Annotated in this window: 337 protein-coding genes and 6 pseudogenes (1 of these 343 only partly in view); 133 read left to right on the top strand and 210 right to left on the bottom strand. The window is 58.0% G+C overall.

Annotated elements, in window-relative coordinates:
- From QCD60_RS13230 to QCD60_RS13220, 3 genes are all read left to right on the top strand, one after another.
- On the top strand, positions 1–440 hold the end of the coding sequence (locus tag QCD60_RS13230) for a Re/Si-specific NAD(P)(+) transhydrogenase subunit alpha (RefSeq protein WP_279786036.1). The gene continues 1,114 nt to the left of window position 1, outside the view; only the last 440 of its 1,554 coding nucleotides appear in the window; its start codon lies beyond the left edge, outside the window; the stop codon is at positions 438–440.
- Positions 441–451: 11 nt separating this feature from the next.
- Entirely contained in the window at positions 452–1,855 is a 1,404-nt protein-coding gene (gene pntB / locus QCD60_RS13225; protein ID WP_279786034.1) for a Re/Si-specific NAD(P)(+) transhydrogenase subunit beta, read from the top strand.
- Between the two features lie 79 nt (positions 1,856–1,934).
- A complete protein-coding gene (locus QCD60_RS13220; RefSeq protein ID WP_279786032.1) occupies positions 1,935–2,327 on the top strand; it encodes a hypothetical protein in 393 nt (130 codons plus the stop codon).
- Here QCD60_RS13220 and tatC read toward each other — a convergent pair.
- The 10 genes from tatC to QCD60_RS13170 form a co-directional block, all read right to left on the bottom strand.
- Positions 2,314–3,111: a twin-arginine translocase subunit TatC gene (gene tatC / locus QCD60_RS13215; RefSeq protein ID WP_279786030.1), complete on the bottom strand. Its 798-nt coding sequence runs from the start codon at positions 3,109–3,111 to the stop codon at positions 2,314–2,316. The two genes, QCD60_RS13220 and tatC, sit on opposite strands and share 14 nt — an antisense overlap.
- Complete coding sequence (gene tatB, locus QCD60_RS13210; protein ID WP_279786028.1) at positions 3,104–3,475, bottom strand: Sec-independent protein translocase protein TatB; 372 nt, start codon at positions 3,473–3,475, stop codon at positions 3,104–3,106. Before tatB ends, tatC begins: the two co-directional genes overlap by 8 nt.
- Before the next feature lie 8 nt (positions 3,476–3,483).
- Entirely contained in the window at positions 3,484–3,726 is a 243-nt protein-coding gene (gene tatA, locus QCD60_RS13205; protein WP_104152642.1) for a Sec-independent protein translocase subunit TatA, read from the bottom strand.
- 22 nt (positions 3,727–3,748) lie between these two features.
- Positions 3,749–4,105: a histidine triad nucleotide-binding protein gene (locus tag QCD60_RS13200; protein WP_279786025.1), complete on the bottom strand. Its 357-nt coding sequence runs from the start codon at positions 4,103–4,105 to the stop codon at positions 3,749–3,751.
- A 1-nt stretch (position 4,106) separates the two neighbouring features.
- Complete coding sequence (locus QCD60_RS13195; protein WP_279786023.1) at positions 4,107–4,442, bottom strand: phosphoribosyl-ATP diphosphatase; 336 nt, start codon at positions 4,440–4,442, stop codon at positions 4,107–4,109.
- A 48-nt stretch (positions 4,443–4,490) separates the two neighbouring features.
- The gene (hisI, locus tag QCD60_RS13190; RefSeq protein ID WP_279786021.1) at positions 4,491–4,889 is read right to left on the bottom strand and encodes a phosphoribosyl-AMP cyclohydrolase; all 399 of its coding nucleotides are present in this window, start codon (positions 4,887–4,889) and stop codon (positions 4,491–4,493) included.
- Between the two features lie 80 nt (positions 4,890–4,969).
- Positions 4,970–6,586, bottom strand: a complete 1,617-nt coding sequence (gene ubiB, locus QCD60_RS13185; protein ID WP_279786019.1) for a ubiquinone biosynthesis regulatory protein kinase UbiB — start codon at positions 6,584–6,586, stop codon at positions 4,970–4,972.
- Between the two features lie 133 nt (positions 6,587–6,719).
- A complete protein-coding gene (locus QCD60_RS13180) occupies positions 6,720–8,099 on the bottom strand; it encodes a diguanylate cyclase (RefSeq protein ID WP_279786017.1) in 1,380 nt (459 codons plus the stop codon).
- A gap of 150 nt (positions 8,100–8,249) precedes the next feature.
- Entirely contained in the window at positions 8,250–8,882 is a 633-nt protein-coding gene (locus QCD60_RS13175; protein ID WP_104152648.1) for a thiol:disulfide interchange protein DsbA/DsbL, read from the bottom strand.
- 189 nt (positions 8,883–9,071) lie between these two features.
- The gene (locus tag QCD60_RS13170; RefSeq protein ID WP_279786013.1) at positions 9,072–9,683 is read right to left on the bottom strand and encodes a cytochrome c4; all 612 of its coding nucleotides are present in this window, start codon (positions 9,681–9,683) and stop codon (positions 9,072–9,074) included.
- Between the two features lie 256 nt (positions 9,684–9,939).
- Here QCD60_RS13170 and yihA point away from each other — a divergent pair, with 256 nt between their 5' ends.
- The gene (gene yihA / locus QCD60_RS13165; RefSeq protein ID WP_104152650.1) at positions 9,940–10,611 is read left to right on the top strand and encodes a ribosome biogenesis GTP-binding protein YihA/YsxC; all 672 of its coding nucleotides are present in this window, start codon (positions 9,940–9,942) and stop codon (positions 10,609–10,611) included.
- A 104-nt stretch (positions 10,612–10,715) separates the two neighbouring features.
- On the opposite strand, the gene polA is transcribed toward yihA, so the two are convergent.
- Positions 10,716–13,454, bottom strand: a complete 2,739-nt coding sequence (gene polA, locus QCD60_RS13160) for a DNA polymerase I (RefSeq protein WP_279786010.1) — start codon at positions 13,452–13,454, stop codon at positions 10,716–10,718.
- A gap of 281 nt (positions 13,455–13,735) precedes the next feature.
- Between polA and QCD60_RS13155 the strand changes: the two genes are divergently transcribed.
- From QCD60_RS13155 to QCD60_RS13145, 3 genes are all read left to right on the top strand, one after another.
- Positions 13,736–14,008: a DUF2782 domain-containing protein gene (locus QCD60_RS13155; RefSeq protein WP_279786008.1), complete on the top strand. Its 273-nt coding sequence runs from the start codon at positions 13,736–13,738 to the stop codon at positions 14,006–14,008.
- Between the two features lie 12 nt (positions 14,009–14,020).
- A complete protein-coding gene (locus tag QCD60_RS13150; protein WP_279786006.1) occupies positions 14,021–14,989 on the top strand; it encodes a homoserine kinase in 969 nt (322 codons plus the stop codon).
- 466 nt (positions 14,990–15,455) lie between these two features.
- Positions 15,456–16,796, top strand: a complete 1,341-nt coding sequence (locus tag QCD60_RS13145) for an MFS transporter (RefSeq protein WP_104152654.1) — start codon at positions 15,456–15,458, stop codon at positions 16,794–16,796.
- 84 nt (positions 16,797–16,880) lie between these two features.
- Here the strand turns inward: QCD60_RS13145 and QCD60_RS13140 are convergent, their stop codons facing one another.
- Complete coding sequence (locus tag QCD60_RS13140) at positions 16,881–17,375, bottom strand: Lrp/AsnC family transcriptional regulator (RefSeq protein ID WP_279786003.1); 495 nt, start codon at positions 17,373–17,375, stop codon at positions 16,881–16,883.
- A 176-nt stretch (positions 17,376–17,551) separates the two neighbouring features.
- On the opposite strand from QCD60_RS13140, the gene QCD60_RS13135 reads away from it, so the two are divergent.
- From QCD60_RS13135 to QCD60_RS13125, 3 genes are all read left to right on the top strand, one after another.
- Entirely contained in the window at positions 17,552–18,781 is a 1,230-nt protein-coding gene (locus tag QCD60_RS13135) for an aminotransferase class I/II-fold pyridoxal phosphate-dependent enzyme (RefSeq protein ID WP_279786001.1), read from the top strand.
- Between the two features lie 555 nt (positions 18,782–19,336).
- The gene (gene glnK, locus QCD60_RS13130) at positions 19,337–19,675 is read left to right on the top strand and encodes a P-II family nitrogen regulator (RefSeq protein ID WP_279785999.1); all 339 of its coding nucleotides are present in this window, start codon (positions 19,337–19,339) and stop codon (positions 19,673–19,675) included.
- Positions 19,676–19,717: 42 nt separating this feature from the next.
- Positions 19,718–21,037 (top strand): ammonium transporter, encoded by a 1,320-nt coding sequence (locus QCD60_RS13125; protein ID WP_279785997.1) that lies wholly within the window; start codon positions 19,718–19,720, stop codon positions 21,035–21,037.
- Positions 21,038–21,135: 98 nt separating this feature from the next.
- Here QCD60_RS13125 and QCD60_RS13120 read toward each other — a convergent pair whose 3' ends face one another.
- Genes QCD60_RS13120 through QCD60_RS13110 form a run of 3 tightly spaced genes read right to left on the bottom strand, consistent with a single transcriptional unit; the run spans position 21,136 to position 23,112 of the window.
- On the bottom strand, positions 21,136–21,747 hold the full coding sequence (locus QCD60_RS13120; RefSeq protein ID WP_279785995.1) for a LysE family translocator: 612 nt from the start codon (positions 21,745–21,747) through the stop codon (positions 21,136–21,138).
- Positions 21,744–22,454, bottom strand: coding sequence for an amino acid racemase (locus QCD60_RS13115; protein ID WP_279785993.1), 711 nt, complete (start codon positions 22,452–22,454; stop codon positions 21,744–21,746). Before QCD60_RS13115 ends, QCD60_RS13120 begins: the two co-directional genes overlap by 4 nt.
- Before the next feature lie 28 nt (positions 22,455–22,482).
- Positions 22,483–23,112, bottom strand: coding sequence for a LysE family translocator (locus tag QCD60_RS13110; RefSeq protein WP_104152662.1), 630 nt, complete (start codon positions 23,110–23,112; stop codon positions 22,483–22,485).
- 161 nt (positions 23,113–23,273) lie between these two features.
- On the opposite strand from QCD60_RS13110, the gene QCD60_RS13105 reads away from it, so the two are divergent.
- Positions 23,274–24,662: a PLP-dependent aminotransferase family protein gene (locus QCD60_RS13105; protein WP_279785990.1), complete on the top strand. Its 1,389-nt coding sequence runs from the start codon at positions 23,274–23,276 to the stop codon at positions 24,660–24,662.
- An 85-nt stretch (positions 24,663–24,747) separates the two neighbouring features.
- On the opposite strand, the gene QCD60_RS13100 is transcribed toward QCD60_RS13105, so the two are convergent.
- On the bottom strand, positions 24,748–26,307 hold the full coding sequence (locus tag QCD60_RS13100; RefSeq protein WP_279785988.1) for a diguanylate cyclase: 1,560 nt from the start codon (positions 26,305–26,307) through the stop codon (positions 24,748–24,750).
- Positions 26,308–26,528: 221 nt separating this feature from the next.
- On the opposite strand from QCD60_RS13100, the gene QCD60_RS13095 reads away from it, so the two are divergent.
- Positions 26,529–27,476, top strand: coding sequence for an AEC family transporter (locus QCD60_RS13095; RefSeq protein WP_279785986.1), 948 nt, complete (start codon positions 26,529–26,531; stop codon positions 27,474–27,476).
- 224 nt (positions 27,477–27,700) lie between these two features.
- Here the strand turns inward: QCD60_RS13095 and znuA are convergent, their stop codons facing one another.
- Positions 27,701–28,693, bottom strand: a complete 993-nt coding sequence (gene znuA, locus QCD60_RS13090) for a zinc ABC transporter substrate-binding protein ZnuA (protein WP_279785984.1) — start codon at positions 28,691–28,693, stop codon at positions 27,701–27,703.
- Between the two features lie 153 nt (positions 28,694–28,846).
- On the opposite strand from znuA, the gene QCD60_RS13085 reads away from it, so the two are divergent.
- From QCD60_RS13085 to QCD60_RS13030, 13 genes and pseudogenes are all read left to right on the top strand, one after another.
- Positions 28,847–29,320, top strand: coding sequence for a Fur family transcriptional regulator (locus QCD60_RS13085; protein ID WP_104152666.1), 474 nt, complete (start codon positions 28,847–28,849; stop codon positions 29,318–29,320).
- Positions 29,321–29,365: 45 nt separating this feature from the next.
- On the top strand, positions 29,366–30,223 hold the full coding sequence (gene znuC / locus QCD60_RS13080; RefSeq protein ID WP_279785981.1) for a zinc ABC transporter ATP-binding protein ZnuC: 858 nt from the start codon (positions 29,366–29,368) through the stop codon (positions 30,221–30,223).
- Between the two features lie 49 nt (positions 30,224–30,272).
- A complete protein-coding gene (znuB, locus tag QCD60_RS13075; RefSeq protein WP_279785979.1) occupies positions 30,273–31,070 on the top strand; it encodes a zinc ABC transporter permease subunit ZnuB in 798 nt (265 codons plus the stop codon).
- The gene (locus QCD60_RS13070) at positions 31,067–32,392 is read left to right on the top strand and encodes an MATE family efflux transporter (RefSeq protein ID WP_279785978.1); all 1,326 of its coding nucleotides are present in this window, start codon (positions 31,067–31,069) and stop codon (positions 32,390–32,392) included. The genes znuB and QCD60_RS13070 overlap by 4 nt, the downstream gene beginning before the upstream one ends.
- Before the next feature lie 173 nt (positions 32,393–32,565).
- Positions 32,566–37,611, top strand: a complete 5,046-nt coding sequence (locus QCD60_RS13065) for an RHS repeat-associated core domain-containing protein (protein WP_279785977.1) — start codon at positions 32,566–32,568, stop codon at positions 37,609–37,611.
- Positions 37,577–37,939 carry a DUF3630 family protein gene (locus QCD60_RS13060; protein WP_279785976.1) on the top strand — a complete coding sequence of 121 codons (363 nt, stop codon included), beginning with the start codon at positions 37,577–37,579 and terminating at the stop codon, positions 37,937–37,939. The genes QCD60_RS13065 and QCD60_RS13060 overlap by 35 nt, the downstream gene beginning before the upstream one ends.
- 93 nt (positions 37,940–38,032) lie before the next feature.
- A pseudogene (locus QCD60_RS30640) lies at positions 38,033–38,218 on the top strand (RHS domain-containing protein); the annotation flags it as partial.
- 66 nt (positions 38,219–38,284) lie between these two features.
- Complete coding sequence (locus QCD60_RS13055) at positions 38,285–39,394, top strand: RHS repeat-associated core domain-containing protein (protein WP_279785975.1); 1,110 nt, start codon at positions 38,285–38,287, stop codon at positions 39,392–39,394.
- Positions 39,394–39,729, top strand: a complete 336-nt coding sequence (locus tag QCD60_RS13050; protein WP_279785974.1) for a hypothetical protein — start codon at positions 39,394–39,396, stop codon at positions 39,727–39,729. The genes QCD60_RS13055 and QCD60_RS13050 overlap by 1 nt, the downstream gene beginning before the upstream one ends.
- Before the next feature lie 43 nt (positions 39,730–39,772).
- Positions 39,773–40,153, top strand: a pseudogene (locus tag QCD60_RS30635) (RHS repeat-associated core domain-containing protein); the annotation flags it as partial.
- 57 nt (positions 40,154–40,210) lie between these two features.
- Positions 40,211–40,705: a hypothetical protein gene (locus tag QCD60_RS13040; protein ID WP_279785972.1), complete on the top strand. Its 495-nt coding sequence runs from the start codon at positions 40,211–40,213 to the stop codon at positions 40,703–40,705.
- Between the two features lie 582 nt (positions 40,706–41,287).
- Positions 41,288–42,142: an S-type pyocin domain-containing protein gene (locus QCD60_RS13035; RefSeq protein ID WP_279785970.1), complete on the top strand. Its 855-nt coding sequence runs from the start codon at positions 41,288–41,290 to the stop codon at positions 42,140–42,142.
- Between the two features lies 1 nt (position 42,143).
- Complete coding sequence (locus tag QCD60_RS13030; protein WP_279785968.1) at positions 42,144–42,599, top strand: hypothetical protein; 456 nt, start codon at positions 42,144–42,146, stop codon at positions 42,597–42,599.
- A 547-nt stretch (positions 42,600–43,146) separates the two neighbouring features.
- Here the strand turns inward: QCD60_RS13030 and QCD60_RS13025 are convergent.
- Positions 43,147–43,842: a GntR family transcriptional regulator gene (locus tag QCD60_RS13025; RefSeq protein ID WP_279785966.1), complete on the bottom strand. Its 696-nt coding sequence runs from the start codon at positions 43,840–43,842 to the stop codon at positions 43,147–43,149.
- 361 nt (positions 43,843–44,203) lie between these two features.
- Between QCD60_RS13025 and QCD60_RS13020 the strand changes: the two genes are divergently transcribed.
- From QCD60_RS13020 to QCD60_RS12985, 8 genes are all read left to right on the top strand, one after another.
- Positions 44,204–45,346, top strand: a complete 1,143-nt coding sequence (locus QCD60_RS13020) for an ABC transporter ATP-binding protein (protein WP_279785964.1) — start codon at positions 44,204–44,206, stop codon at positions 45,344–45,346.
- A 24-nt stretch (positions 45,347–45,370) separates the two neighbouring features.
- Entirely contained in the window at positions 45,371–46,711 is a 1,341-nt protein-coding gene (locus tag QCD60_RS13015; RefSeq protein ID WP_279785963.1) for a PotD/PotF family extracellular solute-binding protein, read from the top strand.
- A 101-nt stretch (positions 46,712–46,812) separates the two neighbouring features.
- Positions 46,813–47,667 (top strand): ABC transporter permease, encoded by an 855-nt coding sequence (locus tag QCD60_RS13010; RefSeq protein ID WP_104152676.1) that lies wholly within the window; start codon positions 46,813–46,815, stop codon positions 47,665–47,667.
- 2 nt (positions 47,668–47,669) lie between these two features.
- On the top strand, positions 47,670–48,497 hold the full coding sequence (locus QCD60_RS13005; protein ID WP_279785960.1) for an ABC transporter permease: 828 nt from the start codon (positions 47,670–47,672) through the stop codon (positions 48,495–48,497).
- A 54-nt stretch (positions 48,498–48,551) separates the two neighbouring features.
- Positions 48,552–49,307 (top strand): aspartate/glutamate racemase family protein, encoded by a 756-nt coding sequence (locus QCD60_RS13000; protein WP_279785958.1) that lies wholly within the window; start codon positions 48,552–48,554, stop codon positions 49,305–49,307.
- 184 nt (positions 49,308–49,491) lie between these two features.
- Positions 49,492–51,651: a catalase/peroxidase HPI gene (gene katG / locus QCD60_RS12995; RefSeq protein ID WP_279785956.1), complete on the top strand. Its 2,160-nt coding sequence runs from the start codon at positions 49,492–49,494 to the stop codon at positions 51,649–51,651.
- A gap of 213 nt (positions 51,652–51,864) precedes the next feature.
- The gene (locus tag QCD60_RS12990; RefSeq protein WP_279785954.1) at positions 51,865–52,257 is read left to right on the top strand and encodes a BPSL0067 family protein; all 393 of its coding nucleotides are present in this window, start codon (positions 51,865–51,867) and stop codon (positions 52,255–52,257) included.
- 4 nt (positions 52,258–52,261) lie between these two features.
- Positions 52,262–52,753: an STY0301 family protein gene (locus tag QCD60_RS12985; RefSeq protein ID WP_279785952.1), complete on the top strand. Its 492-nt coding sequence runs from the start codon at positions 52,262–52,264 to the stop codon at positions 52,751–52,753.
- Positions 52,754–52,830: 77 nt separating this feature from the next.
- Here the strand turns inward: QCD60_RS12985 and QCD60_RS12980 are convergent, their stop codons facing one another.
- Positions 52,831–54,447: a methyl-accepting chemotaxis protein gene (locus QCD60_RS12980; RefSeq protein ID WP_279785950.1), complete on the bottom strand. Its 1,617-nt coding sequence runs from the start codon at positions 54,445–54,447 to the stop codon at positions 52,831–52,833.
- Between the two features lie 235 nt (positions 54,448–54,682).
- On the opposite strand from QCD60_RS12980, the gene QCD60_RS12975 reads away from it, so the two are divergent.
- A complete protein-coding gene (locus tag QCD60_RS12975) occupies positions 54,683–56,014 on the top strand; it encodes an IS4 family transposase (protein WP_279782914.1) in 1,332 nt (443 codons plus the stop codon).
- 39 nt (positions 56,015–56,053) lie between these two features.
- Here QCD60_RS12975 and QCD60_RS12970 read toward each other — a convergent pair whose 3' ends face one another.
- The 6 genes from QCD60_RS12970 to QCD60_RS12945 form a co-directional block, all read right to left on the bottom strand.
- Complete coding sequence (locus QCD60_RS12970) at positions 56,054–56,875, bottom strand: HDOD domain-containing protein (protein WP_279785948.1); 822 nt, start codon at positions 56,873–56,875, stop codon at positions 56,054–56,056.
- Between the two features lie 113 nt (positions 56,876–56,988).
- Complete coding sequence (locus QCD60_RS12965; protein WP_279785946.1) at positions 56,989–58,167, bottom strand: osmoprotectant NAGGN system M42 family peptidase; 1,179 nt, start codon at positions 58,165–58,167, stop codon at positions 56,989–56,991.
- 135 nt (positions 58,168–58,302) lie between these two features.
- On the bottom strand, positions 58,303–60,174 hold the full coding sequence (ngg, locus tag QCD60_RS12960; RefSeq protein ID WP_279785944.1) for an N-acetylglutaminylglutamine synthetase: 1,872 nt from the start codon (positions 60,172–60,174) through the stop codon (positions 58,303–58,305).
- Positions 60,175–60,176: 2 nt separating this feature from the next.
- A complete protein-coding gene (locus QCD60_RS12955; RefSeq protein ID WP_279785942.1) occupies positions 60,177–61,946 on the bottom strand; it encodes an N-acetylglutaminylglutamine amidotransferase in 1,770 nt (589 codons plus the stop codon).
- A 334-nt stretch (positions 61,947–62,280) separates the two neighbouring features.
- Entirely contained in the window at positions 62,281–62,778 is a 498-nt protein-coding gene (gpt, locus tag QCD60_RS12950; protein ID WP_279785940.1) for a xanthine phosphoribosyltransferase, read from the bottom strand.
- A 179-nt stretch (positions 62,779–62,957) separates the two neighbouring features.
- Positions 62,958–63,509 (bottom strand): gamma carbonic anhydrase family protein, encoded by a 552-nt coding sequence (locus tag QCD60_RS12945; protein WP_279785938.1) that lies wholly within the window; start codon positions 63,507–63,509, stop codon positions 62,958–62,960.
- A 302-nt stretch (positions 63,510–63,811) separates the two neighbouring features.
- Here QCD60_RS12945 and prlC point away from each other — a divergent pair, with 302 nt between their 5' ends.
- The 4 genes from prlC (at position 63,812) to QCD60_RS12925 (ending at position 69,034) form a co-directional block, all read left to right on the top strand.
- Positions 63,812–65,845, top strand: coding sequence for an oligopeptidase A (prlC, locus tag QCD60_RS12940; protein WP_279785936.1), 2,034 nt, complete (start codon positions 63,812–63,814; stop codon positions 65,843–65,845).
- Positions 65,846–65,969: 124 nt separating this feature from the next.
- A complete protein-coding gene (locus QCD60_RS12935) occupies positions 65,970–66,233 on the top strand; it encodes a YheV family putative zinc ribbon protein (protein WP_279785934.1) in 264 nt (87 codons plus the stop codon).
- Between the two features lie 259 nt (positions 66,234–66,492).
- Positions 66,493–67,266 carry a transporter substrate-binding domain-containing protein gene (locus QCD60_RS12930; RefSeq protein WP_279785932.1) on the top strand — a complete coding sequence of 258 codons (774 nt, stop codon included), beginning with the start codon at positions 66,493–66,495 and terminating at the stop codon, positions 67,264–67,266.
- A 274-nt stretch (positions 67,267–67,540) separates the two neighbouring features.
- Entirely contained in the window at positions 67,541–69,034 is a 1,494-nt protein-coding gene (locus QCD60_RS12925) for an alanine/glycine:cation symporter family protein (RefSeq protein ID WP_279785930.1), read from the top strand.
- 70 nt (positions 69,035–69,104) lie between these two features.
- Here QCD60_RS12925 and QCD60_RS12920 read toward each other — a convergent pair whose 3' ends face one another.
- The 6 genes from QCD60_RS12920 to QCD60_RS12895 form a co-directional block, all read right to left on the bottom strand.
- Entirely contained in the window at positions 69,105–70,004 is a 900-nt protein-coding gene (locus tag QCD60_RS12920) for a class III extradiol ring-cleavage dioxygenase (protein ID WP_279785928.1), read from the bottom strand.
- Between the two features lie 120 nt (positions 70,005–70,124).
- Positions 70,125–71,930 carry an aminopeptidase P family protein gene (locus QCD60_RS12915; protein ID WP_279785926.1) on the bottom strand — a complete coding sequence of 602 codons (1,806 nt, stop codon included), beginning with the start codon at positions 71,928–71,930 and terminating at the stop codon, positions 70,125–70,127.
- 245 nt (positions 71,931–72,175) lie between these two features.
- Positions 72,176–72,922: a class I SAM-dependent methyltransferase gene (locus QCD60_RS12910; RefSeq protein WP_279785924.1), complete on the bottom strand. Its 747-nt coding sequence runs from the start codon at positions 72,920–72,922 to the stop codon at positions 72,176–72,178.
- Positions 72,923–73,015: 93 nt separating this feature from the next.
- The gene (locus tag QCD60_RS12905; protein WP_279785922.1) at positions 73,016–73,534 is read right to left on the bottom strand and encodes a GNAT family N-acetyltransferase; all 519 of its coding nucleotides are present in this window, start codon (positions 73,532–73,534) and stop codon (positions 73,016–73,018) included.
- A 120-nt stretch (positions 73,535–73,654) separates the two neighbouring features.
- Positions 73,655–74,350: a flagellin gene (locus QCD60_RS12900; protein WP_279785920.1), complete on the bottom strand. Its 696-nt coding sequence runs from the start codon at positions 74,348–74,350 to the stop codon at positions 73,655–73,657.
- 182 nt (positions 74,351–74,532) lie between these two features.
- Positions 74,533–74,928 (bottom strand): rhodanese-like domain-containing protein, encoded by a 396-nt coding sequence (locus QCD60_RS12895; protein WP_279785918.1) that lies wholly within the window; start codon positions 74,926–74,928, stop codon positions 74,533–74,535.
- 139 nt (positions 74,929–75,067) lie between these two features.
- Between QCD60_RS12895 and QCD60_RS12890 the strand changes: the two genes are divergently transcribed.
- On the top strand, positions 75,068–76,069 hold the full coding sequence (locus tag QCD60_RS12890) for a helix-turn-helix domain-containing protein (RefSeq protein ID WP_279785915.1): 1,002 nt from the start codon (positions 75,068–75,070) through the stop codon (positions 76,067–76,069).
- Positions 76,070–76,200: 131 nt separating this feature from the next.
- Here QCD60_RS12890 and ggt read toward each other — a convergent pair whose 3' ends face one another.
- The 10 genes from ggt to QCD60_RS12840 form a co-directional block, all read right to left on the bottom strand.
- Positions 76,201–77,982: a gamma-glutamyltransferase gene (ggt, locus tag QCD60_RS12885; RefSeq protein ID WP_279785913.1), complete on the bottom strand. Its 1,782-nt coding sequence runs from the start codon at positions 77,980–77,982 to the stop codon at positions 76,201–76,203.
- Between the two features lie 301 nt (positions 77,983–78,283).
- Positions 78,284–78,844, bottom strand: a complete 561-nt coding sequence (locus QCD60_RS12880) for a zf-TFIIB domain-containing protein (RefSeq protein WP_279785911.1) — start codon at positions 78,842–78,844, stop codon at positions 78,284–78,286.
- Positions 78,845–79,030: 186 nt separating this feature from the next.
- A complete protein-coding gene (locus QCD60_RS12875; protein WP_279785909.1) occupies positions 79,031–79,690 on the bottom strand; it encodes a TIGR02117 family protein in 660 nt (219 codons plus the stop codon).
- Between the two features lie 53 nt (positions 79,691–79,743).
- Positions 79,744–81,915, bottom strand: coding sequence for an ATP-binding cassette domain-containing protein (locus QCD60_RS12870; RefSeq protein WP_279785907.1), 2,172 nt, complete (start codon positions 81,913–81,915; stop codon positions 79,744–79,746).
- A complete protein-coding gene (locus QCD60_RS12865; protein ID WP_279785905.1) occupies positions 81,905–82,702 on the bottom strand; it encodes a ThiF family adenylyltransferase in 798 nt (265 codons plus the stop codon). The genes QCD60_RS12870 and QCD60_RS12865 overlap by 11 nt, the downstream gene beginning before the upstream one ends.
- Before the next feature lie 299 nt (positions 82,703–83,001).
- Entirely contained in the window at positions 83,002–84,126 is a 1,125-nt protein-coding gene (locus QCD60_RS12860) for a ThiF family adenylyltransferase (protein ID WP_279785903.1), read from the bottom strand.
- Between the two features lie 26 nt (positions 84,127–84,152).
- Entirely contained in the window at positions 84,153–84,356 is a 204-nt protein-coding gene (locus QCD60_RS12855; RefSeq protein ID WP_279785901.1) for a hypothetical protein, read from the bottom strand.
- A 376-nt stretch (positions 84,357–84,732) separates the two neighbouring features.
- Positions 84,733–86,061, bottom strand: coding sequence for an argininosuccinate synthase (gene argG, locus QCD60_RS12850; RefSeq protein ID WP_279785899.1), 1,329 nt, complete (start codon positions 86,059–86,061; stop codon positions 84,733–84,735).
- Positions 86,062–86,726: 665 nt separating this feature from the next.
- A complete protein-coding gene (locus QCD60_RS12845) occupies positions 86,727–87,263 on the bottom strand; it encodes a cytochrome b/b6 domain-containing protein (RefSeq protein WP_279785897.1) in 537 nt (178 codons plus the stop codon).
- A 3-nt stretch (positions 87,264–87,266) separates the two neighbouring features.
- Positions 87,267–87,539, bottom strand: coding sequence for a PepSY domain-containing protein (locus QCD60_RS12840; RefSeq protein ID WP_165838427.1), 273 nt, complete (start codon positions 87,537–87,539; stop codon positions 87,267–87,269).
- Between the two features lie 443 nt (positions 87,540–87,982).
- Between QCD60_RS12840 and QCD60_RS12835 the strand changes: the two genes are divergently transcribed.
- The 6 genes from QCD60_RS12835 to QCD60_RS12810 all read left to right on the top strand — a co-directional run bounded on the left by QCD60_RS12835 (position 87,983) and on the right by QCD60_RS12810 (position 93,443).
- The gene (locus QCD60_RS12835) at positions 87,983–88,630 is read left to right on the top strand and encodes a thermostable hemolysin (protein WP_279785895.1); all 648 of its coding nucleotides are present in this window, start codon (positions 87,983–87,985) and stop codon (positions 88,628–88,630) included.
- Positions 88,631–88,691: 61 nt separating this feature from the next.
- Positions 88,692–90,224, top strand: coding sequence for an AMP-binding protein (locus tag QCD60_RS12830; protein WP_279785893.1), 1,533 nt, complete (start codon positions 88,692–88,694; stop codon positions 90,222–90,224).
- Between the two features lie 24 nt (positions 90,225–90,248).
- A complete protein-coding gene (locus tag QCD60_RS12825) occupies positions 90,249–90,929 on the top strand; it encodes an iron-containing redox enzyme family protein (RefSeq protein ID WP_279785891.1) in 681 nt (226 codons plus the stop codon).
- Between the two features lie 11 nt (positions 90,930–90,940).
- Positions 90,941–91,750 (top strand): SDR family oxidoreductase, encoded by an 810-nt coding sequence (locus tag QCD60_RS12820; RefSeq protein WP_279785888.1) that lies wholly within the window; start codon positions 90,941–90,943, stop codon positions 91,748–91,750.
- A 51-nt stretch (positions 91,751–91,801) separates the two neighbouring features.
- Positions 91,802–92,449, top strand: coding sequence for a tetratricopeptide repeat protein (locus tag QCD60_RS12815; RefSeq protein WP_279785883.1), 648 nt, complete (start codon positions 91,802–91,804; stop codon positions 92,447–92,449).
- A 157-nt stretch (positions 92,450–92,606) separates the two neighbouring features.
- A complete protein-coding gene (locus QCD60_RS12810; protein WP_279785881.1) occupies positions 92,607–93,443 on the top strand; it encodes a M23 family metallopeptidase in 837 nt (278 codons plus the stop codon).
- 229 nt (positions 93,444–93,672) lie between these two features.
- Here QCD60_RS12810 and QCD60_RS12805 read toward each other — a convergent pair whose 3' ends face one another.
- The 13 genes from QCD60_RS12805 to QCD60_RS12745 all read right to left on the bottom strand — a co-directional run bounded on the left by QCD60_RS12805 (position 93,673) and on the right by QCD60_RS12745 (position 108,541).
- Positions 93,673–95,247: an aldehyde dehydrogenase (NADP(+)) gene (locus tag QCD60_RS12805; protein WP_279785879.1), complete on the bottom strand. Its 1,575-nt coding sequence runs from the start codon at positions 95,245–95,247 to the stop codon at positions 93,673–93,675.
- A gap of 194 nt (positions 95,248–95,441) precedes the next feature.
- Positions 95,442–96,194: a FadR/GntR family transcriptional regulator gene (locus tag QCD60_RS12800; protein ID WP_279785877.1), complete on the bottom strand. Its 753-nt coding sequence runs from the start codon at positions 96,192–96,194 to the stop codon at positions 95,442–95,444.
- 220 nt (positions 96,195–96,414) lie between these two features.
- Entirely contained in the window at positions 96,415–97,740 is a 1,326-nt protein-coding gene (locus tag QCD60_RS12795) for an enolase C-terminal domain-like protein (RefSeq protein WP_279785874.1), read from the bottom strand.
- A gap of 121 nt (positions 97,741–97,861) precedes the next feature.
- Complete coding sequence (kdgD, locus tag QCD60_RS12790) at positions 97,862–98,773, bottom strand: 5-dehydro-4-deoxyglucarate dehydratase (RefSeq protein WP_279785871.1); 912 nt, start codon at positions 98,771–98,773, stop codon at positions 97,862–97,864.
- A 234-nt stretch (positions 98,774–99,007) separates the two neighbouring features.
- Positions 99,008–100,579, bottom strand: a complete 1,572-nt coding sequence (gene garD / locus QCD60_RS12785; protein WP_279785868.1) for a galactarate dehydratase — start codon at positions 100,577–100,579, stop codon at positions 99,008–99,010.
- 15 nt (positions 100,580–100,594) lie between these two features.
- Positions 100,595–102,139, bottom strand: coding sequence for a tripartite tricarboxylate transporter permease (locus QCD60_RS12780; RefSeq protein WP_279785863.1), 1,545 nt, complete (start codon positions 102,137–102,139; stop codon positions 100,595–100,597).
- Positions 102,140–102,154: 15 nt separating this feature from the next.
- Positions 102,155–102,595, bottom strand: a complete 441-nt coding sequence (locus QCD60_RS12775) for a tripartite tricarboxylate transporter TctB family protein (protein ID WP_279785836.1) — start codon at positions 102,593–102,595, stop codon at positions 102,155–102,157.
- Positions 102,596–102,664: 69 nt separating this feature from the next.
- On the bottom strand, positions 102,665–103,711 hold the full coding sequence (locus QCD60_RS12770) for an ABC transporter substrate-binding protein (RefSeq protein ID WP_279785832.1): 1,047 nt from the start codon (positions 103,709–103,711) through the stop codon (positions 102,665–102,667).
- Between the two features lie 267 nt (positions 103,712–103,978).
- Positions 103,979–105,106: a metallophosphoesterase gene (locus tag QCD60_RS12765; RefSeq protein WP_279785828.1), complete on the bottom strand. Its 1,128-nt coding sequence runs from the start codon at positions 105,104–105,106 to the stop codon at positions 103,979–103,981.
- Between the two features lie 127 nt (positions 105,107–105,233).
- Complete coding sequence (locus QCD60_RS12760; RefSeq protein WP_279787920.1) at positions 105,234–106,118, bottom strand: LysR family transcriptional regulator; 885 nt, start codon at positions 106,116–106,118, stop codon at positions 105,234–105,236.
- A 2-nt stretch (positions 106,119–106,120) separates the two neighbouring features.
- A complete protein-coding gene (locus tag QCD60_RS12755; RefSeq protein ID WP_279785826.1) occupies positions 106,121–106,714 on the bottom strand; it encodes a hypothetical protein in 594 nt (197 codons plus the stop codon).
- Positions 106,711–107,997: an ATP-binding protein gene (locus QCD60_RS12750; RefSeq protein WP_279785824.1), complete on the bottom strand. Its 1,287-nt coding sequence runs from the start codon at positions 107,995–107,997 to the stop codon at positions 106,711–106,713. The genes QCD60_RS12755 and QCD60_RS12750 overlap by 4 nt, the downstream gene beginning before the upstream one ends.
- Positions 107,998–108,088: 91 nt before the next feature.
- A complete protein-coding gene (locus tag QCD60_RS12745) occupies positions 108,089–108,541 on the bottom strand; it encodes a GNAT family N-acetyltransferase (protein ID WP_279785822.1) in 453 nt (150 codons plus the stop codon).
- A 158-nt stretch (positions 108,542–108,699) separates the two neighbouring features.
- On the opposite strand from QCD60_RS12745, the gene QCD60_RS12740 reads away from it, so the two are divergent.
- From QCD60_RS12740 to QCD60_RS12730, 3 genes are all read left to right on the top strand, one after another.
- Positions 108,700–110,187, top strand: a complete 1,488-nt coding sequence (locus QCD60_RS12740; RefSeq protein ID WP_279785820.1) for an AMP nucleosidase — start codon at positions 108,700–108,702, stop codon at positions 110,185–110,187.
- A 94-nt stretch (positions 110,188–110,281) separates the two neighbouring features.
- Entirely contained in the window at positions 110,282–110,830 is a 549-nt protein-coding gene (locus QCD60_RS12735; protein ID WP_279785818.1) for a hypothetical protein, read from the top strand.
- 290 nt (positions 110,831–111,120) lie between these two features.
- Positions 111,121–111,312, top strand: coding sequence for a hypothetical protein (locus tag QCD60_RS12730; protein WP_279785815.1), 192 nt, complete (start codon positions 111,121–111,123; stop codon positions 111,310–111,312).
- Between the two features lie 98 nt (positions 111,313–111,410).
- On the opposite strand, the gene QCD60_RS12725 is transcribed toward QCD60_RS12730, so the two are convergent.
- The 4 genes from QCD60_RS12725 to QCD60_RS12710 form a co-directional block, all read right to left on the bottom strand.
- The gene (locus QCD60_RS12725) at positions 111,411–112,322 is read right to left on the bottom strand and encodes a DMT family transporter (RefSeq protein ID WP_279785811.1); all 912 of its coding nucleotides are present in this window, start codon (positions 112,320–112,322) and stop codon (positions 111,411–111,413) included.
- Positions 112,323–112,507: 185 nt separating this feature from the next.
- On the bottom strand, positions 112,508–113,143 hold the full coding sequence (locus QCD60_RS12720) for an FMN-binding negative transcriptional regulator (protein WP_279785807.1): 636 nt from the start codon (positions 113,141–113,143) through the stop codon (positions 112,508–112,510).
- Between the two features lie 37 nt (positions 113,144–113,180).
- Complete coding sequence (locus tag QCD60_RS12715) at positions 113,181–113,627, bottom strand: GNAT family N-acetyltransferase (RefSeq protein WP_279785804.1); 447 nt, start codon at positions 113,625–113,627, stop codon at positions 113,181–113,183.
- A complete protein-coding gene (locus QCD60_RS12710; RefSeq protein ID WP_279785802.1) occupies positions 113,624–114,268 on the bottom strand; it encodes a pyridoxamine 5'-phosphate oxidase family protein in 645 nt (214 codons plus the stop codon). Before QCD60_RS12710 ends, QCD60_RS12715 begins: the two co-directional genes overlap by 4 nt.
- Before the next feature lie 222 nt (positions 114,269–114,490).
- On the opposite strand from QCD60_RS12710, the gene QCD60_RS12705 reads away from it, so the two are divergent.
- The 6 genes from QCD60_RS12705 to QCD60_RS12680 all read left to right on the top strand — a co-directional run bounded on the left by QCD60_RS12705 (position 114,491) and on the right by QCD60_RS12680 (position 119,629).
- Positions 114,491–115,942 carry a PLP-dependent aminotransferase family protein gene (locus tag QCD60_RS12705; RefSeq protein ID WP_279785800.1) on the top strand — a complete coding sequence of 484 codons (1,452 nt, stop codon included), beginning with the start codon at positions 114,491–114,493 and terminating at the stop codon, positions 115,940–115,942.
- Positions 115,943–116,096: 154 nt separating this feature from the next.
- Positions 116,097–116,357 carry a hypothetical protein gene (locus QCD60_RS12700; RefSeq protein ID WP_104152721.1) on the top strand — a complete coding sequence of 87 codons (261 nt, stop codon included), beginning with the start codon at positions 116,097–116,099 and terminating at the stop codon, positions 116,355–116,357.
- A gap of 223 nt (positions 116,358–116,580) precedes the next feature.
- Positions 116,581–117,186: a DNA-3-methyladenine glycosylase I gene (locus tag QCD60_RS12695; RefSeq protein WP_279785797.1), complete on the top strand. Its 606-nt coding sequence runs from the start codon at positions 116,581–116,583 to the stop codon at positions 117,184–117,186.
- 65 nt (positions 117,187–117,251) lie between these two features.
- Positions 117,252–117,959: a glutathione S-transferase N-terminal domain-containing protein gene (locus QCD60_RS12690; protein ID WP_279785795.1), complete on the top strand. Its 708-nt coding sequence runs from the start codon at positions 117,252–117,254 to the stop codon at positions 117,957–117,959.
- 126 nt (positions 117,960–118,085) lie between these two features.
- Positions 118,086–118,814: a HipA family kinase gene (locus QCD60_RS12685; protein WP_279785792.1), complete on the top strand. Its 729-nt coding sequence runs from the start codon at positions 118,086–118,088 to the stop codon at positions 118,812–118,814.
- Complete coding sequence (locus tag QCD60_RS12680; protein WP_279785789.1) at positions 118,811–119,629, top strand: DUF3037 domain-containing protein; 819 nt, start codon at positions 118,811–118,813, stop codon at positions 119,627–119,629. Before QCD60_RS12685 ends, QCD60_RS12680 begins: the two co-directional genes overlap by 4 nt.
- Before the next feature lie 50 nt (positions 119,630–119,679).
- Here the strand turns inward: QCD60_RS12680 and QCD60_RS12675 are convergent, their stop codons facing one another.
- From QCD60_RS12675 to QCD60_RS12645, 7 genes are all read right to left on the bottom strand, one after another.
- On the bottom strand, positions 119,680–121,104 hold the full coding sequence (locus tag QCD60_RS12675; protein ID WP_279785786.1) for an FGGY family carbohydrate kinase: 1,425 nt from the start codon (positions 121,102–121,104) through the stop codon (positions 119,680–119,682).
- Positions 121,105–121,143: 39 nt separating this feature from the next.
- A complete protein-coding gene (locus QCD60_RS12670; protein WP_279785782.1) occupies positions 121,144–121,458 on the bottom strand; it encodes an L-rhamnose mutarotase in 315 nt (104 codons plus the stop codon).
- Positions 121,458–122,486 carry an ABC transporter permease gene (locus QCD60_RS12665; RefSeq protein WP_279785781.1) on the bottom strand — a complete coding sequence of 343 codons (1,029 nt, stop codon included), beginning with the start codon at positions 122,484–122,486 and terminating at the stop codon, positions 121,458–121,460. Before QCD60_RS12665 ends, QCD60_RS12670 begins: the two co-directional genes overlap by 1 nt.
- Positions 122,487–122,521: 35 nt before the next feature.
- Positions 122,522–123,535 (bottom strand): ABC transporter permease, encoded by a 1,014-nt coding sequence (locus tag QCD60_RS12660; protein WP_279785778.1) that lies wholly within the window; start codon positions 123,533–123,535, stop codon positions 122,522–122,524.
- On the bottom strand, positions 123,519–125,066 hold the full coding sequence (locus QCD60_RS12655) for a sugar ABC transporter ATP-binding protein (RefSeq protein ID WP_279785776.1): 1,548 nt from the start codon (positions 125,064–125,066) through the stop codon (positions 123,519–123,521). Before QCD60_RS12655 ends, QCD60_RS12660 begins: the two co-directional genes overlap by 17 nt.
- A gap of 114 nt (positions 125,067–125,180) precedes the next feature.
- The gene (gene rhaS / locus QCD60_RS12650; protein WP_279785775.1) at positions 125,181–126,176 is read right to left on the bottom strand and encodes a rhamnose ABC transporter substrate-binding protein; all 996 of its coding nucleotides are present in this window, start codon (positions 126,174–126,176) and stop codon (positions 125,181–125,183) included.
- 152 nt (positions 126,177–126,328) lie between these two features.
- Positions 126,329–127,150, bottom strand: coding sequence for a DeoR/GlpR family DNA-binding transcription regulator (locus QCD60_RS12645; protein WP_279785773.1), 822 nt, complete (start codon positions 127,148–127,150; stop codon positions 126,329–126,331).
- Positions 127,151–127,459: 309 nt separating this feature from the next.
- On the opposite strand from QCD60_RS12645, the gene QCD60_RS12640 reads away from it, so the two are divergent.
- Both QCD60_RS12640 and rhaI read left to right on the top strand, forming a co-directional pair.
- Positions 127,460–129,577, top strand: coding sequence for a bifunctional rhamnulose-1-phosphate aldolase/short-chain dehydrogenase (locus tag QCD60_RS12640; RefSeq protein ID WP_279785771.1), 2,118 nt, complete (start codon positions 127,460–127,462; stop codon positions 129,575–129,577).
- Positions 129,578–129,609: 32 nt separating this feature from the next.
- The gene (rhaI, locus tag QCD60_RS12635) at positions 129,610–130,905 is read left to right on the top strand and encodes an L-rhamnose catabolism isomerase (protein WP_279785769.1); all 1,296 of its coding nucleotides are present in this window, start codon (positions 129,610–129,612) and stop codon (positions 130,903–130,905) included.
- 72 nt (positions 130,906–130,977) lie between these two features.
- Here the strand turns inward: rhaI and QCD60_RS12630 are convergent, their stop codons facing one another.
- The 6 genes from QCD60_RS12630 to ribBA all read right to left on the bottom strand — a co-directional run bounded on the left by QCD60_RS12630 (position 130,978) and on the right by ribBA (position 137,775).
- The gene (locus QCD60_RS12630) at positions 130,978–132,024 is read right to left on the bottom strand and encodes an LLM class flavin-dependent oxidoreductase (RefSeq protein ID WP_279785766.1); all 1,047 of its coding nucleotides are present in this window, start codon (positions 132,022–132,024) and stop codon (positions 130,978–130,980) included.
- A gap of 126 nt (positions 132,025–132,150) precedes the next feature.
- On the bottom strand, positions 132,151–133,317 hold the full coding sequence (locus QCD60_RS12625; RefSeq protein ID WP_279785764.1) for an ABC transporter ATP-binding protein: 1,167 nt from the start codon (positions 133,315–133,317) through the stop codon (positions 132,151–132,153).
- Between the two features lie 62 nt (positions 133,318–133,379).
- Positions 133,380–134,189 (bottom strand): ABC transporter permease, encoded by an 810-nt coding sequence (locus QCD60_RS12620; protein WP_279785762.1) that lies wholly within the window; start codon positions 134,187–134,189, stop codon positions 133,380–133,382.
- 2 nt (positions 134,190–134,191) lie between these two features.
- On the bottom strand, positions 134,192–135,163 hold the full coding sequence (locus tag QCD60_RS12615) for an ABC transporter permease (RefSeq protein WP_279785760.1): 972 nt from the start codon (positions 135,161–135,163) through the stop codon (positions 134,192–134,194).
- The gene (locus QCD60_RS12610; protein WP_279785758.1) at positions 135,148–136,167 is read right to left on the bottom strand and encodes a polyamine ABC transporter substrate-binding protein; all 1,020 of its coding nucleotides are present in this window, start codon (positions 136,165–136,167) and stop codon (positions 135,148–135,150) included. Before QCD60_RS12610 ends, QCD60_RS12615 begins: the two co-directional genes overlap by 16 nt.
- A gap of 453 nt (positions 136,168–136,620) precedes the next feature.
- Positions 136,621–137,775, bottom strand: coding sequence for a bifunctional 3,4-dihydroxy-2-butanone-4-phosphate synthase/GTP cyclohydrolase II (gene ribBA, locus QCD60_RS12605; RefSeq protein WP_279785756.1), 1,155 nt, complete (start codon positions 137,773–137,775; stop codon positions 136,621–136,623).
- Between the two features lie 145 nt (positions 137,776–137,920).
- Here ribBA and QCD60_RS12600 point away from each other — a divergent pair, with 145 nt between their 5' ends.
- Complete coding sequence (locus QCD60_RS12600) at positions 137,921–138,211, top strand: DUF1330 domain-containing protein (protein WP_279785755.1); 291 nt, start codon at positions 137,921–137,923, stop codon at positions 138,209–138,211.
- A gap of 59 nt (positions 138,212–138,270) precedes the next feature.
- On the opposite strand, the gene QCD60_RS12595 is transcribed toward QCD60_RS12600, so the two are convergent.
- The 7 genes from QCD60_RS12595 to QCD60_RS12565 form a co-directional block, all read right to left on the bottom strand.
- A complete protein-coding gene (locus QCD60_RS12595) occupies positions 138,271–139,635 on the bottom strand; it encodes a Fic family protein (RefSeq protein WP_279785753.1) in 1,365 nt (454 codons plus the stop codon).
- A gap of 105 nt (positions 139,636–139,740) precedes the next feature.
- On the bottom strand, positions 139,741–140,304 hold the full coding sequence (locus QCD60_RS12590) for an NUDIX hydrolase (RefSeq protein ID WP_279785750.1): 564 nt from the start codon (positions 140,302–140,304) through the stop codon (positions 139,741–139,743).
- Between the two features lie 3 nt (positions 140,305–140,307).
- Entirely contained in the window at positions 140,308–141,063 is a 756-nt protein-coding gene (locus tag QCD60_RS12585; RefSeq protein ID WP_279785747.1) for a GntR family transcriptional regulator, read from the bottom strand.
- Between the two features lie 207 nt (positions 141,064–141,270).
- Complete coding sequence (locus tag QCD60_RS12580) at positions 141,271–141,756, bottom strand: flavin reductase family protein (RefSeq protein WP_279785745.1); 486 nt, start codon at positions 141,754–141,756, stop codon at positions 141,271–141,273.
- Between the two features lie 21 nt (positions 141,757–141,777).
- Positions 141,778–143,259, bottom strand: coding sequence for an aldehyde dehydrogenase (locus QCD60_RS12575; protein WP_279785743.1), 1,482 nt, complete (start codon positions 143,257–143,259; stop codon positions 141,778–141,780).
- Positions 143,260–143,393: 134 nt separating this feature from the next.
- The gene (locus QCD60_RS12570) at positions 143,394–144,224 is read right to left on the bottom strand and encodes an alpha/beta fold hydrolase (RefSeq protein WP_279785741.1); all 831 of its coding nucleotides are present in this window, start codon (positions 144,222–144,224) and stop codon (positions 143,394–143,396) included.
- A gap of 22 nt (positions 144,225–144,246) precedes the next feature.
- Positions 144,247–144,837, bottom strand: a complete 591-nt coding sequence (locus tag QCD60_RS12565; protein ID WP_279785739.1) for an amino acid synthesis family protein — start codon at positions 144,835–144,837, stop codon at positions 144,247–144,249.
- A gap of 203 nt (positions 144,838–145,040) precedes the next feature.
- Here QCD60_RS12565 and QCD60_RS12560 point away from each other — a divergent pair, with 203 nt between their 5' ends.
- Positions 145,041–145,619: a flavin reductase family protein gene (locus tag QCD60_RS12560; RefSeq protein ID WP_279785737.1), complete on the top strand. Its 579-nt coding sequence runs from the start codon at positions 145,041–145,043 to the stop codon at positions 145,617–145,619.
- 104 nt (positions 145,620–145,723) lie between these two features.
- Here the strand turns inward: QCD60_RS12560 and QCD60_RS12555 are convergent, their stop codons facing one another.
- The 5 genes from QCD60_RS12555 to QCD60_RS12535 form a co-directional block, all read right to left on the bottom strand.
- Positions 145,724–147,064, bottom strand: a complete 1,341-nt coding sequence (locus QCD60_RS12555; protein WP_279785734.1) for an ATP-binding protein — start codon at positions 147,062–147,064, stop codon at positions 145,724–145,726.
- On the bottom strand, positions 147,061–147,729 hold the full coding sequence (locus QCD60_RS12550) for a response regulator (RefSeq protein ID WP_279785732.1): 669 nt from the start codon (positions 147,727–147,729) through the stop codon (positions 147,061–147,063). The genes QCD60_RS12555 and QCD60_RS12550 overlap by 4 nt, the downstream gene beginning before the upstream one ends.
- 71 nt (positions 147,730–147,800) lie before the next feature.
- Positions 147,801–148,763 carry a paraslipin gene (locus tag QCD60_RS12545; RefSeq protein WP_279785731.1) on the bottom strand — a complete coding sequence of 321 codons (963 nt, stop codon included), beginning with the start codon at positions 148,761–148,763 and terminating at the stop codon, positions 147,801–147,803.
- A 39-nt stretch (positions 148,764–148,802) separates the two neighbouring features.
- Positions 148,803–149,822: an NADP-dependent oxidoreductase gene (locus QCD60_RS12540; protein WP_279785730.1), complete on the bottom strand. Its 1,020-nt coding sequence runs from the start codon at positions 149,820–149,822 to the stop codon at positions 148,803–148,805.
- Positions 149,810–150,253 (bottom strand): NfeD family protein, encoded by a 444-nt coding sequence (locus QCD60_RS12535; protein WP_279785729.1) that lies wholly within the window; start codon positions 150,251–150,253, stop codon positions 149,810–149,812. The genes QCD60_RS12540 and QCD60_RS12535 overlap by 13 nt, the downstream gene beginning before the upstream one ends.
- Before the next feature lie 155 nt (positions 150,254–150,408).
- Between QCD60_RS12535 and zapE the strand changes: the two genes are divergently transcribed.
- Together zapE and QCD60_RS12525 are read left to right on the top strand one after the other, a co-directional pair.
- Positions 150,409–151,563 (top strand): cell division protein ZapE, encoded by a 1,155-nt coding sequence (gene zapE, locus QCD60_RS12530; RefSeq protein ID WP_279785727.1) that lies wholly within the window; start codon positions 150,409–150,411, stop codon positions 151,561–151,563.
- Positions 151,564–151,574: 11 nt separating this feature from the next.
- Positions 151,575–152,183 carry a hypothetical protein gene (locus QCD60_RS12525; RefSeq protein ID WP_279785725.1) on the top strand — a complete coding sequence of 203 codons (609 nt, stop codon included), beginning with the start codon at positions 151,575–151,577 and terminating at the stop codon, positions 152,181–152,183.
- A 37-nt stretch (positions 152,184–152,220) separates the two neighbouring features.
- Here QCD60_RS12525 and QCD60_RS12520 read toward each other — a convergent pair whose 3' ends face one another.
- The gene (locus tag QCD60_RS12520) at positions 152,221–152,724 is read right to left on the bottom strand and encodes a hypothetical protein (protein ID WP_279785723.1); all 504 of its coding nucleotides are present in this window, start codon (positions 152,722–152,724) and stop codon (positions 152,221–152,223) included.
- Between the two features lie 237 nt (positions 152,725–152,961).
- Here QCD60_RS12520 and QCD60_RS12515 point away from each other — a divergent pair, with 237 nt between their 5' ends.
- From QCD60_RS12515 to QCD60_RS12505, 3 genes are all read left to right on the top strand, one after another.
- A complete protein-coding gene (locus QCD60_RS12515; protein ID WP_279785721.1) occupies positions 152,962–153,729 on the top strand; it encodes an amino acid ABC transporter substrate-binding protein in 768 nt (255 codons plus the stop codon).
- A gap of 127 nt (positions 153,730–153,856) precedes the next feature.
- Positions 153,857–154,537 carry an ABC transporter permease subunit gene (locus QCD60_RS12510; RefSeq protein ID WP_279785719.1) on the top strand — a complete coding sequence of 227 codons (681 nt, stop codon included), beginning with the start codon at positions 153,857–153,859 and terminating at the stop codon, positions 154,535–154,537.
- The gene (locus tag QCD60_RS12505) at positions 154,534–155,280 is read left to right on the top strand and encodes an amino acid ABC transporter ATP-binding protein (RefSeq protein WP_279785717.1); all 747 of its coding nucleotides are present in this window, start codon (positions 154,534–154,536) and stop codon (positions 155,278–155,280) included. The genes QCD60_RS12510 and QCD60_RS12505 overlap by 4 nt, the downstream gene beginning before the upstream one ends.
- A gap of 104 nt (positions 155,281–155,384) precedes the next feature.
- On the opposite strand, the gene QCD60_RS12500 is transcribed toward QCD60_RS12505, so the two are convergent.
- Positions 155,385–156,314 (bottom strand): LysR substrate-binding domain-containing protein, encoded by a 930-nt coding sequence (locus QCD60_RS12500; RefSeq protein ID WP_279785715.1) that lies wholly within the window; start codon positions 156,312–156,314, stop codon positions 155,385–155,387.
- Positions 156,315–156,496: 182 nt separating this feature from the next.
- On the opposite strand from QCD60_RS12500, the gene aspA reads away from it, so the two are divergent.
- Entirely contained in the window at positions 156,497–157,942 is a 1,446-nt protein-coding gene (gene aspA / locus QCD60_RS12495; RefSeq protein WP_279785713.1) for an aspartate ammonia-lyase, read from the top strand.
- A gap of 189 nt (positions 157,943–158,131) precedes the next feature.
- On the opposite strand, the gene QCD60_RS12490 is transcribed toward aspA, so the two are convergent.
- From QCD60_RS12490 to QCD60_RS12480, 3 genes are all read right to left on the bottom strand, one after another.
- Positions 158,132–158,875, bottom strand: coding sequence for an SDR family oxidoreductase (locus QCD60_RS12490; RefSeq protein ID WP_104152747.1), 744 nt, complete (start codon positions 158,873–158,875; stop codon positions 158,132–158,134).
- A 76-nt stretch (positions 158,876–158,951) separates the two neighbouring features.
- The gene (locus QCD60_RS12485; protein WP_279785710.1) at positions 158,952–160,613 is read right to left on the bottom strand and encodes a GGDEF domain-containing protein; all 1,662 of its coding nucleotides are present in this window, start codon (positions 160,611–160,613) and stop codon (positions 158,952–158,954) included.
- The gene (locus tag QCD60_RS12480) at positions 160,614–161,375 is read right to left on the bottom strand and encodes a transporter substrate-binding domain-containing protein (protein WP_279785708.1); all 762 of its coding nucleotides are present in this window, start codon (positions 161,373–161,375) and stop codon (positions 160,614–160,616) included.
- Between the two features lie 308 nt (positions 161,376–161,683).
- Between QCD60_RS12480 and QCD60_RS12475 the strand changes: the two genes are divergently transcribed.
- The 3 genes from QCD60_RS12475 (at position 161,684) to QCD60_RS12465 (ending at position 163,692) form a co-directional block, all read left to right on the top strand.
- Positions 161,684–162,298, top strand: a complete 615-nt coding sequence (locus tag QCD60_RS12475) for a methylthioribulose 1-phosphate dehydratase (protein WP_279785706.1) — start codon at positions 161,684–161,686, stop codon at positions 162,296–162,298.
- Positions 162,295–163,023, top strand: coding sequence for an acireductone synthase (mtnC, locus tag QCD60_RS12470; protein WP_279785704.1), 729 nt, complete (start codon positions 162,295–162,297; stop codon positions 163,021–163,023). The genes QCD60_RS12475 and mtnC overlap by 4 nt, the downstream gene beginning before the upstream one ends.
- 126 nt (positions 163,024–163,149) lie before the next feature.
- Positions 163,150–163,692 carry a cupin gene (locus QCD60_RS12465; protein WP_279785702.1) on the top strand — a complete coding sequence of 181 codons (543 nt, stop codon included), beginning with the start codon at positions 163,150–163,152 and terminating at the stop codon, positions 163,690–163,692.
- A gap of 87 nt (positions 163,693–163,779) precedes the next feature.
- On the opposite strand, the gene ilvA is transcribed toward QCD60_RS12465, so the two are convergent.
- Positions 163,780–165,294 carry a threonine ammonia-lyase, biosynthetic gene (ilvA, locus tag QCD60_RS12460; RefSeq protein WP_104152752.1) on the bottom strand — a complete coding sequence of 505 codons (1,515 nt, stop codon included), beginning with the start codon at positions 165,292–165,294 and terminating at the stop codon, positions 163,780–163,782.
- Between the two features lie 265 nt (positions 165,295–165,559).
- Here ilvA and rpiA point away from each other — a divergent pair, with 265 nt between their 5' ends.
- From rpiA to QCD60_RS12445, 3 genes are all read left to right on the top strand, one after another.
- Positions 165,560–166,231, top strand: a complete 672-nt coding sequence (rpiA, locus tag QCD60_RS12455) for a ribose-5-phosphate isomerase RpiA (RefSeq protein WP_279785699.1) — start codon at positions 165,560–165,562, stop codon at positions 166,229–166,231.
- A gap of 177 nt (positions 166,232–166,408) precedes the next feature.
- Positions 166,409–167,449 carry a dihydroorotase gene (gene pyrC / locus QCD60_RS12450; protein WP_279785697.1) on the top strand — a complete coding sequence of 347 codons (1,041 nt, stop codon included), beginning with the start codon at positions 166,409–166,411 and terminating at the stop codon, positions 167,447–167,449.
- 68 nt (positions 167,450–167,517) lie between these two features.
- Entirely contained in the window at positions 167,518–169,116 is a 1,599-nt protein-coding gene (locus tag QCD60_RS12445; protein WP_279785695.1) for a sensor domain-containing diguanylate cyclase, read from the top strand.
- 24 nt (positions 169,117–169,140) lie between these two features.
- Here QCD60_RS12445 and QCD60_RS12440 read toward each other — a convergent pair whose 3' ends face one another.
- From QCD60_RS12440 to QCD60_RS12430, 3 genes are all read right to left on the bottom strand, one after another.
- Complete coding sequence (locus tag QCD60_RS12440) at positions 169,141–170,037, bottom strand: NAD(P)-dependent oxidoreductase (protein ID WP_279785693.1); 897 nt, start codon at positions 170,035–170,037, stop codon at positions 169,141–169,143.
- A 105-nt stretch (positions 170,038–170,142) separates the two neighbouring features.
- Positions 170,143–170,727 (bottom strand): TetR/AcrR family transcriptional regulator, encoded by a 585-nt coding sequence (locus QCD60_RS12435; protein ID WP_279785691.1) that lies wholly within the window; start codon positions 170,725–170,727, stop codon positions 170,143–170,145.
- Between the two features lie 78 nt (positions 170,728–170,805).
- Positions 170,806–171,111 (bottom strand): DUF1244 domain-containing protein, encoded by a 306-nt coding sequence (locus QCD60_RS12430; protein WP_279785689.1) that lies wholly within the window; start codon positions 171,109–171,111, stop codon positions 170,806–170,808.
- A gap of 374 nt (positions 171,112–171,485) precedes the next feature.
- Between QCD60_RS12430 and QCD60_RS12425 the strand changes: the two genes are divergently transcribed.
- The 6 genes from QCD60_RS12425 to QCD60_RS12400 all read left to right on the top strand — a co-directional run bounded on the left by QCD60_RS12425 (position 171,486) and on the right by QCD60_RS12400 (position 179,150).
- On the top strand, positions 171,486–172,079 hold the full coding sequence (locus QCD60_RS12425; protein WP_279785687.1) for a LemA family protein: 594 nt from the start codon (positions 171,486–171,488) through the stop codon (positions 172,077–172,079).
- Positions 172,080–172,094: 15 nt separating this feature from the next.
- Positions 172,095–174,113: a M48 family metallopeptidase gene (locus QCD60_RS12420; protein ID WP_279785685.1), complete on the top strand. Its 2,019-nt coding sequence runs from the start codon at positions 172,095–172,097 to the stop codon at positions 174,111–174,113.
- 333 nt (positions 174,114–174,446) lie between these two features.
- Positions 174,447–174,920, top strand: coding sequence for a MarR family transcriptional regulator (locus QCD60_RS12415; protein ID WP_279785683.1), 474 nt, complete (start codon positions 174,447–174,449; stop codon positions 174,918–174,920).
- Positions 174,921–174,923: 3 nt separating this feature from the next.
- Positions 174,924–176,384: an efflux transporter outer membrane subunit gene (locus QCD60_RS12410; protein WP_279785681.1), complete on the top strand. Its 1,461-nt coding sequence runs from the start codon at positions 174,924–174,926 to the stop codon at positions 176,382–176,384.
- A 10-nt stretch (positions 176,385–176,394) separates the two neighbouring features.
- Entirely contained in the window at positions 176,395–177,609 is a 1,215-nt protein-coding gene (locus QCD60_RS12405; RefSeq protein WP_279785679.1) for an HlyD family efflux transporter periplasmic adaptor subunit, read from the top strand.
- Between the two features lie 14 nt (positions 177,610–177,623).
- Positions 177,624–179,150, top strand: a complete 1,527-nt coding sequence (locus tag QCD60_RS12400; RefSeq protein WP_279785677.1) for a DHA2 family efflux MFS transporter permease subunit — start codon at positions 177,624–177,626, stop codon at positions 179,148–179,150.
- A 65-nt stretch (positions 179,151–179,215) separates the two neighbouring features.
- Here the strand turns inward: QCD60_RS12400 and QCD60_RS12395 are convergent, their stop codons facing one another.
- Positions 179,216–180,100, bottom strand: a complete 885-nt coding sequence (locus tag QCD60_RS12395; RefSeq protein ID WP_279785675.1) for a LysR family transcriptional regulator ArgP — start codon at positions 180,098–180,100, stop codon at positions 179,216–179,218.
- Positions 180,101–180,222: 122 nt separating this feature from the next.
- Between QCD60_RS12395 and QCD60_RS12390 the strand changes: the two genes are divergently transcribed.
- The 3 genes from QCD60_RS12390 (at position 180,223) to QCD60_RS12380 (ending at position 182,634) form a co-directional block, all read left to right on the top strand.
- Entirely contained in the window at positions 180,223–180,849 is a 627-nt protein-coding gene (locus QCD60_RS12390) for a LysE/ArgO family amino acid transporter (RefSeq protein WP_279785673.1), read from the top strand.
- A 223-nt stretch (positions 180,850–181,072) separates the two neighbouring features.
- Positions 181,073–181,993, top strand: coding sequence for a LysR substrate-binding domain-containing protein (locus QCD60_RS12385; RefSeq protein ID WP_104152766.1), 921 nt, complete (start codon positions 181,073–181,075; stop codon positions 181,991–181,993).
- 89 nt (positions 181,994–182,082) lie between these two features.
- Positions 182,083–182,634 (top strand): hypothetical protein, encoded by a 552-nt coding sequence (locus tag QCD60_RS12380; RefSeq protein WP_279785670.1) that lies wholly within the window; start codon positions 182,083–182,085, stop codon positions 182,632–182,634.
- A gap of 119 nt (positions 182,635–182,753) precedes the next feature.
- On the opposite strand, the gene QCD60_RS12375 is transcribed toward QCD60_RS12380, so the two are convergent.
- Complete coding sequence (locus tag QCD60_RS12375; protein WP_279785668.1) at positions 182,754–183,671, bottom strand: glyoxylate/hydroxypyruvate reductase A; 918 nt, start codon at positions 183,669–183,671, stop codon at positions 182,754–182,756.
- Positions 183,672–183,761: 90 nt separating this feature from the next.
- Complete coding sequence (locus tag QCD60_RS12370) at positions 183,762–184,163, bottom strand: ketosteroid isomerase-related protein (RefSeq protein WP_279785666.1); 402 nt, start codon at positions 184,161–184,163, stop codon at positions 183,762–183,764.
- A 183-nt stretch (positions 184,164–184,346) separates the two neighbouring features.
- On the opposite strand from QCD60_RS12370, the gene QCD60_RS12365 reads away from it, so the two are divergent.
- From QCD60_RS12365 to QCD60_RS12355, 3 genes are all read left to right on the top strand, one after another.
- A complete protein-coding gene (locus QCD60_RS12365) occupies positions 184,347–185,018 on the top strand; it encodes a GNAT family N-acetyltransferase (protein ID WP_279785664.1) in 672 nt (223 codons plus the stop codon).
- Positions 185,015–185,893, top strand: coding sequence for a carbon-nitrogen hydrolase family protein (locus QCD60_RS12360; protein ID WP_279785662.1), 879 nt, complete (start codon positions 185,015–185,017; stop codon positions 185,891–185,893). The genes QCD60_RS12365 and QCD60_RS12360 overlap by 4 nt, the downstream gene beginning before the upstream one ends.
- Positions 185,894–186,076: 183 nt before the next feature.
- Positions 186,077–187,846: an ABC transporter ATP-binding protein/permease gene (locus tag QCD60_RS12355; RefSeq protein WP_279785660.1), complete on the top strand. Its 1,770-nt coding sequence runs from the start codon at positions 186,077–186,079 to the stop codon at positions 187,844–187,846.
- 41 nt (positions 187,847–187,887) lie between these two features.
- On the opposite strand, the gene QCD60_RS12350 is transcribed toward QCD60_RS12355, so the two are convergent.
- The 7 genes from QCD60_RS12350 to siaA all read right to left on the bottom strand — a co-directional run bounded on the left by QCD60_RS12350 (position 187,888) and on the right by siaA (position 193,665).
- The gene (locus QCD60_RS12350) at positions 187,888–188,706 is read right to left on the bottom strand and encodes a hypothetical protein (RefSeq protein ID WP_279785658.1); all 819 of its coding nucleotides are present in this window, start codon (positions 188,704–188,706) and stop codon (positions 187,888–187,890) included.
- Between the two features lie 199 nt (positions 188,707–188,905).
- Positions 188,906–189,244 carry a hypothetical protein gene (locus tag QCD60_RS12345; protein WP_279785656.1) on the bottom strand — a complete coding sequence of 113 codons (339 nt, stop codon included), beginning with the start codon at positions 189,242–189,244 and terminating at the stop codon, positions 188,906–188,908.
- A gap of 2 nt (positions 189,245–189,246) precedes the next feature.
- Complete coding sequence (locus QCD60_RS12340) at positions 189,247–189,753, bottom strand: hypothetical protein (RefSeq protein ID WP_279785654.1); 507 nt, start codon at positions 189,751–189,753, stop codon at positions 189,247–189,249.
- Positions 189,754–189,831: 78 nt separating this feature from the next.
- The gene (siaD, locus tag QCD60_RS12335) at positions 189,832–190,617 is read right to left on the bottom strand and encodes a biofilm regulation diguanylate cyclase SiaD (RefSeq protein ID WP_279785652.1); all 786 of its coding nucleotides are present in this window, start codon (positions 190,615–190,617) and stop codon (positions 189,832–189,834) included.
- Positions 190,617–190,991: a biofilm regulation phosphoprotein SiaC gene (gene siaC / locus QCD60_RS12330; RefSeq protein WP_279785650.1), complete on the bottom strand. Its 375-nt coding sequence runs from the start codon at positions 190,989–190,991 to the stop codon at positions 190,617–190,619. The genes siaD and siaC overlap by 1 nt, the downstream gene beginning before the upstream one ends.
- 103 nt (positions 190,992–191,094) lie before the next feature.
- Positions 191,095–191,658: a biofilm regulation protein kinase SiaB gene (gene siaB / locus QCD60_RS12325; RefSeq protein WP_279785648.1), complete on the bottom strand. Its 564-nt coding sequence runs from the start codon at positions 191,656–191,658 to the stop codon at positions 191,095–191,097.
- 21 nt (positions 191,659–191,679) lie between these two features.
- Positions 191,680–193,665 carry a biofilm regulation protein phosphatase SiaA gene (gene siaA / locus QCD60_RS12320; RefSeq protein ID WP_279785645.1) on the bottom strand — a complete coding sequence of 662 codons (1,986 nt, stop codon included), beginning with the start codon at positions 193,663–193,665 and terminating at the stop codon, positions 191,680–191,682.
- Between the two features lie 274 nt (positions 193,666–193,939).
- Between siaA and QCD60_RS12315 the strand changes: the two genes are divergently transcribed.
- The 4 genes from QCD60_RS12315 to modC are packed head-to-tail and all read left to right on the top strand — an operon-like array spanning position 193,940 to position 197,300.
- Positions 193,940–194,746, top strand: coding sequence for a TOBE domain-containing protein (locus tag QCD60_RS12315; protein ID WP_279785643.1), 807 nt, complete (start codon positions 193,940–193,942; stop codon positions 194,744–194,746).
- Between the two features lie 34 nt (positions 194,747–194,780).
- A complete protein-coding gene (gene modA, locus QCD60_RS12310) occupies positions 194,781–195,524 on the top strand; it encodes a molybdate ABC transporter substrate-binding protein (RefSeq protein ID WP_279785641.1) in 744 nt (247 codons plus the stop codon).
- Between the two features lie 25 nt (positions 195,525–195,549).
- Positions 195,550–196,242, top strand: coding sequence for a molybdate ABC transporter permease subunit (modB, locus tag QCD60_RS12305; protein ID WP_279785639.1), 693 nt, complete (start codon positions 195,550–195,552; stop codon positions 196,240–196,242).
- Positions 196,239–197,300, top strand: a complete 1,062-nt coding sequence (gene modC / locus QCD60_RS12300) for a molybdenum ABC transporter ATP-binding protein (RefSeq protein WP_279785637.1) — start codon at positions 196,239–196,241, stop codon at positions 197,298–197,300. The genes modB and modC overlap by 4 nt, the downstream gene beginning before the upstream one ends.
- On the opposite strand, the gene QCD60_RS12295 is transcribed toward modC, so the two are convergent.
- The 6 genes from QCD60_RS12295 to QCD60_RS12270 all read right to left on the bottom strand — a co-directional run bounded on the left by QCD60_RS12295 (position 197,278) and on the right by QCD60_RS12270 (position 206,123).
- A complete protein-coding gene (locus tag QCD60_RS12295; protein WP_279785635.1) occupies positions 197,278–197,835 on the bottom strand; it encodes an RNA 2'-phosphotransferase in 558 nt (185 codons plus the stop codon). The genes modC and QCD60_RS12295 overlap by 23 nt on opposite strands.
- A gap of 71 nt (positions 197,836–197,906) precedes the next feature.
- Positions 197,907–198,416: a GNAT family N-acetyltransferase gene (locus QCD60_RS12290; protein ID WP_279785633.1), complete on the bottom strand. Its 510-nt coding sequence runs from the start codon at positions 198,414–198,416 to the stop codon at positions 197,907–197,909.
- A gap of 114 nt (positions 198,417–198,530) precedes the next feature.
- Positions 198,531–199,061: an NAD(P)H-dependent oxidoreductase gene (locus tag QCD60_RS12285; protein ID WP_279785631.1), complete on the bottom strand. Its 531-nt coding sequence runs from the start codon at positions 199,059–199,061 to the stop codon at positions 198,531–198,533.
- Between the two features lie 103 nt (positions 199,062–199,164).
- Positions 199,165–202,185, bottom strand: coding sequence for a hypothetical protein (locus QCD60_RS12280; protein WP_279785629.1), 3,021 nt, complete (start codon positions 202,183–202,185; stop codon positions 199,165–199,167).
- Positions 202,182–205,142: a hypothetical protein gene (locus QCD60_RS12275; protein ID WP_279785627.1), complete on the bottom strand. Its 2,961-nt coding sequence runs from the start codon at positions 205,140–205,142 to the stop codon at positions 202,182–202,184. Before QCD60_RS12275 ends, QCD60_RS12280 begins: the two co-directional genes overlap by 4 nt.
- 66 nt (positions 205,143–205,208) lie before the next feature.
- On the bottom strand, positions 205,209–206,123 hold the full coding sequence (locus QCD60_RS12270) for a LysR substrate-binding domain-containing protein (RefSeq protein WP_279785625.1): 915 nt from the start codon (positions 206,121–206,123) through the stop codon (positions 205,209–205,211).
- Positions 206,124–206,382: 259 nt separating this feature from the next.
- Between QCD60_RS12270 and QCD60_RS12265 the strand changes: the two genes are divergently transcribed.
- The 3 genes from QCD60_RS12265 to QCD60_RS12255 all read left to right on the top strand — a co-directional run bounded on the left by QCD60_RS12265 (position 206,383) and on the right by QCD60_RS12255 (position 207,692).
- Positions 206,383–206,667, top strand: a complete 285-nt coding sequence (locus tag QCD60_RS12265; RefSeq protein WP_104154757.1) for a hypothetical protein — start codon at positions 206,383–206,385, stop codon at positions 206,665–206,667.
- Between the two features lie 92 nt (positions 206,668–206,759).
- Positions 206,760–207,371 carry a glutathione S-transferase gene (locus tag QCD60_RS12260; protein ID WP_279785622.1) on the top strand — a complete coding sequence of 204 codons (612 nt, stop codon included), beginning with the start codon at positions 206,760–206,762 and terminating at the stop codon, positions 207,369–207,371.
- 63 nt (positions 207,372–207,434) lie between these two features.
- The gene (locus QCD60_RS12255; RefSeq protein WP_279785620.1) at positions 207,435–207,692 is read left to right on the top strand and encodes a hypothetical protein; all 258 of its coding nucleotides are present in this window, start codon (positions 207,435–207,437) and stop codon (positions 207,690–207,692) included.
- A 96-nt stretch (positions 207,693–207,788) separates the two neighbouring features.
- Here the strand turns inward: QCD60_RS12255 and QCD60_RS12250 are convergent, their stop codons facing one another.
- The gene (locus QCD60_RS12250) at positions 207,789–208,889 is read right to left on the bottom strand and encodes a bestrophin family protein (RefSeq protein WP_279785619.1); all 1,101 of its coding nucleotides are present in this window, start codon (positions 208,887–208,889) and stop codon (positions 207,789–207,791) included.
- A gap of 11 nt (positions 208,890–208,900) precedes the next feature.
- On the opposite strand from QCD60_RS12250, the gene QCD60_RS12245 reads away from it, so the two are divergent.
- Entirely contained in the window at positions 208,901–209,674 is a 774-nt protein-coding gene (locus tag QCD60_RS12245) for a DUF4328 domain-containing protein (protein ID WP_279785617.1), read from the top strand.
- A gap of 56 nt (positions 209,675–209,730) precedes the next feature.
- Here the strand turns inward: QCD60_RS12245 and QCD60_RS12240 are convergent, their stop codons facing one another.
- The 13 genes from QCD60_RS12240 to QCD60_RS12180 form a co-directional block, all read right to left on the bottom strand.
- Positions 209,731–211,176, bottom strand: coding sequence for an NADH-quinone oxidoreductase subunit N (locus QCD60_RS12240; protein ID WP_279785615.1), 1,446 nt, complete (start codon positions 211,174–211,176; stop codon positions 209,731–209,733).
- Positions 211,163–212,647 (bottom strand): NADH-quinone oxidoreductase subunit M, encoded by a 1,485-nt coding sequence (locus QCD60_RS12235; RefSeq protein ID WP_279785613.1) that lies wholly within the window; start codon positions 212,645–212,647, stop codon positions 211,163–211,165. Before QCD60_RS12235 ends, QCD60_RS12240 begins: the two co-directional genes overlap by 14 nt.
- A 19-nt stretch (positions 212,648–212,666) precedes the next feature.
- The gene (gene nuoL, locus QCD60_RS12230; protein WP_279785611.1) at positions 212,667–214,556 is read right to left on the bottom strand and encodes an NADH-quinone oxidoreductase subunit L; all 1,890 of its coding nucleotides are present in this window, start codon (positions 214,554–214,556) and stop codon (positions 212,667–212,669) included.
- Positions 214,553–214,879: an NADH-quinone oxidoreductase subunit NuoK gene (gene nuoK / locus QCD60_RS12225; RefSeq protein WP_279785609.1), complete on the bottom strand. Its 327-nt coding sequence runs from the start codon at positions 214,877–214,879 to the stop codon at positions 214,553–214,555. The genes nuoL and nuoK overlap by 4 nt, the downstream gene beginning before the upstream one ends.
- The gene (locus QCD60_RS12220) at positions 214,879–215,424 is read right to left on the bottom strand and encodes an NADH-quinone oxidoreductase subunit J (RefSeq protein WP_279785607.1); all 546 of its coding nucleotides are present in this window, start codon (positions 215,422–215,424) and stop codon (positions 214,879–214,881) included. The genes nuoK and QCD60_RS12220 overlap by 1 nt, the downstream gene beginning before the upstream one ends.
- A gap of 15 nt (positions 215,425–215,439) precedes the next feature.
- A complete protein-coding gene (nuoI, locus tag QCD60_RS12215) occupies positions 215,440–215,979 on the bottom strand; it encodes an NADH-quinone oxidoreductase subunit NuoI (protein ID WP_104154746.1) in 540 nt (179 codons plus the stop codon).
- Positions 215,980–216,110: 131 nt separating this feature from the next.
- A complete protein-coding gene (nuoH, locus tag QCD60_RS12210; RefSeq protein ID WP_279785604.1) occupies positions 216,111–217,088 on the bottom strand; it encodes an NADH-quinone oxidoreductase subunit NuoH in 978 nt (325 codons plus the stop codon).
- Positions 217,085–219,436, bottom strand: a complete 2,352-nt coding sequence (locus QCD60_RS12205; RefSeq protein ID WP_279785602.1) for a molybdopterin-dependent oxidoreductase — start codon at positions 219,434–219,436, stop codon at positions 217,085–217,087. Before QCD60_RS12205 ends, nuoH begins: the two co-directional genes overlap by 4 nt.
- A complete protein-coding gene (gene nuoF, locus QCD60_RS12200) occupies positions 219,436–220,755 on the bottom strand; it encodes an NADH-quinone oxidoreductase subunit NuoF (RefSeq protein WP_279785600.1) in 1,320 nt (439 codons plus the stop codon). The genes QCD60_RS12205 and nuoF overlap by 1 nt, the downstream gene beginning before the upstream one ends.
- A 12-nt stretch (positions 220,756–220,767) precedes the next feature.
- Complete coding sequence (gene nuoE, locus QCD60_RS12195; RefSeq protein ID WP_279785597.1) at positions 220,768–221,304, bottom strand: NADH-quinone oxidoreductase subunit NuoE; 537 nt, start codon at positions 221,302–221,304, stop codon at positions 220,768–220,770.
- A gap of 62 nt (positions 221,305–221,366) precedes the next feature.
- Positions 221,367–223,067, bottom strand: coding sequence for an NADH dehydrogenase (quinone) subunit D (nuoD, locus tag QCD60_RS12190; protein ID WP_279785595.1), 1,701 nt, complete (start codon positions 223,065–223,067; stop codon positions 221,367–221,369).
- The gene (locus tag QCD60_RS12185) at positions 223,068–223,559 is read right to left on the bottom strand and encodes an NADH-quinone oxidoreductase subunit B (RefSeq protein ID WP_279787919.1); all 492 of its coding nucleotides are present in this window, start codon (positions 223,557–223,559) and stop codon (positions 223,068–223,070) included.
- A 930-nt stretch (positions 223,560–224,489) separates the two neighbouring features.
- Positions 224,490–224,855 (bottom strand): NADH-quinone oxidoreductase subunit A, encoded by a 366-nt coding sequence (locus QCD60_RS12180; RefSeq protein WP_279785593.1) that lies wholly within the window; start codon positions 224,853–224,855, stop codon positions 224,490–224,492.
- A 542-nt stretch (positions 224,856–225,397) separates the two neighbouring features.
- Here QCD60_RS12180 and QCD60_RS12175 point away from each other — a divergent pair.
- Positions 225,398–226,342 carry a nucleoside hydrolase gene (locus tag QCD60_RS12175; protein WP_279785591.1) on the top strand — a complete coding sequence of 315 codons (945 nt, stop codon included), beginning with the start codon at positions 225,398–225,400 and terminating at the stop codon, positions 226,340–226,342.
- A gap of 228 nt (positions 226,343–226,570) precedes the next feature.
- Here the strand turns inward: QCD60_RS12175 and QCD60_RS12170 are convergent, their stop codons facing one another.
- From QCD60_RS12170 to ydcS, 5 genes are all read right to left on the bottom strand, one after another.
- Complete coding sequence (locus tag QCD60_RS12170) at positions 226,571–227,995, bottom strand: gamma-aminobutyraldehyde dehydrogenase (RefSeq protein WP_279785589.1); 1,425 nt, start codon at positions 227,993–227,995, stop codon at positions 226,571–226,573.
- 92 nt (positions 227,996–228,087) lie between these two features.
- Positions 228,088–228,915: an ABC transporter permease gene (locus tag QCD60_RS12165; RefSeq protein WP_279785587.1), complete on the bottom strand. Its 828-nt coding sequence runs from the start codon at positions 228,913–228,915 to the stop codon at positions 228,088–228,090.
- Positions 228,905–229,840 carry an ABC transporter permease gene (locus QCD60_RS12160; RefSeq protein ID WP_279785584.1) on the bottom strand — a complete coding sequence of 312 codons (936 nt, stop codon included), beginning with the start codon at positions 229,838–229,840 and terminating at the stop codon, positions 228,905–228,907. Before QCD60_RS12160 ends, QCD60_RS12165 begins: the two co-directional genes overlap by 11 nt.
- 22 nt (positions 229,841–229,862) lie before the next feature.
- A complete protein-coding gene (locus QCD60_RS12155) occupies positions 229,863–230,897 on the bottom strand; it encodes an ABC transporter ATP-binding protein (protein ID WP_279785582.1) in 1,035 nt (344 codons plus the stop codon).
- Positions 230,898–231,020: 123 nt separating this feature from the next.
- The gene (gene ydcS / locus QCD60_RS12150; protein WP_279785580.1) at positions 231,021–232,178 is read right to left on the bottom strand and encodes a putative ABC transporter substrate-binding protein YdcS; all 1,158 of its coding nucleotides are present in this window, start codon (positions 232,176–232,178) and stop codon (positions 231,021–231,023) included.
- A 476-nt stretch (positions 232,179–232,654) separates the two neighbouring features.
- On the opposite strand from ydcS, the gene QCD60_RS12145 reads away from it, so the two are divergent.
- The gene (locus QCD60_RS12145; protein WP_279785578.1) at positions 232,655–233,602 is read left to right on the top strand and encodes a LysR family transcriptional regulator; all 948 of its coding nucleotides are present in this window, start codon (positions 232,655–232,657) and stop codon (positions 233,600–233,602) included.
- Positions 233,599–235,041 (top strand): gamma-aminobutyraldehyde dehydrogenase, encoded by a 1,443-nt coding sequence (locus tag QCD60_RS12140; RefSeq protein WP_279785576.1) that lies wholly within the window; start codon positions 233,599–233,601, stop codon positions 235,039–235,041. The genes QCD60_RS12145 and QCD60_RS12140 overlap by 4 nt, the downstream gene beginning before the upstream one ends.
- Positions 235,042–235,260: 219 nt before the next feature.
- Here the strand turns inward: QCD60_RS12140 and QCD60_RS12135 are convergent, their stop codons facing one another.
- From QCD60_RS12135 to QCD60_RS12125, 3 genes are all read right to left on the bottom strand, one after another.
- A complete protein-coding gene (locus tag QCD60_RS12135) occupies positions 235,261–235,680 on the bottom strand; it encodes a hypothetical protein (protein ID WP_279785574.1) in 420 nt (139 codons plus the stop codon).
- Position 235,681: 1 nt separating this feature from the next.
- A complete protein-coding gene (locus tag QCD60_RS12130) occupies positions 235,682–240,544 on the bottom strand; it encodes an RHS repeat-associated core domain-containing protein (protein ID WP_279785573.1) in 4,863 nt (1,620 codons plus the stop codon).
- Positions 240,545–240,790: 246 nt separating this feature from the next.
- Positions 240,791–241,357: a MauE/DoxX family redox-associated membrane protein gene (locus tag QCD60_RS12125; protein WP_279785572.1), complete on the bottom strand. Its 567-nt coding sequence runs from the start codon at positions 241,355–241,357 to the stop codon at positions 240,791–240,793.
- A 655-nt stretch (positions 241,358–242,012) separates the two neighbouring features.
- Between QCD60_RS12125 and pip the strand changes: the two genes are divergently transcribed.
- The 4 genes from pip to QCD60_RS12105 all read left to right on the top strand — a co-directional run bounded on the left by pip (position 242,013) and on the right by QCD60_RS12105 (position 244,554).
- Entirely contained in the window at positions 242,013–242,975 is a 963-nt protein-coding gene (pip, locus tag QCD60_RS12120) for a prolyl aminopeptidase (RefSeq protein WP_279785571.1), read from the top strand.
- Positions 242,976–243,094: 119 nt separating this feature from the next.
- Entirely contained in the window at positions 243,095–243,487 is a 393-nt protein-coding gene (locus tag QCD60_RS12115; protein ID WP_279785569.1) for a VOC family protein, read from the top strand.
- Positions 243,488–243,606: 119 nt separating this feature from the next.
- Positions 243,607–244,014 carry a hypothetical protein gene (locus QCD60_RS12110; RefSeq protein WP_279785567.1) on the top strand — a complete coding sequence of 136 codons (408 nt, stop codon included), beginning with the start codon at positions 243,607–243,609 and terminating at the stop codon, positions 244,012–244,014.
- Positions 244,015–244,131: 117 nt separating this feature from the next.
- Positions 244,132–244,554 (top strand): GFA family protein, encoded by a 423-nt coding sequence (locus QCD60_RS12105; protein ID WP_279785565.1) that lies wholly within the window; start codon positions 244,132–244,134, stop codon positions 244,552–244,554.
- Positions 244,555–244,656: 102 nt separating this feature from the next.
- Here QCD60_RS12105 and QCD60_RS12100 read toward each other — a convergent pair whose 3' ends face one another.
- A complete protein-coding gene (locus QCD60_RS12100) occupies positions 244,657–245,664 on the bottom strand; it encodes an Ldh family oxidoreductase (protein WP_279785563.1) in 1,008 nt (335 codons plus the stop codon).
- Positions 245,665–245,805: 141 nt separating this feature from the next.
- Positions 245,806–247,563 carry a C4-dicarboxylic acid transporter DauA gene (gene dauA / locus QCD60_RS12095; protein WP_279785561.1) on the bottom strand — a complete coding sequence of 586 codons (1,758 nt, stop codon included), beginning with the start codon at positions 247,561–247,563 and terminating at the stop codon, positions 245,806–245,808.
- Between the two features lie 194 nt (positions 247,564–247,757).
- Here dauA and QCD60_RS12090 point away from each other — a divergent pair, with 194 nt between their 5' ends.
- Complete coding sequence (locus QCD60_RS12090; RefSeq protein WP_279785559.1) at positions 247,758–247,952, top strand: CopG family transcriptional regulator; 195 nt, start codon at positions 247,758–247,760, stop codon at positions 247,950–247,952.
- Positions 247,953–248,031: 79 nt separating this feature from the next.
- On the opposite strand, the gene QCD60_RS12085 is transcribed toward QCD60_RS12090, so the two are convergent.
- Complete coding sequence (locus QCD60_RS12085) at positions 248,032–248,355, bottom strand: AzlD domain-containing protein (RefSeq protein WP_279785557.1); 324 nt, start codon at positions 248,353–248,355, stop codon at positions 248,032–248,034.
- Complete coding sequence (locus QCD60_RS12080; protein ID WP_110188863.1) at positions 248,348–249,109, bottom strand: AzlC family ABC transporter permease; 762 nt, start codon at positions 249,107–249,109, stop codon at positions 248,348–248,350. Before QCD60_RS12080 ends, QCD60_RS12085 begins: the two co-directional genes overlap by 8 nt.
- Positions 249,110–249,299: 190 nt before the next feature.
- On the opposite strand from QCD60_RS12080, the gene QCD60_RS12075 reads away from it, so the two are divergent.
- Positions 249,300–249,839, top strand: coding sequence for a DUF2058 domain-containing protein (locus tag QCD60_RS12075; protein ID WP_104154723.1), 540 nt, complete (start codon positions 249,300–249,302; stop codon positions 249,837–249,839).
- Positions 249,840–249,947: 108 nt separating this feature from the next.
- Here QCD60_RS12075 and QCD60_RS12070 read toward each other — a convergent pair whose 3' ends face one another.
- The 6 genes from QCD60_RS12070 to glnK (QCD60_RS12045) form a co-directional block, all read right to left on the bottom strand.
- On the bottom strand, positions 249,948–250,673 hold the full coding sequence (locus QCD60_RS12070; RefSeq protein ID WP_110188862.1) for an amino acid ABC transporter ATP-binding protein: 726 nt from the start codon (positions 250,671–250,673) through the stop codon (positions 249,948–249,950).
- A gap of 39 nt (positions 250,674–250,712) precedes the next feature.
- The gene (locus QCD60_RS12065) at positions 250,713–251,660 is read right to left on the bottom strand and encodes an amino acid ABC transporter permease (RefSeq protein ID WP_110188854.1); all 948 of its coding nucleotides are present in this window, start codon (positions 251,658–251,660) and stop codon (positions 250,713–250,715) included.
- 76 nt (positions 251,661–251,736) lie between these two features.
- Entirely contained in the window at positions 251,737–252,534 is a 798-nt protein-coding gene (locus QCD60_RS12060) for a transporter substrate-binding domain-containing protein (protein WP_104153240.1), read from the bottom strand.
- Positions 252,535–252,971: 437 nt separating this feature from the next.
- The gene (gene glnK / locus QCD60_RS12055) at positions 252,972–253,310 is read right to left on the bottom strand and encodes a P-II family nitrogen regulator (RefSeq protein ID WP_104153234.1); all 339 of its coding nucleotides are present in this window, start codon (positions 253,308–253,310) and stop codon (positions 252,972–252,974) included.
- A 286-nt stretch (positions 253,311–253,596) separates the two neighbouring features.
- Entirely contained in the window at positions 253,597–254,868 is a 1,272-nt protein-coding gene (locus QCD60_RS12050) for an ammonium transporter (RefSeq protein WP_279785550.1), read from the bottom strand.
- 61 nt (positions 254,869–254,929) lie between these two features.
- Complete coding sequence (glnK, locus tag QCD60_RS12045; protein WP_104153228.1) at positions 254,930–255,268, bottom strand: P-II family nitrogen regulator; 339 nt, start codon at positions 255,266–255,268, stop codon at positions 254,930–254,932.
- Between the two features lie 347 nt (positions 255,269–255,615).
- On the opposite strand from glnK (QCD60_RS12045), the gene QCD60_RS12040 reads away from it, so the two are divergent.
- Positions 255,616–255,921, top strand: coding sequence for an accessory factor UbiK family protein (locus QCD60_RS12040; RefSeq protein ID WP_279785547.1), 306 nt, complete (start codon positions 255,616–255,618; stop codon positions 255,919–255,921).
- 126 nt (positions 255,922–256,047) lie between these two features.
- On the top strand, positions 256,048–257,553 hold the full coding sequence (locus tag QCD60_RS12035) for a YifB family Mg chelatase-like AAA ATPase (protein WP_279785545.1): 1,506 nt from the start codon (positions 256,048–256,050) through the stop codon (positions 257,551–257,553).
- Positions 257,554–257,605: 52 nt separating this feature from the next.
- On the opposite strand, the gene QCD60_RS12030 is transcribed toward QCD60_RS12035, so the two are convergent.
- Together QCD60_RS12030 and QCD60_RS12025 are read right to left on the bottom strand one after the other, a co-directional pair.
- Complete coding sequence (locus tag QCD60_RS12030) at positions 257,606–258,067, bottom strand: methylglyoxal synthase (RefSeq protein ID WP_207780387.1); 462 nt, start codon at positions 258,065–258,067, stop codon at positions 257,606–257,608.
- Positions 258,068–258,136: 69 nt separating this feature from the next.
- Complete coding sequence (locus QCD60_RS12025) at positions 258,137–259,873, bottom strand: bifunctional diguanylate cyclase/phosphodiesterase (RefSeq protein WP_279785542.1); 1,737 nt, start codon at positions 259,871–259,873, stop codon at positions 258,137–258,139.
- Between the two features lie 271 nt (positions 259,874–260,144).
- On the opposite strand from QCD60_RS12025, the gene rep reads away from it, so the two are divergent.
- A complete protein-coding gene (rep, locus tag QCD60_RS12020) occupies positions 260,145–262,160 on the top strand; it encodes a DNA helicase Rep (RefSeq protein WP_104153218.1) in 2,016 nt (671 codons plus the stop codon).
- Between the two features lie 108 nt (positions 262,161–262,268).
- Here rep and QCD60_RS12015 read toward each other — a convergent pair whose 3' ends face one another.
- From QCD60_RS12015 to argB, 6 genes and pseudogenes are all read right to left on the bottom strand, one after another.
- Positions 262,269–262,817, bottom strand: coding sequence for a FlgO family outer membrane protein (locus tag QCD60_RS12015; protein WP_279785539.1), 549 nt, complete (start codon positions 262,815–262,817; stop codon positions 262,269–262,271).
- Positions 262,818–262,835: 18 nt separating this feature from the next.
- Positions 262,836–263,528, bottom strand: a complete 693-nt coding sequence (locus QCD60_RS12010) for a hypothetical protein (protein ID WP_279785537.1) — start codon at positions 263,526–263,528, stop codon at positions 262,836–262,838.
- A gap of 202 nt (positions 263,529–263,730) precedes the next feature.
- On the bottom strand, positions 263,731–264,378 hold the full coding sequence (locus QCD60_RS12005) for a transglutaminase-like cysteine peptidase (protein WP_279785536.1): 648 nt from the start codon (positions 264,376–264,378) through the stop codon (positions 263,731–263,733).
- Between the two features lie 208 nt (positions 264,379–264,586).
- The gene (hisF, locus tag QCD60_RS12000; protein ID WP_279785534.1) at positions 264,587–265,360 is read right to left on the bottom strand and encodes an imidazole glycerol phosphate synthase subunit HisF; all 774 of its coding nucleotides are present in this window, start codon (positions 265,358–265,360) and stop codon (positions 264,587–264,589) included.
- Between the two features lie 238 nt (positions 265,361–265,598).
- Positions 265,599–266,198 (bottom strand): annotated as a pseudogene (gene slmA / locus QCD60_RS11995) (nucleoid occlusion factor SlmA); the annotation flags it as partial.
- Between the two features lie 69 nt (positions 266,199–266,267).
- The gene (argB, locus tag QCD60_RS11990; RefSeq protein ID WP_104153212.1) at positions 266,268–267,176 is read right to left on the bottom strand and encodes an acetylglutamate kinase; all 909 of its coding nucleotides are present in this window, start codon (positions 267,174–267,176) and stop codon (positions 266,268–266,270) included.
- A 548-nt stretch (positions 267,177–267,724) separates the two neighbouring features.
- Here argB and phoB point away from each other — a divergent pair.
- Positions 267,725–268,417 (top strand): phosphate regulon transcriptional regulator PhoB, encoded by a 693-nt coding sequence (gene phoB / locus QCD60_RS11985; protein ID WP_104153211.1) that lies wholly within the window; start codon positions 267,725–267,727, stop codon positions 268,415–268,417.
- Between the two features lie 2 nt (positions 268,418–268,419).
- Positions 268,420–269,721, top strand: a complete 1,302-nt coding sequence (phoR, locus tag QCD60_RS11980; protein ID WP_279785530.1) for a phosphate regulon sensor histidine kinase PhoR — start codon at positions 268,420–268,422, stop codon at positions 269,719–269,721.
- Positions 269,722–269,877: 156 nt separating this feature from the next.
- Here phoR and uxuA read toward each other — a convergent pair whose 3' ends face one another.
- Both uxuA and QCD60_RS11970 read right to left on the bottom strand, forming a co-directional pair.
- Positions 269,878–271,059 carry a mannonate dehydratase gene (uxuA, locus tag QCD60_RS11975; protein WP_279785528.1) on the bottom strand — a complete coding sequence of 394 codons (1,182 nt, stop codon included), beginning with the start codon at positions 271,057–271,059 and terminating at the stop codon, positions 269,878–269,880.
- A gap of 28 nt (positions 271,060–271,087) precedes the next feature.
- Positions 271,088–272,557 (bottom strand): mannitol dehydrogenase family protein, encoded by a 1,470-nt coding sequence (locus QCD60_RS11970; RefSeq protein ID WP_279785526.1) that lies wholly within the window; start codon positions 272,555–272,557, stop codon positions 271,088–271,090.
- A gap of 269 nt (positions 272,558–272,826) precedes the next feature.
- Here QCD60_RS11970 and QCD60_RS11965 point away from each other — a divergent pair, with 269 nt between their 5' ends.
- Complete coding sequence (locus QCD60_RS11965; protein ID WP_104153207.1) at positions 272,827–273,561, top strand: FCD domain-containing protein; 735 nt, start codon at positions 272,827–272,829, stop codon at positions 273,559–273,561.
- Positions 273,562–273,640: 79 nt separating this feature from the next.
- Here QCD60_RS11965 and QCD60_RS11960 read toward each other — a convergent pair whose 3' ends face one another.
- From QCD60_RS11960 to QCD60_RS11950, 3 genes are all read right to left on the bottom strand, one after another.
- Positions 273,641–274,147, bottom strand: coding sequence for a DUF501 domain-containing protein (locus QCD60_RS11960; RefSeq protein WP_279785524.1), 507 nt, complete (start codon positions 274,145–274,147; stop codon positions 273,641–273,643).
- A gap of 108 nt (positions 274,148–274,255) precedes the next feature.
- On the bottom strand, positions 274,256–276,349 hold the full coding sequence (recG, locus tag QCD60_RS11955) for an ATP-dependent DNA helicase RecG (protein WP_279785522.1): 2,094 nt from the start codon (positions 276,347–276,349) through the stop codon (positions 274,256–274,258).
- Positions 276,346–277,254 carry a hydrogen peroxide-inducible genes activator gene (locus QCD60_RS11950; RefSeq protein WP_279785519.1) on the bottom strand — a complete coding sequence of 303 codons (909 nt, stop codon included), beginning with the start codon at positions 277,252–277,254 and terminating at the stop codon, positions 276,346–276,348. The genes recG and QCD60_RS11950 overlap by 4 nt, the downstream gene beginning before the upstream one ends.
- 188 nt (positions 277,255–277,442) lie before the next feature.
- On the opposite strand from QCD60_RS11950, the gene QCD60_RS11945 reads away from it, so the two are divergent.
- The gene (locus tag QCD60_RS11945) at positions 277,443–278,264 is read left to right on the top strand and encodes an SDR family oxidoreductase (protein WP_279785517.1); all 822 of its coding nucleotides are present in this window, start codon (positions 277,443–277,445) and stop codon (positions 278,262–278,264) included.
- A 448-nt stretch (positions 278,265–278,712) separates the two neighbouring features.
- Here the strand turns inward: QCD60_RS11945 and QCD60_RS11940 are convergent, their stop codons facing one another.
- The 3 genes from QCD60_RS11940 to gmk all read right to left on the bottom strand — a co-directional run bounded on the left by QCD60_RS11940 (position 278,713) and on the right by gmk (position 281,833).
- Positions 278,713–280,857, bottom strand: a complete 2,145-nt coding sequence (locus QCD60_RS11940) for a bifunctional (p)ppGpp synthetase/guanosine-3',5'-bis(diphosphate) 3'-pyrophosphohydrolase (RefSeq protein ID WP_279785515.1) — start codon at positions 280,855–280,857, stop codon at positions 278,713–278,715.
- A gap of 19 nt (positions 280,858–280,876) precedes the next feature.
- Positions 280,877–281,092: a DNA-directed RNA polymerase subunit omega gene (rpoZ, locus tag QCD60_RS11935; protein ID WP_104153201.1), complete on the bottom strand. Its 216-nt coding sequence runs from the start codon at positions 281,090–281,092 to the stop codon at positions 280,877–280,879.
- 120 nt (positions 281,093–281,212) lie between these two features.
- On the bottom strand, positions 281,213–281,833 hold the full coding sequence (gmk, locus tag QCD60_RS11930; protein WP_279785512.1) for a guanylate kinase: 621 nt from the start codon (positions 281,831–281,833) through the stop codon (positions 281,213–281,215).
- A 353-nt stretch (positions 281,834–282,186) separates the two neighbouring features.
- Here gmk and QCD60_RS11925 point away from each other — a divergent pair, with 353 nt between their 5' ends.
- A complete protein-coding gene (locus tag QCD60_RS11925) occupies positions 282,187–283,119 on the top strand; it encodes a LysR substrate-binding domain-containing protein (RefSeq protein WP_279785510.1) in 933 nt (310 codons plus the stop codon).
- A gap of 47 nt (positions 283,120–283,166) precedes the next feature.
- On the opposite strand, the gene QCD60_RS11920 is transcribed toward QCD60_RS11925, so the two are convergent.
- The 12 genes and pseudogenes from QCD60_RS11920 to QCD60_RS11870 all read right to left on the bottom strand — a co-directional run bounded on the left by QCD60_RS11920 (position 283,167) and on the right by QCD60_RS11870 (position 294,956).
- Positions 283,167–284,546 (bottom strand): YjiH family protein, encoded by a 1,380-nt coding sequence (locus QCD60_RS11920; RefSeq protein ID WP_279785508.1) that lies wholly within the window; start codon positions 284,544–284,546, stop codon positions 283,167–283,169.
- 447 nt (positions 284,547–284,993) lie between these two features.
- Positions 284,994–285,488 carry a methylated-DNA--[protein]-cysteine S-methyltransferase gene (locus QCD60_RS11915; RefSeq protein WP_279785506.1) on the bottom strand — a complete coding sequence of 165 codons (495 nt, stop codon included), beginning with the start codon at positions 285,486–285,488 and terminating at the stop codon, positions 284,994–284,996.
- A 181-nt stretch (positions 285,489–285,669) separates the two neighbouring features.
- Positions 285,670–285,903 (bottom strand): AlpA family phage regulatory protein, encoded by a 234-nt coding sequence (locus tag QCD60_RS30630; protein WP_069140162.1) that lies wholly within the window; start codon positions 285,901–285,903, stop codon positions 285,670–285,672.
- Entirely contained in the window at positions 285,900–286,139 is a 240-nt protein-coding gene (locus QCD60_RS11910) for a helix-turn-helix domain-containing protein (protein WP_089643913.1), read from the bottom strand. Before QCD60_RS11910 ends, QCD60_RS30630 begins: the two co-directional genes overlap by 4 nt.
- 788 nt (positions 286,140–286,927) lie before the next feature.
- Complete coding sequence (trfA, locus tag QCD60_RS11905) at positions 286,928–287,812, bottom strand: plasmid replication initiator TrfA (protein WP_279785503.1); 885 nt, start codon at positions 287,810–287,812, stop codon at positions 286,928–286,930.
- A 403-nt stretch (positions 287,813–288,215) separates the two neighbouring features.
- Positions 288,216–288,566: pseudogene (gene traN / locus QCD60_RS11900) on the bottom strand (conjugal transfer protein TraN); the annotation flags it as partial.
- An 8-nt stretch (positions 288,567–288,574) separates the two neighbouring features.
- Positions 288,575–288,778: pseudogene (locus tag QCD60_RS11895) on the bottom strand (integrase core domain-containing protein); the annotation flags it as partial.
- Between the two features lie 12 nt (positions 288,779–288,790).
- Positions 288,791–289,852 (bottom strand): IS110 family transposase, encoded by a 1,062-nt coding sequence (locus tag QCD60_RS11890; protein WP_279785501.1) that lies wholly within the window; start codon positions 289,850–289,852, stop codon positions 288,791–288,793.
- Between the two features lie 209 nt (positions 289,853–290,061).
- Positions 290,062–290,718, bottom strand: a complete 657-nt coding sequence (locus QCD60_RS11885; RefSeq protein WP_279787918.1) for an IS3 family transposase — start codon at positions 290,716–290,718, stop codon at positions 290,062–290,064.
- Positions 290,718–291,029: a transposase gene (locus tag QCD60_RS11880; RefSeq protein ID WP_279785498.1), complete on the bottom strand. Its 312-nt coding sequence runs from the start codon at positions 291,027–291,029 to the stop codon at positions 290,718–290,720. Before QCD60_RS11880 ends, QCD60_RS11885 begins: the two co-directional genes overlap by 1 nt.
- Before the next feature lie 139 nt (positions 291,030–291,168).
- On the bottom strand, positions 291,169–291,525 hold the full coding sequence (locus QCD60_RS11875) for a hypothetical protein (protein ID WP_279785497.1): 357 nt from the start codon (positions 291,523–291,525) through the stop codon (positions 291,169–291,171).
- Positions 291,522–294,956: a conjugal transfer protein TraG N-terminal domain-containing protein gene (locus QCD60_RS11870; protein ID WP_279785495.1), complete on the bottom strand. Its 3,435-nt coding sequence runs from the start codon at positions 294,954–294,956 to the stop codon at positions 291,522–291,524. The genes QCD60_RS11875 and QCD60_RS11870 overlap by 4 nt, the downstream gene beginning before the upstream one ends.
- 209 nt (positions 294,957–295,165) lie before the next feature.
- Between QCD60_RS11870 and QCD60_RS11865 the strand changes: the two genes are divergently transcribed.
- Complete coding sequence (locus tag QCD60_RS11865; RefSeq protein ID WP_279785493.1) at positions 295,166–296,041, top strand: hypothetical protein; 876 nt, start codon at positions 295,166–295,168, stop codon at positions 296,039–296,041.
- Complete coding sequence (locus QCD60_RS11860) at positions 296,038–296,433, top strand: transglutaminase domain-containing protein (protein ID WP_279785490.1); 396 nt, start codon at positions 296,038–296,040, stop codon at positions 296,431–296,433. Before QCD60_RS11865 ends, QCD60_RS11860 begins: the two co-directional genes overlap by 4 nt.
- Before the next feature lie 400 nt (positions 296,434–296,833).
- Here QCD60_RS11860 and QCD60_RS11855 read toward each other — a convergent pair whose 3' ends face one another.
- The 7 genes from QCD60_RS11855 to QCD60_RS11825 form a co-directional block, all read right to left on the bottom strand.
- Positions 296,834–297,025, bottom strand: a complete 192-nt coding sequence (locus QCD60_RS11855; protein WP_279785488.1) for a hypothetical protein — start codon at positions 297,023–297,025, stop codon at positions 296,834–296,836.
- A gap of 59 nt (positions 297,026–297,084) precedes the next feature.
- Positions 297,085–297,354: a hypothetical protein gene (locus QCD60_RS11850; RefSeq protein WP_279785486.1), complete on the bottom strand. Its 270-nt coding sequence runs from the start codon at positions 297,352–297,354 to the stop codon at positions 297,085–297,087.
- Positions 297,355–297,455: 101 nt separating this feature from the next.
- Positions 297,456–297,773, bottom strand: a complete 318-nt coding sequence (locus tag QCD60_RS11845) for a hypothetical protein (protein WP_279785484.1) — start codon at positions 297,771–297,773, stop codon at positions 297,456–297,458.
- Between the two features lie 806 nt (positions 297,774–298,579).
- On the bottom strand, positions 298,580–299,488 hold the full coding sequence (locus QCD60_RS11840; RefSeq protein ID WP_279785482.1) for an integrase domain-containing protein: 909 nt from the start codon (positions 299,486–299,488) through the stop codon (positions 298,580–298,582).
- A gap of 883 nt (positions 299,489–300,371) precedes the next feature.
- Positions 300,372–301,589 carry an IS256 family transposase gene (locus tag QCD60_RS11835; RefSeq protein WP_279784912.1) on the bottom strand — a complete coding sequence of 406 codons (1,218 nt, stop codon included), beginning with the start codon at positions 301,587–301,589 and terminating at the stop codon, positions 300,372–300,374.
- Positions 301,590–301,825: 236 nt separating this feature from the next.
- Entirely contained in the window at positions 301,826–303,496 is a 1,671-nt protein-coding gene (locus QCD60_RS11830; protein WP_279785480.1) for an ATP-dependent helicase, read from the bottom strand.
- Positions 303,493–305,334 (bottom strand): TOPRIM nucleotidyl transferase/hydrolase domain-containing protein, encoded by a 1,842-nt coding sequence (locus QCD60_RS11825; protein ID WP_279787917.1) that lies wholly within the window; start codon positions 305,332–305,334, stop codon positions 303,493–303,495. The genes QCD60_RS11830 and QCD60_RS11825 overlap by 4 nt, the downstream gene beginning before the upstream one ends.
- 56 nt (positions 305,335–305,390) lie before the next feature.
- On the opposite strand from QCD60_RS11825, the gene QCD60_RS11820 reads away from it, so the two are divergent.
- Positions 305,391–306,608 (top strand): IS256 family transposase, encoded by a 1,218-nt coding sequence (locus QCD60_RS11820; RefSeq protein ID WP_279784912.1) that lies wholly within the window; start codon positions 305,391–305,393, stop codon positions 306,606–306,608.
- Between the two features lie 216 nt (positions 306,609–306,824).
- On the opposite strand, the gene QCD60_RS11815 is transcribed toward QCD60_RS11820, so the two are convergent.
- The 5 genes from QCD60_RS11815 to QCD60_RS11795 form a co-directional block, all read right to left on the bottom strand.
- Positions 306,825–309,203: a S8 family peptidase gene (locus QCD60_RS11815; protein ID WP_279785478.1), complete on the bottom strand. Its 2,379-nt coding sequence runs from the start codon at positions 309,201–309,203 to the stop codon at positions 306,825–306,827.
- Between the two features lie 14 nt (positions 309,204–309,217).
- Entirely contained in the window at positions 309,218–310,189 is a 972-nt protein-coding gene (locus QCD60_RS11810; RefSeq protein WP_279785476.1) for an ATP-binding protein, read from the bottom strand.
- Positions 310,190–310,317: 128 nt separating this feature from the next.
- Positions 310,318–310,506: a hypothetical protein gene (locus QCD60_RS11805; protein WP_279785474.1), complete on the bottom strand. Its 189-nt coding sequence runs from the start codon at positions 310,504–310,506 to the stop codon at positions 310,318–310,320.
- A gap of 102 nt (positions 310,507–310,608) precedes the next feature.
- A complete protein-coding gene (locus QCD60_RS11800; protein ID WP_279785471.1) occupies positions 310,609–311,820 on the bottom strand; it encodes a site-specific integrase in 1,212 nt (403 codons plus the stop codon).
- A gap of 171 nt (positions 311,821–311,991) precedes the next feature.
- Positions 311,992–312,855 carry a YicC/YloC family endoribonuclease gene (locus tag QCD60_RS11795; RefSeq protein ID WP_104153198.1) on the bottom strand — a complete coding sequence of 288 codons (864 nt, stop codon included), beginning with the start codon at positions 312,853–312,855 and terminating at the stop codon, positions 311,992–311,994.
- 194 nt (positions 312,856–313,049) lie between these two features.
- Here QCD60_RS11795 and rph point away from each other — a divergent pair, with 194 nt between their 5' ends.
- On the top strand, positions 313,050–313,820 hold the full coding sequence (gene rph, locus QCD60_RS11790) for a ribonuclease PH (protein WP_279785469.1): 771 nt from the start codon (positions 313,050–313,052) through the stop codon (positions 313,818–313,820).
- A gap of 58 nt (positions 313,821–313,878) precedes the next feature.
- Here rph and QCD60_RS11785 read toward each other — a convergent pair whose 3' ends face one another.
- The 15 genes from QCD60_RS11785 to QCD60_RS11715 form a co-directional block, all read right to left on the bottom strand.
- Positions 313,879–314,394 carry a GspH/FimT family pseudopilin gene (locus QCD60_RS11785; RefSeq protein ID WP_279785467.1) on the bottom strand — a complete coding sequence of 172 codons (516 nt, stop codon included), beginning with the start codon at positions 314,392–314,394 and terminating at the stop codon, positions 313,879–313,881.
- A gap of 5 nt (positions 314,395–314,399) precedes the next feature.
- A complete protein-coding gene (locus tag QCD60_RS11780) occupies positions 314,400–314,810 on the bottom strand; it encodes a type IV pilin protein (protein WP_279785465.1) in 411 nt (136 codons plus the stop codon).
- Complete coding sequence (locus QCD60_RS11775; protein ID WP_279785463.1) at positions 314,803–315,024, bottom strand: hypothetical protein; 222 nt, start codon at positions 315,022–315,024, stop codon at positions 314,803–314,805. Before QCD60_RS11775 ends, QCD60_RS11780 begins: the two co-directional genes overlap by 8 nt.
- Positions 315,021–319,145 carry a PilC/PilY family type IV pilus protein gene (locus tag QCD60_RS11770; RefSeq protein WP_279785460.1) on the bottom strand — a complete coding sequence of 1,375 codons (4,125 nt, stop codon included), beginning with the start codon at positions 319,143–319,145 and terminating at the stop codon, positions 315,021–315,023. Before QCD60_RS11770 ends, QCD60_RS11775 begins: the two co-directional genes overlap by 4 nt.
- Positions 319,146–319,158: 13 nt before the next feature.
- The gene (locus tag QCD60_RS11765; RefSeq protein WP_279785458.1) at positions 319,159–319,749 is read right to left on the bottom strand and encodes a hypothetical protein; all 591 of its coding nucleotides are present in this window, start codon (positions 319,747–319,749) and stop codon (positions 319,159–319,161) included.
- 3 nt (positions 319,750–319,752) lie between these two features.
- Positions 319,753–320,586 carry a PilW family protein gene (locus tag QCD60_RS11760; RefSeq protein WP_279785456.1) on the bottom strand — a complete coding sequence of 278 codons (834 nt, stop codon included), beginning with the start codon at positions 320,584–320,586 and terminating at the stop codon, positions 319,753–319,755.
- Positions 320,583–321,086: a type IV pilus modification protein PilV gene (pilV, locus tag QCD60_RS11755; RefSeq protein ID WP_279787916.1), complete on the bottom strand. Its 504-nt coding sequence runs from the start codon at positions 321,084–321,086 to the stop codon at positions 320,583–320,585. Before pilV (QCD60_RS11755) ends, QCD60_RS11760 begins: the two co-directional genes overlap by 4 nt.
- 310 nt (positions 321,087–321,396) lie before the next feature.
- Complete coding sequence (locus QCD60_RS11750) at positions 321,397–321,852, bottom strand: type IV pilin protein (protein ID WP_279785454.1); 456 nt, start codon at positions 321,850–321,852, stop codon at positions 321,397–321,399.
- Positions 321,853–321,880: 28 nt separating this feature from the next.
- On the bottom strand, positions 321,881–325,312 hold the full coding sequence (locus tag QCD60_RS11745; protein WP_279785452.1) for a PilC/PilY family type IV pilus protein: 3,432 nt from the start codon (positions 325,310–325,312) through the stop codon (positions 321,881–321,883).
- Positions 325,313–325,322: 10 nt separating this feature from the next.
- Positions 325,323–325,841, bottom strand: a complete 519-nt coding sequence (locus tag QCD60_RS11740; RefSeq protein WP_279785450.1) for a PilX N-terminal domain-containing pilus assembly protein — start codon at positions 325,839–325,841, stop codon at positions 325,323–325,325.
- On the bottom strand, positions 325,841–326,833 hold the full coding sequence (locus tag QCD60_RS11735) for a PilW family protein (RefSeq protein WP_279785448.1): 993 nt from the start codon (positions 326,831–326,833) through the stop codon (positions 325,841–325,843). The genes QCD60_RS11740 and QCD60_RS11735 overlap by 1 nt, the downstream gene beginning before the upstream one ends.
- Positions 326,830–327,279, bottom strand: coding sequence for a type IV pilus modification protein PilV (pilV, locus tag QCD60_RS11730; protein WP_279785446.1), 450 nt, complete (start codon positions 327,277–327,279; stop codon positions 326,830–326,832). Before pilV (QCD60_RS11730) ends, QCD60_RS11735 begins: the two co-directional genes overlap by 4 nt.
- A gap of 101 nt (positions 327,280–327,380) precedes the next feature.
- Entirely contained in the window at positions 327,381–327,986 is a 606-nt protein-coding gene (locus tag QCD60_RS11725) for a GspH/FimT family pseudopilin (protein WP_279785444.1), read from the bottom strand.
- Positions 327,987–328,242: 256 nt separating this feature from the next.
- Positions 328,243–329,616 (bottom strand): sigma-54 dependent transcriptional regulator, encoded by a 1,374-nt coding sequence (locus QCD60_RS11720; protein WP_347950204.1) that lies wholly within the window; start codon positions 329,614–329,616, stop codon positions 328,243–328,245.
- Positions 329,613–331,532 (bottom strand): sensor histidine kinase, encoded by a 1,920-nt coding sequence (locus QCD60_RS11715; protein WP_279785442.1) that lies wholly within the window; start codon positions 331,530–331,532, stop codon positions 329,613–329,615. The genes QCD60_RS11720 and QCD60_RS11715 overlap by 4 nt, the downstream gene beginning before the upstream one ends.
- Before the next feature lie 182 nt (positions 331,533–331,714).
- On the opposite strand from QCD60_RS11715, the gene QCD60_RS11710 reads away from it, so the two are divergent.
- From QCD60_RS11710 to QCD60_RS11695, 4 genes are all read left to right on the top strand, one after another.
- On the top strand, positions 331,715–332,185 hold the full coding sequence (locus tag QCD60_RS11710; protein ID WP_279785440.1) for a hypothetical protein: 471 nt from the start codon (positions 331,715–331,717) through the stop codon (positions 332,183–332,185).
- A 129-nt stretch (positions 332,186–332,314) separates the two neighbouring features.
- Positions 332,315–333,805 carry a cytochrome ubiquinol oxidase subunit I gene (locus QCD60_RS11705; protein WP_279785439.1) on the top strand — a complete coding sequence of 497 codons (1,491 nt, stop codon included), beginning with the start codon at positions 332,315–332,317 and terminating at the stop codon, positions 333,803–333,805.
- A gap of 1 nt (position 333,806) precedes the next feature.
- Positions 333,807–334,802 (top strand): cytochrome d ubiquinol oxidase subunit II, encoded by a 996-nt coding sequence (gene cydB / locus QCD60_RS11700; RefSeq protein WP_279785437.1) that lies wholly within the window; start codon positions 333,807–333,809, stop codon positions 334,800–334,802.
- 13 nt (positions 334,803–334,815) lie between these two features.
- The gene (locus QCD60_RS11695) at positions 334,816–334,989 is read left to right on the top strand and encodes a hypothetical protein (RefSeq protein WP_279785435.1); all 174 of its coding nucleotides are present in this window, start codon (positions 334,816–334,818) and stop codon (positions 334,987–334,989) included.
- A gap of 100 nt (positions 334,990–335,089) precedes the next feature.
- Here QCD60_RS11695 and QCD60_RS11690 read toward each other — a convergent pair whose 3' ends face one another.
- Positions 335,090–335,569: a MarR family transcriptional regulator gene (locus QCD60_RS11690; protein ID WP_279785433.1), complete on the bottom strand. Its 480-nt coding sequence runs from the start codon at positions 335,567–335,569 to the stop codon at positions 335,090–335,092.
- 480 nt (positions 335,570–336,049) lie between these two features.
- Between QCD60_RS11690 and QCD60_RS11685 the strand changes: the two genes are divergently transcribed.
- Genes QCD60_RS11685 through QCD60_RS11675 form a run of 3 tightly spaced genes read left to right on the top strand, consistent with a single transcriptional unit; the run spans position 336,050 to position 339,252 of the window.
- Positions 336,050–337,102, top strand: a complete 1,053-nt coding sequence (locus tag QCD60_RS11685; protein ID WP_279785431.1) for an ABC transporter substrate-binding protein — start codon at positions 336,050–336,052, stop codon at positions 337,100–337,102.
- Between the two features lie 57 nt (positions 337,103–337,159).
- Complete coding sequence (locus QCD60_RS11680) at positions 337,160–338,017, top strand: proline/glycine betaine ABC transporter permease (RefSeq protein ID WP_279785429.1); 858 nt, start codon at positions 337,160–337,162, stop codon at positions 338,015–338,017.
- Positions 338,017–339,252, top strand: a complete 1,236-nt coding sequence (locus QCD60_RS11675; RefSeq protein WP_279785427.1) for a glycine betaine/L-proline ABC transporter ATP-binding protein — start codon at positions 338,017–338,019, stop codon at positions 339,250–339,252. The genes QCD60_RS11680 and QCD60_RS11675 overlap by 1 nt, the downstream gene beginning before the upstream one ends.
- 97 nt (positions 339,253–339,349) lie before the next feature.
- Here the strand turns inward: QCD60_RS11675 and QCD60_RS11670 are convergent, their stop codons facing one another.
- Together QCD60_RS11670 and QCD60_RS11665 are read right to left on the bottom strand one after the other, a co-directional pair.
- A complete protein-coding gene (locus QCD60_RS11670) occupies positions 339,350–341,317 on the bottom strand; it encodes a methyl-accepting chemotaxis protein (RefSeq protein ID WP_279785426.1) in 1,968 nt (655 codons plus the stop codon).
- 362 nt (positions 341,318–341,679) lie between these two features.
- The gene (locus QCD60_RS11665) at positions 341,680–343,011 is read right to left on the bottom strand and encodes a YjiH family protein (RefSeq protein ID WP_279785424.1); all 1,332 of its coding nucleotides are present in this window, start codon (positions 343,009–343,011) and stop codon (positions 341,680–341,682) included.
- Between the two features lie 324 nt (positions 343,012–343,335).
- On the opposite strand from QCD60_RS11665, the gene QCD60_RS11660 reads away from it, so the two are divergent.
- The 3 genes from QCD60_RS11660 to QCD60_RS11650 all read left to right on the top strand — a co-directional run bounded on the left by QCD60_RS11660 (position 343,336) and on the right by QCD60_RS11650 (position 346,050).
- Entirely contained in the window at positions 343,336–344,709 is a 1,374-nt protein-coding gene (locus QCD60_RS11660; RefSeq protein ID WP_279785422.1) for an MFS transporter, read from the top strand.
- 90 nt (positions 344,710–344,799) lie between these two features.
- The gene (locus QCD60_RS11655) at positions 344,800–345,030 is read left to right on the top strand and encodes a beta-eliminating lyase-related protein (protein ID WP_279785419.1); all 231 of its coding nucleotides are present in this window, start codon (positions 344,800–344,802) and stop codon (positions 345,028–345,030) included.
- A gap of 114 nt (positions 345,031–345,144) precedes the next feature.
- Positions 345,145–346,050 (top strand): beta-eliminating lyase-related protein, encoded by a 906-nt coding sequence (locus QCD60_RS11650; RefSeq protein WP_347950223.1) that lies wholly within the window; start codon positions 345,145–345,147, stop codon positions 346,048–346,050.
- Between the two features lie 111 nt (positions 346,051–346,161).
- On the opposite strand, the gene QCD60_RS11645 is transcribed toward QCD60_RS11650, so the two are convergent.
- Both QCD60_RS11645 and QCD60_RS11640 read right to left on the bottom strand, forming a co-directional pair.
- Positions 346,162–346,800, bottom strand: a complete 639-nt coding sequence (locus QCD60_RS11645; RefSeq protein ID WP_279785417.1) for a LysE family translocator — start codon at positions 346,798–346,800, stop codon at positions 346,162–346,164.
- 116 nt (positions 346,801–346,916) lie between these two features.
- Positions 346,917–347,753: an AraC family transcriptional regulator gene (locus QCD60_RS11640; protein ID WP_279785416.1), complete on the bottom strand. Its 837-nt coding sequence runs from the start codon at positions 347,751–347,753 to the stop codon at positions 346,917–346,919.
- A gap of 215 nt (positions 347,754–347,968) precedes the next feature.
- Here QCD60_RS11640 and QCD60_RS11635 point away from each other — a divergent pair.
- Together QCD60_RS11635 and QCD60_RS11630 are read left to right on the top strand one after the other, a co-directional pair.
- Positions 347,969–348,213 (top strand): annotated as a pseudogene (locus QCD60_RS11635) (antitoxin).
- 245 nt (positions 348,214–348,458) lie between these two features.
- Positions 348,459–350,057, top strand: a complete 1,599-nt coding sequence (locus tag QCD60_RS11630) for an ABC-F family ATPase (RefSeq protein ID WP_279785413.1) — start codon at positions 348,459–348,461, stop codon at positions 350,055–350,057.
- A gap of 87 nt (positions 350,058–350,144) precedes the next feature.
- On the opposite strand, the gene QCD60_RS11625 is transcribed toward QCD60_RS11630, so the two are convergent.
- The 4 genes from QCD60_RS11625 to QCD60_RS11610 all read right to left on the bottom strand — a co-directional run bounded on the left by QCD60_RS11625 (position 350,145) and on the right by QCD60_RS11610 (position 355,269).
- A complete protein-coding gene (locus tag QCD60_RS11625; RefSeq protein WP_279785411.1) occupies positions 350,145–351,053 on the bottom strand; it encodes a MurR/RpiR family transcriptional regulator in 909 nt (302 codons plus the stop codon).
- Positions 351,054–351,294: 241 nt separating this feature from the next.
- Positions 351,295–353,907, bottom strand: coding sequence for a TRAP transporter permease (locus QCD60_RS11620; RefSeq protein WP_279785409.1), 2,613 nt, complete (start codon positions 353,905–353,907; stop codon positions 351,295–351,297).
- Positions 353,908–354,022: 115 nt separating this feature from the next.
- Positions 354,023–355,000, bottom strand: a complete 978-nt coding sequence (locus QCD60_RS11615; protein WP_279785407.1) for a TAXI family TRAP transporter solute-binding subunit — start codon at positions 354,998–355,000, stop codon at positions 354,023–354,025.
- A gap of 2 nt (positions 355,001–355,002) precedes the next feature.
- Entirely contained in the window at positions 355,003–355,269 is a 267-nt protein-coding gene (locus tag QCD60_RS11610; protein WP_279785405.1) for a hypothetical protein, read from the bottom strand.
- A 241-nt stretch (positions 355,270–355,510) separates the two neighbouring features.
- Here QCD60_RS11610 and QCD60_RS11605 point away from each other — a divergent pair, with 241 nt between their 5' ends.
- Together QCD60_RS11605 and QCD60_RS11600 are read left to right on the top strand one after the other, a co-directional pair.
- Positions 355,511–356,845, top strand: a complete 1,335-nt coding sequence (locus QCD60_RS11605; RefSeq protein WP_279785403.1) for an aspartate aminotransferase family protein — start codon at positions 355,511–355,513, stop codon at positions 356,843–356,845.
- A 20-nt stretch (positions 356,846–356,865) separates the two neighbouring features.
- Positions 356,866–357,438, top strand: a complete 573-nt coding sequence (locus QCD60_RS11600) for a carboxymuconolactone decarboxylase family protein (protein WP_279785401.1) — start codon at positions 356,866–356,868, stop codon at positions 357,436–357,438.
- A 93-nt stretch (positions 357,439–357,531) separates the two neighbouring features.
- Here the strand turns inward: QCD60_RS11600 and QCD60_RS11595 are convergent, their stop codons facing one another.
- Entirely contained in the window at positions 357,532–358,404 is an 873-nt protein-coding gene (locus QCD60_RS11595) for a Vmh family MBL fold metallo-hydrolase (RefSeq protein ID WP_279785398.1), read from the bottom strand.
- A 124-nt stretch (positions 358,405–358,528) separates the two neighbouring features.
- Here QCD60_RS11595 and QCD60_RS11590 point away from each other — a divergent pair, with 124 nt between their 5' ends.
- The 5 genes from QCD60_RS11590 (at position 358,529) to QCD60_RS11570 (ending at position 365,235) form a co-directional block, all read left to right on the top strand.
- Positions 358,529–359,425: a LysR family transcriptional regulator gene (locus tag QCD60_RS11590; RefSeq protein WP_279785396.1), complete on the top strand. Its 897-nt coding sequence runs from the start codon at positions 358,529–358,531 to the stop codon at positions 359,423–359,425.
- 140 nt (positions 359,426–359,565) lie between these two features.
- Positions 359,566–362,100 (top strand): EAL domain-containing protein, encoded by a 2,535-nt coding sequence (locus QCD60_RS11585; RefSeq protein WP_279785394.1) that lies wholly within the window; start codon positions 359,566–359,568, stop codon positions 362,098–362,100.
- Positions 362,101–362,230: 130 nt separating this feature from the next.
- Positions 362,231–363,370, top strand: a complete 1,140-nt coding sequence (locus tag QCD60_RS11580; protein ID WP_279785392.1) for a hypothetical protein — start codon at positions 362,231–362,233, stop codon at positions 363,368–363,370.
- Between the two features lie 82 nt (positions 363,371–363,452).
- On the top strand, positions 363,453–364,274 hold the full coding sequence (gene murI, locus QCD60_RS11575; protein ID WP_279785390.1) for a glutamate racemase: 822 nt from the start codon (positions 363,453–363,455) through the stop codon (positions 364,272–364,274).
- Positions 364,275–364,467: 193 nt separating this feature from the next.
- Positions 364,468–365,235: a UTRA domain-containing protein gene (locus QCD60_RS11570; protein ID WP_279785387.1), complete on the top strand. Its 768-nt coding sequence runs from the start codon at positions 364,468–364,470 to the stop codon at positions 365,233–365,235.
- Between the two features lie 165 nt (positions 365,236–365,400).
- Here QCD60_RS11570 and phoU read toward each other — a convergent pair whose 3' ends face one another.
- The 5 genes from phoU to QCD60_RS11545 all read right to left on the bottom strand — a co-directional run bounded on the left by phoU (position 365,401) and on the right by QCD60_RS11545 (position 372,795).
- Entirely contained in the window at positions 365,401–366,123 is a 723-nt protein-coding gene (phoU, locus tag QCD60_RS11565) for a phosphate signaling complex protein PhoU (RefSeq protein WP_279785385.1), read from the bottom strand.
- Positions 366,124–366,496: 373 nt separating this feature from the next.
- Positions 366,497–367,324, bottom strand: coding sequence for a phosphate ABC transporter ATP-binding protein PstB (gene pstB / locus QCD60_RS11560; protein WP_104152884.1), 828 nt, complete (start codon positions 367,322–367,324; stop codon positions 366,497–366,499).
- A gap of 48 nt (positions 367,325–367,372) precedes the next feature.
- Positions 367,373–369,064, bottom strand: a complete 1,692-nt coding sequence (gene pstA / locus QCD60_RS11555) for a phosphate ABC transporter permease PstA (RefSeq protein ID WP_279785381.1) — start codon at positions 369,062–369,064, stop codon at positions 367,373–367,375.
- Between the two features lie 33 nt (positions 369,065–369,097).
- Complete coding sequence (locus QCD60_RS11550) at positions 369,098–371,389, bottom strand: ABC transporter permease subunit (protein WP_279785379.1); 2,292 nt, start codon at positions 371,387–371,389, stop codon at positions 369,098–369,100.
- A gap of 428 nt (positions 371,390–371,817) precedes the next feature.
- Positions 371,818–372,795 (bottom strand): phosphate ABC transporter substrate-binding protein PstS family protein, encoded by a 978-nt coding sequence (locus QCD60_RS11545; RefSeq protein ID WP_279785376.1) that lies wholly within the window; start codon positions 372,793–372,795, stop codon positions 371,818–371,820.
- A gap of 466 nt (positions 372,796–373,261) precedes the next feature.
- Here QCD60_RS11545 and QCD60_RS11540 point away from each other — a divergent pair, with 466 nt between their 5' ends.
- The 3 genes from QCD60_RS11540 (at position 373,262) to QCD60_RS11530 (ending at position 375,964) form a co-directional block, all read left to right on the top strand.
- Positions 373,262–373,678 carry an acyl-CoA thioesterase gene (locus QCD60_RS11540; protein WP_279787913.1) on the top strand — a complete coding sequence of 139 codons (417 nt, stop codon included), beginning with the start codon at positions 373,262–373,264 and terminating at the stop codon, positions 373,676–373,678.
- Positions 373,679–373,979: 301 nt separating this feature from the next.
- Positions 373,980–375,233: a GGDEF domain-containing protein gene (locus QCD60_RS11535; RefSeq protein WP_279785374.1), complete on the top strand. Its 1,254-nt coding sequence runs from the start codon at positions 373,980–373,982 to the stop codon at positions 375,231–375,233.
- Entirely contained in the window at positions 375,230–375,964 is a 735-nt protein-coding gene (locus tag QCD60_RS11530) for an adenine nucleotide alpha hydrolase (RefSeq protein WP_279785372.1), read from the top strand. Before QCD60_RS11535 ends, QCD60_RS11530 begins: the two co-directional genes overlap by 4 nt.
- Positions 375,965–376,009: the final 45 nt, after the last annotated feature.

The following is a 376,009-nucleotide window of genomic DNA, read 5'->3' as shown; positions in this document are numbered from 1 at the left end:
AGATTACTTTTCCGCCACCAGCTCCCAAAATATCGGCCAAGCCCGCCGCAGCCAAGCCCAGTATCAGCAAAGCTCCCAGGAAGGAAGAAAAGAAAGAGCATAAGCACAGCTCACCTTTGTGGCTGATTGCCGGCGCTCTGGTCTTCCTATTATTAGGCATGACCGCTCCGGCATCCTTCATGGGGCACTTTACCGTGTTCATCCTGTCGTGCTTTGTTGGCTACATGGTGATCTGGAACGTTACACCTTCACTGCACACCCCTCTCATGAGTGTGACCAATGCCATCAGCAGCATCATCATCATTGGTGCCTTGCTACAAATATCAGCACCTTCAGGCTGGGTAGTGTTTTTTGCTGCGATTGCTGTGCTGCTTACCAGCATCAATATCTTCGGCGGTTTTGCTGTCACTCAGCGCATGCTGGCAATGTTCCGTAAATAAGGGATAGATAAATGTCACATACTATGGTCAATGCGGCTTATTTAGGCGCAACAGTTCTATTTATTCTCTCTCTCGGCGGATTGAGTCATCAGGAAACAGCACGTCGTGGTAATTATTACGGCATGATTGGCATGGCCATTGCGCTAATTGCCACTGTAATAGGAATTGTCAGCGACAATTACTTTATATTAATTGCCAGTATTGTAATTGGTGCAGCTATTGGTATTACTCTGGCCAAAAAGGTCGCCATGACCCAAATGCCAGAACTGGTAGCTATTCTCCATTCATTGGTGGGACTCGCAGCTGTGGTTGTCGGATATGCCAACTTTCTCGGGCATGACACGTCACTGCAAGGTGCCGAGCAGTCCATCCATGCTGTGGAAACTTATCTGGGCATATTGATAGGCGCCATGACCTTCTCTGGCTCCATCGTTGCCTACCTGAAGTTAAGTGGCAAAGTGGGCGGCCGTCCCCTGCTATTACCAAACCGCCATCTGCTGAACCTGGCATTACTGGTCATCGCCCTGTGGCAATGCTTTAGCTTTGTATCGGCTTCAGCGCAGGGTAGCGGCACCTCCGCACTGATTATCATGACGCTGGTGGCGCTGGCATTCGGCGTACACATGGTCATGGCCATTGGCGGTGCCGATATGCCGGTTGTTGTTTCCATGCTGAACAGCTACTCGGGCTGGGCTGCAGCCGCGACAGGCTTCATGCTTTCCAACGACCTGCTGATCGTCATCGGTGCTCTGGTCGGCTCATCAGGCGCCATCCTGAGCTACATCATGTGCCGTGCCATGAACCGAAAATTCTTCAATGTTATTGCCGGTGGCTTTGGGACAACCGCAAGCAGCGCGGCGGCCAGCGGTCCTGCAGGTAGCGAGGAAGATATTCAAGCGATTAACCCTGAAGAGTCAGCGGGTCTGCTGGTCAATGCAAAAGAAGTCGTCATCATTCCTGGATATGGCATGGCGGTAGCCCAAGCACAGCACATCGTGTTCCAGATCACCAAGAGTCTGAGAGATAAAGGTATCAATGTCCGTTTCGGTATCCATCCCGTCGCTGGCCGTATGCCGGGGCATATGAACGTACTGCTGGCGGAAGCACGGGTACCTTACGACATCGTGCACGAGATGGAGGAAATCAACGATGACTTCAGCAAGGTAGATGTATCAATCGTCATTGGCGCCAACGATATCGTTAACCCGGCTGCTCAGGAAGTACCCGATAGCCCGATTGCCGGCATGCCTGTTCTTGAGCCCTGGCACGGCAAAACAACTATCGTTCTGAAGCGCAGCATGGCCTCTGGCTATGCCGGGGTAGATAACCCCCTCTTCTACCGCGATAACACCCGTATGTTGTTCGGTGATGCGACCAGCAGCCTGGAAGAAATCTTCAAGCATCTTGCTGCCTGATCGTTAAACGTTGCCCTTCTTAGGCGGCCCCAGGGTCGCCTTTTTTGTTTGCAACTTTTGCCCTGTCTATTCATATGCAGTGTTTATACCGCCAGGCGTACGCATCATAGTTTCTGGCTTCTGGCTTCTGGCTTCTGGCTTCTGGCTTCTGGCTTCTGGCTTCTGGCTTCTGGCTTCTGGCTTCTGGCTTCTGGCTTCTGGCTTCTGGCTTCTGGCTTCTGGCTTCTGGCTTCTGGCTTCTGGCTTCTGGCTTCTGGCTTCTGGCTTCTGGCTTCTGGCTTCTGGCTTCTGGCTTCTGGCTTCTGGCTTCTGGCTTCTGGCTTCTGGCTTCTGGCTTCTGGCTTCTGGCTTCTGGCTTCTGGCTTCTGGCTTCTGGCTTCCAGAACACTACAGCCGGAACCACCAGCGCCATAAAGCAAAAACGCCGCAAGGAGCGGCGTTTTTGTCAGGGATATATCTTACTGCGGATTAGGGGAGGAATTGCTGTCCTCATCGACAACTTCCTCTTCATCGTCCTCTTTCTGTTTGACCTTGATCATGCGGCCAAACGCCAGACCCACTTCATAGAGCATCCACATCGGCACCGCCAGCAGGGTTTGTGACATGACATCCGGCGGAGTCAGCAACATACCTACCACGAAGCAGCCCACAATGATGTATGGACGTTTAGCAGCAAGATCCGCTGGTGTCACAATACCGGAACTGACCAGCAGAATGATGGCCACCGGGATCTCAAACACCACACCGAAGGCAAAAAACAGCTTCAGGACAAAGTCGAGGTAGCTGTTGATATCCGTCATTACCGCCACGTCGGCAGGGCCTGTGGTCGTAAAGAAGGCAAACAGAAGGGGGAAAACTACATAGTAGGCAAACGCCATACCGGCATAAAACAGCAGAATACTGGACACCAGTAATGGCAGTGCGATCCGCTTCTCACTCTGATACAGCCCCGGGGATATAAAAGCCCACGCCTGATGCAGGATGAAAGGCATTGCGACCAGTATTGATAGCACCAGAGTCAGCTTGAAAGGAGCCAGAAAGGTAGAGGCAACCTCAGTTGCGATCATGCTGGAGCCCGGAGGCAACATATCGCGCAGGGGTGCCGAAACATAGTGATAGAGATCGTTAGCGAAATAGAACAGGCAGAGGAAGATCACCAGAACCACTGCCACGACTCTCAACAGGCGATTACGCAGCTCCACCAGATGGGAGATCAGCGGCATCTCGCCAGAGGCGCTCTGATTGGGATCAGTCATGTTTGGTTGCAGTCACTTTGCTGGAATCGGAGGGGGCTGCAGTGGAAGAGGCGGATGAATCGGAGGGAGTGGCTGGAGGTGTTGTCGCTGTGACAGGTTCAGCCACTGCAGCATCCGGCTTGGACATCCCGGCCAAGTCTTGCTGGAACTTGGCCAGATGTTCACGGTTTTTTTCCGCCTGCTGACGCATTTCTTCTACACGCAGCTCTTCGTTGATTTCCCGTTGGACATTCTGAACCATACGCTTGATACGTCCGATCCAGAGTCCGGCAGTACGGGCTGCTACAGGGAGTCGCTCTGGCCCCAGCACCAACAGGGCCACCACTCCCACAACGAGCAGTTCAGTAAAACCGATATCGAACATGAAGGCTCTTAGGCGTCCTTGTGTTGATCTTTGGTTTTGCTCAGATCAGCGGATTGGCTGAAGTCAGCATCCTTGTGAGTCAGGCGGGAAGAGTCAGTCTTTTCCTGATCGCCGTCGTTGATGGCCTTTTTGAAGCCTTTGACAGCGTTGCCCAGGTCAGAGCCGATATTGCGCAGTTTCTTGGTTCCGAACAACAGAACGACGATACCGAGGATGATGATGAGTTGCCAAATACTGATACCACTAAGCATTACTGCGCTCCGTTAGTTGGACTCAGGCAGGGGCACCTGTCAGATGCACATGGAGATGGAATACTTCCTGTCCTCCTGCGCTGCCTGAATTGATCTGTGTTTTAAAGCCTTGCATCAGCCCTTGGGAGCGGGCGATGACCGGCAGAGTCCGCATCAGATGCCCTAAAAGGTGCTGGTCATCTTCGCTGATCTCATAAAGGTTGGCAATATGCCGTCGGGGTATGACAAGAATATGAACAGGCGCCCTTGGATTCCGGTCCCTGAAGGCCAAAACCTCATCATCCTGATAGACGATGGTCGCCGGGGCCACCCCCTTGGCAATGGCGCAGAAAGGGCAGCTATCATGCTGCCACTCTGTCTCCAGCCCGCCGTTGGTCATCTCAGTCGCCCTGAGTACGCTGCGCCTTTTCAGTCAGGCCGGAAAGGTTGAAGCGTCGGGCCAGCTCCTGCAACACCGCTTCGGATGACACGCCCAGATGTGACAGCATCACCAGAGAATGGAACCACAGATCCGCCGTCTCATAGACCACCTCCGCCGTATCACCGGACAGTTTGGCATCCTTGGCAGCGATAATGGTCTCCGTCGCTTCCTCACCTACCTTCTCCAGAATCTTGTTCAATCCCTTGTGATGCAGGGAAGAAACGTAAGACTGGTCAGCAGGTGCGCCTTTCCGCGCTTCCAGCACCTCATCAAGCTGCTTGAGGATGTCGTTCATAGTCATTCCACTTAGTAAGCTATTCACTTTCCATGCCAGCGAATGTGATTATTCGCCCGCCTTGCTATAGATGGCGTGAGGATCCTTCAGGACCTCATCGACGGCCTGCCACTGCTCATCTTGCAGCGCATAGAAGAAACAATGCTGGCGCCCTGTATGACAGGCAATGCCACCCACCTGCTCAACCTTCATCAGAATGCAGTCACCGTCACAATCCAGCCGTAAATCATGCAGGTGCTGCACATGACCGGAATCCTCGCCTTTACGCCACAGCTTCTGCCGTGAACGTGACCAGTAGATAGCACGCTTTTCAGCGACGGTCAGAGCCAGCGACTCCGGATTCATCCAGGCCATCATCAGTACCTGACCCGAATGCACATCTTGGGCAATGGCAGGCACCAAACCGTCCTCGTTCCATTTAACCTGCTTCAACCACTCGTCACTCATGATGCACCTCTCGCATGCTTTGACCCTGATACCGGTGCTCAGTTCCAGCAGGCCGTATCATTGCCACTCAGACTATTTAGTTACTTCTGCCACAACAGTGCCAAGCCCAGAGCCAGTACCAGCCAGGCGGAGGCTGGCCCCTGCTGCAACCATTGCCAGCCTCCCTGCCACAGGGTGACGGCCGCTATAGCAATGCCCGCAACACCGATTTTTTGTCCGATACGCAACGGTGGCCGCTGACCAGTGGATACAGCAGACGCCTCTTTCATGGTCTGCTCCAGACGTCGTACCTGTTGCAGCGCATCCAGGGTCAGTTGCGGCAAATGGGGCAACTGATCCAGCAAGTCAGGGAGTTCCTTGCGGCTGCGTTTGTACAGGCCTTTGATCCCGACACGCTCCTTCATCCAGTTTTCCAGGAAGGGTTTGGCGGTCGCCCACAAATCCAGCTCGGGATAAAGCTGGCGGCCCAGGCCTTCAATATTCAGCAAGGTTTTTTCCAGCAGAACCAGCTGTGGCTGCACTTCCATATTGAAACGGCGCGCGGTCTGAAATAACCCCAGCAGAACATGGCCGAAGGAAATATCCTTCAGTGGCTTCTGGAAAATCGGCTCACAAACGGTGCGTATCGCCGCCTCAAAATCGTGCACGGGCGTATGGGCAGGCACCCAACCGGAATCCACATGCAGCTGCGCTACCTGGCGATAGTCCCGTTTGAAGAAGGCCAGCAGGTTACGCGCAAGATATTGCTGATCCTCTGGCGTCAGTGAGCCGACGATACCGAAGTCAATGGCAATGTACTGAGGATTATGCGGATGCTCGCGGGATACAAAAATATTGCCCGGATGCATGTCGGCATGAAAGAAGTTATCGCGGAACACCTGCGTGAAAAAGATCTCCACCCCGCGCTCGGCCAACTTGCGAAAGTCGATGCCCTGATCACGCAAGGCGGCGATGTCAGCCACCGGAATGCCGCTGATGCGCTCCATCACCATGATGTGTTTACGGGTATATTCCCAGTAAATCTGCGGTACATAGAGGCTTTCTGAGTTGTCGAAGTTGCGCCTGATTTCGGCTGCATTGGCCGCCTCACGCTGCAAATCCAGCTCATCAAACAGCGTACGCTCATAGTCACGCACCACTTCCACCGGCCGCAGACGCCGACCATCGCTGGAAAAACGCGCCACCATGCGCGCCATGGCCATCATCAGCGCCACATCCTTACGAATAACGCTGGCGATGCCCGGGCGGGTGACCTTTACCACAACCTGCTCACCGGTATGCAGTACCGCAGCATGTACCTGCGCGATGGATGCCGAGGCCAGTGGTTTGATATCCAGAGAAGTGAAGACCTCACTGATGGCATGGCCAAGGGAGGCTTCGATAATGCGCAGTGCCTGATCCCCGGGAAAAGGTGGCACCCGGTCCTGCAGCTTCTGCAGCTCGTCGGCAATGTCATTGGGCAACAGATCACGGCGGGTGGACAGCACCTGACCGAATTTGACGAATACCGGCCCCAACTCCTCCAGCGCACAGCGCAGGCGCTCACCGCGTGGCAATTCGTTCTGGTACCAGCGCCATGGCAGCATCCATATCCCCAGCTTCATATACCAGGGCAGATGGGGAAGAGGGATAAAGTCATCCAGCCGATACTGGGCGATCACCCGGATAATCGTAAAAATGCGCAGTAAACGTATCACCTGGGCCGGTTCCTTAAAGGGTAGAGTGTGCCAGGGACAGACCGCAGACAGCCTGAAAAGAAAAGTGATTCAACGGGTTAGGCGTTTGTCACTGGCAAGACACGACAGGCTCGTGAAGAAAGACGGGCAGATTCTACCTGCTACGGGCGGGCTTGTCTGTGCCTGACTCGACACAGACCTGATTGCGACCACTGCGTTTGGCCTTATAAAGCGCCTGATCGGCGCGCTCGAACAGCTGGGTAGCGGTATCGCTGCTGCGATGTGTGGCCACCCCTACAGACAGGGATATCTGTACGCGTGAACCACGGAAATGGAAACCGGTACTACTCGCCGCCACCCGGATCTTCTCAGCCACCTGTGCCGCATTGGCCACAGACAACCCGGGCAACAGGAAGACAAACTCTTCACCTCCGATCCTGGCCAGCATGTCTTCACGACGCAGCTGGGATCGCAGGGTTTTGGCAATCACCTTCAGCACCTTGTCACCCGCAAGATGGCCATACTGATCATTAATGGTTTTGAAATGATCCAGATCCGCCACCAGCAAGGCAAAAGGCTGGCCATTCTGATGCGCTGCCAGCAACAGTTGCTGCATGCGTAACTCGTAGGCCACCCGGTTCGGCAGCCCCGTCAGAGCATCGGTTTGCATACGCTGCTGCTGCACTTCCACCTGCTCCTGCAGGCGCTGATGCTCAGTACTCAGGCGTTTCATCCGCAGTTGCATTTCCTGATAACGTGCCTTCCATACTTCAGCACGCTGATCCTGCGCCACACGATAATCTTCGACGTGGCTGTGCAGCTCCTGCAGGCGACCGTCGACTTGCCTTTTCAGCCACTCCAGTGATTCAGCCTGACGCACATGCTCACGCAGATTGCCCATGTTGTTCTGCATCAGCTCGGTGAACGCTGATACGTCTTGCTCCGACTCATTCTGATGAACCCGGGCACTATCGACAAAACGCTGCACGACCTGCAGATGTTTGTTGAGATCTTTGAGGTAATCGACCAGCTCTTCATTCTGACGTCCCAACTGCTCAAACAGCACCAGCAGCAGGTTCTGCAGCGTCTTTTCCAGCAGATCAGGAGAGTCCTGCTGCTGCAGCTGCTCAAGCAGATCCGCCAGACTGGGATGCTCTTTCAGCTCAGACATCACCGGCTGAACCTGCTCCAGCAGCCACTGACGCAGACGCTCATATACGTCCTGCCCATTGCTCAACGTCGGAGCAGGGGCAGCAACAGCCAGTGGTTCTTCATCAGCAAGGTGCATGGCCAGAGGTGCGTCGACCTTTTCCAGCCAGGCCTCAAGAGCAGGGGCATCGGGCACATCCTGCAACGATTTGAGCAGGGCATCCCAAAGGGTGGATTGACGCTGCTGCATCGCCAGACGCTGGGCAAGTTTACGGACCAGCATGGTGAACAGCTGTAGCTTTTTCTCTGCACCCAACTCCATCTCATTGAGCTCAGAGAGCAGATCGTAATAACGACTTTTCCAGTCTTGTTCCGTGTTGCTCAAAGCACACCTTCCCAGTTACGCCCGCTTGGTTGGGAGAGTATAGGTAGAATCCCAGCAATAGGGGAAAGCTTACTGGATTTAAACAAGACTGTATTCAAGCAAAGATGCCAGGGATACGCATATCCCTGACATCCATCAAGGACGGGAAAATCAGTTCTTGGCTGCGCGCTCTTTGGCGATCAGGAAGTCCGCTGTCTTCAACATCTTGTTGAACGCATCATCGCCCGTGGGCTCGATCACATATTTACCGTTTACCACCAGCGCCGGTACCCCGTTGACACCATAACCACGCAGCAGACTGTCGCCTTTTTTCAGACGCATGTCGGTGGCAAAGGACTCATACATTTTGCGGAAGGCCTCTTTATCCAGCCCCTGCTTGCCCATGAAGTCGACCATGTTGTCTTCGGTAAACAGATTTTCTTTCTGCACATGAATCGCGTTGAAAATCGCTGTGTGAACCTTGTCCTCCACACCCATTTCAGTGGTCACATAGTAAGCACGGGCCAGCGGGTCCCAGGACTTGTGGAATACCACGGGGACATGCTCGAACTGCACATCATCACCCAGCTGCTTGCTCCAGGGCGTGATCATCGGGTCGAACGCATTGCAGTGAGGGCAGCCGTAGCTAAAAAATTCGATGACTTCGATTTTGCTGGGATCAGCCGTGTGCATGGGCGTGGTCAGTTCGCGGTAGTCCTTACCGGCCTCGAACGTCTCGTCCGCCATGGCAGCCAGTGGCAACAGGCACAGAGCGACAAGGACAGCTTTCACTGCTTTCAACATAAGCGATCTCCGATCTCGATAATTCGTGGCAGTACCCTGAGCAGGCCTGGCGTCAAGAGAGTATGGCGAAGCCGCATGCTATCACCATTGAATGCTGAGACCAGCATCCTTTGCGGAAGTTCCGGCCCCAGGCGAAGGGCCATAATACAAAAAGGCAGCGCGAGGCTGCCTTATGCAAATGTTTCAAGCTTATTCTGCTGGTCGCAAGCCCTGAATGTAACTGGCGACAGCAGCGATTTCCGCATCACTCATGCGCGCTGCCACATCCCGCATCATCATGCTCGGGTCATTATTGCGTGCACCGATCCGGAAGTTCTTCAGCTGGGTTTCGGTATAAGTGGCATGCTGGCCACCGAGATGTGGGAACCTGGCCAGTGTATTGCCGGACCCCGTTGGTGAATGGCACGCCTGGCAGGCGGGGACACCCTTGTCGGCAATGCCGGCGATATAAATAGTGGCTCCCAGCTCAGCCAGCTCAGGCTTGGCAGCGCCCGGAGCGACCTTCTGCGAAGCAAAATAGGCAGCGACATTGGCCATATCCTGATCACTCAGGTTGTTGAGCAACCCCGTCATCTCAGGCACCTGCCGGGTACCAGCCTTGATGTCCGTTATCTGCTTGAGCAGGTACTCCTCGCCCTGGCCCGCCAGTTTGGGGAAGTTCGGCGCCATGGAGTTGCCGTCAGCACCGTGGCAGGCGGCGCAGATCGCAGTCAGTGGCTGTCCTGCCTTGGCATCACCGTCAGCATGCGCCACACCAGCAATACCCGCACTCATCAACAAGCTAATCAGTAGTTTATTCATGGACCAATCCGTTCCTTGCGGAAGTTTGTGTCTTTATTAGCTAAATCCACTTGTTCAGAAGTTATAGCGAAGCCTTTCAAATAACGCCAAGTAATCGCCATTTTCGGGCCAGAACAGGACAAATGAGGTAATATGCCCTGTACTTTGCTGGCTGCCTGTCAGCAACCGGAAAATTTCGGCATTATAGTTAATGCCCCTACTAACTGGAATGACTTAGCCCCGGCATTCCGCGGCCAGCTTGAGTTCGATCAAATCTATGTATTCTTCTCGCGTCAATTATCACACTGCCCGCTACACCATCAGCGCCGCCAAGGTCAGCCAGTGCCCGACCGACCAGTGTGCTGAAGTAGCCTTTGCCGGGCGCTCCAATGCAGGCAAGTCCAGCGCTATCAATGCGCTGACCCAGCAAAGCAAACTGGCCCGCACCTCCAAAACCCCAGGCCGTACTCAGCTGATCAACTTTTTCGGCCTGAAGAACCCACAGGGCCCTGAGGCTGCTCCGCTGTTTCTGGTGGATTTGCCCGGCTACGGCTATGCCAAGGTGCCGGTGGCGATGAAGCTGGACTGGCAGGCTCATATCAGCGACTACCTGGCTGACCGGCAAAGCCTGAAAGGTCTGGTGCTGTTGATGGACATTCGTCACCCGATGACCGAGTTTGACCAGATTCTGGTCGACTGGTGTGTCGATGCACAGATGCCTCTGCACATCCTGCTGACCAAGGCCGACAAGGTAAACCGTGGCCCGGCCATGTCACTGCTGGCCAAACTGCGACGTGAACTGGGTGAGCGCATGGGAGACCTGCTGACCATTCAGGTGTTCTCATCCCTGAAGAAAACCGGTGTGGAGCAGCTGGCACTGCAGCTGGACAACTGGTTGCTGGGCCCGCTGGAAGAAAGCAGCGAAGCAGAGACTGTCGCTACCGAATGACACTGCACGGCGCCCCAAAGGGCGCCCGGTACAGAGACGAGAAGGGGCTGAATCATCAGCCCCTTTGTTTTATCCGGCACAGTAACGATGCCGAATCAGGATCATTAGTGGGCTTCGTCCCAGTTATCCCCCACGCCGACTTCCACCAGCAACGGTACCTTCAGCTCCGCCGCCGCGGACATGGCCTGCTGCAGACCCGCTTTCACAGCGTCGACCTGCTCTTCCCTGACCTCCAGCACCAGTTCGTCGTGTACCTGCATGATGATGCGTGCATCCAGCCCGGAGGCCTGCAGCCACGCATTCACCTGCAGCATGGCGCGTTTGATGATGTCGGCAGCGGTGCCCTGCATAGGCGCGTTAATGGCAGTACGCTCCGCGCCCTGGCGACGCATAGCATTGCTGGATTTGATTTCCGGCAGATATAGGCGACGCCCAAACAGCGTCTCGACATAACCACGCTCAGCCGCTTCGGAGCGGGTGCGGTTCATGTAGTCTTTCACGCCGGGATAGCGCGCAAAGTAGCGGTCGATGTAAAGCTGGGCATCATTCCGGCCAATACCCAGCTGCTTGGCCAGACCAAAGGCTGACATGCCGTAGATCAGGCCGAAGTTAATGGCCTTGGCGCTGCGACGCTGATCCGCACTGACCTGCTCCAGACCGACACCAAACACTTCGGCGGCAGTGGCCTTGTGAATATCATCACCATGGGCAAAGGCCGCCAGCAGGCCTGCATCATCCGACAGGTGCGCCATGATGCGCAGCTCAATCTGCGAATAGTCCGCCGCCATCAGCTTGTAGCCCTGAGGGGCAACAAAGGCCTGACGAATACGCCGCCCTTCTTCACTGCGGATAGGAATGTTCTGCAGGTTGGGATCAGACGATGACAGTCGCCCGGTCGCCGTGACGGCCTGATGATAGGACGTATGTACCCGTCCGGTGCGGGGATTGATCATCTCCGGCAGCTTGTCGGTATAGGTCGACTTCAGTTTGCTGAGACTGCGATGCTCCAGAATCAGCTTGGGCAGCGGGTAATCCAGCGCCAGCTCGACCAGCACTTCCTCGGCGGTGGAAGGCTGCCCCTTGGGAGTCTTCTTCAGCACCGGCAGATTCATGCGGCCATACAGGATTTCACCCAGCTGTTTGGTGGAGCCGAGATTAAACGGTTCACCCGCCATGTCATGGGCTTCACGCTCCAGCTCCTGCAGTCGTTTGGCCAGCTGCTCGCTCTGCTGATGCAGGCGCTTTTCATCCACCAGCGCACCGGTGCGTTCAATCGCCGACAGGATCGGCGCCAGCGGTAATTCCAGCTCAGTCAGCAGGGTCTTGAGAGCAGGTACGCCCGCCAGCTTGCTCTGCAGCACCTGATGCAGCCGCAAGGTAATGTCGGCATCCTCGCAGGCGTAGGGAGCCGCTTTCTCCATCTCGATCTGATTGAAGGTCAGCTGTTTGATGCCCTTACCGGCGATATCCTCGAAGGAGGTGGTCTGATATTCCAGATAGAAGCTGGCCAGCTCGTCCATATTGTGACGGGTGGCCGTGCTGTTGAGCACATAGGAAGCCAGCATGGTGTCATCCACAATGCCGCGCAGGGCAATGCCATAGCGATCCAGCACGCTCATGTCGTACTTCAGATGCTGCCCGACCTTGGCCTTGCTGGCGTCTTCCAGCAACGGCTTTAATTTGGCCAGCACAGTGTGCCGGTCCAGCTGATCCGGCGCACCGAGATAATCATGTGCCAGCGGTACATAGGCCGCTTCACCGGGCGTGATGGCAAACGACAGCCCCACCAGCTCGGCTTCCATGTAATTGAGTGAAGTGGTTTCGGTATCGAAGGCAAACACCTCCGCTGCAGCCAGCCTGGTCAGCAAGCTGTCCAGCGTAGTCTCATCCAGCACCGTGTGATACTGCACTTCCGCAGGGAAGCTGGGCATGGCCGTTGCCGGGCTGTCGACAGCGCTTTCCGGCAGTGCTATCGCCTTGCCCTGCTCCAGCTCCTTCTGCCAGCCACGGAACTCCAGCTCGGCATACATCGACTTGAGCAACTCCACCTCCGGCTCCAGCATGACCAGCTCCGTCAGCGGCTGGGGCAACTCCACATCACAGCGAATGGTGACCAGCTGTTTGGACAGGGGCAGCTGATCAGCAAACTCGCGCAGCTTCTCGCCCACTTTGCCCTTGATGCTGTCAGCCTGAGCCACAATCTGCTCAAGAGAGCCAAACTCGCTCAGCCACTTTACCGCCGTTTTCGGGCCGACACTGGGGACACCGGGGACGTTGTCGACCTTGTCACCCATGAGTGCCAGATAGTCGATGATTCGATCCGGGGCCACACCGAACTTTTCTTTGACCCCTTCGATATCCATCGTGGTATCGGTCATGGTGTTGACCAGCGTCACATGCTCGTTGACCAGCTGCGCCATATCCTTATCACCGGTAGAAATCACGGTGGGCTGCTGCTGCCGCCAGGCCTGAGTGGCCAGGGTGCCGATCACGTCATCGGCTTCCACCCCACTGATCGCCAGCAACGGGTAGCCCAGCGCGCGAATGGCCTGATGCAAAGGCTCGATCTGGCTGCGCAGGTCATCGGGCATCGGCGGCCGGTGTGCCTTGTATTCAGGATAAAGATCATCGCGGAAGGTCTTGCCCTTGGCATCGAAGACCACCACGGTTAAAGAATCAGGATAGGCCTGACGTAATGATCTGAGCATGCTCAGTACGCCCTTGATGGCACCGGTGGGCTGACCTGCCTTGTTGGTCAGCGGTGGTAGTGCATGATAGGCCCGGTATAAATAAGAAGAGCCATCCACTAGAATAAGCGGCGCTTTGTGCTCGGTGTCAGTCATGTACAGGCCTTCCGTAGAAAACATAAAGGGGCAACGGTAAAACGTACTCCCCGTTGAAAATCACGCACCGGCATAAGACTTGCTGTAGCTTTTGAGGCGCCAGACAGCCACATCGTGTGCTGAACAGCCACGAGGCTACTGGCAGCTCAGCATGCCATTACTGTGACAAACGCAGTAACGGGAAGCGGTGTTGCGTGAACAAGGTCCACATCATAAGCAATCCCTGACAGGGACAAAAGGAAAGGCGGCCAATTACCCGCCTCACTCACGAGGAAGGAATTATGCGTAACTGGATCATGGCGGGGCTGCTGGCCCTGACCGCATTGCCCTCACTTCCGGCACTGGCAGAAGACGATAACGAACCACAGATCATCATCTCCCATCAGGAAGACAAAACCTTCTATGAATACCGGGTGAATGGTGCCGTAGTAGAAATCAAAGTGGTGCCGAAGAACGGTAAACCCTATTATCTGGTCCCGGTCGAGGGCAAAGGCATGGTCGAAAGCGATCACTCACGCCTGCGTATTCCTCAATGGGTTATTTTTCAGTGGTAAGCGGAAGCAGGCATGGCTGTTTTTACCCCCGTCACATTTGCAGAACTGGAACAATTCCTTGCCCCGTTTGACCTCGGTAAAGCGGTCAAGCTGGAAGGCATCGCTGGCGGTGTGGAAAACACCAACTTCTTTGTCACCCTTGTCGATGAACAGGGCCAGCATACTGAGTATGTGCTGACCCTGTTTGAAGATGTGCGCGAAGAGGAAATGCCCTTTTTTGTCGAACTCACTACCTGGCTGGCCAAGGCCGGCATCCCGGTGCCCGCGCCCTATCAGGATCGCAATGGTATCGCGCTGCATGTACTCAATCGCCGCCCGGCCCTGATTCTGCCGCGCTTTCTCGGTCAGCACCTGCAACGTGGTGAGCTGACTACAGAATTCTGTGCGGTGATTGGTGGTTATCTGGCGCGTTTCCACAAGGCCGGTGCTGATTTCTTCATGACCCGTCAGGCCCATCGTGGGGTGTACTGGTGGCGTCGTGAGTCAGCAATTCGGGCCCGTCAGCTCAGTGCTGCTGATGCAGAGCTGATGCTGCAGACCGTCGCAGCCTTCGATCAGCTGCTGGAGCAGGAAAAGCGTGCCGAACTGTCCCTGCCGCAAGGCGTGATCCACGGTGACCTGTTCCACGACAATGCCCTGTTTCATGAAGGCGAGATGACCGCCATCATCGACATCTACAATGCCAGCAACAGTTACTGGCTGTACGATCTGGCCATTGTTGCCAACGACTGGTGCAGTGCCGGCGGCGGCCACTGGCATGCTGATATGCTCGACGCCCTGCTCAGAGCCTATGCGGCTGAGCGCCCGTTCACCGACGATGAGCGGAAAGTCTGGCCGCTGATGCTGCAGACCGCCGCCATGCGTTTCTGGCTGTCGCGGCTGGAGCAGATCAATCCGGATGGCAGCTATATGAAAAATCCCGACGACTTCCGCGATATTCTGCGCGCCCGCGTCGAACGGCTTGATCAGCTGCCCGTTTAGCAGCCAGTCGCACCGTTGCCCACGCCAGTCTGCCGCACGCAGACTGGCGTTTTCGTCTCTGCGTCACCTACCCAGCGGTCAGCTTGTGGCTGAAGACATGCCGCCTGAGTCCGCCCAATCACACTTCCTGTACATGCCATTCCTGCCTTAGCGGCCAGGATTCAGTCTCACCGTATACAATTGCAGAACTTTAGGCATAATTGATGCCCGACAGAAACAGTCAGCCATCAAAGGCTGCCCAGCTGGTCAGGAAATGCAGGTAACCCTGCTTCAGTGAGAATGTGTGCAGGCCATAAAACCTATTCGCCGCTTACTATCCGCTGATTATCCCGACTGATCTGGGATCCTCATGAACAGGCGACCATACCGACGTATGGCGACCTACAACAATAAACCCTCCGGTCTGTTTTGCTGCCACCCTGTGAACTGAAACATCATCCGTGTTCTTGTGATCTGCGAGCATTAAATGAACAAGCCAAGCCGTGCTGCGGGCCAGTATGCCTCCGCCCCAGCCACCCCGCGCGCTCTTACCCGGCAGGATGCCAAAACGTTGTCACTCTCCGCTCTTGGCGGTGCCCTGGAATTCTATGACTTCGTGATTTTCGTGTTCTTTGCCGCCGTCGTCGGCAAACTGTTCTTCCCCGCTGACATGCCCGACTGGCTGCGTCAGGTGCAGACGTTTGGCATCTTCGCTGCAGGCTATATTGCCCGCCCGCTGGGTGGCGTGATCATGGCCCACTTCGGCGACCTGCTCGGCCGGAAGAAAATGTTCATGTTCAGCATCATGCTGATGGCCTGCCCGACGCTGGCCATGGGTCTGCTGCCGACCTATGAAAGCATTGGTATCTGGGCACCCATTGCCCTGCTGCTGCTACGTATGCTGCAAGGTGCCGCCATCGGTGGCGAAGCGCCCGGCGCCTGGGTATTCGTCACCGAGCACGTTCCTGCCCGCCACACCAACTTTGCCTGCGGCACCCTGTCTGCCGGTCTGGTCGCCGGTATTCTGCTCGGCTCAGTGGTCGCCACCATTATCAATGCCGTCTACAACGCCGAAGAGCTGGCCGCATTTGGCTGGCGCATTCCCTTCCTGCTGGGCGGTGTACTGGGCTTTGTCACCATGTACCTGCGCCGCTGGTTGCATGAAACCCCCATTTTTACCGAAATGCAGGAAATGAAGACGCTGGCGGAAGAACTGCCGCTGAAAACCATCCTGCGTAACCACAAGGGCGGCATCATTGTCTCCATGCTGGCGACCTGGATTCTGACCGGCGCCGTCGTTGTCACCATCCTGATGACGCCCACCCTGCTGCAGAAGCTGGCAGGCCTCAGTGCCCAGACCACCCTGATCGCCAACAGTCTGGCCATCATCGCCGTTATCGTCGGCTGTCTGGTGTCTGGCGCGCTGGCTGATCGTTTTGGCAGCGGCCCGATTCTGGCCATCTGGAGTGCCGGGATGGGTATCAGCTACTGGGTGTTCTTCTCCACCGTCCTGCACGATGCCACTCATCTGATCGGCCTGTATGTGATTGTCGGCTTCTTTGTTGGCCTGACCGGCGTGGTACCGGCCGTTGCGGTGAAATCCTTCCCTGCTGCGGTGCGCTTTACTGGCCTGTCGTTCTCCTACAACGTGGCCTACGCCATTTTCGGCGGCATGACGCCCATGGCAGTGACCCTGCTGCTGAAGAGCAACCCGCTGGCACCCACCTACTACATCGCCGGACTGGGTGTACTGGGGCTGGTTCTGGGCCTCTACCTGAGCATCAGCAAAAGTGAACAGCCGGTGCTGGCCACGACCGCAGCAGGCTGATAACCTTTTTGTTCCCGAGCCCGGTCAGCTGACCGGGCTTTTTTATCTCCGCATGTTCTGCCGCGTCTGTGACAGACAGCTCGCTCAACCGGCCTTCTCTCCGGACAGACCCGCTATCGGTAGCTGGCTGCCGGTTTTCAGGCTGTTCAGCACCACATTGGTGGTAATACGTCGGATTTCCGGGTTATTGGCCATGATCTCGGCAGTGAGGTGGTCATACTCTTCGACATCACGGGCCAGAATGATGGCCACCAGATCCACCGCACCGGTGACATAGTAAAGCTGCTGAATGGCGGGTTGCTGATCTGCCCAGCGACGCAGCCGGTCCATCGCCGAATAGTTCTCCCGCTCGATTTCCAGCCCGGCAATAAAGGTCATCAGACGGTCCAGCTGACGATTATCCAGCACCGCCACTTCGGCCCGGATCACGCCCTGCTGACGCAGGCGTTTCAACCGCCGCTGTACTGCCGAAGCCGACAGCCCGATCTCTGCGGCAATCACCTCACTCTTGAGCAGACAATCCTGCTGCACCCGTTGCAGAATCTGCCGGTCCAGCTCATCGATAGCGTTATCGTTCATCTCCCCCCCGGATAATCTGGCCGCGTTTCAGACTGAAGCATGCCAATGCACCCATTGTGCATAAAGATACGGACTGGCGCAGTCTTTCCGCTCACGACTGCCTTCTATTACCGCTCAGCCGCAAGGCAAAGGCCTAAGCTAGCAGCATTTCCCCACGCGATACGGAGCTGGCAATCATGAGTACCCCGTCCACCCCTTTCCAATGGCATGACGAAACCCTGGCACTGGACGGCGGCCTGATCATCGATCCCAGTACCCATGCTATCGCCCCCAATATCTCCATGTCGGTCAACAACACCCTCAAACCCGGTGACGGTGCCTTTTCCGCCGAAGGGGTGGAAGACCTGACTGACCTGCCCTTTCTCTATGCACGCTGGACCAATCCGACCGTCTGCCAGCTGGAACAGCGGGTCGCGGCACTGGAGCACTGCCCCGCTGCCGTGGCCACGGCGACCGGTCTGGCCGCCATCGCCGCGACATTCTTTACCTTTCTCAAGGCCGGTGATCACCTGCTGATCAGCGATGTCTGCTATGCCGGAGCCAACGAACTGGCCCGCCGCATTCTGCCCGACTACGGCATTGAGGTAACGGCGGTCAACCTGTCGCGGCTGGATGAAGTGGCGGCAGCCATTCGCCCCAATACCCGCCTGCTGCATGCCGAATCCCCCTGCAACCCGCTGCTGCGTCTGTGTGATATCGCTGCGCTGGCCGAACTGGCCCATGCCCATGGCGCCCTGCTGTCGGTCGACTCCACACTGGCCACACCGGTCGCGACACGCCCTACCGAGCTGGGAGCGGATCTGACCATTCATTCCCTGACCAAATTCATGAACGGTCATGGCGACGCGCTGGGCGGCTGTGTTGCCGGTAGCAAGGCCCTGATCGCCCGCATTCGCGCCCGCGCTGGCGTCTACTTCGGCGCTTCACTGTCGGCGCAGAATGCCTGGCAAATTATGCGCGGCATCGACACCCTCTACCCGCGCATCCGCACTGCCGCCGGTTCCGCCATGAAAGTGGCGACCTTCCTTGAGCAGCACCCGGCGGTAATGCGGGTCTGCTATCCGGGTCTGCCCAGCCATCCTCAACATGCGCTGGCCTGTCAGCAGATGCGCAGTTTCGGCGCCATGCTGACGTTTCAGGTCGCCGATCCACAGGCCTGCGCCCGTCTGCTGGCAGATCATCTGCAGGTCATGCACTACGCTTTCTCCCTTGGTCATCAGCGCAGCATTGTGGTGTTGCTGGATACCGAGGAGATGATGGCCTCGACCTTCGGTCTGCCCGGCACAGATCGTGATGATTATCTGCGCTATGCCGGTCAGGGCATCTTCCGTCTGTCTATTGGCCTAGAGGCACCGGAAGACCTTATTGCCGACCTGACCCAGGTGTTGCAGCGTCTGGCAGTGTAACGGCGCCCCCAGAGCAACAGTGCCAAACAGCACAACAGTGTCAGACAGCGCAACGGTCTGGCACTGTGATGGTGCAACCCGCTATGCCCCCCCTCAATCGCTCATGACTTCGTACTACTTCCATGCACAAAGCGCAGCAGCGAGATCGCTTCTGCGGACAGGTCATTACAAAACGCAACAATACAGCCTGTCCGTCCGCGTCAACGCCTGCCCATTCGCACCAAAACAAATCACTGCAAACCAGAGCAACGCCCCGTTTTCGTGCTACCGGTTTTTCACCGACCCCCGTAAAAAACGCGGCAGCACACGCCGTTCGTGGCCTGCACCGACATGGCAAGGTTTCTGCTATACCTCTGATAACGTGCACCGATGATGTGAGCGCTCTGCAAATAACGGTCGTTCATCATCCTTACCCAATCGATCGCTGCAACTGAGTCATCAGTCTGCAAGACTCGACAGGGACACTGACCATGCACGAAGGAGTGGGTGCCGCGACCAGGGAGTACAGGCCGCCACACCCGGCTAATCCAGCCTCATGAACCCGGGAGGATTCCCATGAAACTGGTTACGGCGATCATCAAGCCGTTCAAGCTTGACGATGTCCGCGAAGCCCTGTCCAACATTGGCATTCAGGGCCTGACGGTCACCGAAGTCAAAGGCTTTGGCCGACAGAAAGGACATACCGAGCTCTATCGGGGAGCCGAATACGTGGTCGACTTCCTGCCCAAAATCAAGCTGGAAATTGCCGTCGACGACACCCTGCTCGACAGCGTGCTGGAGACCATCTGTCAGGCAGCTCATACCGGCAAGATCGGCGACGGCAAAGTGTTTGTCGTTAATCTGGAGCAAGCCATCCGTATTCGTACCGCGGAAAACGGCCCAGACGCCCTTTGATCCATGACCTCTTCCATGACGCAATTGCCCAGGAGATCCACCATGACTCTGCGTAAAGTCGCCGGGCTAGGCGCCTTAGCTGCCTTGCTCCTTCCCAGCCTGTCGATGGCTGCCGATACCCCCACAGCCAACAGCGGTGATACCGCCTGGATGCTGACCTCCACTGCGCTGGTGCTGATGATGACCATCCCCGGTCTGGCGCTGTTCTACGGTGGCATGGTACGCGCCAAGAACGTCCTTTCCGTGATGATGCAGTGTTTCGCCATCACCGGCCTGATCAGCATTTTGTGGATGCTGTACGGCTACAGTCTGGCCTTCGATACCGATGGCATGGAAAAGGGCGTGACCAACTTCAACTCCTTCTTCGGCAGCCTGAGCAAAGCCTTCCTCAGCGGCCTGACCACTGACAGCCTGACCGGCACCATTCCGGAAAGTGTGTTCATCACCTTCCAGATGACGTTCGCCATTATCACCCCCGCCCTGATCGTCGGTGCCTTCGCCGAGCGGATGAAGTTCTCTGCCATGCTGGTGTTTTCCGGCCTGTGGTTCACCTTTGTTTATGCTCCCATCGCACACATGGTATGGAGCGGTGACGGTGGCCTGATGTGGGACTGGGGTGTACTGGACTTCGCCGGTGGTACCGTTGTGCACATCAACGCCGGTGTTGCCGGTCTGGTGGCCGCGCTGGTGCTGGGTAAACGTAAAGGCTATCCCTCAACTCCCATGGCTCCCCATAACCTCGGTTACACCCTGACTGGCGCGGCCATGCTGTGGGTGGGCTGGTTTGGTTTCAACGCCGGTTCCGCGGTTTCTGCAGGCGGCACCACCGGCATGGCGATGCTGGTTACTCAGATTGCTACCGCCGCTGCGGCACTGGGCTGGATGTTTGCCGAGTGGATTACTCATGGTAAGCCCAGCGCACTGGGTATCGCCTCAGGCGTGGTGGCCGGTCTGGTCGCCATTACCCCGGCGTCCGGTACTGCCGGCCCCGTTGGCGCCCTGATCATCGGTCTGGCGGCTGGCGTGATCTGCTTCTTCTCTGCCACCACCCTGAAGCGCGCGCTGGGTTATGACGACTCTCTGGATGCCTTCGGTGTGCACGGTATCGGCGGTATCGTCGGTGCGCTGCTGACCGGTATCTTCGCGGCCCCTTCACTGGGTGGCTTCGGTACCGTGGAAGACATCGCTGCCCAGTTCTTCATTCAGGTGAAAGGTGTTGCCTTCACCGTGGTGTATACCGCCATCATCACCTTCATCATCCTGAAAGTGCTGGATGCACTGATGGGTCTGCGTGTCAGCGAAGAAGCCGAGGCGCAGGGTCTGGATCTGGCCGAGCACAACGAGCGCGGCTACAACCTGTAAGCCTGATGACAGACGGAGGCTTCCTTCCCTCCGTCAGCCAGATAAAAACCACGCCCGGCTATGCCGGGCGTGGTTTTTTGTGCAGATCGAAACGCATATCAGCGAGTAAAGAGTAACCTCACCCCCGCCAGCCCACAGACCAATGCCAGCGCACCATCACAGCTGCGGCGCCAGCGCTGGTAGGCGGCCTGCGCCCGTGGACGGGAAAACAACAGGGCATAGCCACCAAATACACCGATGGCCAGCAGCACGCAGCCAAGCAGTACCACCAGCAACTGAGACGGTGCGGTCAGTGAAGGTAGTGCCAGTGTGAGAATCGCCAGCCAGCCGAATCCGGCCTTGGGATTGGTCAGATGCAGCAGTAATCCTCGCCCAAACAAGCGCCATCCCGACCCTGCCAGAACCGGCGAAGCCACGTCCCTGTTGCGACTGCACAGCGAGCGCACTGCCCGGCCACTCAGCCACAGCAGATAGGCCGCGCCCAGATAACGCAGCAGCAATAACAGCGTGTCGTGCGCCAGTAATACCTGCGCCAGCCCGCCCGCACTGAGCAGCGCCCAGCAAAACGAGCCACTGATCACGCCAGCAGCAAAGATCATCGCCTGCGCGCGCCCACGCTGCATCGCCAGCAGCGCTATCGCCATATTGCTCGGCCCCGGGCTGGCAGTGAGCAGCAGATAGGCCGCCCAGGCCAGCCAGATACCGCTCATGATTGCGCTACCCGGGGCGAATCCAGCATAAAGGCCAGCCCCTGCTGAATATGAGCTGCGGTGGTATCCAGCAAAGGCAGATAAGCTGACTTGGGCAGAATCAGGCCCAGTTCAGTACACCCCAGAATGCCCATCTCGGCACCGCTGTCAGCCAGCTCGGCCAGACAGCGATCCAGACGATAACGCGATTCTTCCAGCATCACGCCCTGGCACAGCTCTTCAAAGATGATGCGGTGCACTTCCTGCCTTTCTGATGGCGTGGGTACACATAGCTCAATACCGTAGTGCTCACTGAAGAAGGCCTGATAAAAGCCGTCCTCCATGGTGAAGCGGGTACCCAGCAGCGCTGCCCGGCCAATACCCTGCTGCCGCAAACGCTGACCGATAGCATCCCCGATATGCAGCAGCGGTATATCCAGCATCGACTGCACCTGGTCAGCGACCTTGTGCATGGTGTTAGTGGCAATCATCAGGGCCTGAGCACCTGCCGTCTGCAGCCCCTGCCCGGCCTGTCCGAGCGCAGTGGCAATGGCCTGCCAGTTACCCTCATGCTGCCACCTTGCCAGCTGGCTGAACTCCAGACTGTGCAACAACAGGGGAGCTGAACTCAGGCCGCCACGCGCTTCCCGCACGCCACGGTTGAGGCCCTGATAGTAGACCTGCGTCGACTCCCAGCTCATGCCACCCAAAATACCCAGTGTCCGCATTGCCCTTACTCCTTTGTCTGCTGCGCCATCAACTCATAAACCAGGCCACACAGCCTGCCATCAGCACCGCCAGCGCACGATTGAACCAGCGCTCTCGCCGGGGGTCCTGCAACCAGTGACGAATACTCTGCCCGAGCAGGGTCCAGGCACTGCCCGTTACCCAGCCGACCATGCAGAACACCGCAATCGCCATGACCGTCACCTGCAGCGTCTGCTCAGGTTTGACCGCAAACAGACTGATAATAGTAGTGGCCATCATCCACGCCTTGGGATTGACGCCCTGAAACAGCGCCGCCTCGTGAGGACGCATCGGCCGGTCAAGAAAGGGCAAGGCACTGTGGCCGGCTTTGGCCGTCCATAACTTGTAAGACAGCCACAGCAGATAGGCGCCACCTGCCAGCTTCAACAGCCACTGACAGGCCGGGAAGACGATAAACAGTTGCGCCAGCCCCAACCCGCTCAGGGCGATCATCACCGCCAGTCCGCAGAAAATACCAAAAATGTGCGGCACCGTGCGGCGCCAGCCAAAGCGGGCACCGGAGGCGGTCAGCATCATATTGTTGGGGCCGGGCGTACCGGCCGTCAGGAAGGCAAAGGTCAGCAACGGCAAACCGATGTCACTGGCCAGCGAAGATGAAAACAACGGCAAACTGGACATGATAGATTCTCACAGCGCTACAGATGATCAGCAGGGTGACAATGCAGTCAGAATAGGGACACTGCCACTTTGTATCGATACAATTTTTGATTAATCGTTGATTGTCTCGATTTTTAGAGCATAATAGCGCCTGAATTTCCGTCAACGGTTTTATTGTCACCATGACAATGTGGAATCCAGACCTAAGTGTCTTTACCGGCCCACGCTATCTGGCCATTGCCGATGCGCTGCAGCAGGATATTGCCAGTGGCACACTGCCAGTGGGCACCCGCCTGCCTACCCATCGGGCACTGGCCGACAGGCTCGGCGTTACGGTCGGCACCATCACCCGCGCCTACGCCGAAGCCGAGCGTCGCGGTCTGCTGGAAGCTCGTGTCGGCAGCGGTACCTTTGTCCGTCTGCAAGGGCAGCTGACGCAGGCCAGCTGGAAGATCAGCCGCCGTGAAGCAGGCTGGGCCAATCTGGGCATCAATATTCCGGTCCCCGATGAGCGGGCCGGGCCGTTGCGACAGGCGCTGGAGCAGGTGTTCAGCCACAACGACCTCGACCAGCTGATGGAGTATCACGAAGAGGCAGGATTGCCTGCCCACCGCGAGGGCTATCTGCAATGGTTGCAGCGTATCGACCTGCAGCCGGATATTTCCCGCCTGTTTCTGACCAGCGGCGCCCAGCACGGCATCATGCTGTCACTGCTGGCCATGACCCAGCCGGGCGATCTGATCCTGACCGAAGAGCTGACCTACCCCGGCCTGCTGATCACCGCGCGCAAACTCAGTCTCAAGGTACAGGCTGTACCGATGGATCATGAAGGCCCTCAGCCGGAAGCCTTTGAGCAGCTATGCAGGGAGCGCCGCCCGCGGCTGCTGTACTGCACTCCGACACTGCAAAACCCCACTACCCGCACCCAGAGCCTGGCACGGCGGCAGGCACTGCTGGCGATTTGTGAACGTTACGGCGTGTGGGTGATTGAAGACGACATCAACGGCTGGCTGCCTGAGCAGCGCCCCGCCACCATGGCATCCCTGCTGCCTGAGCGGGTAGTGCATATTGGTGGTGTCTCCAAGGCGCTGTCCGGGGGCATCCGGGTGGGCAGTCTGGTGGTGCCGGATGCACTGCTGGAGCGAGTCAAGGAAGCGTTCCGCGCCGACTGCTGGATGACCAGCCCGTTGCTCACAGCGGTGGTGTGCCAGTGGCTGGAGAACGGTGAAGCCGTCAGGTTGCTGCAGCGTCAGCGGGATGCCATGCACAAACGCCGTGAACTGGCGGCGCAGTATCTCGGCCGCTGGCAGCTGGAGCACAGCGCCGGAGCCCAGCACGCCTGGCTGCCGCTGCCTGAACCCTGGCTGGCTCACCAGTTTGTGCAGCAGGCCATGGTCGCTCAGGTCGAGATCAAAGGCAGCGACAGCTTTGTGGTCGGTCGCCACCCAGCACCGCACGGTATCCGTCTGGCCCTCAGTCATCCCGCCACACTGGCGGAGCTGGAAACGGGCCTGCAGCGCCTGCAGGCATTGTTGCAGGCCGGGCCCGATCTGGCGCCCGGGGTGATCTGAGACGCGGCAAGCCAGACCAAAAAGCAAAATGCCGGCGTGATGTCATCACGCCGGCATTTTTCGCCTGCAGCCTGCAACCTCGGGCTTATGAGCCCCAGAATACCACCTGATCCTTGCCATTCTCCTTGGCCCGATACATGGCCTTGTCAGCCTGCTGCACCACCTGCTCGGCGTCATCCGCCTGGTCAAACCACACCACGCCGATACTGGATGATACCTGCATCGGCTCCTTCAGCCCCAACACCTGCATCGGTTTGCCCAGTGCCTGCAACAGCCGCTGGGCAATCTGCTCGGCGGTTTCACGCTGCTCAACATGGGTCAGCAGGATGACAAACTCATCCCCACCCAGCCGGGCAGCAATATCCCCATTGCGCACTTCATGCTGGATACGCTCGGCGGTAATTTTCAGCACCCGGTCCCCGGCCTGATGGCCGAACTGGTCATTGATCTCCTTGAAACCGTCCAGATCGAGCACACACAGCGCCAGCCAGCCATGCAGCTTGCGCTGTACCCGCAGCGCCTCTTCCAGATGTTCAAACAGCGCATAGCGATTGGGTAGCCCCGTCAGCGCATCACTGTAGGCCATTTCATCCAGCACCTGCTGACGGTTGATCAGACCCACATTGGCCTGTGCCAGTGCCTGGGCATCGCGGTAGGAACGGCGCAGGAAAATCAGCAGCAGGGTCAGCGCCAGCAGTGCAAACAGTAGCATCAGCGGCTGCAGAGCCGGATAAGCGTGGCTGGCCAGCGGCACATCCTGCACTTCCAGTGTCCACTGCCGGCCCGGTACGCGGAGTTTAAAATGCGCCACATGATCACTGTCCGGCTGTAACCTAGCCGCCACCGGGTAGATGGCCGTATGCTGCCCCTGATCATCGTCGAACAGGGCCATGCTCAGCGGCAGTCCATCGGCATTGATTTTGTCGATCAGGATATTGGGGCGCACCATCAGGATGACGTAGCCACGCAGTGCGACCCAGCGCTCAATCTCGTTACGCAATGGCAGCCCGTCAAAAAACACCGGCTGATAGATCGCCACCGCCCGTGGTCCTTCAGGGTCCTGCATCAGGACAAACGGGGGCGTCATGGCACGCTGGTCATGGCTGGCAGAGAAACGAATGGTTTGCTGGTTGAAGGGACGCTCGAAGACATCGAGCCCAACCACCATGGAGTTCTCGCCTGCCGGTTCCGCGTAAACAATCGGGAAGTATTCAGGCCGTGTCGGGGCACGCACCGGATGACGGGCATCCTGGGCGATATCGAAGATACCCAGCGGCACCCGCTGATGGCCGTGCAGGTCCTGCTCAACCGCCGCCCGCTGGGCGTCCAGCACCCTCGGTGCCCAATGTACCGCCAGCAGTTCCGGCCGGTTCTGCAGCACCGCGGCGACGAAACGGTGAAACTCATCACGCTCCACCGTCTGCGACGATATAAAGAAGCCCTTGAACGACTGCAACACTTCGGTGCTTTGGTTGATGGCCTCCTGCGCCCGCTGTGCCCGCAGCTCTGCCAGACGGGCAAATTCCCGCTGCACCAGCTCCTGTTCCAGTGACAGGCTGTAATGATAGGCACTGAGAGAAATACCGGCCCCAATCACAGCGACCAGCACTAATCTCAGCCAATGTTGCAGAGGAATGGAGTTCATACGCTCTGTCCAAATTAGCACCTGCTCATACTAACCTGAGCACTTCTGCGGCGAATACCGTCTCACTGGAGGAATGCGTCATTGGTGACAGGCTTGGCGCCCCCTTGTTGTTCACCCTCAGGCGCTGATTGTTGCTCATCACAGACGCGCCTTTACCCGCCGGTGGGCGTATCATGGCTGACCTGCCATCCGCGCCCCCGTCTCAGTTACAGGAACACCCCATGTCTGCACAGGTTGATGTGCTCTCGGAAATCTTTACCGTGTCCATGCCGGTTTTCGTCATGGTCATCGTCGGCATGGTTCTGAAACGAGTCCGCCTGATTGATGATGCCTTTATCGGCACCTCGTCCACCCTGACCTTCAAGGCGCTGATGCCCGCCCTGCTGTTCTTCGGCATCATGCAGGCAGACCTGCATACGGCGCTGCAGCCCAAACTCATTGGTTACTTTTATCTGGCGACCCTGCTGACCTTCGCCGTGTCCTGGCTGTGGTCACTCCGGGCCGTACCCGCCGCCCAGCGTGGGGTATACGTACAGGGTGCCTTTCGCGGCAACTGTGGGATTGTCAGCCTGGCACTGGCCACCAGTCTCTACGGTGATTACGGGCTGTCCATCGGCGGGGTGATGGCCGGGCTGGTGATCATTCTTTTCAATGTGCTGTCCGTCATCGTACTGGCCATCTACAGCAGCAGTTATCAGGCGGACCTGCGTTCGGTGCTGCGCGATATGGCCCGCAACCCGCTGATTCTCAGTGTACTGGCCGGACTGGTGGCATCTTTAGTGGGCCTCAAGCTGCCTGCCTGGCTGCTGGTGTCGGTCAAATACTTCACGTCCATGACCTTACCGCTGGCGCTGATCTGCGTTGGTGGCTCCATGAGCCTGGCGTCCTTTATTGATTCCGGGCGGGTCGCCTTCAGCGCCAGCCTGATCAAAGTGCTGTGGTCACCGCTGCTGTTTGTGGCCGTGGCCTGGGCCATCGGCTTTCGGGATAAGGATCTGGGGATGCTGCTGCTGTTTCTCGCCAGCCCCACCGCCGCCGCCAGCTATGTGATGGCCCGTGCTACCGGCAGCGATGCCAAACTGGCAGCCAATATCATTGCCGTCTCTACTGCCCTGTCGATTGTGACCATTATGGGCGGGCTTTTTCTGCTGCAGCACTTTGCGCTCTGACGATCGGCGGCGCGTCGGCCACACGGCGTTGAAAAGCCCCTCGGCATGCTCACTTAGTTGACTAAGCTCCGCTTCCTCGGCGCTTTTCGCCTTGTTTGGCCTTAGCTCGCGAGATCATAAACATTTGCAGTAGATAAGGGGATGGAAGGGAGGCGGTCAAACCGTTGAGGACACGCAGCAGCGGCGCAACACAGTGGCACCGCTGCCGGGAGAGAAGGTCCGTACTACTGCAGGCAGCGGGCAAACTGCTGACCCAGATCGGTCAGGAATGCAGGATAGCCGTTGGCACTGACCGGAATCGCGGTCGCCAGCGGGTCCAGCGTACCCCGCCTGATCTGCAGGCCATCGGTGATGGCATCGATCACCGCTGGCACAAACTGTGGCTCGGCGAACACACAGCGGGCCTTGCCCTGTTCCAGCGTGGCGCGAATCTCGGCCAGATGCCTGGCGCCTGGCTTACGTTCCGGGTTGAGCGTAAATTCGCCCAGGTGATTCAGCTGATAGTGCTTCTCGAAGTAGCCATAGCCATCGTGAAACACGTAATATCCCTGCTTCGCAACGGGCTGCAACAGTGCCACCAGCTGCTTGTCGGCATCGGCGACCGCCGCCTGAAAGCGACTCAGGTTAGCCTGATACTGGGCAGCATGATCGGGATCAAGGGTGCTCAGACGCTGGCTCAGTTGCTCCGCAATAGCCAGCCCCTGCTCAGGCCCGGTCCAGATATGAGGGTCATAGGCGTGGTGATGGTGCTCTTCGCCTTCATCGTCATCATGATCGGCATGTTCATCGTGATCAGCCTCGTCGTGGTGATCCGCATGCTCATCATGGTCGTGATCCTCATGGGCAGCGCCAGCAGGGGCAATACCCAGCGCGTCAGCCAGATTCAGCACATGCCGGGCATCGACACCAGCGAGCGGCTTGCTGAGAAAGGCTTCCAGCTCTGGCCCGACCCAGACCACCAGCCCGGCGCTCTCCAGCTTGCGGCGATCCGAGGGCTTCATGGCGTAGTCATGGGGAGAAGTGCCCGGTGCCAGCAACACGTCCGGCTGAGATACGCCATCGGTGATGGCGGTGGCAATCAGCTGCAGCGGTTTGATGGTGGTCAGCACCTGCACATCGGCCTGTGCTGAACCGGCCATGACACCTGCCAGCACCATGGCAGGCAGGGCCAGTGTCTGTGCCAGCGCGGTACGGGCGCGACCGGGAAGTGGCAACATGCAAAACTCCTTACCAGAACAGGGCCGTCACGAGCGTGACAGCAGAAAAGGGGTAACCGCCGGTCGAAGCAGAGTCACAATGAAAATTTACCGCCGGCTGGTGAGCGGCATATTAGATGTTATAATATTTCACAATTGCAAGAGGAGAATGACATGAGCGGGCAAGATTCGAGTTTTCAGCCTCATGATCATCAGCACTGCATCCACAGCGCTCTTGCCACGGCCAAGCGTCTATGTCAGCAACGGGGCGTACGCTTTACCCCGGTGCGGGAGCGGGTACTGGAACTGATATGGCAGAGCCACAAACCGCTGGGTGCCTATGAACTACTGCCACAACTGGCACAGGATGGCTACAACTCAGCACCACCGACGGTCTACCGTGCGCTGGACTTTTTGCAGGAGCAGGGGCTGGTGCACCGCATCGCCTCGCTGAACGCCTTTATCGGCTGCACCTCGCCCACGCACCGGCATACCGGTTACTTCTTCCTCTGCAGCCAGTGTGGTGCGGCGCTGGAAATCAATTGCGATGCCATCGATACAGCGATTCACAGTCAGGCCAGTGAGCAGGGCTTTCAAATTCAACATCAGACCCTGGAAGTGGTCGGCCTCTGTCCTGCATGTCAGTGACGGCCCTTCCCTGGTTACCGACAGCACGAGATCAGTAACGTCACCATGTCATCTTCCCCTCTGCTGACCCTCGACAACGTACGCCTGGCTTTTCAGGGTGATGCGGTGCTGGATGGTGTCAGCCTGAGCCTGCAGGCAGGCCAGATCACCACCCTGATCGGCCCCAACGGCGCCGGTAAAACGACGCTGGTGCGCATTGTGCTGGGCCTGTTGCAACCGCAGTCCGGTCAGCTACAGCGTCGCCCCGGCCTGCGCATTGGCTATATGCCGCAGAAACTGCATCTGGATAACACTCTGCCGCTGACGGTCAAACGCTTTCTGCAACTGGCCCGTGGGGCACGCAAGCAGGACCTGTCGGCCCACCTGCAGCAGGTGGGCGCTGAACATCTGCTCAATCACCCCATGCATGGCCTGTCCGGCGGCGAAACCCAGCGTGTCCTGCTGGCACGGGCCCTGCTGCAGCAACCCGAGCTGCTGGTACTGGACGAACCGGTACAGGGCGTGGATGTGAATGGTCAGGTCGAGCTTTACGCCCTGATTGCCCGCATCCGCAAGCAGCTGGGCTGTGCCGTACTGATGGTGTCCCATGATCTGCATCTGGTGATGGCCGATACCGATCAGGTGATCTGTCTGAACAAGCATGTATGCTGCTCGGGCAGCCCGGCGCAGGTCAGCAGTGATCCGTCATTCCTGGCGCTGTTTGGCCGTCGTGCCGCCGATACCCTGGCGCTGTACAACCACCACCATGATCACAGTCACGACACCCACGGCAATATCATTATTGATCACCCCGACTTCCAGCCCAGTCAGACGCCGTTATCCCTCGCCCCGCATGCTGTACGCCCTGCCCAGCCGCTGGCTGGCCATGTCCATCATGCTGGCTGCAACCATGACCATCACTGAGTGCCGGTGATTGTGGATAACGTTACGCTGAAGCGAGAGAGCTACCACTGTGGATAATTTTTTGATTCTGGCCCTGCTGGGCGGACTGGGGGTCGCCATGGTCGCCGGACCGCTGGGCTCCTTCGTCGTCTGGCGTCGTATGGCCTATTTTGGTGACACCCTGGCCCACTCCGCCCTACTGGGCGTAGCGCTGGGTTTTCTGTTCAGCATCAACCTCAATCTGGCGGTCGTGCTCTGCTGCGTCGCACTGGCGCTGCTGCTGGTCAGCCTGCAGCACAAACGCTGGATTGCCACCGATACCCTGCTCGGCATTCTTGCCCATACCAGCCTGTCGCTGGGACTGGTGGCGGTATCGCTGCTGGACAATATCCGCGTCGATCTGATGACCTACCTGTTCGGTGATCTGCTGGCCGTGCAGCCAGTCGACCTGTACTGGATCTACGGTGGCGGCCTGCTGGTGCTGGCACTGCTGGCCTGGCTGTGGACACCGCTGCTGGCCATCACCGTCAACGAGGAACTGGCCAAGGTCGAAGGGGTTCCGGTAGAACGGGTCCGGCTGGCGCTGATGCTGCTGGTGGCCGTGGTGATTGCGGTGGCAATGAAGATTGTAGGTGTGCTGCTGATCACCTCACTGATGATCATTCCGGCGGCAACCGCCCGCCGCTTCGCCCACACCCCGGAACAGATGGCGATTTACGCCAGCATCATCGGCATGCTGGCGGTGTGCATGGGGCTGGCGCTGTCCTGGTATCACGATACGCCTGCCGGGCCATCGGTGGTGGTCAGTGCTTTCGTCCTGTTTCTGCTCAGCACCCTCGCCCCGCAGCGACTCAGCCGCGCCACATGAGCACCCAGCCCGTCACCGACAGCCCGCTGAAGCAGCTGTGGCGTCTGTCCTGGCCCATCATGGTCAGCAACGCCAGTGTTCCGCTGCTGGGGCTGGTGGATACCGCTGTCGTCGGCCACCTGCCTGACAGCCGCCATCTGGCTGCCGTGGCACTCGGTGCCTCGGCCTTCAGCCTGCTGTTCTGGGCCTTTGGTTTTCTGCGCATGGGCACCACCAGCGTGATCGCTCAGGCGTATGGACGGGATGACGGTGATGGCATTCGTTTCAGTACCCTGCAGGCCATGCTGATGGCGGTCTGTTTAGGCGTACTGCTGATTGTGCTGCAGCGGCCGGTGCTGTTACTGCTGGAACATATCTTCAGCCCGGAGCAAAGCATCCGTGAGCTGGTGCTCAGCTATCTGCACATCCGCATCTGGTCAGCTCCGGCCACCCTGCTCAACTATGTGCTGCTGGGGGTGCTGTTGGCCATGCAGCACGCCCGCGCGCCGGTACTGATGATGCTCAGCATCAACATCACCAACATTCTGCTGGACGCCCTGCTCGGCGTGCAGTGGGGCTGGTACAGCGCAGGCGTGGCCTGGGCTTCGGTGGTGGCCGAATACCTTGGCAGTCTCTGCGGCTTATGGCTGCTCTGGCATACGCTGGCCCGTCTGCCCGGCCACTGGCCGAGTCTGTCCTCTCTGCTGCAGAGCCGCTGGCTGAAACTGTTTCAGGCCCACCGTGATCTGTTTATCCGCACCCTTTGTCTGCTCGGCGTACTGACCTGGATGACCCGTCAGGGCAGTCTGCTGGGCGCTGACATTCTGGCTGCCAATGCCATCCTACTGCAGGGGATGAGCCTGACCTCCTACGTGCTGGACGGCTTTGCTCAGGCCGTGGAGTCACTCTGCGGTGCCGCCTGGGGACGGCGGGATCAGGCCCGGCTGCGCCTTACTGTTCGCGCAGCGGCGTGGCTGTCAGGCTGGACAGCACTGGCCTGGACGCTGCTGTTCCTATTCGCCGGGCTGCCACTGGCGCATCTGCTCACCAGCGTACCGGCAGTGCTGGCTCTGATTGATCACTACCTGCCGTGGCTGGCATGGATGCCGTTGATCGCCGTATGGAGCTATCTGCTCGACGGGCTGCTGATTGCAACCGGCCAGTTCAAAGCCATGCGCGATACCGTATTGCTCGCCGCCGTGCTGTTTATACTGATCTGGTGGCTGAGCCGTGATCTGGGTAACAGCGGCCTGTGGCTCAGCTACTGGCTGTTCTTTGTGGCACGGACACTGGGCATCGTCTGGTACAGCTGGCGCCACACAATCACAAACAAAAACAAATAACTTACATAAAAATAAAAACGGATACATAAAGTTGACACTCTACCTGATCCCCCTCTAGACTCCTGCTCACTTTTGTCGGGCAGGTCTGTTAACGCCACCACCCGGCCAACTCCAGCGTTTCGCTTCCAGTCCAGTTGTATGGATAGCCGCCTTAAGCACAGGGATGATTGCTTATGCTGCGTATTTCCTTGCCATCGAGTGATGGCTCATCGTTAATTCTGTCTGATACCGCCCATGTTGCCGGTGCCACCGCCGTCAGAGACGCCGCCCGGCAGCTGCAGAACCTGCCCGAATCGGCCCGAACGTCGCTGGTCTGTGCCCTGCAGGGCATCAACAGCCCTGCTGCCAGCCACAGCAACAGCATGGCGCAGCTGGGCCGCAGTGTGGCTGACGCGGTACAGAATGGTCAGCTTTATCTGTTCAGCAGTGGTAACAGCGTACGCGCCAAAGGGCATGGACGTGGTTATGCCGCCATCAGCGCCAAAAGTGTGGCCCTGCCTGCGGCGGTCAGCGGCGCCGGTGGCTTTGGTCTTGGTCAGATCAGCGCCGCGGCCAATCTGCTGAGCGGCCCCAGTGCGGCCCTCAGTAACGTCGCCGGCAGCATCGGTGGCTTTGCCGGGCCGATCAGCGGCGTAGCGGCCGGCCTGACGGGAAGCAGCAGCCTGCTCGGTAGCCTCGGCAGTCTGGGTGCGGACACCCTGTTGCAGAAAGCCGGTCTGCCCAGCCTCAGCACGGTCGCCGGTATCGTCTCTACCGCCAGCTCAGGCTCTCTGCCCAGTCTGGTGGCGTCGCTGGGACAAACCGCCATCAGCTATGGCCTGAGCAAGGCCGGGCTACCCTCTCTCAGCACCCTCTACAACATCACCGATGGTCTGTCGAAACTGCCACAAATCATCAGCAGCATTGGAGAGGGCGACTGGACCGGTGCGCTGAGCAGCCTGGGCCTTGGCACCTCTCCCCTCAACCTAAGTGGCATCATCTTTAATGACGGCTGCTGGGGAACCGGAAGCCCGGTATCCGCCCTGCCAAACTATCCCGAACCTTACGGCGGGGGCTGGGGTGGTGTGTTAAACAACGTTGGCAGTGACTCTCTGACGCTGACCATGAACGACACCAGTAACACCCTGCCGCTGGGCGCCATGAGCTTTGGGGGTGATCCGGTGTCGCTGGCCAGCGGTGAAGAGGTACTGCGCCTGACGGACTTCAGCCAGCCGGGGCTGTTCCCCCTGCAATGGCAGCGTCTGTACCGCTCCGGCCTGTGTGATCAGCAGGTTGGCCTGGGGCTGGGCTGGCGCACCGACTTTCACCAGACCCTGGAACTACAGCAGGATGAACACGGCGAACGCCAGCTGCTGCTGACCGACGGCGAAGGGCGGGTACACCCCTTTAAATGGGTCGGCGACGGCGGCATGAGCTATCAGCAGGCCGCCGGCATGGCCCTCAAGCACGACTACGACACCGTGCTGCGTGACATGCGGTTTCACCTCTATCTGAGCGATGGCAGTTGCTGGAGCTTCCGTCGCTACAATCCGGCGACACAGCACTGGCAGCTGGATACGGTCTGCGCCAGTGATGGTCGCACCCATGACTGTGACTACGATGAACACCATCGCCTCAGCCGTATTCGCTATGCACACCAGAGCGCCATCACGCTGGAATATCAGGATGAGCGGCTGATCGCCGTCCATCAGGTCCGGCTGGATGCCTGGCAGGAGGTTGCCACGCAGCTCAGCACCCTGGCACGCTATCACTATTCACCTCTGGGTGAACTGCTCAGTGCTACTGACCAGTATGGACGCACCGAGCACTACCACTATGACCGCGGCCTGATCGTCCAGCGTACCCGCGCCAGTGGCTTCAGCCACTACTTCCGCTGGCAGCATTACGACGGCCGCCACACCGCCGCACGATGTATCGAACAGTGGGGAGAGGGTGATCTCTACCACTACCACTTCAGCTATGACCGCCTGCAACGTATCACCACCATGACCGATGGCCGCGGCGGCGTCTGGCGTCATCAGCACAACAGCCAGTGGCGCCCCGTGCAGATCACCTCACCGGACGGGCGCACTGAGCGCTTTGACTATGACGAACTCCAGCGCCTGATCCAGCACACCGACGGCAATGGCCATCAGATCCGCTACGCCTACAACCATCGCGGCCAGCGCGAAGCCGAACTGCACAGTGACGGCCTGTTCCGCCGCTTCCGCTACAACGACCGCGGTCAGCTGATTCAGCAGAGCGACAACGACGGCGAGCTGTTTAAACGCCACTTCAATCTGGCCGGTCAGCCGCTGTGGCAGGAAGATGCCTGCGGTGCCCGCAGCCGCTGGGTCTATGACCGGCGCGAGCGCTTGCACCAATGGCTGCCCGCGGCAGCACCGGCGCGCACGTTTTATTACGATAAAGACCAGCCCGAGCGCCTCTCCTCATTGCAGATCGGCCAGGCCCGCTGGCGCTTCAGCTATGACGAAGACGGGCGGGTCAATGCCGTCCTCAACCCGGATCAGTGGATCAGCGCCGTGCGTTACGAGCGGGGCCGGGTGGTGGAACGGCGACAGTTTGCCCAGACGGCGCCGGCGCAGGCGGAAGTAACCCACTATCGCTACAACGACGCCGGTCAGCTGCTCAGCCAGACCCTGCCGGATGGCCGTACCTTCAGTCTGGAATATGACGGTCTGGCCCAGCCGGTGCGCCAGCTCTTCCCCGATGGCTCCAGCCTGACGCTGGACTACGACGCCGAGCGCAATCTGACCTCGTTGCTGCGCAGTGACGGCAGCCGCTATCACCTCGACTACGACGGCGACGAGCACATCACCCGCACCCTCGGCTTTGATGGCCGCGAACAGCACTATGCCTACGACAGCGGCGGCAAACTGGTGGGCATCGAGGAAGGTCGGCGTCGGATTGAGCTGGAGCGCGACAGTGCGGGCCGCATCGTCCGCCGTCGCTGCCTGCTGGCAGAGCAGGGCTGGGAAGAGGAGTTTCTGCCACACCCGCGCGGTGGCCTGCAGGCCACCCGCAACCCGGACGCTGAATGGCGTTTTGACTATCGTGCCAACGGTCAGCCCAGCCGGGTCGAGCTACGCCTGCCCGCGCCCGCGACGCACGATGACACCGTCTACAGCCTGCACTATGCCTACGATGAGCAGGGCCTGTTGCAGCACCTGACGCTGGCCGACGGCAGCCAGCTGCAGTTCCGCTACAACCGGGATCAGCAACTGGACAGCCTGCGCTACCAGCGTGACCCGCACGCCCCGTCACTGCGCTTGCTGCGCCGCGAGCTGGACAGCCAGCTGCGTGAAGTGTCCCGTTATCTGGGTGAGCATGATGACGGGCTGCAGCTGCAGCAACGCTTCGATGGTCGCGGCCGCTTATGCCAGCAGCACTGGCAGTCGGCCACCTGGCAGCGTCAGCGCGACTATCACTTTGGTCAGGATCAGCAGCTGCAACGCATTGATGACAGCCACGGCGGCCTGCAGCAGTTTCAGTACGATGCGCTGGGCCAGCTCAGCAGCCATCATCAGGTCGCGCCCGGGCACGCCGACAGCGCCTTTGCCCGGCAGCCGTTTCAGTTCGACAGCCAGGGCAACCCGCTGCATCACAACAGCGAGGCCACCTTCGACCGCCTGACCCATTTCGGCAGCCTGCGCTACGGTTACGATGCTTACGGCAACCAGATCAGCGTGCGTCAGGCCGATGGCGAACAGCCGCTGCAACAGCGCCGTTTCGACGCCCTCAATCAGCTGCGTGAGGTGAAGGAAAAGCACGTCACCGCCCGCTACACCTACGACAGCGTTGGCCGCCGTATCAGCAAGCGGGTCGAGACCCGGCAACTGATCCGTGAAGAAGGCTATGACGCCGACGATGACAATGGCTGGGTCAGCAAGATCGAACGCCAGCACACCGTCTTCCTGTGGGAAGGCGACCGCCTGCTCGGTGAAGTCACCGACGGCCGTTACCGCTGGTATCTGTATGAGCCGGACAGCTTCCGCCCGCTGCTGCTGATCGACGACGGGCAGGTCTACTACTACCAGCTTGACCACCTCGGCACCCCACTGAGCCTTACCGACAGTTTCGGTAACATCGTCTGGCAAGCCAGTTACAGCGCCTTCGGTGAAGCGCAGATCAGTATCGAGCAGGTACGCAACCCGCTGCGCTTTCAGGGCCAGTATTTCGATGATGAAAGCGGCCTGCACTACAACCGCCACCGCTATTACGACCCGCACACCGGCCGCTATATCAGCCAGGACCCTATCGGCCTGCTGGGCGGCCTGAACCCCTACCGCTATGCGCCCAACCCGGTGAACTGGGTGGACCCGCTGGGGTTGACGTGTAAGGAGGAAGACGGATTTTTCAGTAATCTGGCTTCAGGAATACCAGAGCTACCTGACTTTCCAGTGGCGCTGACCACGACACCGGGGGGCACGGCCCCCAGTGACTTCAATGCCGATTGGGATAACAGCAGTAAAGAAGACTACGGGGATAAGTGGTATTACCCCGCTATTCTGGGCCGAGACCTCGTACTGGGTGCCAGCCACTCAGCCAGTACCGGGATCATGGGACTCATGGATACCCTGAAGCATCCTGTTGAGGCCGCGCAAAATATCGGTGAGTGGTGGAGCAAAACCAGCGCCTCTGACATGTTGGATAGCGCACAATCAGCCTTGTCCAACAAGATCGATAACATTACCGCGGCGTTTACAGGTGGCAATGCCTTTACGCTGGGCGCAGAGGCCGAACCCGTTGCTGAAATCGCACTGGGTGGATATGGTGCAGCCAGAGGTGCAGCAGGGTTAGGCCGGGGGATACTGACGGCGGAAGAGGGTGTTGGAGGGATAGTTTCTAACAGAAGTATCACAAGACCTGAATGGGATAATGCAGTATCTGGAGTTGAAGGTGATTTCGGGTATCTGCCAACTCTCAGGCAAGGATATGTTAAAGAAGTATATGACTTACAAAAGTCAGTCGAAGAGTTTCGAGCTAAGGGTGCATCATTAGAGGATGTAGCTAGATACGCATATACTGCTCGAACTGAACTAAAAATCAAATATCGCAAGTACACCCCGTCAGAGTTTCTTGAAACGATCAATGCACGTAATTTGGAAAAATATGGTAACGAGCTTGGCCCCACTTTTGACTATTTAATTGACAAAGGAAAGTCGTTCGATCAGATAATTGAAAGTGCAACTAGATCTGGTGGTGGAGATTTATTTTGACATGAGAAATTTACCAAAAGAAAACTTATTAACAATCGAAAAAATGAAGTCTGGCAGATTATGTTTGAACCTGAACTCTTACACTGAATGGGAAGACTTTCCAGAATACGCAAAAAAACTGGCAAATAAATTAGATGCAAACATAAATAGTAAAATTGACTCTATTGATATTAGAATCTGGGAGCTAAAAATAAAAAACGAAATCGTTCGTCTTGTTTTCGATGACTTTCCTATGTTGATATCACTGGAGTCAACAAGTAAGGAAGGCGACATTTTACTAAGCGACATTAAGACAAAACTAGAAAGAGAAGTTAATAATACTTTTTGAAATTGATGATTTCCTTTTATAAAAAATAAAAACACTCTTATTAATAAAGCAAGCCAAGATTGTTTATGATGTGAATCGAGGAAGGTCAGCAAAATCGAACGCCAGAGCACCGTCTTCCTGTGGGAAGGCGACCGCCTGCTCGGTGAAGTCACCGATGGCCGTTACCGCTGGTATCTGTATGAGCCGGACAGCTTCCGCCCGCTGCTGCTGATCGACGACGGGCAGGTCTACTACTATCAGCTTGACCACCTCGGCACCCCACTGAGCCTTACCGACAGTTTCGGTAACGTCGTCTGGCAGGCCAGCTACAGCACCTTCGGGGAAGCCCAGATCAGCCTCGAACAGGTGCGCAACCCGCTGCGTTTTCAGGGCCAGTATTTCGATGATGAAAGTGGCCTGCACTACAACCGCCACCGCTATTACGACCCCCATACCGGCCGCTATATCAGCCAGGACCCTATCGGCCTGCTGGGCGGCCTGAACCCCTACCGCTATGCGCCCAACCCGGTGAACTGGGTAGACCCGCTGGGGTTGACGTGTAAGGAGGAAGACGGATTTTTCAGTAATCTGGCTTCAGGAATGCCAGAGCTACCTGACTTTCCAGTGGCACTGACCACGACACCGGGGGGCACGGCCCCCAGTGACTTCAATGCCGATTGGGATGACAGCAGTAAGGAAGACTACGGCGATAAGTGGTATTACCCCGCTATTCTGGGCCGCGACCTCGTACTGGGTGCCAGCCACTCAGCCAGTACCGGGATCATGGGACTCATGGATACCCTGAAGCATCCTGTTGAGGCCGCGCAAAATATCGGTGAGTGGTGGAGCAAAACCAGCGCCTCTGACATGTTGGATAGCGCACAATCAGCCTTGTCCAACAAGATCGATAACATTACCGCGGCGTTTACAGGTGGCAATGCCTTTACGCTGGGCGCAGAGGCCGAACCCGTTGCTGAAATCGCACTGGGTGGATATGGTGCAGCCAGAGGTGCAGCAGGGTTAGGCCGGGGGATACTGACGGCGGAAGAGGGTGTTGGGGCGCGGGTGTCAAACACACACAGGCAAACAGGCGGCGGTGGCTACACAGCATCGGCAGATGAACTATACGATGCGATAAGGGAAAGCGTCACAGATGTATCTGAGATTGCAAACAATACAGGCTTCAAGGCTGAAAATATCCAGAAAGTAAAAGATCATGTTTTCTACAATGAACATTTATTAGATAGATATGTGGACTATGGCATTCCTGCTGAAACAAGACGATTTGATAGCACCATTGAACAAGCTAATGCATGGAAACGTTTAGAAAATGGAACATACACTGATGCAGATATAACTTGGCTAAAGCATGAAACGGCCGAGAGATGGTATGAAACAAAGTACGACTCTGGTTATAGTGAAGCTCATGATAGAGTAAACGAACGCTGGAGCGGCTTCCCTTGGGAGATAGAGTAATGCAATTTATAAAAGATGGTGAAATTTACAAAATTGCCAGAATAACAGGTTCACAAGACAACATACTTGGAGTTTGCTTCTCAGAAGATGAAGTACCTGTAGAAATTATAAGTTGGAGTATAAAAAAAGGTGCAAAAATAAAATCCTCACCAACACAGGTTTTAAATCAGGTTTTATCAGGTTTAGAGGTAGCAAACAGCGTTTCCAAAAAAAAATACCATTTGTCAAAGATTTATTTTCTTCCTTCAGATGCTCCTTCTAATTCAGTCTATAAGCTTTTAACAAAAGAGTTAATAAACCGAATTGATAAAGGGCTAAAATTTTCAGAAATATAGAGGGCATTCACAACGAGGTTGTTCATAGTTCTGGGTCAGCAAAATCGAACGCCAGAGCACCGTCTTTCTGTGGGAAGGCGACCGCCTGCTCGGCGAAGTCACCGATGGCCGTTACCGCTGGTATCTGTATGAGCCGGACAGCTTCCGCCCGCTGCTGCTGATCGACGACGGGCAGGTCTACTACTATCAGCTCGACCACCTCGGCACCCCGCTGAGTCTCACCGACAGCTACGGCCACCGCGTCTGGCAGGCCAGCTACAGCGCCTTCGGGGAAGCCCAGATCAGTATCGAGCAGGTACGCAACCCGCTGCGCTTTCAGGGCCAGTATTTCGATGATGAAAGCGGCCTGCACTACAACCGCCACCGCTATTACGACCCGCACACCGGCCGCTATATCAGCCAGGACCCTATCGGCCTGCTGGGCGGCCTGAACCCCTACCGCTATGCGCCCAACCCGGTCAACTGGGTGGACCCGCTGGGGTTGACGTGTAAGGAGGAGACGACACCATTTTCGTTCAATTTGCCATCACTACCATCTGCTAGCGATGATCATTTCGCTGGTTTTCTTTGGAATCGTGTTTTAGATGGTGGTGTACGTGACAATATTTTCGATTATGGGAAAGGCTTAGCAAATGGTGCGATATCGGTAGCCAACGGGGTTGGTAACTTTTTCTCTCAGGCATATAGACAACTAAGCGGCGATCCCCAGGCAGAATTAGAAGGGCAGGCTTTTGACTATGGATTGCAAGAAGTTGTAACGAACCCTACCGTCAGAACGGAGATAAACAAATATTTATTCCAAGAAGGAACTGACCTCAAAAACTACACTTCCGAAAATATTGGACGGGTTATTGGAAGAACAGCTACAGGGATAATACTTAGACCACTTGGTGCAATAGCAACAATTGGAGACATTGGCAAAGCTATGGAGAACGGAAGTGACTATATCAAAGCAGCAGTTTTCGGGGAAGACTAAAACATTCTTAGCCTTCTTAGCTTTCACAAGCATACTATTATGTTTTACAGCATCGTTGATTTACATATTTAAATTTTGGACGTTTTTATACGTGATACTTTTTTTTATGAGTGTATTCTGTGGCGGTGTACATCTAGCATTCTCTAAGAAAAAAAATAGAAGAACAATTTCATACATCTTCTACACCGCATATATTGCATCGCTCTTTATTTGTTTACTTTATACACCATTTCAACCATAAGTGGCTTTATTGTATAAATAGACTTCAGTATAAAAGCCCCTTACCTCGGACGGTTTTATAACAAAGGCACCGTGATTGACGTACCGAGCTGAGTGCAGCGATTTAATATTATCGCCCGCACCTGAAGCTCGCCCAACTCGGTCAACTGGGTAGCCCCGCTGGGGTTGACGTGTAAGGAGGAGGGCAGCTTCTGGAGCAATATCAGCCCACAGACTTATCTCGCCTCCCTTCCGGCGCTAGCGGAGACCTCACTGGTAGGAGGCGCCTCAGGCACGGCATTTTTAAGTGAAGCCGTCGCTGGCAGTAGCATTGCCTCTGAACTGCTGGCTGCCGGAGGCGGGTTGCTGACAACTCTTGGCGATGGGTTACTGGCCGGGCTGGGTGCGATAGGAACGACAGCCACGTCGATACTGGGTGGTGTCGTTGGGATGCTGATCCCCAGCCCAATGGGCAAAAGCACCGAGTGGGAAGGTGCTGATGGCACGGAATACATTGCACAAAGCTCAGCGTTTGATATTAAAGGCACTCGTCCAGACGGTAGTACAGTTTCTTTGATGCCCAACGGTCAAGGCATCTATGTGGACCAAGGTATTCCTGTTGCCATACGTAAAGGCGATAAGGTTCTGCCTTTCCAGCGCGTCGGTAATACCTACATTGCGACTGAACCCAGTGGTAATACGATTGTATGGACGCCTGATCAAAGTGGTGAAATCGGAAGCAGTAGTACACGTTATCCAGCCCAGACAGACCCTTTCCCAAGCTCTACGATCAGCTTTCCCAGTGATATTGGCGCAAATAGCAGCACCAGCTACCCCATTTATGACGATGCGGACAGTGGTATTTATGGCTATCCTGCGGATTCGGGCGTGGGTGATTTGGGGGCTGTTTATAATCAAAACAATGACTCAGATCTGACATATAGCGCCTCACCTAAACATGCCAAAGGAGGCTGGGGGACGTATATGGATCTAGATGATGATACTGCGCAAAGAGTTCTGAATGAATCTATACAAGGTGGCAAGCAGCGTTATAGCTACTACGATGGGAAAGTATATGAGTTCCAACCAGACAACACAGGAACATGGCACGGATACCCCATTCCTGGGAATGAGGCCCCAGCATCAATTCTAAGAAGTTTCAGAGACAGTGGAAAAATATCAAACTCCGAATACAACAAACTTTTAAAGGGAAAATAAAATGTCAAGACCTACAATAAAAATCAACAGTCAAGAAAATGAATTTTACATCTTACACATTAAAAACGAAGACATAACAATATCGACCATAAAGTTAGAAAATCTAGATAAGCTTAATTGGTTTAACGAAAATAAAAGGGCAATTATAGATGAAATATTTCCTTTCATGACCACCAACAAATCCATCGCTGAATCAGTAGCCAATTTCTATCAATATGTTGAAGATCACACAGACGAGGAGGTTGATAAGGTCTATGAGTATAGAACAACTCATGGTCTGAGATTTGCTTTCAGAGGACAGGACGTGGATGACATATACATAGGAAAAATATCAGCAGATGTATACGAAATATCCAAGGCTGGTGATAAACCTTGGTCACTTAAAATAGATATCAATGATATTTTTCGTCAGCTGAATAGTGAAATCGTTCGGCATGGAGTCTGTAAATACAGCTGACACAATATAAAAACAGAAACATAAGTAAGGCATGCAATTAAAATTCAAAATTAATTTTGATACTATTATTAAAATAATAAGAAACCAAAAGCCGACACCAGTCGGCAAAAAATTCTAAAATAAAAATCAAGGTGACTTTAAGATGCATCAAAATTTTTGGCGACATCGAATTTCTATATAAGCCAATCGATAATATCGAGTTCAACCCAATGGAAAGTAATAAAAATGGAAGAAGTTTACTCAGGTTTAAGGCATATTTTATGAATATAGAAGTAAGCTCAAACGACATGAGAAAGTTCATAAAAAGCATCACTGGTTAACAAATCAATACTCTCGTTTAAAATAACGGACTGTGCAGATCCATTACTACCAGCTGAACCACTTTGGCAGGCCAGCTACAGCGCCTTCGGTGAAGCGCAGATCAGCATCGGGCATGTGCGTGATCCACCGCGGAAAGCATACAGAGGCAAGCACAATGGACATGCACTCTTTCATCAGGTCAGGCCGGTGTGGTTATCACTGGCCTCCTATCTTCAGGCTTGGATCTCTACTTCACCGTCTCCACCCCGGCAAATACCTCAAACAGATCCACCTCTTCCGTTTTCTGTGGGCCAAGGCGCAGGCGTTTTTCGATGGCGAGTAAATGGTGCTCCATTGATGCTACCGCAGCGGCCTTATCGCCTGCCAGTAGCGCTTCGGCAAGATGGTCGTGCTCGTCGTGGGAGCACTGTATGCCGCTTTGCACTTCATACAGCGCAATGATCAACGAGGTACGGGCGATCAGGCTGTCAAGCATTTCACCCAGCGTCTGATTCCCGGCTATGCGTGATAAAAGGCGGTGGAAGTCGCCGGAAAGACGGATGAACTCCGGCTTGGCCGGATCATGGCCCAGCGCATGCTCCTGAGCAATATGCGCACTGATGGCCTTGCGATCCTTTGCGCTCATATTGTCGATGGCATTCTCAATCATCGCCTTTTCAATCACCCGACGGGCAGCGAACACTTCACGGGCCTGCTGCGGCGTCGGCTCTTCGACAAAGGCACCCCGGTTCATTTCAATCCGCACCAGCTTGAGATGGGAAAGATCACGCAAGGCGCTGCGCACGTGATTGCGATTGGCGGCAAACACCTCAACCAGATTCAGCTCGGTCAGACGGGTGCCCGGGGGGAGACGCTGTTCGACGATGGCGTCGTAGATGGAAGTGAAGATGCGTTGCACCTCGCGGACGGCATGGCTGGCCATAACTTATTACTCTTGCCCGGCTCTCGCTGTTCTATTGTTAGCAATTTAGCGGAAACACAAGGTGAATGCCTAGCGCTGTTTTACACTGCCCCGATATGTTTCAGTTTTGTGCTGCCCACGCCCAACTTTGGGTCAGTTATTTAAACCATTCAGCTCATAAAACCAGCATTCTTGGCCTTTTGATTCAGCCTTCAGGATCCTCTGATGATCTTTTTGCAGTGCGAATAAAGCGCTGAATTTACATATAAAACCGGCCTTCCAAGACCTCCTCCAGAGGGAACAGAATCCACTGCTGTGAATTTGTGGCATATCGATTGCTAACAATAAAAATATAATTGTTAGCAATCTGTGGAATGCCGCCATGTCGGGAAAAGGTTTAGTCGAGCTCGTCTCCGTTCATAAATCCTACGGGAACCGCCCTGCCGTCACGGACGTGAACCTGCGCATTCCCAGCGGCGCCTATTGCTGCCTGCTTGGCCCCAGCGGCTGTGGTAAAAGCACCACACTGCGCATGCTGGCAGGTCATGAGGCGGTGACCGAGGGCGACATCCTGATGGACAACCGCAACGTCACGCTGTTGTCTCCCACCCAGCGTGGCACCGCCATGATGTTCCAGAACTATGCCCTGTTCCCGCATATGAACTGCCTGGACAATGTCGCCTTCGGTTTACGGATCGGCGGCATGAAAACCGCAGAGCGCCATGCCCGTGCCCGCGAACTGCTGGCGCTGGTGAATATGCAGGATTACGCCCAGTCATTCCCCGATCAGCTGTCAGGCGGCCAGCAACAACGTGTGGCTCTGGCCCGCGCACTGATTACCGAGCCGGATGTGGTGCTGCTCGATGAGCCGCTGTCAGCCCTTGACCCCTTCCTGCGCATCAAGATGCGCAAGGAGCTGAAGTCCATCCAGCAGAAGCTCGGTCTGACCTTTATTCACGTCACCCACTCGCAGGAAGAAGCCTTTGCGCTGGCCGATCTGGCGGTGGTGATGGAAGGTGGCCGTATTCAGCAGATCGCCGAGCCTCGTGAGCTGTTTGAGCAGCCCGCCACACCCTTTGTGGCGCAGTTCATCGGCGGCCACAACCTGCTGACGGCGCAGCCCGGCGCACGCCAGAATGATCAGGTACAGCTGCATTTCGATCCGCAAGGTTCGGGCTGGATCGACAGCCACCGTCTGCCTGCCGGACAAAGCGAGCTGTCCTTTTCAGTGCGTTGCGATCACATCGACCTGCAACCGGGTCAGCACCCGGCAGCAGCGGGTCAGTTCGCAGTGACCGCCAGCATCAGTGATATCGAGTTCCAGGGTCAGTTCATCTATGTCGAGTGCACAACCAGCACCGGCAACACCCTGATGGCCTATCTGCCCGACCGTCATTTTGGTCAGCTGCCACTGCATGTGGGTGATCTGGTCACCCTCAGCTGGTCAGCGCAGCACCTCAATCTGTTTCAACCGCAGCACCTCAACCCCACCGCCCAAGTCGCGCAACCCGCTATGGCGATCTAACCAATCATCTTTGGAGAAAGCGTTATGACCCAGCAGTACGACGAAGCCACTACCCCAGCCGCAGCTTCTGCCGAGGCGGACACCAGCAATAGCAGCCTGATCAGCCGCCGCAGCCTGATCAAGGGTGCCGGTGCCCTGTCAGCGGTTGCCGTGGGCTCCGGAGCCATCACCGGCTTCCCGATGATTTGGGCACAAAACATCAAGAACGTGACGCTGCGTCAGTTCGGTACCGGGGTTTCCAACCTCAACGATATTGCCAAGAAGGCCAAGGAGGATCTGGGCATCAATCTGGAGCTAACCGCACTGGATTCCGATGCCGTCGCCCAGCGCGCCGTGACCCAGCCCAACTCCTATGACATCGCCGATATCGAATACTGGATCTGTAAGAAGGTCTTCCCAGCAGGTGTCATGCAGCCGATGAATGTCGAGCGGATGAAGAACTTCAGCAAGATTTCGCCGCTGTTCATCAACGGTAAGCTGACCCCCGACTCGAAAATTGCTCAGGGTACGGCACCCCATACCGTTGGCTTCGTCGAATCGGCCGACAGCAAGACCTTCGCCAAGGAACCCACCCAGTGGATGACGCTGATCCCCACCATTTACAACGCCGATACCCTGGGTATCCGTCCTGATCTGGTCGGCCGTGACATCACCACCTGGGCCGACATCATGGACCCAGCGTTCAAGGGCAAGGCGTCCATCCTCAATATTCCTGCCATCGGCATCATGGATGCGGCGATGATTGCCGAAGCCATGGGCAAGGTCAGCTACGGCGATAAGGGCAACATGACCAAGGAAGAGATCGACAAGACCATCGGCCTGCTGATGGAAGCCAAGAAAGCCGGTCAGTTCCGCGCCTTCTGGAAGTCTTTCGATGAGTCGGTCAACCTGATGGCTTCCGGTGAGGTTGTCATCCAGTCCATGTGGTCTCCCGCCGTGGCCGCGGTGCGCAGCCGTGGTATCGCCTGTAAATATCAGCCGCTGAAAGAAGGCTATCGCGCCTGGGGCGGCGGTCTGGGTCTGGCCAAGCACCTGACCGGTCTGGAGCTGGATGCCGCCTACGAATACATCGACTGGTATCTGTCTGGCTGGGTTGGCGCCTACCTCAACCGTCAGGGCTACTACAGCGCTGCGCCGGAAACCGCCAAGAACTTCATGTCTGCTGACGAGTGGGGTTACTGGATGGAAGGTAAAGCGGCGGCAGGCGACATTCTCAGCCCCGAAGGCAAGGTGATGGAAAAAGCCGGTGCCGTGCGTGATGGCGGCTCCTACGCCGAGCGCATGGGCCACGTGGCCTGCTGGAACTCGGTCATGGACGAGAACAAGTACATGGTCCGCAAGTGGAACGAATTTATCGTTTCCTGATGACGGCATCGCGTCATCACCGTTAGCCGGACCAGCCCGCACGTGCCCTCCACGGTGCGTGGCTGGCCCGGCCCCATGCCGTATTCTGCAAGGATTTACCGATGAACAGAGGCCTTCTTTCCGTCAGCCATTTGCAGGCCCTGCCGCTCAGCCTGACGCTGTTGATGTTTCTGGTGTTTCCCATCGCCGTGATCATCATCGTCAGCTTCTGGGACTATGACTCCTACCAGCTGATTCCGGGTTTTATCCTCGATAACTACCAGTATCTGCTGACCTCATCGGTGACCTGGCAGGCGTATCTGAACACCTTCAAGTACGCCATCAGTACCTGGCTGATAACGCTGGTGCTGGGCTTCAGTATTGCTTACTACCTGGCGTTCCATATTCGCACGACCCGGATGCAGACCCTGTTGTTCATGCTCTGCACCATCCCTTTCTTTACCTCCAACATCATCCGCATGATTTCCTGGATTCCGCTGCTGGGCCGCAATGGCATGGTCAACAGCTTCCTGCTGAGCACCGGGCTGATCGAGCAGCCGCTGGAATTCCTGCTGTACAGTGACTTCTCCATCATTCTGGCCTATGTGCATCTTTACACCCTGTTCATGGTGACGCCGATCTTCAACACCATGATGCGCATTGACCGTCGCCTGATCGAAGCCGCCCGTGATGCCGGGGCGGCTCCCTGGCAGATTCTGCTGATGGTGATCGTGCCGCTGTGCAAGTCCGGCATTCTGATCGGCAGCATCTTTGTGCTGACCATGGTGATGGGCGACTTCGTTACCGTCAGCATCATGGGGGGCGGCTTACATGCCTCGGTGGGCCTGATCATCAAGAACGAAATTTCTTTGCTGCAATACCCGGCGGCTGCCGCCAGTGCCGTGGTACTGCTGATCACCGTGCTGATCATGCTGATGGTGATGTTCCGTCTGGTCGATATTCGCAAGGAGCTGTGATCATGGCCCGTACCACTGGCAACCGCCGCCCCAGGAGCTTCTACTGGCTGACTGCCCTGTTTGCCCTGTTCATGCTGTTTCTCTACGGCCCGACCCTGACCATTGGCATCCTGTCGTTTCAGGGGCCGAACGGCGGCCTGACCTTTCCGATGAACGGCGTCTCGCTGTACTGGTTCCACAACCTGTTTACCGAACAGCAGGTGGGCGACTTCGGTGGCTCCTTCACCCGCTCACTGCTGCTGGGCGTCGGCGTCATGCTCTGCACCACGGTCTTTTCGCTGCTGGCAGGCTTCGCCTACCGGCGCCGGTTTGCAGGCTCCAACACCCTGTTCTATCTGACCCTCGCCAGCCTGATCATTCCCTCGATCCTGATCAGCCTCGGCATCGGCCTGATGTTTGACCGCCTCGGCTGGGCACCGCACTGGTACAGCTCGGCCTTCGGTGCCCACCTGACCTGGACCCTGCCGTTCGGGCTGCTGATCATGTTTGCCGTGTTCAACCGCTTCAATCCCTCCTTTGAAGCAGCCGCCCGTGATCTTGGCGCCAGCCACTGGCAGACCGTGCGACTGATCGTGCTGCCGCTGATCGCACCGAGCCTGCTGGGGGTAGCGCTGTTTGGCCTGACGCTGTCCTACGATGAATTTGCCCGCACCCTGATGGTGTCCGGCAGCTTCAATACCCTGCCGCTGGAGCTGTTCGGCATGACCACCAACGTCACCACGCCGGTACTCTATGCGCTTGGCACCCTGACCACAGTGTTCTCCTTTGCGGTGATCACCCTGATCGTGGTGCTGATGTCGATCAGCCGACAGCGTCAGCAACATCACTGAGCAGGTGCTCCCGCTACTCCTTGCCAACAAAACTTGTCCGGCAATCGTCAGCGGATGGCCCTGCCGCCGCTGACCCTGCTTGCCAGCCACCTTCGCCGCCAGATCAGAGCCATCATGAAAATACAGGTCATCAATCCCAATGCATCGGCGTCCATGACGGCGATGCTGGCCCAGCAGTGTCAGGCCATTATCAACCCCGGCACGGCACTGCAGGTACGCTGCCTGCCGGACTCTGTCGCCAGTATCGAAGGCGCCTGCGACGGTGTACAGGCGGCCTATCACCTGCTGGATGCCGTCCGTCAGGGCGAAGTCGAAGGGGTACAGGGTTACATCATCGCCTGCTTCGATGACACCGGGCTGGATGCCGCCCGTGAGCTGGCCAGCGGGCCGGTACTGGGGATTGGTGAAGCCGCCATGCACGCCGCCAGCATGCTCAGTGTGCGTTACTCGGTGCTGACCACCCTGCCACGCTCTATTCACATCATTGAGCGCAATATGCGCAGCTACGGGGTCGACCGCCGTTGCGCGGGCGTCCACGCCGCTGATATTCCGGTGCTGTCGCTGGAATCAGACCCCGGCAGTTATGGCCGCCTGCGCAAGCTCGGCAAGCAGCTACTGGAGCAGGATCGCAGCGAATGTCTGGTGATGGGCTGTGCCGGCATGGCGCAATGGGCCAAAGCACTGCAGAACGATCTTGGTGTACCGGTGATTGACGGGGTGCAGGTCGCCCTGAAATGGGTGGAAGGACTGGTGCAGCTGGGTCTGGGCAGCAGCAAGCTGATCAGCTATCAGGCGCCCCGGCTGAAATAATTTTTAAACCTGACTATCAAGCTAGGTTATTTCAATAGCTCGTCACTATGAAACGAATTGGGTCAGTCAATTGGGCAAGCTGACCCGGCCCTACTAGTATTCTTTCCGTTGTCTCATTCCTGACAGGCCAATGAAATCTGTCTGCTTTTGCAAAGGCCTGCAAATCCTGCTTTGGAGAGAATAAATGACGTCCAACGGAAACAGCGGCGGCAAGTGCCCCGTAATGCATGGCGGTATGACCAGCACCGGCAAGTCAGTCATGGACTGGTGGCCGGAAGCGCTGAACCTCGACATCCTGCATCAGCACGATACCAAGACCAATCCCCTCGGCGCCGACTTCAACTACCGTGAAGAGCTGAAGAAGCTGGACGTTGACGCCCTGAAAGCAGACCTGCGTGCCCTGATCAATACCAGCCAGGACTGGTGGCCCGCTGACTGGGGTAGCTATGTCGGCATGATGGCCCGTGTGACCTGGCACGCTGCCGGTTCCTACCGTACCTCTGATGGCCGCGGCGGTGCCAACACCGGCAACCAGCGTTTTGCGCCACTGAACTCCTGGCCCGATAACGTCAACACCGACAAGGGCCGCCGCCTGCTGTGGCCGATCAAGAAGAAATACGGCAACAAGATTTCCTGGGCGGATCTGATCGCACTGGCGGGCACCATCGCCTATGAAGTGGCCGGTCTCAAGACCTACGGTTTCGCCTTTGGCCGTGAAGATATCTGGCACCCCGAGAAAGACACTTACTGGGGTGACGAAAAACAGTGGCTGGCGCCCAGCGACACCCGCTATGGCGACGTGAGCAAACCGGAAACACTGTCCAATCCGCTGGCTGCCGTGCAGATGGGCCTGATCTACGTGAACCCGGAAGGCGTCAACGGCAAGTCTGACCCGCTGGCGACCGCAGCACAGATGCGCGAAACCTTTGCCCGTATGGGCATGAACGACGAAGAAACTGTCGCCCTGACCGCCGGTGGTCACACCATCGGTAAATGCCACGGTAATGGCAACCCCGCCAACCTGAGTGCAGACCCCGAAGCCGCCGCCCCCGAATATCAGGGCCTCGGCTGGATGAACACCCAGGGTCGTGATACCGTCGTCTCTGGTCTGGAAGGTGCCTGGACCACCGAACCCACCAAGTGGGACAACGGCTACCTGAAAATGCTGTTCGGGCATGACTGGCATCTGGTGAAAAGCCCCGCCGGTGCAACCCAGTGGGAGCCGGTCAGTATCGCCGAGGAAGACAAGCCGGTTGACGTGGAAGATCCGTCCATCCGTCTCAATCCGATGATGACCGATGCCGACATGGCGCTGAAAGTAGACCCGATCTACCGCGATATCGCACTGAAATTCAAAGATGATCAGGACTACTTCTCTGACGTATTCGCCCGTGCGTGGTTCAAGCTGACCCACCGCGACATGGGACCAAAGTCCCGCTATGTCGGCCCGGATGCACCACAGGAAGACCTGCTGTGGCAGGACCCGGTGCCTGCCGGTAGCAGCCGCTATGACGTGGCCGCGGTGAAGGCCAGCATTGCCGCTTCCGGCCTCAGCATCAGCGAACTGGTCGCTACCGCCTGGGACAGCGCCCGCACATTCCGGGGCTCCGACTACCGTGGTGGTGCCAATGGTGCTCGCATCCGTCTGGCCCCGCAGAAAGACTGGGAAGGCAACGAGCCCGCGCGCCTGAGTAAGGTCCTGGCAGTGCTGGAGCAGATCGCTGCCGACAGCGGGGCCAGCATCGCTGATGTCATCGTGCTGGGTGGTAACGTGGGTATCGAACAGGCGGCCAAAGCTGCCGGTTTTGATGTCAGCGTGCCCTTTACTGCAGGCCGAGGTGATGCATCTGCCGCCCAGACCGATACCGAATCCTTCGCCGTACTGGAGCCGCTGTCCGATGGCTTCCGTAACTGGCAGAAGAAAGATTACGTGGTACACCCTGAAGAAATGCTGCTGGATCGTGCCCAACTGCTGGGCCTGACTGCCAGTGAAATGACCGTGCTGGTCGGCGGCATGCGGGTAATGGGCACCAACTACGGTGGCAGCGCCCATGGCGTATTCACTGATCGCGTCGGCGCCCTGACCAACGACTTCTTCGTCAATCTGACCGATATGAACTACAGCTGGAAGCCCACCGGCCGCAACAGCTACAACATCTGTGAACGCGCTTCCGGTGCCGTCAAGTGGACCGCCAGCCGCGCCGATCTGGTGTTTGGCTCCAACTCCATCCTGCGCGCCTACGCCGAGGTGTACGCTCAGGATGACAATCAGGAGAAGTTCGTGAAGGACTTTATCGCCGCCTGGACCAAGGTGATGAACGCCGATCGCTTCGATCTGCTGTAACCTGCCCATACCGGCGCCGTTCTGAGCGTGCTGCTCTCCGGCACGCCTCAGCACTCTGAACAACAGCCCGTGCAGCCCCGCTGCCCGGGCTGTTTTTATATCAGTACAGCCACCACTGGCCGGGCAGGACGATGGCTGCTAGCATGCCCCGGCCTGCAGCAGACGATCAGCGCTGTTGTGGGATCACTTCTCATCAGGCAAAAGGATTTTTGCATGAGCTACACACTGCATGTGGCCGAAACCAATGTATTCGGCAAAGGCAAATACACCAACGCACTGGGCAACACGGAATGCGTTGAGTTTGTTCTCCAGACCACCAACGCCCCTCAGACCTCCCTCTGGAAGCGCGGCAAGAAAGTGTCCGAAGCCCGTTTCAACGAAATCCCGCGCGGTACCGTCATAGCTACCTTTGACAGCAGTGGCAAATACCCGATTGACGCCCTCGGCAAACACGCCGCCATCTATCTGGAACATAACAGCCAGGGCATTGTGGTACTGGATCAGTGGAATGCGCAGGGCGAAGTGAAGCAACGCACCATCCGCTTTAATCGTCCTGCAGGTACCAAGCGCAGCAACGACGCAGACACCTTCTATGTGGTGGAGTAAGACGATGGCGTGGCATAACAACAGGCGGAGTAAGACGAGGAGCCGAAGCACCCGGCAGATCAGCTCCGGGCTGCTCAGTACCTGTCTGCTGCTGGCAGGCATGGCAGCACAGGCGAACGATGAGCACCGCACTCAGGACTGGCAGTGTCCGCCTCAGATCAGCGAAACCCCCGTGGTCAGCAGTCAGCAGCCGGGCTGGCAGGTGCTGCTCGGCAGCGGTCAGCGCTCACTGGACCGCGTCGGTGTCTATCTCGGCCCGCTTACTGAGCTGGCGGAGCAGATTCCCGATCAGAGTGAGAACAGCGCGGGTATCGCCACTGACACCTGGCAACTGCGCCGTGCCGCAGATGATCACTACCTGATCGGCTGCCGCTATACCGACACATCGGCCATGCTGCTCAGGGCGCTGCCAGACACTGTGCAGCAGTGTCAGGCGCGCTATCAGCTCACGCCCTCCGGCCAGCGCCAGCAACTGCTGAGCATACGCTGCGAGTAATCCACAGTACGGCGCCCAAAAAAGAACGCCCGGGCAGGTCAGCCTGCCCGGGCGTTATCGCGTCAACATCAGCGCTGTCAGGCTTTAAAAATACTGACAGCATCACTCAGCTCGCGGGCATGATCTCGCAGATCACCCGAAGCCGTGACGGTTTTGTCTACCGCATCCTGATTACTGCCAGTCATGGTGGCGATCAGCTCGATACGCTGGGTCATATCGCCCATCGCGGCCTGCTGCTGTTGCAATGCCACCACAATGCCCTGCACATGCTGATTGATATGCACAGTATTGTCGCGAATACCACCAATCGCCTGACTGGTGACGTCAGTTTGTGCCACGCCACGGCGTGAGGCTTCCACACTCTGCTCCATGACCTTCACTACCTGCTCCATACCCTGACGGATGGTGTCGATCTGGCTGGAAATTTCTACCGTAGCCGAGCCGGTCCGCCCCGCCAGACTGCGCACTTCATCCGCCACCACCGCAAAGCCCCGGCCAGTCTCTCCGGCACGGGCAGCTTCAATGGCCGCATTCAGTGCCAGCAGGTTGGTCTGGTCGGCAATTTCGTGGATGGTACGGGTGATGCTGGCAATCTCATCGGTCTGACGATTGAGAGCGTGCACCTTCTCGGCGGCGTTACCGATATAGTCGGCGATGGAGCGGATATCCGAGGCAGAAGTGCGAATCACCTCTTCACATTCGTTGATGGTGTTCTGTGCCTCTTCGGTCTGGCGGCCCACCACAGATACTTCGTGGCTCAGCTGCTCGATACCCTGGAACATTTCCTCGGCGGTGACCGACATGGCGCGGGTTGCGTCGTTCTGCGAGTGCACGCTGTGCTGCATGGCCTGTGAGGCCTCAGACAGATGCTCGGAACTGTCCTGCACTTCCCGTGACAGGCTGCGGATATTGCCGGTGACGCTCTTCAGCTGATCCTGCATCTGCTCCAGTGCTGCCAGCAGACTGCCCGGCGTACCGGAAATACGCTGGCTCAGATCACCGGCAGCAATGCGGTGCGCCAGATTAACGGCCTGTGCCGGCTCACCACCGAGAATACCGAATACCCGACGGTAGAGCGCGCTGCCGCCAAGCAGCACCAGCACACCCAGACCAATCGCCATGCCGACGATTAGATTACGCAGAGCCAGGATGTCGCTCATGTTCTCGGTAACCAGTTTCTGATTACGTTGCTGTACATCTTTAACCAGCACATCCAGCTGCTCCGCCAGCGCCAGCGCGCGATCGTCAAAGCCGGTATCGGGCTGCTTCATCAGTGCATTACCCACCTCACGACCCTGAGTAATGTAGGCTTCCGCCATTTTCTGGCCGATCTGATAGTACTGTTCTGCCAGTGAACGGGTGCGGCTGATATCGTTCCCGAACGCTGTATCGATTCGCTGGATTTCATCCAGATTGGCCTGCAGCGCCTGATAATGCTCCTTGGCATCATCAAAGCCATCGCGGTCGCCGGTAGCGCTGGCATCGGTCAGGAACTGCTGTACCTGCACCACATGGAAACGGGCTTCGGTCAGGTTGGAGGTCAAACCACCGACAATCAGATGCTCGTAGTCATCATCTTCGACAATATGGTTGAGACTGATATAGCTGACCAGCGCCAATGCCAGCAGCAGCGCAATCATGATGGCGTTAAAGCCTATCAGTACCGGCTTGAGTTGAGAGTTTTTGGGCAACATAAGCACTAATCCTTGTTCAAAAAATGAACATATCTATATTGCTGGGGATACTAGGGAGAGCAACGGATGGCGTCAATCCTGACTTTTTATCAAAGCATCGATTGACTGATGTTGAACAAAATCTGGCAGGAAAAAGTGGACCCGAACGGGTAATGCCAGTCAGTTAAGCCCAACAGCTTGACCTTTTGCGCCCTGAAACGAAAATCCGATGCTTGTTTTGAGCATCGGATTTTTTATGCGACTGTCCCGCGCCTTGGCACTGACTCACGAAGCCGCTTCTACTACTCACGCCCTTGATGAACTGGGGGCGCTGCTTGATCCAGACCTGGTCAGCACCGCACTGGAAACGGCGGGAGTGGCGACCTTACGTAAGCGACGTCTCCCCCTTGAAGCCATGATCTGGTGCGTGATCGCCATGGCGTTGTTTCGCCGGATGTCAGCCTGGGATGCCGCTAGCCGTATGGGCATCATGCTGCCTGGACAGAGGCCATTGGTAGCACCCAGTGCCATCGTGCAAGGTCGGCAACGCTTGGGCAGTGCGGCGGTGCGAGAAGTCTTTTCCCTGACGCAACAACGCTGGCATGCCAGCGCCAATCACCCCACCTGGGCGGGTTTGCGCCTGCTCAGTGTCGATGGCGTGGTCTGGCGCACACCGGATACGGACGACAACCGCAAGCACTATGGCAGTGCCAGTAACCAGCATGGCGATACCGGCTTTCCTCAAGTGCGCATGGTCTGCCAGATGGAACTGACCAGTCACATGCTGGTGAGCAGTGCTTTTGCCGGCTACCACAGCAACGAGATGAAGCTGGCCGAACAACTGATCGACAGCACACCCGATCACTCGCTGACCTTGTTCGACCGTGGCTTCTATTCGCTGGGGCTTCTTCATCGCTGGCAACAAACAGGCACTCAGCGCCATTGGCTACTGCCGCTGCGCAAGGATGCTCAATATGAGGTGCTATACAAGCTGGGACGCCAGGATGCCATCGTCTCGCTAAAGACCTCGCCGCAGGCGCGTAAGCAATGGCCCGAGCTGCCCGACACGCTACAGGCCAGGTTATTAAGCAAGACCATCAAGGGCAAAGTCCGGCAAGTACTGACTTCGATGATCGATCCTCTGCGCTTTCCGCCAGATGACATCGTGGATCTGTACAGCCAGCGTTGGGAAATCGAATTGGGCTATCGAGAAATGAAGCAAGGCATGCTCGCGGGTCACTACACACTGCGCAGTAAAACGCCGGAGATGATTGAACAAGAGCTGTGGGGCGTACTGCTGGGGTACAATCTGCTGCGTTATCAAATGCTGGAAATGAGTCGCCACTGCCCTGGCATCTCCCCCTGCGAAATGAGTTTCACCGCCTGCACCTGGGCGATCCTGGGCTTCTTGAACGGGGTCTCTTTGAATCATCCAGGCAACATCCCTCGCTACCTGGCTGAACTACAGGCTTCGGCCATGCACTACGTCCTGCCTCATCGACGTGAGGAGCGCAGTTACCCGCGGGTGGTCAAGCCCAAGCCGTCCAAGTATCCGACCAGAAATAAAAATGCCAGTCAGCTTAACTGACTGGCATTACCCGAACGGGCCCACTTTGCAGGAAAGGGCTTAGCTCAGCAAGGCGTCGATATCGTCCTCTTCGGATTTGAGTGTGGTCCAGTCATCAAATACCTTGCTCAGGTCCAGGTTCAGCTTTTTCGCCAGATCCATGGGGAAGTGGGCCATCTGCTCCTCTTCGCTCTGACCCTTCTTGTCGCATTCGTTGATATAGGTGGCCAGGTAGATCAGCGCCGCATAGGCGGAGAATCCACCTTCCAGCGGCTTGATCTGCCCACGGATAGCTTCCTGAATTTCTTCGGGGAATTTCCAGCGGCGGGCCAGCTCGACACCGACATCGGCATAGTGATAGCCCAGCATGTTTTCCTGCAGTTCAACGCGGTTGCCGCCGTGTGCCACCAGCGTATCGATCTTGCTTGCCTTGTCTGGTTCGCCCATATGAATCAGCAGCTCACCGATGGAGTGCATCATGCCGCAGGTGAAGGCCACTTCGCGGTCCACCTTGGCATGTTTGCCAAGCATCTTGCACAGGCTGGCGACGTTGAAGGTATCTTTCCAGAACTGGCGTTTATCAAGGCCGGGAACATCCACAAAGGCCGAGGTCATACCCGAAGCCGTCACCAGTGTACGCAGTTGCGAGACTCCCAGCAGCACCACGGCGTTGCTGATGGAAGCGATTTTACGGCCGACGCCGTAGCGGGCGGAGTTCGCCAGTCGCAGTACCTTGGCCGCGAAGGCCTGATCCTTGGCAATCTTGCTGGCGATTTCGTCGGCGTTGGCCTTGTCCGAACCAAAACTTTCCGTCAGCTCCTGCACCACTTTCGGGATGCTGGGCAGGTTGTATACGTTATTGAAGAGTGATTCTACCGACATGACCCGTCTCCTTAGCCTTTTGTCACCTCGCCGGGTGCAGAGCCAGCCGCCCTGCCCGATTGACTCAGTATAGGCCAGATACTCAACTAACCAAGAGACGGCGGCGGAATCCCTTACTTTGTTGGCGTCAGAATCACAGCCTCTGGCAGCTCTCTGGGCATCGCCTGCGGCTCCTGCTCACTGATTTTGGCAGCAAACTCCTGCAGCGGTACGTCCTGCTGCCGGTCCGCCTTCCAGGCCAGATCGCTGAGCAGATAGGCGCCCATCAGTCGGGCACAGGATTCCAGCGCATGCAGATGGGTGCGTTCGTAGCCGTGGGTGGCATCGGTACCGAAGGTGATCAGCGCCGGGCGGATATCATGTCCGGCCTGCACCGCCGACACCGCATCACTGTAATAGAAGCGGAACACATCCCGTTGCCAGGGAATATCGTGGCGACGGCACAGGTCGATCAGATGATGACTGAGGTGATAGTCAAACGGCCCGCTGGAGTCTTTCATCGCGACCGTCACCCCGGTTTCCCGCGCGTTCTGGCCACTGGCCACCGGGCCGATATCAATGCCGACAAACTCGGTAATGTCATCATCCAGCGCATGGCCTGCGCCAGAGCCCACCTCTTCTGACAGGGTAAAAAGCACCTCGGTGGTCAGCCGCGGCTTGAGCTGATGGCGCTGCATGGCCTCCAGCGTCGCCAGCACTGACGCTGCTCCGGCCTTATTATCCAGATGACGGGAAATGATAAAGCCGGTATCGGTGATTTCCGGGTGCGCATCAAACGCGACGAAGTCCCCCACTTCCAGCCCGGCCGCGCGGACATCGTCAGCACTCTGCACCGCCACATCCAGCCGCACCTCTACCTGATCCCAGTTCACCGGCTGAGTATCAATAGCCTCGTTGAAAGCATGTCCGGCCGCCATCAGCGGCAGTACCGTACCACGGTACTGGATACGCTCACCGAACAGAGTGACCCGCCCGCCCTCGGCAAAACGGCTGGACCAGTGGCCGATGGGCGTGATCGCCAGCCGGCCATTCGGTTTGATCTCGCGCACCATAGCGCCAATGGTATCGAGGTGGGTGACCAGGGCACGTTTCGGTCCGGCCACTTCACCGGGCAGGGTTGCACAGAGGGTACCGCGGCGGCTGAGGGTGTATCCCACCCCCAGCTCCTCCAGACAGCGCCCGACGTAATAGACGATGCTGTCGGTAAAGCCAGTGGGAGACGGGATCGCCAGCATATCCAGCAGGCGACGGGTGAGATAGTGGGTATCGATGGCAGGGAGTTTGGGTAGCATGGGCATATCCTTTTTTGGTCAGCCCGCACAGGCCAGGCGGCCCATGCGGTGAGGTGATCCATTGCCTTACGCATCTGGCACTCGCGGGCCTCACCTGCGCCGCAACGGGAGGGGCGCAGGCAGGTTCAGCGGTGTTCAGTGCTGGCGGGTGGTGGGAAATAACATGTCGATAAAACGCTGTGCTGTCGGGTGCGGCTCATGATTGGCCAGCCCGGGACGCTCGTTGGCTTCGATCAGCACGTAATCGGGCAGGGTCGGGTCAGGCACCAGCATGTCGATACCCGTAACCGGAATCTGCAGCGCCCGCGCCGCACGCAGAGCCGCTTCGCGCAGCGCCGGATGCAGCACCGTGGTGACGTCCTCCAGTGTGCCGCCAGTATGCAGATTGGCAGTCTTGCGTACCGCCAGACTGCGCCCTTCGGCCAGCACATCCTCCAGCTGATAACCCGCCGCCTCGACACAACGACGGGTTTCGCTGTCCATCGGTATGGTACTTTCACCGCCGGTCATGGCGGCCCGCCGGCGGCTGGTGCGTTCGATCAGCTCGGCAATACTGTGCTGACCGGTGCCACAAATGGTCGCCGGACGACGTACCGCAGCGGCTACCACTTCGTCATTGATGACCAGCACGCGCAGGTCGTCGCCCTGACAGAACGGCTCGATCAGCACCTGCGAGGAATAGCGCTGCGCTGTCTCTACCGCCGCCCGCAGTGTTTCGGCATCGCGCACATCAACCGCGATGCCCTTGCCCTGCTCCCCATCGTGAGGTTTGACTACCAGTCGCGGGCCCAGTGTCTCGAGCAGTTCCGCCGGGTCCTGGCCGTCCGCCAGCATCACGCCAGCCGGGGTTTTCAGCCCGGCGCGCTGCAGACAGCGCTGGGTCAGCCATTTGTTCTGACACAGGGTCATGGCGGTGGCCGGGGTCAGGTCCGAGAGACTTTCATGGCAGCGAATACGCCGCCCGCCCCAGCTCAGGGTGAAGATATTGTGCTCGGCATCTTCCACTTCGACATGAATACCGCGACTGATCGCTTCATCGACAATGATGCGGGCATAGGGATTGAGCACATCCAGCGGCGAGGTATCGGTATACAGCGCCTGATTGATGGCATTCTTTTTCTTCACTGCAAAGGTCTGAATCTGGCGAAAACCCAGACGCTGATACAGGCCGATGGCAGCCTGATTGGTATGCAGCACCGACAGGTCCAGATAATGGCAGCCACGGGTCTGCATCTTCTCGGCCAGATGCCGCACCAGTGTTTCCCCTACCTGTGGCATCTGGCAGGCGGGATCCACCGCCAGACTCCACAGGCTGGATCCTGACTCCGGGTCATTGAAGGCCAGACCGTGGTTGAGCCCCAGCACCGCGCCGAGCACCGCGCCGGTATGGCCGTCTTCGGCCAGCAGATACAGCTGCTCCTGCGAATTGCGCTTGTCCATCACCACATCGACATCCAGTGGCTGCATCCGGCAGCGCTGGTAGATGGCATTAACCTGTTCAATATCTGCCAGCGTCCGCAGCCGGCGCACCCGCACGCCTTTCACCCGGTCACGGCGCGGCTGATATTCGTTCAGCCACAGACGGTAGCTGTCGGACGGGTCGAGAAACAGCCGCTGCGGGTCATGCCCCACCACCACATGGGGGCGCGCCACGTAGAAGGCGATATCACGCTCGCCCTGGCTTTCTTCCAGCAGCGAAGCGGCCAGTTCCTGCTCATTGACAAAAGTATGGCCAAACAGCAGCCGCCCCCAGCCACAGTGCAGGCTGACATTGGGCTTGATGGCCGGTGCCTGCTCATGACCGCGATGGCGCGCTGCCTGCAGATGCGCATAGGAAGGCTGGCGGCGGCGCAGCATCCGTTGCCGCTCACTGCGACTCTGGCGCTCCCCCCGGCCTGCGGCAGGAGCAACACCACGTTTATTGAGCAGCGGGCGGGACAATGGCTGTTCCGGCTCGCTGACATGGTCGTCCATGACATTAAGCGCCGTACGCTTGAGCTTGTTCACGGTCAGATTCCCTGTTCCTGCAGCCACAGTTCAAGCAGGCCCAGCTGCCACAGCTTGGAGCCGCGCAATGGGGTGATGTGGTCATCGGGGCGGGCCAGCAGCTGCTCGACATAATCGGTGTTGAACAGTCCGCGTTCGCGGGCTTTGCGCCCCATCAGCGCTTCCTGCACCTGATCCAACACCGGCCCGCGCAGGTATTTCAGCGCCGGTACCGGAAAGTAGCCCTTGGGACGATCAATCACTTCATGGGGAATCAGCCGGCGTGCCACCTGTTTGAGGATACCTTTGCCGTCATGGGCCAGCTTGTAGCGGGCAGGAATGCGGGCGGCAAACTCCACCAGCTGGTGATCAAGGAAGGGCACCCGTGCTTCCAGACTGTGCGCCATCGTCATGGTATCGACCCGTTTGACCGGGTCATCCACCAGCATGATCTGGCTGTCCAGTCGCAATGCCTTGTCTACCGGATCATCCGCACCAAAGGCGGCAAAGTGGCTGCGGACAAACTCACCGGCCAGATCAGGAGTCTGCCACCGGGGTTTGACGGTATGGATGTACTCTTCGTAACTGCGGTCAAAGAACGCTGCACGATAGCTGGCCACCGCGTCATGGCTGTCAGCCAGCGGTGGATACCAGTGATAGCCGGCAAAAATTTCATCCGCCCCCTGACCGCTCTGCACCACCCGACAGGATTTGGATACTTCTTCAGACAGCAGATAAAAGGCCACGCAGTCATGGCTGACCATCGGCTCCGACATGGCCGCAATGGCTTTGGGCAGTGCCGTCAGCATCCGTTCAGGGGCGATGCGAATCTGACTGTGCCGGGTGTTGAAGTGGCGGGCTACGATGTCCGAGTAGGCAAACTCATCGCCCTGCTCGCCGTTCACCGCATCAAAACCGATAGAGAAGGTGTGGATGTCGGGTTTGACTTCATGCAGCAGTGCCGTCAGCAGCGAAGAATCGACACCACCGGACAGCAGAATACCGACGTCTACCGCCGCCACATTACGCCGCGCTACCGCGCCACGCAGCTCTGCCAGCAGCGCTTCTTCCCAGTCCTGCCCGGAACGGCTGCGATCCTCTTCCTGCATGCCAAAGGCCAGATCCCACCACTGCTGTTTGCAGCTGCGGCCATCCGCGGTGACGCGCAGCCAGTGGCCCGGCTCCAGCTTTTTTACCTGCCTGAGCATCGTGCGCGGGGCGGGCACGACAGAATGAAAATGCAGGTAGAAGTGCAGGGCTTCGGCGTCCAGCTCACGGCTGACGCGCGGGTCTTCCAGCAATGCGGGCAGGGTCGAGGCAAATACCAGATGCTCGGCATCCTGACTGTAATACAGCGGCTTGATCCCCAGCCGGTCACGGGCCAGCCACAGATCTCCGCTGGCCTGATTCCAGATGGCAATGGCAAACATACCGTTGAAGCGCTGCAGACAGGCCTCGCCCCAGGCATGGTAGGCCTTGAGGATGACCTCGGTATCACCGTCGGAATAAAAGGCATAACCCATGCCCTGCAGCTCATGGCGCAACTCACGGTAGTTATAAATGGCGCCATTGAACACCAGGGCGAGGCCAAGGTGAGGGTCGTACATCGGTTGCTGGGAATGCTCGGACAGATCCATCACCTTCAGACGGCGATGACCGAGACTCACCCGGTTCTGATGGAATACCCCATCCGCATGGGGTCCACGGGGAATATGGCGATGATTCATGCGCTCCAGCATCGCCAGCTGGCTCGGTCCATCGTTAAAGCGAAGTTCTCCTGCAAGGCCACACATGGCTAATTATTTCCTCTTTATTATGATCAGATGACAAACAAATTATTTTGAACTCTATATATTTATTTATCATTAAAAACCCTAACAAATACCAGTTAAGTTCACAAGAACGGTTATTTACCAGACAACAAACAGACAAAATTACATCGATATAGAAATACTACATTTCAAAGTATTTTGTATGCCGACAGCCTGAGAGAAACTCAAGCAGAGGCGGCCGTGCAGCCAGTGTGGGTCATTGAACTGACAGATCGGGAGATCACGGGTGAACAAGATGCAAAAAAGCCGACACAAGGTCGGCTTTCTGACTAAGACGGGACGGGGCGAAACAGGCTCAGCGGTCGCGATCCGCCAGCGGAGTAGAGAAGGCGTACTCCATATCCCAGGGGAAACGGATCCAGGTATCCTGGCTGACTTCAGTAATAAAGGTATCCACCAGTGGTTTACCCGCAGGCTTGGCATAGATAGTGGCAAAATGGGCCTTGGGCAGCATTTCACGCACAGCGCGTGCGGTTTTGCCGGTATCGACCAGATCGTCGATCAGCAGCATGCCTTCGCCATCACCTTCCACCCCTTTCAGCACATTGAGCTGCCCCTGATGCTGGGCAGCCTCTGCGCCCTTGCTGGAGTAACTGACAATGCAGATAGTGTCGATCAGCCGAATATCCAGCTCACGGGCGATAATCGCCGCAGGCACCAGACCGCCGCGAGTAATGGCCACAATCCCTTTCCATGGCCCCATTTCCAGCAGGCGCCATGACAAGGCACGGGCATTTCGATGCAGTTCGTCCCAGGACACCGGGAAATCTTTGCTATAGGGAGTATGGGTCATCCGCTTGCTCTCTGAACCAGTCAATAGCGTTCAGCCACCTGGCAGCCACCTGCACGAGGTAGCTGTACAAAATAGTGACAGTTTGAACCGAAGGGATGGAATTGTACCCAAAGCAGCGAAGTCTTGGTACGTGCAATTCATCCTCTGCCGTTTTTCACCTTCCAATCAGCTGCTGCGAGTCACTCGCAGGCATCCGCGTAGTTTTCTGCCAGATGCTCATCCTTCAACCTGACGTAGTTGCCCGCGCTGTAAGTGAAGAAGCTGCGCTCCTTGTCGGTCAGTGGCCGGGCCTGTTTGGCCGGGCTGCCAACATAGAGAAAGCCTGACTCCAGACGTTTACCGGGAGGCACCAGCGCACCGGCGCCGATCATCACCTCGTCTTCCACCACGGCACCGTCCAGCACCTTGGCGCCCATGCCCACCAGCACCCGGTTTCCGATGGTGCAGCCATGCAATACCGCCTGATGGCCAATGGTGACGTCTTCACCGATGGTCAGCGGATAGCCATCCGGGTTGTAACTGCTGGCGTGGGTGATATGCAGAATCGCCCCGTCCTGCACACTGGTGCGGGCGCCAATACGAATCCGGTGCATATCACCCCGAATGACCGTCATCGGCCATACCGAGCTGTCATCGCCCAGTACCACATCACCCAGCACCACGGCGCTGGGATCGACAAAGACCCGTTCACCTAATACCGGGGCCGTATTTTTGAAACTGCGCACTGCCATGGTTCGATCCTCTGTGATGGTTCTGCGTCTGACTGCACTGGACAGTGCATGATACCCATTAATGTCCCGTCTTTATCAGTCCCATAGCCAAAAGCAGGTTTCAGCGCGCCAAGGCTTTCGCTAAGCTGGCCCCATCACTGTCAGTCAGGGCGCCGCCCCGTTTGCAATTGGCACGGGAAGCACCCATATGCGAGTAAGCCCCGTGAGACTGACAGTATTGAGGCCACCTGCTGCACGACGAGCTGACGCTCCCCGTGAGGTGACGCCACTGACCGGCCTTCTCTTTGCCATAGGAATCGTTCATGTCCAATCCTTTGCTGACACCCCACACCCTGCCGCCGTTCAGTGCCATTCAGCCCGAGCACATTCTGCCCGGCATAGAAACGCTGATCAGTGACACTCTGGCCACCGTCGATACTCTGGCGAACAACGACCAGCCCGGCTGGGACAGCGTGATCGCCCCCATCGAGGAAGCCTATGACCGACTCAATGCAGCCTGGTCACCGGTTGGCCATCTCAATGCTGTGGCTAATACGCCGGAACTGCGCGAAGCCTATAACGCGGCGCTGCCCAAACTGTCGGAATACGCTACACAGCTTGGCCAGCATCAGGGTCTGTTCAAGTTATATCGCTCCATCGCCGACAGCGCTGACTTCTCCTCACTGAGCGCCGCCCAGCAGGCCACCATTGAGCATGCCCTGCGTGACTTCCGCCTGTCGGGTATCGATTTGCCTGCGGAGCAGCAGCAGCGCTACGCCGAGATCAACAAGCGTCTGTCCGAGCTGACCAGCCAGTTTTCCAACAATGTTCTGGACGCTACCCAGGCCTGGACACGTCATATCACCGACAGCAGCGAGCTGGCCGGTGTCCCCCAGAGCGCGCTGGACATGCTGGCGCAGAATGCCCAGCAGCAGGACAAGGAAGGCTGGCTGATTACCCTCGACTTCCCCAGCTTCTACCCCATCCTGAGCTTCTGCGACAACCGCGTCCTGCGTGAAGAGGTCTATCGCGCCAATGTCACCAAGGCGTCTGATCAGGGCCCGCATGCCGGTCAGTTTGACAATACCCAGCTGATGGAAGAAATCCTCGCCCTGCGTCAGGAAGAAGCCCGGCTGCTGGGTTTTGCCAACTATGCGGAGCTGTCACTGGCCACCAAGATGGCGGACAGCACCGAGCAGGTTGTCAGCTTCCTGCGTCAGCTGGGCCAGCGCAGCAAACCCGCCGCGGCACAGGAACTGGCTGAGCTGCAGGCCTTTGCCAGCAGCGAGCTGAACCTGCCGACACTGGAAGCCTGGGATGTCGGCTATGCCAGCGAAAAGCTGCGGGTGGCCCGCTATGCCCTGTCGCAGGAAGACCTGCGCCCCTATTTCCCTGCCCCCAGAGTGCTGAGCGGCCTGTTTACCGTGATCAGCAAGCTGTATGGCATCAACATTGTGCAACTGCATGATTTCGACACCTATCATGCCGATGTTGGCTTCTACGAAGTACAGCGTGATGGTCAGGCCATCGCCCGCTTCTATCTCGATCTCTATGCCCGCAGCCACAAACGTGGTGGCGCCTGGATGGATGACTGCCGGGTACGGCGTCAGCGGCTGGACGGCAGCATACAGCTGCCTGTGGCCTACCTGGTATGCAACTTCACCCCCCCCGTCGGTGGCAAGCCCGCGCTGCTGACCCATAACGAAGTCACCACCCTGTTCCACGAATTCGGCCACGGCCTGCACCATATGCTGACGAAGGTCAGCGTTGGCAGCGTGTCGGGGATCAACGGCGTGGCCTGGGATGCGGTCGAGCTGCCCAGCCAGTTCATGGAAAACTGGTGCTGGGAGAAAGAAGCGCTGGACCTGATCAGCGGCCACTACGAGACCGGCGAGCCCCTGCCTGCGGAACTGCTGGACAAGATGATGGCGGCAAAAAACTTTCAGGCAGCCATGATGATGGTGCGTCAGCTGGAGTTTGCCCTGTTCGACTTTATCCTCCATCGCGACTTCCAGCCCGGCGTCACTCAGGTGCAGCAGGTGCTGGATGCCGTCCGTGACGAAGTGGCCGTGCTGATTCCACCTGGCTTCAATCGCTTCGCCCATGCCTTCACCCACATTTTTGCCGGGGGCTATGCGGCGGGCTACTACAGCTACAAATGGGCGGAAGTGCTGTCGGCGGATGCTTTCAGTGCCTTTGAGGAAGAAGGGATTTTTAATCGCCAGACCGGTGAGCGCTTCCTCACTGCCGTACTGGAGCAAGGTGGCAGCAAGCCTGCCATGGAACTGTTCAAGGCGTTCCGCGGCCGCGAGCCAGATATCGGCCCGCTGCTGCGCCATTCTGGCCTTGCTGCCTGATACCCGGTGGTACTGACCGCGTAAGGGCAACACAATGATCACAGACTGGCTCCTCCGCCAGTCTGGCTATAACATACCCGCGCGCCCGGCCGTTGACGGTCGGGTGCAGTGGGAGGATACCGTGATGAGTACTATCAAACGTTTTATCGCTGGTGCGGTGTGCCCGCGCTGTGCCAAGCAGGACACCCTGCGCATGTACCGTGATGAAGAGCGGGAATACCGTGAATGCGTCGCCTGTGACTTCAATGACTCCATGCGTCTGGATGGTCAGCCTGATGAAGTCAGCCCCGCCGGCGAGCTGCCCACCCGAGTCAATCAGAGCGGTCCGGCCGTGCGTGAGGAAGGGGTGCAGATACTGCGCCTGTTCGAATCACCGACCAAGCACTGACCCCGCATCGACAGCATTTACGGACGGAGAAGAGGCCGCTTTCACGGACAGGGAATAGGCAGGAAGCATAAGGTGCAGGAATGGCGCGTTCGATCATTTCCGTCGCTGGTCAAGTCAGCTAAAGCTGACTAGTCTACTCAGGTAAGTGAACTGTATTCCTGCTAAATATCTGAAAATTGGGTGTTACTGCCAATGCAGCACCTCACCGCCGGTCGGTTCCTAACAAAGGTATCACGCCATTCGTACTGCACTTCTTCTTATGCTCTGCTGGTTTTGTCTGCCTTCAGGCTGGGCATCTGCTGAAACCACAGACGGCACCGCGTCCAGGCATATCACCCTTGCCGGTGATCCCTGGCCGCCCTATCTGGACGACAAACGTCAGGATCAGGGCATCGCGACGCAGATTGCCCGCGAAGCACTGGCGCTCGAAGGCTATCAGGTGGAGATGATTTTTGTTCCCTGGGCCCGCGCGCTGGAAGGCACCCGCTCAGGCATGTTCGATATGATCATTGATGCCTGGTGGGACAGTGACCGTAGCCGTGACTTTATGTTCAGTCGCCCCTACCTCGACAGCTCCGTCAAGTTTCTCAAGCGCAAGAGCGACCCTTTTTCCTATCAAGGTATTGAGAGCCTCAGCGGTAAGAACATTGCCCTTATCCGTGGCTATGCCTATAACGACGTTTTTCTACGCAACACCAACTACAATCGCTTGGAAGTGCGCGCCTTTGCCCAAGGTATCAACATGCTGCTGGAGGGACGTATCGACCTGATGCCGGAAAACGAGACCGTGGCACGTTACTACCTGCTCCAGAATAATCCGCACGCCCTGCAACAGCTGACGTTCTCCGATAACCCCCTCAGTCAAAATCTGCTCTATGCCATGGCTGGCTATGCCAACCCACGCCATGCCGAGCTGATCGAAGCCTTCAACCGGGGGCTGATGAAGCTGGTGCAAAATGGCCGCTACGACGCCCTGCTAAGGGAAAATGGCCTGGAAGGCATCTTCAATATGCCCGGCACTCACGCTCAATAACACCGCTCAGCCTGCGCTCCCCAGTCCATCGATTCCATCGCCCGCTTCAGGTAGCGGAATCGATTAAGCTTCTACAAAAATCAAACCAATTGGTTTCAATGTTTCTGTTGACATGCCTGTGCAGGCAGTGCTTGTCAAAAAGTAACGATCAGAGTATTTTTCTGCGCTCATTTTCTATCCCGGCCATCCAGCCTGCTGGTGAAAAAACAACCGGGAAGATTCGCTGTCAATCACCATAATTCCAAAAATAAACTATAACGAGGGCACCGCTGTCATGGCTGAGTTAGTCAACGCAATCAATGACGTTATCTGGAGCAACTACCTGATAGGCCTCTGCCTGCTGGTAGGCGTCTACTTCTCTCTGCGCACCCGCTTCCTGCAGGTTCGCCACGTGAAAGAAATGGTCACCCTGATGTTCGAAGGCAAAGCCTCGGCCAACGGTGTTTCCTCCTTTCAGGCACTGACCATTTCCCTGTCCGGCCGCGTCGGTACCGGTAACATCGCCGGTGTGGCGACTGCCATTACCTTTGGTGGCCCGGGCGCTGTGTTCTGGATGTGGGCGGTTGCCTTCCTCGGCGCCAGCACGGCTTTCGTTGAATCAACCCTGGCACAGATCTACAAAGAGAAAGAAGACGGCCAGTACCGCGGCGGCCCGGCTTACTACATCGAAAAAGGCATGGGCCAGAAGTGGTATGCCTGGATTTTCGCCATCGCCACCGTGATCGGCTGTGGTCTGCTGCTGCCCGGCGTACAGGCCAACTCCATTGCCACCGGTGTTGCCAATGCGTTCGGTATTGATCCCACCGTGACCGCCACCATCGTGGTGATCCTGCTGGGTCTGATCATTTTCGGTGGTATCAAGCGTATCGCCCAGGTAGCCGAAGTCGTTGTACCTTTCATGGCACTGGGTTACATCATCGTGGCGTGCGTGATCGTCGCCATGAACCTGAGTGAACTGCCTCAGATCTTCGCCCTGATCTTCAAAAGCGCTTTCGGTATGGATGCAGGTTTCGGTGCCGTGCTGGGTCTGGCGATCCAGTGGGGTGTGAAGCGTGGTGTTTACTCCAACGAAGCCGGTCAGGGTACTGGCCCACATCCTTCAGCCGCGGCTGAAGTGTCTCATCCTGCCAAACAGGGTCTGGTACAGGGCTTCTCCGTGTACGTTGACACCCTGTTCGTCTGCACCGCGACTGCACTGATGATCCTGATCACCGGCACCTACAACGTCAAAGGCCTGACTGCAGGCGAGTTCCTGGTTCAGAATCTGCCCGGCGTTGATGCTGGCCCCGGTTACACCCAGGCGGCGGTTGAAACCGTACTGCCCGGCTTCGGTAACATCTTCGTGGCGGTAGCACTGTTCTTCTTTGCCTTCACCACCATCATGGCTTACTACTACATCGCCGATACCAACGTGTCCTACATCAACCGTCAGGTACACCGCCCCTGGCTGAGTCTGCTGCTGAAGCTGGTGATCATGGGTTCCGTATTCTACGGCAGCATCCGTTCCGCTGACGTAGCCTGGGGTATGGGTGACATCGGTGTAGGTCTGATGGCCTGGCTGAACATCATCGCCATTCTGATTCTGCAGAAGCCCGCCCTGCTGGCACTGAAGGATTACGAAGCACAGAAGAAACAGGGTCTGGACCCCGTGTTCCATCCTGAGAAGCTGGGCATCAAGAACGCTACCTTCTGGGAAAAGCGTGTAGCTGCCGACAAGGCCAGCAAGAATGAGCCTCATCTGGCACGCTTTGAGAGCACTGGTCGTTAATTAACCGGCGCTTTCAGACCTGTAGTAACAAAGCCTGCCTCGTGCAGGCTTTGTTATTTCTGCGGCTCACTCAGGCTGGCATCAGCAGCAGTGAGGTCATGGAGATAGACCCCGGAGCAAAACCCTTGGCGAAGTAGCGCAGCTCGTCCTGTTTATCCTGCATCGCCAGCGGATAGAGCAGCGGCAGGAAATGCTCAGGCGTCGGATGCCCCTGAGCAAACAGGGTAGGTTCAGTAACCGGCAGATGACGCAGGCGCAGATGATCATGCGTATCGATGGCCTCCAGCAGGCGCTGATCCAGCTCCTGAGCCCAGCCGTGCACCTGATCCCGCATCCCGTACATAGTATCCTCCTGCGCAGAGCGCAGGTTATGCACCATATTGCCACTGCCAATCACCATCACCCCACGGCGGCGCAACTGCGCCAGTTGTGCTGCCAGCTGATAGTGTCCGTCAAAGTCCAGATCCTGCCCGAGACTCAACTGAAACACCGGCACATCGGCCCGGGGAAACAGCCGCGATAACACCACCCAGGCACCGTGATCAAGGCCTCGTTCGGCATCGGCCGCGAGCGGCTGAGTGGTGGCCTGCTGCAGCCATTGCAGGCTTTCCGGGACACCCATGGCGCGATACTGGCGCATGTAGAGCACCCCGGGAAAACCGTAGAAATCATAAATAGTGGCAGGCTTAGCCACTACCGAGACCGTCGAGACCGGCGTCTGCCAGTGGGCCGAGACACACAGAATGGCACGGGGTTTAGGTAAGCCTGCCAGCGTCTTTGCCATGGCGTCCCAGGCAAGGGTAAAGGGATTGTTTTCCAGCGCATTCATCGGCGATCCATGACCGATGAACAAGGCCGGAACCAGTGGCGTACTGGGCGTTGCGGCCAGTACGTTGAGTACAGACAGACTGCCGGTACCCAGCACCAGACCCGAGAGGTGTCGGAGAAAAGAACGACGTGATGCGGTCATGCGAAACCCAGCCAATGCAATATGCAGAACGCTACAGCATAGCGGCAAAGATCATGTCGATCAGTGGTTGTTTGAGAAAGACTGCGCTGCATCAGGCAGCGCAATCAGAGACGGACCGGCTTATACCAGCGGCTGGGTACGGCGCTCCAGCCAGGCGCGGGCTTCCCCTTCGACCAGAGGCAGCAGGCGGGTGCGCACCTCGGCGTGATAGCCATTGAGCCAGTCGATTTCATCCGTACGCATGCGCGACAGGTCGATACAGCGGGTATCGATAGGGCACAACGTCAGGGTTTCAAACTGCAGATATTCACCGAACTCACCCGCAGCGGGCTGGTTGATGACCAGATTCTCGATCCGCACGCCCCATTGCCCCTGCCGGTAAATGCCCGGCTCGATGGAGGTAATCATGCCTTCGGCCATGGCAGTTTGCGGCGCAGGCTGGGCGTAATAGGAAATCACCTGTGGACCTTCATGAACATTGAGGAAATAACCCACGCCGTGGCCAGTGCCATGACCGTAATCAATGCCTTCAGCCCACAGAGGCGCACGGGCAATACTGTCCAGCAGCGGTGACTTGATGCCTTTGGGGAAACGCGCACGGGACAGCGCCATCATGCCCTTCAGCACCAGGGTGTAGTCGCGCTTCTGTGCAGCGCTGACCTCGCCCACAGGCACCACACGGGTGATATCGGTAGTACCGCCCAGATACTGGCCACCGGAGTCAATCAACAGCAGGCCATCACCGCTGATAACACTGTGCGCCTCCTCGGTAGCACGGTAGTGCGGCAAGGCTCCGTTGGCATTGAAACCGGCGATGGTGGAGAAACTGGGGCAGACAAAGCCGGGGCGACGAGCCCGCGCCGCGGTAATCTGCTCATCAATGGTCAGCTCCGTGATGTGTTCACCCTGCGCCTGAGCCCGCTCCAGCCAGGCAAAGAATTCGCACAGTGCCGCGCCATCCTGCTCCATGGCACGACGGACATGGGCAGCCTCTTCGGCCGTCTTGCAGGCCTTCATCAGGGTCGATGGATTCAGCTCTTCCCGTACCGTAACGCCTGCTGGCAGCTGACCAATCAGTCCACCGGTCACACGGTTGGGATCGCATAACAGGCTAGTCCCCTCTGGCAGGGCCGCCAGCCTCTGCGGTGCCAGCTCATAGCGGGCGACATTCACACCATCTGCGGCCAGCTGCGCCGTCAGTTCAGCACTGAGTTTGCCATCGGCGATAAACAGGGTGGCCTCATCCCGTCCCAGCAGGGCGTGGCCGACAAAAACCGGGTTATACGACACATCACTGCCGCGCAGATTGAACAGCCAGGCCAGATCATCGACGGTGGAAATAAAATGCCAGTCGGCTCCTGATGCCTGCATGCGCTCGCGCACACGGGCCAGTTTCTCTGCCCGGCTGACGGTGGCAAAGGGGGCTTCATGGGCGTAAATCGGTGCCTCTGGCAGGCCGGCACGCTCTGGCCAGATGGCGTCGAGCACATCCACATCACTGCGCAGCCCGATCTTTTTAGCGCTGAGCGCCTGCTGCAGATTGCGCGTCAGCGTCAGGCTCAGCACCTGCCCATCGACAGCAACCACACTGCCCTCAGGCAGGGTGTCTGCCAGCCAGTCAATATAGGCGACCTGCTGGACGGCAACCTGCTTCATCAGCTGGATGCCGGTGTCTGCCAGTTCCTGCTCGGCCTGTACCCAGTAACGGCCATCCACCCAGACACCGGCGAAATCGGCGGTGACAATCAGGGTACCGACTGAGCCAGTAAAACCGGACAGCCATTTTCGCCCCTGCCAGCGTTTGGGCAGATACTCGGACAGATGGGGATCGGCAGAAGGGATCAGGCAGGCAGTGACGCCCCGTTCGGCCATGGCCGCACGCAAGGCCGCGACACGGCCACGAATGATGTCAGTGGTGGTTGTCATAACATTCCTCAGAAGGGATTCTCGAGACCCGCTGTACAGCAACCCCGCGCCCTCGTGCCAGCACTGCCCTGCCGGGTAGCACAGACGCGCAAGACGGCAGGGCAGCAGCGCTATCCGAATAACGCAGCACTTTAGCAAATTGCGTTCATTCAACAAGCACCGATCACGGTCTTCGTCGCATTCACCGAAATAGCGGACGCGTGCCGGTCATCACGCTGTACTCAGATCATGCACACCTGTTCAGTTCAGGGGCGACGAATTCGTCCCAGACGATAGACGATGCTGTGCGCTTCGCGCTGAAAAGGCGTTTGCTGCCAGTCAGCAAAGCGTGCCTGCACCTGCAGGCCTGCCTCATACATCATGCTTTCCAGCTGTTCGATAGTGCTGTAGCGCAGAGTGATCTGGCTGTGCTGCTGTTCGCCATTGCGCAGCCGCCGCTTATGCCAGGTCTGGCACTGGCTGATGCTGTCGTAGTAGCGAGTCGCCAGCTCCACCACCTCATGGCATTCGCTGTCCAGAAAACGCGCCAGCTCCACTTCTTCCTCATAGGGATGCAGTTGCTGCGGCGTGGGCAGGCGGGTGTCAAAAACGAAGCTGCCTTCATCACTCAGCCACTCCGCTACCCGCTGAAACAACCCCAGCAGACGGGTGTCATCAAGAAACATCTGCAGCGCATTGCCGGTCATGGTGATCAGGCCAAAGCGCCACACCGGCTCATAGGCCAGCACATCACTGTGTACCCAGCGAACGGGCAGCCCCTGACTTTTGGCTCTGGCCCAGTCAAGCATGGGCTGACTGAGATCCACACCGATCACCTCCACTCCCTGCTGCGCCAGCGGAATGCTGACGATACCGGTACCGCAGCAGAGGTCCAGCACCGGCCCGCCGGTCTCCGGTAGCAGGTGGGTCAGATAGGCGATGTCATCGGTATAGAGATGACCATACTGCGCATCGTAGGCGCGACCATTGGCAAACTCACTGAGGTTGTCCATGGCTAGATTTCCCCCTTCTCGGCTGGCTCAGCCCCGCGGGTCGTGATCTGTGCTCCGTCTCACCCACACGGCAACGTTACAGACTCTGTGCCGTCAGACTGCGGAGGCGGCAAGCGGCAGATGATAAAAACGCGTATCAACCTGCATCACCGGGAAACGGGCGGGCAGCTCGGCCTTGTCGATCAGCAGGAAGCCGTGCTTTTCATAGAAGCGATGCGCCGCAAGAAACTTGGCGGTGGTGCCGAGGAAGATATCGCGTACGCCCTGCAGGCGGGCCTGCTGTACCAGATGCTGCAACAGCTGCTGCGCCACGGCACGCTCGCGGCCACGCCAGTCTGCATGCACAAACATCTTGCGCAGAGCAGTCTGACCATTGCCAATATCCAGCAGGGAAATACTGCCCACCACCTGCCCGTCCGCCACTGCAACCCAGAAGTTACCGGTGCCATGCTGATAGAAATTGGGAATGTCGAGCAAGTCCGGCTGGTCAGCCAGGGTGACAGGAATATCGAACTCCTGCTGCTGGATAGGCAGGATCAGGTCCACCACACCCTGCTGAAACTCAGGTGAATACGGGTGAAGGCTGACGGTACTAACAACTGGCTGGCTCATGAGCAGCTCCGACAAAAGGGCGGGCCGATCAGCATAAAGAAAAAAGCCATCCGTCGGTATCCGAGGGATGGCTTATCAACACTGAGTCTTGTCAGCAGGAACGAGGCCTGCGTTCAGGCATCACACCAGCGTATCAACCAGCAAACCTGCCTGCTGCTGACGGCTGCGCTGAACCTGTACCGCAATCTGTGACTGCACGCTGTTGCTGGCCTGATCACTGACCGCGCTGGAGTAGTCGGTATCGGCGATACGTGAACGGGCCGCTGCGGTATTGATGGAAGACACCTGATAGGTGTTGATCTGGCTCTGCAGCGCGTTGGTATCAGCGCCCAGCGTAGTGGCCTTATCGTTTACCGTACTGGATGCCGTATTAATAGCCGCCTGCAATGCGGCAGGGTCAGAAGCGTCCAGACCCGATAGAAAATTGCTGTTGCCCAGCGCTTCGCCGGCGATGGCATTGGTGCTTTCGGTCAGGTTATTCAACTCTTGCTGAATCGCCTTGGAACCGGCGTACAGCGGGTTACCGGCTTTTACCGACAGCTCGTTCATGCGCTGCAGGTTGTCGCTGATAGCACTCAGCTGGCCGGTCTGGATGTTATTCAGGCTCTGCTGATCGCGCGCGTTGATGGCACGCTGATCAGACTCGGAAATGGTGGAGCTAAGACGGTTGGCAATCAGCAGGCCCGCAGCATCATCGGCCGCACTGTTGATGCGCTTGCCCGAGGCCAGCTTCTCATTCTGCTTTTCCTGCTGCTCCTGCAGGCGGTCAAGCAGGCTGGTCGAAGACGAGCTGGATGCGTTGAAGGAAATGGCCATAGTTGCGCCCCTGTCTGAATCACGCCAACGGGTTGGCTGTACAAATAATGGCCAAGTATAGACCTTTAACCCGACAGGAGCATGTTTTTCTCTGCACAGATTTTACTTTGTTACGTAACACAAGGTATCTACGGGTAAATTTACTGTAAATACCCTGCCCGTCATTCTCGCTGACCCTGGCGTCACACCACACTCAGACTAAAGCCCTCATCCAGCCAGCCCGTCACCCCACCGATCATCTTCTTCACCGGGCGCCCCAGTCTGGCCAGACGCAGTGCCGCTTTGTCAGCACCGTTGCAATGCGGGCCTGCGCAATAGACTACAAACAGGGTATCCAGCGGATAGTCAGCCAGACTGTCGGCATTCAGCCGGGTGTGAGGGAAATGCCGGGCCTCCGGTACATGCCCCTGCTGGTAAGCCTCTTCGCCCCGCACATCCAGCAGCACGAAGTCACGGCGGTCGTTGCTGATGGCATGATGCACATCCCAGCAGTCGGTTTCAAAAGACAGCAGGGCGGCAAAGTGTGCTTCGGCAGCACTGCTGGGAGCGGCGGCGGGGCGGGATACGGCTGAAGACATGGGATTCTCCTTGGTTGCAGACCGATTCAGTGGCTCTCGATGTCATCACTGTACAAAAAGCAGCCGCAGGCGCCCATTGGCTTAATTACCAACTATCGATAATATCCAGCCAATACTACAGCCACTGTCAGGTACTGCCATGCCCAACCAAACGCCTGCTCGCTTATCACCACGGGTGGCCATTCTGGCTTATGACCAGCTCGCCACCTTTGAGTTTGGCTGTGCGGTGGAGCTGTTTGCCCTGCCACGGCCGGAATGGCCGCACTGGTATCAGACAGAGGTCATCAGCTTTGACAGCGGTCCGCTGCGGGCCACCGGCGGTATCCTCATCAGTGCGCGTCAGGTCAGCGAACTGGATGACTTCGACATGCTGGTGATTCCGGGCTGGAGCGCTGCAGATAAAGTCATTCCGGCAGGGTTGCTCGATGCCATGCGTGCCCTGCATCAGCGGGGCGGGCGCATCCTGACGTTCTGCTCTGGTGCGTTTCTTTTGGCTGAAAGCGGCCTGCTGAATGGCCGACGGGCAACCACCCACTGGCGCTATGCCGATAGCTTCCGCCAGCGCTTTCCCACCACCGACTATGTCGATAACGTGCTGTACGTGCTGCGTGACCAGCTTGGCTGTTCAGCAGGCAGTGCCGCCGGGCTGGATCTGGGGCTGGCTGTCATCCGTGAGGATTTCGGTTACGACGTGGCCAACAGTGTTGCCCGCCGACTGGTCATTTCACCCCATCGTCAGGGCGGACAGGCACAGTTTGTCGATACCCCCATCCTGCCGCGTCAGGATCGTTTCAGCGCTACCCTCGACTGGGCCAGGAAACACCTGCACCAGCCGCTGGGCGTAGATCAGCTGGCAGATCAGGCACGCATGTCACGGCGCAGCTTCGACCGCCATTTCCGCGCCGCCACCGGCATGACACCGCAGCAATGGCTGATCAGCCAGCGTCTGACCCTGGCCCGAGGTTATCTGGAAACCACAGCAGATGATCTGGAAACACTGGCAGACAAATGTGGCTTCGGGAACGCCCTGACCCTGCGGCATCATTTTCGCAAACAGCTGGGTATCAGCCCCAGCCAGTATCGTCAGCAGTTCGCCCACTCGGCCTCACATCAGGCACAGCCTCTGTCACCGCACGGCTAAACAGGCTCCAGACGAAAACGCCCCGTGAGCCAGAGCTCACGGGGCGTTTTACTGTCTGCTCCTTTAGCAGGCGGTTAGAGAAGCAGGCCTGATGTATTAGCCATGCAGGCCTGACCTCGCTACAACGTGAATCAGTAGCCGATGGCTGCACCGGCGGGCCGGCGGGCATCGTTGGCACCGTAGAGGTAGCCTTCACGTACCTTGCCGGACACGGCGCCATCATTCCCTGAGCTGGCTACACCGGATTTATCGGCAGGCAGCCCCACCATAATCAGCTCAGCCGCGCCCCAGGGAGTCTGTTCGACCATCTTATAACCCATACCTGCCAGCAGCTTCAGGGTATCTGGCGACAGCCCGCGGGTTTCATAGGACACCTGATCAGGCAGCCACTGATGATGGATACGCGGTGCATCCACCGCCTCCTGTGGGCCCATACCGTGGTCGATGATATTCATCACCGTCTCCAGCGTGATGGTGATAATACGCGAGCCGCCGGGTGAACCTACCACCAGGAATACCTTGCCATCTTTGGTGACGATGGTCGGTGACATGGAGGACAGCGGCCGCTTGCCCGGTTCAATGGCATTGGTCTTGCCCTGCACCAGCCCGAACAGGTTCTGCGTACCCACCTTGGTGGTGAAGTCATCCATTTCGTCGTTGAGGAAGAAACCGGTGCCCGGCGCAATCACCCCGGCGCCGAAGCGACCATTGATGGTGTAGGTCGTGGAGACCGCATTACCGTCCTTGTCGACGATGGAGTAATGAGTGGTTTCCGGCTTCTCATGCGGGCCGATACCGGGCTGTACCTGCTCCGAAGGTGTGGCCTTATCGGCACTGATTTCCTTACGGATGCTGGCGGCATACTCCTTACTCAGCAGCTTATCCAGCGGCATTTTGACGTAATCCGGATCGCCCAGCAGGGTATTGCGATCAACATAGGCGTGGCGCATGGCTTCAGTCATGTAATGCACTGACTCAGCGGAGCCGTAGCCCATGGCCTTGATGTCATAGCCTTCGAGAATATTGAGAATCTGGCACATGGTGGTGCCGCCGGAACTGGGGGGTGGCGCGGAGATAAATTCGTAGCCGCGGTAGTCACAGCGCACAGGGGTGCGCTCTGCCGCCTTGTAGTTACCAAAATCCTCCACGCTGAGGATGCCACCACCGGCTTTGGACGCCGCCGCCACAGCTTCAGGGATCTTACCCTTGTAGAAGGCGTCAGCGCCGCTGCTGGCAATCGCCTCGAGGGTGTTGGCCAGATCACTCTGTACCAGACGGTCGCCGGGCTGCAGGGGTGAACCATCGGCCCGCAGGAAAATCTTGCTGGCTTCCTTGTCATCACGGAATTTCTGCAGTGAGGTATCCAGCACATCGGTGTCGGCACGGGTCAGCACAAAGCCATCACGGGCCAGCCTGATCGCCGGTGCCATGATCTGCTCCCGGCTGACTTTGCCGGAGCCGTACTGCGCCAGTGCCATTTCCAGACCTTTTACTGTGCCCGGTACCCCCGCGGCCAGATAACCGTACAGACTGGCGCCCTTCTTCAGTTCGCCCTTGTCATCCAGATACATATTGGCGGTCGCGGCAGCCGGTGCCATTTCGCGGAAGTCGATAAAAGTATCTTTGCCATCGGCCAGATGCAGGGTCATAAAGCCACCGCCGCCGATATTACCGCAACAGGGATTCACTACGGCCTGGGCATAACCTACGGCCACGGCCGCATCCACCGCGTTACCACCGAGCTTGAGAATATCAATGCCTGCCTGAGATGCCAGCGCCTGAGATGACACCACCATGCCATTCTGCGCTTCGACGGCGGGAAGGGAGGCCGCCTGGCTGCTCACAGGCAGCAGCGCGGCGGCGACAGACAGCGATAACAGGGAAATTGCAAATGCACTACGGGTCTTGTTCATATCGGCTCCTTGCCGCTGGATAGGATTGGCCACACCACCTCGCTGAGGTCAGCGCTGTTGAACAACAGCTGATGTGATACACCAGTCAGCCAGCAATGTGAATCCTGGCGGGATAATTCGGGTCAGAGGAGCAAACAGAGGGTGCCATCAGCGGCAGAAAGAAAAATGCCCGGCTGAGCCGGGCAAATGACAACAAATGTCAGTGTGCGATTGCCAGACAGCATTCACTGCCATAGGACGATGCGCACTTTAGCAAAGGCACTGACGGGATAAACCTGTCCGATCAGACAGGCCCAGCCGCTTAACGCTCTGCCGAGTAAGGATCAAACGCCAGCAGATAAGCGCGCAGATCCGCCTTGCGCGGATGGGCCTGCAACCAGGCACGCACTTCCTGCACTCTGGCATAGTCGGCTTCACCAAACTTGTCGCGATAGAGCTCGGCAAAGTGCTCTTTGGCACCCTGCTGCTGCAGTCTTTTCTGCCATTGCGGCGTCACCACGGCATTAAGGCTGCCTGCCAGCCCTTCCTTCTTCAGTAGCTCCCATTCTCCCTTGTCCAGCCACAGTCCACCTACCGCCGAGCTGTAATCAAGGCGATGGCTGCTATGCAGGGAAATACGAAACTTCTGCATGAATACCCCCGTCATCGGGCACAGCAGTGCCTGCCGGGAGTCTTCAGCGTCGCGCTCTTCCAGATTCATGTCCGCAGCAAACTGATACTCAGGATGGCGCTCCTTCCAGGTTACGTAATCCTCGATCAGAATCCAGTTACCACCGCAGTGGCTGCAGGTATGGGCGCGGAACAGGCTATCGATAAAGCTGGGTTTGAGCTCACCCTGATTACAGCTGGTACATTTCATCATGGCATTCCCTGTGTGATGGTAAGGATGGTACCCGGGACGGCCTGAAACGAATGGCACCGCCGGGCAGTTGCGCACCGCGGACGATCCACTGCCGCAGTGCTTTCGCGAAATAAAGGTTTACCCCATATTGGGCTGCGTTGACCTTGTTACAAGATATTCAGCGCCCTCACTGGCACCAGTGCTTACTCAGAGTGAAGGAGACAACTGCTGCTGCGCTGCCCGAACCTGCCGTATGACTCCGCCCGCCGTCAGGGTCAAAGGCGCCATGGGCAGCCCCGCTGCCGCCAGCATCTGTGCTGTCCAGCGGTTGCAGGTATTGGTCAGGTAATAGTAGCCGTTAGCGGCGTAGAAATAGCTCTTACCGTAAATGCCGGGCTGGGTGATGATGCCGCGGCCCTGTTCATTGAGCACAAAGGTGGCCAGTACCGACTGCTGCAACGCCGCCATACCCTCGCGCGACACCGGCACTTCCACCACCTGACTGGTACTGAAATACTCAGCCGGTGCGTCCGGCACGGACACCACATGCAGAATGCTGTCCGTCGGCCAGAACATCGCCTGCAAGGTCAGCTTCACCGTGATTTCCGGTGCCTGATAAAAGCCTTTGTCACCCCAGCCAATCTCGACATAAGGCCCATCGGCAACGTCTTCCCTGAGGAAGCTCAGGGCAGGCAACAGCTCAGCCGTCGGCAGGATAATCCCCGTGTGCCAGCCGTGACTGACCACATAAAGCATCTGCTGATCGTTCCGGGCCGGCGGGTGCTGCCAGGGTGAGGCGCTGCAGCCGGTAAGGAAAAGAAAGCCGGGCAGCAAAAGCCAGAGCAGGCGCTGGCAGAGGCGAGTCATGGTTTACAAAGTCCTTTTAAACTCTGTACAAGAATTAGCATTGATGACATGAGCTAGCCTTTTAAGAAAGGCAGATACTTATTCTCATAATAGTAATTCGGACTTCCTTCATACACTATATCCCCCCCTTCATCTCCAGAACCAGGACCAATTTCGTACAAATAATCTGCAGACATAAAAGCGACAGGCTTATGGTCAATGACAATTATAAATTTATAGCGATCTTTATACTGTGATATGAAATCAACTACTGCTAATGCAGTTTTATTATCTAGTCCTGAAGTTGGCTCATCTACTATAAGAATTCTATTCGTTATTTTTTTAGCAGGGATGTTTGATGCTAACTTTATCCTTTTCAGTTCCCCACCAGAAAGTGTTTTTATTTTTCTATTAATACTAAGATGACCTAATCCGACATTTATTACGCTTTCAAAAATTTGGCTAGGGAAATAAAGATTAATTTCCTCTATAGGCGCATCATAGATTTCAATCAAAGAGTATCCCTTTATTCTATATAAATCCGAAAACTCGGAAAAAATCTTACCATCGCATTTAGGACAAAGAATAGTTATATCACTCTCGAAACTGCGATTATATTTTATTTCACCTCTCCCGTAGCATACGTCGCAGACAATTTCACTATTTTCGTTAGGCATAAAAAATTTTTCATTTTTATTAAAAGCTTTAGCGAAAATTTTAGCAAATAGACTGTTTGCTCCTGTATATGAAGCAACGGATGAAGTAATATTTCCCTTTACTGAGACTTGAGAGATGTAGGTGACCTCATCAAAATAATTGTAAATATATTTAGCAATACTAGACTTCCCTGAGCCAGACTTTCCAACAAGAGCAGTTATTGATTTTTCAGGGAAATTGAAAGTGAGATCACTTATATTATTAAAACTCTTAATATGCACAGAAAATTTTTCTTTAAAGAAGACAGCTTTATTTAAAGAAAAACTCTCATAAAAATCATCATTACTCAACAAATACCCTCCTTTGGCTCCAGGCTCAGGTCCAATCGTAATAACTTCATCAGCATTTATTAAAAAATATGGGTTATGCTCAACTAGAATCAAAGTATTTCTTTTATTTTTTAAGTCAATGATTTTTCTCAAAAAAATATTGTAATCACTGCAGTGCACCTGGGAAGATATTTCATCCAAAATATAGATAATTCCAGTAATTTTTGAAGTACATGCTCTTGCAAAATTTAACTTCTGAAGCTCACCTCCTGAAAGAGTCGGAATCGATCGCTTCAGTGACAAATAGCCTAGCCCAATATCATGGATTTCTTTCAAAATATTAACAATTTTATAGAGGTGAGAAGATATAAAATTTTTATTGAACAAAATCTCATTAACAGGTTTTGTAAGAAAGTCAGAGAAGCAGATATTCCCTATGAATAAACCCTCAAAAGAGTTGGACAAACCACTTCCTAAACACTTGCGACATTGGATTTTAGAGGAGTATTTTTTAAACAACTCATAATCAGACTTGATATTAGATTTAGATAAATTTTCTATAAATTTAAATATACCCGTATAAGTGAGTGTTTTATACCGTCTTTTATTGCCGTGCTTATAACCTATTTTAAACTCAATGTCATCCTCACCGTGTAACAATAAGTACTGACTTTCTTTCGAAATTTTGTCTAATCTAATAGTAGTGTCTATATTCTTTCTACCACAAAAATCCATCAAAAGATTATTGTAAATGGAATGAAATCTATTCACCCAGGGAACAAAAGATCCATCTCTTATACTCTTATCGAATTTCACTATCTTATTTCCATCTGGCTCATATATAACTCCTAAACCATGACAAGCATCACAGCATAAACTTGGCTTGTTTATTTTTAACAGATGCGGAGGGATATTCATTTCTGAATTTCCAGTGTAACTAGCTAATAGTGATGAAAAGTTTAAATATGTATATATACTTGAAGATGGATTAATATTTTCATTACATTGTTTTATAGCAACTGCAGGTTTGATATTTCCAAAATCTTCAACTTTATAATTAGTCTCTTCTATGTAGCCACTTTCTATAGTTTGAAACTCTTGTCGACATATTTCGTATATCGTTCCATAGGCTAATGAACTTTTCCCTCCGCCACTAACCCCTGTGATTGCAAATATTGACTGAACTGGAACAGATACACTTACTTTTTTTAAATTATTAGTTTCTATTTTCGAAAAAAAAATATTATCCTTATAATCCATCACTGAAGATTCCTTTTTCACCACACCATTCACAATTATCTTTTCTTGTAACCTCAAATATTTTAAAATCTCTCTTTTCGGTAATATATTCAATTCTTTTATTTTCGTTATTTATGAATTCAAATTTTCTTATAAGAATTTTCATTGCATCTACGATTGTCATTGATGCAGCGATAGAGCATAATGGTCCAAAGCTCCCAATTTTACGATTAGATCTTTTGAGTTTCTTAACGCCATTTAATTCTACTTTATTTATTTCAGTCAAATGAGATTCAAAACATTTAACACAAGCAGTACTAAATGGTATAACTGTTTGCCCAATAAGGCTCAAGTGTAGATTGTATCCCCCACCAATAATATGCGGAATAGCTCTCTTCATACACTCATATCCTATGACATTAGTCACATAGTCTACGCTTGGAAAATCTGCACAATTTATTACAAGATCAAAATCATTGGTATATTGATTAAAAAAACCATCATCTAGTTTTTTCTTAATAGTATTTATTCTTGCATTTGAGTATTTGCTTATAGCATTTTCTACAACATCAACCTTATAACTACCTATATCATCTTCTGTAAAAAAATTTTGCCTGTGAATATTAGTGAGTTCAACAATATCATCATCAACAATAGTAAAATGTCCTACTCCAAATCTAGCTAGACCATCTATAACCCATGTTCCAACAGCCCCCATACCAATGATTAGGACTCTTTTGTCTTTAAGACTAGAGAATAAATCCAGTGCCTCCTTGGTTGATCGGCAATAGTCTTCAATAAAACTCATAGTTCGATAACTGTCTAACAGCACTGTTTCTGGATATATTGCATTTTCCTCAATCAATATCCTTTTTTTTATTTAAGAACATTGTAATATCTAGAATTTCATTAAAATCCAAATCAGGAAACTTTTCCCCGATACTATCTAAACTTGTCAGACCATCATATGACATAAGAAAGCTTAATACATTTTGAAATTCAATTTTAATAGAAAAATTTTCCCTTGTATTAGATAGAAAAAAATTTAGAATAGAACCATCATAGTTAATGGCAACTGAAGACCGCAATCTAAATATAGAGTTCTCACTAACCACAATACTTACAACCTTTTTGCTTTGCCATCTCAAACCAAGTATGGGTCCCATTATTAATCAGATATTCTCCCCTAAAGTTTAGTTTACTATTCCTTCGGACCCCTCCAAGCAAGTAATCAATTATGTTCATAGCACCTACTCCAGCGCAATATAGACTTTGTGCGAGCGAACCCGAGTTTTTAATATTATTATTTTTTTTGTTTTTTTCGGAGGATTCATCACTCTTTCTATATTGAGGTTTCCAATTACTTAGAGCCTGTTTAAATGTACCCGCGCAACAATCACAACAAGGAGTGAACCCTTTAGCAATCAACTCACCAGTACTCATTAAATGAGCATCGAAGCCACCAGATACATATAATGCAATATCTTTCTCCCATAGATAACGACCTATTTTTATAGTCAGATGACCAATATATGGTTCATCAGCAGTATTAATAACAATATCTATATCATCTGAAATAATTCCTTCCAAACTAGTATTCGGATATATTCTCTCAGTAACATGCTTAACTACAGCAGCAGAATTTATTTTACTCAAATACTCAGCAAGGCTTGCAGCTTTATATTGACCTATATTCTCCCCATTAACATATATATGCCTAGCGATATCACTCTTCCTTATTTTTCTATCATCCACAATCATTAAGTATTGTATCCCTGCCCTTATAAGCAAACTCGCAATAGAGCTAGCAACAGCTCCAGCACCAAGAATTAAAACTTTCTTTTTTGATAATAATTTCTGTGCCTCTAAGCCGCTTCTATCTGTTAAAAGATCATCGAAATATGCAATTTGCCTATCGTATCTAGAGCCCTCATAGATTTCATATTCTTGATGAGTCAAGATTCCATTTTTGACTAAATAGCCTACTAATTCTAATAACTCCTCATGAGAAAATTCTCCCATAGATTTAGCAGCTTCCAGCAAGCTTATCTCACCATCTAAATTGGAAATCAGTTTTACGACATCTAATGTAGATCTTATCTTAATTTTCTCTCGAGTATTTATTTTATAAAATTGAATATCATACAACTCTGATTCGCTATGATCCGATACGTAAACATCGACACTATTTTTAACTTTTAACTTTAGATCAAACATAAAAAAGGCTAGCAAAAGCTAGCCACCTCCTTAAGTTTTGCTCAATACTGAAGTACACCAGCATTAACTTCAAAATAATCATCCCATGCAGCTAGGCTGCCGTCTGAACTATCATCTGAGCTATCATTTGCTCTTGTACATACTCGAGTACAGCAATCACTTCTGCCGCCCGAACAGCCATCGCTATATCCAGAACCTGCATGAACTTCTTCAATCTCTTGAAATTTTAAACTCACTTTATTCATTTATATCTCACGAAATATTCAGAGTTATTTAGGGAACTTCGCTTAAAAGGCCTTCATAAGCATCTATACGAACACTGTTTTCATATATTTACTTACTGCAGCACCGACCTGAAAGATTATTCTAGTCATCAATTTCACAAGAAGAACAATCTTGTTACAGAGTCGTTTTAAAAATTAACACACTATAGACTTTCATATCCAGCGAGAACTGCATCGTACTTAAGTATGATTTTCCTGGTGAACGCACAACCACGTTTCTTAGAAAGCAATAATTTTAAATAAAAAAGCCCCCCCGAAATCACCACCAATTCTGGTAGGCTTCGGGGGGGCTGTTTTAGTACAGCGGCCGCCTAAGCAGCCGCGTGTTATCGCAAACCTACTTCTCTTCCAGCTGTGGCAGCGCATTGGTCACAGAAGCAGACAGCAGGCCGGTCTTGGCATAGGCGCCCAGCTTGGCACGGGTGTCGGCGATGTCCAGGTTACGCATGGTCAGCTGACCGATACGATCGTTGGGCGAGAAGGCAGACTCGCCTTTCTCCATGGTCAGACGCTCAGCTTCGTAAGTCAGGTTGGGTGACTCGGTGTTGAGCAGGGAGTAGTCGTTACCACGACGCAGTTCCAGCGTCACCTCACCAGTGATCACGCTGGCAACCCAGCGCTGAGCGGTTTCACGCAGCATCAGTGCCTGCGAATCGAACCAGCGGCCCTGATACAGCAGACGGCCCAGACGCAGACCATTGATGCGGTACTGTTCGATGGTGTCTTCATTGTGGATACCGGTGACCAGACGCTCGTAGGCGATGTGCAGCAGAGCCATCCCCGGCGCTTCGTAGATACCACGGCTCTTGGCCTCGATGATGCGGTTTTCGATCTGATCGCTCATGCCCAGACCATGACGACCGCCGATACGGTTGGCTTCCAGCATCATTTCCACGTCGTTCTGGAAAGTCATGCCATTCAGAGCCACCGGACGGCCTTCTTCAAAGCGCACGGTCACGACTTCAGGCTCGACCTTGACGTTCTCGTCCCAGAATTTCACGCCCATGATGGGGTTAACGATCTTGATGCCGGAATTCAGGTATTCCAGATCTTTGGCTTCGTGGGTGGCGCCCAGCATGTTGGAGTCGGTGGAATAGGCTTTCTCGGCTGACATCTTGTAGTCGAAACCGGCCTTGCTCATGAACTCGGACATTTCGGCGCGGCCACCCAGCTCGTCGATGAACGCATCATCCAGCCAGGGTTTGTAGATTTTCAGGTTGGGGTTGGCGATCAGGCCGTAGCGGTAGAAACGCTCGATGTCGTTGCCTTTGTAGGTACTGCCGTCACCCCAGATGTTGACGCCATCTTCCTTCATCGCGGTCACCAGCATGGTGCCGGTCACCGCGCGGCCCAGCGGCGTGGTGTTGAAGTAGGTTGCACCACCGGTGGAGATGTGGAAAGCGCCACACTGGATAGCAGCGATACCTTCGGCTACCAGCTGCGCGCGGCAGTCGATCAGACGGGCATCCTCAGCACCGTACTGTTTGGCCTTACGGGGAATGGCTTCGTAGTCAGATTCGTCAGGCTGACCCAGATCGGCAGTGTAAGCGTAGGGTACCGCGCCCTTCAGGCGCATCCAGTGCAGTGCTGCACTGGTGTCGAGACCGCCGGAGAAGGCGATGCCAACACGTTGGCCAACAGGAAGACTTTTGAGGATGGTAGTCATGGGTAATCGATCCGCAGGTAATACCAGAAGCGGCCAGCAGGTCCGGCCGTATAAAGAATGCGCAAATACTATCAGCCAGACACGCCCTGTCAAATGAGCAGCACGCAGGTTGACCCGGCGTAAACGCTGATTTTCGCCCGCCTGTTCCACGACGATCACCGCCTGTTCGGGCCCGCACCGGCAGCTGATCTGCCGCGACAGCGCTGACCTCTGTTCATTGATTATCAGGAGCTGGGCAACACCCTCTCACTGATTAGCCCAGCTAATCCCTAACAGGTCGTTGAAAATCTATCTGCGTTGCCAAATACCGCGTCAAAAAACAGGCTCACAGCCAAAGGCTGAACGTGCTTTAGCACGGCCCCAGAGGGGCGAGCGGAACGAGTCAAATGCTCATTTAGTTCACTAAACTCCGCTTTTTCGCCTGTTTCTTGTGCCCTCGGGGTATTTCCTTGTCTCGGCTGCCTCAATAACGTTTTTCAACAGCCTGTTAAACCCATGACGGCGCCCGCTGCCCGGGATGCTCTGTACATAAAAAAGGCCGATAACAGCGCTTTGCTGTTATCGGCCTGTCGCACATCAGGATCTGCAGATCTTGGGTTGAAGAGGGCAACGGCCTTTCACATTGCCACTCACCAACGCCACGCTCTGCAGGCCCTATGTTCTTTTTAATCCAGTGCCCCTTCTCTGGAGCCGGACTTTTTCCCGGTAATCATCGCCTTGATCAGGTTCTCACCGGTCTTACGGCTGGCCCAAAGCACCGCACAGACATGCACGGCGATCAGCGCCAGCAAACCGTTGGCGAGGACTGCATGGGTGTTCTGCACCCACTCCACACCCCAGAACTGATCGGTCTCCTGCATCCAGCCGGTCAGCGCGATCAGCGCCACCGTGGTCAGCAGCACGATGATCATCGCACCGCCTGCCGGGTTATGCCCTTCATAATGTGGATGCCGCCCCTGCCGCAGCTCCGCCATATAGGCACGAAACTCGGCAGGCGTGGGGACAAAATGTTTGAAACGGGCGTGATGACTGCCGATAAAGCCCCACACCACACGCAGTGCGATCAGCGTGGCAAGGGTATAACCGACCCAGCGATGGGCCTGCTCACCCTCTTCCAGCACAAAGCTGTTCAGCACGATGCCAGTCACCAGGCTCCAGTGGAACAGGCGGATAAAGGGGTCCCAGACCCAGCGCTGCTGCATGGCTCAGTCTTCCTCTTTGACTTTGTCGAGGTTTTCCGGATTGAAGTAAATCTCTACCTTCTTACCCGCCGCATCGTGGCCATAGATCTCATAGCAGTGGGTCTTGGTCACTTTGAAGGTTTTGATTTTGTAACCCATGTCCTCGATCTTCTGCTTGGCGACCGCCTGGTCCATCCACTTGTCCTGCGGTGCCTTGGTGCACTGAGGATCAGCCATGGCCACACCAGCCAGTACAGACAATGCCGCGACGGCAGCTACACGTTTGATCAGTTGCATCGACTCTCTCCTTAGGTAGCGTGACCAGCGATACAGGATCGACGTGGCTACGCCGTGAACATTGAACAACAGTGGGTAGTGACACCGCCGCCCGTGGCGAGGTGCTGGCAGCGCCTGATGAACAGAGGGGTTACGCTGACGAAAGGCAGGTTAGGCAGCGAAACTTAAGGGAAACTTAAGCGCAGAGCGGCAGTGAAAAAACCTGCTCCAGATCAGCTTTTGCCTTGTGAAATCCATTAAGAATGGCAGCTGAGAATACTCTTCAGGCGCCAAAATAAGACATAACTCACTGATATTTAAAGAATAAATAAAACCACAACGAAAACCGGGCGTTTCCGGCAGCGTCTCCCCCCGAAAAAAGCCGCACTTCCCTTATGCCAGCTTAAGTCTGCCTTAAGGTTGCCTGCCTAGCCTGAGTCCAACTTCTTCTGGAGACCAGTGACATGGCGGTCCCTTCTACCCTGCATATTGATGAATGCCATCTGGGCGACTGCGGCTACCCCGTGCTGCAGGACTTCATTGCCCGTCGCTACCGCGATGAACACCGGGCGACCGTACGCCACTTCCTGCCGGTACTGTTTGGCCTGCATATCGATGGCCAGCTGCAGGCGGCAGTCGGTATCCACGGTGCAGGGCAGCAGCCACTGTTTCTTGAGCAGTATCTGGATCACCCCATCGAGCAGTCCCTCTCGGCGGCCCTGCAGCAGCCGGTGCGGCGCGAAGAGGTGGTGGAAGTGGGCAATCTCGCCACGCGGGTACCCGGCGGTGGTCGCTGGCTGATCCTGCTGATTACCCGTCAGCTGCACCATCTGGGCTGGCGTTATGTGGTGTTCACCGGTACTCCGCAGCTGTACAACGGCTTTCGCCGTCTGGGCCTGTCACCCCTGTGTCTGGCAGACGCCGATCCCGCCCGTCTGGGCCATGCGCGCCATGACTGGGGCAGCTATTACGACAACCGTCCGCAGGTCATGGCAGGCTCCATCGGCCTCGGTTACGACAGCCTCAGTCAGTCGCCGCTGTTATCGCGCCAGCTGCTGGATCTGCCCTGGCCACAGCGCTGCACAGGCGTCGCCCTGCCGATGGAAGGCTGACCGTGATGCCCTGCGCCTCTGATTTCCCCTATTCCTCTGCCTTTCAGCCCGGAGAACGGTTATGAGTCTGGTGCTTCGCCACCTGCTTTACAGCAATCAGGAACAATCCGGCCAGATCTGCATTGACAGCCCCTATGGGCAGCTGACCCGCGCCGAGCTGGCACGACAGGTACAGAACCTCGCTGACTGGCTGCGGCAGCAGTCTGTCAGGCGGCTGGCCCTGCTTGCCGACAACCAGCCGGAATGGGTTATCACCGATCTCGCCTGCCGTCTGGCCGGGGTGGTGCTGATCCCACTGCCGCCGTTCTTTTCACCCCGTCAGCTGCTGCATGTGCTGCACGACAGCGGTGCCGATCTGCTGCTCAGCCCGCAGCCGTTAATGCCTGCCGACACCATCACCTGCCCCCTGCAACAGCTGCAGGCCTGGAAACTGGCCCCTGCGACACCTGTGCGGCTGCCTGCGGGTACGGTCAAGATCACTTACACCTCGGGCACCACCGGTAACCCCAGGGGCGTGTGCCTGACCGACAGCCTGCTTGATGGCGTGGTGTCAGCGCTGGCCGATGCGGTACGACCGCTGCAGCTGCAGCATCATCTGTGTCAGTTGCCGCTGGCGGTCTTGCTGGAAAATATCGCCGGTGTCGATCTGCCCCTTTATCTTGGCGCCAGACTGACACTGGCCCCCTGCCAGCAGCTGGGCTTTACTGGCTCCAGCGGTCTGCAGCCAGACCTGTGGCTGACGGCGCTGCATCGCTATCAGCCCGACAGCCTGCTGTTGCTGCCGCAGATGCTGCAGCTGGCGCTGGGCCTGCTGGCCGCTGGTCAGCAGCTGCCTGCCAGCCTGCGTTTTATGCCGGTGGGCGGCGGCAAGGTCGCACCACTGCTGCTGCAACAGGCACGCAGCCTGGGCTTACCGGTATTTGAAGGCTACGGCCTGTCGGAATGTGCTTCGGTGGTGGCGCTCAATCTGCCTGGTGCAGAAAAGATCGGCACCGTCGGCAAGCCGCTCGGCCATGTGCAGGTACGGATCAGTGAGCAGGGCGAAGTGCTGGTCAAAGGCCAGCGCTTCCCCGGTTATCTCAGCGCTCCCCGCGCTGATCATCAAAATGCAACCGCCCCGGGCGACACTGGCGAAGCCGGAGCGGCCGCTGATGACTGGCTCGCCACCGGTGATCTCGGCCAGCTGGATGATGAGGGTTATCTGACCATTTCCGGGCGCTGCAAACACGTTTTTATCAACAGCTTTGGCCGGAACTTTTCACCAGAATGGATCGAAGCCGAAGCGCAGACGGCCCCGGCCATTGCCCAGCTGGTGCTGATTGGCGACGGTCGCCCATACAACGTCGCGCTGATCACGCCACGCGGTACCCGCCAGCAGGTCGAAGCACAACTGGCCGCCGTCAATCAGCGCCTGCCGGATTACGCCCGCATCCACGCCTGGCTGGCGCTGGAGCAGCCGCTGAGCAGTGACAACGGTCTGCTGACCGCCAACGGCCGGCCCCGGCGCCAGCGGATTGGCGAGCACTTTGCCGACCAGATTGACGCACTCTATCAGCCGCTCAGTGCGCCAGCAGCCACCGTTGCGGCGCATTAATACTGCCTACCTGAGGATGATTCCATGAGCTTCTACCAGCATCTGGTACAGCAGACCGCGGCAGGCAGACAGTATCTGCTGACCGCACCCGTCATCGCTGCCGCCCAGCAGGGTCAGGTTGACCATGCCACCTATCTGGCTTTCCTGACGCAGGCCTTCCACCATGTGCGCCACACCGCACCGCTGCTGATGGCCTGCGGTGCCGCCCTGCCCATGCAGGCCGGGCACCTGCGCAAGGCCATCGCCGAATATATCGATGAGGAAATTGGCCACGAGGAGTGGATTCTCAGCGATATCACTGCCGTGTACGCCAGTCAGGGCATGGCGCAGCTGGCCACTGCGGAAAATATTGACCCGCCCTGTATCAGCATTGAGCTGATGGTGGCCTATCTTTACGACCAGATTCAGCGCCATAACCCGCTGGCGCTGTTTGGCATGGTGCACGTCCTCGAAGGCACCAGTGTGCAGCTTGGCAGCAGTATGGCCGAGCTGGTGAGAGCGCATCTGCAGCTGCCTGCCGCTGCCACCTCGTATCTCAGCAGCCACGGTGCGCTGGATCAGGAGCACTACCAGTTTTTCCAGAAACTGATGGATGGCATTAGCGACGAAGCCGATCAGCAGGCGATCATCAGGGCTGCCAATATGGTTTTCCGCCTCTACGGTGACATGCTGCGTTCACTGCCGCTGCCCGCCCGCACTCATTAAGGACACGTGCAATGAGTCATTCTCTGGCTGATAAACATGTACTGCTCACCGGTGCCAGTGGCGGCCTCGGACAGGCGCTGGCCCAGCAGCTGGCCGCGGCTGGCTGTGACCTGTGGCTGTGTGCCCGGGATCAGGCCAGGCTCGAAGCACTGGCCGAACAGCTGCGGCAGCAGTACCCACAACAACGCTTCACCGCGCTGGCCTGCGATCTGTCAGATCCGGCTACCCCGGGCTGGTTACAGCAGCAACTGGACAATGAGGCGCTGGACATCCTGATCAATAACGCCGGGATGAGCAGCTTTGCCCTGTATCAGGAGCAGAGCGCCAGTGACATTCAGGCCATCGTCCAGCTCAATCTGCTCAGCCCCATGCTGCTCAGCCATGCGCTGCTGGAGCATCTGGCGCACCCCGACGGCCTGATCGTCAATATCGGCTCCATCTTCGGCAGCATTGGCCATCCCGGTTATGTCACCTACTGCACCAGCAAGTTTGGCCTGCGCGGCTTCTCTCAGGCGTTGGGGCGCGAACTGCGCGGCAGTGGTGCCCGGGTGCTGTACGTTGGCCCCCGCGCGATTGATACGCCGCTGAACCACCCCAATGCCGTAGCCCTGCTGCAACACACCGGCAGCCAGATGGACAGCCCGCAGTGGGTAGCCGAGCAGGTCATCGCGGCCATGACCAGCCAGCGTAGCGAAGTGCTGCTCGGCTCGCCGGAAAAATGGTTCGCCCGCATCAACAGCATCCTGCCTGCCGTGGTGGGTAATGCCCTGCACAAGCAGCTGGCCACCATCCGTCAGCTGGCCAGCCGCCAGTCCCACTGACATGACGCCGCACCCCATGACAACAACCGCTTTACGCCTGGAGAGTTCCCTATGAAAACTGCCCCCGCTCTGCTCAAGGCACTGGCCCTCAGCACCCTGCTGGGCAGCGGTCTGGCGCTGGCCGACGGCCCGGCTGATACCGCCCTGCATACCCTGCAGCAGGACTGGGCCGTGGCCAACTACCAGCATCAGGGTAAAGACCGCGAAACAGCGCTGGCCAAACTCAGTGACGAAGCCCGCCAGTTTGCCGGTCAGTACCCTGACAGCGCCGAAATCAAGGTATGGGAAGCCATTTCCCTGTCGACCTATGCCGGTGCCAAAGGTGGCCTCGGCGCGCTCGGGCTGGTCAAGGATGCCAAGGCCATTCTGGAAGATGTGATCGCCCATGATCCCGACACGCTGGACGGTTCAGCCTTCACCACCCTCGGCAGCCTGTACTATCAGGTGCCCGGCTGGCCCATCGGTTTTGGCAACAGCAAGAAGGCGGCGGTGTACCTGCAGGAAGCGCTGAAGCGCAACCCGAGTGGCATCGACCCCAACTACTTCTATGCCGACTACATGCTGGATCAGGGCAAGAAAGACGAAGCCCGCAAGTACTTTGAAAAGGCGCTGAAAGCACCGGACCGCCCTGGCCGTGAGCTGGCTGATCAGGGCCGCCGTCAGGAAATTGCCGACAAGCTGAAAAAGCTCGGCCAGTAACACCGCTACAGCTCCCTGTCAGATAACGGTGAGGCCGTGGTAACACACTGAAGCGACTGACCCGCCCTGCGTGCCTCCGCCAGCGTTAACAGGCCCGGATGCATTGAGTATCCTCGCAGGCAACCGCCCGTCGGATTGTCTGCCGAGGACCTCTCCCATGCTACGCCCGCTGTTCCTGCTGCTGTGTTTTGCCCTGAGCCTCTCCGCCCATGGCGCCGGATTTATCACTAACCTGCTCAATCATCCCGTGCCCGGTGGCGTGGCGGTGGTCGATCTGGGCGACAACGATGCCGCCCCACAGGCGTTCTATCAGGACAAACCGGTGCTGGTCGTGCGCGAGAACAAACAGCACTGGATTGCCATCGTAGGGATTCCGCTGAAAACCGCCAAAGGCAGCCAGACCCTGAAAGTCCGTGATGCCTTTGGCAGCCGCGAGGCCAGCTTCGAGGTCGGCACCCGTCAGTACCGCGAACAGCACATCACCCTGAAGAACAAACGTCAGGTCAACCCACTGGCAGAAGACCTCAAGCGCATTGATCGCGAACTGGCCGAGCAGAATGCCGCCTACGCCACCTTCACCCTGCGCCAGCCCAGTAATCTGCTGTTCGACCGGCCTGTCACCGCGCCGCTGTCCAGCCCCTTCGGCCTGCGTCGCTTCTTCAACAAGGAAGAACGCGCCCCGCATTCCGGCCTCGACTTTGCCGCCGCTGCAGGCACACCGATCCAGACCCCGGCAGCCGGGCGTGTCATTCTGGTGGGGGATTACTTCTTCAATGGCAAAACCGTGTTTGTCGATCACGGTCAGGGGCTGATTTCGATGTTCTGCCATATGTCGCAGATCAAAGTCAGGGTCGGTGATGAGCTGAAACGCCACGCGGTGATTGGCAATGTGGGCCAGACAGGACGCGCTACCGGACCGCATCTGCACTGGAATGTCAGCCTCAACGGCACACGGGTCGACCCGACCATCTTTATAGGTCAGTTCCAGCCCTGACAGTGGGCAGACCAGAAGGGAAACTCGCAGGAAAAACAGGCGGGGCGACCGCCGGAAAAAAGTACCCGGTCCCGGACCGGGCACAACTGCTAGATGTGAGGATCAGAACTACTCTGACCGCGCACACCTTAAGCATCCCGCCACCGCCCAACAAGCTGTTCCATGGGACAGGTGGCAGGCCAGATCGCAGCGGTGCCCCCACACAGAAGCACCGCAACCGGCAGCTGAATCAGCTGCTGACGCCATCCAGCAGGCGGCGTAACGCCAGCGGATTACCGTCCTGCAGCGCCTCCGGCAGCAGGCCCTGTGGCAGATCCTGATAACAGACCGGACGCAGGAAGCGCAGGATGGCGGCACTGCCCACGGAAGTCGTGCGGCTGTCAGAGGTGGCCGGGAACGGGCCGCCGTGGACCATGGCATGACAGACTTCCACACCGGTCGGATAGCCATTGCAGAGAATGCGGCCGGCCTTACGCTCCAGCACCGGCAACAGCTGCTGCGCCAGCGCCAGATCGGCGTCATCCAGTTGCAGGGTCGCCGTCAGCTGCCCTTCCAGATGCTCAGCCACCTTCAGCATGTCGTCGATACTGCGGCAACGGATCACCAGCGAGCTGGCACCGAAGATCTCCGCCGACATGCGCTCATCCGCCATAAAGGTCTCAGCCTCGGTCAGATACAGCCCGGCCTGTGCCTGATTGGGGCCGGTTTCTGCCAGCCCGGTCGCCACGCGGCTCACACCGGGCAGACCCTGCAGCTGGTCAATGCCCTGACAGTAGGCACGATGGATACCGGGGGTCAGCATGGTCTGGGCCGCGGCCTGCGCCAGCGCTTCCGCTGCGCTGCTGAGGAAGGTGTCCAGCTCCGCCCCGTCCAGGGCCAGCACCAGACCGGGGTTGGTGCAGAACTGCCCGGCGCCCATGGTCAGGGACGCGGCAAAGCCCTTGCCGATGGCCGCAGCACGGCTGGCCAGTGCCGCAGGTAACAGGAAGACCGGGTTGATGCTGCTCATCTCGGCATACACCGGGATGGGTTCGGCACGGGCCGCCGCCCGTTGCATCAGCGCGGTACCGCCACTGCGCGAGCCGGTAAAGCCGACCGCCTTGATGTAGGGATGGCTGACCAGTGCCGAACCAACTTCACTGCCGGAGCCAAACAGCAGGGAGAATACCCCCTCCGGCAAGCCCGCCTTCGCCACCGCAGACTGAATCGCGCGTCCGACCAGCTCGGCAGTGCCGGGGTGAGCCGAGTGTGCCTTGACGATGACCGGGCAACCAGCAGCCAGCGCCGATGCGGTGTCGCCACCGGCGACGGAGAAGGCCAGCGGGAAGTTGCTGGCACCGAAGACGGCGACCGGCCCCAGCGGAATCTGACGCTGACGCAGGTCAGCACGGGGCAGCGGCTGGCGCTCTGGCTGGGCCGGGTCAATGCGCACATCCAGCCAGCGGCCGGCACGCACCACCTGGGCAAACAGGCGCAGCTGGCCCACAGTGCGGCCACGCTCACCTTCAAGGCGGGCACGGGGCAGACCGGTTTCCGCCATGGCGCGGACAATCAGTGCATCGCCCAGCGCCAGAATCTCTTCGCCGATCAGTTCCAGAAACGCTGCCCGCTGCTCCAGCCCGCTGGCGCGGTACTGATCGAATGCCTGCCAGGCCAGCGTGGCGGCCTGCTCGACATGCTGCGGGTTACCACCGTGGAACAGCGGTAGCAGCAACTCATTGGTGGCCGGATTGATTGCCTGTACCACCGTGCCCTGTGCTTTGACAGCAGCAGCGCCGATCAGCAGTTCGCCTTTGATTTCCATCCTCATCTCCCCTTGGGTTGCGATTGTCTGGGCGTGCCAGAGCGGCTGCGTGAAAAGCAGAGCGAGCGTCGCCCGACCGGCTTTACCAGCAGCGTTAGTAAGTTATCTGTGCGGTATCAGGCCGACAGGCAGTCGTCCTGTCTGTCAGCGTGGCTGAGTACGCAGGCACAGGGCCGGCGTAATCAGGGTGTCGCTCAGCCCTGCTGGCTGGAGCGGTACTGCTCGTACAGGTGGTAGGCGCGGTAGAGGTGGCTGTGCATCGCCTTGCGGGCACCTTCGGTATCTCTGGCGCGGATGGCATCAAGGATAGCGGTATGCTCCTGACGCACCCGGGCAAGATATTCTTCCGTGGCGGAGTGATCCAGATTGGCGTTGACGATTTTGGCGCGGGGGATGATGTTTTTGTTGAACTGCTCGTAGAACTGCCGGATGAACGGATTGCCGGTAGCCAGGGCGATGGCGTAGTGGAAGTCAAAATCCGCTTCGCGGGCCAGACTGCCATCCTGCATGGCCTTGTCGAAATCGGCCATGCTCTGCTCCATGCGAGCCAGATCATCAGCACTGTGGCGCAGTGCCGCCAGCTCCGCAGCGGTGGTTTCCACGCTCAGACGCAATTCGAGAATATGCAGGATATCCTCCACCGCCGACGGGTTAATGCTGTAGGCGTAGAAGGTTTCCGAGGTCTGATTGCGCAGTACCGTGGTGCCGACACCGCGGCGGGTTTCCACCAGCCCCAGTGATTTCAGCTGGGTGATGGCTTCGCGGATAACCGTACGGCTGACACCGAACATGTCGCACAGGTTGTTTTCTGTCGGCAGCTTGTCGCCTACCGCAATCTGACCCTGCACGATCATTTTTTCCAGCTGCTCAGCCACATGGCTGGCCAGGTTGCCGGGACGGGCGACCTTTTCGATAGTGATCTGACCAGAGGAAAGTTTTTCCAACATAACTCGTTCCATTCGTAAAGCGGTCACCAGCGGCAGCCCTCAGCGGGCTGACCGACGGACAGCATGCACTGCTGCCGTTTCAGGAGCTACATTATCCCATTTGCCATTCATCATACAACGTGACTTTCTGTGAGGATCACGCCCAGCACTCCCCCTCAGCACCTGCTATGCCTGACTGTCTGCCATAGCAGGTACTTACACCGGTCAGCCTGCCTGTACCTTAGCGCACCAGTGCCGGCCGCTTGGGATCAAAACGCCAGCCAGGAATCAGATACTGCATGGCCATGGCGTCGTTACGCTGGCCGAGACTCAGACTGCGATACAGACGATGGGCCTCTTCCAGTTTGTCCTGATCCAGCTCGATACCGAGACCTGGCTTGTTCGGCACCCGCAGCTTGCCGTCACGAATCAGCAGCGGCTCACGGGTGATACGCTGGCCGTCCTGCCAGATCCAGTGGGTGTCGATGGCGGTGATCTCACCGGGGCAGGCGGCCGCCACATGAGTCATCATCGCCAGTGAAATATCGAAGTGGTTATTACTGTGCGAACCCCAGGTCATGCCCCATTCGTTGCACAGCTCACCGACCGCCACGGCGCCCTGCATGGTCCAGAAGTGGCAGTCCGCCAGCGGAATATCCACCGAGTTCAGGCGCACCGCGTTATACAGCTGCTGGAAATCCGTGGCGATCATGTTGGTGGCGGTTTTCAGGCCGGTCAGGCGCTTGAATTCGGCCATGGTTTCACGCCCTGACCAGGGGCCTTCCTGACCACAGGGGTCTTCGGCGTAGCTGAGCATGTGTCTGATCGGGGTCAGATACTCCACCGCCTGCTGCAGCGTCCAGGCGCCGTTGGGGTCAAGGGTAAGACGGGCATGGGGGAAGGCCTCGTACAGCGCCGCAACGCATTCGGCTTCCTGACGGCCATCCAGTACACCACCCTTGAGCTTGAAATCCTTGAAGCCATAACGGGCATAGGCCGCTTTGGCCAGTCCGGCCACCTTCTCAGGGGTCAGGGCCTCCTGCGTGCGGACCCGGTCCCAGTCATCGGTCGGGTGACTGCAGCGCGGATAGGGCAGATCGGTTTTATCGGGATCACCAAGCAGGAACAGATAGCCCAGCGCCTCCACTTCATCACGCTGCTTGCCGTACTGACCCAGCAGGTCGGCCACCGGCACGCCCATGTGCTGCCCCACCAGATCAAGCAGTGCGGATTCAATAGCGGTGATGACATGCACAGCGATGCGCAAATCAAAGGTCTGGTTGCCGCGTACATCATTGGCCTGACCGGAAATGGCCGCCCGTACGCGGTTGAGAATGGCTTTGTAATGCTTGATGTTCTGGCCTTCGACCAGCTCACGGCTTTGTTCCAGCGTGCTCAGAATGCCACTGGAGGCAGGTACTTCGCCCACACCGACATGGCCGTCGCTGTCTTCCAGCACCACGACGCTGCGAATGAACCACGGGGCATGGCCGCCACTCAGGTTCAACAGAAAACCGTCATACCCGGCCACCGGGACCACTTTCATTGTTTTTATGGTCGGAAACATGTCTCGCTCCTGCGGCTCTGCGGCGCAGTTCACCGCGCCCGCAGAGTGTTGGGTCTAGTTGATCGTCAGCCGCAGATCATGGGTCAGCAGGCCGCTCAGAGATCGCGCGCCAGGAGAAGCCTCAGGAATTGGCCTTGATGATCTGCTCAAGCTCGGCATATTCCGCCTCGGTCGGCATGGTCAGCGGCGCACGTACATTACCGGCAGAGCGGCCAATGATCGTGGCACCGGCCTTGATCAGGCTCACCGCATAGCCTTTCTTGCGGTCACGCAGGCGGCAGAACGGAATGAAGAAGTCCTTGATGATGCGGGTCACGGTCGCCTGATCACCACCACGCAGGGCGCGGTAGAAGGTGTTGGCCATGTCCGGCATGAAGTTGAACACCGCCGAAGAGTAGGTGCTGACACCGATGGCCAGATAGGCTTCAGCAAAGATTTCCGCGGTGGGCACACCACCGATATAAGCCAGACGATCACCCACCGTCTTGATGGTGTCGTTGAGGGCAGCGATGTTGCCCACGCCGTCTTTCAGGGCGATCAGGTTGGGGCATTCAGCCGCCAGCTGACGTACGTGCTCTGCCTGCAGGATGCCATTGGCGCGGTTGTAGTAGATCACCTGCAGCGGGGTGCTGTTGATCACTTCGCGAGCATAGGCCATCACGCCGTCAGCGGGGCATTCGGTCAGGTAGGGAGGCATCAGCAGAATACCGTCACAGCCTACTTCTTCTGCGGCTTTGCAGAAGCTGATGGCATCGGGAATGCTGCGCCCGGCACTGGCGATCACCGGTACACGACCAGCCACGGTATCGACGGCAATCTTGACGATCTGACGGTATTCATCCAGCGACAGGGAGAAGAATTCACCGGTACCACCCGCGACGAACACCGCCGATACGCCGTGGCTGACAAACCACTCGATACGCTGACGGTAGGTGTCAGGATTGAACTGGCCCTTGTCGTCCAGATCGGTGATGGGGAAAGACAGCAGGCCATCACACAGAGACTGGCGGATACGTTCAACGGATAGTGCCATTTTTTATTCCTCAGTATTTTGAACACGTTTTACGTGGAGAACAGACCTGCTCTGGTACACCGTTCACCGCTCGAAAACATAATTTGTAATACATCATACAAGTGACAAAGGTAAAATCAAGTCAGTTGTCATACAACCTTTGCACTAGAACATTGCGACTGGCGCGAACTGATAGCGGCAAGGCAGTTCAAAGAGGCCACAGCGCGCATGGCGCTGCAGCCCCTTCGTCAAGACTCAGGTCACCGGAGCCGGGTTAAACAGCACCAGATCGTTATGCAGGCCGAGTTTGTCCGCTGCGACCTGGGTGCGGCCACTGGCCACGTCGAGAATCAGCCGGAACAGCTCCCAGCCGACATCGGCAATACTGGCCTGCCCGGTGGCAATACGCCCGGCATCCAGATCGATCAGATCGTGCCAGCGATTACCCAGGGTGCTGTTGGTGGACACCTTGATGACTGGCGCCACGGCCAGCCCATACGGCGTGCCACGGCCGGTGGTGAACACCTGCAGATTCATACCGGAGGCAAACTGCAGCGTGCCGCAGATAAAGTCACTGGCCGGGGTAGCGGCGAAGATCAGACCACGACGGCGAATGCGTTCACCGGGGCTGAGTACATCGACGATCGGGCTGGTACCAGACTTGGCAATGGAACCCAGTGCCTTCTCCACCACATTACTCAACCCGCCCTTCTTGTTACCGGGGGACGGATTAGCACTGCGGTCGGCCTGCCCCATGTTGAGGTAATTGTCGTACCACTCCATTTCACGGATCAGCGCCTCCCCCACCTCACGGGTGGCGGCACGGGGGGTCAGCAGATGGATGGCATCACGGACTTCGGTCACTTCCGAGAACATCACGCTGCCACCGGCACGCACGATCAGATCGGTGGCATACCCCACTGCCGGGTTGGCGGTGATCCCGGAAAAAGCATCGCTGCCACCGCACTGCATCCCTACGACCAGCTCGGAGGCCGGACAGGTCTCGCGCTGGCGCTGATTGAGCTTGTGCAGATGGCGCTCGGCCATGGCCAGAATGCCCTCGACCATCTCGCCAAAACCGTTGAACTGTTCATCCTGCAGGCTGAGGATCGAGTCCTGCTCCAGCTCCGCCGGATCCACCACTTTCAGAGGTTGAGCGCCGTCGTCTTCGGGGCGCAGCAGACGGGTGGGCTGCAACTTTTCACAGCCAAGACCAATGACCATGATCTCGCCGCCGAAATTGGGGTTACGCGCCATATTCTGCAGGGTACGGATCGGCACGATGGCCGCCGGTGCGCCGATGGCCACCCCGCACCCATAGGTATGGTTGAGGGCGACCACGTCATCGACATTGGGGAAGCGTGGCAGCAGCTCCTCGCGGATGCGCTTGACCACATAGTTGGTCATGCCCGCCACGCACTGCACACTGGTGCTGATCCCCAGAATATTGCGGGTGCCGACGCTGCCATCCTCGTTGCGATAGCCCTCGAAGGTATACCCCTCCAGCGCTTCCTGTTCTGGCGCCGGGCGGGTCGCCAGTGGCAGGTCTTCCAGCCGCGGCGGCGTAGGCAGGGCGACGCGATGCTCGTTGACCCACTGACCACGGGCGATATCGGCAATAGCATGGCCAATCACCTCGCCGTAGCGCAGCACATTGCCACCCGCAGGAATGGCCGCCAGCGCCACCTTATGGCCTGCCGGTACGTGCTCCAGCAGCTCGGTACCGTCGGCCAGCACCGTCCCCGCGGCCAGTCCGGCCCGGTTGACGACGATGGCGACGTTATCGCTGTCCTGAATCTTGATGGTGATGGGGGTTTCGTGGCTCATTGGCGCTCCTCAGGCTCAGGACTTATGCCCGGCAGGGGTGGCTTCGACATAGGCCGTTTCCTGCTGATGCTGTTGCTGCTTAGTCTTGCGGTGGACGTAGATGGAAAAACCGACGGAGGCCAGAATCAGCACCCACATGAACACCGCAATCGGGCTTTTGGTGAAGAAGATGCTGAGGTTGCCGAAGGACTCCAGGCTTTTGACGAAGTACACCTCCGCCGACTTGCCCAGAATGAAACCAATCACAAAAGGCGCCACTTCCAGCCCCACTTTGCTGCCCAGATACCCCAGCAGACCGAAGATCAGCAGGGTCCAGACGTCGAACATGATGCCGTAGTTGATGGCATAGGCGCCGACCACGCACATGACGATGATGATGGGGAACAGGTAGTACTTGGGTACCAGCGCCACCCTGGCGATATAGCGGATGGCGTAGAACATGACGAAGTACATGACGAAGTTGGCGAAGAACAACGCGATGATCATGGCATTCCAGGTATTCATGTTGTCCTGGATAAACAGCGGCCCGACCTGAATGCCCTGCAGCGTAAAGGCACCGATCAGCACTGCCGTGGTACTGTCACCGGGAATCCCCAGCGCCAGCAACGGAATCAGCGCGCCACCGGTCAGACCATTGTTGGCCGACTCTGACGCCACCAGCCCTTCCACCGCGCCCTTGCCCATTTTCTCCGGCTGTTTGGACAGGTTTTTTTGCTGGGTGTAGGCCAGCACCGAGGCCGCACTACCTCCGATACCGGGTAGCAAACCAATGAAGGTGCCGATAAAGGATGAGCGGATCAGGTTACCGATCTGCCCTTTGAAAGCATTAAAGCGGAACGGCTGGCCCTGTTTGTTGATAGAAGCCATCTCGGCATGGTTTTCACGTACGCCTTTCTCAGCATCCTCGAATACAGCCGCCAGCCCGAACAGGCCGATCAGCACCGGCAGCAGGGAGAAGCCGGACTCCAGATAAGGCTCCATGAACGGCAGCATCAGGCGGAAGTCACCGTTACCGCCGGAGGAGGTGTCGTAAGCACCGATCAGGCTGATCAGCACGCCCAGCAGACCACTGAATATACCGGCCAGCACATTCCTGGCCAGCGAGGCAATCACCGTCATGGCGAACAGAATGATCAGGAACTTCTCTACATAGGAGAATTTAATGGCGAAGTCAGCCAGCAGCGGGGCAAAAAAGTACAGCAGCACGGCACTGAACAGGCCGCCGAACAGTGAGGCGAAAATACAGATTTTCAGTGCCCGTTCTGCCTCTCCGCGCTGCGCCATGGGATGACCGTCAAAGGTCGTGGTGATGGAAGAAGGCGTACCGGGAATGTTGAGCAGGATGGCGGGAACCAAGCCGCCGGAAATGCCGCCGACATACAGGCCAATCAGCAGTGCCAGCGCGGCCTGCAGCCCCAGCGAGTAGGTCAGGGGTAAACACACCGCCACCGCCATGGTGGCTGTCAGGCCCGGAATGGCGCCGAATATAATGCCGACCACACAGCCTGCTGCCGACAGCAGGAAGAACATGGGGGACAGCATGGAAAGCAAATCTGCCATTGCGACTACTCCTGATTAAGGCAAGGACACGCCGAACACGTCACCCAGCAGATACCAGACAGCCAGGGGAGTGACGATGGCATTGATCAGCACGCCGATCACCGCTTTCGGGGTGCGCTGGTGCATGTAGACCAGCGACAGCATCAGCATGAAAGGGATGGAGCAGAACAGGAAACCCTTGCCCTCGTTGGGATACAGATCACCCACGTAGTACATGCTGACGAAGTACCCCACCAGCAGTACAAAGGTGGAGCCCAGCCGAAACCAGTCGGTCCCGGCCAGTGCCGCGGTGTTGAGACCGGCGTTGCGCAGCCGCGCACCGAGGGTGCGGTAGTTGCTGACCAGCATCATCAGCAGGGTGACGGCCAGCAGGATCAGAATGATCCGGGGAAACACGAGGTGAGAGGTCTGGAAGTCGATGGAGACATCGAACCAGGACAGTATTGAATGATTCATCAGGCTAGCAACCGTCACTGAGTGGACAGACCAGGCGGCGGGCATCCACCCGCAGCCTGTAACGGGTGATCAGTGATGCAGGGCGTCAATGACCTGCTTGTACTCGTCCATCTTCGCTTTCAGGTGCGCTTCAGCCTGGGCGGATGGCAGGAAGTCAGGGGTGAAGAACGCTTTTTTCTGCTCTTCCTGAATGGCGCCATCAGCAAAAATCTGGCCCAGTGACTTGTCGAGGAAAGCGACGACCTGAGGGTCAATATCCTTGTTGTAGAGGAAGAAGAACTCTTTATCGAAGGCGAAGTTGCTGCCATCGGCCAGTGGGACCTTCACCTGCGGCTCGGCCAGCTTGAGCATGGCGGCACGGTTCAGCTCACCCATGCCGGCTTCAGGGGCATCGGCCAGCGTGGTGCTCTTGGCGGTCAGCCAGATGAAACGCATGGCTTTCTGGTCATCCGCGGGCAGGCGGGTGTACTGCTCGTTGGCCTGCACGGAACCGTTGATGACGTCAGCCTGACCGTCAAACAACTGCTGGTTCTTGTCGGCCTGAGAACCGGTGTTGAGGGCAACGATATTGTCTTCCTTACCGGGATACTTCAGTTTCACCGCATTCTTGATGGCGGAATAGCCGATCTCAGACACACCACCGGGCTGAATCGCCACGCGGATGGTTTTGCCGTTGCCTGCTGCATCAATCACGTCTTCAAGGGTGTTATAGGGGGATTTTTTCGGTACCAGAAACGCATTGCCTGGGTTGATGGCAATGGTGGGGCCAATCTTGTAGGTGGCAAAAATATCGTCGTAGCCATTCTGGCCATACAGGTAACCGAGATAGGACTGATCATGGAAAATCATGATGGTATTGCCACGCTGACCACGCTCCAGCGCCTTGAAGGCCGCTGTTTCACCCACAGCATCGACCTTGAAGTTCATATCCAGCTTTTTCGACAGCGCCTCGGCCACGATGCTGGCAGCCTGATAGGTGTCACCACCGGTGGATTTCGAACCGATGACTACGCGGATGTTGCCCTTCAGGGGGTTGTCGTCAGCCAGACTGGGGAGAGAGGTCACGGACAGCAGTGAGCCGAGCACAATGCCCGCTCCAAGCAGTAGTCTCTTCATGTTCTATTCCTGTTGTTATTAAACATTTGGCTACTTCAGGCAGTGATATTGATCACCAGAGCAGGACAGATAATACATCATACAACATACAAGACAAGGCAAAATTTTCAGCCCGCCACGCGCCAGAATGAGCACAAAAGCATTACAGAGAAAGCCGGAAACATCGGCCAAAAGGCAGGATTAACAAGCAAAAAAGTCGCTAAAAAACAGGAATAAGCGATGACCACTCCCCGCTGCCAAAGCGACAGCAGGGAGTGTGAAGATGAATTAACGGCGGGTTAAACGAATCAGGGTGATTTCAGAGGGCGCGCCAAACCGTTTGGGTGGCCCCCAGTAGCCGGTACCGCGGCTGGTGTACACCCACAGATCCTGCCAGCGGTTCAGACCGGCCACAAAGGGCTGCTGCATGGGTACAAACAGGTTCCACGGCCAGAACTGCCCACCGTGGGTGTGGCCGGACAGCTGCAGATCAAAGCCCGCTTCGGCAGCGGCCGTCGCCGTGCGGGGCTGATGGGCCAGCAATACCCGTGTGGTGGCATGGTCCGGTGCCCCGGCCACTGCCCGATGCGGGTCACTGCTGTGCGCCTGATCAAAATGCCCGGCACTGTAATCCGTCACCCCCGCCACCAGCAGACTGGCGCCCTGATGGTCCAGCACTTCATGCTCGTTCAGCAGCACCTTCAGCCCCAGACGGCGAAACTCCTCCACCCAGGCCGGTGCGCCGGAATAGTATTCGTGGTTGCCGGTCACCAGATAAACGCCATGGCGGCCACGCAGACCCGCCAGCGGTGCCGTATGCCCGGCCAGATGGGCGACGCTGCCGTCGACCACATCCCCGGTCACCGCCACCAGATCGGCCTCCAGACTGTTGACCCGCTCGACGATGGCCTGCAGGTAAGCCTTCTTGATGGTCGGTCCGACATGAATATCACTGATCTGCGCAATGGTGAAACCATCCAGCTCAGGCGGCAGATCCGCCAGCGGCACCTCCACCCTGACCACCTGCGCCAGTCGCCGGGCGTTGATAAAGCCCACCAGCGTCACCAGTGCCGCCAGCACCACCACGGTCAGCGCCGAGGCAAAGCTGAAGGACGGCGTCACCGTCGCCAGCAGCGTCATCGCTCCCAGCAGCAGATCGCGCAGCAGCGTCAGAATCATCAGTGAAGAGAACAGCCCCATGAACACGTAGCCAGCCCAGGCAATGCGGTCCGACCACTGCGGCGGCAGCCCGCGCACAAACACACTGAGTGGCATCAGCACCCAGGAAGCCAGCAGCGCCAGCCCCACCAGCAGCGAGCCAGATGTGCCAAGCTGCAGACCGTTACACAGACGCCAGCCCAGATAAAGATGCAACAGACCAAGAATGATCAGCAAAACGGGGAAACGTGAGCGCACAGCCAGCCCTCAGATCAGAGAAAGGAAAATTCGCTATTCACTCCGGTTAATGGGGGCGGATGCCCCGCCACACCAACCGAAAGATTTACGATGTGCTACGGCCGACGGCAGGCGCGCAGCCTCGCCGCTACAGCTGGCGCAGATGATCGACCAGCAGCCGCGCCGCCCGTGGCAGGGCCTCGTAGGAACGGACACAGATCAGCAGTTCCCGTGCCGCCCACGGCTCCTTCAGCTCCAGCCCGTGGATACCCAGCGTGGCGCGATAGGGGCGGGCAACCGCCTTGGGCAGAATGCCGATGCCGAGGCCGGCCTCGACCATCAGACACAGGGCGTCAAAACTGGTGACCTGCATACGCAGTTTGATCTGCCGCTCCAGTGCACTGGCGGCCTTCTGCAGCTGCATGTTAATAGCACTGCCGGTATGCAGACCGACGAAGTCGTAGTCCAGCAACTCGGCAAAGGTCACCTGCTGGCGCTGGCTGAGGGGGTGCTGGCTGGGGGTGATGACGATCAGTTCATCACTGTGATAGGGGAATTTCTCCAGCGCCTGACCATACAGACCGCGGGCGATAATGCCGATATCGGCGGCATTCTCCGCCACCGCCTGGGTGACATGGGCACTGATTTTTTCTTCCAGATGCACCTGCACCTGCGGATAGCTGGCAAGAAAGGTGCTGATCTCCCGCGGCAGAAACTGGGTAATGGCGGAAATATTGGCAAACACCCGCACATGGTCCCGCAGGCCGGAGGCAAAATCGCGCATCCGTACGTTAACCTGCTCCAGCTCATTCAGGGCACTGCGCGCCAGCTGCAGCAACTCGACCCCGGCGGCCGTGGGCGCCACCCCTTTGTTGGTGCGCTCCAGCAGGCTGGTCTGCAGGCTGTCTTCCAGCTCACTCAGCCGTTTGCTGACGGCGGAGGCGGCAATATGACAGCGCTGCGCGGCCTGGGCGATGGTGCCTTCTTCGATAACGGCGATAAACAGCCGCAGGGAAAGAGGATCGAGGTGCATGCTCACAATAAGCCCTGGCGATGTGCCTCATACCAGACAAAAGGGCTGCGCTTCTGCAGAAAGTCTGCCGATATATGGCCATCCTTTACCAGGTTCAGATACTCAATACGCGTTTTGCAACATTCTTCACGATTCAGCTTTAACCGTCTGATGGTAGCCTCTATCTGAGTACCCAGGTTGACCGCTGCAGCATGGGCCGCCACCTTGCCGGTAACGAAGTCAATCGTGAAACTATTGGCAGGCAAGGTACAAGGATCAAGCACATCGCTATGGTCGCCTTTCGAACCATTCAGCAGCGAGCAAACCAGACGGTAGTTGGACCATTCATAAGCCAGATCAGGATAGTGCTTTTTGGGCTGAAAATGCTCGACAGTACGCGCTCCCGTGACCCGTTCGATATAGAAGCCGGAAAAGGCGCAAATGCCGCTGTACCGTTCATGTAGCTGGTCACTGCATTTACTCCACAAGTCATTCCACTTGAACTTAGGCGGCACGCTGGCAGGGGGAATGCCTTTGCCCGCAAGCCATTGCTGCCCCGGTTTACGTACCTTGGCGTCGAAGTCATCCGGTTCGGATGCCAGCTGAACAGGAATCACAGCCACCCCCGCTGTTCACAGGCAAAGCGCCAGCGCAACCACAGGGGGTCCGTATCGCTGAGCACACGTTGTAATTGCTGCTGCAGTTTTTTGACTTGCTGTGGGGATACCTGCTGCTCAGGCATGCTCATCAGGCTGGCCACTTCGTTAATAACCTGCTCAGCTTCCAGTGAACGTGCCGACTGCAAGCCAAATACATCGCTGGTCAACCAGTTTCCTACCTCACCATGCTTACGCCAGGGCACCTGTTGCCAAATAACCTGGGAGGTAGACTCGGTACTTGTCAGCGTCAGCTCGAATAACTTGTCTCGCGACTCTTCGAACAACGGTTCCAGAGAGGTCAGGATCAGAGGCGAGTGGGTCGCTGCCAGGATCTGTACCTTGACCTCATTGCTTTGCCGGAGCGCCTGTACCACTTCCAGCACCGCATGAAATACACGACGCTGCCAGCGTGGGTGCAGGTGCCCCTCAATTTCATCGATCAAAAAGATAATCTGTCGCGCAGGCTCCTGACCAATCAGCGTGGTGGCCCGCAGATGCTCCTGCCAGCTCCAGACCAGCAAATACGCCAGCGCCAGCATCCGCTTCATCCCAGCTGAAGCAAAAAGTACCGGCACGTCCTGGCCATAAGGCATACGCAGCGTCGGCATATCACGCGCATCATCCAGGCTGATGCGCGTCAACTCGCCTGGCTGCAGCTGCTCCTCTTCAGAGGGAGACAGTTTGGTCAGAGCGCGTTGCAACTGGGCGAAATGCTCGCCTTTCTCCTTCTGCCACCCCGCCCAGTCTGCAATCAGTCCATTACACAACGGGCGGCCATTACTGCTGAGTCCATTCCATACCTGCTCGGCAGAAAAGATATAGGCAGGCGGCCTCTCACGCCCTCCCGACTCGCCATCATTTTCTTTATTGCGCCAGTAATTGCGTGCCGGATCCCATACGGCAAAGCCACCATCGACCGTGGCATAAAGCACCAAACCCGGATTGGCGGGGCGTCCGGCAGGCGTCTTCCACACCTCATTGAGCCGGTCAAAGCGGCTGCTGGTCATTTTTTTCTTGGCGATGCCATCAAAGGCAAAGGCAATTTCGGCCTTATCCGCCAGCTTAGGTTGAGGACGGGCTGGCTGGTCAATCCAGGTGCGGGACAGTGCCCACCAGGCAATATCCAGAATAAAGCTCTTGCCCAAACCGTTGTCTCCCGTAATCAGGTTCAAACGGGAAGCAAACTGGGCATCCAGTGAGTCCATCGGCCCCACGGACTGTAAGCGAAGATAGCTGAGCATATTGATCAGATCCGTCGTGTAAGCAGCAAAATCGGCTTTAATTCTGGCATGGAATACCTGCAAATACAGCGCGCATCCCGGTACTACGCCACTACAGCATCAGCCGCATCGGCTTCATGGTGGAGACGGTAAAGCCCTGACGACCGTAGAACTGTTGCGCCCGGAGGTTGTCTTCATCGGTCAGCAGGGTGATCCGCCGGCAGCCCTGCTCCCGCGCCCGTTCAATGCCGGCCTGCAGCAACTGCGCACCCGCCCCGGACTGGCGATGATGCTGATCGATGATCATGTCTTCCAGCAGGGCTACCCGCTCACCCAGCGCGGTACTGACGGTGAACAGCAGGTTGACCATGCCGACCACCTGCGCCGTCTGCATCTGGCGCAGCACCAGTATCAGCCCGCAGCCGGGGTCATCGATAATCCGCTGCAGTCCACGGCTCTGCGCCTGCCAGTCGGGCTGAAACTCGGCCTCCTGACTGAACAGCTGGGTCAGCAATGCGCACATCGCGGGAATGTCCTGAGCCGTCGCCAGCTCTACCTGTAACATGGTGGTTTTCCTCGGCACCGTCCGGTGCGCTGTCATAATCCTGCCTCACCATAGCCAAATCACTCGCCACAGGCCACACTGAGGTCAGCGACAGCAGAACGGGCGCGCCACCGCGTCTGTATGCTGCGACGTATCACCCGCATAGCCAAGGAACGAACATGGCAGACATCTTCCCCAGCATCGAAAGCCCCGATCCCATCGGCTTTGAGTCCTTCCGGGATGCCGCCAGCGCCGTTGCCCGTCTGGAACAGATCTACGACCGCAACACCGCCTGGCTGCGCCAGCGCTTTGACGCAGTCGTCAGCGGCCAGATACCTGATGGCCGGCTGCGCGCCTGCTATCCCATGATCCGCTTCGTCAGCACCAGCCACACTGCCATCGACTCCCGTCTGGCCTACGGTTACGTCCCCGGCCCCGGCATTTATACCAGCACCATCTCCCGCCCGTCGCTGTACCGCAGCTATCTGAAGGAACAGCTGTCCCTGCTGATTCACAACCACGACACTGAAGTGGAAATCGGTGAAAGCGATGTGCCCATCGCGCTGCATTTCGCTTTTGATGAGACCGCCTACGTGGACGGCGAAGCGGTGGAAAACCTGCCCAAGGCCCTGCGTGACATCTTTGACGTGCCTGATCTGGCCATCATGGACGATGCCATCGTCAACGGCACGATAGAGCTGCACCCCGGTGCACCGATGCCGCTGGCCCCCTTTACCGGCCCGCGGGTGGACTACTCGCTGTACCGCCTGCAGCACTACACCGCCACCCGCCCACAGCACTTCCAGAACTACGTGCTGTTCACCAACTACGCCTTCTATGTCGATGAGTTTGCAGCCAAGGCGCGACAGATGATGGCCGATGGCAACAGCGACTATGAGGCGTTTATCGAACCGGGCAATCTGATTACCCGCTCCGGCGACAGCACCCCCAGCGAGGGCAGCGCCCCCGCCCGTCAGCCCCAGATGCCGGCCTACCATCTGGTGCGCAAGGACAACTCCGGCATTACGCTGGTCAATATCGGTGTCGGCCCGTCCAACGCCAAAACCATCACTGACCACATTGCTGTGCTGCGCCCTCACGCCTGGCTGATGCTCGGCCACTGCGCCGGTCTGCGTAATACTCAGAAGCTGGGCGACTACGTGCTGGCCCACGGTTATGTGCGCGAAGATCACGTACTGGATGCCGACCTGCCGACCTGGGTGCCGATCCCGCCACTGGCGGAAGTGCAGGTAGCGCTGGAGCAGGCGGTGGAAGACATCACCGGGCTGGATGGCTGGGATCTGAAAAAGATCATGCGCACCGGCACCGTCGCCACCATCGATAACCGTAACTGGGAACTGCGTGATCACCGTGAGCCGGTGGAGCGCTTCTCCCAGTCACGCGCCATCGCACTGGACATGGAGTCAGCCACCATTGCCGCCAATGGCTTCCGCTTCCGTGTGCCTTACGGCACGCTGCTGTGCGTATCTGACAAGCCACTGCACGGCGAGCTGAAACTGCCCGGGATGGCCAGCGACTTCTATCGTCGTCAGGTCAGCCAGCATCTGGAAATCGGCATGCTGGCCATGGAGAAACTGCGCGCCATGCCGCCGGAACGGCTGCACTCCCGCAAACTGCGCAGCTTTGTCGAGACGGCGTTCCAGTAAACAGCCGGATCGTGAACACGCTGTCAGGGCTTTATGGTGCCATCACCGCAGAGCCCTGCAGTGATCTTCATCTCACCACGGACAGGCAAGCACTATGACCAGCCCCACCCCCCTGCTGTTACAGGCCTCTGATCTGCACTGGATGGGCGACGCCAGCAGCGATTACTGCCTGCACGGCACACTGCGTCTGCAAGTCGGAAACATCACCTTGCTGCACCCGTCACAGGGTGCCTGGACCCTTAGTGCCGCAGGCCTGCACCTGCTGCGCAGTCTCGGGCGGGATCACAGCCGTCAGCAACCGCTGGCACCCTATAACGCGCTGATTCCCTGTTGCGGCTTCGATCTGCTGAGCTTTGCCGACCAGCCGTGCATTGAAATACAGGGCTGCGGTGGCGGCGTGGAAATATGGATCAGGCATCTGGCCGATGCGCAGATTGAGCTGACCATCGCCGATCAGCAGATCGTCATCGCCCGTGCCGACTGGCACAACGCCGTCCTGACCCTGGCCGCCCAGATACGGCAGTATTATCTGGACAGCCCGGACAAGGAGCCGCTGGACCATGATGAGGCGTCTTTATGGCTGCGCTTCTGGCAGGAATGGGATGAGCTTGTGCGGCATCACGGCGCTGTCGGTTCCATCTGACACGTGGCTGAGCCCGGCAGGCGTTTTGGTCATATTCGGACGTCTGCCATGTATCAGGCTCTTGCTGATTATTCAGTCAGGATCTCCGGGTTGAAAAAAGCCATCTGCACTGCTGAAGGCAGTCTGGTGGAGCCCCTATTGCCATCCTCAACCACAACAAACCAGTGGCCTGTCTGATTCCGGCAAAAGCTGCGAATGGCTGCTGGAGAGGATTGATGATCATGAGCTGGGAAAGGGAGTAGAAGCGCGCCGGACAATAATGAGGGAGCAAGCCATCGAGATCAGTCGGGATGACCTGTAAGCTCACACTGCTGCCAGAAGTGCTCAGGGAATGGGAGAAACTGGCCCCTGCCATCAAAAGTCAGCTCAAGAAAAAGCGCGTAGAGCGGCTGGAAACTCCCCATGCGCCAGCCGCCCGGTTATGTGGCTATGACAACGCCTGCACGATCAGATTACGTGCTGCAGGCTATCGTCTGGCCTGAAAGGTGACAGGCAATGACAGCGTGGCTTTGGCTCTGGCGGCCGGCAAGCGTGATCAGGATGAGGTTTATCTGCACCTCAAAGACGGCCTGCAGCCACACTAACGCCGGTTCACCACCATGATACCCAGCATCACCAGCACCCCGCCGCCGATAAAGGAATGGGAAATGGCATCGCCCAGAATCAGCCAGCCGAATACCGCCGCGATGATCGGCGTGAGAAACGAGAACACCGCCAGCCGCGTGGCCAGATAACGTCGCAGCAGGATCAGCCAGCCCAGATAGCTGGCCGAACACAGGATGGTGGTCTGATAGGCCAGACTGAGGCTGGAAGTCAGGGTGAAGTGGAAGCTGTCGAACTCGCCCAGCAGCCAGGCCATGGGTGTCAGCAGGACACCGGTGAACCCCAGCTCGTACATCAGCGTCTTCACCGGCGACACCTCCGACAGGGCAGAGGCGCGGATCGCCACCGTAGTGACTCCCCAGAACGCACCACCCGCCAGCCCGATCAGATCCCCGGCAAACATCCGCCAGTCAATGCCCTGCTGGGCCAGAAAGCCATCGGACATGGCCAGCGCCAGACCGGCGAACGCCAGCCCCATGCCCACCCACTGACGACGGCTGAGCTGCTCACCGGGCACCAGAAAATGCAGCCCCAGTGCGGAGAATAAGGGTGCCGTATAGAGAAACACCGCCACATGGGTGGCGGAGGTCAGCATCAGGCCAAAGGTGACGCAGACAAACTCCATGGCAAACAGAAAGCCCGCCAGCAGACCGGGGCGCAGGCTGCCATCCTTCTGCCACAGCCGGTCACCTGACCACAGTGCATAGCACCACAGCAGCAGGGTGGCACCGACGGAGCGAATCCCCACCTGCGCCACATTGCCCATATCCGGTGAGGCCAGCTTGATCATGATGGTCTGGGAAGCCCAGATGGTGCAGAGCACCACCATGACACTGACGGCGGTGCGATCAAGGGGCTGACGAATGGCGGGAGGAATCGGCGTGGCCATGGCGAACTCGTGCAGATTGGGCGGGCATGAGGGTGATTATCTGGTTTGTCGCGACCAGCGGGCCGGGCAAAACCGGCGCTATTAAACCTGCCAGCCGCAGCCAAGTCGACCATTTTGCATGCAATCTACCGTTGCGACTGCCGACCTGCCGCAGGCAGAGCGCTGATGGTACGCCGCGAACGGGGTCAGGCGCTGGCCGCCTGCACCTGCTCCGCCATGTACATGCTACCCGCATCGCCCTGCTGCTGCAGAGCATCAATCACGCCCTGACGGTTGGCAGCCTGCTGATTCTGGCTGACTTTCCACTTGCCGGTCAGCTCGCGCACCTCAATCTCGATACCGACGATGGCCCTGAGCATGGCATCAATATAGTCCGCCGGGGCATCACTGACCTGCCAGGGTGTCTGCCGCCCCTGCTCATGCTGATCTGTCAGACGGCCAACCAGATCCCGCAGCCAGTCACGATCATCGATGATGCGCAGCGGGCCGCGGGCCTGTACCGTCACATAGTTCCAGGTCGGCACGGCTTTGCCATGCTGCAGCTTGCCGGGGTACCAGTTGGGTGAGATGTAAGCATCACCGGCACTGAACACCGCCAGCGCCTCGACGCTCAGATCACTGTCCTGCCACAGCGGGTTAGCCCGCGCCACATGCCCCTGCAGACGCCCGCCCCCCTCTTCGGCAGGCAGCCACAACAACGGCAGCGGGTTGGCCAGCAAGCCCTGCGGACCAAGGGTGATCAGGGTCGCCAGCGGGAAATCCTGCATGACCTGCTGCAGTGGCTGGGGGTCGGACTGGTCAAAATGCTTGGGTAGGTACATGGCAGTCTCTGTGGCTCGCAGGATCGTTAACGACCGGTCAGGCTTTGACCGGCACAGCAAAGTGATGACAGTTCATCACCATGCCCTGATTCAGATACAGACGATGGGCATCGTGGCGCTGGTAGCCGCTGTCGAGATGCAGCTCGGTGCAGCCCTCTGCCGCCGCATGTTGCTTCAGCCAGTCCAGCAGCGCACCTGCCAGACCACGGCGCTTCTGGCCCGGGTCGGTGACCAGATCATCCAGATAGAGCACCCGGCCCCAGGCCAGAAAGTGCACGACCCGGAACCCGGCAACCGCCAGTACCTGTCCGCCTTCCTCAATATAGGCGATGCGATAGCCTTCAGCCGCCTGACGACAGACACGCTGGCTGAATTCATGCAGATCCAGATGCGGACGCAGCACCTGAAAGACGTTAAACAGCGCGGCCAGCCGCGGCTCATCAGCCGCTTCGGGCTGCCACAGGGTAACGGTAAAGCTCATCATGCACCCTCCTTCGTAACAGTGATTCCGGCTGGCAGTACCGGCAGCGGACCATCGGCATAATCAGGTAACGGCGCACCGGCCTGCAGTGACAGCGGAATCACCCCGCTCCACACCGGCAACGGCAGATCTTCTGCATCGTCCGACGAAGGGCCGACCCGCACTTTGCACGACCAGTCGCTGATCGGAATACGCAGCACCAGCGTCGCCTTCAGCTCAATGTCGTTCCCGGGGCGGGCCTGGGCGGCCCGGCCGGGGGAAACCTTGTCGACAAAGGCATCCATGCTTTCCGCCTTGTGCGCGCCGGTTACCTCTTCAGCCTTGCCGAACATCACCACCGAGCGATAGTTCATCGAATGGTGAAAGGCTGACTTGGCCAGCACCAGACCGTCGATCAGGGTGAAGCACAGACTGGCGTCCTGCCCGTCCAGCAGCTGTCGCAGCAGGCCGTTTTTGCCATGGCCGTGCAGATAGACGTAATCCCCCATGCGCCAGTGTGCCGTCGGCAGCACCGTGGCGTGCTCACCATTGAAACCGGCCACGTGGCAGATCAGACATTCGTCGATAATGGCGTAGGCCTGCTCACGCTCTTCAACAGAACGCTTGGGCAGGCGCCGCAGGCGGGTACGGGGGCTGAGTGACATGGCAGTCTCCTGAAGGCCGGTATTGGGACAGATCAAGTCAAAGGGCGGCCACATGCCAGAGCAACGCAACCACTCCTTTGCAAACCAGCGCCGGGAACGTGTTTACGCCCCGGCAACAATGGCCCTACTTTCTCGTTTCAATTGGCTCTGATAAAGGTCCACTTTTTTCAATATGATGGAGCCAATTCGTCGATGACCGCCGGTAACGGCACAGGAGTCCTTATGCTTGATCTGCAAGGTATGCTGCCTGCCCTGACTGATGGCGATGTGCCGCGCTTCCGCCAGCTGTATCAGGCCATCCGGCAGCGTATTCTGAATGGCCAGCTGCCCGCCGACAGCCGTCTGCCCAGTTCACGTCATCTCGCCAGCCAGCTGCAGATCAGCCGCAACACCGTTATGCAGGCTTACGAACAGCTGCTGGCCGAGGGCTATATCCGCGGCGCCACCGGTGCCGGCACCTTCGTCAACTCACTGGCCAGCGACAGCCTGCAGCAGAGCAGCACCGTGCAGGACAGCAAGGCCACCCTGCCCGGTCTGTCACAGCGCGGCCAGCGCCTGAGCCAGCTGGGACGCGGGGGTGGTAACTCGCAGCTGATTCTGGCGCCCGGCATCCCCGAACTGGATACCTTCCCCTGGACCGAATGGCGCCGTCTGCTCAATCAGGATATTCGCCGCGCACCACGGCGGCTGGCCAATTACGGCCAGCCACAGGGCTATCTGCCCCTGCGTCAGGCGCTGGCCGACTATCTGCGTGAATCCCGCGGGGTGCGCTGTGATGCAGCGCAGGTGGTGGTGACCAGTGGCGCCCAGCAGGGCATTGAGCTGGTGGCACGACTGTGTCTGGAGCCCGGTGACCGGGTGTGGGTGGAAGACCCCGGCTATATCGGCGCCCGTGGCGGGTTTATCGCCGCCGATGTGCAGCTGCAGCCCATGGCGGTGGATGACGAAGGGCTGATTCCTGATGCTCAGGCGGCGGCACCACGGCTGATCTACCTGACCCCCTCACACCAGTATCCCACCGGCGGCACCCTGCCTCTGGCACGGCGGCTGGCACTGATCGATCTGGCCCGGCAGTGGAACTGCTGGATTCTGGAAGATGATTATGACTCCGAATACCGCTACGAGGGCCGTCCGCTGGCTGCCATGCAGGGCCTCGACCCGAGCGGCCGGGTGCTGTACATCGGCACGCTGGCCAAAGTGATGTTCCCGTCATTACGGCTGGGCTATCTGGTATTGCCCGAGCATCTGGTCGACAGCTTCTGTCGCTACCGCTCGCTGGTGGACTATCACGCGCCGCTGCATACTCAGGCCGCGGCGGCGCGCTTTATTGCCTCCGGCAACCTGCTTGGCCATATCCGCAAGATGCGTCAGCTCTATGCCGCCCGGCGTGATTATCTGTGGCAGCGCCTGCTGCCGCTGGTCGGCAGTGAGCAGCGTTGTCGCTTACCAGAAGCGGGCATGCATCTGTGCCAGCGCCTGCCGGAGGTCGATGACAGCGCCCTGAGCCAGTACCTGATGACGCAGGGAGTGGGTTGCCGCGCCCTCAGTGCCCACTGCCTGCAGAGCCCGGCCCGCGGGCTGGTGATGGGTTATGCCGGTTATCGTGAGGATGAGATTGATCGCGGCGTGAGCATTGTGCAGCAGGCGCTTGAGCAGCGGCCATGGCAACGCTGAACGCACCGGGAGCGTGCAGCGAACCGGCTCGAGTCGAACAGGACAAAACAGCACTCAAATTGTACAAAATTCAACCAAAAGCCCCTTCGCTTTTATGGCGATGCCGTTACAATAGGCACTCCCTTGATTCAACCCCGCAGGTTCGCAGCACGTCATGTATAAACCTACCGCTCTCAGCCTCACCGTTCTTGTTCTGGTCGTTACCTGTGTGCTTGCTCTGGACAGCATGCATGATGGTCTGACCGGTCCTTATGGCACTGCGCTGGCCATGTCGTGGCTGATGGTAGGCAACTGGCAGGGTTATCACCGCATTCGTCGCAATGCCCCTCAGGGTATGCTGTGCTGGGCCAGCTGGCTGCTGACCATCTCCAAAGGGCCACTGAACGCACGTAAGCTGTTCCGCCCCGAAGGCTGAGTCGCCTTCATATCAAGGGACTGACGCATCACCGGCACAACATGATGTGTGCCTGACTGACCGGCAGCCGTGACCTGCACTGCTGCCGCTGTTTTCCTCTCTTCTCCTCTCTCTTCTCACGCCCCCACCACCGCACGAGTCTGCACTGTTCACGCTGCGGTTTGACAGGGACTCCCCGGGCACCTAGGTTTTGTTGTCTCTCCCACGCCACAGGCAGAACGACATGACCGATCCCTACATTGCCCCCGATAACCTGCCGCGCTGCCGCTGGTGCGGAGGCGCTCCCGAGTTTCTTCCCTATCACGACCACGAATGGGGCTTCCCGGTGGCCGATGACCGCCGCCTGTTTGAGAAGCTGTGTCTGGAAAGTTTTCAGTCGGGCCTGAGCTGGCGCACCATCCTTAATAAGCGTGATAACTTCCGCGCCGCCTTTGCCCAGTTCGACTTCCATCAGGTCGCCCAGTTTGGCGCAGTGGAGATTGAACGGCTGCTACAGGACGAAGGCATCGTCCGTCATCGCGGCAAGATCGAAGCGGTGATCAACAACGCCCAGCGTCTGCTGGAGCTGATCGACAGGGAAGGCTCCTTTGCCCGCTTCATCTGGCGTTACGAACCGGCGGCCGACAGCCTCGGCGCGCCCCAGACCCAGTCCACCTCGGCAGAATCCGTGGCCCTGTCAAAGGAGCTGAAAAAGCGCGGCTGGAAATTCGTTGGCCCAACCACGGTGTACGCCTTTCTGCAGTCCATGGGGCTGATCAATGACCACACTCACGAATGCGTCATTCGCGACAGAGTCAGCGCAGCACGGCAACAGTTTGTCCGTCCCTGAGCCACTGGATAGCACCGTGGATGTCCCTATATACAGGCTGGCCACACAATCTGAGGAGCCCCTGCATGTCTGATCTGTCTGCTTTCCCCATTACCCGGCGCTGGCCTGCGCAGCATCCCGAACGCCTGCAGCTGTATTCGCTGCCGACTCCCAATGGCGTCAAGGTCTCCATTGCGCTGGAGGAGCTGGGGCTGGCCTATGAACCGCACACCATCAATATCGGCGCCAATGAAACCTGGACACCGGAGTTTCTGGCCCTTAACCCCAACGGCAAGATTCCCGCCATCATCGACCCCGATGGCCCCGGAGGTCAGCCGCTGGCGCTGTTCGAGTCCGGAGCCATTCTGCTCTATCTGGCGGAGAAAACCGGCAGGCTGATGCCCGCTGATCCGGCTGGCCGCTACGAAACGCTGCAATGGGTGTTTTTCCAGATGGCGGCGGTCGGGCCAATGTTTGGACAGGTCGGCTTCTTCCACAAATTTGCCGGTAAAGACTACGAGGACAAACGCCCGCTGCAGCGTTATGTCAGCGAAAGCAAGCGCCTGCTGGGCGTGCTGGAAACCCGTCTGCAAGGTCGCAGCTGGATCATGGGAGAGGAGTTCACCATTGCCGATATCGCCCTGCTGGGCTGGGTACGTAATCTGGTGGGATTCTATGGTGCAGGCGAGCTGGTGGACTATGCCAGTTTCACCGGCGTACAGGCCTGGCTTGAGCGCTGTCTGCAGCGCCCGGCCGTCCAGCGCGGGCTGGAAATACCGGCCAGACAGTCATAAGCAAACCGCCTCGATAAACTAGTCTGTATTGATTGTGAACTTCGTTGCTGTGTGACTGAGATACTGTTTTGGTCTAGGCTGAAACACCATCAATATGGTTGTCTGGCATGTATTCAGGGACAGGAAATGCTGATCGAGGAAGTCATACGCAGGGTAGATCGGTGTGCGCTGAACCCTTTCCTTTGCAGAACAGAGGACGGTCGTCAGTTTTACGTTAAAGGTCTTAATACTAACTACACCGGGCTAATCAACGAATGGATCTGTTATCGCCTGGCACGCCTACTCAGTTTACCTGTTCCGGAAGCAGAACTGCTTGAGATCCCGAGAGAGCTCTATAGTAGCCACCCAAACTTCGACTGGCGCCGTGATCTTTCTGTGTACCCACTGTTTGGCAGTCAGGCGATCCCAAATGCATCACCTATCGCCCATGCAGCTGTTCATGGAGTCGATTCGGCGCTGCAACTAAAGGTCTTTATTTTTGACTACTGGATACAGAATGAAGACCGAACATTAACGAGTCATGGCGGCAATCCAAACCTGCTAATCAATACCGTCTCAAACGACATTTTTATCATCGATCATAATCTGGCTTTCGATTCCACCTATTCGGTTGAAGACAGCAGACGAAATCATATTTTTTCGTCTGCACTGCGTGAGCAGCCGGTAGATTTGATAGTGCAAGATACTTTCAAGGAAAAGCTGGCTCAGGTTATTGCACATTGGCCTACCATAGTGAACAGTATTCCTCCGACTTGGATCGAGGGCCTTGAAGGCCGCTCTGAACAACACATAAATAACATTGAAGATGTGCTACTGCGATTTAACAATGATGCTTTTTGGGGGGCGCTAGCATGATCAAGTTGGCCTGCCAGTACAAAATTGTGCGGTTCCAACCCTATGCTGAAACAGAAGAGTTTGCCAATGTAGGTGTAGTGCTATTCTGCCCAGCAACAGGAGATATCTGTTTTCGCCTTGCGAGTAGATTGTCCAGGGTGACCGACTTCTTCAGTGAAATGGACCGTACATTTTTTGCGGCAACCCTGAAGGCAGCCCAAGCTGAATTAAACCGCCTAAGTGCTCTGATCAGCAGTAAGTCCCCATGTGAGCGGCAACAGCTCTTTGACTATCTGACAGAGGAAAAAGAGGCACTGGTGCGATTTTCAGATGTAAGACTAGTGATGGCCAAGGATATCAGGCAGAAGTTAGATGAGTTGTTCGGGCACTATGTACAGAGAGACTTCGTGAACAGGAAATACCGCGAAGAAGAAATGAACACTAAGCTTCGTCAATGTTTCCGCCAATTGGAAGGGGCTCGTAAATTCAGCAAGAGCACAGTTTCTGATGGCTTTGTCGAAGTGAGTATTCCTTTTGTTCATCGCACCAGAAACGATCACATTGAGGCAGCAATCAAGCCTCTAGCCTTTGATCAGCAATCTTTAACGAAAGTCGTCGAACATGGCGATCAATGGTTGAATCGTGCAGAAAGAGTCATCAAAGCGCATGCCATCGACCCTACCCGATGGCTCTTTGCTGTTGAGCCTCCGAGACTCATGAAAACTGACCAAGATAAAAAGTACTATGGGATCTTTATCAATAAGTTGAAAGGCCTTGGGTTAGCTGTAACAGACTTTGCCAACGAAGCGGAAATACTTAGGTTTGCGACCGCCTGATGTGGTGAGTTTTAGTTTTCAACCTTCAGGCGACTTGTCGTTCATTCTCTTCAATCCACTCTGATCATGCGCAGCCACTGCTGCCTGTAGTCCTGCAGTTCAGCACAAGGCTGGCTCGGCACCTGCAGCAGGTGCTGGTCATAGTCAGTCAGGGTGAAGGTACCTGCCAGCAGCGCGGTGCCGAGGGTGGTGCCGGTGCTGTCGATACTTTGCAGCACCCGCTGCTGCGGACGCAGGCTGGCCAGCAGCTGCAGATACAGCGGGTTACTGGCAAAGCTGCCTTCGACGATGATATCGCCCTGATCCAGTGCCGTGCCCTGCCCCAGCAGACGCAGGCAGTAATCAGTCATCAGCGCACAATAAAGTGCCGCCAGGGCACTGCGCTCGCTATCACTCAGCGGCTCCAGGGCACCGAGAACACGCCCCTGACGTTGCTGAAAAGGGCCGCCCTGAGGGGCAAAACAGGGCAGGGCCAGCACCTCTGCATCCATCACTCTCATGGCGTCCTGCCAGTCGCCGGGCTGCTGACCTCGCAGCTGCTCCCATTCGCGCCCGCCCATAAAGCGGATGCAGGGCACCGCGCCGCCGAAGGCATCGACGTTGCAGAGCATATCGGCGTGACGGTCCAGATGCGCAAGCTCTCCGCCCACGCCACACATCACCGTCCAGGTGCCACTGGAAATCACCGTAAAAGGCTGCTGCCGGCGCTGCAGATGCGGCACCAGCGAGGCGTTACTGTCGTGGATACCATTCAGTATCAGACAGTCTTCGCCAATCCCCAGCTGCGCCGCCAGCGCCGGTTTCAGCGCCCCCAGCACCGCACCGGTGGGCAGGATCTCCGGCATCAGTGCACGCCAGCCCAGCCGGTCAGGCAAAGAGGAATAGTCGTTGCGCGACGGGCTCCATAAATCGGTGTGGCAGCCCAGCGAGGTACGCTCTCCGGCCAGTACGCCACTTAGCCGCCAGCCCCAGTACTGCGGATACATCAGCAGCACCCGGCAGCCGGCAAACTGCTGGGGGAAGCGCTGCGCCAGCCAGTGCAGCTGAGCCGCCAGATTCAGGCCGGCGGGCAGCGCCGGGCTCAGGGTCTCGGCAAAGTCGGGGCGCAATGACGTATAGGCATCGTTGCCTTCCAGCACCTGCTCGTAATCAGCAATCGGTAATACCAGCCCGTCACCGGCCAGCGCCGGATTGACACAGGCGACAGTGGCACCGTGGGTGGTTGTGCCGATGCGGGCAATCTGATAGTGCTGCGCCAGCTGGGCCAGCCCCTCCAGCAGCCACTGCCAGATACCGTCAACATCGACCTGCGCGTAGCCGAGCACTCCGGCCTCAACGCCATTGGCGCGGCGCAGTGTCTGCAGACAGCGCCCGCCGTCCAGCGTCAGTGCGGCAAGCTTGATATTAGTCTTGCCGATATCCAGCACCACGATCACCGCCGGCCGGCTGGCCTGCGCCGCGATGCCCCTGTTCATCGGATGTCCCTGCTCTGCCTTACCCACGTCATGTCCCTCTCAGGCCAGATAGAACATCGGCTGCAGCGCCCGGGCCCAGGGTTCATTGGAACCCGGTTGCGTCTGCATGATATCGGCCATCATTGCCCACCAGCGCTGCATCACCGGCTCCTGCTTCAACGCGGCCGTGTCGAGTTCAGCGGATGCTTCAAAACTGGCGAACAGCCGGCCACTCTCGTCCTCCAGCCAGATGTGGTAGTCGCCAATGCCATACCCCTGCAGCAGCGCGACCAGTTCTGGCCAGATGGCATCATGACGCTGGCGATATTCCGCTGCACAGCCTGGGAACAGCTGCATCACTGAGGCATAGCGCATCACCCTGCTCCTCCCTGTCGTCTGGACAGGAGTTGTTTACTGATGATCGGCAGACTGATCACTACAATCAGCATCGCCCCGACGATGACGGACATGACAATACCGGGCACATTGAGCAGGCCCAGACCAAAGGTCACCAGCCCCATCAGAAAGGCTGCAATCACCACCCCGCTGATACTGCCGGCGCCGCCGAGAATATTGACGCCACCCAGCACCGCCATGGTCACCACACTCAGCTCCCAGCCGAGGGCGATGGTGGGCCGGGTGCTGCCCAGCCGCGAGGTCAGCAGAATACTGGCCAGTCCTGACAACACCCCTACCAGCACAAACAGCACCAGCTTATGGCGGCTGACATTAATGCCAGAGTAGTAGGCCGCCACCGGATTGTTGCCGATGGCATAGGTACGCCGGCCGAAGTTGGTACGGTGCAGGGTGATGTAGAACAGCACGGCCAGTGCGAGAAACAGCACAAACTCGAAAGAAAACGCCCAGTAGACGTAGCCCTGACCAAAGTAGGCAAAGCTGGCCGGATACTGGTTCAGCACCTGATCACCGAGCAGGATGTAGGTCATGCCGCGGAACAGGCTCATGTTGCCGATAGTGACGACGATGGATGACAGGCCAAACCGCGTCACCAGCAGTCCGTTAAGCAGCCCGCAGGCCAGCCCGGTAGCCAGCCCGACCACCACCAGCAGGGGTGTCGCCATGCCCTGCTGGGCGCAGAAGCCCATCAGGGTAGAGCTGAGGGCAATGATCGACGCCACCGACAGGTCAATTTCACGGGCGATGATCAGCATCGCCATCGGCAGCACGATGATGGCCTTTTCGGTGAAGTTGAAGGTGGCATCGGACAGATTCCACACATCGAGAAAATACGGTGACGCAGCGGCATTGATAAAAAACACCGCTACCGTGACCAGCAGCAGGAAGGTTTCCCAGCAGGCCAGGCGTTGCAGCAGAGAAGTACTGGCAGCGTTCATGGCGGTCTCATTATGGCTGAGGGCAGCGGTTGAAAGCACTTTGGCCATGTTGTTGTCTCCTTGGCGGCAGCTCGCGCCGATGCTCAGTGCAGCGGTTGCAGGGCGCGTCGCAGGATGATGCGGCCCTGACGTTGTTCGGAACGGGCATTGATCAGCACAGCGACGATGATGACGGCGCCGGAGATAGCCATCTGCCAGAACGGTGACACACCGATCACCGGCAGGGCGTTGTTGATCACGCCGAGGAACAGCGCTCCCAGCACACAGCCCGCGACTGAACCCAGCCCGCCCATGATGCTGACCCCGCCGATGACGCAGGCGGCGATCACCTGCAGCTCGAAACCACTGGCGATGTCGACATAGGCCACCGCATAGCGGGAAATCCACAGGTAACCGCAGAAGCCAGCCAGTGCCCCGGACAGACAGAAGCTCATGAACTGGGTGCGGCCAACATCAATGCCGGTATAGAAGGCGGCGGTCGGGTTGCCACCGGCGGCAAACAGCGCCCGACCACGACGGCTGAAGCGCAGGAACACCCACACCAGCACCATCATCAGCAGGCCACACCAGCTCAGCAGCGGCAGGCCCAGCAGGCTTTGCCGTGGCAGTTCGATAAAGTTCTGACTCATCTGGTGTGCATTGATCCAGCTGCCATCGGTGAGCAGAAAGATGATGCCGCGGTAGATACTCATACTGCCGAGGGTGACGACAATGGCGGGAATCTTCAGCTTCCACACCAGGACACCATTGACGGCCCCCAGCAGCAGACCAGCGAGGGTTGCCAGCGCAATCAGCAGCGCCAGTGGCAGCTGGGGATAATGGAAGTTGAGCAGGGCCACCATCATGCCGGTCAGCGCCAGATTGGCGGCCACCGACAGGTCGATACAGCGGGTCAGAATCACCAGCATCTGCCCGAGGGCGAGAATGATCAGGATTGACGTGTCATTGAATACCCCACGCAGGTTGCCCGGAGCGAGGAAGTCAGGGGTGATGGCACCAATCGCCAGCGTCATCACCACAATCACCAGCGCCAGCAGCATTTCCCGCTGACGCAGCAGCCGCGCCGGCTGCCAGCGACATTCAGGCGACCCGAGCATGACGTACCTCCTCACTGTCGGCACCGCTGGCCGCCCGCACGATTTGCTCCGCGGTGGCCGTCCCGGCGGGGTATTCCGCCACAATCAGCCCTTCATGCATAACGATGATGCGATCAGCCATGCCCATCACTTCCGGCAGCTCCGACGACACCATGATCACCGCCAGCCCCTGTGCCACCAGCTCCGACATAAACTGATGCACGGCCGCCTTGGAGCCAATATCGATGCCCTTGGTGGGCTCATCAAGAATGATGACCGTCGGGCTGGTAGCCAGCCACTTCCCAATCACCACCTTCTGCTGGTTACCGCCGGACAGGGTGCCCACGGCCTGCTGCCAGCTGGCAGCCTTCACCTGCAGGCGCCGGGCATAATCATCGGCCAGCTGCCATTCGCGCCCGGCATGGAGGAAACCTGAGGGGTTGAGCGCCGCCAGTTGTGGCAGGCTGATGTTATGCACAATAGGCATATCCACGACCGCCCCCTGCTTCTGCCGCTCTTCCGGCACATAGACGATACCGGCGGCGATGGCATCCGCCGGCGCCCTGAGCGCCAGCGTCTGGCCGCGCAGACGAATAGTGCCGGCACTGGGCCGGGTAATGCCGAACAGAGCATGCATGACTTCACTGCGCCCGGCGCCCACCAGCCCGTAGAAGCCGAGAATTTCACCCTGACGCAGGCTGAAGGAAATATCCGCAAACTCGGTCGGATGGCTCAGCCCATCTACTTCAAGCACCGTCTCGCCCAGCGCACAGATCTGTTTGGGATAGGCCTCACTGACCGAGCGGCCGACCATCAGGGTCACCAGCTCCGCTTCATCGGTCTGGCTGATCAGGCCATCAGCGATATAGCAGCCGTCACGAAATACCGTATAGCGGTCGGCAATGGCGAAAATTTCGTCGAACTTATGAGAAATGAACAGGATCGCCTTACCCTGCTGCCTGAGGCGCTCGACGATGGCATAGAGTTCGTGGATTTCATGGTGAGACAGAGCAGCCGTTGGCTCATCGAGAATCACCACCTGCGCCTCCACCGACAGCGCCCGGGCAATGGCAACCATATGGCGCTGACCAATGCTGAGGTCTTTCAGCACGGCGTGAGGATCAAGCGGCGCATCAATCCGCTGCAGGATGGCCCGTGCCTGCTCGTGCATGGCGGGCCAGTCCAGACGGCGCAGCCAGCGGCTGCCGAACAGGCCGTCGCGATACAGGTAGTGCCCGGCGAAAATATTTTCGGTGACGCTCAGCTCGTCAAACAGCACGGTTTCCTGATGGATGGCGGTGATACCCAGCTGGTGCGCATCATCCGGTGAAGCCAGCCGTACCGGCTGCTCGTGAAACAGAATGCGGCCCTCATCCGGCTGGTAAATGCCGGTCATAGTCTTGACCAGGGTCGACTTGCCCGCGCCATTCTCACCGATCAGGGCGGTCACCTGACCCGGATAGAGGTCGAGCTGCACATTGTCCAGGGCTTTGACCCCGGGAAAGGTCTTGGTGATCCCCCGCAGGGAGAACACAGGCGTCAGGTCGGTCATAGGCGTTTTATCTTTTTTATTGATGACTGAAGGCGGAGCGCACCCGGCGCAGCCACCAGCCGGCCGCGCTGCACACTGCAGCGGGGCCAGAAGGCACTGAACGGTATGCGGGTATCAGAATATCTTGGCGAACTTGCCGACGTTGGACGCATCGTAGACGAAGGGGTCGCCCATCGCCGCGTTGCCATCGGCATCGAGCTTAGCCATGCCCAGACGGCCCATGCCCACTTCTTTGTCGGTCGCCTTACCCTCTACCAGATTGTAGGCAATCATGGTGGCGGCGTAGCCCAGATCGATAGGATTCCAGATGGCGAAACTTTTCACCGCGCCGGCCTCGACATGCCCTGCCAGCTCGGAGGGCAGCCCCAGCCCGGTGACATAGACCTTGCCGACCTTACCCTGATCCTGCACGGCCTGTGCGGCCGCCACGATGCCCACAGAGGTGGGAGCGACGATGGCTTTCAGCTCAGGATAGGTTTTCAGCAGGCCGACGGTTTCGCGGTAGCTCTTGTCGGCCAGATCATCACCGTAAACGGTGGTGACAATTTTCATCGCCGGATACTGGGCCGACGCCTTTTTCATTTCGTCGATCCAGATGTTCTGGTTGGTGGAGGTGGGGGTAGCGCTGAGGATGGCCACTTCACCGTCAGCGGCGCCGCTGGCCTTGATCGCCTCAACCGCCAGCTTGTCGTTCATTTCACCGATCAGCTGGTTGCTCGACGGGTTCAGGTGAATCTGCCGGCCGTCTTTCGCTACGCCGGAATCCCAGGAAATAACCTTGATACCGCGTTGCTGGGCCTTCTTCAGAATGGGTACCAGCGCATCCGTGTCATTGGCTGACACGGCAATGGCGTCAACGCGCTGGGCAATCAGGGAGTTGATGACTTCAATCTGGCCTTCAGCGGTGGTACTGGTCGGGCCGGTGTAGATCACCTGCACATCGCCCAGCTCCTTGGCGGCCTCCTGCGCACCATTGTTGGCGGCCTCAAAGAAGCCGATACCGAGGGCCTTCACCACCAGCGCAATCTTTACTTCCTTGGCTTGCGCCAGACCACCAAAGGCCAGCGCTGCACTGGTAATTGCGCAGGTAAGGAGTGTCTTCAATCGCATAGCTAGTCTCCATTTGTTGTTTTTGTTCAATGGCCGACCGCCTTGCAGGCTGTGGAGTACTACGTTTTCAACAGCCAGTGACAGCCAGTTGCTGTGCTGCGTTCATGAAATGTCTGTAAAGAGCGGTGATCGTGGCGCTGGCAGGGGGTGACCTAGTCGGTCTCCCCGGCGGTTTCCGCCAGTGTGGTTGATGCTGAAGTTTCCATCGTCGCAATCATCAGTTTGCATCCTGCATCTTCAATCATCTTCCGACTTTTCTGATCAATACCGTCATCGGTGATGACGATATCGATCTTGTTCAGCGGGCATACGATCAGACTGCTGCGATTGCCAAACTTGCTGCTGTCCACCAGCAACACCCGTTGTTCCGCCTGTTCGAGCAGCTTGGTTTCGGCCTGCACGATCTGCGGATCGGTTTCCATAACGCCCAGCGGACCCACCCCCTGGGCGCCGATAAACAGCAGTGAAGCGTAAAACTGCGACGACACATCTCTGGGGAACGGGCTCAGAATGATGTTTTGCTCCCGGTACACCGTGCCGCCGGGCAGGGTCACACCGCATTTACTGTTTTTCAGCAGGTACTCGGCAATCACAAAGGAATTGGTCAGCACATGCAGGTGACTGTTCTTCAGGTGTTCAGCCATAAAGAAGGTGGTCGTCCCGCCATTGATGATGATCGAGTCGCCCTCTTTGCACAGGGTCGCTGCCAGCCGGGCGATAGCACGCTTGGCTCGGGCATTGATGGTCTGATTCACCGAGAAAGGCCGCCCCGCCAGATTGGGACTGGTCGGCGGATGCAGAGACTCTGCTCCCCCGCGCACCTTTTTCAGCTTGCCCTGTTTGTGCAGTACGTTGATGTCACGCCGGACCGTCGCTTCCGACGCACCGAGCAGATCCACCAGGTAGTTCAGGGTCACCACGGGCTTTTCGCCCACCTCAGAGAGGATGATTCGATGTCTTTCAACTTCGTGCATTATCAATCCTTAGGCGTCAATATGGTCAGACGGGGGGACAAAATCAAGCATTTTTTGCAATGTTTTGATCTTGTTTGACAGGTTTAGGTGTTTGATGGAAGATTAAAACCGTCAAAACCTGTCAAAACCTGCGCAACCCGCCGTAAATGTCGCTCAGTATGACAGCTTTTGCTTGCACCGAACCAGTGTTGACGCCTGATTGCCCGCCCTGTGTGCCTGTCTGGCGGGTCATCACCCTGCGGTGCAGCAACCTGTTCCGACCCGAATTCTTTTTGACTTCATTAATGCGGATAACTGACTGAGGCTCCCATGACGCAACAAAAACAATACTCTCAGAATGAGAACAGTCTGATCGAAAACCGCTGGGACGACGCCCACGCCGCCACCCTGAGCGAACCTGAACTGCTGCTGTACCGCTCCAATCTGCTGGGCGCCGACATGCGCGTCACCAATTATGGCGGTGGCAATACCTCCGCCAAGATTCTCTGCCATGACCCGCTGAGCAAGGAACAGGTGCCGGTGCTGTGGGTCAAGGGCTCGGGCGGTGACATCGGCAGCATCCGCTTGGATGGCTTCGCCACCCTGTATATGGACAAACTGGAAAGCCTCAAGCAGCTCTACCGCGGCGAACAGTACGAAGATGAGATGGTCGGCTACCTGCCGCACTGTACCTTCAACCTCAACAGCCGCGCCGCCAGTATCGACACACCGCTGCACGCCTTTGTGCCCTTTGCCCACGTTGACCACCTGCACCCGGATGCCGTGATCGCCATTGCCGCCGCCAGGAACAGCAAGGCCCTGACCGAAACGATCTATGGCAGTGACATCGGCTGGCTGCCCTGGCGCCGCCCCGGTTTTCAGCTCGGTCTGGAGCTGGAAAAGCTGGCCAAAGCCAACCCCCACCTGCGCGGCATCGTGCTGGAAGCACATGGCCTGTTCACCTGGGGTGACAGCTCCAAAGACTGCTACCTGACCTCGCTGGAGATGATCAACAAGGCACAGCGCTGGCTCGACGACCAGCTGCAGGATGTCGCCGCGTTCGGCGGTGACGCCTGCCAGAGTCTGGACAGCGAGGCCCGTCGTGCCGTGGCTGCCCGGCTGATGCCGGTGATTCGCGGTAAAACCAGCCAGCGTCAGCGTCAGATCGGCCATTTCAACGACAGCGCCGAAGTGCTGCAGTTCGTCAATTCGCAGTCGCTGCGCGCCCTCGCCGAGCTGGGCACCTCCTGCCCCGACCACTTCCTGCGCACCAAGATCAAACCGCTGGTACTCGACTTCGACCCGGCCAGTGACAACCTGTCGCAGGTGATCGATGGCCTCGACCGCCAGCTGGCTGCCTACAATGCCGACTATGAAGCCTATTATCAGCGCTGCCGCCATGCCGACAGCCCGGCAATCCGTGATGCCAACCCGGTGATCTACCTGATTCCCGGCGTCGGCATGCTGTCGTTCGCCAAAGACAAGGCCACCGCCCGTATTGCCGGTGAGTTCTACGTCAACGCCATCAATGTCATGCGCGGTGCCGCCGGGGTCAGCGAATACATGGGCCTGCCCGAGCAGGAAGCCTTCAATATCGAATACTGGCTACTGGAAGAAGCCAAACTGCAGCGTATGCCGAAGCCTAAATCACTGGCCGGGCAGATTGCCGTGATCACCGGCGGTGCCGGTGGTATTGGCCGGGCCACCGCCCGCCGCCTGCTGAGTGAAGGGGCCTGCGTGATGCTGACCGATATTGATCAGCACAGTCTGGATGAAGCCGTCGCCGGGTTTGCTCAGGCCTTTGGCGCCGATCAGGTCGCCGGCGTGGTGATGGATGTGCGTCAGGAAGAGCAGGTGGCGGCGGCCCTGTGCGCGACCGCACTGGCCTTTGGTGGGGTCGACATTCTGGTCTCCAATGCCGGGATCGCCTCTTCCGCACCGATTGAGGAAACCTCACTGGCCATGTGGCAGCATAATCAGGATATTCTCTCCACCGGTTATTTCCTGGTGTCCCGCGAAGCCTTCAAGATTATGAAAACCCAGCAGATGGGCGGCTCGATGATCTTTGTCGCCAGCAAAAACGGGCTGGTGGCCTCTGCCAACGCCGCCGCCTACTGCACCGCCAAGGCTGCTGAAATTCAGCTGGCCCGCTGTCTGGCACTGGAAGGCGCACCGCTGGGTATTCGCGTCAATGTGGTCAACCCCGATGCAGTGCTGCGCGGCTCGAAGATCTGGACCGGCAAGTGGAAGGAAGAACGCGCCAGCGCCTACAACATGTCTACTGATGAGCTGGAAGAACACTACCGCCAGCGCAGTCTGCTGAAGCGTAATGTGTTCCCCGAAGATATCGCTGAGGGGGTGTACTTTTTCGCCGCCGAAGCTTCATCCAAGTCCACCGGCAACGTGCTGAATGTGGACGCCGGGCATGCGCCTTCCTTCACCCGCTGATAGCCGCCAGACCGCTGACAAGGACAACAACAATGAGCACTTTGATGATTTCCGCCGATCTGATTGGCGAACAGAACCGTCAGGCCGACGCCTCACTGGATGCCGATTATGCCCACCTGCAGAGCAGACTGGCACGGCACGGTGTGGATATAGAAACCCTCACCGCCAGGGCGCAGCAGTTTGCCGTCGCGCTGCCGTCCTGGGGAGTAGGCACCGGCGGCACCCGCTTTGCCCGCTTTCCCGGCACCGGTGAGCCGCGCAATATTTTCGAGAAGATGGATGACTGTGCTGTCATTCAGCAGCTGGTGCGGGTCACGCCCAAGGTCTCTCTGCATATTCCGTGGGACACCCCCTCCGACCCCAGTGAGCTGAAGGAGGTGGCTGCCAGCCGCGGGCTGGGCTTCGATGCCATGAACTCCAACACCTTTCAGGACCAGCGTGATCAGGCGCTGTCATACAAGTACGGCAGCCTCAGCCACAGCGAGGCAGCAGTGCGCCAGCAGGCCATCGAACACAATATTCAGGTGATTGAGCTGGGCGAAAAACTCGGCTCCAAAGCACTGACGGTGTGGATCGGTGACGGCTCCAACTTCCCCGGCCAGCAGCACTTCAGCCGCTCCTTTGCCCGCTATATCGACAGTGCCCGGGCCATTTATGCGGCGCTGCCGGCTGACTGGAACATGCTGCTGGAACACAAGATGTTTGAGCCGGCGTTCTATTCCACCGTCATTCAGGACTGGGGCAGCAACTATCTGGCCGCCACCTCGGTCGGCGAGCGCTGCCAGTGTCTGGTCGACCTCGGCCATCACGCGCCCAACGTCAATATCGAGATGATCGTCGCCCGGCTGGCACAGTTCGGCAAACTCGGCGGCTTCCACTTCAACGACAGCAAGTACGGTGACGATGACCTCGACAGCGGCTCCATCAACCCGTATCAGCTGTTTCTGGTCTTCAATGAGCTGGTGGATATTCAGACCCAGCAGCCGGACTACGTGCCGTTCTACATGCTGGACCAGTCACACAACGTCACTGATCCGATTGAGAGCCTGATGTACAGCGCCGCCGAAGTGCAGCGGGCCTACGTCAAGGCACTGCTGGTCAACCGTACCGCGCTGGAGCAGTACCAGCAGGGCAATGATGCGTTGATGGCGCAGGCTACCCTGAAGCAGGCCTACAATCTGGATGTTGAGCCGATCCTGCAGATGGCCCGCCAGCGCAGTGGCGGTGCCATTGATCCGATCGCCTGCTATCGCGTCAGCGGCTACCGTCAGCAGTGTGCGGCGGCCCGTCCGGCGGCGAAAGGTGCGTCAGGCTCCGGTATCGTCTAGCGGTAACACAGGCTTCGCCACCCGCAGGCGACAGCGGGTGGCGAAGGTGTGTACCGGTGCTGATACCGCCGCTCAGGATGGCCGGAACGCCGGCACGACCTGCTCGATAAACAGCTGCAGTGAACGCTTTTTCTCCGCAAAGGGCAGACTGTTGTCGCACCAGAAGCTGAATTCATCCACTCCCAGCGCTTCGTAATAGCGCACCCGGGCAATGACTTCCTCCGGCGTACCGATCACCAGATTGCGATGCAGATTGTCGAGGTCGTATTCCGGCCGCGCGGCCACCTCCTCCAGACTGATGGCATCAACAAAGCCATTGACCGGCGTCTGTTTGTTGCGGAACCAGCCCTCAAAGGTGCGGTAGAAGCGTGACATGGCACGTGCGCCCACCTGCCACTCGTCATCATGGTGCTCATGCACGAAGGTGTGACGCAGTACCATCAGCTGCGGCCGCGCCACCTCAGGATGGTTGCTCAGCGCGGTCTCGAACTTACTGACCAGATCAGCCACTTCCTCATCCCCCTTCATCAGCGGCGTGACCATCACGTTGCAGCCGCTGGCAATGGCGAAGTCGTGGGAGTTGGGGTCACGGGCGGCAATCCACATCGGCGGGGTTGGCTGCTGCAGCGGCCTGGGCACACTGGTGGAAGTGGGGAACTGCCAGATATCGCCCTGATGGGCATAGTCACCCTGCCACAGCGCCCGCACCGCCGGCACCATCTCGCGCAGATGCAGGCCGCCGTCGGAGGCTGGCATGCCGCCCGCCATGCGGTCAAACTCAAACTGATAGGCACCGCGGGCCAGCCCGACCTCCATGCGGCCATTGCTGATCACATCCAGCAGCGCACACTCACCTGCCACCCGCAGCGGATGCCAGAACGGCGCGATGATGGTGCCGGCGCCGAGGCGGATGGTGGAGGTCTGGCCGGCCAGATAAGCCAGCAGCGGCATCGGGCTGGGGGAGATGGTGTATTCCATGGCGTGGTGTTCGCCGATCCAGACGGTACGGAAACCACCGGCTTCGGCCATCTGGCTCAACTCGGCCAGCTGTTCAAACACCTCACGGTGGCTGACGGACTCGTCAAAACGCTCCATATGGATAAACAAAGAGAACTTCATGGTGGTTACCTCGTTTGCCATCGGCTGCAGCAACCCTGCGCCGGTTCGAGTATGAACGTAATGGTCGATAGTGCTTCCCGCCGGCAGCGGCCTGCTGCCGCTGTCCGCTGTGGTGCTGACACGACGTTACGGCGCCGTGCTCCGCTGAATGTCTTCTGCCTTCCAGTCGCTGTAGACGCAGGCATCTTCCACCTGCCAGCGCACCCGGACGCTGTCGCCGTTCTGTAGCGGCAGCACCTGGCTGGACAGCGACTTCACTGTCATCCGGCTGCCCTCTGCGGTGATCACGCTGCAGGTCAGGCTTTCACCGAGGAAGACCACTTCCTCAACGGTCGCGCCGATCTCATTCCAGCCGACGGGCAGCGGCGTGGCGGCCGCCTGCTGCGGGTCCAGTGCCAGTGCTTTTTCCGGCCGTACCATCAGCATCAGCGCCTGCCCGGCACGCACACCGGGAGTGTGGCGCATGGCCAGGGTTTGCCCGGCAAAGTCTGCACTGTGCTGACTGCTGGCCCGGCAGGCGAGGAAGTTGGAGTTGCCAAGGAAGGAGGCAACAAAGGCATTGGGCGGGTTCTGGTACAGCTCATAGCCACTGCCGAGGCCGACAATTTTGCCGTAGCTGAAAATGGCAATGCGCTGTGACAGGCGCATTGCCTCTTCCTGATCGTGGGTAACGTAAACAATGGTGATACCCAGCCGCCGGTGCAGATGACGCAGCTCGTCCTGCAGGTCTTCACGCAGTTTCTTGTCCAGCGCGCCCAGTGGCTCGTCCATCAGCAGGATGCGCGGTTCGTATACCAGCGCCCGGGCGATGGCCACGCGCTGCTGCTGACCTCCGGACAGATGGGCCGGGCGGCGGTGGGCAAACTTTTCCAGCTGCACCAGCCGCAGCATGTCGTCTACCCGGCGCTGACGCTCGCCCGCATCCTGCTTGCGGATCGTCAGCGGGAAAGCGATGTTGTCGCGCACGGACAGGTGAGGAAACAGCGAGTAGCGCTGGAACACCATGCCGATGTCACGCTTGTGGGGTGGCACCTTCACCAGCGACCGGCCACCGACCAGAATGTCGCCACTGCTGGGGGTCTCAAAACCGGCCAGCATCGACAGGGTGGTGGTTTTACCTGAGCCACTGGAACCGAGAAAAGTGAGGAATTCACCGTCACGAATATCCAGTGACAGATCATCCACCGCGACGAAGTCACCGTAGTGTTTGTGCAGATGGCGCAGACTGACCAGCGTATCGCTGGCAGGCGCAGTGGCCTCGGGGTGGGCGCTCGCTTGCAGCACGGCATTCATAATTCACTCCTTCCACCGACGGCAGGCGCCGGGCATAGCTTGTTGAGGATGCGGACCGGAGGTCAGCTGCGTGCGTCACTGCGCCGCCGCAGCCAGGCCGCGCTGCACATCACCATCACCGACAGAGCAATCAGCAGGGTCGAGGCCACCGCGATCACCGGGGTCAGATCCTGGCGCAGGGTCGACCACATTTTTACCGGCAGGGTCTGCAGGGTCGGGCTGGCCATCATCACGCTCAGCACCACCTCATCCCACGACACCAGAAACGCGAACAGGGCACCGGAGATCACCCCCGGTTTGATCGATGGCAGCGTGACCCGCCAGATCGCCTGCCAGCGTGACGCCCCGCAGATCACCGCCGCATCCTCGATGGAGCGGTCAAACAGCTTCAGCGAATTGATGATGGCTATGACGGTGAAAGGCAGTGCCACGATGACGTGACTGACAACAAAGGCAAACAGGGTGCCGGTGTAACCCAGCTGCAAAAACAGGCCGTACACCGCCACCGCAATGATCACCAGCGGTACGATCATCGGCAGGGTAAACAGGCCGTACAGCAGCTCGCGTCCGGGAAAGCGGCCGCGTACCAGTGCAAAGGCCGTGGGCATCCCCAGCGCCACGGCAAAGACCGTGGTCAGCACCGCCACCTTGAGGCTGGCCACCGCCGCCAGCATCCAGCCGCTGCTGGCAAAGAACTCGCTGTACCACTTGAAGGTCCAGCCCGGCGGCGGAAACACCAGCCACTGTGAGGAACCAAACGACAACAGCACGATAAAAACGATGGGCAGCAGCAGAAACAGGGCAATCAGGCCGGTCAGCAGATACAGACCGCCCTTCAGTTTCGGGCCCATGGCATTGGGAGTCAGCAGCATACTTACTTACCTCCTGCGCCCACCGGCGATTCCGGCTGCAGCTTCAGATAGAGGTAGAACAACACCAGCGTGAGCAGCACCAGCAGCGCCGCAGCGGCACTGGCCAGCCCCCAGTTAAGGAAAGACTGCACCTGCTGGATGATGAATTCAGGCAGCATCATGTTCTGCGCACCGCCCAGCAGGGCTGGCGTGACGTAGTAGCCGAGGGACATGACGAACACCATCAGACCACCGGAAAACAGCCCCGGGCGACACAGCGGCAGAAATACCCGCCAGAAGTTGACCCACGGACTGGCGCCACAGATGGCACCGGCCTGCAGCACCATGGGATCAAGCGCCTGCATGGTGGCCTGCAGCGGCAGTACGATAAAGGGCAGCATGATATAGCTCATGCCGATCACCACGCCGGTCAGGTTGTTGACCATTTCCAGCGGCTCATCGATCAGCCCGAGGCTCATCAGCAGTGAGTTAATCACCCCCGACCCCTGCAGCAGTACCAGCCACGAATAGGTGCGGGCCAGCAGGCTGGTCCACATCGACAGCAGCACGATATTTAGTACCAGACGCCCCCAGCCGCGGGGCACCAGCGTGATGACCCAGGCCAGCGGAAAGGCCAGCAGCACGCTGATCAGCGTGACCAGTGTGGCCACCGCAAAGGTGTTGAACAGCACGCGGGCATAGGCCGCGTTGGCGAACAGCTGGGCATAGTTGCCCAGCCCCGGCTGCGGCTCGGTAAAGCCCCGCAGCAGCAGGCCCAGCAAGGGCAGAAGAAAAAAAGCCCCGAGAAACAGCAAGGCCGGCAGCAAGGCGGCGCTGCCACGCCAGCGTTGCAGATCCAGCCAGCCCTGCGGCGTGCGGGACTGGGAAAGAGGGCGGCCGGGAGCGGCCAGGGTGCGCGCGGCACCCTGGCTGTCAGCCCCTGCCGGCAGCGAACGGACGGTTGAGCTGACCTCTGCCATTACTGCACCAGCCATTCGTTCCAGCGGCTGGCAATATCGGCCCCGTTTTTGGCCCAGTAGGCATAATCGAGAGTGATCTGATCCGCCGCATGAGCAGTGGGCAGACTGGCTGCCAGACTGCTGTCGAGCTGACTGACGCTGTCGGTATTGATCGGTGCATAGGCGGTCAGGTTGGCAAACTCTGCCTGACCTTTGGCGCTGCTGGCTTCAGCCAGAAACTTCATCGCCGCCTCCTTGTTCTTCGCCCCCTTGGGCACCACCAGAAAATCAGCCATGACCAGATTCTGCTTCCAGCTCACGCCCACCGGCGCGCCGTCTTTCTGCAGGGCGTAGACCCGGCCATTCCAGAACTGGCCCAGCGTGGTTTCACCGGAAGCCAGCAGCTGCTGCGATTTGGCACCGCTACCCCACCAGACGATGTCTTTTTTGATGGTGTCGAGCTTTTTGAAAGCACGGTCGAGATCCAGCGGATAGAGCTTGTCTGCCGGTACGCCGTCAGCCAGCAGTGCCAGCTCCAGCACACCGGGGCTGGGCCACTGGTACAGCGCGCGCTTGCCGGGATAGGTTTTGGTATCAAACAGGGCGCTCCAGTCTGCCGGAGAGCCAGACTTGACCTTGCTCTTGTTGAAGCCGAGGACGAAGGAGAAATAGAAGGAGCCGACACCGTGGTCAGAGACGAAGCGCGGGTCGATCTTGCTCTTGTCGATCACACTGAAGTCCATGGGTTCCAGCAGACCTTCAGCCGCGGCGCGCAGGGCGAAGTCTGCCTCCACATCGACCACATCCCACTGCACGTTCTTGCTCATCACCATGGCCTTGAGCTTGCCGTAGTCGGTCGGGCCATCCTGCACCACCGCAGTGCCCGTGCTGGCAGTAAAGGGCTCTGCCCAGGCTTTTTCCTGCGCCTCCTGGGTGGAGCCGCCCCAGCTGACAAAATTCACACTGCTGGCTGCCGCCCAGCCGCTGCTCATCATCATGCCTGCCGCCAGCAGTACCAGCGCACCTTTCTTCACCACCATCTCATAGCCCTCGTTGTCATGTCGGTATACACGGGCGAAGCCCGCGAGTCTGGAACAGTGGCCGCCGGAGCACTGTGCCCGGTGGCGGCCGGTCGTGGCAGCCCGCTGTCTTCACCGGCACGCATACGGCACATCAACTGATGGTATGCCAAACGTTCGTGCACAGTTCGACCTGACGACATCCCTGCTGAACACCAGCAAGATACGCACCAGATAGCGGGCCATGGCGTTACGTACCAGGCGAACCTGGCTGACTTTCTCGGTATTGCGATATGTCTACGTGTTACGACTCAATGACGCGTTCTGCTGCGGAGTGTACTCCGCTATACCGGGCTCCCTGCCCCGCCCCCGCACGATGCAGGATCTCCGGGGGACGGCGGATCAATCCGCAGCGCCCTTCCCTCATGCTGACACGCTGGCCGCTATGACTGCCGGCCTTGTTATAGATGGCGGTCAGGCAGAGCTGCCTGCCGCCGCTGCCTGTCCACCGCTGACGGCAACAGGCTGATAAGGAATGTTCTCTACCACTTCGAGGTCATAACCGGTCAGACCGGCGTACTTCAGAGGTGCGCCCAGATGACGCAGCTTGCCGACACCGAGATCCTGCAGAATCTGCGCTCCGGTGCCGACTTCGGAATAGATACGGGAATGGGAGGGCTGAAAGCGCGGACGGGCGCGGGTCAGCTGCGGTACCCGCTCAAGCAGGGCCTGTGACGACTCATTGTTGGCCAGCGCCACCACCACACCCTGACCTTCTGCAGCCACTTTTTCCAGCGCCGCCCACAGCGTCCAGTTCTGTGGCCCGGTGTACTCGGCACCGACCAGATCACGTAATGGATCAATCACATGCACCCGCACCAGGGTCGGCTGCTGGCGCTCGATCTCACCCATCACCATGGCCATGTGTACCCCGCCGGTCAGGCGGTCTTCATAAGACACCAGCCGGAAGGTGCCGTGCACTGTCGGCAGTTCACGCTCACCGACCCGCTGCACGGTGTGCTCATGGCTCAGGCGGTAATGGATCAGATCAGCGATGGTGCCGATACGAATACCGTGATGACGGGCAAAACGCTCCAGATCAGGGCGGCGCGCCATGCTGCCATCATCATTCATCACCTCGACAATCACCGCCGCCGGGGTCAGCCCGGCCAGCCGGGCCAGATCACAGCCCGCCTCGGTATGACCCGCGCGGGTCAGTACACCGCCATCGCGGGCGCGCAGCGGGAAGATGTGCCCTGGCTGCACCAGATCATCCGCCTTGCTGCCGGCGGCCACGGCGACCTGCACGGTACGGGCACGGTCAGCGGCGGAGATCCCGGTCGTGACGCCGCTGGCCGCTTCAATGGATACGGTAAAAGCGGTGGCATAGGCGCTGCCGTTGCTGGCCACCATCTGGCCGAGGCCCAGACGCTGGCAGTGTTCTTCCGTCAGGGTCAGGCAGATCAGGCCACGTGCTTCTCTGGCCATGAAGTTGATGGCCTCAGCGCTGCAGAAGTCTGCCGCCAGCAGCAGATCCCCTTCATTTTCGCGATCTTCATCATCCACCAGCAGGACCATCTTGCCCTGGCGCATGTCGTCGATGATGTCTTCGATGGAGTCAAAAGCCATGTTGCCGGTATCCCTGCTTGCTTAATTTCTCATCACAGGATTATGGTATACCATAATACAAATTGAAGCGGAACAGCTAAATGAGCAGAAATTGTCCAGCTGTTTTGCCCACCTCACCGACTCATCTCAGCAGGAGAACGACTATATGAAAGCCTATTGGATTGCCCACGTGGACGTGACCGATGACGAACAGTACCGCCAGTACATCCAGCGGGCACCGGCGGCCTTTGCCCTATACGGTGGCCGGCTGCTGGCCCGTGGTGGCCAGAGTCAGGCGATGGAAGGTCGCACTACGCCGCAGCGCAGTGTGGTGATCGAGTTTGACTCCTACCAGCAGGCGCTGGCCTGTTATCAGTCAGAGGAATACCAGCAGGCCTGCCAGTACCGTCAGGGGGCAGCACATGCCGAGGTGATTATTGTGGAAGGAATGGCCTGAGCGGCAAAGGATAAGGGCAGGCGGTACGTCAGCGCACAAAGTGCACCGTACCGCCGGCGTTATACTTTTCCAGCAGCCAGTAATTCACGAAGACTCTGGGGAGAAGCAAACACAAACTCACGCCCATATTTACGCTTGCGCAATAACCCCCAGACATCTGACATGCGCAATAGGTCCGTACGCGCCGTCTGATAGCTGATAGCATGAGAACTTTGATGTTCCTGTATGCGGTAAATCGCACCTGGATTTTTCAGAGCATGTTTCAGTAGCGATAACTGCCGATGATTCAGCTCACCTCGTGCCCGTGAACGCTCCAGTAAGCTTTCTGCTTCCTCAAGTTCTGAGGCCTTACGCTGGAGGTAGTTCTGCAACGACACTACAGCCTCCTTGATGACCTGAACCTGATGAATGAGAAAGTAGGTCAGGTCATTTTCATCCGTTTCGACATGCAGATAAGCTTTGCCATATTGCACAGGAGCTTGCTTGATAATGTTGGATATTGAGATGTACTCCATTAGCCAATACCCATACTTTGACATTGCCCAGTAGAACAGTGCTCGCGCAGTACGACCATTGCCATCCACAAAAGGATGATCATACCCAATCATAAAATGTAGCAGGATCGCCTTGATCACCGGGTGAACGAATGCATCTTCATCGGTTTGGTTGGCAAACCAGCATAATCTGCTCATTCGCTCAGGTAACTCGTCCGCAGCGGGCGGCGTATGCAATACTTCCTGCACACTACTGTCTACAACATGGATGTCATCCGCCATGTGCCGATAGTGGCCAGCTTTGCTGGCCTCTTCCAACGTCCCCTGAGTCAAGATGCGATGTAGCTCCAGCATCAAGGGTTCAGTCAGGTCATCCTCCCGGAACTCTCGAATTAAGCGCATGGCAGCATAGTTGTTGTAGATCATCTGTTCACTGTGATCTTTCGGTGTGCGGTTCTGCCTGAGCATTTCCTTGGCAACATTACGAGTTGTTGAAGCGCCCTCAAGCTGACTAGAACTGATAGATTCCTCTATCAAAGAACTAACTAGATAGGTGTCTCGGGTATGTGCATTGGTCACAGGAGAATTCATAGAAATGCTGCCAGCCGTATTCTGATCCAGCCAATGCAGCTCTTTTTGCAACACATCAGGGACGCAATACCAGAAGTTACTTCCGTCTTTAGCCAGAAAAGGCGTTTTTTTTTGCATCTTTCGTCGAGCAGTTTTCATGGCGAACCAGTAAGACTCACTGGTGAAGCCCTCTGGCGCAGGTAAGTATTTGACTTTCTCCCAATGCAGATAACGCCCCTTGGTATCGGTTGCGCCAATACTAGAGGTCATCACCTTAGTCAGCACATCATTGCCACCATCCACATTCAGTAGCTTAGCTAGCAGCTGCTGATAGGGAATGGGAGACTCGGGTATTTTCACGACAGCTCCATTTACTAATATTTTGATAATTAGTTTTTAACAAAATTATGAGTAAAAAGCCGTCCTGTCAAAGTAACTCGATGCACTGAAGCACACGCATAAAGGTCAGCGCACAAAGTGCACCGTACCGCCGGCGTCGCTGCCCATGTAGATACCAAAGATGCCGTTGCGCTGTTCATCGATATAGCGCTCGAGAATCTGGCGGATAGCAGGATAGGAAATGTTGTCCCAGGGCATCTCAGCAGGGGCGAAAAAGCGACAGGCGGCCGTCTCTTCACCGAACTGCCCGCTCTCTTCCAGGACCCGCGCGCGAAACACGATATACACCTCGCTGATAGCAGGCACACTGAAGATCGAATACGGCGCGATGATCTGCGCACGGATACCGCTTTCTTCCCACACCTCACGCAGGGCAGCCTGCTCGGTGGTCTCACCGTTTTCCATAAACCCTGCAGGCAGCGTCCAGCTGCCAGCCCGCGGTTCGATGGCGCGCTGGCACAGCAGATAGCCGCCATCACGCTCGATAATGCAGCCGGTGATGACTTTGGGATTCTGGTAGTGAATATGGTGACACGCCGGGCACACCAGCCGCAGGTGTGTATCACCGGCAGGCTGGCGATATTGCAGCCCCGGCTGACCACACTGCGGACAAAAGCGCGGCGTGCTCATGGCTCAGCGCCCGATACGCGGCTCATCAACGACGATGGGATTGGTGATATCACGGCCCTGCTCCGCCTCGCCATCCTGCTGGGCACGCAGATAATCCAGCGCCACTCGGGCAGCGGAGCGTACGTGGTCCACCGAGGCCTGATGCGCTCGCTGCGGATCTCCGGTTTTGATCGCCGCGACGATCTGCTGCATTTCCTCATTGCTGCTGGCACGGCGGTTTTTCTGCGATACCGAAGTAGCACGCAGATAGCTGATACGGGCCTGCAGCTGGCGCAGCTGGGTGGCAGCGATGCGGTTACCGGCACCTTCCATCAGCACTTCATAGAAATGCTGCACGGTCTCCAGCACCTGCGTCAGCTCACCGCTCTGCAGTGCCTGACTGTTGGCTTCCAGCGCCTGCTCCAGCGCCGTGATGTCAGCGGCACGGGCATTGAGGGTAAACAGCTGCACGATCAGCCCTTCCAGCACCATACGCAGCTCATAGATATCGCAGGCATCGGCCAGGGTGATCACCGCCACCCGCGGGCCTTTGGAGCCATCAAACTCGACCAGCCCCTCCGACTCCAGATGACGCAGCGCCTCGCGCACCGAGGTACGGCTGACGCCAAGACGATCACACAGGTCACGTTCGACCAGGCGATCACCCGGCAGCAGCTGGAAATTCATGATGGCACTGCGCAGTTTATCGAGGACGATCTCGCGCAGGGTAACGGGATTACGACTGACCTTGAAGTTGTCATCGAGGGGCATTCGTAGCATGGCAGCAGCTCGTTCTGGGGCTGGCATCAATCACAGCACAATGGCAGCAGATGAATCGGGAAACACGCCCGGCGCAGGCATGGCTGGCCGGCACACACAGGGCGACAGTGCCGGCAAGTGTAGCATGCTCACCGGCCATCCACATCGCGTGTATGCCGTATACCAGATGACATCATGGTGTGACCGGTGCATGACAGCGGCCCGTACTCAGGCCAGCTGCGGCATCTCTCCCAGCTTGCCACGGTGATACAGCATCGGCAGCAGTGGCTGCTCCGGTACGATCAGATTCTCTACCGCGCCGACAATGATGGCGTGATCCCCGCCTTCGTATTCGCGCCAGAGCGTGCACTCGATGATCGCGGTCGCGCCTTCCAGCAGCGGGTTGCCGCGCTCGCTCAGCTGCCAGCTCACATCTTTGGCCTTATCGCGCCCCTTGCTGGCAAACGCATAGGCCATGCCCTGCTGTCCGGCCGCCAGCAGATGAATCGCAAACTGCTGACGTTCACGCAGCACCGGGTAGGAGTCGGCGCTGTAGTTCGGACAGAACAACACCAGCGCCGGGTCCAGTGACAGCGCACTGAAGGCGCTGGCGGTCATCCCGACCACTGCCCCCTGCTGATCAAGCGTCGTAATCACGGTCACCCCGGTGGGAAACGACCCCATGACTTCTTTGTATACCGCTGCATCAATCATCTTGCTGTACCTCGAACGCCATTAACGCATCACAAAAGGGTCAGGCATGGGCGCCTGTGACAGGTTGATCCATACCGTCTTGGTTTCGCTGTAGGCCAGCACTGAGTCGATACCGCTTTCGCGGCCGTAGCCACTGTGGTTAAAGCCGCCAATCGGCGCCATCGCGGACACCGCACGGTAGGTGTTGACCCAGATGATGCCGGAGCGGATGCCCCGCGCCAGCCGGTGCGCACGACCCAGATCACGGGTCCAGATACCCGCAGCGAGCCCGAACTGGCTGTCGTTGGCCAGCGCCAGCGCATGTGCTTCATCATCGAAGGGCATCACCGCCGCCACCGGACCGAATACTTCTTCCTGCATGATGCTCATGGCGTGGCGATCACACTCCAGCAGCGTCGGCCGGTAATACCAGCCCTGACTGTCCAGATCAGGGCGCTTGCCGCCGGTGCGCAGCCGCGCGCCTTCGGCCTGAGCCTTCGCCACCAGCGACTCCACGACCGCCAGCTGCTGCGCGGTGGCCATCGGCCCCATTTCGCTGCTGTCCAGCTGCGGATGGCCGATGCAGATCTGTTCTGCCCGTGCCGCCAGCCGGCTGACGAACTGGTCGTAGATATCGCGCTGTACCAGCAGCCGTGAACCGGCTACACAGCTCTGTCCGGAAGCGGCATAGATGCCGGCCACCACGCCGTTGAGGGCGCTGTCGAGATCGGCATCGGCGAAGATGATGTTGGGTGACTTGCCACCCAGTTCGAGCGACAGCCGGGCGAAGTTTTCCGCACTGCTGCGCACCACATGACGGGCCGCCTGCATACCGCCGGTAAAGGCCACTTTGCGTACCAGCGGATGGCTGCTCAGCGCCGCCCCCGTGGTCGGGCCAAAGCCGGTCACGACATTGACCACGCCGGGCGGAATACCGGCCTCAAGGGCCAGCCGGGCCAGCTCCAGCACGGTCGCGGACGCATGTTCGGAGGGTTTGAGTACGATGGTGTTGCCCGCCGCCAGGGCGGGGGCCAGTTTGATCGCGGTCAGGTACAGCGGGCTGTTCCAGGGGATGATGCCGGCCACCACACCCAGTGGTTCGTGCACGGTGTAGGCAAACAGATCCGTTTTATCCAGTGGCAGCGTGCCCCCTTCGAGCTTGTCGGCCAGCCCGGCGTTGTAATAGAAGAACTCAGGCAGATAACCCACCTGTCCACGGGTTTCGCGGATCAGCTTGCCGTTGTCGCGGCTTTCCAGCTGTGCCAGTGCTTCCTTGTGTTGCGCAATCAGGTCACCCAGACGCCGCAGCAGCTTACCCCGCGCCGTGGCCGTCAGCCCGCGCCAGGCCGGACTGTCAAAGGCACGCTGGGCCGCCTGCACCGCCAGATCGACATCGTCTGCGCTGGCATCGGGCAGCTCCGCCCAGGGCTCGGCCGTGGACGGGTCGAAACTGCGAAAGGTCTGTCCGCTGCGGGCAGGCAGCCATTGCCCATCAATACACATCTGGAATTGCGTTAACGCCATACCCTGTCCTCCGTCGTGCTTTGCTCTGTCTGGCAGATTCAGTGAGTGCCGTGGTGGTACTGGTGTGCTGACTTGATACAGCGATGCGGCGGTGTGCCCACGCGGCCTGCTGGCACACAGGCGCCGCCACGCGCTTACGAGGCCCGCCCGCTCAGCTGCAACGGGCTCTCAATCCGGCGCAGAAAGCGCAGCAGCATCTGATTGACTTCTTTTGGTGCTTCCACTGCCATCATGTGGCGCTGTTCGCGCAGTACCACGACTTCCGCTCCGGTGATGCAGTCCGCCAGCTGGCGGGCCATTTCCGGGGTCGAGCCGGGATCCAGCTCGCCGGTAGCGATCAGTGTCGGCACTTTGATGGAGTCCAGCGCCTCCGCACCGTACATATCTTCGGTGGCAAACAGCCGGTAAGTGGTCAGGTAACCCTGCGGGTCGTTGCCTGCCAGAATCTGCCGGATGGCGCTGATCTGGGCAGCGCTGGCAGCCTGATATTCCTGACTGAACCAGCGCGCCAGCGCGGCTTCCGCGTTGGCATCAGGCCCCATAGCCGCCGCCTGATCAGTACGGGCGAGAACACCCTGACGCTGTTCTGCCGTACGTCTGAAGACACTGTTGAGAATCACCAGCCCCTGCAAACGTTCCGGGTAATGCAAAGCAAATGCCCGTGCCACCAGCCCGCCCATAGAGAAGCCGATCACCGTTGCCTGCGCCAGCTGCAGATGATCCAGCAGTTCGGCCAGCTGGGCGGCATAACTGGCCAGTGTGGCATCGCTGGCCGGTGGCTGGCTGGCGCCATGACCGAGCATGTCGTAGGCGATGACCTGATAGCGTGGTGCGAGGCCGACAAACTGCCCGCCCCACATCTCCTTGTTCAGTCCCACGCCATGAATCAGCACTACCGGCCTGCCACTGCCCTGACAGAGGTAACTGGTGCCCGCCGGGGTCGTCTGTGCCATCGAAGGATGCATAGCCCTGTCTCCCTGTGGTGGCTCAGCCAGCCTGTTCCGCCGCCAGCTGCTGCAGATCGAGGTAACGGTTGCCGATCCGTGGATGCAGGCGGCCACCGTCAGAGGCACCGAGCACGACGACGATTTCATTGGCACGGGGCGCATCTTCGATCTGCATTTCCAGCGTGATGTAGTGCGAACGCAGGCCTTCGTCATCCTTGTGCATCATCGGAATCTGGATCGAGGTGCCGGGGCCGCCACGCTTGTTGGTAAAACTCAGGTAGCTCTTGGCATTCACTGCCTGACGGTAGTGATTGCCAAAGCGCAGGGTATGGATCACTCCCGAAGCATGCTCGATCTCACCTTCAGCGCCGACCACCGCTGCCTTGCCATACGCTTCAACCCGGTGCGCGCCGCCCACCAGCGCGGTGAGCTTTTCCACCATCAGCGCACCCAGATCGGAGCAGCCTGCCTTGATCTCGGGCTGCAGGTCGTCGACAAACCCACGCCCCAGCCAGGGGTTGGTGATCACCACCGCCAGCCCGGCCATGGTCACCGGTTGTTCTGCGGCTTTGCCGCCTTCGATAAAGGTTTGCTCGACATGGCTGACGATCTTGCGAATTTCAAAGCTCATGGTCTGCTCCTGCACAATTAAGTATTCCGTCTTATGGTATACCATAATATATTTTGTGCAATTGCTATCTTGATCAAAGCCTGAACAGGTCAGGGACCGGCTCTGGTAATCCGCTGCGAGCGCACCTATAAAGCTAGCCAGTGAGCCTGTGGCCACACCCCGAGCCCCCCGCATCCTGATGTCGTACCGGAGAATGCCCGACCGTGTCTTATCTTGACCCCGTTGAACTGCCCAAAGCCTATCGTCTGCTCAATCACGGCCCGACCGTGCTGGTCAGCAGTGCCGCCCACGGCCAGCGCAATATCATGGCGGCCGCCTGGGCCATGCCGCTCGACTTTGACCCGCCCAAAGTGCTGGTCGTGGTGGATCGCAACACCCTGACCCGCGAACTGATGGAAGCCTCAGGCGTGTTTGCACTGCAGGTGCCTTCCACAGAACAGGCACAGCTGACCATGGATGTCGGTACCTGTTCCGGTCGTGATGGGGATAAATTCCGTCAGTTTGCTATCGCCAGCCATAGCGGCTCGGCCATTGATGTGCCGCTGGCCGATGGCTGCTTGGCTTATCTGGAATGCCGCATCATCAACGAGCCGCACAACCAGCAGCGCTACGATCTGTTTATTGGCGAAGTGGTGGCGGCCAGAGCAGACCGGCGCGCCTTCAGCGAGGGTCGCTGGCACTTCGAAGGAGAGGCGCCGCGCTCGCTGCACTACGTGGCGGGAGGGGCGTTCTTTGCCACCGGCGATGCCTTCAGCGTCAATGGCAGCGCCGACGGCGAGTAAGGCTGACAAAGAAAAAACACCACGGGCCGCTATCAGCGCCGTGGTGTCGGAAGGTGCTCAGGATGGCTGCGTCTGTCTGCGCTCCGCAAAGAGCAGGTTGCTGATCAGCGCGGCCAGCGCAGATACACCTGCAGCCCGTTCTGACCGTCATCGCGGTCCTGCAGCTGCCAGTCGATATGCAGCGCATCACAGATGCGGCCAACAATCGCCAGCCCCAGACCCGCGCCGTCGCGGCCAGTATCCAGCCGCACAAAACGCTGCTGCACTTCGCTGCGGCGGGCGGCGGGAATCCCGGCGCCCCGGTCACGCACCAGACACAGCACTTCACTGTCGTTTTCGCGCAGTTCCACTTCAATCAGGCTGCCGGCATCACTGTATTTGCTGGCGTTTTCCAGCAGGTTGCGCAGCACCACGCTGAGCAGGATGGGTTCGCTCTGCACTTCGCCCGCCTGTCCGGTCAGCTCAATTTCCTTACCCTTGGCCAGCACCTGATCGGCCATTTCACCGAGCAGCTCTTCCAGCAGGGTATCCAGTGCTACCGGCTGCAAACGTAAGGTCGCCAGCCGGTGTTCCAGCCGCGCCAGACTGAGCAGCTGGTCCACCACCCGCGCCAGCCGCCGCACGCTGTTGCGAGCCTGAGTGATACCGGGCTGATCGGCACTGAACTCATCCAGCTGCAGCTGCAGTGCTGCCAGCGGCGAGCGCAGTTCATGGGCGACATCAGAGGCAAACCCCCGCTCGCGCTGCAGGGTATCGTTGAGGCGCAGAATCCAGCCGTTAAGGCTTTGCGTGAGCTGCTGAATCTCTTCGGTACGCGACGGTGATGGCAGGGTGCTGAGATCATCGGCAGGGCGTCTGCTCAGACGCTGTGCCAGCACCGACAATGGCGACAGGCTGCGGTGAATAACGATACCGAGAATAAACAGCAGCAGCACCAGCACGGCGATGTTGGGTAGCAACATCGCTTCCAGCGTTTCTTCCAGCGCCACATCGCGTACGTCCAGCGACTGCCACAGGCGGGCACGGATCGGTACGTCGTCCAGCACCAGATCGAAAGTACGCCAGCGCAGGCCGCCAAAGTCATGCCAGCCAAACCCGGCCTTCTCGATCGGCTCACGCGGTAAGTCCTCCGGCCACCAGCGTTGCAGTTTGGCATCCCATAACTGCAACCGCGAACTGACCAGATGGTAGCCCTGATCCATCACCCAGTCGGCGGGCAGCCCTTCAAACTGGCGCTCAGTCAGATTGGTGGCGATCTTTTCGGTGTCTTCGGCCGGCAGGTTCTTCAGCCACAGGCTGGTCCAGCCAGCCTGACTGAGCAGGTCGCTGTCGAGCACCTCCTCCATTTCTTCCTGCCCTTCGCTGTAGATCCAGACAAAACTGGTGATCTGGCCTATGGCCACCAGACTCAGCACCGTCACCAGCAGGATACGGCGCAGACTCATTCAGCCAGCTCCAGCCGGTAGCCCACGCCGCGTACGGTGCGAATAGCATCTTTGCCGAGCTTTTTCCGCAGATGGTGGATGTGCACTTCCAGCGTGTTGCTCTCCACCTCTTCACCCCAGCCGTACAGCTGTTCTTCCAGCCGGCTGCGGGTGATGACCTGCCCGGAGCGTTCCGCCAGTGCGCGCAGCAGCATGAACTCACGGCGGTTGAGCTGCAGATCCGCCTCACTCAGCCACGCTCGCAGCTGTCCGGGGTCCAGCCGTAATGCCCCGAGCCGCCACTCTTCCGAGCTTTTGCCGCGCTGACGCCGCCCCAGTGCCCGCAGCCGGGCCTGTAATTCGGCCAGTTCAAAGGGTTTGACCAGATAGTCATCGGCCCCGGCATCCAGCCCGCTAACCCGGTCTTCCAGTGCATCGCGGGCGGTGAGAATCAGGGTGGGCATGGTATTACCCTCGTTACGCAGCTTGCGCAGCAGACTCAGGCCATCGCCATCAGGCAGGCCCAGATCCAGTACCAGCAGGTCGAAATGTTCGGTGCTGGTATGCAGCGCCGTCCAGGCCTGCTGGCCACGACTGACCCAGTCCACCACATCACCGGCCTTCTGCAGCCCTCTGACCAGCACCTCTGCCAGCGCCTGATCGTCTTCCACCATCAATATACGCATTGTGTACCCTTATCCATGCTCACCCACGCAGCGAACACTAGCTGCCGATCCTTTAGCCAACCTTAAGCCACTCAGGCCTGGCTATCTTTCCTGAACAGCTCACTGATCATGCCGAGGCTGCCGAGGGTAGCGCTGGCTTCATAGGGCAGGAACACCCGTTCGCCGTCTTTGGCAATCTGCGGCAGGGTGTTGAGGTAGTCCTTGGCGATCAGATAGCCAATCACCTTGCTCTTGTCGACATCACTGCCCAGCGCCTCGGTCAGCAGATTGATCGCCTGCTGCTGGCCCTCGGCCGTCAGAATCGAGGCTTCCCGCTCCCCCTGCGCGCGCAGAATGGCGGCCTGACGCTCACCTTCGGCGGTTTCGATCGCGGCCTGACGCTCACCTTCGGCCCGCCGTACCACGGCGCGCCGCTCACGTTCGGCCGTCATCTGCTTGCGCATGGCATCCTGAATTTCATCGGGGATCTGGATGTCCTGAATCTCCACCCGCGTCACTTTGACGCCCCATTTGTTGGCCGCCTCATCAAGTACGGTTTCCAGACTCGCGTTAATTTCCTGACGCGACTCAAACAGCTTGTCCAGTTCCATCTTGCCGATCTCTGAACGCAGGGTAGTCTTGGCCAGCACCTCAATAGACTGGATCAGGTTTTCCACCTGATAGACCGCCCGCTGCGGGTCGATGATCTGGTAATACAGCACGCCGTTGATCATCACACTGACGTTGTCGGTGGTGATCACCGACTGGCCGGGGAAGTCCAGCACGGTTTCACGGCGATCAATACGGCTGGTCTCGACCATGATGGCCGCCGCATGTTCGCCCATGTAGCGTTTCACCTTGATCGCCCGCGGCAGGTCGACAAAAGGCACAATCCAGTTGACGCCGGGTTCAAGGGTCTTGTGATAGCTGCCGAGGCGTTCAATAACCACCGCCTCCGACTGCTGCACGATACGCAGCCCCTTGATCAGTATCACCATCGCCAGTACAGCGATGACCAGGGTGATCAGCAGACCACCTGTCAGTTGCACATCCATGAGTTATCTCCTTCTGCTGTTGTTGTATATGAGCCCGGCTTACACCAGCCGGACCAGTCGTTTACCCAGATTGTCCCCCCGCAGCAGGCCGATCAGTGCCGCAGGTACGGTATCGAGACTGCCCTCAAGCACATCCAGCTGCCAGTGCAGTGTGTCCAGCAGGGCGGGCATGGCCTGCCGGAATGCCGGCAGTCGCTGCTCATAGTGGGGGGCGACATAGGGCAGCACCTGTACCCGTCGCCGCTGCAGCTGCGCCAGATTGGCCGGCGCCTGCCGCGGCTGGGCACGCTGGTACTGGCTGATCAGCCCGCACAGCACCACTCTGCCGCCTTCGCGCATCAGTTCATTAACACCATGAAACACCTGCCCCCCGATCAGCTCGAAATTCAGGCTGATGCCCTGTGGCGCATGTTGTGCCAGGGTGGTGAGAAAATCCCGGTGGTGATGGTCGAGCACCTCGGTAAAGCCCGCCTGTCGCAACCACTGGCGCTTGTCTTCACGGCCAGCAGCGACAATCACCCGCGCTCCGGCCTGTCTTGCCAGCTGGGCCGCCAGCGAGCCCACGGCGCCGGCAGCGGCGCAGACCAGTACCGTATCGTCCGGGCCGGGCTGCCCCAGCTGCATGCCCAGCCAGGCAGTAAAGCCGGTCATCCCCAGCGGGTGCATACAGTCCAGCGGCGGTGTTTCGGTACGCTGCTGCCACAGGGTCGCGGCTGCGGCAATCAGCCGCTGCTGCATCGGCAGATGACCAATGGCCCAGTCGCCTGCCTGCCACTGCGGATCGGCACTGGCTTCCACCTGTGCCAGCGTCCAGCCGGACAGCACGCTGCCCGCCTGCCAGTGCTCAATATAGTCATAGCCACTGGCCTGCATGCGGGTACGCATATAGGGGTCAACACTGATATAGCAGGGGCGCAGCAACAGCTGGCCGGGCTGCAACTGGCTGGCGGTGGGGGCAGGCACGCTGTGCAGGTAAAAGTCGCCGGGCTGCAGCTCAGCAGCAGGCCGCTGTGCCAGCCGCAGCTGCTGTACGGCGCCTGCGGGCATCACGACAGGCATGGGCGGGCCCTGGCCGTAATCCCTTCAAACCCCAGCACGTCCACTTCGCTGCCCACCTGCCAGGGTTGTTCATCTGCCTGCGCCGCCAGCGGGTAAAAGGTGCCGTCAATGCGCACACCGATCCGGCCGTTGTGTTCCACCACCCGGGTACGCACCTTGTAATGCTGCTCACCCACCATCGCCACCGCACTGTTGCCACCTGACTGCTGGCGACGGCGATAGGCGCCGATGGCCAGCGGGATCAGAATGACTGCGGCAATGGCCACGCCCAGCAGTTGCAACTTGAATTCAACACCCATGCTCGCCAGCAATGCGCCGGGCAGGCAGGCCAACCCCAGTGCCAGTGCCACAAAGGCCGCGCCGAGGACTTCCCCTACGGCCAGCAACAAACCGACGATGACCCAGATCTGCCAGGGTTCCATTGACCACATTGTCTGTCTCTCCTTGTTGGGCGCTCCGTCACGAACGCTCTGCTCACAGCTGTTGTACTCACCGCCATCAACAGGCTGTTGACCAAAGTCCGCTTGCGGGCGGCGGGCAGGCTGAGGATCATTGTAGGCCCGCCCCCTGCAAGGCTCCATGCTTTATGTCAGTACTGTCCCCCTGGGCCGCCTACGAGTGGGCGCTTGCCAATAACGACTTCAAACAGGATTCCGCACAGGAGCGCGCTGCCCGCGCACTGGAAGCCTGCCATCAGGGCCTGCACCACTGGCAGGCCTGGCCCGGCACCAAACTGCGCCAGCCACCCCGTGGTGTCTATCTGTGGGGTCCGGTAGGTCGCGGTAAAACCTGGCTGATGGACTGTTTCTACAAAAGCCTGTCACTGCCTGCACGGCGTCAGCACTTTCATCATTTTATGCGCTGGGTGCACAAATGCCTGTTCGAGCTGACTGGCACACCTGAACCACTGCAGGTACTGGCCAAACGCCTGAGTGATGAAATCCGTGTGCTCTGTCTGGATGAGTTTTTCGTCGCCGATATCGGCGATGCGATGATTCTGGGCAGGCTGATGCGCATGCTGTTCGACCACAAAGTGGTGGTAGTGACGACCTCCAACCTGCCCCCCGAACGCCTCTATGCTCACGGCACCCATCACGACCGCTTCGATCCGGCCATCAAGGCGATCCGTGAACACATGGATATTCTGGATGTCGATGGCGGGGAAGACCACCGTCTGCATCCCGGCCCGCGGGTGCAGCGCTACTGGCAGCACACTGAAGATGCCGGCGGCAGTGCACTGGCGGCCGTATTTGAGCAGCTGCGCGGTGACGCCCCCTGCGATCAGCAGGCGCTGCAGCTGGGTCGCAGCGTGACGGTGATACAACGCAGCAGCAACGTAGTGTGGTGCAGTTACCGCGAGCTGTGCGGCAAACCGCTGTCGGCCAATGACTATATTCGCCTGTGCGATGAGTTCAGCCAGATTCTGCTCAGCGATGTACCCTGCCTGAGCGCGCCGGAGGAGGTGCAGTACATTGCCCGAGGCACCGAGGATGCCGTGGAACAGGTCAAAACCGGCGACCGGGTGCTGCCTAATCTGTCCAAACAGGATGATGGCGCGCGGCGCTTTATCGCCCTGGTGGATGAGTGCTATGACCGTGGTATTCCACTGTATATCGAAGCGGAGGTGGCCATGAACGAGTTGTACCCGCGGGGCTATCTGTCGTTCCCGTTCCAGCGTACCCTGAGTCGCCTGAATGAAATGCAGCGCCAGCGTTTCGGCAAGAATGTGCTACAGGCCTAACGGAGAATCTTATGCACTCAGCCCGCCGCCCTCTGTCACCCCTGATGCTCAGACTGCGCGCCCACTGGCGCAAGCTCGGAGGCGCAGTGCTGGCCACCCTGCTGTTCAGCCCCGGCAGTCAGGCGGCAGGGATTGATCCGGCGGCGGAATTCTTCGCCACCCTTTATCTCAACACCTGTATGCGTTATGTCGGTGACGCACAGACCCTGCGTAATCAGCTGTTAAAGCAGAAGCTGCCCGCGCTGAGCAAAGATGAGGCCGCCTTCTTCCTCGAAAACCAGAAAGGCGAAGCCTGGTCCGTCCCCTCCGCTGCCGGCAATTTCGTCCTGTCCATTCGCCGCGATGGCATCTGTGCCGTGTTCGCCGAACGTGCCAATACCGCCACCACCGAAGCCCTGTTCAACTCGCTGATGGTCAAGACTCCCAATGGCCTGCAGGCGCTGAAGGTGCGCGACACCGCCCGGCAGGGCAACCTCGGCACCGTACGAACCATGGAATACCGCTGGTTCGCCGCGGGCAACAACAAGGCCCTGCAGTTTATTCTGACAACCCTGCCCGCCGCCGATGCCAGGGTGCAGGCGATGGCCACCTCGTCCACGGTCACTAGCGGGGTGCGCTGATGCCAGCAGCAGTCTGGCTGCTGCTCCTGATCCGCCATTACTCGGGGCAGTCTGCCTCAGTGTCGTAACCGGTGTAGTAATACCCCCGCCACAGTGGCTTATCCTGATATGCCTGAACGGGCCATACACTGAACTGCACGCCTTCCCCTGTACTGCAATAGCTGAAGTGGGCATTGCGCAGATCAGGCTCAGTGAGCCTGATCTGTTCATCGCTCACCCTGCCAATGGCCAGCTCCACTGGCTCGGTCGTGGCAACCCTGTAAAACTGGTAACCCGCCGCCTGATTAACCTTCCTGCGGTCATCCATCAGGGCAAAGCACTGACTGCTATCAGTCACTTTCGACTCCACTGTGCCACTGATCGTGGTCTGCGGTTCATCCAGCAGCACCAGCTGAACCTTGCTGCCTGCTACCAGCCCGGCATTTTTAATCGCCAGACACTGGCCATGCAGCCAGCCCAGCTGCTGATCCAGCGAGGCAGGCTCAGCGGCGCATCCTACTGCTGGCAACAGCGCTATAAAGACAGAGAAACAGGATTTCATCCTTACAACATCCTATTTGCCGTTGAATAGCTTAAGGGAGAGCGAACGTATCCGCCTCCCATTCACTTATGCTCAATAACGATAAGTTACTGAACTCTTATTCTTTTAAAATCCGGTGCAGATGCTGCTAGAGTAGCCCACCCTGTACAGACAGGCCGGTCTCACCGACAGGTGCGGGTTTGTCGCCTATAGTTGTCGCAAGCATGTTTACTTGCAGGATTTATGGAGCTTCTGTTTATGAAACCGATTCGTTCTCTGCTGCTGTTGGGTGCGCTGGCACTGGCGGGCGCTGCCCATGCTGCTGATGCACTGGATCAGATCAAGTCTTCCGGCGTGTTCAAGATCGGCACTGAAGGCACCTACGCGCCTTTCTCCTATCACGATACCGATGGCACCCTGACCGGCTTCGATGTGGAAATTGGCGCGGCCATTGCCCAGCGTCTGGGCGTCAAGGCCGAGTTTGTCGAAGGCAAGTGGGATGGTCTGATCGCCGGTATCGACGTCAAGCGCTACGACGCGGTAATCAATGAGGTGTCCATCACCGAGGCCCGTAAGGCTAAATACGATTTTTCCGAGCCCTATATCGCTTCCAAAGCGGTGCTGGTGGCACGTGAAGACGATGACAGCATGAAGAGCTTCGCCGATCTGAAAGGCAAACGCTCTGCCAACACCCTGACCAGTAACTTTGGCAAGCTGGCCGAGAAATACGGTGCAGAAGTGGTCAGCGTGCAGGGCTTCAATGATGCCGTAGAACTGGTCCTGTCCGGTCGTGCCGATGCCACCATCAACGACAGCCTGTCCTTCCTCGACTTCAAGAAACACCAGCCCAAGGCCAGGCTGAAAGTCGTGGCGGCCGAAGCTGATGCCGATCACGCCGGTGTGCTGATCCGCAAGGACAACCCCGAGCTGCTGGCCGCGATCAACAAGGCGCTGGCAGATATGAAGGCGGATGGTACCTATCAGGCCATCTCCCAGAAGTATTTCGGCGCGGACGTTTCCCAGTAAGCCTTTCACGGTATGCGGCGGCTGCAGATGATAAGCACCGCTGAACGTCGCTCCGCCCTGAGTCCCTCATTGCTCTGATGAGGGACTTTTTCATTTTTACGCTGTTTGCATAAAGGGAAAACGAGCCATGCCTGACTGGTTACAGTTAATGATCGATTCCTTCCCATCCCTGCTGTATGCCGGGCTGGTATTCACCATTCCCCTGACGCTGCTGTCGTTCGTGCTGGGGCTGAGTCTTGGCTTTATCACGGCGCTGTCGCGCCTGTATGGCGCGCTGCCACTGGTACTGCTGGCACGTTTCTATGTCTGGCTGTTCCGTGGCACACCGTTGCTGGTGCAGCTGTTTCTGATTTTCTACGGGTTGCCCAAGGTCGGCATTGTGTTTGACCCCTTCCCGGCGGCACTGATCGGCTTCACCCTCAACGTCGGTGCCTATTCATCGGAAATCGTCCGCGCCGTGATCGAGTCGGTGTCCAGAGGGCAGTGGGAAGCCGCCTATTCCATTGGTATGAACTGGACTCAGGCGATGCGCCGTATCATTCTGCCGCAGGCCACCCGGATTGCCGTGCCGCCGCTGTCCAACACCTTTATTGCGCTGGTCAAAGACACCTCGCTGGCAGCGGTACTGACGGTGCCTGAGCTGTTTCAGGCAGCACAACGCATTGCCTCGACCACCTATGAACCGCTGGTCATGTACACCGAAGCAGCATTGCTCTATCTGCTGTTCAGTACCGTGCTGTCGTGGGGTCAGACCCGTCTGGAGCAGCATTATGGTCGCCATGCCACTCATCTGGGAGGTCAGTCATGATCCGTCTGCAACAGATCGACAAGTACTTTGGTGACAGTCATGTCCTCAAAGGCGTGGACCTGACCCTCGCCGAAGGCAGTGTAACGGCACTGATTGGCCCCTCCGGTAGCGGCAAGAGTACCCTGCTGAGGTGTGTTAACCTGCTCGAATGGCCACAGTCAGGCTCGCTGCAAATTGGCGAGGAAAGCCTCACTTTCGGTACCGACCCCAAACACCAGCGTCAGGCAGCACAACGGCTGCGTCGTCTGACCGGCATGGTGTTTCAGAACTTCCAGCTGTTCCCGCATCTGACCGTCATCGACAACGTCATGGAAGGGCTGATTACCGTACTGAAATGGGACAAGCCGCGTGCTCAGGCACGGGCGATGGAGCTACTGACCAAGGTCGGCATGGCACACAAGGCCGACTTCTGGCCAGCAACCCTGTCCGGCGGGCAGCAGCAACGTGTGGCCATTGCCCGGGCGCTGGCGCCGTCACCCAGGGTACTGCTCTGTGATGAGCCGACCTCAGCACTGGACCCGGAACTGGCGGTGGAAGTGGTAGAGGTGCTGAAGCAGCTGGCAAAGGAAGGCACCACCATGCTGATGGCCACCCATGACCTGAAGCTGGCCGCCAGCACCGCCCATCAGGTGGTGTTTCTGGAACACGGCAGCATCGTCGAATCCGGCGAGGCACGGCAGGTGTTTACCCAGCCCAGACATCCGCGTACCCGTGACTATGTATCGACTCTGGCCGGGGAGTAACCCCTGAGAACATCAACACGCTCTGGCAGCGGTGACGCTTCACCGCTCACCGCGCAGACCCGACGCCATGCTGCTGAGCAGCGGCGCTGACAGGGTGGCACCGGCTACCCGCCGGTCATTTCCGCCCGGCTGCGATCCTCCAGCCGGCGCCAGAGCTGCGCCACGCTGGGCTTGTCTAGCAGGTTACAGCGATACAGGCGAATCTCCAGTGGTGCCTGCCACTGCTCTCCGCCACAGGGCACCAGACTGCCCTCTTCCAGCTCACGCTCGATACAGAGCTTGGGCATCCAGGCGACGCCCAGCCCCTGCAGTGCCATGCCTTTAAGCCCTTCTGCCATAGCGGTTTCATATACCGTGCGCAGGCGCAGATTCAGCGGGTGATTCTTCATCAGCAGACGCACAGTACGACCAAGAAAGGCGCCATGGGTGTAAGCCAGCAGCGGGATGGAGCCTTCACCGGGCTGGTCCAGCACGTATTTGGGGCTGCCGTCCGCATTCGGCGCGCATACCGGCAGCATCAGGGTGTCAGCCAGACGCAGGGACGGAAAGGTGGTGGCATCCAGTTGCAGGGTGGCATAGGAGTCGTAGTACACCAGCATCACGTCGCATTCCCCTTCGCGCAGGGCATGAATGGCGTCTTCCACGTTCATCGCCACCAGCCGCACTGACAGCTCCTGCATCACATCACTAAGGGTACTGATCCAGTCGGGAAAGAAGGTAAACGCCAGCGAATGCGCGGCGGCCACTTCCAGCACCTGTCCTTCCCCGGGCTGCAGGCCACGCAGACGACGGATACTGTCGCGCAGCTGACCCATCACCGAACGCGCGGTGACCAGAAACAACTGGCCTTCTGGCGTCAGATCAATAGGTGTGGAGGAGCGATCTACCAGCGTCACCCCTACCGCCTGCTCCAGTGCACGAATCCTGCGACTGAACGCAGGCTGGGTGACAAAACGCCGCTCCGCTGCCTGTGAGAAGCTACGGGTTGCCGCCAGCGCCAGAAAGTCTTCCAGCCATTTCGATTCCAGATCCATCCTGCCCCCTGATGCGGTCCTTATGGCCCTCATCCATCTGTCGAAAAAACACTCTACATTAGCGTATGCCGATATTGCATACGGCAGTGCACATTAGCATTGGTCAACCTCAACGCCAACCCCGACAATAGCCGCCATCGCAGCCACCACACTGCACATCACCCGAGAGATTGCGAAACATCATGATCCCCAGCCCTTCAGTTCAGGACGACATTCAGGCGCTTCCCCACCGTATCGAAAAAGACCTGCTCGGCACCCTCGCGGTACCGGCCGAGGCTTACTACGGTGTGCAAACCCAGCGCGCTCTGGAGAACTTCAAACTGACGGGCGTGCCGCTGGCCCACTTCCCCAAACTGATCCTCGGTCTGGCGATGGTGAAGAAAGCCGCTGCCGCGGCCAACGCCGAACTGGGCATGCTGGAACAGGTCAAAGCCGAAGCCATTGCTCACGCCTGCGACCGCATCATCAACGGTGAATTCCACGATCAGTTCGTGGTCGACATGATCCAGGGTGGCGCGGGTACTTCTACCAACATGAATGCCAATGAAGTCATCGCCAACGTGGCGCTGGAATACCTGGGTCATGCCAAAGGTGCATATAAACACTTGCACCCTAACAATGATGTCAACATGTCACAGTCCACCAACGACGCCTACCCGACGGCGATCCGCGTGGGTCTGCAACTGAGTCACGCCGAGCTGGTCGACAGTCTGGCGCTATTAAAAGAATCGTTCGCCCGCAAAGGCGAAGAGTTTGCTGATGTGATCAAGATGGGCCGCACCCAGTTACAGGACGCGGTACCCATGACCCTGGGCCAGGAGTTCCGTGCGTTCTCCATCACTCTGGGTGAAGATATTGACCGCATCGCCAACCTCTACGACCTGCTGCGAGAAGTGAACCTGGGTGGCACCGCCATCGGTACCGGCATCAACGCCGATCCGCGTTATGCACCGCTGGCGGTCGCACACCTGTCCAACGTTTGTGGCCACTCCATGCGTCTGGCCAATGACCTGATCGAAGCCACCTCCGACATGGGTGCCTTCGTATTGTTTTCCGGTATGACCAAGCGTCTGGCAGTCAAACTGTCGAAGATCTGTAATGACCTGCGCCTGCTGTCCAGCGGACCGCGGACCGGTCTGAATGAAATCAATCTGCCGCCACAGCAACCCGGCTCGTCGATTATGCCCGGCAAGGTCAACCCGGTTATCCCTGAAGCGGTCAATCAGGTGGCCTATCAGATTATCGGCAACGATCTGGCCATCACCATGGCGGCCGAAGCCGGCCAGCTGCAGCTGAACGTGATGGAACCCTTGATTGCCTACAAGATCATGGAATCCATGCGCATGCTGAAGCGCGCCATGGACATGCTGCGTGAGCGCTGCATCGATGGCATCACCGCCAACCGCGAGCATTGCAAGGCGCTGGTGGATGGCTCCATCGGTCTGATCACCGCGCTGAACCCCTACATCGGCTATGACAATTCGACCCGTATCGCCAAGGAAGCCCTGATCAGCGGCCGCGGTGTACTGGAACTGGTACGCGAGGAAGGACTGCTGGATGAAGCCCTGCTGGCCGACATCCTGCGTCCGGAGAACATGGTTAACCCACGGGTACTGGGCAATCACTAAGCCCGGAATCTGAACGCTTTCTGGTCGGGACTTCTCCGGTTTCCGACCTCCTCCCTCGCTACCGTGGAGGGAGACCTTTTTCATAAGCAAGTATGTCTCGTCAATCGTTCGCGGGACATATTATTAACCGCCCTGCTCTTCCTGTCTGAGCAGGGCATTTTTTTGCCTGTCTGTTTTGCCAGCCCCCTCTCAGCGTCCGCCCAGCACATCAATAAAGCTGCCTGTCGTATAGGATGCCTTGTCCGACGCCAGCCACAGAATTGCTTCTGCTACTTCCTCGGGATATCCGCCACGCTGCAGCGGAATCTGCGGCGCCAGCCGGTCTACCCGCCCGGGCTCACCACCTGCCGTATGAATATCGGTATAGATAAAACCGGGACGGACACCATTGACGCGAATCCCCTCGGCAGCCACTTCTTTGGCCAGCCCGAGGGTCAGAGAATCCACTGCCCCCTTGGAAGCGGCATAGTCGATGTATTCGTTAGGCGAGCCGGAACGGGCCGCGCCGGAGGAGATATTGACGATACTGCCGCCGGGACCACCGCGCCGGGTCGACAGACGTTTAACGGCCTCGCGGCAGCACAGAAAGGTACTGGTGACGTTGGCCGCCATCACCCGCTGCAAACGCTCGACACTCATGTCTTCCAGCCGCATCTGGGTCTCCAGAATACCGGCATTGTTGACCACACAGGCCAGCTGCCCCCAGCGGTCGATAGCCGCAAACAGACGCAGCACATCGGCCTCCTGACTGACATCCGCCTGCACGACCATGGCATCGCCACCTTCGCGTTCAATGTCAGCCCGCACCGTCTCGGCGGCCACATGATTGTTGAGATAGTTGATACAGACGGCATAGCCGTGACGGGCCGCCAGACGGGCTGTCGCCGCGCCGATACCGCGACTGGCACCGGTGATCAGCATGATCGGATGCATGGAAGTCTCCTGAAATGAGGTTGCTGCCATTAAGGTGAGGGCCACGCTATCGCAGCGGCAGCGACCAGTGCAAGCATTACACCTGCCCCAGTGTCTGGGAGTCCGAGCCCATGCCGATGCTGTAGATTTCCACCCGGTTGCGGCCATTGCGCTTGGCCTGATATAAGGCCTTGTCAGCGCGGCTGATAAGCTGTTCGACACTGGCAATATCACGGCCACGGGGAGAATGGACAATGCCGGCACTGACGGTGAAATGCACCGTCTGGCCCTGCTCATTGCGTACCGAGGCCAGCTGTTCAATCTCGCCACGAATCTCTTCTGCCAGCGTGATCACCTCCTGATGCGCCAGCTGCGGCAGGATCAGGGCAAACTCTTCCCCACCATAACGTGCCGCCAGTTCGCCGGTACGCTGGGTATAGTGCAGCAACACCTCTGCCAGCGCACGCAGACAGTCATCACCGGTCAGATGGCCCTGCTGATCATTAAGCTGTTTGAAGTGATCCACATCGATCATCACCAGCGCCAGCCCGTGCCCGTGACGATGGGCACGATTGAACTCGGCCTTCAGCTGCGCATCAAAGCTGCGCCGGTTGGCCAGCCCGGTCAGGCCATCACTCTGTGACAGGGTGCGCAGTTCGGTGTTGGCCGTACGCAGCCGGTTGGTCAGGTCGCCGTACTCCTCCACTGCCCGGCAGATGGTATCCAGCTCATGGAAACGCACCCGCGGCAGGCGGATCGCCGCATGATGATGCTGCACCGAACGCAGACCACCGAGAGCCATTTGAATCGGTCGCAGCACCAGCCGGTGCAGGGTAAAGAATGCCACGACCGTCCCCGCCAGCAGCACCGCAAACAGCAGCAGGCTGTAGCGTTGCAACAACAGAGCATCGGCCCGTACGTCCTCGGCCACCTGTTTGGCCCTGAATGCCGCATCAGTCGTGAGGTGATTAGACAGGCCGCGCTGCATATCCAGCACGTCGGCAAAGACATCACGGGCCTGACTGTCCAGCAGCATCTCGCGGCTCAGCAAGGTTTCCAGAGTCTGCAGCTGACGCCGCAGCGCCGAGCGGCTGACCTCGTCCAGGCTCTGACTGGCCAGCGTCACTTCTGTCTGACGCACCTCCTGCAACAGATCCTGAGTATGCGGATCAAGAGCGGTCAGGTGGATAGCCTGCAAGGGTAACTGCTGCAGGACTTTATCCAGCACGGGTAAGGGCGCCGCCAGCTGGCGTGATACCTGTATCCAGTAGTCGTGCAGCGCTTCGGCATGGCTGCGAATGCTGTCTTCCAGACCACGCTGCTCCGTACGGATACGGATCAGCTGCTGGATGCCGTCAAGAATGGTGGCGGTGCCGCGGCTCAGCTCCTCATCCTTATCCAGCTGAATGCCCTGCACCAGTACCTGGGCTTCCAGCCGGTTATCGCGCTCGGTGCGCGCATCCCGTGACCAGAACACATTACTGACGTAGCGGCCGAGGTCCTCCAGCTTGATGGCATTGCGCTGGGTTTCAACGATGGTGGGGATATGCACATCGCGGGTCTGCACCGACTTGTGGGCAATATCGCCCAGCAGGGGAATGGCAAGCCAGGCCGTCGATCCCAGACACAGGACCACCAGCGCCATCAGCCACAACGAAACCGCCATCAGCCGGGGTCGCCAGTGCCGCAGCCGCGCCAGGGTGCTCAGCGGCGGCTGGGGGTGAGGAGGCGCAGCCGCCTGTTCTCTGGTGTTCGGCATCTAGAACACGCTGAAAGGAAAATACTTGCGGTTGATACGGTCATAGTCACCGTTCAGACGAATGTTGTTGATCGCCTGATTGATGCGCTGAACCAGCTCGGGATGCTGTTTACCGACAGCAATGTGGGCGGTGGAGTTGAGCTTGCTGGTATCCAGTGGGTAGTTGATGAAATCATACTGCTGCCCCGCCGGACTTTTGAGAAACATCAGGATGCTGATGGAATCCGCCAGCACCAGATCGGCCTCCCCCTTGGCCAGTGCCGTAAACACATCGGGCTGGGTGGGGGGCGTCAGTACCGTGCTGTCGGGGTACTCCGAATGCAGATAGGCCGCCTGGATGGTCCCCGACTCGGCAGCCAGCCTCATCTTGCTGAGGGACACCGGCGACAGATCGGCAAAGCGGCTGGGGTCACCCACAAAGGAAGAGTGAGAGCGGTAGTAGGTATCGGTAAACAGTGCCTGATTACGGCGCTCGGGTGTGTCGGCCATGCTGGCCACCACCACGTCATAGAAACCGGCTTCGAGGCCATCCAGCAGTTTGCCCCACTCGACGGCCACAAAGTCACAGTGGACCTTCATGCTGTTGCACAGTGCCTTGCCGATATCGACATCGAAGCCGACCAGATTGCCCTGCTCGTCAATATAGTTGAACGGGGGGTAGGCGCCCTCGGTGGCAATCCGCAGTGACTCCGCACGTGCCGCCGATGTCCAGCCCAGACTTAAACAGCACAACAGCAATGCCATCAGCGGCATGTTCAACATCGCTTTTCCCACACCCGTTCTTCCCAAACTGTGGCACGGTCATGCCCGGCCCCTGCGATCCACCTGTTTCAGTATAGCCATCGGCCACCTTCAGGGCAGCGGCAATACCGGCAAAAACTCACCCTATTACGCAGTAAAACCCGCCTGTTGGCGGCATTTGTACATTTTCCCGGGATAACTGGAAGCCATCGTCAGCAGGCCATATACATTCACTCACTGCCATCGCTGACATAGAATGGCACTTTGCGCTGGATTGCTGCTCTCCATACTGTCGGCAGTCCACTCCATTCCTTAACAAGGATCCGCCTATGACTCTGTCATTTGCCAGCCAGGCCCTGATCGACGCCGGTCGCTGGATTGACCAGCGCGGTTGGTGTCCCGCCACCGGTGGCAACTTTTCCATGCGCCTTGGCGATGACCGGGCGCTGGTGACGGCTTCCGGCCGCCACAAGGGCTATCTGACCGATGAGGATTTCCTGCAGGTTAACCTCGCCGGAGAAGCCATCACGCCCGGCAAGCCCTCTGCCGAAACCCTGGTGCACACCGCACTGTATCGCCTCAGCCCGCAGATCGGCGCGGTATTGCACACCCATTCAGTCGCCTCCACCGTCCTGTCACGGCTGACGCCCGGTGATCATCTGCCGCTGGAAGGCTTCGAGATGCAGAAGAGCCTGCAGGGCAACCTGACCCATGAAGCGACTGTCTGCCTGCCAATCTTTGACAATACGCAGGACATGCAGGTACTGGCCGAACAGATTGAGCAGCGCTGGCGCGCCCGGCCTCTGCAGTGGGGGCTGCTGGTACGCGGCCATGGTCTCTATGCCTGGGGCCAGACCATAGATGAAGCCCGCCGCCATCTGGAAGGGCTGGAATTCCTGTTTGCCTGTGAAATGGAAATGCGTCGTCTCGGAGGACGAGGATGAGTCAGTCTGATACCCCCCACCAGGATCCTCTGGAGCTGGAAGACATCGGCATCGCAGCGGTGCTGACCGATATTGAAGGCACTACCAGCGATATCAGTTTCGTCAAGAATGTGCTGTTTCCCTACGCCGCCGAGCACCTGCCCGCCTTCGTCCGCGAGCATGCTGACGACCCGCAGGTCAAACATCAGCTGATGCTGGTGGCAGGCGAGATTGGTTGGGTCGAAGCCGATACCGAGACGCTGATCGGCGTGCTGCTGCGCTGGATCGAGGACGACCGTAAGGTCACACCACTGAAAACCCTGCAGGGCATGATCTGGGACGTGGGCTATCGTAACGGCGACTTCACCGGCCACCTGTACACCGATGCCCATGACTATCTGCAGCGCTGGCACCAAGCCGGGATCGAGCTGTATGTGTTCAGTTCAGGTTCGGTACCGGCGCAGAAGCTGCTGTTTGGCTTCAGTGACTTCGGCGACCTGAACCCGCTGTTCAGCGGCTACTTCGACACCACCACCGGCGCCAAACGTGAACGTGTCGCCTATCAGCGGATTCAGGCGGAGATTGATCTGCCTGCGCCGTGCATCCTGTTCCTGTCGGACATTGCCGAGGAACTGGATGCGGCGAAAGCCGCCGGAATGAAGACCTGTGAGCTGCGCCGTGATGGTCAGCCAGCCAGTGGCCGCCATCCGGTCGCGACTGACTTTAGCCAGGTCCCCTGCAAGTAACCGCCCGCTCCGGCAGCACGGGTTGTGGATAACCCCTGCGGCGGGTATGGTGCGGGGACTGTGAATAACTAAGCGGCGGTGTGCCTGCCACGCAGGCGCAACCACCCGCCAACCTGAGGAACCCTGATGAGCGCTTTGACTATCTTCGCTGACAACCAGCCCGGCCAGCCGCTGCAGCACACCGAGGACGGTGCCGTGATCGCCGCACTGCTGCAGGCAGCCGGTGTCCGCTTCGAGCGCTGGAATGCCAGCACCCCCATCACAACTGAGATGAGCAACGATGACATTCTGGCGACCTATGCCAGCGACATTCAGCGTCTGAAAGATGAGCACGGCTATATCACCGTGGATGTGGTCAGCATGAAACCCGACCACCCGCAGAAAGATGAATTCCGCCAGAAGTTTCTTAGTGAGCATCGCCACAGCGAAGATGAAGTCCGCTTCTTTGTAGCCGGTCAGGGGCTGTTCTGCCTGCATATCGGCGACAGGATTTATCAGGTGCTGTGCTGCAAGGATGACCTGATCAGTGTGCCGGAGAACACCCCGCACTGGTTCGATATGGGCAGCGCGCCCACCTTCACCGCTATCCGTCTGTTCAACAATACTGAAGGCTGGGTCGCCCACTTCACCGGCTCAGATATCGCTGACAGGTTCCCACTGCTGGCCTGAGCGCATTATCCGTCCGCAAGACAGCGATAAAAAATGGCGCCCGTGGGCGCCATAGTTGTTGTTCGATGAGAACCTGATACCTGCGGCTTAACGCAGGAACAGCTTATAGGCCAGATTGTCGGTGACTTCCCAGTAGGGATAGCCCAGCTCATCCATCGACTTCAGCAGGGCTTCACGCTCGCCAGGCTCCACCTGCATCCCCACCAGTACCCGGCCATCGGCCGCGCCATGATTACGGTAGTGGAACATCGACACGTTGTAGCGCTGACCGAACTTGTTGAGGAAGCGCAACAAGGCTCCGGGCCGCTCGGGGAACTCGAAACGGTACAGCACCTCATTGGTGATCTCCCGCGCCTGACCGCCGATCATATAGCGAATATGCAGCTTGGCCATTTCATCATCACTGAGATCGACCACTTCAAAGCCGTTGTCCTGCAGGTCGCGCAGCAGCTCATCCTTGCCCTGACCGTTCTTGCCGATGCTGATACCGGCAAAAACATGGGCGGTACTGGCATCGGCATAGCGGTAGTTGAACTCGGTGACATTGCGCTTGCCCAGCGTCATGCAGAACTGGCGGAAGCTGCCGGGACGCTCTGGCAGTTTGACCGCCAGCAGTGCCTCGCTCTTCTCACCCAGATCAGTCCGTTCAGCCACATAGCGCAGACGGGAGAAGTTCATGTTGGCACCGGAGTCGATGGCAATCAGGGTTTCACCCTCGATCCCTTCGCGCGCCACATACTTCTTCAGACCGGCCAGCGCTGTCGCACCGGCAGGCTCAGTGATGGAACGGGTGTCATCAAAGATATCCTTGATCGCCGCACAGATTTCATCGGTGCTGACAGTGATGAACTCGTCCACATACTGACGGCACAGCTCGAAGGTGTGCTCGCCAATCTGTGCCACGGCAATGCCGTCGGCAAAAATACCCACCTGCGGCAGGACTACCCGCTCACCTGCCTCCATCGCCGCCTTGAGACAGGCGGACTCTTCCGATTCCACCGCAATAATACGGATCTCCGGACGCAGGTATTTAATGTAGACCGCAATCCCCGCCGCCAGGCCACCTCCGCCGACGGGGATAAAAATCGCGTTAATCGGGCCGGATTCCTGGCGCAGAATCTCCATCCCGATGGTTCCCTGACCTGCAATGGTGTAGGGATCATCATAAGGGTGAATAAACACATAGCCCTTTTCCTCGACCTGCCGGAGGGCATAGGCCAGGGCCTCGTCGAAGGTGTCGCCGTGCAGTACCGCCTTGCCGCCACGGGCCTTGACCGCATTAACCTTGATATCCGGCGTCGGCTTGGGCATGACGATGGTGGCCTTGACGCCCATCAGGCTGGCAGCCATCGCCAGCCCCTGCGCGTGGTTCCCGGCCGAAGCGCAGATCACGCCACGGGCGCGCTCGTCGTCAGTCAGGTTGGCCAGCTTGTTGTAGGCACCACGAATCTTGAAGGAGAACACCGGCTGCAGGTCTTCACGCTTGAGCAGCACACGGTTCTTCAGCTTGCCGCTGAGATTGGGAGCTTCATCGAGGGGCGTTTCCACCGCGGCTTCATAGACCCGCGAGGTCAGGATTTTCTTGATGTATTGATGTGGCATGATGAGGATCATTTCCTTGGGTTGTCTAGCCGCCAGGCCAGCAACCGCGCCGCCTGACGTCCCCGCGACCGCGCCAGGCCGGAGGGCCCATCATTTAACCAGATGCCAGCGCGCGACGATACCCTGAAACCGGACCAGGTGAATCACGCAACGCACTGTCGCCGGGCAACCGGCAAAACCACCCCGCTGCACTGCCACAACCTCGCCGCCACGGCAGAAACTGCCTATAATTAGCGCCTTTCCCACCGCCAGAAAGACTGCACCCATGACCCAAGACGAGATGAAAAAGGCTGTCGCCCAGGCCGCCCTCGACCGCATCCTGCCGCACCTGGAAGAAGACACCATTCTCGGTATCGGCACCGGCTCTACCGCCAATCTGTTCATTGATGCCCTGGCGGCCCACAAGACCCGTTTCGACGGTGCCGTGGCCAGCTCACAGGCCTCGGCCGACCGCCTGAAGGCCCACGGCATTCCCGTGTATGACCTCAACAGCGTCAGCAACCTGCCGTTCTACATCGACGGTGCCGATGAGTTCGACCCGCACATGAACCTGATTAAAGGCGGTGGCGCGGCCCTGACCCGCGAGAAAATTGTGGCGGCGGTCAGCAAGGAATTTATCTGCATCGTTGATCAGACCAAGCAGGTCGAAGTGCTCGGCAACTTCCCGCTGCCGGTGGAAGTGATCCCCATGGCACGCTCCTACGTGGCCCGTGAGCTGGTCAAGCTGGGAGGGGATCCCGAGTATCGCGAAGGCGTGGTCACCGACAACGGCAACGTCATTCTGGACGTCTTCAACCTCAAAATTGTTGATCCAAAAGCGCTGGAGCAGCAGATCAACATGCTCACCGGCGTGGTCACCAACGGCCTGTTTGCCCACCGTGGTGCCAACGTCATTCTGATGGGTACTCCTCAGGGCGTGCAGGTGATCGGCGGCTAAGCACCGCTCCCAGCGCCGTGAACGGGCTGCCAGTGGCAGCCCGCACTCTTCCCGCGCTGACACCCGTCAATACCCCGCACCACACACATAAGCCTGATCCATCACTGCGCAGCCCCCTGCATTTGTCTATAATGGGCCACCCTTTCTTATCCCTGATCTGACTGCGTGGACCCCGGCATGACTGAGCGTTTAACCCTTACCCGCCCCGACGACTGGCACCTGCACCTGCGTGATCTCGACGTACTGCCGCATACGGTGCCCGCCACCGCCCGGCAGATGGGCCGTGCCATCATCATGCCCAACCTCCGCCCCCCGGTGATGAACGCAGAGCAGGCGCTGGCCTATCGTGAACGCATCATGGCGCAGGTACCGGCAGGTTCCCGCTTTGAACCACTGATGGTGCTATACCTCACTGACAACACCACCGCCGAGATGATCCGCGCCGCCAAAGCCACCGGCAAGGTCGCCGCGGTCAAGCTCTATCCTGCAGGTGCCACGACCAACTCCGACTCCGGTGTGACCGACCTCGGCAAGCTTGATGACATCTGTGCCGCCCTGGCCGAATGCGGTATGCCGCTGCTGGTACACGGTGAAGTGACTCACAACCACGTCGATATTTTCGACCGTGAAAAGCAGTTCCTCGACGATATTCTGGTGCCACTGGTCAGCCGCCACCCGTCACTGAAGCTGGTGGTCGAGCATATCACCACCGCCGATGCGGTCGCCTTCGTCAACAGTCAGGGAGCCAATGTCGGCGCCACCATTACCGTGCAGCATCTGGCCTACAACCGTAACCATATGCTGGTCGGTGGCATTCGTCCGCATCTGTTCTGCCTGCCCATCCTCAAGCGCAATGTGCATCAGCAGGCGCTGCAGGCCGCCGCGATCAGCGGCAGTGCCAAATTCTTCCTCGGCACCGACTCTGCGCCACATGCCAGGGGCGCCAAGGAATCGGCCTGTGGTTGCGCGGGCTGCTTCACTGCCTATGCAGCCATTGAGCTGTATGCTGAAATCTTTGAAGACCTGGGCGCACTGGACAAGCTGGAAGCCTTTGCCAGCCATTTCGGCCCGGACTTCTATGCCCTGCCACGCAATACCGACACCATTACCCTGGTCAGGGAAAACTGGCAGGTACCGGCAGAAATGGCCTTCGGCCATGATGTGATCGTGCCACTGCGTGCCGGTGAGACCCTGCGCTGGAAAATGCTGGCAGAATAAGCGTTACCTGCACACCTCCGGGCGGTATGCCCGGAGGATTTCTCTCCCGCTGCTGCCGACAAGGTGTTATGAGCACGGTCAACTCCACCCCGCCCGGTCGTGGGCCCTACCGTCGCCTGAACCTGCGCACCCTGATTCTGTCACTCTGTCTGCTGACGGTGCTGCTGACTCTGGCGATCAGCCTCTATGCCAGCTACACGGTACAGCGCCAGCTGCTGATCCAGACCACGCTGGAAGCCAACCGGGTTTACGCCTCGAAACTGGCAGAAAGCACCAACCTGTTTATGACTGCGGCGATTGACCGCCTGTCCTACAGCGCCCATCGCCTGTCAGGGCAGCTGCATAATGCCGGCCAGTTGCAGGATGTGGTGGATCGTATCCGTCTCGACAGCAACCGCTTCAACTCCGCCATCATTGTTGCTGCCGACGGCGAAATCCTTGCCTACTCACCACAGAGAGTCTATCCCGCGGGCCAGCATGTAGCGTCAGCGGAATCACTGGCGGCCCTCAAACAGCGGACGCTGTATATCAGTGAGCCGTTCACCGCCCCCAGCGGCCGTCTGATCATCTTTATTGCCCAGCCCATCATCACCGCCGATGGCCAGTATCAGGGCTATGTAGCCGGCACCATTTATCTGCAGGAGCACAATGCGCTGGATACCCTGCTCGGTGAACATCCCTACAAAGACGGCTCCAACCTCTATGTCGTAGATGAGCAGGGCCGGTTGATCTATCACAGCCAGAGTCAGCGCGTCGGTGAGTACGTGGAAAGCAACCCGGTAGTCTCTGAGCTGATGCAGGGACAGGCAGGCAGTCAGCAGGTCACCAATACGCAGGGCACCAGCATGCTGGCAGGCTTTGCCAGAGTCCCGGCTACCCGCTGGGGCATTGTCGCTCAGCGACCGATGGCTGCCGTCACCAGCGAGCTGAATCACCTGATGTTTATCACCGTGCGCAACGCCCTGCCGCCGCTGCTGGTCACTCTGCTGCTGATCAGCTGGCTGACCCGTCTGATTACCCGGCCTCTGCATCAGCTGGCAAAGGTGGCTCGCCATCTGGATGATCAGCAGGCGCTGCACCATACCAATAAAGTCAGGGACTGGTATGCCGAGGCCGGGCAGTTGAAGCACGCCATGCAGACCGGCCTGAGCATGATGCAGCACAAGATTGACCGTCTCAGCCAGGAAAGCCTGACCGACCCGCTGACCGGGCTGGTCAATCGTCGCGGACTGGAGCAGGTACTGGCGCAGTGGAGTCAGAACCAGCAACGCTTCACCCTGATCATGCTCGATATCGACCACTTCAAGCGGGTTAACGATGCCTTTGGCCATGATGTGGGTGATCTGGTGCTGTGTTATATCGCCGACCAGCTGCGTCAGCATTCGCGGGCAGAAGACCTCTGTTGCCGCTGCGGCGGAGAGGAGTTCATGATGCTGCTGCCGGATGTCAGCGCCGAGCAGGCGCTGGCAGTCGCCGAGCGGTTGCGCCTGCAGGTCGCCGGGCAGAACAGCCCGGCAGGCCCGCCGGTTACCCTGTCACTGGGGCTGGCGCAGTTCCCGGAAACCGCAACGGCGGTGGTGCCGCTGCTGAAACAGGTCGATCTGGCCCTGTATGCCGCCAAACATGCGGGCCGCAATCAGACCATGGCGGCCCAACCCGCCCCCTGAACCGGTTGACGCTCGCAGACAAGCCTATTCCAGCCCGGCGCGGCGGGCCGCCACCTTGGCCATCGCCGCCCATTCCTTGTCACCATCGCCATGAGCGACCGCTTCCAGCAGGCTGTCACGCATGCTGCTGGCAAAAGGCAGTGGCACATTCTTGCTTTCACCGGCGGCCAGCGCCAGACGGATATCCTTCAGGCCAAGGGCCAGCTTGAAGCCGGAAAACTCATACTTCTCCTCAGCGATCAGCTTGCCGTAACCCACGTAGGCAGGGGCAGCAAACAGCGTGGTAGTGATCAGCTCGATAAAGTCGGCCGCCGCCACGCCGTGCGCACGACTGAGCGCCGCCCCCTCGGCCATGGTCTCGATGGCACTGCCGATGCAGAAGTTCACCGCCAGTTTGACCGCATTGGCCTGCGAGGGCTGCTCACCGTAGTACCAGGTTTTCTGCCCCATGATATCCAGCAGCGGCTGGATGCGGGCCACCCGCTCGGCGGCACCCGCTGCCAGAATATTGAGCTTGCCTGCGGCGGCCACATCCACCCGCCCCAGTACCGGCGCCGCCACATAACCGAGGCCGCGCGCCTGATGCACACCAGCCAGCTCATCCGCCAATGCCACCGAAATGGTGGCCATGTTGACGTGCACACTGCCGGGCGTCATCGCCTCCAGCACCCCAGCGTCAAACAGCACAGCGCGAGTGGCGTTGTCATCGGCCAGCATGGTGATGACAACATCCGCCCCTGCCGCCGCCTGACGCGGAGTCGTGCACACCCTGGCGCCCAGAGTGGCCAGTGCTTCTGCGGGCAGCGGATTGCGATTCCATACCTGCAGCGACTGCCCGGCGGCCAGCAGGTTACTGGCCATGGGCTTGCCCATGCTACCCAGACCGATAAAGGCGATGTTCATGCTGTGTTTCCTCTTCAACGTTGAATCTGTACATCCTGAATGCGAGTGATCGACAGATAGTTAAAACATTTAGGAATTAATCATTCCCTAAATTGGTAAAAAATTTTACGTCAGTAACTTCATTTAGGTCAGTAACTTCAGCGCAGTTGGGATGACGGCCTCATCCAGCGCCTGACATTTACCCGCAACGCGCATGCCTTGCAGCAGGCAGTACAACAGTTCAGCACTGACTTCCGCATTGACGTCAGGGGCAATCGAGCCATCCTGCTGACCACGCAGGATCTGCTGCTGCAACTGGCCACGCAGACCGGCGGCGCTACGCCTGACATGATCAGCCAGATCCGTATCCAGGGTCGACAGTGCCACCATACTGCCTACCACCAGACAGCCCTGCTGCCCTTCATCACCGCCACTGGAGTGCACATAGAACTGCAGCACACGCCGCACCGCTTCAAAGCCACTGCTGGCATCCTGCAGGTGACTGTTCAGTGCCGCCCGGCGCAGCAGGGTATAACGCTCGAAGGCGGCCAGAAACAGCTGGCGTTTGTCTTTGAATGCCTTGTAGAGGCTACCCGCCGTCAGCCCCATGGCCGCGCTCAGCTCACTGATGGAGGCGGCGTGGTAGCCCTGCTGGCGAAATACCGTGATGGCGCTGTCCAGCGCCTGCTCAAGATCAAACTGACGGGGGCGTCCACGTTGTCGGTTCATAATGCGGCGGCATAGCTCATGAATGTGTTGGCCGCCGATTATGGAAGTGATCACTTCCATAATCAATTACAGTGCCGGTTACTTGCCCTGCTTAGCCTGCTGTTTGGCCTCGAATGCTGCCAGCTGTTCAGCGGTGGCAGGCTGTTGGAACTCGCTCTTCCAGCGGCTGTAGGGCATACCGTATACCCACTCACGGGCATCGTCATCGCTGAGGCTGAGGTCACGCTTGCCGGCCTCCTCACCCAGCCACTTGCTCAGGCAGTTGCGGCAGAAATCCGCTACCAGCATCAGCTCGATATTCTGCACTTCCTTGTGTTCATCCAGATGCTGCAGCAGGCGGCGAAAGGCAGCGGCTTCCAGTTCGGTACGTTGCTGGTCGTTCATAAAAACCTCATATCAATCAAAGATAAACAAGCATGGCTGGCGCAGATGGCAGAGCGGTTCAATACGCCCCCGGCAGCACAGTGACGATGCTGGCCACACTGCTTCGCCTGGCCGCCTATTGTGCGGGATGGCCACAGACCCTGAAAAGCCTTATCGGGGCTGGCACTCCAGCGCACAGGACAACCGCTAAAAGCAGCGTGTAATAGGTGAATGAACACGTTAAGCCTGCTTTTCACGCCCTATTCGGCGACACTGACAGATTTTCCACGGCCTGCTAGTGTCACCGGCAGCAACATGACCTACACTGCCTCGGACAGGTGCCGGGGTGACCGGCACCAACGGCTGTACCTCCCACTGACAGAAGGACACTGCACATGGGCATTTCCACTCTTATCACTCTGGCGATTATCGTGGTTATCGTCTTCTGGGTGGTCAGCATCTACAACGCTCTGGTCACCAAGAAGAACCAGGTCGATAACGCCTTTGCACAGATCGAAGTGCAACTCAAACGCCGTTATGACCTGATCCCTAATCTGGTGGAAACCGCCAAAGGCTACATGCAGCACGAACGCGGCACCCTGCAGCAGGTGATTGAAGCGCGCGATGCCGCTGCCACCGCTCTGGGCCGTCTGGCCAACAGTCACAGCGAGGGCGATGCCAGTACACTGGCAGGGCTGGAAGGCAAACTCAGCAGTGCCCTCGGTCAGTTCCGGGTGACCATGGAAAACTATCCCGACCTCAAGGCCAACAGCTCGATGATGCAGCTGAGCGAAGAACTGACCAGCACCGAGAACAAGGTGGCCCGTTCCCGGCAGTTCTATAACGACGTCGTGACCGATTACAACATCTACCGCCAGTCTTTCCCGCCCGTGCTGTTTGCCGCTACCTTCGGCCACCGTTCCAACGCCCCCTTGCTGCAGTTTGAAGACAGCGCCCAGATTCAACAGGCACCCAAGGTCACGTTCTGAGCGGCGGCCAGATAGATGCTGTTTTTTAACTGGCAGGAAGCCGCCCGTCGCAAAACCCGTCTGCTGCTGGTGCTGATGGTACTGGCGGTGATCTTTCTCAGCGCCCTGACCGTGCTGATGCTGGCACTGTTCGAGGAGCTGCAGCGCCATCAGGGTATCGATGCCCTGCTGAGCAGCCCCGGCCTGCTGCTGACCCACTTCACCCCGGAGCAATTCGCCAGAGTCTTCATGGGTGTCGCTCTGGTGGTGGGGGTCGGCAGTGCCTATCGTATCGCCAGCCTGTCGGAAGGTGGCTATCGCATCGCCGAATCCCTCGGTGGACGCGCGGTACGGGCAGATACCGATGATTTCTACGAGCGTCGTCTGCTCAATGTGGTCGAGGAAATGGCACTGGCGTCAGGCTGCAGCGTGCCCGGTGTTTTCGTACTCGACAACGAACATGGCATCAATGCCTTTGCCGCCGGCCATGACCTGGATGATGCCGTGATCGCCGTGACCCGCGGCACACTGGAACAGCTCAGCCGCGATGAGCTGGAAGGGGTGATCGCCCATGAGTTCAGCCACATCGTCCACGGCGACATGCGTCTCAATATCCGGCTGATGGGAGTAGTGTTCGGCATCACCATGCTGGCCCAGCTGGGGCGGATACTGCTGCAGTTTGGCAACGGTGCCCGCCACAATCTGGATCGCAACAAGAAGGATGCGGTCCCCTTTGCCCTGTTTGGCCTCGGGCTGTTGCTGGTGGGCTTTATCGGTGGCCTGCTGGCCAGCGCCATTCGGGCTGCGATCAGCCGTACCCGCGAATATCTGGCCGATGCCTCGGCGGTGCAGTACACCCGCAATACCGAAGGCATCGCCAATGCGCTCAAACGGATTGGCGGCTATGAGCTGAGCTCCCACCTGATCAACCCCCGAGCCGCCGAAGTCAGCCATATGCTGTTTGGCGCTGGCAGCCTGTTTTCCATGCTGGATCTGTTTCCCTCCCACCCCACTCTGGATGAGCGCATCAAACGCCTTGAACCGGGCTGGAAAGGCGGCTATCTGCCGGAGCGCAACCCGCTTGAACGCATGACCGAGCAGATGCAGAGCCGCGCCCGTCCGCAGGCCGGCTCCTCGCTGCATGCCTCCCTCGCGGCCACGGCAGCGATGCTGGCCAGCCGCGATCTGGCGCAGCCACTGGTCGCCGAACAGCAGCGCAAGACCAGCGATACCATGACCACCATGGGTGCTCCCACCGAAGCGCAGCACAACTTCGCCCGCACCTGGCTGCAACGTCTGCCCGCCCCCCTCTATCAGGCGGCCCATGCCAGTCAGCAGGCACCACTGTTGCTGCTGGCCATGCTGCTGCCTGCGGACGAGACGGAAAGCCAGCGCCTGATCGGCCAGCTGGCCATTCCTCTCAGTGACCGCAACGATCTGCAGCAGCTGCATGCCGGACTGGTACGGCTTGCCGACAGCGACCGGCTGGCACTGGCAGAAATTGCCCTGCCGACCCTGCGCGACAGTACCCCCAATCTGCGCCAGCATTTGCTCACGCAGGTGCATACGCTGGTGATGGCCGATGGCAAAGTCAGCCTGTTTGAATGGGCGCTGACGCTGATGGTTCAGCATCAGGTCGATCAGCTCGACAAGCGCCGCACCATCAGCAGCGGCCACCGGCAGATCAGCCAGACCCGCAACGACATTCACACCCTGCTGGCCACACTCTGCCACTTCTCCGCCATGCACAGCGATGATCAGCAGGCAGCCTACAACCAGGCACTACAGCTGATGCGCCTGCCACCGCAGCCGCTCCCCGCCCGGGCCAGTCTGGAACAATTGCAGGGCGCCATCCGCCACTGTGGCCGTCTGCTGCCACTGGCCAAGCAAAAGCTGCTGCAGGCCTGCTGCCAGTGCATCGAGTTCGATGGCCGGGTCAACCAGCAGGAAGCTCAGGCACTGCGCATCATTGCCCTGCTGTGCGGCTGTCCGATCCCGCCGCTGATCTACGACGCCGTGGATCAGCAGGATATTCGTTACCAGCCACCCGCCTGATACAACGGTGCCCGATTCAGCCGGGCACCATTTTCCTCACTTCCTCACTTCCTCACTTCCTCACTTCCTCACTTCCTCACTTCCTCACTTCCTCACTGGCAGATTGGATCAGCCAAAACGGCTGTTTCAGCGCTGATGCTGCAACAGTCATTTCTGTTGTTGCCACCCGACTTCATCTGCACATTTTATGCGCAATTTACGCCAGCCCAGTCAGGCCGCGGTAAGCAACCATTGGTCAGATATATGCAACAGTTATATCTGAACTGACTGCTTACGAAACCAATATTCCACCCCTATAGTGCAGGCCAAATCACTGCCTAGGCAGAGACTGCTATGACATATTTCAACCGCGATGATTTCGCCTGCAGCAACCAGACCTTTGGGCACCTGATTCATCTGCTCAATCAGGTCAAGGACCGCTGCCTGGAAAAACACCTGCAGCCCTACGACATCACCACGGCCCAGTTCAAGGTGCTGCTGCTGATGGCCCGGGGCAACATCCAGAACACGGCCGATCTGGTCCGCACCCTGTCCATCGACAGTGGCGCCATGACCCGCATGCTCGACCGGCTGGAAAACAAGGAACTGCTGATCCGCTCCCGCAGCACCACTGACCGTCGTCAGGTTCTGCTGGCACTGACACCCGAGGGCAGGCAGTTCGCCGAAGAGATTCCCAAGATTGCCGCTGATGCCCTCAACGACCTGACTCAGGCACTGGAGCACAGCGAGATCGACACCCTGCATGTGCTGCTGAACAAGATGCTGACCGTGCATACCCCACTGTCAGCGACGGTGAGCGAGGACTGATTCATGACCTTACGATTTTCTCTGAGCGCCCTGTCACTGGCCCTGCTGCTCAGTGGTTGTGCCTCTTTCGACGGCCTGCACACCAGCGGCAAGCTGCTCGATGCCAACAGCCTGCAGGCCGGTAACACCCTGGCCAACGGCCAGTCCCTTAGCGATGCCAGCTGGCCTGGCAGTGACTGGTGGAACAGTCTCGGCGACCAGCAGCTGGATGCCCTGATTGCCGAAGCCCTGACCTCCAGCCCCAGTCTGCAGATTGCCGATGCCCGTGCCCGTCAGGCCAGTGCGGCGGTGGCGGCCACCGATGCCTCACGCCAGCCCACGCTGGACGCTAATGCCGGTATCACCCGCTCCCGTGCAGCACGGGTGGACGACCCGACCGGTCAGGGCGCGCTGTTCGGTACCCTGCGCAGCGCCTCGCTGGACGGCAGCTACCGTTTCGACCTGTGGGGCGGTGAGCGCGCTGCCTGGGAAGCTGCTCTGGGCCGCGCCCGCGCCAGCGAAGTGGATCAGCAGGCGGCCCGCCTGACGCTGGCCGCCGATGTGGCTCGCGCCTACAACCAGCTGGGGCAGGCCTATTCTGAGCAGGACATCGCCGAGCAGGATCTGGCCCGTACCCGCGACATGCTGAAACTGTCGAAACAGCGTCTGGATGCCGGTCTCGACAGCGAATTCCAGCTGCAGCAGACCCAAAGCCTGGAAGCGGCTGCCGAAGCCGCCCTGACGGCCACCCAGCAGGATGTCCGTAGTGCCCAGATTCGTCTGGCCGTGCTGCTGGGCAAAGGCCCCGACCGCGGTAACGACCTGCCCAAACCCTCCCTGATTGCGCCAGCTCAGGTAGCCGTGCCCGACAACCTGCCTGCGGAACTGCTGGGTCGTCGCCCTGATCTGGTAGCCGCACGCTGGCGTGTGGAGGCGGCCGCCAGGGACATTGCCGCCACCAAGACCACCTTCTACCCCAATCTCAACCTCAATGCGGCAGTCGGTACCAAATCACTGCTCGGTGATGCGCTGTTTGGCACTGCCAGTCAGTTCTTCAGCATTGGCCCGGCGCTGTCCCTGCCGGTCTTCGACGGTGGCCGCCTGCGTGCCAGTCTGGCCAGCCGTGATGCTGACTACGATCTGGTCGTGGCGCAGTACAACCAGACGCTGGTCAATGCCCTGGGTGACATCGGTGACGAGCTGACCCGCTTCCGCTCGCTGGAGCAACAGATCGAGCAGCAGCAACGCGCCAGTGACATCGCCCGCCGCTCCTATGACATCGCCATGCAGCGCTATCGCGCGGGTGTCGGCAACTATCTGGACGCCCTCAGCGTCGAGCAGCAGTTGCTGCAAGCCGACCGCCAGCTGGCCAGCCTGCAGGCCGAACGTGTCGACACCGCCATTCTGCTGATGCAGTCACTCGGTGGTGGCTTCCAACCTCAATCCGTGCCCGTCGCAGCCGCGGCGGCGCCCACTGTTCGATGAGATGTGAATCATGGCTGACAACACTACAACGACTCCCAATGCCTCAGCCCAGGCGGCACAACCCACCAAGCGCAATGGCAAGCGCACGCTGATGCTGAGCCTGCTGGTCGCCGCCGTCGCCGTCGGCAGTGCCGGTGCCTACTTCTATCATGAGAGCTACGGTCGCTTTTATGAGGAAACCGATGACGCCTATGTCGATGGCAACCTGATCCAGCTGACCCCACAGACCGCCGGTACAGTGATCAGCATCACGGCTGACAACGGTGACTTTGTCGAGCAGGGCCAGACCCTGGTGGAATTCGATCCGGCCGATACCGAAGTCGCGCTGCAGAGCTCCGAAGCCAATCTGGCCAAGGCAGTGCGTCAGGTGCGCGGTCTGTACAGCGATGTGGATAACTACAAGGCCCAGCTGGAAGCCCGCAAAGTGGATGTCCAGCAGGCACAGGCCGACTACCAGCGCCGACAGAAACTGGCCAAGGGCGGCGCCATTTCACAGGAAGAACTGGCCCACGCCCGTGATGCCCTGAGTGCCGCCGAACGCGCCGTCACCTCTGCCAAGCAGAAGCTGGACAGCGCTCTGGCACTGGTGGATGACACCCATATTGCCTCTCACCCCGAGGTCATGGCAGCCGCCGCCAGCCTGCGTCAGGCCTATCTCAACCATGCCCGCAGCACGCTGGTGGCACCGGTCAGTGGCTATATCGCCCAGCGCACCGTGCAGGTGGGCAGCCGGGTGCAGGCCGGTGCCCCGCTGCTGGCCGTAGTCCCGCTGGATGATGTCTGGATCGATGCCAACTTCAAGGAAACCCAGCTGAAAGACATGCGCATCGGCCAGCCAGTGGAAATCCATGCCGATCTCTACGGCAGTGATGTGCGCTATCGCGGTACGGTGGAAAGCCTCGGCGTCGGCACCGGCAGCGCCTTCTCGCTGCTGCCGGCGCAAAACGCCAGCGGCAACTGGATCAAGATCGTCCAGCGCCTGCCGGTACGCATCCGCCTGCAAAGCGACAATCTCGACAAGCATCCGCTGCGTATCGGACTGTCCACCACCGTCACTGTCGACCTGCATGATCAGGACGGCCCGGTGCTGGCCGAGAAAGCCCAGACCAAACCACGCTACGCCACTGATGTCTACCAGCATCAGCTGAGCGAAGCCGATGCCCTGATTGCCCAGCTGATCCATGACAACGGCCCGGTAGCCGAGCAGGTTGGCATGACCCACTGAGGTCGGAGACTCTCATGAGCGATAACACTTTCCGCCCGGCGAGCCTGGTGCTCGCCACGGTGGGGCTGTCGCTGGCGACCTTTATGCAGGTGCTCGACACCACCATCGCCAACGTTGCCCTGCCAACCATCGCCGGTAACCTCGGGGTCAGCTCGGAACAGGGCACCTGGGTCATCACCTCCTTTGCGGTGTGCAACGCCATCTCCCTGCCGCTGACCGGCTGGCTGGCGCGGCGCATGGGTGAGGTGAAACTGTTCCTGGCGGCGGTGATCCTGTTCGTCATCACCTCGTTCCTCTGTGGCATTGCCCAGTCGATGACTGAGCTGGTGCTGTTCCGTGCCCTGCAGGGGCTGGTAGCCGGCCCGCTCTACCCCATGGCGCAGACGCTGCTGCTGGCTATCTATCCGCCGATGAAGCGCGGCATGGCGCTGTCGCTGCTGGCCATGGTGGCGGTGGTGGCGCCGATCATCGGCCCCATCGCCGGTGGCTGGCTGACGGACAACTATTCCTGGCCGTGGATCTTCTTTATCAACCTGCCCATCGGCGCCATCGCTATTTCCATCGTCATTGCCCAGCTCGGCAAGAAGCCGGAGCAGACGGTGCAGCAACCCATCGACTATGTCGGCCTGATTCTGCTGGTGCTGGGGGTCGGGCTGCTGCAGGTGGTGCTGGATAAAGGCAATGATCTGGACTGGTTTGAATCGCGGGAGATTGTGATCGGTACGGCGATAGCGGTGGTCTGCCTGATTGCACTGGTGATCTGGGAGCTGACCGACGATCACCCGATCATCAACCTGCGCCTGTTCAAATACCGCAACTTCAGCTTCGGTACGCTGGGGCTGGTGCTGGGTTATGCGGGCTTCTTCGGCATCAACCTGCTGCTGCCGCAGTGGCTGCAGACCCAGCTGGGTTACACCGCCATCTGGGCCGGTCTGGCTGCCGCACCGATTGGTATCCTGCCGGTGTTCCTGTCGCCGGTGATTGGGCGTCTGGGGCACAAGGTGGATATGCGCCTGCTGGCCGGGGGCTCGTTTCTGGTGATCGGCACCACCTGCTTCCTGCGCGCCAGCTTCACCACTGAGGTCGACTATACCCACATCGCGCTGGTGCAGGTGCTGATGGGGCTGGGGGTGGCGCTGTTCTTTATGCCCACCACCACCATTCTGCTGTCCAGTCTGCATCACCGGGAGATTGCTGAAGGCTCCGGTCTGGCCACCTTCCTGCGGGTACTGGGAGGCAGCTTTGCCTCCTCGCTGACCACCTGGATCTGGCACCGGCGTGAGGTGTTCCACCACGCCCAGCTGACCGAAAACATCAACGCCTTCAACCCGGCTACCCAGCAGTATCTGCAGCAGTTGGGCGGCAGCAGCCAGAGCCACTACGCGCAGATCGATCATCTGATCGAAGGGCAGGCCTACATGATGTCCACAGTGGACTACTTCTCCATGATGGCCTGGGTGTTCATGGGGCTGTTCCTGATCATCTGGCTGGCCAAGCCACCTTTCGGCGCCAAGCATGGCGGTGGGGGCGGCGATCACTGAAGCCCGGCAGACAGACAATGCAAACGGCGCCTTACTGGCGCCGTTTGCATCTATGCGGGAGGGAGTTACTGCAAATACTGCCGCGCCGCCTTCTCCAGCAGGCTGCCAAGGCGGGCCAGCATCGGGGTTTGCAGGCGCCAGTGGTGCCAGTACAGCGGCACCGGCATCTTCAGCTCCGGCGTCGGGTTGATCAGCTTGCCGCTGGCCAGCTCCTGCCGTATCTGTGACCGCGGCACAAAGCCGTAGGCCATGCCGTAACGGATAGCATCGATAAAACCTTCCACTGTCGGAATCATATGGAAGTCGATGTCTCCTGCGGTGAGGTTGAAGTGCTGGCGCACAAAGCGCACATGCAGCTGGTCGTCACGGTCAAAGGCGACCGCCGGGGCCTGCCGCAGGCTGTCAGCATTGACACCGCTGGCGAAGAAGCGCTGGGCAAAAGCGGGTGTGCAGACCCAGATATAGTCCATCACGCCCAGATGCAGCCGGTTACAGCCCGGCACCAGGGTGTCCTGAGCGCTGACGCAACCGATCACCTCACCACTTTTCAGGCGGGCCAGGGTGCAGTCCTGATCCTCCACCATCAGCTCCATCAGCACCTTGTGCTCATGAAACAGGTCGGCAAACACCGGCATCAGCCAGATCGCCAGACTGTCGGCATTCACCGCCAGACGCAGGCGGGTGTAGCTGTCAGTGGTCGGACGAATATCGGTGGACAGGGACTGCTCCAGTACCTGTACCTGCTGCACATGGTGAAACAGCTTCTGCCCCAGCTCCGTCGGCCGGATCGGCGTCGAGCGCACCAGCACCGGCTGCCCCAGCCGCTCCTCCAGCAGCCGGATGCGCTGTGAAACCGCCGACTGGGTCAGGCACAGCACATCCGCCGCCCGCTCAAAGCTCTGCTGTTGGATCACCGCCGCCAGGGCTTCCAGCAGTTTGTAGTCCAGCATTATTAAATTCTCTTATAAATACATAGAAATATTAGCTTAACTGATTGAGAGTCTAGCCCTTACCCTTGCCATCCTCAAGCTGCCAGCAGGGGCTGGCGAGTCTGTTACGGGGAGTTCAACCCATGGATATCATCGCTTACTGGCAGGGAATAACCGTCAGTGCCGTGCTGATTGTCGCTATCGGCGCTCAGAATGCCTGGGTGCTGGGGCAGAGTATTCGCGGTCAGCATGTCGTGCAGACGACCCTGTTTTGCATTGTCAGCGACTGGCTGCTGATCGCCATGGGCGTGTTCGGCGTCGGCCAGACACTGGCACGTTCTCCCGTACTGTCACAGGTTGCAGCCTGGCTGGGCGTCGCCTTTCTGCTGATTTATGGTCTGCAAAGCTGGCGGCGGGCCCTGTTCCAGCAGGAAGAACTGCATATCGACAGCCACGGCCAGCTCAGCCAGAGTCGCTGGGCAGCTCTGGGCACCACCTTTATCGTCACCTGGCTGAATCCACACGCCTGGCTGGATACGCTGGTGCTGCTCGGCGGGCTGGCCAGCCAGCTGCAGGCACACAGCCGCGGCGGCTTTACTCTCGGCGCCATGACCCTGTCCTGCCTGTGGTTCTGCGCCCTGAGCCTGCTCGGTCGCTGGCTGGCCCCCTGGTTTGCCCGTGCCTGGACGTGGAAGTTACTGGATGCGCTGGTCGGTACCATGATGCTGAGTCTGGCCTGGTCACTACTGCGCTCTGTACTGCTGCCCTGACCGGCAGCAGACGGCCACCGACCACAGCGGCGCTATCCGTCCTGCCATTCGGTTAAATAATAAGCAAATCCGGGTACACCCCCTTGCACCCTGCCAGTGCCCATTGATAATAAGTAAAACTTTATAAAGCCAATAACACTTATCAACTCTTCTTATTCAAGAAGGCGCTGCGCCACAACGCAGCTGCATTCCAGTTGTCGTGCTTGTTCGGGGGGACAGCGATATGCGCATTACCCTGCGCCAACTTCAGGTATTCGCCGCCATTGCCCGCAAAGGCAGTGTCAGTGCCGCCGCCGACCAGATCGGTCTGACCCAGTCCGCCGCCAGCATGGCGCTGGCCGAGCTGGAGGGTCATCTGGGGGCACCGTTATTTGACCGTCAGGGGCGTCGTCTGCGTCTGAGCCCGCTGGGTGAAACCCAGCTGTCACTGGCGGAGACCATTCTCGGTCAGGTGGAAAACTTCGAGCAGGGTGGCAAGCGGGAGGTGGCAGGGCCGTTCACCATCTCCGCCAGTATGACCATCGGTAGTTATCTGCTGCCACGTATGGCACTGGATTTTCTCGCGCTCTATCCCAAGGTCGATCTGAAACTGCGCCTGCGTAACAGCTCTGATGTGCTCGGTTCGCTGCTGAATCTGGATGCCGACATTGGCCTGATCGAGGGCTTGTGCCGTGAACCCCGGCTGGCCTACGTGCCCTGGCGGCAGGACCGGCTGTTTCTGGTGGCCGCCAGCGACAGCCCCTGGGCCGAATTCGCCGGCAAGCCGGAACGCCTGCTGCAGGCACCGTGGATCCTGCGTGAATCGGGCTCCGGTACCCGTGCGGTGTTGGAACAGGTACTGGGTAACGACCGCAACCGCCTGCATGTAAGGTTGGAATTGGCCCACCACGAGGCCATAAAACAGGCGGTACTGGCGGGACTTGGCGTCGGTTGTTTGTCGGAACTGGCGGTGCAGGAAGATCTGCAGAACGGTCGTCTGGTGGATCTGGCGTGGCCAGAGCTGGACCTCAGCCGTTCGCTGTCACTGGTCTGGTGGCCAGAGCGTTTCCTCAGCTCACCGGCCCGCGCTCTGATCGACTCACTGGGCCTCACCGCCGCAGTGGAAGCCTGGCAGCCACCGACCGGCAAGATCACCATGCTTTAACGGCTGATCACATCTATTTAAACGGTTATGCACAACCATTCACAGGGTTATCCACAGCCGGCAACCCTGTTTATCTGATGGAGGGACGTATGAAGAAGCCACTTTGGGGCAAACTGGGATTAGGGATGATCATGGCACTGTGCATCTCCGGCAGCTGGGCGGAAACGACCGCCGATCCCAAACCCAGCTATAAAGAAATTACCCGCAGCAAAGCCTGGCTGGTGGGTGAACGGCAGTTCCCTGGTGCGGAAAAGCAGTATTTCGCCACCACTCCACAGGCCAATGACCCCGGTAAGGGTTCCACCTTTTTCAGTCTGGTGTGCATTCACAGCAAGCCGGATCAATTGCTGGTACTGGTGGAAAGCAAGGAGATGCTGACCGAGACCAATGTGCTGTTCAAGGTCCAGTTCGGCAAGGAAGAACGCCAGGGCACCCTGCCACTGCAGAAGTTCTCTGATAAAGACCGCAACCTGCATGCGGTGATCCCCGTCACCAGCCCGATGCTGGCCGATCTCAAGCGCGCCGACCCCTACTTCGCCATCGGCTACAAAAAACAGGGTAAGGAATTTATCCACGGTTACCTGTCTGCAGGCTCTACCAATGCTATCAACACCCTGCTGAAAGTCTGCAAGGCCGGTTAGCAACGGCTTACCCTGCACAGCCGCTGTGGATGGTTTATAACCGACTATCCACAGCAACCCACAAGCTTATCCACATCTTTTCGGCAACGTTGACCACACTACGGTCAGTCGCAGTCAGCTCAGACAGCCGCCTTGGTGACCAGCCCGGCCACACTCTGACCCTGCTGCCACTGTGCCAGCTTGCTGGCAATCTGACTGGTGGCTTCTTCTACCAGTGTGGCCGCCGCCACATGGGGAGTAATGATCAGTTTCGGGTGTTGCCAGATAGGGTTTTCGGCGGTCAGTGGTTCCTGCGGGAACACATCCAGCTGGGCGCCGCGCAGATGGCCACTGTCGAGCTGATCGATCAGCGCCCGCAGCTCGATCAGATCGCCACGTCCGGCATTGATCACCACTGCGCCTCTGGGTAGCAGAATCAGCGTATCGGCATTCAGCAGGCCGCGTGTTTCCGGGGTAGAAGGCAGGATGCTGACCAGCACATCGGTGTGCTGCAACAGGTTGGGCAAGGCCGCCATGCCATGGCAGGTGGTGATACCTTCCAGATGCTTGGGCGTGCGGCTCCAGCCCTGCACCTGATAGCCCAGCTGCGCCAGCACCTGGGCTACATGGCCACCCAGCTCACCCAGCCCCAGCACCGACACGCGCAGCTCGCGGGCACTGCGATAAGGCCAGGACTGCCAGATATTCTGCTCCTGCTGCTGCAGGTAACGGTCAAAATCACGCTGAAAATGCAGAATGCCGTGCAGGACATATTCGAGCATCTGCTGCGCCATGCCGGCATCGGTCAGGCGGATCAGCGGTGTGCCAGGGGCGATATCATCGCGTTTATGAAAGCGGTCCAGCCCGGCACCCAGCGCAAAGATGCCTTTCAGATGAGTGAAGGGAGCAAAAAAGCCGTCCGGCGGATTCCAGGCAGCGACGTATTCGACCTGCTCTGCGTCGACACTGTGAGGCCAGGCCACGACGTCAAGCGGAAGTTTGAGCTGCAAACTTTCCTGCCAGATTTCACGGTCTGAATCCACGTAAAGATAGAGCATGGATGGCCTCCTCAGCCTGGGGTATCAGGGACAACAATACGGTGACAGCCTTCAGCGCGCGCGGGTGGTGCGGCGCGTACCTCACGCGACTCAGCCGCCGACCTGAGCCGTCCAGTCGTTGAGATTATAGTAGTTTGTCACTCTTGCCACCTTATTAGCACGAATCTCAAAGAAGGCGCCGGCAGGCAAGACGTAGCGCTGGCCACTGGCGGCAGGCAGACCTTCATCACTGGCCAGATACTCGCCATGCACCACAAACTCGGCGGCAGCACGCTGGCCATCAGCAGAGGCCATCACCACGATGTCTGTCAGCTGTTCGCGGTAACAGCGGTTCATATGCATCATGAAGTCGGCAAAGGCGACCTTGCCGACCTGCCGCTGGCCCTGATTGATGTCGTGCACCACTTCATCATCCAGCAGCGCCAGAAAGGCCTCCATATCGGCAGCATTGAAAGCGGCGTAGTAAGACTGGATCAGTTCCACTGCGGTCATGGAGAAACTCCTGTTGAGGAAGGGAAGGATAGCGCCCGATGCCGTTCTGATCGCACTGCAGTTCGCCCCGGGCATCGCACTCTGGCAGACATTCTGCTAGTTTTCCCCTGATCAAGACACCCTGTAAGCGACGTGCCGTTGATCTCTGACGTCAGTTCGGAGCCGGCCAGTGAGGACCCAACCATGTCTCAGGACGCTGCCGGACCTGCTTCCTTCAGCTCCCCCCACCTCCCGCCTGACCCTGTCGGCGTGGAGATTATCAGCCTCAACGGCCACGCCATTCAGCCTTATATCGATGATCTGGTGCGTCTGCGTATCGAGGTGTTCCGCGCCTTTCCCTATCTCTACGATGGCGATCTGGCCTACGAGGCCGACTATATCGCCACCTATGCCAACAGTGCTGACAGCCTGTTCGTCCTGGCCATACACCGCGACCAGCAGGGCCAGCCGCAGGTAGTGGGAGTCGCTACCGGGCTGCCCATGAGCGATGAGACCGTCGAGTTTCGCCGCCCCTTTGACCTGCAGGGCTGGCCATCGGAGCAGATCTTCTATTTCGGCGAATCAGTGCTGCTGCCGGCTTACCGCGGTCAGGGGCTGGGCGTACGCTTCTTTGCAGAGCGCGAAGCCTATGCCCGCCGTCTTGGCCGTTTCCGCTGGTGTGCGTTCTGCGCCGTACAGCGAGCAGATGACCACCCGCACCGCCCGGCTGACTATCAGCCACTGGATGCTTTCTGGCAGCATCGTGGCTACCGCGCCTATCCGACCCTGACCACCGAATACGTCTGGCGTGATATCGATGAGGCGCACGAATCCCCGAAACCCATGTCCTTCTGGCTCAAGGAGTTACAGCGATGATCCGTCTGGCCGCCTGCCAATACGACATTGAACTTTATGAACAGTGGGACGACTACGCCGAGCATCTGCAGCAGCTGGTGGAAGAGGCGGTCGAGCAGGGTGCACAGCTGTTGCTGTTGCCGGAGTACGCGGGAATGGTGCTGACCGGCCAGCTGCCTGCCGCCGTGCGCAGTGACCTGCATGCCTCCATCGCCGCCATGCAGACGCTGATTCCACGCTGGCTGAGCCTGTGCAAATCACTGGCACGCCAGCATGGTGTGTATCTGGTGCCCGGTTCAGCACCAGTGCGCGATGCCGATGGCTGCTATCGCAACCGCAGCTGGCTGTTCGGCCCGGAAGGTCTGGTCGGCACTCAGGACAAGCTGATCATGACCCGTTTTGAGCGGGAGCAATGGCACATTGCAGCCGGTAGCGGTGGTCTGCAGGTATTTGAAACCGGCCTTGGCCGTATTGGCATTCTGATCTGTTACGACAATGAATTCCCGATGCTGGCGCGCGGTCTGGCGGAACAGGGTGCCGATCTGATCCTCGCGCCGAGCTGCACCGATACCGAAGCAGGCTATCATCGGGTGCGCATTGGCTGTCAGGCCCGGGCTCTGGAAAACCAGATCGCCGTGCTGCAATCACCGACCGTGGGCTTTGCTGACTGGTCACCGGCGGTGGACGAAAACCGGGGCCGTGCCGGACTGTTTGTGCCGCCCGATTACGGCCTGCCTGCCGATGGTGTCATCGCCCTCAGCAGTCAGCTCAACCCGCCCAACAGTGAATGGCTGCTGGTTGATCTGGACCTGGAGGCACTGCGCAAGGTGCGCAGTGAGGGTCAGGTCATGACCCGCCGTGACTGGCCGGAACAATTTCTGCATCCGGGCGACTAACGACAGGCCATTTTGTGCGGCACTGAAACCTTTCGAGGCAATTTGCCGTCTCCCCCTCAGGAACTCTGTTGCCAGTCGCCTCTCCAACAGAGAACATCAGCGCCTGCCGTGCTGCCACGAGCGCTACCCGCTCAGGGGTTCCGCCACTGGCAGACCGTCGTCATCATTACTCACAGGATGTCTATGACCGCCACTTCCTCTGCTGCCGGAGCAGCCAACGACCCGCTACGAACCGGTCACTATCGCAGTTTTCTTGGAAAAAACTGGGCCCTGACCAAGCCCTACTGGCAATCGGAAGAGAAGTGGCAGGCCTGGGGCCTGTTACTGGTGATCATTGCCCTGTCGCTGGGTGGCGTCTATCTCTCGGTCTGGTTCAACCAGTGGTACAACGACTTCTACAACACCCTGCAGAACAAGGACGCACCGGGCTTCTGGCTGCAAATTGGCCGATTCTGCCCGGTAGCGGGTATTAATATTGTGGTGGCGGTAGCCAACTACTACCTGTCCAGTATGTTGCTGATCCGCTGGCGACGCTGGCTGACCAGCGTCTACTTTGAGCGCTGGCTGCACGGCCGTGCCTATTATCTGATGGAAGTCAGCGGCGACAGCACCGATAACCCCGACCAGCGTATTTCCGAGGATATAGACAACTTTACCCGCAGCACCCTGAATATCAGCCTGGGTCTGCTGAGTAACATTGTCAGCCTGTTCAGCTTTGTCTTTATTCTCTGGGGCCTGTCCGGTCCTCTGTCCTTCACCGTGGCGGGTCACGCTGTCAGCATTCCCGGTTATATGGTGTGGGTTGCCCTGCTGTATGCCATCGCCGGCAGCTGGCTGACCCACCTTATTGGCCGCAGGCTGATTACCCTGAACTTTGACCAGCAGCGTTATGAAGCGGATATGCGCTTTGCCATGGTCCGTGTCCGCGAAAACAGTGAGCGTATCGCGCTGTATCAGGGTGAAGAGCAGGAACAGCGTAACCTCAAACAGCGCTTCCATGCCGTATGGAGTAACGTCTGGTCGATCATGCGAGTGCAGAAGAATCTGACTGCGTTCACCTCCGGCTACGGCCAGATTGCGATTATTTTCCCCCTGGTGGTGGCGGCGCCACGCTATTTTGGCGGTGCCATTCAGCTCGGCGGACTGATGCAGATCAGCAGTGCCTTTGGTCAGGTTCAGGGCGCCCTCAGCTGGCTGGTGGATTCTTACAGCGCACTGGCAAGATGGCGCTCGGTAGTGGACCGACTGACCACCTTCAATGACCGTCTGGACAGTATCGATGCCCTGCATCAGCACTCGAATCGTACCCAGCTGCAGCAAGGGGGAGGCATCAGCATTCGCGATACCCAACTGCGTCTGCCCAATGAACAGGTACTGCTGAACATTGTCAGCCTGACCCTGGAACCGGGCCAGCATACTCTGATCAATGCCCCCTCAGGCAGTGGCAAAAGCGTGCTGCTCCGTATGCTGGCTGGCATCTGGCCGTGGTGGACGGGTCAGGTTCAGCGCCCGGAAAGCGTCATGTTCCTGCCGCAACTGCCCTATCTGCCCATCGGTACCCTGAGGCAGGCGCTGGCCTATCCACAGGCCGCGGAAGACTTTGATGATCCGCGTTATCAACAGGTGCTGCAGCAGTGCAAGCTGGAGCCGTTTATCGGGATGCTGGATGAGAGCCGCCACTGGGCGCAGTCACTGTCTCCGGGCGAACAGCAACGAGTAGCCATTGCCCGTGCCCTGCTGAAAAAACCGCAGTGGCTATTCCTTGATGAGGCGACGTCAGCACTGGATATTGCCACTGAACAGCAGCTGTACCAGATACTGCGTGAGCAGCTGCCCAACACGACCCTGGTCAGCATCGCGCATCGCACTACGCTGCGGGCGTTCCACCAGCAGGAATGGCTGCTGGTGGAAGGTCAGCTGCAGGCTATAGCACAGCAGGAACTCAGGGCCTGATCACATCGTCCTGACGTTACCGGGCATCCGGCCCGGTAACGTCAGGCCTGCGGCAGCAGGTGATACAGCTCGACCTGCGGGTGGCGAAAGAAACTCTCCTCCCACGGGCTCTTGGCAATAAAGGCATCGCGCAGCGGCGCAAACAGCGGATGATCGTGCGGCACCTGATGGGCCAGCAACGAGCACAGCTGGGCTTCGGTACTAATGGCGGCCAGATCCTGCAGCCGGTGACGACGATCAATGACGAACTGACAGTGATGATCACGGCGCAGCAACTGTGCCTTGAAACTGTGAGGGTAGGTCACGCAGAACAGATGATCATCTTCGCAGGACAGGAACGCCATCACCGTCGTGTGGGGCTGTGAAGGCGCACGGGTAATCATCACGCCGATCTTGTTATCGGTTTCGCGCACATCGGGAAAGGGTACGGCGGTCAGGGGAGTCAGCGGTAACGGCTGCTCCGCGCGGGTGTCGTGCGGATGCTCATAGCCCAGGGCACGGTAGCGGCTGACAATTCGGCCGCTGTACCACAACTCATAATCAATCGGGGTGACAATCACCCGCCGCTTGCCGACATGCTCCACCAGCCCCTTGTAAGAGGTCCGGTGCACGCCAAGGTCAGCATCATACTCCGCCACCCCGGTACGGTCGTCCAGATGCACCGTCAGACGCTGATCGACCTGTAACGCGTGAGGCTCGCTGAACACCAGCGTCAGGCTGTTGTCGCTGTGCAGCTCAACACCGCACAAAGCAATCCAGGGCTCGGTAATGGCATCGCCACCACTGGGGTCAAGATACGCTGCTACCACGCCCGGCAGCGAGGTGCCGAGATAATCCTGCAAACTCAGGGTATTGCCCATTGCTGCGTCCCCATGAACGACATCATTCAGACTGATCAGGCCAAGCCCAATGAGTGTAGTTCAGCGTTTCAGCAACGGCGAATCAGGCCCTCAGCATGCGGTTGCGGCCGGTCAGCCAGTGTTGGATTGCGGATAGAGGAAAAACATCAGGCAGGAAAGCAAAGAGGCCTCTGTTGGGCCTCTTTGAACAGCGAGCGACTCAATATGAAAAGGCGAGTTCCATATCTGTTCTGTACACCAACGCAATATGTTTCTTGCAGATAAGTGAGATTTTCAAGGAAGGAGTACGCACCAACTGCTTGCCAAGTTTAGCAACCTGCTTTAATGCCCACGAAATACCCGGTTTAGCGCCTACCGGCCCCACCGGCTTTGGCACCAGATCAATTTGCTTTGTACACTGCGACGCTTCTTCAATTATCTCGGCCAATAGCTCAATAACCCGTTCATTGACTCTGCCCCGGCTATTGAAGCTATCGCCATAAAATGCGCTCAACACAGCGCGGGCGTGCTTTTCATCTTCTTGCGATATAACAGACATGGTTAAATTCCCTTTTCAAACAGTGGCTGCGCGGGCTCACCTTTCACTTGCAGTACATACATCAACGCTGTCTGATTGCGCGGCATAAAGAAGACACGCTCTGTACTACGCCTATCCTTAAACAAGAAGGCCAAATACTTCTGATTAGAAATATTTTTCTGCATCACCGAGCCATTTATCAGCATGCTTTTTGCGTTGAGGATATCTTCATTGGCGGGAGGCATATCGCCATAGAGTTGCTGAAATAACTCTTCTGGCGGCATACCGTAACTTGCAGACTCTTCTGCTAATGAACTCTGCTGCAGGCTTATATAGCCTTGGCCTTTTTTCAGAAGAATGAAATCGGTACTGGCGATCTCATTATAGGTCGAAGTATCTACGCTGAATGGCAGCTGCCCTACACGAATAACCATTTCATGCGCTGGCATGGGCCGGGTTTGTGCGCATCCCAGCAGAGCGGAGGTGAGCACTGCGGCTAGCGCCCCCTGTTTCCATATGCGTATTGACATAGCCTTTCCCTGTATTCGACTGTCGAATCACACCGGGACCAGACCATACACAATGCTCACATTCTGCACAACGCCGAATCAGGCCCTCAGCATGCGGTTTCGGCCGGTCTGTTTGGCTTCGTAGAGGGCATTATCGGCGCGATTCAGCACCGCATCCAGCGGCTCGCCCGGGCGGAAGACACTGACGCCCAGACTGACGGTGACCGACAGACTGATACCAGCGATATCAATACTGGCACCACTGATATGACGCTGCAGCTGGCCAAACAGCTGCAGGCAGCGTGACTCATCCTGTCCGGCGACCAGCAGCAGAAACTCTTCTCCGCCCCATCGGCCACAGACACCCAGCTCATCCACCTGCTGCTGCATCATCTGCCCCAGACGCATCAGCACTTCGTCACCGACCTGATGGCCATAACTGTCGTTGACCTGTTTGAAGTAATCGACATCCAGCATCGCTACAGCAAATCCATGCTGGCTTTTGTTGCTGTTCTCGACTTCGTCTTCCAGACGACGCATCAGCATACGGCGATTGGGAAGATCAGTGAGAGGATCAAGGAAGGAGGCTTCTTCAAGGGCCAGATTCATATCACGCAGCATGCGCTGATAGCGATCGGAAATACGGGTGATCTTCTCCAGCTGGCGCAGCTGTTTGTCAAAACGGGCGCTGAGACTGTGCTCGCGCCGCATCATCATCGCCTGATAGGAGTCGGACAGCTGGGTGATGCGCTCCACCCGCGCCCACTGCTCCTGATTCATACTCCACAATTGTGCCAGCGCCTCGCGCAGGGGGTGGCCCTGATACTGCTTGTCATCCAGCAGCATCTGGATGCGTTTTTCCAGGGCACCTGGATCGACTTTCATTAACGGCCTACGATTTCAAAGGGAAAGGTGCAATCTTCCTTGAATTCTTCGGCCAGTTCCGCGACCCGTTCATTGTCTTCGTCATAATACCAGCGGGTAACGACGTCACGGCTGCGACCATGGGCGTCCTCCAGCAGATCAAAAATGTCCATCATGGCCTTGATGCTGCTGGTATTGAGATACAGCAACTCCAGCTCCAGCCGCAGTGGCCGGTCAGTTTCCGTCAGAAACTGTTCCACCCAGCTGATCACCTGACCAAACATCTCGAAGGAGTTCTCAGGATAGGAATCGCCCTGCATCGCCAGCACTCCATCATTCCAGCTGGCATGGATGCTCGGTGTGGATTGACTACCAGGTATAGTCAGATCGCTCATCGTTACTTACTCATACGTCATTCGTGTGTCGATCCCCTGCCACTTACTACGGCATCAAGAGGAGATCACTTCCGGGTGTGGCTGCCGCTATCGGCGCACACCGTCAAATCTGCACCCGGATACTGAAAAAAGCCCAGCCGTCGTTCAGCGGTTTGAGGCTGGCAGACATCGGTGCTGACGATTTACGTGCCATATCAATCAGGCCCAGCCCGGCACCGGTGGTGGCCTGCATATCGCGGGGCTTACGCAGCTGCTCTTTGTAGGCAACCTTCAGCGCCACTTTATCCATCGCTGCCAGCGCCTCAATCCGTCCGATCAGCGCCTCACCATCGGCCTGCCGCACCATGTTACCGGCCGACACCACATAGTGGCCGTCCGTCACGGCATCGTCGGTCGGGGCATCGACACGGCTGATCACTACCGTCGCGGTATCAGAGTCAGGTGATCCATTGTGCACGGCGTAGTGGCGGATATTTTGCGTCAGCTCAATATAGACGGCAAATACGTCCATGGCGGCAGCTGGTTTGACCTGCTCAGCGGCCAGATAGTTCTTCAGCGCATTACCAATTTCTTCTATCAGGCTGCGCGAAATCGGGCCGTTGAAGCAGAGCATGATCCGTTCACGGTCAAACCGTTCACGCAGCCCATAGAGGTCCGGAGCAAGCATCGATGCCTCCTGTGTTAGCGGTCAGTCAAAGCGGAATGACAGCACAGTGATGTCATCCCGCTGCGGCAGGTCTCCCTGGTAAGACTCCAGTGCCTGTATAAACGCTTCTCCCTGCTGGCCCAGCGGCAAACTGGCATGGGCCTGCAGCAGGGCGGTGAAGCGTCTGTTGCCAAAGCCATAGTGCTTGTCGCCACCGGCCTGATCGAGGAAACCGTCGGTGGTCATGTAGAAGGTCCAGCCTGCCAGCGGCAGATCGGTATTGCTGTACTCACCCACCCGTTTGTCACCCAGCGCCCGACGGGCACCGCGAATTTCCTGCACGTCCTCGCCATTGCTGGCGTACAGGGAGATCTTGGCACCGGCAAAGCGCACCCGGTCGGTGGCCCGGTCGATGTAAACCAGACCCACATCGGCATTGGTGGCAATGGCGTCAGCGAAGTCGGCACCGGCCAGCATCGAGCGCATCGCTGCATCGGTGCGGGTCAGCACTCCTGCCGGGTCTGCCAGACCCACTTCATTGACGGCATAATCGACTGCGGCGCGCATCAGCATGGTCATCAGCGCCCCGGGGACGCCGTGGCCGGCACAGTCAATGACGCCAAGCAGACAGTTGTCGCCATCGGCATAGAACACATAAAAATCACCACCGACCACATCACGCGGCCGCCACAGCACGGTGTGCCGGTCACCCAGTGACTGCACCAGCTGGCGGTCCGGCAGGATGGCCCGCTGAATCAGGCTGGCATAATCGATGGACGCACCGATCTTGCGGTTGATCTCGGCCATCTCGCGGTTGGCCTGCTCCAGCGCAGCCGTACGTTCCTGCACCTTGGACTCCAGCTCAGCGGTATGGCTGCGGACCTTGTCAGCCATCACCCCGAAGGTACGGCTGAGGTCACCAATCTCATCCTTGCTGTCCAGCGGCAGGTTCACCTCGTAGGAGCCGTTCGCAATCGCCCGTGCCGACATCTGCAGACGACGCAGGGGCGACAGCACCAGCCGCTCCACCGCAAAGCCGAACACCACCAGCAGCAGGGCCAGCAGCAGCACCATGGCGACCACCGCCGGTACCAGCCAGGAGGTATCGAGAATGCGGGCCTGACCGACATCCACCGCGGTGACGATGTACCACTGCAACAGCGGCGAGTAGGTCATCGCCAGCAGCTGTTTGTGTTTGTCCATTCTCACCCAGTCCAGCTGCACCTGGCCCTCATGTTCCCGGGCCTGCTGCATGATCCGCCGCGCGGTCTTGCGGGCCTCGTCATCCTGCAGCAAGGCAAACAGGGTTTTGCCTTCACTGTTTCTGGCCGATACCGAGTCCAGTGCAATCAGGCTGGAATCAGGGTGAGCCTGAATCGCGCCCTGCTCATTGATGATCATCGGCACCACGCCGCTTTCCTGCTGCTGGACGAAATCCTTAAGGAACTGGCTGAGTTCAAAACCGGTGCCCGCCAGACCGAGCCGCTGGCCGTTGTCTTTGACCACTACATTGAACCAGACCTTGGTAGTGTTCAGCTTGGCATCATAGTTGACGTTGATATTGAACTGGTCGGTATTGGCCATGGAGGTAAAGAACCAGCTGTCATCGGGCGCTGTGGCCGACAGGGTATAGCGCGGCTGATCACTGTAAGACGACTGGTCGTCGTCGAAATAATAGTGATGGCTGAGATTTGAAATCATAAAGTAGGAACGGTCGATAAAGGCATGGCGATAGCCTTCTGCCTCTTTCATGAAGCGGGCCCTCTTGTCCGCGTTCTGCTCGTCCTCTAACCACTCGCGGGTGACAATGGATTCAGCGAACCGCTGAGACAAGGCCAGCTCACGGGTAACCGGGGTCAGTATGCGCTGGGCATTGAGTTCGGTGAAGTTACGCGCATAGGCCTGTCCAAAGTAGGCCTGAGCCTGCTGCAGCAGCTGCCAGCCAATCACCACCGCCAGCACCAGCGCCAACAGACAGGATGCACCGAGGGCAAGCAATGACTTCCCCCTCAATCCCCACAACGCCATTTAGACATCTCTCTTAAACAGACATCGTCCATTAAAGGGGGGCAGCCCTACTGTTTCAAGGGGCTTTCCGCGGCTAATTGGTTAACTTTCGTATACATTGACGAGTTCTTGACCTGATCCGCAAAGACGCCTTCCTATGCGCCCGGCAGCCTGCTGCTCAGCTGCCGGTTTTGCCATTTACTCCGCAGCAGCCTCCCCGTCACGCTGATCACGGCTTGTTGAATACGACACATCATGGTAAAAACGGCAGCGTTATATAACCAAGGTAATAACGATGTCCGACTCCTCCCTGCAGGTACAGGCCCGGTTGCAGCTGCACGATGGTCAGCAAGGTATTGTCGAAGCACAACGCCTGCAGTTGCTGCATGCCATTGACCAGTGCGGTTCGATCAATGCGGCGGCCAGGGCGGTCGGTATCAGTTACAAGACTGCCTGGGACTGGGTCGACACCATCAACAACTTATCGCCACAACCGCTGGTACTGCGCAGTACCGGTGGCAAACAGGGCGGCGGCACCCGTCTGACCGAGCACGGCAGACAGATGCTGCACAGCCTTGACCGCCTGCAGCAGGCCTACGATCAGCTACTGGCTGATACCAGCGGCCTGCTCGGTAATCCTGAACAACTCCGTCACAGCCTGAGGATGATGACCATGCGCACCAGTGCCCGTAACCAGCTGCTGGGCACGGTCGTGTCGATACAGCACGGCGCCGTCAATTCTGACCTGCTGCTCGATATCGGTGGGGCTGATCGCCTCTGCGTTCAGATCACCCGTGCCAGTGCCGAAGCCATGGCTCTGCAGGCAGGCAGTGAAGTGGTGGCGCTGATCAAGGCCAGCTGGGTCACGCTGGTGGCCGGTGACGATGCGATACGCAGCAGTGCGCAAAACTGCCTGCACGGCGAGGTCAGCCAGCTGCTGCCCGGCGCCGTCAATGCCGAAGTCAGTCTGAGCCTCGACGGAGGTCGCAGCCTGACCGCAATCATCCCGCTGTCCGCCCTGCCGCAGCTGGAACTGGTTCCCGGCAGCCGGGTGCAGGCGTGGATCAACCCGTCCCATATTCTGCTGGCCACCGGCCTGTAACATTCCCTTCAGCTTTTCAAGGAAGCTCTCTGCCATGAACCGCGCCGTCTCTACCCTGCTACTGACACTGACGACCTTTGCCGCCGCAGCCCATGCCGATCAGGCCAATATCGCTGTGGCCGCCAACTTCACTGGCGTCATGCAGACACTGGAACAGAAGTTTGAGGCCCGCGGCCAGCACCAGCTGGACGTGAGCTACGGCTCCACCGGCAAGCTCTACACCCAGATCAGTAACGGCGCGCCGTTCGACGTCTTCCTCGCCGCCGATAACGAACGCCCGGCCAAAGCCGAGCAGGACGGGCTGGCCGTCAGGGGCAGTCAGTTCACCTATGCCCAGGGGCAGCTGGCATTGTGGAGCCTGCAACCTTTCAGCAGTGATGATCTGGCCACCGCGCTGCAGGCCGACTATGCCCATCTGGCCATCGGCAACCCCAAAACCGCGCCCTATGGACTGGCCGCCCAGCAGACCCTGCAACACCTGCACCTGTGGGACAATCTGCAGCCACGACTGGTACAGGGTGACAACATCAGCCAGACCTACCAGTTTATCGCCACCGGCAATGCCGACATGGGCTTCGTCGCCCTGTCACAGGTGAAAGACGGCAAACAGGCTGGCCACTACCTCGCCATTCCCGCCAGCGACTATCAGCCCATCCTGCAGGACGCGGTGCTACTCAGTCATGGCGCTGACAATCAGGCGGCTAAAGACTTTATCGATTACCTGAAGAGTGATGAGGCCAAAGCCATCATCCGTGCCGCAGGTTACGAGCTGAACTGAGTAGCGGACGGAAAGCACTGACGCCATGCTGGCTACCCTCAACTGGCAACCGATCTGGCTGACGCTGGAACTGGCCTCGATCACCACCCTGCTGCTGTTGCTGATCGGCACCCCACTGGCATGGTGGCTGTCGCGTACGCGCTGGCGTATCAAACCGGTAATTGAGGCACTGGTGGCGCTGCCACTGGTGCTGCCGCCCACGGTGCTGGGGTTCTACCTGTTGCTGCTGCTCGGCCCGCACGGCCCGGTCGGTCAGCTGACGCAGGCACTGGGGCTGGGGCTGCTGCCGTTCAGTTTCACCGGACTGGTGGTCGCCTCCACCCTCTATTCCATGCCCTTTGTCGTCCAGCCCATTCAGAACGCCTTCACCGCCATGGGTCAGCGGCCCATGGAAGTGGCCTACAGCCTGCGTGCCTCACCGCTGGACGCCTTCTTTACCGTCGCCCTGCCACTGGCACGACCGGGGCTGATCACCGCGGCTGTGCTGGGCTTTGCCCACACGCTGGGCGAATTCGGCGTGGTGCTGATGATTGGCGGTAATATTCCCGGCCAGACCAAGGTGGTGTCGGTTGCCATCTACGACTACATGGAAAGTCTGGATTACGCCTCGGCGCACCTGATTTCAGCACTGATGCTGGTGTTTTCCTTTGTCGTGCTGTGGCTGCTGTACCGGCTGAACCGCCAGCTCAGCCCCGGCCATGAGCGCCATCCGACATGATCAGTGGCCACTATCAGCACCGTCTGGGCGATTTTCAGCTGGATGCCCGCTTTGAACTGCCTGCCACCGGTATCAGTGCACTGTTCGGCCCGTCCGGTTGCGGCAAAACGACCCTGCTGCGCTGTATCGCCGGGCTGCAGCAGGCCGATTACGGCCAGTTCAGTCTGGGCGGCCAGTGCTGGCAGGATCAGAACCAGTGTATGCCGAGCTGGCAGCGGCCGATTGGCTATGTGTTTCAGGAAGCGGGGCTATTCCCCCATCTCAGCGTGGCGGGCAATCTGCGCTATGGCTATCGGCGCATTGCCGTTGAAGAGCGGCGCATAGCGCTGGAGGCGGCGGTCGAAGCGACGGGCATCGGCCACCTGTTAGCACGCCAGCCAGCCCATCTGTCTGGCGGTGAACGGCAGCGCGTCGCACTGGCGCGAGCACTGCTGACCAGCCCGCGGCTGCTGCTCTGCGATGAGCCGCTGGCGGCACTGGATCATGAAGCCAAGGAGCAACTGATGGGCTATCTGCAGCAGGTGGTCGATGAGTTCCGGCTGCCCTGCCTGTACGTCACCCATGCCCCCCATGAAGTCGCCAGACTGGCCAGCCATCTGCTTCTGCTACAACAAGGCAGGGTGCTCGCCAGTGGCGTTCCCGCTCAGTTGCTGACCCGTCTCGACCTGCCTCTGAGCCAGCGTCACGATGCCGAATCCCTGCTGCAGGGAGTCGTCACCGAGCAGGAAGCCGGTTTTGGCCTGAGCCGGGTGCGCTGTGATGATATCGACCTGTTCCTGCCACAATTGCAGCATCGCAACGGCAGCCCGGTGCGGGTACAGATTCTTGCCCGAGATGTCAGCCTGACGCTGGAGCGCCCGCGCGACAGCAGCATTCTTAACATCCTGCCCTGTCAGATCGATGCCCTGCACAACAATGGCCAGACTTACGCGCTGGTACGTCTCAATCTGGGCCATCAGCAGCTACTGGCACGCATCACCCAGCTATCCGCCTGGCAGCTGGCACTGCAACCGGGCCAGCAGGTGTACGCGCAGATCAAAGGGGTTGCGCTGGTGTAGCATCCAGATGCAGGTATTCAGTTGCAACGTGCTCTACCAGCCAGACCTTATTGGCAGAGCAATAGAACGGGATGCCCGCGGCATGCATGGCTGCGCTATTCACCTGCAACACCACCGGTTTGCCATAGCGCCCTCCGACTGCTTTCGCAACGATGACCGACTCCGTCAAATGAACATGATGGCGCTGCTGCTTGTGTAACCCCGTAGCCAGAATGGACGGAAGAAATCGTTCAGCAGTGCCGTGATAGAGAACCGCTGGAGGCGTGAGCACAGGCAGGGCAAGATCTACCTCGATCGAATGCCCCTGATTCGCCCGAATCCGCATACCATCAGCACTGAGGCCAAAGCGCTGTTTGTCATTGGTCTCCACCACCAGCCTGACGATTTCTGCCGTGAGTGGATACTCTTTTGTTTTAGCTATCAGCTCGTCGATTACGGCCCAACCCTGCTCGTCCAGCTGTAGCCCGATGGCATCAGGCTGGTGCCGCAGCACATAGCTGAAGTATTTCGATATTGCCGTTATCTGTTTATCCATTACTGGTAATCCTTCCATAGTGACTTGAAGTTCCATGATTGTTGTCGCTGCTGCCGCCTCTCTTACTCAGCTCATCCCACCTCACACCACATATGCACCTTGCTGACAAAGCCGTTGCCATTGGAGACGGCAAAGGGCTCCACGCCGAAGGCCTTGAAGCCGCAGCGCTGATAGAGCTTTTCCGCGGCGTGATTGCCTTCGGTGACCGTCAGCTGCACCAGCAATACCCCCGGATGCTGGCGTGCCGCCGCCAGAATGGCCTCGACCAGCAGCTTGCCTGCCCCCTGCTGGCGCCGTTGTGGATGCACATACATTCCAAACAAGTGCGCCTTGTGCGCCACCTTCTGCCGCGGATTGAAGCTCACCCCCGCCACGCCCAGCAGCTCACTGCCCTCCACCGCACCCCAGACCTGCTCCTGCGCATCGGCACGGTCATCCAGCCGTAACTGCCACCAGGACAACGGCAGGCGGCTGCGCTCGGCGACGGTCGAAGTGAAGGCATCGGGGTGAGCACCGTAGGCGTGCAGCATCAGACTGCGGTATGCCTCTGCCCACTGCGGGCCTAAGCGTTGAATCTGCATGGTGAGTGCTCCCTTGGTCGTTGGGGTTAGCCAGAAATACTTGCAGCATCCTTACCAATATCCCTGTCCGGTGACATCCAGCACATTGCCGTACCTTGCGCCAGGCAGCACGTGTTATCGACGGGAATTAATCACCAGCACCATTTCCCGCAGCGAGCTGCGCAACGCCTGCGCCCAGTCCGGCTGAGCGCAGATAACGACGGGATCAGCCTGGGTGCCGAGCAGCGGCAGGGTGACGCAGGCACGCTCAACGATCTGCCCGGACATAGTGGTCAGCACGTCGCGCAACGCCGCCTGCGCATGGCTGGCTCGGGGAGAGGTGTTAAACAGAGCGATGGGTTTATCGACAAAGCCGGCACCGCCGACCAGCCAGTCGAGGGCGTTTTTCAGCACTCCGCTGATGCCGTGGGCGTATTCAGGGCTGGCAATCAGCAGGCCGTCAGCAGCGGCAATCTGCGCCTCCAGCGCTACTACCTGAGGGTGCAGGCCCTCTTCATCAGGATTGAACAGCGGCAGTTGCCCGAGGCCGGGGAAATCCACCCTGACTGTGGACGGGGCCAGCTCCGCCAGGGTGGTCAGCACGGCGGTATTGTAAGACTGGCGGCGCAGGCTGCCGGACAGGGCGAGTAAGCGAATACCAGACATCCGTGTGATCCTTGCTCAGCGGGAGCCGTGGTCGGCCTCCCCCATCCCGGCAGTCTAACAGCCTGCCGGCAGGCGTGCGGAATCACGCTGACGATCTGCCGTTTCAGGCCCGTTCAGGGCGGGCTGCGGTTGCCGTCGGGCTGGCCGCCGCCGCACTCTGGACGTCGGCGGCAGCGGGCTGCGCAGTGACAGCAGGTTGCGACTGCAGGCGCTGCTGTAACAGCTGCTCCTGTAACCGCGAGCGCAGCGCAGTGGCCCGCGTGGCCGCAGGGCTGCTGTCCGCTGTGCTGGTCGTACTGGCCATCGGTGCCGATGATCGTCGTTCAAGCTGCTCCAGACAGGCACTGGCCAGCTGCCACTGCTGGCCCTGCAGCAGCTTGTCTACCGCCGCCAGCTGGCTGGCCGCATCCAGCGGGGTCAGCAGGGCATCCAGCACCCGGCCCTGATCGGTACGGCTGGCCTGAGCAAAAACAGCATCGGGAATACTGACCAGATAAGCGCTGCGACCGGGCAGCGCGGGGATGCGGGCACAACTGGCGGCCAGTGTGCGCAGGCCACGCTGTTGCTGTTCGGTATCATTGCTGGCCATATCTGCCTGACAGAGGAATGCCTGCTGTTCGACCACCCGGGCCCGTCCGGCACGGGATACGCCGGGCATGCCCGACTGCAGCAGACTGGCTAACAAATGATCTACCGCCTGCCGGGCAGGCCCGGGGTTCTGCCAGTCTTCCGGCCGGCTGTGGCGCAGCATGGCCTCGCCCATAAAGTTAACGGCAGAGACGATCTTATTCAGGAAGAATGGCCGGGGCCGGTCCTGTTGCTGCTGTTGGCGCAATACACCGGGCGCGTCCTGCAGACGTGCCTGATCCTCCACCGGCGGCCGCTCCAGCCGCGCGCAGAGCAGCAGCTTCTGCAGCAGCGGTATGGCAGTAGATGGCTGACGGCCAGCCGCACTCCCCCGGCCGCTGGCCATACTGACCGCCATATCGGTCAGTTGCTGTACCAGCTGATGGGTATGCTGATAGCTCCAGCTGGTAGAGGCTTTCTGTAACAGCAGACCCGGCATGAAAAAGCGCTCCGCCAGCTCGGCATGGCTTTCCTGACCAAGGGAAAAACGATAACGATCCGCCTCCCCGGCCTCATCATCACCGGGAATAACGCCCATGCTGGTATGACTGAAAGCAAAGCTGGAACGCTGCGGCAGCAGTTCCTGGCTGAAGTAGTCCTTGCAGGGCAACCGGATTTCCGCCGTGGCGGCCGTACCCAGCTGCAGGGTCAGCGCCGGCCGGTCACCGGAAACCACCACAAAAGGCAGGCTGGCATCATGCTGCAGCAGCTCTTCCTGTCCACGCCCGGGGCGCAGCAGGGTTTGCGCCACAAAACGGGCATTACCGGTGGCCCGCTCGAGCAGCGCAAACTCGCTGTCGCGACAATGCAGCATATTGACCAGCAGCTGGCTGTCGTTGCTGGTCATGCGTTGCATGCCCTGCTCCACCTGACGCAGATAGCCCCGGGTCTGACGCCCCAGCGTATCATCACAGCTGATCAGACCGATCGCACCGGCCATGGCCTTGCCACTGCAGAGGTTGGCGAACTTCTGAAAGCTTTTGCACACCAGCATTCGCAGGCGGCCATCCGCCAGTGCGTCGCTCATCTGCCCCACCAGCTTATCCATATCACCGCGTCGCTCCACAGTGCTGTCCAGAATCAGGACCAGCGGTGTGGTTTCACCGGCTGCGCTGTTCGCCGCCAGCCGCCCGCGCACGGCGTCAATCACGCTGTCTACGCCCCAGTGCTGTTCACCCGCCGCAGGAGGCAGGGAATGATTGAGTGTCGCCAGCAGGGCATGGCCCTCGTCCATCTCCATATTCATGTCGAGCGGCAGGGTTTCCGCCTCGAAATACACCGGCGTGAGGCCCGACTGTTCAGAAGCGGCTTCTTCAATAGCATGGGTACCGGTCATTTTTTCCACCAGCCGGAGACTGGTGGCGATCGCCTGCATCCCTGAACCGACCAGGTGCACTTCAGCGACCACACCGGCAGGCAGCGCGGTATCACCCAGTAGCGGCCGGGCGGCCTGTTTGAAGTCATCCAGCGTATAGGGTTGCAGGGCACTGAGGCAGACCTGCAGTTCTTCCTGCAGCAGATCATAACCATTACCAAATAGCAGGCTGTCATGGCTGAGGCTGGGCAGACTGTCGGCGGTACGCTGCAGATGGCGCAGCCCGTCGGCCAGCACCGGATTATGGCGATGAGTGACAGCTAACTGGCGTTCGTCGACCACGCTACACAGCGCTTCAATCTGGGCAGCGGCGGCCTTACCCAGCGCCGCCAGACTGTGACCGGCAGGGAGTTGCTGCAACCGCTGGCAGACACCGCTGTCGCGCAACTGCTGCAGCTGCTGCTGGTTATCCACTCTGGGGTCAGCCACAACCGCACGGGCCGGGCCAGCGGCCGCAGCCACCACGGTATAAGCCGACGGCACAGCACCATAGGTACCGCTCAGCTGTTCAGCCACCGTCATATCCGCGGCCCGCAGGCGCAGGGCAAATAACCCGGGATGAATGGGTAGCAGATGCTGCTTGAGATAAGCCACTGGCGCCTGCTTCAGGCTGGCTTCGCCAATGCCCTGCAACACCGCCAGAGCGGTATGAGGGCCGTTGACATACACCGCCGTGGGCGCCGGCTGGCCATAACGGGCCTGAAAAGCCTGCTGGCACTGGGCTTTCAGCTCATCCGGCAAGTGGCTGCGCAGATACTGGGCGTTGCCTGCATGGTCCAGCGTCAGTTGTGGCAGACTGCCCGGCGGCGCTGGCTCCTTGCTGGCAAAGCTCAGGCCATACTGGGCTGCCATCTGCTCCGCCCCCGGTACCTTTTCCAGATTCAGGCGGCGACGTTTGGCGATGCTCGCGCCCTCACTCCACTCCAGACTGAGTGCCTGATCATAGTGACCATGACGCTCCACTTCCTGTTCCAGCGCCCGCTTCAGGCGCCCGACCCTGCCATCCAGATGCAGCCGCGTCGGGGTGCTGTCATCCTTTGTCTGGTGTGAAGTGGTGGGCTCCACAGCAGCAGTCGTCTGGGGCAGCGATGTCTGCCGTAGCAATACCGGCGGTAGTGTCATGATTCCTGCTCCGCAGTCAGACCAGTGAGAATCAGTTGCCCCAGCGTCAGCCTGAGCCACTGACTCTGCAACTGCGCATAAAGATGCTGTTCGCTGTGCTCAGCAGCCTGTTGTGGACGCAGTGCTTCAGCCGCGGCTGGCAGCTGTCTGTCGAGCAGATGCTCAAAGCGGCTGATGCAGGCGTCCGCCTTGGCCAGATCGCCCTGTTCCAGCATCTGGCTGATCAGGCTCAGGCGGCGGCTGCCATCGAGTGGTTCAAACAGTGCGGCCAGCGTGCGGTCTTGCTGGGTGGCGCCGGCGGCGCTGAAGACCTGCTCAGGAATCGCCAGCAGATAGTCCGGCTGGCGTGGCAGCCCCGGCAGGCGCGCGCAGCTGTCCGTCAGTACCCGCAGCCCGCGTTGCTGTTGCGGTGTATCGTCGCTGTGCATATCGGCACGGCAGAGAAACGCCTGCAGCTCCATGACCAGCTGCCGCCCGGAATGGGAGATGCCCGGCATCCCGGAATGCATCAGCCCGTCGAGCATCGCATCAAGCAGCTGCCGGTCAGCCCCGTACCGCCAGTTTTCCGGCCGGGTATAACGCATGATCTGTTCACCCAGATGACTCACCACCGAGACGATCTTGTTCAGGGTCATGGGCCGCTCCCGTTCGCCCTGCTGATGCTGGCGCAAAGGTTCGGGTGCCTGCTGCAGCCGCTGAAGATCGCTGACCGGCGCCTGTTCCAGCCTGCCGCTGATATACAGTTTCTGATACAGCGTTGGCTGGATATGGGCAGGTACCTGCACACTGCGCATGCCATCACTGGCGAGCAGCTGTACCAGACGACAGGCTTTGCCGCAGTCCCATCCCGCCCCCTGCGGTTGCTGTAACAACAGACCGGGCATAAACAGCCGCTCGGTCAGCTCGGCCTTACTTTCCTGCCCCAGTGCCAGCCGCTGCATGGCGCCACCATCTCCCGTCGGTATCTGGGTACGACTACTGTGGATAAAGGCAAAACTGTCACGTACCGGCAACAGGTGTTCGCTGAACTGGCTGTCACGGAGCAGATTCAGGGTACGGCTGCCTTCGGCCAGATTGAGCGTCAGAGGCGGTGATGATGCCTGAATATCGACCGCGACAAAGGGCAGCTGCGGTGCATAGCGATATTCCTGCTCCCTGCCGGATGCAGGTTGCAGCAGGTGCCGGGCGACGTAGGCGGTGCTGTCGCAGGCCCGCTCCAGCAGGGCAAACTCCTGTTCACGACAGCCCAGCAGATGCACCAGCAGCTGGCCGTCGTTGTGCCCCATCCAGTCCAGCTCCTGTTCCACCCGCTGCAGGTGGTTGCGGGCCTGCACATGGGCCGCGTCTTCCCTGCCGATCAGACCAATGGCACCCGCCATCACTTTGGCGCTGCCCAGTCCGGCGAATTTCTGATAACTCTTGCACACCACCATGCGCAGCTGGCCCGTCTGCAGGGGTGTGGCAAAGTGCTGTACCAGCTGCGCCATGTCGTTACGCTGCTCCAGCGTGGCATCGAGCAGCAGTACCAGCGCCGGGTCGGTGGTGCGGGCCTGCTGCAGACGCTGCGCGGTGGCCTCGATCACCGCGTCCACTCCCCAGTGTTCGGAGCCAGCCGCGCCCGGCATAGAGTGATTGAGAGTGGCAAACAGGGCATGGCTGTGATCCTGCCCGATCAGCCATTCACGACGCAGCGTCTCCACCTCGAAATACACCGGCGTCTGGCCGTGGCGGGCCGTGCTGGCCACGGCCACGTTGCGCTCACCGGTCAGCATGTCTGCGACTTCAAAACCGAGCGTCAGCGCTGCCATACCCGAACTGACCAGATAGATATCCTGTTTCGGCACCGTCTGTGCCAGCTGACTGACGGACAGCATCGGTGCAGCTGCCAGCCGGAAATCATCCTGAGTAAAGGGCCGCGTGGCACTGAGGCAGACCTGCAGTTCTTCCAGCAGAACCTGATAGCCATTACCGAACAACTGGCTGTCGTGGCTCAGGCTGGGCAGGGTGTCGGCTATACGGTGCAACGCCTCAAGGCCATTGGCCAGCACCGGGTTATGCGGCTGCAGCGCTGCCAGCTGGCGGTCATCGGCCACGTCCAGCCACTGCTCCAGTAAGGCCGCCGCCGTGTTGCTCAGTGGCGCCAGCGCATGGTCCGCAGGCAAACTGCGCAGCCGTGTGCAGACATCGGGGTCATCACTGTAGAACTGATTCAGCAGGGTCACATTGTGGATGTGGGGGTCTTCCACGCTGCGGGAATGCGTACCGGTGACTGCGGCCAGCAAGGCATGGGCAGAAGGCCGGCCGCCGTACAGATTGAGCAGGGACTCACAGGCACTGACACTACCGCGGGCCTTGAACTGCAGGGCCAGTACTCCCGGTGCCAGCGTTTGCAATCGTTCCCTGAGATGCTGTTCCGGTGAGCCCTGAATATCCTTGGTGCCGCGAAAATGCTCCAGTAGCTGACTGGCGACATGGCGGCTGTTGACGATCAGCGCGGGCATGGCACGGGCACCGCACTGCTGGCGGTACAGCTGCTGCCCCAGCTCGCGATAATCCATGGAAGGCTGATCACGCAGGTAATCCGAGCTGACATCATGGTCAATACGCAGGTGATGCAGGATATCCCGAAGCGGCGGGTCTTTGCGTGCCGCACTCAGCCCGTACTGTGCCGCAATATGCTCCGCGCCCCTGAGCTGACGAAGATCCGCGCGCCGCTGTTCGGCATAACTGCCCGCTGGCCCCCAGTCCTGACGCACACTGTGGTCATAGCGACGGTGCCGTTGCAGTTCCTGCTGCAATGCACGCTGCAGATGATGCACACGGGTATTGAGCTGGCTGCGGCGAACGCCGACGGTAAGATCATCCTGACTGGCAACAGGCCGGGGATGAACGGAAGAAGATTCAGCAGGCAGGGAAAGTTGGCGGGCAAGACCGGGGCCAGTGAGGGATGAAGTCACAGTGCAGGCTCCTCAGGGACAGGCGTCCTTGTAGGTGGCTTGCTCGTCGGGGCCGGTTCCGCCCTGCTATACGGCGGCCATGTAGCTGTCCAGCTCCTGCTGATAGCGCTGGGCCTCCTCCATCATCCACTCGATGAAATCGTGCTGCTTGCCTGCCGACAGCTCGCGTTCGGGCCACACCAGCCAGTAGGGAAATCGATAGGGCGCAACAATATCGGTAAGACGCACAATCTCGCCGCGCTCCAGAAACGGCTTGACCACACTCAGGCGCTCCAGCGCCACGCCCTGCCCCATGCGCACGGCTTCCATGATGACGTTGGAATCATTGATCCACAGCCCGCCGGGGCGGTTGATCGGCGGCTCCTTCACCCCCGCCACTTCACACCAGGGGCTCCAGGACTCGGTCGAGCGAATCAGGCGCGCCGCCATCACCTCCTTCGGAGTGCGTGGCAACTTGCCCTGATTGTAGTGCGGAGCGGCCACCATAATGATCTTGTCTTCGAACAGGCGTTTCTTCTCCAGCCCTTCCCAGTCGCCCAGCCCCATACGAATGCCGATGTCCACCAGACCCTGCCGCAGATCCTGAATATCCAGACTGGCGCGAATGCTCACCCGGTAGTCCGGATAGCGCTGCTGGAAGCGGGGAAACCGCGGCAACAGCCACTGGCTGCAGAACGATGGCAGGGTGGCAATCACCAGTTCCCCCTCGCGCGGACGTGCTCGCACCAACTGTGTAGCGTTGCTTATCTCACGCAGCGCCTGCCGCACTTGCAGCGCGTACATGCGTCCATCCTCGGTCAGACGCAGGCCACGGCCCTCGCGATGAAACAGCGGCACCCCGAGCAAATCCTCGAGCAACCGCAATTGCTGGCTGATAGCGGAATGTGTAACAAACAGTTCCGTTGCAGCCAGTGTCACGCTACCCAAACGGGCTACGGCCTCGAAACTGCGCAGGGCGGGTAATGGGGGTAAGGTGCTCATGTAAGTAAAACTAACATCCAGCGCAAATTAATGTCGATATTCTATTTCCCGGCTTACGACTATAGTAGCACCCATCAATTCATGCCCTGGCAGGCAGTTGAAAAGCACATAGCCAGGCCATTCAGCGTTAAAAGTCTCTGCTTATTGGGTACGGTAAAGAAAATATCTTTGCTGTTTCGGCAGATAACGCCAGGTTTGGCCTTTGCTCGATTCCTTTTTCAACACCCTGCACAGCATGTGTAGCAAAGAGGAAAACACCATGAGCACCCTGAACCTGCAACTCAACGCCAAAGAAACTCTGGTACTGGAACTGCACGAAGCCACTGAAGTACGCCTGATCTCCGGCGAACACTGGCTGAGCCTGAACGGCAAAGACATCACCCTGGACAGCAACGCCACCCAGCACAGCCTGCCTGCCGGCAAACTGATCATTGAAGGTGAAGGCGTGCTGACGCTGAAAGCCCAGGCCACCTACAAGGAAATTTCCGGCTGGCGTCACCTGCTGGATCAGGTATGGCACCGCACCGCTATCGCGTTCAGCTGAACCGGTGCGTGAGGCGCTGAAGCGACTCAAGCCCCCGTCGGATTAGGGTTTGAGTCAGCAACCACATCAACCTGACTGCTCTGGAGGACAGGATGCAACTGATTGGCATGCTTGATTCACCCTATGTACGCCGCGTAGCCATCTCTCTGCGGGTACTCGACATCCCCTTTGAACACCGGCCGGTGTCGGTGTTCAGCACCTTTGACCAGTTCCAGCACATCAATCCGGTCGTCAAGGCACCTACACTGGTCACCGACGACGGCACCGTGCTGATGGATTCCCAGCTGATCCTCGATTATCTGGAAAACGTCATCCGCCCGGGCCACAGTCTGATGCCCACGGCAGCAGCGGCACGCACTCAGGCGTTGCGCCTGATCGGGCTGGCACTGGCGGGCTGTGAAAAGACCGTCCAGATCGTCTATGAACACAACCTGCGTCCGGCGGAGAAGCAACATGCGCCCTGGCTGGAACGGGTCGAAGGCCAGCTGCGGGCGGCCTTTACTGCACTGGAGCAGGAAGTCAGCCGCCATCCCCTGCCAGCCGACGGCAGCCTGAATCAGGCGGGTATTACCCTCGCCGTGGCCTGGCAGTTCAACCAGATGCTATTACCTGAAGTACTGGCTAAGGCTGCCCATCCCAGCCTGCAGGTCTATTCAGACTACGCCGAGCAATTACCGGCCTTTGTGGCCACCCCTGCCGCCTGACAACACGCTCACTCACTGAGGAGCGCTCGCTGCAGAGCTGCAACAACATCGGAGAAAACCATTATGTTACTGGCAGGATTATTACGTGCGCTGCGCCGCCGCCTGACCCGTGCCGCCAATGACGACGTGACCTATCAGCAGATGCTGCATCTGGATAATCATCTGCTGAAGGATATCGGCGTCTACCGTGATGGTGGACGCATTCGCAGTCTGAGCGGCGAAAGCAGCCTCAGCACTGTAGTCACCACCACGCCACCCAGCAAACCCGCTGCGGCGCAGCCTGTAGCAGCAGTCAAGCAGGTGTCCGCCTCCTGCTGCTGAGATGACACTCACCGAGTGACCAGCGCTGAAAATGCCGTGCCAATGGTGAACAGGTTCTAAAGACAATGCCGCCCTCGGGCGGCATTGTGCTTTCTGTTACAGCAATACCCCGTCCCGGGCTTCGATCCCCTGCGGCAGCTCCTGCTCACCCAGCAGCATGCGCACATTGATCTCGATATTACGGCTCATGGCATCCAGTGCCAGATCGTTGGGCTGGGTATCGAACGGATCGGAAATCTGATCGCCCAGGGCATCCAGTCCGAAGAAGGTATAGGCCAGCACACAGACCACGAACGGTGTCAGCCAGCCGATGCTATCCACCAGACAGAACGGCAGCAGGAAGCAGTAGATATGCACGAAGCGGTGCAGCATCAGAATGTAGGGATACGGAATTGGCGTCGATTTGATCCGCTCGCAACCACCATGCACATAAGACAGACGGTTCACCTGCTGCTCAACCCCGGCCAGCAGAATACTGTCTACCCCCTGTTGCCGAAAGGCGGCCACAAAGGCCTGGCCGATATGCAACAACAGCAGATTGGGTGGGTTATCACAGGCCTGTAACGCCTTCAGCTCCGCTGCCGGCAGCAGCGCCGCTGCCTCTTCCCCCAGCACCAGCCCACGCTGATGATCACGCATGACGTAGGCGAAAGCCGCTACCCGGTAAGCCAGCCTTTGCTGCTGCAGCGCCGGCAGATCTGGCAGCAGGGTCAGGGTCTGGCGAGTCAGATTGCGCGCCACCACCAGCACTTCTCCCCACAGCGTCCGCGCTTCCCAGAAGCGCTGATACGCCACGGTATTGCGAAACCCCAGAAAGATGGCCAGCGTCAGCCCCCACAGGGTAAAGGGTGTGGAGGTCAGCACCAGTTTGTAGTCGTAGAGCGTACCGTGGGTCAGCACCACCAGCGAACTGAGCAGTACGGTAAACAGCACCCTGGGCCAGATAAGCGAAATGATGGTGCCCTTGTAGGCGAACAACAGGGCGGCAAGGCTGGGTTTCTGAGAGTGGATAATCATGCTGAACTCGGGATGAGCGTCAGGACGCAACGGGCAGCGTCCCGGATGCCGCCGGCGAAGGCCGGACGGCTGCAGATCATCGGAGATTGCTGCAGTGCGATCAAGCAGCAAACACCGCTGCGCATTATTTTTCCTCAGTCCGGCCTGTTCTGTCTGGCAGTTGGGTGGCCACTGTCGCATAGTGCAGCACCATGGAAGCTCATCTGTTCAAGGACTGCATCGTGCCTACTTCTTCCGGCTATCGTGAGTATCACATCATGACCCGCTGGGTCAGTTATCTGCTTTATCTGTATCTGCTGGCCACACTGCTGGTCCTGATCAGCTCCGTACTGAATTACCGGCTGTTGACGGACGTGCAACACGGCGTGTATCTGGCTGCCGAGTCGGTGGACAGCGATGTGCAATCCAGTCAGCTGCGTCTGATCGGTGCCCTGCTGTTCAGCCTAGCGGCCGCTGTCGTAGCCGGGACTGGGGTGCTGCTCTGGACCTATCGCGCCGTTTACAACGCCCACCAGCTCGGTAGCAAAGGCCTGCAGTTTTCACCCGGCTGGGCCGTGGCGAGTTACTTCATCCCCGGCCTGAATCTCTGGAAACCCTTTCAGGCCATGAAAGAGCTGTGGCAGACCAGCCTCAGCACCGCCTCCGGCTGGAGCCGTATCAGAGTGCCCGGCCTGATGCGCCTGTGGTGGGGGTTGTGGCTGGTCGTGCTGCTGCTTGGACGGGTCGCGGAATTACTGACCAACCGTGTCGAGCAGCTGCTGGCCCTGCGTGAACTGGCGGTGCTGTACGGTATCAATGCCCTTCTCAGCCTGCCACTGACCCTGTTGCTGCTGTACCTTATCCGCACCATCCAGCGCCGTCAGCAGGCGCAGTATCAGGCACTCCCGAGTGACGATAGCGGTGACCGTGACAGCCGCGCCAGCGCAGTCTCACAGACCACGTCGCCTGTGGTACCCGGCCAGTAAAACAAAACCCCATCTGCCGCGAGACAGATGGGGTTATTGTTATACCGTCAGAACACTCAGATAAACGTGAGTACCGTCCCGGCACACAGACCAATCAGCAGCACCGCGGCGGTACTGAGGCTGATCACCAGTGTCGGGCCCATCACGACCGCATCGCCCTGCAGGGCAATATCGGCCTCTTCGCTGACCTCATTGCTCGGCACAGAGAAGAACACCACCAGAATCCGCAGGTAGTAGAACAGCGAGCTGGCCGCCGCCAGACTGGCGATGATCACCAGACCGAGCTGGCCCTGATTCAGCGCCTGAGTGAAGACAAACAGTTTGGCAAAGAAACCGGCGGTGGGCGGAATACCGGCCAGTGACAGCACAGCAATCGCCAGTGCCACACCGAGCAGCGGGTAACGACGCCCCATCCCACGGTAACCTTCCAGATCAGCACTGGGGTTGATACCTGACAGCAAGCCGATCACAGCGAAGCTGACCATGTTCATCACCGCATAGCTCAGACCGTAGTATGCCGCGGCCTGCAGCAGATCGGCATTGCCATCGGCATCGCCGCTGATGGCCGTCAGCGCCAGCAGCACATAGCCAAAGTGAGCGACTGAGGAGTAGGCCAGCATCCGTTTGAGGTTGCTCTGACGCAGCGCGGCGAGGTTACCCCAGACCACGCTGAGTACCACCATGCCGATGATCACGCCATGGATGGCAGGCCACAGGCCAGACAGCTGATCGGCCAGATTGAGCAGGAACAGCAGCATGGCGATCTTGCCCACCGAGGCGATAAACGCCGTCACTGGTGAACTGGAACCCTGGAACACATCGGCCAGCCAGCAATGGAACGGTGCGACTGCCAGCTCGAAGGCGATACCGACCAGCACCATCGCCAGACCGACGATCACCAGCGTCTCATTGGTGCGTTCACCGCCCAGATTGCCGGGAATGGCATCCAGATACAGGCTGCCGCTGCCGGCATACATCAGCACGATACCGAACAGCATGATGGAACCGCTGACGGTAGCCGTGATGGCATATTTGATCGCCGCCTCCACCGCACCCTTACGCTGCGGCTGCCAGGCAATCATGGCCATCACCGACAGGGCAGTCAGCTCCATACCGATAAAGGCGGCCAGCAGATTGGTCGCCGCGCTCAGCAGATAGGTGCCGGTAACGGCGAACAGCACCAGCGAGCAGAACTGCTCATCCACCTCGCCCAGCAGCTGGCGGTCACGCCAGGCCAGCAGCAGGGTGGCCAGACCACCGGCAGTAAACAGCAGCCAGCCGTGACGGTTGACCGGATCCAGTGTGATAAAACGCTCGAAACCGGCGGCCTCGTGCGGGGCCAGCAACACGGCCATGGCTCCCAGCAGCAGCACGATACTGGCGTAAAACGCCACCAGCGCCGCATCCTTCAGCCGTGGCCAGACGCCAATCAGCAGGACCAGCAAGCCACCGATGCCGGTCAGGGCCGGGGCTATGACGGGGTAAAAATCAGTCGATGGCATGGACACCCCCAAACAGCGAATCGATATTGACCGCCAGCAGTTCGGCGGTGGGCAGGTGTACGGTTTCAATCATCAGCTGCGGCATCAGACCGATCACCAGAATGGCGATGATCAGTACGGTCAGAGCGGCCTTTTCACGGCTGTTGAGATCCCACAGCTCGGTCGGCACGCGCGGATTAACCGGGCCCAGCATGACCTTGCCATAAACCTTCACCCCGTAGATCACGCTCAGCAGGATGGTCACGGCACCGACGCTGCCCCACAGGATGGAGCGGCTGATGGCACCGGCCAGAATCAGCGCTTCGCCAGCGAAGTTGGCAAGGCCAGGCATACCAACGGTCGCCACCACAAAAAACAGGAAGCACATCCCGAGCTTGGGCATCTGGGCATACAGGCCACCGACGTTGGCATAGACGCCATCACGTTTGCGATCCAGCAGCAGCGCGGCGATGGCAAACAGACCGGCCACCGACAGGCCGTGGGCCAGCAGCTGCAGGGCCATGCCGTGCAGAGCCTGCGCCTGCCAGGCGAACAGCGCCAGAATGGCAATGTTCATGTGACTGATACTGGACCAGGCAATCACACCACGCAGATCGTCCTGACGAATGGCCTGCGCCGCACCGTAGAGGGTGCCGATAGCACCGATAGCCATGCCCCAGGGGGCGAAGGAGGCGGTAACCTCAGGCATCAGCGGCATAGTAAAGCGCAGCAGACCGTAGACACCGGCGTTAGCCATGGCACCTGACAGCATGATGATGACGCTGGGATCACCCTTGCGGTAAGCCAGCGGCGCCCAGAAGTGCAGCGGGAAAACCGGCACTTTGACGCCAAAGCCCAGCAGCAGGCCACCGAGAATCAGCTTGCTCAGCAGGGTATTGCCGATCAGCGGCGTCTGTTTGAGGATGCCGTAATCGAAGGTGTAGATGCCGGTCTGCACGCCATGGGCGATAAACAGCAGAATGATGGCGACCAGCATCAGCAGCGAGGCGGTGACGGTCACCAGCATGAACTGCGTAGCAGAGCGGCGTGAGTCAGGATCCCCCCACATGGCCAGCATGAAGTACATGGGGATCAGCATCAGCTCCCAGAACACGTAGAACAGGATCAGGTCGTAGGCGGCAAACAGGCCGACCATACCACTCAGGGTCGCCAGCAGCAGCGGGCCAAAGGCCTGCCAGCGGTCGATCCGCTCCCAGCCGACCAGAATGGCCACCACGGCCAGACCACCGCTCAGTACCGACAGCGCCAGGCCCAGGCCATCCAGCTGCAGGTGATAGTGAATGCCGTAATCGGCAATCCACTCGGCATCCAGACTCAGGGCGTTGCCCCCCATGGCCAGCCCGAACAGGATCAGGGTTTCAAGACAGATCACCGCCAGCGTCAGGGAGCGGGCGAGGGTGCCGCGCTCGCGACAGCCCAGCCAGATCGCCGCAGCGGCCAGCAGAGGGAAATAAATCACTAAATTCAACATAGTTGTCTCTACTCCTTCCCTACAGCTGCACGGTCAGATAGCCGATGATCAGCATCAGGCCGAGCACCATCAGCAGCACGTAGCGGCTGACCAGCGCACCCTGACCACGACTGACCACCTCTGCCGCGTTGAGCATCAGGCGACGCACACCGGCCACCAGCACGCCATTGAGCAGCAGACCGTCGATCACACTGCCCAATACCGCGCAGAGGGCGAGGAAGGGACGGATCACCAGCACTTTGGAGAGCTCATCGATATACAGCGCCTTGTTCAGGAAGCCGATATTGCCGACACCACGACCACTGCGAACTTCCGCCTTGGTCAGCGGCCAGGCAATCAGAATACCGATCACTGCAGCGGCAGCGCCGAGCAGCTCCAGCATTTCCCCGGCATGGCCTTCGGGCAACGCCACGCTGGTCAGCACCGGCTCCAGCCAGGGTAACAGCAGGTGCGGGCCAAACGACCAGCTGTCAGGCAGCTGGATAAAGCCCAGACAGATACTGCCCACGGCCAGCAGGCCCAGTGGCAGCTTCATGACCCAGGTCATCCTGTAGTCGTGGATTTCACTGCGCGCCTTGCCGGTAAACACCATGAAGTACATGCGCATGGAGTAGATACCGGTCAGCAGCGCACCCAGCAGGCCGAGACCGGCGAGGAAGGCACCGTGATCGGCGGTGTAGGTTGCGGCGATAATGGCATCTTTACTGTAGAAGCTGGCCGTGACCAGCGGCAGGGCGGCCAGCGCCAGACTGCCCGCCAGATAGGCGTAGCTGAGGAACTTCTGTTTCTTGTGCAGGCCACCCATGTTGCGGATGTCATGATCGTGGTGATAGATCTCGATGATCACCCCGGAGCTCATGAACATCAGCGCCTTGAAGCAGGCATGCACCGCCAGATGGAACAGCGCCAGTGAATAACCACCAACACCCAGTGCGGCGAACATATAGCCGATCTGACTGATGGTGGAGTAAGCCAGAATGCGCTTGATATCGTTCTGACCGATGGCACTGACCGAGGCGTACAGCGCGGTGAAGGCACCGACCAGCGCGACCCACCAGCGCACATCCGGCACCAGATCAAACAGCACATGAGTGCGGGCAATCAGATACACACCGGCGGTGATCATGGTGGCGGCGTGGATCAGGGCCGAGACCGTGGACGGACCAGCCATGGCGTCCGGCAACCACACATGCAGCGGGAACTGTGCCGACTTGGCAAAGGCACCGAGCATGAACAGGATACAGATTGCCGCGATCATGCCGGTTGGCGCCTGGGGCGCCGCCTGGAAGATGGCCTCCAGATTCAGGCTCTGGAACTGCATGAAGCAGAGGAAAATACCAATCGCCAGGGCAGTATCACCAATACGTGTAGTCACAAAGGCTTTGCGACCGGCGTCGACGTTTTCGTCTTTGGTGTAGTAGTGCGACACCAGTGCGTAGGAACACAGGCCCATGATTTCCCAGCCGGCATACAGCAGGATCAGGTTATCGGCGGTGATGAACAGCAGCATGCCGCCAACGAACAGGTTGAGGTAGGCGAAATAACGACGCTCACCAAAGTCGTGACGCATGTACTGGGTTGAGAACAGGTGGATCAGCAGACCCACCCAGGCACTGACGCTGGCCATCACCAGCGTGAAACGGTCAACCCGGAAGCCCACATCGAGCTGCCAGTTGTCGATATGCATCCACTCATAGGCCGTCTGTACCGGCATATCCCAGCTGCCACTCAGCCACAGCAGAGCGACACAGATGGCGGACACCAGTACCGCCAGACTGGCGATGATGCCGTAGGCGCGGGTGGGCAGACCATCAAGGGCAATGATCAGCAGCGCACCCAGCAACGGTGCGCAGGGAATCAGCCACAGCAGATGGTGCATCATAGGGAGCGTTACCAGGGCATCGGTCATAGCAGCTGCCCCTCTTTATCCAGCTTGTCCTGCAATTGATTCATCTGGTCAATCCGGCTGACTTTCAGATAGCGATAGCTCAGCATCGCCAGCAACAGGGTGATGGCCAGCTCGCTGCCCGCCACCAGCATCATGAACAGGCTCAGCACCTGACCATCGGCACTGTGCCAGTACTGGCCAGCGGCCACGGCCGCCAGTACGGCACCGTTGGTCATCACTTCAATCCCCATCAGCACAAACAACAGCTGACGGCGCACCAGAATGACGGCCAGCCCCAGCGCGAACAGCAGAAAGGACACAAACAATACGGCAAGAAGGTTCATCAGTTGGCCTCCTTCTGTGCAGGCCGGGCCTCAGGCGCTTTACGCTCCTGATGGTTCTGCAGATGCCGGGCGAAATACATCACGCCCACCAGTGCCGCCAGCAGCAGGGTAGAGATGGCCTCGACAGCCAGCTTGTAGTGGCCGAACAGCAGCTCGCCCACCGCCTTGGAGTCAATGATCTGCGGTGTGGTCGGATCGACCTGCAGGCCGCCGAGCAGCAGCGCGCCCAGCTCCAGCAGCATCAGGATCAGCAGAATCAGACCGGGCCACAGGCTGCGGTCCTGCAGCTGCAGCGGAAAGGTCTCCTGCAGCGGGCTGAGCATGATCACAAACACGAACAGCACCATGATGGCGCCGACGTAAAGAATCAGCTGCATCATGGCGATAAAGGGCGCACCGAGCAGATAAAACGCCACGGCCAGTGCACACATGGCGGTGGTCAGATACACCGCCCCGTGCATGGGCTTCCTGACGAACAGCAGACTGGCTGAGCAGACCACGGCGACCGCGCAGCTGAGCCAGAAGACAAAATGCCAGAGCATCATGGTAGGAGTCCTCCGTCAGGGCAGCAGGGTATAGACATCGACGGGAGGCTTTTCATTCGCCCCTTCACCCACGTCCTTGCCACGAATAGGAACCCCGGCCCGTTTGAAATAATCAAAGTCGGGGTACTTACCGGTGTGATTCTCCAGCAACCGTGACTTGTCATAGACCAGCTCAGCACGGGAAGACGCACCCATCTCGAAGTCATTGGTAGTCTGGATCGCCCGGGTCGGGCAGGCTTCTTCACACAGGCCGCAGAAGATGCAGCGGGTAAAGTCGATTTCAAACTTCTCTGCATAACGGCGTTCATCGTCCTCGCGCTCCGCACCCTGAATGGTGATCGCGCTGGACGGGCAGACCGACGAGCACAGGTAGCAGGCCACACAACGCTCTTCACCTTCCGGGGTCACGGTCAGGATGATGCGTCCGCGCCAGCGCTCCGGCAGATCAGGCTTTTCCGCCGGGTAACACACGGTATCGCGCTCGGCGAACGCATGTTTCAGCGTCGCTGAGAACGCACCGGTGATTTCACCGACCCAGTTCTTCAGGTTTTTCATTGTGAACTCCTCGACCTGTCTGACCCGGCGCACCACTCCTGCAGGAGCACGGCCTCCGGGCGGTGGGCCATCGCCGCACCTGACCGGTCAGTAAATTGAAAATCGTTAACTGACATCACCTTCACTGCTCATCACATCCACAGCGCACTGATCAGTGCGGTGGCAATGATGTTGACCAGCCCCAGCGGCAGCAGATACTTCCAGCCGAAATTCATCAGCTGGTCCCAGCGTACCCGGGGCACACTGGCGCGCATCCAGATGAAGAAGAACAGCAGTGCCAGGGTCTTCAGGGCAAACCAGAACACACCCACCAGCGGGTAGCTTTCTGCCCAGGGGCCATGCCAGCCACCCAGATACAGGGTGGTGGTCAGGCAGGAAATAAAGATGATGCCGAGGTACTCACCGAGGAAGAACATGGCGAACGGCATGCCGCCGTACTCGGTGTTGAAGCCCGCAGCCAGCTCGTTTTCTGCTTCGGGCAGGTCGAACGGCAGACGGTTGGTTTCGGCGATACCGGCAATGAAGAACACAATGAAGCCGAAGGGCTGCAGGAAAATATAGGCAATATCCTGCTTGAGGACGATGTCGTCGAGGCTGAAGGAACCAGCCAGCAGCACCACGCCCAGCAGCGCCACCCCCATCGCCAGCTCATAGCTGATTAACTGCGCAATGGTACGAATCGACCCCAGCACGGTGTACTTGGTGCTGGATGACCAGCCACCGAGGAAGATGCCGTAAACATGCAGCGAGCTGAGGCCAAGGATAAACAGCAGGCCAACGTTGAAGTCAGCAGCAAAGCTGATGCCCTTACCGACCGGCACCACGACAAAGCTCAGCAGTACCGTCACCACCACCAGTACCGGCGCCAGCTTGTACAGCTTCTGGTCGACGAAACCGGGCAGGAAGTATTCCTTGGTCAGCAGTTTGACGGCGTCAGCGATGGCCTGCAGCAGGCCAAACGGGCCGGCCTGGTTGGGGCCATAGCGGTTTTGCAGCAAACCGAGGATGCGTCGCTCACCGAACACAGTGAAACCAGCAGCCAGAATCAGACCGAGAATGACCACCACCATGGCGATAGTGATCAGCGGCCAGAATAGCCAGGGACTCATGGACGCACTCCTCCGTTGCTGTGGTCACCACGGACCGGGGTGAACTGTGCTACCACCGGCTGCTCAGCCGGCTCTTCGCTCAGGCGTATGGCAGCCGTCAGTTTCACCTCATCACCCAGACGCGCCTGCAATTCGGCAAAAGCACGACGGGAAACCGCCACGCAGCCTTCGGCGATCTGTGCCGACAGCGCGACCGGCAGGGTCAGCTGTTTGCCATGCACACTGAGGGTCAGACGGCTGTTCTTGTCGAGCGTCAGCCCCAGCGCTTTAGCATAGGCCGGAGCGATGCCAACGCTGTCATGAGGAGTCAGCGAGGCCAGCTCGGTGGCAAAACCTGCCACTTCTTCCTCACCGTGCCAGCCTTGCAGCACCAGCGCGGTGCCGCTGCCCAGCACGGCTTCGGCCACCTGACCGATCGGCAGGGTGGCAGGCTTGATGCGGTTACCGGCAGAGCCCGGAGAGGGCATGGCACTGCCCAGCATGGACTGCAGCTGGCTCTGTACCCGTGCCCGCGCGTCACTGGACAGCAGGCCGATCAGCTCTTCCTGCAGCAGCACGGGGGTTTCACGGCTGTAGGCCTTGGCAAAGGACTGCACCCGACCTTCGTAGTTAATGAAGACGCCATTGCGTTCGCTGACGGCAGCAGAAGGCACCACCACGGTCGCCGCCTGTACGGTGGCACTGTGAATATGGTCGACCACCACCAGATGCTGGATCTTCGCCAGCGCCTTGCTCCAGCGCTCACCCTGCCAGCCGCTCATGGGGTCAGCACCGACCACCAGCAGGGCATTAATGGCGCCGCTTTCCAGCGATGTCAGCAGCTGCTCGCTGGAACCGGCCTGACTGACCTGTGCCGCACCGAAGCTGTTGGCAGCAGGCAGCGCAAAGCCCAGACGGCTGTGCTCACCAATAACAGCGGCCAGTTCGGCCAGTGCCTTGATGACAGCGGTGGGCATCACTTCTGCCACGCCCAGCAATACCGGGGCCTTGGCATTCTTCAGCAGAGCTGCCCAGCCATCGGCCTGCTCCTGAGTCAGCTGGCTGATCAGTTTCTGCAGGGTTTCTGCCCACAGTACCGGTGCCTGAGTCTGCGCCTGCAGGCTACGCTGCTTACGAATCATGCCGGCCAGCACACTGGCGGAGGCATGCAGCATCAGCACGGGCTTGCCCTGCTTTAGGGCCTGGCGCACGGCCAGTTCCATCATTGGCGCATGTTCGGTCAGCTCACCGACCACCAGAATGCAGTCTGACGCCTCAATGTCCTGCAGGCTGGGTGCCGACAGGCTGAGGTTGACGGCGGTTTTGGTGCGCACTTCAGTCAGCGGATCAGTAAAGGCAGTGAAGGGGGCATTCAGATCGGCCGCCAGCTGTTGCAGGACCAGATTGGTCACCACATCTTCACGACCGGAACCCATTACGCCCCAGCGCGCATCACTGACCGCCAGTGCCTGACGCAGCACCGCCAGTGCGGGTTCCTGACGTGGCTGGCCACCCACTTTGACCTGCAGCGGACGATCCGCAGCTTCACTGGCGTGTGGCGCATAACGGCCACGGTCACAGATGAAGTACTGGTTAACCGCACTGTTTTCGTTGGGCACCACCCGGCGCAGGGTACCGGCACGAGCACCGGGCTCGACGTGGCAGCCGACGCTGCAGTGAGCACAGATGGACGCACTCTTCTTCAGCATCCAGGTGCGCGAATATTTGCGACGGAACACCTTGTCGGTGAAGGTACCGGTCGGGCAGACCGTAATGATGTTACCGGCGAAGGGGCTGTCGAACGCACCGTCATCAATGCGACGGAACAGCACGTTATTACGCGAGCCCATGGCGCCGAAGTCATCACCGAGGGCGTAATCCTGATAGAAACGCACACAGCGGTAGCAGGTGATGCAGCGGTTGGCGGTGTTCCACACCAGCGGGCCGAGCAGCTGGTTGGGATAGGTTTTCTTCTGGCCATCGAAGCGACGGTAGGCGTGACCGACTTCCACGGTCATGTTCTGCAGGTGGCAGTCGCCGCCTTCATCGCACACCGGGCAGTCATTGGGATGGCGGGTCATATAGAACTCCACCATGGTCTTGGACACACCGGGAGCCTTGTCGCTCTGGGCGAATTTGAAGCGCATGCCATCCTGTGCCTTGAGGGTACAGGTCATCACTGTGCGCGGCTGCTCACCTTCCCGACTGGGCACGGTTTCCATGGCGCAGACGCGGCACGAACCCACCGCACCGAGGGCCGGGTGGTAGCAGAAGTAGGGGACTTCGATGTTGGCACGCTTGGCAGCATCCAGCACATTGTCACCGGGCTGGAATTCGACCGGCTGATCATCGATATAGAGGGTTCCCATCAGTGGTGTCCTCCCTGTACGCCAGCGCCTGCAGCGGCCTGCGACACCGTCGCGGCAACGGGGGAATAGCTACATCCCTTACTGGCGATATGTTTCTTGAATTCGTTATCGAACAGCTGCAACGCCGACTGCACTGGCATGACCGCACCCGGAGCCAGTGCGCAGTGCGTGTTGGGGCCAATCAGGCCGCACAGTTCGAGAATGGTCTGGTGATCGGCATCGGTTGCCGTACCCAGTTCAAACTTGTCGAACAGATGCACCAGATAGGGCAGACCGTCACGGCAGGGCGTGCAGAAGCCACAGGATTCACGGGCATAGAATTCGATCAGGTTGCGGGTGTACTTCAGCGGGCAGATGGTGTCATCCATGATGATCACCCCGCCGGTCCCCAGACGGGAGCCGATCTTGGCTACCGCATCGAAGTGCATCGGCGTGTCCAGCTGATCTGGCGTCATGAAGGGTGTGGAGGAGCCACCGGGCTGGAAGGCAATCAGCTTGCGGCCATCCAGCAGGCCACCGGCGTGATCGTAGATCAGTTCGCGGGCGGTCACCCCCATTGGCAGCTCGAATACGCCGGGGTTCTTCACCGGGCCTGACACCTGGAACAGGTGAGTGCCGCTGCCGCCGTTCTGGCCCTGCCCCTGAAACCACTGTGCACCCTTGTGCATGATGGAGGGGACATGGCAGACAGTTTCCATGTTGTTAACAATGGTCGGCTGGCCCCACAGACCTTTGACGGCCGGGAAGGGCGGCTTGGAGCGGGGGTTGGCACGATAGCCTTCGAGGGCGTTGAGCAGGGCGGTTTCTTCACCGCAGATATAGCGGCCGGCACTCAGGTGCACGTCGATATCCAGCGAGAAACCGGAGCCGAGGATGTTATCCCCCAGCAGACCCGCATCACGGGCTTCCTGTACCGCCTTTTCCAGCTTGGCCGCACCGACTTTGTATTCACCCCGCACGAAGACGAAGGCTTTGTCCGCGCCGATGATATAGGCCGACGCCAGCACGCCTTCGACGATGGTGTGCGGATCACGATAGAGCACCTGACGGTCCTTACAGGAGCCGGGCTCGGATTCATCGAGGTTGATCACCAGATAGATCGGACGTGCGGCATCCTTGGCCAGAAAGCTCCACTTCAGACCGGTGGAGAAACCGGCGCCACCACAGCCACGCAGGCCGGAGGCACGCAGCTCGTTGACCATTTCTTCACGGTCACGGCCGAAGATCGACTGCAGGCTGTCATAGCCGCCACCAGCACGGTAGGCCGCCAGATCAAGGGGCTGCGCATGATGAAAATTGCGCGATAGTACTTTTTCCATAGTCAGCTCCTGTTACTGCTGGTCCTTGAGGACGGCCAGAATCTGCTGCCCGCCAGCGGCTTTGCTGTCCAGCGTTTCAGCGGCATAGCTGCAGATCAGGTCGCGGATTTTCTCCGGGGTCAGCTCACCCAGATCTTCGCTGTCGTCGACCAGACCGGCAGGGGCGCGGTCGCACAGACCCAGACAGATGCTGGGCAGTACGGTGACGGCACCGTCCCTGGAAATCTGGCCAAACTCGACACCGACCGCCTCTTTGGCGGCAGCCAGTACCTGCTCGGAACCACGGGTGTAACAGGAAATGCTGTCGCAGATGCGGATCAGGCGGCGACCCACCGGACGGCGACGCAACAGGGTATAGAAGGTGATCAGCTCATCCAGCTGGGTCGGCGACAGGTCGGTCAGTTCCGACACTTCGTCCAGACTGGCGCGCGGGATGTAGCCGTATTTGTCCTGCACGTAGTACAGGCAATAGATGGCACCGGCACGTTTCTCAGGGTAGTGCGCAATATGCTCCCTGAGGTGCTCGATTTCGTGTTCAGTCAAACTCATAAATGCTCCTCCGGCTCGCCGGACGGGGCGCAGCTGTCGGCAGGCGACAGCCGTCACCACCGTCAGCGGTCGATATCAGCCAGAACGTAATCAATGGAACCGATAAGACAGATGACGTTACCCAGCACGTCGCCCACACCGACAGCCTTCACCGACTGAAAGTGGGCGAAGGAGGGGGTACGGATGCGCACGCGGTAGGGGTTGGCGCTGCCGTCACTGACCAGGGTGTAACAGGTCAGGCCTTTGGAGGTCTCTGTCGGGAAGAAGCTCTCGCCACGGGGGAAGGGCAGACCACGACCCACTTCGATAAAGTGGTGGATCATGGTCTCGATGTCTTCCAGGGCGCGTTCTTTGCGCGCCAGGCTGTAGCGGGGCTTGTTGTCAGAAAGGATGGGGCCGTCGGGCATGCTTGCCACCACCTGACGAATAATACGCAGGCTCTGGCGCATTTCTTCGATACGCAGCACCGTGCGGGTGAAGGCATCGCCGTCGGTGCCGACCGGCACGTCAAAGTCATACTGCTCGTAGCCGCTGTAGGGCAGCTTCTTGCGAATGTCGAAATCGAAACCACAGGCACGCAGGTTGGGGCCGGTCAGGGCCCAGTCTATGGCCTGCTCGGGGGTGTACACCGCAATGCCCTTGGTACGGGTCTGGAAAATGTAGGACTTGGTGGTCAGCGCTTCCAGCTCGGGGATACGTTCTTCTACCGCGTCACAGCTGCGCAGTACATTGCGCTGCCAGCCCTCCGGCAGATCCTGCGCCACACCGCCAATACGGTAGAACGCCGGGTGCATACGGCCACCGCAGACCTCTTCGATGACGTCGAACAGCTTCTCACGCTCCATGAAGGCATAGAACGCCGGGCCCATGGCGCCAAGGTTGTGGCCAAGGGAGCTGATCCACACCAGATGCGATGACAGGCGGAAGATTTCCGCCAGCATTACCCGCATGGCCTGCGCCCGTGGCGGCACCTCGATACCGGTCATCTGCTCGCAGGCCAGCACGTAGGGCAGCTCACCACCGACACCGCCGAGGTAGTCGATACGGTTGGTATAAGGAATGTAGTTGTGGAAGGTATGGAACTCTGCGACCTTTTCCGCACCACGGTGGTGATAGCCGATTTCCTGTTCCAGGCTGGTGATCCGCTCGCCACGCAGGCGCAGCACCAGTCGGATAATACCGTCGGTACCGGGGTGGTTGGGGCCGATGTTGACTACCATTTCACCGTCGTCACCCTGCTCGGGGTTCATGTACCCCTGCAGGATCTTGTTCAGGCTTTCCGGGTCATAGCCGAAGGGGTCAGGGCGCTCAGTCGCACGACCGGCTTCGCTTTTCAGCAGCGGATGGCCCTGCCAGAAGTCCGGCAGCAGAATACGCCGCAGATCAGGATGGCCGCTGAAACGCAGGCCGAACATGTCGTACACCTCACGCTCATACCAGTCGGCCGCAGGCCAGATGTCACTGGCAGTCGGCACTTCCAGCAGGCTGCTGAACAGCGGGCTGCGCACCGTCAGGAAGGCGGCGCTTTCCAGATTCAGCAGGTGGTAGAACACAGTGAAACCGCCACCACGGCCAGCTTCGTCAATAGCCGACAGGTCAACCAGCATTTCATAGCGGGTGGAGGCTTCGTAGCGCAGGAAATGAAGGGCGTCATGCAGTTGGTTGAGCGGCACCACGATGCTGGGTGCGCCGACATAGCTGACGGCGGAATAGGGCTCAGCGCCAAAGCGCTCAGCCAGAGTCTGCAACAGTGCTTCTGTCATTTACTTGATCTCGATGCCCAGAGGTTTGCGACGCTTGGCCAGTACGGGAATAGGATTTTCCCTGACCTGCTTCTGCAGCAGTGTCAGGCCTTCCAGCAGGGCATCAGGACGAGGTGGGCAACCGGGAATGTAAATGTCGACAGGGATGATGCGGTCCACGCCCTGCACCACGGAGTAGATGTCGTACATGCCGCCGGAGTTGGAGCAGGAACCCATGGAGATCACCCAGCGCGGCTCCAGCATCTGGTCATAGATATGACGCATCAGCGGGGCCATTTTGGTGAAGCAGGTACCGGCGGTGATCAGCACGTCACTCTGACGCGGTGAACCACGCAATACCTCGCAGCCCAGACGCGCCATGTCAAAACGCGGGGTAGCGGCGGTCATCATCTCCACGAAACAGCAGGAGGTGCCGAAGTTGTAGGGCCAGAGGGAATAGTTACGACACCAGGCGACCATGTCGTCGAGCTTGCCGACGATGGTGGAGAACATGCCGTCCTTGCCACCTTGACCTGGGGCGCCCGTGGTGGGATCCAGTTGTTGAACGGGGATAGTGCTGCTCATAGGCATAGACCTCCTGCTCAGGACGGCAGGCACTGCCCGGGGATCAGTGGCAGCCAGATCGGCGGATAGACTTCACCCGTTGCGGGTAGACGACCCCCGGTGGTATCCGGGGCGCACCTGCAAAAGTGACCAAACGCTGAAACTGGATGGACCGAGCCCCTGTTCTGCCATGAGCTGATCAGCCAACACGGCTGCCGAGACGGAGTTTCCCCCATGGCAGGCGTATTACCTGAACAGATCGCCCCTTCGGGAACCCCGGCAGACAGCAGCCAGTACTGGGAAAACAGACAACAGGACATGCCCCCAGACAGATGCCGGGATAAGGTGCTTGATCGCGGGGATAACAACGGCGCCCTTCTGTTTGCGCACAGCAACAAACCGGGGTGAAACAGTGGCAGGAGCGCAGAAACCCTGGTGTACTTCCCACCGGAGAACGCGTTCACGATCTCGCGAGCTAAGGCCAGACAGGGCGAAAAGAGCTGAGGAAGCGGAGTTTACTGGACGTAAATAAGCATTCCGAAGATCTTTTCAACACCCTATGGCCGACGCGCAGCAGATCGTTCACACGTTCCAAGCGCATGGCAGGAAACAGACAGGCTATTCAGCGCAGCTCAGGGCAAGAAAACCTCACACCCGACCAGCAACAAAGCTCATCACGGCAAATCACAGTACGAAAGACAGAAACAACTCCGTCCACGGGAATACATCACGCCTGTCTGCCTCACCAGACTCACGCTGCTTCCCTGTTATTATCCGGGCGGTGTTTCACACCTTACCCGCCGGCCTGTGCAGTTTGTAATTTCACCACATCAGGACGGTTTACCGAGGTTCCTTCAGTTGGACAGAATGCAGGTGACATTACGTCCTAAAATTGAATGAACCTTTACGAATCATGTAGACGAGGCCCAGCAGCAGGATGGTCATGAAAGTGACAGCTGCGATGACTCCAGGGGCTCCAAGGGACCAGTAGCTCACGGCCCAGGCCCACAAAATGGCGGCTTCCAGTTCAAAAATAAGGAAGGCGGCGGCGATCAGATAATAACTGATGGCGAAATGGTGCTGAGTATTACCGGAAGGAAGCAGACCACTCTCAAAGGGCTGTTCCTGATCATGACGGCGATGGAAATTACCGAGGAAGCGGTTGAGTGCCAGCATGGCAATGACAATCAGAGTGGTGAGAAGGGCAAAGAGTCCAATAATCAGACCGGGGGTAAAATCACTCATGGCCACTCCAGGCAAATCAACGATTCAGGCAGACGACAACGTTATACCAACAACCAGAACTATCTATATAGACGCAGTTACCGGCCTGCGCCAGTCTGCTGCACTCACAAGCAGAATAGCTCGTGAGTGAAAAAATTTTCGTAATATAACTACAACGGTGACACAAGATATTCTAATTATGGCATGCACCGTCAGATGAACCTGATTCTGGCGAAGCCAGTATAAGGCCACCGATGGGGAGAGTTAGGCCGCGAAAGAGTAGCACAGATGCAAAATACAGCCAGCAAGATGGTGAAAAAATCACCATGCTATCTAATCTGATACAAAGTGCTACAGGCCTTTTGATTATGATTATTCCATTTTTATATTCAAGTGGAATTTTTATTCTTATGTAATTTTTCGTATTACTACCAAACTCTTACAGCACTACTGCCGTAGTCGTAATACTGCTGGCAAGTCGGCGCCAGATCGCCGAAGATAGGGCACTTTATTTGATACAGTCGGTTAGTTTTTACCACCGACAGCCACGCTCAGAGGTCACCATGGCACGCAAAATCATTATCGATACGGATCCTGGCATCGACGATGCTATGGCGATCCTGTTCGCCTTTCATGCCCAGGAGCTGGAAGTGCTGGGTCTGACAACCACCTACGGTAACGTTTCGGTCGAACAGTCCACCATCAATGCGCTGGCACTGGTTGAACTGGCCGGCAAGTCGGTACCGGTCGCCAAAGGCGTGGCCGTACCCCGCGTGCGCGAGCCCGGCGAGTTTCCAGACTTTGTCCACGGCAAAGATGGTTTCGGCAACATCGGCTGGGCAGCTCCTGTCACTCAGGCCGACCCGCGCGATGCAGCGCAGTTCATCATTGATCAGGTTCGTGCCCATCCCGGCGAAGTCACACTGATAGCACTGGGCCCGCTGGGTAATCTGGCGGCGGCGCTGGAGCGCGACCCGGAGATTGCCCATCTGGTGGATGAAGTAATTCTGATGGGCGGCACCTGGAAAGAACGCGGTAACGTGTCACCCGTGGCCGAAGCCAACATCATTAATGACCCTCACGCTGCCGATATGGTCTTCACCGCTCCCTGGCAGGTGGTGATGATCGGCCTCGATGTCACCCATCAGGTATTGCTGCAGAACTCCCTGCTGGAGCGGGTACGCAACGTCAATCCGAAGGAAGGCACCTTCCTTTATGACATCGCCCAGTTCTATATCAACTTCTACAGCGGTATTCACGATGTGGAAGGCTGCTACTTCCACGACGCTTCCTGTGTGGCCTATGCCCTGCACCCGGATATTTTCGGTGTCGCACGCGGCGCAGTGCGGGTAGCAACCGACGGGCTGGCAATGGGCCAGACCATCGTCTGTCCGGAAGGCAAGACTTCTCCGCTGCCTGGCTGGGAGAACGTCCCCATGACTGATATCTGCATGGAAGTGGACAGCGAACGCCTGCTGCAGCTGTTTGAAGAGACACTGTGCCAGTAACCGGATGGCATTAACTGTATGGCATTGGCCACGACGGTAAACACAGAGGGCAGCCCACGGGTTGCCCTCTGTGTTTAGAGACAGGTTTTTTAGAGATGGTTTTTGACGCTGTCCTTTAAAGAGGGCTATTGCTGCTGTGTTATGGATGACAGCCATGACGGTATGAATAAAAAGCCACCGGCATCCTCAATAACAGCGATACCGGCAGCGGGGTAACCTGAACAGGGTTTACTGCTTGATCATCACATGGCGGATGGCGGTGTAGTCTTCCAGCCCGAACATCGACATATCCTTGCCGTAACCGGACATCTTCATCCCGCCGTGGGGCATTTCATTGGTCAGCATAAAATGGGTGTTGACCCAGGTGCAGCCGTACTGCAGGCGTGCCGCCAGACGGGCGGCACGCCCACTGTCGGCGGTCCACACTGACGATGCCAGACCGTAGTCGGAATCGTTGGCCATACGCAGGCCCTGCGCTTCGTCGTCGAACAGGGTGACGGACACCACCGGCCCGAAGACTTCACGACGCACAATCTCATCATCCTGACGAGCACCGGCCAGCACCGTGGGCTGGAAGAAATAACCCTCCCCCTCACCACGCTGGCCGCCGGTGACCACTTCGATATGGCTCAGCGCCGCCGCGCGCTCCACAAAGCCCGCCACCCGCTCGCGGTGCGCAGCCGTAATCAGCGGCCCAAGCTCGGTAGTCGGATCATCCTGTAAGCCCATTTTCAGACTCGACACAGCGCTGCCCAGATCGGCCACCAGCTTGTCGTAGATGCCTTTCTGCGCATAGATGCGGCAGGCCGCGGTGCAGTCCTGCCCGGCGTTGTAGTAGCCAAACGTACGTACGCCCTCGACCACGGCGGCCAGATCTGCATCATCAAACACCAGCACCGGCGCCTTACCGCCCAGCTCCATGTGGGTGCGCTTCATGGTGGCCGCCCCCGTCTGCACGATATGCTGACCGGTGGCGATGGAGCCGGTCAGCGACACCATCCGCACCTTGTTATGACTGATCAGCGGATTACCCACCTGCTGGCCCCGGCCAAAGACAATGTTCACCACGCCAGCCGGGAACACCTCAGCCAGAATGGCCGCCAGTCGCAGGGTGGTAAGCGGTGTCTGTTCGGAAGGCTTGAGCACTACGGTGTTGCCCGCCGCCAGCGCCGGCGCCAGTTTCCACGCCGCCATCATCAGCGGGTAGTTCCACGGCGCGATGGAGGCGACGACGCCAATGGGATCACGGCGAATCATCGAGGTGAAACCGGGCAGGTATTCACCCGCAGCAGCGCCGTTCATGCAACGGCAGGCACCGGCGAAGTAGCGGAATACGTCGGCAATGGCGGGCATTTCATCATTCAGTGCCGCCTGATAAGGCTTACCGCAGTTGTCGGACTCCAGTCTGGCCAGCTCTTCAGCATGGCTGTCGATCAGATCGGCCAGTTTCAGCAGCAGCAGGGAGCGATCCTTGGGCGAGGTCTGTGACCAGCTGTCGAACGCCGCATCGGCCGCCAGCACGGCCTCATTGACCTGCTCCGCACTGGCTTCCGGCAGGCTGGCCAGCACCGTGCCACGCGCCGGGTTGAAGATCGTAAAGGGTTCGCCACCGCCCTGAACCAGGCGGCCATTGATCAGCAATTGGGTATACATGGTCGACATCCCCTTGGGTATTGAGATTCAGACAGTGACGGCCTGCCCGCGGACAGGCCGGTAAAAGGTGTAAACGTGTGCGCTGCGGCCATCTATTTACCGCTGCCTGCCACGCTGTCACCGCCGCGACTGAGCAGATAGGCCAGCAGCACCGGCACCATGGTGACCACCATCACCAGCATCGCCACCACATTGGTGACCGGCACATCGCGGGGCCGGGTCAGCTGGTTGAGCAGCCACAGCGGCAGCGGTTTCTCATGTCCGGCAGTAAAGGTGGTGACGATCAGCTCATCGAAGGACAGGGCAAAGGCCAGCATGCCACCGGCCAGCAGCGCCGAGCTGAGGTTGGGCAGAATGATGTAGCGGAAGGTCTGCCAGCCATCGGCGCCGAGATCCATCGAGGCCTCGATCAAGCTGTAGGAAGTACGCCGAAACCGCGCCACCACGTTGTTGTAGACAATCACCACACAGAAGGTGGCGTGGCCGATCACAATAGTCAGCACACCCGGCTCAATCCCCAGCTGCTTGAAGCCATTGAGCAGCGCCAGACCGGTGATGATGCCGGGCAGGGCAATGGGCAACACCATCATCAGGGTCAGGCTTTCCTTGCCGAAGAATGAGCGCCGGTACAGCGCCGCTGCCGCCAGCGTGCCCAGCACCATGGCAATCACGGTAGCCAGACAGGCAATCTTCAGCGACAGACCGATAGCTTCCAGCACGTCTTCACGACCAAAGGCGACGCTGAACCAGTGCAGGGTGAAGCCCTTGGGCGGAAAGCTGAATGCCGCCTCTTCGGTGTTGAAGGCGTACAGCAGGATGATCAGGATGGGGAAGTGCAGGAACACCAGCCCGCCCCAGGCCGCCAGCCGCAACAACCAGGAGGGCGACTCCGCGCCGCCCGCGGTGAGATCAGAGCGCATCGAAAGCCCCCATGCGTTTGACAATACTGAGGTAGATCGCGATCAGCACAATCGGCACCAGCGTGAAGGCCGCCGCCATCGGCATATTGCCGATCGCTCCCTGCTGGGCATAGACCATGGAGCCGAGGAAGTAGCCGGGCGGGCCGACCAGCTGCGGCACGATGTAATCGCCCAGGGTCAGTGAGAAGGTGAAGATGGAGCCTGCAGCGAGGCCCGGCACCGCCAGCGGCAGAATCACATGCCACAGCGTCTGGCGGGGCGTGGCCCCCAGATCCGCGGACGCCTGCAACACCGATGGCGGCAGGCGCTCAAGCACCGCCTGCACCGGCAGAATCATGAACGGTAGCCAGATGTAGGTGAAGACCAGAAAGCGCCCCAGACTGGAAGTCGACAGGGTTTTGCCACCGATAATGGGCAGCTGCAGCAGTGCATCCACCACCCCATCCAGATGCAGCAGCCCGGCGAACCAGTACAGCACGCCATCCTTCGACAGCAGCAGCGTCCAGGCGTAGACCTTGACGATATAGCTGGCCCACATCGGCAGCATCACCCCGATATAGAAAAACGCCTTCATTCGCTCACTGCAGCAGCGCGCCATGTAGAACGCCATGGGAAACGCCAGCAGCGCACTGAACAGTGTGACTGCGATGGCCATACCCAGCGTGCGCAGAATGATGTCGTAGTTGGCCGGGATAAACAGATTGACGAAGTTCTGCAGAGTCAGATCGGTGCTGACTGTCATGGTGAAGTCGTCAAAGGTATAGAAGCCCTGCCACAACAGACTCAGCAGCGAGCCAATATAGATGATGCCAAACCACAGCAGCGGCGGAGTCAGCAGCAACAGCAGATAGAAATTGGGGCGCCGGTACAGCAGCGAGGCAAAGCGCCGCATTAACGACGGCGCCGGTGCGGACGGTGGCGTCATGTTCAGTGTCCTGTCCATGGCCTTACCCCGCCAGCGGATCATGCAGGGTTACCATCGCCTGTCGCGACCAGCGTGCCAGTAAGGCCTGTCCGGGCTGAGGCGTGCTGCGGTGATCATCGGCAAAGGTATTGGCACAACTGACCGTCAGGCTGTCGCCATTGTCCAGCCGCAACTCAAAACGGGTAGCGGCTCCCTGATACTGCACATCCTGCAGCACACCGCGCACCTGAACCTCATCGGCTGCCAGCGGCAGCTGCTGGTCAGCCAGACGGATATGCTCAGGGCGGATGGAGAAGGGCCGCTGCTGCCCGGTCAGTGCCAGTGCCATCTCACCGCGCAGCACGTTGGACGTGCCAACAAACTCGGCAACGAACGGGGTAGCGGGCTGCATGTACAGATTGCGCGGGGTATCCACCTGCTCGATGCGGCCACGGTTGAAGACCGCTACCCGGTCCGACATGGACAGCGCCTCACTCTGATCGTGGGTGACGAAAATAAAGGTGATGCCGAGCTGGCGCTGCAGCTTCTTCAGCTCGGTCTGCATTTGCTCACGCAGTTTGAGGTCCAGTGCACCCAGCGGCTCATCCAGCAACAGTACCCGCGGCCGGTTGACCAGCGCCCGGGCCAGTGCCACCCGCTGACGCTGCCCGCCGGACAGCTGGGCCGGTTTACGCTGGCCAAAGCCCTCCAGTGCCACCATCGCCAGTGCCTCTTCAGCGCGCTGATAGCGCTCGGTCTTGCCCACACCCTTGACCTTGAGGCCGTAGGCAACGTTATCCAGCACCTGCATGTGCGGGAATAGCGCATAGTCCTGAAACACCGTATTCACATCACGCTGGTAGGGCGGCAAACCGGTGGCCTCGCTGCCATGAATGCGGATGCTGCCGCTGCTGGGCTGCTCAAAACCGGCAATCAGCCGCAGGCAGGTGGTCTTGCCGGAGCCGGAAGGCCCGAGCATGGAAAAGAATTCGCCTTCGGCGATGGTGATGGAGACGTCATCCACGGCCTTGACCGCACCGTAGTGGCGGGACACATGGGTAAACTGCACTGCACTCATGATTCAACCTCTGTACCCGTCACCACAAAGGCAACGGGATAACGCGGCCCGGCGCGCATCCACGCCACCGGGCTTGCCTGTTCAGCCTGCGGTGCACTGCACGCCGCAGGGTGTAAGAGCGTGTTAACGTCCGCCCATGATGGCGATGTAATCCTGCGTCCAGCGGCTGTAGGGCACACACTGGCCTTCGGCTTCACATTTGCTGGTCGGCGTCTTCCAGAACGCAATCTTGTCGAACTGCTCGAAGCCATTGGCCTTGCAGCCTTCCGCACCGAGCAGGTCGTTATCCTTGCAGGCAGCCGGTACCGCAGGCACCGAACCGAACCAGGCGGCAACGTCACCCTGTACCTTGGGGGTAATCGACCAGCTCAGCCATTTGTAGGCACAAACCGGGTGGGCAGCATCGGTCGCCAGCATGGTGGTATCGGCCCAGCCGGTCACGCCTTCCTTGGGAAAGACGGTGGCAATCGGCTGGCCTTCGGCTGCCAGCGCATTGGCCTGGAACGGCCAGGCACTGGAGGCCACCACGCCTTCATTCTTGAAGTCACTCATCTGTACGTTGTAGTCATGCCAGTAGCGGTGAATCAGGTCATGCTGGCCACGCAGCAGCTCCAGTGCGGCGGCATACTGAGTGTCGTTCAGTTCATAAGGGTCTTTGATACCCAGCTCAGGCTGGTGTGCTTTCAGGTACAGCGCTGCATCGGCGATATAGATCGGGCCATCGTAAGCCTGCACCCGGCCCTTGTTGCTCTTGCCATCAGGCAGGGTCATTTCTTTGAACACCACATCCCAGCTGTCAGGAGCGGTGGTGAAGGTCTTGGTGTTGTACATCAGCAGGTTGGGGCCCCACTGGAAGGGCACGCCGTAATGCTCACCGTTGACGGTGAACCAGGGCGCATCCTTCAGGCGTTCGTCCACACCGGCATAATCACCGATCAGTTTAAGGTTGACCGGCTGCACGCGTTTACCGTAGATCAGCCGCAAGGACGCATCACCGGAAGCGGTGACCAGATCGTAGCCGCCCTTGGCCATCAGGCTGACCATCTCATCAGAGGTGGCGGCCGTTTTAACATTGACCTGACAGCCACTGTCCTGCTCGAACTGGGTCACCCAGTCATAGGCCTTGTCGGTATCGCCGCGCTCGATGTAACCGGGCCAGGCGACAATATCCACGCGGCCCTCACCCTTGCCCAGCGACTGCAAAGGTTCGGCGGCCTGGACACTGGCAGCGCCCAGCAGCAGGGTGGTCAGGGTACTGAGCGCAAAGGTTGCTTTTGCCATGGTGATATCCCCTATCAGAACGGTAAATGCGATCGTTGATGCCCGCCGTGCGGCCCGATGGCCGTACAACACAGCGGTGCTCTGGCGCGCCATACCTGACGAGGCAGGACATGGGCACGTTGTAAGCAAACCAGTCACCCACAGGGGGCGAACCATCCAACTCAATGACAGGACAGGCGCAGTAACTGCGCCGGGACAGGGCGGTAACGCTAACAAGCCATCAGTGTTGTTGTTATTGGTGCTGGCTGCGCGGGTTGGCGGCACGCTCACAGAGCGCACAGCGACCCGTTGTTGACAGGGAAAGACTAGTCGGCCCCTGCAAGACATAGCAAATTGTTAATACGGAATGCAGCATTCGAAAAAATCGATACCTGTAAAACCACAGTCTGTGCTAGAACCTAGCAGGCCGCAGCGCCGCCCTCCGGGTGGCTGAATGCGCTATCAAGCGCCCTGTTTGCTGAGAAGCCTTACCCGCCATGATGACCCTGCGCCAGATCCGCTATTTCATTGCCATCGCCGAAACCGGTTCGATCTCGGCGGCCGCGGCGGCGGTGCACATTTCTCAGTCGACCCTGACCACGGCCCTCAAGCAGCTGGAAGATGACCTTGGCACGGTGCTGTTCAGCCGCCATGCCAAGGGCATGCAGCTCACCCATCAGGGCCATCAGTTCCTGCGTCAGGCTCATCTGATTCTGGCGTCGGTAGACAACGCCCGCCGCAGCCTGCGGCAAAGCACCGACAGCGTCAGTGGTCAGCTCAATATCGGCGTGACCAGTCTGGTGGCGGGCTACTATCTGGCCGACCTGCTGTCACGCTTTCAGCGCATCTACCATCAGGTGGAGATCCGCGTGGTGGAAGATGATCGCGCCTACATCGAGCATCTGCTGGTCAGCGGCGAGCTGGATATCGGTGTACTGATCCTCAGCCAGCTCGACTACCGCAGCGCTCTTAACAGTGAAATTCTGACCCATTCCCCCTATCGCCTGTGGCTGCCACCGCAGCATCCCTTGCTTGATCTCGACAGCATCAGCTTCAACGATCTGCAGCAGGAGCCCCTGATCATGCTCAGCGTCGACGAAATGGAGGAGCGGGTACGGCTACTGTGGCAGCGGGCACCGGGCAAAGTGGCTGTCAGTATGCGCAGTGCCTCGGTGGAAGCAGTGCGCAGTCTGGTGGCAGCCGGTATGGGTCTGGCGCTGATGCCGGACATGACCTACCGGCCCTGGTCGGTAGAAGGTGACGTGGTGGAAGCCCGTCCGGTGGTGGAGGTGGCCGATACACTGGATATCGGTCTGGCCTGGCGCCGTGGCCGTGCCCGCACCGAGCTGATCGATCATTTTCTGGCGGTGGCCCGCGAACCGCGTCCCAGCGCCCAGAGCCTGAACAAACATCCCCGCCTGCGCACTCTGGAGGAACGCGAATGAGCAGCCTGAGCGAACTGGAAACCCGTCTGCTGATTGATGGCGAGCGGGTGGCAGGCGACGGCCCGCATGAAGCGATCATCAATCCACGCAATGGCGAGCGTATTCTGACCGTGGCCGAAGCCTCGATTGAGCAGCTGGATGCCGCCGTCGCAGCGGCCAGAAGCGCCTTCAAAAGCTGGTCGAAAACCTCACCACTGCAGCGCGCCAGTGCCCTGCTGGCCATTGCCGATGCCATTGAGGCCGAAGGTGAAAGCCTGGCGCAGCGGGAGTCCCTCAACTGCGGCAAGCCACTGCATCTGGTGCTGCGCGACGAAATACCCGCAGCAGCAGACGTCTTCCGTTTTTTTGCCGGAGCGGTGCGCAATCAGTACGGCCCGATCGCGGGGGAATATCTGCCCGGTTACACCAGCATGGTACGCCGTGACCCGCTCGGCGTGATCGGCTCCATCGCCCCCTGGAACTATCCGCTGATGATGGCGGCATGGAAACTGGCGCCCGCACTGGCGGCAGGCAATACCCTGGTATTCAAACCCTCGGAACAGACCCCGCTGACCACACTGGCACTGGCGGGCCTGCTGGCCGAGCGGCTGCCTCGCGGTGTGGTCAACATTCTGACCGGTCGCGGCGACAGTATCGGCAGCCCGCTGGTGGCCCATCGTGGTATCCGCATGGCGTCGCTGACCGGTGACATTACGACGGGTCAGAAGGTGCTGCAGGCCGCCGTGCGCACGGTCAAGCGCACCCATCTGGAACTGGGCGGCAAAGCGCCGGTGATCGTCCTTAACGATGCGGATCTGCAACAGGTGGTCGAAGGCATTCGCACTTACGGCTATTACAACGCCGGACAGGACTGCACTGCTGCCTGTCAGGTGTTTGCCGAACAGGGCATCCACGACCGGCTGGTGAATGCACTGGCCGATGCCGTCAGCAGTCTGCGTTACGGTCAGAGTAACGACAGCCGCAATGAACTGGGGCCACTGATCAGCGAACGCCAGCGCAACAGCGTGGCCAGCTTTGTTGAAAGAGCGCTGGAACAGGACCATATCGAGGCGGTCTGTGGTGGCGCCATCCCCACCGGGCCGGGCTTCTACTATCAGCCGACATTGCTGGTGGGCGCCCGCCACGACGATGAGATTACCCAGCGTGAAGTGTTTGGCCCGGTGGTCAGCATCACCCGCTGCGAAGACGCCAGCCAGGCGCTGGACTGGGCTAACGACTCGGAATATGGCCTGGCATCCTCGGTCTGGACCCGCGATATCGGCAAGGCCATGGCCCTGTCAAGCCAGCTGCAATACGGCAGCACCTGGATCAACAGCCACTTTATGCTGCCCAGCGAAATGCCCCACGGCGGCGTGAAGCGCTCAGGCTACGGCAAGGATCTCTCGGTCTATTCGCTGGATGATTACAGCGCCGTACGGCATATCATGGTGCGGCATTGAGAGCGTGGAGAGGCGGGTTATTCCTCCTGCTTCTCAAGAAAAAACGCGGCATATCTGCGCTTTTCAAATCAACCAAGATAATGTCTGACACTGATCAATTCGCTACGGAGGCTATTTCCAAGCGTGGTAAATACGACATCGTTTTCACCAGTACTCATTAGAAATCCATTCAAAACGGCATCTCATAAATTAAAAATGCAATAAGCCAAGCAGTTAGCCTCAATCATCCGTCCACATATCGATAAACAGGCTGTCATCCTGTTTTTCTGCAAGCCAGAAAAAGAAATCCTCAGATCGTGACGTCATCCAGGGATCAATTTCATCCACCTCTGGTGGCGAATAATCATGAACAATGGCAGCGCCCTCCGGCATCGACAGATGGAAAGTATGGCTCCCGTTATGTTCGGTGACACGGGCAGTCCATACCTTATTGATAAACTGGAGTTTCTTCTCATTCACAAAGAGATAGGGGCCGTTCTTACTGGAGATAACACCGATAAATACGCCATCCATATTTTCATAAAGTGCCATCTTACGTTTTTGCACAGAGCCATCATTACTTACTTCACGCACCGGCCCATTATTTTCATCGTATTCGAGCAAATATTTCTTCTCATGTATTTTGCCGATATAAAACATATCACCCTCCCAGACTATTCAGATACGAAGAAACTTTGTCATCAGACTGACTGGTTAGCCAACCAGAGAATTTACTCAGCAATTTATCTACATCAGCATTGGGTGTGGCAGACGACAAGATAATATCTTTGTAGGTTCTACCTTTCTCCACCAGATATTCAACCGTGGGACCTAACGGATCACCATACCGCTCTTTATTAACTTCATATATAAAATCACGCAGAGGCTCGGGGGTGGCATTCTTATATTTGACTCCCAGTGCCCGTCTGGCTTCGTTTGCCTCGATGGCAAGCTGTTTGAGCTCGGCTTTCGTCATATCAGGCCGAATCTTATCGGCATATCTGGACAGAGCAGCAACCTCTGTTTCATAAGCTTGACGTAGCGGGTGATGCTTAAAGTTACTCCCTACGCGTTCCAGAATAGTGCTTTCGGCCTCCGCTCGGTTCAGTAACCGACCCGCTGACTTTCCGGCACTACCGGGGAGATGACCATTCCCCCCTGGCCCGCCCGCCATTGCCATCTGTGGCGAACCCAGCAGATCCCCCACCGCTTCAGCCATATCGTCCAGCTTGCCTTTGGCCGTCTGTAACAGGGGGTCGACCAGCGCTTTGGCTTTGCTGGCCATGGCGCTGGCGGCATCAGCCGCCTTGCCCAGCACATTGATGGCCTTCTTGCCTTTGGTCAGTAATTTGCCGCCGGGGATCAGCCCAAGCAGGATACCGCCTGCTTCGGTAAGCCGGTCTACCGGCTCCCCGGTGACCAGATCCTCACCGGTAACGACCTGCGCAATCGACTTCAGCGAGCCTACGCCCGGCAGCAGATCAGCAATGACGGAACCTGCGCTGGCCAGCAGCCCCGGCTCGGTGCCATTGCCAGCCACCTCTTCCAGCGCTTCGGCACAGAGGCCCAGCGGATCGATCCAGCTGATCGGGTTGGGCGCATAGCGGTAGGGGTTCAGCCCGCCCAGCAGACCGATCGGGTCCTGACTGATAAAGCGCCCTGTCGCGGGGTCAAAGTATCGATAGCGCTGATAGTGCAGACCACTCTCGTCATCACAGTACTGTCCCTGCAGGCGCAGCGGGTTGCGGATGTCCGCCTGCAGAATCACGGCCTGTCCCCAGGCATCCATCTGCGCGCGCCAGACGCTGTTGCCCTGTTGATCCAGCAGGGCAAACGGGGCGCCGCGATGGTCGAGCAGATAGTGATAGACCTCACCGTTGTCGATCAACAGCAGTGGCCGGTGGCTGTCCTGCTGCGGCTGGTCGGGCAGGGATTCATAGATATACCAGCGATAATGCCCATCGGTACTTTCACCGATCAGCTGATTGCCGCTCCAGTAATAGAAGGTCCGCTGCCGACTGAGCAGACGGCGCGTCCATGTCGACGGGTCGTCACCGTCATCCTCTTCCCGCACCTGTTCGTAACGGCTGACTTCCTTACAGACCCGCCGGCCCAGCGGATCGTAGTGGTAGACCGCCGTATAGTCCGCCCCCTGCACTTCACGCAACTGGTTGAGACCATCAAATACCCGCCGTTGCAGCAGTTCTCCCGCAACGGAATAAACCGCTGTCTGATTGCCGCGCTCATCGTGGTGAAAGCGCCGGTTCCCCAGCAGGGTCAGGCGATCATGGGTGGCCTCTGCGGGTAATCCTTTGAAATGTGACGGGTTGCCCCAGCTGTCGAAAACATAGGCGCGGCGTTGCTCCGCCCCCTCGCGGTCCGTGTGCAGCTCTTCTGTCAGCTGTCGCAGAGCATCATAGCCATAGCACACCGAGCCAAGCTCACTGTCATCGACCTGCTGCAGCTGCTGATGCAGGCCGTAGTGATAGTCACGCTGGCGCCCCTGACTGTGCTGCGTCAGCAGGCGGTTGCGACAGTCATAGCCCTGCCGGAGTAACGCCCCGGCCGGTGCAGTGCTGGTCTCACCCGCGTACCGTTCCTCTTCACTGCCGAAGGCATTCAGGCTGCGGCTGAGCACCCGCTGTCCCTGATAGCTCAGGCCGGTCAGGCGGTGGAAATGATCATAGTGACGGGTCAGCTGCGATCCGTCCGCCAGCTGCAGGTGTTGCAGGCGGCCCTGAGCATCGTACTGCCAGCCCAGCCGCCACTCGTGCAGTTCGTGCATACCGTCTTTGATCCAGCCCTGCGCCGCGCTCAGGCGGTTGTCGGGCAGCCACTGCTGCGCCAGACGGGCGGCCTCGTTATGGGCACCGGTCAGGCGACTGCGCTGATCGTAATGGTAGTCATCACTGCTGTCGGGGTGAGGCTGCCGACTGCCCAGATAGGTATGGCGGCGCACCATATTGCCCAGCGCATCACGCTGCAGCTCGATACGCACCGTGTCCGCATAGCCCGCCTTGCCTTCACGTATCTCCAGCAGCTGACCACCGGGGCTCCAGCGATAGTGGCGCTGGCGTTCATCGAAATGTTCACTTTGGATCAGTCGCTGACAGGCATCGTAATGCAGACGGTAGAAGGCGTGGTCGCTGCGTAACAGACCGGTCAGCTGGCGTAGTGTGTCATAGCTGAGGTGCAGACTGCTGCCATCGGCCTGCGTCAGGGCACTGGGCTGGTAATGGCCGCTGTAGCTGATCTGCTCGACGCTGCCATCGGCTGCGGTGAGCTGTACCAGTCGCCCGGCATCGTCATAGCGATAGCGGGTATGCTCGGCCAACGTCTTGTCACCCAGCGGGAAGCGGCTACACCGCTCGATCTGGCCGCTGTTGCCGTAGAGATAGCTGATGACTTCACCCGCGGGGGTGAGCAGGGCGTTCAGCTGCCCCTGCGGGGTGTAGCTGTACTTCCACACGGCCGGGCCCTGTTGTGCCACCAGCGGACAGCCGGGCTGGTTATGGAACTCCGGCTCACCCACCTTGCGCACCGTATTGACGCGGTAGCCAAACGCCAGTGGAATCTGCCCGGCACCCTGCAGCTGGCTCAGCACCTGAGCCGGGCTGTCGTACTGATAACGCACGCTGCGCGCCTGTGCTGACGGCGCCTGCAGCTCATCCAGCGCCACACCCTGCCGTTCTTCCAGCAACAGGCCACTGGCATCGAAGCTACGCACGAAGTGAAAGCCAAGCGCATCCGCCGTCGCGATGCGCTGGCCGAGATCGTTGTAACGATGGTACAGATGCTGCTCGCCGTGGCGCTCTTCGCTCAGGCGGCCCAGCTCATCGTAGTGATAGCGGTGATGATGACCATCCGCATCAATATGCAGACACAGCCGCTGCTGCTCGTCGTAGTGGTACTGCTCCTCACCGCCATCCGGTGCCACTCGCCGCTGCAGCTGCCAGTCAGGGTTGTAGTGATACTGCCAGTGCTGGCCGTCTGTCTGAGTGACCTGTGCCTGCCGCTGCACCTCGTCATACAGCATGCGGTAGTGAAAGGACTTGTCGTCGCCGTACTGCTCGACGCAACGACTATGGATGCCGCCGCCCTGCCACAGCAGGTGATGCACATAGCCACTGGGCAGGGTGCGACGGGTCAGCAGCCCCTGCTCATATTCGTAGTGTTCAGTACGGCCATGCTGGTCAGTGGCACTCAGCAGCTCACCGTCAGCGCTGTAGGTGTAGCGGGCGACCACTGCCACGCGCTCGGCTTGATCATCATTGTCCGGGTCATCTCCCAGCCGGAAGTGATGCACCTGCAGCAGATGATGACGGTGATCCGGCGAGTTCGGATCCTGCTTTTTGGCCTCCTGCCTGCCCGGCTCATAGTAGAGCCGCAGTTCGAGACGCTGATCCAGCCGGATACGCTGCAGCCGTTGCTGCTCGTTGTAGTGGCAGCGCCAGCTGCTGGTATGGGGCGTCAGCCACAGGTGCAGACGCCAGGGGCCGCTGCGGTTGTGGCGGCGAAAGCTTTTCAGGTGGCCATCGGCAAAGTAGATCACCAGCTCATCGTCACCACGATGTGCCTCGAAGCGGCGGCTGAGACGTAACCCTTCCGCCATCTGATAGCTGATGCCACCGGTGCCGATCATGCCGAAGGCAATGCGACGCCCGTCTTCGTCGACATAGATCAGCTTGTCACTGTCCTGACCACGACCTTCTTCGATCCGCACATGAAAGGGCGTGCGCCAGCCGCGCCCCATGCCCAGATCGACATCACTCAGGCGTGAGCGATAGAGGCGCTGCCAGAGCAGACCATCCTTGCCGGGCAGGCGCGCATCTACCAGCCGCAGTACTTCCTCGCCACTGCTGAGGGAAACCGGATCACCCAGATAATCCTGCTCATCCAGCGGTACATCGCAGGCCGTCACCACGATGGGGGGCAGCTCCATCACCTCAGCGCCAGTCAGATTCATGGTCACCGGGCCCAGAGCATTGCCACTGATGCTGCTGCCCGTCGCCAGTCTGGCGACACTGCCCAGTACATTCAGGGCCGCGCTGGCACTGAAGCCATCATCCGCCATGTTCTTCACCTGCGCGGCGATACCCAGCACTCCCGCCGCCTGACTGAAGGCCGTACTGGGGCCCGCCGTCGCCAGCGGATTGAAGCCGCCGGTGAGGCCGCCGCTGTCACTGCTGGCCACAAAACCGGCGGGGAGCGCCACGGCTTTGGGGGTGATGGCGGCATAGCCGCGACCATGGCTGTTGCTGGTGGGGGCAGGGTTACTGGCAAAAAGATAAAGTCGGCCCTGATCAACCGCGGCAGCCGCCGCCTGTGCCAGCTGAGCCGTGCTGGTGCGGCTGGCAGCACTGTCGCCAATAGCGTCCAGGGCCATATTCAGGGCCTGGCGGGCAGTCTCGGGCAGGTCCTGCAGGCGTGCAGCAGGGACGCGGGGTAATCCGGGGGCGCGACTGGGGGAATCAGTCAGCACCAGTACCGTACCGGTACGGTCCTGAAAGGAAATATGCAGCATAGGCACTCCATGTACCTCAGGCTATCCATACAACGCAGCCTGGACGCAGAACAATCTGACAGATCAGCAGGGGGCCGGGCGCTATCCATTGCCAGGGGGCGGTCAGTTCCTGTTGACCAAAAAAGAAGCGCAGGGAGTGTAGGGACAAGGTCAAGGGAGTGTCAACGGCGGCAGCGTATTTCACAGCGCCAGACGAACAGGGGCCACCTTACAGCGGCCGCCTCCTGCCAGTCTGGCGGGTGGGTGTCATACCGACGGCAGGTAGATCACCAGCATCATCAGGGCCAGCAGGGCAATGGCCACCTCTTCGAGCAGGGTGAACAGTGACAGCCTCACACCGAGCAGCCGGCCCAGATGGGGGCAGCCAATATCCAGCCCGCGAATCAGCGCATCGCAAATACCCAGTGCACTGAAGCTCAGCAACGTCGCCGTGGCGATATACATGATTTCCGGCTGATAGTGACTGAGCAGACCGATGCCCAGCACGACCTCCAGTACCGGGTAAAGGTAGGCGTAAAGACGCAGGTGCCTGCCGAGAAAATCGAAGCGGGTGAAGTTGCTGACAAAGTTGTCCAGATCAAACACCTTGAACATCGCCATCAGCAACAGCAGCAGGCCGACAAAGTCATGCAGCCAACCGAGCATTTCCCAGGGTCCGGGATAAGCCCATTGTTTGGCACTGGCGGCCAGTGCCGTCAGCATGATCACCGCCAGCAGCGGGATACCATCCTGCAGCCGGGCAGGGCTGGCAGCAGGGGAAACAGGGTGCTTCGACATAGTGGCCATGGCTGACTTGTCATAGCTGTGGTCCATAGGCAACTCCTCAGGCGGCGTTTCTGCAGAGAGGGTCGGCCGGAGACTGCAGCGGTGGATAAAACTGCAGGACAGCGGGAGCAGAAAACTACAGAGAACGAAAACAAACAGTGATCGGACAGCTGACTACGATCGATCAATAGCGTGTTCATCCTGACACTCACACCTGATCCCTGACAGACAGGACCGGGCAATATGTGCTGAAGCATGAACACGTTCTAACAGGCTGTTGAAAAACGTCATCGAGGCAGCCGAGACAAGGAAAAAACAGGCGAAAAAGCGGAGTTTAGTGAACTAAATGAGCATTTTGAGCCTGTTTCTAACGCGGTATTCGGCAACGCAGATAGATTTTCAACGACCTGTTAAGGATTAAGGTTTTGCCGGGCAATTCCAAGCCCTTGCTTATAGACCCTTAAGCATTGCAACAGTTGGAAATTCAGCGCCAGTGATCGGCGCTATTCAGGTAACAGAATGTCGGTACTTGCTGCCTGCTCCCGGTGCGGGTGGCAGGCACTCAGCGGTACTTGTCATCTGCTCTGACGGTAAACAGGAATAGTTATTCTCCCTTGCTCTTGCTGCCCGGGTAACCTAGTTTGACCTGCTCGGGCACTGTCACTCTCTGCCTGCACCGTATTGCTCAACCAAGGAGTAATCCATGTCCTCTCTGCGCACCCTCTACCCGGCAATTGAACCCTATGCCCACGGCATGCTCGATGTCGGCGATGGCCACCATGTCTACTGGGAACGCTGCGGTACGCCCGGCGGCAAACCGGTGGTCTTTCTGCACGGTGGCCCCGGTGCGGGGTGCTCACCCGCCCATCGTCAGCTGTTCAACCCCGATCACTATGACATTCTGCTGTTTGATCAGCGCGGCTGTGGCCGCTCCACTCCTCATGCCTGTCTGGAAGCCAATACCACCTGGGATCTGGTCGCCGATATCGAACGCCTGCGGCAGATGTGCGGTTATGACAAATGGCAGGTTTTCGGTGGCTCATGGGGGTCAACGCTGGCGCTGGCCTATGCCGAAACCCACCCCGAGCACGTGTCGGAGCTGGTGTTACGCGGCATCTTCACCCTGCGCCGTGACGAGCTGCTGTGGTACTACCAGGAAGGCGCCTCCTGGCTGTTCCCCGATCTGTGGGAAGGTTTCCTCGCGCCCATCGCGGTACCGGATCGCCACGATCTGATGGCGGCTTATCGCCGCCTGCTGACCGGTGACGATGAACATGCCCGTCAGGTCGCGGCCAAAGCCTGGGCCACCTGGGAAGGCAGCACCATCCGCCTGCTGCCGGATGCGGGCAATGTTTCGCATTTCTCCGAAGACCACTTCGCGCTGGCCTTCGCCCGCATCGAGAACCACTTCTTCGTCAATGCCGGCTGGATGGAAGAGGGTCAGCTGATCGCCAATGCCGCGCGCCTGAAAGATATTCCGGGTGTGATCATTCAGGGCCGCTATGACGTCTGCACCCCGGCCAGAACGGCGTGGGAACTGCACAAGGCCTGGCCACAGGCGGATTATCAGATCATTGATGATGCGGGCCATGCCTTCAACGAGCCGGGCATTCTTGATGCGCTGATCCGTGCGACCGACCGCTTTGCCGGCTTATCACACTCATAGCCTGTGCTCACCCGGGCCATGCACGCCCACACCGCCCGCCGCCTCTGCGGCGTGCTCCGTCCCCTTGCGGGCCAGAGCAACGCCCAGAGGCAGGCCATACCGACAGCAGATAGACGCCCATGAGCCTGAAATTAAATCATATTCATCACGTTGCCATCATTTGCAGCGATTATGCCCTCTCCAGAGCCTTCTATACTGAGGTACTGGGGCTGACGGTCGTAGCAGAAACCTACCGCGCGGCCCGTGACTCCTGGAAACTGGACCTGGCGGTGAACGGCCACTATCAGATCGAGCTGTTCTCCTTTCCTGATGCTCCCGTTCGCCCGTCCTGGCCAGAAGCGCAGGGCCTGCGCCATCTGGCTTTTGCCGTTGAGGATGTCAGCGCCGCACGGCAGGTGCTGCTGGATGCAGGAATAGAGGTGGAAGCGGTGCGGGTGGATGACCTGACCGGCAAACGCTTTGTGTTTTTCAGTGACCCGGACGGGTTGCCACTGGAGCTGTACGAGCAGTAATCACACTGGCAGCATGCTGAAACACCCTGACGGCCAGCGCCCCGTGCACTCCGACAGAACTGCCGCTATGATGCGGCATCCCGGCGATCAGGCCGGCACAGCAACGAGAGAAGTACAGCATGAGCATGAGGTTGTGGATCAATCTGGGCGGCCTGCAGGGTCGCCAGCCCGACAAAACCGATCTGGTCACCCTCTATGAAGAGATTGAGGCGCTGGACGATCTGGCCGAAGCACTGGATCAGGTGCCGCTGTCTGCCTATTTCGATGACACCGACCTGCAGTATCAGCTCAATGACGGTGATCATTTCGACGATGATGAAGAAACCTGGGACAACGACGAAGCCGAGTGGTTCTATCCCAAGGAGTGTCTGTTGACCGTCAACGCCCTGCTGGCCCATCTGCAGGCCCATGGCGAAGCGCTGGCAGAAGACACCGAGCAGGCGATCCGCGAGCTGAGCCATGTGCAGCAGGTGCTGAGTCAGGCTGAGAGCGAAGGCATGGTCTGCCACCTGATGCTGGTGATGTAAGCCGCGGTTCACGATCTGCTGCGCGCCAGCCACCCGGCGTTGATAAGACCTTCTCGTGCCGACGGGTGCGCACGGGCGAAAATCAAACATCCTTTAGGGTTTTACAGGAGGTGCTCCGTGCCCCTGAACAGCAATGCCTCCACACGCCTGACGGGCGGTTGCCTGTGTGGCGAACTGCGCTATGAAGTCAGTGGTCAGGTGATTGATGCCGGTTACTGCCACTGTCGCCTGTGTCAGCGTGCCAGTGGTGCACCGATGATGGCCTGGCTGACCTGTGCCGACAGCCACTTCCGCTATACCTCCGGCACGCCGGCGGAGTATCACTCTTCCAGCCGCAGCCTGCGTGAATTCTGCCCGCACTGCGGCACCCATCTGGTGTTCCGTACTGTGGGTCAGGATCATCTGGATGTCACCATGCCCAGCCTGGATGACCCTGACCAGATCAAACCGCAGTACCACATCTGGTGTGCCAGCAAGCGCCCATGGCTGCAAATCGGCGATATGCTGCCGCGCTTCAACGATGACGGCCCGGATATCTGACCGCTTCCCCAGCGGATAGCACTGATGTTCTCTCCAGCGCACCGCTGTCCAGCACACCTCTGCCCGAGCAGAGGTGTCATCTGTCTGCATGATCAGCAGGGATCAGGCTTCCAGCAACTTCAGCAGATCCGCATAGAGCGCATCCGGCAGTTCCACACCCTGTGCCTCACTGCGCAGACGTGCCTCATAGCGCCGCTGTGACGGCAAGCGGGCACCCGCGTCAATGATCCCCTCGAACAGACTTTCTGCCCGCAGCAGATAGGTATCACAATCGTCACCGAGGAAACGTTTGGGATCGAATACCACCAGCAGCTCGCCGTGATAGGGCAGAGAACGGCTGCCGTCATCGAACGCCAGTGATTCTGCACTGGTCAGATCGCCAATCAACGGCCCTGCCAGCAACTCCACCATGGCCGACAGAGCCGACCCTTTATGGCCGCCGAACGTCAGCATGGAGCCGCCGTTGATCACGGCACTGGCATCCGTGGTCGGCTGCCCTTGCGCATCCACACCCCAGCCCAGCGGAATGGGCTTGTCAGCACGACGATGCAGCTCGATATCACCACGGGCAATAGCACTGGTGGCAAAGTCAAAGATATAGGGATTATGACCGGGACGAGGCCAGCCAAAAGCGATCGGGTTGGTACCGAAGACCGGCTTGCGACCACCTGCCGGGGCCACCCAGGCATGGCTGGGAGTGAACGCCATGGCAACCAGCCCTTGCTCCACCAGCGCCTCGATTTCTACCCACAGCGCCGAGAAATGCACACAGTTGTTAATGGCCATGGCCGCGATGCCGCCACTGCGGGCCTTGTCCACCAGCAGCGGCAGCCCCTGACGGAAAGACAGCGGCGAGAAGCCACCGTGCGCATTGACCTTTACCACGGCAGGGGCATGATCAATCACTTCAGGTTCCGCATCAGCCACGCCCTTACCAGCCTTGAGAGTGGCGACAATACCGAGCAGGCGGTACAGCCCATGGGAATGACACTCATCCCGTTGACCACGCACCACGGTATCGGCCACCGCCTGAACGTGACCTTCTGTAAAACCGTGATGACGCAAAATACGTTCTGCCAGTTCGCGGATGTCTGTCAGTGACAACTGCATATCGCTCTCCAGATTCAGTCATGCCAAGGGCAGAGAGATAATGGTCACTGCCCGCTGATAGCACTGGTGTTCAGTTAAATTCCAGCTCCGGCAGCATCGACTGCCCGACCGCGACTGTCAACTCTCACCCATGTGACATCATCAGGCCTGATCAGTAGATGCCGCGGCACGTTCCAGCGCCGCCTGCAAGGTCGGGAACCAGGCCGTCACGCCCGGCTCGGGCCGCACTCCCGCATGCCTGAGCGTTCGCAGCGGCTGCTGCTGCATATCGGCCAGCCACAGGCTGACCCCGGCGTGGCGACATTGATCCATCAGCTTGAGCAGAGCCGACAGGCCACCGGCATCCAGCACCGTGACTCCATCCAGATACAGAATCATGCCGGGCAGGGGCTCGCCGCTGCGCTGTTGCTGACGATGCAGCAGGGCCAGCTCACCAAAAATGCGCTCTGCCGCGGCAAAGAACAGCGGTCCGTTGATCTTGAACACCCGCCAGCCCGTCGGCAGCTGCGCATCCCGCACCCGCTTGCCGTCGGTAATATCAGTGACCTGGGTCATCGCCGCCATTTCCTGCATGAACAGCACGGCTGCCAGCAGAATGCCAGCGGTGATGGCGATCACCATGTCAAACAGGATGGTCAGCAACAGACAGGTCAGGAATACCAGCACATCGCCGCGCGGCGCAGTTTTCAGCAGATGTACGGCCTTGGGCGCTTCACTCATGTTCCACGCCACCATCAGCAGCAGCGCCGCCATGGCAGGCATCGGCAGATAGGCCAGCAACGGTGACAGGCTCAGCAGCGCCAGCAGCACCACCAGCGCATGGATCATCGCTGCCAGCGGTGACTGGGCACCGGCCCGGAAATTGGCAGCGGAGCGGGCAATGGCGGCCGTCGCGGTGATACCGCCGAAGAACGGGGTGATGACATTGCCGATACCCTGACCCAGCAGTTCCGAGTTGGCGCTGTGGCGCTTGCCGGTCATCCCATCCAGCACCACTGCACACAGCAGCGACTCGATGGCACCCAGCATGGCGATGGCAAACGCCGAGGGCAGTAACGCCTGCACCATCGCCCAGCTCCACACCAGCGGTTTGCCATCCGCGCCCGGATGGCTCCAGGGCCACGCCAGCTCGGGCAATACCGGTGGAATACCCTGACCCTCGGTGCCGTCGGCCAGCACGTAGCTGAAACGCGAACCTATGGTATCCACCTGCCAGCCCAGATGATTCAGTGCCAGCGCCAGCAGGCTACCGGCCAGTACCGCAGGCAGATGCGCAGGTACCGGTGTTTTCAGCCTTGGCCACAGCAGCATGATCGCCAGTGTCAGCCCGGCCACCAGCACACTGGGCCAGTGGCTGCCCGGCAATGCCAGTAGCAGCGCCTCCACCTTGGGCAGATAGCGCTCCGGCAACTGGCCGACGCTGAGGCCAAAGAAGTCCTTGATCTGCAGGGTGGCAATCGACACGGCGATCCCCCCGGTAAAGCCCAGGGTGACCGCTTCGGGAATGTATTCAATCAGTCGCCCCAGCCGCAGCAGCGCCAGCAGGATCAGAATCAGCCCCGACAGCAGGGACGCCAGTAACAGCCCGCCCAGACCAAACTGCTGCGCCACCGGATAAAGTATCACGACAAAGGCCGCGGTCGGCCCGGAGATGCTGTAGCGCGAACCGCCGGTCAGGGCGATCAGGAAGCCGGCGATAATGGCGGTGTAGAGGCCGTACTGCGGCGCAACGCCACTGGCGATAGCCAGCGCCATGGACAGCGGAATGGCAATGATACCGACGGTGATACCTGCCAGCAGATCCTTGCTCAGTCGCTGCAGGTTGTAGGTTTCATTCAGACAGCTTTCACGCAGGGCGTGGCCGATACGGAGGGAAAACAGGTGGGCGCGATGCGGCATGATCACAGGTCTCCAGCAGGAGAAAGCGCCAACCGTCAGACAGCGCTACCTATCGCCTTCTGTACGGTTAGCATGTGATGAGAATTATATGCCTATACAGTATTCATTCAATGTTAATAACATTAACATATAATGCACATATTCAAGCGTCTGTATGACGTTCAAGCACACGCATCCTGCCGAGGTATATGAAGATGGAGCAGCGCACTGCCCGCCTGACCCTGTTGATTGACCCCCGCAAGAAAGCCATTTTCGAAGCACTGTGTGCGAAGGAAGATGTCACTCCTTCACAGAAGGTCCGTCAGTTTATCCGTGACTATATTGAACAGCAGATGGGGCCTGACTGGTTGCAGCAGGCCATCGAGCAGGAAGGACAACAGGAAGAGTAGTCAGGCGGACGGCAGAATGTCCGTCAGTACGATGACCGGCCGGCGCCCGTCAGCAGACGCCGGCAGCAGGGGCCTGCGCTCAGAACAGCCAGCGCAGCACGCCATAGACCAGCATCCCGCCACAGACCGTCAGCAGCAGGCTGACCCCACGCCAGGCCATCAGACCAGCAACCACAGCCGCCCACAGGGTGGGATTCTGCCAGTCGGTGTGGATCTGCTGGTCACGTACCAGTGTGGTCTGCACCACAATCGCCGTCAGTACCGCAACCGGCACATAGCCCAGCGTACGCTGCAGCAACGGCGGCAGCTGGAAGCGATGAGCCAGTGCAAAGGGCAGATAACGGGGCACAAACGTCACCGCCATCATCGCCAGAATCAGCCACAGCAGGGTCAGATCATTCATGGTGAGTCGCTCCGTTCAGAGGGGCCGTTTTTTTGCTCAGCATTTCCGTCCCGATACCGACGCCAATGGCCACCAGTGAGGTGACCAGCAGACCGGTATTGTGCGGCCAGTCATAGGTCAGCAGGATGACGCCTCCCGCCGTCACCGCACAGCACAGATGGCTGAACTGCTTGATGGCAGGCACTACCATGCCGACAAAAGCCACGACCAGCGCCACTTCCAGCCCCCAGTGGGTGAGATCAGGCACATCCCTGCTCAGCCAGGCGCCCAGTGCGGTGCAGGCAACCCAGTTGATGTACATGGCGGAACCCGAGCCCAGCCAGTACCAGCGCAAGTTGCCGGTATCGCGATAGTGGCGCAGATGGGTGCTGACGGTGGCATAGGTTTCATCCGTCAGCCAGAACGCCAGAGGTAACCGCCAGCGCTGTGACAGTCTGGCCGCTTCCGGCATCAGGCTGGCGGCATAGAGCATATGCCGCAGGTTGACCACCAGTACGGTCAGCGCAATGACGGCCGGATGGGTGTGCGACGCCAGCAGCCCCACGGCAATAAACTGCGAGGCGCCGGCAAATACCAGCAGGGACATGGCCAGAATGGCCCACACCGGCACCCCCTGACTGTAGCCAAGGGCGCCATACAGAATACCAAAGGGAATGGCAGCCAGAATCAGCGGCACGGTATCGGTAATACCGGCCAGATAGGCGTTGACTGGCAGCTCATGGCCAGCGCGTAGAGTCTTGTTATGGGTTGTCATGGGCATCACTGACGCTGCAGATTGGGCTCAGGCAGTATAGACCTGCCACCTGAAAGGCGGCTTGGACAATATTGACTTTCTTGCTGGTCCGGCGGGGCGGTGGCATCGGGCCGGTTTTTTCTATACATTGCCGACTCCGGGCGGCGGTCGCCCGACCCGAATCAAGTATTACCTCAGGGGAGTGTTCTCCATGGCATCACTCAAGGATCAATTACTCAAAAACGGCCTTGCTACCAAACAGCAGGCGCAAAAGGCATCCGCAGACAAGCGCAAGCAGGACAAGCTGGCCAAGCAGGTGTCGAAAGCGGATCAGGAAGCGGCCAAGCTGGCTGAGCAAGTCAAACGCGAACAGGAGCGTCAAGCCAAGGTGCAGCGCGACCGCGAGCTGAACCAGAAACAGCTGGATGACAAAACCCGCCGCGCGCAGGAAGCCGAAGTGCGTCAGCTGCTCGAAGTACATGGCGTCAAACCGCCCAAGGACGCTGACACGCCCTACAACTTCGTCCACGGCACCAAGATCAAGAAGCTGTACGTCACCCCTCAGCAGCTGGAGCAGCTGTCACGCAGCCAACTGCTGATCGTGATCGCCGATGAAGGTTACCTGCTGGTCCCCGCAGCAGAAGCCGCCCGTATTGAAGAGCGGATGCCGGAACGGGTGATTCATCCCCATGTCGACAGCAGCAGTGACGATGACGAATACCCGCCCATCCCCGATGACCTGATGTGGTAAGGGTGGTTTAACAGACAAAAGAGCCCGGGCCGCTTAGCGACCCGGGCTCTTTGTTTTTCCGCAGCACCGTTCTTTGACGAACGTCTTCGCGCTCAGAAGGTGCGTCGGTTACAACACCTGCGACAGGAAACGCTGCAGGCGCGGGTGAGTGGGGTTATGGAAGAACTTGTCCGGGGTATCTTCCACCAGCAGTTCGCCGTCTTCCATGAACAGCACCCGGTCAGCCACTTCACGGGCAAAGCCCATTTCGTGGGTCACCACCACCATGGTCATGCCTTCTTTGGCCAGACTCTTCATAACATCCAGCACTTCACCGACCATTTCCGGGTCCAGCGCCGAGGTGGGCTCATCAAACAGCATGATTTTCGGCTTCATGCACAGTGCCCGGGCAATAGCCACACGCTGCTGCTGACCACCCGACAGCTGGCTGGGGTAGTTGTTCATACGCTCGGCCAGACCGACTTTCTTCATCAGCGCCTTAGCATGCTCCTCCACCTCGCTTTTGGCCCGTTTGGAGACCTTCAGCGGCGCCATCATCACGTTGTGCAGGGCGCTCTTGTGCGGGAACAGGTTAAAGCTCTGGAACACCATACCCACATGCTCACGCAGCTTGTTGATATTGGTGTTTTTGCCGTACATATCGACCTGATCGATGACGATACTGCCACTGGAGATGGTTTCCAGCTGGTTCAGGGTCCGCAGGAAGGTGGACTTGCCGGAGCCCGACGGCCCGATAATCACCACCACTTCGCCCTTCTTGATGGAGGCCGAGACCTTTTTCAGGGCATGACAGCCATTGGGGTAAATCTTGTCGACATCTTTGGCGATGATGATGTCTTCGGCGTTCTGTAAATGCATCGTATCGTCCTCGCCTTAATCGCTGGCTGCCAGTTTCTTTTCCAGACGCTGAATCATCCATGACAACGCGCCGGTCATCACCAGATACAGCAGCGCCACGGTGAACCACACCTCAAACGGAGCAAAAGTGGCGGAGACCACTTCACGACCGGCTTTGGTCAGGTCGGTGATGGAGATAACCGACACCAGCGAGGAGTCCTTGATCAGGTTGATAAACTGACCGGCCATGGGTGGCAGGGTACGTTTGAAGGCCTGCGGCAGGATGACGTTGACCATCGCCTGCACATAGGTCATGCCCAGCGAGCGGGCCGCTTCCATCTGTCCGGGTGGAATCGACTGGATACCGGAGCGGACGATTTCCGCCACATACGCCGCGGTGAACACCGCCAGCGACGCCACACCGGCGGTAAAGCGGTCCAGTGACAGCACGGTGCCGATAAAGAAGTAGAAAATGAAGATCTGCACCAGCAGCGGCGTGCCGCGGATGATCTCGATATAGGTGATACACAGCTGACGGATGGCCAGATTGCGGGAGATACGGCCAAGGCCGATAAACAGACCGATGATCACCGCAAACACCAGCGATGCCAGCGAGATCTCCAGAGTGGTGATCATGCCTTCGGTGATAGGGCCGATGCGCCAGTTGCTGATGGTGGCCACCTGGTCACCTTCAAAAATCAGATCACCATCGTTCACTGAAATCGCACTGAACTTCTTCACCACCACAGGCTCGCCACCGGCATCGGGCACCAGTGTGAGGGTCTTGTCGTCAGTACTGACTTTGGCGGTACCGTCAAAGGGCGCACGAACCGATTGCGGCTCGGTATTGATCAGGTAGGGAACGACACGCTGCCAGTTCCAGTTGTAGTTGATGTGTTTACTGGAGGCGTAGACCACAGCACAGAAGGCTACCACTATCACCAGATACACGCTTTGCCATAGCGCCCGGTTTTCAGATCGCATGTTTGAGGGTACTCCAAAAAAACAAACACCGATTTGCTAGCAAACCGGTGTTCGGTATCACAGGACTGAATTCAACTTACTGTACAGTTTTCAGCCATTCGTCACTTTCAAACCACTTCTGGTACAGACGGTCATAGGTGCCATCACCCTTGGTCTGACGCAGGAAGTTGTTGAGGAAGTTCAGGAAGTCAGGATCGTTCTTGCGGATCGCCCAGCCCAGAGGCTCATAGGTGAAGGGCTTGTCCAGGTGAACCACTTTGCCTGCATTCTGCGCAGCGTAGATAGCGTTGAAAGGCAGGTCGTAAACGAAGGCATCAGCCTTGCCATTGACCACTTCCAGCGCGCCATCCGCTTCGGTGTCGAACAAACGGATGTTGGACTGACCGATATATTTCTTGGTTGCGGCATCACCGGTAGTACCCAGTTTGGTCACTACGGTGTACTTGGGATCGTTCAGATCTTTGTAAGAGGTGATTTTGCCAGCCAGTGAAGGCTTCATCAGGATGGACTGACCCACCACGATGTAAGGATCAGCAAAGTTAACTTTCAGGTTACGCTCAGCAGTGATGGTCATACCGCCCATGATGATGTCGCACTTATCAGTCAGCAGGGCAGGGATGATACCGTCCCAGGCCGTGTTGACCGGAGTGAACTTCACTCCCATGGACTTGGCCATCAGTTTGCCCATGTCGATGTCAAAACCGACGAATTCGCCGTTCTTGTTTTTCATCTCAAACGGCATGTAACCGGCTTCAAAGCACACCCGCAGTTCACCTGCAGAGACCACTTTGTCGACAGCGCTTTCTGCCATGGCAGCCTGTGACACGGTAGCCACACCCAATACCAGCCCCAAAGACGCGAGCAGTTTTTTCATAAGCAACCTCAAGCTAGACAACTTTTATAATGGCAGGCCTTTCACCCCGCTTCCGCCTCCAACAACGCAGATAAATCACTGATATACAGTACAAATCTGACTCTGACGTAGAAGCAGGCACCCTGAACCTGTTAATCGAACAAGACTAAAGCAATTAGCAGGCCACAACAGTTAAGTTTTCTGCGATTGATGGATTTGCAGGCAAATAAACCATATTCACACCATCAATGACGTGATTCCGCACAGGATTACGGTTGAAATGCATAACAAAGATGCTGAACCGAGCCAGCGTCAGCAGCGGGGGTGTTACCTTTTGAAGCAATCGCTTCACAGCAGGGGAAAATGCACCGACCAGACCGGCACGGTGTGTACGGAGGAGCATCGGACGGGCAGGGCGATTGCCATGACAGCCGTCCGATGGCCTTGGGGATGCACCGTTATAGTGCGTCCGAACCTTCTTCGCCGGTACGGATACGAATCACCTGTTCCAGCTGGGTAACAAAAATCTTGCCGTCACCGATCTTGCCGGTATGGGCCGCCTTGGAGATGGCATCGATCACGCTGTCCAGCGCGGTGTCATCTACTGCCACTTCGACTTTTACCTTGGGCAGAAAATCAACCACGTATTCAGCACCGCGATACAGCTCGGTGTGGCCTTTCTGACGTCCAAAGCCTTTTACTTCCGTTACCGTGATACCTTGAATGCCAATGTCAGACAGTGCTTCACGCACGTCGTCCAGCTTGAAGGGTTTGATCACAGCAGTAACAAGTTTCATGACAGTCTCCCTTATACAGAACGGCTGAGCCGCAAGCAGTGGCGCCTAGTATACCCGAACAGGGCAGTGAGGCTATCCCGCTGCCGGCACCGTGCGCCATCAACAGGACCATGTCCTCACGTTGTGGGCACCTTCTCCGTGATGAAAGCAAGGGCCAAGCCAACCTGCTTGTTTATCCTTAATTCACCGCCACCGCTGTCTGCTCCCGCAGCGGTGAGGGTGACAAAAACGCCATCGGCTCCCGCAGGAGCCGATGGTTCAGCACAGTGTTACAGGAACACGGGGCTTATTTGCTGGTTTTGAACTCAGGGTAGGCTTCCATACCACACTCGTGGATGTCCACACCTTCGTACTCTTCCTCTTCGCTGACACGGATACCCATGACGGCTTTGAGGATTGCCCACACCACCAGGCTGGCAATGAAGCACCAGGCGAAGATACAGACCGCACCCAAAATCTGCGCACCGAAGGTGGCGTCACCGTTGGTCAGCGGCACCGCCAGCAGACCCCAGATACCGCACACGCCGTGAACAGAGATGGCACCGACAGGATCGTCGATTTTCAGTTTGTCCAGAGTGACGATGGAGAACACCACGATCACACCACCTACTGCACCGATCAGGGTGGCAGCGACAGCAGAAGGTGCCAGAGGCTCAGCAGTGATGGCCACCAGACCGGCCAGAGCACCGTTCAGCGCCATAGTCAGATCCGCTTTCTTGAACCACAGACGGGCTACGATCAGCGCGGCAATCACACCGCCTGCAGCGGCAGCATTAGTGTTCACAAAGACGTTGGCGACGGCATTGGCTTCACCCACATCAGATACTTTCAGCTCGGAGCCACCGTTGAAGCCGAACCAGCCCAGCCACAGGATCAGCGTACCCAGGGTCGCCAGCGGCAGGTTGGAACCGGGGATAGCGTTGACCTGACCATTGGCACCGTATTTACCTTTACGGGCACCCAGCAACAGCACACCGGCCAGCGCAGCAGACGCGCCCGCCAGATGCACGACGCCAGAACCTGCAAAATCCTGGAAGCCGGCTTCCTGCAGGAAACCACCGCCCCATTTCCAGTAGCCTTCCACGGGATAGATCACACCGGTCATCACTACCGCGAACGCCAGGAAAGCCCACAGTTTCATACGCTCAGCCACGGCACCAGAGACGATGGACATGGCGGTTGCGACGAAGACCACCTGAAAGAAGAAGTCCGCGCGCAGTGAGTAGTAAGGTGCATCGTCACCACCAGCCAGTACCGCTTCAGCGGTGTGCTCTTCGCCGATCAGGCTGCCGAAGCTGGGGATGAAACCGCCTGCATCGCTGGAGTACATCAGGTGATAGCCACACAGCAGGTACATGGTACAGGCGATGGCGTAGAGTACGACGTTCTTGGTCAGGATCTCGGTGGTGTTCTTGGCACGCACCAGACCGGCTTCCAGCATGGCGAAGCCCGCGGCCATCCACATGACCAGGGCGCCCATCACCAGAAAGTAAAACGTATCTAGGGCATACTTCAGCTGGGTTACATCACCCGCCGTTGTTTTTAAAAGCTCTTCCACAGGAAACTCCTCCTCAGGCAACTTGTCGGCCTGCGCACTTCACAGCAGTGCGCGGCAGCAATCACAGTGCTTCTTCACCAGTCTCGCCGGTGCGGATACGGATGACCTGTTCCAGGTCAGATACGAAAATCTTGCCGTCACCGATCTTGCCGGTATGGGCAGCCTTGGAAACCACATCGATCACCTGATCGACCAGGGTGTCAGCCACCGCGACTTCGATCTTGACCTTGGGCAGGAAGTCAACAACGTACTCCGCGCCACGATACAGCTCGGTGTGACCCTTCTGGCGACCGAAGCCTTTGACTTCCGTCACGGTGATCCCCTGAACGCCGATATCCGACAGAGCTTCGCGTACATCGTCCAACTTGAATGGCTTGATTACCGCCGTAACTAGTTTCATAGATGCTCCCTCTTAGAATTCGTGCACCCTGAGGTGCTGGCAGTGCCTTGGTTACCCCTCTAAGCAGACCCTGTGCCAGTTTTTAAAAACTCATTTAATTCATATAGTTACAGATATTTTGTGAACTTTCGGTAGCAAAAAAGGAAGGATTGAGCGCGCCACTTTGGTGCGCGCACCAAAATTGCTCATTTTCTGTGCACCGCTAATCGTAACGATGCACCAGCGTGGCTCACCCTCACCGCCAGCGGCGCCTGCCTGTATCGGCAGGCCGTGTGCAGCAGACTTCAAATCGACAAGTCGTTGGGGGTATAGTGAAGCCCAATCGCCAACTCAGGGGACAACCCGCAATGATCAACTCCAAACTCTTTGAAAATCTGCAGCAGCAGCTCAGTCAGGGCCTGTCCAGCCTGCCGCTGCCTCATGAAGAAATTCAGAAGATGGTGCGTCAGACCCTGCAGAGCACCTTTGCCAAACTGGATCTGGTAACCCGCGAAGAATTCGATGTGCAGGTAGAAGTGCTGCAGCGTACCCGCGCCCGTCTGGAGGCGCTGGAAGTGCGTCTGGCCGCGCTGGAGCAGGGCAACAGCGGCAGCACCGAAGAAGACAACGAAGGTGAAGGCTTTGTGAAGGTCAATCCACAGGCCGACGAATAACCCTTCCTGCAGCGCAGAGCGCCCCGGCCTCTGCGCTGTCTGCTGAAACGCCACTACACCGCCTGCCGCCTATCGGTTCAGGCACCTGCCGCAGGATTGCTGGCAGCCCATAACAAGGACGTATCTATGACACTTGCTGTCGTCAACAGCCGGGCGCTGCTCGGTGTCGATGCCCCCTCCGTCACTGTCGAAGTGCACATCTCTGCAGGTTTACCTGCGCTGAATATGGTGGGTTTGCCCGAAGCTGCCGTACGCGAAAGCAAGGAGCGGGTACGCAGTGCCATCCAGACCAGTCAGCTGGAGTTCCCTCTGGGGCGCATCACCGTCAATCTGGCCCCGGCGGACCTGCCCAAAACCGGCGGACGCTACGATCTGGCCATCGCATTGGGGATTCTCGCCGCTTCCGGTCAGATCCCGCTGGAGCCGTTAAAGCATCTGGAATGTATCGGCGAACTGGCACTGGATGGTCGCATCCGCCCGGTTCCCGGCGCGCTGGTGGCCGCGCGCGCCAGCCGCGATGCACGCCGCTGTCTGGTACTGCCGGCGGACAATGCGCCCCGTGCGGCACTGGTGCAACAGGCGCAATTACTGCCGGTCACCGATCTGCTGGGGCTCTGTGCCCATCTGAAAGGACTGACCCCGCTGCCGTTCTACGAGGGCTGCATCAGTGCCAGCGCCATGCCGGACTATCCCGATATTCTGGATGTCAAAGGTCAGCAACAGGCCAAGCGGGCACTGCAGGTGGTCGCTTCGGGCGGCCATAACGCTCTGCTGTTCGGTCCGCCCGGCACCGGCAAGACCCTGCTGGCCAGCCGCCTTCCCGGCTTGCTGCCGGTACTGGATGAAGAGGAAGCACTGGAAGTCGCAGCAGTGGAATCACTGCTGGCAGGTTATCTGGAAGAAGGGGGCTGGCCACAACGCCCCTTCCGCGCGCCACACCACAGTGCCTCGGCCGCTGCGCTGGTAGGAGGAGGCAGTGATCCCCGACCCGGCGATATTTCACTGGCCCATCAGGGCGTGCTGTTTCTCGATGAACTGCCGGAATTTGATCGCAAGGTACTGGAGGTCATGCGGGAGCCGCTGGAGTCTGGCCATATCACCCTGTCCCGTGCCCGCGCCAAGGTGACCTTTCCCGCCCGTTTCCAGCTGATTGCGGCGATGAATCCCTGCCCTTGTGGCTATCACGGCGACAGCAGCGGCCGCTGCCAGTGTTCTGCCGAGCAGATCCGCCGTTATCGCAGTCGCCTGTCCGGCCCGCTGCTGGATCGCATTGACCTGCATCTGCGGGTACAGACCCCTGACTGGCAAACCCTGCGTCAGGCCGAACGCAGCGGCCCGAACAGCGCCCAGATCCGTCAGCAGGTGACCGAAGTGCGGCAGTTACAGCTGCAGCGTCAGGGGTGTCTTAATGCGCACCTGCAGGGGCAGGCACTGGATCAGTTCTGTGATGTGGATGAAGCCACCGCTGCGACTCTGCGGCAGGCAGTGGATCGTCTGGGCCTGTCTGCCCGTGCCTATCATCGGGTTTTACGGGTCAGTCGTACTCTGGCCGATATGGCCGGTGAAGCGCAGATCGGTATGCGTCATGTGCTGGAAGCCTTGTCGTACCGTCAGCTGGACAGGCCGGTTTAAGCGACGCTAAGCCGGCTCCTGACGGGACAGAGCCGGCCAGACTGCCCTGAGGTTAAAAGCCTCTGCTGGCCAGATAAGCGTCGTAATCAGGAATCTGGTATTCGTATTCCTGCTGCATAAAGGGTGAGGTAATGAGGAAGTCTGCACTGGCACGGCTGCAGGCCACTGGAATATTCCACACCGCCGCCACCCTCAGCAGGGCTTTAACATCGGGGTCATGAGGCATCGGCTCAAACGGGTCCCAGAAGAAAATCATCACGTCGATCTGCCGCTCGGTGACCATCGCCCCGATCTGCTGATCCCCGCCCAGCGGGCCGCTGATCAGTTTATTGACACTGATCCCCAGCGCCTTCTCCAGCACCCGTCCGGTCGTTCCGGTAGCAAACAGAGTATGGCCGTGCAGATGCTGCAAGTGGGTCTGGCACCAGTCCAGCAGTAAATCCTTACGGTTGTCGTGAGCGATCAGGGCTACCCGCTTGGCAGCAGGCATCAGCGTGGTTTTCTGTTCAATCATGGGTGAACTCGCAGCGCTATAGAACGGACATTGGAAAGACAGCATAACGCCATGCGGTGCTGACGTCTGTCAGCCAATCGAGAGGTGGCGATACTGCTGACCTTCCAGCATGCGGCACAGGTCTTCAAAACACTGTGGACGGCCGAACAGGAAGCCCTGCGCCTGATCGCAGCGATACTGGCGCAGAAACAGCAGCTGCTCCGGTGTTTCCACCCCTTCAGCGACCACCAGCATACGCAGGTTATGGGCCAGACTGATCATGGCGCGGACGATGATCTCGTTGTCACCACAGCTGGTGGCTTCCTTGACGAAGGATTTGTCGATCTTCAGGCGGGTCAGCGGCAAACGCTGCAAATGGGCGAACGATGAATACCCCGTACCGAAATCATCCAGCGCAAAGCAGGCGCCAAGCTCGGTCAGCTCCTTGATGCACTGAGTGGTCTGCTGCTCATTCTTCATCATCGCTGACTCGGTCAGCTCGAATTCGATATTGCGCGGATCAGCCTGAGTGGTCTGGAAAATACGCGTGATGGTGCGGGTCAGCATCGGATCACTGAACTGCCGGAACGACAGGTTGATACTGAGCTGAATCTGCGGCAGCCGGTGGTGACGAAGGAAGTTGGCATCCTGACAGGCCTGATGTATCACCCAGTAGCCCATCGGCACGATCAGGCCGGTACGCTCTGCCATCGGAATAAATTCGTTGGGCATCAACAGACCCCGGGTGGGGTGCTGCCAGCGAATCAGGCCTTCGGCGGCGACGGTTTCCTCGGTACGCACGTCCACCCGTGGCTGGTAATACAGGCGCAGCTCATTACGGCGCAGGGCACGGCGGAAGTCCGCCTCCAGGCTGAAGGCCTCTGACGTCTTGGAGTCCTGGCCGGGTTCAAACATATGATGGCTGACGCCGGGATGGCGCTTGGCCTCGTGCATGGCGATACCCGCCTGCCGCAGCAGCTCATCCAGATTGTGCGCAGTATCAGGGAAGAAGCTGACGCCGATGCTGCAGCCCAGGCTGATCTGTCCGCTGGGCAGTAAATAAGGCTGATTGAACAGGCGCTGCAGCTGATACAGGGTCGGCATCACCTGTTCGCGGTTATTGAGATCGGCCAGCATGATGCCGAACTGGTTATCACTGATCCGCCCCAGATGCTCCGCTGAAGGCAGAGTCAGCAACAAACGCTGCACGGTTTCACGCAGGATGTCGTCACCCAGCTGATGGCCAAGGGAGTCGTTCACTTTCTGGAAGCCGTCCAGATTGAGCTGCAGCAGCACCACCCGTTTCTGATGCGCATCGGCCATCTGCAGGGCATGCTGCAGACGCTGGACAAACATCTGTCGGTTGGCGGCGCCGGTGACGATATCGTGGTGGCTGATCTGATGCAGGATCGTGCGTTGCTGGTGACGCTCGCGAGCGGTGTGAATGGCCTTTTCAAAGGCATCCAGACTGAGTTGCAGAATCGACAGGTAGTCAGCAGCGCCCATCTTGTGAATCAGCTCACGGCCACCAGAGCTGCGTAACAGCCTGCCCAGCACCACAACGGGCACGGCACTGCCGTCAGTATTGGTCAGTTTGAGCAGATCGACGGAGCGTTCTTCACGCAGGGGATTGTGCAGCAGCAGGACGTCAACCCAATCCATGGCCAAGGCCGTACGGGCGCTGTCAATATCACAGCACCAGCTCAGCTCATAGGCTGTCTCGGCACGCGCAACCAGAATCTGGAACAGCGCCTGCGCCCGAGGATTAGGATGGACCAGCAGGAGGCGAAGCGGTCTGTTTACCGTCTGCTGGCTTTCATTCGACATGCATTTCAACTCCAGACAACTACCGGACTTTCTGAAGTACAACCACACTGTGAGTGGGCAACACCTTGATTGTTATGGTGTTTTAACTCAACAGATCATGCGAAGCATGAAAGCCATGCAAGCGGACTTCCTTTCGCTTCCTTATATCGTTTGCCAAAGAAGAACTAACTTTAGCCCTTTATATCAATTTATTACAACAACCGTTATGCAACGAATTGTGAAGCGATCTGCTAGAATCATCCGGCTTCACACGAGATAACAGGTGCCAGCCGTGAGCCAACTCAACCCAAGACAACAGGAAGCCGTACGCAACATCTCAGGCCCCTTGCTGGTCCTGGCCGGAGCGGGCAGCGGCAAGACCTCGGTCATCACCCGCAAGATCGCCTATCTGGTCGAGCAGTGCGGCTACAAGGCACAGCACATCGTTGCGGTGACCTTCACCAACAAGGCCGCCCGCGAGATGAAAGAGCGTGTCGGCAAGCTGATCAAAGGACAGGCCTCGCGCGGTCTGACCGTCTCCACCTTCCACAACCTGGGGCTGAACATCATCCGCAAGGAACTGAAGACCCTGGGCTACAAACCCGGATTCTCCATCTTTGACCAGCAGGATGCCCTGGCACTGATCAAGGATATTCTGCAGACCCTCAAGCAGCAGGATCTGGATGTCGCGGAATATGTTCAGCATCTGATCTCCAACTGGAAGAACGATCTGGCCGATCCGCATCACATCATCAGCCACGCCGCCAACAATGATGAGCTGCTGGCCGGACAGGTCTATCAGGAATACAACCGTATTCTGCAAGCCTACAACGCCGTTGATTTCGATGACCTTATCCGTCTGCCGGCGGAACTGTTTCGTGATTACCCGGAGGTGCTGGAGCGCTGGCAGAACAAGGTGCATTACCTGCTGGTTGACGAATACCAGGACACCAATATGAGCCAGTATCTGCTGGTCAAACTGCTGGTGGGTAAACGCGCCCAGTTCACTGTGGTAGGGGATGATGACCAGTCGATCTATGCCTGGCGCGGTGCCCGCCCGGAAAACCTCGGCCAGCTGGCACGCGACTTCCCCAGCCTCAAGGTCGTGAAGCTGGAGCAGAATTATCGCTCCACCGGCCGTATCCTCAAGGCTGCCAACGTGCTGATCGCCAACAACCCCCACGAATTCACCAAGGAGCTGTGGAGTGACAAGGGCTTTGGTGATCCGCTGCGGGTCATCCTGTGTCGCAACGAAGAACACGAGGCGGAGCGGGTAGCGACCGAGATTCTTGAGCACAAGCTGCGTAAGCGCACCGAATTCCGTGACTATGCCATTCTCTACCGTGGCAACCATCAGGCGCGGCTGATCGAGGCCAAGCTGCAGAGCTATCAGATTCCCTATCGCCTGAGTGGTGGCACCTCGTTCTTTGCTCGTGCCGAAATCAAGGACATCATGGCCTACCTCAAGGTGATGATTAACCCTGACGACGACAACGCTTTCCTGCGCATCATCAACGTGCCACGCCGTGAGATCGGCCCCTCCACACTGGAAAAGCTGTCCGCTTATGCTGGCGAGCGCGGTATCAGCATGTACGCAGCCTGTAGCGAAATGGGGCTGGCCCAGCATCTGCCGGAAAAGGCCATCGACAAGCTGCGGCGCTTTGCTCACTGGATGGAACAGACCCACCAGCGCTGCTATCAGGAAGACATGGTCGGTGCAGTACGACAGATGGTGCTGGATATCGACTTCCCAGGCTGGCTGCAACAGCATTCGACGTCGCCTACGGCCGCAGAGCGACGTATGGAAAACGTCTGGTTCCTGATCGACTCCCTGCGTTCTACGCATGAGCGCCTGCTGGAAGATAATCCTGACGCCGATATTCGTGATGTCATCAGCCGTCTGATCCTGATGGATATTCTGGAGCGACAGGAAGAAGAGGATGAGTCCGATCAGGTACAGATGATGACCCTGCACGCTTCCAAAGGACTGGAGTTCCCCCATGTATTCCTGATCGGCATGGAAGAGGAGCTGCTTCCCCATCGCAATGCCATCGAAACCGATACCGTGGAAGAGGAACGCCGGCTGGCCTACGTTGGCATCACCCGTGCGCGTGAAACCCTGACCATGACACTGGCCAAACAGCGCAAACAGTTCGGCGAGCAGCTGGACTGCGTACCCAGTCGCTTTCTCGATGAGTTACCGCCGGATGACGTCGAGTGGGAAGGCCGGGAGGGCGTCAGCAAGGAGGTCAAGCAGGCCAAGGCACGGGAAACTCTGGCATCCCTGCGCAATTTGCTGCTCGACTAGCCCGTCACTTGTGCAACATCAATCTGATGACTTGTGACACGCCATAAACACACAACGGGAGCCACTGGCTCCCGTTGTGTGTTTTAAGACGGTCTGCAGGTCAGAGGCTTAGCGGCGCTTGGCACCCACCAGTGCCCGTACATCGGCGTCCATCGGCAAACGGTAGTCCGATGCCGCCAGAATACGGTTATCAGCGACCCGTACCAGACGGCTGGTAACATACACACTCTGACGACCGATGGCGTAGGTGCCTACCACCACTGCCTGGGCCTGATGGCTCTGGCTGATATTCTGCAGCTCACGTGACAGCATAAACTCACCGCTGCCTTCCTGAATGAACAGCGAGTCACGCAGCTTCAATTCCACCACGGGCAAACCCTGACGGGTCAGGCTGGACGCCATCTGCTCGGCCAGCATACGCCCCAGCGTGGAGGACTCATCCAGACGGTCGACATTGACAAAACTAGCCACGATCAGAGGCTGGTCGGGGCGCAGATTCGGGCCCAGCTGTTTTACCAGCGCGGTCGCCGCATCTTCACTGCTCTGTACCAGATTGCTCTCTTCCGCTGCCTGTGGCTGCACGGTGGCCGTCTCGCACCCTGCCAGCAACAAGCTGGAGGCAAGCATCACGGCACCGGCAAATAGTGATCCTTTCATTGTTATCCCCTGTCCCCGTTACTGCCCGACAACCTGAATGGTCTTGCCCTGCCAGGCACTGTCACTCGCCACATAGTGGTCTTTGCCACCGGCGTTGATGTAGTACATGTTGGACTCAGACATCAGCAGGTTACTGCCGTAGACCACTTCGGTGGTAATCAGTACTTCCATGCCTTCATTGCTGACGGTACGACCGGCACCATAATCCGCGCCCAGGCCGACCAGCGGCAGCGCCAGATAACTGTTCTCCCAGCTGTTTTTCACGGCATTGCGCATGACTGCCAGGCCAGTGGCCAACACGGTGTAGGTGCCGGGCACAGGGCGTGCACCATCAAGATCTTTATGCTGAATCAGCTGCGCCGTATAACGGGTATGCACAGCGCCAAGGCCAGGCTCCAGCGTGACATGCAGGCCCTGCTTGACCATCTGACTCTGCAGCAGGCTATGGAATGCAGTGGAGAAAGTAGTGGCAGTGGCAGGTGGCTCAACGTAAATGGCGACCTGATGATCCGGCAACGACTGGGCAATACGCTCAGCCATGTCTTTGGCCAGCACGTCCCAGTGATGGGCTGTTTCCATCTTCTGCTGGGTGCTGTAGGGATAGGTATCGGCACGTGGCACGGCGGTCTTGAGATTCTGCTCAGACCATTGCTGGCAACCACCGAGGGCCAGCATCATAAGAGAAAAGGGGGCAAGCCATACTCGCTTCATGTGGCTATCCTTACTGTTTGCTGTGATGGCGGGGGTTGCCGGGTTAGTTGACGAATTCCGTTACAGACTGAAGCAGAAGCATAAAACAAAAAATCCGCCTGTGCACTGACCTGACGATTTTTTGTGCGCCCCGGTCCTTTTATGACCGAAATGCATCTTGTCGCTGTAGTGCCTAACCCCTTCAGCACTCCTGAATCACTGCTCAGCGCCGCTCCTGCTGCAATCGCGCCAGCAGATCACGCCAGGGACCAATGCGGTCTGAGGTACCTACTTTCTGCCCGGCCGGGGAGTTATTGAGCCACAATCCGGAGCCGTTGAAGCTGTATACAGGGACCAGATCGGTACGTTTGCTGGCGGGCTCAATTTTCGGGTTGATATTGTCCAGTACCACCGGCATGGCGCTGGGCGAGGCGTAATACAGCAGTACCATATGGGCCTGATTATAGGCCAGTGCCTTTACATACATGATACGCAGCTTGCTTTCCGGCACCCCCAGTTCACGCAGGGTGAAGTACTTGGCAATGGAGAAGTCTTCGCAGTCACCGGCATTGCGTTCGAGAAACTCCAGCGGCGTGGCCCAGTAGTCATTCTTGCCCCAGACGGTCAGATCATCCAGCCAGCGTACCTTATTAAAGAAGTCATTGACCGCCCGCAGCTTGGTACTTTCCTGCGCCTTGAGCAGGGTCGAATCGGTCATCAACCCCTCCCAGTCCAGCACCCGGCGTTTGGCCGCCGCACCGTACTGACTCTCTACACGCTGCAATACCACACTGCTGAAGCCGGAATAGGCGGCCATCAGCCAACCCATGGGCAGCAGTAACAGGCACAGCAGCACAGCGCGGATCAGCATTCGGCACGGCTCCTTCATACCAGGACCGGAGTCCTGCGCGAAACGTCATGGTTCAGTCCATGCACCCCGTAGACGCCTCGCCGACGCAGGTGACTGATCAACAAGTCTGGTAAGAATATGGCTGCTGTGCAAGCCGATTGGCACAGCTATTTGTTAATGGCCTGTACGGACCCTGGCCGTCAAGCCCACACCCGAGTGCGGCGTGCCGTTACAGACGCATTTCAATACCTTTAGCCGCCATATACTGCTTGGCTTCTGGAATGCTGTACTCGTTGAAGTGGAAAATGGAGGCGGCCAGTACTGCATCGGCCTTGCCCTGCAGCACACCGTCCACCAGATGATCAAGATTACCCACACCGCCTGAGGCAATGACCGGCACTGGCACGGCCTCACTGACGGCACGGGTCACGCCCAGATCAAAGCCATTTTTGGTGCCGTCAGCATCCATACTGGTCAGCAGAATTTCCCCCGCGCCCAGTGCCACCAGTTTTTTCGCCCACTCGATCACATCCAGTCCGGTGGCACGACGCCCGCCGTGGGTGAACACTTCCCAGCGGTCAGGCTCGCCGGGCTGGCTGACTTTTTTCGAGTCGATGGCGACCACGATGCACTGAGCACCAAAGCGCTCGGAGGCCTCGCGCACGAAGTCAGGATTGGTGACCGCGGCGGTGTTGATTGAAACCTTATCGGCACCGGCGTTAAGCATACGGCGAATATCATCACAGGTACGGATGCCGCCACCGACCGTCAACGGGATGAATACCTGTCCGGCAATGGCTTCTACCACATGCACCATGGTGTCACGGTCCTGATGACTGGCAGTAATGTCGAGGAAGGTGATTTCATCTGCACCCTGTTCGTTGTAGCGTTTGGCGACCTCCACCGGATCACCGGCATCGCGGATATCAAGGAACTGCACGCCTTTGACCACACGGCCGTTGTCGACGTCCAGACAGGGGATGATGCGTTTTGCCAATGCCATGAAACAAGTCTCCGGGTAAGTCAGGGCCGCAGTATAGCAACCGCGGCCCCAGCGGCGAGGCGATGAGTCACTTACCTCCCATCACCCCACGGCTATATTCGATTTAAAATTGCTCTTCGCTGACGGCCGTATGCTCATCCAGCGCTGAAACCTCGTCACCGCCATGCTGGTCGTCGTGCCCATGATGTTCTTCGGTGGCGGGAGTTGCATCACTCGCCTTGCTGAGTGGGGCAGGGCGCAGCAGTGGCGCTTTCAGCAGCACCCACTGTTCCGGCCAGTGCTCGGTCGGTGGCTGGCTGAACTCACTGCGGACAAACTGACGCAGGCGGCCTTCGGCAAAGGCCATCAGCAGATTGGCACAGACGCTGGGCGGCTTCAGGGTACGCAGCTGCTCACGCAGCTCGGCCTCGCGCAGGATCTGCCGCAGCTGGGTCTCAATACGGTCGAACACCTGACGGATACGCTGATGCAGGCGTGCATCCTCACCGGCCAGCACATCACCGGCCAGCAGCACCGCCAGACCCGGATTTTTTTCGGCAAATGCCAGCAGCAGCGTCAGCACCTGCTGACAGCGCACCGCCGCACTGGCTTCGCGTTCCAGAATCAGGTTGATGCGGCTAAACAGGCTCTCCTCGACAAAATCGATCAGCCCCTCAAACATCCGCGTCTTGCTGGGAAAATGGCGATACAGTGCCGCTTCGGTCACACCGACTTCCTGTGCCAGTGCTGCCGTGGTGATGCGCCCACCCGGCGCATGCTCCAACATCCGTGCCAGGGCTTCCAGAATCCGCTGCTTTGCCTGGCCCTTGCGGGCCTTGGGACTGAGACTTTCCGTCATTGTTTACCTTACATCCGTCAGCCCATCTGCAGGCCGGTGCAGGGGAGTGCACCGGCCTGCAGACAACCGTCAAGCCTTGAGTTTTTCGTTGGTAATCAGGGTGCCCACACCTTCGTTGGTGAACAGCTCCAGCATGGTGGCATGTGCAACGCGGCCATCGATGATATGCGCACGTTTGACGCCATTACGCACCGCTTCCAGTGCACAGTCGATCTTCGGCAGCATACCACCGGTGATGGTGCCATCGGCGATCAGGGCGTCGACATCCGCCAGCGACAGACCAGTAAGAACCTTACCCTGTTTGTCGAGCAGACCGGCAATGTTGGTCAGCAGCAGCAGTTTTTCTGCATCCAGCGCTTCAGCCACCTTGCCTGCCACCAGATCGGCGTTGATGTTATAGGAGTTACCTTCCTCATCCACCCCGATCGGAGCAATGACGGGGATAATATCGCTGGCGACCAGCAGATCAAGCAGTTCGCGGTTAATTCGTTCAACACTGCCAACATGGCCGATGTCGATGATTTCCGGCGCCTCCATATCAGGCGTCTTGTGGGTGACCTTCATCTTCTTGGCCATGATCAGACGGGCGTCCTTTCCGGTCAGGCCGATAGCACGTCCGCCGTTGGTGTTGATCAGGTTGACGATGTCTTTGTTGACCTGTCCACCTAGTACCATTTCCACTACATCCATGGTGGCGGAATCGGTCACACGCATGCCATTGATGAAGTGGGATTCGATCTTCAGTTTCTCCAGCAGCTCACCGATCTGCGGTCCGCCACCGTGCACCACCACCGGGTTGATACCGACCAGCTTGAGCATGACGATGTCACGGGCGAAGGCGTTCTTCAGGGTTTCGTCGATCATGGCGTTGCCGCCGTACTTGACCACGATGGTCTTGCCCACATAGTTCTGGATGTAGGGCATGGCCTCGCTCAGGACCTTGGCAACATTAAGGGCGGCATCGCGGGAAAGGGGCATAACGGAAATCCTTTGTCTTGACGAAATGACAGCAGTGACCCTGGGGCCGGATCGGTGACCGGGCAAACCGGCCACGCTAGTTTAAAGAAGGCGACCCGAGCTTGCTATGCAGCGACCTGATTTTCCTCAGGTTCTGCCAGTTATCGGGGCACACTCCAGAACGACGCCTGAGCGCCCGGCCCGGTTAGCCGATAACGAGGCTCAGGATGACAAAACCTCGCTACATCCTGATGAACCTGACGCACTGTTCATCCGACGAGGGCTCGATCCACAACCGGCGGTGAAGGGATCCCATTATCGATAGTGCATGGTTATCGGCCACGTCACTGCACCTTTATGTGGCTGTGGGGATAAAGTGCGACAGATGCAACCCGGACGCGGTTACCCGCTGCTCCCACACGCTGCGGTTACACCACTGCCGTTCATAACGGACAACCCCGAGAAAAGCCCGTGTATGCGCTATTAAACTTCCCTTTGTCATATTTGTGTAACACCATGTCGTTGTAATAATGCGGTCACAAGAACGCAATAGATGACAGGTAATGCACATGGCTGACAAAAAGGTCCTGATCGTCGACGATGAAGCGCCGATCAGGGAAATGATTGCCGTTGCGCTGGAAATGGCCGGCTACGAGTGTTTCGAAGCTGAAAACACCACCCGCGCCCATGCCATTATCGTCGACGACAAACCCGATCTGATGCTGCTCGACTGGATGTTGCCCGGTACCAGTGGCATCGAATTCTGCCGTCGCCTCAAGCGTGACCAGATGACCGCGGAAATGCCGATCATCATGCTCACCGCCAAGGGTGATGAGGACAACAAGATTCAGGGTCTGGAAGCAGGCGCGGATGACTACATCACCAAACCCTTCTCACCGCGTGAGCTGGTGGCCCGTCTCAAGGCGGTGCTGCGCCGCGCCGCGCCGCAGGGGCTGGAAGATCCGGTGGAAATCGAAGGTCTGCTGCTGGATCCGGTGTCCCATCGCGTCACCTCCCACGGCAAGCAGCTGGAAATGGGGCCGACCGAATACCGACTGCTACACTTCTTCATGACCCACCCCGAGCGCGCCTACTCCCGCGGACAACTGCTGGATCAGGTGTGGGGCGGTAATGTCTATGTCGAAGAGCGCACCGTCGACGTCCATATTCGCCGTCTGCGCAAGGCGCTGGGCGGACAACACGAACACCTGATTCAGACCGTACGCGGCACCGGCTATCGATTCTCCAATAAGGTTGCGTAATCATGCGCAGTTTCCTGGGCCGTCAGGCTCTGGTGTTACTGGGATGTACACTGGTCGGCGCACTCAGCGGCTATGCGCTGCTGGGGCTGAGCCTGGGACTGGCTGGCCTGCTGGGCTGGCAACTGTGGCATTTTCAGCATCTGGTACGCTGGCTGGCGAAAAACTCCAGCGAAAAGGATGACGTACCAGAAGGCAAGGGACTGTGGGGCGACATCTTTGATGAACTGTACCGCCTGCAGAAACGCAATCTGGACGAACACGACCGCCTGCGGGGTATCATCGCCCGCATTCAGGATTCCACCTCCGCGCTGAAAGACGGCGTCGTGCTGCTCGATGAAGACGGCGCACTGGAATGGTGGAATCAGGCCGCCAGCCGCCTGCTGGGGCTACGCTATCCACAGGACCGTGGACAGCCGATCACTCACCTGCTGCGCCGTCCTGACTTCGTGCGCTACTTCGACCGCTGCCGTTATCAGGAGCCGCTGGAAGTCCCTGCCCCCACCAACAGCGACCAGTATCTGCAAATCAGCATTACCCTGTTTGGCAAGGGCGACAGGCTGATGCTGGTGCAGGATGTCACCCGCCTGCACAACCTCGAAAAAATGCGTCAGGACTTCGTCGCCAACGCCTCCCATGAGCTGCGTACCCCGCTGACGGTGATCAGCGGTTATCTGGAAACCCTGGGTGATCACCTTGATCAGCTGCCACGCCCCTGGGTGCGGCCGATCCAGCAAATGGGCAAGCAGGCCAAACGGATGGAGAACCTGATTGCCGACCTGCTGACCCTGTCACGGCTGGAAACCTCGCAGATTGAATATGCCGCCGAACCGGTGGATATGGACCGTCTGCTGCACCAGATTCTGCATGATGCCGAAGCCCTCGGCACCGATAAGGGCCAGACCATCACGCTGGAAGCAGAACCGGGTTTGTGCCTGCATGGCCGCGAACAGGAACTGCACAGTGCGCTGTCCAACCTGGTGATGAACGCCGTCAAGTACACGCCTGATGAAGGCAAGATCCAGATTCGCTGGCGCCGTCAGGGCGAGGGCGCCGTTTTTGAAGTGCAGGACGATGGTATCGGCATTGATCCTATCCACATTCCTCGTCTGACCGAGCGCTTCTATCGTGCCGACCCCAGCCGCACCTCAGAAAGCGGCGGTACCGGTCTGGGTCTCGCTATCGTCAAGCATGTGCTACTACGCCACGAAGCCACGCTGCAGATTGAAAGCCAGCTGGGCAAGGGCAGTCTGTTCCGAGCTAAATTCCCTGCCAGTCTGCTGGTCAGCCTTGAGCAGGAAGCCTGACAGCACCTTCCTGTTACCCAATACGCACGCCACATAAGTATTCAGCCGAATAAAAAAGCCCGGCGACCTCACGGCCTCCGGGCTCAACTGGCAACTCTTACCGCATGATCGTCAGCGGCATAACGGCAGGCCCCTTGCGACGCCTTACAACAACACTTAAAGCACCTTGAAATGGCGTATCGCCAGCTCCACACCGCGCAGTTCCGCCAGCCCCTTCATCCGGCCCAGCAGTGAATAACCGGGGCGCCCCTGCTTACGCAAGTCATCCAGAATCTGATGGCCATGATCCGGACGCATGGGAATGGCAGGCAGATCACCGGCCTCGGCACGACGACGCTCTTCATTCACCAGCACCCGCACCACGTCAACCAGATTGGCATCACCACCCAGATGTGACGCTTCGTGGAAGCTGCCGGGTGTCTCTTCACGCTCAGTGGAGCGCAGGTGGGTAAAGTAGATACGATCAGCAAATTCGGTGGCCATGGCACACAAGTCGTTATCGGCACGGACACCGTAAGAGCCGGTACAGAAGGTAATGCCATTGGCCTTAGCAGGCACTTTCTCTACCAGCCAGGCCACATCATCGCGCGTGGAGACAATGCGCGGCAGACCCAGAATCGGCCGGGGCGGATCGTCCGGGTGAATAGCCAGACGGATGCCCGCCTCTTCTGCCACCGGCACGATGGCTTCAAGGAACAGACGCAGGTGCTCGCGCAGCTGATCTTTGTCGATGGCATCGTAGGCTGCCAGCGCCTGCCGGAAGTCATCCAGGGTATAGCTTTCTTCCGCCCCCGGCAGACCGGCGATGATGGTGGCCACCAGCTTGTCACGCTCCGCCTCCGGCAGCGCGGCCAGATAGTCAGCCGCTGCCTGCTGCTCGGCAGCCGAGTATTCACTCTTCGCTCCCTCGCGCTGCAGGATGAACAGTTCAAATGCGGCAAAGGCAATCTGATCAAAACGCAGCGCACGGGAGCCGTCCGGCAGCTCATAAGCGAGATCAGTGCGGGTCCAGTCCAGCACCGGCATAAAGTTGTAGCACACCGTGTCGATGCCACAGGTAGCCAGATTACGCAGGCTCTGCTGATAGTTGGCGATGTATTCGGCATAGCGACCGGTGCGACGCTTGATGTCTTCATGCACCGGAATACTCTCGACCACCGCCCAGCGCAGTCCGGCAGCTTCAATCACGGCCTTGCGCTCAGCAATCGCAGCAACGGGCCAGACCTCACCGTTGGCAATGTCATGCAGGGCAGACACAATGCCCGTCGCTCCGGCCTGACGGATATCCATCAGGGAAATGTCGTCGGCTGGTCCAAACCAGCGCCAGGTATGTTCCATAACACGGCTCCTAAGATACGGGTTCAGATCAGCCTTGCAGCTGAGCAATAAAAGTTCGGGCGGTCGAGGGCTGGCTCAGCGCAGTCAGCGCCTCACGCAGCCGCACCAACAGGGCCTGGTCCTGCAATAGCTGGGCAGGGAAGATAGCGTCCACTGACAGCAATGCCAGCAACGGATCGGCCTCACTGGCCGCCGCCAGCAATGTCGCCTGCATCGGGTCATTCAGAGTAAGCAGCCCCTTACTGGCCTGCATGACAGTCATTACCCAGGCGGCAATGCCCAGCTCAGTACGACGGCAGGGCAACTGATCGTGATGCAGCTGTTGCATCCCCGCCAGCCAGCGTTGTGGCAGTTTCTGTGAACCGTCCATGGCAATCTGGCGTAACTGATGGTGAAGGCTGTCGTTGGCAAAGCGGGCCAGCAGCTGGTCAGCATAGGCGTCGATGTCCACGTCAGCGGGCATAGACAGCGTCGGTTTGGCTTCCTCCAGCATGTAACCGCGCAGCAGTGCACACACCTGCGGGTCAGCCACGGCTTCGGCGACGGTGACATAGCCCAGCAGCGGCCCGAGATAAGCCAGCAGTGAATGGCTGCCGTTCAGCATACGCAGCTTCATCGCCTCAAACGGCGCCACATCCGCCACCATCTGCACGCCATCAACTTCCCAGTCAGGCCGCCCCTGCGGGAAATGGTCTTCCACCACCCACTGACTGAAGGCTTCACAGATGATGGCCGCAGGCTCATTACAGCCAAGGTCGCGCAGGGTCGCCAGAGAGGCCTCGGTCATGGCAGGCACAATGCGATCCACCATGGAGCAGGGGAAGGCGACCTCCGTGTCGATCCAGTCCGCCAGCCCGGCATCCTGCTGGGCAGCCAGCTGCACCACGGCCATCTGACAGCGCTTGCCGTTGTCCGGCATGTTGTCGCAGGAAAGAACAGTAAAGGGAGGAATGCCTGCGGCCCGACGGCGACGCAGTGCCTCCACCAGCAGACCGGGAGCGGTATGGGGTTGCTGTGGCTGGGCAATATCAGCAGCAATGGCCGGATCATCCAGACGCAACTGTTGCTGCGCAGGGATCAGGTAATAGCCCTTTTCCGTCACCGTCAGGGTGACAATGCGCGTGGTAGCAGCGCTGAGTATGTCCAGCAATGCTGCATGGCCACTGCCGTTGTCGCCTTCACCGGCATAGATGGCAGAAGCAATGGCGTTGATCTGACGCAGGGTGACATGCTGCTGATCGGCATATTCGGCAACGTGATAGCTGAACTGCTGGTGTTCCAGCTCCTCCACGACCCGCATATTGGAACGGATGTTGGCACTGCAGATGGCCCAGGGGCCGCCGCCATGACGCTGCAACACCTGCTCGATATAGACCGCCTGATGGGCACGGTGAAAAGCGCCAAGGCCAAGGTGCACGATACCGGTACTGATGTCGGCAGGCCGATAGGTGCCAGGCACCCTGGTTACGGTCGGGGAATTGTCATCCGCAGGCGTCATTGTTATTTCCTGTCAGGCAAGGAGTGGTACAACGATGAAACTGGCATGCCAGAATAGATATCGCTGCATACCAGCTGGTGTATCGCGCTCGTACAGAGCCTTCAGTTCTGCATCTCTGATGAAATACCGTACAGAACGGTCAGCACAGGCGCTACCTTAGCACCAAATTGGCATACCAATAAATAGAAAATTTTTCTATGGCATACCAGTCATGCCCACAGGTATAGTTTGCACCTAGCCACTCACCCCTCTGCCCGTATCAACGCCCCATGACCGAACGCCTCTATCGTGACATTGGTGAGCAGATCAAAGCTGATCTGGCCCAGCAGGAACTTGCTCCAGGCAGCAAGCTACCCACCGAGCGCGCCTATGCCGAACGTTTTGGCACTAGCCGTACGGTGGTGCGTGAAGCCTTTATCATGCTGGAAATTGAAGGCTGGATAGAGGTACGTCAGGGCTCAGGCATCTATCTGCGCCAGCGGCCCGGCAGCCCCGTATCACCACAACGCGTTCCGGATGAGGATATTGGTCCGTTCGAGCTGTTGCAGGCCCGGCAGGTGCTGGAAAGCTCCATTGCCGCCTGCGCCGCGCAGACGGTGACCAAGCAGGACATTCAGCAGATGCAGGAAATGCTGGATCTGGAAGACACCATGATGGCTTCGGTGGAAGTCAGTGAGGATGCCGACCGGCGCTTTCATCTGCTGATCGCCCGCTCAACACAAAACAGCCTGCTGCTGGAAATGTGTACGCAGCTGTGGGATCGCCGCGATCGCAGCCCGATGTGGCAGACCCTGCACAAGCGCATCATGGACCTGTCTTACCGGGCCAACTGGCTGGAGGATCATCGCGCCATTCTCAATCAGTTACGCAAACGCGATGCTCAGGGCGCACGTCAGGCGATGTGGCAGCATCTGGAAAACGTCAAGACCACCCTGTTTGCCCTGTCGGATACCGATGACCCGAACTTTGACGGCTATCTGTTCAGCAATCTGCGCGCGCAGTAATCAGGCAGTCGTCTATCGAAAGAACGGGTAGAGGAAGGATGAGGGAGCCATGTGAGGCACCCTCAGAAAGACGGCAGGATCAGAACTGAATCACCAGCTGGCTGAGCTGAAATTCCGCTTCCAGACGCTGGCCAATCACATTGTAACCACACAGGTGATGGGCATAGTGCATATGCAGGCAACGCACGCGGTCCCAGTCGGCAATGCCTCCCACACCGAGTTTCTGCAGATATTCCAGCTTGCCCTGCGTCGCCAGTAGCTCCCGGTCTTCTTCCCGCATAAAACCATTACGCTGATCGACATAATCCTGATGACTGGCATGCAGCGCGGCTTTCAGCTCGGGATTGTCCTGCACCTCCGCCTCCAGACGCTTGATATAGCCGCCTGCTTCGATGGTGGAGATGGTCTTGAACAAATCGCGGCTGGTCAGCCAGTACAGGGTAGGGAAGGGTTTGCCTTCCATCACTGCGCGCATGCGCACTACCAGGGGAATGCCCGTGGCGCTGCTGGCAGCAATGTCTTCCAGGCCGCGCGGGGCGCGCTCAAGCTGGCGAGTCAGCCAGTCCAGCTGGGTTTCGGTAATCATCGGTCGGTTATTCGTTTCACGCTTCTTGTTAAAACAACATGCCAGGGCAATCCGGCATCTCGTGGCAGCGGCACAGTATAGCAGCCTGGCTCGGTGGATACTGCCTGATCAGGCCTGCGAATAGCGCTCCGCCTGTCCCAGCCAGCGGCGGATCAGCGGTTCACTGATGTCGGGGCGGTGACGCATCACCCAGTCACCGGCCTCATGTACCGCATCCAGCCAGTGCTCATCCTGACTGAGATCAGCAATACGGAACTGCACCAGCCCGGTCTGGCGCGTCCCCAGCACCTCACCCGGCCCGCGCAGCTCCAGATCCTTCTCGGCAATCACAAAACCGTCGGTACTGTCCCGCATGACCCCCAGTCGAGCCTTGCCCTGCTGCGACAGCGGGGCGTGATACATCAGCACACAGAAGCTTTCTACTGAACCACGCCCGACCCGGCCCCGCAGCTGGTGCAGCTGCGCCAGCCCAAGCCGCTCGGGATTCTCGATGATCATGACACTGGCATTGGGCACATCGACGCCCACTTCAATGACCGTAGTCGCCACCAGCAGGTGCAGGTCACCGGCTTTGAACTCGGCCATGACAGCCGCCTTTTCCGTGGCCTTCATGCGCCCGTGTACCAGACCAATCTTGAGCTCAGGCAAGGCTTCCTTGAGTTGCTCGGTGGTCGCCTCGGCAGCCTGACACTCCAGCACTTCCGACTCTTCAATCAGAGTGCAAACCCAATAGGCCTGACGGCCGGCCATGCAGGCACCGCGAACGCGCTCAATCACCGCATCACGACGCTGGTCAGCAATCACCACGGTCTGAATCGGTGTCCGCCCGGGGGGCAGCTCATCGATGACGGAGCAGTCGAGATCGGCATAAGCCACCATGGCCAGAGTACGGGGAATAGGAGTGGCGGTCATGATCAGCTGATGCGGCGCTTTGCCCTGATGCATGCCTTTCTCTCGCAGCGCCAGACGCTGGTGCACGCCAAAGCGATGCTGTTCGTCGATGATAACCAGCCCCAGATGGGCGAAGGCCACATCGTCCTGAAACAAGGCATGGGTACCAACTATTACCCGTGCCTCGCCACTGGCAATCGCCTCCAGAGACTGCTGCCGGGCCTTGCCCTTGAGCTTACCTGCCAGCCAGGCCACCTTCAGCCCCAGCGGCTCCAGCCAGCGACTGAAGTTGTGAAAATGCTGCTCGGCCAGAATCTCGGTGGGTGCCATCATCACCGCCTGAAAGCCGGATTCCACTGCCTGTAACGCTGCGAGGGCCGCCACGACCGTCTTGCCGGAGCCCACATCGCCCTGTACCAGTCGCAACATAGGCGCCGATTTATTCATGTCCTCAGCCACTTCTTGGACCACTCGCTGCTGCGCGTTGGTCAGGCTGAAGGGCAGGGAGGCAAGCAGTGCCTGCCGTAAAGACTGGTCCCCCGTCAGCACCGGTGCGTCAATCCGCAATGCCTGCTGGCGTAATTTGATCAGACTCAGGTGATGAGCCAGCAATTCCTCAAAAACCAGACGCTGGCGATGCGGTTCGGTGGTGCTGAGCAGACGCTCCTGCGATATCCCGGCAGGGGGACGGTGCAGATAGAGGAGGGCCTCCTCCAGTGAACAGAGACGGTGCTGACGCAGCAGCTCGGCGGGCACCCAGTCAGTCAGTGCATTCTCCCGCCGCTGCAACATCGACAGAGCCTGATCTGACAGCTGTCGCAGACGGGTCTGAGTCAGCCCTTCGGTGGCGGGGTAAATCGCCGTCAATGCCTGTGACAGATCGGCGGGTGGGCTATCCGCCTGCAGCACCTTGTATTCAGGGTGAACCATTTCCAGGCCATTGGGGCCAACCCGCACCTCGCCGAAGCCTCGCAACAGTTCACCGCTGCGCAGCGCGACCCGCTGGGCCTGGGAGAAATGAAAGAAGCGCAACGTCAGCGTACCGGAGCCATCCTGAATCTTGCACAGCAGACTGCGGCGCTTGCCTTTGATGATATCGGCAACCCGGATATAGCCTTCGACCATCACTTCGTCACCCGGACGCAGCGAACCCAGTGGCGTGATCCGGGTGCGATCCTGATAGCGCAAAGGCAGGTGAAACAACAGATCCTGCACACTGTGCAGACCCAGACGTTCACAGCGCTCGACCACCGCCGGGCCAGCGCCTTTGAGTAATGCGATCTCGATCTGATCGAGACTGGCTGGCGTCATGCAGGAAGTACCCGCAAGTTGCACTGTTTGATGGTGTCACGCAGCACATCAATGGCTTTCGGCCGCGGGAAGCTGGCACGCCATGCCAGTGCCACGGTGCGCATCGGCTGAGGTGAGGTAAAGGGACGGGTGCAGAGCAGGCCGGGAGCATACAGCCCTTCGCCCGCCGCCGACAGCGGCAGAATGGTAATGCCGAAGCCGGAAGCCACCATGTGGCGCAGCGTTTCCAGCGAACTGCCCTCGGTAATGCTCTGCTGCGTTTCGCTGTCACGCAGACTGGGGCAGGCCTGCATGACCTGATCACGGAAACAATGACCCTCTCCGAGGAGCAGCATGTCATTGCAGCGAATATTGTTGGCATCCACCGTTTCCTGCTTCGCCATCTCATGGGAGCAGGGCATCAGCATGACGAAAGGTTCGTCGTACAGCGGTAGCGTCAGTACATCAGGCTCGGTAAAGGGCAGGGCAACGATGATCACATCCAGCTCGCCATTGCGCAGTTTGCGGCGCAGTACCGAGGTGTAGTTTTCCTCGATATACAGTGGCATATCGGGGGCTTTTTGCTTCATCTGGGGGATCAGGTGAGGGAACAGATACGGCCCGATGGTGTAAATCGCTCCCAGCCGCAACGGGCTGCGCAGCTGATCTTTACCAGCGGTGGCCAGCTCGCGGATACGCTCGCTTTCTTCCAGCACTCGCTGAGCCTGCTGAATGATAGTGTCGCCCATAGGCGTGGTGCGCACGGCGTTCTTGGAGCGCTCGAACAAGGCAATACCCAGCTCATCCTCGAGTTTCTTGACGGCCACGCTGAGCGTAGGCTGACTGACGAAACAGCGCTCTGCGGCCCGACCAAAGTGCTGTTCCTGTGCGAGGGTGACTATGTACTTGAGTTCTGTAAGTGTCATCTGGGCCTGTTCCTGAGCTACTTCAACTTATCGCTGTTACTCCTCATAGACGGCAGTCATTGAGCGGTGATGGGTATCACCGCATCGAGAGCGTCTTTGAGAAGGATCGACATCCACCTTGTTGCCGGATGATCCGGCTGCCATTATAGCCAATACCGAAAAGCTGTGGATATATCCAGTTAATGCAAATGCCTACATCCGTTCTGATCGCTGGCTGCGGTAAACTCGGCAGCCCACTGGCACTGACACTGGCCCATCAGGGCTATGAGGTGCATGCCCTCTGTCGCAGCCCACGTGAGTTGCCGGGAGTGACCCTGCATTATCACGACCTGAGCCAGCCGCTGACAGCTACATTACCCGCTACCGACTTTGTGTTTTACATGCTGGCACCGACGGAGCGGACTGAAGCTGGCTATCGCACTGTTTATGTGCAGGCACTGCAACACCTGCTGACAGCCTTACCCCGGTCACCTCAGCGCCTGTTCTTTATTTCCAGTACCAGCGTTTACGGCCAGGATCAGGGCGAATGGGTAGATGAAAACAGTCCGACACATCCCGGCAGCTTCAGCGGTCATATCCTGCTGGAAGCCGAGGCGATTGCCCGCCAAAGCACCTTTCCAGCCACCATTCTGCGTCTGAGCGGCATTTACGGGGCCGGGCGCAATCATCTGCTGGAGCAGGTACGCCAGGGCATCTGCCATCCTGCTGAACCACCCTACTATTCCAATCGTATTCATCAGGATGATGCCGTGGCTGCCATGGTACATATGTTGCAAGTTTGTAAACAGGGAAAAGCGCTGGCCGACTGTTATCTGCTCACCGACTCCACCCCTGCACCGCTTCATGAAGTGTGCCAGTGGTTAGCGACACAACTGCAAGTGTGTGTAATGGAAACAGTTGCATTACGCTCTCGCGGGGGAAGTAAACGTTGTTGTAACACGCGTTTAATCGAAACGGGCTATGCTTTTCACTATCCCGACTATCGGGAGGGGTATTTATCACTACTATAAGCACACAAAAATGTGCAATAACTTACAAAAGTTAAAATTCAGAAAAATTCCTATTCCCTTTTTTGAAAAAGATGGCAGAATAGGCAGCACAAGGACGAAGGCAGGATGCCAAACATCAGGATGATGTTCAGGGACGTTAAGGAAAGCCGGAAGTTGGCCAGGAGGCCCGTAGGATACGACGTCAAGGATGAACATGGATGGGTACGAGGATAGACAAGGAGTGTCCTTTCCTCGACCTGCTCTTACTTTTACCCCGCTTTTTATTTTTCTTCTCACATCCCCACACTACAATCAGTAACAATACAGATTGCCTTGTTGGGTAATCAGTTTGTACCTTCAGTTACAAAATACTTGTCGATACAAAACCCGAAGAGCCAGCCTCTATTACTGACATCATGTGCTTACCTGAGTGAAAGGCAGGGAATACAGCCGAGAGAGTGATCGTGAATCAGGCTGCAGCCGTTACGCTGGCCAACACACGCTGCAGACGCTGTACCTGTTTGAGATGGCGCAAACGCTTAAGCACTCGCGCCAGATGTACACGATTTTTTACCAGCAGATGCATTTCCACCATGCTGACGGAATCATCCTGCTGATCCATATCCATACGCGTCACCACAGCATCAGCCAGACTCGCCTCAGCGGCCAGCATGGGTAACAGCTCACGATGAGCCACTGCCTGAATGCGCAGCGGCGCCAGGAACTCACGCTGTATATGCTCGCCCCAGGTCAAGGTCAGGGTCTTTTCCGGATTTTTGCGCCACTCCAGCGTGTTCTTGCACAGAGAGTGATGCACCATCAGGCTGCCACCGGCAAAATGCCCGAGAATAGGGTCACCGGGCAGGGGATAACAACAGCGGGCAAACTTCACCAGCATACCTTCAGAACCATTGATCACCAGTGACTGGCTAGCCCCTTCGCGGCCACGCTGAGCCACGCCTAGGGCATCTTCCGCCCGTGGCTGCAAACGATGAGCCACAACCTGCGGCACACGCTTACCAAGACCAATTTCTTCCAGCACATCATCCAGGCCCGATAGCTCGGTTTCCTGCAATAGCTCATTCAGCGCCCCTTCGCTGATCTGCTCCAGGGTATAGCCATCACTGGCGGCAGCCTGAGTCAGCAAACGTCGTCCCAGCTCAATGGATTCACTGCGCTCGGCCGTTTTCAGGAAGTGACGAATGCTGCTGCGCGCCTTGCCAGTCACCACAAAGCTCAGCCACGCCATGTTGGGATGAGAACTGTCCTTGGTGATTACTTCCACGGTCTGACCACTCTGTAACGGGCTGCTCAGTGGCGCCAGATGCCCATCAACATAGCAACCCACACAGGTGTTACCCACATGAGTGTGTACCGCATAGGCAAAATCCACCGGCGTCGCGCCACGGGGTAGTTCCATGATCTTGCCTTTGGGGGTGAAGACATAGACCTCATCAGGAAACAGGTCTTCCTTCACGTGCTCGATAAACTCCAGAGAGCTGCCAGCACGCTGCTGCATTTCCAGCAGCCCGGCCACCCAACGCTGCGCCCGGCGCTGCGAGCCCTGTACACGGTCACTCAACTGGCTGTTACTGCCCCACTGGCAGGCGATACCCAGATTGGCCACCATCTCCATTTCTTCGGTACGGATCAGTACCTCGAGCTGGAAGCCCTTGCCAGTGAACAGCGTAGTATGCAGAGACTGGTAGCCGTTAGCCTTGGGAATAGCGATGTAATCGGAAAAGGTGCCCGGTACGGGTTTATACAGCCCATGCAGCAGGCCGAGAATGCGGTAGCAGTTTTCTACCGAATCAGTCACCACGTTGATGACCTGAGTTGCCATGATCGTCTTCAGGCCTTTGCGCTCGTGCAGCATTTTCTTGTAGATGCTGTTCAGATGGCGCTGGCGCCAGGTCATGCGATGATTAACGTCTTGTGCCGACAAGCGCTCCTCAATGACACTCTGAACCTCTTCCAGCTGCTCCCGCCGTGATTCGCGAAACTGCGCCACGGCAGCCGACAAACGTCGGGAACGCATGGGATAGTAGGCCGCAAAAGCCAGATCTTCCAGTTCAGTACGCACCAGATGCATACCCAGACGCCCGGCAATAGGAGCGTAGATATCCAATGTTTCCTTGGCGATACGACGTTGCGAGGGGGCAGACATGGCACCGATGGTACGCATGTTATGCAGACGGTCTGATAGTTTGACGAGGATCACGCGGATATCCGCTGACATCGCCAGTACCATCTTCTGGAAGTTTTCGGCCTGGGCCTCGGCCTTGGTGGCAAACTCCATCTTGTTGAGCTTGCTGACCCCGTCGACCAGCTCCGATACCGTGTCGCCGAACTGATGACGCAAGGCATTCTTGGGAATGCCGGTGTCTTCAATGACGTCATGCAACATGGCCGCCATCAGACTTTGAGAGTCCATCCCCATGTTGGCCAGAATACCGGCCACCGCCAGAGGATGGATGATGTAGGGTTCTCCCGACTTGCGGGACTGACCATCATGCGCCTGCTCTGCGTAAAAATACGCCCGCTTGACCTTGTTGACTTCGTCAGGGGTCAGGTGGTCGCTTAGTCGCTCAGCCAGTGCATTGATGGTCGACATGGAGAATCCCCGGTCCTGCTTAGAAGTCTTCCTCTTCGGCTTCCAGCGTGGTGCGCGTCACACTGCCCTGTGCAATTTCACGCAGTGCGACCACGGTCGCCTTGTCGTTTTCCCAGGCTACCTTGGGCTCTCTGCCGCCGGTGGCCAGCTGGCGTGCACGCTTGGATGCAACCATGACCAGTTCAAAGCGGTTTTCTACGTTTTCCAGACAATCTTCGACAGTCACACGTGCCATAGTTTTCTGTCTACCCTTCAGCGATGATAAGACGAAACTGTATAAAAAATAACCAAACCTGCCAGACAGGCAAGAGGCGCAATTCTATGTGAGCCGCGCCCCCGAAACAAGCTCTACTGCTCAAACTTCGGACAGCAATTCAGCCAGCAAACGTGCGTTAACCTGTTGCTGACGCTGCAGTTTGCAGCGCTCGGCCCGAAATACCGAAGCCAGCTCGGCGACAGCGAAGGTGAAGTCGTCATTGAAAATGACATAGTCATATTCGGGATAATGCGACATTTCGCTGACAGCCTTGGCCATGCGTCCGGCAATAACCGCATCATCGTCCTGGCCACGGCTGTTCAGTCGCTCCAGTAACGCTTCTTTCCGGGGTGGCAGAATAAAGATGCCGATGGATTCCGGAATCTGCCTGCGCACTTGCTGCGCGCCCTGCCAGTCGATTTCCAGAATGACGTCCTTGCCTTCGTTAAGGATTTTTTCCGCTGCCGCCACCGAGGTGCCATAGAAGTTGCCAAACACTTCTGCGTGCTCAATAAAAGCACCTTCACCGATCATCTGACGGAAAACGTCCTGAGTGACAAAGTGATAGTGCACGCCATCGGTTTCACCGGGGCGCTGGGCACGGGTCGTGTGCGACACCGACACGCCAATGGTTTTGTCCTGTTCCAGCAGAGCCTTGACCAGGCTGGTTTTACCGGCACCCGAGGGTGCGGAGACGATGTAGAGTTGACCTTTAGACATAGGACCCGTTGTCTGTCTGCGCTATCACAAGCGGCAAAGTGGCATTTACAGGTTGCGGTGAAGGCTGAGTGTCATGTCGCACCTGACCTGACCGGTTCGCGCATCGCTCACGTCCCAGATATATGGGGCTGAGAAGAGGAAGGTTCCAGCAGCCTGAAACACTCCACACCGGACCGAGATGCATCCTGAATGATAAGGTCGGCTATCATAGCACTCCTTCCCGCTCGCCTCATCCGCTCCATCTGCGGCATAGCACAGCCATTGCAACACTACGTCCTATAGGTGTCATGCATAGACTATTTCTGTCGATGTGCAATTATTATCCATCCCATTCACCAGCTGCTGCCTTATTCATGATCCAGTTCCGACAAGTTGAAGCTTTCCGCTGCCTGATGGTGACCGGCACCACTGTGGGTGCAGCCCGCCAGATGAATGTCACCCAGCCCGCCATCAGTCGCCTGATTGCTGATCTGGAAGCCGACCTCGGCTTTCGTCTTTTCACCCGCACCAAGGGACGACTGGAACCCACCAATGCGGCGGTGCGTTTCTATAAGGCCGTGGAAGAAAATTTTCTGGGCCTCGAGCGCCTGCGCCAGGTAGCCAACAATATTCGTAACCATGCGCCGGAAAGCATGAGTGTCGCCTGCTCACCGGTGTTATCCACGTCACTGCTGCCCATGGTGCTGAAAGAATTTGTGCAGTCTGATCCTGAGGTGACCATCCACGTAGTCAGCTGCAACACCTCGGAGATCTTGCTCAAGCTGCAGGATTTGAAAGTGGATCTGGCCTTGTGTCCGGCATTTCCTCCCATCGCCGGTATTGAGCAGATCCATCTGATGGATCTGGGCATGCTGTGCGCCATGCCACCCGGCCATCGACTGGCCAGCAAAGACAAGATTTACCCGGAAGATCTGGAAGATGAAACGCTGATTGGCTGGCTACCCATCGGTCCGCGCGCCTACGACATGGAGCAGGCCACCCTCGACAAGGCCAAGGTCAAAACCCGCTACGCCATCAAGACCCACTCCTCGCATACCCGCTATGCGATGGTCGCGCACGGCCTGGGCATTTCTGTAGTAGAGCCTTTTGCAGCGCGCATCTGGCAGCCAAACGACGTGGTGGTACGGCCCTTTATTTCCGACATTCGCTATCGCTATGTCCTGGCCTACCCCAGCTCGGCCAAGCGTTCCGAACTGATGGCCGATTTTCAGGATGCCGCCCTGCGGGCTATCCACGCCTATGACTTCCGGGTCGAGGGCTATGACAACTGGACGGTATTGACCTGATGATGACAGCGCGGGGCTCACCCATCTATGATGCCCCGCCTTTTGCTTCAGAACAGCAGATGAGCCACCCCGGCGATGACCGGCAGGGTCACCAGCGTGCGCAGGATAAAGATAACAAACAGCTCCCACAGATTGACCGGGATACGGCTCCCCAACAGCAACGCACCGACTTCAGACAGATAGATCAGCTGTGTCACTGACATGGCGGCAATGACGAAGCGCGTCATTTCGTTGTCCACAGCAGAAATCAGGATGGCCGGGATAAACATGTCGGCAAATCCCACCATCACCGTCTTCGACGCCGCCACCGCTTCCGGGACGCCCAGCAGCTCCAGCAGCGGCACAAAGGGTTTACCCAGATACTCAAATACCGGCGTGTACTCCGCGACCATCAGAGCCAGCGTGCCTACCACCATGACGACCGGCAACACGCCAAACAGCATATCGATAGCATTGTGCATACCATCACGCAGTGGCAGGCGGAAGTTATCGATACGATCAGCACGCGCCAGCGCGCGGCGGTAACCCACACGCCACACACTGTGCCCCTGCGGAATTGCCTCTTCCTCGACATTGCGTGGGCTGCCGTCGATGTAGTGATCGCGTTTCCAGCAGAGCGGGGGCAAGCGCGGCACCACGATGGCAGCCACAATGCCCGCCAGACAGACCGTGCCATAGAAGGGCAGGAACAGATGCTCCAGCTTGACCTGTGCCAGCACGACCAGCGCAAAGGTAATGGATACCGCCGAGAAGGTCGTGCCAATGACCGCTGCCTCCCGCTCGGTGTAGAAGCGACCTTCATACTGCTTGCTGGTCAACAGAATGCCGACCGAGCCATCGCCCAGCCAGGACGCAAAGCAGTCCACTGCACTGCGGCCGGGCAACTGAAATACCGGCCGCATAACCCGGGTCATCAGGGTACCGACCAGCTCCAGCAAACCAAAATCCAGCAACAGCGGTAGCAGCAGGCCAGCAAAGATGAACACCGAGAACAGCACCGGCATCAAATCACCAAACACCAGCTGGCCGGTATTGCCGCTGAGCACCGCCTGTGGGCCATGACCGCTGTACAGCATCAGGGCGATCACCGCACCGCACAGACGAATCAGAGTCCAGATCCAGTTCGGTGACAGCAGGCCGTAGATAAAGGTGTAACGTTGCAACCACTGCGGACGCAACACCTTGGTCAGCAGGGTGCCTGACGCTGAAGCGACTATGACGGTGGTCAGCAGCTCAGGCATGACCTCTTTCAGTGCCGCCAGCAGGCTTTTCGCCAGAACGGCCACACTGATGGTGATGCTGCCCTGATAGTTGACAGGAACCATGAACAACAGAATGCCCACCAGTGAGGGCAATAAGAACACCAGGGCGTTGCGTGACAGGGAACGTTGCAGTCCCTGATTCTGCGCGGTCAGCAAAGAATCCACTGTGACTCAATCCTTATTATTTGTTATTGGGCAAGCAAAAAGGCGGCACAGTGAAGCAGAAGAACAGAATCTTGGCAAAAAACAGCAAAAAATAGCTGCTATCTTCCGGCTGTTTTCAGCGAAAACATAAACCAGCACGTTGCACACAGATCAGGGATATTAACGACTATATATGCACATTATTGCCCATGATCGCTGCACAATATAAAAACTGGCGCAGTTCATATGTATTGAACCAACCAATAGAAGCCAGGGTTCAACTTCAGCAAAACTGATTAAAAACCGGCTTTATCTGTCTGGTCGCGACCCGAAATAAAACAGATGCGGCCTTTTCACAGCGCTGCACCAGCCACCCAGATCCTGACGTCATTAAATAAGGAGGCGCTCCCTGAATTGAGCCTTCATAGGGCGCGTTCAAGTGTCTGCAAAGCACAGATAGAAAAACGGTCAGAGCAGACCTAACTGCGCCTGCTCCAGGGCCAGTAACTGCTGCTTGATCGACAATCCTCCACCAAACCCTACAAGTTGTCCGGCACTGCCAATCACCCGGTGGCAGGGAATGATAATCGGCAGCGGATTGCGATTATTGGCCATACCCACGGCGCGCGACGCCCCGGGCTGCCCCAGTGCCCGGGCAATATCGCCATAACTGCACGTTTCACCCCAGGGAATGGCCTGCAGCTGCTGCCAGACGCTGAGCTGAAAAGTCGTCCCCACCGGTTGCAACGGCACCGTAAAGGTGCGTAGCTGCCCGGCAAAATAAGCCTGCAGCTCACGTGTCGCCCAGCTCACTATCGTCTGCTCGGGGCACACTGGCGTCACATCCTGTGTTTGCTCACCCAGAAAGTAGACGCCAAGCAGCGCCTGCTCCGTAGCCGTCAGCCTCAGCGGGCCGACGGGAGAGGTGATGACGTGAGTGACCGTCGGGGGCGACTCATTCAATATTCTGTACCTGCTTGTGGAGTGTTAGGTTGTATTTATTTAAAATCAATGCGTTATGCATTAATTTTGGCACTCTTCAAGGAGGCCACTAACCACTTTACTCACCAGTTGGCCAAAGTCATCCTGAAGTTCAGTCGTAGACGTAGGGTACCACATCCCATCCAAGGGCCGAGAGAGGAGGCTACTTCTGCATCCAGGCTAATAGGTCCGACAGCAGCCATACTGTGCTTCCCCCGACTCTTTTACGCCGTGGGACTTCACCAGACCTCTCCAGCCGCCACCAGGTTGTCCTGCTGATGGCGGTGATGCGTTCGCGCTCGGCCTCTTTGATCAACCGTTCGGACTCATTGTAAGCACGGAGGATCTCTCCCCGAGTCTCCGCTGGCGGCGGAGAGAATCGGTTCGCCTGTGTCATGAGGCTTCCCCTTGCTTGTTACGCAGCAACCACTGGTCGATTTCCGAGCGCTTGAAGTAGACCCTTTTGCCCATCGGTTTGAAAAACGGGATCTCTTTCTTGGACGTCAACTTGTACAGGTACGAGGTAGACAGGCCCGTATAGATGGCACAGTCATTAATGGTCATGATTTCTTTGGCAGGAATGGCCAGTGATTGGATCTGTTCTAGCACGGATACCAGTTGATTCTCGGTCATAATCTTTCCCTTGGGTGGTCAGGAGTTGCTGTTATTTTCTCTTGATCACCCTTCGAGGCCGACCTCTGGAATTGCCCTTTTCGGACAATTTGAGCGGTATTGCTACTCTCTGATTTCACATGCAGGGTCACCGCCTTGAGTTCTGTGGCTTTCTGACGAGGTTCATGGGGTACCTGATGATCAGACTCTAACGGTGTAGACTTCACAGATAACGCTTGATTGTTTCTTGAGCAGGCGGGTTAAAATAAATATTGGTTTATAGAAAAGGTTAAATAAGAGGTTAAAGATAAGGTTATATGGGTGTGGATATCCCATGTAAGAGTTTGATTTTGAAAAATAAAAATCAAATATCCTGCCCCTCTTATGTCAATAAGGTGCCCGTCAAATGTCAATAGTTGGCCCCTCAAATGTCAATGATAGCGCCCCTCAAATATCAATAACGTTGCCCCTCAAATGTCAGTAATCCGGCTGGGTTTCCAACAGGGTTGCCCACAGCAATAGTGGATAACTCGCAGTTGCGCTGGCGTTTTACCGCGCTGTCGCGGCTCGGAAACAGCCAAAATAGCAACGCGCCCCTCATTTGTCAGTAGCTTGCCGAGGGGGTTGCCCCTCAAATGTCAATGAAAGCCCCCCACTTATCAGTATTGGCCGCATTCCCCAGAGATAATTCAGGACTTATGCACAGGCTGGTCGGTCGTCCAGGGCGTTTTGTGGTGTGCGCAGAAGGAATGATTGGAGGGAAGGGTGTTGGAAATCAGAAGGGATAGAGATGGTGTTTAAACCCAGAGTCACCGTTTGCAGTGCACCAAGTCATTATGAACCCAGGCACTTGCCACCATGTCGTTCTCGCACAGCTCGTCACAGGCCGCGCCGACCTGTTCGCGCCACTTCTTTGCTCTGGTTGATTCTGAGCCGCACATCAACCGAAAGGTCTCCAGCTTAAGCGGATAGGGCTCTTTGTGGGATGCGAAGTAGTCGAACATCCGCCGGGCTGTGGGCGACAGCTTGCGGTACTTTTCCCAGACGAATTTCGAATAGTGATCGCCAGCGAAGAGCACGACGATTTCTTCGTCGATTTCAACCTGGCATAGAGATGTTTTCTTGCCTCGATCCAAGACGCGGAATCGATGGATAAGCGACAGTGATTCGAGGCGGCCGATCCGCGCGGAGGAAAAGGCCATTGCGGACGCCTGGAGGCGAGACAAGCATTCTTCGGCCTTGGTGTAATAGGCTTTGTTGATCGACCAACCCAAATCCTGGCAAAGTCTGTAGAACGTGAAAGTAATTGGCTCGCCCAATGGCGACCGTTTGGAATATTCCAGTACCTGCTGCCAAACCAGCTCGTCGTCCTGAGCGCGCAGCTCAACACCTGTATAGGTTATATTCACGTCTTTGTTGACATGGTAAATGGGGTGGTTCTGCAAGGCCGCACGGGGAGTGCGCTTGTTGCGCACAGTGAACAGCGCCGATCGAGAGTAGTCGTTCGGCATGACCCGCATATTGTCGGACCAGGGAGCAATGTCGAATAGCGAGAGTTGCAGGTCTTTTATCTCCTGCTTCGTGTGTTGAAGTAGAGCCGCCTGCTTCGCTTCATCCACTCTCGCAGCCAGCACTTCGGCGGCTGGCTTGCGGTGCTTTTTATTGCCCTCCATATATCTACTAGCAGGCTTCATCAGACTCAACCAGACGAGACGCCAGCCAGGATTCAAGTTGGTCGACCCGATAGCGCAGTGTCCGCTCTCCAGCCAGACGATAGGGTCGGGGGAAAGTTGGATCGTTGGCCCGGATTCGTTGAAGCGTTGGCGCGGAAATCTTCAGTAGAGCCGTTACTTCGTGCACTGACAGAAGCTGTAGATGCCCGTGACCAGTGTCACTTTCGATTTGGATTGTCTGCTGCATAGGTTCCCCTGATGAATTTGATCACAGGGGTAATTTTGCTGGGTGGCGTCTAAAAACCTCGCCTCTGGAAGTGCCCTTTTCGGGCGCAAAGAACGAGAATCACGAGAGAACTTTCACATGTGAAAGTTTTCATCAATGATTAAAGCCAGCATGATGCTGGTTTTAACGGGGTGGATCTCAATTCGAGCCGTCCCAGTCCGGGAAGATCTCGGACGCCAAGTCGCGCCGCGCCTTATCTACGTCGACGCCGTTCAAGCGCTCCAGTGTCCTTTCCTGGGCGTTCTTGCGGCTACCGTCAATGTTGAAGTCGCTACCGGCTCCGGTCAGGCTGTCGAGGTTTAGCGAGCTCGGGTCCGGAAACTTGCCGTTCTGTTGCAGAATCCCAAGCCACTCGTCCAGGTTGACCTTGCTCCAGTCAATCTCTGCGATCTTATCCAGCGGGATACCGCCGCATTGGGGATTCTCGGCGTTCCCGAAGTTCATGCCTAGCTGAGGACGAACCTGCTCCTGGACAATGCGAGACAACGGTGTAGTGGTCAACTATTTCCGGACAGCTTCTTAGCCTCTTTTTCCCTCATCACCGGAGTTAAACCACCGTTGTGGCAATGAGGCCTCTGTTCGTTGTAATAGCTCATCAGGTAGTCACCGATATCCTTGATCGCCTGATCCAGGCTGGTGTATCCACACTTCGGTACCCACTCACTTTTCACACTGCGAAAGAGCCGCTCCATCGGTGCATTGACGCTCCTATGTCAAGGCACCCGTACTGATTCTGCCAGGTCCGCGAGGATCAGAGGATACAGCTCTCTGGCGATATACCGTTTCAGACACCGACGGATCTCCTTCGTTGAGAGGCCTTCCCCCATTCGACGTTCCACATAGGCCCGCGTTCGGGGCTCACTGCGCATACGCACCATAGCAATGGTCCATAGCGCGTTGTTGGCCGTCCGGCTGCCACCTCGGTTGAGGCGGTGCCGGATGGTCTTACCAGACGATGCCGGCAACGGATTGGCGCCACACAGGGCCGCTAATGCCGCTTCGCTTTTCAGCCGTTCAGGATTATCACCTGCGACTGACAGCAGCACTGCGGCGGTCTGTGGCCCGACCCCAAACTGATTCCTCAAGCGCTTAGCATGCTGTTTCGTAAGGGCATCCAACACCTTGTCATGTTCGTCTACTTCGTCAGCCAATGCACGCCAACGTTTGGCAAGGGAGCTTAAAGTGGCCGCCAATACCTGTAAGTGCGGCGTATCCCCAAGCGTGCGTAACCGTGCACAGATCGCCACACAGGCCTCAGGTTTACTACGCCACAGCCGGGCGCGAATATCAGCAGGCGCACTCACCAGTAGCGCCCGTAGTTGGTTAATCGCCTGGGTTTTGGCTTTGACGGCACTCCGCCGCGCAACACAGGCAATGCGCAAGGCCTCAGCCACACCGGATTGCTCTTTGGGGATGGCGGTTGCCCGACCGGCCAGAACGGCACGCGCTGCGTTTTCCGCATCAATCGGATCCGACTTGCCCTGGAGCCGTCTCCGGCTTCGGTCGGGTCTATTCACCTCATACACGATAACGCCGTGATCCCGTAAAACCTGGACCAGGCCCGCGCCATAGGTGCCCGTACCTTCTACCCCTGCACGGGTTAGCTTTCCGAACGATTGCGCCCAGGTCAGTAGCTTGAGGTAACCGGTTGTATTCGTATCAACCTGGAGTTCTCCCAACAACTGACCCGTGTTGCTAACCAGGACACCCATATGAATATCCAAATGAGTATCCACGCCAAGAATGACGTCGTGTGCGTTCGACTGATGGTTCATGCGCTTTTCCTCTGACAAGGACGCATCACCAATCCTGAGCGCAGGACAGGACACAAGGGTGCGGTGCAAAGCTCCTATTAGGTCACAAACGCCAGGCCTGGTAATGCCAGGGAACGTCAGGACCCAATCGACAGGTCAACGCAAAGGCATGTGATGTAGGCCAATCCCAGCACGGGTCAGATTGGGCTGACGTTCACAAGCATAATGGACTAAGTATCCCAGCAGTTACCACGCCGACTCATGCTTTGAACCATCCGATACCGCCACAGCCGCTGGCGGTATTCCAGACTGCTGTACTGACACCCCTGGTCGGAGTGGAACATGACCCCTTGCGGCCGGCCACGCAAGCGATAAGCCATCTCCAGTGCCCGCAAGGTCAGCGTCGTATCCACACTGGCAGACATCGCCCAGCCCACCACTCGACGGGCATAAAGGTCCATTACAACAGCAAGATAGGACCACTGCTCACCCGTCCAGATGTAGGTGATATCGCCACACCACACCTGATTGGGCTGCACGGTATCAAAAGCACGATCCAGACGATTCGGCACCACCGCATGCACCTGCCGGGCCTGCTTATAACGATGTTTCCCCGGTTGACGGCTCATGAGACCGGCTTCCGCCATCAGACGTGTAACCTTGTACCGCCCCATCTCAACGCCCTGCATGGCCAGCAGCTTCATCACCGTACGAGCACCGGCAGAACCCTGACTGGCCGCAAACAAGGCTCTTACCTGAGCGCGTTCGTTCATGCGTTGAACGTCGGGCAGCATCGCTCTTTTTTGGCGGTCATAGCAGGTCGATGTCGGTAGTTCAAACAACTCACACAACAGTGCCACAGGCCAGTTATTACTGAACGAACGGATCAGCGCTTGTACTTGATCTCGTCCGACATCAAGAGCGCGGTCGCCTTTTTTAGTATCTCTTTCTCCATTTCCAAACGCTGGATACGCTTTTGTAGCTCCTGAATCTGACGCTGCTCAGGGGTTAAGGCCTGACTCCCTGAGCGCACCACGCCATGCTGTTCACGTTCTACCTGTTTGATCCAGCGTCGCAGCGCCGTAGGGCCGATTCCCAGCGCTTGACAGGCTTCCGTTACGGAATAGCCTTTCTCGGTCACTAACGAGACGGCCTCCAGTTTGAACTCTGGAGTAAAGGACTGACGACGTTTGCTCATAAACAAGACACCTCACTGAGCGCGTTAGAATAACGCTTTACCGAGTGCCCGAAATCATTGAGCCACTACAGCGGGGAATCCCTTATTGAGAGAACTTGCGTTATGCAGCGTCTTTCCTGTCGGTCTTCCCCGCCGGTGATTAACCTTCAACTCGAAGTATTAGTTTACCGTCCTTGCAAACTAATACGGGGCGGCGCTGGGCTCGACTAAGCATTCCCCGCAATAAATGCGGACCTAGACCGGTTTCCTTACTAGCGACCTTTAAGGCTTCAGCGCTAGTCACCAAGCCATCACCAGCTCGCTCCACTGGAGTTACAAGCCAATCCCCGTATCCTTCCAGTATCATCAGTTTCAGTGTATTGATAACCAAGATCGGAGTGATAGGGCCGCACACTTCATGAGCTTCCAGCAGGCTATCCATGCTTGCCCATACCTGTTCCAGTTCGTCCTGAAGCTGGCGTTCCCGAAGTTTCAGTTGGACCAGTGCCGTATTCATGAACCACCTCCTTGCTTAACGGCAAAATAACGCGAAACTGGAGCCAGATAACCCCCAGCCTGTTCTCGTCCAGCCCCAGCAGCTGACTCAATGATATCCGCTGTTTTGTTTGCCAAGGCATCATCGCCCATTTCACTCCGGAGTTGAGCCCGATATTCCTGTTCCTTTCCATCGCTTGTGCCCAGGATGGACGAGGCAAACAACCGAGCTCCCGCATCCGAATGGAGGCCATGCTCTTGTATCGCGGTCTGCATGGCCAAATTACGAAACTCATCTCCGTATTGCTGAACAAAGGCCTGCGCATGCTCTGCACCTGCTTCGCTCGCACTAGCAAGCGCTGCCGCGAAGAACATGCCACGCTCGCGAACCGACATGTCCTTAGCCGCCTCGGATAGATCCGATTTTCCAGTGAGCCATTCCTTGGCTGCATAGAAACCGGATACGCCTGCTCCGATGATCTCTCTACCCAGGTTGGCCGCACCAGTAGCCAGGAATCCAGGAAGGCCATATTGATCTTTGATGTACTGATCCCCTTTGTGCGCGTCTGCAATGAACTGATCGCGCTGCTCGGGAGTCATTCGTGCCAGTTGGTTCATCGAGTTGGCAAAATCATTTGAGAACCCATCCATGGCTGCCCCTGAGCCGCCAACGATATTGTCGAAGAATCGACCAGCCCCTTCGGTCGAGGCAAAGATATTGGATGCGGTGGAAGGCTCTACATTGGAGTTCATTATCTGCGTTCTCAGTGAACCTAGTCGCTCACCTTGGAACGAATCCTTTTGATTGGTATGAGCGTCCTGTACCCGGCTCAAATTATTGTCATGTTGCTGGAATACTACATCCTCACCAGGCACGCGGCTTTCAGCCTGAGTGCGCTGTCTCTGGGTCATACGAGTTGGGTCTTGGAGTTTCGAGGGGTTAGAAAGACCAGTGATTGCCGGAGCTTGCTGGACAAGCAACTGGTTCTCGTTAAACCGCCCCACACCCTTTGTGACGACACCACCTGTAGCAGCCGAGATGGCCTCAGCCGCAACAGTCTGCTCGGCTCCCTTGCCGGAGTTTAAAAGCGCGTATATTTGCCCACCGGCTAACGCCTGCGCGGAATCCATTCCCAATGCCTGATAAAACCGTGCTTTTTCGGCAGCGGCCTGACGAGTCTCCGGCGACGCCATACGCATTCCATTCTGTAACACGGTGCTTGCAGCTGGACTACCAACGGTAGAGGCGGCCAATGCCCGCATATCCATTTGACTGGCCGTGCCAATTGAGCTCTGAGCGGAGGAAAGGCGCTGATAAGTATTTTGAGCGCTAACGGCTTGTGTCGCGGATTGGGAAAGTTGCTCGCGTTGTTCCTCACCCAATGAATTGGTGAACCGCTGGCCTGACTCGGTGTTGGTTTGTCGCGCCAGATCTTGGGTCAACGCTGCGGAATCATCCTTGGAAAAGCCCAAATTCTTTGTCAACTTATCCAGATCCGTGGTCAGTTGCTGACGCTGATCCGTCGACCTGGACTCAGCAGACCCCGAAACATCTCCCTGTACTCTCAAAGGTGCATCTTTGCCAACTGCTCCCGACGCAGCAGCAATTCGACCTATAGGCCCACCAATCACCGCAGCAAGCTTACCTGCATCAACTGATCCTGAAGCCTTCGTAGCCATAGCACCAGCTATGGCATCAGTGTGTGTTTCCGACAATCCGTACTGCCGTGCGTAATCCTGAGCCTGACCGTAGATTGCCTTGGCCTGGCTCGAATCTGATGCTCTGAGGGTTTGGCCCAGTCCCTGCAACCTGGCGTAACTCTGTTCAGCCGATGCACCGGAGAAAACCGAGTTTGAGAGCTGCTCTGAGAAATTCCGCGTGGCTTGGGCAGATGCGGCCTGGCTGCTGCTAACCACCGAACTCAGGGTTTGTCCGATGTTCACCTTATCGACAAGCGACTCGGCTCCGGAGGCCATGGCACCACTGAACTGGTTGTACGAAAACGCCGGTTGGCCCTTCATTACCGGATCTTGCTGCAGAAGATCAGGCGACTGCATTTTCTCGTTTACGTGGTCACCGCCATTGATGCGCGAGGCAAGGCTGGTAAAGGCATAGGTGCTGCCAGTGACGATGAACAAGGAAATGATCGGCGTAGCCGCGGCCAACATACCACCCGTCGCGATCCAGTGTTGCAGCACGTCACCTGTCGATGACAGCGCATACATAGAATCGAGCCCGGAGCTACTCAGGCTAGACATCTCCTTGGATGCCGCCGTGTGAACAAATAGGTTGATGATGGACAGCACTGGCATCCAAAGCTGAATCCAGAGGATAGTCTGTACATACTTGCCCGCCAGTTGGAGACCAAAACTACCCATGACAATGATGAAGGCAATGATCGGCGTGATGGCGTAGATGAATCCTTCGAAGAAGGTCAACATAGGGCGAACCACCGTCATGAACATGGACTGTTCCGCCGCCCACTGGGTATTCCGCTGCTGAATGGCCTGGTTAATCATCAGCGCGGCGCCGTAGTCCTGTAAGTCCTGGTAGCGACCAGCGGCAGCCTCGTAATAGAGGGGCTCCAGTACCGACGCTTTCAAATAGTCGATGGATGAGGTTGTCGAAGCCCCCATTGCTTGCAGCGAATCACCGATTTTGGTGATGGCGTCATCGCCGGTGGTGGTATCGACTCCTAGCAGGTTGTTCAGGGCATCCACCACAGGACTATTCAGATTCGCAGTGGCGCTACTGATGGCGACCCACCCGTCGGTACAGGTGTAGTCTGTCCCGTCAGGATTGGCCGCAGAGAGGTAAAGGCGAGTCCCATAGAGCTGGGAGTTAAAACGAAGCGCTGTGTCTGTTGGACGACTCATGAGTTCATCCAAGGACATCAGTCTGAGGTCAACCTTGGTTAGAGTGCATTCTCGGATGTAGTTGTTCCAGGAAAGGCGCACATCGATGTATCCACCGCCATTGGCCGCGTTCAAGGCCGTGAAAACTCCGGTATTATAAGCTCTTCTACGAACGTCGTTTAGCAGCTTCAAAGTCTCCGCAAAGTGGCTTTCCGTGACGTTAGGTACGATAACCCCATATCCGGTCTCGAAGAGGTTGGTAATGGTGTACCCAACGTTGGAGATCATCCCGCCCGCAAAACCAACCAATAGCGGGACGTTGGCAACGACACGCACCTCGCCTGTATAGGCGTCTTCAATAGTCACGGTCGTTGTGGGCCCAAAAGAGCAGGCATAGATGAGCCATCCCAGCAAGACCTGCTGGAAGTTGATTTGTTTTGCTCCCTGAAAAACTGACTGGATACAGATGATGAGAACACCGAGCAGCAAGCCAATGCTGACCATTTTCTCGAAGTCCCCGGTACCAGTGATCATGGACATCGCAATCAGGATTTGCTCCAAGAATGCCGAGTCCCCGATAGAGTGAATTGTAAACATAGGCGTATTCTCCCGAAATTTGGAGATAGCCTATTCGCTCAATCCTCTTTACCACGACTCTGTAACTGCCCAATTTTGGCGTTTTACCCAATTATCCCAACTTTTTCCTTTCAGAACATATTTCCATTTTTTTCAAGAAGATGCCTGCATGTTATTGCGTTTTTGAAGACCTATGGCAACCTAATTCCATTGCTATAGGAGAAACCTCAATGACGAAGAAATTAACCGTAATAATTCTTGCAGCCGGACTGGCCTCAGGCTGCGCAACGACGACAAGCAGCTACCAATACAAGGAAGACCATAGTCTCGCTTACAACTTGGCTAAGGCCGGAGGCCTCTACGACGCCAGGGATTACGACATCCCCAGGGACCAACGAGACGGCGTTATCAGCAAGGGATGGGATGTCACGGGTGACGCACTGCTGTTCAATTCCGGACATGGGCTCGGATTGGACTGGGGCAAGTCACTGGGCTTGGGCTTGTTAACCAGTGCCTTTGCGCCAAAGGGCGTTATGGAGCGAGACAGCATATTTGGCTGGGTTCCGGAAACAAAAGCAGGTAATGCAGGGGAAGCCTGGGAACTGATGTCGAACACCCTGCTCGATGGCATTGAGAAGTCCTTACAGCAGGCGAATGTCAAATATGTTGTCGATAACAAGAATCTGCATCAGGATCTACCCCTGGTGTCGGAATACATTCTTTCCTCGGTGCGGATTGTCGCTCCCGAGCACGGTTGCCCTGACTGGGATACCGCCAATCGAGACTATGATCAGTCCTGTTATGTGGCCACGACCGTGTATGCCCCCACAAAGGCGCCGAGAAAAGCTCCTGATTTTGTGGCAGGCGAGCAGAACGGTTATGGCTTCTATGCGGATGACGAAACGGATTACTCCCGCATCAAAGTGAACATCCCCAAGGGTTCGAGCCTGGACAAGAACCAGTTGCTTGCAGGCATCAGCCGGGAGCTTCCGTCATGGGCATTTATCTTCGTTGCATCGCAAAAGCTGGACACCGGCGGCTACACTGCACCGGTGATCCTGACAGCAGGGAAGGCGGAACTATTCATCACACCGGATCAAGGATGAGCGTGTGGCATGATGCCCTGGAGATCGGTCTGCTTCCTCTGGAAGAGACCGGCCTCTACTGTGATGGCATGACGTATGTGATCAGCCACCTGCTTCGGAAAGCCGACATCCCACATCGGTGCTACATGGGGTATGTGAAAGACGAGAAACGTGGCGACCTGGTGGCGCCGCACTGCTGGGTCGAACTGGATGGCGATGGTGATTGGATTGTCGATCTCCGGCTACGTACCTGGTTGGGAGATGATGACGAGGTGCCTCATGGGGTATTCCAAACCACCAGGTGGCCCCGGTTCACCTACAGGGGAAAGCCTATGAAAGGTATCGATCTGGATGAGGAAGCCGTCACGACTATGACCGACGGAAAACTTTCACATGTGAAAGTTCATAGATGATGTAGTTTGGGTGCGTTACATGTCACGCAAAGGCTTCAATGCTCAGAGCCGTTTTTCCGGGATTTGTTATAGAGATACAAACTTCCGAAGGTCACCACGGTAAAAAATGCGAGCAAACTCAGCATGGCAATTGTGAATGTATCCATGGTGCTCATCCTCCCTATCCAAACGTTCTATAATCAGATTTTAACCAAACTGGCGAGGTATTCCAGTGGCAAGAACACTAGAGCAGCTCCTGGAGCAGGAGAAACCCGAGGTTGTGGCCGAGGCCAAACGCAAGGCATCTCTGATGCTCCGCATCGTGGATGAGCAGACGACTGCCAAACAGGATCATGAAGCCGATTCAGTAGATTCCCCTTCCCAGAAATAACAAAGGGCCAGACAAGCTGGCCCTTTGTTATTATCGAGGCGCATATCCTGATTCAGCAAGACTCTTCTGCAATGCAGATAAAGCCTCTCTCATCAAATACGCATCTTCGTCATCCACCGCATTGATCCGAACCTCGTTCCAGCCGATACGCTTAACGAGTTGAGCCAAAGCCCAGGCATGGCGATCAGATAACTCAGTGGTGATTGTGATGGTGTCTTCCATTTTTCCTCCTTAAATAGCAGGAGGGGAAGCCCCCAGGGCTTCCCCTGAGGGTTTTGCGATTAATGGACCAAGAACGGTTCATCGCTGTCACTTTCAGCAATCGTCAAATCGATAGTGAAAGTTATTTCGACGCGATCCACGGTCTGGTTGAACTCGCGAGCGTGTTCAACCAGATTGTTTCGAAACACGGTTTCCGCCTCGTCATGGGATAAGGCCTCCACCGTTTCAGCCACCAACTCGCCTTCTTGCCCGGTGTAATTGACCTCGCGGTAATACACGCGGCCACATACGTCGAACTGATGGATTTCTTTTTGAGTTTGTCCCAGCATTTTCATTCTCCAAGAGTTTAAAAGCCGGGACTTAGCCCAACCGGGCAAAGTACCCGGCAGGGTGATTTAAGATAACAAGGGCTATCGTTCTGAAAGGTTATTCACACCTTGGCTGACAAGAACTTCTTGTTGGAAGCAATTGCAGCTCGCTCAGAAACCAGTTCCTCTTCAAGCGGCGCGCATTCGATGGCATCGAAAACTCCGGATTGATTGCTACCGGAGGTAGCTCTCAACCATTCTCCGTTCAATGAACTGCTGACAGTAGCCAGCGGACTGACGACCCGTACGGGCCGCGTTTTTCTCAAGGACCGATATACCGCCATCGACGCCGCGTTTAATAGCTTGGCAACGATGGAAGCTCCGAAAGCAATGACGCCAACGGTAACAATCATGATCAAAACGAAAGTGGAAAAGTACATAAACACCTCCAATTAATTGGAATTGAAGGGGCTACACCGCGTAACCGGTGAACCCCGGTTACGGGATGGATTGATAGTTTGCTGTTTGTTTTTGGCGACCAGCTATCGCACTCACTCAGCCAGAGGCTGAAGTTGTGAACACTGTAACAGCCAAGGCGCCGGGGGATACTCGCTGGAACTGCCCTTTTTGGGCGCATAGGTCAATAATTGAGATGAAGGAATTTTGTAGAAGGGAGAAGTTGTTGTGGCATCTGGCGAATATAGGGCTTCTGATTCTGCTCATCCTGGGGCTGGTTGTCGCTGCCTATAATCCTGGTATGGTGCTAGTGTTGTTGGTGATCTTGGGTATCTTTCGCTTGGCTCGGCTTCGAAAGAACGCCGCAGCGGGCAGTAGGGAGAGCATTTATCGACGTCGAAAGAAAAAGAGGAAAGGAGGATTCCAGGACTCCTATGACTATGACCAGAAATGTCACATCGGCATGAGTGAGGACTAACCCGGTGCTCTACCAACTTTTGGCCGGGGAGGATCACCCGCGCGACCAAGCAATTCCCACAGGAGTCGGAGCGCATAGAAGTGATCGCGCAATGTCGGCGCACTCAGCCTCTGGTGTCTGGCGTAGTATCTGTGGATATGGGCTCTTCCGACCTGGGACGGGGATTTGACGCCTTTCTCATTGGCCGCAATGTCCTCCAGGGCCGCTATCAGACGTTTCACCATCGCCCGCCTTGCGGTCTTTCCGCCATGGCGGACATAGACATGTGATCTTTCTCTAACCCATTTTTCCATTGGTTCCTCCAGATATTACTTACCCCAGATAGGAGTTTGTTACGTCGATACGCCCATGGCCCAGCTCTCGCGCAACCTCCGACCGGATCTCTTTGTCCAGCATCCTGGCGTGGGCCACGGATACCCCAAGTTCCTTGGCAAGGTATTCATGATGGGCACGGCCATGCTTCATTCCGGCTTTTACCGGGCATTCCGCGCCCAGCAGGTCCCGGTAGCGGGTTTGAGCGTAGTGGTGCCGTTCACCATGGAAGTTCACCGGATGGCGGCCAATCTCCCGGTAGGCTTCTTGCCGAAACTCGCGATAACTCTGCTCGGCAGGGATCATGCTGCGGCCATCCTGTATGGCGGCTGCTCGCTGGAGCGCGGTAATTTGAGCATCACTGGTGATCGGAACGGTGCGCGCTCGGCCCCCCTTGGTGCCATCCTTTATGCTTACGGAGCCGGTTTTCTCGGCCTCTCTCAGCGCCCTAGCAGCATCCAGCTTGGCCGATTCCTCGAACCGCAGACCAAAATTACGCTGTAGTTCCAGCAAAGCCCCAAGACGCTCGGAGGCTGCCCCCATAGCGGCATTATGGGCCGCTTCCGAAACACTCCGGTCGCCAGTGGCGATACCTGAGCGCTTTGGAAGTCCGCCCTCGGAGACGGGGTCTACACGTACCTGTCGGTCGCCTCGCGCAATCTCCATCACCCGATTCACTGCGCTCAGGTAGTTCTGCGCCGTGGATGGCGCGATTTCTCCCCGCTCGTAGCGATCATTAAGGTGCGCCGCATAAGCGACCAAATGAGCCTTTTCTATATCCCGCATGTCCTTAATGCCCTGTTCGGACTTAATCCAGGCGCTAAACACGCTCCATCGGTCGTGGATCGTGGCTATGGACTGGAAACTCTTCATACCTTCCTTCAGTGCGTTCAGGCCTGCCTTGCCCATATCGCGACTTCGGAGACCAAAATTCCGGGAATCCGGATTAGTCCGCTCTGAGCGCATCGTGTGCTCCTTATGATCTTGTTAATCAACGTGTTGCTGGCCCGTCCGTACTCGGTGGTAAGTGAAACGCAGTTTTTAATTAGCTCTGCATGCTAAGGCCAACGCTGGGGATTTCGCCCAGGCACAGGGCAGATAAACCGATGCCCACGGTCATTTCATACGAGCGGTACTGCTATGGAGCGAACTACTCATTCCACTGGCTGGTCTGTTCCGACGGAACAAACTGCCAGCAGATCCGGCTGGTACTGTCGTGTCATTCTCTGGAAAGGAAGCGCGAAGCGCGCCAACCGCCGAAGGCGGTATTGTTCGCGCACATTCGTGCGCGGGGCGAAAGCCTTGAGCCGTTGAGGCACAAGGCTTCCGTCGGGGGCTATACCCCCGTCTCTGTTTACGCCTACGGCGACAGAGACGGGGTGGAGCATCGAGTAAGCTGGAAATCCAGCACTCGTTCTGACGGATGAGGGAGGTCCTCTTGTATTTGGCCGCTCGGAATTGAGCACCAGGAACGCGACATAGCTGTCAGCCAGATCGCGATATGGAAGCCTGGTCGCTTGCGGAATGCACAAACGCAGGCAGCAGCAGAACGCTGCAAGCACAGTGATGATAAACATCTGATTTTCCTCCGGGGAGATAGGTTTTAGACGGAGGAGTGACCCTAGGGGACAGTCCCCCTGAGGGTTAACGAAGTGAAGGCAAACGCCTTGGATTTGGAAAAATGCTGTTTTGGGCCAGCTACCGTTTACAACTCATATATTAATCAAGCTGATAGAGCCGTCAAGTTCATCGTAAAGTGGGTCTGTCAAACGAACTGTGTAACTGCTCCCTTTCAGAGTGCGGCCAGCGGCACGCGCTCCTCCCCAAACATCACCTGAAAACTCTGTAGTGCCGGTTTCCAGTGATGAATAGCCTTCCAGTTCTTCGATGCTTCGCGGATAGCCAGAAAGAGTGACTTGAGTGCCGAATCGTCGTTCGGAAAAATGCGCCGATTACGTGTCAGTTTCCGCAGGCTCATGTTCAGGGATTCGATGGCGTTGGTCGTGTAGATCACTTTCCGGATCTCCGGCAGGAACTGGAAGAACGGTATGATGTTGTCCCAGTGACCGCGCCACAACCGCACCACCGCCCGATATTTCTCACCCCAATCGCTCTCAAAGTCATCCAGTTCGCGCACGGCTTCGTCCGCTGTCGCCGATGTGTAAATTCGCTTCAGGGCACCCACAACGACCTTGCTGTCTTTGGTGTTGACATAACGCAAGCTGGCGCGCACCAGATGCACAATACACAGCTGGGTCAACGTTTTCGGAAACACCGCGTTGACCGCTTCCGGCAACCCCTTCAGGCCGTCCATACTGGCGATGTAAATATCCTGCACGCCACGATGACGCAACTCCGTCAGCACCGACAACCAGAACTTCGCCCCTTCGCTTTCGGCCAGCCACAGACCCAGCACTTCTTTCTCGCCGCGCAGATTGACGCCAAGCACAACGTGCGCTGACTTGTTCACCACCTGCTTGTTGTGCTGTACCTTGACCACCAGACCATCCAGCCAGACGATGGGGTAAATCGCTTCCAGCGGTCGCGTCTGCCACGCTTTGGCTTCCTCCAGAACCGCATCAGTAACCTGGGCGATGAGTGTGTGCGAAATCGTCACACCGTATAAGTCCACCAGCGCACTCTCGATATCACGCGTGGTCATGCCCTTGGCGTACAGTGTCAGGATCTTGTCTTCCATCCCCGCCAGCCGAACTTGCCGCTTCTTGAGCAGCTGTGGCTCGAAGCGGCCTTCTCGGTCGCGGGGAGTCTCTATGAGCAAGTCGCCGACATCACTCTGCACCGTTTTACGGCTCTTGCCGTTACGGGTATTGCCCCGCTTGGCACCGGGCTCGGCTTTGTCGTGGCGGTCGTAGCCAAGGTGGTCGTCCATCTCGGCTTGCAGGCTGCGATTGATCATGTGTTGCAGCATCTGGGCGTACAGCTTGCTGACATCCTCCGGGGTCTTACATTCCTGAGTCAGCTCATCCAACATCTCTGGCGTTAGTGCCATGTAACTGCTCCTCGCGGTGTTCCCGCATCATCCCATAAACGCAGTTACACAGTTCAATTTACAGACCCCGTAAAGTGGCTTTTCGGTGGCTTTTCAGTGTCTTCTAAACTCTGAGAAGAAGCACCCACACATCAAGAAGTCGCTTCTTGGTTGGTTTTCGATGGTGACACAGTGACTCTCAGCTCAATCTTTGAAGTAAAGCATCAAAAAGCCACCTTTGGATGCTGTTTAGATGTTTAACCGGACCCATCTAAAAATGGCGATGCGTAGCCAAAATATTCGACTTGAGGAGTTCGCGTTGTATCCCATCTTTTTTGATAATTAGCAGGTCTATCCCGCTCTTTTGCGTATGTAAGAACAAGCCGACGCTTGGCACGGGATACACCAACAAAGAAAGCACACCGATTAGCATCTTGATCCCCAAAGAATATTTCGTTCTCAACGGCCATAATTATCGTTGAGTCGAACTCCAATCCTTTGCTCTTATGGATAGTCAGAATACGCACAGCCTGATCATCAGAGAAACGAGTCAAGGCTTGAGGCAAATCGGAGGTAAGTTCAAGCAATTCTTCAATGTGCGCTTTGGTATCTCTCACAACTTCACCTAACCTGGCATGTGACTCATAGTCAGGCGAGAGAGCAACAAGAGTCTCCATTCCTATTTTCTTCAGAAAGCTACACACAGAATCCCACCATCCCGAAAACGGCTCATCCAACAGCTCGGTCATGGTGATGATTTTTCTCTGCTCCTTGAAGAAGCGTTGGAAGCTTTGCCTAGCGCTAGACTGCACCTCATCATCAGCAAAGGGAATCAATTGATTCATAAGCCGAATCCAAGCTTTGGGCTCTCGCTGGCCATAGAGGCAGGACAAATAGTCAACAACGAGCCTTGCGGCAGGTTCGACAGTAATATCCTGCATATCCTGCTCGTTCCGGTACGGTATTCCCCTAACTTCCAATGCCGTCATCAAGTGGTTGGCATAAAGATCTAGTTGTTTGGACACTAATACGGCGATTTCGGACAACGGAACCTTTTCATTTCTTATCCACCCGGCAATCAAATCGGCCAAATACTCAGCTTCCCCCTGTGCATTCTCGAATTGCCATGCGAAAACCTCTCCCTCCTCACCAGCAAGTTGGTGATCAGGCATAACGGAAGCTGGATCAAGCACACGAATTATCTCGTTCTGCATCCGAAGCAGGCGTGGTTTTGAACGAAAGTTTCGGTACATGTTTAGTGGTACGGCAGAAAAATCCTTAGCGAACGTTTGGAAAATTCCGTCCAAAGCTCCTGCCCATCCCATGATTTTCTGCTTGGTGTCACCGACAGCGGTAAGACGAATGCTTGTACTTTGGAAGGCTACCTTAACGAGTTCATATTGCTGATCCGTGCAGTCTTGGAATTCATCCAAGAAAACATCGCTGTAAGTTTGGCGTATGGCATTTCTTGCAACAGTAGAAGCCCTGAGAATTTGAATAGCTAGCGGCACAAGATCATGAAATGTAATTTGCCTTCTTGTGACTTTTCTTTCGCCAATAGAATAATCCATATCCAGAGCATCATTACCAGTAAGCACTACTCGGAAGCGATCAATAATACGCTTTGCAAACGCATGAAATGTGTAGCTATCAAAACGGGAAGCCAATTCTTGTCCACAGCGGCGCTGGATTCGCTCCTTCAAGTTTTTGCTAGCGTCAACTTTGAAAGAAATAGCGAGTATTCTCTTCGGATAACGGCAGGTTCCGGTTCGGAGGAGGAAGTCAGCTCGCTGTGCAAGCATTTCCGTCTTGCCTGCTCCCGGCCCCGCAGTCAGTGCAAGACAGTGCGCTTGTTCCTTCGCAGCCAGCAGAGCATTTGGTTCAAGTGTTAGCCCATCCGAAGGCAACCATGCATCTAAAGCAATCACTCGGGCAGCTCCGCAAGTTTGGCTATCACGGCATCTGCAAGTCGTCCAAATGATCCTGGCATGTTGGCCAGCAATTCCTCGTTGCTCAGTTGAGCAAGAGCATCTATATGCGCAGCGGGCTTACTACCCAGTTTAAAAAGTTTGTGATACGTAGTGAAAAGATTTAACTCGTCTCCGCTGTATTGGTATGAGCCATGATGGCTCTTGCCCAAAACGGCTTTAATCGTAGACTCATCTGAAACCTCCTGCTGAACACCGTACGCATTAGGGAAAGCAAGAAGCATTGAAAAATCTAAATCCATTGGAAATGAGAAAAAAACACCACGTGTTTCCAGCTCTAAAAATACACTCTTGGTGCCATTTTCAAAGAAATGATGTGTACGAACAGGTACTTTGTCATCATTCCAATCTGATAAAGAAAAAGTAGTTGGTAGTACCTTTTCAGGTTGATACAAACCAAGTTGTTTATTTACATACTTTATTCTTCCCCAGCCCGCTTGATATCTGCCCACATCTAAATCGAGAAGGGTTAAAAATGGGATGTGCAATGCCGATAAAAGGCGCCAAAAATGGTTAACGTGTCGTCCTCCTAAAGGCGCAATCGTCACCGCGGATTCGTCAACAGGTACCCCTTTCGCACTGAAAATGCGTGGTAACACTATTTCTTCGCTATCCCCTTCACCCAAAACAACTAAACGTGAGAAGTAAATTTCAGGGAATGCTTGGACTGCCTCACGTACAAACTTGTGCGCTTCATCTTTTCTAGAGGGCAATTGGATTTTCGTAATTTTTGATTGCCGGGTTTTAGTAAGTCGAAGATATCGAATATATTCCGGATCGACACGTCGCAACATCGACGGAGCATGTGTAGCAATTAGGGCCTGAGCATCTTCGTTGCTCGTCATTGAGTTAAGGGCGCTAACAATTCTACCCAAATAGTGAGGTGAGAGGCTGTTCTCTGGTTCCTCAAGGGCTATTAAAGTAAAGACTGGCGGACGCAACTTTTCTGGGTCAAAAGAATCGTCCTCACCGGCAAGGACAGCACGCCCAATTGCTTGAGATGAAAGAACCAATGACAGATAGAGCATCGACTTCTGGCCGTCACTGAGTCGGGAAAAATCGACAAGATGTTCATCATGTCCAGGCGAGAATGATACGGACAAATGACGAAGCAACGCCTCGATCTCAGATGCTACAAAAGTAATCTTGGGATCTGTAAAGTAGCTGCCTTTATGAAGGGTGCTCCATGTTTTCTTCAGGTGGGCACTAAAAGCATTGACCGATGGATTAGCAGCCAAACTCTCACTAATCTGGTCGGTGAAACCTTTTACCTCCTCCCGTTCATTTTCCCAGTTCACCGCCCGTAGCAAGCGGCCAAGCAGCGCGTTAGTTCCGTACGCGATGTGGTCAGTCGGATCTCTTCTTGCGGGCAGATAGTGGACTTGTATGTGATTTCGTTCAGACCTGGGAACCGTTTGAGGATTTAGAGGTGAACCATCCGGGCCAGCTTCAAGCACATACACAAAAGTCTCATCGATATCCCCATCCAGGCCCATAGTGGCACTTAGGCGATATCGTACCCTAGGAATTCCATCAGGGTCATCAAGGCGCATGTGACTGAAATGGGGAGCAACGGTCGAGTTATCTTCTTCATCCTCCAACTCGGGGAACACGAAGTCCGCCTCAATCCATAACTGCCTTTCTTCGGGCGCTTCTTGTTCATCGTGCGGGACATGGAAGTCTGAGCGCTGAATACGGCGTAATGAAGGATCAAATGCAAACAGTCGGCACAAAGCCTGGAGTGCAGCAGTCTTGCCTGACCCGTTGGGTCTGTAAATTGAACTGTGTAACTGCGTTTATGGGATGATGCGGGAACACCGCGAGGAGCAGTTACATGGCACTAACGCCAGAGATGTTGGATGAGCTGACTCAGGAATGTAAGACCCCGGAGGATGTCAGCAAGCTGTACGCCCAGATGCTGCAACACATGATCAATCGCAGCCTGCAAGCCGAGATGGACGACCACCTTGGCTACGACCGCCACGACAAAGCCGAGCCCGGTGCCAAGCGGGGCAATACCCGTAACGGCAAGAGCCGTAAAACGGTGCAGAGTGATGTCGGCGACTTGCTCATAGAGACTCCCCGCGACCGAGAAGGCCGCTTCGAGCCACAGCTGCTCAAGAAGCGGCAAGTTCGGCTGGCGGGGATGGAAGACAAGATCCTGACACTGTACGCCAAGGGCATGACCACGCGTGATATCGAGAGTGCGCTGGTGGACTTATACGGTGTGACGATTTCGCACACACTCATCGCCCAGGTTACTGATGCGGTTCTGGAGGAAGCCAAAGCGTGGCAGACGCGACCGCTGGAAGCGATTTACCCCATCGTCTGGCTGGATGGTCTGGTGGTCAAGGTACAGCACAACAAGCAGGTGGTGAACAAGTCAGCGCACGTTGTGCTTGGCGTCAATCTGCGCGGCGAGAAAGAAGTGCTGGGTCTGTGGCTGGCCGAAAGCGAAGGGGCGAAGTTCTGGTTGTCGGTGCTGACGGAGTTGCGTCATCGTGGCGTGCAGGATATTTACATCGCCAGTATGGACGGCCTGAAGGGGTTGCCGGAAGCGGTCAACGCGGTGTTTCCGAAAACGTTGACCCAGCTGTGTATTGTGCATCTGGTGCGCGCCAGCTTGCGTTATGTCAACACCAAAGACAGCAAGGTCGTTGTGGGTGCCCTGAAGCGAATTTACACATCGGCGACAGCGGACGAAGCCGTGCGCGAACTGGATGACTTTGAGAGCGATTGGGGTGAGAAATATCGGGCGGTGGTGCGGTTGTGGCGCGGTCACTGGGACAACATCATACCGTTCTTCCAGTTCCTGCCGGAGATCCGGAAAGTGATCTACACGACCAACGCCATCGAATCCCTGAACATGAGCCTGCGGAAACTGACACGTAATCGGCGCATTTTTCCGAACGACGATTCGGCACTCAAGTCACTCTTTCTGGCTATCCGCGAAGCATCGAAGAACTGGAAGGCTATTCATCACTGGAAACCGGCACTACAGAGTTTTCAGGTGATGTTTGGGGAGGAGCGCGTGCCGCTGGCCGCACTCTGAAAGGGAGCAGTTACACAGTTCGTTTGACAGACCCGACCCGTTGGGGCCAATCAGATAGGTAATATTTTCCAGTGTCAGTTCTATTGGTTCAGCACCAAAACTCTGAAAATTTGAAACCCGAATACTGTGCAGTTTCATCCTTTTATCCTAATACATATGGCCCAAAAAAATTAAATCTTCCCGTTCCATGGGTGATTTTTACAGAACAAGAATTCCCTACACTCGAGCCCGTGCACGTTCTCTAGCCTTAAGCTCTATGCGTTGTGATATTTGGCTATACAGCTGGGCTTCCTCATTCTCTCGATCAGTGACAGTCACAACCAAGGCATAGTCTTCTTGTTCGAAACTCAACGCCTCACCCCAATCTCTATCTTGTCGAGTAATTACAACGAACCACTTTTCAGAAGGCTTCGGCTGTTTAATCCGCCAAGTTGAAGATTGAACCGTACCTTTACCTCTTAATTCAGCACTTATGTCCCTATTGCTTGTAGCATCATCATTTCTGGTTTTAGTTTCATCCTGAGTACTGTGATTGAAATGCCTTTGAACAGATTCAAGCGACTGATCTTTGACTAACCTAAAAGACATTTTAGTGGCCACATAGTCTATCCTAGTTGTCCTGACCGCTGGACAATAAGACAGAGTAACTCTAATTTCTCTGGAAGCACGCTGAGACCTTAAAAAATCATCGGGAAGCGGCAGTTCGAAAAAGTGATGCGAGTTATTTTCTATTTTCTCTTCGGCCATTAAGACAACGGCATTTTGTGAAGATCTAAAAAGCTCCCCCTCATCAACAGCACCATAACCAGCTATGTCTCTAAACGCATCTCGTCCATTTGCGCGCCTATAAGATTTCTTCATATCTTCAGGAAAGCTGCTTTCAATCTCCGACAGCATATTCGCATGATTAACCAGTAGTGCTCTGAGCAAATTAGCAGAAGCATTCGGATAGCTATTCAATAAACGACCTGCAAGATGGGTGATGTAAGGTGCCGCAAAACTTGTTCCGCTAATTTCGCTAAACAATGTGCTCCCAACGAATCGACTATTACAGGTCAATACCCCCATGCCTCGCATAACTGCATTGAGTTCGTTGCCTGTTCTTATTGGAGAAGCCAAGTTTCCACCCATAGCTACCAGCTCGGGTTTAATTGCCCCTTTAATACTGGGACCGTGACGTGTAAATGGGGATGGTTGATTTTCTGTGGCTGGAGCCAATTGCCCAATTTCAGGATACCGTTGAGCATCGAAAGTCGCATTATGTCGAGCCAAGCTTCCCACTGTTAGAACGTTTAGTGCCGGAGCTGGATCTATGATAATACTTTCCTCAGCTATGAGGTATTCTGGATACTCGTCCCTCCAGCTATGTCTTGGCACATCTGGATCGATAAAGCCTGAGAAGTTCCCAGCAGAAACGACAAATAAGATATTGAAGTCCCTAGCCAATTTATCCAAGACATACGCAATTCCTCGAATATGACGATTATCGTAAGGTGCATTGGAATTCCCTAACGACAAATTGAAAATCCGACATTGATGTTCTTCGACAAAATAGGTTACAGCTTCAATGAGAGTTTTTTCGATAGAACTGGAGTCAAACTCCGCATTCTCATCAAGAATTCTGCCATTGAAAATCCAAAGTTCAGGGTGCCAATAATTAGTTGAGTTACACGCTTCCAAGTCACCATACAGAGCTACACCAGCGACAGCAGTACCATGACCATTCAAATCCATGCCACCTGTATCACCAATAAAGTCTTCACTTTCCGCAATTGCGGGTGCCAACAGGGGATGGTTAGTATTTACTCCGCTATCAAGAACACAAACTCTGGCAGCTTGATGAGTAGGGGATAGTATTCCTTCAGGAATTCTATCGATGTCACAATTCAATTGGCTATAGTGAATACCGCTCTTGGGTGGGAGATCAACCAGCCTAACATCGCTGTGATTCAGCAGTACATTCGCCTGACTAGAGTTAACCTCCAGACGGTACATTATTAAGCTATCAAGGTTAACTTTATCTGTTCGCCGTATTCCGTTATGAACTAACCAACGCTCAAATGCATCACAAGTGCTTAATCTCTCAGGATGATGAGCAACAGCCACAGGCCAAAGTTCCACATCTAAGAGAAATTTTTCTGACCTTGGTAAGCCATTTCTTCTGAGAGCCCAACTCTTCCGATCCTCACTTGTCCAGTTATCGATCCCCTCTATGGCTTCGAGAATCTGTTTGTACGTCAACTCTGCATCGTCTAAACCTAGACGTTGCAAGTGATCTGCAAACACAGCCATTCCGGTTTCATCAACAAAAACAACACACAGATGATTGTCTTCTTGGCTTACAAACTCGATACCATGTTTGTTTAGATGGGTAATATCGAGAAGTCCTGTATAACGAATTTTCAGTACAAAATTACCAGGGCGTGACGTTTGTTGACTTTGTGCGAATTTGAATGATTCAGTTAAGTCTCTGGATAATTTTTGACCATGCCCACGAAGATCACCTCGTGGATGTCTTGGAATATTGATTTTTCTTGTTCTACGTTCATTCTCAAGCAGTTCTCTTTCTATCCTAAGATGTTCATAATTAGCCATTCCTAGCCCCTTGTTTAACTTTCTCGAGAAGCTGCTTGCTTCAGATCCTTAACGGTCAAAAATTCCTGACTACGTAGAATCATTCGTTTAACGGCTCTACGCACAATACGCTCGATATCAGCACCACTTTTTGTGGAAAATATTCCGAGGAGAGATTTTTCATCTAACTCAAATTGACGACGCACACCACGCAACTTGAGTGAAAGAATTTGTTGTATTTGCTGTTCATCTGGTAATGGAAAGTCAATTTTTTCATCGAAGCGTCGCCAGATGGCACTATCCAAAATGTGCTCATGATTTGTCGCTGCCAATATAAGACTCTTCCCTTGATAAGCGTCCATCATTTGAAGCACTGCGTTAACGACGCGGCGTAACTCGCCATGTTCACCTGAGTCAGAACGTTCTTTGCCTATGGCGTCAAACTCATCAAATAAAACTACCATTGAATGATCAGCAACAAAGTCAAAAACTTTGCGAAGATTCGCTGCCGTTTCACCCAAAAAAGATGATACCAATGCATCGAGACGAACAATGGCAAGAGGTAAATCAAGCTCAAAAGCAATGACCTCCGCTGCTAAGGTTTTTCCGCAGCCTGGAGGCCCATGAAAAATAATTTTTCCAGAAGGCTTCATGCCATAACTTCTCAGCACATCGACTCGGCGGTGTTCCTCAAGAAGTTCCTCGATAGATGTAAGACTTGACTCAGGTAGCACCATTTCTTCTATAGGTCGCTGAGCTTGTCGAACATCTAAAAGTGGTAGTCCTCGCTCTTTATCTACAGGAGGAGTAGGCAAGGTATTACGTCCACTTTGCTTAAGTGGCCTTAAGTGCTCTCCATACAATATTTGTTCAAGATCGTTTGCAAGCAGGTGATGTTGCTTTTGCCGCTCATCCTGAATAACAGCTTCAGAAGCACGTCGAAAGGCCTCGGAATCACCACTGGTTCCTGCCCTAATCAACTGCCTCAGTATTTTACCGTTAGCCATTATTGCCCCCTTGGCACATAGGCTTTGATACCGTTTTTATAATATTCTCTCTTGCCATATCGGACACCCTGTAGCCCAATCGGCATAACTAATAGTACGTTATGAAACATTGAGGGCTATTACTATAACTATCCACGACTACCGTTGGTTGGAGGAATATCTCCCAGAACCAACCCGTGCAGCTTCGCATAATCTAAGATCAAAACCTCAAGCATAGAGGCTTGAGAACGATGTTCTTTTTCCGCTGCTGCTTTGAGTAGCATCTTTATTTCCTTAGATGTACGAATAGACAAAGTTTCTTCTTTAGACCGTGCCATTGCATATCCTACCATGTGCTCGCGCAGTACAATGTACTGCATTTTGCGCACAGAAACCATAATTTTAAATTAGGTGTTCTTTGCGCGCATATGGATAAGCCGCTATAGGTATGGCGAGACCAGATCGGCTACCTTCTGGTGAGCCGCTTTCCGCTCCTCGAAGTACTCATGCCTGTCATAGATACCATCTACTCCTCCCTGCCGATGGTTGGTGCAGAGACGCGCAATGTGACGCGGCGTCCCAACTGAGGAGGCTAGGCTTCTGAAGGTTCGCCTGAGATCATGGACGGTGAAGTGCTTGATGTCGCCCATTACGTTGGGTGGCTGGATCTTCCGTCCTGCTTCTCGTCCAAACAGCTTGGAGATCGCACGATTCAGGGTGTCAGGCCCCATATGGGGCAGTTTGCTGCGGCGTCTGGCTGGGAAAACGTACTCAGAACCCAGTGATCTTACTTTGAGCTCATTCAGCCACTCCATGGCTTGGCTTGGTAGAGGTATAGAGATTGGGATTCCGGTCTTTACCCGCTCCTGAGGTATGTGCCAAACATACTGCTCCAGATCAAATTCTGACCAGGGGGCCTCGCACAACTCGCTTTTCCGGTTCCCGAGCACCAGGAACAGGCAGCATGACAGGTAGTTGTCTCTGCCAAAGCTGTTCAGATGCTTCCTGAAAACTTTGAATACTTGTTCTACTTCGTCCAGCTTCAGCGCCCTGGCTCGGGATTCTTCGAGTCCCCCGGCATCGTTGATTGTGAAAGGTGATGCAGGATTGTTTGCGGTCAACTCAAGCTTTACTGCGTGGTTGAAGAGCTGCTTCATGTAGCCCAGGGTGTCGTTCGCAACGGTTGGACGCCCGCTGTCTCTAACTCGATGGATGACTTCTCGAACATCAAGGGCCGTAACATCATGAATCTTGAGCTCACCGATGACGGGTTTGATGTCTTTGTTGAAAATCCTGGCCGGAATATTGGGGTGCTTCAGTCTGGGGAGCAGGTCGTTCGTGTACCAATCCTGGAACAAGTCATCGACGCTGCTGATCCCGATCCATTTCTGGCGTTGTTTGGCAATCAGCGGGTCGACTCCCTGGCGGAGTTCGCGCTTGAAGACTTCCGCTTCTGTCCGAGCATCTGCCAGTGACATGTCGGCATACTGCCCCAGTGTCATCTGCTTGCGTTTGCCATCCACGCTGTACCTTAGCGCCCAGTACGGGCTTCCCGAGTCCGGGACGACGAAGTACAGCCCTTTACCGTATGACTTTCGTATTGGCTCCCCGGCCTTTGCAAGTGCGGCGACTTGCTTTGCTGTCATGGCCATAGGCCCTCCTTTTACTCACCATTTGGTGTGAGTATACAGAGCCATTACTCACCAGTTAACTCACCGCATGGATGAAACAAGATGAAACGAGGTAGGACAGGATGAAAAACAAAAGCCCTTTAAAATCAGGGCTTTGTCAATAATCTGAAAGAGTTGGAAAGCAAGGGAAAACTATTCAATATTCTGTACCTGCTCACGCATCTGTTCGATCAGTACCTTGAGCTCCACTGCCTGCTGGGTGGTATCAGCCACAATCGACTTGGAGGACAGGGTATTGGCTTCGCGATTCAGCTCCTGCATGAGGAAATCCAGACGGCGGCCAATGGAGCCGCTCTGTCGCAGCACACGTTTCACTTCCTGAATATGGGTATCGAGGCGATCCAGCTCTTCGGCAACGTCAGCCTTCTGTGCCAGCAGCACCATTTCCTGCTCCAGCCGGGTGGGGTCCAGTTCAATCTGCAGCTCTGCGAACTTGTCCAGCAGTTGCTGGCGCTGGCGTTCAAGAATGGCAGGCAAAAGATCACGCACCTTGGCAACGATGCTGCTCATGGCCGTCAGCCGTTGCAGTATCAGCTGGGCCAGCTCGCCGCCTTCACGCTGACGACCCTGTACCAGCTCTGCCAGCGCTTCATCAAACTGATCCAGCGCTTCGGCCTGTACCTCGGCCAGATCGTGCTCACTGCTCTGCAGCACGCCCGGCCATTGCAGCACTTCCAGTGGATTGAGCTTGCCGGCCTTGGGCAGTAGCGTCTGTACCTGATCGCAGGCGTCCAGCAGGCTCTGTAGTAACGGCTCATTGATGACCATCGACCCCTGCCCGGCAGCCGCCTGAAAGCGCAGGGTGCACTCCACCTTGCCACGTGACAGTTGCTGGCGCAGCTTTTCCCGCAGGCCGGTCTCCAGTTCACGCAGGTTGTCGGGCAGACGCAGGATAGGCTCAAGATAACGATGATTGACGCTGCGAATCTCCCACACCAGGGTGCCCCATTCTTGCTGGATTTCCTTACGGGCAAAGGCGGTCATGCTTTGAGTCATCTGTCGTCCCTCGAACACTGCGTAATGGTGGATGATCTGGTATTCTAGCACCCGGTCCCGCCGGGCCTGAACTTATGGAATGTACGGATTCTGCATCTGCCTGAGAGCAGTCACCTGCAGGGTGATGTCAGTACCTTACTTCCGTGGTGTCTTAATCTGCGTGATCCGTATCAGCTCAACAAGGTACTTTGTGCATGTCTTCATCTCTGTCTGATCAGCTTAAACAACTGGGTATCGATTTTATGCGTCCCAGTGGCCGTCGCGTCGATCAGATGCGCACTGTGCGCATCACCCGCAATTACACCAAACACGCCGAAGGTTCGGTCCTGGTGGAGTTCGGTGACACCAAGGTGATCTGCACCGCCAGCGTGACCCGTGGCGTACCCCGATTCCTCAAGGGCCAGGGCCAGGGCTGGGTAACCGCCGAGTACGGCATGCTGCCGCGTGCGACCAGCACCCGCAATGATCGCGAAGCAGCCCGTGGCAAGCAGGGTGGCCGCACCCTGGAAATCCAGCGCTTAATCGGTCGTGCACTGCGTGCTGCGGTCGACATGAAGAAGCTGGGAGAAAATACCATCAATATAGACTGCGACGTGATCCAGGCCGATGGCGGTACCCGCACAGCCTCCATTACGGGTGCCTGCGTAGCACTGGTGGATGCACTCAACTTCATCCGTCAGGACAAGTCCTTCGGCGTCAAACATGACCCGCTGAAGCAGATGGTGGCCGCGGTTTCCGTGGGTATTTACAAGGACAAGGCCGTGCTGGATCTGGACTATGACGAAGATTCCGCCGCTGAGACCGATATGAACGTAATCATGACCTCCAACGGTGGCTTTGTCGAAGTGCAGGGTACTGCCGAAGGTGAATCCTACAGCCGCGCACAGCTTAACGAGATGCTGGAGCTGGCTGAGCAGGGCATTAAGGAACTGTGCGCACTGCAGCAGGCCGCGCTGGCTGGCTGATCTGCTACAGACTGACAACAGAAGGGCCGCAACCGCGGCCCTTTGTCGTTTTTGGGTACTAAGTAGGGCAGCTGGTGCCATAGGTTGACGTGGTCTGCGTCACCTGACCACTCAGACTGACGGTGACAGTGCGATAGACCGACTTGCTGCTGCTGGCGTGGCAGATAAGAAAACTCTGATTGCCAACGCTGCTTTGCACCGCGCCACTACGATTGAAGATGATGGCCGTACTGTTGCTGGTGGCCGCATTCAGCCCGACCACACTGATCAGTTCGCTGCTGTCAGTGACTTTGCTGTTGCCATCGCTATCGACAAAGATAACCAGATTGGCGCCGCTGCCACAGCTGACATTATCCACAGACGGACACACCACCACGTTGGCGCGCTTATCCACAGCCGCACTGCGTGCCGTCAGCAAGGCACGATAGAGCATGTCCGCATCCGAACTGGTGCGATAGCTCAGCATCATCTGCGTAAAGCCGGGAATGGCGATGGTGGCGACAATGGCCAGTACTGCGATGGTGACCATCATCTCAATCAGAGTGAAACCTCTGACTACTCTGACTTTTCTCATCCTGTTTACCAGCAATTCGCCACGGTGGCCGAAGAGCCCGACACGGTTCTGGTGCCAGCCTGATCCAGTGTCAGGGTACCGCAGCTGTCACTGCTCTGGCTGCTGCCGGGTGTGGCGGTGATCGTGTACTCGTGCGGCGTATCTTCCTCGGCACTGATCACCAGGGTATAGCGAGCAGTTCCCGTCGTGGGTGACTGCTGATAAGCGCTGTCATCAAACCCATAGTAGGTGAAGGCATTGCCGTAGTAGCGCTGCAGAGCCTGCGCCGCCTGCATCATCACTCCCTCGGCTTCGACCCGATGGCTGCGCAGCACGTAGTTGTTGTAACTGGGGTAGGCAATCGCCGCCAGTATGCCGATGACAGCAACCGTGATCATCATCTCGATCAGGGTAAAGCCCTGCTGTCTTTTACTCATAGGGGTAGACCTCCTGCCAGTTCACCCGTTGCTGACGATAGGTAGACCCTTTACTCATCTCTACAGTATCGGGGTTGCCCTGCTGATCAATGGTGATGACCGACTGTGTATTTCCATTATCCAGTACTAGCGCACCTGCGGACGTATCCTGGCGCAGACCGTCACTGGAGCGCTTGCTCGAGCCGCTGTTGACCAGGTCGGACGCATCGATCACACCATCATTGTTAGTGTCAAAAACCGGGCTGCTGGATCCACTGCCATCCTGTGCCTTGACCACCATCGCCAGCCAAACTCCTTACCACCGCACTGGTCAGGATCAGGGATCAGCGTGGTGAAAACAATACGCCCACGGGTCAGTGTTGCCCCGCGGATCACCCGCTCACCGACACTGGTACCGGCCAGGTCCATAAACCAGCCGGACTTGCTGGCCGACACCGTATTCTGCGAGACGCTGCGGTAACTGGCACCGGCACTGTCGGTGAATTCGGTATAGGTCTGCTCCGCCAGACTGGCGCGATACAACGTAATAGGGGAGGCGGCCAGCGTATCCTTGACCGCGTAGAAACTCTGCCGGGCAGTAGCGGGCAGCGTCAGGTCTTCCTTGTCGTGGTATTTGCCAGTGCCGAAGAACACCATATAGCCGCCACCGGAAATCTTGCCGACTTCCGGCTGAGCCACAATCGGCTGTACCTTGTTGTTGGCATCGCGGGCAGTAAATACCGGAGCATTACCGGCCACTTTCCAGCTGCTGGAGCTGCTGCCGCTGAGATCAAAGCGCCACAGATTGCCTTTCAGGTCGCCAGCATAGACCAGATCAATACGACCATCATCATTGCTGTCGATCGGGGCGATCTCCGACAGACCGTTAAGATCAGAGGTACTGCCTACGCCGGTGTTGATGCGCACCACATCGGTCGCACTCCACTTGTTATCACCCATGGCATCCAGATAGACGATATAGAGCACCGCCTTGCCCGCCGCACTGTAGTAACCATTGCCAAACACCGCCGCCCATTTGCCGTTGTTGAGCTTGACGATAGCGGGCTTGGAGAAGGTATAACCCAGCGTGGAATTAGTCTCGCCGCTGGGCAGCAAAGCCTTGTCCACGGTTTCATCGTACTCCCACATCACCAGCGTACTGGCGCGACCATCACCAAAGCGGGTAGCCGACACATCCAGCGCATAGATGGCCTTGCCGCCTGCACGCAGACCTCCGCTCAGCACCGTGTGCCAGCTGTTGCTGAAATAGGCATCCACCGCCGTGGGTGAGCCATCCACCGAAAAGGCGTGCACCTTGTCGTAGTTGTTGGGGTCCAGCATCTGGTTGAGGGTCGACATGACCGCATTGGGGTAATAGACGAAGCGCTCGTTACCGTTATTGGCATTGAAGCCATGCAGTGCACCGTCGTTGCTGCCGACATAGACCATCGGGGTGCGGCCCTGATAGTCGGTGCTGTTGACGAAATCGCTGTACTTATCCGCCTCCATGGCATCGGAGTAGTAGAACCCGGTGCTACCGACATAGGTGGGCGAGGAGTTGACGATATCGCCTAAGCGGGTTGATTCGCCATTGCGATCCAGCCGGCTGCGGAAAGTACCACCGTTGATCAGCTCGTTACTGTGGTCACCGCGATAATAGCTCACCGCCTTCTGGGCATTGATACTGGCATTCGGCGTCGGCAGGGCGGCGGTCAGCCTGGCGATCTGCGTCGCACTGAGGGTTGAGTTGGCACCACTGGTGCCGGGAGCGTAGAACGCCACACCGGTCCTGGCATCCGGATCCCAGCTGAAGATATTGCGTGTGGCCGGGTCCAGATTGCGCAGCTGCTGTACCGCATTCCATTCCTGCTGCAGCTGACCGGTGGTGTTGTACTTGAACGAATACAGGTTGCCGTTCCAGGCGTTAACGTTGTCGTAGGAGCTGAAATAGACACGGGCGCCCTTGGTCACCGCACTGCTGCTACTGACCGGCGCGGAGTAACCCACACTCTTGGCCACCTCGGCAAACACCGCGTTGAGGTTACTGGCCAGCATGCTGAAGTTGTTGACCTTGTAGTAGTTGTCCGGCTGACCATCTCCGTCGGCATCCCATTCGCGACTGTCACCACTGCCATTGGACGGGTCACCACTCTTGTCCAGATCGTTATAACCGCCGTACTTGGCTGCCAGAAACAATGGTGAAGGCAGCGCACTGATCTGGTTGCTGGCCGAGGCGGTGAAGACCTGACTGATATAGGCCGGTGACGGGTTGCTCTTTACCTGCAGGGTGGCGATGTCCTGCCAGTTATTGATCTGAATACTACCGTTGTAATACGCCGGTACATCCTGCAGCCACTGGGTACCGTCATTGGAACTGCCGATCACGGTGAGGCCAATCTGCATCCCGGCTGCGGTGTATTTGTACGGCACTCCGGTGGTGATCTTGATCTGATCGCTGTTAATGGCAGGGCTGCAGGCGCTGCCAGCGCAGACATTCACCTCGGCAATCAGGTCCATGTCATAGTCAGAGCCCCAGCGCTGGTCTTCCCAGGCGACAAAAAAACGTGCCGCGATCAGCTGACCACTGCTATTAAAGCTCTGCGAGCCGACAAACAGATCATTCATACTGCAGTTGTTACTGCCATTGCGGCAGCTGGGCACCACAGTGATCTTGCCCGCACTGGTCTGGAAGGCAAAGGTCGGCAGCGCCTCAGACAGGGAAACCCCGTAGGTCTTGACCGTCTGGGTGCCGCTCGCGGCCGTTTTCAGGTCATTCTTGTGGGCATAATAGGCCAGTCCGGCCAGAGAATAACCGCCCGCATTACCGGGTGCATCCGGGCAGATGCCTTTGGCGGCGTACAACGTCGAAACCTTCTTGGAGTCGCAGAATTTATTGGTACTGCTGCCGTTCTCGCCAATCAGGAAGTTCTTGTTGGTGATGCCTTCTTTGTCGCCAATGCTGTTGACGTAGCTGGTCAGGGTGGTGGTACTGAGGCTCGGCACATTGGCCAGCGCCGTGCCAGACAGGTTGTCCATGTCGAAGGAGTTCACTCCCGAAGACAGGATCAGGATACTGCAGCTGGCACAGTTCTGAGTGGCAGGCCAGGGATCGCTGCCCCAGCTGACATCACTGAAAGCACTGGAGCCCAGATAACTGGAATCGTTGGTCGCCGTGGAGCTGGCATAATCCGTTTGTGCTGTGCGACTGCTGGACAGACTGATATAGCGCAATGCTTCCAGAAACATTTCACCCAGCGGATTGCCCCAGCTGAAGCACACCTGATCCACACTGCTGCCACAGTCGGTATAGCCACCACGACGGTACTTGATGATCTGCAGATCATTGATCAGCTTGACCATGCCGTTACTGGGCAACAGCAGCTGGCCGGTCTGGGTATTGACCTCCCTGATGCTGTCATTGAAAGCCGCCAGCGGCTGACGCAGCACGCCACCGCGGGTATTGCGGTAGTAACTGCCGGTCATCAGACCAAACTCAATCTGCTTGCTCTCGCCATAGGTCTGCAACAGGCCGATAGGCTTGCGGTTACCGGCCGGATAGGTCTTGCAGTAGTCACTGCGACCATCGGCGCTGTCGCAGACCTGCACCCGCATGGTCAGATCAGTACCGCTGCTGGGCTGGTAGGCATTGGAGCCGTAATCACACTGGTTCACTTCACCGGTGGCCCAGAATAACCAGCTGCCACTGGCCACCCGGATCAGCGGAGTATTACCCGGCGCCAGCACGTAATCCTTGCCACTGGCATTAGTCTGGTTGGAGGTACTGCACAAGCTCACAGCGGTATAGCTGTAAGGCGTGACTTTGGATACGGCCACCGCGCTGGTGCCCTTGAAACTCTTGGCAAAGGAGTGCGTATCCGAAGGCAGATAGACACGTTCCAGCACCGTCGCTGCAGTGGTCGAAGAAGGGTCGCTGGAACGGGTACCGCCATACAGCACCTTGCGGATCAGATCCATGCGGGTCATGGTGGCCCAGTTCAGGAAGTTACCGCTCCAGGCACTGGTGCAGAGGTGGTTGCTGGCCGCTCCGCTGATACTGAAATAGTTGCCGTTGTGGGTGTAGCACTTGCTGTTGTTGAAGTAGCCGTCGTAGTCGATGCTGTTGTCGTAACTGGTGTCCAGCACGCCGTCGCCGTTGAGGTCGGTGTAATCGGGATAGGCTTTTTTGAACAGCTCATGATCCTTGGACAGCAGGATCATCATCTTGGGCTTGACGCTGACCGAGCTGGCCAGCGGTGCCGTGGCAGGCGCCGTATCGGCCCGGCTGCCGCTGACCCAGCCCAGGCACAGGATCAGCAGGCTGCTGAGCAGCAGGGGCCAGCGGTGATTCGACATCATGTTGCGGCTCCTGCTATTTAGTGACGATGCGGGTGTAATTGGACTGTAGATAACGATCCAGCTCCTGCGATGGCCCGGTCCCTTTGGCAGTGATGCGGTACAACTCCATCCGCTCACGCAGGCCGTGGCCTTCCACCTGACTGTTCTCAATCTTGAACTGTTCCGGTTCCGGCAGCTCTTCGATGATATACACCGGCGTGGTACGCAGACGATTATCAATGCCCTGTACCGACTGACTGTAGGTCAGCACAGCATCGGTGGTCTCCCAGACATTCTGATTGCTACTCTGGGTACCGGTGACTACCTTCCATTTGGGGGTGTCGCTGTCGCTGACGTTATATTTGCCGTGACCAAGCTTGGTGGTGAGGATGGCATTGTCCGAGCTGATATAGGACTCCGCCTCCTGCAGGGAGCTTTCTGCCAGAATGCCTGCCAGCTGCGTATCCTCGGCGTTGGTTTCCATCTTCTGCGTCAGGTTGGTCATGCGATAGGCGCTGATGCCGATCACCATCAGCAGCGCCATCATCACGATACAGACCAGCAGCGCAGCGCCCCTTTGCCGACCGGCTCTCAGGTTATGCGTCAGGACTCTTGGTGTGGTCATTACTCAGCTCTCCCGCATCAGGGCAACATTGGGCAGCCAGAAGGTGTTCTCAAACGCCTGGCGCATACGACTGCTGACAGCCGTCGTGACATTGCTGCCAAGCAGCGAGAAGGTCTTGGCACTGGAGCCCTGATCGGTCGACACCGTCGAGCTAATAATCAGCCCAACCCGCACCGCCGCAATGTGGGTCTTGTCAGTGGTGGACGCAGCCGCCAGCTGGGTAGTCTGCAGCCACTTATCGATGGCGTTGTCTTCATCGCTGTCCACCCCAAACAGCAGGCGCATCCCTTCGATGCCCTGCACCAGCGACTGGGTCTGATTCTTGGTATTGGTATCGTGGCCACTGACGGTACAGTACAGCGCCAGATCACTGGCCATGTAGAGTTTCATCACCACCGTATCGCCACTGACGACGCTCTGGCCAAGGCAGTCGAGGGTGCTGCCATCGCTGTTGCCCTGCAGACGGACATACAACATATCGGGACTGCCGGTAATAGTGGTACTGCGAACGCCGGACACCACCTGCGCGGCAGACCAGGCAATCCCCCCCGAAGTGGAGGAAGCCGCGGTATCGGCCGCAAACTCCGTGCTCAGGGATTTCACCGGGTTAGAGGTGAAACCGGCGTGATTGATCTGGGTGCGCAGCAGTGACTGGATATAACCGGCACTGTCCTGAATGCCTGCTGAAGCCGAGATACTGATATAGGTCTGGCGACCGCTCAGCATCACATCGGTCGCCGCCAGCACCAGTACCACCCCCAGTGCCAGAGAGATCATCAGCTCAACCAGTGTTACACCGCGCTGACGCTGTAGCGATTGGCTTCTCATCAGGCTCATAACTGCACCATCAGCTGATAACAGGCCATGTCCGTGCTCTCATCCCATTCTTCCTTGTTGCAGTTGAGGCCGGTGACACCGCTACGGTTCTCATCCCAGTAAATGCGTACCTGATACAGGTTGCCGCCGGTGTTACTCAGTTGAATACGGCCAGAGGGCAGGCTGGCCTCCACCCGGGTTTTCCAGTCGGCCAGTGCCTGCTGGGCATCGGTGCAACTGGTGCAACTGCCGCCGGTCTGGCTGTCGAAATTGTTATAGGTAGCAATATTGCCGCGATCTCCCAACAGCCGGCCGGAAATATCCTGAGCCAGGGTGACGGCCTGACCACGCTGATTGGCCAGCTGAGATTCGCGCAGGGTATTCAGATGCAGTGCGGCTGAACCAAGCAAACCCGCAGCCAGCACCAGCAGGGTGATTAACACTTCCAACATACCGACCCCCCGTTGCCAAGAAGGCAGAGTAGCCGGGAGCGCGCTATGGTCACTTCGATGACGGATCATCATCCATCCCCCAGGGAAAAGTGCAGAGAGGCGCGGGAGTCTTGTCGGGCTGCACGTTAGTGTTGCGGAGACTGAAACAAGTCGAAAAATTTGGAGCTATTATGGCAACACAGCCACTTTACAAAGCGCTTACTGTGTTTGCAACCGGACCTAAGTCAGTAGCGGCTGCCCGCCACAGAGGCTAAGCAGCACTTCTGTGAATGGCAGAAGAAGGGGAATCATTGGCGGGGTCGCGATGCATCGTGGCAGAGCAGCCAATCCATCGCTACTGGCTGGTCACGACTGAGCGCCGGGACCAGCCGGTGATACGTTATTTCCAGCAGCTACTGCCAGAGCTGCCCGAGGCCCCCTTGGCGCCGGTTTCATCCAGCGACAGGGTGCCGCAGGCGCTGTCATTGCTGGCCTGAGTACTTTGCGGTGCGGCCTCCAGGCTATAGCTGCGACTGGCCACGGCAGACAGGCTGAAGGTGTAATAGCTGGACAGCTCAGTAGAGCAGTCAAGGGTGGGCAGGCTGACTGCTGTGCCGGAGCTGGTCTCGGCATAGCTCAGGTTGGTGGCATAAAAACGCTCCATATACAGCGCGTACTGCGACAGGCAGGCTTCGGCGGCGGAGCGGCGACTTTCGGTGACGTAGCGCTGATAACTGGGATAGGCGATGGCAGCCAGGATGCCAATCACCGCCACCACGATCATCATCTCGATCAGGGTAAACCCCCGCGCCTGACCGGATCGTACCGGGGCAACAGACCTGTTGTTTCGCTTCATCGTCCTCTCACTTCGTTATCGCTGCAGGTTAGTAGTTGCGGATCTCACGCCAGGAGGTTTTCCCCAGATTGGTATAGGTATCCACATCAGAGGAGCTGACGTTCCCGGAGTTATCAGAACTGTAGAGCTTGTTACCGACCAGTGAACCATTGGAGGTGGCGGTGCTTGAGCCAATACCGCTGCCGACCTGACTGCTGTTGATCTTGTCGCTGGCATCCACCGTGCCGTCGTTGTTGATATCAAAGACGCCGTTCTTGCTACTGGTGGAGGCACTGGTCATGTAGGGATAAATACCCATGGTGTAGCTGCTGCCGCCCTGTGAGCAGTCATCGTCATCGGGGATCAGGGTCGTGGCCACCAGGTAGTTACGCAGCATCTGTGGGGTATAAATCACCCGCTCACCCTCATTGCCGTTATTGGGCGAAATCAGGTTGAGATACCAGCCCCGCGTGCTGGTCTTGCTGCTCTGACCACTGGCGATCACCACCGAGCGCACCATCAGGCCGTCACTGTTAGTGTATTCATCCTGAATCTTCAGCTTGAGCAGGTTGCTGTTATCACTGAATGCCGTGCCGGTATCGCTGATGCCATAAATAGCCTGCACATTCTTACTGTCCGGGTCAGAAGTGCCGAGATACAGGCCGGTGCCAAAGAATACCCACAGACTGCCGGAGGAGGAGTCGACACTGAGAGCCAGCCCGGCCGTGACAGGCTGCCGGGTGTCACTGCTGCCATCGGTATATTCCGCAGTGAACAGCGGCTTACTGCTGTAGCTCAGCCCCCAGTCACTGGTACTGGTGCTGCTGAGATCGAACTTCCAGATATTGCCGTACAGGTCGCCAGCGTAGAAGTAATCGAAGTTACCATCCCGGTCACTGTCGTAACCGGCGACGCTGGCCAGCCCGTTAGGATCAGCGGCCGTGCCGATGCCGGTATCGATTTTCTTGATCAGCGCCCCGGTTTCCAGATTGATCACCAGCAGCTCTGCCGTATTGCTGGTGCCGTTGTAGCCATTGCCAACAATAGCAGCCCACGTCCCGTTATTCAGGCGGGCAATCACCGGCGTACCGAGGAACTGGCCCAGATCGGTATCGGTGTATTCCCACAGCACCTTGCTGGCTGAGAAGCTGGTCGGATCGGTCACATCGAGGGCAAACAGGGACTTGCCACCACGACCGGTACTGCCGACCAGAACTGACTTCCAGCTGCTGCTGATATAGGCATCACCCACAGTGACATCGCCGTCCATCATGTATTCGTGGGTATAGCTGCTGCTGGTGAGATCAGGCAACTTGCTCAGCATCTCACTGGGAATGTAGGCCAGCAGCTCCTTGCCGGCACTGCTGCCACTGGCGGCAAAGCCGTGCAGCATGCCATCGTTGCCACCGACATAGACCATATCCTGACGCGCAGCATTGGCGGTTCTGAAGGCGCTGTAACTGCTGGCGCCAGTCCAATGGTAGCGGTAGTAGTTCTTAGAAGGCACATCCTGATAGAACGGATTCGAGTCGACGAAATCACCCAGCACCGTGCTGCGGTTGCGATAGGAGCCGCCATTACTGATTTCGCTGGCGGTATTGCCACGCAGATAGTTGACCACGGCCTCGCTGCCCAGCACCGTTTTCTGTGCTGTGGCCAGCGAGCTCCACTTGAAATCCACCGTGGTGTAGGTGCTGCCACCGCCCAGCACAATATTGCGCGTGCTGTAGCTGGGTACGTTCTTTGATGCTTTCCAGCTGATCACCGGGTCCACGCTGGAGTCGGACACATCGTAAGCCCACAGATCACCGGTCCAGTCGCCCGAATAGTAACGCGGCTGGAACAGCATGGAGTCGGTTTCCAGCGCGTTGCCGTTGTTGGTCAGGCTGGCGTTGGTGGACGTGCGGCTGGCAATGGTGGCGAGGGCATCCTGCAGCGCCTCGGCAAATTCTTCCGGGTTGGAGGCCGCCACGAACGTACCGCGACTGTTGACCGTGGCGTGCCACAGGTCATCGATTTTGTATTCATCGGAGCTAGTCGGATTGGGCCAGCTTTTGGTGCCGGCGGTCAGCGCACTGAGATCAGAATCAGGGTCCAGCGAGCCACTGACACCGATGGAAATGCCAAAGGTCACCATATGCTGCCAGAACGCCGGGTCATTGGTAGAGGTAGTGACATTGTTAGCCAGATCGGTGCGGATATCCTTTTTCCAGTAGGTCATGGCGATATCCGCCAGGGTATCGCTGTAGTCATCCTTATAGGGCGCCACCGCGGCATAGGTATAGCTGGTGTTGCCGTCGGCACTGGTGATCTTCGAGCCCGCACTGTTATCGGCGTTGCCAACCGTGCTGCTGAGGGAACCGTTCCAGTAGCCGTCGGTGGTCAGGATCGCATAGTTCTGCCGGCAGCTGACCGATGTCGGTGTCATCGGGTCGGTCACCCCTGACTTATTACCGGAATAGTATTCCCCCGCCCACTGCAGGGCACTGCGCAGTGGCGTACCACTGGTGCCAATGGTGGAGGTCAGCAGGTTGGTGTAGAAGTTCTGCTTGTTGGTACTGGAGAAGGTACCGGAGGTGGGTATGTACTGGGTCGTTCCGCCGTTGATGGTGCGAAAGCCCACCCGGTAGTTGCTGCCGAGGCTGGCAAAGGCAATGCTGGCGCCGGCACGGGCGGCCAGAATACGCGAGCGGTAGTACTGGAACCAGTTAGCGAAGTTCTGCCGCTCCTCAAGCACCGTGCGGGTAATAGTTCCCCAGGTGAAAGAGGTGACGCTGGACTCGGTAGTGCCACTCAGGTCTTTCTTGTAAGCACTGGAGCCCCGAATCTGATAACGGATGTAGTTGGAGATGGTCTCAACGCTGCCACTGCCCTTGTACATATAAAAAGTGATGGGGTAGAAGGACATGGCGCAGTTATAGGAGCGGTTGTTTCCCGAACCGCAACTGGTGGCGTAGTACGCCGAGGAGCGGCTGGTGGTGCTGTAGAACCAGTACGCTTTCTGGCTCTGCTGGGTGGTCAGGTTGAGAGTGCCGGCCGAGGTGTTGCTGGGGTTGTAATAGGCAGCAGTCGGTGAAGCATCGCCCATGGAGCTGCCGGTATAGGCTTTCCACGGGGTATAGGTGATATAGGGGTTATAGAACACCGCATTATTGTGCGGTGAGCGGTCATGCACGCTGGACAGGTTGTCGTCACTGAAGGACGGCACCTGATTGGTATAGGTATCCCCGCCGTAAACACTGTCTGGCCGCGGGAACAGGTAGTAGGAGTAATACAGATCAGAGTCGGGCATGAACTCCCACTGCATGGAGCCGGAGTCATCGAGCAGAAACATGATATTGGGCGCCACCGTGGTCCCCAGCAGCAGCGGCGTGCTGGAGATATCCACCGAGGCCAGCGCCGCGCGCAGCGGCAATGCGCCACAGAGCAGGCCCAGTGCCAGTGCCGCCAGCCGCTGGCGCAGTGAACTCGATCGTTTCATCTTCCCCTCCTCATCGCCAGTAGATCGCCTGCAGCATCACCTGTGCCCGGTCAGCCGCATTGCTGCGGGCAGTGATGCGATACACATCACGCAGGCAGTCGGCGGGCACATCAGTGGTCTGGTCGCAGCCGGGCGGATCGGGCCAGGTGCCCAGGTATTCAATAATGTACTGCGGTGCGGTCGGCACCAGATCACCCAGATCACTGCTGGCATCCAGCCAGACCGTATCGCTGTCTTCCCAGCGTGGCGTGCCATCGGCATTCGCTTCGGTATAGAGGCCACTGGTGTTGGAAAAACTCGGCAAGGTGGCGGTGGTATCCGGGTCCAGATAATCCTCCGCTTCCTGCAGTGCCGATTCTGCCGCCTGAAAGGCCAGCGTCTGATCATAATTATTCGCTACCATGCGTTCCTGCAGTGACGTGGTACGGGTCGCCGCCACCGCCAGTACAGTGATGATCAGCAAGGCCACCAGCGTGATCAGCAAGGCCATGCCCTGTTGCCCGCTGGACTGTCGCAAGCCTGTTCTCATCAGCGATTCCTCAGGGCAGTGACAAAGGTGAGCGTGCGTTGCAGCCGTCCGCTGTCGGTGGACGTGCTGGTGCTGACATTAGTATCAGTACTGGCCAGACCCAGCGTCGTCTTAACTGCGACTACGGTACTCCAGTCTGTCACGCTGCCGGCGCTGACATAACTGGTGCTGCCGCTGACCATATAGGTAAAAGCCAGCGAGCTGACCCCTTCGACCATTTCCTGCACGGTCTGACTGCTGCCGTTGTCCTGCACCATCCGGTACAGCGAGGTGCCGGAGGTGCGGCCGTTATAGCCCAGATACCACACCACGGCGCCCAGACGGGTGACGTAAGCGCCCTCACCATAGACCCGTGCAGTAGTCGGGCAGCCGCTGCTGACATACCCCATCAGCGCCGCACAGTTGCCCGGCGAACCTGATTTGGCATACCCCACCGTGGAGGAAGCCACACTGGTGACCTGAAAGATGGTGGCCTGTTCCGGGTCACAAATCATCGCGATATCGCCGGAGCTGAAGCCGCTGGTGCTGGCCAGTGACAGCGTGGCAGAGCCACTGTTCTGGCCGGTCAGATAGGTTTCGTTGTTATCAGCGTAGATCACCTGCAGTGCCTGTGAACCTGAAACCCGCTCCTGCGCACTGGTGCCAAAATCGATATCGGCTACGTCTTCACTGGCGCTGTAGCCTTTCAGGCTTTCATCCCACTCCGACCACCAGTCGCTCCCGGAGTTATTGAGAATATTGAGGGTACGCTGCGAGCCGCAGCCATTGAAAGAAGCCGCGCGTATGTCCTGCCCCAGCAACTGCGACACCAGCAGGGCGTTCTCCTGAATGGTGGCCAGATTAGTCTGGGTGCTGAAACTGCTTTTCCCGGCCAGAATAACGCCGGTGACACTGAGGGTGATCAGGCTGCCGAGGATCAGTGAAATCATCAGCTCAATCAGACTCAGACCCTGCTGATAACGGAGGCAGGTACGCATCGCCAGACGACTCACATCAGCACCGTCGACACCAGCGTCTGGGCGGCGGCACCCTCCAGCGCCCGGCTGTCGTCGTAACGGATGGTGATGGTGCACAGCCCGTCGGTACAACTGACCGCACCGCAGGCACCGTCTCCCAGCGTACCGATAATAGTGGTACGCCACTCGCTCAGGTCCACATCGGCACGGCTGCTGCCGGTGGGTAGCGGACAGCTGTCAGTACTGCTGGTACTGAATGCCAGACTGTAGCCGTCGCTTTTCGCCACACTGGCATTGGCACGCATACGCTCGACAATATCGTTAACCAGCACCACCGCATTGGCCCGGTCAAAGGAGCTCTGGTTGTTACGCAGGCTGCTGGTCTGCAGGGCAGCGACCCCCAGCAGGCCAATGGCCAGCACCATCAGCGCGACCAGAATTTCAATCAGCCCGACACCTCCCTGACGGCGGGGCGGCAACACGCGGCCTGACCCAGACCGTATACGGTAACAGCGGTCCGGGTGCGGCACAGAGAGGGCTTCCTGCCAGAGGCGGCGGCTGGGCACTGATCTTACTCCTGATATCAAGGATCACTGGGCTGACTGCAGGCACCGTCATCATCCGCGGTACTGACCCAGGTACGACCGCCGGAGATCATGCTGACCTCACGCACGTTGTCGGTCACGGCGCTGCTGGGACGACAGAGGGCAAAGGTACCCGACACCAGATCGCGACTGCTGGCAATCTGATAGGCAAAACCGTTGGCACTGAAGCGCACCCGGTTGCCCTCGGCGCCCAGTGCCGCACTGGAAATCAGCTCGTAGCTGTCACTCAGACTGTAGCTGCGCAGAATGGTTTCACCCGCATCACGCACATTGTCGCCATCGCTATCAACAAACACGATCCAGCCACCCCAGCTGCCGGCCACATCGCTGGTGGTGCAACTGGACTGGTCATCACTGCGGCAGAACACCACGTTCTCCCTGACCCGGATCGCCTCACTGCGCGCCAGCTGCAGGTCACGGCGCAGATCCTCGGCACGTGAACTCAGGTTGGCCGAGGCAATCATGCTGGTAAAACTCGGCACCGCCACCGTAGCCAGTATGGCCAGCACGGCAATGGTCACCATCAGCTCAATCAGGCTGAACCCAGCGACGGCACCTTGACGCGGCGAACCCTGAACTCTCATCTGCACAACCTGTTCACTGTGATTAAGCCCGGCCAGCGGAGGGATAACGCCACCTCATACCCGCACAGGCACCTGCTATTTAACATTTCGGACGGCTTCTCACCCTAGCGACTTTGCAGTTTATTGACCATAAATTGACCGTCATTCGGGTGATGTATCCGGCACGGCAATCGGTTCTGCTCAAAACTTAGTCAAATAGTTTTTACCGACAAAGCCTGCAACCTCAAGCTGATACGCATGGAAACCTCATGCCAGATCAATCCAGACCGTAACGTTCCATCTTTTTCAGCAGCCCCTGCCGTGACAATCCCAGCTGCAGGGCGGCATGGGTGCGATTACCGTCACAGTCCTGCAGGGCCTGACTAAGCAGACGGATTTCCAGTGCCCGTACCTGAGCTTCGAGGCTCTGATCCTGACTGTCGGGCGCTGCCACACTGCGGCTGCGGCTCTGCGGGTGCAGCAGGGCGATGTCTTCCATGGTGATGACCCGGCCCTGACTGATCGCCGCCACACTTTCCAGCGTACTGCGTAACTCACGCACATTGCCCGGCCACGGCCGGCTGATAAACCAGTCCAGCGCCTCTGCCGAGGGCGAGGGGGCCGGCATGTTCATCTTCACTTGCCACTGATCGAGAAAGTAGCGCAGCAGCTGCGGAATATCTTCGGGTCGCTCACTTAACGCCCGGGTTTCAATGGTGACCCCCTTGATGCGGTAGTAGAGGTCTTCGCGGAAGCTGCCCTCCGCCACCTTGTCCAGCAGATGAGCATTGGTGGCCGACACCAGCCGTACATTGATGTGCTGCAATTCGCGACCACCGACCGGATAGAAGGTACCTTCCTGCAGTACCCGCAGCAGCTTGACCTGCATCGGCAGCGGCATTTCGCCAATTTCATCGAGAAACAGGGTGCCACCATCGGCCAGCTTGAGCAGGCCCGGCCGCTCACGATCTGCTCCGGTAAACGCGCCCTTGGTGTGGCCAAACAGTTCGCTTTCCAGCAGGTCGGCCGGGATCGCGCCACAGTGGACCGAGATAAACGGCCCGCTGGCGCGCTGACTGAGATCATGCAGCGCGCGGGAGATGACCTCTTTGCCGGTGCCGGACGGTCCGGTCACCAGCACCCGCACGTCGGTGGCGGCAATGCGCTGCACCAGCGCCCGGATCGCTTCCATCGACGGCGACGCGCCAATCAGCCGGCTCAGGGCCTGTTCCTTGCCCAGACCCCGCTTGAGCTGCAGCAGTTCCTTTTCCAGCTGATGCTTGCTCAGTGCCCGCCGCACAACCACCGCCAGCATGTCCGGGTCGATGGGTTTGGCGAGGAAATCCCAGGCGCCCTGACGAATGGCCTCCAGTGCCAGTTCACGGTCACCGTGGCCCGTCAGGATAATGACCGGCCGCGAGGCAAACTCCGGCACCGCGGCCAGGGTGGTCATCGGGTCGAAGGTCGGCGGTAACGACAGATCCAGCAGCATCAGATCGGCATCGAAGTGTTTGACCACCTCACGGGCCGAGGCGATGTCAGCCGCCGTTTCCACGGTGTAGCCGGAGTCGCTCAGCCAGCGGCTGGCCAGCGAGCGGAACGCCGGCTCGTCATCCACCAGCAGCAGGCGGGGCTGGGTCAGGTGACTCATAAGGAGGACTCCTGTGCAGCGATAAAGGGAATGTCAGCCGCATCGCCCTGCGCAGCAGCAGGCGCGGCGAAGAACAGCTCGAAGCTGACCGGCCAGCCGAGGTCGGCACGATAACGGATATAGCCACCGTGGGCCTCCATGATCCGTCGCACGATGGCCAGCCCGAGGCCACTGCCACCGGGGCGCTTGCTGACAAAGGGGCGGAACAGCGAGGTCGCCAGCTCATCAGGCAGTGCCGGGCCGTTGTTATGCAGGCGGATCACCCCATGGCTGTCCGCCTCGATACGCAGGCAGCCATCGGCCTGATTGCGGATAAAGGCCAGCGCATTGTCGATCAGATTGACCAGCACCTGCTGCACCCGGTGAGGGTCAGCGTTAATTTCCAGCCCCTCAGTCATCGCCAGCTCATGGCGCACTCCGTGCCAGTCCACATGCACCAGCAGGGCCTGCACCATGGCCTGCAGCTGAATCGGCTGGCGCTGCAGCGTCAGTTTGCCGGAGTAGATCAGCATGTCGGAAATCAGCCGGTCAGCCCGTTTGATCTGCGTCTGGATATGACCACGGGTCTCGGCATCCGCACCGGCGGCGGCCATGGCAATGATATTCAGCGGATTGCGCAGCTCGTGAGCCATCGCCGCCGACAAGCCGCCCAGCTCCACCAGATGCTGCTCCGCCAGCCGCGCCCGTTCGGCTTCGGCCAGCATCAGTGAACGCTCCAGTACCCCGCAACTGCTGGCCAGCAGCGAGCCGAACACTTCACCGGTCAGGCGCAGCGCCGGGGTGATGTCACTCCAGTCCAGCAGCTCAAACTCCCAGGCACCGCCCAGCTGGCGACACTGGATACACGGATCATTGCCACTGCGCGGCGACGGCTCATAACGCCCCAGAAAACGCACCTGCACCGGTTGACCGAGCTGGTGAGAAATCAGCGACTGCGCCACCACGCCGAGATCATCCCAGCTCTGCGCCGTCTTCAGCTGGTTACGCCAACGATCCAGCAGCAGCTGATCCAGCTTCAGGCCGGGGTACACCAGCCGCCCCACCAGCGTATTCAGCGGCTGATAGAGCAGGGCCGCCAGCACCAGCACCAGCGCGGAATACAGCCACAGCTGCCAGCCCGGCACGTTGGCCAGCGCCTGCATCCCCAGCTGTCCGGCCAGTGCGCCGAGCAGGGCGATGACCCCCAGTATCAGCAGCATCATGCCCACCCACAGCAGGGCACGATTGACCCAGGCATTGACCTCCAGAATCTGATAGCGCACCACACCGTAGACCAGCACCACCACGTAGGACGGTAACAGCAGCATGGGGTAGGGGTAGGTATCCAGCCCCAGAGAAGGGAAGACAAAACTGGTGGCCAGCAGCAGCCCCCAGCCACCGGAAACAAACATCGCCACGATGGAGCGCCGGCGGTTGCCCTGATGGGTGAGGAAGCCCCAGCTCAACACGCCGTGGGCCAGTATACCGACCAGCACCGAGTAGGCGAGGTTGAACCAGCCGCTGGAGCTGAAGACAAAAAACTGATGGAAGGAGGCTACCGCCACCGCCGTGCCGCCCTGCAGCCACCAGCTCAGTAGCACCACCGCCATGCTCAGGGCATAAATCAGCCCCATGCTGCGTTCCAGCCGGTCCAGCCACGGCTGACGGGCGACGCCGCGGTTGACGAAGCGCACGGCAAAATCGAGGAAGAAGGTTGGCATCAGCGGGTTGGCCAGCACCAGCATCACCCCCAGCGCCGTGAGGTGATGGAAGATCGCCACATGGCCGGCGCACCACAGCGCCATCATCAGGCCAAAACCGGCCAGGGCAATCAGGTCACGCTGGCGCTGTGACTGCCACAGCAACCAGCCGGATACCAGCAAGGCACAGCCACTGGTAACCATCATCATGATTTCAAACGCTGTCTGCAGTGACATAGGGCTCCGCTTTACTGAATTGACACCAGACGCTGTCAACACTGTTGACAGTTTACCTTAGCAGGACTGTCAACGCTGTTCACAGCGGTTTTCACCACCCGCCAAAGTGTTGATGCAAATCAATGACTTACGATAACTATTTGAATTGGCACGAGTTTCGCTAAACAGGTAGTCAGCAGACTATGAATTTTTCGTGCCGGGTTTTCACCGTCAACGCGTTTGACGCCGAAAAGCAGTCACACGGCACCCGCGCAAAGGCCGCCGGTCAGGCAGGCCAGACACGCATCAGCTCTTTTCGTCCGGGTGGAGAACCGATCACCCTTTCCACCCGGACCCTTTACACCCTGAATGCAGGCCGGCCAGAAGAAACCCGCCGATACCGCCGTGAGGTATTGGCCAGAGCAGAGTTTCTCACCGGTCAAACCGTGAGTTCGGGAGCCGCTGCCCAGGTGCAGCACCGTCCAGGAAGCGCAGGACGGTGCTGGAGGCAGCGGCCCCTTTTTAGCTTTAATGTTGCTGGAGCCAAGACCATGCTTTCCCACCTGCTGCACGAATACGCCGCCTTCTTCGCCGTCCTCGCCCTGGCCGCCACCCCGGCTGCCATCCGCTACTACCGACTCAGCAAATCCGGCAAAACCGCCGCTGCACACTGATGTCATCCGTGTCCGCATTTTTTACGTACGACTGAAGCTACGTTCTGCGGGCACTGTGACGATCTGCTGCCGTGACGGTGGATCGTCTGTTGCTGGCCCCACACCAGCATCTGAAGTAGGAGCCGTACCATGGACCTAGATGCCGCGCTGCTGTCGCGAATCCAGTTCGCCTTTACCGTCAGTTTTCACATTATCTTTCCCGCCATCACCATCGGCCTTGCCACCTTTATCGCTATCTGGGAAGGGCTGTGGCTGAAGACCCGTAATCCGCTGTACCTGCAGCTGGCCAAATTCTGGATCAAGCCCTTTGCCATCACCTTCGGTATGGGGGTGGTTGGCGGTATCGTGCTGTCCTACGAGTTTGGTACCAACTTTTCCGAATTTTCCCACAAGGTCGGCGCCGTTCTTGGCCCGCTGATGGCGTACGAAGTGCTGACAGCGTTCTTCCTCGAAGCTGGTTTCCTCGGCGTGATGCTGTTTGGCTGGCAGCGGGTCAGTGAGAAGGTGCATTTCATCTCCACGCTCACCGTCGCCATCGGCACCTGGATTTCCGCCTTCTGGATCATTGTCGCCAACTCCTGGATGCAGACCCCGGCCGGTTATATCGAGGTAGACGGCGTCTTTCAGGTGGCCAGCTGGATGGAGGTCATCTTCAACCCCTCCATGCCCTACCGCTTCATGCACATGCTGATGGCCGCCCTGATCACCGGCACCTTCGTGGTCGGTGGCGTCAGTGCCTGGTTCCTGCTCAAGGGCCGTAACCTCGACTTCGCCAAAAAGGGCTTCTCCATGGCCATGTGGGCGGCACTGGTGCTGGCCCCGACACAGGCGGTGATTGGTGATTTCCACGGTCTGGTGGTGAAAGAACATCAGCCCGCCAAGCTGGCAGCAATGGAAGGCATCTGGCCGGCGAAAGAAGAAAAGGTACCGCTGCTGCTGTTCGCCATCCCTGACGAAAAGGCAGAGACCAACCATCTGGCCATTGGCATTCCTCATCTGGGCAGCCTGATCCTGACCCACAGCTGGGCCGGTGAGGTGACCGGGCTGAAAGCCTTCGCTCCTGAGGACCGCCCGCCGGTGAAGCCGGTGTTCTACTCCTTCCGCATCATGGTCGGTCTGGGTGTGCTGATGATCCTGATTGCCTTCGCTGCTGCCTGGCTGCGCTGGAAAGGCAAACTGTATGACTGCCGCCTGCTGCACAAAGCCTGCTTTCTGATGATTCCCAGTGGTGTGATTGCCACCCTGTTTGGCTGGTATGTGGTGGAAATTGGCCGTCAGCCGTGGCTGGTCTACGGGCTGGTGCGCACCATGGACGTGGTCTCGCCGCTGCCTGCCTCGCGGGTGCTGTTCTCCCTCAGCCTGTTTGTTATCACCTACTCGCTGCTGTTCGGGGTGTATCTGTACTTTATGCGCAAGCTGATCCGTAAGGGCCCACCGACCCTGGACTTCCTGCAGCAGCAGCGTATCGGTGTCGACTCCCCGGGCTACGCGCTGGCGCTGGTCAAACAGGTAGGACATGAAGCGTCACTGCATGCCGACCATACACCGGGGCATTATGGCTCGGTAGACGGCAGCGCTACTGACCCCCGTGATCACAGTGACAAGCCGGAGGGCCGCTAAGATGGAATGGGCACTGCTGTACTTCCTCATCATGGGCTTTGCCATCCTGATGTATGTGCTGCTGGATGGCTTCGATCTGGGCCTCGGTATTCTTTACCCGTGGTTTGACAGCGAAGCAGAGCGCGACCACATGATGCGCTCCATCTCCCATGTCTGGGATGGCAACGAAACCTGGCTGGTGTTTGGCGGGGTGGTGCTGTTTGCTGCCTTTCCGCTGGCCTACAGCACCATACTGTCAACGCTGTATACACCGATCATCATCATGCTGATCGCGCTGATTTTCCGCGGTGTGGCCTTTGAGTACCGGTTCAAGTCGCATCGCTCCAAACCCCTGTGGGATCTGGCCTTTGCTGCAGGTTCGACGGTGGCAGCGATGTGTCAGGGGATGATTCTTGGTGCCATCGTGCAGGGCGCTGATATGAGCCAGCCGGTATATGACCGTCTGAACTGGTTCTCACCCTTTACCATCCTTACCGGCTTTGCCGTGATGGCCGGGTATGCACTGCTGGCCTGCTGTTATCTGCGGATGAAGAGCCGCGGCGAGATTGCCCTGCGTGCCGCCCATCTGGGCCGCCGGCTGGTGATCTGGGTGATGCTGGGCATGGCGCTGGTCAGCCTGTGGACCGTCATCGCCGAACCTGAAATCCGCCAGCGCTGGCTGGGTGGCCTGCGTTTTCTGATCCTGCTGCCCCTGCCGCTGATCAGTATTATCTGCGCCGTGCGGCTGTTCCGTGATCTGCGTGACCCAGCCCACGAGCAACGGCCATTCTATCTGGCCGCCGCACTGTTCCTGTTCGGCTTTGCCGGACTGGTGGTGAGCCTGTTCCCCTACCTGATTCCGCACAGCCTGACGCTATGGCAGGCGCAGGCGCCGGAGTCCACCCTGAAGTTCATGCTGGTGGGCGTGTGTTTCTTCCTGCCCATGGTGTGCCTGTACACCTTCTGGGGCTACCGCATTTTCAGCGGCAAGGTGGAAGACTTCGAGGAAGGTTATTGAGCTGAGGAGATTGATGATGAGCAATGCCGAAAAACTGCAGTCTGACGCTTTTCAGCCACTGTCACAGCCCGTTGCGAAGACCGAGAAATCGTCTTCCTGGCTATGGTTTGCTGGCTTGTATCTTGGTGGTGTCGCCGTGCTAACTCTGGTGGCCAGTACGATCAAGTGGGGAATGCATTTCCTCTGATCGTGCTGACTTCACCCTTCACTGCCAAGTGAGCCAGAGCCCGGTTTCCTGATGGAGACCGGGCTTTTTTACATCTGCCCTGACCGCGGGCCTGACCCGGTCAGAACTGGGGCCGCTCCGGCTCCTCCGTCAGGAAGGTATCGTCCGCATCCGGGGCGTCCATCAGGTCAGCCAGACGCTGCAATGATGCCACCAGCATGCCTTTTTCCCACTCCGGCAACTCCTTGAAACGGCTGACGAAATGCGCCTGCATCGGCTCGGGAGCCTGCTCCAGCAGCTGACGGCCCTTGTCGGTCAGCAGGGCGTGAACCTTGCGTTTGTCTTCCTGACTGCGCTCACGGCTGACCAGCCCGTGGGCTTCCAGACGGTCAATGATGGTGGTCACGGTAGCCTGCGACAGGTTGACCTGAGTGGCCAGTGCACGAATCGGCACCACCCCGAGCTTACTGATGGCCTGCATGATCAAAAGCTGTGGCGTGGTCAGGCCGGACTTCTTCTTCAAACTGCGGGAGTGAATATCGATGGCCTGGATAATGCGTCTCAGGGTGATCAGAACCTGATCGTGTGCGTCTTGGGACATGGAGATCTTCCGGATACGTCGAGCGACTGCTCATTCTCGGCTGCGCCTGCCATGCAGAAATTCCATGGGTCATGTCAGCCTGGAGCGCCACGTTAGCGACTGATTCATTCTTCGTCAATCAATTTGCATTGAAATATTTACTGTTCTAATTAATATCTAAAAAGCAGCACCGTGATGTCAATGATCACCTGCTGCTTTTTTGACCAATCACTTTTTAACCAATTAACCAAAATTAGTGGCTGTCAGATTCATTCTGTCCATGGAAGGACCGATGCCGCGGCATAAGCACGGCAATTTTGCTGTTTTATTGAACAATCGTTGAAGAAAACGTCAGACATGCTGAGGCCACAAGGGAGTGGCGCTGCAGCACGGGGATGAACAATCACATCAAACCCGGTCAAGACGGTTACTTGACGAAAAATTCTTCGGCAACTTTGCTGGCTTATTGCTTACAGCTATAAATCTACTGGAGAAGCGATAATGCGCCATACATCTTCCCCGCTGGCCAGACTGGCCAGGTTCAGCAGTGCCGGGCTGTTAGCCCTGGCGGCAGGTTATGCCACCCAGGCCGCTGCCGCCTGTGAAGTGGATAAAACCATCCACATCACCGGCATGAGCTGGTCGAGCAACCTGTTCATGGCCGAGCTGGCCCGCGACATTCTGGAAAAAGGCTACGACTGCAAAGCCGAACGTATTCCCGGTGAAACCATTGCCATGCTGACCGCCCTGATTCGTGGCGATGCCGACCTGATGCCGGAAATGTGGATGAACACCATGCAGGACCTGTGGGAAAAGGGTAAGCAACAGGACAAGGTAGAAGCCTTTGGCGATACCTATGATCAGGGCGGCGTCGATGCCGAAGCCTGGTACGTGCCCCGCTATGTGGTCGAAGGTGACGAAAAACGTGGCATCAAGGCCATGGCCCCTGATCTCAAATCCGTCAGCGACCTGCCCAAATACAAGGCGCTGTTCAAAGACCCGGAAGAGCCGGAGAAAGGCCGTTTCTACAACTGCCCAACCGGCTGGAACTGTGAAGTGGTGAACTCTAACAAACTGGTGGGCTACGGTCTCGACAGCAGCTTCAGTAACTTCCGCCCGGGTACCGGTGCTGCCCTGAAGGCCGCCATCGCCACTAACTACAAGCGCGGCAAACCCATCGTGTTTTACTACTGGGGCCCCACCGACGTGCTGGGCAAATACGATCTGGTACGCCTGCAGGAGCCTGCCTACGACAAGGCGGTGTTCGACCAGCTGATCAAGCCAGACTCCAAGCCTGATAAGGCCACGGCCTATCCCAAATCCATCATTCTCAAAGCTGCCAACAAGGAGTTCGCCCAACAGGCTCCGCAGATCATGGCGTTCTGGCAGAAGTTCAATCTCAGCAACGACGAGATCAACAAGGTGCTGGCCACGATGGATAACAACAACGTCGAGGCTGAAGACGCCGCCACCCAGTTCCTCAAGGAGCACCCGGAGCAGTGGAGCCAGTGGGTACCTGCCGGGGTGGCCGCCAAAATCAAGGCATCTCTGTAGTCGTTAATCAGCGCGGGCAGGGACGCCCGGTTTGCCCGTCTTCAAAGGTATCTCCCGATGTTTCCCGAATCCCTGACATTCTCCATCGCCGCACCGGTCAACGAGGCCGTTGACTGGCTGGTGATGAATTACGGCGATGGCTTTGAGGCCGTCGCCAATGCCCTGCTGCAGGTACTGGTGCTGCTGGAGCACGGCCTGCGCGCGATCCCCTGGTGGTTACTGATTGCCCTGCTGTCAGGCCTTGGCTGGCTGGCCAGCCGCCACTGGAAGCTGCCGCTGGGCATTGCTCTGCTGCTGTTTGGTCTTGGCTCACTGGGCCTGTGGGATCAGGGTATCCAGACCCTGGCACTGATGGTGATCGCCACCCTGCTGGCAGTCATCATCGGCATCCCCATCGGTATTCTGATGGCCCGTTCTGACCGGCTGCGCATGGTCATGCTGCCCCTGCTCGACATCATGCAAACCATGCCCAGCTTCGTTTATCTGATCCCGGCGCTGATGCTGTTTGGCCTCGGCAAGGTGCCGGCCATCTTCGCCACCATCATCTATGCCGTACCACCGCTGATTCGCCTGACTGATCTGGGCCTTCGTCTGGTCGATCAGGAAGTCATGGAGGCGACCCGTGCCTTCGGTGCCAGCCCCTCGCAGCAGCTGTGGGGAGTGCAGTTACCACTGGCTTTGCCGAACATTCTGGCCGGCGTCAACCAGACCACCATGATGGCACTGTCGATGGTGGTCATCGCTTCCATGATCGGCGCCCGCGGTCTCGGTGAACAGGTGCTGACCGGAATTCAGCGGCTGGATGTGGGTAAAGGGCTGGAGGCCGGGATCGGCATCGTGCTGCTGGCCATTCTGTTTGACCGTATCACTCAGGCTGCCGGTCGCCGCAGCCAGCGCCAGGGCAGGGGGCACTGATGAAGATTCAGGTACAGAACATCTACAAGATTTTCGGGCGCCAGCCCCAGAAAGCGCTGGCCGCCGTCAAGGCCGGTAAAGACAAGGACAGTCTGCTGGCAGAAACCGGCCATACCCTTGGCCTCAAAGACATCAGTCTGGATATCGAAGGTGGCAAGACCTTCGTCATCATGGGTCTGTCCGGCTCCGGCAAATCCACCCTGATCCGCCACTTTAACCGTCTGATTGAACCCACTGCCGGTGACATCAGGGTGGACGGGCAAAGCGTGATGGCGATGAACGATAAGGAGCTGCTGGAGTTCCGTCGTCACAAGATCAGCATGGTGTTCCAGCGTTTTGGTCTGCTGCCGCATCGTCATGTGCTGGATAACGTCGCCTACGGCCTCAGGGTACAGGGCGCAGACCCGTCGGAACGGCAACATAAGGCACGCCACTGGATAGACGTGGTCGGGCTGGCAGGCTATGAGGCCGCCTATCCGGACGAACTGTCCGGCGGCATGCAGCAACGGGTCGGACTGGCTCGTGCGCTCTGTACCGACCCCGACATCCTGCTGATGGATGAAGCCTTCAGTGCCCTCGATCCGCTGATCCGTCGCGAAATGCAGGATCAGCTCATCAGTCTGCAAAGCAGCCTGCACAAGACCATCGTGTTTATTACCCATGATCTGGATGAGGCCCTGCGCCTGGGCAATCGCATTGCTATTCTCAAGGACGGCGAAATCCAGCAGGTTGGCACCCCACAGGAAATCCTGCTGCATCCGGCCAACGCCTACGTCAATGCCTTCGTGCAGGACGTCAACCGCACCAAGGTACTGACGGCCGGGCTGGCACTGGCGGCGGCCGACGTGTTCGACAACACCGCCGTGTTCAATGCCCGCACCCCAGCACAGGAAGCGTTACGCCAGTTGCAGCAATGCCCGGACAGTCACGGCTTTGTCGTTGATGATCAGCAGCATCTGCTGGGCGTCGTACAGCAGCAGGCACTGAGTCAGTGTGATGGTCAGCAGCCACTGGCCACACTGGTGCATCAGGTCGATGCGGTGGCCGAAGATGCCTTGCTGGAACAGGTAATGGAGCAGGTGGCTCATGCTGGCCATGGCATCCCGGTGGTGGACGGTGAACAACGCCTGACCGGCATTCTGACCGCCGAAAGCACGCTGCAAGCCCTGACCGATGAACAGCGTGGGCAGGGCAGCCCGGTCATCACCACCGAGGCTGAGCGCAAAGCCAGTTAGCGTTACCCATCGAGATGGATGGAGCGCATTGCCTGCCCTTAAAACACAAGGCCCCGCAGTGTGCGGGGCCTTGAGGTTACAGCAGGACGCTGAGTGATTATTCGGTGCGGAAACGTGCCACCAGCTGGCGCAGGCTGCTGCTGAGCTGGCTCTGCTCGCGCGAATAATGTTCCACTTCCGCCGCCTGCGCTGAGACCTGATTGACCGCCTCGTTGATGGAGACGATGTTCTGGTTGATATCCTCGGTCACCAGATGTTGCTCTTCGGTGGCACTGGCGGTCTGCATGGTCATATCACGGATGGTCTGTACCGCCGCTTCGATGCTCTCAAAGGCACCCATCGCTTCTTCCGACAGACGCATGGCTTCGCTGGACTCAGTCAGGCTGTGGTCCATAGTCACGGTCACTTCCTGAATACGGCTGACCAGCAGGTTAAGGATACGGTTGATCTGCTCGGTGGAATCCTGTGTGCGTCTGGCCAGATTACGCACCTCATCGGCCACCACGGCGAAACCACGACCCTGTTCACCGGCACGGGCGGCCTCGATGGCGGCGTTGAGCGCCAGCAGGTTGGTCTGCTCAGCAATCTGCTGGATGGTAGAGAGGATGTTATTGATGTTCACCGTCTCCTTCTCCAGCTCCTGAATCACTTCACTGGACTGCTGCATACTGCGGCCCAGCTTGTTGACCCCGGCGGCACTGCGGTTGATCACTTCCTTGCCGTTGCGGGTAGCGGCCAGCCCCTGCTCCGACACTTCGGCCGTGTGCACACAGTTTTTCGCCACATCGTTGGCCGCCGACGACATCTGCGTGACTGCGGTGACGATCTGTTCTACCGCGCTGAGCTGATGCTGCATGGTCTTGGCCATGGAGGCGGAGCGCTGGCTGGTCTGGTCGGACACTTCGTGAATAGTCACGGCATTGTCCTTGATCACCCGGATCATGCCCTGCGTCGACTCGATAAACTGGTTGAACCACTTGGCCAGCTCACCGGTTTCATCCTGACTGAGAATAGCCAGACGGCGGGTCAGATCACCTTCACCCTGCGCGATGGTTTGCAGGCCGTCTTTGACCAGATTGATCGGGGTGCTGATACGACGGGCGATAATTACCCCGACAATACCGAACACCACCACCAGCACCACGCTGACCGCTAGCGTCAGCCAGGTCAGGTTATAGGCGCTGGCATAGATTTCGGCCTTCTGCTTGAAGCCGATCAGCTTCCAGCCCAGTGTCGGTGAGGTGTAGACGTTGGCCATGTAGTCGACGCCATCAATGCTCAGATCAACCACACCGTTGGTAGTGCTGCCCAGCGTAGCAAAGTAGGGGTCTTTCAGCTCAGAGAGCTTCTTGAAGTTATTCTTGGGCTGATGTCCATCCACCAGCAGGGTGCCGCTGCCTTCCACCAGCATAAAGAAGCCGGTGTCACCAAAGCGGATTTTCTGCGTCATGTCGGTCAGGGACTTGAGCGACACATCGATGGCGACCACCCCGGCAAACTGCCCGGCGGTGTTCTTGAAGCCTTTCAGCACCGAGACATAGACCGCATCGTCCGGCTCCCAGTAGTAGCCATCACGACGGCCCAGTTTGAAATTGGAGTCTTTACCGATGGTGTACCAGGGGCGTTTGCGTGGATCCCAGTCACCGTAGTCACCGGTGCCCGGCCATTCGATATAGCCGCCCTTGGCGTCACTCATATAGACATAACCCAGTGCCGGGTTGTTGTTACCAATGCTGGAGAAGTAATCAAAGATCTGCTTTTCCCGCCCACCCTTGGCCGTGGCCACCTGCGCGGGCTTTTGCGCCGCACCGAAGTAGGTGGTGATATCACCGTTGTCGGCATCCTTGAGCGCCGGATAGTCTGCCATCGCCGACACGGTGTGGCCGACCGAATCAAAGAAGGTCGTGAAGGTGTTTTCCACCAGTTTCACGTCCAGGTTACTGGTTTCGACAAAGTCTTCACGGGCCTGATTGGTGACACTGTGAATGGTCAGCGCCGCCACGATCAGCACGGGCAACAGGGTGGTAACCAGAAAGGTCGATAACAGCTTGGCTTTAATACTCATCGCAAATCGCTCTGGTTGGTTGGCAGTGAACCAAGTGTAGGCATTTTTTTACATCGCTGCGTGTCGATTCCCGACAGCAGCTGAGGAAAGGCTTCGCTTTCCACCTTAATCACAAATCACCATTAATGCGCCTGCCTGACAGCAAAGCAGGAGGATTTGTCTTAAAAACGCCAGTTGCGCGAACGCCGGTCAGCCGTCGTCGGGGAGTTGTTGAACAAAACCCTGCGATAACACCGCAGAATGAGCCAGATCGGCGCAGAACTGCACATAACTGTGCACGACAAGGCTACTGAAAGATAAAAAAGGCAGGTCAGAAAGCCTGACCTGCCAATGGAGATAACACCGTGTGAAAAGAAGCGCTGTCAGCCCGCGCTGGCCAGTTGTCCAGCCGCATAGAACGCAAAGGGCGCCGCCAGCAGGATGCTGAGCGCGGTGCGCTGGAACCAGATCACCACCATCTGCCGCACGCTCAGCGGGATGTCAGTCGACAGTACGCAGGGAATGGTGGCAGAGAAAAACAGGATCGACGACACCGACACCACCGCAATAACAAAGCGCGACACCACATCGGCCTGTGTCATCAGCAGGGCGGGAAGGAACATTTCTGCCAGTCCACTGGCTGTGGCTTTTGCCAGCACCAGTGGCTCCGGCAGCTGTGCCAGCCAGGCGAAGGGGTAGAACAGATAGCCGAGAATATCGAACAGCGGCGTGTACTTGGCAACCAGCAGGCCGATCAGCCCCACTGACAGGATGGAAGGCAGAATCCCCATGGCCATCATGACGCCTTCCCTGACGTTGGTTGCCACGCTCTTCAGCAACGGTTCGGCCGATTCCGCCACCTTGATGCCTTCGCTGAGGGCATGACTGAAGCGGTTACCGGACTGCGCCACCGGCTCGGGTTGTGAGGCGTGGTTATCCATGCCGGCCAGCGGCCACAGCCGGACATGGATGGCGGTGACGGCAAAACTGACAATCAGGGTCGACCAGAAGTACAGGTTCCAGATATCCATCAGGCCCAGCGTTTTGGCCACAATCACCATGAAGGTGGCAGAGACGGTAGAGAAACCGGTGGCAATGATGGCGGCTTCCTTGGCGGAATAACCACCTGCCTTGTACACCCGGTTGGTGATCAGCAGGCCGATGGAGTAACTGCCGACAAAGGAGGCCACCGCATCAATGGCTGAACGGCCCGGGGTTTTCCATACCGGACGCATGATCGGCTGCACCAGCACGCCCACCAGCTCCAGCAGGCCATAACCAATCAGAAAGGCCAGGAAGACCGCACCGATGGGCACGATCAGGCCCACGGGAATCACCAGCTTATGGAACAGGAAGGGCAGCATGTCCTTGCTGAACAGCAGCGCCGGGCCTACCTCGAAATAGGCCATAAAGCCCACCACCACACCCAGCAGCTTGAGCAGCGAAAAGACCCGGCTGGTCAGGTTGCGGCTCCAGCTGCCGCTGACAAAGGGATAGACACCGCCAGCGACGATCAGTACCAGCGCATAAATACCGACCGCACCAGTGGCTTCGCTACGCAGCCAGCTGACCATGTGATCCAGCGGAATAGTGCTGACACCCTTGATGGTTACCGGCACAAAGAAAAACAGAATACCGATCAGGCTGAACAGCATCAGCTTGACCAGCGAAGGGAAACGACGCTCTTCCTGTACGGCAGAACTGGACGAAGTCATCACTTGGCTCCTGTGGGGGATTTAACACAGCAGGGCATGTCTGTGTCGCTGTTGTTGTTATTGGTTGTATATACAAATACATACAAATAAACCATAGCGTCAACCCTTAACTGCGCCCACTGGCTTGTTACGACTCACCGTTGCCAGAGGCGACCCGTATCCGTCATCGCCAGCATGCCCAATGAGGACAACCGCCATCAGCTGCAACGTAAATGTCGATCTATCGGGATGACCTCTGCGGTGTCCTGATCAATAATGTCAGGCTGTCTTGACCCTATTGCCTCATGGCACTGCCCGTGCCGTTCACTCTGCGAGGACCTGCACGTGACTCCCGCCAGCCCGCTTACCCTTCAGCCTGCTATTGACTGGCGTGCCGTACTCTCAGTGCTGCTGTCGGTATTTCTGGTGGTAATGGATGTATCCATCGCCAATGTGGCGCTGCCCAGCCTGAGCCAGGAGCTGCAGGTCTCTGCCGCCAGCTCGGTGTGGATTGTCAGTATTTATCAGGTCGCCGCAGCCGCCTCGTTGTTACCCTTTGCCGCCCTGGGTGGCCGCTTCAGTAACCGCATCGTCTATATCAGCGGGCTGGCCATGTTTCTGCTGTGTTCGCTGCTCTGCGCTCTGGCGCAGAACTTCACCACGCTGGTCATCGCCCGCTTTGCTCAGGGCCTCGGCGCCAGTGCGGTCATGGCCGTCAATGCTGCCATGCTGGCGCAGCTTTTCCCGCTACAGCGACTGGGTCAGGGTATAGGCTGGAACGCGCTGACAGTGGGGGTCGCCTTTGCTGCCGGTCCGCTGGTGTCAGCCATGCTGCTGACCTTTGCTGACTGGCGCTGGCTGTTTCTGATCAACCTGCCGCTGGGCGGTATCGCCCTGTTGGGCTGTCTGCGTTATCTGCCCACGTCCAGTTCGCTGCCCGGCAGCTTCCGCCCTCTGGCCTCACTGTTGTGCTTCCTGCTGTTCCTCTGCGGCGGGCTGGCGGTGGTGCTGTACTCGCAGGGCCAGCACAATATGTATCTGTCTCTCTCTGCCGCTATCGCGGTGCTCACCGCACTGGGCTTATGGTGGGTTGAGCGTGGCCAGAGTACGCCCGTGGTGCCTGTTGATTTGCTGAAAAACCCCATGTTCCGTCTATCCAACCTTACGGCCCTGTTCGCCTTTACCACGCAGGCCAGCATCTTTGTCGCGCTGCCGTTCTACTTCACCCATCTGATGCAGATGAGTGCCCTGCACACCGGCGCGATGATGACGCCCTGGTCTGCCGCCGTCGCATTGATGGCGCCGCTGGTGGGCCGGGCGGCGGACCGCTGGCATCCGGGCCCGATGGGGGCGGTGGGTTTTACCCTGATTGCTCTGGGTATCACCCTGTTTCTGCTCTGGCATGACAGCAGCAGCCTGATTCTGGTGTACATGGTGATCTGCGGTGTCGGCTTCTCGCTGTTTCAGTCGCCCAATCAGCGCGCCATTCTGACCAGTGCTCCGTCACAGCGGCGTAGTGCGGCCAGTGGCATGGTGGCCTGTGTGCGGCTGATAGGCCAGTGCCTCGGCGCCGGGCTGACGGCGCTTTGTCTGCTGGGCGGAGATCAGCAGGGGCCGGTCTATGCCCTCAGTCTGGCGATCATACTGGCGTTGCTGGCCGCCCTGTGCAGTGGCCTGCGCTGGCGCATCCGTACAGCAGCTCCTGTGGCCAGACCCTGACACCGTTCCTGGCTGCAATTTTCTACAAGGCAGCGCTGCAGACGCTGGGCATACTGCGGACAAACCCACCGTGTGACCCAGAGAAGCACCATGACCTCATCCCTGCGCCCTGCCTTTCACAGCGACAACGTGGCGGGTGCCTCACCTCAGGTGCTGGCGGCCATTACTGAAGCCGCCGCTGGCAGTGCCGTGCCTTATGGCGGAGATGAACTGAGCAACAGGGTGGCTGACCGGCTGGCAGACATGTTTGATTGTGAACTGAGTGTGGCGCCGGTCGCTACCGGCACCGCCGCCAACTGCCTGGCCCTAACAGGCTGTTGAAAAACGTTATCGAGGCAGCCGAGACAAGGAAAAAACAGGCGAAAAAGCGGAGTTTAGTGAGCTAAATGAGCATTTTGAGCCTGTTTTTGACGCGGTATTCGGCAACGCAGATAGATTTTCAACAGCCTGCTAAGCAGCCTGACCCCGCCCTGGGGAGCGGTGCTGTGCCATGCCGACAGCCATATTCACAATGATGAGAACACCGCTCCCGAGTTCTTCACTGGTGGCGCACGCCTGATCAGTGTGGCCGGTGCGGAGGGCAAGCTTGATCCACAGGTGCTGTCAGCCGCACTGGCCCGCCGTCAGGGCGATGTGCATTCGCCACAGCCCGCTACGGTTTCCATTACCCAGATCACCGAGGTGGGCAGTCTCTATTCACTGGCAGAAATTCGAGGCATTGGTGAGATCTGCCGGCAGGCAGGTGTGCCACTGCATATGGACGGTGCGCGCTTTGCCAACGCGCTGGTGGCGCTGGACTGCAGCCCGGCAGCCATGACCTGGCAGGCCGGGGTAACTGCACTGAGCTTCGGGGCCAGCAAAAACGGCGTACTGGCAGCGGAAGCGGTGGTGCTCTTTGATACCAGCAAAAGTGATGAGCTGGCCTACCGCCGCAAGCGCAGTGGCCATCTGTTCTCCAAGATGCGGCTGCTGTCTGCCCAGCTGGATGCCTATCTGCAGGATGACTTGTGGCTGCACAACGCCCGTCATGCCAATGCCATGGCGACACGGCTGGCCGCCGGACTGGCAGCGGTGCCGGGGGTGCAAATACTGGGAAAGGCAGAGGCCAACATGCTGTTCTGCCAGCTGCCGCAACCGATGATTACCCGGCTGCTGGCGGAGGGTTATGGCTTCTATACCGGTCGCTGGGCACCCGGTGTGGTGCGGCTGGTGACGTCCTTCGCCACCACGGCAGCCGAGGTCGATGCCTTTATCGCCGGTGCCGCCGCCTGCGCAGAGCCACAGCAGAAAGGTGACAACATGAATCTCATCCACTGCGCATCGGCCACGCGACAGTGGTGAACCAGCCTCCCGCAGGTGACTTCACTCACGATTCACCCTGTTGCGATGCAGGATAAGACCCAGCCTGTGACCGCTACGCGCAAGGTCACAGGCATGCCTCCGGCTGGTCCATCAGGACGCCAGCTTGACCCCAAGGCCAATAAAGGCCGCGCCCACTACCCGGTCCAGCCAGCCTTTCAACCGCTGATTACCGGACATGCGCTGGCTCAGACTGCCAGCCACCATGGCGACCAGCAGATTCCAGGCGGTGCCCATCACCACGAACACCGCGCCCAGCAGCAGGAACGCCAGTGAAGTGTGCTGGCTGTCTGCCGCCACAAACTGCGGAAAGAACGACAGGAAGAACAGGATCACCTTGGGATTAAGCAGATTGGTGATAAAGCCCTGCATGAACAGGCGCTTCGGGCTCATCGGTGGCGCGGCCACGGGTGCCGTGCCTTCGGCGTGGTGGTGCCGCTGACGCCAGGATGCCCGCAGCAGATTGATACCCAGATACATCAGGTACAGCGCCCCCAGAATCTTGATCAGCAGGAAGGCTGACGGCGACGCGGCCAGAATGGCACTAAGGCCAAAGGCACAGGCCAGGGAATGAATGACACTACCGGCACCAATCCCCAGTGCCGACAGGGCACCGGCCAGTCGTCCCTGTGCCACACTGCGACCGACCACAAAGGCGGTATCGGGGCCAGGAGTGATATTGAGCAGAAAAGTGGCGCCGACAAACAGCGGGAAGCTGATAATTCCAAGCATGATGACCTGTCTCTTTGACCCAGCAGAGCGCTTTAACTTAATAGCGTGGGGGCTCAGCCTAACAAACTCCGTGACCGGCCAGACTGAATTTTGCTAATCGACCACCCGGCTGCCGACTAATCCCTGAGCACTGCTGCCGCGGCGGGCAGCAGACCATAGCGCCCCGGCGTAACCCCCATGATGCGTTTGAAACAGCGATTGAGGTGGCTCTGATCGACAAAGCCTGCCTGCTGCGCCACATCGCGCAGCGCCATGCCCTGCAGGATCAGCCGTCGCGCCAGAGCAATACGCTGCTGCAGCTGATAGGTATGAGGCGGCAAACCCACCGTACGCTGGAACAGTCGGGTCAGGTAGAAGGGGTTGAGCCCGGCGATGGCGGCCAGCGTCTCGATGCCAAGATTGTCCTGACAGTGCGCATCGATATAGTCGCGCACCCGCTGCACAGCCAGCGGCGCTTCCTGCAGCATGGCAACACTGCGCCGCTGGCCACCGTGGCGCAGCATCAGCTGTGCCATGGCGTCCATCATCAGGGTCTGACGCTGCAGTGAATTACCGCCCTGACCGGCAGCCAGCAGACGGAACAGCTGACGCAACTGGCGCACCAGCAGCGGATCATGAATTACCGAGTCACGGAAGTAGGGCAGGCCACCGAGCTGCAGCTCGTCACTGAGTTCGGCGAACACTGCAGGCAACGGATAAATGGCCTGATAGGACCAGCCACCCTCGCTGGCGGCATGGCCGTCATGTACCTCATCGGCATTGACGATAATCAGGCAGTCCTGTGACGCCACATGGTTGCTGCCATTGCGGAAAAAGCGCTGGGCACCGCATTCAATCACCCCGATGGTGTAGCCCTCATGGGAATGACGGGAAAACCGCTGGCGCTCATAGGTTGCCTGCAGCAGCTCCAGCCCTCCGACATCAGCGGCATGAATAAAACGCGCCTGCTCCATTGCTCCTCAACTCATCAGGGTGATCATTGCTGCCAACAGTCAGCAGCAACGGTCAGTATAGCTGCCGGCCTAAGCGGAAGTTTTGGATGATTTTGACTTTGGCCGGTGCCCGCTCGTTGTGATAGCCGAGGCCCGGCACCAAAATGACCGCATTAAAGGCCTGATAAAGGAGCTTTTAACTGACCTCATGAATTCTTGCCACCGTCGCGGCCAGTATCACTGAGTTCAGAGCCAACCCATGAGGGTGGCCTGCAGCCCCCACGGTGAGCCTGTGGCTGTACTGAACCGCAACAAGCCTGCGTTCTACTGTATCCCTGCGGCAACCTACGAAATGCTTATGGATAAGCTGGAAGATCTCGAACTACTGGCATTGGCCAGACAGCGGCAAAGCGAGGAAAGGGTCGGCAAACGTGAACGCAGTGAAGCCTATAGCACAGCCCAGCAACGGGCGGATGAGTAGTCCTGCCATATTGTGGTCCTCCAGACCCGACCCCGTATGCTGCAGCATGTTTTCACTCCGCTGGCAGCAATACTGTCGCTGGGCATTTTCTGCTCAGACCAGTATCATAGCGCCCCTTTGCTTTCGCACTGCTGTAACGCCCTTCTGACACACTGCTGGCATCCCGACGCCCAGCATCACGGCACGCGACAACCTGATCCTGTTGGCCTGACCAACACCACTGATTTGAAACGAGGCATCAAACCTTGATCTCTACCGCCAATATCACCATGCAGTTTGGTGCCAAACCGCTGTTTGAAAATATTTCCGTCAAATTCGGCGAAGGCAACCGCTATGGCCTGATCGGCGCCAACGGCTGCGGCAAGTCGACCTTTATGAAGATTCTGGGCGGTGATCTGGAGCCCAGCGCCGGTAACGTCGCCTATGAACCCAACATCCGTGTTGCCAAGCTGAAGCAGGATCAGTTCGCCTACGAAGACTTCACTGTGATCGATACCGTGATCATGGGCCATGCCGAGCTGTGGGCAGTCAAACAGGAACGTGACCGCATCTACTCGCTGCCAGAAATGAGCGAAGAAGACGGCATGAAGGTAGCCGATCTGGAAGCCCAGTTTGCCGAGCTGGATGGCTACACCGCCGAATCCCGTGCTGGCGAGCTGCTGCTCGGTCTGGATATTCCACTGGAACAGCACTTCGGCACCATGAGCGCGGTTGCACCGGGCTGGAAACTGCGTGTGCTGCTGGCGCAGGTGCTGTTTGCCGCGCCCGACATCATGCTGCTCGACGAGCCGACCAACAACCTCGACATCAACGCCATCCGCTGGCTGGAAGGGGTGCTGAGCGAGCGCAACTGCACCATGATCATCATTTCCCACGATCGTCACTTCCTTAACAGCATCTGCTCACACATGGCCGATCTGGACTACGGCGAACTGCGCATCTATCCCGGCAACTATGACGAGTACATGACCGCCGCCACTCAGGCACGCGAGCGTCTGCTGTCTGACAACGCCAAGAAGAAAGCCCAGATTGCCGAGCTGCAATCCTTCGTCAGCCGCTTCTCGGCCAACGCCTCCAAGGCCAAGCAGGCCACCTCACGCGCCAAGCAGATCGACAAGATCCAGCTGGCCGAGGTCAAGGCTTCCAGCCGTCAGAGCCCGTTCATCCGCTTTGATCAGGACAAGAAGCTGTACCGTCTGGCACTGGAAGTGGAAAAACTGGGTCAGGGCTACAGCGACAACCTGCTGTTCAGCAAGGTCAACCTCAGCATCGAGGTGGGCGAAAAAGTAGCCATCATCGGTCAGAACGGTATCGGTAAATCCACCCTCATCAACACGCTGGCCGGCATGATGGAACCCAAAGCCGGTATGGTGAAATGGGCAGAAAACGCCAAGATCGGCTTCTTCGCCCAGAACCACAGCGCCGACTTCGCTGATGACGAAACCCTTTACGACTGGATGGCGCAGTGGAAAAACCCCAATGAAGACGAGCAGTATGTTCGCTCGATTCTGGGCCGGATGCTGTTCTCCCAGCACGATATCGCCAAGAAGGTGAAAGTGCTGTCAGGGGGTGAGAAGGGCCGCATGCTGTACGGCAAACTGATCATGCAGCGTCCCAACGTACTGCTGATGGACGAACCGACCAACCACATGGACATGGAAAGTATCGAAGCCCTCAACCTGGCGCTGGAAAACTATCCCGGCACCCTGATCTTCGTCAGCCATGACCGTCAGTTCGTTTCCTCGCTGGCCACCCGCATTCTGGAAATCACTGATAAGGGTATCAATGATTTCCACGGTACCTACGACGAGTACCTGCGCAGTCAGGGCGTGGAAGGGGTGTAACAACACACCGCCACACCGGAAAACAAAAAACCGGAGTGATCACCTCACTCCGGTTTTTTTTCACCTGCAACCTGACACCGCAAGAGTCTATATCCGTTCCTGCAGGGCCGTAATCAGCGCTTCGCGCCGCTGCAGGGTCTCGACACCCTGATCCCCCAGAATATGCGCCACCTCTGCCAGCAGCCCCTCCGCCAGCAGCATAAAACCGCACATGGAGTTGCTGTAGAACAGACTGTGGGTCGGCACCTGAAACACATGCGGGGTCAGACGTGCCAGCGGCGAGCTGGCCGAGTCGGTCAGGGCGATCAGCGGAATACCCTGACTGCGGGCCACTTCCGCCGTTTTCAGCACGGCGCTGGAGTAAGGGAAGCAACTGACCACGACCAGCACATCGTCTTCATTCAGAGGGGCCAGCCCCTGCGCCACCCCCTGTTGTGCCGGATCAAGCAGCGCCACTTCATCACGAATCAGCCCCAGACCGTACGACATAAACAGCGCGATAGAGGTCAGCTGACGCACGCCATGCACTCTTACCTTGCGCGCCTTAACCAGTAAGTGGGTACTGGCTTCCAGCTGTGTAGCGTCAATACTGCCGACCAGCGTGGCCAGGTTGGCACTTTCCTGCCGGGCCAGACGGGTGAACTGACTCAGCCCATCCACTTCACTGCCGCCCATCTGCAGACGACTGGCCTGCTCGCTGTAGAAATGGCTGCCCTCGGTCAGCTCACGACGGAACACCGCCTGCAGATCATTAAAGCCGCTGTAGCCCAGACGCTGCGCCAGACGTGACAGGGTGGAGGCATTGACCCCCAGTTCCGTCGCCAGCTGGCTGATGGTCGACACTGCTGCACGCTGTGGCTGTTCTACCATCGCCGTCAGTACCCGTCGGGCCTGTGCCCCCAGCCGCAACGCCACCTGACCCTGAGTGATCTGCTCCAGTAACTGACGCAGGGCAGGCAGCGTGGTAGGGGCAACAAGCTCGGCAACATCAGCCATAACGGGATCCTGTAAAGGTGAGTGAAGCACTTAGCAGGCGACGAGCGCATGGCGTTGAGCTGAGCTAAACGCGGGCCTGCAGCGCGATTGTAGGGAGGGAAGGGAAAGGGTGTAAACCCATCACGTCGGCATCGCGTCGTGATGGGCTGTTGATGTAGCTACTGATCAGTAGCGAGTTGATAAGTAGTGAATGGTCAGTACCGGGCGGTCGCATTCGATCCGCCCGGCACACGCCTGACGGTCAGGATGCTTCAGCGCGCAGCCCGGCGTTACGGCCGCGACTGCCTGCCTGACGCCGTGGCCATTGCATACCGATCACCAGCAGCAACAGTGCCAGTGCAGGCAGCCACATCCACTCCTTGGCCCAGCGCTCAACCGGTGCTTTGACGCTGACGATCTGCTGATCGAAGTCAAAGCCCAGATCCGCCGCGACACTGCCCATATCGACCATGTCGACCGTGACCTTGTCGCCGTCCTGCAGCAACTCCAGACCCAGGGTCTGCATACGGGTCTTACCGGGCTTGGCATCCACCACCGGCACCAGTACCACTTTGCTGACATGCTTGCCAAAGGCATTCATGCCCTCAATACGCACGCGCAGATCACTGTCTTTATCTGACTGTTCATAGCTCTGGGCAAACTGGCTGGGGGCAATCTCCTGATAGGGGTCATGCAGCATGTCCATCCAGAAACCGGGACGGAACAGACTGAAGGCCACCAGCAACAGCAGCAGGCTCTCATACCAGCGGCTGCGTGCCATAAACCAGCCCTGAGTGGCGGCAGCAAAGATCAGCATCGCCACAGTAGAGACGATAAAGATCAGCACGCCGTGCCAGAAGGTCACGTCGATCAGCAGCAGGTCGGTGTTGAAGATGAACAGGAACGGCAGCGCGGCCGTACGCAGGCTGTAGAGAAACGCCTGCACGCCGGTACGCATCGGATCATCACCGGAAATGGCCGCTGCGGCAAAGGACGCCAGCCCTACCGGCGGGGTCACGTCGGCCATGATGCCGAAGTAGAACACGAACAGGTGCACGGCGATCAGCGGGACCACCAGACCACTCTGCTGGCCCAGCTCAACGATTACCGGCGCCAGCAGGGCCGAAACCACAATGTAGTTGGCCGTAGTGGGCAGGCCCATGCCCAGAATCAGACTCAGGACGGCAGTCAGTACCAGCATCAGCAGCAGGTTGCCCATGGACAGGTATTCGACCAGATCGGCCAGCACCAGACCCACGCCGGTCTGCGACACCGCACCGACGACGATACCGGCGGTGGCGGTCGCGATACCGATGCCAATCATGTTACGGGCACCGGCCACCAGACCTTCCCACACATCGTTGACGCCATGCATGACGTCCGCCTTCAGCTCGCTGCGGCCACGCATCATGGCAATCAGCGGGCGCTGGGTCAGCATGATGCAGATCAGGAAGACGGTAGCCCAGAAGGCGGACAGACCGGGGGACAGGCGCTCGACCATCAGGCACCACACCAGTACCACTACCGGCAGCAGATAGTGCAGGCCCACCATCACGGTCGGGCGGGTTTGCGGCAGCTTGACCACAGGCTGATTGGGATCATCCATTTCCAGCTCAGGATAGCCCGAGCCCAGCTTCAGCAGACCCAGATACACCACGGCCAGCAGCACGCTGATCACCCAGGGCGCCGCCTCTCCCAGTGCCGGCTTCATCCAGCCCAGACCGTAATAGACCACACCGGAGGCAACAATCAGCATCACTACGCCGGTAACGAAGCCAAACAGTTTGCGCAGCAACGGACGTTGCGGATTGCTGCTGGGCAGACCGGTCATACCGGCTTTCAGCGCTTCCAGATGAACGATATAGAGCAGTGCAATGTAGGAAATGATGGCCGGCAGGAAGGCATGACGAATGACTTCAACATAGGGAATGCCGACGTATTCCACCATCAGGAAGGCAGCAGCGCCCATCACCGGGGGCATGATCTGACCATTGACCGAGGCGGCTACTTCTACTGCACCGGCCTGTGACGCGCTAAAGCCGACACGCTTCATCAGCGGGATAGTGAAGGTGCCTGTGGTGACCACGTTGGCAATGGAGGAGCCGGAAATCAGCCCGGTCAGACCAGAAGACACCACCGCCGCCTTGGCGGGGCCACCACGCAGATGACCCAGCATGGAGAAGGCCACCTTGATGAAGTAGTTACCGGCACCGGCGCTTTCCAGCAGAGCACCGAACAGCACAAACAGGAACACAAAGCTGGTGGAAACCCCCAGAGCAATACCGAAAACGCCCTGTGTGGTCAGCCACTGATGGTTGATCAGGGCATCCAGACTGACACCGCGGTGGGCCAGCATGCCGGGCATGTACTTGCCTGCCAGGGAATAAACGATGAAGACCAGCGCCACGATCATCAGCGGTGGGCCGAGGGTCCGGCGGGTGGCTTCCAGCAACAGCAGCATACCGGCCACGCCGACCAGTACGTCCTGCAGAATCGGCTGACCGGGGCGACCCGCCAGCTGCTCATAGAACATGTAGATATACAGCCCGGCCAGCATGGCAACGATAGCCAGCAGCCAGTCCAGGGCAGGAATACGGTCACGGGGTGAGGTCTTGAACGCCGGGTAGGCGAGGAAGGTCAGCAGCAGGGCGAAGGCCAGGTGAATCGAGCGTGCCTCGGTGGCGCTGAACACGCCAAAACCGAACACATAGGGCAGGGGCGAGGCCAGCCACAGCTGGAACAACGACCACAGAGCAGCTATCCCCAGCAGCAGGGGTTTGGCCATTCCCGCGGGGGAACGGGCGCCGGTGTCATTGGAGGCAACCATGTCCTCCAGTACGTCTTTGGCGTCTTGATGAGCGACGGGTGAGGTCATAGGCAGAGTCCGAACAAGCAGGAACGCAAGAAACGACAAGGGCAGCCTTGCAGGCTGCCCGTTTTACGCTGGTGGCTGACGGCCGGTCTGCCAGATGACAGACCGGCGGCAGGCATTACAGCCAGCCGCGCTCCTTGTAATAACGCGCAGCACCGGGGTGCAGAGGAACGGACAGCCCCTGGCTGACCATGTCCTTCTCGTTCAGGTTAGCGAACGCAGGGTGCAGACGCTTGAAGCGGCTGAAGTTTTCAAAGATCGATTTCACGGTCTGGTAAACCACTTCTTCGTCTTCAGCATCGGTGGTCATGACCGTGGCGCGCACACCGAAGGTGTTCACGTCCTGATCGTTACCGCGGTACAGACCACCGGGGATCACGGCTTTGGCGTAGTAGGGGAACTTGGCTACCAGCGCATCGATTTCAGCGCCTTCCACCGGAATCAGCTTGGCTTCGGTGGTGGTAGTGGCTTCCTGGATGGAACCGTTGGGGTGACCAACCACATACACCATGGCGTCGATGTTGTTGTCGCTCAGGGCAGAGGACTGCTCGTTGGCATCCAGCTCAGAAGCCAGAGAGAACGACTCCTTGGTCCAGCCTTCAGCGCCCATCACGGCTTCCATGGTGGCACGCTGGCCAGAACCGGGGTTACCGATGTTGACGCGCTTGCCTTTCAGGTCAGCCAGGGTGTTGATGCCAGCATCAGCACGGGCAACCACGGTCAGCGGCTCGGCATGCATGGAGAACAGGGCACGCAGGTGCTCATCAGCGCCCTGATCGGCAAATTTGCCGGTGCCGTGGAATGCGTTGTACTGCACGTCAGACTGTACGACGCCCATGTCCAGCGACTTGCCTTTCAGGCCATTCACGTTGGCAACGGAACCACCGGTAGAAGGGGCATTACAGTGAATGCCGTGGCTGGTGGTGCCCTGATTGAGCATACGGCAGATGGACTGGCCAACAACGTAGTAGACGCCGGTCTGGCCGCCGGTACCGATGTTGATGAAGTGCTCTTCGGCACGCGCCTGAGTGCTGACCAGGGCGCTTCCCAGCAGGGAGGCGGTCAGGGCAATCGCGGTGGAAATCGGGTGCTTCATTGTTATTCCTCTTCGAGCTGATAGTGACAGGAAAGCCGCCAAAGGGGACTCCTGTCGGAGCGCCTGAGTGGCCAATTCCTTTTTTCAGTTCCTGCCGGTCCGAATAAACCGGCCAGCACAGTACCAATGATCTTCTGGTTTGCATAGGGCAAAACCATTAGAAAAACTGCTTTATTGACTTCGATTTGAAGTATTTCACTGCTTTTATTAGGGACAACAAAAATGCATTTATTTTTTGCTTTTAATTTATTTGCATTTATTTTTTGCACAAAATCATTTTAAAATCCAGCAGGGATTTGCACTTCGTTTTGCCATGGCACCCGGCGATCTGGCCAGACACCACGTCATTACTGGTTTCAGTTCACATCTGTAAGACGCAAATATTTTTGCCATTAATATTTGCTACGACAGTGACTGAAACCACACGACGACGGTCAGACCGACCTCAGAACGTTTTCACGATCTCAGTGCCAGCCTCTCCCCACATGCCCAACAACACAGGTCAGCGCCATGAGTCATGTTTTCCATCGTCATCTGCAGCACACCTATCCCGTCGCCGTCCGTGGCGACGGCGCCTACATCATCGACCAGCAGGGCAAGCGTTATCTGGACGCCAGTGGCGGTGCGGCAGTGTCCTGCCTCGGCCACAGCGATGCGGCGGTGATTGCCGCCGTGCAGCAGCAGGTCAGCCAGCTGGCCTATGCCCATACTTCGTTTTTCACCACCGAGCCGATGGAACAACTGGCAGATTTCCTGATTGAACGTGCACCGGCCGGCATGGAGTCGGTGTATTTCGTGTCAGGGGGCTCGGAAGCAGTGGAAGCCGCGCTGAAACTGGCGCGGCAGTATTTTGTCGAGATCGGCCAGCCACAGCGTCGTCATCTGATCGCCCGGCGTCAGAGCTATCACGGCAACACCCTCGGCGCACTGGCGACCGGCGGCAATGCCTGGCGCCGGCAGCAGTTCGAGCCGATCCTGATGAATGTCAGCCATGTCAGCCCCTGCTATGCCTACCGCGAACAGCAGCCCGGAGAAAGCGAGGGGGACTTTGTCACCCGTCTGGTGCGCGAGCTGGAAGACGAGATTCTGCGTCTGGGTGCGGATCAGGTGATGGCCTTCGTCGCGGAGCCAGTGGTCGGTGCGACCCTCGGCGCGGTAACGGCGCTGCCCGGTTACTTCAAAGGCATCCGCGAGGTGTGCGACCGCTATGGCGTACTGCTGATTCTGGACGAGGTGATGTGCGGCATGGGACGCACCGGCAGCCTGTTTGCCGCCGAGCAGGAAGTCATCAGTGCCGACCTGATCACCATTGCCAAGGGGCTGGGTGCCGGTTATCAGCCAATTGGCGCCACGCTGGTCAGCAAACAGATCTATCAGGCCATTGCCAGTGGCAGCGGCTTCTTCCAGCACGGCCACACCTATATTGGCCACGCCACCGCCTGCGCGACGGCACTGGCGGTGCAGCAGCAGATCGAGCAGCGCAACCTGCTGCCACAGGTGCGCCAGCTGGGTGACAGCCTGATGGCACGACTGCGTCAGCGTTTTGCCGAGCACCCCTTTATCGGTGATATTCGCGGCCGTGGCCTGTTCCAGGGGCTGGAAATCGTGCAGGACCGCGCCAGTAAGGCCGCCTTTGACCCCAGCCTGAAAATTAACGCCAAACTGAAGAAAGCGGCGATGGCCAATGGCCTGATGTGCTACCCCATGGGCGGCACGGTAGATGGTCGAGTGGGTGACCACATTCTGCTGGCACCGCCCTTTATTCTGCAGGACAGCCAGCTGGATGAGCTGGTCGACAAACTGGCGCGGGCCTGTGATCAGGTTTTCGCCGATCTGCCTCGATAAGCGACTGGAGAACAGACCCCATGAGTATGCAATCCCGTCTTACCCCGATTGCCGATGAGCAGCTGAGCCCGGCTCAGCAACAGGTACTGCAGGATATTCTGTCCGGCCCCCGTGGCAATCTGGATGGTCCGTTCCTCGCATGGATTCACAGCCCCGGACTGGCCCAGCCCGCCCAGCAGCTGGGCGCGTTCTGTCGCTACCATACCCGGCTGTCGACCCGTCTGTCGGAGCTGGCCATCCTGCTGACGGCCAGCCGCTGGCAGTCACAGGCCGAATGGCTGATCCATGAGCCCATTGCCCTCAAGGCCGGTCTCTCTGCCGAGGTGGTGGATGCCCTGCGGCAGGGACAGCCCCCCGTGTTCAGCGATGCGGAAGAAGCGCTGATCTATGCCATCGGCCAGCAACTGTACGATACCCGTCGGGTCAGCGACGCCCTGTACCAGCAGGGCGTGGCGACCTTCGGCGAGCCCGCGCTGGTAGAACTGGTCGGTATATTCGGCTATTACGCTCTGGTCGCCATGACCCTGAACGTTTTCTCCATGCGCCCGCAGGGCGACCATCCGCTGCCATTCAGTGAACCAGCCCAGGCCTGACGGCCCGGGTCGGTCTGCTTCACAACACGCTCCCAAACAGCAGGGGGCACGGCACTGAGCCTGAGCCCCCTGACTGTTTAGGTAAGCAAGGACTTACCACTTCATCTCGCCCTTATTGACCTTGGCGCCAATCACCAGACCATCATCGGCTGGCAACTGCGGGTAGTCCTGCTTCAGCTGATCGATCAGCTGTGCCGAACCGGAGGTTTGCCCGAGCAACGCCTCATAATGCAGCACATAGTCGCGGGTAAAGCTGACAGCCGCCGTGCCTGCCGGCTCAGCGCCATAGAAATGGCCGGGGATGACGCGCTGCGGCTTTAACGCCAGCATGCCATCCAGCGCCTCCACCCAGGCCTGCCGCACCGCGGGGGTCTGGCTGTCAGCCATCCACACGTGCTGCCCGGCGGTGACCAGCACCCCACCCAGCACCGTCCTGATCGATGGCGCCCACAGGTAGGCATTGGCGGTATTGATCTCCTTCACTTCCAGCACTTCCCCATCCACCGTCAGGGTGGTGGCGTTCAGCACCTCAGGCACGGTCAGACGGTTCGGTGCCTGCGCGCCGAGGATCGGCCCCCAGTAACCCAGTTTGGCATCCTTGGTTTTCTCGATATGCTCCACCACCCGCTGACTGGCCACCACTTTCACACCGGGAAAGGCCTCGACCAGCGGTTGCAGACCAAAGTAATAGTCCGGATCGCCACCGCTGATATAGATCAGCTTCAGCTGCTTGCCACTGGCTTTGATCATCTGCACCAGCGCCTCGCCGTCGGCCACGCCGAACTGAGCATCCACCAGAATGGCTTCATGTTCACCACTGACCAGCTCCGAGCTGACCGGGAAGATGCCCTTGTCAGCGGGATTGTAAACCTGCACCTGCAAGGGGGCGGCCGTCGCTGCGGAGGCCAGTAATACGCCACTCAGCGCGACAGAAGGAAGGAAACACCGGGACACGGACGGCTGCATAACAGAACTCCAACAGGTAGGTGAGATCGATGTGCACCAGTCTATTGATCAACTGATCGAGCAAATACCGCATAACTTTGACTAAACTTGCTCGATTACAGAGCAAATCGGATATCAGAATCCTATGGACCGACTGACCGCACTGCAGGTTTTTGTTGCCGTGGTGGAGCAGGGCAGCCTCACTGCCGGCGCCGAGCGCATGGATATGTCGCGGGCCATGGCCTCACGCTATCTGGCCGAGCTGGAACACTGGATGGGTTCACGCCTGCTGCAGCGCACGACCCGCCGGCAAAGTCTCACCGACGCAGGAGAACAGGCATTACAGCGGGCGCGGGATATGCTGGCGCTGGAGCAGGAGCTGGGTGACATCGGTGCCCGTCAGCAGCAGGCACCGAAAGGGCTGCTGCGCATTACCTGCAGCTACTCGCTGGCCGCCGCGCTGCTATGCGATGCCGCCAGCGAGTATCTGGCCCGCTGGCCGGGCACCGCCATCGACATCCTGCAGCTGGACAAAACTGTCAATCTGGTGGAAGAGCGGATTGATCTGGCCCTGCGCATCACCAATGAACTCGACCCCAATCTGATAGCGCGACGTCTGGGTACCTGTCACTCGGTGATCTGCGCCAGCCCCGACTATCTGCAGCAACATCCGCTGCCGCAACGGGTGGAGGATCTGGCCAGTCACAACTGCCTGACCCACAGCTACGTCGGCAAGAGTCTGTGGCAGTTTGCCAGCGAGCAGGGGCCCGCCAGTGTAGCGGTCAGCGGTCATCTCAGCGCCAACGACGCCAATCTGCTGCTGCAGGCTACCCTCAAGGGCAAGGGCATCAGCCTGCAACCGCTGTACTCCGTTCATCAGCTGCTGGCCAGTGGCCAGCTGATTCGCCTGCTGCCGGACTGGGCACCAATGACCATGAGTATCTACGGGGTCTATAGCCACCGCCGCCAGATGACGCCGCTGCTACGCAGTTTTCTCGACTTTCTGCTGACCCGAATGGCAGCAGAGCCTCTGTGGCAGTAAACAGGTTCACGATGGTCTGCGGACAGAATTTGGTGTGACGGGTGGCAACATCAGACCAATTAACCCCACACAGTGCATAAGAACGTTCTAAACTGAGGCCAGCTTGCCTCTGCCATTCTGGCAACCATGGATTGATCGTCATGCCCACACAACTGCCGGACTTATTTGTCAGTACCCTGGAACAACTCAGTGACGCGGTCATTGTCACCGATGGTCATGGGGTGCTGCTCTTCAATGCTGCTGCTGAACGCTTCTGGGACTGCCCGCGCCAGACAGTACTGGCCCAGCCACTGGCCGCACTGTGGCCTGCTGGTCTGCCTGCGGTCGATGAACTGACGGCGGCCCCCCGGGACATCAGCCTCAACATAGCCGGCATCGTACGCCGCGGGCGTATCCGCGTCAGCCGCGCCGTGCAGGACAGCCAGACGATCTTTACCGTCTTTATCACGCCGCTCGACAGCCATCTGCGCCAGGCAGCCACCGTGCAGGGTTACGACAATGACCAGCACCTGCAGCTGCTGTCGATGGTGACCGACCGCACCGACAACGCCATCATCATCACTGACGGCCGCTGGCGCACCCTGTACATCAATGATGGTTTCAGCCAGATGTTCGGTTACAGCAGCAACCAGATGCTCGGAGCCATCCCCACCTCCATCATTGCCCCCTATGCCGAACAGGAGCAGGTCGATGCCCTGCATGATCAGCTGGCCAAAGGCCAGCCGTTTCACGCCGAAGAGCTGATCTATACCCGTGATGGCCGGCGCATCTGGTGCAGCGTCACCACCAATCCGGTGCTGGATGAACAAGGCCAGCTGCTCAATACCCTGTCCGTGCTGACCGACATCACCCAGTCGAAGATGCATGAACTGCTGCAGAACCGTGTGCTGTCGGCCATGGTCCGCGAAGAACCGCTGGAGACGGTGATGAATACCGTCTGCCGTGAAGTGGAGCATCTGGCGCCGGAAGTCATTGCCTCCATCCTGCGTGTCGATGAGCAGGGACGGCTGCATCCACTGGCCGGCCCCAGCCTGCCCGCGGAGTACAACAAGGCGCTGGAAGGGGTGGCCATCGGCGAAGGAGTCGGCTCCTGCGGCACCGCGGCCTTTATCGGCCAGCCGGTGATTGTTACCGATATTGCCAGCCATCCGTACTGGACACCCTACAAACATCTGGCACTGCCCCACGGCCTGAAAGCCTGCTGGTCGACGCCAATTCGCTCCAGCAGTGGCCGTATTCTGGGCACCTTTGCCTTCTACTACCGTGAGTGTCGCGGCCCCAACCCGCTGCATCAGCGCATGGTGGAGGTCAGTACCCACCTCTGCGCACTGGCGCTGGAGCGCGAGGAAGCCCGTGCCCATATTCGCCAGCTGGCGTTCTATGACAGCCTGACCAAACTGCCCAACCGCAGCCTGCTGCATGCCCGTGCCGATCAGGCGCTGACCACGGCTGAGCATCATGGCGACAGCATTGCCGTGCTGTTTATTGATCTGGATCGCTTCAAGCAGGTCAACGACTCCCTCGGCCACCCTGCTGGTGATGAGCTGCTGCGGGTGATTGCTCAGCGGCTGACAGAAAACCTGCGCCATGTCGATATCGTCGGCCGGCTGTCAGGCGATGAATTTGTCATGGTCCTGCCGCGCTACAGCGCTCAGGCACTGGCGGAAGCGGTGGAGCAGCTGAAGAGCCGCATCAGCCAGCCGTTCAGCATCGGCAGCACCACACTGATCCCCTCGGCCAGCATTGGCATCAGCCTGTTCCCCAATGATGGCCATGATATGGAAAGCCTGATCCATCGTGCCGACATGGCCATGTATCAGGCCAAGAGCATGGGCCGGGGCCACGTCAGCTATTTCAGCCACCAGCTGAACGAGCAGGCGCAGCAGCGTATGGCGCTGGAAAATGCCCTGCGCGATGCCCTCGACAACGGTGGCCTGCAACTGCATTACCAGCCCCAGATCAATCTGGCCGATGGCAGCCTGTATGGCGTTGAGGCGCTGGCACGCTGGCAGCACCCCGAGTTTGGCAGCATTCCCCCCACCCGCTTTATTCCGCTGGCGGAAGAGTGCGGCCTGATCGGCCAGCTCGGCCACTGGGCGGTGCAGGAAGCCTGCCGGCAACTGGCTGCCTGGCGCCGGCAGGGGCTGCAGATACCGGCGGTCTCGGTCAACCTGTCACCGTCCGATTTCCACAATCTGGACTTGCCTCAGCAGATCGCCCATACCCTCCAGCACCACCAGCTGCAGCCCCAGGACCTGACGCTGGAAATCACCGAAAGCGTGCTGATGGATACCCACCCGAGCACCCTGACCACCCTTGATGCCATTCACTCGCAGGGGGTCAATCTGGCCATGGATGACTTTGGCACCGGCTATTCCAGCCTCAGCTACCTGCGCCGTCTGCCCATTCATGAGCTGAAGCTTGATCGCAGCTTTGTCAGTGATCTGGAAAGCGATGCCACCGCCCGCGCCCTCAGTGAGGCCGTCATGCGTATCGGCGAGAGCCTGCGCCTGATCGTGGTGGCAGAAGGGATCGAGGAAGAAGGCCAGCAGCAGATTCTGCGCCAGCAGGGCTATCAGGTCGGGCAGGGCTATCTGTTCTCCCGCCCGGTACCTGCAGCAGAACTGCAGCAATGGCTGCAGCAGTGGCGGGCAGCCGCTGTCCGTCATGGCTGAAAACCGGCTGGCAGCCCAGACCCACTGAGCTACCCTTGTCAGGCATAAGCTGTATTCACCCGGAACGTGTTCACGCTGAGAGCATGGTCACGTTCCGGGTCCTTGCCTGAACACTCCGGAGGAACACCTCATGCGTGAGCTGGTGATACTGCTGCCCGGTATAGGCCGTGCTGCCAAATACCAACAACGGGACAGTTTCTGTGGCGGCCTGTGCATGGCCTCCGAACAGGTGCTGCTCAACCGTACAGATGATCCGCAGTTACCGCAGGACCTGTGTCGCCTGAGTGGTCAGCGTGATGGCCAGCCACTGACGCTGGATGTGGTCGAGGCCTACTGGAACGACATGGTACCCAGCCTGTCCCAGCAACCGCTGTCCACCCGCATTCAACGTGGCCTGTCCCTGTTTCTCTACTGGGGCTTGTCGCCGGTCTGGCAGGGCTGGTGGCAACGTAAATATCTCACCCTGTCGATCCTGCTGTCCGGGCTGATGCTGGTGTTCTGGTATTACAGCACGCTGGCGCTGTTCGCCCAGGCACTGGTCAACAGCAGCGACAACAGCACGGCCCTGCTCGGTCACTGGCTGGACGGTATCCTCAGCACCATGGGCAGCTGGAAGCTCTGGGCGCTGGTGACCCTGCTGATGGGCGTGCTGCCGGTGACTTCCGTGGTGGACGCCATGGACTTCAGCAAACGCTATACGGCCGAAGAAGCAGCAGGGCCAGACACCCCGGCGTTAAGGCTGCAGATCATTCGCCGGGTCAGGGAGCAAATACGCAGTTATCTGGCCCTGGCAGACAGTGTGGCCGACAGTGATGGCCAGCTGCGCCCTTATCAGCGTATCACCCTGGTGGCCCACAGCTTTGGCACCGTCATTGCGATTGATGTACTGGCCGATCTGCCACTCAGCGTGAACCCCGGTATCAGACTGTTTACCCTTGGCTCACCACTGGAGTTACTGCACAAGCGGGTACCCTGGCTGCTGGAGGAACAGAGCAAATGCATGCAACGCAACGATCTGCTGCAGTGGCTGGACATCACCTCACCGGCTGACTGGCTGGCCACCGGAGCCGATGTGGACAGGCTGGATGATCGCCGCATCGAGCAGCTGAGCATTCGTGCCAGTGGTACCCTCACCGATCGCCTTGCGGCCCGCATTCACTCACGTTACTTCGACAACCAGCAGGTCTGTCAGCGCCTGCTGGCCGGGCAGACGGCCCCCGCTAGCGTACCGTCAGCGGCCGAGCCACGTCGGGCAGAGAGCAGCGGCTGACAGAAGGCTTCTTCCCCATCAGCGGAAATGGCATCATAGGCGCCCTATGTTGACTCCCCTATCTGTAGCAGGTCCTGTCGCCATGACCGCGTCCACGGCTCCCAATGCCTCCCGTCTGCCCATCGGTGTGTTTGATTCCGGGGTCGGCGGTCTGTCGGTGCTGCGTGAAATCCGCGCCCAGCTGCCCCATGAAGATTTGCTCTATGTCGGTGATTCCGGCCATGCGCCCTATGGCGACAAGAGTCAGGCCGCCGTCACCGCCCGCAGCATGGCGGTGTGTGAGTTTCTGCTGACGCAGGGGGTAAAGGCCATTGTCGTCGCCTGCAATACCGCCACCGGTGCCGCCGCCAGCGCGCTGCGCGAGCGCTTCAGTATTCCCATTATTGCCATGGAACCGGCGGTCAAACCGGCTGCTACCCAGACCCGCTCCGGGGTGGTCGGAGTACTGGCCACCAGTCGTACGGTCGTCAGTGACAACTTCAACCGTCTGGTCGCGCGTTTCAGCAGTGCCGCCACCATTCTGGTCCAGCCCTGTCCGGGGCTGGTGGAACGGGTCGAAAACGGTGAGCTGGACAGCGCCGAGCTGCAGCAGATGGTGGACGATTACGTCCAGCCGCTGTGTCAGCAGGGGGCCGACACCATCGTGCTGGGCTGCACTCACTATCCGTTTCTGGTTTCCCTGATTCAGGCCAGCGCTGGCCAGCAGGTCAGGATCATTGATCCGGCACCGGCGGTGGTGCGGGAGTTGCAGCGCCGTCTGGCCGAGCAGCATCTTCTCAGCAGCAACACGGCGCGGGGTCAGGTCGCTTTCTGGACCTCAGGATCGATACAGCAGGCACGCTTTATCATTCCACAGCTGTGGCAGGACAACGGGGCGCCGGATATCCGCCACTGGTCGTCCTGACCACCTGCTGACGCTCTGTCTGGGAACGGGCTGATCACCTTGAAATGGCCTGCCCGGACCATCATCAAACTGTCACAGACTGGCCTATACCATGCCCGCAACGCCCGGCCTGCCACCTCTGGCAGCCTACCAGCCCTGCGGCGGCGGGCTTTTACTGACTATCAAGAAGGCACATTTTGCAGGAAGGCACATCTTGAGCACTTCACAGGGACAGCGCGACGCAGCGAGTGCGAGCGCCGACGATACCGAGAACAGCCGTACTCCGTTCTATCTGCAACTGCGTGACCGCATTGCCGCGCAGATTGCCACCGGCCAGCTCAGCGCCCACAGCCGCCTGCCATCGGAGCGCACCCTGTCCGAGCAGTACCAGACCACCCGTGTCACCGCCCGTCTGGCGCTGGGCCAGCTGGAAGCCGAGGGTAAGCTGTACCGCTCCAATCGCCGTGGCTGGTTTGTCTCCCCCGAGCGCATCATCTACGACCCCAGCCTCGACGTCAGCTTCACCGACTATGTCACCAAGCAGGGCGGCGTACCGCGCACCGAGACGCTGCAGTCCACCAGCCTGACCGTCCCCGTCTGGCTGGCGCAGAAAAGTGGGCTGGAAGAGGGCAGCGAGATCTACCATATCCAGCGCCGCCGCTATATCGATGGCCGCGCCATTCTGACCGAGAACATCTACGTCAATCCGGCCGTCTGTCCGGGCCTGCTGCGTTTCGATTTCAACCAGTCCCTGTGGAAACTGATGCGTCATGAGTACGGCGTGTCACTGTCCGACAAGCATGTAACCATGTATCCCACCGCCCTGACCGACCCCCAGGCCGGGATTCTCGGTGTCACTCCCGGTACCGCCGGGCTGTACGTCAACCGTATCAGCCGCAACAGCGAAGGGGTGTTTATCGAGTTTGATGAGGAGTTCTGGCTGCATGATGCGTTGTGCATCAGTGTGCACGCCAAAGGTTAGGCCGCTACCGGCAAGAGCCTGAACACATGCTGAGCAGCTTCCCATGCTGAGCAAATTTTCCATGCCCGGTAACGTTGTCGACGCCCGGTAGTGTTGTCCATTCAAAATAAAAGAGCCCGTCGGTGAAAGCCGACGGGCTCTTGGTTTTGTACAGCAGAGAGTGACTTAACGGTTACCTTCCACCGCATTCCTGAAGCTTTCCAGCCCGGCGTGGCGTACATCCTTGCCTTTGACCAGAAACACCAGATACTGCGCGATGTTGTGGGCATGGTCGCCGATACGCTCCAGCGAACGCAGCACCCACAGCATGTGCAGCACACTGGAAATGGAACGCGGGTCTTCCATCATGTAGGTCACCAGTGCGCGGGTGGCCGACTTGTATTCCTGATCCACCAGCCGGTCTTCCTTGGCCACGTCATAAGCGGTGGCCAGATCGTAACGGGCAAAGGCGGTCAGGATCTTGCGCACCATGTCGAGCACATGGTTACCGATCATGCGTACTTCCACATAACCACGGGGTGACTGACCATCTTCGGCCAGCTTGAGCGTGAGTTTGGCGATGCGCTTGGCCTCATCGCCCATGCGCTCCAGATCACTGGAGAACTTATAGGCGGTCACCACCATCCGCAGATCAGAAGCGGTGGGCTGGCGGCGGGCTATGATGCGGGTACATTCCTGGTCAATCTCCACATCCATGGTGTTGACCTGCTTTTCATTCTGGCGCACCACACGGGCCAGTTCGGTATTCCCTTCCACCAGTGCGGTGAGGGCGTCCTGAATCTGCTTCTCGATCAATCCGCCCATCGCCAGCAGCCGGCCGCGGATCGCTTCCAGATCCGCATTGAACTGTTGCGAGATATGGTCGGAGTGCATGTCCTGCAATTGCATGGTCTCCCCCTGAGGTTGCCGGGTAGTAGGGCTTCGTCGTTAACCGATCATCGCAATGCCTGACAGCCTTTTGCTTACGGTCATTACGTTGTTTTTATTGTGATTTTTCACCATTGCGCCATCAGGAACGGCGGCTCCCTTAGGTGGCGCAAAAAGCATACCGGTTCTGTGAAATGGACCCGTTTATGTGTGTAAAGTTTCCTTGTGCCGCTGCATGAGGCCATGCGCGCAGCAAATCGTACTCACGACCTCGCGAGCCAGAGCAAAACAAGGCGAAAGCCCTGAGGAAGCGGAGTTTAGTTGTTCTAAATGAGCATTCCGAAGGGCTTTTCAACGCAGTTTGGCCGACGCGCAGCAGGTCGTGCTGACGGTCTTAGCCATAACGGCCGGTAATATAATCCTCGGTTTTCTTCTGCCGTGGGTTGGTAAACAGCGTATCGGTGGTGTCGTACTCCACCAGATCGCCCATATACAGAAAGGCAGTATAGTCCGATACCCGCGCCGCCTGCTGCATGTTGTGGGTGACGATGACGATGGTGAAGCGATCCTTCAGCTCATGAATCAGCTCTTCAATCTTCAGGGTCGAGATAGGATCGAGGGCGGAAGCCGGTTCATCGAGCAGCAGTACCTCAGGACGCACCGCAATGGTGCGGGCAATCACCAGACGCTGCTGCTGACCGCCGGACAACCCCAGCGCCGACTCATGCAGCCGGTCATGCACTTCATCCCACAGGGCGGCCGAGCGCAGCGCCCATTCCACCGTATCGTCGATCAGACGTTTCTTGTTGATGCCCTGAATACGCAGACCGTAGGCGACGTTTTCATAGATGGTCTTGGGGAAGGGGTTGGGCTTCTGGAACACCATGCCGACCCGCCGCCGCAGCTCCGCCACTTCGACGCCCCGCTCGTAGATATTGGCCTCATCCAGCAGGATGCGCCCCTCGATACGGCAGCCTTCCACCAGATCATTCATCCGGTTGAAACAGCGCAGCAGGGTCGACTTACCACAGCCAGACGGGCCGATAAACGCCGTCACCCTGTGCTTGGGGATGGTCATATTGATGCCATGCAGCGCTTCCTTGTCACCGTAAAACAGTTTCAGCTGTTCTACCTGCAGCGCCACCTTTTCATGGCTCAGATCAAGATAGGCAGCACTGTTGATATCGGTGCGGATCGGAATGGCCTGGGCTTCATTTCTCATCAACGGTTCTCCTGATCACCGCCACACCCGGCAGTGACACCACAATCTTCAGATTTCCAGCGCCCGGTATTTTTCCCGCAGATGATTGCGGATCGAGACGGCAGCAAAGTTGAGCAGGGCGATCACTATCACCAGCAGCAGCGCCGTGGCATACACCAGCGGACGGGCAGCTTCGACATTGGGACTCTGGAAGCCCACGTCGTAGATATGGAAACCCAGATGCATAAATTTCTGATCCAGATGGACATAGGGGAAGTTACCGTCCACCGGCAGGCTCGGTGCCAGTTTGACCACCCCGACCAGCATCAGCGGCGCTACTTCGCCCGCCGCACGGGCTACGGCCAGAATCACCCCGGTCATCATCGCCGGGCTGGCCATAGGCAGAACCACCCGCCACAGGGTTTCCCACTTGGTTGCGCCCAGTGCCAGACTGCCTTCGCGCACCGAGCGCGGAATCCGGCTCAGACCTTCTTCTGTAGCCACAATTACCACCGGCAGCGTCAGCAGTGCCAGCGTCAGTGACGCCCACAGTAGACCGGGGGTGCCGAAGGTGGGGGAAGGCAGTGCAGCACGGAAGAACAGCTGATCGATGCTGCCACCCAGGAAATAGACGAAGAAACCCAGACCAAACACGCCATAAACGATGGAAGGCACCCCGGCGAGGTTATTAACGGCGATGCGCAGAATACGGGTCAGCAGCCCCTGACGGGCATATTCCCGCATGTACACCGCGGCAATCACGCCGCAGGGGGTGACGAACAGGGTCATCAGAATCACCATCATCACCGTGCCGAAGATAGCCGGGTAGATGCCGCCTTCGGTATTGGCCTCACGAGGCTCGGCACTGAGGAACTCCCACAGCTTGCTGACATAGAAACTGATTTTCTGCCCCAGATGCATGGCATTGGGGCGATAAGCGCGGACGATCTTGTCCAGTGCGATGTTCAGCTGTTTACCGTTGGCCGCTTCCACCACCAGGATATCGCGATTGGCCTGCTGATAGAGCCGGGTCAGCTTGTCCTGCAGCTGCTGATAGGCGCGCTGGGCCTGATCGCGCTCCACATCAATTTCCGCCAGTGCCGCCGGTGAGGCTTCACCCTGCAGTTGCAGGCTGCGCTGCTGCAGACGCAGGCGCTCGATCTGGGCATTGATGGCACCGATCTCGACCTTCTCGATTTGCACAATCTGATGATGAATGGCCAGTGATCGCTCGATATGCTGCTGCAACCGCTGCCAGCTCTGCTCATTCTGCGGGTTGCTGTCACTGCCGGTGAAACTGGCCACCGGCTTGCCGCCCTCCAGCAGCTGCCGCGGCAGACCATAAAAGTTGCCCCATTCGCGACGCTCCAGCGTCATCAGCAGGGAGGGATAACGTATCTGCTGCAGATGATCACTGAGCACCCAGCGGAAATCGCCGCCGAACAGGTCGCGGTTGCCGGTCTTCAGCAGGGTCCGGGAGACTTCCGTCTTGTCGGTATTGAGCGGCACACCGGCATCACGCAGCCGTGCGGCAGGGACCAGCTCGGTGCTGACCGACTCGCCGATCAGGCTTTCATGTTGTCCGGCTTCATTGATGTAGTCAGCCTGCATCACCGCCGCGGGCCAGAAATGGCCAAGGCCGCGCACCGCGATTACCCCCAGCAGGCCCAGTACCATGATCAGGCTGATGGCCACTGCACCGGCATTGATCCACACCCAGGGGGCGCCGGATTGAGACCATTGTTTCCAGGAGATACGCATCGACCGCTTTGCTTCCTTCCGCTGCTCGCAGGGTTACAGGGAACCGTATTTTTTGCGCAGGCGCTGACGGATCAGCTCTGCACCGGTATTCATCACAAAAGTAAAGGCAAACAGCACCAGCGCCGCCAGGAACAGGATACGGAAATGGGAACTGCCCACTTCCGACTCCGGCATTTCTACCGCGATATTGGCAGCCAGCGTCCGCATGCCCTCGAAAATATTGGCATCCATGATCGGCGTGTTACCGGTGGCCATCAGCACAATCATGGTTTCACCTACCGCCCGGCCCAGACCGATCATCAGCGCCGAGAAAATCCCCGGCGAAGCAGTGGGCAGCACCACCCGCACCAGGGTCTGCCAGGGCGTGGCGCCCAGTGCCAGCGAGCCGTAGGTGAGCGAGCGGGGCACGCCGAAGATGGCATCTTCGGTAATGGAGAAGATCGTCGGAATCACCGCAAACCCCATCGCCAGACCGACCACCAGCGCATTGCGCTGATCGAAGTCGATCCCCAGCTGATTGGTGAGGAAGGCACGGGCATCGCCGCCGAACAGGGCCAGCTCCACCGGCTCTGACAAGCTCAGGCACAGCCAGCCCAGCAGCAGGATCAGCGGCACCAGCAGCAGGGCATCAAAGCCTTCCGGCAGGCGGTGACGGATCGCGCCGGGCAACTGCGCCCAGGCAAAGGCAAACAGCAGCACACCGACAGGAATCAGGACGAGGGCCATAGCAATAAAGGGCAGGTGGCCTTCCACAAAGGGCGCCAGAAACAGCCCGGCAAAGAAGCCAAGAATCACCGTCGGCAGGGCTTCCATCAGCTCGATCAGTGGCTTGACCTTGCGCCGCAATCCGCCAGCCATGAAGTAGGCGGTGTAGATAGCGCCACAAATGGCCAGCGGTGTGGCCAGCAACATGGCATACAGCGCCGCCTTGAGGGTACCGAACGCCAGCGGTGTCAGGCTGAACTTGGGCTCGAAATCATTGGCGGCAGAGGAAGACTGCCAGATGTAGTCGGGGTGATCGTAGCCTTCATACCAGACCTTGCCCCACAGACTACGCCAGGAGACTTCCGGGTGCTCGTTGTCCACGGACCACAGCTGCAACTGATGCTGGCTGTTCACCGTCAGCAGGGCGTTGCCGCGCGGAGCATAGCCCAGCAGCAGCGGTTCGCTCTGCTCAAACAGGCGGCGATTGACACTGTTGGTCTCGGCAGTGGCGTTGTAGAGGCTGACCATGCCGTCGTCGTACGCCACGGCAAAGCCTTTGCGGCCCTGCTCCGGCGCAATCCAGTCAACCTTGTAACCCTGACGGCTGAAGGCACGGATACGCTGCAGATGCCATTCTTTCTTCTCGCCGCGCACCAGAAACCACTGCGATACGGTGCCCTGATCATCCCCCACCAGTACCGACTGACCGCCCAGCAGCAGGGTCATGCGGGTAATGTCGCCCTTACTGGCGCTCAGCTGTTCGCTGAGGATGGGTTTATCGGCCTTGCGCAGATCGAACACCGACAGGCCGCCGTTCTCTTCACCCGCCACGATCCACTGCATGCCGGGCAGAATCAGCACCTGCAGCACCCGGTGATTGCTCTGTGGCAGGCTGAAGCGGGTCGGTGTCAGGCTGACTTCATTGGTCAGCAGATTAGTCTGTTTGTCGAAGCGCACCGCCGCCAGATTGGCGTCATGGCCACCGACCAGCATCAGTGCGTCATCACTGTCTCGCAGTGCCAGATAATTGAGTGGCTGACCGTCGCTCTGTACCTGCAGCGGTGTGTCACCAAAGGGAAAGCTGAGCTGGGGGGTGATCAGGCGCTGATCGCTGGGGTAGGTGACCTGGTAATCATCACGCAGCACCAGTGCCGAACCATCAGACAATCCCACTGCGAAGGTATCACCGCGCGCGGCAGGCTCGGCAAAACTGGTGATATGGGTATTGGCAGGCAGGGGCAGGGCATGACGCTGGACGATCTTGCCACTGGCGGCATCGAAGAACACCACTTCACCGGCATCGGTGACTTCCATGCCGATTTCGGCCTGCTCTTCAGTAGTGATGTAGAGCGGTGAACCTTTGACATCGGCCAGCACATAGGCGCTGCTGAGCTGCTGAGCCGTCTGCCAGGGGCGGATGCTGGCGCGCTCGAACAGCGGCAGCACTTCATAAATCAGATAAACACAGATCAACAGCACGGCCATGATGACACTGATGCCACCGATACCGATCATGCCACTCGCCAGCCGATCCTTGAGCGCACGGATTCTGCGATGCCGCCGCAGGGCAGGGGTATCGAAATCCAGTTCAGGGGCATCCACGGGTACACGTGCGTTCATGAAACCACTCTGGCCAGCACGGCTGGTATGGGGCTATGGCTTGTGAGGCTCTGTCGAATTTGGCAAATCACCGTCTTATCAGCCAGTTGGGCAAAAAGGCGCAAGGATACGGCGTGCGCAGATAAAGCGGAACACCAGTGTATTGCGGCATTATGACAATACCATGACATTCGACGCATATGCGTCACCCTGAGGCAGGAATGGCTTCCCCTCATGCTGAATGACCGGTGTCTTTCTTCCCTGTTGATCATGTCGCGGCTTCTCCTTCAGCCAGACATCCCACACCTGTACGGTGAGGTAAAGAGAAAAGCCTGACAGATTCGCCCCTTCTTCGAATCTGCCAGGCTTTAGCTGTCACTCCCTGTGAAAATGGACCGCCGCTGCCTGCATCAGAACGCGTTCACAATGCTCAGCACGCTCGGCATCCTTCACTGTAATCCGACACTCCCCAGTGCTTTCTCCACCACCTGTTTAGGCAGCGGCACATAACCATCACGTACCACCACTTCCTGACCCTGCCGGGACATGATCAGCCTGATCAGCTCACGCTCCAGCGGCGGTAACGGCTGGTTGGGGGCCTTGTTGACGTAGATATAGAGGAAGCGAGCCAGTGGATAGCTACCGTTGATGGCGTTTTCTGCCGTCGCCGCCACATAGGGACCGCCCTCTTTTTTGGCGAGATTAACGGTTTTGACTGAGGCGGTCTTGTAGCCGATGCCGGAATAACCGATAGCATTCAGTGAGGTGGAAACCGACTGTACCACCGACGCCGAGCCCGGCTGTTCATTGACGTTGTTCTTGTAGTCACCCTTGCACAGGGCATGTTCCTTGAAATAGCCGTAGGTACCGGACACCGAGTTACGGCCGTACAGCTGAATACTTTGCTCGGCCAGACTGCCACTCACACCGACCTGGCTCCAGCGGCTGATGTCGTCGCCGCCACACTTGCGGGTAGAGGAGAAAATACCGTCCAGCTGTTGCAGGGTGAGGTTTTCGACCGGATTGTCCTTCTGTACAAACACCGCCAGCGCATCGATAGCAACTGGCACGGCGGTCGGCTTATAGCCGTATTTGCTCTCGAAGGCTTCGATCTCGTTGTCCTTCATGGTGCGACTCATCGGCCCGACATTGGCGGTGCCTTCGGTCAGCGCAGGTGGGGCAGTGGAGGAGCCAGCGGCCTGAATCTGGACATTGACGTTAGGATAATTGCGCTTGAAGGCCTCGGCCCACAGCGTCATCAGGTTGGCCAGGGTATCGGAGCCGACCGACGACAGGTTACCGGACACACCAGCGGCTTTCTGATAATCAGGCAGGTCAGTATCAACATTGCTGGCCTGTGCCAGACGGGCACCAGCAGTGGTGGTCAGCGTCAGCAGGACAGTCGCCACACTTAGATTGAATCGCATCAGATGCTTTGCTTCCCCGCTGATCGCGTCTTGCAGGCTATGGTTGGTGCACCATTCACCCTGATGGCCGTCGGTGCCTGAGCGGGAGAGACAAGCTGCGGTCTCGTCTCTCCCTGAACGCCGCCTCAACAGAGACAGCCCCCAATGTAGCCCCGACACTCTATGACGTAAATATGACAATCGCATGACAAGCAACGGAACAACACGCACTCACCCCGTCAGGATACACACTGCAGCAGAAGTGCTGCGCCTTCTGCGACGATGCCGCTATACTAGCCGATGGCCGGTGTGACTGAATCCGGCACCCACCGGGGTCGGTCACCTCGTCACCACACAGCAGGGCCGGTGACAGCACGAGTCCCCTATAATAAGCAAGCTGGAACAAGGCGAGCTGGCCTTCGGGCTCAATTAGCTGAAAGTGAATGTCATGGAACCTTTGAACGTCCCAGAAAACGACGCCGTCGAGCTGCTCGACAGTGAAGAAAGCAATCCGCTGCCTCAGGGTGAGTTGAGCCTGCAATTCCCGGCGTCCATCAGTGATACCAACAGCTACGGCGATATTTTCGGCGGCTGGCTGGTCAAGCATATGGATACCGCCGCCGCCGTCCATGCGGGCAGACTGGCCCATGGCCGTATTGCCACCGTGTCCATTTCTCAGGTGGAGTTTCTCTCCCCGGTACTGGTGGGCACGCTGCTGAGTTTCTATACCCGTACGGTGGAAACCGGCAAATCATCAATGAAGATTGCCGTGGAAGTCTGGGCGCAGTGCCCGGATGGCACAGAATTCCGCAAGATCACCGAAGGCCTGTTCGTGCTGGTGGCGATCAATGACGAAGGGCATATTCGCCCGCTGCCCACCGCCTACCAGCGCCTCGGCCGCTGATCTGCCGGTTACACAGCTCCATGCCGGCCACGCCGCATGGGGCTGCGACGCCTTCCTCTTCCTGCCTGTTGTGCTGATCGTCGCCATTACTGGCGCGGTTATCGTTATCCCTCCGCCACAGCAACGCATTTTCATACTATGCTTGGGACTACCGTGAGGTTTGACTGCCAGCCGTTTTGACGACCCCCATGGGCTTGTGCTGGCACGCAGTCTGGTCTTGCTTTTGCAGTTAGCAACCTCAGTAGATGTGATATCACCACCGTATTGATAGCGCCGCCGTCGGCGAACAGACAGGTGCCACATGGGTGTTTTATTCCAGGCCGAACAGGCCAGGCTTCGCAGTGAAGAGATTCCCCACTTTCGCTCACAGCAGGAAGAGCTCTATACGCCTGTGCGCCAGCTCGGTGCGCTGTTACTGGCGCTGGGCTCACTGGTGGTGTATTTCAGCCTGCTGTACCGTCACCCCGATGACTGGCTGATCCTGTTTCCTCCCGGCATCCTCTGTGTACTCTGGCCGAGTTACTTCCTGATTCTGATGCAGCCACCGGACGCCGGCCCGTGGGGGCGGTCATTCTACTTCAGCTATTGCCTGCTGTTCCCGCTGGCAGTGCTGTGGACCAGTCAGGACAATGCTTTCACCCTGCTGCCTGCGCCCATGCGCCTGGCCCTGCTGACCACTCATCTGTTACTGCTGGCGCTGATGGCCAGCCACTGGCGCAATCTGTGGCAGGGTTTGCTCTGCGCCTTTCCGCTGGCCGTGCTGACGGTCACGCTGCATCCGTCCGCCTCGCTGCCCTGGGAAATGCTGACCCTGACTCTGGCGCTGGCACTGTGCCTTTTGATGGGCTGGTTACTCGACTGGCAGGGACGCCTGCGCTATGTCGGCCAGCGCATCCAGCGACGTGAGAAGGACAGCGGCGCCCAGCCCGATCTGCGTCAGCTGCATAATCAGGTACAGCACGCGGCCTACCACGATGCCCTGACCGGGCTGCCCAACCGCTACCACTGCATGACCCATCTGTCCGGGCAGTTGCAGAAAATCCGCCTGCAAAGTGACATCCAGCGCTGGTCCGGTCAGCGTCTGCTGCAACCGGCCACCGGCACCACCACCTCGCTGACCCGCCGCTCCAGCGGCTCAGCGCAGCTGGCGGTGATTCTGCTGGCACTGGATGAATTCAAGCCCATCAATGACCGCTACGGTTACCACACCGGCGACCTGCTGCTACAGCATGTGGCCGAGCGTCTGCGTTCGCTCAATCCGCAGCCAGCCTACCTGGCGCGCATGGGCGGTGATGAGTTTGTGGTGATCCGCGCCTGCCACAACACCGCCGAGCTCAAGCACTGGCAGCGCTATCTGATGGAAAACCTGCACCGCCCCTATGTGCTGGCGGCGGAAGACAACAAGGAACTGGCGCTCACTATCCGTATCAGCGCCGGGACCGCTATCGCTCCGCTGGATGGTCAGCTGCCCGATCACCTGTTGAGTCTGGCCGAACATCGCATGTATAAACAGAAGCTGCATCTGACCTCGGAATCCACCGGAGACCCGGCTTGAACCCCCATACCCCGTCCGCCAGTATCCCTTCACCCTCAACTCATACCACCCCGCCAGCCGCACCGCGTAAGGTGCTGCTGTCCTGGAGCAGCGGCAAAGACAGCGCCTGGACGCTGTATCAGCTGCAGCAGAACCCGGCCTATGAGGTCATCGGCTTACTTACTACCTTCAACCAGACCTTTGACCGTGTCGCCATGCATGCCGTGCGACGCCAGCTGGTACGCCTGCAGGCCGAGGCCGCAGGTCTGCCGCTGTATGAAATTGAACTGCCGTACCCCTGCTCCAACGAGGAATACGAGCAGCGCATGGGCGCCTTTATCGAACAGGCCAAAGCGCTTGGCACCGAGCTGTTTGCCTTTGGCGATCTTTATCTGCGGGATATTCGCACTTACCGCGAACAGCGACTGGCGGGGACGGGCCTGACACCGGTCTTTCCACTGTGGGACATTCCCACCGGTCAGCTCGCTGCCGACATGCTGGCAGCCGGACTGGTGGCCCATCTGACCTGTATCGATCCGCGCAGGGTGCCTGTCAGCTGGGCAGGGCGACGTTTTGATCAGCAGCTGCTGGCCGAGTGCCCGGAGGGTGTCGACCCCTGTGGCGAGAACGGCGAATTCCACACCTTTGTCAGTGCCGGGCCGATGTTTCGCCAGCCCATTGCCGTCACCGGTGGCGAGGTGGTGGAGCGGGAAGGTTTTGTCTTTGCCGATCTGCTGCCCGCTGCACCGTAAAGCCGCTCTCAACAGCCGAGCTGGCCCGAATAGCAAGAAACCGGC

It is taken from the genome of Pokkaliibacter sp. MBI-7 (assembly GCF_029846635.1).
Classification (GTDB): Bacteria; Pseudomonadota; Gammaproteobacteria; order Pseudomonadales; family Balneatricaceae; genus Pokkaliibacter.
Note: the sequence above shows the minus strand (reverse complement) of the source record. Positions and strands in the feature narration are given on the sequence as shown.

Bases quoted from the DNA above. Each gene is read 5' to 3' on its own strand.
- pntB (WP_279786034.1), top strand. From the start codon at position 452: ATGTCACATACTATGGTCAATGCGGCTTATTTAGGCGCAACAGTTCTA.
- tatC (WP_279786030.1), bottom strand. From the start codon at position 3,111: ATGACTGATCCCAATCAGAGCGCCTCTGGCGAGATGCCGCTGATCTCC.
- tatB (WP_279786028.1), bottom strand. From the start codon at position 3,475: ATGTTCGATATCGGTTTTACTGAACTGCTCGTTGTGGGAGTGGTGGCC.
- tatA (WP_104152642.1), bottom strand. From the start codon at position 3,726: ATGCTTAGTGGTATCAGTATTTGGCAACTCATCATCATCCTCGGTATC.
- QCD60_RS13200 (WP_279786025.1), bottom strand. From the start codon at position 4,105: ATGACCAACGGCGGGCTGGAGACAGAGTGGCAGCATGATAGCTGCCCT.
- QCD60_RS13195 (WP_279786023.1), bottom strand. From the start codon at position 4,442: ATGAACGACATCCTCAAGCAGCTTGATGAGGTGCTGGAAGCGCGGAAA.
- hisI (WP_279786021.1), bottom strand. From the start codon at position 4,889: ATGAGTGACGAGTGGTTGAAGCAGGTTAAATGGAACGAGGACGGTTTG.
- QCD60_RS13175 (WP_104152648.1), bottom strand. From the start codon at position 8,882: ATGTTGAAAGCAGTGAAAGCTGTCCTTGTCGCTCTGTGCCTGTTGCCA.
- QCD60_RS13170 (WP_279786013.1), bottom strand. From the start codon at position 9,683: ATGAATAAACTACTGATTAGCTTGTTGATGAGTGCGGGTATTGCTGGT.
- yihA (WP_104152650.1), top strand. From the start codon at position 9,940: ATGTATTCTTCTCGCGTCAATTATCACACTGCCCGCTACACCATCAGC.
- polA (WP_279786010.1), bottom strand. From the start codon at position 13,454: ATGACTGACACCGAGCACAAAGCGCCGCTTATTCTAGTGGATGGCTCT.
- QCD60_RS13155 (WP_279786008.1), top strand. From the start codon at position 13,736: ATGCGTAACTGGATCATGGCGGGGCTGCTGGCCCTGACCGCATTGCCC.
- QCD60_RS13150 (WP_279786006.1), top strand. From the start codon at position 14,021: ATGGCTGTTTTTACCCCCGTCACATTTGCAGAACTGGAACAATTCCTT.
- QCD60_RS13145 (WP_104152654.1), top strand. From the start codon at position 15,456: ATGAACAAGCCAAGCCGTGCTGCGGGCCAGTATGCCTCCGCCCCAGCC.
- QCD60_RS13140 (WP_279786003.1), bottom strand. From the start codon at position 17,375: ATGAACGATAACGCTATCGATGAGCTGGACCGGCAGATTCTGCAACGG.
- QCD60_RS13135 (WP_279786001.1), top strand. From the start codon at position 17,552: ATGAGTACCCCGTCCACCCCTTTCCAATGGCATGACGAAACCCTGGCA.
- glnK (WP_279785999.1), top strand. From the start codon at position 19,337: ATGAAACTGGTTACGGCGATCATCAAGCCGTTCAAGCTTGACGATGTC.
- QCD60_RS13125 (WP_279785997.1), top strand. From the start codon at position 19,718: ATGACTCTGCGTAAAGTCGCCGGGCTAGGCGCCTTAGCTGCCTTGCTC.
- QCD60_RS13120 (WP_279785995.1), bottom strand. From the start codon at position 21,747: ATGAGCGGTATCTGGCTGGCCTGGGCGGCCTATCTGCTGCTCACTGCC.
- QCD60_RS13115 (WP_279785993.1), bottom strand. From the start codon at position 22,454: ATGCGGACACTGGGTATTTTGGGTGGCATGAGCTGGGAGTCGACGCAG.
- QCD60_RS13110 (WP_104152662.1), bottom strand. From the start codon at position 23,112: ATGTCCAGTTTGCCGTTGTTTTCATCTTCGCTGGCCAGTGACATCGGT.
- QCD60_RS13105 (WP_279785990.1), top strand. From the start codon at position 23,274: ATGACAATGTGGAATCCAGACCTAAGTGTCTTTACCGGCCCACGCTAT.
- QCD60_RS13100 (WP_279785988.1), bottom strand. From the start codon at position 26,307: ATGAACTCCATTCCTCTGCAACATTGGCTGAGATTAGTGCTGGTCGCT.
- QCD60_RS13095 (WP_279785986.1), top strand. From the start codon at position 26,529: ATGTCTGCACAGGTTGATGTGCTCTCGGAAATCTTTACCGTGTCCATG.
- znuA (WP_279785984.1), bottom strand. From the start codon at position 28,693: ATGTTGCCACTTCCCGGTCGCGCCCGTACCGCGCTGGCACAGACACTG.
- QCD60_RS13085 (WP_104152666.1), top strand. From the start codon at position 28,847: ATGAGCGGGCAAGATTCGAGTTTTCAGCCTCATGATCATCAGCACTGC.
- znuC (WP_279785981.1), top strand. From the start codon at position 29,366: ATGTCATCTTCCCCTCTGCTGACCCTCGACAACGTACGCCTGGCTTTT.
- QCD60_RS13070 (WP_279785978.1), top strand. From the start codon at position 31,067: ATGAGCACCCAGCCCGTCACCGACAGCCCGCTGAAGCAGCTGTGGCGT.
- QCD60_RS13065 (WP_279785977.1), top strand. From the start codon at position 32,566: ATGCTGCGTATTTCCTTGCCATCGAGTGATGGCTCATCGTTAATTCTG.
- QCD60_RS13050 (WP_279785974.1), top strand. From the start codon at position 39,394: ATGCAATTTATAAAAGATGGTGAAATTTACAAAATTGCCAGAATAACA.
- QCD60_RS13030 (WP_279785968.1), top strand. From the start codon at position 42,144: ATGTCAAGACCTACAATAAAAATCAACAGTCAAGAAAATGAATTTTAC.
- QCD60_RS13025 (WP_279785966.1), bottom strand. From the start codon at position 43,842: ATGGCCAGCCATGCCGTCCGCGAGGTGCAACGCATCTTCACTTCCATC.
- QCD60_RS13020 (WP_279785964.1), top strand. From the start codon at position 44,204: ATGTCGGGAAAAGGTTTAGTCGAGCTCGTCTCCGTTCATAAATCCTAC.
- QCD60_RS13015 (WP_279785963.1), top strand. From the start codon at position 45,371: ATGACCCAGCAGTACGACGAAGCCACTACCCCAGCCGCAGCTTCTGCC.
- QCD60_RS13010 (WP_104152676.1), top strand. From the start codon at position 46,813: ATGAACAGAGGCCTTCTTTCCGTCAGCCATTTGCAGGCCCTGCCGCTC.
- QCD60_RS13005 (WP_279785960.1), top strand. From the start codon at position 47,670: ATGGCCCGTACCACTGGCAACCGCCGCCCCAGGAGCTTCTACTGGCTG.
- QCD60_RS13000 (WP_279785958.1), top strand. From the start codon at position 48,552: ATGGCCCTGCCGCCGCTGACCCTGCTTGCCAGCCACCTTCGCCGCCAG.
- katG (WP_279785956.1), top strand. From the start codon at position 49,492: ATGACGTCCAACGGAAACAGCGGCGGCAAGTGCCCCGTAATGCATGGC.
- QCD60_RS12990 (WP_279785954.1), top strand. From the start codon at position 51,865: ATGAGCTACACACTGCATGTGGCCGAAACCAATGTATTCGGCAAAGGC.
- QCD60_RS12985 (WP_279785952.1), top strand. From the start codon at position 52,262: ATGGCGTGGCATAACAACAGGCGGAGTAAGACGAGGAGCCGAAGCACC.
- QCD60_RS12980 (WP_279785950.1), bottom strand. From the start codon at position 54,447: ATGTTGCCCAAAAACTCTCAACTCAAGCCGGTACTGATAGGCTTTAAC.
- QCD60_RS12975 (WP_279782914.1), top strand. From the start codon at position 54,683: ATGCGACTGTCCCGCGCCTTGGCACTGACTCACGAAGCCGCTTCTACT.
- QCD60_RS12970 (WP_279785948.1), bottom strand. From the start codon at position 56,875: ATGTCGGTAGAATCACTCTTCAATAACGTATACAACCTGCCCAGCATC.
- QCD60_RS12965 (WP_279785946.1), bottom strand. From the start codon at position 58,167: ATGCTACCCAAACTCCCTGCCATCGATACCCACTATCTCACCCGTCGC.
- QCD60_RS12955 (WP_279785942.1), bottom strand. From the start codon at position 61,946: ATGTGTGGCCTTGCAGGAGAACTTCGCTTTAACGATGGACCGAGCCAG.
- gpt (WP_279785940.1), bottom strand. From the start codon at position 62,778: ATGACCCATACTCCCTATAGCAAAGATTTCCCGGTGTCCTGGGACGAA.
- QCD60_RS12945 (WP_279785938.1), bottom strand. From the start codon at position 63,509: ATGGCAGTGCGCAGTTTCAAAAATACGGCCCCGGTATTAGGTGAACGG.
- prlC (WP_279785936.1), top strand. From the start codon at position 63,812: ATGTCCAATCCTTTGCTGACACCCCACACCCTGCCGCCGTTCAGTGCC.
- QCD60_RS12935 (WP_279785934.1), top strand. From the start codon at position 65,970: ATGAGTACTATCAAACGTTTTATCGCTGGTGCGGTGTGCCCGCGCTGT.
- QCD60_RS12930 (WP_279785932.1), top strand. From the start codon at position 66,493: ATGCTCTGCTGGTTTTGTCTGCCTTCAGGCTGGGCATCTGCTGAAACC.
- QCD60_RS12925 (WP_279785930.1), top strand. From the start codon at position 67,541: ATGGCTGAGTTAGTCAACGCAATCAATGACGTTATCTGGAGCAACTAC.
- QCD60_RS12920 (WP_279785928.1), bottom strand. From the start codon at position 70,004: ATGACCGCATCACGTCGTTCTTTTCTCCGACACCTCTCGGGTCTGGTG.
- QCD60_RS12915 (WP_279785926.1), bottom strand. From the start codon at position 71,930: ATGACAACCACCACTGACATCATTCGTGGCCGTGTCGCGGCCTTGCGT.
- QCD60_RS12910 (WP_279785924.1), bottom strand. From the start codon at position 72,922: ATGGACAACCTCAGTGAGTTTGCCAATGGTCGCGCCTACGATGCGCAG.
- QCD60_RS12905 (WP_279785922.1), bottom strand. From the start codon at position 73,534: ATGAGCCAGCCAGTTGTTAGTACCGTCAGCCTTCACCCGTATTCACCT.
- QCD60_RS12900 (WP_279785920.1), bottom strand. From the start codon at position 74,350: ATGGCCATTTCCTTCAACGCATCCAGCTCGTCTTCGACCAGCCTGCTT.
- QCD60_RS12895 (WP_279785918.1), bottom strand. From the start codon at position 74,928: ATGTCTTCAGCCGTATCCCGCCCCGCCGCCGCTCCCAGCAGTGCTGCC.
- QCD60_RS12890 (WP_279785915.1), top strand. From the start codon at position 75,068: ATGCCCAACCAAACGCCTGCTCGCTTATCACCACGGGTGGCCATTCTG.
- ggt (WP_279785913.1), bottom strand. From the start codon at position 77,982: ATGAACAAGACCCGTAGTGCATTTGCAATTTCCCTGTTATCGCTGTCT.
- QCD60_RS12880 (WP_279785911.1), bottom strand. From the start codon at position 78,844: ATGATGAAATGTACCAGCTGTAATCAGGGTGAGCTCAAACCCAGCTTT.
- QCD60_RS12875 (WP_279785909.1), bottom strand. From the start codon at position 79,690: ATGACTCGCCTCTGCCAGCGCCTGCTCTGGCTTTTGCTGCCCGGCTTT.
- QCD60_RS12870 (WP_279785907.1), bottom strand. From the start codon at position 81,915: ATGGATTATAAGGATAATATTTTTTTTTCGAAAATAGAAACTAATAAT.
- QCD60_RS12865 (WP_279785905.1), bottom strand. From the start codon at position 82,702: ATGAGTTTTATTGAAGACTATTGCCGATCAACCAAGGAGGCACTGGAT.
- QCD60_RS12855 (WP_279785901.1), bottom strand. From the start codon at position 84,356: ATGAATAAAGTGAGTTTAAAATTTCAAGAGATTGAAGAAGTTCATGCA.
- argG (WP_279785899.1), bottom strand. From the start codon at position 86,061: ATGACTACCATCCTCAAAAGTCTTCCTGTTGGCCAACGTGTTGGCATC.
- QCD60_RS12845 (WP_279785897.1), bottom strand. From the start codon at position 87,263: ATGCAGCAGCGCTGGGTCTGGGACCCCTTTATCCGCCTGTTCCACTGG.
- QCD60_RS12840 (WP_165838427.1), bottom strand. From the start codon at position 87,539: ATGCAACTGATCAAACGTGTAGCTGCCGTCGCGGCATTGTCTGTACTG.
- QCD60_RS12835 (WP_279785895.1), top strand. From the start codon at position 87,983: ATGGCGGTCCCTTCTACCCTGCATATTGATGAATGCCATCTGGGCGAC.
- QCD60_RS12830 (WP_279785893.1), top strand. From the start codon at position 88,692: ATGAGTCTGGTGCTTCGCCACCTGCTTTACAGCAATCAGGAACAATCC.
- QCD60_RS12825 (WP_279785891.1), top strand. From the start codon at position 90,249: ATGAGCTTCTACCAGCATCTGGTACAGCAGACCGCGGCAGGCAGACAG.
- QCD60_RS12820 (WP_279785888.1), top strand. From the start codon at position 90,941: ATGAGTCATTCTCTGGCTGATAAACATGTACTGCTCACCGGTGCCAGT.
- QCD60_RS12815 (WP_279785883.1), top strand. From the start codon at position 91,802: ATGAAAACTGCCCCCGCTCTGCTCAAGGCACTGGCCCTCAGCACCCTG.
- QCD60_RS12810 (WP_279785881.1), top strand. From the start codon at position 92,607: ATGCTACGCCCGCTGTTCCTGCTGCTGTGTTTTGCCCTGAGCCTCTCC.
- QCD60_RS12805 (WP_279785879.1), bottom strand. From the start codon at position 95,247: ATGGAAATCAAAGGCGAACTGCTGATCGGCGCTGCTGCTGTCAAAGCA.
- QCD60_RS12800 (WP_279785877.1), bottom strand. From the start codon at position 96,194: ATGTTGGAAAAACTTTCCTCTGGTCAGATCACTATCGAAAAGGTCGCC.
- QCD60_RS12795 (WP_279785874.1), bottom strand. From the start codon at position 97,740: ATGTTTCCGACCATAAAAACAATGAAAGTGGTCCCGGTGGCCGGGTAT.
- kdgD (WP_279785871.1), bottom strand. From the start codon at position 98,773: ATGGCACTATCCGTTGAACGTATCCGCCAGTCTCTGTGTGATGGCCTG.
- garD (WP_279785868.1), bottom strand. From the start codon at position 100,579: ATGAGCCACGAAACCCCCATCACCATCAAGATTCAGGACAGCGATAAC.
- QCD60_RS12780 (WP_279785863.1), bottom strand. From the start codon at position 102,139: ATGGCAGATTTGCTTTCCATGCTGTCCCCCATGTTCTTCCTGCTGTCG.
- QCD60_RS12775 (WP_279785836.1), bottom strand. From the start codon at position 102,595: ATGAATCATTCAATACTGTCCTGGTTCGATGTCTCCATCGACTTCCAG.
- QCD60_RS12770 (WP_279785832.1), bottom strand. From the start codon at position 103,711: ATGAAGAGACTACTGCTTGGAGCGGGCATTGTGCTCGGCTCACTGCTG.
- QCD60_RS12760 (WP_279787920.1), bottom strand. From the start codon at position 106,118: ATGCACCTCGATCCTCTTTCCCTGCGGCTGTTTATCGCCGTTATCGAA.
- QCD60_RS12750 (WP_279785824.1), bottom strand. From the start codon at position 107,997: ATGCTCAGCTATCTTCGCTTACAGTCCGTGGGGCCGATGGACTCACTG.
- QCD60_RS12745 (WP_279785822.1), bottom strand. From the start codon at position 108,541: ATGTTACAGGTAGAGCTGGCGACGGCTCAGGACATTCCCGCGATGTGC.
- QCD60_RS12740 (WP_279785820.1), top strand. From the start codon at position 108,700: ATGGCAGACATCTTCCCCAGCATCGAAAGCCCCGATCCCATCGGCTTT.
- QCD60_RS12735 (WP_279785818.1), top strand. From the start codon at position 110,282: ATGACCAGCCCCACCCCCCTGCTGTTACAGGCCTCTGATCTGCACTGG.
- QCD60_RS12730 (WP_279785815.1), top strand. From the start codon at position 111,121: ATGACCTGTAAGCTCACACTGCTGCCAGAAGTGCTCAGGGAATGGGAG.
- QCD60_RS12725 (WP_279785811.1), bottom strand. From the start codon at position 112,322: ATGGCCACGCCGATTCCTCCCGCCATTCGTCAGCCCCTTGATCGCACC.
- QCD60_RS12720 (WP_279785807.1), bottom strand. From the start codon at position 113,143: ATGTACCTACCCAAGCATTTTGACCAGTCCGACCCCCAGCCACTGCAG.
- QCD60_RS12715 (WP_279785804.1), bottom strand. From the start codon at position 113,627: ATGATGAGCTTTACCGTTACCCTGTGGCAGCCCGAAGCGGCTGATGAG.
- QCD60_RS12710 (WP_279785802.1), bottom strand. From the start codon at position 114,268: ATGTCACTCAGCCCCCGTACCCGCCTGCGGCGCCTGCCCAAGCGTTCT.
- QCD60_RS12705 (WP_279785800.1), top strand. From the start codon at position 114,491: ATGCTTGATCTGCAAGGTATGCTGCCTGCCCTGACTGATGGCGATGTG.
- QCD60_RS12700 (WP_104152721.1), top strand. From the start codon at position 116,097: ATGTATAAACCTACCGCTCTCAGCCTCACCGTTCTTGTTCTGGTCGTT.
- QCD60_RS12695 (WP_279785797.1), top strand. From the start codon at position 116,581: ATGACCGATCCCTACATTGCCCCCGATAACCTGCCGCGCTGCCGCTGG.
- QCD60_RS12690 (WP_279785795.1), top strand. From the start codon at position 117,252: ATGTCTGATCTGTCTGCTTTCCCCATTACCCGGCGCTGGCCTGCGCAG.
- QCD60_RS12685 (WP_279785792.1), top strand. From the start codon at position 118,086: ATGCTGATCGAGGAAGTCATACGCAGGGTAGATCGGTGTGCGCTGAAC.
- QCD60_RS12680 (WP_279785789.1), top strand. From the start codon at position 118,811: ATGATCAAGTTGGCCTGCCAGTACAAAATTGTGCGGTTCCAACCCTAT.
- QCD60_RS12675 (WP_279785786.1), bottom strand. From the start codon at position 121,104: ATGAACAGGGGCATCGCGGCGCAGGCCAGCCGGCCGGCGGTGATCGTG.
- QCD60_RS12670 (WP_279785782.1), bottom strand. From the start codon at position 121,458: ATGCGCTATGCCTCAGTGATGCAGCTGTTCCCAGGCTGTGCAGCGGAA.
- QCD60_RS12665 (WP_279785781.1), bottom strand. From the start codon at position 122,486: ATGGCCAAAGTGCTTTCAACCGCTGCCCTCAGCCATAATGAGACCGCC.
- QCD60_RS12660 (WP_279785778.1), bottom strand. From the start codon at position 123,535: ATGCTCGGGTCGCCTGAATGTCGCTGGCAGCCGGCGCGGCTGCTGCGT.
- QCD60_RS12655 (WP_279785776.1), bottom strand. From the start codon at position 125,066: ATGACCGACCTGACGCCTGTGTTCTCCCTGCGGGGGATCACCAAGACC.
- rhaS (WP_279785775.1), bottom strand. From the start codon at position 126,176: ATGCGATTGAAGACACTCCTTACCTGCGCAATTACCAGTGCAGCGCTG.
- QCD60_RS12645 (WP_279785773.1), bottom strand. From the start codon at position 127,150: ATGCACGAAGTTGAAAGACATCGAATCATCCTCTCTGAGGTGGGCGAA.
- QCD60_RS12640 (WP_279785771.1), top strand. From the start codon at position 127,460: ATGACGCAACAAAAACAATACTCTCAGAATGAGAACAGTCTGATCGAA.
- rhaI (WP_279785769.1), top strand. From the start codon at position 129,610: ATGAGCACTTTGATGATTTCCGCCGATCTGATTGGCGAACAGAACCGT.
- QCD60_RS12630 (WP_279785766.1), bottom strand. From the start codon at position 132,024: ATGAAGTTCTCTTTGTTTATCCATATGGAGCGTTTTGACGAGTCCGTC.
- QCD60_RS12625 (WP_279785764.1), bottom strand. From the start codon at position 133,317: ATGAATGCCGTGCTGCAAGCGAGCGCCCACCCCGAGGCCACTGCGCCT.
- QCD60_RS12620 (WP_279785762.1), bottom strand. From the start codon at position 134,189: ATGCTGCTGACTCCCAATGCCATGGGCCCGAAACTGAAGGGCGGTCTG.
- QCD60_RS12615 (WP_279785760.1), bottom strand. From the start codon at position 135,163: ATGGCTGGTGCAGTAATGGCAGAGGTCAGCTCAACCGTCCGTTCGCTG.
- QCD60_RS12610 (WP_279785758.1), bottom strand. From the start codon at position 136,167: ATGGTGGTGAAGAAAGGTGCGCTGGTACTGCTGGCGGCAGGCATGATG.
- ribBA (WP_279785756.1), bottom strand. From the start codon at position 137,775: ATGGCTTTTGACTCCATCGAAGACATCATCGACGACATGCGCCAGGGC.
- QCD60_RS12600 (WP_279785755.1), top strand. From the start codon at position 137,921: ATGAAAGCCTATTGGATTGCCCACGTGGACGTGACCGATGACGAACAG.
- QCD60_RS12590 (WP_279785750.1), bottom strand. From the start codon at position 140,304: ATGAGCACGCCGCGCTTTTGTCCGCAGTGTGGTCAGCCGGGGCTGCAA.
- QCD60_RS12585 (WP_279785747.1), bottom strand. From the start codon at position 141,063: ATGCTACGAATGCCCCTCGATGACAACTTCAAGGTCAGTCGTAATCCC.
- QCD60_RS12580 (WP_279785745.1), bottom strand. From the start codon at position 141,756: ATGATTGATGCAGCGGTATACAAAGAAGTCATGGGGTCGTTTCCCACC.
- QCD60_RS12575 (WP_279785743.1), bottom strand. From the start codon at position 143,259: ATGGCGTTAACGCAATTCCAGATGTGTATTGATGGGCAATGGCTGCCT.
- QCD60_RS12570 (WP_279785741.1), bottom strand. From the start codon at position 144,224: ATGCATCCTTCGATGGCACAGACGACCCCGGCGGGCACCAGTTACCTC.
- QCD60_RS12565 (WP_279785739.1), bottom strand. From the start codon at position 144,837: ATGAGCTTTGAAATTCGCAAGATCGTCAGCCATGTCGAGCAAACCTTT.
- QCD60_RS12555 (WP_279785734.1), bottom strand. From the start codon at position 147,064: ATGAGTCTGCGCCGTATCCTGCTGGTGACGGTGCTGAGTCTGGTGGCC.
- QCD60_RS12550 (WP_279785732.1), bottom strand. From the start codon at position 147,729: ATGCGTATATTGATGGTGGAAGACGATCAGGCGCTGGCAGAGGTGCTG.
- QCD60_RS12545 (WP_279785731.1), bottom strand. From the start codon at position 148,763: ATGGATGTGCAACTGACAGGTGGTCTGCTGATCACCCTGGTCATCGCT.
- QCD60_RS12540 (WP_279785730.1), bottom strand. From the start codon at position 149,822: ATGCCTGTCGTGATGCCCGCAGGCGCCGTACAGCAGCTGCGGCTGGCA.
- QCD60_RS12535 (WP_279785729.1), bottom strand. From the start codon at position 150,253: ATGTGGTCAATGGAACCCTGGCAGATCTGGGTCATCGTCGGTTTGTTG.
- zapE (WP_279785727.1), top strand. From the start codon at position 150,409: ATGTCAGTACTGTCCCCCTGGGCCGCCTACGAGTGGGCGCTTGCCAAT.
- QCD60_RS12525 (WP_279785725.1), top strand. From the start codon at position 151,575: ATGCACTCAGCCCGCCGCCCTCTGTCACCCCTGATGCTCAGACTGCGC.
- QCD60_RS12520 (WP_279785723.1), bottom strand. From the start codon at position 152,724: ATGAAATCCTGTTTCTCTGTCTTTATAGCGCTGTTGCCAGCAGTAGGA.
- QCD60_RS12515 (WP_279785721.1), top strand. From the start codon at position 152,962: ATGAAACCGATTCGTTCTCTGCTGCTGTTGGGTGCGCTGGCACTGGCG.
- QCD60_RS12510 (WP_279785719.1), top strand. From the start codon at position 153,857: ATGCCTGACTGGTTACAGTTAATGATCGATTCCTTCCCATCCCTGCTG.
- QCD60_RS12505 (WP_279785717.1), top strand. From the start codon at position 154,534: ATGATCCGTCTGCAACAGATCGACAAGTACTTTGGTGACAGTCATGTC.
- QCD60_RS12500 (WP_279785715.1), bottom strand. From the start codon at position 156,314: ATGGATCTGGAATCGAAATGGCTGGAAGACTTTCTGGCGCTGGCGGCA.
- aspA (WP_279785713.1), top strand. From the start codon at position 156,497: ATGATCCCCAGCCCTTCAGTTCAGGACGACATTCAGGCGCTTCCCCAC.
- QCD60_RS12490 (WP_104152747.1), bottom strand. From the start codon at position 158,875: ATGCATCCGATCATGCTGATCACCGGTGCCAGTCGCGGTATCGGCGCG.
- QCD60_RS12485 (WP_279785710.1), bottom strand. From the start codon at position 160,613: ATGCCGAACACCAGAGAACAGGCGGCTGCGCCTCCTCACCCCCAGCCG.
- QCD60_RS12480 (WP_279785708.1), bottom strand. From the start codon at position 161,375: ATGTTGAACATGCCGCTGATGGCATTGCTGTTGTGCTGTTTAAGTCTG.
- QCD60_RS12475 (WP_279785706.1), top strand. From the start codon at position 161,684: ATGACTCTGTCATTTGCCAGCCAGGCCCTGATCGACGCCGGTCGCTGG.
- mtnC (WP_279785704.1), top strand. From the start codon at position 162,295: ATGAGTCAGTCTGATACCCCCCACCAGGATCCTCTGGAGCTGGAAGAC.
- QCD60_RS12465 (WP_279785702.1), top strand. From the start codon at position 163,150: ATGAGCGCTTTGACTATCTTCGCTGACAACCAGCCCGGCCAGCCGCTG.
- ilvA (WP_104152752.1), bottom strand. From the start codon at position 165,294: ATGCCACATCAATACATCAAGAAAATCCTGACCTCGCGGGTCTATGAA.
- rpiA (WP_279785699.1), top strand. From the start codon at position 165,560: ATGACCCAAGACGAGATGAAAAAGGCTGTCGCCCAGGCCGCCCTCGAC.
- pyrC (WP_279785697.1), top strand. From the start codon at position 166,409: ATGACTGAGCGTTTAACCCTTACCCGCCCCGACGACTGGCACCTGCAC.
- QCD60_RS12445 (WP_279785695.1), top strand. From the start codon at position 167,518: ATGAGCACGGTCAACTCCACCCCGCCCGGTCGTGGGCCCTACCGTCGC.
- QCD60_RS12435 (WP_279785691.1), bottom strand. From the start codon at position 170,727: ATGAACCGACAACGTGGACGCCCCCGTCAGTTTGATCTTGAGCAGGCG.
- QCD60_RS12430 (WP_279785689.1), bottom strand. From the start codon at position 171,111: ATGAACGACCAGCAACGTACCGAACTGGAAGCCGCTGCCTTTCGCCGC.
- QCD60_RS12425 (WP_279785687.1), top strand. From the start codon at position 171,486: ATGGGCATTTCCACTCTTATCACTCTGGCGATTATCGTGGTTATCGTC.
- QCD60_RS12420 (WP_279785685.1), top strand. From the start codon at position 172,095: ATGCTGTTTTTTAACTGGCAGGAAGCCGCCCGTCGCAAAACCCGTCTG.
- QCD60_RS12415 (WP_279785683.1), top strand. From the start codon at position 174,447: ATGACATATTTCAACCGCGATGATTTCGCCTGCAGCAACCAGACCTTT.
- QCD60_RS12410 (WP_279785681.1), top strand. From the start codon at position 174,924: ATGACCTTACGATTTTCTCTGAGCGCCCTGTCACTGGCCCTGCTGCTC.
- QCD60_RS12405 (WP_279785679.1), top strand. From the start codon at position 176,395: ATGGCTGACAACACTACAACGACTCCCAATGCCTCAGCCCAGGCGGCA.
- QCD60_RS12400 (WP_279785677.1), top strand. From the start codon at position 177,624: ATGAGCGATAACACTTTCCGCCCGGCGAGCCTGGTGCTCGCCACGGTG.
- QCD60_RS12395 (WP_279785675.1), bottom strand. From the start codon at position 180,100: ATGCTGGACTACAAACTGCTGGAAGCCCTGGCGGCGGTGATCCAACAG.
- QCD60_RS12390 (WP_279785673.1), top strand. From the start codon at position 180,223: ATGGATATCATCGCTTACTGGCAGGGAATAACCGTCAGTGCCGTGCTG.
- QCD60_RS12385 (WP_104152766.1), top strand. From the start codon at position 181,073: ATGCGCATTACCCTGCGCCAACTTCAGGTATTCGCCGCCATTGCCCGC.
- QCD60_RS12380 (WP_279785670.1), top strand. From the start codon at position 182,083: ATGAAGAAGCCACTTTGGGGCAAACTGGGATTAGGGATGATCATGGCA.
- QCD60_RS12375 (WP_279785668.1), bottom strand. From the start codon at position 183,671: ATGCTCTATCTTTACGTGGATTCAGACCGTGAAATCTGGCAGGAAAGT.
- QCD60_RS12370 (WP_279785666.1), bottom strand. From the start codon at position 184,163: ATGACCGCAGTGGAACTGATCCAGTCTTACTACGCCGCTTTCAATGCT.
- QCD60_RS12365 (WP_279785664.1), top strand. From the start codon at position 184,347: ATGTCTCAGGACGCTGCCGGACCTGCTTCCTTCAGCTCCCCCCACCTC.
- QCD60_RS12360 (WP_279785662.1), top strand. From the start codon at position 185,015: ATGATCCGTCTGGCCGCCTGCCAATACGACATTGAACTTTATGAACAG.
- QCD60_RS12355 (WP_279785660.1), top strand. From the start codon at position 186,077: ATGACCGCCACTTCCTCTGCTGCCGGAGCAGCCAACGACCCGCTACGA.
- QCD60_RS12350 (WP_279785658.1), bottom strand. From the start codon at position 188,706: ATGGGCAATACCCTGAGTTTGCAGGATTATCTCGGCACCTCGCTGCCG.
- QCD60_RS12345 (WP_279785656.1), bottom strand. From the start codon at position 189,244: ATGTCTGTTATATCGCAAGAAGATGAAAAGCACGCCCGCGCTGTGTTG.
- QCD60_RS12340 (WP_279785654.1), bottom strand. From the start codon at position 189,753: ATGTCAATACGCATATGGAAACAGGGGGCGCTAGCCGCAGTGCTCACC.
- siaD (WP_279785652.1), bottom strand. From the start codon at position 190,617: ATGAAAGTCGATCCAGGTGCCCTGGAAAAACGCATCCAGATGCTGCTG.
- siaC (WP_279785650.1), bottom strand. From the start codon at position 190,991: ATGAGCGATCTGACTATACCTGGTAGTCAATCCACACCGAGCATCCAT.
- siaB (WP_279785648.1), bottom strand. From the start codon at position 191,658: ATGCTTGCTCCGGACCTCTATGGGCTGCGTGAACGGTTTGACCGTGAA.
- siaA (WP_279785645.1), bottom strand. From the start codon at position 193,665: ATGGCGTTGTGGGGATTGAGGGGGAAGTCATTGCTTGCCCTCGGTGCA.
- QCD60_RS12315 (WP_279785643.1), top strand. From the start codon at position 193,940: ATGTCCGACTCCTCCCTGCAGGTACAGGCCCGGTTGCAGCTGCACGAT.
- modA (WP_279785641.1), top strand. From the start codon at position 194,781: ATGAACCGCGCCGTCTCTACCCTGCTACTGACACTGACGACCTTTGCC.
- modB (WP_279785639.1), top strand. From the start codon at position 195,550: ATGCTGGCTACCCTCAACTGGCAACCGATCTGGCTGACGCTGGAACTG.
- modC (WP_279785637.1), top strand. From the start codon at position 196,239: ATGATCAGTGGCCACTATCAGCACCGTCTGGGCGATTTTCAGCTGGAT.
- QCD60_RS12295 (WP_279785635.1), bottom strand. From the start codon at position 197,835: ATGGATAAACAGATAACGGCAATATCGAAATACTTCAGCTATGTGCTG.
- QCD60_RS12290 (WP_279785633.1), bottom strand. From the start codon at position 198,416: ATGCAGATTCAACGCTTAGGCCCGCAGTGGGCAGAGGCATACCGCAGT.
- QCD60_RS12285 (WP_279785631.1), bottom strand. From the start codon at position 199,061: ATGTCTGGTATTCGCTTACTCGCCCTGTCCGGCAGCCTGCGCCGCCAG.
- QCD60_RS12280 (WP_279785629.1), bottom strand. From the start codon at position 202,185: ATGACACTACCGCCGGTATTGCTACGGCAGACATCGCTGCCCCAGACG.
- QCD60_RS12270 (WP_279785625.1), bottom strand. From the start codon at position 206,123: ATGAGCACCTTACCCCCATTACCCGCCCTGCGCAGTTTCGAGGCCGTA.
- QCD60_RS12265 (WP_104154757.1), top strand. From the start codon at position 206,383: ATGAGCACCCTGAACCTGCAACTCAACGCCAAAGAAACTCTGGTACTG.
- QCD60_RS12260 (WP_279785622.1), top strand. From the start codon at position 206,760: ATGCAACTGATTGGCATGCTTGATTCACCCTATGTACGCCGCGTAGCC.
- QCD60_RS12255 (WP_279785620.1), top strand. From the start codon at position 207,435: ATGTTACTGGCAGGATTATTACGTGCGCTGCGCCGCCGCCTGACCCGT.
- QCD60_RS12250 (WP_279785619.1), bottom strand. From the start codon at position 208,889: ATGCGACAGTGGCCACCCAACTGCCAGACAGAACAGGCCGGACTGAGG.
- QCD60_RS12245 (WP_279785617.1), top strand. From the start codon at position 208,901: ATGGAAGCTCATCTGTTCAAGGACTGCATCGTGCCTACTTCTTCCGGC.
- QCD60_RS12240 (WP_279785615.1), bottom strand. From the start codon at position 211,176: ATGCCATCGACTGATTTTTACCCCGTCATAGCCCCGGCCCTGACCGGC.
- QCD60_RS12235 (WP_279785613.1), bottom strand. From the start codon at position 212,647: ATGTTGAATTTAGTGATTTATTTCCCTCTGCTGGCCGCTGCGGCGATC.
- nuoL (WP_279785611.1), bottom strand. From the start codon at position 214,556: ATGACCGATGCCCTGGTAACGCTCCCTATGATGCACCATCTGCTGTGG.
- nuoK (WP_279785609.1), bottom strand. From the start codon at position 214,879: ATGAACCTTCTTGCCGTATTGTTTGTGTCCTTTCTGCTGTTCGCGCTG.
- QCD60_RS12220 (WP_279785607.1), bottom strand. From the start codon at position 215,424: ATGATGCTCTGGCATTTTGTCTTCTGGCTCAGCTGCGCGGTCGCCGTG.
- nuoI (WP_104154746.1), bottom strand. From the start codon at position 215,979: ATGAAAAACCTGAAGAACTGGGTCGGTGAAATCACCGGTGCGTTCTCA.
- nuoH (WP_279785604.1), bottom strand. From the start codon at position 217,088: ATGAGTCCCTGGCTATTCTGGCCGCTGATCACTATCGCCATGGTGGTG.
- QCD60_RS12205 (WP_279785602.1), bottom strand. From the start codon at position 219,436: ATGGGAACCCTCTATATCGATGATCAGCCGGTCGAATTCCAGCCCGGT.
- nuoF (WP_279785600.1), bottom strand. From the start codon at position 220,755: ATGGAAAAAGTACTATCGCGCAATTTTCATCATGCGCAGCCCCTTGAT.
- nuoE (WP_279785597.1), bottom strand. From the start codon at position 221,304: ATGAGTTTGACTGAACACGAAATCGAGCACCTCAGGGAGCATATTGCG.
- nuoD (WP_279785595.1), bottom strand. From the start codon at position 223,067: ATGACAGAAGCACTGTTGCAGACTCTGGCTGAGCGCTTTGGCGCTGAG.
- QCD60_RS12185 (WP_279787919.1), bottom strand. From the start codon at position 223,559: ATGTTCTCCACCATCGTCGGCAAGCTCGACGACATGGTCGCCTGGTGT.
- QCD60_RS12180 (WP_279785593.1), bottom strand. From the start codon at position 224,855: ATGAGTGATTTTACCCCCGGTCTGATTATTGGACTCTTTGCCCTTCTC.
- QCD60_RS12175 (WP_279785591.1), top strand. From the start codon at position 225,398: ATGGCACGCAAAATCATTATCGATACGGATCCTGGCATCGACGATGCT.
- QCD60_RS12170 (WP_279785589.1), bottom strand. From the start codon at position 227,995: ATGTATACCCAATTGCTGATCAATGGCCGCCTGGTTCAGGGCGGTGGC.
- QCD60_RS12165 (WP_279785587.1), bottom strand. From the start codon at position 228,915: ATGCGCTCTGATCTCACCGCGGGCGGCGCGGAGTCGCCCTCCTGGTTG.
- QCD60_RS12160 (WP_279785584.1), bottom strand. From the start codon at position 229,840: ATGACGCCACCGTCCGCACCGGCGCCGTCGTTAATGCGGCGCTTTGCC.
- QCD60_RS12155 (WP_279785582.1), bottom strand. From the start codon at position 230,897: ATGAGTGCAGTGCAGTTTACCCATGTGTCCCGCCACTACGGTGCGGTC.
- ydcS (WP_279785580.1), bottom strand. From the start codon at position 232,178: ATGGCAAAAGCAACCTTTGCGCTCAGTACCCTGACCACCCTGCTGCTG.
- QCD60_RS12145 (WP_279785578.1), top strand. From the start codon at position 232,655: ATGATGACCCTGCGCCAGATCCGCTATTTCATTGCCATCGCCGAAACC.
- QCD60_RS12140 (WP_279785576.1), top strand. From the start codon at position 233,599: ATGAGCAGCCTGAGCGAACTGGAAACCCGTCTGCTGATTGATGGCGAG.
- QCD60_RS12135 (WP_279785574.1), bottom strand. From the start codon at position 235,680: ATGTTTTATATCGGCAAAATACATGAGAAGAAATATTTGCTCGAATAC.
- QCD60_RS12130 (WP_279785573.1), bottom strand. From the start codon at position 240,544: ATGCTGCATATTTCCTTTCAGGACCGTACCGGTACGGTACTGGTGCTG.
- QCD60_RS12125 (WP_279785572.1), bottom strand. From the start codon at position 241,357: ATGGACCACAGCTATGACAAGTCAGCCATGGCCACTATGTCGAAGCAC.
- pip (WP_279785571.1), top strand. From the start codon at position 242,013: ATGTCCTCTCTGCGCACCCTCTACCCGGCAATTGAACCCTATGCCCAC.
- QCD60_RS12115 (WP_279785569.1), top strand. From the start codon at position 243,095: ATGAGCCTGAAATTAAATCATATTCATCACGTTGCCATCATTTGCAGC.
- QCD60_RS12110 (WP_279785567.1), top strand. From the start codon at position 243,607: ATGAGCATGAGGTTGTGGATCAATCTGGGCGGCCTGCAGGGTCGCCAG.
- QCD60_RS12100 (WP_279785563.1), bottom strand. From the start codon at position 245,664: ATGCAGTTGTCACTGACAGACATCCGCGAACTGGCAGAACGTATTTTG.
- dauA (WP_279785561.1), bottom strand. From the start codon at position 247,563: ATGCCGCATCGCGCCCACCTGTTTTCCCTCCGTATCGGCCACGCCCTG.
- QCD60_RS12090 (WP_279785559.1), top strand. From the start codon at position 247,758: ATGGAGCAGCGCACTGCCCGCCTGACCCTGTTGATTGACCCCCGCAAG.
- QCD60_RS12085 (WP_279785557.1), bottom strand. From the start codon at position 248,355: ATGAATGATCTGACCCTGCTGTGGCTGATTCTGGCGATGATGGCGGTG.
- QCD60_RS12080 (WP_110188863.1), bottom strand. From the start codon at position 249,109: ATGACAACCCATAACAAGACTCTACGCGCTGGCCATGAGCTGCCAGTC.
- QCD60_RS12075 (WP_104154723.1), top strand. From the start codon at position 249,300: ATGGCATCACTCAAGGATCAATTACTCAAAAACGGCCTTGCTACCAAA.
- QCD60_RS12065 (WP_110188854.1), bottom strand. From the start codon at position 251,660: ATGCGATCTGAAAACCGGGCGCTATGGCAAAGCGTGTATCTGGTGATA.
- QCD60_RS12060 (WP_104153240.1), bottom strand. From the start codon at position 252,534: ATGAAAAAACTGCTCGCGTCTTTGGGGCTGGTATTGGGTGTGGCTACC.
- glnK (WP_104153234.1), bottom strand. From the start codon at position 253,310: ATGAAACTTGTTACTGCTGTGATCAAACCCTTCAAGCTGGACGACGTG.
- glnK (WP_104153228.1), bottom strand. From the start codon at position 255,268: ATGAAACTAGTTACGGCGGTAATCAAGCCATTCAAGTTGGACGATGTA.
- QCD60_RS12040 (WP_279785547.1), top strand. From the start codon at position 255,616: ATGATCAACTCCAAACTCTTTGAAAATCTGCAGCAGCAGCTCAGTCAG.
- QCD60_RS12035 (WP_279785545.1), top strand. From the start codon at position 256,048: ATGACACTTGCTGTCGTCAACAGCCGGGCGCTGCTCGGTGTCGATGCC.
- QCD60_RS12030 (WP_207780387.1), bottom strand. From the start codon at position 258,067: ATGATTGAACAGAAAACCACGCTGATGCCTGCTGCCAAGCGGGTAGCC.
- QCD60_RS12025 (WP_279785542.1), bottom strand. From the start codon at position 259,873: ATGTCGAATGAAAGCCAGCAGACGGTAAACAGACCGCTTCGCCTCCTG.
- QCD60_RS12015 (WP_279785539.1), bottom strand. From the start codon at position 262,817: ATGAAAGGATCACTATTTGCCGGTGCCGTGATGCTTGCCTCCAGCTTG.
- QCD60_RS12010 (WP_279785537.1), bottom strand. From the start codon at position 263,528: ATGAAGCGAGTATGGCTTGCCCCCTTTTCTCTTATGATGCTGGCCCTC.
- QCD60_RS12005 (WP_279785536.1), bottom strand. From the start codon at position 264,378: ATGCTGATCCGCGCTGTGCTGCTGTGCCTGTTACTGCTGCCCATGGGT.
- hisF (WP_279785534.1), bottom strand. From the start codon at position 265,360: ATGGCATTGGCAAAACGCATCATCCCCTGTCTGGACGTCGACAACGGC.
- argB (WP_104153212.1), bottom strand. From the start codon at position 267,176: ATGCCCCTTTCCCGCGATGCCGCCCTTAATGTTGCCAAGGTCCTGAGC.
- phoB (WP_104153211.1), top strand. From the start codon at position 267,725: ATGGCTGACAAAAAGGTCCTGATCGTCGACGATGAAGCGCCGATCAGG.
- phoR (WP_279785530.1), top strand. From the start codon at position 268,420: ATGCGCAGTTTCCTGGGCCGTCAGGCTCTGGTGTTACTGGGATGTACA.
- uxuA (WP_279785528.1), bottom strand. From the start codon at position 271,059: ATGGAACATACCTGGCGCTGGTTTGGACCAGCCGACGACATTTCCCTG.
- QCD60_RS11970 (WP_279785526.1), bottom strand. From the start codon at position 272,557: ATGACGCCTGCGGATGACAATTCCCCGACCGTAACCAGGGTGCCTGGC.
- QCD60_RS11965 (WP_104153207.1), top strand. From the start codon at position 272,827: ATGACCGAACGCCTCTATCGTGACATTGGTGAGCAGATCAAAGCTGAT.
- QCD60_RS11960 (WP_279785524.1), bottom strand. From the start codon at position 274,147: ATGATTACCGAAACCCAGCTGGACTGGCTGACTCGCCAGCTTGAGCGC.
- recG (WP_279785522.1), bottom strand. From the start codon at position 276,349: ATGACGCCAGCCAGTCTCGATCAGATCGAGATCGCATTACTCAAAGGC.
- QCD60_RS11950 (WP_279785519.1), bottom strand. From the start codon at position 277,254: ATGACACTTACAGAACTCAAGTACATAGTCACCCTCGCACAGGAACAG.
- QCD60_RS11945 (WP_279785517.1), top strand. From the start codon at position 277,443: ATGCCTACATCCGTTCTGATCGCTGGCTGCGGTAAACTCGGCAGCCCA.
- QCD60_RS11940 (WP_279785515.1), bottom strand. From the start codon at position 280,857: ATGTCGACCATCAATGCACTGGCTGAGCGACTAAGCGACCACCTGACC.
- rpoZ (WP_104153201.1), bottom strand. From the start codon at position 281,092: ATGGCACGTGTGACTGTCGAAGATTGTCTGGAAAACGTAGAAAACCGC.
- gmk (WP_279785512.1), bottom strand. From the start codon at position 281,833: ATGTCTAAAGGTCAACTCTACATCGTCTCCGCACCCTCGGGTGCCGGT.
- QCD60_RS11925 (WP_279785510.1), top strand. From the start codon at position 282,187: ATGATCCAGTTCCGACAAGTTGAAGCTTTCCGCTGCCTGATGGTGACC.
- QCD60_RS30630 (WP_069140162.1), bottom strand. From the start codon at position 285,903: ATGACACAGGCGAACCGATTCTCTCCGCCGCCAGCGGAGACTCGGGGA.
- QCD60_RS11910 (WP_089643913.1), bottom strand. From the start codon at position 286,139: ATGACCGAGAATCAACTGGTATCCGTGCTAGAACAGATCCAATCACTG.
- trfA (WP_279785503.1), bottom strand. From the start codon at position 287,812: ATGAAGCCTGCTAGTAGATATATGGAGGGCAATAAAAAGCACCGCAAG.
- QCD60_RS11890 (WP_279785501.1), bottom strand. From the start codon at position 289,852: ATGAACCATCAGTCGAACGCACACGACGTCATTCTTGGCGTGGATACT.
- QCD60_RS11880 (WP_279785498.1), bottom strand. From the start codon at position 291,029: ATGAGCAAACGTCGTCAGTCCTTTACTCCAGAGTTCAAACTGGAGGCC.
- QCD60_RS11875 (WP_279785497.1), bottom strand. From the start codon at position 291,525: ATGAATACGGCACTGGTCCAACTGAAACTTCGGGAACGCCAGCTTCAG.
- QCD60_RS11870 (WP_279785495.1), bottom strand. From the start codon at position 294,956: ATGTTTACAATTCACTCTATCGGGGACTCGGCATTCTTGGAGCAAATC.
- QCD60_RS11865 (WP_279785493.1), top strand. From the start codon at position 295,166: ATGACGAAGAAATTAACCGTAATAATTCTTGCAGCCGGACTGGCCTCA.
- QCD60_RS11860 (WP_279785490.1), top strand. From the start codon at position 296,038: ATGAGCGTGTGGCATGATGCCCTGGAGATCGGTCTGCTTCCTCTGGAA.
- QCD60_RS11855 (WP_279785488.1), bottom strand. From the start codon at position 297,025: ATGGAAGACACCATCACAATCACCACTGAGTTATCTGATCGCCATGCC.
- QCD60_RS11850 (WP_279785486.1), bottom strand. From the start codon at position 297,354: ATGCTGGGACAAACTCAAAAAGAAATCCATCAGTTCGACGTATGTGGC.
- QCD60_RS11845 (WP_279785484.1), bottom strand. From the start codon at position 297,773: ATGTACTTTTCCACTTTCGTTTTGATCATGATTGTTACCGTTGGCGTC.
- QCD60_RS11840 (WP_279785482.1), bottom strand. From the start codon at position 299,488: ATGGGCAAGGCAGGCCTGAACGCACTGAAGGAAGGTATGAAGAGTTTC.
- QCD60_RS11835 (WP_279784912.1), bottom strand. From the start codon at position 301,589: ATGGCACTAACGCCAGAGATGTTGGATGAGCTGACTCAGGAATGTAAG.
- QCD60_RS11820 (WP_279784912.1), top strand. From the start codon at position 305,391: ATGGCACTAACGCCAGAGATGTTGGATGAGCTGACTCAGGAATGTAAG.
- QCD60_RS11815 (WP_279785478.1), bottom strand. From the start codon at position 309,203: ATGGCTAATTATGAACATCTTAGGATAGAAAGAGAACTGCTTGAGAAT.
- QCD60_RS11810 (WP_279785476.1), bottom strand. From the start codon at position 310,189: ATGGCTAACGGTAAAATACTGAGGCAGTTGATTAGGGCAGGAACCAGT.
- QCD60_RS11805 (WP_279785474.1), bottom strand. From the start codon at position 310,506: ATGGCACGGTCTAAAGAAGAAACTTTGTCTATTCGTACATCTAAGGAA.
- QCD60_RS11800 (WP_279785471.1), bottom strand. From the start codon at position 311,820: ATGGCCATGACAGCAAAGCAAGTCGCCGCACTTGCAAAGGCCGGGGAG.
- QCD60_RS11795 (WP_104153198.1), bottom strand. From the start codon at position 312,855: ATGACTCAAAGCATGACCGCCTTTGCCCGTAAGGAAATCCAGCAAGAA.
- rph (WP_279785469.1), top strand. From the start codon at position 313,050: ATGTCTTCATCTCTGTCTGATCAGCTTAAACAACTGGGTATCGATTTT.
- QCD60_RS11785 (WP_279785467.1), bottom strand. From the start codon at position 314,394: ATGAGAAAAGTCAGAGTAGTCAGAGGTTTCACTCTGATTGAGATGATG.
- QCD60_RS11780 (WP_279785465.1), bottom strand. From the start codon at position 314,810: ATGAGTAAAAGACAGCAGGGCTTTACCCTGATCGAGATGATGATCACG.
- QCD60_RS11770 (WP_279785460.1), bottom strand. From the start codon at position 319,145: ATGATGTCGAATCACCGCTGGCCCCTGCTGCTCAGCAGCCTGCTGATC.
- QCD60_RS11765 (WP_279785458.1), bottom strand. From the start codon at position 319,749: ATGACCACACCAAGAGTCCTGACGCATAACCTGAGAGCCGGTCGGCAA.
- QCD60_RS11760 (WP_279785456.1), bottom strand. From the start codon at position 320,586: ATGAGCCTGATGAGAAGCCAATCGCTACAGCGTCAGCGCGGTGTAACA.
- pilV (WP_279787916.1), bottom strand. From the start codon at position 321,086: ATGATCCGTCATCGAAGTGACCATAGCGCGCTCCCGGCTACTCTGCCT.
- QCD60_RS11750 (WP_279785454.1), bottom strand. From the start codon at position 321,852: ATGAAGCGAAACAACAGGTCTGTTGCCCCGGTACGATCCGGTCAGGCG.
- QCD60_RS11745 (WP_279785452.1), bottom strand. From the start codon at position 325,312: ATGAAACGATCGAGTTCACTGCGCCAGCGGCTGGCGGCACTGGCACTG.
- QCD60_RS11740 (WP_279785450.1), bottom strand. From the start codon at position 325,841: ATGAGAACAGGCTTGCGACAGTCCAGCGGGCAACAGGGCATGGCCTTG.
- QCD60_RS11725 (WP_279785444.1), bottom strand. From the start codon at position 327,986: ATGAGAGTTCAGGGTTCGCCGCGTCAAGGTGCCGTCGCTGGGTTCAGC.
- QCD60_RS11720 (WP_347950204.1), bottom strand. From the start codon at position 329,616: ATGAGTCACCTGACCCAGCCCCGCCTGCTGCTGGTGGATGACGAGCCG.
- QCD60_RS11715 (WP_279785442.1), bottom strand. From the start codon at position 331,532: ATGTCACTGCAGACAGCGTTTGAAATCATGATGATGGTTACCAGTGGC.
- QCD60_RS11710 (WP_279785440.1), top strand. From the start codon at position 331,715: ATGAATTTTTCGTGCCGGGTTTTCACCGTCAACGCGTTTGACGCCGAA.
- QCD60_RS11705 (WP_279785439.1), top strand. From the start codon at position 332,315: ATGGACCTAGATGCCGCGCTGCTGTCGCGAATCCAGTTCGCCTTTACC.
- cydB (WP_279785437.1), top strand. From the start codon at position 333,807: ATGGAATGGGCACTGCTGTACTTCCTCATCATGGGCTTTGCCATCCTG.
- QCD60_RS11695 (WP_279785435.1), top strand. From the start codon at position 334,816: ATGATGAGCAATGCCGAAAAACTGCAGTCTGACGCTTTTCAGCCACTG.
- QCD60_RS11690 (WP_279785433.1), bottom strand. From the start codon at position 335,569: ATGTCCCAAGACGCACACGATCAGGTTCTGATCACCCTGAGACGCATT.
- QCD60_RS11685 (WP_279785431.1), top strand. From the start codon at position 336,050: ATGCGCCATACATCTTCCCCGCTGGCCAGACTGGCCAGGTTCAGCAGT.
- QCD60_RS11680 (WP_279785429.1), top strand. From the start codon at position 337,160: ATGTTTCCCGAATCCCTGACATTCTCCATCGCCGCACCGGTCAACGAG.
- QCD60_RS11675 (WP_279785427.1), top strand. From the start codon at position 338,017: ATGAAGATTCAGGTACAGAACATCTACAAGATTTTCGGGCGCCAGCCC.
- QCD60_RS11670 (WP_279785426.1), bottom strand. From the start codon at position 341,317: ATGAGTATTAAAGCCAAGCTGTTATCGACCTTTCTGGTTACCACCCTG.
- QCD60_RS11665 (WP_279785424.1), bottom strand. From the start codon at position 343,011: ATGACTTCGTCCAGTTCTGCCGTACAGGAAGAGCGTCGTTTCCCTTCG.
- QCD60_RS11655 (WP_279785419.1), top strand. From the start codon at position 344,800: ATGACCTCATCCCTGCGCCCTGCCTTTCACAGCGACAACGTGGCGGGT.
- QCD60_RS11645 (WP_279785417.1), bottom strand. From the start codon at position 346,800: ATGCTTGGAATTATCAGCTTCCCGCTGTTTGTCGGCGCCACTTTTCTG.
- QCD60_RS11640 (WP_279785416.1), bottom strand. From the start codon at position 347,753: ATGGAGCAGGCGCGTTTTATTCATGCCGCTGATGTCGGAGGGCTGGAG.
- QCD60_RS11625 (WP_279785411.1), bottom strand. From the start codon at position 351,053: ATGGCTGATGTTGCCGAGCTTGTTGCCCCTACCACGCTGCCTGCCCTG.
- QCD60_RS11620 (WP_279785409.1), bottom strand. From the start codon at position 353,907: ATGACCTCACCCGTCGCTCATCAAGACGCCAAAGACGTACTGGAGGAC.
- QCD60_RS11615 (WP_279785407.1), bottom strand. From the start codon at position 355,000: ATGAAGCACCCGATTTCCACCGCGATTGCCCTGACCGCCTCCCTGCTG.
- QCD60_RS11605 (WP_279785403.1), top strand. From the start codon at position 355,511: ATGAGTCATGTTTTCCATCGTCATCTGCAGCACACCTATCCCGTCGCC.
- QCD60_RS11600 (WP_279785401.1), top strand. From the start codon at position 356,866: ATGAGTATGCAATCCCGTCTTACCCCGATTGCCGATGAGCAGCTGAGC.
- QCD60_RS11595 (WP_279785398.1), bottom strand. From the start codon at position 358,404: ATGCAGCCGTCCGTGTCCCGGTGTTTCCTTCCTTCTGTCGCGCTGAGT.
- QCD60_RS11590 (WP_279785396.1), top strand. From the start codon at position 358,529: ATGGACCGACTGACCGCACTGCAGGTTTTTGTTGCCGTGGTGGAGCAG.
- QCD60_RS11585 (WP_279785394.1), top strand. From the start codon at position 359,566: ATGCCCACACAACTGCCGGACTTATTTGTCAGTACCCTGGAACAACTC.
- QCD60_RS11580 (WP_279785392.1), top strand. From the start codon at position 362,231: ATGCGTGAGCTGGTGATACTGCTGCCCGGTATAGGCCGTGCTGCCAAA.
- murI (WP_279785390.1), top strand. From the start codon at position 363,453: ATGACCGCGTCCACGGCTCCCAATGCCTCCCGTCTGCCCATCGGTGTG.
- phoU (WP_279785385.1), bottom strand. From the start codon at position 366,123: ATGCAATTGCAGGACATGCACTCCGACCATATCTCGCAACAGTTCAAT.
- pstB (WP_104152884.1), bottom strand. From the start codon at position 367,324: ATGAGAAATGAAGCCCAGGCCATTCCGATCCGCACCGATATCAACAGT.
- pstA (WP_279785381.1), bottom strand. From the start codon at position 369,064: ATGCGTATCTCCTGGAAACAATGGTCTCAATCCGGCGCCCCCTGGGTG.
- QCD60_RS11550 (WP_279785379.1), bottom strand. From the start codon at position 371,389: ATGAACGCACGTGTACCCGTGGATGCCCCTGAACTGGATTTCGATACC.
- QCD60_RS11545 (WP_279785376.1), bottom strand. From the start codon at position 372,795: ATGCGATTCAATCTAAGTGTGGCGACTGTCCTGCTGACGCTGACCACC.
- QCD60_RS11535 (WP_279785374.1), top strand. From the start codon at position 373,980: ATGGGTGTTTTATTCCAGGCCGAACAGGCCAGGCTTCGCAGTGAAGAG.